Source organism: Marichromatium purpuratum 984, from assembly GCF_000224005.2.
GTDB classification, from domain to species: domain Bacteria; phylum Pseudomonadota; class Gammaproteobacteria; order Chromatiales; family Chromatiaceae; genus Marichromatium; species Marichromatium purpuratum.
Genome location: NZ_CP007031.1, coordinates 2429222 through 2890594, shown reverse-complemented (window position 1 = coordinate 2890594; position 461373 = coordinate 2429222). Strand labels below are relative to the sequence as shown.

Below are 461373 nucleotides of genomic sequence, written 5' to 3'. Positions count from 1 at the left end.
CCGTGTTGCAGACCGGTGTCGATGGCGATGCGCTCTACTTCAGCCTGCCCTTCGACAACCAGGCCAGCGGGTCTGGTTATGGCGTTGAACTCGCCGCCGAGTGGCAGTTGCGCGAGTGGTGGCGGCTGGCGTTGGCCTATGGCTATCTCGAGGTCGATCTCGAGGTGCCGGAGACCAGTCTCGATCGCAGCAACGAGACCCTGGCGCGTGCCGATCCGCGCCAGCAGTTCTCGCTGCGCTCGTTGATGAACCCGCGCGAGGATATCGACCTCGATCTGTGGCTGCGCTATGTCGATTCGAGTTACCCGCCGTTCGACATCGGTCGGTTCAGCGACAGCCGCATCCCCGCCTATTGGGAGCTGGATGTCCGCTTGGCCTGGCGCCCGCGCGCGGGCTTGGAGCTTGCCCTTGTGGGACAGAATCTGCTGAGTCCCGCGCATCCGGAAGGCTACCCGGAGGCCTTCGCAGCCTTGCCGCTGGAGGTCCAGCGCGGCGTCTATGCCTCGGTTCGTCTCGAGTTCTGAGCGCTCTCGGCGCGTGGCTCGACGTATGCGGCGGCGCGCTGGGGTGCTGCTGGTCTCGACGCTGCTCTATGGCACTGCGGTATGCGCCGGCGTCGAGGAGGGCGAGTTGATGGCTGCCTATCTCTACAATTTCTCCAAGTTCATCCATTGGCCACCCCGCGCCGAGTCCCTGCAGCTGTGCGTCTATGGACGCAGCGAGTCGATCCAGGCATTGGAAGCGCTGACCGGCAAGCAGGTCCAGGGGAGACTGATGACGGTCGTGCGTCGTTCGCGTGGCGAGTCGCTCGAGAGCTGTCACATCGTCTATGTCGCCGACTCCGAGCGTCCCTTTCTTGCCGCGGTGCTGAGATCGCTTGCCGGACGGCCGGTGCTCACGGTGAGCGAGATCCCCGAGTTTGTCGCCGCCGGCGGCATGGTGCGCTTCGTGCGCGTTGAGCGCAGGCTGCGCTTCGAGATCAATGCCGCCAGTGCCCGGGCCGCGGGACTGGGGATCAGCTCGCAGCTGCTGAAACTGGCCGTCGACGTGGTGAGGGACTGAGATGAGACACTGGCTGGAGCAGCTCTCGATCCGCTACAAGCTGATGCTGCTGATGCTGGTGGTGGCGGTCGCGGTATTGCTGCTCTCCGGGGTGAGCCACGGACTCAACCAGCGTCAGGTGCTGCAGCGCAGTGCCATCGATGAACTCAATGCGCTGGGTGGCATGCTCGCCTATAACGTCGCCGCGGCGCTGACCTTCGATGATCCCGAGGCCGCGGCTCGGACCCTGGCGGCGCTCGCCGATCGCCCGCAGCTGCTCGGGGCCTATGTCTACGATCTCGACGGCGGGCTGTTCGCGCGCTACCCGCCGAGCGCCGAGCCCCTGCCGCCGGACGAGTACGGTCCTGACGGCAAGGGACATCCGGGCATCGGCATCGAGCCCGATCATCTGCACGTGGTGCGCGCCATCGTCATCGATGGCGAGGTCATCGGCCATGTCCATCTGCTCGACACCCCCGCGCGGGTGCGTGCGGCGCTCAACCGCTCGCTGGCGATCAGCACGCTTACCCTGGTCGTGGCGGTGGTCGCCGCCCTGCTGCTGGCGCACTGGCTGCAGCGGCTGGTCTCGGCGCCGATCCTCTCGCTGACCCGGGCGATGGAGCGGGTCTCGAGCGCGCGCGACTACGGCGTGCGGGTGAGCGAGTCGCGTGGCGACGAACTCGGTTCGCTGGTCCACGGCTTCAACGACATGCTCGACCAGATCCAGCAGCGCGATCTCCGGCTTGAGAGCTATCGGGAGGATCTCGAGCGTCAGGTGCATGCGCGTACCCGCGAACTCGAGCGCACCGTGGCCGCGCTGGCCGAGGCACGCGATCGCGCCGAGGCGGCGAGCCGGGCCAAGAGCGACTTCCTTGCCACCATGAGCCACGAGATTCGCACCCCGATGAACGCGGTGCTCGGCATGGCCGAGCTGTTGCGCAAGAGTGGGTTGAATGCTCGTCAGATCCGCTTTGCCGAGACCATCCAGCGCTCGGGTGAGGCGTTGCTCGAGATCATCAACGACATCCTCGACTTCTCCAAGATCGAGGCCGGGCGGTTGAGCCTGGAGCGTTACGACTTCGAGCTGCGGGCACTGATCGAGGGCACGGTGCTGTTGTTCGCCGAGTCGGCGAGCATCCAGGGGCTGCGGCTCGAGACCGAGCTGGCCGATGACCTGCCGGCGCGGGTCAATGGCGATGGCGCGCGGTTGCGTCAGATCCTGATGAACCTGATCGGCAATGCGGTCAAGTTCACCGCTGCCGGCGAGATCCGGGTGCGCGCGATGATCCGGCGCCGCGCGCATGGTGGACTGATCCTGGTCGTGGCGGTCAGCGATACCGGTCCCGGCATCGATCCGATACAGCAGGATGAGATCTTCGAGGCATTCGCCCAGGGTGACGGCTCGATCACCCGCAACTATGGTGGCACCGGGCTGGGGCTGGCGATCTGTCGCCAGCTGGCGCGGATGATGGAGGGTGATATCCGGGTCGACAGCGTTCCGGGGCGAGGGGCCACCTTTACCCTCGAGGCGCGGTTCGACGAGGCCTGTGGTCGAGTTTGTCCCGGTACACTGGATATCGACCAGGTCGAGTCCGAACTCGGACCCGAACCGGATTCGACCCTACGAGGCCGGGTTCTGCTCGTCGAGGACAATCCGGTGAACCAGGAGATGGCGACGCTGATGCTCGAGGACCTCGGACTCGAGGTCGCCATCGCCGATAATGGAGATGAAGCGGTCAAGGCGTTCGCGCACGATGCGTTCGATCTGATACTGATGGACTGTCATATGCCGGTGATGGACGGGTTCAGCGCCACTGCGGCGATCCGTCGATGTGAGCGCGAGCAGGGGGCTGTCTCACCGGTCCCGATCATTGCACTCACCGCCAACGTGCAGAAGGGGATCGAGCAGCGCTGTGACGAGGCCGGTATGAACGGTTATCTGAGCAAGCCCTTCTCCCAGCGCCAGCTTGCCGCACGCATCGCTCCCTGGGTCGTCGCCACCTCGCCCGAGGTGGCGGGCGGCGATGAGACGCCGGCACTGCTCGACCCGGCGGTACTCGACTCGATTCGGGCATTGCGTCGCGGTGGTCGCCCCGATCCGCTGGTCAAGGTGATCGGCCTGTATCTCGACAGCGCGCCGAGACTGATGTCGGAGCTGCGCCAGGGGTTGGAGAGCGGCAGTGCCGAGGTGGTCCAGCTGACTGCGCATACCCTCAAGTCGAGTAGCGCCAATCTCGGCGCCCACGGTTTCGCCGCGACCTGTCGCGTCCTCGAACGGCTCGCCCGTGCTGGCGCACTGGATGAGGCGGGCGGTACTCTCGCGGCTGCCGAGGTCCAGTTCCAAGAACTCGTTGCCGCACTCGAGCGGCTGCAGCGCGACTCCTGAGGATATCTTCCGATGCGTCCACATCTCGCCGCCTCTCCGATCCGCGTGCTGCTCGTCGACGATGACACCCCCTCGCGCTATCTGCTCGCCGAGGCCCTGGACCAGAGCGGCATGACGGTTGCCGAGGTCGATAGTGGCGCGCAGGCGCTCGCCTGGGTGGCCACCGAGGGACTGCCCGAGATCGTGCTGCTTGATGTGATGATGCCGGGACTCAATGGTTTCGAGACCTGCGCGCGGTTGCGTGCGCTCCCGGGAGGCGACTATCTGCCCATCCTGATGATGACCGGTCTCGATGACGAGCACTCGATCGAACGGGCCTACCGGGCCGGGGCGACCGACTTCGCGGTCAAGCCGATCATCGCCTCGGTGATCGTGCATCGCATTCGCTACATGGTGCGCGCCGGTGAGGCCACCGAGGCGCTGCTGCTCAGTGAGCGTCGGCTCGGCGCCGCGCAACGGATGGCGCGAATCGGCGACTGGGAGTGGCTGCCGAACGAAGGGAAGATGCGCTGGTCGGCGTTGGCGCTCGAGATCCTCGATTGCCCGTCCACGAGTGAGACCAATGACCTCGAGGCCCTGATCGAGCGGGTGCCACTCGATGAGCGTGACGCGGTGACCGAGTGGTTTGCGCATCTCGGGGATCGTGATCGCGATGCCGAGTTGCACCACCGGGTGTTGACCACCGCAGGCGAGGTGCGCCATCTGCGTCAGTTCGTCGAACCCTCGCACTCCATGACGCCTGGCGGCGCCTGCTGCTATGGCGCGGTCCAGGACATCACCGCACTGCAGGAGGCCCAGGCCCACATCCATCGGCTCGCCTTCTTCGACACCCTCACCGGACTGCCCAACCGGGTGCTGTTCCAGCAGCGTCTCGAGCAGGTGTTGACGGTGATGCACCGACGCCGCCATGCCTGTGCGCTGGTGTTCATCGATCTCGACAACTTCAAGCAGATCAACGACACCCTGGGGCATCATCTCGGTGATCTGCTGCTCAAGACCATCGCCGAGCGTCTCGCCGCAAGCCTGAGCGTCACCTGGTCGAAGACCTGCGAGGCCGATCCGGATGCCCAGCAGTGTCTGGCACGGCTCGGTGGCGACGAGTTCGCGCTGCTGTTGCCCGATGTCGGTGGGGTGCGCGGTGCGATCCGGGTGGTGCGTCGTTTGCAGAGTGACCTGAGCGAGCCGCTCGAACTCGACGACACCACCGTGGTGGTGACCCCGAGCATCGGCATCACCCTGTTTCCGCAGGATGCACAGAACGCGACCGACCTGCTGCGCAACGGCGACCTGGCGATGTATCAGGCCAAGCGTTCCGGCAAGAATACCTATCGCTTGTTCGACGTCAGCATGAACGACGACATGCGCCAGCGGATGCGGATCGAGAACGCCTTGCGTCAGGCGCTCGCCAGGGACGAGTTCACCCTGCACTACCAGCCGCAGGTGGATCTGCACAGCGGCGAGGTCAGCGGGGTCGAGGCGCTGCTGCGTTGGACGCACCCGGAGCTTGGCGCGGTCTCGCCGCAGTTCTTCATCCCAGTGGCCGAGGAGAGCGGACTGATCCTGCAGATCGGCGACTGGGTATTGCGCGAGGCCTGTCTTCAGCTGGCGCGCTGGCGCGCCGACGGGGTGTTCATCCAGCGGGTGGCGATCAATGTCTCGGCCAACCAGTTCGCGCGGCGCGGTTTTTCCGAGCGTGTCGCCCAGGTGCTGCGCGAGAGCGTGCTCGATCCGGCCTCGCTGGAACTCGAACTGACCGAGACGGTGTTGATGAATCAGCCCCGCGAGACGGTGACGACCCTGCGCGCGCTCAAGACCATCGGAGTACAGCTGGCCGTCGACGACTTCGGTACCGGCTATTCGAGCCTGAGCTATCTGAGACGCTTCCCGATCGGTCGCTTGAAGATCGACAAGTCCTTCCTGGTCGATATCGAGCGTGACCGCGATAATGCCGCCATTGCCCAGGCTGTGATGGCGATGGCCGAGACCATGGGATTGGAAGTGACCGCTGAGGGGGTGGAGCGTCATTCGCAACTCGAACTGCTGCGCGCGCATCACTGCAGCGAGGTGCAGGGGTTCCTGTTCAGTCGCCCGGTCGCACCGGCGTCGATCCCCGAGGTCTGCCAGGCGATCCGCATCATGGCCGCAACGGCAAGCGAGGAGCTGGAGTAGGGGAGAGGGAGTTGGCGCGCCCGGCAGGATTCGAACCTGCGACCCCAGCCTTCGGAGGGCTGTACTCTATCCAACTGAGCTACGAGCGCGTGGGGGATACGATAGACACAGAGGCTCTATCGGAAGAACGATTATGACGAATCTGCCCGCGTTCGTCAAAGGGCGCCGCCGTCGACCAGCGACCAGCCGCCAGCGATCAGCCGCCAGTGGGCGCGATCACCCGACGGCGGTGTGGGCCCGCGCCCTCTGTGGCCTCACGCCGACACCACACATCATTCACTTTGCGTGCTTCGCGGCTTTGCGGTTCACGACCAGCCACCGCCCGTCGCCCACGCAACCCTGACGGTCCCGTACCACCGCCCGCTGCCCGCACCCACTGGCGGCTGACGGCTGACGGCTGACGGCTGACGCCTGGTCGCTGGCGCGCTACGACCCGAGCATGTCCTTGAGCATGTCGAGATGGCTGCGGCCGCGGGCCTTGCTGCGCTCGGGGTCGGACTTGGGGCCGCCCTCCCAGATCAGCTCGTCCTCGGGCAGTTCGCCGAGGAAGCGGCTGGGTTCGCTGCGCACCCACTCGCCGTAGCGCCGGCGGCGGCGCGCCAGGGTGAAGGTGAGGCCGCGCTGGGCGCGGGTGATGCCGACATAGGCCAGGCGGCGCTCCTCCTCGATGGTGTCCTCCTCGATGCTGGTGCGGTGCGGCAACAGCTCCTCCTCCATGCCGACCAGAAAGACGTGAGGGAACTCCAACCCCTTGGCCGCGTGCAGGGTCATCAGTGAGACCCGCTCGCCGCCTTCCTCCTCGTCCTGGCGTTCGAGCACGTCGAGCAGGGTGAGATGGGCGACCAGGTCGCCCAGTCCGCGTCTGCGCTTGGTGTCGCGGTGCAGGCTGCCGAGCCATTTCAGCAGGTCCTCGACGTTCTCGTAGCGGCGCTCGGCGACCTGCTGGCTGGAGGCGTTCTCGCGCAACCAGGTGGGATAGTCGATACGCTCGACCAGGGTGCGCAGGGCCGTCGGCGGGTCGCCGTCGGCGGCGCGTGCCTGTTCGCGGATCAGTGCGGTGAAGGCGCCGAGCCGGTCGCGCTGGCGCGGGTTGAGGTGCTCGGCCAGGGCCGGGTCGGCGCAGGCGGCGAACAGGCTGGTGCCCTCGGCGCGGGCATGGGCGGCGAGGCGCTCCAGGGTGCTCGGGCCGATCTCGCGGCGCGGGGTGTTGACCACGCGCAGCAGCGCGGCGTCGTCCTCGGGGTTGGCGAGCAGGCGCAGATAGGCCATCACGTCCTTGACCTCGGTGCGGGCGAAGAAGGAGGTGCCGCCGCTGAGGAAGTAGGGGATGTCGTGGACCCTGAGCGCCTGCTCGAACAACCGCGCCTGGTGGTTGCCGCGATAGAGGATGGCGATGTCGCCGAAGGCGACGCGCTCGGCGTGGTGGAGATGGAGGATCTCGGCGGTGACCCGCTCGGCCTCGTCGCGCTCGTCGCGACAGCGCAGCACGCGCGCCGGCTCGCCGGGACCGAGTTCGCTCCACAGCCGCTTCTCGAACACGTGCGGGTTGTTGGCGATGAGGGTGTTGGCGAGCCCGAGGATACCGGCGCTGGAGCGGTAGTTCTGCTCGAGCATGATGATCTCGAGCTGCGGGTAGTCCTCGCGCAGTCGCGCCAGGTTCTCCGGGCGCGCGCCGCGCCAGGCGTAGATCGACTGGTCGTCGTCGCCGACCACGGTGAAGGCGCCCTCGGGGCCGGCGAGCAGGCGTACCAGCTCGTACTGGGCGCCGTTGGTGTCCTGGTACTCGTCGACCAGCAGGTAGCGGATGCGCGCGCGCCAGGCCTCGCGCACCGGCTGGCACTCGGTGAGCAGCCGCGCCGGGGCGAGGATCAGGTCGTCGAAGTCGACCGCGTTGTAGGCGCGCAGGCTGCGCTCGTAGTCGGCATAGAGTCCGGCCAGCTCGGCCTCGAAGGCGTCCTCGGCGCGGCTCAGCGCCTCGGCCGGACCGATGGTGTCGTTCTTCCACCGCGAGATGCGTTGCTGCAGCGCGCCCGGGGCGATGCTGTCGGGCGCGCGTGACTGGCGCAGGTGCTCCTTGAGCATCGACTCGACGTCCTGGGCGTCGAGCAGCGAGAAGCCGGGGCGCAGTCCGGCCGGCTCGGGATCACGACGCAGGATCTCGAGTCCGAGGGTGTGGAAGGTCGAGATCGCCAGGCCGCGGGTGTCGGTGCCCTGGAGCTGCTGGCCGATGCGCGCGCGCATCTCGCGCGCGGCCTTGTTGGTGAAGGTGACGGCGCGGATGTGGCGTGGCTTGAGGCCGCCGTGGTCGATCAGATGGGCGATCTTGCGGGTGATCACCCGGGTCTTGCCGGAGCCGGCGCCGGCGAGCACCAGCAGGGGGCCGTCGGTATAGCGCACGGCCTGACGCTGTCGGGGATTGAGTCCGCTCATGGGGTGGGGCGTGCCGGGTTGGTCAACGCATCATTATGCCCCAGGGCCTCGGCGCGATGGGGTGTGGGTGACAAGCGATGGGGCTTGGGCGATGATTGGGTGCGTCATCATCGCGTCAGGAGCCGAGCGAGGCGAGTCCTCGTGTCATGATCATCGTCCCCCGTATCCGGCGCCCGCCGATGCGTCACCATCCGAGCGCCGCACCCGTCAGCGGGTGTCGGGGCCGCGCCCACCGGCCCGTCGCGCGGCACGACCCGACTCCCCCGATCCGTCCGTGTCATGCATCCAGATCGACCGCGCCGCGCGCGAACGCTCGGATGCCCTCATCCCGTCCGTCCGAGGCCTCATGGAACTGTTACTGCTGACCGCCCTGATCCTGCTCAACGGCGTCTTTGCCATGTCCGAGATCGCGCTGGTGACGGCGCGGCGCGCACGGCTCGCGCGCCTCGCCGGGGATGGCGACCGCGCCGCCCAGGTCGCCATCGAGATCGGCGAGGATCCCACCCGCTTCCTCTCCACCATCCAGATTGGCATCACCTCGATCGGCCTCCTCAACGGCATCGTCGGCGAGGCGGCGCTGGCCGGGCCGCTCGCCGCCTGGCTGCAGACGCTCGGGGTCGAGCAGGCGAGTAGCGAGGTCGGCGCCACCGTACTGGTAGTGATGGTGATCACCTATGTCTCGATCGTGATCGGCGAGCTGGTGCCCAAGCGCATCGGTCAGCTTGATCCCGAGGGCATCGCGCGCCTGGTGGCGCGGCCGATGAACCTGTTGGCCAGCGCCTCGCGTCCGTTCGTGTTCATGCTCTCGCGCTCGACCGCGCTGACCCTGCGTCTGCTCGGCCAGCGCGAGCTGGCCTCGCCGACGGTGACCGAGGACGAGATCCAGGCACTGCTCGAAGAAGGCTCGCAGGCGGGCACCATCGAGAAGGTCGAGCACGAGATGGTGCGCAACGTCTTCCGCCTCGACGATCGGCCGATCAGCTCGCTGATGACCCCGCGCTCGGAGCTGGTGTTGCTCGATCTGGAGCGCCCGCTCGATGAGAACCTGGCGCGCGTGGCACAGGCCGGGCACTCGCGCTTCCCGGTCTGTCGCGGCGGTTTCGGTGACGTGCTCGGGGTGATCGGCGCCAGACAGCTGTTCGTCCAGCAACTCGCGGGAGGCGCGATCGACCTCACCCGCGACCTGCAGGAGCCGCTCTATGTCCCCGAGTCGCTCAATGCCATGGAGCTGCTCGGCCAGTTCCGCGATTGCGGCACCCATCTGGCCTTCGTGGTCGACGAATACGGCGAGGTGCAGGGCATGGTGACCCTGCACGACCTGCTCGAGTCGGTCGCCGGTGAGTTCCACGCACTCGGTGACGAGGACGATGCCTGGGCGGTGGAGCGCGAGGACGGCTCCTGGCTGCTCGATGGTCTGATCCCGGTGGTCGAACTCAAGGACCGACTGGGGCTGCGCACCGTGCCCGAGGAGGAGCGCGGGCGTTATCACACCCTCTCGGGGATGATGATGTGGCTGCTCGGTCGCCTGCCGGCGACCGGCGACATCGCCCATTGGGAGGACTGGCGCCTCGAGGTCGTCGACCTCGACGGCAAGCGCATCGACAAGGTGCTGGCTAGCGCCTGTCCGGCCGCGTCCGAGACCTCGCCCGATGAGGCCGCCCCGATGAACGGGGAGACGGGCGGCGATGCGGCGAAGACGGAGTGAGCCAACAGTGGGCAGCGACCAGCGACCAGCGACCAGCGACTAGCGGTCAGTCGCCAGCTGCCAGCTGCCAGCGACCAGTCGTCAGTCGTCAGTCGTCAGTCGTCAGCCGTCAGCCGTCAGCCGTCAGCCGTCAGCCGTCAGCGACCAGCCGCCGGCCGCCGGCCGCCAGCTGGCAGTGGCCAGCGGGGCGGGTCTCTGCCGCGACCGTTGAGTGGGCCACCCACTGGAGGCTGACGGCTGGAGGCTGGAATCTGCTGCCAGGCCGCCGACCGCGCACGCGGTGGACGTTTCGTAATACCATTGGGGCTTCGTATACGCCGAGGAGAAGGGTGACGACGTGAAGAGGTTGCTCGCGATCATCGTCCTGGCCGTGATGGCCGGGACGCTCCATGCCCAGGAGCCGGAGGCATCCGGTGGTGGTTTCCTGGAGGTGCCGACCGTCGTTCCCTCGCCGGTCACCGGCGAGGCCGTCGAGCCCGACATCACCATCCGCGAGGACGGCGATGCCGTGGTCTACGAGTACCGGGTGCGCGGCGCGCTGTACATGGTCAAGGTCCAGCCCCAGGTGGGACCGCCCTATTATCTGTTCGATACCGATGGTGACGGGGTGATGGACGCGCAGGACAACTCGCCGGACAATCTCGCCGTCCCCCAGTGGGTGCTGTTTCGCTGGGACTGAGCGGCTGAGCCCCGACCCGTGGATGTGGCCGGGGCCGCGCTGACTGGACGCCTCGCTTCGTCCTCGTCTCATCCCGCCCCGATGTCGCCCTGACCTCCAGGGGTTTGATCGTCCTGTAACGCATGGACGCGAGCGCGCGACGGGCTCGTGTCTCCGAAACCGAAAAACCGACAGATGAACAATCACTCTGCAACCCGTGCGGCGCGTCTGCTCGCCCTCGCCGATCGGGTCGAGCGCACGATCCGGCGCACCGGTGAACTGGTCGCCTGGTTGGCGCTGGCGATGGTGCTGGTCACCTTCACCGTGGTGGTGCTGCGCTATGTCTTCGACCTCGGCTGGATCGCGCTCCAGGAGTCGGTGACCTATCTCCACGGGCTGATGTTCATGCTCGCCATCGCCTACACCTTCGGTGCCAACGGCCATGTGCGGGTCGATATCCTCTACCAGCGCTGGTCGCGGCGCACCCGCGCCTGGATCGACCTCGGCGGCACCCTGCTGCTGTTGCTGCCGGTGTGCGGCTTCATCCTCTGGCTCGGCTGGGACTACGTGGCCGAGTCGTGGCGGGTGCGCGAGGCCTCGCGCGAGGCCGGCGGACTGCCCGGGGTCTATCTGCTCAAGACACTGATCCTGGTGATGCCGGCGTTGCTGCTGGCCCAGGGGCTGAGCTATGCGCTGCGCAACGCGCTCTATCTCGCCGGTGTCGACTCGGCACTGCCCGCCAGCGAGGGGGAGAGCGCCCGTGTCTGAGCTGATGCCGTTGTTCCTGTTCATCGGGGTGGTGGCGGTGCTGCTGCTCGGCTATCCGGTGGCGCTGTCGCTCGGCGGCACTGCGCTCGCCTTCGCGCTCGCCGGCGAGGCGCTCGGCTGGTTCGACCCGAGCTTCCTCGAAGCGCTGCCCAACCGGCTCTACGGGGTGATCACCAACGAGACCCTGATCGCGGTGCCGTTGTTCGTGTTCATGGGGGTGATGCTCGAGCGCTCGCGCATCGCCGAGCACCTGCTCGACACCATGGCGATGCTGTTCGGCTCGGTGCGCGGTGGTCTGGGGATCTCGGTGACCCTGGTCGGCATGCTGCTGGCGGCGAGCACCGGCATCGTCGGGGCGACCGTGGTGACCATGGGGCTGTTGTCGCTGCCGGTGATGCTCCGGCGCAACTACGACCCGGCGGTGGCCGCCGGCACCATCTGCGCCTCCGGTACCCTGGGGCAGATCATCCCGCCCTCGATCGTGCTGGTGCTGCTCGGCGACGTGCTCTCCTCGGCCTATCAGCAGGCGCAGCTGGAGATGGGGGTGTGGTCGCCCGATACCGTGTCGGTGGGCGATCTGTTCGTCGGCGCGCTGGTGCCGGGGTTGTTGCTGGTCGGGCTCTATCTGCTCTATCAAGTCGGTCTGGCGGTCGTCCGTCCCCAGGCGGTGCCGGCGATCCCCGCCGAGGAGCGGCCCGCCGGTCGTGGCGAGCTGGCGCGTCGCGTGGTCTCGGTGCTGCTGCCGCCGTTGCTGCTGGTGGTGGCGGTGCTCGGCTCGATCCTCGGTGGTCTGGCGACGCCGACCGAGGCCGCCTCGGTCGGCGCCGTCGGTGCCATGGTGCTCGCCGCCGCGCGCCGTCAGCTGTCGCTGACGATCCTGCGCGAGGTGGTGCGCCAGACTGCGACGGTCACCAGCATGGTGTTTCTGATCTTCATCGGCGCGGCGATTTTCTCGCTGGTGTTCCGCGGCTTCCACGGCGACGATCTGGTCACCGAGTTCCTCACCGGGCTGCCCGGCGGCGTGGTTGGCGCCGTGGCGGTGGTGATGCTGGTGATGTTCCTGCTCGGCTTCATCCTCGACTTCATCGAGATCACCTTCGTGGTGGTGCCGATCGTCGGTCCGGTGCTGCTGGCGATGGGGCTCGATCCGGTGTGGCTGGGGGTGATGATTGCGCTCAACCTGCAGACCTCCTTCCTCACCCCGCCGTTCGGCTTCTCGCTGTTCTATCTGCGCGGGGTGGCGCCGCCCGGTGTGGGCACGGCGCAGATCTATCGCGGGGTGCTGCCCTACATCCTGATCCAGCTGGCGATGCTGGCGATGCTGGCGCTGTGGCCGGCACTGGCGACCTGGCTGCCGGGGCTGATTTACGGCTGATCCCGATCCCGGGCACCCTGACCGTTCGGCCCCGCAAGGGCTGAACAGGGTGGGATCGGAGCAGGAGGGGGGACGTAAAGGGGCTCAGTAACTGCTGAGGTGCAGTCGAGCGGTGGCGGCGGACGCCTGGGCGGGGAGTTCGGCGGCGGGGCGACGTGGCAGGTCCTGGTAGAGGGTGTTGTGCTCGTCGCGGAACATCACCCCGACCCCGCCGCCATGGTGATGGACCACGATCGCCGGTATCAGCCAGTGACGACCGAGCGCCTGGAACTCCAGCTCGATCAGGGTGCCGGTGGGCAGGGTGACGTTGCGGACATCCAGGAGCATGCCCTGGTTGGACAGGTTGCGTGCGGTGGCGCTGCAGAAGCGACGCTTGCGGTAGAGGATCTGGACCTGCAGATCGATCGGCAGGCGTGCGCAGTAGCGGCGTTCGACGGACATCGCTGAGCGACTCCATGGGGTTGATGGTCAGGCCATCTTAGTCAGCGATCTTGACGGTGCCGTGACCGGTGAGGTCGGGCGCCAGTTTCTGCCTTCAGCCGCCAGCTTTCAGCTTCCAGCGATCAGCCTCCAGTCGGGCGGGCCGGCGCACATGAGCCGCGGTTGACGGACAAAGACGCTCTTTCGTGTTCGCGGCTCACAATCTCCTGGCCGCTGGCCGCTGGCCGCTGGCCGCTGGCCGCTGGCCGCTGGCCGCTGGCCGCTGGCCGCTGGCCGCTGGCCGCTGGCCGCTGGCCGCTGGCTGCTGGCGGCGCCCCAAAAAAAACCCCCGACGGCCCAGGGGGAGAGGGCTGCGGGGGAGTCGCTTCCCCGGCGAGGGCTGCCGGGCACTGGACCGCTCCCAGGGGGGAGGAGCGGCCTGTATCGCACACGTCGGTTGTGACTGACTATTTTCGTCGGAGTTCCCCGAGGGTGCGTCTCAGTGCGCGGCCTGCCAGTTCTCGCCCACGCCGAGGTCGACCACCAGGGGCACGCGCAGCTCTGCGGCCTGCTCCATGGCGGCGCGGATCCGTGCCCCGACCGCCTCGACCGCGTCGGCGGCGACCTCGAACACCAGCTCGTCGTGGACCTGCATGATCATCCGTGCCGGCGGTCGCTCGCGCTCGATCCAGTCGTCGAGGGTGATCATCGCGCGCTTGATGATGTCGGCGGCGCTGCCCTGCATCGGCGCGTTGATGGCGGTGCGCTCGGCCGCGGCGCGGCGGTTCTGGTTGCGGCTGGCGATCTCGGGGAGGTGCAGGCGGCGGCCGAACAGGGTCTCGACATGACCGTCCTCGTGCGCCTGGGCGCGGATCCGCTCCATGAAGGCATGCACCCCAGGGTAGCGCTCGAAGTAGCGGTCGACATAGTCCTGGGCGGCGGCGCGGCCGATGCCGAGCTGACGCGCCAGACCGAAGGCCGACATGCCGTAGATCAGCCCGAAGTTGACCGCCTTGGCCGAGCGGCGCTGCTCGGCATCGACCGCCTCGGGGGCGATGCCGAGGATCTCGGCGGCGGTGGCGCGATGGATGTCCTGGCCGCTGGCGAAGGCGGCGAGCAGACGCTCGTCGCCGGAGAGGTGGGCCATGATCCGCAACTCGATCTGCGAGTAGTCGGCGGCGATCAGCAGGTTGCCCGGCTCGGCGACGAAGGCGCGGCGGATGCGCCGTCCCTCCTCGGTGCGGATCGGGATGTTCTGCAGGTTGGGGTCGCTCGAGGACAGCCGACCGGTGGCCGCGACCGCCTGATGGTAGGAGGTGTGCAGCCGCCCGCTGTCGGGGTTGACCAACTGCGGCAGCTTGTCGGTGTAGGTCGAGCGCAGCTTGGCCAGACCACGGTGTTCGAGGATCAGCCGCGGCAGCTCGTGGCCCTCGGCGGCGAGCTGTTCGAGCACCGACTCCGAGGTCGAGGGTGCGCCCTTGGGGGTCTTGGCCACCACCGGCAGCCCCTGCTCGTCGAACAGGATGGCGCCGATCTGCTTCGGCGAGCCCATGTTGAAGGGCCGCCCGGCGACCTCGTGGGCCTGGGTCTCGAGCGCCTGGATGCGTACGGCGAGGTCGTGACTGTGGGTGGCGAGCTGGTCGCAGTCGATGCGCACGCCGTGGCGCTCCATGCGCGAGAGGATCGGCACCAGCGGGATCTCGAGATCGCGATAGAGGGCCGCCAGTCCCGCCTCGCTCTCCAGCCGGGGCCACAGGTGTCGGTGCAGGCGCAGCGTCACCTCGGCGTCCTCGGCGGCATAGGGGCCGGCCTGGTCGAGCGGGATCTGGTCGAAGGTGAGCTGCTTGACGCCCTTGCCGGCGATGTCCTCGAAGGCGATGGTGTCACAATCGAGATAGCGCCTGGCCAGCGAGTCCATGTCGTGTCGCCCGGCGGTGCTGTCGAGCACATAGCTCTCGAGCATGGTGTCGTGGGCGATGCCGCGCAGGGTGATGCCGTGACGCGCCAGCACGCTCATGTCGTACTTGAGGTTCTGCCCGACCTTGGCGCGCTCGGGGTCCTCGAGCAGGGGCTTGAGCGTGTCGAGCACCCAGTCGCGATCGAGCTGCTCCGGGGTGCCGGGGCAGGTGTGGGCGAGCGGGACATAGGCCGCGGCGCCCGGCTCGATCGCGAAGGAGACGCCGACGATCTCGGCGCGCATGTAGTCGAGCGCGGTGGTCTCGGTGTCGAAGGCGAACAGCGGCGCGGCGCGCAGCCGCTCGACCCAGGCGAGGAACCCGTCGCGATCGAGCACCACCTGGTAGTCCGCCGCGCCCTGTGGGGTCTCCGGCGCGGTCGGCGCCGGGGCCGTCGGGTCGAGGCGGTCGAGATCGGCGAGCAGCTTGCGCGACTCGATGCGCTCGAACCACTCGCGCAGCCGCTCGCGATCGGGCGTCCCCGGCACCAGTTCGGTGGGGCCGAGCGGCAGCGCGACGTCGCACTTGATGGTGGTGAGCTGGCGTGACAGCGGCAGCTGGTCGAGCGCGGCGCGCAGGTTGTCGCCGACCTTGCCCTTGATGACCGCGGCATTGGCGATCACCCCGTCGAGGTCGCCGTGGGCAGCGAGCCACTTGACCGCGGTCTTGGGGCCGCACTTGGGCACCCCGGGCACGTTGTCGACGCTGTCGCCCATCAGGCTCAGGTAGTCGACGATGCGCGCCGGCGGCACGCCGTACTTCTCCTCCACCCCGGCGGCGTCGAGCAGGGCGTCGGTCATGGTGTTGATCAGGTGCACCCGATCATCGACGAGCTGCGCCATGTCCTTGTCGCCGGTCGAGATCAGGGTGCGGATGCCGGCTGCGGCGGCCTGGGTGGCGAGGGTGCCGATGACGTCGTCGGCCTCGACCCCGGGCACGCACAGTAGCGCCAGGCCCATGGTCTCGATGATGGTGTGCAGCGGTGCGATCTGCTCGCGCAGATCCTCGGGCATCGGCGGGCGATGGGCCTTGTAGTCGGCGTAGAGGTCGTTGCGGAAGGTCTTGCCGCTGGCGTCGAACACCACCGCGAGATAGTCCGGGCGGTAGGTCTCGATGAGCTTGCGCAGCATGTTGAGCACGCCGATCAGCGCCCCGGTCGGCTCCCCCCGCGAGTTGGTCAGCTTCGGCATGGCGTGATAGGCGCGGAACAGATAGCTCGAACCGTCGACCAGGATCAGGGGGTAGGGTGCTGCCATGGATGGGATCTCTCGCGAGTCAGGGTGGATCGGGGCGAAGACGTTAGCATAGCCCGCGCTTCGGACCGCCGGGAGATTGAACCGCCAAGACACGAAGAGCGCGAAGATGAGGAAAGGCTTCCAGCCGCCAGCCTCCAGTGAGGGGGCAGGGTTGTCTCGTCGCGTCGCGGTTAACCGCATACCGACACTGGAGGCTGTTTGCTGTTTGCTGTTTGCTGTTTGCTGTTTGCTGTTTGCTGTTTGCTGTTTGCTGTTTGCTGTTTGCTGTTTGCTGTTTGCTGTTTGCTGGTCGCTGGTCGCTGGTCGCTGGTCGCTGGTCGCTGGTCGCTGGTCGCTGGTCGCTGGTCGCTATCGGTCCGATCGCTCGGATCGATGGGTATACCTACTACTACAGCCGCACATCATTATGGCGGCCCAGCCCCTCGCGCTCGATAATGACAGACCCTGGCCCGCGCCTGATGTCGTCGTCGCCAATCCGACCAGGCGATGACAGCATCAGGCGGGGCGCGTTCGCGCCACAACAGCGCCTCGAGCAGGTGCCGGATCTCAGGGGCGGTCAGTGCGATCCGCCCGGCGACAGCGCCCCCTTTTTCGCCCGTCGTTGCAGCACGACGAGGCAGGCATGGGCCAGCAGCGCAAGGGTGATATGGCGATGCCAAGCCGGCCAGCGGCGCACCTCATACTCGTCGAGCCCACACTGCTGCTTGGCCAGCTCGAAGCCGACCTCGATCGCCCAGCGCTGCCCGGCGACCTTGGCCAGGCGCTCGAGTGTGGCCTCGGCGCGGGGCGCGAAGGCGATGTAGTAGGCCCGCTCCTCGGGGCGGTTGCAGTTGCGCCGCACCCCCAGCCAATGCCCCCAGGCGCGCTCCTCGGCGCTGAGCTGCAGGCGCCACAGCGGCACCCAGGCCCACTCGAAGGTGCGCGCGCCCTTGCTCCCGGCGCCGACGGCGTGGCGCTGCCAGGCCGTCTCTGGCAGCGCCTTGGCCAGTGCCGCGACACGATGGGTCTGCGGGCCATCGAACCACACCGGTTCATTGCCCGCCACGGCGAGCACGAAGGGCTGTTGGCGCGCCTCGAGCCACAGGCGCAGCTTGCGATCCTTACCGTAGACGGCATCGCCCGTCACCCAGCCACAAGGTACCCCGGCATCGAGTGCGCGCTCGAGCATCGTACGCGCCAGGGCTGGTTTGGTCTGGAAGCGGCGTGCCTGCTCCGGGACGCCGGCCTCGGCGCAGCGTGCGGGGTCATTCGCCCAACATTTGGGCAGGTACAGCGCCCGATCGATGAAGGCCGCGCCGTGCCGGCTGGCGTAACACAGAAACACCCCGATCTGACTGTTCTCGACCCGGCCCGCCGTGCCGCTGTACTGGCGCTGCACCCCCACCGAGTGCGTGCCCTTCTTCAAGAAACCGGTCTCATCGACGATCAGCACCGCCTCGGCGTCGCCCACGCGCCTCGACGACATAGGCACGCAGCACCTCGCGCGCCGCCTCGGCGTCCCAGCGTGCCGTGTTGAGCAGGCGCTGCACCCCGTCCGGGCGCCGTTCGCCCAAGGTTTCGGCCAGCTGCCAACCGTTCTTGCGTGGCACTGTCGTCAGCAGCCCTTGCAGATAACCCCGCGCTCGGGCGCGCGGCTCAGGACGACGAAAACACGCCGCCAGGCGCTGATGGATCCTGTCCAGTTCCGTCTCCCAGCCAGAGACCTCGCTGTACTTCATGTTGTTTGAAAACCAAGCCGTTGAGTCCACATATCACAACACAAAATATGCGGCTGTAGTACTACGTTTTGTACGAAAAGTAATGCCTGAGGCATCTACGGATGCAAGCAAGCGTGAACATTGCCGAGAAACTGGCCGCCAACTTGTCGTAACGGGTGGCGATTCGTCGGCAGGACTTGAGCCAGCCGAACAACCGCTCGATGACGTTGCGTTTGCGATAGCTGGGCTTATTGAGTATCCGAGGACGGCCAGGCCTGGGCTTGCGCACGCCCTGGCGCTGCGGGATCACCGGACGGATGCCGCGCCGATCGCAATAGCGGCGTAAGTCGTCGGCATCGTAGCCCTTGTCGGCGAGCAGTTGGCGGCAACGGGTGCGCGGACGACCTCGATGAGCGCTGGGCAAGCGGACCTGATCGAGCAGCGGTTGGGCATGGCGAATGTCGCTGTGCTGGCCTGGGGAGAGCAGAAAGCTCAAGGGAACGCCCTTGGCATCGCAGAGCAGGTGGATCTTGGTCGTCAGGCCGCCGCGACTGCGCCCGAGCGCATGGCTCAGCGGCTCCTGCGGCCCCCCTTTTTTCCGCCGCCAGCGGCGGCGCGCGTGGCACGGATCGAGGTCGAGTCGATCATCCAGGTCTCCAGATCGATCAGCCCATCCTCGCGCAACCGGATGTGCAACCGCTCCAGGACCTTGGTGAAGGTGCCGTCGTCACGCCAGTCGCGAAACCGCTGGTAGACCGTCGACCAGGGACCGAAGCGCTCAGGCAGGTCGCGCCACGCCGCACCCGAGCACAGCACCCAGAAGATGCCGTTGAGCATCAGGCGGTCATCGCGGCGTGGGCGACCGGTACGCTGCGGACGGGAAAACAGATCGGCGATCAGCTCCCAGGCCTCTTCTGGGAGTTCGTAACGTCTCGACATCTGGCCTCTGCTCCTGCAAGAACGAGGTCAGTGTATCAAGCAGGGTTTTCGTACAAAACGTAGTACTACAGCCGCACATTTTTTGTGTTGTGATATGTGGACTCAACGGCTTGGTTTTCAAACAACATGAAGTACAGCGAAGTCTCTGGCTGGGAGACGGAACTGGACAGGATCCATCAGCGCCTGGCGGCGTGTTTTCGTCGTCCTGAGCCGCGCGCCCGAGCGCGGGGTTATCTGCAAGGGCTGCTGACGACAGTGCCACGCAAGAACGGTTGGCAGCTGGCCGAAACCTTGGGCGAACGGCGCCCGGACGGGGTGCAGCGCCTGCTCAACACGGCACGCTGGGACGCCGAGGCGGCGCGCGAGGTGCTGCGTGCCTATGTCGTCGAGGCGCTGGGCGACGCCGAGGCGGTGCTGATCGTCGATGAGACCGGTTTCTTGAAGAAGGGCACGCACTCGGTGGGGGTGCAGCGCCAGTACAGCGGCACGGCGGGCCGGGTCGAGAACAGTCAGATCGGGGTGTTTCTGTGTTACGCCAGCCGGCACGGCGCGGCCTTCATCGATCGGGCGCTGTACCTGCCCAAATGTTGGGCGAATGACCCCGCACGCTGCGCCGAGGCCGGCGTCCCGGAGCAGGCACGCCGCTTCCAGACCAAACCAGCCCCTGGCGCGTACGATGCTCGAGCGCGCACTCGATGCCGGGGTACCTTGTGGCTGGGTGACGGGCGATGCCGTCTACGGTAAGGATCGCAAGCTGCGCCTGTGGCTCGAGGCGCGCCAACAGCCCTTCGTGCTCGCCGTGGCGGGCAATGAACCGGTGTGGTTCGATGGCCCGCAGACCCATCGTGTCGCGGCACTGGCCAAGGCGCTGCCAGAGACGGCCTGGCAGCGCCACGCCGTCGGCGCCGGGAGCAAGGGCGCGCGCACCTTCGAGTGGGCCTGGGTGCCGCTGTGGCGCCTGCAGCTCAGCGCCGAGGAGCGCGCCTGGGGGCATTGGCTGGTGGTGCGGCGCAACTGCAACCGCCCCGAGGAGCGGGCCTACTACATCGCCTTCGCGCCCCGCGCCGAGGCCACACTCGAGCGCCTGGCCAAGGTCGCCGGGCAGCGCTGGGCGATCGAGGTCGGCTTCGAGCTGGCCAAGCAGCAGTGCGGGCTCGACGAATATGAGGTGCGCCGCTGGCCGGCTTGGCATCGCCATATCACCCTTGCGCTGCTGGCCCATGCCTGCCTCGTCGTGCTGCAACGGCGGGCGAAAAAGGGGGCGCTGTCGCTGGGCGGATCGCACTGACCGCTCCTGAGATCCGGCGCCTGCTCGAGGCGCTGTTGTGGCGCGAACGCGCCCCGCCTGATGCTGTCATCGCCTGGTCGGATTGGCGACGACGACATCAGGCGCGGGCCAGGATCTGTCATTATCGAGCGCGAGGGGCTGGGCCGCCGTGAAGATGTGCGGCTGTAGTAGTAGTAGGTGTGGGTCTATAATGGCCGCACAGTCAGTGCTGTGGTGGTGCAGGGATGACCACTAAGGTCGCGGACCTCGGGGCTGTGGTCCTCGTCGCGGAGCAGGGTCGGCCGGAGGGCTGGTCGTACGCCCTCCCGCATTCGGCTCGTCGGAGTCCGCAACACAGGCGTTGAAGCGATGAACCTGCCCAGGAATGTTGGTAAGACCGACCGTCACGTCCGTTTCGCCGCCGGCGGCGTGTTGGTGTTCGGTGGTATTGCCAGCGGTAGCTGGATTTTCAGTGCCATCGGTCTGGTGGTGCTCGCGACCGGTTTCCTCGGCACCTGTCTGGCCTATGTGCCCTTCCATATCAACACCTGCAAGGAAGGCGAGGAGTAAGGCGCTCTCGCACCGGGTCCGGGTTCGCTCTGTCGGCGTCTGGAACGACCCGGCCTGCGGGCCGGATCCGGGCGTCGCCCCAAGGAGCGACGCCCGGAGTCGCCGATCACGGCGTCATCGATGCGCGCCGACTCTGTGCTCGGCTGACCCTTGGGGCACAAGCCCCATCTTCATTTGTCGTCGAAGTGTGCGCGGATGCGCGAGAGTGTGTCGCGGGCGCCGCGCTTGAGTTCGTCCCACTTCTCCTCCGCGTCCTCGCGGATCTCCTCCCAGCGCTCGTCAGCCTCCTCGCGAATCCGCTCGCGTTTCTCGTGTCCGGCCTCCCATTGTGCGCGCAGCTCGTCGATCTGCTGCTGCACGCGCTCGCGTGCCTCGCCCGAGGTCTGGGTGGCCTTTTCCTGCAGTTGCTCGAGGTCGTCTTTCCACGCGTCGAGCTGTTGCTTGAGGTGGCTGAGATAGTCGTCTTTGGTCGGCATCGGTATCTCTCCCGTCGCTGTCTGCAAACCCGGTCGCGGACTCATGCCCGCGCCGTCCCAGTTCGACAGTGGGTCGGCTGAGGCGGCTGTGCAAGACTCGAGCACACGCCCTGATGGGCGCGGGTCAGTGTCCGCCGGTATCGGCCGGGAGGGCCGGTTCACGACAGGCGCCGGCGAGTCGTTGCCACCAGGGGCAGATCTGCGTCTGACCGTGCTCGCGGGCATGCAGCCAGAGTGCGAGGCCTAGGGTGAGCACCAGCGCCAGCACCGCGCCCAGCACCACCCCTGGCCAGTCCGCCCAGTGCCAGTAAGGCGCGAGATAGAAGCCGCCGAGGCTCGCCCCGGTGTAGTAGAACACCAGATACAGCGAGGAGGCGCTGGCGCGTGCCCGGGTGGCCTTGTGGCTGACCCAGCTTGCCGCCTGGGAGTGGGCGAAGAAGAAGCCGACGGCATTGATCAGCAGCCCGCCGATGATCGCCACCAGATGCGGCACCAGGGTCAGCAGGGTGCCGCCGAGCAGCAGCAGGGTGCCGGCGGCCATCGCCAGCGGTTGCGAGCGCCCGCGCGCCAATCGGCCGGAGAAGCTGGCGGCGACGGTGCCGGAGAGATAGGTGAGAAACAGCATCCCCAGCCACATCGGCGAGAGATGGTAGGGCGGGGCGCTCAGTAGAAAGGTGACATAGCTGTAGAGGTTGATGAACACCATGAAGTTGAGCCCGCCGATGAGGTAGGCGCCGAGGATGCTCGGGTTGCGCAGGTGCAGCGCGAGGTCGGCGACCATGGCGCGCGGTCGCGGCGGCTTGGGCTGGAAGCGGCGCGAGGGCGGCAGCAGGATGAGGGAGGCGATCAGCACCGCGAGGCTGAGCAACCCGGCGGTGAGGAAGCTCGCCTGCCAGCCCCACTCGGCGGCGCTCGCGCCACTGAGCAGACGCCCGGCGATGCCGCCGATCGAATTGCCACCGATATAGATGCCGACGGCCAGCAGCAGCGCCTCGTGGTCGAATTCGTCGCCGAGATAAGCCAGCGCCAGCGCCGGCACGCCACCGAGGAAGAAGCCCTGCAGTGCGCGCAGCGCGAGCAGGGTGCCGAAGTCCGGGGCGAGGGCGAGGGCGAGCGCGCAGGCGGTCGCCAGCGCCAGGGTGGTGAACATGATCGCGCGTCGACCGACGGCATCGGAGAGCGGTCCGAAGAGCAGCAGCGACAACCCCAGGGTGAAGGTGGAGACCGAGACGGTCAGACTGGCCTCCAGTTCCGAGATGCCGAGATCGCTGCGCAGCAGCGGCAGCAGCGGTTGCGGGGCATAGAGGTTGGCGAAGATGGCGATCGAGCTGAGACAGAGTGCCAGGGTCGCGCGCCAGAAGGCCGGGGTGCGTGCGGTGATCGGGGGGCTCATTGGAATCCTGAATAGATGGGGCGTGGGTTCATTGTATGAACGCCATGATCTATAAATAAAATAAATTTAAGATATTCGATCGATTTGAAATCGATATGGATTTGAAGCAGCTGCGTTACTTTCTCGCCGTGGTCGAGGCCGGTGGCTTCACCGCTGCCGCCGTTCGGCTCGGTATCGCTCAGCCGGCGCTGAGCATCGCCATCCGCAAGCTCGAGCGCACGCTCGAGCTGGAGCTGTTGCACCGGGGAGCGCGTCGGGTCACACCGACCAGCGAGGGCGAGGTACTGGCCGGGCACGCCCGGGCCTTGCTCGAACGTGCCGAGGCCGCAGAGCTGCAGATGCGCGAGCTGCGCGGACTGCTCAAGGGCGAGGTGCGTATCGGTTTGCCGAGCATCCTCGGGTCCTACTTCTTCCCGCCGTTGCTGATGGCCTTCAAGCATCATCATCCGGGATTGCGGCTGTCGGTGCAGGAAGCCGGTACCCGGAGTCTGCTGGACATGATCCGCGCCGGGGTGCTGGATCTCGGGGTGGTGACCAGCGACGCCGAACTCGACGGTCTCGAGACCCATCCCTTCCTGCGCGAGGAGGTGGTGGTGCACGTCGGACGCTCGCATCCCCTGGCGGCGGTTGAATACGTCGACTTTGCAACCTTGTTCGAACACGATCTGGTAGTCGCACGTAGCGGTTACTTCCTGCGCGAGTTCATCGATCGTCATGCCGCCGCGCTCGGGGTCGAGCCGCGTATCGCCTTCGAGACCAACCTCATCCCGCTCGCCGAGACCATCGTCCGTCAGGGTTTCGGCATCACCTGCGTGCTGCGCATGGTCAGCGAGCAGACCCACGATCCCGAGTTGGTGGCGATCCCCTTCGCCACGCCGGTTCATCTCGATTTCTCGCTGGCGTGGCAGAGCGGTGGCTATCTCTCGCGTGCCGATCGCGCCTTCCTCGACTTCATGCGAGAGCAAACCGCATGGCATGGCGATGGGGCGAGGTGACGGAATTCTTGACGGTGCTGGCCACAGGTTCCGGGCCTATCGCGCCGGCGGGTCCTGTCGCACCGAGGTTTTGGGTCCCAGGGTGGGGCCGCGGTGGTGAAAACGTCGATCTTTTTTACACGAATAGTGTTTTTTTGTTTCGCGATTTCGGCAGTGTCTCGTCTTTTCCTTTTCTTTCAAATGGTTGTCGGGCATGGCCTGCTTTTCGCTTCGGCCGTCTGCGGGGTGGAGTAGCCCCTTCGTCTTAAAGCGATACAGGGAGATGGATCATGTTGACTCGGAAAAGCGCGCTGTTCGGTGCGGCGATCATGATGTCACCGCTTGCCGGCGCTGATGTCATCAATGTCGGCGGGGTATTGTGGGACCCGGATTCGCCGCTCGACATGAAGATGGATAGTAACTTCACCCAGTGGTTCCAGAGCACCAACACCGGCTACGACATGGGGAGCCTGGTGGGCATCAACGCCTCCAACGCCACCTCGATGATGTTCGGCAACTATCTCTACGGCGGCGGCAAGATCAACAACTTCAACGACGCCAACGACCAGACCGGCCAGCCGAACCCCGAGACCCATCCGGCGGACTTCTGCCCGGGCTGTGAGCTGACCTATGAGTTCGGCGGCATCGAGTTCGTCGAGAACACGCCCGGTGGCGGTGACTTCCTCGATCCCACCACCTATACGGTCGACTGGAGCCAGTCGTACTTCAGGATCTGGGTCGATCACAGCCGGAACTTCAACGCCAACAACGACTTCGAGGCCGACCCGGACGAGATGTACGAGGCCGCCGATGGCACACTGTTCCTGGAGGGGACCTTCGAGTCGATTTCCTTCAGCGGTCAGCTCTTCGCCGCGGGCATGCTGTTCAGTAATGCCGGTTCTGCGATGCACGTCACCGGGGGCTTGGCTCAGGACTATTTCGATACCGATCCCCTCACGACACTGGCCGGTACGCCGTTCGATTTCTCCTACACCGCAAGCTCGCAATTCACGGTTGATCTGGCGGGAGGAGCCGACGTCTTCTTCGCCCGTGTCTCGACCGCCGAGCTGCAGGGTGACACCATCAGCATCCCCGAGCCCGGTGCGTTGGCGTTGCTCGGCGCCGGTCTGATCGGTCTGGCGCGGGTGCGGCGGCGTCACGACGCGGCCTGAGGTGAGTGGCTGACGACACCGGGGGGTCAGCTGACACCCCGGTGTCTTGTGGTATGCGGGCAGGAAACAAGCCGACTGAAAAGCAATCGATAATCGTTTTTATTTATAATCTGGCAGTCGTTCGTTGTCCCCGGTCGCAATCCGGGTTTTCACGAGGTGCCAGCCAATGTCCGCGATCCGTTCCCACTGCGCCAGCGATGTCCCCGAGTTGTGGCGGGTCGGGGCGAGGCAGCTCGATGCCCTGGCCCCGCGCGACGGTGGCTGGCGCTGCAGCCGGGTGGGGCTGGCTGGCGGTGAGGCCTGCTTCCGTCTCGCCCGGGTCGCCGAAGGGATCGCCTTCACCCACAGCCGGATCGCGCTGCGCCGTCCGTTGCGTACCCTGATCGAGCCGACGCCCCCGAGCCTGATGCTGGCCTTCGGGCTGAGTGGTGTCAGCCGTTTCGAGCGCCCGGGCGGGTCGGCGCGCATTGTCGCGGGTGATGTCTGGCTGCTGCCCGCCGATCACGCCCCGGTAGAGCGCAGCACCCCGGGTGATGAGGTCGTCGAGATCTTCCTGCTGCGCTTTGCGACCTCCGGGCTGGAGGATGTCGCGGCGCTCGCCGGTCAGGGGCCCAGGCGACTGGCGCGCGCGCTGTCGACCCGCGCCTGGGTCGGCGAGCTGGTCGCCGATCCGCTGGACTCGCCGCTGGCGCGATTGCGCGCCCAAGGGCGTGCGCTGGAGCTGCTGGGGCGCTGGCTCGAACCCTTGGCTGAGTCCGCATCGGTGACCCTGGACGCTGAGCTAACCCGTGCCGAGCGACGTGGCGTTGCACGCGTCGTCGAGCGGTTGCGGCAGGACCCCTTCGCACCCCCCACGCTCGCCGCGCTCGCCGCCGAGGCGGGGATGAGCCACAGTCGGCTCAACCGCTGTTTTCGGCGGGCGCACGGACAGACGGTCTTCTCCTGGCTACGCGAGCAGCGGCTGTTGCGCGCGCGGCGGCTGGTGCGTGAATCACCCGAACTCAGTCTCACCGAGATCGCCCTCGGTTGCGGTTTCAGCAGTGCCAGTCACTTCAGCGCGAGCTTTCGCGCGCGCTTCGGCGAGACGCCGGGAGCCTGTCGGCGCACGCGCTGAGGGCCTCGCGTTCAGCGCTCGATATCCCATGCTCGCCATCTGACAGCCGTGCCTCGTCGTGCCGGGCAGACTGCTGCCATGACCCTTTCACTCGATGTCGTGGTGGCGAATGACGACTCACGTACTCTTTCTCGGGCTGGTGGCCAATGCCTTGGCCCATGCCTCGTTGTTGATCATGCTTCCTGCGCTGGGGCGCGAGATCGGCTGGAGCGACTTGCAGACCGGCGCGCTGCTCAGTCTCTCGGCGTTCGCGTTGATGCTCGTCGCGCCGCTGTGGGGGCGTGTCTGTGAGCGCTGGGGCCGACGCCCGGTGCTGCTGATCGGGCTGCTGGCCGCGGCCTTGTTCCCACTCGGTTTCGCGCTGCTGGTCGATCTCTGGCGCGGCGGCGCGGTCTCGGCGCTGGGGCTGTTCGGTGCCGTGCTGGCGCTGCGGTTGGTTCAGGCGTTGATGAGCGGCGGAGTGATGCCCGCGGCTCAGGCGGTGCTCGCCGATCTCACCAGCGCCGAGCGACGTGCCGGTGGCATGGGGTTGATGGGCGCGGCCTTCGGGCTGGGGACCATCCTCGGTGGCGCCCTGGCGTGGCGTATCGGTGGGCGCGACGCGGTGAGCGCCTTCCTGCTGGTCGGGGCGGTCGCCGGGGTGGCCTGGCTGCTGCTTGCCTGGCGACTCGCCGAGACCGCGCCGGGGCGCCCGAACGCGCGCGGGCAGGATGTCGCGCCGCTGCCGTGGCGGCGGCTCTGGCCCCATCTGCTGGTCACCCTGCTGGGGTTGAGTGTCTACAGCCTGCTGCAACAGGTGACGGCGTTGCGCCTGCAGGACCTGCACGGCCTGACGGCGGGTGAGTCGATCGCTCGTGCCGGTCTGCTGATGATGTCGACCATGGCGGCGATGGTGCTGGTGCAGGGGCTGCTCGTGCGGCGGCTGCAGTGGTCGCCGACCTGGCTGTTGCGCGGCGGTGCGCTGCTCGCGCTCGGCGCGCTGACGCTGACCGCGCTGGCCCCCGATCCGCGCTGGCTGGCACTGGGCATGGCACTGCTCGGCGCCGGATTCGGGCTGCTGTTGCCGGGCAATCTCGCCGGGCTCAGTCTCGGCGCGGGGCCACTGGCGCAGGCCCGGGTGGCCGGGATCAATGTCATGGTGCAGGGGCTGGGAATGACCCTGGGGCCGGTGTCCGGCGCCGCGCTGCACCAGCTCGACCCGCTCGCGCCCTATTGGACGAGCGTTGTCCTGATGACGCTGGTGAGCCTGGTGGCATTGCGAGTGCGTGCGCCGGGTGGCGTGGCGATGGCACCGCATGCTGTCGTCGGGGAGGGCGCACGATGATCGCGCGCCGCACTGATGTGTTCGGCGCCTGCCTGCTGGGCGGGTTGTGGCCGGCGGTGGCGACGTTCGCCGTGGCGGACGACGAGCCGGTGGTGGTGCTGGAGCCGCTGCAGGTCGAGGCCAGGCAGTGGCGCGAGTCGGCGCGGCTGGTGCCGCAGACGGTCGAGGTGTTCGATGGGCGCGATCGGCAGGGGCCGTTGTGGCGGGACTTCTCCGACCTTGCCACGCTCTCGCCCAACACCCAGGTGCAGCAGTCCTCGGTCGAGACCCGGCTGGTGATCCGCGGTGCCACCGCCATCAACACCGGGTTGCAGGATCCGGTGGGCTACTTCGTCAATGACGTGGCCTTGCCGCTGGGCGCGACACAGGCGCCGGCGCTGTTCGCGCTGGAGCGCATCGAGGTTGTCAAGGGGCCGCAGGGAACGCTCTACGGACGTAACACCGAGGCTGGCGCGGTGCGTATCGAGACCCGCAATCCCGAGTGGGCGCCGAGCGCCGAGGCGAGCCTGAGTCTCGGCATGCGTGAGGGCGCCGAGGGGTGGCGCACGCTCGGCGAGACCACCGGGCGGGTGTCGGGCGCGCTGTCGTCGCGCGCGGCCGTCGGGTTGGCCGCTCGTCATGCCGGTGGCGAGGGTCTCCACTACAACCAGTTCGATGGGGATGATGACGGTGGTGCGCGCCAGCGCTGGACCTTCTCCGGTGGATTGGCCCTGGATCTGGCCGCGACGACCAGTCTCAGCCTCAAGAGCGTGATCGAGCGTGACGACCAGGGCAAGCGGCGGCTGCGCTATCTCACCGGCCCGGCCGCCACCGAGCGCTTCGTCACCGACTACGACCTGCCGGCCTGGCAGGACACCAGCAGCGCGGTACATGCGCTACGCATCGATCACGACCTCGCCACCAGCACCCTCAGCGCGATCACCGGTTGGACCGATTATGGCCGCGATTTCCAGATGGATCGTGATGTCAGCTCCCTGGAGACACCGGGTACCCGACTGCGTCAGCGCGATCAGGCGCTGTCGCAGGAGTTGCGCCTGAGTGGTGGCGCGGCCGACGCGAGCGATCCCTGGCGTTGGCTGGTCGGACTCCATGCCTATCGTCAGTGGAGCGATCTGACCTTCGGCGCCGGCAAGCCCTGGGTGGTGCGTCATACCCGGATCAACCAGCAGGGGGTGGCCGGGTTCGGCCAACTCGACTATCGGCTGTCCCCGGCGTGGCGTCTGGGGTTCGGCGCGCGGCTCGAACACAGTGCCCAGGACGGGCGTCAGGTCTATCGGGAGGCGGCGACGACACGTGCCTACGACGCCCGGCTCGACCACGGCGTATTGCTGCCGCGCCTGAGTCTTACCTACACGCCGAGCCAGTCGCTGACCCTGTTCGGCTCACTGGCGCGTGGCTATCTGCCCGGTGGCTACAACTATTCGATGGCCAGTGACCGTGACTCGCTGACCTACGACCCCGAGTACAGCTGGGCGGCCGAGGTCGGTGCCAAGTCGAGCCTGCTCGATGGTCGCGCCGCGCTCGACCTCGCGCTCTTCTACACCCGCACCACCGACAAGCAGCTGCTCGAGTTGCTCCCGGGCGGCGCCACGCGCATCGACAACGCCGCCGAGGCGCGCAGCTACGGCCTGGAGCTGGGGCTGCGGGTCCGACCGGCGCCGGCCTGGACGCTGTTCGCCAACCTCGGTCTGCAGCGTGCCGAGACGACCCGCTACCGGCTCGGCGCGAGCGATCTGTCGGGCAACCGCCTGCCGCTGGCCGCCGCCTACACCTATGCCTTGGGGGTGCGCCACGACAGCGGTGGCGACGGGGTGTTCGCCGAGCTGCGGACACGCGGCTCCGGCCCCTATTATTTCGATGTCCGTAACCAGGTTCGCCAGGACGCGGCGCTGCGGGTCGATGCCGAGATCGGCTATCGCTGGAAGGACCTCTCGATCGCGCTCTGGGGCCGTAACCTGTTCGACGAGGCGGTCTACGAGCGTGCGCTCGCGGTGCCGCGCGGCGTGCTGGTCGAGGACGGCGAGCCGCGCACCATCGGGTTGCGCGTCGGCATGGCTTGGTGAGCGACATGAAGGATTCACGATCGATGTCGTCATCCGCCGTCGCCGCCATGCTCTGCGATCTGCTGCAGGGACCGATCCGTTGGCAGCTGGTCGCCTGCGGGTTCGAGCTGGGGCTGTTCGCGCGGCTCGAGAGCCCGCGCGATGGCGCCGCGCTGGCCACCGAGCTGGGGCTCGACCCGACCCGCGTCACGTTGGTGCTCGATGCGCTGTGCGCCATGGGACTGCTCGACAAGGCGGGCGGGCGCTATGCGCTGACGACGGCGAGCGCGCCCTATCTGCACGATGCCTCGCCGCGCTGCATGCGCGCCATGCTGCTCGGCATGGCGCGACTGCGCCACCAAGGGCTCGATCGGCTGGCGGCGCTGTTGCGCGCCGGTGCCGCGCCGGCGGACACGGCGATGCCCGATCTGACCGACCCGGACTATTGGGCGCGTGGCGTGGCCGGACTGCGTGCCTTCCATCGTGCCCTCGGGGCCGAGGAGATGCTGGCGGTGATCACCGCGTTGCCGGAGTGGCCGCGTCTGCGCCGGGTGCTCGACCTGGGGGCCGGCTCCGAGGTGTTGGGGCTGGCGCTGGCCGAGCGTGCCGAGCGGTTGCGGGTGACCCTGTTCGATCTGCCCGGGAACATCCCTCATATCAGCGCCGCGCTGGCCGAGGCGGGTGCGGCGGCGGCGCGGGTCGAGACCCGTGGTGGCGACTACAACCACGACGCGCTGGGTGAGGGCCATGATCTCGTGTGGAGCGCCATGACCCTCTACTATGCCGCGCCCGATGTGGTCACGTTGCTGCGTCGGGTGCGGCGATCGCTGGCACCCGGCGGGGTCTTCGTCAGTTATCACGAGGGGCTGGAAGGCGCGCGCACCGCGCCCGAGGCGCACGTCGTCGGGCGGCTGCTGCCGGCGTTGCGCGGACAGGACCTGTCGTTCGATCGCGGCGTTCTGGTCGAGGCGCTGTTCGCCGCCGGTTTCGATCAGGTCGAGAGCCGCTGCGTGCCCGCTGCGTTCGGTCCCATGCAGGTCGATATTGCGCGCTGTCGCAACGGTGGTGGGCGTGACTGACGGTTGACCGGGTCGGAGGGGGCTGATAGAACCCGCCCGGTCTGCCGCTGTCATCGGATCGACCGCCATGTCTCTGTCGTCAGTTCTCCCGCCCTCGCGCAGGTCAGCCCTGATCGCCTTCCTCGCCGGTGCCCTGGCGGTGCCGAGCTTCGCGCCCTTCGGGGGCTTTCCGCTCGCGGTGCTCGCCCTGGCGCTGCTGCTGCTGGCGCTGGAGGGGGCGACGCCGCGCGCCGGTTTCTGGCGCGGCTGGCTGTTCGGCGTCGGACTGATGGGGTTCGGGGTGTTCTGGATCCGCATCAGCCTCAACGAGTTCGGCAACATGCCGACGCCGGTGGCGCATCTGCTGACCCTGGTCTTCGTCGCCGCGATGGCGCTCTACTACGGCGTACTCGGCTGGGCATTGCGACGACTGGCCGCCGGGCCGGGCCGGGTGGGCGCGCTGCTCTGCTTCCCGGCGCTCTATGTGCTGCTCGAATGGCTGCGCGGTTGGCTGTTCACCGGCTTCCCCTGGCTCGCGCTCGGCTACGGGCAGATCGACGGACCACTGGCCGGTTGGCTGCCGCTCGTCGGCGTCCATGGCGCCTCGCTGGTGGTGGCGCTCTCGGCCGGACTGCTGTGGTGGTCGGTGCGGCGTGCGCGGGGCCGGGGGCGGGCGCTGGCGCTGACGGCGTTGGTCGCGCTCTGGGGCGGTGGCTGGACGCTGGCGCAGCTCGACTGGACCCAGCCCGAGGGCGCGCCGCTGCGCGCGAGCGTGGTCCAGGCCAACATCCCGCAGGCGATCAAGTGGAACCCGGAGACGGGACCGGCGACGGTGCGCGCCTATCTCGAACTCACCCGCGATCATCTCGACGCCGACGTGGTGGTGTGGCCGGAGACCGCGCTGCCCGATTTTCTCGATGTGTTGCGCGCGCCCCTGATCGACCCGCTGGCCGCGCGCGCGAGAGAGACCGGCACCGAGATCGTGCTCGGCGTCCCGGTGCGCGAACCCGGCGGTGGTCGTTACTACAACGCGTTGCTCGCCATCGGTAGCGTCGAGGATCGCTACTTCAAGCGAAATCTGGTGCCCTTTGGCGAGTTCCTGCCGTTCAAGGCCTGGCTGGGGCCGCTGATCGCCTGGTTCGAGGTGCCGATGTCGGACTTCAGTCGCGGCGAGGCGGCGCGCCCGCTGCTCCAGGTCGGTGCCCATCCGGTCGGTGCCTCGATCTGCTACGAAGATGCCTTCGGCGCCGAGCTGATCGAGGCGCTGCCCGAGGCGCGCTATCTGATCAACGTCAGCAACGACGCCTGGTTCGGCGACTCGCTCGCGCCTCATCAACATCTGCAGATCGCCCGCGCCCGCGCCCTCGAGAGCGGGCGCGACCTGCTGCGCGCGACCAATACCGGGATCTCGGCGATCATCGACCATCGGGGCCGGGTGATCGAGCGCGTCCCGGCCTTCGTGCGCGGTGGCGCCAGCGCCGAGATCCAGCCGCGCGTCGGCGCCACCCCCTTCGCGCGCCTCGGCAACGCCTCGGTCGTCGTCCTCGCCGCGCTGATGCTCGTCCTCGGCATCGCGCTGGCGCGGCGTTGAGCCGCCAGGATTGAACCGCGAAGACACGAAGGGCGCAAAGGGGATCGAGCAGCCAGCGATCAGCTTCCTGTCGCCAGTGGGTGGGCGACCTCGAAGATCGTGCCAATTTCCATCAGTTGTCGGCTAGCGGTGAGCGTGTGTTTCCGGCGCCGGTGCTCGAGGGCAGGCAGCTATTGGCGGCTGAAGGCTCTTCTCTCCTTCGCGACCTTGGCGTCTTTGCGGTTTGATTCCTGTGGCCTGAACTTGCGATGGGCGTGGTCCCGGCGGTTATCATTGGCGCCATGTCCCGCTGCAGGTGATCGTCGTGCAGGCCCTAATCATGTTCTTCGCCGAGCTGTGCTGGCTGCGTCGCACGCCGCAGCAGCTCCCGGCCTCGGAAGCCTTGTTCGTTGTCGTGTTGCTGGCCGATCTGTTGGCCGGAGTGCTGGTGGGAGTCTCGGCGGGGATCGCCTGGTGGCCGAGTCTGCTGCAGGCGCTGGCCGAGATCGCGCTGACCCTGGCCGTGCTCTATGTCGCGTTGAGCACGATGCGCCATCCCCGACGTTTCCTGCAGACGGCGACTGCGCTGCTCGGTACCGGCGCGTTGCTCGGGTTGCTCGCGCTGGTGCCACTGGGGTTGCAGCCGACCGATGGTCGCGAGACCGAGCTGGCCGCGCTCGGCGCCCTGCTGTTCCTCGCCCTGGTGGTGTGGAGCCTGGTGGTGACCGGGCACATCCTGCGCCACGCCTTCGTCATCGGCCTCGGTCAGGGGGTGGCCGTCGCGCTGGCCTTCGAGCTGTTCGCGGTGGCGCTGATCGGCGCGCTGTTCGGCGGCGGCTGAGCGCCGTTACCGCTGAATCCTCGTGCGGGCCGGCGCGGCCCGCGTCCTCGTCGTTCGGGAGAATCGTCTCGCATGCATCTGCACATCCTCGGTATCTGCGGCACCTTCATGGGCGGGGTGGCGCAGCTCGCGCGCGCCCTCGGTCACCGGGTGACCGGCTCCGATGCCAATGTCTATCCGCCGATGAGCACCCAGCTCGAGGCGGCCGGGATCGAGCTGATGGAGGGCTATGACGCCGCGCACCTCGATCCCGCCCCCGACGTGGTGGTGGTCGGCAACGCGATGCGGCGCGGCATCCCCGCGGTGGAGGCGATGCTCGATCGTGGCTTGCCTTACTGCTCCGGCCCCGAGTGGCTGCGCGAGCACCTGCTGCGCGAACGCTGGGTGCTGGCGGTGGCCGGCACCCACGGCAAGACCACCACCGCGAGCATGCTCGCCTGGGTGTTGGAGGAGGCGGGGCTCGCTCCGGGGTTCCTCATCGGTGGGGTGCCGCGCGACTTCGACGTCTCGGCGCAACTCGGTGAGTCGCCCTTCTTCGTCGTCGAGGCCGATGAGTACGACACTGCCTTCTTCGACAAGCGCTCGAAGTTCGTCCACTACGGACCGCGTACCCTGATCCTCAACAATCTCGAGTTCGATCATGCCGACATCTTCGACGATCTCGGGCAGATCCAGCGTCAGTTCCACCATCTGGTGCGCACCGTACCCGGCACCGGCCTGATCCTCCGCCCGGACGGCGACGCCGCGCTCGAGACGGTGCTGGGGATGGGCTGCTGGACACCGACCGCGCGCTTCGGCGGCGACGGCGAGTGGCGCGCCGAGCTGCTCGCGGCCGACGGTTCGCGCTTCGGCGTGTTCCATCACGGGCAGCCGGTCGGCGAGGTCGACTGGGCGCTGACCGGTCGGCACAACGTCGACAACGCCCTGGCGGTGATCGCTGCGGCGCGTCACGCCGGGGTGGTCCCGGCGCAGGCGCTGGCGGCGCTGAGCCGCTTCGGCGGGGTGAAGCGGCGCATGGAGCTGCGCGGCGAGGTCGGCGGGGTGCGGGTGTTCGACGACTTCGCCCATCACCCGACGGCGATCGCCACCACCCTCGACGGGTTGCGCCAGCAGGTCGGCGCGGCGCGCATCCTCGCGGTGCTCGAACCGCGCTCCAACACCATGCGCCTGGGGGTGCACAACGCCGCCCTGGTCGACTCGCTGGCCGCCGCCGATCGCGTCTATGTGCACGCCCCGGCCGATCTCGGCTGGGACGCCGGCGCGGTCTTCGCCGGGCTCGGCGAGCGCGGCGCGGTACTCGATTCGGTCGCGGCGATCGTCGCGCGAGTGGGTGCCGAGGCGCGCCCCGGCGATCAGGTGCTGGTGATGAGCAACGGCGGTTTCGGTGGGATCCACCAGCGTCTGCTCGATGCCCTCGGGCGTGCCCGCGCGTCGTGACCACTTCCAGCGCACGGCAACCACTCAGTCAATCACGGGAAGATGCATCGATGACCCATGTTCCGAGCCAATGGCCGCAGACCGTCGCGGTGGCGCTGACCGGTGCCTCGGGGGCGCAGTACGGGCTGCGTCTGATCGAGACCCTGGTCGGCGCCGGGATGCGCGTCTATGTGATGGTCTCGCAGGCGGCACAGGTGGTGCTGCAGATGGAGCTGGGGCTGGAGGTGCCCTCGCGACCGGCCGAGGCCGAGCGCTTCTTCAGCGATCGCTTCGATGCCGAGGTCGGTCAGCTGCGGGTGTTCGGTCGTCAGCAGTGGACGGCGCCGGTGGCCAGCGGTTCCAACCCGCCCGATGCGATGGTGGTCTGTCCTTGCACCACGGGGACCCTCGCCAATCTCGCCGCCGGCATCTCCAACTGTCTGATCGACCGCGCCGCCGATGTCGCGATGAAGGAGCGGCGCAAGCTGATCCTGGTGGTGCGCGAGACGCCCTATACCAGCATCCACCTGGAGAACATGCTCAGCCTGTCGCGCAACGGGGTGGTGATCATGCCCGCCAGCCCCGGTTTCTATCACCGTCCGCAGCGCGTCGAGGCGCTGGTCGACTTCATGGTGGCGCGGGTGCTCGATCATCTCGGTGTCGAGCACGATCTGCTCGAGCGCTGGGGACGGGAGCTGGAGGAGTAGCGCGCCCCCTCGGGGCGGGGGGCGTGCAGTGACGTGATTGCGCGCCCGGTGCTGGGCGCGCTTTGGGGTCAGACCCCGAGCAACAGCAAGGCCGGGTCCTCGAGCAGCTCCTTGATCGCGACCAGGAACTGCACCGCCTCGCGGCCGTCGATGATGCGGTGGTCGTAGGTGAGGGCCAGATACATCATCGGCGCGATGACGATCTCGCCGTTCTCCACCACCGGGCGCTCCTGGATCTTGTGCATGCCGAGGATGCCGCTCTGCGGCGGATTGAGGATCGGCGTCGAGAGCATCGAGCCGAACACCCCACCGTTGGTGATCGAGAAGGTGCCGCCGGTCAGCTCCTCGTAGCTCAACGAGCCGCTCTCGGCCTTGGTGGCGAACTCGGCGATGCCGCCCTCGATGTCGGCCATGGTGAGCTGGTCGCAGTTGCGCAGGATCGGCACCACCAGACCGCGCGGCGAGCTGACCGCGATACCGATGTCGTAATAGCCGTGGTAGAGGATGTCCTCGCCGTCGACGGTGGCGTTGAGCACCGGGTAGCGCTTGAGCGCTTCGACCGTGGCCTTGACGAAGAACGACATCAGCCCGAGCCGCACTCCGTGCTGCTCCTCGAAGCGGTCCTTGTAGCGCTTGCGCAGGGTCATCAGCGCCGACAGGTTGACCTCGTTGAAGGTGGTCAGCATGGCGGCGTTGCGCTGCGCCTCGAGCAGCCGCTCGGCGATGCGCGCGCGCAGTCGGGTCATTGGCACGCGTTGCTCGGGACGTCCGGCCTCGCCGGTGAGGCTCGGCGAGGCCGGCGCCTGCTGCTCGAGCAGGTGCTCGTCGGTGGCCTCCGGGGCCTGGCGCTCGCGCTCGTCGAGGAAGGCGATGACATCGGCCTTCTGCACCCGGCCGTCCTTGCCGCTGCCGTGGATCTGGCTGGGGTCGAGCGCCATCTCCTTGACCAGTCGGCGCGCCGCCGGGGTGATGATCGGCTCGTGCGCGGGCGCCGGCTCCGGCGCGGCGGCCGGAGGCGTCTGGCGAGTCGGCGCCGCTGGGGCCGACTTGGCCGGCGCCGTCTTGGGGGCTGCCGGCGCGCTCGGTGCGGCGCCTTCGGCGATCACTGCGAGGACGGTGTCGAAGGTGACCAGCTCACCCTCCTTGGCCTTGATCTCGCCCAGGACGCCGTCCGCCGGCGCCGGGACCTCGAGCACCACCTTGTCGGTCTCCAGGTCGACCAGGGTCTCTGCCCGTGAGACGCGCTCGCCGGGCTGCTTGTGCCAGGTCAGCACAGTGGCGTCGGCGACGGACTCGGGGAGGGCGGGTACGCGGACTTCACTCATTGTGGCGGGATCCTTCTGTTCATGCTCGGGTTGAAACGACCGCTCAGCGCCTCGTCGATCAGGCGCTCGTGCTGCTCGACATGGGCCGCGCGATGGCCGACCGCGGGGGCGGCGGAGGCCGGGCGTCCCACGTAGTAGGGGCGCTTGCCGTCCTGGATCAGACAGTGGAAGCGGTGCTTGATCTGGTCCCAGGCGCCCTGGTTCTGCGGCTCCTCCTGACACCAGACGATCTCTTCGGTATGCGCGTAGGTCTCGATCACCTCGGCGAACTGACGCTTGGGGAAGGGGTAGAGCTGCTCGATGCGGACGATGGCAACATTGCCCAGGCCACGCGCGCGACGCGCCTCGAGCAGGTCGTAGTAGACCTTGCCGCTGCAGAACACCACGCGCTCGACCTCGGCCGGGTCGATCGTGTCGACCTCGGGCAGCAGCGGCTGGAACTGGCCGCTGGCCAGTTCCTCGAGCGAGGAGCCGGCGAGACGATGGCGCAGCAGGCTCTTGGGGGTCATCACCACCAGCGGCTTGCGATAGTCGCGGACGATCTGACGGCGCAGCAGGTGGAAGATCTGCGCCGGGGTGGTCGGGGTGCAGACCTGGATGTTGTGTTCGGCGCAGAGCTGGAGGAAGCGTTCGAGCCGGCCCGAGGAGTGCTCCGCACCCTGGCCCTCGAGCCCGTGCGGGAGCAGCATCACCAATCCACAGAGCAGTCCCCACTTGGTCTCGGCCGAGGTGATGAACTGGTCGATGACCACCTGGGCGCCGTTGGCGAAGTCGCCGAACTGCGCCTCCCACAGCGTCAACGCGTGCGGCTCGGCGGTGGCGAAGCCGTACTCGTAGCCGAGCACCGCCTCCTCGGAGAGGATCGAGTCGATGGCGATGAAGGCGCCCTGGTTGGGGCCGAGGTGTTGCAGCGGGGTGTAGGACTCGCCACTGTGCTGGTCGTGGATCTTGGCGTGACGGTGGAAGAAGGTGCCGCGCCCGGCGTCCTGGCCGGAGAGACGCACCGGGGTGCCGGCGTCGAGCAGGCTGGCGTAGGCGAGGTTCTCGGCAAAACCCCAGTTGGCGAGCTGATCGCCCTGGGCCATCTTGCGCCGTTCGTCCCACAGCTTGGCCACTCGCGGGTGGAGCTTGAAACCCTCGGGGACGGCGAGCAGACGCTCGGCGAGTGCGCGCAGCTGCTCGATCGGCACCCCGGTGTCGACATCCTGCTCCCAGTGCTGGTCGCGACAGAAGTGCCAGTCGACCCGGTGGGCGTGATCGAGCCCGCAGAGCACCGGGCGGGCGACCACCGCGCCTTGTTCCATGGAGTCACGGTAGTCGGCGACCATGGCCTCGGCCTCCTCGCGCTCGATCACGCTGTCGCCGATCAGGCGCTCGGCATAGACCGCGCGCGGGGTGGGGTGCTGACGGATCTTCTGATACATCATCGGCTGGGTGACTGCCGGCTCGTCGGCCTCGTTGTGACCGAGACGACGGTAGCAGACCAGATCGATGATGACGTCCTTGTGGAACTGGTTGCGGAAGTCGAGCGCCATGCGGGTGACGAAGATCACCGCCTCGGGGTCGTCGCCGTTGACGTGGAACACCGGCGCCTGGACCATCTTGGCGACATCGGTGCAGTAGAGCGTCGAGCGGGTGTCGAGTGGGTGGCTGGTGGTGAAGCCGATCTGGTTGTTGATGACGATGTGCACGGTGCCGCCGGTGGCGTAGCTGCGCGTCTGCGACAGCTGCAGCGTCTCCATCACCACGCCCTGACCGGCGAAGGCGGCATCACCATGGATCAGTACCGGCAGCACCTGATCGCCGGTGCGATCGCGACGGCGGCGCTGGCGCGCGCGCACCGAGCCCTCGATCACCGGGTTGATGATCTCCAGGTGCGAGGGGTTGAAGCCGAGCACCAGGTGGACGATGCCGCCGGGGGTGTCGATGTCGGTGGCGAAGCCCATGTGGTATTTGACGTCGCCGGCCATCTTGCGCGAGTCCATCGCCACCCGGCCCTCGAACTCGGCGAAGATGTCCTGCGGCGGCTTGCCGAAGATGTTGGTGAGCACGTTGAGCCGGCCGCGGTGGGCCATGCCGATGACCACCTCCTTCTGGCCCTTGCGCCCGGCGCGCTGGATCAGCTCGTCGAGCAGCGGGATGAGCGCGTCGCCGCCCTCGAGCGAGAAGCGCTTCTGGCCGACATAGCGCTGATGCAGATACTGCTCGATGCCCTCGGCGGCGGTGAGCAGGGTGAGCAGCCAGCGCCGCTCCTGGGTGTTGAGCTCGGGGGTGGCGCGATAGCCCTCGAGACGCTTCTGGATCCAGCGTTTCTCGAGGGTGTTGGTGATGTGCATGTACTCCGAGCCGACGGTGCCGCAGTAGATCTGCTCGAGCATCTCGAGGATGTCGCGCAGCGGCATGCGGTCGGGGGCATAGAGCGACCCGGTGTGGAACACCTGATCCATGTCGCCCTGGTCGAGATTGTGATAGGCAGGATCGAGATCGGCGATGCGCCGCTGCTCGCGCAGGGTGATCGGGTCGAGGTCGGCGACCTGATGGCCGCGGTAGCGGTAGCCGTTGATCAGGCTGAGCACCGCGTACTGTTTCTCGGCGGCAGCCGGTTCCAGGTGCTCGATCGAGCGGGTGCGCGCGCGTGAACGACTCTCCTGCGCCAGACGCAGGAAGTTCTCGCGCACCGGTCCGTGCGGGACCTCGTTGGCGGCCTCCTTGCGCATGGCGTCGAAGCGCTCCCGCCAGGCCAGGTCGACGCTCTCGGGGTCTTGCAGATAGCGTTCGTAGAGATCCTCGATGAAGGCCGCGTTGCCTCCATAAAGCGCGCCGGAACTCCGGAACAGTTCTAGGATTGCGCTCATGCTGTGTCTTGATCCGCCTTTGATAGAATGGTCCTGAGTCGAAGCCGGTTCCTGAGTGGCTCCGCAATGGCGACGCCTCGAGCACGCCGCCGCGTCAGCCACGGCGTGTCGTCGGGTCGGTGACGTTCTGGGTCGCGGGGTGCCAGACAGCCGCGGCCGAGGCCGCTCCGAGGTCCGTGATACATGGAAGCCGTGGGCGCTGTGCGTCTCGGGACCCGCTCCGAGGTCCTCGCCAGCCCCCGGTCGGACATGTCTCACGGAAGATGCTTCCCACATCCCCCTAATACCATATCACCGGAGCCGGTGAACACGACTCTTTGACGGCGGGACCCCGAGTCCCTGCCCGGAGCCTGGTGCGAGATGGCGTATCGAAAACCCGATGCTCAGACACAGACGCGGCATCGGCGCCGCCTCCAGATCGCGCGTCTCGAGGCCGATCTGGCCTACTTTCAGGCGCGTCTGGAACTGTTGCGCGCGCCTCGCAGCGCCAACCAATTGGCCCAGCGCAAGGCGTTCAAGATGCTTGCCGAGGTGCTCGCGCGGCGCATCCGGCGAGCCCGGCAGAAAGTGAAGGAGGGCCGTTGAGTGTGTACTCTGGTGATGTTGCGCCGTCCCGGCGAGGACTGGCCGCTGCTGCTCGGTGCCAACCGTGACGAGCAGCGAGCGCGCCCGGCGCGTGCGCCCGCACGGCATTGGCCGGATCGTCCCGAGGTGTTCGCCGGACTCGACCTGGTCGGCGAGGGCAGCTGGCTGGGGGTCAACGATCATGGTCTGGCGGCGGCGGTGCTCGATCGCCGTGCCAGTCTCGGTCCGGCTCCGGGCAAGCGCAGCCGTGGCGAGCTGGTGCTCGAGGCGCTCGATCACGCCGAGGCCGATGCCGCCGCCGAGGCGCTCGCCGACCTCCATCCCGCGGCCTATCGCCCCTTCAACCTGGTCGTCGCCGATCCGCGCGCGGCCCATTGGCTGCGCCATGACGGCGATGGCAGGATCGAGGTCACGCCGATCCCGGCCGGACTGCACATGCTCTGCGCCGGTGAACTCGACGATCCGGGCGATCCGCGCATCGCCGCACAGCTGTCGCGGTTTCGCGATGCCGAGCCGCCGGATCCGGCGCGCGGCGACTGGGACGACTGGCAGCGACTGCTCGCCGGGCGCGAGCCGCTGGCGGGTCTGGCGCCCGAGGCGGCGATGGTGCAGTGTCGCGCCGACGGTTTCACGACCCGCTCGAGTGCGCTGATCGCCATCCCCGCCCACCCCGGGTTCGGGGCCTGGCCGCACTGGTTGCATGCCGAGGCCGACCCGGTGCCCGAGACCTTTCGCCAGCTGTTGCCCGAGCCGACTCGTTCACGTCCCAATTGACAGGGATCATCGCAGTCGCACCGCGAGGGTGAGAGCGTCACTGTGCCGAGCCGCCTCGCTGTGACACAATCATGCGCCGTCCGCGCATCGCCCGGCGGGCGACGGCGCTATCCATCAAAGCTCTAGTCCTCAGGACCGAACATGTCGAATTGCATCCGTATCGCCACCCGCAAATCCCCCCTGGCCATGTGGCAGGCCGAGCACACCGCGGCGCTGCTCAAGTCGCTCCACCCCGGTCTCGAGGTCGAGATCGTGGGCATGACCACCAAGGGCGACCAGCTGCTCGACTCGCCGTTGTCGAAGGTCGGTGGCAAGGGGCTGTTCGTCAAGGAGCTGGAACAGGGGATGCTCGAGGGGACGGCCGATATCGCGGTGCACTCGATGAAGGACGTGCCGGTCGAGTTCCCCGAGGGGCTGCACCTGGCGGTGATCATGGAGCGCGAGAACCCCTACGACGCCTTCGTCTCCAACAACTACGAGGGCCTCGCCGACCTGCCCGAGGGCGCGGTGGTCGGCACCTCGAGCCTGCGTCGCGAGTGCCAGCTTGCCGATCGTCGTCCCGACCTCCAGATCGAACCGCTGCGCGGCAACGTCAACACTCGTCTGGCCAAGCTCGACGGTGGTCAGTATGACGCCATCATCCTCGCCGCCGCCGGTCTGATCCGTCTTGGCTTCGAGTCGCGCATCCGCAGCTGCATCGACCCGGTCGACAGCCTGCCGGCGATCGGCCAGGGTGCCATCGGTATCGAGTGCCGTATCGACGATCAGCGCGTCCACGACTTGATCGCGCCGCTGGCGCACCGCGACACCACCGACCGGGTGCTCGCCGAGCGGGCGATGAACGCGCGCCTCAACGGTGGCTGTCAGGTGCCGATCGGCGGCCACGCGGTGCTCGACGGCGATCAGCTCACCATCAAGGGCTTGGTCGGCACCACCGACGGCAAGCGCATCCTGCGCGCCGAGGCCACTGGCCCGCGCGCCGAGGCCGAGGCGATCGGTCTGCGCGTGGCCGAGGACCTGCTCGGCCAGGGCGCCGGCGAGATCCTCGCCGCGCTGCATGAGTCGCACTGAGATGGCCGGTTGCGATCTCGGTGGTCGCGGCGTCCTGGTGACGCGTCCGGCGGCGCAGGCCGACGGGCTCTGTGCGCTGATCGCCGAGGCCGGTGGCCGGCCGATCCGGTTGCCGACCATCGAGATCGTGCCTCCCGTCGATCCGGCGCCCGCGCGGACGCTGCTGCGCGCCGACTGGGACCTGCTCTACTTCGTCAGCGTCAATGCCGTCGAACAGGCGCTGGCGCTGGTCCCTGCGGCGCACTGGCCGCGCGCGGCGCGGATCGCCGCGGTGGGGCGGGCGACGGCCGAGGCGCTGGCCGCGGCCGGTCGCGCGCCCGATCTGGTGCCCAGCGACAGCTACGACAGCGAGACCCTGTTGCGTCACCCGGCGCTCGCCGAGATGGCCGGGCAACGGGTGCTGATCGTGCGCGGCGACGGTGGCCGTGCGGTGTTCGCCAACGCCCTCGTCGAGCGTGGCGCCGAGGTGGCCTTTGCCGAGGTCTATCGGCGGGTGTGCCCGGCGCACGACGTCGCCGCGCTGTTGCGTGACTGGGACGCTGAGGTGGGGCTGGCGCTCGCCACCAGTAACCGGGTGCTCGACAACCTCGTCGAGCTGATCGGTCCGGCCGGTCGCGCGCCGCTTCTCGCCACCCCGCTGGCGGTGATCGCCGAGCGCACCGCGCGCCATGCCGGCGAGATCGGTTTCGCGCGGGTCGAGGTCGCCGATCGTGCCGACGATCCGGGCATGCTCGCCGCACTGTGCCGGCTCTGCGCCGTGCGCTGAGAGACGATCGACCCATCCGGCGGGGCCGTCCGGTCCCGCCGATCCACCCGCACCCCAATCGATCCCCCGCCGACCCGAGCGCCCTCGCTTCTGGCCGTGGGTGAGACCTTCATTGTTCGTCGGCCGGCGCGTTCGCGTCGCCTCCAGCGATCACCCCGTCGCGCTGCATCCGTGACACCGTCGCCGCGATCAGGTCGCCGATGGTGGTCTGCTCCGAGTCGGGCGCGAGTGGCGCCGAGCGGCCCGACCACACCAGATGGGCGTCCTCGGCGTCATAGAGGCTGGTTTCCAGGCGCAGCGTGTGCTCGCGGGCATAGTAGTCGGCGCCGCTCACCGCCTGATGGACTCGGGTGTAATAGGGGTAGAGTCTGCCGTCCTCGGCGAGTCGGACATGGCTGAAGGGGTTGATGCCGCCGTCGCCGGGCTCGTCGCAACGCAGATGGATCACCACCACACCGGCCGCGCTCGAGCGCCCGATCGCCGCGCGCAGCGCCTTGCCGCGGGTGACGTCGGCCTCGGCGAGCAGGCGGTGCCCGGGCGTGACCTCGAGGCCGCGCTGGCGCAGCTCGCGCGCGAAGTGCTCCTCGTAGGCGCGGCGCACCAGCGCGCTGTCGGCGACGCCGAAGACCACCAGGCTGGGGTAGTGGGGCGTGGGGGTGGCGAGGTCCTGCCAGGTCGAGACGATGCGTGCCGGGGTACAGGCGGTCGTCAACAGGGTGGCGAGCAACAGCGGGACAAATGACAAGACGACACGCATCGGGCGGGCTCCTCGTGAGCGACGGACGGAAAGGAACGGGAGTGTCGCCGCTCAGAGGCGTTGTCGACAAGCGTGTCTGCGCTCAGTTGCCGTGACTGGTGTCGACGAAGGCATCGGTGAACAGTGCCGCCGGGTCGAGGCCGCGGGCGAGCAGCGCGGGGCGGGCGTGCTCGATCATCGCCGGCGGGCCGCTGATGTAGACCTGGTGGCCGGCGAGGTCGGGGAAGTCCTCGATCACCGCCTGATGGACCAGTCCGCGGCGCCCGTCCCAGTCCGGCTCGGGCTCGGAGAGCACCGCCTGGTGGCCGAACCAGGGGTGCTCGGCGGCCCAGCGCGGGGCGAGGTCGGGGAGGTAGAGATCGGCGCGGGTGCGGGCGCCGCGATAGAGCAGCAGCGGGCGCTGCTGGCCGCGGGCGATGGCGTCCTCGATCATCGACTTGAGCGGGGCGAAGCCGGTGCCGCCGCCGATCAGGATCGCCGGCGCCGTGCTCGTGGGATCGAGCCCGAAGTCGCCGAGCGGGGCCTGGACGCGCAGCAGCGCGCGCTCGCCGAGGCGCTCGAAGACCTCGGTGGTGAAGCGTCCGCCCGGTACCCGACGGATGTGCAGTTCGAGATAGGGGCTGAGCGCCGGGGCGCTGGCGAAGGAGAAGGCACGGCGGCTGCCGTCGCGCAGCAGCACGTCGAGATATTGTCCAGCGCGAAAGCGCAGCGGGTCGTGATCGGGGAGCTTGAGGCTGAGCCCCATCACCTCGGGGGCGAGCCGCTCGATGCGCTCGACCCGGCAGGGCAGGGTGCGCACCTGTTGCGGCTCCTCGGGCCGGGGGCGCGCCGGCAGGTCGAGATGCAGGTCGCTGCGGGGGACGGCGCGGCAGGTCAGACACTGCTCGGCGCCGAGCCCGGCGAGCGCCGGCGGCGTGCCGCCGGGGTAGTCGATCTCGCCGGCGGCGAGGGTCACGGCGCAGCTGCCGCAACGCCCGTCGCGACAACCGTGGGGCAGAGCGATGCCCTGGCGCAGCGCGGCGTCGAGCACGGTCTCGCCTGGCTCGGCGCTGAAACGTGGTCCGTCGGCGTCGATACTGATCTGAAATCCCATGGTCCCGACCGTCTTGCAATCCGTCCTGCTCGCCGCCGATAGTGTCACCATCGATAACCCATGCGGAGTACGACAGGGTGAAGTTGATCCTTGGATGTGGATATGTGGGCACCCGGCTGGCGCGCCAATACCAGGCCGCGGGCGAGTCGGTCACCGGGGTGGTGCGCAGCGAACAGGGGCAGGCGCGGTTGCGTGCGGCGGGGATCGAGGCGGCGCGGCTGCCGCTCGGCGAGCCCGATGTGCTCGACTCGCTCGACTGGGCCGGGGCCGAGGTCTTCCATCTCGCGCCGCCGCCGGGCGAGGGGCGAGAGGACGGCGTTACCCGCGCCCTGGTCGAGCACTTCGCGCGCGTCGGCGATCCGCGTCGGCTGGTCTATGTCAGCACCACCGGGGTCTATGGCGACTGTGACGGGGCCTGGGTCGACGAGTCGCAGCCGTTGCGCCCGGTGGCCGATCGCGCCTGGCGGCGTCTCGACGCCGAGTGCGTGCTGCGCGAGTGGCGTGCGCGCAGCGGCGGCGAGCTGGTGATCCTGCGTGTGGCCGGGATCTATGGCCCCGACCGGTTGCCGCTGGCGCGACTGCGCAGTGGCCAGCCGCTGGTGCGGGCCGAGGAGGCGCCGTACTCCAACCGTATCCATGTCGACGATCTGGTCGCCACCTGCCGGGCGGCGATGGCGCGCGGTGGCGACGGCGAGGTCTACAACGTCAGCGACGGCCGCCCGAGCACCATGACCGAGTACTTCCGCGCGGTGGCCGCCGCCGCCGGGCTGGCGCGCGCGCCCGAGCTGCCGCTGGCCGAGGCGATGGGTCAGCTCTCGGCGGGGATGCGCTCTTACATGGCCGAGTCGCGCCGACTCTCCAACCGCAAGCTGTGCGAATCGCTGGGGGTCGAGCTGCGCTATCCGGACCTCGAGGCCGGGCTGCGCGCGGCGCTGGCCGAGGCGTCCTGAGGGCGGGCTGCTATGCTTGGCGGTGGCCGACCGGGCGCAGGCCGAGGTGTCTGACACCAGGGAGCCGGGGCGCGATGCCGTGCCCCGGCAGTGGCGCCCGTATGCGTAACCATCCGGAGGACCCGTGATGAGATCGACCCCATCGCTTCGTCAGCGGCTGCTCACCGCCTGTCTGCTACCGCTGCTGGCCGCCCCGGCGCTGGCGCTCGAGCGCCAGGACTTCGACTACGAGACCACCAGGAACCTCTACAACATCTGTTCGGTCCCATCCGGGGACGCACATGCGATGACCGCCGCGCTGGCCTGTCGTGCCTTCATCGAGGCGACCATGCAGTATCACGATGCGGTCTCCGCTCACGAGGCGCTCGAGCCGCTGGTCTGCCACCCGCCAAAGGCCACCCTGGCCGACGCCCAGGCGGCCTTCCTCGACTGGGCCGGCAAGCATGCCGACGAGGGGTCGCTGATGGACGAGGTGCCGGTCAAGGGCGTGGTGCGCGCCCTGGCCGAGCGTTATCCCTGCCGTTGAGCCGGTCAGCGGTGATCAGGGATGGTCCCGGTTGTCGGGCGCGACCGGCAGTCGATGCCCCGACCCTTCCAATGCCTTGCAGGAGTCGACCCGTGAAGCAGATCCTCTTTCCCGCCGTGGCGCTGGTCCTCACTCTGGTGCTCGCCGGTTGCGGCAATACCACCGGTGCCCGGGTGTCGAGCGGCACCGCCATCGGCGCGGCCACCGGTGCGATCATCGGCTCGTTCGGCGCCGATGCCGGCGCCGGTGCGCTGATCGGCGCAGGCGTCGGCGCGCTCGGCGGTCGCCTCGTCGACGAGCACGCCAAGGGCCATTTCGACTGAGTCGTCATCGATCGACCCACCTCGCCCCGTCGGTCGTGATGGTCGACGGGGTCAACCCTGGAGTCCCGCCGTATGATCGCGCAGTTCCTCGCCGCCTTCTGGCAGGTGATGGTCGAACTCTCCCCCTCGCTGTTGCTCGGCCTGCTGATCGCCGGGCTGATGCACGTCTATCTGCCGCATGGCTTCGTCCATCGCGGGCTCAACCGCCCCGACATGGCGAGCGTGACCCGCGCCACCCTGGTCGGGGTACCGCTGCCGCTGTGCTCCTGCGGGGTGATCCCCACGGCGTTGGGGCTACGTAACGAAGGCGCTTCCAAGGGCGCCACCACCGCCTTCATGATCAGTACCCCGCAGACCGGGGTCGACTCGATCCTGGTGAGCGCCGCCTTCCTCGGCTGGCCCTTCGCGCTGTTCAAGCTGGTCGCGGCCTTCGTCACCGGGCTGGTCGGCGGCGGGCTGGTCAACCGCTTCACCCGTCCCGATCCGGTGCCCGCACAACAGGCGGCGACGGATGGTGACGGGACGCGGCCGCGCGGCTGGCGCCCGGTGCTGCGCTATGCGGTGTTCGACCTGCTCGGGGCGATCGACCTGTGGGTGCTCGCCGGCGTAGCGCTGGCGGCGCTGCTGACCGTCGTGCTGCCCGCCGACTACTTCGCCTCGCAGTCCTGGGCCCAGGGGCTGCTCGGCATGCTGGTGGTGCTGGCGATCTCGCTGCCGCTCTATGTCTGCACCACCGGCTCGGTGCCGATCGCCGCTTCGTTGATCGCCTCGGGGCTGCCGGCGGGTTCGGCGCTGGTGTTCCTGATGGCCGGTCCGGCGACCAATATCGCCACCTTCGGGGCCGTCTATCGCACCCTCGGCGGTCGCATCCTGGCGATCTATCTCGCCGTGGTGGTGGTGATGAGTATGGCCTTCGGGCTGCTGTTCGACGCCCTGCTGCAGCGTCCGGCGGAGCATGCCGCGCATCTCCACGGCACCGAGGGCGACTGGCTGGGGGTGAGCGCGGCGCTGCTGCTCACCGCGCTGCTGCTGTTGCTCGCCGCGCGGCGCCTGCGTGCCCGCTTCGCGCCGGCGCCTGCCGTGGCCGCGGATCTGACCCTGCCGGTCTTGGGGATGAGCTGCAATCACTGCGTCGCCAGCGTCCGTCAGGCGCTCGAGCGCATCGATGCGGTTGAGGCCGCCGAACCCGATCTCGGCGCCGGGCTGGTGCGGGTGCGCGGCGCGCACCTCGACGTCAGCGAGCTGGTCGCGGCGATCCGCCAGGCCGGTTTCGACAGTGATCCCGGGCAGTCGCGCTAGCTGTGCACCCTGCCACCGCGGCCGTCCAGAACGGCTGCGGTGGCCTCGAATCGACTTATCCTTGACCAGATAATTTCTATGGTCTCTCGGTTGACGCCCCGTTCCCGATCCACTAGCTTTCCACCAGAGTCAATCGCGGCGCCTGCCAGGATCTCGAACTACCCCAAGCGAGCATTCAAGTGTTAAAGACACGTCGGAGTGTCTACGGGTTTTTCCTTTGGGATCCGAACTCTCCTGATCGCTTAGCCTGACCGTCTCCAGCTCGGTCGGTGTCGAGCGCCGGATGCGCTCCCAGCCTTATCCCCGCATCGCTCCACCTCTCCAGAACGCGCGTCTTTTCACTTTTAGTGTACGCCGGGTCGGTCGTGATCCTCGAAGGAGGTCTCTTTCTCGCCGGGCCGCGGGCTTGGACATCGTCCGCTGTCGGGATGGCTTGTGTGTTGGCCGACCGACAGTTTTCGTTCGATCAACACACACGAGCCCGAGAGATAGCGATGAGGATCTACGTAGGAAATCTCCCCTATAGCGTGACCGATGACGAGCTGAGGGACATCTTCAGCGGATTCGGTGAACTGGCCAGCGCCGAGGTGATCAAGGACAAGTTCTCCGGTCAGTCGAAGGGCTTCGGCTTCGTCGACATGCCCAACAACTCGGAGGCGGACACCGCGATCAAGGCCCTCAACGAGAGCGACATGAAGGGTCGCAAGCTCACCGTCAACGAGGCCAGGCCGCGGGCGGAGCGCCCGCGTGGAGGGGGGCGCTACTGATCCCGCCGCAACCATGCCCACGCTCACCGGCCAGCTGGCCGGTGGGCGTCGGGGAGGGCGCTCAGGACGAGCGCCATCCTGCCGCTCACGCCTCGGGCAGTTCGATGCCCAGCCGATCCCACATGCGATCGACCCGCTCGCGCACCGCCTCGTCCATGCGGATCGGCTCGCCCCACTCGCGGTCGGTCTCGCCCTGCCACTTGTTGGTCGCGTCGAAGCCGATCTTCGAACCCAGTCCGGAGACCGGCGAGGCGAAGTCGAGATAGTCGATCGGGGTGTTCTCGATCGTCACCGTGTCGCGCGCCGGGTCCATCCGGGTGGTCATTGCCCAGATCACATCCTTCCAGTCGCGGGTGCAGACGTCCTCGTCGACGACGATGACGAACTTGGTGTACATGAACTGGCGCAGGAAGGACCACACCCCCATCATCACCCGCTTGGCGTGTCCCGGATACTGCTTGCGGATGCTCACCACCGCGAGGCGGTAGGAGCAGCCCTCGGGCGGCAGGTAGAAGTCGACGATCTCCGGGAACTGCTTCTGCAGGATGGGCACGAAGACCTCGTTGAGCGCCACCCCGAGGATCGCCGGCTCGTCGGGTGGCCGGCCGGTATAGGTGCTGTGATAGATCGGGCGCTCGCGATGGGTGATGCGCTCGATGGTGAACACCGGGAAGCGGTCGACCTCGTTGTAGTAGCCGGTGTGGTCGCCGAAGGGACCCTCCGGGGCCATGTCGTCGGGATGGATGTGGCCCTCGAGCACGAACTCGGCGCTCGCCGGGACCTGCAGGTCGGAGTCCTGACAGCGCGCCAGCTCGGTGCGGCTGCCGCGCAACAGCCCGGCGAAGGCATACTCCGAGAGGGTATCGGGCACCGGGGTGACGGCGCCGAGGATGGTCGCCGGGTCGGCGCCGAGCGCGACGGCCACCGGGAAGGGCTTGCCGGGGTGGGCGCGCTGCCAGTCGCGATAGTCGAGTGCGCCGCCGCGGTGCGCCAGCCAGCGCATGATCACCCGGTTGCGATCGAGCACCTGCATGCGATAGATGCCGAGGTTCTGGCGCGGCTTCTCCGGGCCGCGGGTGATCACCAGTCCCCAGGTGATCAGTCGCGCGGCGTCGCCCGGCCAGCAGTGCTGGATCGGCAGTCGTCCGAGGTCGACCGCCTCACCGCCGAGCCGGTGCTCCTGGCAGGGCGGGTTGCGCCGCACCTTGGGGGCCATGTCGAGCACCTTCTTGAAGATCGGCAGGCTCTCCCAGGCCTGCTTCATCCCCTTCGGCGGGTCCGGCTCCTTGAGGAAGGCGAGCAGCCGACCGACCTCGCGCAGCGCCTCGACCGAGTCCTCGCCCATCCCCAGCGCCACCCGGCACGGGGTGCCGAAGAGGTTGCCGAGCAGCGGGATCTCCGAGCCCTTGGGGCGCTCGAACAGCAGTGCCGGGCCGCCGCCGCGCAGGGTGCGGTCGCAGATCTCGGTCACTTCCAGGTGCGGGTCGACCGGCTCGCGCACCCGCACCAGCTCGCCGCGCTCCTCGAGCTGGGCGATGAAGTCGCGCAGGTCGCGGTACTTCATGCCGCGATCCCGGACTGACGCAGCAGCGCCTCGGTGTCGGGCTCGCGCCCGCGGAAGCGCACGAACAGCGTCATCGCGTCCTCGGCGCCGCCGCGCTCGAGGATGTGCTCGCGGAAGGCGCGCCCGGTGGCGGGGTCGAACACCCCGCGCTCCTCGAACAGCGAGAAGGCGTCGGCCGAGAGCACCTCGGCCCATTTATAGCTGTAGTAACCGGCGGCATAGCCCCCGGCGAAGATGTGCGAGAAGCCGTGGGCGAAGCGGTGGAAGGCCGGCGGGTGGATCACCGCGACCTGATCGCGCACCGACTGCAGGATCTCCTGGATGCGCCCGCCGCGTGCCGGGTCGTATTCGAGATGGATGCGGAAGTCGAACAGCGCGAACTCGAGCTGACGCACCATCTGCATCGCCGACTGGAAGTGCTTGGCCGCGCGCATGCGCTGGTAGAGGGTCTCGGGCAGCGGCTCGTCGGTCTCCCAGTGGCGCGCGAACAGGTCCAGCGACTCACGCTCCCAGCACCAGTTCTCGAGGAACTGACTGGGCAGCTCGACGGCGTCCCAGGGCACCCCGTTGATCCCGGCCACCGCCGGATAGTCGACCTTGGTCAGCAGGTGGTGCAGGCCGTGGCCGAACTCGTGGAACAGGGTCTCGACCTCGTCGTGGGTGAGCAGCGCCGGGCGCGCGCCGACCGGCGGGGCGAAGTTGCACACCAGATAGGCCACCGGGATCTGGTCGCGGGTGGCGCTGTGCATGCGATCGCTGCAGGTGTCCATCCAGGCCCCGCCGCGCTTGTGCGCCCGGGCGAAGGGGTCGAGATAGAACTGACCGCGCAGCGCGCCGTGCTCGGCGTCGCGAATCTCGAAGAAGCGCACGTCGGGGTGATAGGTGTCGAACGCCTCGACCTCCTGGAAGCGCACCCCGAAGAGCCGCTCGGCGACACCGAACAGTCCGTCGAGCACGCGCGAGAGCGGGAAGTAGGGACGCAGCTCCTCGTCGCTGATCTGGTAGCGGTGCTGGCGCAGCTTCTCGGCGTAGTAGCCGACGTCCCAGGGTTCGAGCTGGTCGACACCGTGGTGTTCGCGGGCGAAGGCGGTCAGCTCGTCGAGCTCGCGCTGCGCCTGCGGCAGCGAGCGCTCGGCGAGATCGCCGAGGAAGCCGATCACCTCTTCCGGGGTGCGCGCCATCTTGGTCGCCAGCGAGCGCTCGGCATAGTTGGCGAAGCCGAGCAGCTGGGCCTGTTCGTGACGCAGCGCGAGGATCTGCTCCATGATCTCGCTGTTGTCCCACTCGCCGGCGTGCGGGCCCTGGTCCGAGGCGCGGGTGGCGAAGGCGCGATAGCACTCAGCGCGCAGCTCGCGGTCGTCGGCATAGGTCATCACCGGCAGGTAGCTCGGCATGTGCAGGGTCAGCAGCCAGCCCGGCAGCTCGCGCTGCTCGGCGTTCTGGCGCAGCAGCGCGTGCGCCGACTCGGGCAGCCCGGCGAGGCGCGACTCGTCCTCCAGGTGCAGCTCCCAGGCGTTGGTGGCGTCAAGCACGTTCTCGGCGAACTTGCTGGTGAGCGCACTCAGCGACTGGCTGATCTCCTTGTAGCGGGCCTTCTTCTCGGCCGGCAGGTCGACGCCGGAGAGATGGAAGTCGCGCAGCGCGTTGTCGAGCACCCGGCGCTGATCGGCGTCGAGATGCTCCTGAGTGGCCACCGCGCGATAGGCGCGGAACAGCGCCTCGTTCTGCCCGACCTCGGTGCCGTAGTCACTGAGCTTGGGCAGACAGGCGTTGTAGGCGGTGCGCAGCGCCTCGCTGTTGAGCACGCTGTTGAGATGGCTGACCGGCGACCAGACCCGGCCGAGCCGGTCCTCGCTCTCCTCCAGCGGCTCGATGAAGTTCTCCCAGGTCGGCACCGCGACCTCGCGGGTGAGCCGCTCGATCAGCGCGCGGCACGCGGTGAGCTGGGCATCGAGCGCGGGCTCGACGTGCTCCGGGCCGATCCGGGAGAAGGCCGGCAGGGTCTGGGTTTCAAGCAGGGGGTTCGACATCGGGGGACCTGTGAATCCTGTGCAACATAGGGTCGGATATGGCGACTGCCGCACACCGCTTCCAGCGCGGTGGCGACCGGCGCGCGGTCCGCGCGCCTTCAGTCGGTGAGGAAGCCGCTGTTCTGCAGGGGCGCGATCCGGCCCTGCAGCGAGCGGATCATGTCCTTGCGGGGACGCGGGGCGAAGCCGCGCGGGACGCAGAAGTGATGACGCCACAGCGCCTTGCGAAAGCGCTCGTGGTCGTGGTCGTCGATCGGCAGCCACTGCGGGTCGTCGAGCAGCACGAAGCGTCCGGCGGCACCGTAGGCGTAGCTCTTGTAGGTGCCGCGCGGGGTGCAGCGCAGCCCCTCGAAGGAGAGGTTGCGAGCGCCGCTCGGTGCCTGGGCGACCAGGGTATAGCGCACCACGCCGTCGTCGCCGATCTGCAAGTGACGACCGTCGATGAAATAGCGGAAACCGGCGTGCGGCCGATCGAGCTCGAACTCGATCAGGTCGGACTCCTCGGGCCAGGGCGGCGGCGGGGTGGCGCGTTCCTGCCAGCGCGTGCCCTCGCGCACGCTCGAGGGCGTCGGCGCCTCGGCGTCGGTGACGAAGGCGTTGTCGGCGAGTGCGGGGAGCGGGCGCAGCAGCGCCAACGGCAGCAACAGCGGGAGCAGGCGATAGGCGAGGTTGGTCATGATCGGGTCAGTGCGCCTGGGTCGGCCAGGGCTGGATGGCGACGGCCGAGATGCTGTTCTTCGGTGAGCCCTCGATGATCTTGTCGCTGTAGCTCAGATAGACCAGGGCGTGACGCGGCGCGTCGTAGAAGCGCACCACCTGCAGGCTTTTGAACAGCAGCGAGGTACGCTTCTTGAACACCTCCTCGCCGTCGCGCTTGCCGTCGCGCACCGCGTCGGGCAGCGTGATCGGGCCGACCTGGGTGCACTCGATCGAGGCATCCGAGGTGTCCTCGGCGACCCCGACCGCGCCGGAGACCCCGCCGGTCTTGGCACGGCTGATATAGCAGACGACACCGGGGATGTCCTCGTCCTCGAAGGCCTCGACGACGATCTTGTCGTTGGGTCCGAGGATCTTGAACTTGGTCGAGACGCTGCCGATGACCTCGGCCGCGAGCGGGGCGCTCAGGATGAGCAGGACGATGGTGGCCAGCAGCTTGCGCATGCGGTCGGCTCCTTGTGCGAACGGGGGGGTGGTCATCGGGCTCCGAACAGACGGTCGTGTTCGCTGCGGCTGCGGGTGAGTGCATCCTCGATCGAGACACCGAGGAACCAGTTGCCGGTGACCGCCAGCGGCGTCCCGGCGAGTGCGGCGTCGAGCGCGGCGACCCGCTCGGCGTGACCGGCGCGCAGCGCCGGCAGACGGTTGTGCACCCGCGCCTGGTCGAGCACCTGATCGGGGCGCAGGTCGAGGGTGGCGCAGGCGCGCGCGATCTGTGCCTCGGCGTCGAGTGCGCCGGGACGGAAGTGGAAGGCGAAGCCGCGCAGCTCGGGATCGGGGAGGAAGTCGCGCGAGACCGAGGAGTAGAAGGCGTCCTCGATCGCGATCAGCCCGGCCATCGGCTTGATGTCGACCTCGGCGGCGCGGAACACCAGTACCAGGGTCTCGATCTCGGCCATGCCGATGCCGTCGATCGCCGCGCGCGCCTGCTCGAAGCCCTCGGGCATCAGCGCGGCGGCCACCGGCGGCGGCACCGCCAGGGTGAGCCGGGCGGCGCCGATGCTCTCGCCATCGGCGAGGTGGACCCGGAAGCCCGCGTCGGTACGCGCGATGCGCTCGACCTCCTGGCCGGTGCGCACCTCGATCCTCGGCTGATCGGCGATCGCCTGGGGGATGGTCGAGAGCCCGCTCGGGAAGGTGAAGGCCTTGATCACCTCCTTGCGCCGCGGCTTGCGGCGGAACAGCGCCTCGGCCGGGTAGTCGTCGGCGGGCTGGCAGATCACCGCCTGGAAGGCGTGACGCAACAGGTCGTCGTAGTTGCGCCGGCCGAGGATGGCGCTGTAGTAGTCGGCGACGCTGCGTCCGGCCTTGGGCTCGCGGAACATCCGCGGCAGCGAGCGGATCGCCTCGCCGAGGTGCAGCGCCGAACGGATCGGGCGACGCTTGCCGTCCTGCCACAGCGCATAGCCGACCTTGAGCTTGGGCTGGATCAGCGCGGTCAGCCCCAGATCGTCGAGGATGGTGAGCAGGTTGCCGTAGCTGTTGAAGCAGGTATGTCCGCCCGACTCGACCCAGAAACCGTCCTGGTCCTCGAAGGCCTGGCTGTTGATGCAGCCGCCGACGCGATCGCGCGCCTCCAGCACCAGGGTGGAGTGGCCGCGACGTGCGGAGAAGTGCGCGGCGCCGAGTCCGCTGATGCCGGCGCCGATGACGAGATGCTCGAAGTCGATGGTCATGGAGGGGTCAGTCGCTGCGTTCCTGTCGTTGTTCTTCGGGCTCGATGTCGACCAGCGCGAGATGATCGATGTCGGGCGTCGGGATCGGCGTCGGCGGCGGCTCGCAATCGGCCAGGGTCCAATCGGCGCCTTGTACCAGGCTCAGGTGGCTGGTGTCGATGGCGGGCATCTTAACCGTGCGCGAGGGTTCGAGGAAGCCGTCCTGTGGGGCCAGTGCCAGCGCCTCGGCATCGATCCGGGCGAGCGTCTCGGGGGAACCCGTCGGATCCTCCACCGGGCCATCGGGCGCGGGGCGTACCGGTTGCGGGGCGGGGGCGGCGCGCTCGCTCGGGGTCACCTCCAGCACCGCGCCGGCCTGGGTGAAGACCTGGCGGTACTGGGCGACGGTGGTGGCGTCGACGCCACGTTTGACCACCACGCGCTTGCCGCTGAACAGTCGCTCGCAGCCGGCGCCGGCGAGCTTGAACACGGCGCAGAGCCGCTCGCGCACCTGGGCGGGATCGGCGTCGGGGGCGATGGCGCCGGTATAGCTGAGATCGAAGCGTTCGTCGGCCATGGGCTCGCACCTGCGTGCGCCCGGCGCACGGGCGCCGGGCGCGATAGGTATCAGAGTGGCTTGGCCAGGGTGAAGGCACCCCGGATGTCGCCGGCGCGGTAGCCGCGCGCGTTGTCCTCAGGATAACGCTCGTCCAGGGCGGCTGCCACCTCGGGGGTGAGGTGATCGCCGTGACAGGCGAGACAGACCTCGGCGGTGGGGATCGCCTTCATGAAGCGGAAGCGACGTCCGTCCTCGTCCTCGACCACCTCGGCATGGGCGAGACCGGCCACCGGCTCGCCGGCGGCGCGCTGCTCCTCGAACTGGTCGAGCACCTCGCGCTCCCAGTCGTCCGGGGTGTTGTGCGTGGCATTGCGCACCCCGAGGCTGGTACGCCCGACCGACCAGCCGCTCTGCGTGCTCAGCTCGTCGGCGATCACCGGTGCGCGCTCTTCGCAGACCTCGATCGCGCGTACCGGACCACCGGCCTCGATGGCCTGCTTGAGTTCGCCCTGCAGGGTCTTGGCGAACTGCTGGATGAGCGTCTTGGCCTCGGCCATGCGCGGGTCGGGCGCGGTCTCGGCGTGTGCGCCGGCGGCGATGAGCAGGGCGGGGACGAGGGACCACTGGATCAATGTCTTCATCGGGCGATATCTCCTTGATGTCTTGGCAGCTGCGGGCTGGGCAGTGTGCCAGCTTTGCGTCGCGCAGGGTTTGACGGATCGCAGTCGGGGAGTTCCCTCGCACACTCAATGTGATTGACGGTCTGACTCAGTCCAGGTGTGCCTGCAGCGCCGCGCCGGTCGGCAGCTCGGGGTGCGCGGCGATGGTCTCCGGCGTCCCGGCGGCGACCAGTCGGCCGCCGGCCGTGCCGCCCTCGGGGCCGAGGTCGAGCACCCAGTCGGCGGCGGCGATCAGGTCGAGGTTGTGCTCGATCACCACCACGCTGTGCCCGGCGTCGACCAGCCGTTGCAGCACCCCGAGCAGACGTTCGACATCGGCCATGTGCAGCCCCACCGTCGGCTCGTCGAGCAGATAGAGGGTGGGGCGGTCGGTCAGCCCATCGGCGCCGGGACGCGCGCGCGCCAGTTCGGTCACCAGCTTGAGCCGCTGCGCCTCGCCGCCGGAGAGCGTCGGACTCGGCTGGCCGAGGGTGAGATAGCCGAGCCCGACGTCCTGCAGCAGGGTCAGCGGGTGATGGATCGCCGGGTGGGCGGCGAAGTGCTCGACGGCCTCATCGACGCTCAGCGCCAGGGTCTCGCCGATGTCGAGCCCGAGATAGCGCACCGCGCGCGTCTCGCGGTCGAAGCGGCTGCCGTCGCACTGCTCGCAGGGGATGCGCACATCGGGCAGGAAGCTCATCTCGATGCGCTGTACCCCCTGGCCGTCGCAGGCGCCGCAACGCCCACCGGCGGTGTTGAAGGAGAAGCGCGCCGCGTTCCAGCCGCGGATGCGCGCCTCCTGGGTGGCGGCGAACAGTCGCCGCACCCGATCCCAGATGCCGACATAGGTCGCCGGGCAGGAGCGCGGGGTGCGCCCGATCGGGGTCTGGTCGACCTCCAGTGCCCGGGTGAGCGCCTGCCAGCCGTGGATCGCGCGACAACCGATCAGGTCGCGTTTGCGCGCGCGCGTTGGTCGATCGGCGCCGAGCAGGTTGCCGAGGGTGGCGCCGAGCACCTCGCGCACCAGGGTCGACTTGCCCGAGCCCGAGACCCCGGTGACTGCCACCAGCCGTCCCAGCGGCAGCTCGACGTCGAGGTCGCGGAGATTGTTGCGGTGCGCGCCCTCGATGCGCAGCCGCTGGCGCTCGCCGGGGGCGGGGCGCGCTGGCCGGTCGCGACCGTGGGCGCGGGCGAGGTAGCGCCCGGTGAGCGAGTCGGGGTTGGCGATCAGCGCCGCGGCGTCGCCCTCGGCGATCACCCGACCGCCGCGCACCCCGGCGCCGGGGCCGAGGTCGATGACATGACCGGCGCGGCGGATGGTCTCCTCGTCGTGCTCGACCACCACGATGGTGTTGCCCTTGGCCTCCAGCCGCTCGAGGCTGGCGAGCAGCAGGGCATTGTCGCGCGGGTGCAGACCGATGGTCGGCTCGTCGAGCACGTAGCACACCCCCTGCAGGTTGGAGCCGAGCTGCGCGGCCAGACGGATGCGCTGGGCCTCGCCGCCGGAGAGGCTGGGCGCGGCACGGTCGAGCCCGAGATAGCCGAGCCCGACCTCGGCGAGGAAGGCGAGCCGGTCGCGCACCTCATGGATGAGATTGCCGGCGATCGCCTGCTCGCGGGCATCGAGCACCAGGTCTTCGAGCCAGGCCGCCGCTTGCTCGACGCTCAGCGCCGAGAGCCCGTCGATCGACTGGTCGTGGAAGCGCACCGCGCGCGCCACCGGGTTGAGTCGCGCGCCCTCGCAGGCCGGACAGACCGCGGCCGCGCCGATCTCGCCCTCCTGCCACTGCGCCTCCTCGCCGCTGTGGCTGTCGTCGAGCCCGGCGATCAGCCGGCCGCTGCCGAGACAGCTCGGGCACCAGCCGTGACGCGAGTTGTAGCTAAACAGTCGGGGGTCGGGCTCGGCGAAGGCACGCCCGCAGTCGGGACAGGCCCGTGCGGTGGAGTGGACCTGCTCGGCGCCCCAGCCGCCGGCGGCGTCGAGTCGCGCCACCCGCACCACGCCCTTGCCGATGTCGAGCGCCTGGTCGAGCGCGGCGCGCAGCTCGGCCTCGTGCGCCGGGTCGACCCGCAGCGCGCCGAGCGGCAGCTCGATGTCGTGCTCGCGGAAGCGATCGAGCACCGGCCAGGGGTCGGTCGGCAGCGCCACGCCGTCGACCCGCAGCCGCTGCCAGCCCTTGCCCGCGGCCCAGGCCGCCAGCTCCTTGTAGATGCCCTTGCGCGCGCTCACCAGCGGGGCCAGCAACTCCACCCGCTCGCCACGGTGCTCGCGGAGGATGCGGGCGAGGATCGCTGCCGCCGACATCGGCTCGATCGTCACCCCGCAGTCGGGACAGTGCTGCACCCCGAGGCGGACATAGAGCAGGCGCAGATAGTGATGGATCTCGGTGAGGGTGCCGACGGTGCTCTTGGCCCCGCCGCGACTGGTGCGCTGCTCGATCGCCACGGTCGGCGGGATGCCGTGGATGGCGTCGACCTCGGCGCGCGCGGCCGGTTGCACGAACTGGCGGGCATAGGCGTTGAGCGACTCCAGATAACGTCGCTGGCCCTCGGCGAAGAGGATGTCGAAGGCCAGGGTGCTCTTGCCGCTGCCCGAGACCCCGGTGATGACCGTGAGCCGGTCGCGCGGGATCGACAGGGTGAGGTCCTTGAGGTTGTGCTCGCGGGCGTGACAGATCTCGATCGCCGCAGGCGCGGTCACGGCCCGAGCGTCGGCGCCGCTCTCGGCGACCGCCTGGGGCGTGTCCCAGCTCTCGCGCAGTGCCTGCCCAGTGTAGCTGCCGGGGTGTTCGGCGACCTGCCGGGGCGTGCCGCAGCAGACCAGCTCGCCGCCGTCCTCGCCGCCCTCGGGACCGAGGTCGATGAGCCAGTCGGCGGCGCCGATCACATCGAGGTTGTGCTCGATCACCAGCAGCGAGTGACCCTGCTCGATCAGCCGCTCGAAGGCCTCGAGCAGTACCGCGATGTCGGCGAAGTGCAGCCCGGTGGTCGGCTCGTCGAGCAGGAACAGCAGCCCTGGCGCGTCCTTGCGCCGGCGCGCGCGCTTGCCCAGGTGGGCGGCGAGCTTGAGTCGCTGCGCCTCGCCGCCGGAGAGCGTCGGCACCGGCTGGCCGAGTCGCAGATAGCCCAGCCCGACGGCCTGCAGCGGGGCCAGGGCGCGGGCGACCTCGGCATCGCCGGCGAAGAAGGCGAGCGCCTCGGTGGCGGTCATCTCCAGCACCTCGGCGATCGAGCGCGGGCGCGCCTCGGGATCGGCGCCGGGCAGGCGCACCTCCAACACCTCGTCGCGATAACGACGCCCGTCGCAGTCCGGGCAGCGCAGATAGACGTCGGCGAGGAACTGCATCTCGACGTGCTCGAAGCCGGTGCCGCCGCAGCCCGGGCAGCGCCCGTCGCCGCTGTTGAAGCTGAAGGTGCCGGCGGTGTAGCCGCGCGCGGCGGCCAGCGGGGCGCGGGCGAAGCGCTTGCGCAGCACGTCGAAGGCGCCGACATAGCTCGCCGGGTTGGAGCGTGAGCTGCGCCCGATGCTCGACTGATCGAGCAGGCTGACGTCGCCGATCGCGTCATCGCCCTCGAGGCTCTCGAACGCCCCCGGCGTGCCGTCGGGGTGACCCTTGCGCTGGCACAGCGCGCGATAGAGCACCTCATGGAGCAGGGTCGACTTGCCCGAGCCCGAGACCCCGGTGAGCACCACCAGCCGGTCGAGCGGGATGTCGACGTCGACCCCCTTGAGATTGTGCGCGCGCGCGCCGCGCAGGCGCAGCCAGCGGGTGGCCTCGTCGACCGGGCGCGCCGCGCGCTCCGGGGCGACGCGGCGGCGCCCGGCGAGATAGGCGCCGGTGAGCGAGTCGGGGGCCGCGAGCAGTGCCTGCGGGCTGCCCGAGAACACCACCTCGCCGCCGTGCTCGCCAGGCCCCGGGCCGATGTCGACGATACGATCGGCGGCGAGCATCACCTGGGGGTCGTGCTCGACCACCAGCAGCGAGTTGCCGCCCGCGCGCAGCCGCTGCAGCACCGCGACCAGCCGCGCCATGTCGCGCGGGTGCAGGCCGATGCTCGGCTCGTCGAGCACGAACAGGGTGTTGACCAGCGAGGTGCCGAGCGCGGTGGTGAGATTGATGCGCTGTACCTCGCCGCCGGAGAGGGTGCGCGACTGCCGATCGAGGGTGAGATAGCCGAGCCCGACCGCGCACAGATAGCGCAGCCGCGCGCGGATCTCACCGAGCAGTTGGTCGAGCGCCTGATCGAGTCCGGCATCGAGGGTGAGCGCGTCGCAGAAGTCGCGCAGTCGCGCCAGCGGCAGACACATCAGGTCGTGCAGCGCGAGCCCCGGCAGCGCCGCCCAGCGTTGCGCGTCCATGGTGACGCGGTCGTGACGGAAGCGCGCCACGACGGGCAGGGTGCGCGCGGCGAGTTCGGCGTCGCCGAGTCGCCAGTCGAGCGCCTCGTCTTCGAGTCTGGCCCCGTTGCACTGGCTGCAGGGCGCATAGGCGCGATAGCGCGAGAGCAGCACCCGCACGTGCATCTTGTAGCTGCGTCCCTCCAGCCAGGCGAAGAAGCGGCGCAGCCCGTACCACACGCCGTCCTCCCACTCGCCCTCGCCGTCGATCACCCAGTCGCGGTCGGCTGCGGTGAGCGCCGACCAGGGGATGTCGGTGGGGAGGCCGCGGGCGTGGGCGAAACGCAGCAGGTCGTCCTGGACCTCGGCATAGCTGTCGCTCTGGATCGGTTTGATGGCGCCGCCGAGCAGGGTCTTGGCGGGATCGGGGACGACCTGGTCCCAGTCGATGCCGATGGTGCGCCCGAAGCCCCGACAGCTTGGGCAGGCCCCCACCGGCGAGTTGAAGGAGAACAGCCCCGGGCTCGGCTCGCGATAGCGGATGTCGCAGTCGGGGCAGTGCAGCTCGGCGGAGAAGCGCAGCGCCGGACCGGGCGCGCGCGCTGCATCGAGCGGGTGGACCCGCACCCGGCCGTGGCCCTTCTCCAACGCCGTCTCCAGCGCCTCCAGCGCACGCGCGCGCTGCTCGGGGGCGATCCGCAGCCGGTCCTGGATCACGGTGATGCGGGTGTCGGTCTCCTCCAACAGCCGTACATAGCCCTGCTGGGCGAGCATCGCCCGCACCTGCTCCAACCCCAGTGATTCGGGCACCTCGACCTCGAAGCAGATCAGCGCGCGGGCGTCGCGATGGCTGGCGAGCAGGGCCTCCCAGATGTCCTCGGGGCGATCGCGTCGCACCGCCCGACCACAGCCGTGACAGAACAGCTGCGCGGCGCGGGCGAACAACAGCTTCAAGTGGTCGTTGAACTCGGTCATGGTGCCGACGGTCGAGCGCGAGGTGCGTACCGGGTTGGTCTGATCGATGGCGATCGCCGGCGGGATGCCCTCGATGCGCTCGGCGGCGGGGCGGTCCATGCGGTCGAGGAACTGACGCGCATAGGGCGAGAAGGTCTCGACATAGCGGCGCTGACCCTCGGCATAGACGGTGTCGAAGGCCAGCGACGACTTGCCCGAGCCCGAGACCCCGGTCACCACCGTCAGCTCGCCGAGCGGCAGGTCGAGGTCGAGATCCTTGAGATTGTTCTGGCGCACGCCGCGCAGGCGGATGGTGTCGTTCACGGGGTTAGGGTGTCCTGAATCGGCGACGCCCCGGTGTGACGGGACGCCATGGTCGAGTCCGACGCGCCGGGTGGGGGCGCCGGTGGTGACTGGGCGAGACCACGGAGGGCTCGGCGGCTGCATAGCATGGGGGCGTGTATGTCGACTCGGCAAGGGTGTGCTCGCGATGTCGTCGAGGGGCACGGCGAATGAAGCCGTCGGTGAGGCGGGCGCCAGTACGGCAGGGGCGGGCGGCGGTCGAGCTTGGTGATCTTCGCCCCGTCGGACGCGGTGCGTCGGACGGGGCGGTGGTCTGCGATCAGAATCGATCGCAATCCCTCTGCATCATCGGATCACCGCCGGGCATCATCGGGTAGCCGCCGGACATCGGGCCGTGGTGGCGCATCGGGCCATGGCCGCGGCGCTGCATCGGGGTGTCGAGGGCGGCGCGCTGTTCCTCGGTGAGGATCTCGGCGACCGCCTCGCGCAGCTCGGTGCGGGTGAGGTCGAGCTGCTGGTGCTGGCGCTGGAACAGCTCGGTGAGCGCCTGGGCCTGCTCGGCGGTGAGGCCGACGCGTGCGTCGAGTCGGTCGACGCGGCGCTCGATGCGTCGCTCGCTGAGCCGGTCGCGCTCGGCGCGCTGCTCGTCGGTGAGCAGCTCGTCGATGCGCTTGCGGGTCTCGAGCTGCTGCTGCTCGCGGGCCTGACGGGCCTCGTCGAGGATGACGCGGACCTGTTCGCGCTGGGCGTCGTCGAGGTCGAGGCGGTCGGCCATGCGTGCCATCGGCATCGGCAGGTCGTCGCCCGGGCCATAGCCGTACCCGGGACCGAAGGGCATGGCGAGTGCGATCGGCGCGGCGGTGAGCAGACCGACGGCGAGTGCGATGCCACGGATGCGGGGGGTGTCGAGTCGGGTGTTCATGATCTTCTACGCTCCTGCTGGTTGGAATGGGCGCGCCGCTGGGCGGCGGTGGAGCCCGTTGCTCCGACACCTTCAGGTTAGGTGCGGCGAGTGCAGGCTCGGTGCAGGGATTGCGGAAAGATCGTGTAAGCGGCGATCAGAAGCGGGTGCGGATGTATTTCAGCGCGCGGCTGATCGACAGCTCAATGTTGGAGGGACCGCTGCGGATGATGAACAGCTCGCGCTTCTTGTCGTCGTGGAGGAACACCGGCGCATCGGCGCGCTCGCATTCGACCGCGCCGAGGCGCACGCCGTCGAGGTCGAGGAGGAAGAAGCGCACGTAGCGGGCGTATTCGGGGCCGAGGTGTTGGTTGAGCAGGTTTTTGAAGTGCAGCTGGCACTTGTCCTCGTTCTCGAACTTGTCGGCGTCCAAGCCGAGCAGGGTGCCGTCGTCGGCGACGCCGAGCAGGAGGATGCCGCCTTCGGTGTTGAGGAAGGCGGTCACGCCCTTGAGCCAGGCCAGCTCGATCTCCTTGCCCGGGGTCTTGGTGTGGAGGTTCATCCGCATGGTCGACTTGAATTCGAGATGCGCGCCCTCGCCACTGCGGATGAGGTCGTGGAGGTCGTGCTGGGGGGTGCGCCGATCGATAGTGAGCTTGGGCAGGTCGCGGAGCTGGCGGCTGTACTTACGGACCACTACCGTGGCCATGGTGAGGCTCGCGGCGAGGATGGTCAGCGCGGTCATGGCGACGATGTGCCAGCGGCTGCGTAGGATGGTGAGCGTGGCTGAAACCGGCAGGGCGACCCCGACCCAGGCGCCGTTCGGGTCCTGGGTGAGGGGGCGGAATCCGCCCCACCAGTCGTGGTCGCCGCTGCGGAAGCGGACCAGTCCCTCGGCGGGGCGCTCGGTCGATTTCCAGGCGGCGACGGCGTCGAAGGGGAGCGGGCCGCCGAGTCGTTCGTGGGCGGAGAAGAAGCCGTCGGTCTGGGTGCGCTGGGTCTGTTGTTGTGGGGTGGGCACGAAGACGCCACCGCTGCCGTTGAACAGGAAGCCGTAGCCGCCGGGTGGGAGTTCGAGGCGGTTGATGGTGTCGACGATCTGCTCGAGGGTGATGTCGAGCGCGCTGAGACGGAGGCTGCCGTGCTGCTCGCGGGCCACCGCTGCGGTGGTGCCGGGGACGCCGAGCGAGGCGAAGACGTAGGGCGTGCTCCACACCAGAGAGCCGGGATGTTCGACGGCATCGCGGAACCAGGGGCGGTTGCGTGGATCGTAGTCGGTCGGCTGGGTGCGGGTGTCGAGCGGCTCGAGCTGCTCGCTCCAGCGGGTGATGCGCAGTTCGCCCGATTCACCGGGCGCGCGAATGCGTGTGAGCCAGCCCGTCTCGGTGCGAGCGAGGAAGTACTCGGCACCGTCGTCATCGGCCTCGATGGCTCCGGCGACCTGGGGCATATGGGCCAGGACCGGGATCAGGCGTTCGTTGAGTGCGGCCTCGTCGCTGGGGGAGAGATCCGCGCTCTCCATGCCGTCGCGCACGATCAGCAGTTGTTGCTGCACCGGGAGCAGGAGTCCGTGGACCTCGTCGCGCACCAGGGCGGCGGCGGACTCGATGCGAGTGCCGGCGAGATCCTGCTTGATCGCGTTGATCAGCAGGATGTTGATCGATACCAGCAGCGCGACGGTGCCGGCGACCAGCAGCAGCAGGTCGCGCCACAGACGGTTGCGGATCGTGCCGGAGGAGAGGTGCGGCAGCGAGAACGGATTCATGGTCGCGGATTATACCGCAGCTGTTCCATCCGACCCTAGTGAATCACGTTCGGCGATCAAGGCTGTTGATCCTGTGGTTGATCAGTGGGGCGGGCTTGCCGATGTAGTAACCCTGGGCGAAATCGACCCCGAGGGAGGCGATCTTGCGATAGATCGCCTCGTCGCTGACGAACTCGGCGATGGTCTTGATGCCGAGCCGTCGAGCGAAGTCGACGATGGTCTCGACGATGACCTCGGCATGGGGGTCGGTGAGGATGTTCTTGATCAGCGAGCCGTCGATCTTGAGGAAATCGATGTCGAGATGGATCAGGGTCTCGAAGTTGGAGTAGCCGCTGCCGAAGTCGTCGATCGCCACCCGTGCGCCGAGGCGCTTGACCTGGTCGATGAAGGCCTTGATCCGCTCCGGGCTGGAGAAGCCTTCCTGCTCGGTGATCTCGAAGATCAGCCGGTCCATGACGTTGTACTGGCGCTGCAGTGTTGCGAGGGTGTCGAGGATGTCGCTCTCCTCGATGTCCTCGATCGCGAGGTTGATGCTCAGGGCCAGCTCGGTGGCGCTGAAGCAGGCGACCGACTTGCGGATCATGCTCGCCGACAGCTCTTTGTAGTTGCCCGAGCGCTTGGACACGGCGAGGAACTCTGCGGGGAGGTAGAGAGTGCCCTCGGCGTCGCTGATGCGCATCAGTGCCTCGTACTTGCAGACTCGGCCGGTACGGACATCCTGGATCGGCTGGAAGTGAGGGGTGATCCAGTCCTGGGTGATCGCCTTGCGAATGACCCGGGTGGTCTTCAGGTTCTGCTGGTACTCCTTGAGGATGGGCAGGTCCTCCTGGAAGGTGGCGACCTTGGTGTGCTTGAGCTTGGCGTACTTGAGGGCGGTGGTGGCGGCGACGATCGGGCTGGAGTGGCGGCTGCTGGCGATGCCGGCGCTGATCGAAGCGGTGATGGTCTCGCCCTTGACGGTCTGCTCCCTGTTGCCGAAGCGCTCGACGAAGGCCTGGATGTGCATCTCGAACTCCTCCACCTCATCGCCCCGACTGTCGAAGATGGCGAACTCGTCGCCGTTGAGTCGATAGATGGCGTAGGGCTGGTGAGCGAAGAACTGGCGCAGCAGGGTGGCGGTCGAGCGCAGGAAGTCGTCGCCGGCGTTCATGCCGAGAAAGTTGTTGACCTCCTTGAAGCGGTCGATGTCGAGGATCGCGAGGTTGAAGCTGGCGGCGTGCTCGATATCGTAGATCAGGCGTTGGCGCGAGAGCAGGCGGGTGAGATTGTCGTAGTTGGCGCGTTGGTTGAGCTGAGAGATCAGCTCGGCGATGTTGTCGTAGAAATAGCGGCTGAGCTTGCCGAGTTCGTCATTACTGTGAGGACGGCTCCTGAGTTGCAGCGCGACCGGGTCCTGGCTGTGCATCCGCTGCATGTCGTCCATCAGAGCGTAGATGGGGTTGATGATGTTGCGATTGATCTGACGCGCGGTCAGGCGAACCAGGATCAGGGTGACGAACAGATAGATCAGCGTCTGGACGATGATGCTCTCGCGGGTGGCGCTGGCGATGTCCTGGTGCAGGTGCGCGCGGGTCTCGTGCAACTGGCGTCGCTTCTCCTCGATGAGTTGCTGGATCGGGGCCAGGGTGTATTCGACCTCGAGCCGACCGATCGACTCGTCGTTGTAGACGATCTCCAAGGTGCGCGGCATGCAGCCGCCCACCTCCTGGCGCCGCGCGCTGGCGATCGCCTCGTGGGTGAGGTTGTCGACCACCGCGATCGAGCACAGCGCCTGGTGTTGGACGAGCTTGGTGGTCTTGTCCTGGAGCGAGAGCAGGTTGAGGTTGTAGAGTTCGTGGGCGACGGTGAGGGCCATCATCTGCAGATAGTGCTCGATGTCCTCCTCGAACCTGTCGACCATCGCGGCGTGCTCCTGCTCGATATGATCCTGCAGGGTGCTGAGGCTGCTGCGTTCGATTTCTGATTCGAGCCGGAATGAGTTGTAGAGCTGGAGAAAGAAGAGGACGCACATCAGCAGCAGCGTGATCACCGAGATCACGAATATCAATTTGAATTTTATTGAATTCTTATGGAGCATGCGGCTCAACGTCTCAGTCTGCGACCCCATGGGTGGTACAAGGTCGTGTGCGGACTCCTCGACCGCCGGTGGAGACTGTGTCGGGCGTGAGGCGGTGTCCTGGTCGTTGAGTTCGCGACATTGGGTGTGTGGTGATGCGTGCGGCCCTTGGGGGGCGCCATCGCGTCCGGCCGGGTTCGGGTCGTCCTCGCTGTTCCCGCGTGAAGCGCGCGGCTGTCTGCTCGCTGCTCGCTGCTCGGCATGCGCAAGGAATCTTGTCGTAAGTCATGTCGCCTCGGCCGTTGTCAAGCGGTGTCTATCCGTCTCCGCCGATCCAGCCCCCTCGCCATGATGCATCTATTAGAGAATAGTCTGGATACGGGTGATGGCCATCGGCAGCGGCTGTCTGTCGCTCTGGTCGCGCGTGTTGTGTCCGCTCGCCTCTTTCACCGTTTCGTACCATTGGCTGGATCGCTCGGTCGCGCCTTCGACACCGTGATCGCGCGTCGACGGTGATGTGCCGAACGCCCCGGGGCGTACTCCTGATCCGTCGCTATCGCTATTCGAGCGTCACCGAATAAGGATGTGATGACGATGATACGTGGGCTGGAGGCGGTAACGATCCTGGCAGTCTCGTTGGGACTGCTCGGTCAGAGTGTTCACGATGTGGACCAAGGCTATCGAGACCGCGCGTCAGCAACATGACATCGGTGCCGCTCTCGAGCGCCTGGAGAGCGCTCTGGCCAAATCGCTGTGGGACTTTGCGATCACGACCATCGACGGGATCCAGCGCGCTGAGATCGGCCATCTGGTGATTGTCGCAACGGTGGCCGAAGACGCCATTCCCTGCGCTCGCGCCGAGACCGCGTCGCCGTATCAGGTGGTGTGGCCAGCACTGATGCGAGACCTATTGATCGTGCCGCTGCTCATCTGGTGCTGGCGGTCTGGGCGAGCTTTGTGCCGCACCCGGTTGGTGCTGGATCGCCGGCCGATTCCTGGCGTGCGCGCACCATCGTGTCATCGGGTTGATCCGTGAGCGTGTCATCGAGTTGGCAGTGAGCGGCATCGTCCAGTGTCGTCCGCCGGCGAACCGGGCGCGTTCGCTGGGGCGGTGATCGACAGCCATGTGCTCGATGATCCGGTGGCGCGTGAACCGTGAGGAGATGCGCAAGGGCGGGACCGGTGGCGGCGGACTGCAGATGTTCTTACGCCGGGAGGGGCTGGCGTCAGGCTTTCAACGAGACACTGGAGTGGGTCGACGCCGAGGCAATCCTGCGCGAGTCCCTGGCGCGCGACTGGTCGCGCCGAGGCTGGAGACGGTCGTCTTGATCGGAGGGAGCCCCCCCGACCCGGTGCGCGCCCCGCCGGATCTGGTCCGGCGGGGCGCGTCTCGTTCAGCCGGCCTGGGGCGCGACCCCGGCGCGTGTCAGCAGCAGCTCGGTGAGCAGCGCCACCGGACGACCGGTGCCGCCCTTCTGCTTGCCGCCGAGCCAGGCGGTACCGGCGATGTCGAGGTGTGCCCAGCGGTAGTCCTTGGTGAAGCGCGAGAGGAAGCAGGCGGCGGTGATGGCCCCGCCCTCGCGCCCGCCGACGTTGCCCATGTCGGCGAAGTTGCTGTCGAGCTGCGACTGGTAGTCGTCCCACAGCGGCATCCGCCAGGCGCGATCATTGGCACGCTCGCCGGCGGCGAGTAGTTCGTCGGCGAGCGCCTCGTCGGCGGTGAACAGCCCGGAGGCATGAGCGCCGAGCGCGATCATGCAGGCGCCGGTGAGGGTGGCGATGTCGACCACCAGCTCAGGCTCGAAGCGCTTGCTGTAGGTGAGCGCATCGCAGAGGATCAGTCGACCCTCGGCGTCGGTGTTGAGGATCTCGATAGTCTGGCCCGACATGCTGGTGACGATGTCGCCGGGCTTGTTGGCCGCGCCGTCGGGCAGGTTCTCCGAGGCCGGTACCACGCCGACGAGGTTGATCGGCAACTCCAGCGCGCAAGCGGCCTGAAGCACGCCGAACACGCTCGCACCGCCGCACATGTCATATTTCATCTCGTCCATCTGCGCGGCGGGCTTGAGTGAGATGCCACCGGCGTCAAAGGTCAGCCCCTTGCCGACCAGCACCACCGGCTTGGCCTCCTCGGTACCACCGCGATAGTGCATCACGATCAGTTTTGCTGGCTGACGGCTGCCGCGCGAGACCGAGAGCAGCGCGCCCATGCCCAGCTCGGCCATGGCCGCCTCGTCGAGGATCTCGGTGGTGAGCTTGGGGTGATCGGCAGCCAGCGTTTCGGCCTGTTCGGCGAGATAGCTCGGGGTGCAGATATTGCCCGGCAGGTTGCCGAGTTCGCGCGCCAGCGCGACGCCGTCGCCGATCGCCCGGCCATGGGCGATGGCCTGTGTGGCGATGGCCTGTTCGGTCTTCTTCTCGATCCACAGCGCGAGGCGCTTGAGCGCGACCTTGGGCAGCTTGTCGGCGTCCTTGGTGTGGGTGTAGCGATAGTCGCGCGCGGCGGCGGCGACCACGGTGTCACGCAGCCTCAGGTAGCGATCATCCTCGCGTGACAGCGGCTCGGCGAGGGCGCACAGCGCCTCGCTGGCATTGAGCTTGGCGAGGGCGTCGACTGCGGCGGTGACGGCCTTGCGCTGAGCGGCACGATCGAAGTCCTTGCGCTTGCCGCAGCCGACCAGCAGTACCCGCTCGGCGGCGACGCCGGGCAGGCCGTAGAGCAGCAGGGTGCGGCCGCTCTCGCCGCGCATGTCGCCCTTCTTCAGCAGTGCGGCGAGCTTGCCGTCGCAAGCCTTGTCGACGGCCTCGGCGGGGGCGCCGAGCTTGTGCTTCTCGAATACGCCGAGGACGAGACAGGGGGTCTTCTGCTTGGCGAGGTCGCCGGTCTTGATCTTGAATTCCATGCTAGGGCTCCTGCAATGGCGGCACGGGTCGGCAACCCGGTCGGGTGCCGGTGTCGGGGCCGCGAGAGGTGTGCGTTCGACGCGCATCGTCCGGCGTCGCCGAGGTGATCGGGTGAGGGTCGGCGCGCGCGGATGTTAGGATGTGGGCATCGAGTCTACCGGAAGAAATGCGCGTGCTGAAACTCGGCTCCCTGACCTCCTGCTCGTTCCGCAGCGCCCGTTTGGGGCGGGACTGAGCGATGCGGATCATCGATCGCTACCTCGGGGGCGCCGTTGTCGTTGGCACCCTGGTGACGCTCGGGGTGCTGTTGCCCCTGCTCGGGTTCTTCGTGCTCGCCGACGAGATGGAGGCCGCCGGGGTCGACGGCTATGGTTTCGGTGGGGCCATGACCTTCATGCTGTTGAGCCTGCCCGGCTATGCCTATCAGCTCTTTCCCATCGCCACCCTGATCGGAGCCCTGGTCGGTCTGGGCACGCTGGCGAGCCGCTCGGAGCTGGTGGCGCTGCGCGCCGCCGGGGTGTCGGTGGCGCAGATCGTGCGCGCGGCGCTGCTCGGTGGGCTGCTGCTGGCGTTGCTGGCGGTGGTGCTCGGCGAGGTGCTCGCCCCGCTGGCCGAGCAGCGCGGCGCCGAACTCAGACGCGAGACGCTCTCTGGTGAGGTGGCGCAGCAGACCGCCGACGGTTTCTGGGCGGTCGACGACGGCGCCTATGTCAACATCCGCGAGATCCGCTCCGGTACCAGTCTGAGTGACATCTCGATCTTCCAGCTCGATACTGCCGCCGGCACCCTGGTGTCGACCCATGCCGAGGGGGCGCGCTATGTCGACGATGGCTGGGTGCTGCAGGGGATTGCGCGCAGCCGGGTGCGGCCCGGCGGGGTGGTGGTCGAGCGTATCGCCCAGGCGCGCTGGGATTCGATGCTCGACCCGGGGCTGCTCAAGGTGGTGGTGGCCGAGCCCCAGGCACTGCCGGTGTGGGGACTCTACAAGTACATTCGCTTCATGCGCGTCAATGGTCAGGACGCTGGCGCCTACGAAGTTGCCTTCTGGGGCAAGGTGCTGCACCCGGTACTGACGCTGTCGATGATCTTCGTGGCGATCCCGATCCTGCTCGGCTCGGCACGCAGCACGGGGATGGGGCGACGGATCTTCGCCGGGGTGTTGATCGGCATCCTGTACTATCTGATCAGCCGGACACTGGCCTATCTGGCGCTGCTCTTCGGCTTGAGTCCGCTGCTTGCGGCACTGGCCCCGCCGCTGCTGTTCGGGACCGGGGCGCTGCTGTTGCTGCGCCGCGTCGGTTGAGCCCGCCGGGCACCGCGTGGTGCCCGGCGGCGTGCTTCACTGCTTGGCGAGCAGGACCAGACGGGTGCGCGAGTGCTGGTCGTGCCAGGCGAACTTGTTGCGGTCGAACAGACACCACAGCAGTCCCATGCCACCCGGCAGCAGACCGATGCAGGCCCAGATGAAGCGGCGCAGGGCCGAGTGGAAGGTCAGCGGCTCACCGTTGCCGTCGAGCGCGCGGATACGCCAGGCGCGCATCCCCAGGGTCTGGCCGCCGTGGGTCCAGAAGTAGATGAAGAAGGCGGCGACCACCAGCACCATGAGCAGACGCAGCAGGTTGATCGCCATGGCGTTCTCGTAGTAGTTACCGCCGGTGATCAGGCCGTAGGGGATGGCGACGAGTCCGGTGACGATCATCAGGATGCCGACCAGCAGCAGGCTGTCGTAGAAGATCGCACCGAGACGTCGCAGCAGGGAAGGGCTCTGGGCGCGGGTGATATCGAAGTCCATGGTGTCCATTGGTTGTGTTGGTTGAGTGTTGAGTTGAGTTGCCAAGCTTGAAGCGGATCGTCATTAAACCATTTTTGTTCCGTCTGTTGCGACGCGTGCCGATGCCGCTGATCTCGATCGTGGTGGGGCTGACGGCGGGGCTAGTGGTGTGGGCGATGCTCGAGCAGATCCAGAGTCGGCAGGTCAACAAGATCTTCGGTCAGGAGCTGGAGGCGCAGCTCGAGCTGCGTGCCCGCGAGAGCCTGATCCGCTTCGATCGCTATCTCTCGAGCTATGCCGCCACCACTCGGCTGCTGGCCAACTATCAGCGTCTCTCGGAGTATCTGGAGCCGCTGTTCTGGTCACGCGAGACGACCGATCCGCCGGTGCTCTACAAGGAGTTCCGCCCGCACTGGTTGCCGGATTTCTTCGAGCGCGACGCGCTCAGCCCGCCGAGTCATGTGCTGCTCACCGATGTCGAGGGGCGGGTGCGCGAGACCTATCAGGGCGGTGAGCATCCGGTGCCCCGGCGCCTTGCCGCGCAGGTGCCCTCCAATCTGCTCGACACCCGCGACGTGCGCACCGTGATCGACCGTCTCGGCGACCGACTCTATCTGATCGTCAGCGACTCGGTGGCCGATGCCGGGGGCTACGACATGGGACATCTGGTGGTGCTGGTGCCGGTCGACGACGACTTCCTCGCCGCCTCGCAGCGCGGGGTCGATGTCGGTCGCGCCGCAGTGGCGCTGGTCGACGGTGACGACCAGCGCATCGTCGCCAGTCTCGATACCGCGAGTCTGCCGCCGGGCACTACGCTCGATCGCTGGCACGCGCTCTATGTCATCACCTCCCAGACTCTGCCCGAGTACGAGGGCGCCGACTCCAACCTGCTGTTCGCGACCTTCGTCTCGCAGGCGGCGGTGGAGAAGATGTCGCGCCATGTGAGTATCTTCGAGCGGCGCCAGCGCGGGATCGCCGCAGCGGTGTTCATCATCGTCTTCACCGCGGTGATCTATCTCGTCTCCTCGCGACTGAACAAGGTGCTCAAACGGATGACGCGCTTCTCCCAGCGCGCCCTCGGCATCGCCGAGCCGGGCTTCGACTACCATGGCGGCAACCAGCTGGTGCTGCTCGAGGAGTGGATCCAGCACTTCAGTCAGCTGGTGCTGGCCGCGCGCGACGAGATGAACCGTCGTCACCAGGCCGAGATGCGCGAGAGCGAGGCGCTCAAGGCGGCGATGATGGAGGCCTCGCTCGATGCCATCGTCACCCTCGACCAGGCCGGCCATGTCATCGAGTTCAACCCCGCCGCCGAGCGCCTGCTCGGCCACCGTCGTCAACATGCGCTGGGGCTGGTGTTCGTACGCGAGTGCCTGCCCGAGACCGCGCGCGAGGGCTTCAGCGCGCTGCTCGAGCGCTCGCGTCGTCCCGACGCCGGACCCCAGGGGCGTGGCGAGCTGCGCGCGCGCCGCGCCGACGGCGAGCAGGTGCCGGTGGAGATCTCGATCGCCCCGATCGTGCTCGAGTCCGAGCGCTTCTACACCCTCTATATCCACGACATCACCGAGCGCAAGCAGGCCGAGCAGGAGATCAAGGGGCTGGCGCGCTTCGCCAGCGAGAGCCCCAACCCCATCCTGCGCGTCACCGCCAGCGGGCTGCTGGTCTATGCCAACAACGCCTCGCGTCCACTGCTCACCGCCTGGGCGGCGCAGCCCGGCGACCTGCTCCCCGAGCCGTGGCGCGCCGAGGTCGCCCAGACGCTCGCTGGCGCCGAGCAGCGCGAGTGCGAGCTGGAGGTCGCCGGTCAGCTGTTCTCGCTGCTCTTCGCGCCCATCGCCGACCTCGGCTATGTCAACATCTACGCCCGCGACATCACCGCGGTGCGCCGCGCCGAGCAGGAGTCGCGCCAGCACCAGGCCGAGCTGGTCCATGTCTGTCGTCTCAGCACCATGGGCGAGGTGGCCACCGGCATGGCCCACGAACTCAACCAGCCGCTCGCGGCGATCGTCAACTATGCCAGCGGCTGCACGCGGCGGCTGCAGGGCGGGGCGGGCGAGACCGAGGCGCTGATCGGCGCCATGGGGCAGATCACCGCCCAGGCGCAGCGCGCCAGCGAGATCATCCGCCGGCTGCGCGCCCTGGTCGGCAAGCAACCGCCGATCCGCGCCCAGGCCGATCTCAACCACCTGGTGCGCGAGGTCTGCTCCTTCGTCGAGTTCGAGACCCGGCGCCTGGATCTGGCGATCGCGCTGGCGCTGGCGCCCGAGCCGATCCCGGTGCGGGTTGATCTGGTCCAGGTCGAACAGGTGCTGCTCAATCTGGTGCGCAACGCGCTCGATGCGCTCGAAGAGGTCGACGCGTTCACGCGGCAGCTGAGCATCCGCACCTGGCAGGAAGGCGACGAGGCGCGGGTAGCGATCCGCGACAGCGGCCCGGGCATCGTCCCGGAGCGCATCGAGGAGCTGTTCGACGCCTTCGTCACCACCAAGGAGAGCGGCATGGGGATGGGGCTGGCGATCAGCCAGACCATCATCGAGAATCACGAGGGCCGTATCTGGGCCGAGTCGATGCCCGGGCGCGGTTCGACCTTCTTCATCGCGCTGCCGCTCGCCGCCGCCGAGGCGGAGGAGACGGCGCAGCAACCATCGCAAGTTGGGAATAGCAATGCATCATGATGCGACCGTGTTCGTCGTCGACGACGACCAGGCCATGCGCACCTCGCTGCAGTGGCTGATCGAGTCCACGGGGATGTCGGTACAGACCTTCGAATCGGCCGACGCCTTCCTCGCCAACCACTACCCGGGGCGCGCCGGCTGCCTGCTGCTCGACGTGCGCATGCCGGGGATGAGCGGGCTGGAGCTGCAGAGCTATCTCGCCCGCGAGGGCTACCGTCTGCCGGTGATCCTGATCACCGGCCACGGCGACGTGAGCATGGCGGTCAAGGCGATGAAGGCCGGCGCCTTCGACTTCATCGAGAAGCCCTTCCACGACGAGGACCTGCTCGACAGCATCCGCAACGCCCTCGACTACGACGAGCGTCACCGCGCCTCCCAGGCCACCCGCGCCCAGATCGCCATGCGCCTGGCCGAACTCACCCCGCGCGAGCACGAGGTCATGGCGATGGTCACCGACGGCAAGTCCAACAAGGAGATCGCCGCCGCGCTCGGCGTCAGCGCCAAGACCGTCGAGGCCCACCGCGCCCGGGTGATGGAAAAGATGCGTGCCGGCTCACTCGCCGAACTCGTCCGCATGGCCCTGATCGCCGCCCCCGAATCGACGCTCTGAGCGTCTGTGTTGGGTTAACCGTCGACGAGCATCGCTGGCTCGTCGATGGGGCAGTGGACGGACGGTTGACCCAACCTACGAGGCTTGGGGGCGAAAAAACAGGGGAACCTCTGTCGAGGACGACGGCCAGATAGAGTCAGCCCTCGTCGCTCCAGTCGACCCAGGCGTACTTCACAGCGCATCCTTCGCGAAGTACGCCGTCGCTTTTCGCAGGATCGTGTTCTCCTCGCGAAGCTCGGCAACCTCGGCGCGCAGCGGCGACAGCTCCATCTCCTCGGGCGTGACCGCCTGGCCCGCGCTCGACTCCAGCTTCCCCGCCACGCCGCGCCGCACCCAGTTGCGTACCGTCTGCTCTACCAGGCCCATCTCGCGCGCCACCGAGGCGATACTGCGCCCCGACCGCACCTGCCTGACCGCCCGCCCCTTAAACTCCAGCGTGTAAACCCGCTTCGGGATCTTTTGCATCGTGTGCTCTAAGCGTTGATCGTCAGTCTACGTCAATCCCTGGAGGATGAAATTCGGGTGGGGGAAAGCTCAGTGTGTGAACCTCAATGCCCTCCCCGCATTGACCCACTTGCCTTGACAATTTAGGCTGCTCGCCTGGTAAAGGCTGGAATATCATGGAAAACTCGGAGGCCGACATTGGCTGAGCTACTGACCGTTCAAGAGGTAGCCCACCTTCTCAAGCTAAGCGATCGGACTATTTATTCGATGTGTCGAACGGACCGACTGCCGGGTATCTCCAAGGTCGGGGGGAAGTGGCGGGTGGATCGAGAAAAACTCATCGTTTGGCTGGATAGCGGCGGGGAAGTGGAAAAGGGAGCGCGAAGAAAGAATGGATAATCGGTCGACAGGCTATTCACTAGAATGCATAACATCGGGGCCGGATAGCAGGCAGGCACTCTGCCAAACCGCCTGGGCAGACTATTTCCCTGAAGGGTGTCCGCCAGTCGAAGTAATCGATGCAAGCGGAGTCGTCATGCGGGTTTTTGTCAATGACCCACCCACAGCTCAAGACTTCCGCCCCTGGGGCATCAAGAACAATTGGATCATTCCAAGTAAGGCCTGTCAGTCACGCAGCGTTTCCGTCTTCGACGACAGGGATGGCGTGCTGCGCCTGCGGAGACGAGTCCCCGCTTATCGGGGCAAGCCAGTTGCAAGCGGTCAGCTACGAAATGGCATGGGATCAACCAAATCCACTCCGTCCAACACGAGCCCCTTCCACCGGTCATGCTGGCTTTCCGACAGCTTTGATCCGTCTTCGACTTTCCGTGTCATCGCCCCTGCGGACATGAAGGATAGAGGTTGATGGCAGACTTCTCCTTTCCGCAGATTGGCGACATGGACCTGGTCGAAGTCTGCGAGTTCTATGACGAACCGGTGTTGTTCGTCTGTCGAGACCTGACAGAACTGCTCTACCTCGCACTACTGTCAGAGCAGACGCCGGATCACAAGACGTGGCTACTGACGGCGTTATCGCCTCGCCGCCTCGCACAGCTTCGTTCGGGCGAAGTGGATCTCTATTCCGCGTTCAAGGAGGCCGAGCGGGGACAGGTGTACAAGGCCCGCATCGCCCGTACCTCCGATGACTCGCCCTTCGTTAACTGGATTCCCTGCGCGCAGCTCACCGACGATGCACTGCCCGCGCCGGGAGAGCATCTACATTCCGATCCGTCGACCGCCGTCGAGGTTGATACGGTAACCGCACAAGCAGACAACCAGCCTCAGCCGACTGCCGCGTTGCTCGACAATAAGGCCCATGGCCGGGTCATCGATGCGCTCCGGCAGGCGCTGGACGGCGCGGCCGAGGTCGCAATTCTCACCAGCGAATTTTCGATCTTCGCCTTTGATGAGCTGCGCGGGGCACTTGAAACGCCCAATCACATCCGACTTCTTCTCACGCCCGGCCTCTCGGGAGACCAAGCCCCGCCTGCCGCATCTCGGCTACTTGGCGGCGTCGAGGAGCGTAGCTACCGCAACAAACTCATGGCTGAGAACGTTGCTCGGAAATGCGCGGATTGGATCGAGCATCGCGTCGACGTCAGCGGTGTCCAGGCGCCCGTCCCGGCTAGCCTGTACCTCGCCTCCAACAGCCACCGCCGTATGGCCATTCAAGGCAGCTCCACGTTCATCGCTCCGGGACTTGGCCTCGTCCCATCCACGCGTTTCGAGATGAACACACAGCTCGAAGGCGAGGCGGAGGTTAGCGGTCGACTCGCCCTCTTCGACGGCCTGTGGAACGACCGCCACCTCACCAGGGACGTGAAGCCGCAGATGCTGGCCGAGCTGCAACGGATCTTTGCGCCGAAGTCCGCTCAGACCATCTACTTCGCCATACTGCACGCCCTGTTCGAGGACAGCCTCGACCAGCTTGAGGAAGACCAAATCGTCAAGGCGAAGACGGGCATCCGTGACACGCTGGTCTGGCAGAAGCTCTACCGCTTCCAGCGCGACGGCGTGCTTGGGGCAATCGATAAAATCGAACGCTACAACGGCTGCATCATTGCCGACAGCGTCGGCCTCGGAAAGACCTTCGAGGCCCTGGCTATCATCAAATACTACGAGCTGCGTAACGACCGGGTACTGGTGCTGTGCCCGAAAAGGCTGCGCGAGAATTGGACCCTCTACACGGTCAACGACAAACGCAACATCTTCGCCTCCGACCGCTTCAACTACGACGTCCTCAACCACACGGATCTGACCCGCCAACAGGGGCAGTCCGGCGAGGTCAATCTGGAGAGCATCAACTGGGGCAACTACGACCTCGTGGTCATCGACGAGTCCCACAACTTCCGCAACAATCCGCCCAAGAAAGACGGTCTAACCCGCTACAAGCGGCTGATGCACGACATCATCTGCGCCGGCGTGAAAACGCGCGTGCTGTTGCTGTCGGCGACACCGGTCAATAACCGGATGAACGACCTGAAGAACCAGGTTGCCTTCATCACCGAGGGCTGCGACGACGCGCTCGATGCAGGGGGTATTGTCAGCATCGAGCAGACGCTGCGCAAAGCGCAGGCACGCTTCAACCAATGGCTCAAGTTGGACGCCGATCGGCGGACCACGACCGCGTTGCTGGAGTCGCTGAATTTCGACTACTTCAAGCTCCTCGACCTGCTCACCATTGCGCGCTCACGTAAGCATATCGAGAAATATTACGACCTGGCCGAGATCGGAGATTTCCCGCACCGCAACAAACCCATCAACGTCAGGGCGGACATCGACACGGCCGATCTATTTCCTCCGCTGCGAGAGGTCAATCGGGACATTCGACGCCTGACGCTGAGCGCTTACGCCCCGATGCGCTACGTGTTGCCAGATAAGATCGAGGAGTACAGCCGGCGCTACGACATGGAGCTTGCGGGCGGGCGCTCGTTCCGACAACTGGACCGTGAAGAGAGCCTGATTCACCTGATGCGGGTGAACCTGCTCAAACGGATGGAAAGCTCCATCCACTCGTTCGCCCAGACCGTCGAGAAGTTGCTCGGCAAGGTGAACAACCTCATCGAGCGGATCGACACGCACGACGCGTCCGCGATCGAAGAGCAGAGCATAGAGGACATCGATCTCGACAATGATGACTTCGACCAGTACCTCGTTGGAGCCAAGGTCAAGGTGTTGCTGCAGGACGTCGATCTGATCCGCTGGAAGCAGGACCTGCAGGAGGACCAGGCGATTCTGACCGGGCTGCTGCGCGAGGCAAGACAGGTGGGCATCGAGCGCGACGAGAAGCTGCGCCGACTCAAGGCCCTCATCAGCGACAAGCTCACCAACCCGATCAACCCGGACAACCGCAAGGTGCTCGTCTTCACCGCCTTCGCGGATACCGCCGACTATCTCTACCAGCATATCGCCGACTGGGCTATGCAGGCGTACGGCCTGCATAGCGCCATCGTGACCGGTCGCTCCGGGCGCAACAAAAGCAACCTCAAGGGGTTGCGCACCGATCTCGACTCCGTGCTGACGGCTTTCTCGCCCATTTCGAAGGAACGGGCACAGATCGACGCGAGCCTGACCACGGAAGTCGATCTCCTCATCGCCACTGACTGCATTTCCGAAGGCCAGAACCTCCAGGACTGCGACTACCTGGTCAACTACGACATCCACTGGAACCCGGTCCGAATCATCCAGCGCTTCGGGCGCATCGATCGACTCGGCTCACGCAACGACAGCATCCAGCTCGTCAACTTCTGGCCGAACATGGAACTCGACGAGTACATCAACCTCGAGGCCCGCGTGTCGGGCCGCATGGTGCTGCTCGACATCTCGGCGACCGGTGAGGAGAACGTGATCGAGGAAAGCCCCCAGGAGCAGATGAACGATCTGGCCTACCGCAAGCATCAGTTCGAGGTGCTGCAAGAGCAGGTCATCGACATCGAGGATCTCGGTGGCGGGATCTCGATCACCGACCTGACCCTGAACGACTTCAAGATGGACCTCGGCAACTACCTCAAGCACCACCAGGAGGAGCTGGCCAGGTTACCGCCGGGAGCCTGCTCGGTTACCATCGACGACGCACTGTTGGCGGACTCCGAGATCAAGCCGGGGGCTTTCTTTTGCCTGCGCAGCGAAAACGCCAAGGTCACGGTGGACTCTACCTACGCCCTCAGTCCGCACTTCCTCGTCTTTGTCGCCGATGACGGCGAGGTGGTCCTCAATTTCTCGCAGACCCGACGCATCCTAGACCTGGTGAAGAAGCTTTCCCTCGGTCGCTCGCAACCCGACGCCGAAGCCCAGCGGTTGCTCGCCGAGCGCACGCGGCAAGGCGCGGACATGGCCCACTACCACACGCTCCTGGAGCAAGCGGTCGCTGCAATCTCGGGAAAGGCCGAAGAGCAGGGCGTGGAAAGCCTGTTCCATCGCGGCGGCACCGCCATGAGCCGGGGCAACCAGCGCGGGCTTGATGACTTCGAGGTTGTCGCTTATCTGGCCGTGCTGGCAGCGGAGGGCGCATGAACGCAGACCCCATGGCCTTCGACAAGGACGCCTTCTACGCCCAGCTCGGGCTGCCAGACGTCGGTCTGATCGATAAACGCATTGCCAAGAAGATGGTGTTGGAGCACGGCCAGCTGACGAGCGCCGACAAAAAGACGCTGTCGAGCGATGTCGACAAGTTGACCTGGAAATACACGCTGAAGGCCGACACGGTGCAGGTGCTCCCTTACGAGGACTCGGACCGAGAGTACCTGGAAATCGACCTCATCGAGGCAGACCTCAGCCATCGCAGCCGAGCCCCACGCATCGCCGAGCTGCTCCAACGCGCGATCCCCTATCCGGTCCTGCTGGTGATGGTGGAAGGAGATGCCTTCTGCGTGAGCGTCGCCCACAAGCGCTTCAGCCGAGCGGAGCAAGGCGCCATCGTGGCCGAAGGCTTTCTGTGCTCACCGTGGATCGAGCCGCCGCTGTCCGAGATCGACCAGGCATTTTGCGAGGCACTGGCCTTACCCAGCCTTTCGCGGGTCGACTTCTACGCCCTCTACCGCGGCATGGTCGATGCCGTACTGGCACGGACCTGTGGTGAGCTGACAGGCACCTTCGTGGTCGACGCCACGCAGCCCGAGCAGGATCGCCGGCAACGGCTCGAGCAGTGCCACACGATGGAACGGGACATCCGCCGTCTCCGGGTCGCCATCGCCAAAGAAGACCAGTTCGCCGAGAAGGTCGAACTGAATACACGCATCAAAGAACTCGAAGACCGACTGGTCCGAACCAAGGCCGAGCTGTAAGTAAAGGAACGATTGCATGAAGAAGCTGACGCGCGAAGACGGGGCATCGCCAGACCTGGTGGCGGACAACATCGAGCGACTGCGGGAACTCTTCCCGGAGGTCTTCGCCGATGGCCTCATCGACTTCGACGCACTCAAGGAGACGCTCGGCGATTACGTGGACGACCGGGAAGAGCGCTACTCCTTCACCTGGAACGGCAAGAGCCGAGCCAAGCAGATTGCCCAGACACCGTCGATGGGGACGCTGCGCCCTTGCCCCGAAGAGTCGGTCAACTGGGACACCACCAAGAACATCTTCATCGAGGGTGACAACCTGGAGGTGCTGAAGCTCCTGCAGAAGAGCTATCACCGCAAGGTGAAGATGATCTACATCGATCCGCCCTACAACACGGGCAAGGAGTTCATCTACCCGGACAAGTGGCAGGACAATCTCGACACCTACCTCCGTTACACCGGGCAGGTGGACGACGAGGGCTTCAAGGTGTCGGCGAATGCGGAGACATCAGGCCGGTATCACACGAACTGGCTGAATATGATGTATCCGCGGCTGAAGCTGGCTCGGAATCTATTGCGCGATGATGGTCTACTCTTTGTATCCATCGATGACCATGAGGCACATAATCTACGTCATATCTTAGACGAGGTGTTTGGGGTCGAGAACTTCATGGCCGCTATCGCTTGGGAAAAGCGATATACGCGCAGTAACAACGCTAAAGCGTTCTACTCGCTAAAAGATACATTGCTCGTCTACCGCCGAAGCGATGTGCTCGAGCATCTAAGAGAAACTAGGACCGAAAAGGCTGACTCAGGCTACAGCAATCCTGATAAAGATCCGCGAGGGGACTGGACAACTTCTTCTTTTGTCAATCCTGCGACGAAGGAGAAGCGTCCCAACCTCGTATATCCCATCACTGCGCCTGACGGGAGAGTCGTCGAACACCCCACCCATGCCTGGAAGAACTCCGAGGAGGAGTATCGTCGGCTCGTTTCCGAGAACCGGCTGTGGTGGGGCCAAGACGGGGACGCCAAGTATCCGCGGAAGAAGATATTCCTTTCGGAGGCGGAGGGAATGGTTCCGGTGAACATCTGGGACCACAAGGAGGCTGGAACCACGGATGAAGGGGGGCTTGAGGTTAAAGCCCTCTTCGATGGCAAAGCTGTTTTCGATAATCCTAAGCCAACACGGCTGATCCGTAAAATGCTTGGGCTATCAACAAACACCAACTCATGCGATATCGTACTAGACTTTTTCGCCGGGTCGGGGTCCACGGGGGACGCTGTGATGCAACAAAACATGGACGATGGGGGAAACCGGCGCTTTATTTTGGTACAGCTTCCGGAGCACATTGACGACGAGAGGTTCGGGTCTGTCGCTAGCATTAGTATTGCTCGACTCCGTGCCGCCTCTGCTAAAGTGGCAGTTGAAAACCGGGGATTTCGAGCTTTCAAACTCTCCAGTAGCAACATCAAGCCCTGGGACGCCGAGTTCGACTCGATTGATCAAGACCTTGTGGAGTCCGTCGATAACATCAAACCCAACCGCTCCGAAGACGACGTGCTCTACGAGCTTCTGCTCAAGTACGGTCTCGACCTCGCCATCCCGACCGACACCCGAGACATCGAGGGACGGAAGGTCACGGTGATCGGCGCCGGTGCGCTGATCGTCTGCCTCGCCGACAACATCACGCTGGAGGTGGTATCCGGCATCACCGCTCTGAAGGATGAGTTTCAGCCCGAAGTCATGCGGGTGGTGTTCAAGGACGCCGGCTTTGCCGACGACGTGGTTAAGACCAATGCCGTTCAAATCTTGAGGCAGGCCGGCATTGATGACGTGAAGTCGCTCTAGGGAGATCCGGATGAAGATCAAGTTCAACCCCGATCTGGACTTCCAGGCGGATGCCATCGCGTCCATCGTCGATCTGTTCGAGGGCCAGGAGACCTGCCAGACCAACTTTACGGTCGGCGCCATGGACGCAACGCCACAGCTGAGCTTGGGCATCAGTGAGAACAGTCCCGGCATTGGCAACTACCTCAAGCTGCTCAACGAGGACATCCTCGCGAACATCGGCAAGGTCCAGTTGCGTAACGGCCTCAAGCCTTCAACGGCCCTGGGCGATCTCAACTTCACCGTCGAAATGGAGACTGGGACGGGCAAGACCTATGTCTATCTGCGCAGTATCTTCGAGCTGAATCGCAAATACGGCTTCACCAAGTTCATCGTCGTCGTGCCCTCCGTCGCCATCAAGGAGGGCGTCAAAAAGTCGCTCGAGATGACCGAAGAGCACTTCAAGGGGCTCTTCGACAACGTCCGCTTCGACTACTTCGTCTACGACTCCCAGAAGCTCGGCCAGGTTAGGAACTTCGCGACCAGCGACTGCATTCAGATCATGGTCATCAACATCGATGCCTTCCGGCGGAGCTTCGCCGACCCCAGCAAGGAGTCGAAGGCCAACATCATCCACCGGCCGAACGATCGCATGACCGGGGCCAAGCCCATCGAGTTCATTCAGGCTACCAACCCCATCGTCATTATCGACGAGCCGCAGAGTGTCGATACCACAAAGAAGAGTACCGAGGCCCTCGCGTCGCTCAACCCGCTGTGCACCTTCCGCTACTCGGCAACGCATCAGGACAAGCACCATCAGGTCTTCCGGCTGGACTCGGTGGATGCCTACGAGCGCAAATTGGTAAAGCAGATCGAGGTGGCGGGCGTCACAGTTGCCGACAGCCATAACAACGCCTACGTCCGACTGCTTAGCGTCGATAATAGGAACGGTATCTCCGCGCGTATCGAATACGACGCTATCCGGAAGGGACAGATCAAGCGGGAGCAGAAGAAGGTCAAGACCGGCGTCGACCTGGTGGAGCTATCCGGCGGACGCGACGTCTACGACGGCTACATCATTGAGGAGATTTACTGCGCCGAGGGTCAGGAGTACATCAGCTTTACCGGCACCGAGACCGTCGTACGGCTTGGACAGACCATCGGCGAGGTCGACGACGATGAGTACAAGCGCCTGCAGATCCGCAAAACCATCGACGAGCACCTCGACAAGGAACTCCGCCTAAGGCCGAAGGGCATCAAGGTGCTGAGCCTGTTCTTCATCGACCGTGTGGCCAACTACCGTGCCTACGATGCCGACGGCAACCCGGTGAAGGGCAAATACGCCCTGATGTTCGAGGAGGAATACGCCAAGGCGATCAAAAAGCCGAAGTACAGCACGCTCTTCGAAGACGTCGATCTGAAGACTGCGGCGGACGGTGTTCACAATGGTTACTTCGCCCAGGACAAGAAGAAGGATGCTAGTGGCAATGCCCGACTCAAGGAGTCCAAGGGCGGTGGCACCACCGCCGATGACGAAGGTGCGTATCACTTGATCATGCGGGACAAGGAAAAGCTGCTGAGCTTCGACTCGAAGCTTAAGTTCATCTTCTCGCACTCGGCGCTGCGGGAGGGTTGGGACAACCCGAACGTGTTCCAGATCTGCACCTTGAACGAGACCTCATCGGTAATGAAAAAGCGCCAGGAGATCGGGCGCGGGCTGCGGATCTGCGTCGACCAGGAGGGCGAGCGAGTCTACGGCTTCGAGGTCAACACGCTGACAGTCATGGCGAACGAGTCCTACGAGGAATTCGCCCGCAAGCTGCAGAAGGAGATCGAGGAAGACACCGGTATTCGCTTCGGCTTGGTCGAACAGCACCTCTTCGCCAATATCCCGGTACAGGATGCGAACGGGGCACAGCAGCCGCTCGGTGTCGAGACCTCTAAGAAAGTCTGGGAGCACCTCAAGAAAGAGGGATACGTCGATAATCGAGGCAAGGTAACTGATAAACTCCGACGCGCCCTGAATGACGACAGCTTGGAACTGCCCAACGAGGTAGCCGAGCAGGCTGGACAGATCGCCGCCTTGCTCAATAAGGTGGCCGGTAGCCTTAATGTCAAGAACGCCGAGGAACGTACCAAGGTCAGCTTAAACAAGGAGCGCTTCCTGGGCGAAGACTTTAAGGCGCTCTGGGACCGCATCAAGTACAAGACAACTTTCCAGGTGAGCTTCGATACCGAAGCGCTTATCGAGACCTGCGCCGACGAAATCAAGAAGAGCCCGGTGGTGACCAAGGCACGCTTCGTCTACCGTAAGAGCAAAACGGAGATCAGTCGCGGCGGCATCGGCATGGGCGAGGCGTTCCAGCAGACCTACAGCTACGATGCCGAGCACATGCGACCGCCAGACATCGTTTCCTTTCTCCAGAACGAGACGAACCTGACCCGGCGATCCATCGTCGAGATCCTGCGTCGCAGCGGTCGGCTCGGGGATTTCAAGCGCAACCCGAACAAGTTCATCGAACAGGTCTCCGAGATCATTAAGAGCCAAATGCGCTTGTTCATTGTCGACGGCATCAAATACCACCGCATCGGTGATGACGCCTTCTACGGGCAAGAATTGTTCAAGGACCAGGAACTCTTCGGCTACCTCAGCAAGAATATGGTGAAGACCGAGAAATCGGTCTACGACCACGTCGTCTACGACTCGGACGTCGAGCGCAAGTTTGCCGAAAGGCTCGATCAGAGCGGTGACGTGAAGGTCTTCGCCAAGCTTCCGGACTGGTTCAAGATCGAAACCCCGCTCGGCACCTACAACCCCGACTGGGCCGTGCTGGTTGAGCGTGAGGACGTCGAACGACTGTTCTTCATTGTCGAGACCAAGGGCAGCCTGCTCACCGATGCGCTTCGCCCGACTGAGCAAGGCAAAATCGACTGCGGGAAGGCGCATTTCAAGGCGCTGGGAACCAACGTGGGCTTCGCCGTAGCGAACTCTTATGACAGCTTCGAGGGTACGTTCGATGCCCACTAGTACTACAGCTGCACATCTTCACGGCGGCCCAGCCCCGCGCGCTCGATAGTCACAGGTCCTGGCCCGTGCTTGATGTCGTCGTCGCCAATCCGACCAAGCGATGACGGCATCAGGCGGGGCGCGTTCGCGCCACAGCAGCGCCTTGAGCAGGCGACGGGTCTCGGGAGCTGTCAGTGCGATCCGCCCAGCGACAGCATTTGTAGCGCCCTCGACTACGACGAGCGTCACCGCGCCTCCCGAGCCACCCGTGCCCAGATCGCCATGCGCCTGGCCAAACTCAGCCCGTGCGAGCACGAGGTCATGGCCCTGATCGCCGCCCCCGAGTCGATGCTCTGAGCGTCTGTGTTGGGTTAACCGTCGACGAGCATCGCTGGCTCGTCGATGGGGCAGTGGACGGACGGTTGACCCAAGCCACCAGCCACCAGCCACCAGCCACCAGCCGCCAGCCGCCAGCCGCCAGCCGCCAGGATTGAACCGCAAAGCCGCGAAGCACGCGAAGTGAGTGACGTGTGATGTCGGCGTGAGGCGCAGGCGGCGCGGGTTCGCACCCACTGGGGGCTGATCGCTGACGGCTGGCGGCTTATTCCCCTTCGCGTCCTTGGTGTCTTTGCGGTTCAGTCCTTCCGGCTGACGGCGACTTGCGCCCGACGAAGCGGTAGTAGGGCACGCGCAGGCCGGGGAGGTAGGGGACCGGGGCGAGGTGTTCGTCGAGGCGGTGATCGGGGAGGTGGTCGCGCAGCCAGCGCAGCGGCTCGGGGCTGGGGTGGACGCCGTCGTGGGCGAACCAGCGGGGCCAGAAGGCGCGGGCGAGGGCGCTGTGGCGGGCGTTGCCGGGGCCGCCTCGGGCGTCGGAGACGTAGAAGTCGACCACCCCCAGGGTGCCGTCGGGGCGGAGCATGGCGAGGGCGTTTGCGAGCACCGCCTGCCAGTTGGGCATCATCGTCAGCGAGTAGGCGCAGTAGACGCAGTCGACCGGCCTCTCGGGGCGGTAGTCGGCGGCGTCGGCCTCGATCACCCGCGCCCTGGCGAGGCCGGCGGTGCGCCGGCGTGCCTCCTCGAGCAGCGCCGGGCAGAGGTCGACGAGGTCGATCCGGCCGAGGCTGTCGAGGCGTTCGCCGAGATAGAGCAGGTTGCGTCCGGTGCCGGCGCCGAGTTCGACCAGATAGGCGCCGGGCGCCGGGTCGAGTGCGGCGATCAGTTGCGCGCGACCGTGCAGCAGGCGCTCGCGGAAGCGATCGTAGTGCACCGCCTGGGGGGCGTAGAAGTGCTGTAGCCGTTCGGCGTGCGAGCCCTGGCGACGCTGGCCGCGCAGCAGGTGGAGGAGGATGCGCGCGTCGCTGCCGATCATGCGCGCACATCCGCGATGTGGAAGCCGGCGTAGGTGTGCACGCGGTCGAGGCGGTTGAGCGCGGCGGCGCGCTCGGGGTGGAAGCGCAGACGCTCGCTCAAGCGGGTACGCTCGGGGCCGAGTTCGAGCCGTTCGAGATAGCGCGGCGCGACATGGGCGCTGCGGAAGATGATCCGCGCATCGGCACTGGCGCGGTCGAGGATCGCCTGCCACTCCTCGGCGAGCGCCTCGGGGTGGTAGGAACTCATCCAGTCCATGTGATCGAGCAGCACGTACTTGGAGATGGGCTCGTCGCTGGCGTGGAGGAACTCGGTGACGGTGCAGGTGTGCGGCACGATGCGCTCGACCAGCCCGGTCTTGAGCGCGGCGAAGTTGTCGCGCTTGAGATATTCGGGACAGCACGTCGGGGTGTAGCGACCGCGCAGATAGACCGACCAGAAGTAGTTGTCGGCGATCGGCAGTTGGCGCAGCACGTATTCGAGCGCCTCGCGGATGAAACCGGCGACGCCCTGGGCATGCTGTGCCTGGACCTCCTTGCGCTGCGGATGGGGGACGCCGAGCAGGCTCATGGTGAGCTGGCGTGAGAGCGTCCAGTTGAGCGCCGGGGTCCAGAACAGCGGCTGGACGCGGGTGTCGTAGATCTCGCGCTGATGGTCGAGATCGGCGCTGGCGAACAGCGCACGCACACTCTCGGCGAGCCGGGGTCGGGCGCGCAGATAGGTGTTGAACAGCCGCGCGACGATCCCGGAGAGACCATGGAAGTAGAAGCTGCCGTCGGGGTTGCCGAACCAGGCCGCGCGCCGGTCCCAGAAGGCACGGGCGAAGGGCGAGAGGGTCTGGCGCAGGGCGTCGTGGTAGAGGTCGCGGAACGCCGAGTGGTAGCCGTGCCCGAAGACGGCGAAGAAGTCGTCGAAGTCGAGCCTGCGGATGCCGGCGAGCTTGAGTTCGAGCAGTGCGTTCTGGCGCGGGTTGGCGTCCACCGCGTGGATCCGTCGCGGCCCGGTGAGGGCGTAGTCGAGCACGTTGCAGCCGGCGCTGGTGATCACCAGCAGGGTGTCGTCCGGGGTCAGCTCGAGGGCCAGCCGGTCGACCGCCGGGTCCTCCCAGCAGGTGTTGTAGACCAGGGCGCGCGAGTAGATGGCGTCGAAGACCCGCTGGTCGATGCGGTCGGCGAGTGTCGGTGCTGTTTTCAAGCGAGGGCTCCAGGCGGATGGACCGGATCGGGTTTTCGCAATGCGTGTTCACGCAGGTCGCGTCAGGATAGATTGGGGAAATGACCGTGGCGTGGCACGTCCGCGACGGGACGGTTGCGGATCGGTTGCGGCGGGATTGCCCCGACCCGTCGTCCACCCTCGGCCCAGATCGGTTTGATCAGCGGGCCGGGGCGCTCAATAATGATCTGTCAACCATTGGAATTCGCGGAGAAACGAACGATGTCCGAAAAGGCCCCATGGATCACCTTCCGGCCGGAACTCAAGGTCCTCGACTGCACGGTTCGGGACGGGGGACTGGTGAATGCCCATCGCTTCGATGATGCCTTCGTCAGCGCCGTCTACCATGCCTGTATCGATGCCGGGATCGACTACATGGAGATCGGCTACAAGAACTCGAAGCGGGTCTTCCCCAAGGACAAGTTCGGCCCCTGGCGTCACTGCGACGAGGCCGACATGCGCCGTATCGTCGGCGACCACGACGCCGAGAAGACCGGGCTCAAGCTCGCGGCCATGGCCGATGCCGGCAAGAGCGACTGGGAGCAGGACCTGGTGCCGGCGGCCGACAGCCCGCTGTCGATGATCCGCGTGGCCTTCTATGCCCACCAGGTCTCCGAGGCGGTGGACATGATCCACCACGCCCACGAACTCGGTTACGAGACCACCGCCAACCTGATGGCCGTCTCCAACATCACCGAGGAGGAGATCGACAAGGTCCTCGAGGCCGTCTCCCACACTCCGGCCTCGACCATGGTCATCGTCGACAGCTTCGGCTACCTCTACCGCGAACAGATCGACCGGCTCTACCACAAGTACACCGACGCGCTCGCCGGCAAGGGCATGGAGATCGGCATCCACGCCCACAACAACCTGCAGCTGGCCTTCGCCAACACCATCGAGGCGATCATCCTCGGCTGCAACCGCGTCGACTCGACCATTTACGGCTTCGGCCGTGGCGCGGGCAATTGCCACACCGAGCTGCTGCTCGGTTTTCTGCGCAACCCCAAGTTCGACGTCCGGCCGATCGTCGAGGTGATCCAGAAGTACATGCTGCCGCTGCGCAAGGAGCTCGACTGGGGTCCGTCGCTGCCCTACAACCTCACCGGTCAGCTCAACCAGCACCCGCGTCCGGCGATCGAGTGGCGCGAGGGCCCGACCCCGGAAGACTTCCTCGGCTTTTACGACAAGCTCGTCGCCGAGATCTGAAAGGCACGGGGCGCGGCCGGTCGCGCCCGCGACATGGCAGCCTTCGTCAAGGGGCTGACCTAGCCTGTTCGCGGCGCTGGCCCTCGGGCCGCCGGCCGACGCCCCAAGGGGGCCTGCGATCGCCCCGCCATCCGGCCTCTTGCCAGACGGGCGCGATCGCGCTACACCATCGACTCCGATCCCGAGCGCGCGCGCCCTCTCCGGGGCGCGCCACCCGGTCCCTGTGCATCTTCTCGGAGTCTTTCTCCATGTCCGACCAAGCGACCCTGATCCTGGGTGACGCGCACCACTCACTGCCCATCGTCACCGGCAGCACCGGCGAGCGCGCGCTCGACATCCAGACGCTGCGCGCCCGCACCGGGCTGATCGCGCTCGATCCGGGCTATGCCAATACCGGCAGCTGTCGCAGCGCCATCACCTCTATCGACGGCGAACGGGGCATCCTGCGCTATCGCGGCATCCCCATCGAGCAATTCGAGCACAGCCCGAACTTCGTCGAGGTCGCCTGGCTGCTGATCTTCGGTCATCTGCCCAATGCCCGCGAATACGCCGACTTCTCCGCTGAACTGACCGCCTGCGCCAACCTCGATGAGGGGATGAAGCATCACTTCGAGGGCTTCCCGCGCGCCGCACCGCCGATGGCGATCCTCTCGGCGATGATCAACGCGCTCTCCTGCTTCCACCCCGAGCTGTTTGAGCTGGAGGACGAGCAGCGCTTCCGCGCCGCCGCCGCCGGGCTGATCAGCCGTATCCGCACCATCGCCGCCTACGCCTATCGGCACTCCATCGGGCGGCCCTATATCTATCCCCACCCCGAGCAGCGTTATGTGCCCAACTTCCTGCACATGATGTTCTCCGACCCCTATGCCGAGTACGTCTGCGAGCCGCTGGTGCGCGACGCGATCAACCTGGTGCTGCTGCTCCACGCCGATCACGAGCAGAACTGCTCGACCTCGACGGTGCGCATGGTCGGCTCCAGCCAGGCCAACCTGTTCGCCGCCTGTGCCGCCGGGGTGTGCGCGCTGTGGGGGCCGCTGCACGGTGGTGCCAATGTCGCGGTGCTGCGAATGCTTGAGGAGATCCATCAGGGACGGATCACCCCCGAGCAATACGTGCGTCTGGCCAAGGACCGCGACAGCAAGGTGCGGCTGATGGGCTTCGGTCACCGGGTCTACAAGCAGTTCGACCCGCGCGCGCAGATCCTCGCCCGGGTGGCCGAGCGGTTGCTCGCCCAGCTCGGGCGGCGCGATCCGCTGCTCGACATCGCCCGTCGGCTCGAGGAGATCGCGCGCGAGGATCCCTACTTCGTCGAGCGCCAGCTCTATCCCAACGTCGACTTCTACAGCGGCATCATCCTCCGCGCGGTGGGCATCCCCACCAACATGTTCACGGTGATGTTTGCGATGGGGCGGTTGCCGGGCTGGATCGCCCACTGGTGGGAGCAGGCCGGCGCGGGCGGGCGCATCGCCCGTCCGCGTCAGCTCTATGTCGGACCCGAGTCGCTCGACTACGTGCCGATGGACGAGCGCGGCTGAACCCGGGGAGAGGGGAGGACGCGGACCCGTTGGTCCGCGTCGGGCTCAGGCCGCCACCGGGCTCGGCTGGTGGCTGAGACAGCCCTTGGGACAGACCCGCGAGCAGGAGGCGCAGCCGATGCAATCGAGCGCATCGGCGAGATTCATGACCATGCCGGGCGCGTCGTCGAAGTCGTCGTCATCGTCCTCGATCGCGTCGAGATCGAGTTCGTCGCGATCGATCAGCTCGAAGACCTCGCGGGGACAGACCTTGTAGCAGCGGCCACAGCCGATGCAGCTGGTCTGGTCGATGGTGATGACGAACGACGGTGTCCACTCGACCCCGCCCCGGGTGATACCGGTGATGACAGTCATGGTGCAGTGCTCCCAATCCGCGGCTCTCGACTGGCCGCGCGGTACGGTTGGCGCGATCGGCGCCGGGCCGGTCGCGTGTTGATCCTCGATGATCGCGACGGGGTCAGGCCCCGTCGGCGGCCTTGAGTCTGGCGTCGGCCTCGGCCCACGCTAGACAGGCGTCGTAGGTGGTCTGGGCGAGCGCCGGCAGCTCGGCATAGGCGCCGGGCAGACGCTCCTCGACCAGATCGTGCAGCTCGGCGGCGCGCTCGTTGGCGATGCGCTTGGCCTTGCGCGCGGCGCGCTCGAGCCCCTGACGGTGTTGCGGATCCATGGTGTCTGTCTCGTCTGTGTCAGGGCGGCTCAGAGTCCGGCAACCTTGGAGTGTTCGCCGATCAGCTCGATGGCGACGGAGAGATACTTGTCGGCCTCGTCCTTCATCCGCGACAGGCTGGGGAAGCCGAAGCGGTGCACGTCGCGCAGGGTGCGATCGAGCACCACCAGCTTGCCAGTGGTGATCAGTACTCGACCGAAGCCCTCGTGACTGAGATGCACCAAGGGCACCGCCATCAGTCCGCACTCGGCCTCGATCAGTGCTGCGATGGCGTTGTAGAAGGCCTTGACCCGCTCGACCACGATCTCGTCGGGATCGCCGACGATGGGGATCCCGCGACGCATCTCCTTGGTGAGTACGAAGGGTTCGAGCAGATCGGCGTTGGAGAGGTGTTCGTACTGGCCATAGGCGTCGATCGCGCGCATCTGGCGCACCATCTCGACCATGAAGTCGCTCTCGAGCAGCCCTCGGGTGGGCAGTGGCGCGGTTGGGGTGTCGGTCATCGTGTTCTCTCCTGCTGGGATCTGGGGATGGATCAGGACAGGCGGCGCAGCACCACCGGGCGTGGTGCGTCGCGCCCGAGTCGTTCGGCCAGCCACAGCCCGGCGCCGAGCGCGAGCAGCGCGCCGCCGAGCGTGGCCCACAGCGGCAGCGCGAAGCGGGTGCCGGCCCAGGCGGTCGCGGCCAGCGCCAGCAACGGCAGCAGATAGGCGAGGGTGGCGGCGCGCAGCAGCCCGGCGCCGGGGATGCCAATCACCACCGACTCGCCGGGGCTGAGTCCGAGCGGGTCGTCGATGACGATCTGTCGGCCGCGCCCGCGGCGCCCGGCCGTGGCCCCGGCGCAATAGCCCGACTGGGCGCAGCCGGAGCAGGCGCTGGTGTTGCCGGGTGCGACCCAGGCGCGTGGCGGGGCGCTCGCGGTCACCACTGCGACGGTCTCGATCATTCGCTCCATCCCTCGACCTCCATCTGGTCGACACGTGGGTGTTCCGCTTCACCCCGCCTGAGCGGGGCGAGCGCGCGTGCCAGCCAGGGGCTGGGACGGCCGCGCAGCTCGCCCTGCAGGGCGGCGATCTGGGCGCGGATCCGGGTGCCGTGGGGCACCTTGAACGGTTGGACGCCGACGGCGCAGAGCTGTCTGACCGCCGAGGCACCGATCGCCTCGCAATAGACGGCGAGACAGCCCTCGAGTGCGACGATGCGTTCGCCGAGCTTGCCCTCGTTGCCGTCGCGCCCACCCGGCGCGAACTCGATGACCTCCAGCAGCCGGTGGCTGGTGCGGTCGATGCCGTGGATGGTGAAGGCTCGGGCGGCGCCGAAGTGCTGATCGACACGCTCGCGATCGCTGCTGGCGAAGGCCACGCGCAGCGGACGCTCGGTCGTCGCGGTGGCGCTCTCGAGCAGTCTCAGTCGTCGTTGCATCCGTGTCTCCCGGCTAGGCCGTCGTGCGTTCGTGCTCGGGCCGCTGCTTGAGCCGCGAGCGATAGGGGTGGATCTCGTCGTGCTCCAGTCCGAGCAGCAGGTTGGCGAGTTCAAAGAGGATGTCGTGCGTGCCCTGGTCGCCGATCAGGGTGCGGATGTACGCCTTGCCTTCCTCGATGGACTGGCAGGTGTCGGTGGCGACCTCCTCGCGGGCGATCGGCGCCTCGGTGAGATCGGTGGTCATGCCGATGCGATAGAGGTTGGGACCGCTCGAACGTGCGCTGCGGTTGTCCCAGGAGTTACCGGTGCAGGCGATCGAGCCGTGCGCCAGGTGCGCCAGGTGCGCCAGGTGCGCCACGTCGCCGATCGGCAGCAGCGCGATCTGCGCGCCGTCGAAGGCACAGACTCCGGCGGTCGCGCCCGGCTTGAGTCGCACGCATCCCGGCTTGGCCTTGTGGTTGTGCGTACAGGCCGGCTCGTCGAGTAGCGCCGTGATCTCTTTCCGCTTCATCGGTCACCCCTGGCGAATTCCTTTACGGCAAGAGCCAGCAGCACGGATCGTGCCGTCTCCTATCCGATTGAATCGCAAACGTGATCGGCACCAAGCATGTGATGCGCTGTCGGACAACCGACGTCTTTGCGGGGTTTGCGACAAGGCGACGGGGAAGTCAGCCGCCAGCCTTCAGCGATCAGCCGCCGGTCAGCGCGTGTCTCTGACGGCGACGGTGGGGTCGGGCACCTACTGGTCGCTGGCGGCTGGCGGCTGGCGGCTGGAAGCTCGTCGCTGTCCCTCAGCCGTTGAGCTGTGGTGGTGCGCTGAGAGGGGTTTCGGGTTGAGCGGGGAAGGGGCTGCGATAGGCGTGCAGGTGCAGCAGTCGTCCCTCGGCGATCAGCGCGCCGCCACTCAGCCCCGGCGCGGTCAGGCGCAGCAGTTCGCTGTCGGCGCCGAGCGGCAGGGTCATCACCGGGGCGCTGCTCAGGGCGTCGAGCAAGGTGCCGGGGACCTCCGGCTGGGGCTGCTGCAGGGTGAAGTTCAGGCACTCGATGGCGTCGAGCGCATAGCTGGCGATGATCCGTGGCAGCAGTTCATGGAGGATGGCCGGGTGGGCGAAGAGTTCAAAGCCGCAGACTCGACCATTGATCGCGAGGATGGCGCCGATCTGGTCCGGTTGCGGCGGCAGGGCCGCGACGTATTGCGCGATGAACTCAGCGTATTCGTCGTAGAGCGCTTCGAGGCCGGGGCGTGCCGGATCGTTGCAGTCCATGCGCGCGCGCTTGTGCGCGACCTCTTCCCACAGTGCTTGTGGTTGTCCCGGATAGGGAGGCTCGCCGAACAGTCGGGTGCTGAGCCGCGCGGCGCTGCGGGCGCGGGCGCTGGCGAACAGCAGCTGGCCGGAGGATCGGGGGCGGTCGCGGGGCTGTGGAGCGGGTGAGCGTCCGAGCGGCGAGAGGGCGAGTCCGATGGTGCTGCGGGGCGGTACCAGCAGGCTGTGCTCGAGAACCTGGTCCGACGCCGCGCCGCTGAGCGACTCGCCCTCGAGCAGCAGCAGTGGACGCGCGCCCTGGTTGTCGAGCCTGGCCCCTGGTGCTTGGGCGCGGGCGTCGTGCGTCTGCAGGTGCGCCTGACCGGTCTTGATCGCGGCGCTCAGGGTGAGATGATCGGCCGCGCTCGGGCGTGGGTCGCAGATCGGGGTGAGGCCGATGTTGAGATGATGCAGTGTATCGCCGAGCGCGAGCGCCGGGAGGTGGTGGTGGAGCCTATCCATGAAGGCGTTCTCCTTGTGCCGGAAACACTTGATGTCCTGACTTCGGCCAGATGCGGCGGTCGTCTCCTTCCTGAGAGCGTGCCGGGCAGGGGCGCACGGGCCCCGGTCTTCGCATCCGGTATGCAGCTGTCGACCCAGGTCTCCGCGGCGGGACGCTGGAGACCTGGGCCTTGGTTGAGCAGGGCGCGGGCCGCTTCGGCAGCGCCCTGGTCGCCCAGTGTATGACGATCGGGGTGGGCATCCTGGGAGATGCGTCGATTTATTGCGTTTACGCAATACCGCGACGGGTCGTCGCCCATCCGTATCGGGGATCGTGATGCGCGAGCTGATTCAGCGGGGGCGCTTTGTGGCCTTGCGGTTCGCGTACCGACGACGGCTCGGGGCCGGCAGGTCGAGCACGCGGAAGCGCCCCGGTTCGAGCCCGTCGAGCCGCCACTGACCGATGGCCATGCGCACCAGCCGCAGGGTGGGCAGGCCGACGGCGGCGGTCATGCGCCGCACCTGACGGTTGCGCCCCTCGTGGATGGCGATCTCGATCCAGGCGGTGGGCACCGACTTGCGAAAGCGTACCGGCGGCTCGCGCGGCCACAGCGCCGGCTCGGCGATGGCACGCACCCGCGCCGGACGGGTCGGGCCGTCCTTGAGCACGACGCCGGCGGCGAGCGCCTCGAGCTGTGCGGCCTCGGGGGTGCCCTCGACCTGCACCCAGTAGGTCTTCCAGGCCTTGTGTCGGGGGTGGCTGATGCGGTGCTGGAGCTGGCCGTCGTCGGTGAGCAGCAGCAGCCCCTCGCTGTCCTTGTCGAGCCGCCCGGCGGGATAGACGCCGGGCAGCGGGACGTGGTCGCTGAGGGTTGGGCCCTCGCCGGAGAACTGGCAGAGCACGCCATAGGGCTTGTTGAGCAGGATCAGACGGGACATCGGGTCAATCACGCTCCAGGGCGGCGCGCACGCACTGTAGCACGCCGTAGTCGAACTCACCGCCGAGGGCCTCGTGGAGCGCGCGCAGCGGGCTGATGGCGTTCTCGGGCAGCGCGGCGAAGGCCGTCTCGATGCGCTTCAGGCTGGCGGCGTCGAGCCCGGTGGCGGTGGCCGCGTCGAGCTCGCCGGCGGCCACCGCGCGGGCGAGATGACCGTGGATGGTGCGCGGTTTGAGACCGCGGCGCGCGGCGATGGTGGCGACATCGGCGCCGGTGCGCGCCAGCGTCAGGGTCTCGCGCTCGCTGTCGCCGAGCCCACGCGGCGCGCGGGGCCGGGGGGTGGCGCGCGGTGGCGGCGCGGCGGTGCCCGCGGGGCGGCCGTGCTCGGCGGCGTGGGCCTCGAGCACGGCGAGCAGTCCGGCGCCGAAGCGTTCGAGCTTGGCCTCGCCGAGCCCGCTGATGCGCGCGAGTTCGTCGAGATCGCGCGGGCGGTGGGCGAGCAGCTCCTGCAGGGTGACGTCGTTGAAGATCACATAGGCCGGGACGTTGTTGGCCTGGGCCAGCTCGCGCCGATGGCCGCGCAGCGCCTCCCACAGCGCCTGGGCCTCGGCGTCGCGCGGCGCGGTCTCGACGGCGCCTTGGCGGGCGCGCTGGGCGCGTCGCGGCTCGGGGTCGCGGCGCAGCTCGATGCGGGCCTCGCCGCGCAGCAGCGGGCGGCTGCGCTCGGTGAGGCGCAGCGCGCCGTGGCCCTGGTGGTCGACCTCGACCAGCCCGGCGGCGACCAGCTGGCGATAGACCGAGCGCCACTGCGCGGCGCCGAGTTCCTGGCCGATGCCGTGGGTACTCACCCGGTCGTGACCGAAGCGGCGGATGCGCTCGTGGTCCTTGCCGAGCAGCACGTCGGTGAGATAGGCGCTGCCGAAGCGCTGGCCGGTGCGATAGATGCACGAAAGCGCCTTGCGCGCGGCCTCGGTGCCGTCCCAGGTGGCGACCGGCTCGAGACAGGTGTCGCAGTTGCCGCAGGGCTCGGCGAGGTGCTCGCCGAAGTACTCGAGCAGCACCTGACGGCGACAGGCGATGGTCTCGCAGTAGCCGAGCATGCCGTCGAGCTTCTGTCGCTCGATGCGCTTGAAGCGTTCGTCGGCCTCGGAGTCCTCGATGATCCGTCTGAGGGTGACCAGGTCGCCGATGCCGTAGGTCATCCAGGCGTCGGCGGGCAGGCCGTCGCGCCCGGCGCGGCCGGTCTCCTGGTAGTAGGACTCGAGGCTCTTGGGCAGGTCGAGATGGGCGACGAAGCGCACGTCGGGCTTGTCGATGCCCATGCCGAAGGCGATGGTGGCGACCATCACCACCCCCTCATCGCGCAGGAAACGGGCCTGATGGGCGCGGCGCTGCTCGGCGGCGAGCCCGGCGTGATAGGGCAGGGCGGTGAAGCCCTCGGCGGCGAGGAAGGCGGCGGTCTCCTCGACGCGCTTGCGCGACAGACAGTAGACGATGCCGGCGTCCTGGGGGTGCTCGCGGCGGAGGAAGTCGAGCAGCTGCTGGCGCGGGCTGGCCTTCTCCACCACTCGGTAGCGGATGTTCGGGCGGTCGAAGCTGGAGACGAACTGGTGTGCCCGCTCCAACCCCAGGCGCGAGACGATCTCGGCGCGGGTGGGCGCATCGGCGGTGGCGGTGAGGGCGATGCGCGGCACCTCGGGCCAGCGCGCGTGGAGCAGCCCGAGCTGGATGTACTCGGGGCGGAAGTCGTGCCCCCACTGCGAGACGCAGTGCGCCTCGTCGATGGCGAAGAGCGCGATGCGCGCCTCGCCGAGCAGAGCGAGGAAGCGCTCGGTGAGCAGCCGTTCGGGGGCGACGTAGAGCAGATCCAGGGTGCCCGCGCGCAACGCCTGCTCGACGTCCTGCGCCGCCTCCGGGTCGAGGGATGAATTGAGATAGGCGGCGGCGACGCCGAGCTGGCGCAGCGCGTCGACCTGATCCTGCATCAACGCGATCAGCGGCGAGACCACGATGGCGGTGCCGGGGCGCAGCAGCGCCGGGATCTGGTAGCACAGCGACTTGCCGCCGCCGGTGGGCATCAGTACCAGCGCATCGTCGCCGTCGAGCAGGCGGTCGATGATCTTGGCCTGGTCGCCGCGGAAGCGCTCGTAGCCGAAGACGCGGTTGAGGATCTGCAGGGGTGTCTCTTGCACCTGGGAACGGACTCCTCGCCGGCCTCGTTGCGCCGGCGTCGTGTGAAGCGGGCCTCGGCTCACCAGCCGCGCGCGAGCAGCGGGGCGAGGAAGCGCCCGGTGTGCGAGCGCGGTTCGGCGGCGATCGCCTCGGGGGTGCCGGTGGCGACGATCTCGCCGCCCTTGTCGCCGCCCTCGGGGCCGAGGTCGATGATCCAGTCGGCGGTCTTGATGACGTCGAGGTTGTGCTCGATCACCACCACGGTGTTGCCCTGGTCGCGCAGCCGGTGGAGCACCTCGAGCAGCTGGCGCACGTCGTGGAAGTGCAGCCCGGTGGTCGGCTCGTCGAGGATGTAGAGGGTGCGGCCACTGGCGCGCTTGGCCAGTTCGCGGCTGAGCTTGACACGCTGCGCCTCGCCGCCGGAGAGGGTGGTGGCGCTCTGGCCGAGCCGGACATAGGCGAGGCCGACATCGACCAGGGTCTGCAGCCGACGCTGGATCAGCGGGATGGCGGCGAAGAACTCCAGCGCCTCGGCGATGGTGAGGTCGAGCACCTCGTCGATGCGCTTGCCCTTGTAGCGGATCTCCAGGGTCTCGCGGTTGTAGCGTCGGCCCTGACAGGTCTCGCACTGGACATAGACGTCGGGGAGGAAGTGCATCTCGACGCGGATCAGCCCGTCGCCCTTGCACGCCTCGCAGCGCCCGCCCTTGACGTTGAAGCTGAAGCGCCCCGGGCCATAGCCCCGGGCGCGGGCCTCGGGGACGTTGGCGAACAGCTCGCGCACCATGTTGAACAGCCCGGTGTAGGTCGCCGGGTTGGAACGCGGGGTGCGCCCGATCGGGCTCTGGTCGATGTCGATGACCTTGTCGAAGTGCTCCAGCCCCTCGATCGCGCCGTGCGGGCGCGGGCGCAGGCTGGCGCCGTTGAAGTGACGCGCGGCGACCGGGTAGAGGGTGTCGTTGATCAGCGTCGACTTGCCCGAGCCCGACACCCCGGTGACGCAGCACAGGGTGCCGACCGGGATGGCGACGTCGACGGCGCGCAGGTTGTTGCCGCGCGCGCCGAGGATGCGCAGCTGGCGCTCGGGGTCGGGGGGCTGGCGTCGGGTCGGGATGGCGATGCGCTCGGCGCCGCTGAGATAGCGTCCGGTGAGCGAGGCGGGATCATCGGCGATCTCTGCGGCGCTGCCCTGGGCGATCACCTGGCCGCCGTGGGCACCGGCGCCGGGGCCGAGGTCGACGACCTGGTCGGCGGCGCGGATCGCATCCTCATCGTGCTCGACTACGATCACCGTGTTGCCGAGGTCGCGCAGATGGGTGAGGGTGCGCAGCAGCCGGGCGTTGTCGCGCTGGTGCAGCCCGATCGAGGGTTCGTCGAGGATATAGAGCACCCCGACCAGCCCGGCACCGATCTGGCTGGCCAGGCGGATGCGCTGGGCCTCGCCGCCGGAGAGGGTGTCGGCGCTGCGCTCGAGGGTGAGATAGTCGAGGCCGACATCGACCAGGAAGCGCAGCCGGGTGGCGATCTCGCCGATCACCTTGGCGCCGATCTCGCCGCGCGCGCCGGTGAGCCTGAGTCCCTCGAAGAAACGCAGCGACTCGCCCACCGGCAGCGCGGTCAGCGCCGGCAGGTTGTGCTCGCCGATGAAGACGTGACGCGCTGCCTGGTTGAGGCGCGAGCCCTGGCAGGCGGGGCAGGGCTGGTGGGAGAGATAGCGCGCCAGCTCCTCGCGCACGGTGTTCGACTCGGTCTCGCGGTAGCGCCGCTCCATGTTGCGGATCACCCCCTCGAAGGGGCGCTCGCGCCCCGGGCCGCGCTCGTTGGGCAGGCGCACGCGAATGCGCGCCTCGCCGCTGCCCAACAGCACCCGCTCGCGCACCGTCTCGGGCAGCTCGCGCCAGGGGGTCTCGACGTCGAAGCCATAGTGCGCGCCGAGCGCGCGGATCAGCCCGAAGTAATAAGCGTTGCGCCGGTCCCAGCCGCGCACCGCGCCGCCGGCGAGGCTCAGCTCGGGGTGGATCACGACCTTGTCGGGGTCGAAGAACTGCTCGATGCCGAGACCGTCGCACTCCGGGCAGGCGCCGGCGGGGTTGTTGAAGGAGAAGGCGCGGGGTTCGAGCTCGGTGATGCTGTAGCCGCAGTGCGGGCAGGCGAAGTTGGCCGAGAAGGTGAGCAACGGCTGATTGGGCGCGTCGAGGGCGACGACGCTGGCGACGCCCTCGGTGAGCGCCAGCGCAGTCTCGAAGGACTCGGCCAGACGGCTGGCGAGGTCGGCGCGCACGCGGAAGCGATCGACCACCAGGGCGATGTCGTGTCGGCGCTTGGCGTCGAGCGCCGGCAGGGCGTCGAGCTCGTGGATGGCACCGTCGATCAGCGCGCGCACGAAGCCCTGGGCGTGCAGCTCGCCGAGCAGGCGCTGGTGGTCGCCCTTGCGGTTGCGTACCACCGGGGCGAGCAGCATCAGCCGCTCGCCCTCGGGGCGGGCGAGCACCTGGTCGACCATCTGACTGACCGTCTGGGCGGCGAGCGCCACGCCGTGGGTGGGGCAGCGCGGCTCGCCGGCGCGGGCGAAGAGCAGGCGCAGATAGTCGTAGATCTCGGTGATGGTGCCGACGGTCGAGCGCGGGTTGTGCGAGGTGGTCTTCTGCTCGATCGAGATTGCCGGCGAGAGCCCCTCGATGTGGTCGACGTCGGGCTTGTCCATCACCGAGAGGAATTGCCGGGCATAGGCCGAGAGCGACTCGACATAGCGCCGCTGACCCTCGGCGTAGAGGGTGTCGAAGGCGAGCGAGGACTTGCCCGAGCCCGACAGCCCGGTGAAGACGATCAGCCGCTCGCGCGGCAGATCGAGGTCGATCCCCTTGAGATTGTGGGTGCGTGCGCCGCGGATGCGGATGGTGTCCATGGGCTGGCCGCAGAGGTCTCGATGTCGATGGCAGGAGGCGCGCTCGCCGCCACGCCGATGGTCCGGCCTGCGCCGGCCCAGGGCAAACTGCTATTATGCGAAGCTTCGCGTACCAGAAGCAAAGGCCAGTGGCCGTGAGCCAGACAGAGACACCGAGCCCGTCCCTCTCACCCACCGAACGGCGCGCTGCCGCCGGACTCGCCGCCATCTTCTCCACCCGGATGCTGGGTCTGTTCATGATCTTGCCGGTGTTCGCGCTCTATGCGCACGAACTCGCCGGCGCCACCCCGCTGATGGTCGGACTGGCGATCGGCGCCTACGGGTTGACCCAGGCGCTGTTGCAGATCCCGCTCGGACTGCTCTCCGACCGCATCGGGCGCAAACCGGTGATCCTCGGTGGCCTGCTGCTGTTCGCCGTGGGCAGCGTGGTGGCGGCGCTGGCCGACGACATCCACTGGGTGATCATCGGTCGGGTGCTGCAGGGCAGCGGCGCGATCGCCGCGGCGATCATTGCGCTGACCGCCGATCTGACTCGCGAGGAGGTGCGCACCAAGGGCATGGCCGCCATCGGCATCAGCGTGGCGCTGTCCTTCGCCGCGGCGCTGGTGCTCGGTCCGGTGCTGGCGCGCTGGATCGGGGTCTCGGGCATCTTCTGGGTCACCGCGGCGTTGGCCGTGGCGGGGATGGTGTTGCTCTACACCCTGGTGCCCGATCCCGAGCGCTCGCAGCTCCATCGCGACGCCCAGCCGGCGCTCGACCAGCTGCGCGGGGTGCTCGCCGACCCGACCCTGGTGCGGCTCGATCTGGCGATCTTCATGCTGCACCTGACCATGGTCAGCCTGTTCGTGGTGCTGCCGCTCTCGGTCGAGGCTGCGGGGTTGGAGGCGGTGTCGCACTGGCGACTTTATCTGCCGGTGGTGCTGTTGGCGATCCCGGCGATGGTGCCCTTCATCGTTCTCGCCGAGCGCCGTGGCCGGGCGCGCGAGGTGCTGCTCGGCTCGGTGATCGCGCTCGGGACGGCGCTGCTCGGCTTCGCCCTGTTCGGGCAATCGCTGTGGGTGCTCGGTGCGTTGCTGGTGGTGGTCTTCACCATCTTCAATCTGCTCGAGGCGGTGCTGCCCTCGCTGGTCTCGAAGCGCGCGCGCGCCGGCGCCAAGGGCACCGCCATGGGGGTGTTCTCCAGCGCCCAGTTCGTCGGCGCCTTCCTCGGTGGCGTGCTCGGTGGCTGGGCGCACGAGCGCTTCGGCCCGGATGCCGTTTATCTGGTCGGGGTGCTGGTGTCGCTGGCCTGGGTCGCGCTGCTGACGGGGATGCGCATGCCCGAGGATCTGGGGCGACGGGTGCTGACGCTGGCGCCGGGGGCGGGGGACGCGGCGGCGTTGGAGCGCCGGTTGCTCGCCGAGCCCGGGGTGCGTGAGGTGGTAGTGGCGCTCGACGAGGGTGTCGCCTACCTCAAGGTGGACAGTCGTCGACTCGATTGGGCAAGATTGCAGACCCTTTCGGCCGGCGCCTGAGATCCGACCCCGCGCAGACCCCGCAGGGTCGTCGCCCGCGGCGGTGACGACGGAGACGAACCGAATATCGGATCGGCGTCGCCCGGGAACGGGTGCGCGTCGATCCTCCTGTATCACTCGAAACGAATGCAACACGCCCGGCGCGCCGCGTCAGGCGGGAGGAAGAGATGGCGACACGTGGTGTCAACAAGGTGATCCTGATCGGCAACCTCGGGGCCGATCCCGAGGTCCGCTACATGCCCAGCGGCGACGCCGTGGCCAACCTGCGCCTGGCCACCAGCGAGAGCTGGCGCGATCGCGCCACCGGCGAGACCCGCGAGCGCACCGAGTGGCACAGCGTGGCCATCTTCGGCAAGGTCGCCGAGGTCGCCAAGCAGTATCTGCGCAAGGGCTCGAAGGTCTATATCGAGGGCAAGCTGCGCACCCGCAAGTGGCAGGGTCAGGACGGCCAGGATCGCTATACCACCGAGGTGGTGGTCGACATCAGCGGGACCATGCAGATGCTCGATGGCCGCGCCGGCGGTGGCAGCGGTTACGGCAGCTCCGCGCCCTTCGACGATGAGCCGCCGCGCGGCGCGCCCCAGGGGGGCGGTCGCCAGGGTGGACCTCAGGGTGGATCCCAGGGCGGAGGCTACTCCGGTGGCGGCTATTCCGGCGGTGGCAGCGGCGGCGCGCCCTCGGGTGGCGCCCCTTCGGGCGGGTTCGGCGGCGGGGCGGACTTCGACGACGACATCCCGTTCTGACCCGAACCTCGAGGAGAGACCCATAAGGAGAGACCCATGCAGACCCTGCTCGTCACCGGTGGCGCCGGTTTCATCGGTAGCAATTTCGTGCGCCTGGCGCTTGCCCAGCCCGATGTCCGGGTGGTCAACCTCGACCTGCTGACCTATGCCGGCAACCTCGACTCGCTCGCCGACCTCGAGGACGAGCCGCGTCACCACTTCGTGCGGGGCGACATCGGCGACCGCGAGCTGGTCTCGCGGCTGCTGCGCGAACATCAGGTCGACGCGGTGGTCAACTTCGCCGCCGAGAGCCATGTCGATCGTTCGATCGACGGCCCGGGTGACTTCGTGCAGACCAATCTGGTCGGCACCTTCAATCTGCTCGAGAGCGCGCGCGCCTACTGGGTCGAGCGCGGCGAGCCGGAGGGCTTTCGCTTCCTCCATGTCTCTACCGACGAGGTCTATGGCTCGCTCGGCCCTACCGGGGCCTTCACCGAGACCACGCCCTATGCCCCCAACTCGCCCTACTCGGCGAGCAAGGCCGGGTCGGATCATCTGGTGCGCGCCTGGTTCCACACCTACGGCCTGCCGGTGCTCACCACCAACTGCTCGAACAACTACGGCCCCTACCAGTTCCCCGAGAAGTTGATCCCGCTGATGATCCTCAAGGCTAGCCGTGGCGAGTCGCTGCCGATCTATGGCGACGGTGGCAACGTGCGCGACTGGCTGTTCGTCGAGGACCACTGCCGGGCGATCTGGCGGGTGCTCGAGGCCGGCACCCCAGGCGAGGTCTACAACGTCGGCGGCAACAGCGAGCGCACCAACCTGGAGGTGGTCGACACCCTCTGCGCGCTGCTCGACGAGCTGCTGCCCGAGGCCCCGCACCGCCCCCACGCCGCGCTCAAGACCTTCGTCAAGGATCGTCCCGGTCACGACCGCCGCTATGCGATCGACGCCTCCAAGCTCCGTCGCGAGCTTGGCTGGACGCCGCAGGAGACCTTCGAGAGCGGGTTGCGCCGTACCCTCGAGTGGTATCTCGGTCATCCCGAGTGGTGCGCGCGGGTGACCGACGGCAGCTATCGCGGCGAGCGTCTCGGTGGTGCCGACAACTGAGGAGCGACGCATGAACAGAAAGGGAATCATCCTCGCCGGCGGATCCGGCACCCGTCTCTATCCGCTCACCCGGACCCTCAGCAAGCAATTGCTGCCGGTCTACGACAAGCCGATGATCTACTACCCGCTGGCGACGTTGATGCTGGCGGGGATCCGCGACATCCTGATCATCTCCACCCCGCGCGACCTGCCGCACTTTCGCGCGCTGCTCGACGACGGCAGTCAGTGGGGCATCAAGCTCTCCTACGCCGAGCAGCCGAGCCCGGACGGACTGGCGCAGGCCTTCCTGATCGGCGAGGCGTTCATCGCCGGTGACCCCAGCTGTCTGATCCTCGGCGACAACATCTTCTACGGTCACGGTCTGGTCGATCAGCTCAAGGCGGCGAGTGCCCGCGAGTCGGGGGCGACGGTGTTCGGCTACTACGTCTCCGATCCCGAGCGCTACGGCGTGGCCGAGTTCGACAGCGATGGCCGGGTGATCGGGCTGGAGGAGAAGCCCACCGACCCCAAATCCAACTGGGCGGTGACCGGAATCTATTTCTACGACGGCAAGGTCTGCGAGCGGGCGCGCACGCTGCGTCCCTCGGCGCGCGGCGAGCTGGAGATCACTGATCTCAACTCGCGCTACCTCGAACACGGCGAGCTTTATCTCGACCGCATCGGTCGCGGTACCGCCTGGCTCGACACCGGCACCCACGAGTCGCTGATGCAGGCCGGGCAGTACATCGAGACCATCGAGAAGCGCCAGGGGCTGAAGATCTGCTGTCCGGAGGAGGTCGCCTACCTCAACGGCTGGATCGACGCCGCGGCCCTGCGCGCCACCGGCGAGGCGCTGCGCAAGAGCGGCTATGGCGAGTATCTGTTGGGACTGCTGAAACGGGTGCAATGATGCAGGTGATCGAGACCGAACTGCCGGGCGTGCTGATCCTTGAACCCAAGGTGTTCGGGGATGCGCGCGGCTACTTCCTGGAGACCTATCGCGCCAACCGCTATGCCGAATTCGGCATCCCGCCGCTGGTGCAGGACAACCAGTCCTATTCGACCCACGGTGTGCTGCGCGGCCTGCACGTGCAGCACCCGCGCGCCCAGGGCAAGCTGGTACAGGTGCTCGAGGGCGAGGTGTTCGACGTCGCCGTCGACATTCGTCGCGGCTCACCGCACTTCGGCCACTGGACCGGGGTGACCCTCTCGGGCGAGAACAAGCGCCAGTTCTGGGTCCCGCCGGGCTTCGCCCACGGCTTCGTGGTGACCGGCGAGCATGCCCTGTTCGTCTATAAGAACACCGACTACTACAGTCCAGAGACCGAGTTCAGCGTCCGTTGGGACGACCCCGCGATCGGTATCGAATGGCCGCTCGAGGGCGTGCCGTCGCTGTCGCAGAAGGATAGCGAGGCACACTGCCTGGCCGACATCCCGGCGGATCGTCTCCCCGGCTACGAGGATTACGCATGAGTCAGAAACACCAGACCCCCGAGCGTCCACGCCTGCTGCTGATCGGCGCCAACGGCCAGGTCGGCTGGGAGCTGCGTCGCACCCTCGCCGGACTGGGCGAGGTGGTGGCCGCGTCGCTCGAGGGCGAGTACGGGCCGAGCATCGACCTGATGGATCCGCAGTCGCTGGCGCGGCTGGTCGACGAGGCGCGTCCCGACGCGGTGATCAACGCCGCGGCCTATACCGCGGTCGATCGCGCCGAGCAGGATCGCGACAGCGCGCGGCGGATCAACGCCGAGGCCGTCGGTGAACTCGGCGTGCTGCTCGCCAAGCGCGCCGTCCCGGTGGTGCACTACTCGACCGACTTCGTCTTCTCCGGCACCCTCGGGCGTCCCTACACCGAGGACGACCAGCCCGATCCGCTCAACGTCTACGGCGAGACCAAGCTCGTCGGCGAGCGCGCGTTGCTCGACTCCGGTGCCCGCGCCCTGGTGTTCCGCACCAGCTGGGTCTATGGCGCGCGCGGCGCGAACTTCCTGCTGACCATGCGCCGACTGTTCGCCGAGCGTGACGAGCTGCGCGTGGTCGATGACCAGATCGGCTCACCGACCTGGAGCCGGATGCTCGCCGAGATGACCGCCCAGGTGCTCTACCGGGTGTTGCGCGGTGAACTCGATCTCGACGAGGTCGGCGGTCTCTATCACCTCACCGGCGGCGGCGAGGTGAGCTGGTACGGCTTCGCCTGCGCCATCCTCGAGGCCTGTGGCGAGGGCTGCAACCTCACCCCGATCCCCTCCTCGGAGTATCCTGCGCCGGCGCCGCGTCCGGCCTACTCGGTGCTCGACAACGGTCGCTTCGAGCGCACCTTCGGGCTGGCGATGCCACACTGGCGCGACTCGCTGGTGCAGTGTCTCGAGGAACTCGACTGAACCGCCGTTCCGGTGGCGCCGTCGCCCGCCGGGCGCCGTCGCCGCACCCGCACCGCTCACGGACAGGCGCGGCACGCGGGCACTGTCTCCCCGGCCACCGGCGGGCCGATCTCCGTGCCCAGCACGACGATGGCGAGCAGTGCCGCGAGCGCCGCGAGCCATCCCAGTGCCTGTCGTCCCCTCGATGTCGACATCCCGTCCTCCTCCTGCCTAAGCTTGCGAGTCATTAGGCTAGGCGTCACGCTGCAGCGGGCACAGAGACAAATCCAAGGAAAATGACTGGTACAGTTGTCGCTCTCGTGCCATCTGTACCGGTCGGTTGTCGGGAAACTGTACCTGTTATGTCGACATCCTATCGCTATGCCGAGATCGCCGCCGCGCTGGAGACGCGCATGCGCGACGGGCTCTATCGCCCGGGCGAACGGCTGCCCGGGGTGCGACGACTGGCACGCGAGTTCGGGGTGAGCATCGGCACCGTGCTTGAGGCGTTGCACCGGCTCGAGGCGCAGGGGCGGGTGCGGGCGCGGGCACGTTCAGGCTATTACGTGCAGGCGCCGACCCAGGCGGCCCAGCCGGCGATCTCGACGCCGCCCCCGGCACCGGCGCCGGTGCGCGGACAGGACATGGTGTTGCGGTTGCTGCAGGCGGCCAACGACCCGGCTTTCGTCCAGCTCGGCGCGGCGGTGCCCGATCCCCGGCTGCTGCCGCGCAAGGCGCTGGCGCGAGCGGTGGCCACCGCCTACCGACGCCACCCCGACACGGCCATCGACTGCGCCTTCCCGCCCGGGCTCGAGGCGCTGCGTCGTCAGGTCGCCCGCCACCTGAGCGCACACGGCACTCCCTTGCACCCGGACGCCTTGCTGATCACCAGCGGTTGCCTGGAGGCGGTGACCCTGGCGCTGCGCGCGCTCACCCGTCCCGGCGACGTGGTGGCGGTGGAGTCACCGACCTACTACGGGTTGCTGCAGGCGCTCGATGCGCTCGGGCTGCAGGCGCTGGAGATCCCCACCGATCCGGCCCAGGGCATCAGTCTGGAGGCACTCGGCTTCGCCCTGGAGCAGTGGTCGGTGGCCGCCTGTATCGTCACCACCAACTTCAGCAACCCGCTCGGCGCGGTGCTCTCGAGCGCGCGCAAGCGTGCCCTGACCGAGCTGCTGGCCGCTCACGGGGTGGCGCTGATCGAGGACGACATCTACGGCGACCTGGCCTTCTCCGGGGTGCGCCCGGACACCGCCAAGCGCTATGACCGGGGCGGCGGGGTGATCTACTGCGGCTCCTTCTCCAAGACCCTGTCGCCGGGGATGCGGGTGGGCTGGGTCGCGCCGGGCGTCGAGTTCGAGCGTATCGAGTTCCTCAAGTACGCCACCAACCTGGCCGCCCCCTCGGTGCTCCAGCTCGCCCTCGCCGAGCTGCTCGCCAGCGGTGCCTATCTGCGTCATCTGCGCGAAGTCAGCGCAGGGTTTGCGCTGGCGGTGGGGCGGATGCGTCATGCCGTCGAGCGGCATTTCCCGCCCGGCACCCGGGTGACCCGACCGAGCGGCGGTTTCCTGCTGTGGCTGCAGCTGCCGGCGGGGATCGACAGCATGGCGCTGCACGCGCGCGCCCATCGCGAGGGGATCAGCATCGCCCCCGGGCCGATGTTCTCGGCCAGCGGCAAGTATCGCGACTGTCTGCGGCTCAACGCCGCGGTGCCCTGGACCCCGGCGGTGGAACGCGCGCTGCGCCGGCTCGGCGCGCTGGCGCACGAGCTGGCCGAGGGGTGAGGGGGCTCCGACAGCGCGCTGGAGACAGCCCCGGCCTTGTCAGTCCGCCTCGTCGATCTGGTCGTCGGCGCGGGCGGCCCCACGTCCACCGTGGGGCGGGCGGGGTTCAGCCGCGCTTGCGCCCGCGTGGCGCGAACAGCAGCGGCAGCAGGTCGTCGAAGTGCGTGGCGAAGTGCACCGTCAGGCCCTTGCGCACATGCTCCGGGACCTCGTCGAACTCACCCCGGTTGTCGACCGGCAGCACGATCTCCTTGATCCCGGCGCGGCGCGCGGCGATCAGCTTCTCGCGGATGCCGCCGACCGGAAAGACCTCGCCGGTGAGGGTGATCTCGCCGGTCATGGCGATGCGTCGTATCGGCTCGCCGCGGGCCAGCGAGAGCAGCGCGCTGGCGATGGTGATGCCGGCTGAGGGACCGTCCTTGGGGGTGGCCCCGGCGGGGACGTGGAGATGGATGAAGGCGTGCTCGAAGAAGTCCGGGTCGACACCGAAGCGCGCGGCGTTGCCGACCAGATAGCCGTAGGCGATCTCGGCCGATTCCTTCATCACCTCGCCGAGCTGGCCGGTGAGCTTGAAGCCGCGGTTGAAGCCGTGGGTGCGCGCCGCCTCGATCGACAGCGTGGCGCCGCCCATCGCCGTCCACGCCAGCCCGGTGACCACGCCCGGTCCGGAGAGTTTGCGCTCGTCGCGGAACACCGGGCTGCCGAGATAACCCTGGAGCTGGTCGCGACCGATCACCACTGGGGCCTCGGCGTCCTCGAGCAGCTCGACGGCGACCTTGCGCACGATCTTTCCGAGCTGTTTCTCGAGTCGGCGCACCCCGGCATCGCGGGCATAGCCCTCGATCAGCGCGCGCAGGGTGCGGGTGTCGAGCTTGACCGCGCCCTTCTCCAGACCGGCGCGCTCAATCTGGCGCGGCAGCAGGTATTTGCGCGCGATCTGCAGCTTCTCCTCGGCGATGTAGCCGGAGAGCTGGATCACCTCCATGCGGTCGAGCAGTGGGCCGGGGATGGTGTCGAGTTGGTTGGCGGTGCACACGAACAGCACCTTGGAGAGATCGAGGCGCAGGTCGAGATAGTGGTCGAGGAAATCGCCGTTCTGCTCCGGATCGAGTACCTCGAGCAGCGCCGAGGCTGGGTCGCCGTGGTAGGAGGCGCCGATCTTGTCGATCTCGTCGAGCAGGATCACCGGGTTGGCGGTGCCGGCGTCTTTCATCGCCTGCACGAACTTGCCGGGCATGGCGCCGATATAGGTGCGTCGATGCCCCTTGATCTCGGCCTCGTCGCGGATGCCGCCGACCGAGAAGCGATAGAAGCGCCGACCCAGGGCGTCGGCGATCGAGCGCCCGATCGAGGTCTTGCCGACACCGGGTGGGCCGACCAGGAGGATGATCGAGCCGGCGATCTCGCCGCGATGGATGCCGACGGCGAGGAACTCGAGGATGCGTCGCTTGACGTCCTCGAGCCCGTAGTGGTCGCGATCGAGCACGCGGCGTGCGCGCTTGAGATCGAGCCTGTCGGTCGAGTGTCGGCCCCAGGGCAGCAGGCTCACCCAGTCGAGATAGTTGCGGGTGACGGCGTACTCCGGCGAGCCGGTCTCGAGGATACGCAGCTTGTCGAGTTCTTCCTCGACGCGCTTGGCCGCCTGCTCGGTGAGATCGAGTTCGGCGATGCGCGCCTCGATGCGATCGATCTCGGCGGTGCGGTCGTCCTTGGCGATGCCCAGCTCCTTCTGGATCGCCTTGAGCTGCTCGCGGAGGAAGAACTCGCGCTGATGCTTCTGCATCTTCTCCTCGACGCTGCGGCGAATCTTGTGCTGGGCGCGCGCCAGTTCGAGTTCGGTGTTGAGCAGCACCAGCAGCTTTTCCATGCGCGGCAGCAGCGGCAGGGTCTCGAGCACGTCCTGGAGCTGCTCGGCGTTGGAGGTGGTGATGCTGGAGGCGGCGAAGTCGGCCAGTCGCGATGGATCATCGGGGCCGAAGCGATCGAGGAACATGCGCAGTTCCTCGACATAGAGCGGATTGAGCGGGAGCAACTCCTTGATGGTGTTGATCACCGCCATGGCATAGGCCTTGATCTCGCTGTCGGGGCCGCCGTCGGGCTCAGGCAGGTACTCGACCCGGGCGCTGAAGGGTGCCTCGCGCGCGAGCCAGCCGGCGAGCCGGAAGCGCTGCAGGCACTCGACGAGCACTTGCAGCTGGCCGTCCTGGTGATGGATACGGTGCACTCGACAGGCGGTGCCGATGGTGTAGAAGTCATCGGCGCCGGCCTCCTCTGAGCGCTCGGCCCCGACCAGTACCACGCCGAGGATCTTGTGCTCGCTGTCGGCCACCCGCTGCAGCGTCGGCGCCCAGTGCTCGGCGCTCATCGTCAGCGGCACCGCCTGAGCGGGGAACAAGGGGCGGGCGGCGACCGGCAGCAGGGGCAGCTCGGTCGGCAGGACGTCGTTGGCGCGTGCGAGCGTGACCGGCTCCGAACGCGAGGCCGTCTCCTCGGCCTCCGCCTCGATCACGTCGTCCTCGTCCAATCGCTCATCCGGCATGTGTGAACCTCTTCGAGTCTGTCGTCGAAAAAACCCTTAGTCTTCTGTCTCCCGCGGGGCTTTGCAAGTCGCGGCGTTGGCCAGGGTGGCGTATTCGGTCACCGAGAGGGTCTCGGCGCGCCGCACCGGATCGATCCCGGCGCGTGCGAACTGCTCGGGCGTGACCAGCCCGGAGAGGCTGTTGCGCAGGGTCTTGCGTCGCTGGCCGAAGGCAGCGGCGACGATGCGGGCGTGGTGCTCGGGGTCGGCGAGCGGATAGCGCTCGGCGACCGGCTCCAGGCGCACCACCGCGGAGTCGACCTTGGGGGCTGGGTTGAAGGCGCCGGGTCCGATGCGCAACAGGCTGCGCGCTCGGCACTGGGTTTGCACCATCACCGAGAGCCGGCCATAGATCTTGCTGCCGGGCTCGGCGACCATGCGATCGACCACCTCCTTCTGCAGCATCAGGTGCAGGTCGGCGAGACAGCGCGACTGGGCGAGGAAGTGGAACAGCAGCGGTGTGGATATGTTGTAGGGCAGGTTGCCGACCACTCGCACCCGCTCCTCCGGCCCCTGGCGCAGCGCGCAGAGGTCGAACTTCAGCGCGTCGACGTTATGGATGCGCAGGGTGCCGCGCCCGCCGAGTCGCGCGCGCAGCGGCTCGATCAGGTCGCGATCGAGTTCGACCACGTCGAGCTCCCCCACGGCCTCGAGCAGTCCGGCGGTGATCGCCCCCTGGCCGGGACCGATCTCGACCAGGCGTTCGCCGGGGCGCGCGGCGATGGCGGCATGGATACGGGCGATCACGCCCTGGTCGTGGAGGAAGTTCTGCCCGAAGCGCTTACGGGGCTGGTGTGGTGTCAGCAATGTTTGCAGACCTCGCGGGTGAACTGTTCGAGCTTGCGGGTGTCGGCGGCGAACAGTCGGATGCCCTCGGCGAGCTTCTCGGTGGCCATGGCATCCTCGTTGAGCGCCCAGCGGAAGCTGGTCTCGTCGAAGCTGACCCGTTCGATCTCCATGCCCTGGGCACGCTCGGGGTCGAGTCGGCGGCAGACCTCGCCGTCGGTCGAGGCCAGCTCGCCGAGCAGCGCCGGGGAGATGGTCAGCAGGTCGCAGCCGGCAAGCTCGAGGATCTCGTCGAGATTGCGGAAGCTCGCGCCCATCACCGCGGTCTGGTAGCCGTGACGCTTGTAGTAGTTGTAGATACGGGTGACCGAGCACACGCCCGGGTCCTCGTCGGCGGGGTAGCCGGCGACGTTCTCGGCGTTCTTGTACCAGTCGAGGATGCGACCGACGAAGGGCGAGATCAGGGTGACCCCGGCCTCGGCGCAGGCCACCGCCTGGGCGAAGCTGAACAGCAGGGTCAGGTTGCAGTGGATGCCCTGACGCTCGAGTCGCTCGGCAGCGCGGATGCCCTCCCAGGTCGAGGCGATCTTGAACAGCACCCGCTCGCGCGGATCGACGCCGGCGGCCTCGTAGAGTTCGACCAGGCCCTCGGCACGACGCACCGTGGCCTCGGTGTCGAACGACAGCCGCGCGTCGATCTCGGTGGAGACCCGGCCGGGGACGATCTTGAGGATCTCGGTGCCGAAGTTCACCGCCAGCTTGTCCATGGTCCAGCGGGTGCGTTCCTCGCCCTTGCCCTTGGTCTGGCCGAAATCGAGCGCGTCCTCGACCAGCTCGCGGTACTGCGGCATCTGCGCCGCCTTGTAGATCAGCGAGGGGTTGGTGGTGGCGTCCTGGGGGCGGTACTCGACGATCGACTCGAAGTCGCCGGTGTCCGCGACCACGGTGGTCATGGAGCGCAGTTGATCGAGCTTGCTCATGATGTGATGTCCTTGTATGGATTTCGGGATGAGGTCGATGAATTTAGGGCGCGTCGCCGCGCCGCCGGTTCCATTGACCCTAGCCCAAAATGGTGACGATTCCGATTCTGCGGGCCGGACCGGCACACCCTTGCCCGGAAAATTTTCCATAATGACACCGACACCCCGTTGAATGCACGCCTCGCGCCAGCGGTTGCTGTGTCAATCGGGGCCGGTGCCGTCTGCAGGAGCTGTTCATGCGCGAATCGGAATCTGATGACTATCTGTTGCCCGCGGGTGTCTCGCTTGCACGTCTCGAGACCTGGGTCCGGGGGCAGGGACGGCTGGCGCCGTCCTCGACCGAGTCGACCCGACGAGTCTATTACGACACCTTCGATTGGGCGGTCCATGGCGACGGCGCCATGCTCGCCTGTCAGGGGCGTGGTCCACGCTGGCACCTGATCCGCCTGCCACTCGATCCGCGCGAGCGTCAGCTGGTGCTCGAACTCGACGCACCACCGGGCTTTCCGGCGCATCTCCCGGCGGGGGCGCTGCGCGAACGGTTGCTCGGCTGCTGTGGGGAGCGGCGTCTGTTACCGCTGATCCAGCTCGATACTCGGGCCGAGATCCATCGCGTGCTGAGTGATGATGATCACACCTTGCTCAGGTTTGCCATCGAGCGCACGCGCTATCGCGACCCGAACGGCTCCGTGGCAGGGGGCTTGGCGCCGCGGTTGCGGGTGCTGCCCGGTCAGGGCGCGCGGCGCCAGCGCGAGCGTCTGATCGACGGGCTCGAACGGGCGTTGGAGCTGCGCTCGACCGAGGCGTCGGTGGTAGTCGAGGCGCTGGCGGCGATCGGGCGGCGACCGGGCGATTACTCCTCCAAGCTCGGTCTCGACATCGCCCCCGAGACCAGCGCCGAGCAGGCCGCGCGCGCGGTGTTGCGCGAGCTGCTCGGAACGTTGGAGGCCAATGTCGAGGGTGCACGCGCGGCGATCGATCCCGAGTTCCTCCACGACCTGCGGGTGGCGACCCGGCGCACCCGCTCGGCGCTCGGTCAGTTCGGGGCGATCTTCCCGGAGACGCGGCTGCGGCCTTTTCGCGAGGGGTTTGCCTGGCTGCAGCGGGTCACCGGGCCGGTGCGCGATCTTGACGTCCAGCTCGAGCAGTTCGCGCACCAGCGCGCCGGGCTGCCCGAGGCGCTGCGCGGTGCGCTCGATCCCCTGCTCGAGCGTCTGCTCGCCGATCACGCCGCAGCACAGCGGGCGCTGGCCGATGCGCTCGGCGGCGAGACCTGCGCGCGCCTGCTCGCCGACTGGCACGATTTCCTCGACACCCCGCTCGCGCCCGAGGCGCTGGGTCCCGCCGCGCGGCGCCCGGTCAAGGCGGTGGTCGACGCCCGGTTGCGGCGGCTGGTGCGTCAGGTGCTGCGCGAGGGCACGGCGATCGGCGCGGACGCACCGCCGGAGGCGCTGCACGCGCTGCGCAAGCGCTGCAAGAAGCTGCGCTACATGATGGAGTTCTTCCACAGCCTCTATCCACGCCGCGAGATCCGCAGGGCGATCCGTCAGACCAAGGACCTCCTTGACAACCTCGGTGGTTTCCAGGATCGGGCGGTGCAGGCTGAGCGTCTGCGCGTGCTGGCGCGGCGGATGCTCGAGGCCGGCGAGGCCGACAGCGACACCCTGCTTGCTGTCGGCGCCTTGATCGGTCAGCTGCTGGCGCAGCAGCAGGACGATCGCGCCGCCTTCGACGAGGTCTTCGGAGCGTTTCGTGCGAAGTCGTCGCGAGCGCGGTTGAGGCTGCTGTTCGGGGGCTGAACCCGCTGCGGTGAAGCCTGAAGTCAGTGGTGCAGTCGGGTGCTGCCCGCCGTGCCCGGGACGATCAGGCCGTCGAGTCCGGCGCGCGGGTGGCGTTCGGGCAGCGAGGCGCGACCATCCGGGAAAAGGGGATGTTTGCGGGACCCGTCCGGCGGCGCGCGCTCGACAGAGGCCGCGAGGTGGCCGTCGAGCCGCGCCCGATGGCGCGGATCGATGAGGTCAGGGGGTGGGGGCGCTGGTGGCCGGGGCGGCGGTCTCGGGCGGCTCGAACCAGCCGAGCTTGTCGTGGAGGCGTACCACTTCGCCGACGATGATCAGCGTCGGCGGCTCCGGCGGGTCGGCGGCGAGCTGCTCGACGATGGTCGAGAGCGTGCCGGCATAGACCCGGTGCATGTGGGTGGTGCCCTGCTGCACCAGCGCCACCGGCATGTCGCCCGCCACGCCGTGCGCGCGCAGCCGCTCGACGATCACCGGCAGCCCCGCCAGGCCCATGTAGAAGACCACCGTCTGGTTGGGCTGGGCGAGCGCCGACCAGTTGAGGTCGATGGTGCCGTCCTTGAGATGCCCGGTGACGAAGGTCACTGATTGCGCGTAGTCTCTGTGGGTCAGCGGGATGCCGCTGTAGCAGGCGCAGCCGGAGGCGGCGGTGATCCCGGGAATGACCTGGAAGGGCACGCCCTCGGCAGCGAGGGTGTCGATCTCCTCGCCGCCGCGCCCGAAGATGAACGGGTCGCCGCCCTTGAGGCGCAGCACCCGGTGCCCGTCCTTGGCCAGTTCGGCGAGCAACTGGTTGATCTCCTCCTGGCGCATGGCGTGATGGTTGCGCTGCTTGCCGACATAGATGCGGCGCGCGTCGCGCCGGGTCATCTCCAGGATCGGGGTGGAGACCAGACGGTCGTAGACCACCACGTCGGCCTGTTGCATCAGTCGCAGTGCGCGGAAGGTGAGCAGGTCGGGGTCGCCGGGACCGGCACCGACGAGATAGACCTCGCCCATCTCGATGTGTTCGGGGTCGGTGTCCAACTCCTGGCGGATCAGTCGTTCGGCCTCGTCCTGCTGGCCGGCGAAGATACGCTCGGCGACGCCGCCGAGCAGGACCCGGTCCCAGAATCGGCGCCGATCGCGAGCATCGTCGAAGCGCTGCTTGACCGGTGCGCGGTAGCGCCGACAGAGTTCGGCGAGCCGTCCATAGCCGGCCGGGATCAGCCCCTCGAGCCGGGTGCGCAGCAATCGGGCGAGTACTGGCGAGGCGCGTCCGGTGGAGACGGCGATCACCACCGGCGAGCGGTCGACGATCGAGGGCAGCAGGAAGCTGCAGGCCTCGGGGTCGTCGACCACATTGACCGGGATACCGTGTCCCTTGGCGATCTCGGCGACGCGATGATTGGTGTCGCGGTCGTCGGTGGCGGCGATCACCAGCCGGTTGCCGGGGATGTCCTCGGGGCCGAAGCAACGCGCGAGATGGCGTAGCCGACCGCTCTCGGCCAGCTCGGCGAGTTCGTCGCTCAGGGCCGGGGAGATCAGGGTGAGTTCGGCGCCTGCGCGCAGCAGGTTGCCGGCTTTGCGTGCCGCCGTGGTGCCGCCGCCGACCACCAGACAGGGCTGCCCCTGCATGTCGAGAAAGATGGGGAGAAGTTCCATGGTCATCTCAGGGGTTTAGGCCCCACAGCGTCATTGAGTTGGTTGTCAAAAGTCATTAATATACTTAAATACTTAGAATTGTGGTAGAAGCCCCGGTGATCAACGAGATCGACTCCGAATCATTACAGCAGCGCATCAGCGATGGCGAGGATCAGTTGCTGGTCGACATCCGCACGCCCGCCGAAATGGCGCAGGGCATGATTCCCGATGCTATGCAATTGCCGATGCACCTGATTCCACTGCGTCTCGCCGAACTGCCGCGTGATCGCGATATCGTGCTCTACTGCCGCAGTGGCGCGCGTTCCTATCAGGCCTGTGCCTACATGCAGCAACAGGGCTATGACCGCGTCATCAATCTGCGTGGCGGGATCATTGCTTGGGCACGTCACGGTTATCCGGTCGTGGCACCTGCGTGAGCCTGGAATCAGGGCCTTTTCGATCAGGAAAAAGACGACTAATCAATTCGATATGTTGCCTTTTCAATGGGTTTCGCCTATAACGCCGAACCCTCGGATTCATACCCGTCCCTTCACCCACCAGCCCCTGAACCGGAGGTACCCGATGGCAGACTTCGACCAAGAACTGGACGCGAGCGGTCTCAACTGTCCGTTGCCGATCCTGCGCGCCAAGAAGACCCTGAATGCGATGAGTGCCGGTCAGGTGCTTCATGTGGTGGCGACCGACCCGGGGTCGGTGCGCGATTTCGACGCCTTTGCCAAGCAGACCGGCAATGAGCTGATGGATTCCAAGGAGGATGGAGGCAAGTTCCACTTCCTGATCAAGAAGTCCTGACGACGCCGGCGTGTTGCGCGCGTCGCCCGCGCGCCCCGATGTGACCCACGAGGAGGACTGAATGGAAGACAAGAAGTTGGCGATCATCGCCACCAAGGGTTCGCTCGACTGGGCCTATCCGCCCTTCATTCTGGCATCCACCGCGGCGGCACTGGGCTATGAGACCCAGATCTTCTGCACCTTCTACGGGCTGCAATTGTTGAAGAAGGAGCCCAAGCTCGAAGTCACGCCACTGGGCAACCCGGGGATGCCGATGCCGTTGGGCATGGACAAGTGGTTCCCGGTGCTGGGGCTGGCGCTGCCCGGCATGCAGGGCATGATGACCGCGATGATGAAGAAGAAGATGCAGAGCAAGGGCGTGGCGAGCGTCGAGGAGCTGCGCGAACTCTGTCTCGAGGCCGAAGTCAAACTGATCGCCTGTCAGATGACCGTCGATCTGTTCGACATGGATACCGATGACTTCATCGATGGGGTCGAGTACGCGGGAGCCACGTCCTTCTTCGAGTTCGCCGGCGACAGCGACATCTGTCTCTATATCTGATCTCGGCGGATCGTTCGCCGTTGCCTTCGAGCGCCGCCCGCATGGGCGGCGCTTTTCGTTTCCGGCGCGGCTCGCTGCTCGGTCCGCGCCTGTCGCTGTCTAGAAGACCTTGACCACTTCGAGTCCGAAGATGTGGGCATCCATCTCGTAGTCGCCGTCGAGGGCATCGGTACCGTTGACGCCGTGGCCGCTGTAGGCGGTGTTGCTGCGATAGTTGCGATCCTCGGCCATCACGTACATGTAGCCGGCCTCGAGCGAGAGGCCGCGGTCGAGGCTGTGCGCCACGCCGATGCTGAACAGATGACGGTCGTTGTCCGGCACGCGCGCGCTGAAGTGGTCATCGCCCTGGCCGGTCTCGTCGAAGGCATAGCCGAAGCGCAGCTGGGTGTCGGGACGCAGCTGATAAGTCACGCCGAGACGGTAGGCGTTGGTGTCGGTCCAGCCATTGGTGTCGGCGAAGATCAGGTCGCCGGTGGTGCGGCCCTTGATCTCCAGGGTGTCGAACTCGGTCCAGCCAGTGCGGGTCCAGTCGAACTCGACGGCGAGCTGCGGGTTGAACTCGTAGCGCACGCCGAGCTGCAGGCGCCAGGGCAGATCGAAGTCGATCTTGGCCGCCTGGCTCTGCTCGGCGGCGCCGATCGCAACCAAGGTCTGGCTGTTGACGACATAGTGACCGTCGAGCCCGACGCTGGAGGCGGAGTGGAAGGAGGCGCCCAGGCTCCAGGGGCCCTGGACGTAGAGCGCGCTGAGGTTGAAACCGACACCGGCGCCGTCGCCGCTGAGCTGTCCGGCGGTGGAGTTGAGCTTGGCGCTCTTGCCCCAGTAGAGGTCGAGCCCGGCCGAGACGCTGAGTGTGTCGTTGACGCGATAGGCGACCGTCGGGGCGATCTGGATCACCTCGAGCTTGCTCGCGGTCGGCTGACCGAGCGGGACCTCGGGGTCGAGCGGCGCCGGGACGGCGAGGGTGCGGGTGCCGCTGACCATCGGGAAGGTGCCGTCCTCCCAGCGGGTCTCGAGCCCGAAGGGTGCGCTCACCCCGAGCCCCAGGCTCCAGCGCTCGTTGATCCGCGCGGCGATCTGCAGCTGCGGGGTGGCGAGCCAGTCGGCGCCCTGGCTCTCGTGCTCGCCGCTGGCGGTGCGCACCGAGAAGGATGGACTGATCAGCAGCCCGCCGGCGGCAATGCTCGAGTTGTCATGAAAGGCGATCGCCGCCGGATTGTAGGCGAAGGCACCGGTCTCGTCGGGATTGGCGACCATGGCATTGGCGGTACCGAGACCGGCGATCGAGGCCTCGGGCAGGGCGAAGCCGGCGGCTTGTGCCGGGGCCTGGACGGCGAGTGCGCCGACGGCTGCGGTCAGGGCGACCGCATGGGGGAGCTGGCGTTGGAACATGGATATCCCTCTGTGCTTGCTGTCTCTGGATGAGGTCGAATCGACGGTGATCTCTGTTGGCCGGTGACCGTGTCGGTGCCGTCTCGGGACGGTCTTCTCGACCGCGGGGCCGGTCGGGCGAAACAGCGGGTTCGCGAGAACCGCCGACAGGCAGCGGGCGCACGGATGGGATACGGGTTGCGCCATGTTGCCGATCTGTTACTCCCGGGCGGCGGCGCACAACTGTATGCGAAGCGCTGACGCTAATCCACCCATGGATCGGGGGAATCATCGGCGCATACATCGAGCGGATACTTAGGGTGTACATTGGTGCCGCTCGAACGGAATGGGTGGTCTCGGGGGTGTAGATATCATTTCATTGTGATATAAGCATTTTTTATTCAGTTAAATCGGATCAGGCCCGGATCGAGATGGCGGATCGCAGACTCCAGGTGTTCCACACGGTTGCCCGCTTGTTGAGTTTCACCAAGGCAGCCGAGGCCCTGCACATGACTCAGCCGGCGGTCACCTTCCAGGTGCGCCAGCTTGAGGAGCAGTTCGACACCCGATTGTTCGATCGTACCCACAACCGCATCAGCCTGACCGACGCCGGACGTGTGGTCTACGAGGCCGCCGACCGTATCTTCGAACTCTATGCTGAGATGGAGAACGCGGTACGCGAGATCACCGGCGAGGTCAGCGGTACCCTCACCGTCGGCGCCAGCACCACCATCGCCGAATATCTGCTGCCCCCCTTGCTCGGTGAGTTCAAGGCGCGCTATCCCGACGTCTCCATCCAGCTCAAGGTCGCCAACACCGATACCGTGGTGTCGCTGGTCGAGACCAACGCTATCGATCTCGGCATCGTCGAAGCCCCGGTGGGCAACAAGAACCTGGTCGTCGAATCCTGTCAGCGCGATCGCCTGGTGGCGATCATGCCCCCGGGGCACCCGCTCGCCGCGCTCGAAGCGGTCCCCTTCGAGCGTCTGCTCGAACATCCGTTTATCTGTCGCGAGGAGGGGTCGGGGACGCGTAATGTGATCCGTGAGTACCTGCGCGAACAGGGCTTCTGTCTCGAGGCGCTCAAGGTGGTGCTGGAGCTGGGTAGCCCGGAGGCGGTGAAGGGCGCGGTCGAGGCCGGGATGGGGGTCTCGGTGCTCTCCAGCGCCACCATCGCCAAGGAACTCAAGCTCGGCACCCTGGCGGCCGTTCCGCTTGACCCCCCGCTGTATCGTCCGTTCTCATTCGTGCACCAGAAACAGAAGTTCCGGTTGCGCGTGGTGGACGAGCTGTTCGACTTCGCGCGCACCTACTTCCAGGTCCACTATCAGTCCCAGGACGAATCATGATTCTGCTCCACGTCCGTCGTGCCGCGTCGAGTGAGCCGGCGCGGCACGGTCGGCGGTGCCCCGGGCGAGGCGCGCGCGCATGCTGACGCCGCTCACCCCACGCTCCGAACCCGCCGCCCGGCTGCTGCGACTGTTCCGCGTGCTGCCCGCCGCCGAGCGCGAGACCCTGCTCGCCTTCGCCGAGTTCCTCGTCGATCGCGCCGGTGGGGTGGACGAGGCAGGTGCCCTCGAGCCCGAACCCAACCCCGAGCCGCGCCCCGAGGACGAGCGCGTGGTGGCGGCGATCAAGCGTCTGTCGCGCGGCTATCCCATGCTCGATCGCGCGGCCATGCTTGAGGAGACCTCGGCGCTGATGTCCGAGCACGTGCTGCAGGGGCGTCCGGCATCTGCGGTGATCGACGACCTGGAGGCCCTGTTCGAACGCCACTATCAGCAATTGCGGGCGGCTGCGCCCGTGCAGGATTGAGCACCTCGACCCATGAACATCATCGCCGACTGGTTCCGTCGTCACTTCTCCGACCCCCAGGTGGTGTTTCTCGCGCTGCTGTTGCTGGTGGTCTTCGCCGTGGTCTTCTTCCTCGGCGACGCGCTCGCGCCGGTGCTCGCGAGCATCGTCATCGCCTATCTGCTCGAGGGGCTCGCCGGCTATTTCGAGCGGCGCGGTCTGCCGCGCCTGCCCGCCGTGCTGGTGGTCTATCTGCTGTTCATCGCCTTCGTCGCCCTGGTGCTGTTCGGGGTGATGCCGCTGGTCTCGCGTCAGATCACCGAGTTGGTCCAGCAGTTGCCTTCGATGATCGCCGAGGGCACCGACGCGCTGCTGGCGCTGCCGCAGGAATACCCGGAGCTGATCACCGTCGAGCAGATCGAGGAGCTGATCGCCGCGATCCGCTCTGAGGTCATCTCCTTCGGCCAACAGGTGCTGTCCTGGTCATTGGCGAGCGTGGTGGGGGTGATCACGGTGATGGTCTATCTGATCCTGATGCCGCTGCTGGTGTTCTTCTTTCTCAAGGACAAGGACCTGATCCTCGACTGGTTCCGTCGTCTGCTGCCGCGTCATCGCGGGATCGCCGGGCACGTGTGGAAGGACGTCGACCGCGAGATCTCCAACTATGTGCGCGGCAAGGTCTGGGAGATCCTGGTGGTCTGGGGGGTGAGCTACGCCACTTTCTACGCCTTCGGCCTGAACTACGCGATGCTGCTCTCGCTGCTGGTGGGACTGTCGGTGATCATCCCCTACATCGGCGCCTCGGTGGTCACCGTGCCGGTGCTGCTGGTGGCCTGGTTCCAGTGGGGCTGGGGACCGTCCTTCGCCTGGCTGACGGTGGCCTATTTCATCATCCAGGCACTCGACGGCAACGTACTGGTGCCGCTGCTGTTCTCCGAGGTGGTCAATCTGCACCCGGTGGCGATCATCGTTGCCATCTTGGTGTTCGGCGGACTGTGGGGCTTCTGGGGGGTGTTCTTCGCTATCCCGTTGGCGACCCTGGTCAAGGCGATCCTCTCGTCCTGGCCGCGCTCCGGCGTCGAGGGCGGTCCGCCGAGTCCGGCCTGAGGCCACCGATGAGCGGCGCCGGTATACAATTGCTGACCGACGCAACCGGCCGGCCATCGCCATGCACGCCTTCGCGCTCTCTCGCTTTCTCTTCTGGTTCGTGGTCTTCTTCCTGGTGGCGCTGTTCCTGCGCCCCTGGGTCGAGGACCTGATCTTCGCCCACTACGCCGAGCCGCGCGCGATCGAGGCGCGCGGCGAACTCGCCGCCGACGAGCGCACCACCATCGCGATCTTCGAGCGCGCCAACCCTTCGGTGGTCTATATCACCACCTCGGCGCGGGTGCTCGACCTGCTCACCCGCAACGTGCTCGAGGTGCCGCGCGGCACCGGCTCGGGCTTCGTCTGGGACCGCGCCGGCCATGTGGTGACCAACTATCACGTCGTCGCCGACATCGAGGCGGCCTATGTGCGTCTCTCCAATCAGCGCACCTATGCCGCACGGCTGGTGGGGGTCAGCCCCGAGCACGATATCGCCGTGCTGCGCATCGCCACCTCGATCGCCGGTCCGCCACCGCTCTCGCTCGGCAGCAGTCACGACCTGCGGGTGGGGCAGAAGGTGTTCGCCATCGGTAACCCCTTCGGGCTCGACTACACCCTTACCGCCGGGGTGATCTCGGCGCTCGATCGCAGCATCCCGAGCGACGACGGGCGCACCATCGATCATCTCATCCAGACCGATGCGGCGATCAACCCGGGCAACTCCGGCGGCCCGCTGATCGACAGCGCCGGGCGTCTGATCGGCATGAACACCGCGATCTTCAGTCCCTCGGGCAGCTTCGCCGGGATCGGTTTCGCCGTCCCGGTCGACACCATCAACCGGGTGGTGCCGCGGCTCATCGCTCAGGGCCACTATCTGCGTCCGACCCTGGGGGTGGTCACCAACCGCGCGCTCAGCGAGCGTGTCAGCGCCTTGCTCGGCACCGCCGGCGTGGTGGTGCTCAAGGTCGATCCCGGCTCGCCGGCGGCTGCCGCCGGGCTGCGCTCGGCGCTGATCTCGCGCGAGGGCGAGCTGGTTGCAGCCGACCTCATCGTCGTCGCCGCCGGGCGGCGGGTGCGCTCGCTCGACGATCTGCTCGATGTGCTCGACAACTATGCCCCGGGCAATCGCATCGAACTCGAGGTGATACGCGGTGGCGAGCGCTTCTCGCTGTCGGTGATCCTCGGTGAGGGCTTGCCCCAGACCGGGGTCGGGCTGCCGCGAGAGCTGCCGCACGCCTGATGTCGCGCGCCGATCCCGTCATCGCAGCGCGTCGCCGGGCGCTGCTCGCGCTGGTCTTCGGCGCCACCCTGTGCGGACTCTACTGGCTGCCGCTGCGATTGGTGACCGGCGCCGGGGTCGACGGGCCCTGGGCGGTGGCGCTCTTCTATGGCGGCGCGGCGCTGATCGGGCTGTGGTTCGCCCGCGACCAGCTGGCGGTGGCGCGGCGCGCGCCCTGGCGGCTGCTCGGCATCGGCGCGAGCGCCGCGGGCTCGGTGCTCGCCGTCAGCCTCGGGGTGCTCGAGAGCGCGGTGGCACCGGTGCTGATCCTCTTCTATCTCGCCCCGCTGTGGACCCTGCTGCTCGGCTGGGCGCTGCTCGGCGAGCGCCCGAGGCGCCGCACCCTGGCAGCGCTGGTGGTGGCGCTGCTCGGGGTGTGGACGCTGCTCGGCGGTGCCGCGCTCGCCGGGGACGATGCGGGGCGGGGCGCCGCCCTCGGCTTGGTCGCCGGGGTCGGCTTCGCGCTGACCACGGTGCAGGTGCGCGCCGCGCGCGCGCTGCCGGCGGCGGTGCGCAACCTCGCCGCCTGGGCGCTGGCGCCGCCGCTGGCGGTGGGGTTGGCGCTGGCGTTGGGGACCCCGCCGCCCTCGGCGCTCGCGCCGGTGCTGGTCGCGCTGTCGGTCGGTGCGCTTTGGGTGGGGCTGATGATGGCCGCGTTGCAGTACGGCATGACGCGCCTGCCGTTGGCGCTGTCGTCGCTGGTGTTGCTGCTCGAGCTGGTGGTGGGGGTGACGTCCGCGGCCTGGTTGGCCGGCGAGGCGCTGGGCTGGCGTGAACTGCTGGGGAGCGGGGCGATCCTGCTCGCCGGGTGGTTGGTGGCGCGCGGGCGCTGAGCGCCCGGCGCCGTGACGTGGCTCAGAGCCCGCACATGCCGTTGCTGCAGCAGCTGCCGCTGGGGCAACAGGCCGGGGCGGTGCCGCTGCCGAGGTTGGTGCTCGCCACCAGGTTGCCGCCGGTGGCGAGACGGTGTACCGGCGCCTCGGGCGCGGTGTCGCCGGGCTCGAGGCCGGCGCGCGCGCACAGTTCGCCCCAGGTCGAGAGGGTTTCGCTCATGCGGTGGCTGACTTCGATCACCCGATCGTTGGCATCGCAACGGTAGTCGTAGGTCGGCATCGCTGCACTCCGTGTCTGGTCTGGTATATCGGTGAATGCTAATGCGGGTGATTATAGGCGAGCCGCGGGGGCCGGCAAAGTCTCCGCCGCGGGTGCGCCCTGTGCCGCCGCCCACAGTCGGGCGCGCAGCCCCGGGGCGGTGCTCAGCCCCATGGTCGAGCTGTGGATGGCGCCCGTGGCGTCGAGCACGAAGCTGGTGGGCACCGCACCGACGCCCCAGCGCGCGGCGATCGCCCCGTCGGGGTCGGGAATGACCGCCAGATCGAGCCCCTGGGCGTCGAGATAGGCGGCGATGTCGGCGTCGCTGCCGGACTGCATCGCCACCGTCAGCACCTGGTGGTTCTCGGCGACGGCGGCGATCGCGCCCTCGCTGACCCGGCAGATCGGGCACCAGCTCGCCCAGAAGTGCACCAGCAGTGGCGCGCCGCGATAGTCGGCGAGCGCGCGTCTCTCGCCGTCGAGGGCGATGCCCTGCAGCGGTGGCGCCTCGCCGCTCGGCAGCGGCCGGGTCTTCCACCAGTCGATCGCCTGGAGCGCGGCGACGAACAGCAGCAGGTTGAGGCCCCAGCGCCACAGCTGGCGGCGGCGTGGTTTCTTCGCGTCGGTGGGTGTGGTCATCGGCTCGGGGCGGGGCGCGTCGCGCGCCCCGGCTCATCGGGTCAGCAGGAGTGACAATAGTAGCGCGGCAGTCCGGCGATCCGGCAGGCCTGCTTGCAGCCGCCGCCGGGGAACAGCCCCTCGAGGTGCTTGCGGGTGCAGGGGACGTGGGCCGAGACCTCGCTGCCGATGCTGCGGATCACCACCTTGGGCGAGGGCGGGATCTCGTGCATCGCGTAGTAGGCGCGGAGGAATTCGATCACCTTCCAGTGGCACTCGCCGAGGGTCAGTCCTTCCTCCTCGGCCAGGGCCTCGGCGAGTTCGCGGTCCCAGTCCTCGAAGTGCACCAGGTGTCCCTTCTTGTCGAACTCCAGCGCTCGACCGGCGATCTGGGTAGCGGTCATGGCTTGGCTCCTGTGGTGGTTGGCTGCCGCCCGTTGTCGCTGACGGCTCTTCCCTGATGGACGGCTCCGCGCGGGCCAGGCTGGGGCGACCCGCGCCGGTCGCACGGCGGGTGGCGGACCGGGACCGGTACCGACTTAGTGTAGGCGCGGGCTGGAGATGTTCCGCCCCGGCGCGCGGCCGGGGCGGTGGGCGGGTTCAGACGGCGGTCTGCTGCGTCTTGAAGCGCCGGCGCATGGCATGGAGGGTGGGCTCGGTGTAGCCGCTGGGCGCCTCGCGTCCGGCGAAGATCAGCTCGCAGGCGGCGGTGAAGGCGACGCCGTCGAAACCGGGTGCCATCGGCCGGTAGTCGGGGTCGGCGCCGTTCTGGGCATCGACCACCGCGGCCATGCGTTCGAGCGCGGCGCGTACCTGGGTCCGATCGACCACCCCGTGGTGCAGCCAGTTGGCCAGGTGCTGACTGGAGATGCGCAGGGTGGCGCGGTCCTCCATCAGCCCGACGTCGGTGATGTCGGGCACCTTGGAGCAGCCGACGCCCTGGTCGATCCAGCGCACCACATAGCCGAGGATGCCCTGGCAGTTGTTGTCGAGCTCCTGTTGGATCTGCTCCGGGGTCCAGCCGGCGGGGTCGCCGAGCGGGATCTCGAGGAGCTGTTCGAGGCGGGCGCGGGGGCCATTGGCGGCAAGCTCCGCCTGCACCGCAGCGACGTCGATCTGGTGATAGTGAAGCGCGTGCAGGGTGGCGGCGGTGGGCGAGGGCACCCAGGCGCAGTTGGCGCCGGCGGCGGGGTGGGCCTGCTTGGTCTCGAGCATGGCGCGCATCTCGTCGGGCATGGTCCACATGCCCTTGCCGATCTGGGCGCGTCCGCGCAGTCCGCAGGCCAGCCCGACGTCGACGTTCCAGTCCTCGTAGGCGCGCAGCCACTCGGCCTGCTTCATCTCCGCCTTGCGCAGCACCGGCCCGGCCTCCATGTCGGTGTGGATCTCGTCGCCGGTGCGGTCGAGGAAGCCGGTGTTGATGAAGATCACCCGCTCGCGCGCGGCGCCGATGCATGCCTTGAGGTTGAGCGTAGTGCGCCGCTCCTCGTCCATGATGCCGATCTTGAGGGTGTTGCGCGCCAGCCCCAGGGCGTCCTCGATGCGGGCGAACAGCTCGACGGCGAAGGCGACTTCCTCGGGGCCGTGCATCTTCGGCTTGACGATATAGAGGCTGCCGGCGCGCGAGTTGCGGTGCAGGCCGTGCTCGGGGTGGATGTCGTGGAGCGCGCACAGGGTGGTCACCATGCCGTCGAGCATGCCCTCGGGCACCGGCTCGCCGGCGGCGTCGAGCACCGCGTCGGTGGTCATCAGGTGGCCGACGTTGCGCACCAGCATCAGCGCCCGCCCGGGCAGGGTCAGTGCGGCGCCGTCGGGGCGGGTGTAGTGACGGTCCTCGGCGAGACTGCGCTCGAGGCTGCGTCCGCCCTTGTCGAAGCGTGCCGTGAGCGTCCCCTTCATCAGCCCCAGCCAGTTGCGATAGACCCCGACCTTGTCCTCGGTGTCGACCGCGGCGACCGAGTCCTCGCAGTCCTGGATGGTGGTCAGCGCCGACTCCAGCAGGATGTCGGCCAGCCCCGACTTGCTCTCGCGCCCGACCCCGCGCTCGGGATCGATCACCAGCTCGATGTGCAGCCCGTGGTTGACCAGCAGGATCGCCTCGGGCTGCGCGGGGTCGCCGCGATAGCCGACGAACTGGGCGGGATCGCGCGGCATGGTCTGGCTGTTGTCGGGGAGGTCGACGAGCAGCGTGCCGTCGAGCACTCGATAAGCGCAGGCGTCGCTGTGCGAGCCGCGGTTGAGTGGTACGGCCCGGTCTAGCAGCTCGGCGGCGCGCGCCACCACCGCCGCGCCGCGCTTGGGGTTGTACTCGGCGCCACGCGCGCAGCCGTCGTCCTCGGCGATGGCGTCGGTGCCGTAGAGCGCATCGTAGAGGCTGCCCCAGCGGGCGTTGGCGGCGTTGAGCGCATAGCGGGCGTTGCTCACCGGGACGACCAGCTGGGGACCGGCGAGGGTGGCGATCTCGGGGTCGACGTCGCGGGTCTCGATCTGGACCTCAGGCCCCTCGGGCTGGAGATAGCCGATCTCGGTGAGAAAGGCCTGGTAGGCCGCGGCGTCGTGCCGCTGGCCGCGACGGGCGCGATGCCAGTCGTCGATCTGGCGTTGCAGCCGGTCGCGGGTGGCGAGCAGCGCGCGGTTGCGCGGCGTCAGGTCGCCGACCAGCTCGCCGAAGGCGTGCCAGAAGGCCTCGGGGTCGATCCCGGTGCCGGGCGCGATCTCGTCGCGGACCAGCGCGTACAGGGGCGTGGCGATGCGCAGACCGCCGATCTCGATGCGTTCGTTCATCCTAGCTACCTCTCCCTCCCTCGCGCGACGAGGGGCGATTCGATGATCCTCGGTGTCGCCGTCGGGCCGACCGGGGCGCACGCTCGCGGGACGCCGCACGCCCGGGACGGGCACGCATGGCCTGTCCGACCCAGGGTCAGCAGTAGATCAGGTCGCTTTTCGCAGGTGCAACAATCAAGGGATTGAATCTCTCAAGCTTGAGGATTCGCAATGGCAATGCAATGCTGCCGCAATGGTGGGTGAGGGATGTGACGACGCGGAGTCGGGCGCCCCGGGCGGTTGGCCCGAAGCGCTGGCAGAGTGTCCTCAGCAGTCGATGATCATCTCGTTGAGGCCCTGTCCCGGCGGCACCATGGGCACCACGTTCTCGGCCTTGTCGATCCACACGTCGACCACCACCGGGCCGGGTTCGGCGAGGGCCTCGGCGATGCCCGGAAGCAGCTCGTCGACGTGCTTGATCCGGATCGTCTTCAACCCCGGGTAGACGTGCTTGAGCCCGCTGAGTTCGGGGATCTGGCGGCGGCAGGTCTGATCGAGTGCGGTGCAGTCGGGCGGACAGTCGATGTTGCGCGCCAGACAGGTCTCGTAGTGCAGGCCGCCGTCCATCATGTCCTCCCACTGGCGTACCATGCCGAGGAAGCTGTTGTTGAGCACGAACATTTTCAGCGGGATGCGGTTGGCGACCACGGTGCCGAGTTCCTGGATGTTCATCTGGAAGCTGCCGTCACCGTCGATCAGCACCGCCGGGTGCGAGGGCTCGGCATACCAGGCGCCGATCGCCGCCGGCAGACCGAAGCCCATGGTGCCGAGACCACCGGAGCTGATCCACTGACGCGGACGACGGAAGCGATAGTACTGCGCCGCCCACATCTGGTGCTGGCCGACGCCGGTGGAGACGGTGGCGAGACCGTCGGTGAGTTCGGAGATCACTTCGATGGCCGCCTGCGGCTTGATGTAGTCGCCCTCGCCATAGGACTTGGGCATCTGCTCGCGCCATGCGGTGACCTGCGCGAGCCACTCGGGGTGTCTCGCCGAGCGGTTGGTGGCGAGCGCGTGGTCGAGGAAGACGTCGAGCGGCGCGACCAGGTTGAGATGACTGGAGATGGTCTTGTCGATCTCCGAGGGGTCGATGTCGATATGGGCGATGCGCTTGCCGGCGGCGAAGCCCTTAACCGCCACGCGGTCGTCGAAGCGCCCGCCGAGGCTGAGGATGAAGTCGGCCTCGCGTAGCGCATAGTTGGCCGGGATGGTGCCGTGCATCCCCGGCATGCCGAGGTTGTGCGGCATCTCGAAGGGCAGGGCGCCGAGGGCGTTGAAGGTGGTGGTCACCGGCACCTCGAAACGCTCGGCCAGCTGTGCCAGTCGGGCGGCGGCATCGGCGTGGATCACCCCGCCGCCGGCCTTGATCACCGGGCGCTTGGCGGTAGACAGGGCCTCGAGGATGGCATCGGCGCGCGCGGTGTCGAAGCTCGGCTGCTCCCGGTGACGGATCCGCGGCGGATTGACGCGGGTGCGCTCGATGAGCTGGACGTCCTTGCACAGATCGATCACCACCGGGCCGGGGCGGCCATGGGTGGCCAGCTCATAGGCCTCGCGCAACACCCACTCGAGATCGCCGACGTCCTTGATCAGATAATTGTGCTTGGAGATCGGTCGGGTCATGCCGACGGTGTCGACCTCCTGGAAAGCGTCGGAGCCGATCGCCGCGCTCGGCACCTGGCCGGTGATGAACAGGGTCGGTAGCGAGTCCTTGTAGGCGTCGGCGATCGGGGTGGCGAGATTGGTCGCTCCGGGGCCGGAGGTGACGATGCAGACACCGACCCGACCGCTGGCGCGCGCATAGCCCTCGGCGGCGTGTCCGGCCCCACCCTCTTGGCGACAGAGGACGAACTGGGGCGTCGCCTGGCCGGCACGCATGCGCCGGTTGAGCTCGACGTGCAGCGGGATAATGGCACCCCCCGTGTGCCCGAACAGGTGCTCGACCCCGAGGTCGGCGAGAACGTCGAAGAAGATGGAGGCACCTGTCTGGGATGGGTTGGTCATGGTGGCGTCTGCTCGAGGCTCTTGATCGTGGGAAACCCTATATGATAACGCCTCCGTCCACGAAGGGTAGAGGCGGTGGCCGATGGCTGGCGGCCAGCGACCAGAAAGGTTGGACTGCGCGGTCGCGGAGCGTGCGAAGGGTTTTGACTCGATATCCTGGCGCCAGCTCCCGGCTGGCCGCAGCTCCACCCCGTTGGGTCGGACTATATGGCCGTGCGACCAGGCTCCCGCCCGGCGTCACGCCCTGTCACTCGCCCCACCAAGTACGGCCCGGAGCGCCGCAACGCTCGACGGGCGCCCCTTTGGATTGCAGCCACCACGAGCGAGAGAGGCCGCTGGCGGAACATTGAGCATCACACCCTTGTATCTTGCCACTCCGTGGTGGTTAGCTCCCACCATGCGAGATTGAGGCAGCTCGATTGCGCCCTGAAGGTCTGGACTTTGCCGCAAGGATTGAGATCCTCGATCTTTGTGTCTCTCGCGACTTCGCGGTTCAATCCCCCGTGCCGGCGTCCTGGTCGTCGGACACATTCACCAAAGAGATAGCGTCGATCACGAAGGAGGTAAGCGAGAGAGGCCGCTCGCGGGCGGGTGCTATCCCCCTGGTTCGCTGGACCGGGTTCTCGCATCGAGAGTGATGAATACGTTGCTGAATCTGTTCGATCGTCTGCGTCGGCTCGACTGGGAGCGGTTGCTGGTGCGCACCGTGCTGGTGGCGACCCTGCTCGGGGGCGTCTACGTCTACCTGATCGACTTCCATCCCGAGTGGTGGACGCAGGCGGAGGGCGAGGCGCCCTCGCTCGCGCCGGTCGGCCGCGTGGTGCATGCGCCCGCAGTCGTCCCCGAGGCCTCGCCGGCCCCTGTCGCGGACGAGCCTCCGGCGCCCGCCACCGGGGCTGCCGAGACCGGGGGTGAGGCGGTCGGTACGACCGCCGATGACGCGGAGGCTGGGGCCGAGCCGGCGGCCTCACGCAGCGGCGCCGGAGACGAGAATGAGGTGAGGGCTGAGCGTGACGAGTCGTCGGAGGGCGCTGCGCTGACGCGCGCCGGGACGGCGGTGGCGTCGCCGCGTGGCGCTGAGGTCGAAGGCGCCGTCACCGATGAGCCGCGCGTCGCGCCGACGTCTGCGGACGATGCCGCTGGCGCGCCGGATGTGCGCCCGACGGCCGGGGCGGGCGAGGAGCGCGCCGCGCCGGCGGTCCCCGCCGCCGTCAACGCGCCGCAGACGCCCTGGTATCCGCCGCAGGGCTACTACCCGCCGCGTCATCCCGCCGCGCCCTATCCACCGCATGGCGGGATGCCGGCGCCCTATCCGCCGCACCACCCGGTTCAGCACCCCCATCCGGGTGGCTGGGGGTATTGAGCCGATGTCGCCCGGCTCAGAGCTGGGCGCGGGCGCGCTGGTTGGTGAGCCAGTAGAACTGGAACGGCGGGATCACCATGCGGTTGTTGAACAGCGCCGGTGACTCGCCGGTGATCAGGTCCTCGATCTGGCCCTGGCGGAACAACCCGCGCTGATTGAGCACGTCGAGATCGAGGAACTGCGGGTTGGCGTCGAAGTTGGCCGCCACCACCACCGAGCCGCCCTGCAGCGTCGGGTGGGTGCGCAGGAAGACGAACAGATGCGGGTTGGCGACCTCGATCAGTTCGCGATTGTTGAAGTCGGCGAACGCCGGGGTGTGCTTGCGCACCTCGATCAGCTGTCTCAGTCCGTCGAAGATGCGCTGCTCGACCGTGCCCGGCTGGTGGCGGCGCTCGGCGCGCTGCCAGTCGATGCGCGGACGATGGACCCAGCGGTTGTCACAGGCCTTGTTGACGTCCTCGAGGAATGAGTCGTCGTTGAGGGTGCCGAGTTCGTCGCCGTACCAGATCAGCGGGATGCCGCCGAAGGAGAGGATCATCGCGTGCAGGGTGAGGATCAGGTCAACGGCCTGGTCGATCCGCTGCTGATCGCCGTCCTCAAGCGCGGCCTCTAGTCCGGCGAGCGAGGCGAGCGCCCCGGAGATGCGCGCATCGCCGGTCTTGGGGTTGACGCCGAAGGGACGGCCGCGCCCCGGCGAGCCCTCGTAGACCCCGGTGAACCAGTCGATCAGGAAGCGCCGGTGGTGATAGGGGTCGTAGTCGCTGGCGCGGATATCGGCGTCGTCGAAGCCGAGGCCGATGTCGTCGTGACAGCGCACATAGTTCAGCCAGGTGGCGCGGTCGAGCTTGTGCGGCAGGCTCTGGATGCCCTGGTTGAGCAGCTTGGCGTTCTTGGTCGCCACCGCGTCCCACAGCAGCGCCATGAAGGTGGCGTTGTAGGCGATCTCGCACTCCTTGGCGATCACCGCGTCTTCGCCGAAGTACTTGATGATCTCCGAGGGTGAGACGATCGCCTCGGCGATGAACAGCGGCCCCGGCGCGACCACCTGACAGCAGTCCTTCATCAGTTGCAGGATCAGGTGCGCCTCGTGCTCGTTCTGCGAGGTGGTGCCGATCTTCTTCCACAGAAAGGCCACGGCGTCGAGGCGGATGATGTCGGCACCCTGATTGATCCAGAACAGGATGATGTCGAGCATCTCGATGAACACCGCCGGATTGGCGTAGTTCAGATCCCACTGGTAGTCGTTGAAGACGGTCATCACCCAGCGCTGCATCTCGGCATTCCAGGTGAAGTTCCCCGGTGCGGTCTCGGGGAAGATCTCCGGCAGGTTTGCCTCGAACATGTCGGGCACGTCGCGGTTGGGGAAGGTGTAGTAGAAGTCCTGGAAGGCACGCTCGCCGGCACGCGCGCGGCACGCCCACTCGTGTTCGTCGGAGGTGTGGTTGACCACCACGTCGAGGGTCAGCAGCATGCCGTGCTCGCGCATCCGCGCGCCGAGCGCACGCACGTCCTCGACCGTGCCCATGCGCGGGTCGATGTCACGGAAGTCGCTCACCGCGTAGCCGCCGTCGCTCGCCCCCTGCGGACAGCGCAGGATCGGCATCACGTGCACCATGTTGACCCCGAGTTCCTGTAGATAGGGCAGGCGCTCGATCAGTCCCGGCAGGTTGCCGGCGAAGCCGTCGGCATAGAGCGCCATCCCCACCCACTGCTGATCGAGAAACCAGTTGTGGTCGGCCTCGCGCGCCATGTCGAGTGCCTTGAGCGCCGCCGGGCGCTCGATATAGGCGCGCGCCAGCCGCTCGGTGAGCCGGACCGTCTGTTCCTTGAAGTCCTGACGGTGTCCGTAGAGGTGTCCGAACAGCGAGTGGATGGCGTAGAAGTTCGCCCCCAGACGGGTATAGAAGTGCCGGAGGTCTTCACGTCTGAAGCGATGACTGAAGGCATCGAGGATGTCGTTCAGCAAGGCGTGTGAAACCTGTTCGTACATGCATGCTCCAGATGAACGGCAGCGTGTCCGCCCGGGCCTGGCAGGCCGGACGGTCGGCGGTCGGTCGGGTCAGGTGGTCAGTGCCCAGCGCTCGATGAACGGCTGGTAGAGATCCGGCTCGGCGGCGGTGGCGCCGCGCTGGGCGACGATGCGCGAGGCGAAGGCCTGGGCGCGCTCCAGGGTGGTCTGCAGCGGCCAGTCCTGGAGCAATCCGAGGATGGTCACCGCGGCGAACGCATCGCCCGCGCCGACGGTGTCGATGACCTCCTGCGCCGGTTGCGGGGCGACGTGGATCGGTGCCGTGTCGACCCCGAGTCCGAGCGCCCCGTCGCCGCCGAGTGTGACCAGCAGTCCACTGAGCCGGTGACGCTCGAGGAAGGTCCGGGCGCGGCTGGCCAGGGGGGTGTCGGCATCGCTGTCGGCGTCGTCGAGCATCAGCAGCTCGTCGTGGTTGAGCTTGGCCCAGTCGGCCGCGTCGATCAGCGCTAGGGTCTGCTCGCGCGACCACCAGGGATCGCGCAGATTGACATCGACGAAGACCTGATCGACCCCGGCGGCGCGGACCGCCTCCAGCGCCGCGCGCGCGTCGGCGTGACGCAGCGCCAGGGTGCCGTGATAGAGCAGGCCGCAGGGGCTCGGCTCGGAGGTCGCGCGGACGTGGTCGTAGGCGCAATCGGCGACGATGTCGTAGCTCGGCTCGCCGCGCTCGAGGCTGACCTCGACCCGCCCGGTGGGGTGCGCTGGGGCGGTCTGCAGTGCGCCGGTGTCCATCCCCCAGTCGGCCATGGCGGCGCGCACCCGCGCGCCCTCGGCGTCGGCGCCGACGGCACTGACGAAGCGCGGGTCGGCGCCGAAGGCCTGGAGGTGCCAGGCGACGTTGAAGGGGGCGCCGCCGAGGACCTGACGACCGTCTGGGAAGTGGTCGAACAGGACCTCGCCGAAGATACAGAGTGGCGATGTGTGCACGATAGCGGGCTCCTCGCTGGAGGGTTCGTTCACAGGGCCGGCGATCCGGCGGGCGTCTTCGGGGCCGCGAGCAGTCGTTCGGCCAGTTCGGGATGGAAGTGCACCACCCCCTCGAGGATTCCGGCCGCATAGTGGCCGTTCAACCCCTGCCAGCCACCGCGCGCGCAATACAGTCGCGCCGGGTCGACACAGCGCTGCCGCGCCTCGGCGCGCACCTCGGGGTGGGCGTTGGCCACCAGCACTGCCGGGACCGGGCTGACCAGCACCTCGAGATCGTTGCCGCTGTCGCCGGCGAACACCGTGGTCGCGACGTCGCGGCCGAGTCGCTGCATCAGAAACTCGACGGCATGGTACTTGGTCGCGTTGGTCGGCAACAGGTCGAGCAGTCCGCAATCGGCTGCCTCGTCGACGCTCCACACCAGGCTGGCGCGGATGCCACGCGCCTCGAGTCGCTCGCGCATCCGCGCCCGCAGCGCTGCGACATCGAGGCGCGCCGGGGTGAAATAGCTCAGCTTGAACGGGCCCTGGCGATCATCGGGCTGCGGGCTGAGTTCGGCGATGTCGGCGAACAGCGGACGCAGTGCGGCGGCATGTGCGCCACCCCAGTCGGCGCCGATGCGCTGTTGCCAGTCGACGAGCGGTTGCCAGTCGTTGCCGTCGATGGCGTGAATGCTGGTGCCGACGTCACCGACCACATAGTCCGGCATCGGCAGATCGTAGTCGGCGATCGCCGCCTCGACCAGTGCGCGATGGCGTCCGCTGACATAGGCGAGGGTGACCTCGGGCAGCGCCGCCAGCCGACGGAACCAGGGGCGGGCGGCGGGCGACTCGGGGTCGGCGCCGTTGGGGATCAGGGTGCGGTCGAGATCGGTGCACAGCAGCAATGGGCTGCTCATCGTGTCCTCCTCGGGAGACGTCGATTGGTCGGTGGGTCTGCGGCCACTGGCAGAGGGGCGCCACCGTCTCGGTGCGGTGACGCCAAGAGGGCGAGTCAGCTCGGCTCGGGCATCTCCATCGATTCACCGGGGATGGCACAGGCGCCGAAGAAGTCGTAGTGCTCGACGGCCTCGATGATGCCAAGAGCGTGGGACTGCTCGGCGAAATAGATGTTGTCCATCTCCTCGAGCTGGGAGAGTTCTTCGTCATGGCGGTTGGCGACCACCACCGCCAGGGTGTTGCCGCGCATCATGTCTTCGTCGGCCCCGGAGCCGCCGGCCACCAGCACGTGCTCGAGCGGGATACCGAAGCGGTGGGCGGCATAGCGCAGCGCCTGCCCCTTGCTGGCGCGGATCGGGATGATGTCGAGGAACTGGCCGAAGGCGTGGACCACGTTGACGGTCAGCTCCTGGGTGCGCAGCAAGGTGGCGATCTCCTCGACCGAGGGCGCAATCTTGGGGTCGTAGTGGAAGGAAATCTTGAACCGGCTCTGTTCGCCGCGCGCCTGCGGGATCAGTCCGGGGATGTCGGCGAGCGCGCGGCGTACCGCCCTGGGCGTCCATTGGTGGTCGACGTGCTCCTGCCAGTAGGCGTCGGGGACCAGTCGGGCGCTGTAGTGGATCTCGGTGCCGAGGCTGGTGATGAGCACATCGGGGATCGGCAGGCCGTGACGCTTGAGTTCGGTGAGCAGCGAGTCGAGCCGACGCCCGGAGGCGATGCCGAAATTGGTGCAGCGACGGTTGGCGCGCATCATCGCGGCGAAGCGCTCCACCCCCTCGGGGTTGCCGAGCAGGCTCTGGTCGAGATCGGTGAACAGCGCGCGGTCGCGATAGATCATGCTGCGGCGCATCGGCGGGGTGTCGGGCAGCGGCTCGCGCTGTTCGGCGAGCGGCTCGATGCGCTGCCGGTAGGCGGCGGCATGGGCCTGCCAGGAATAGTGTTCGCGTACCCCTGCCAGACCCTTGCGCGAGTAATTCTGCCAGGTCTTGCGGTTCTCGAGGATCTTCAGCAGGGCGTCGGCGATCGCTTCGCGGTCGAGCGGGTCGACGAGGATGCCGTTGTCGCAGTTGCCGATGATGTCGACCGGTCCGCCGTTCTCGGTGGCCACCAGCGGCAGCCCGGTGGCGGCGGCCTCGAGCAGCGTCAGACCGAAGGGTTCGGTGAGCGCCGGGTTGATGAAGACGCCGCCGGAGCGCGCCACCATGCGGTAGATCTCGGGCACCTGATCCGGGGTGTGATGCTTGGGGATGGCGACCTTGCCGAACAGGTCGTAGGCATCGACGGTGATCAGCAGGTCGGTGAGCACGGTGCGCGCGCCCTCGTCGAGTTCGCGGATGTCATCGCGATTGCCCGCCACCACCAGCAGGTTGGCGCATGCCTGCAAGGCCGGCGACTCGCCGTAGGCCTCGACCAGGGCAATGATGTTCTTGCGGTGATCGGCGCGGGAGAGGGCGAGGATGAGCGGCTTGCCGGGATCGTCGAGGAAGCGCTCGATCTCGGCGGCGCAGTCGGGCTTGGGATCCTTCGGGCCGGGCGGGTGGAACTGCTTGAGATTGGTGCCCGGTGGAATGACCTCCATGCGCTCGGGCTGATAGTAGTCGTAGAGCGCGTACTGCTCCTCGATCTCGTGATGGGTACTGGTGATCACCAGATCGGCGGTGGCGAGCACCGATTCCTCGGCATCGATGCGTCGCACCATGTTGTAGCGAGCATCGATCTGCTTGCCGTCAAGACCACTGGCGAGCAGTCGCTGGCGCTTGTCGCGGCCGAGCGAGTGGCCGGTGTGGACCAGCGGCGCGCCGGTCAGGTTGGCCAGTCGCACCCCGACATACCCGGCATCGGCATAGTGGCTGTGAACGATATCCGGCCAGCGGTTGAGGTCGTGGAGATGGACGCTGAGGTTGTCGACGAGGCTGTCGAGATGGTCCCAGAGCTGTTCCTTGGGGATGTATTCATCGGGGCCGGCCTCGATGCGCACGATTTGCACCTTGTCGTCGAGCTGTTCGATCGGCTCGGCATAGTCGGGGCTGACCGCCGGGTCGCGCACCAGGCGGGTCACCAGATCGACCCGGGAGACGTCGTCACGTTCTCCCAGGGCGCGGGCGAGATCGACCACGTACTTGGTCTGGCCGCCGGTGTCGGCGTCGCGCCCGAGTTCGAGGTCATGGCCGCGGATGAGGCCGTGGATACTGAGGAGCAGGATATACATCGTCGTTCGGGCCCATTCGAGTTCGGTGCCGTACCCGTGGCCGTGGCTGGCGGGGCCGCGAGGCGGCCGCGATCGTCGCGGTAGGTGGCGTCCCCCCACCCGGGTGCGGCGTATTGAGATGATGCATGGACGACGGATGGATCGGGAAAGCGCACTTGCGATGCAAATGCGGTTTCCGGATCGGTCATGACAGATCCGCGCGCCGGGACGGGGACATGACATGAGGGGCACCCGTGTTGCGCACCGTTCCGAGTGCGCGGGCGTGACCAGACGCCCGTGTTGCGGCGACCTCGGCGTCCATCGTTCCGGCAATGGTGAGGTGGATGCAGAGGGCGACCGCTTCCCCTAAGGTAAAGGACTCAAGGGCCGATTCCAAATCAGGCCCGGTGGGGGCGGGCTGCCCGGATGCCGCGGATTGGGCTGCGCCGCAGTCGATGCCGCAGCTGCCGGAGTGAGGCGCCATGCGCCTTGAGCCGCGAAAAAGCTGACCCCACCGTTTAGCCGTCAACCGAAGGAGCAAGCTCGATGTCGGATTCACCCATCGCCGTGGTCACCGGCGCCTATCGCGGTCTCGGCCACGAGGTCTGTCGCCAACTCGCCCGTCGGGGTTACCGGGTGGTGCTCACCGCGCGCCGCGCCGATCGCGGCGAAGCCGCCGCCGAGGCGCTGCGAGCCGAGGGGCACGATGTGCGCTTCCACGTCCTCGACGTTACCGACCTCGGCTCCATCCAGGCGCTGGCCGACTATGTGTGCGACACCTTTGGTCGGCTCGATGTTTTGGTCAACAACGCCGGCATCTTTCCCGACCCACCGCCGGGCTCGGGTACCGAGAGTGTCTTCTCGACCGACGTTGAGACCCTGCGTCGTGGCCTCGAGACCAATACGCTAGCCCCACTGCTGTTATCTCAGGCACTGATTCCGCTGATGCGCGAACAGGGGCGGGTGGTCAACGTCTCCTCCGGCCTCGGCCAGCTCACCGAGATGGATGGCGGCATCCCCGGTTACCGCATCTCCAAGACCGCGCTCAACGCCGTCACCCGTATCTTCGCCGCCGAACTGGCCGAGACCGGGGTCAAGATCAACTCGGTCTGTCCGGGGTGGGTGCGCACCGAGATGGGCGGACCTCAGGCCGAGCGCTCGATCGAGGAAGGCGCCCGTGGCATCGTCTGGGCCGCGACCCTACCCGATGACGGTCCGAGTGGTGGCTTCTTCAGGGATGGCAATGCCATCGACTGGTGAGGATCTCGCCGCCAGGGGCCGCCCTGGCGGTTGTCGTTGCGTCCGTGGTCGAAGTGCTCGATTGCATCATGATCGGGCCGAAGCTGTTCGAGATCGAATAACAGCATCCGCCGCCGTGAACGAGCGGTTCCGGTCGTGCGCGTATCGCGACATCCAGCCCGGCGACTCGATCGTCATGGGCATGGTCGATCCGTGCGTTTCTCCATCCTGGTGGGGCGGTGCGCGATCGAGGAAATACACTACAATCATCCGACGCCTCGGGATATGAGTTCGCTGTTCATGAAACGAACATCTACAGCGCTCCCCGTTCTGGCGTCACTTCAGTACCTTGCTCGTCATTAGTCAAGCGTAACTGTACGACAGCGCTGTCTCTGATATGTAACGGCAAGGCCGCTGCTAATCGCTGTCGATCATCGATGAGTTTGGGAGCGCTTATGGATAAGCTGCCTGAGTCAGTCTTGTTTTTTACTCGCACCCGAAAAGTGATGACGCCACTCTATCGTGCGTTAAGCAAGGTCGAGAGTCGGCTGCTGAGGTCGAGGTTGGATCGGGTCGACATCATCAAGCCCCTCTACATCACCGGGCTCCCTCGATCGGGAACGACCATCCTCCTGGAGATGCTGGCCCAACACGGCGCGGTGGCAAGTCATCGCAACTATCAATACGTACAGCCGTATCTGCCTTATTGGCTGGACCGGATCTATCCACTCGTCCCCCTGGGTCAGGATCGCCCCTTCGAGCGTGTGCACAAGGATAAGCTGACCGTCACCCGCACAAGCCCGGATGTGGTGGAGGAAATCTTCTGGACGACTTTTTTCCCCTTCATCCATGATGAATCACGCTCATCGGTACTCGATAAAAACACTCATCACCCGGATTTCGAGCGCTTCTATCGCAACCACATCAAGAAGATGCTGTTGAGTCGCAGCGCTAATCGTTATCTGACCAAGAATAACTACAACTTCAGCCGTACCGGCTATCTCTCGAAGTTGTTCCCGGATGCAAGGTTTGTCTTCGTCATCCGTGATCCTGTCCACCATATTGCGTCCTACCTGAAGCAGGACCGCTTGTTCAATGCACTGAATGACAAGGATCCGCGTTGGCAGGATTATCTCTGCGGTCTTGGCCATCGCGAGTTTGGTCCGGCAAGATCCCTCATCAATCTTGGTGATGATGCTCTCGTCAAACAGATCTCGGAGGAGTGGAAGGCTGGGCAGGTCGTGCAGGCGTGCGCCCGTTACTGGAATGCGGTCTATCTTGACATCGATGCAAGACTTCAGGCAGATAAGCGCCTGTTTGCGCGCTCGCTGGTAGTGCGCTATGAAGACCTGTGTCGTGACTCGGCAAACCAGATCGATCAACTGCTGGGTTTCTGCGAGCTGGATCCCGAGCCGTTTTTCAAGGTCAAGGCCAGTTATATGCAACGTCTGACCGAGCCAACCTACTATCGCCCTGATTTCAGCGATTCAGAGTTATCAACGATTGCTGATCTGACGGCTCCAGCGGCTAGGCGCTATGGCTATGCCAACTGATAGGTGTAAGGGTGTACTGCCGGGGCTGGCCGAATAACAGCCTGGCGCGTGTCATTCCGCGTAGATAGCGACACTCCCGTCGTGCGGCGAGCGCCGTCATCCGCTCCGGTGCGCCGATAGCGGCACCGAACCCCTTGAGCAGGAAAACCGCGTGCTCGACGAAACGGTCCGGCGCGATACCGAGTCGGGAGAGGATGTCAGGCAGCTCCGCCGGGATCGCCCCGCGCTTGCGTGGATGCAGGGCGCGGCCGAGCGAGTCGACCAGGGTCAGATAGCCGTCGAAGGTGAAGGGGATCGTTGCCGGGACCTCGGCGGGGTTGCCGAAGGGCAGTAGTGGGGCAGGGGGCAGGCGATTGAGGACGGTCTCCCAGAGGTGAGTGCTGCGAGCGTCTGGCGAGCTGTCGGCGTGATCGGTCACGGCAGGTGAGGGCGCGTGCGTGGCTGGCGGGGTGTCAGTCTCGGACGTCGCGGTCTCCTGGGTAGCGTGCGCGCGTTGCGAGCCGGGATGGACGTCTGGCGGTGCTCGTCTTGCTGTATCGGGTGACGGCGCCACGACGAGAGGCCGCCCGTTCGCCGCGCCATCATCACCCGCCCGCAACGCGGCGATTCGTGCCGCAATCCCGGTATGCGCACTCTCCTCCGGCGTCTCCGCGATCCCCGCCCGAATCGGGTTGAGATCGACATAGGCCATCACCGCCAACAGCGCCGTCTCATCGAGGATCGCCTGCGAGCGAAAGCGTCCCTCCCAGAACCGCCCCCGCACCCCATCCTCCCGATTCGCCGCCCGCGCGATCGACTCGTTCAACACCCGCATGAACCACGAGAGATCCGCCAGCCGCACCCGGTAGGTCGCGACCAATTCCGCGACCCCATCCAGCTCCGCCTCGGTCATCTCCGTCCGCGTCGCAGGCGACAGAAACCGCTCCACCACTACAGGCCCGCGGAACAGACACCGCCAGCGCCGCAACACCTCGGTATCCGACCACCCCGCCGCCCGATCCGCATCCACCCGCACCACCAGATGCACGTGATTGCTCATCACCGCATAGGCCGCGACATCGATCGCGAACACCCCGGCGAGCTGCCGTAGCCGCAGCTCCACCCAGCCGCGCCGATGCTCGAAGCTCCGCCCCGTCAGCCGATCGAAGCCGCACAGATACGCCCGGCGCACGCACCGCGTGACGACGTGGTACCAGGGCGTATCGGAGATGGAGACGAGCACGGCGCGGGGACGAGTCATGGGGCATCTCCGCTGGGGGGTGTTGGAGTAAGCGTAGGAGAGGGCCTCGAGAGCGTCAACGATAAATGGGTGTCCCTTATGATAAATGGGTGTCCCTTATGATAAGATAATGATAAACAATAAATGGGTGTCCTTATTTCTTCTGGGGCATCTCCGCTGGAGGTGTTGGGTGAAGCGTAGGAGAGCGCCTTGGGAGCGTCAACGATAAGTGGGTGTCCATCAGTAACGTTCTTACGTTTTGTACGAAAACCCTGCTTGATACACTGACCTCGTTCTTGCAGGAGCAGAGGCCAGATGTCGAGACGTTACGAACTCCCAGAAGAGGCCTGGGAGCTGATCGCCGATCTGTTTTCCCGTCCGCAGCGTACCGGTCGCCCACGCCGCGATGACCGCCTGATGCTCAACGGCATCTTCTGGGTGCTGTGCTCGGGTGCGGCGTGGCGCGACCTGCCTGAGCGCTTCGGTCCCTGGTCGACGGTCTACCAGCGGTTTCGCGACTGGCGTGACGACGGCACCTTCACCAAGGTCCTGGAGCGGTTGCACATCCGGTTGCGCGAGGATGGGCTGATCGATCTGGAGACCTGGATGATCGACTCGACCTCGATCCGTGCCACGCGCGCCGCCGCTGGCGGCGGAAAAAAGGGGGGCGGCAGGAGCCGCTGAGCCATGCGCTCGGGCGCAGTCGCGGCGGCCTGACGACCAAGATCCACCTGCTCTGCGATGCCAAGGGCGTTCCCTTGAGCTTTCTGCTCTCCCCAGGCCAGCACAGCGACATTCGCCATGCCCAACCGCTGCTCGATCAGGTCCGCTTGCCCAGCGCTCATCGAGGTCGTCCGCGCACCCGTTGCCGCCAACTGCTCGCCGACAAGGGCTACGATGCCGACGACTTACGCCGCTATTGCGATCGGCGCGGCATCCGTCCGGTGATCCCGCAGCGCCAGGGCGTGCGCAAGCCCAGGCCTGGCCGTCCTCGGATACTCAATAAGCCCAGCTATCGCAAACGCAACGTCATCGAGCGGTTGTTCGGCTGGCTCAAGTCCTGCCGACGAATCGCCACCCGTTACGACAAGTTGGCGACCAGCTTCTCGGCAATGTTCACGCTTGCTTGCATCCGTAGATGCCTCAGGCATTACTTTTCGTACAAAACGTAACGTTCTCGAAGCTCCGCCCGGTCAGCCGATCGAAGCCGCAGAGATACGCCCGGCGCACGCACCGCGTGACGACGTGATACCAGGGCGTATCGGACAAGGAGACGAGCGCGGCGCGGGGACGAGTCATGGGGCATCTCCGCTGGAGGTGTTGGGTGAAGCGTAGGAGAGTGCCTTGGGAGCGTCAACGATAAGTGGGTGTCCCTCAGAACGATAAGTGGGTGTCCCTCAGTACGTCTCAATAAGTGGGTGTCCCTCAGTACGTCTCAGTACCGCCTCAGTACCAATACCTACCTACCTAATACCAATGATTAGCTGTTTTGGATTGTGCTTTTTAGTCCTTGAATGCTTATTTTATCGTTGTTTTTTTCAAAAAATGCTGTTGTTATTTCTGCGAGTTCGAAAGCTGATTTTTTTAGTTCTTCGCATCTCTTTTTTGGGTCTTTTATGTCAGAGCAATGTTTTATTTTTTCGAGTCTTTCTGAAAAGGATTCTATGCACCAGCCTATTTTCTCCAGGTCTTTGTCTATTTCTTTTATTTTGCAGTAACTCCAGAATGCAGGGTTTTTTGATTTTAGGTCTAATATCCTTCTTAATTCCAAAAATCCATATTTAGTTCCTACCCCAAGGAAGGCGCCATAGTTTGCTAAGATTGCTGCGCATAAATGCATTATGCAGTCCGCGGTGGATAAGTCGTAAATTATTTCAATGTCTTTGTTTTTTTGAGATTTTATTTCCTTTAAATGTTTTTCGGCCCTTTCGATATTGTAGTCAATGACGCTGCTGATGGTTTCTTTGTTAACTATCCATGGGTGAGGGGGGTTTAGCGCGACATCTTCAAGGATATTTATTAGTGTTTTATATCTTATTTGATATATTTCTAGTTTGTTTGAAAAGCAGAGTATTTCGCGAGATATTCTTCCTTGAGTTTCCTTGGTAAATACTTTTTGGAATTCTTTTTCTGGTCTGGTCTTCGCGTCTAAACCCATAATTCTGCGCAGCAAGTGCGGTATTATTTTTTTTTGTATGTAGTCGTAATTGAGTTCTTTTTCTTCTTCGCAGTCAATTACTTTTATGAATTGTGATTTTGGATTTCCGTACCTTCTTATATAAGCCGCAGACCAACGGTAGACGTCTTCTTTGTCGAAACCTTTTTCTTTGTTTTCAATGAGGCTGAACCTGTCGATGCACCTTGCTACAGATAGTCTGATATCGGCCGTAGTTAAATCTCTTTTTGGTTCTTTTTCTTTTTCCTCCTCTAGCATTGGAATGATGTTTTTTGGTATTTCTATTGCTACCTCTAGTGGCATGCCTATGTGCATGAGTGATTCAAAAAGTTTTCTTGAAGAATAGTCTATTTTTTTTCCTGCTTGAATTATTGTGCCTTCTTTTTTTATGGTCTCTCTGAAAATTTTATCTATTTTTGAAAAGTATTCTTGAAGATTGATGTTTGTTTCGATGCCGTTGGCGTAACCCCTTATTATTATAATATTTTGCCCTGCCGTCAGGTTTGAGCTTCCGTCAACTGAGATGTCGTTTTTTTTGAATTCCATGTTTTCCTCTTATTTTTTGATTGTTATGTTTTTTCCGGCGGTTATGTTTTTATTTCCTTTGATTGAGAATTTGCTTTTTTTTCTGTATATTGTTATCCCTACTATTAGGGATAATATTGAGAATATTGTCCCAATGATTGATATAGATTCTGCGCTCAAGTGACTTTCCTCTGATTTTATTTTTGTGATTGATTTTTTGTAAATTAATTTCTTGTATTGATAGTTTTGACATCCACCCCAACCCCCAAACTCCTCACCCAAATATCCAACCCCCGAATCCCCTCCGGCAACGCCTTCCGCGCTGTCACGGCCTCGGCCCGGGTGGGATACAGGCTATGGATGAGCACGTACCAGGGCTTGCCCTGGTAGGTCTCCTGACGCCAGTAGAGGCGATCGGGCAGGTCCTGTTCGCGGATGAAGGTTTCCAATCCGTCGCGGGAGAAGGCGCCGAGCAGTTGGATGGCGTAGCTCGGCGCGTCGAGGGTGATGATCGGGGCGTTGTCGTCGAGCGCCGGTTGGGTGGCGGGCGTCTCGGGCGTCTCGGTTGTTGCGGCCTCGGTCGGGGCGTCCGGCGCCACCTCGGCGGCGGGTGTTGGCGCGATCGTCTCGGCCTGGACAGGCGTGGGCTCGGCGGGTTGTGTCTCGGGCTCCGCTGAGACGCTCGATGGTGCCGGGGGTTCCGGCTCGGTGGCGGGCGGTGTGGTCTCGACGATCGTCGGGGTCGTCGTCTCGTCGGTCTCGATGACCGTCGGCAGGCTCGGCGTGACCGGGGCCGGAGGGAGGCTTTGTCGGGTCAGGCGCAGGGGCTGCTGCGTCTCGTTGAGCGCGACGCTGTCGGTGAGCGAGGCCGAGGGGCGGGCCGGTGCCGGGGGAGTGATCGCGGGCTCGGCGGTCGTCGTCGGCGCGGGCGCGGGCGCGGGCGCGGGCGCGGCGCGCAGCTCGCGGGCGAGCTGTTCGATGGTGACAGAGAGTGCGTCGAGTTCACGCTGGACCAGGGCATCGGACTGAGGATCGCCGCTCGGACGACCCTGGATCGCGGCGATGCGCTCGACGCGCTCGGCGAGCGCCTGGCGCTGGGTATCGAGCTGGCGGTAGGCGAGGGTGAGGGCGAGCGCGATGCCGATCAGTACCACCACCAGGGTCGCGAACATCAGGGTGCGCCAGTGGCGCAGCCGACGGTCGAGCAGGGTGCGATGGTTGAGCAGGGCGCGCTGAAGCTGAGCGGTGGTGAGACGACGATCCTCGTCCATGTCGCCGAGCCGGTCCAGCACCGTGTCTTGCAGCTGCTTGAGATCGCGCCGCTGTTCGGCGACGCCGACGGCGAGCTTGGCGATCTGTGCGGCCTGTTGGCTGATCCGGGTCCGAGCGGCGACGTCTTCGGCGCCGGACCTGGGGTCGGACGCCGTTGGTGTGGCCTGGACCTGGGTGTCCGGCTCGGGGGTGGTGGTGTTGTCCATGGCGATCTGCCCCGCGACTGATCTGGGCGAGCGTGGGCCTGGGCTGTCCCGCCGTTTGAGCAGGTCGCGGGCGCCGGCCTGGGTTCGGGATAAGGCGTTGTTGGACGGGGCGCGTCTGTCGCCGTCGGCTGACCGTCCTGGGGGGAGAGTATCGGTGTCTGGCCGATCGAGGGCAAGCGTCGATGAGGTGGTGGTGCGTCCCTGCACCAGGTCGAGAGCGACTGTTCCCCTGGCCTGGCCGCGCCAGGGTACGCGGCCCGACCAGCGGTCAGGAGATCGAGACCAGCTCCAGGGCGAAGGTCAGGTCCTTGCCGGCGAGCGGGTGGTTACCATCAATGGTGACCTGTTCGTCGTTGAACGCCTTGACGGTGAAGGAGACGTGCTGACCATCGGGACCCTGGGCGTGTAGCACCATGCCCTCGTGCAGGTCGATGTCGGCGGGAATGGCCGAGCGCGGCACCTCCTGCGTCATCTCGGGACGATACTCGCCGTAGGCCTGGGCCGAGGGGATGGTGACGGTCTTGTTCTCACCGACGTTCATGCCCTTCACGGCTTCCTCGAAGCCGGGGATGATGCCGCCAGCGCCGATGGTGAACTCGAGCGGCTCGTTGCCGACCGAGCTGTCGAACTGGGTACCGTCCTCGAGGGTGCCGGTGTAGTGGATCTTGACGGTATCGCCGAGCTTGGCTTCAGACATGGGATGGTCTCCCGGAGTTTGGGGTGCATTGCGCCGACCGGGGCTGTCCGGCAGGCGAGCGAACGGAGGTCTCGGGTCGAGGGCTGGGAGGGTAACGAATCGCGCCGTCTTGCGGTCTGCGGGAGACGCGAGACGATCGAAGGAACGGGACGCCGGCCGGGACCGGTCGCTCCACCGAGGGGAGGGCGCCCCGCCGAGGCCCGAGTGGTGGACGCGGCGACGGGTCGATCCGATCGGTTGCGTTGTTCGTCGCGATCGGTCTCTCCCAGGGATCCTTCGATGACGCGAGGCTCTCTGGGCGCACTCTAGAACAGGGGGGCGGTGAGTGCAAATCGCTACCAACCGCCAGTGGATTGAACCGCAAAGCCACAAAGGACGCGAAGACGAAGAAGCGCGATCAGCTTTCTGCCGTCAGCCGCCAGTGAGACGTTGCGCCGACGCCGGGGGAGTTGGACATCAAATCCCTTTGCGTTTCTTCGTGCCCTTCGAGTCTTTGCGGTTCACCCTTTCCGGCTCCCGGCGCTACCTCTAGCGCAGTCGCGCGAGGATGGCGCGGGCGCGGTTAGCGGGGACGGCGAAGCCGATGCCGACGTTGCCGCCGGTCGGGCCGATGAGAGCGGTGTTGATGCCGACCACGGCACCGCTGAGATCGATCAGCGGGCCGCCGGAGTTGCCGGGGTTGATCGAGGCGTCGGTCTGGATCAGTTCGCCGAAGCGGTTGTCGGCGATGCCGCTGCGCCCGACCGCGCTGACGATCCCCGAGGTCACCGTCTGACCCAGACCGAAGGGGTTGCCGATGGCGATGACGAAGTCGCCGACCTCGAGCCGGTCGGAGTCGGCGAAGCGCAGTGGGCGTACCTCGACCACTGGGATCTGGAGGATGGCGATGTCGGTGTCGGTGTCGGCGGCGATGCGTCGGGCGTGGAAGCTGCGCCGGTCCTTGAGGGTGACACGGATGCTGGTGGCGCCCTGCAGCAGATGGGCGTTGGTCATCACATAGCCGCGCTCGGCGTCGACGATCACCCCGGAGCCGACGTTGCGCTGGCGCTCGATCTCGCCGGGTTCGGGTAGTGGCAGTCCGAAGCGCTCGAGGAAGCTGCGGAACTCCGGGTCGCTGAGAAAGGGATGAGCGCGCGCCGAGACTTCGGCCTCGACCGCGATGTTGACCACCGCCGGGGTGATCTCGCGCATCAGCGGCGCCAGTGAGGGATAGTCGGCGCCGGCCTTGCGGTGTGGGAAGCCGGCGAACTCGGGCGCGGAGAACTGGCGTTGGTCGGTGGTCCGAGGTTGGGCGCAACCGCCGAGCGTCAGCAGCACGGCCAGCGCCACCAGTACGACGCGGTGACGGACGAAGGGGTCGAACACCTGTACCTCCCGTGATTCAGCGCGCCAACGCGCTGGCCAGCCGCTGGCGCAGGCCGCGATCGACCGGCTGCTCGACGAGCAGCGCGAAGCGTCCCCAGCCACCATTGCGCCGGACATAGCCGGCATAGCTGCTGACCCCGGTCAGGGTGCCGGTCTTGGCCAGCACTCGCGGGTCGTCGTCCTGGCGCGGCATCAGGTCGCGATAGGGAACAAAGGCATCGAGCAACTCGATGAGCTGGCGTGCGCTCAACCGATTGGCGCGCGACAGTCCGGCGCCATCGTCGATCACCGCATCGCGCCAGCCGAGACGTTCGCGCGCCAGCCGGGTCACCGTGCGTCGCGCTTCGGCCATTCCCGCGACTCCCTTGTCCTTGGGGTCGGAGAGCTTGATGAACAAGCCATTGGCGATGAAGTTGGTCGAGTACTCGAGCATCGGCGCGATCATCTCGGCGAGGGTGCGGCTGTTGTGGTGCCGGTAGAGCAGCCGCGCACCGCGTGGCGCCCGGGCCTGACGGATCGGCCCGACGACGCTGACGCCGGCGCGCTCGAGCAGGGCCGCGAACAACTCGCCGAAGTGACGCTCGGCACGGGCGCGGTCGACCAGATTGACGCGATGGCGTCCGGCACCGAGTCCTGCGCCCAGCGCCCGGGCGGTGGCGGTCAGCGGCGTCTGCGACTCGCCGCTACGCAGCCGGCCATCGGCCTCGCGTACCAGGCTCACGGTGTTGAAGTTGGCCGCGAGCGCGCTCAGCGGGGCATCGTAGGGGTTGCTGGTGTGTGAGCGCCCGGGGATCTCGGTATCGGCGCCGAGCGCGTGGGTGTCGAGCCCGAGCCCGTTGATGCGAGTGACGCCGCGCGCGCGTACTGCGGTGGCGATGCGCATCAGCTCCTCGGAGACCAAGTAGGGATCGCCGTGCCCGACCACCCAGAGGACGCCGTCGTCGTCGAAGCGGATATCGGTGTGGAAGCGATGCTCGCGCCCCCAGGTCTCGAGTGCGGCATAGGCGGTGAGCAGCTTCATCGTCGAGGCCGGCACCCGTGGCGTGGTCGCGCCCTGGTCGATCGCGGTGGTGTCGTCGGGCTCGACCAGCAGCAGGCTGGCGTGCTCCAGCCCGCGCACGGTGGCGAGTGGATCGGCACCGTGCGCCAGACCGCTCAGACACAACAGGGCCGCGCCCAGCACGAGTGCGGCGCGGCGACGGGATGAATGGAGTGCGATCATCGGACGCTCGTCGTCAGTGGCATCAGGGTACCCGGCACCGGGCCGGACCGTCGGGCGCACAGCATAGCCCAGGCACGCTGTGGTGGAGAGGGGAGATTGACCACCAAGGCGCGAAGCGCGCCAAGGGGCACGAAGGTTTTTTGTTCAGCGCGTAGGTTGGGTTGCCGGTGACAACCTAACGCATGTCTCAACGTCTGCTGATCGAGCGCCGATGTCGGGTCTCCCGTCCTCGGGCTTGCCACTTCTACGGGCTTGTCGCTTTTTCGATGAAACGGTGGACGGAGGGGTCACTCAATCGACGCAAACTTCGCGTGCTTGGCGTCTTGGCGGTTCAAGTTCTTTGCCCCTTCCGTCACAGCAACGGCGTCGGGTCGAGATGGGCGGCGACACTGGCCGGGGTGAGCTGGTCGAGCCAGGGGATCACGCCGAGCCGGGGGGCGGCGATGGCGCGGGTGAGGGTGTCGAGGGTAGCCGCCGAGGCGGTCATGGTCGGGTCGACCTGATTGGCCACCCAACCGACGAGCGGGCAGCCGCTGGCGCGGATTGAGTCCTGGGTGAGCAGGGCGTGGTTGATGCAACCGAGCTTGACCCCGACCACCAGCACCACCGGCAGGTCGAGCGCGCGCGGCAGGTCGCGCATCGACAGTCGGTCGCCGAGCGGGACGCGCCAGCCGCCGGCGCCCTCGACCACCACCCAGTCAGTCTCGTCGCACAACGCTCGATAGGCGTCGCGGATCGGCGCCAGCGCGATCTCCACCCCGGCCTCGGCGGCGGCCACGTGCGGCGCGATCGCCGGGGCGAAGGCATAGGGGTTGATCCGCGCATAGGGCTGTTCGCACCAGCCGGCGGCGGCGAGCCGCTCGGCGTCGTCGTTGCGCAGTCCGTCGGCGGTCTCGACACAGCCCGAGGCGATCGGCTTCATCCCCAGCACGCGCTGCTCGCGCGCGGCGAGCGCGGCGATCAACCCCTGGCTGACGGCGGTCTTGCCGCAGTCGGTGTCGGTTCCGGTGACGAACAGGCCTGGCATCGGCTGGATACTCCTTGTCTCTGGGGGTGGGTCAGTCGCGTCCGCCGAGCTGGCGGCTGAGCTGCTCGAGCGGCACCGCGACGGCGCCGTCGGCGGTGCTCGACTGGGGCGCCTGTTCGGGCGCCCAGGCGTGGCCGTAGAGCACCTCGTAGGTTGCCGGCAGGCGCCCGTCGTCGCGCCGTTCGCGCTCGTAGGCCTCGGCGACGGCGGCCAGTCGCGCCCGCCCGGTCAGGCCGCGCGGGCGGTCCCGGCTGGCGTTGCGTGCGCCGATCGCCTTGAGGTCGTGCATCAGCTCGGTGGTGGTGGGATAGGTCAGGGTCAGCCGCTCGGCGTCCATCACCGGGTCGGCGAGGCGGGCGCGTACCAGCGCATCGCCGATCTCGTGCATGTCGGTGAAGGGGCTGACGTGGGCGTGACCGTCGACCTCGGCCCAGGCCGCGCGCAGCTCGCGCAGGGTGTCGGGACCGAAGGTGGTGAACTGCAGCAGACCGCCGGGGCGGAGGATGCGCAGACACTCGCCGAAGGTGTGTTCGAGGTCGTTGCACCACTGGATGGTGGCGCTCGACAGGATCAGGTCGAACGAGTCATCGGCCAACGGCAGCGACTCGGCGTCGGCGCAGACGCACAGCGCACGGCGCCACCAGCGCCCGCGCCGGCGCGTCTGCTGCAGCATCGGCTGGGCGAAGTCGAGCGCCACCACCTCGGCGCGCTTGTAGCGCCGTTGCAGCGCGGCGGTGCAGTAGCCGGTGCCGGCGCCGAGGTCGAGGATACGACGCGGCTGGAGACGGATGTAGTCGAGTCGTTCGAGCAGGCGGTCGGCGATCTCGCGCTGCAGCACCGCCGCGGCGTCGTAGCCGGGCGCGGCGCGCGCGAAGCTGGCGCGGGCGCGGCGCTTGTCGATCGGTGCCAGCCGTGGGTCGGGCGTCGACATCAGCCCAATGCCTCGGCGACGAAGTCCTCGATCGCCGTCAGGGTCTCGCGGCGGTGCGAGATGTGCGGCGCGTGCGCGGCGCCGGCGATCACCTGGGTGCGGGCACCAGGCATGATCAGCTCGATGCGCTCGGCCACCGCCGCCGGCACCAGGGCGTCGTGACTGCCGAACAGCCACAGCGCCGGACAGGCGATGTCGGGGAGCTGGCCGCGCAGGTCCTCGTCGCGCAGCAGGTCGAGTCCGTCGGCGAGTGCGCGCGGGTCGGGCTCGGGGCGCGTGGTGAGTTCCTGGCGCAGGGTGCGCAGGGTCTCGCGCGCGGCGTCGCTGCCGCGTACCTGGAGCGCGAGGAAGCGCGAGAGGGTGCCGCTGGGGTCGTCGAGCAGACCCTGGTGGAACTGACCGAGGGTCTCCTCGGCCATCGCCGGGCGCCAGTCGGCGGCCTGGACGAAGCGCGGCGTGGCGGTGAGCTGGATCAGTCCGCGCACCCGCTTGGGTGCGCGCAGCGCAGCGGCCTGGGCGACCAGTCCGCCGAGCGACCAGCCGAGCCACACCGCCTCCTCGGGGGCGGCCTCCAGGCAGGCATCGGCCCAGGCCCAGAGGTCGGCGCGGGCGGGCGTCCGGGCGCCGTGGCCGGGGAGTTCGATGGTCTGGGTCGGCAGGCCGCCGAGCTGTGGCGGCAGGCCGTCCCAGACGGCGGCGTTCATGCCCCAGCCGTGGAGCAGTACCAGCGGCAGGGACGGGTTGGATCCGGTGGACACGCGGGTCTCCTTACGATGCAGTGGGGTCAGTCCGCGCGATCGGCGCGGGGCAGCTCGGCGAGCGCCGCGAGCAGCCGGTCGACGTCGGACTCGGTATGGGCGGCCGAGAGGGTGATGCGCAGTCGCGCGCTGCCCTCGGGCACGGTCGGTGGCCGGATGGCGCCGACGAGGATGCCACGTTCTTCGAGCGCCCGGCTCCAGGCCAGGGCGCGCGCGGCGCTGCCGGCGACCAGCGGTTGGATCGGGGTGGCGCTCGCCATCAGTTCGAGACCGAGCCGGGTCGCGCCGTCGCGCAGCCGAATGATCAGCGCCTGCAGGTGCTCGCGACGCCAGGTCTCGCGCTCGGCCAGACGCAGGCTGAACCGGGTGGCCTCGGCCAGCGCCGGCGGCGTGGCGGTGGTGTAGATATAGCTGCGGGCGCGCTGGATCAGGGTCTCGATTAGCACCGCCGGGCCGGCGACGAAGGCGCCGGAGACGCCGAGCGCCTTGCCCAGGGTGCCCATCAGGATGGGTGCCGCGTCCTGATCGAGCCCGAAGTGCGCGAGCGAGCCGCGCCCGCCGGGGCCGAGCACGCCGAGACCATGGGCGTCGTCGACCATCAGCCAGGCGCCGGCGCGCCGCGCCCGCTCGGCGAGCGCGGGCAGCGGGGCGAGATCGCCGTCCATGCTGAACACGCCGTCGGTGATCACCAGCCGGGTCTCCGGGTGACGCTCGAGCTGCGCGGCGAGCGCGTCGGCGTCGGCATGGGCGTAGCGGCGCAGGGTGGCGCGCGAGAGCTGCGCGGCGTCGAGCAGCGAGGCGTGGTTGAGCTTGTCCTGGAGCAGGGTGTCGCGACGCCCGGCGAGGGCGCTGATCACCCCGAGGTTGGCCATGTAGCCGGTGGAGAAGAGCAGCGCGCGCTCGCGCCCGGTGAAGGCGGCAAGTTCCTCCTCCAGCGCCTCGTGCGCGGCGCTGTGGCCGTTGACCAGGTGCGCCGCGCCACTGCCCACACCCCAGCGCTCGGCACCGCGTTGCAGCGCGGCGATCACCTTGGGGTGGTTGGCCAGCCCGAGATAGTCGTTGCTGCAGAAGCTCAGCAGCTCGCGCCCGTCGATGCGGGCGCGCGGCTGCTGCGGACCCTGCTGGACGCGGCGCCGGCGGTAGAGGTCGGCATCGCGCAGCCGCTCGAGTTCGGGGGCGAGGGCATCGAGGCTCATGCGTCGCTCGGCAGCATCTCTTCGAGTTTGACGTGACGCTTGCAGGCGCCGGGCTCCTCGCGCTCGCCGTGGTCCTCGACGAAGTGCATATCGAGCCGCGCGAACAGGTCGCGGTCGCGGTTGGTGCCGGCGTTCTTGGTGGTGAGCAGGTGGTCGCCGTAGAAGATCGAGTCGGCCCCGGCGAGGTAGCACAGCGACTGCATCTCGTCGCTCATGTCGTGACGCCCGGCGGAGAGCCGGATGTGCGAGGCCGGCATCACCAGTCGGGTGGTGGCGACGACGCGGATGAACTCGAACGGGTCGATGGCGTCGCGCCCGAACAGCGGCGTGCCCTCGACCTGCACCAGCATGTTGATCGGCACCGACTCGGGGTGGGCCGGCAGGGTGGCGAGCTGCTGGAGCATGGAGGCGCGGTCGCGGCGCGACTCGCCCATGCCGAGGATACCGCCGCTGCAGGTCTTGAGGCCGACCTCGCGGACGTGTCCGAGGGTGCGCAGTCGGTCCTCGTAGGTGCGGGTGGTGATCACCTGGCCGTAGAACTCGGGCGAGGTGTCGAGGTTGTGGTTGTAGTAGTCCAGCCCGGCGTCCTTGAGTGCGCGCGCCTGCTCGGCGTCGAGCATGCCGAGGGTGACGCAGGTCTCGAGCCCGAGGTCGTGGACCCCCTTGATCATGGCGATGACGTGCTCGAGGTTGTTGTCACTGGGGTTGCGCCAGGCCGCGCCCATGCAGAAGCGGGTCGCGCCCTGATCGCGCGCGGCGCGTGCGGCGGCGAGCACGGTCTCGAGTTCGAGCAGCCGCTCGCGCTCCAGCCCGGTGTGGTTCTTCGAACTCTGCGAGCAGTAGCCACAGTCCTCGGGGCAGGCACCGGTCTTGATGTTGAGCAGGGTGCTGACGTGGATCTGGTGCGGGTCGAAGCGGGCGCGATGGGCGCACTGGGCCTCGAACATCAGGTCGTTGAACGGTTGCTCGAGGATGGCGAGAACCTCGTCGACGGTCCAGTCGGTGCGGATCGGGGGTGCTTGCAGGGTGGCTGACATGGGAGGGTCCGGATGGCTGACAAAATCCATCAGATGCTATCGGTTTTTGCTGGCTTGTCAACTTTTGAGGATGCCTCTGGTTTACCGCGCATCGTCCGGGGCAGGCCGCGATGACGCTGCTGGGGTGTCTGACCGAGGGGCTCTATCCGCCGACCTGCGTGCTCTGTGGTGCACCCGGCGAGGCCGGGTTCGATCTCTGCGCCGGCTGTCGCGCCGAGCTGCCGGTCAACCACCATTGCTGCGCCCGCTGTGCCCAGCCCTTCGACGGCGACCTCGGTGCCGGGCGCTGGTGCGGGCGCTGCGTGGCGCGCCCGCCGCCCTTTGTCCGCTGTCATGCGCCGCTGCGCTATCAGGGGCTGGTGCCGGGGCTGATCGCCGATCTCAAGTTCCACGCCCGGCTCGATCGCGCGGTGCTGCTCGGGCGGCTGCTCGCCGAGACGCGCGCGGCGCTCGCGCCGCCGTTGCCCGAGCTGCTGGTGCCGGTGCCGCTGCACCCGGCGCGCCAGCGTGAGCGGGGCTACAACCAGGCGCTGGAGCTGGCGCGGGTGGCCGGCGCCGCGCTCGACGTGGCGGTCGACCCCGGGCTCTGTCGGCGGGTGCGTGCGACCCCGCCGCAGGTCGGCCAGCAGCGCCGCGCGCGCCAGCGCAACATCGGCCCGGGCGCCTTCACCTTGGCCCAGGCGCTGCCCGCCAGGCGTCTGGCGATCATCGACGATGTGATGACCTCCGGCGCCACGGTGAGCGCGCTGGCGCGGGTGCTGGGGCGTGCCGGGGGGCGCGAGATCGAGGTCTGGGTGGTGGCGCGCACGCCCTGATCGCGCCCCCTCAGCGCCGCGGGCGTCGTGTCGGGCGCGGGATGATCCTGACCGTCTTCACGCCGTTGTCGGCGGTCTGGATGATCTCCATCGGGTGTCCCGAGAGCTTGAGGCTGGTGCCGGGCTCGGGGATGGTCTCGAGGTACTCGAGGATCAGCCCGTTGAGGGTCTTGGGCCCGTCGGTCGGCAGCTCCCAGCGCAGCACGCGGTTGAGTTCGCGCAGCCCGATGCCGCAGTCGATCAGCAGCGAGCCGTCCTCGGCTGGCTGGATCTCGGAGATGCTGTCCGAGGGGTCGGTGGTGAACTCGCCGACGATCTCCTCGAGCAGGTCGGCGAGGGTGATCAGCCCCAGGAAGTCGCCGTATTCGTCGACCACCAGGCCGACGCGCTGCTTGGTGTGCTGGAAGTTCAGCAGCTGCTGGTAGAGCTGGGTGCCCTCGGGGACGAAGTAGGGTTGACGGGCGATGGCGCGCAGGTGTTCCTTGCCGAGTCCCTTCTCGAGGATCGCGTGCAGCGCGTTGCGGGCGTGGAAGACACCGATGACGTTGTCGATGCTGCCGTCGTACAGCGGCAGACGGGTGTAGTTGGTGTTGCGGATCGCCTGGATGATCTCTTCCTCGCTGTCCTGGATGTCGATGCCGTCGACCTCGTTGCGCGGGATCATGATGTCCTCGACGGTGGCGCGTTCGAGATCGAGGATGCCGAGCAGCATCGAGCGGCTGCGCTCGGGGATCATCGCCCCGGCCTCGCTGACCACGGTGCGCAGCTCCTCGCGGCTGAGTGCGGTGCCCTGACCGCCGTCCTCGGGGGCGATGCCGATCAGACGCAGCAGGTTGTTGGTGAACAGGTTGACCAGCCACACCACCGGATAGAGCAGCTTGAGCAAGGGGCCGTAGACATAGGCGGCGGGGAAGGCCAGACGCTCGGGATGGAGCGTGGCATAGGTCTTGGGGGTGACCTCGGCGAAGATCAGGATCACCAGAGTGAGCAGCCCGGCGGCGATGCCGATGGCCGCCTCGCCGCCGAGACGGATGGCGATCACCGTGGCCAGCGAGGAGGCCATGATGTTGACGAAGTTGTTGCCGAGCAGGATCAGCCCGATCAGCCGGTCGGGACGATCGAGCAGCTTGCGCGCACGCCGCGCCCCGCGGTTGCCCTGGTCGGCCTGGTGGCGCAGCCGGTAGCGGTTGAGGGTGAGCAGCGCGGTCTCCGAACCCGAGAAGAAGGCCGACAGCAGGATGAGCAGGAAGAGGATCAGGAACAGGCCGGGCAGGGGAAAATCGTTCACGTTGGGTTACCGATGGTCGGTGATCAGTGGTAGCTGGGGCGCTGCGATGGATCGGGGTCGGGTGGTGCAGGGTGTACGCCTGGGCGTGTCGGGGCGGCGCTGGGCATCCCGGTGCCGGCGCTGGATTCTAACGTAAAGCCGCGGTGGTCGCCTTTTCAGCCGCCGGATATCAACCGCTAGCCGGAGAGGTCGAACCGCAAAGGCGCGAAGCGCGCAAAGGAATCCAATGCTCAAGGCCTCGGCGCGAGCCCCGCTGGTGGCTGGTTGTTGGTGGGTGGCGGCGGATCCGAATCGCCAAGGGGTGTATCTTGGCGGCAAGGTCCAGGCCTGCAGTCGCCATCGAGCGGCCTCAATCTGGCGCGGTGGGAGCGAATCACCACGGGCTGGCAAGCGACATGGCCCGAAGGAATAAGAGCGACCAGCTGTTAGCCACCAGCGGACCGTCACGGCAACACCGAGGTTTTGAACACCCGCCCCCTTGGTGTCCTTCGCGTCTTTGTGGTTCAACAGCCTCCTTGACCGCTGGCCCTGTGTCCTTGCGGTTCCTCCCGTGTCGGGCATAATTCAGCGCTTTTTGCCGGGAAAGCCAATGTTCAAGAACGCCAGACTCTATCGTCTCGAGCAGCCCGTCCGCATCGACGGACAGGAACTCGAGACCCAGCTCGACGGACGCCGGTTCCGTCCCTGCGGTCCGCTGGAGACCGCGACCATGGGTTGGAGCGCGCCGCTCGGCGAGGACGGCGGTGCCCTGGTCCACCCCCTCGAGGGCTGTCTGCTGATCTGCGCGCGCAAGCAGGAGCGTCTGCTGCCGACGGCGGCGGTGAAGGAGGCGCTGGAGGAGCGTATCGGCGAGATCGAGGCCGGCGAGTCGCGCGAGGTCGGGCGCACCGAGCGGCGTCGGCTGCGCGAGCAGATCGTCGACGAGATGCTGCCGCGTGCCTTCACCCGCTCGCGTCGCACCCGCGCCTATATCGATACCGAGAGTGGCTGGATGGTGATCGACGCGGCCAGCGAGAAGCAGGCCGAAGAGGTCGTCTCGCTGCTGCGCGAGACCCTGGGCAGCCTGCCGGCGTTGCTGCCGGCGCCGGCCGAGCACCCTGCCGAGGTGCTCTCGCGCTGGCTGCTCGAGGACAGCGCCCCGGCCGATTTCGTCGCCGGTGACGCCTGCGAGCTGCGCGACGCCGAGGAGAAGAGCGGAGTGGTGCGGATCAGCGGTGGCGATCTCAGCAGCGACGAGGTGCTCGCCCATCTGCGCGCCGGCAAGCGCGCGGTGAAGCTCGCGCTGACCTGGGACGAGCGCTTCAGCTTCACCCTCGCCGACGATCTGTCGCTGAAGCGTCTGCGCATGGCCGAGGAGCTGCTCGACACCCTCGACGACGAGATCGAGGACCCGGCGGTGCGCTTCGAGACCGAGTTCGCGCTGTTCGCGCTGCAACTGCGCAACCTGCTCGCGCGGCTCGAGGACGTGTTCGGGCTCGCTGAGGCGCGCGCCGGCATCTGAGCCGCCGACGCCGGGCGTCTTCGCCCGGCGTCTTCCCCTCTCGGCCCGCCCTCGGTGCGGGCCGTCTCCCCGATCACACCTGATAGAAGTCGCGATACCAGTCGACGAAGCGCGCCACGCCGTCGGCCACCGAGGTATTGGGCTGGTAGCCGGTGTCGCGCACCAGATCGGCGACGTCGGCATAGGTGTCGGGCACGTCGCCGGGCTGCAGCGGCAGCAGGTTCTTCTCGGCCTCGCGCCCGAGACAGCGTTCGAGCACCGCAATGTACTCCATTAACTCCACCGGATTGTTGTTGCCGATGTTGTAGATGCGGTAGGGCGCGGCGCTGGAGGCGGCGTCTGGGGCCGCGCCGCTCCACTCGGGATTGCCCTCGGGGACGCGGTCGAGCACCCGGATCACGCCCTCGACGATGTCGTCGATGAAAGTGAAGTCGCGACGGTGCTTGCCGTAGTTGAAGACATCGATCGGCTCGCCGGCGAGGATCGCGCGGGTGAACTTGAACAGCGCCATGTCGGGCCGGCCCCAGGGACCGTAGACGGTGAAGAAGCGCAGCCCGGTGGTCGGCAGCCGGTAGAGATGGCTGTAGGTGTGGGCCATCAGCTCGTTGGCCTTCTTGCTCGCCGCGTAGAGGCTGACCGGGTGGTCGACGTTGTGATGCACCGAGAAGGGCATCTCGGTATTGGCGCCGTAGACCGAGCTGCTCGAGGCGTAGACCAGGTGTTCGACGCCGTGATGACGACAGCCCTCGAGGATGTTGGCGAAGCCGACGAGGTTGGTGTTGACGTAGGCCAGCGGGTTCTCGATCGAGTAGCGCACTCCGGCCTGGGCGGCAAGGTTGACCACCCGGTCGGGGCGATGCTCGGCGAAGGCGGCATGGAGCGCCGCGCCGTCCTCGATGTCGATGCGCAGGTCGTGGAAGCGCGGATGGTCCTGGGTGCGCGCCAATCGGGCGCGCTTGAGGTTGACGTCGTAGTAGTCGTTGAGGTTGTCGACGCCGATCACCTCGTCGCCGCGCTCGAGCAGGCGCAGCGACAGGGCCGAGCCGATGAAACCGGCGCTGCCGGTGACCATGACTTTCATAGTGTTCTCGCTCCAGGGCGCGCCCGGGGGGCGCGCCGGGTCGGGGGGATGGGGGCGTGTGCCCGGCCCGGGCGGGCGCGGGCTCAGAGCCGGCCGTCGACCTGATCGCGCGGCAGCAGCTGCTTGACGTCGTAGAGCACGGCGCCGGGCTTGCCGTAGGCGCGGATGCGCTCGGCCCCGAGTGCGGCGTACTGGCGATGGGCGACGGCGAGCACCACGGCGTCGTAGACGCCTGCGGCCGGGTCGTCGACCAGGGTGATGCCGTACTCGTCCTCGGCTGCGGCGGCGTCGGCCCAGGGGTCATGGACGTCGCAGGCGATGCCATAGTCGGCCAGCTCGGCGAGGATGTCGACCACCCGGGTGTTGCGCAGGTCGGGGCAATTCTCCTTGAAGGTCAGCCCGAGCACCAGCACCCGCGGGGCACTGCCGAGTCCGCCGCGTCGTGCCATCAGCTTGATCACCTGACCGGCGACATAGGCGCCCATGCTGTCGTTGAGCCGCCGCCCGGCGAGGATGATCTCGGGGTTGTGGCCGATCTGCTGCGCCTTGTGGGTGAGATAGTAGGGGTCGACGCCGATGCAGTGACCGCCGACCAGGCCAGGGCGGAAGGGTAGGAAGTTCCACTTGCTGCCGGCCGCCTCGAGCACCTCCTGGGTGTCGATGCCGAGCTTGCCGAAGATCAGCGCCAGCTCGTTGATCAGCGCGATGTTGAGGTCGCGCTGGGTGTTCTCGATGACCTTGGCCGCCTCGGCCACGCGGATGCTGCTGGCGCGATGGGTGCCGGCGGTGATGATCGAGGCGTAGAGCGCATCGACGAAGTCAGCCACCTCGGGGGTCGAGCCCGAGGTCACCTTCTTGATCGTCGGCAGCCGATGTTCCTTGTCGCCGGGGTTGATGCGCTCGGGGCTGTAGCCGGCGAAGAAGTCCTGGTTGTAGGTCAGCCCCGAGATCTGCTCGATGATCGGTACGCACACCTCCTCGGTGGCGCCGGGGTAGACGGTCGACTCGTAGACCACCACGGTGCCGGGGCGGATGATCTCGCCGATGGCGCGGCTGGCCGATTCCAGCGGGCGGAGGTCGGGCTGCTTGTGCTCGTTGATCGGGGTCGGCACGGTGACCACCAGCACCCGGCACTCGGCCAGGTCGTCGGCCTGTTCGGTGTAGCTCAGTCGCGTCACCGCGCGCAGCTCCTCGGGCTCGACTTCGAGCGAGCTGTCGCGTCCGGCGCGCAGCTCGGCGATGCGCGCCGCGGCGATGTCGAAGCCGACGGTGTCGTAGCGCTTGCCGAACTCGACGGCCAGCGGCAGGCCGACGTAACCCAGTCCGATGATGCCAATACGCAGGTTTTGCAGGTCCGAATCGAAGGTCACGGCAGGAAGCTCCTTCTTGGGTCAAGTGAGAGAAAGCGGACGTCGGCCGGGCCGTCGTGGCCACGCATCGTTGCATGTTAGCAGTCCGTTGCGGGGTGGCGCGACGGTGTTCGATGGCTGTCTCAGCCGTCGGCGGCACCTGCTCGGGCGAGCAATGCTGCGCCGAAGGCCGCTTGCTGGTGTGAGGCGCGCAGTACGGTGCAGCCGAGCAGGCGCTCGCGTATCCGCGTCCAGGTGCGATTGCATGCACCGCCGCCGATGCTGAGCACGTGGCGTGGCCGTGGCGCGCCGAGTTCGGCGAGCCGGGCGTAGCCCTCGGCCTCGATCCGGGCGATGCCCTCGAGCAGGCCGTGGAGACGGCGTACCGGGTCGCCGGGGTGGGGGTCGAGTCGGGGCGCGAGATGCGGGTCGGGGCGCGGGAAGCGTTCGCCGATCCCCGGCAGCGGGTAGTAGTCGAGCCCGGAGTCGCGCTCGGGGTCGATGCGTGCGCTGAGCGTGACGAGGGCGTCATCGTCGAACTCGCGCCGCAGCACCCCGGCGCCACTGTTGGAGCCGCCGCCGACCAGCCAGTGCGTGCCGTAGCGGTGGCTGTAGACGCCGTGGTCCGGGGCCTCGATGCGGTGCGGCGAGACCACCTTGACCACCAGGGTGGTGCCGAGGCTGGTGAGCGCCTCGCCCGGTCGCGCGAGTCCGGCGGCGAGCGCTGCGGCGGTGCTGTCGGTGGTGCCGGCGACCACCTGGGTGGTCGGGGGCAGTCCGGTGGTGGCGGCCACAGCGGGAGTGAGTGGCGCGATCCGGGTGCCGGGGGCGAGTACCCGCGGCAGCCGTGCGCCGGGTGGCAGCAGTGCGCCGACCCAGTCGGGCCAGTCCGCGCATTCGGGGTCGTGACCGAGCTTGAGGGCGTTGTGCCAGTCGCTCGCGGCCAGCACGCCGGTCAGTCGGGCGGCGATCCAATCGGCCTGGTGCAGCGCCCAGAACGGGCCTGTGGGGGCGAGCCGGTCATGGAGCGCGAGCAGCTTAGCCAGGCCCGAGCCGGGACCGCGCGCGATGCTGGTGGCCGGTGCGCTGGCGGCGATCTGCGCGGCGGCCCGGTGTCCGCTCTGGTCGTCGTACATCAGCGCCGGGCCGAGCGGGTCGCCGGCGGTATCGGCGAGCAACAAAGTAGGGGAGGTGGCGGCCACGGCGAGCGCTGCGGGGCGATGATCGGGGAGTGTGGCGACCAGCGCGCGCAGCACCTCGGTGAGCGCCCGCCACCAGTCCTCGGGGTTCTGTTCGGCCCGACCGGAGGCCGATCGGGCCGAGTCGGGGAGTGCGGCGCGGGTTTCGGCGAGTGGCTCGGCGGTGGCATCGATCGCCACCGCACGGCACCCGGAGGTGCCGAGGTCGATCCCGATGAAGGCCGCACCCCCGCGCATCGGCCTCAGGGCAGCTGCACCTGGGGCTGGGGCTGCCAGTCGGCGGCGCGATGCTCGACGACAACCTTGGTGTAGATGCCGCCGCGCACGTTGAAGTCCGCGGTCAGACGCATGAAGCGCGGCTCGGTGGCCGCCACCAGGTCGCCGAGGATGCGATTGGTCACCGCCTCGTGGAAGGCGCCTTCGTCGCGATAGGACCAGACGTAGTTCTTCAGCGCCTTGAGTTCGACACAGCGGGCCTCGGGGATGTACTCGAGGGTGAGTTCGGCGAAGTCCGGCTGGCCGGTCTTGGGACACAGACAGGTGAACTCGGGCACGCGAATGCGGATGGTGTAGTCGCGTTCGGGCTGGGGGTTGGGGAAGGTCTCGAGCGAACGGCTCGGGGCGCTTGGCATTTCTTGGTATCTCCTGATTTGAAGCAGACCGCCGGTAGCGGCCGGGGCGCAAGTTTACGCGTTGCGCCGGTGCAAGGCGATGGTCAGCGGTGCTCGGTCGGTTCGGGCTCGTGGTGCGTCGCCTCGCCGGTGGCGTCGATGCTGTAGCGCTGACTGTAGCGCACGATGAGGATGGCAAGGCTCACCAGCAGGATGGCGCCGCCCTCGTAGAGCAGGTTCTCGGGGGCGATGTTCTTGCCCTGGAGCACGATCAGTCGCGACAGCGCGGTCACGGCGATGAACATCGGATAGGTGAAGGGCACGGCGTGGCGCACGAAATAGACGTGGGTCATCGCCATGATCTCGATATAGATGAACATCAGCAGCAGGTCCTCGAGGCGCACCTCGCGGTGTGCGCCGATCTCCCAGACCAGCTGCGCGATGCCCATCAGCGCGAGCACGCCGACGCCGGTGAGCACCAGCTTCTCGGTGAAGCGGAACAGGGTCGAGAGCAGGGCGTTGAGTCGCTGTTCCAGGCGCATGTCGGCTCCTCCCTTCGGCGAGGCGTTGGCCCCGTGACGAGCAGGGGCGGTCGGTCCAAGGATAGTCAGCCGCTGTAGAGATATGAGATTTTGCGATCTGGGTCCTGCACGTGCGCCGAATCAAGTGTAGAGTTGCGCGCTAGCCCGAGTTTTTGATGCCCCGGGGTGTTGACCCGATATGCCGGGGCATGTCGCGAGTACCGAGTACCGAGTGACAGACGCTCCCTCCGCCGTATCTCCGTCATGCTCGCCGCAGCCCGCCCGGCTCGGCGTGCTGATCCGCGAGTTGCAGTCCCTTCCGCCACTTCCCGAGCAGGCGCAGGTGCTGCTCGCCGAGTTGGTTGACCCCGAACTCGATGTCAATCGGGTGCTCGAGCTGATCGAGCGGAGCCCGCCGGTCGCCGCGCGGCTGCTCGGGATCGCCCGCTCGGCCTTCTTCGCCGGCCCCATCCCGGCGCGTGATCTCAGCGATGCGGTGATCCGGGTGCTGGGGTTGCGCCTGGTGCGCGATCTCAGTATCAGTTTACTGCTGAGCGCACCCTTCGAGCGCGATCGCTGTCCGGCGTTCGACTCGGGGCGCTACTGGCGCCGTGCGATGCTTACCGCGACGCTCGCCGAGGCGCTCGCGGCCAAGATGTCGGGCGATCGCGAGGAGACCCTCGCCGGGGTCTATCTCGCCGGCTTGTTGCACAACCTCGGACTGCTGGTGCTGGTGCACCTGACGCCGGAGGTGATGAGCGAGATCTTCGTCGCCGCCGCTGACGATGCCGAGCGTGGGGTCGCCGAGTTGACCCGGCAACGGTTGGGGCTCGATCACTGCCTGGCGGGTGCCGCGCTGGCTCGCGTCTGGCAGCTGCCGCCGGAACTCGCCGTGGCGATGGCGCGTCATGGCGAGCCGGACTATGTCGGCGGGCATTGGCGGTTGGCGCGGCTGGTGGGTTTTGCCGAGCGCTTCGGGACGCTGGCCGAGCGTTATCCGGAGACGGTCGGGGATCTGGACCTGGCACCGCCAGAGGCGCTGGGAATCGATGCCGAGGAATGGCGGCGGACCGCTTCGCGCTGGTGCGCCCGGATCGGGCATCTGTGCGAGATGGCGGATGCCTTCAGTTAGAGGTCGACATGGATATCTTCCAACCCAGTGCAATGGACGCCGGCGGGGACTCCGGCATTCTCTCCCTGATCGAATCCCTGAGCATGCTGCGCAGCCTGGTGGTGCCAGATGCCACGGCGCTCGGCGAGCATGAGCTGTGCGCGCACGCCGTTCGCGCCTGTGTCACGCATCGCGATCTCGAGTGTTGCGCCCTCTATCTCCAGCACGAAGGTGCTCAGACCTGCGCGGCGTACGTACGCCGCGACCTCGAAGATAGCGACAGGCCCGACGCGGCACTCGACGAGCTGGCCGCGCGTGTCAGCGCCGCTGGCGAGATCCTGCGCGGCGCCGGTGAGACGCATGGCTCGCTGTTGGCCGCGCCGCTCGCCGGTGCAGGGCGGGTGCAGGGCGTGCTGGTGGTCGGCCATCCCGCCGCCGGGCGTTATTCGCGCTGGCACGAACGCCTGCTGCAACTGGTCTGCGACGTGTTGGCGCAGGCCCTCGACCACGGACGGCTGGTGCGTGGCCAGCGTGAGGCCATTGCCGAGCGCAGCCGCGCGCTCAGTCACTGCGACGCCTGGCTCGATGCCGAGCGCCGTCGGCGCTCGGCGGCCGAGTCGGCGCTGGCGCGCGAGTCTCGGCTGCGCGATCGGCTGGCGCGACTCGATGCACTCACCGGGTTGCTCAATCGCGCCGCCTTCGAGTCCGAGCTGGCACGCGCGCTGGGGCGTGTTGCGCCCGGCGCCGGTGGGTGGGCGCTGATCCATATCGATATCGATCGCTTCCGGGTGATCAATGACGCCGCCGGTCAGGCCGCCGGCGATCAACTGATCCGGGTGCTCGCCGAGTTGCTGCGCGAGCACTTCGCCGAGGCGAGCCTGCTCGGGCGGCTCGGCAACGACGAGTTCGGCATCCTGCTCGAGGGTGGGGCGGCCGAGCGGGTCGAGACCCTGGCCGAGTCGCTGTGCGATGCAGTCGACGACTTCCAGTTCAACTTTCGCGGTTATCGTTTCGTCATCAGCCTGAGCATCGGCGTGGCCGAGTATCGTGATGGCGACTCGGGCGAGCAGCTGCTGCGCAAGGCCTACTCGGCCTGTCTCTCGACCCAGGAGGTCGGCGGCGGCAACGTCTGGCTGTATCGCGAGCACGATGGCAAGCTCAAACGGCGCAACAACGAGGCGCATGCATTGTCGCGACTGGTGCGGGCGCTCGAGGAGGACCGCCTGGAGCTGTTCTCGCAGCCGATCGTGGCCACCGCCAATACCCCGCATGTCACCGCCGAGCCGATCAACTACGAGATCCTGCTGCGCCTCAAGGGCGAGGACGGCGATCTGATCTCGCCGGGTGAGTTCCTGCCGATCGCCGAGCGTTATGGCCTGTCGGTGCGGCTCGATCGCTGGGTGGTGCGCTCGGTGCTCGGCATGCTCGCCGAGCATGCCGAGCGCTTCGACCGTTTCGGCTATGTCACCATCAACCTCTCCGGCCACTCGCTCGGCAGTCGCGGTTTCCTCGACTATGTGCTCGAGCAGCTCAGTCATTTCGACACCTCTCCCGGCAAGATCTGTTTCGAGGTCACCGAGACCGTGGCCATCTCCGACCTGCAGGCGGCGCGCCGCTTCATCGCTGGACTCAAGTCGCGTGGTTGTCGCTTCGCCCTCGATGACTTCGGCAGCGGCTATGCCTCCTATCTCTATCTGCGCGACCTCGAGGTCGACTTCCTCAAGATCGACGGCGAGTTCGTCCAGGGCATCGCCACCGACTCGGCCAATCTCGCGCTGATCCGCTCGATCAACGACATCGGCAAGATCCTCGGCAAGCGCACCATCGCCGAGCATGTCGAGAACGACGCCACCCTGGCGCTGCTCGATGAGATCGGTATCGACTTCGTCCAGGGCTACTTCATCGGCCGTCCCGAGCCCCTGCGCAACATCCTCGAGCCCGAGTGGTCACACTGAGGTGTTGACGGCGCGGCCATAGCGTTGCGTCGGCAGCAGCGTCAACGAGATTTGACATCCACCGCGACTTCATGGTTTTTCTGCCGCGATGCCGATCGCCGGTCCAGGGCGAGCGGACGCGGCGCGGGGTGTCGTTGTTGTATCGTTGATGCCCTTTATTAATCAATCGTTTGAGGTTGCTCGGCGCGAGTGTGTCGGGGTGCGGTGGGGGTGGGTCGAGGTGTGACCGATGACTCCCCTGGAGGAAGCAGGCGCACACGCGACGGATTCCTTCGCGCCCGGATCACGGGTCTCGCGGCAGCCGCCAGGTCAAGCACTGTGGAGTTAGCACATGGCGCGTATCGTCATTCTCGGGGCGGGGATTTCTGGGCACACGGTCGCCAGATATCTCGGTAAGTGGGTCAAGGGCAAGCACCAGGTCGTGGTGGTCTCGCCCAACGCCAAATGGAACTGGATTCCCTCCAATATCTGGGTCGGGATCGGCGAGATGACCGAGCGACAGGTCACCTTCGAGCTGGCTCCGGTCTACAAAAAGCTCAACATCGACTTCCGTCAGGCCAAGGCGCTCTCGATCCATCCCGAGGGTGGGGAAGCGGGCGAGCGGCCCTATGTCACCATCGAGTACACCGATCCGGTGCACCTCGGGCAGATCGACACGCTCGACTACGACTTCCTGGTCAACGCCACCGGTCCCAGGCTCAACTTCGGCGCCACTCCCGGGCTGGGACCGGAGGGCGGCTACACCACCTCGGTGTGCACCGCCGGTCATGCCCTCGAGGCCAACGCCCAGTTGCAGGAGGCGATCGCGGCGATGAAGCAAGGCGAGCGCCGCACCTTCGTGGTCGGCACCGGGCATGGCATGTGCACCTGTCAGGGCGCGGCCTTCGAATACATCTACAACATCGACCAGTGTCTGCGTGATGCCGGGGTGCGCCAGCTCGGTCGCTTGGTGTGGATCAGCAACGAGTACGAACTCGGTGACTTCGGCATGGGCGGCGTGCACATCACCCGCGGTGGCTATGTCACCAACGGCAAGACCTTTGCCGAGTCGCTGATGGCCGAGCGCGGGGTGGAGTGGATCACCCGCGCCCATGTCTACAAGGTCGAGCCCAAGGTGATCCACTACGAGCTGCTCGACGGTAGCTATGGCGAGCTGCCGTTCGATTTCGCGATGCTCATCCCGCCCTTCGCCGGGGCCATGCTCAAGGCCTTCGACAAGGCCGGCGAGGACATCTCCAGCACCCTGTTCGCGCCCAGCGGCTTCATGAAGGTCGATGCCGACTACACCCCCAAGGCGTTCGAGGACTGGGTCACCGAGGACTGGCCCAAGACCTATCAGAATCCGACCTATCGCAACTTGTTCTCGGTTGGCATCGCCTTCGCTCCGCCGCACCCGATCAGCAAGCCGATGAAGAGCGCCAACGGTACCCCGATCAGTCCCACGCCGCCGCGCACCGGCATGCCCTCGGCGACCATGGGCAAGGCGGTGGCGACCAGTATCCGCGACATGCTCAACGGTGCCGAGGAGCCGACCCATACCGCCTCGATGGCCGAGATGGGGGCCGCCTGCGTGGCCTCGACCGGTTCCGGTCTGCTCACCGGCAGCGCGGCGACGATGACCGTCTTCCCGGTGGTGCCGGACTATGAGCGCTATCCCGAGTACGGTCGCGACATGAACCTCACCTTCGGCGAGGTTGGACTGGCCGGACACTGGATGAAGTATCTGCTGCACCACGTCTTCATCTATCAGGCCAAGCTGCGTCCGGGCTGGTCGGTGCTGCCGGACTGAGTGGCGCCGCCTCGAGCGCAACCCTTGTCATGGCGGGGCGCGGTGCGCCCCGTGACGACCCAAACAGAGAGACCGTCATGCCGATCAAGAACAAAGAGCCCTACCAGCAGGAGTACTACGCGCCGGTGCCCACCGGGCTCACCCGCTACATGCGCACCTCGCTGATCTGGCAGATCGTGCGTTTTCTCGTCATCAACTGGAAGATCCTCAAGCTGATGACCCGCTCGCACATCTCGCGCTGATCCGTCACGCCCGCCCCCGGCATGCGCCGGGGGCGCTGCCTCAGTCGCCGCTGAGTTCGCGCGCGGCCTGCTCCAATCCCTCTCGCACCCCGTCCGCCCACTCCCGGGCCTGCGCCCCCATCGCCGCGCTCACCGCCTCGGCGAGCGCCCGGCGCGAGAATTCGCGTCCGTCGATGCGCAACCGCGTCGGCGCCGTGCCATAGACCGAGAGCGGATCGGCGAGCGCCAGGGCGTCGTCCTCGACCGCGCGGTAGGGGTAGAGGCATTGCGCATTGGCCCGCCGTCCGGCGCCGTCGGTGAACTGCAGCCTGATCTCGAGATCCTGATATTGGCCGGGTTGATCGGTCTCGACTCGCCAGTCGCTGGCCGCGCCCTGGGTGAGCACCAGTCCCTTGCACAGGGTGACGCGCACGTCTTCACCCGGGGCCGAGCAGCCGGCCAGCAGTGCGGCGCCGAACAGGATCGGTGAACGTGGTCCGATGGACATGGGCGGATCTCCTCGCGGTTGCAGTGACTGGCATTCTCGCCGCCGGGCGGGGGCGAGGCCTGGGTCAGCCGGGCGCCTCGGTTCCGCGCTGGGCGAGGAGCTTGCCGAGCTTCACCGGCAGGATCTCGAGGGTAGTGCGGTAGCCGGTCTGGTAGAGCGTGAGTTTGGTCTCGGGGCTGAGACGGAACTCCAGTGGCGAGATCTCGCCGGTGTCGATCACCACCGTGGTGTTCCAGAAGGCGTCCTGGACGAACTCGCGCGAGAGCGAGGTCATGAAGGCGCGGATGAGCATCTGCAGATAGCCCGGCAACGGTACCCGGCGGCGTTCCACCGGGCGTTCGTTCTGCTCGTTGGCGCGCAGCCGGAAGCAGCAACTGGGCGTGCCGTCGCCGGCCCAGTCGCGCCGCAGCGCGTCCTCGGAGAGGATGCAGCCGTCGATCATCAGGTGCTGGCGATACTCGCGATAGGCGAACAGCAGCGGGATCCCCATCGAATAACGGATCGCCTGGGAGACGCGCATGTCGGGGTCGTGGTCGCGATCGAAGACCACCGGCGAGCCGTTGCGCACATCGGTGGCGACGACATGGAGCGTGCGCGACAGATCGCGAAAGCGCGCGCCCTCGAGCATCTTGTCCATCCATCGCTCGAAGCCGTCACCGGACGAGAGCCCGCCGCGAAACAGCAGCTGATAGAGGCTGAAGTCGCGAAACTGGCGAAAATCGACGCTGATGGCCAGCTCCCTCATCGCCTCGGCCGACCACCCGGCGGCGAACAGTCCGGCGACGATGCTGCCGCCGGAGACGCCGACGATGTGTTGGCAGTCGATGTCGAGTTCGTCGAGTGCCTGGATGACGCCGACGTGGGCCGGTAGTCGGGTGCCGCCGCCGGCGAGGATGGGGACCACCCGATTGATCTCCGGGGGGCGGGCTCGATGTGTCTGGTGCGTGGTCCGGGCACCGCTGGCGAACGACTCGGTCATGGAACACCTCGAATGGTGTGCCGCTCGTCGGCGGGGTTGCCAGACGGCGCCGCGCGATCCTTGACGCACCCTCGCGGCAGGGCGGGGCGCTCGGTGTCATGCGCGCGACGATATCCTGGTGACGACCTCGCCGCGTCGCGGATCAGGTTATAAGCGCATTGTCCGGGGATCAAGCGTCGGTTCGATGACGAGGTTCATATCGACCGAATCTGTCCCCATGTATCAATGCAGCCCCGTGCCACCGCAAGCCGACGAGGAGGAGTCATTACATGTTTGCCGCCGCAGCGCCACCCCAGCCCCGTGCCGCCGCGCTCGAGGTGCCTGCCGACGGGCGAGTGTTGGTGGTCGCCAATCGGGCCTCGGGCAGTACCGAGGCGCAGGCTGCGGTGGACCTGTTGCGTCAACGCCTGAGCGAGCGGGGGCGTTGGGTCGACGAGCTGGCGCTGGTCGCCGGACGGGTCGAGGAGATGCTGCGCGCGGCGCTCTCGAGCGTGACCTATCAAGCCATCTATGTCGCCGGTGGCGACGGCACCGTGCTGGCGGTGGTCGAGGCCCTGGCCGGTCGCCCGACGCCGATCGCGATCATCCCCTGCGGTACCATGAACTGGACCGCGCGCGATCTCGGCATCCCGCTCGATCCCGGGGCGGCGATCGACGCACTGCTCGACGCCGAGGTGCGTCATATCGACCTTGGTCGGGTCAACGGCAAACCCTTTCTCTGCGCCTGTATGGTCGGTTTCGGTTCCTTGTTGGCGCGTTGGCGCGAGCGTGAGCGCACGCGCGACAGCAATCCCTGGGTGCTGTGGCCGAAGCTGGCATGGCGAGGGCTGTCGCTGATCCAGCGCTATCGCCACCTGCGCCTGCGGCTGCATACCAACGAGCGCCACGAGCGACTGCGCGCACGGGCGCTGGTGGTGACCGCCAACCTGATCGACGACCGCTCCGGCCCGGTGCCGTGCCGCCCTCGGCTCGACGCCGGCCAGCTCGGGCTCTATGCCGTGCGTGATGCCTCGGGCATCGAGTTGATGCGTCTGGGGGTGCGGTTGATGTTCGGCACCTGGCAGCAGGACGATGCGCTGCTCGCCACCGCGGCCAGCCATGCCGAGATCGGCGTCGGTCGGCGCCGCGCCGTGTCGGTGATGTGTGACGGCGAGCGGGTGCGGCTGCGCACGCCGCTGCGCTTCACCCTGGAGCGCGCGACGGTGGCGATGTTGGTGCCGCGGACGGTCTGAGACGATGCGTATCGCCCACCTCTCCGATCTCCACTTCGGTCGCGACGTCCCCGGCCGCGCCGCTGCGCTGCAGGTCGAACTCCACGCCCTGGCGCCCGACCTGGTGGTGCTCAGCGGCGACCTCACCCAGCGCGCGCGGCGCGCCGAGTTCACCGCCGTCGCCGAGTTCATCGCCCGACTACCGGCGCCGGTGCTGGCGGTGCCGGGCAATCACGACCTACCCGGATGGCGACCGCTGCTGCGTTTCATCGACCCCTGGGGACGCTGGCGCGCCGGACTCGATCGCGCGCTCGAGCCCGAACTGGCCGGCGCCGGTTTCATCGCCGTCGGTATCAACACCGCGCGGCGCTGGGGACCGCACCCCGACTGGTCGCGCGGACGCGTCAACCGCGCTCAGCTGGCGCGTATCGAGCGACTGGTGGCAGAGGTCGAGCCCGGCGCGGTGCGGATCCTCGTCGCCCATCATCCCTTCCTGCTCTCCACCGAGCTGCGTCGCCGTGGTTTGGTCGGGCGTGCGCGTCGTACCCTGGTAGGATTGCGCCGCGCGCGCATCGACCTGATCCTCGGCGGCCATCTCCATCGTGGTTATGCCGGGGTCGCCGAAGGTGTGGTGGTGGCCCAGGCGGGTACCGCGATCTCCACCCGCTGCAAGGGCGAGCCCAACGCCTTCAACTGGATCCGCGCCGATGAGGGCCGCATCCATGTCGAGATGCGGTCCTGGGACGGCGCCGGGTTCGCGAGTGCGGCGTACTGGTGTTTCGGGCGCGCCGAGGCGGGCTGGCGGGTATTGGCCGAGAGCGGCTGAGCCGGTTGTCGCCGCTGCGGGGCGCGCCGGTGCGATGATGCTTGGGATCGCTCGGCGTCAGCCTCACCTCTGAGTGCGAACCCGATTGATTGCACGGCCCGGCCGTTGCTGGTGTGTCGGGAGTGGGGTGCTCGCGGCGCTCGGCGCGATCCGAGTCGTATCGATGTCGCCGGGCGCGCAGCTTCCCTCCGCCGGTTGCCGCCGACACCGGTGGTGGGCGATGTCGCGGTGATCCATGGTGAGACGATGAGTGAGACCCCCCCGAAGTCCAGCGACGCACTGCGTGAGCGCGCCCGACAGGTGTTGCGCGAAGGCCGGTTCGCTCATGTGCTCGAGGCCATTGGGCAGGGTGATGTCGATATCACCGCGTTGCTCGAGGAGTTGCACGTCTATCATGCCGAACTCGAACTGCAGCAAGAGGCGCTGCGTGAGAGCGAGCAGGCCAGCGAGATCGCCTCGCAACGTTTCCGCGGGCTCTATCAGGAGCAGCCGCAACCGACGCTCAGGATCAGCCCGGAGGGAGACGTCCGTGATCTCAATGCCGCGGCCGCCCGGCTGTGCGCCTTCGAGCACCGGCGCTTCGAGCGTCTGGCCGCGCCCGGACACCAGCCCTTTCTGCGCGCCGCGCTCGAGCGCGCCCTCGACGACGGCAAGGCGAGCTGTCGCGAGGTCGAGCTGCAGGGGCGCGAGGGCGGCACGCTGATCGTCGACCTGGTACTGATCCGCTTGCCGATCCCCAACACCGACGAGTGCGAGCTGATCTGCAACATCGTCGACCAGACCGAGCGCATCGCTCAGCGTGAGGCGCTGGTCGAGGCCAATGCCAAGCTCAGCGCCGCGGCCGAGATCATCGACGCGAGCAACATCGTCGCCTTTCGCTGGTCGCCCGAGTCGGGCTGGCCGATCCGCTATGCCTCGGAGAACATCCGGCGCTGGGGCTATCGGCTCGAGCAGGTAGGCTCCGGCGAGATGCGTTTCGTCGACCTGGTCCATCCCGAGGATCGCGCCACGCTGGAACAGGGGTTCGACAGCTTCCTCGGCGCCGAGGAGCCGGCCTTTACCCAGCGTTATCGCATCCTCTGGGCCGATGGCTCGGTGCACTGGGTGGAGGAGGACACCAGCGTCCAGCGCGATGAGCAGGGGCGGATCCTCTATCTCCAGGGCTTGATCACCGACATCACCGAGCGCGAGCACATTCAGCAGGCGCTGCGTCACCAGCTCGCTTTCCAGCAGTTGATCGCAGAGCTTTCGACGCAGTTCCTCAATGCCTCCTCGGATGCCTTGGAGGGGCTGATGCGTCATGCGCTGGAGCGCATCGGTCGCTTCTTCGGGGCCGACCGCTGCATCCTCTCCCGTCTCGACAGCCAGACCCAGACCCTGCGTCTGCAGCACCAGTGGTTTCACGAAGGTATTCCGCCCAGCCGCCCGTCGCTGCAGGCCGCGCCACTGTCGCAAACGCCCTGGCGGATGAGCCAGATCCAGCGCCAGGAGCCGATCGCCATCCCCGACATCGAGCGGTTGCCGCCCGAGGCGCACCTCGAGCGCGCGATGCTGCGCGCGCGCGGCACCCGAGCGCTGCTGGTCGTCGCCCTCACCAGCCATGGTCAGCTGTTCGGCACCCTCGGGCTCGAGAGCGCGCGTGAACCGCGGGCCTGGACCGACGACGAGGGGCAGGTGCTGCAGGTCTTCGGCGAGACCATCGTCAATCTGCTGGTGCGCCAGCAGATCCAGCGCGACCTGCTGCTCAGCGAGACCCGCTACCGCCAGGTCACCTCGGTGATGACCGATGTCGCCTATGCCAGCCAGCGGCGCGAGGGCGGACTGTTCTGGATCGAGTGGATGACCGACTCCATCCTCGCGCTCACCGGCTATACGCTCGAAGAGGTGCTGGCGCAGCGCAGCTGGCGCTTCATGGTGATCGAGGAGGACGGTGAGCTGTTCGACGACAACATCGCCGATCTCGAACCCGGCCAGACCTCGACCTGCGAGCTGCGGCTGCGTCACAAGGACGATACGCTGCGCTGGGTGCGTGCCACCACCGAGTGCCAGGCCGATCCCGACGCCCCCGGCGTGCGTTGCTACTACGGCGGACTGGTCGATATCAGCGACGAGAAGACCCTCTCCGACAAGCTCGCCTTCCTCTCCCACTACGACCCGCTCACCGGCTTGGCTAACCGTCGACTGATGCGTAAACGCATCCATCGCGCCCTGGCTCATGGGGCGCGCAGTGGGCGTGGTCTGGCGCTGCTCTCCATCGATCTCGACAACCTCAAGCTGATCAACGACTCGCTCGGCCACCAGGCCGGCGATCAGGTGTTGCGCGAGGTCGCGCAGCGGCTGCTCGGTATCCTTGGCGCGCACGACACCCTGGCGCGCTTCGGCGGCGACAACTTCATCTGGCTGACTGCCGAGCAGCCGCGCGCAGAGGGCTGCATCGAGCTGGTCAGACAGGTCCGCGGCGTGCTCGCCCCGCCGGTGGCGATCGAGGACCGCTCGGTACTGATCAGCGCCTCGATCGGCATCTCGCTCTATCCCGACGACGCCGCCACCTCCGATGAGCTGATCGGGCATGCCGACGCCGCCCTGCACATGGCCAAGTCCGAGGGGCGAGGGAGCTATCGCTTCTTCACCCCCGAGACCAACGAGCGGCTGCACGAGCAGTTCCAGCTCGAGCAGGATCTGCGGCTGGCGCTCGAGCGCGACGAGATCCTGCTCCACTTCCAGCCGCGGGTCGATCTGCGTGACGGACGTCTTCTCAGTCTCGAGGCACTGGCGCGCTGGCAGCATCCCGAGCGCGGGCTGATCCCGCCGGGACGCTTCATCCCGCTGGCCGAGAGCACCGGGCTGATCCTCCAGCTCGGCCCCATCGTGTTCGAGCTTGCCTGCCGCCGTCTCGTCGACTGGCGCGCGCGCGGCCTGCCGCCGGTGCCGATCGCGGTCAACCTCTCGGCCAACGAACTCTTCCAGGACGGTCTGGCGCGGCGTCTCGCCGACACCGCAGAATCCTTCGGCATTGCCCCCCGGTTGCTCGAGTTCGAGATCACCGAGAGCGCCGCCATACGCTCGATCGAGCGCGCGGTGGCAGTGGTGACGGAGTTGCGCGATCACGGCTTCGCCATCGCGCTCGATGACTTCGGCACCGGCTACGCCTCGCTGAGCTACCTCAACCGCCTGCCGGTGAACTCGCTGAAGATCGACCGCTCCTTCCTCGCCGAGATCGACGAGCGCCCCGAACTGCCTCACCAGGCCACCGCCATCCTCAAGGCGATCATCGGGCTCGGCGAGAACCTCGGTCTCGAACGCATCGCCGAGGGCGTCGAGACCGAGGCCCAGCGCCGCTTCCTGCTCGCCCACCACTGCACCGTCGCCCAGGGCTATTACTATTGCCGCCCGCTCTCCGCCGAGCAGGTCGAGCCGCTGCTGCGGGCGGGGCGGGTGGAGGCGGGTGGATGAGCGCGACCCTATAGCAGCGACCCGCTCAGCAGCAAGGCCGCCTGGAGCAGATAGAGCAGGCCGATGAGCAGTCGCTGGTGTTGCTGCAACACCCATTTGGGGAGTAGATGGAGCATGGCCAGGGCCATGTAGCAGATCGCCTTGGCGAATGTGAGCATGAGCATGCGGCACCTCGTCGGTGGTTGTGGACATGCCTTCAGTCTCCCGATTCGGGCGCGCCCCCATCAGGGCACCAAACCATCGGCAAACCCCCTTCGTCGAGCCCTCTCGCGACGACAATCTCCCGGCAAGATCGACCACTGTTCGCCGTCATCCGTTGGCTGATGGATGCGCCTGGACAAATCACCGGCAATTGACAGGAATTCCCTTCTGTTGTTAAAGGTTTTGGCCGATAGGTGTTCTCGCCCGTCCGGTGCGCCTGAGGTGGCTTGATGGCGTGGTGCGTCCGGGTCTTATCAGGGAGACAGGATGAAGCAGGATGAAGACGTCTTTGAGCGGCAGGCGCTGAAGCGGCTGTTGAAGGAAAAGGGCCTTTCGATCGAGCAGCTTGCGGCGCGTGTGGTCGATCTGGATGCACGCACGCTGCAGCGGTTGGCCTCCGGGAAAACGCGTTGCCCGCACCCGTCAACGGTGAAGAAGATCGCCGATGCGCTCGGGGTTGAGGTGAGCGCGCTGTATCGCCCGCATCGGGCCTTGTCCGGTCAAGCGGAGGATGCTGACAAGGCCACGCCCTTTGATCATCTCTCTCCGGCATATGGCGATCGCTTCGTGGGTCGGCACGAGATCCTGCGTCGTCTCGAGCTGGCCCTCAATGAGGGGCGTGGTGTCTCGCTGGTGGGCGCGCGCAGCATCGGTAAGAGCTCCATTCTCGAGACCTGGCGGTCTGAAGCATCCGGGCTCGGCCATTGTGTCCACCTGCTCTCTGGCTATGGCGTGGCGGGGCGCGATCATCAGGCCTTCGTGGAGGCCATCCTTGCGGAAACATCGTCGATCGGTCAGGTCCCCGAGTCGCCGGACGGGGCGGCTGACTGCCTGTCACGCTGGTGTGACCAGCGGCGTGAGGCCACTTACCGACGCCCGCTCATCCTGCTCGACGATGCCAAGCCCTTCCTCCTTCGCTGTGATGTGCGCTTTCTGGAACGGCTGCGCGGGATGCTGACCGATCGGCGTCTGTGTCTGGTGCTCGCCTCGCGTCAGAGCATCGATGCCATCTACCACGAGGATCAACGGACCTCGCCCTTCTTGAATCTGTTGGAACTGTGTCGAGTGGGCTTGCTTGATGAGGCGGGGTGTCAGGCGGCAGAGATCCCGCCACCGGCCGGGCGGACAGTCGCGGTCGGGGCCGTGGAGGCGCGCCAATTGATTGCGCGTGGCGAGACTCGCTGGCGCGAAGGGGATGCCGAGTGGTTGCTCGAGTGGGCGGGAGGGCATCCCTTCTATCTCATGCTGCTCGCCGGTCGATTGTACGAGGCCCGCGGCGATGGGGGCGGGGACGCGCGCGCCGAGGCCTTGGCGCGCTTTCGCGACGAGGCCGAGCGTCAACTGGCGAGCTGGTGGGAGATCCTCGGCGCCGGTGAGCGGGAGCGGCTGCGCCGCGGTCTTGATCGACCGGCCCCAGACTTTCGTCTGTGCTCCCAGGGGCTGATGACGGCGGATGGCAGACCGTTCGGACGGGTGTTGAGCGCATGGCTGAAAGAGACGGGTTAGCGGTGGAGACGGTGCCGACGCTTGGGCGACTCGCCCGCTGGCTGCTGTTGCGCCCGATCAGTTTGCACCATCACCTCAAGGCCAACGGGATCGACCCCGAGGCCGCCGGTTGGCGCTTGTGGCGTGAGGGTGGTCCTGGACGGGTGTACCTCCTGCGCATGCTGTTGCTGCTGACGATTGGCATGCCCGGCCTAGTCGGTGGTGTTGGGCTGTTGCTTGCGCTGGTTGGCGTCGATATCGACATCGGCGAGATGGCCTTGGGCGTGGCCTGGGGCGTGGCCGGGGGCGTGGCCGGGGGCGTGGCCTGGGGCGTGGCCGGGGGCGTGGCCGGGGGCGTGGCCATCATTATAAGCTATTTACGACTGCCACTCTATCTGTTCGAGTGGCCCTGGCAGCTCCTGTCGTTCGGTCTCCAGCGTCATGGCGGTGCGGTGACGCTGGGTTGGAGCCCGGTCCTTCACCATGAGCTGAGCTATCTGCCCTTGCCCGCGCTCACGGCTCATATACTCGACACCGCCACGCGCGATCCCGAATTGGCGCGGCGCGCGCTTGACGCCTGCGCGGTGGCGCCCGGACAGCGCCGGGCGGGACGCCGCGCCCTGGTCGAGTTGCGGGTGCGCGAGCTGAACGCGCTGCTGGAGGCGCGCGCCTTCGACGACCTGGCCGAGCTGCGCGGGGACTGGCTGCCGGATTCCGACTCGGCGGATGCCACGCTTGCGGCGCTGCGTGAGACGGCGCGGCAGCTGCGCGCGGCGGCGCTGACACGCCTGCACGGCCAGCGCGCTCAGCGGCTCGCCGCCGCGGAGGGTCAGCTGCGTGCCGTCGCCAACGGACTGCTGGACCAATCCGGGTTGGAGTCCGGTCCCTATCGCGCGCTGGTCGAGCGCTGGATCGCCTTCGTCAAGCACTGGCATGCCGAGACCGAGGCCGAGGGGGCGCATGAGCTGCCCAACCCCTTCCGCGCCGGACAACCTTTGGACCCGCAATTCGGGCAGGAGCTTTTTCGCGGCCGCGACATCCTGGTCTCTCACCTCGAGGCCATTCTCGGCGATGCTTCCAGTGCCGCCTCGATCGCCCTCATCGGTCCCCGGCGCTGCGGCAAGACCTCGCTGTTGAAGATGCTGCCGATCAAGCTCCCCGACATCACCACCGTCTTCTTCGATTTGCAGGACCATCCGGTGGAGACGCCAGGGGCCTTGGTCGCGGCCCTCGTCAAGACGGCCCGCGAGCAGGCCCGGCGCGACCAGCGGCTGATGCTCCCGGAGCTGCCCGCCGGTGCGCCCCTCGAGGCTCTGCGTGAGTGGCTGGATCGGTTGGAGCATCTCCAGGGCGAGGCGCGGGTCCTGATCTGTCTCGATGAGTTCGAGCGCCTGGAGACGCTCTTCCCCAATGATCAACACGCCCTGCGCCAATTCATGGGGCTGGTGCGGGCGACCATCCAACACCGGCGTCGGGTGCGCATCCTGGTCTCTGGCGCGGCCCCCTTCGATGAACTCGGCGAGCTGTGGGACGATCACTTCATCAACCTGCGCGAGATCGCCATCGGGCATCTGGCGCATGACGACGTGATCGAGCTGCTGACCCGGCCGACAGCGGATTTCCCGCCGGAGGTCATGCCTGCCGCCGTGGCCGAGGCGGTGTGGTGCCGTACCCTGGGGCAGCCGTATCTGGTTCAGCTCTATGGTCAGCTCATCCTGATGCGGCTCAATCGCCTGGAGCGGCGTCGGGCCGAGGTCGCCGACTGCGCGGCGGTGGAGCCGGAGGTGCTGGGTCAGGGCGCGGCCTACTTCCGATATATCGTGGGCAAGGCGAACATTCCCGCAGCGGGTCTTGAGTATCTGGTGGCCCTTGCCGCGGGAGAGGCGCCGGACCCTGGCCTGCTGGACCGGCGCCTACGGCGCCGCTTGCGCCGTCGTTGCTTGATCACCGACGACGGCGGGCTGGGTATCCCGGTGCTGGCCGCCTATCTGCGCCGAGAGGACTGATGAGCCGCGCCGTGGAAGAGGCGGGGCGGATGCGCCCGTGCTGGAGTCGGCAGCGATGGGGGCGGGCCTTTGCGCGCCGTAGCCGGGCAGGGTTGCGCGGGCCTGTCCGAGTTTTTGCCCTTCAGAAACGAAAAACGGCCAGTCGATTGCTCGACTGGCCGTTGATCTTGTATGGCGCGCCCGGAAGGATTCGAACCTCCGACCACCTGGTTCGTAGCCAGGTACTCTATCCAACTGAGCTACGGGCGCATCGTGTTCCAGCGATTGCGGCGTGAGGCCGAGGGCTCGGTGGGGCCCTGATGAAAACGCCTCAGATGATGATCTGAGGCGATCTCTGTATGGCGCGCCCGGAAGGATTCGAACCTCCGACCACCTGGTTCGTAGCCAGGTACTCTATCCAACTGAGCTACGGGCGCGTGAATTTTGCTCCATCCCTGGAGGCTCTATCCAGCCTCGCATGCCTGCAGGCTGATTGAGCGGCTTCAGTGGCGTCGTTGCCGACATCGAACACCGAAGAGGCGACAATTATTCCGGCCTTCGTCCGTGCTGTCAACCCCTGATCGCGATCCGTTTCGTCGATGGACCCTCGCGCGGCCGATCCGCTACCATCGGACGCGGTGGCGCCGTGCCGTGTCGCGCCGTTGTGAACCGGATCCGACAGGGGAGAAGAGATGCGTCTGATCATCATCGCCATCGTCTCCGGCTGGGTGCTGGTCGCGCTGGCGCTGGCCGTGCGAGTGCGCGTCTGCGATCTCGAGGCGCGTCTGAGCGCGGCCTATTTCGTGTTCTGGCCGGTGGCGGCGATATCGCTGCTGCTGCAGGCGCCGGTGCCGGGTGTGATCGCGCTGCCGGCGCTGCTCGGCTTCCTGCCCTGGTTCCTCTCCGGCCCCTATCTCTGGGCGCGTCTGCGCCGTGGCGCGCCGGCGATGCCCGAGGCCTTCATCGGCATCGCCTTCCGGGTCTGGGGCTGGGGTATCCTGCTCTCCATGCTGCTCGGGTTGTTCTTCTGATGTCCTCCACCGATTCCGCTCCCGTGGCGCCGCGCCGCTACGACCTCGACGACCTGCTCGCGATCATGGCGCGGCTGCGCGATCCGCGCTCGGGCTGTCCCTGGGATCTCGCCCAGACCTTCGCCACCATCCTGCCCTTCACCCTCGAGGAGGCCTACGAGGTCGCCGATGCGATCGAGCGCGACGACATGCCGGAGCTGCGCGACGAGTTGGGTGACCTGCTGCTGCAGGTGGTCTTTCACGCCCGCATGGCCGAGGAGCGCGGCAGCTTCGCCTTCGCCGAGGTGGTGCAGGCGATCTGCGAGAAGCTGGTGCGGCGTCATCCGCACGTCTTCGCCGATACCGCGCTCGACGACGGCGCGGCGGTGCGCGAGCACTGGGAGCGGGTGAAGGCCGCCGAGCGCGCTGCCAAGGGCGCGGGCGCCGCGCCGTCCGGGGCGCTCGACGGCGTGGCGCGGGCGTTGCCGGCGCTGCTGCGCGCCGAGAAGCTGCAACGGCGCGCGGCGCGGGTCGGCTTCGATTGGGACGACGCCGCTGGCGTCTTCGCCAAGGTCGAGGAGGAGCTGGCGGAGTGTCGCGAGACCCTGGCGCGCCCGGCGGGCGATCCCGAGCGACTGCACGAGGTCGGCGATCTGCTGTTCTCCTGCGTCAACCTCGCCCGTCATCTCGGCGTCGACGCCGAGCAGGCGCTGCGCGAGGCCGGACAGCGCTTCGAGCGGCGCTTCGGCGCGGTCGAGTCGCGGCTGCGCGAGGCCGGGCAGGCGCCCGCCGCCGAGCTGCGCGACGAGATGGAGCGGCTGTGGGTCGAGGTCAAGCGGGAGGAGCGGAATTGAATCATCACATGGCGCGCCGTCGGGCGCGCGCGACGGAGACCGATTGATGGGGCTGTATGACAAGATCCTCGCCTGTAATCGCTGGGACCCGGAAGACTTTGTGCCCTGGCTGCTCGACGGGGTGCGGATCGGCACCCTGCGCCATGCCGCGGCGCGGGCGCTGACGCGCTGGCCGCGCTGGTTCCGCGTCGAGCCGCAGGCGGTGCACTGGGTCAACGCGCCACGCGACTTCGCGGCGCGCTCGGCGCTGCTCGCCGAGGTGGTCGAGACGCTGGTGGCGCAGGGCGAGATCCCCTATGCCCACGGCGAACTCTACCCGGTGACCCCGAACGGGCGCGAGCGTGCCTGCTGTGTGCTCGATCGCGCCGCCGGTCCCTTTTTCGGTATCCGCGCCTTCGGCCAGCACCTCAACGGCTTCGTGCGCACCGCGCACGGGCTGGAGATGTGGGTGGGGCGGCGCGCCGCCGATCGCAGGCTCTATCCCAACCGGCTCGACAACCTCGTCGGCGGCGGCCTGCCGCACGGCCTGGGGTTGCGCGAGAACCTGCGCAAGGAGTGCGCCGAGGAGGCCGGGATGGCCGCAGCACTGGCCGACCTGGCGGTGCCGGTCGGCGCGGTGAGCTATTGTCGCGACTCCGAGCGCGGGCTCAAGCCCGATGTCATGTACTGCTATGATCTCGAACTGCCCGAGGACTTCGTGCCCCGCTGCACCGACGGCGAGGTGCAGGCCTTCTATCGCATGCCGGTCGATGAGGTCGTGGAGATCGTGCGCGATAGCGACGAGTTCAAGCTCAATTGCAACCTCGTCGTCATCGATTTCCTGATTCGTCATGGCTTGATCGCGCCCGACGAGCCGGACTATCTTGCCCTCATCCAGGGGCTGCGCTCGCCCTTGCCCTGCTGAGCCGCCCAGCCCGGCAGTCATCACCTCATCCATTCCGCGGAATCAACAGCACATGAGCCCAGATCGATCCTCCATCCAGCGACGCGCCTGCGTCCCCGTACGCGTCGGCCACCTCACCATCGGCGGTGATGCCCCGGTCGTGATCCAGTCCATGACCAACACGGATACCGTCGACGTCGAGGCCACCGTGCGTCAGACCTTGGCGCTGGCGCGGGCGGGTTCGGAGATGGTGCGCATCACCGTCAACAACGAGGAGGCGGCGCGCGCGGTGCCACGCATCCGCGAGGCGCTCGACGCCCAGGGCTGCGCGGTGCCGCTGGTCGGCGACTTCCACTTCAACGGCCATCGTCTGCTCAACGACCACCCGGCCTGCGCCGAGGCGCTGGGTAAGTACCGCATCAACCCCGGCAACGTCGGTCGCGGCGAGAAGAAGGACGCGCAGTACGCGAGCATGATCGAGACCGCCTGTCGCTACGACCGGCCGGTGCGCATCGGTGTCAACTGGGGCAGTCTCGACCAGGAGCTGCTGGCGCGGATGATGGACGAGAACAACCGCGCCGCCACGCCCAAGGAGCCGCAACAGCTGATGTACGAGGCGATGGTCGAGTCGGCCGTCTCCAGCGCCGATCGCGCCGTCGAGCTGGGGCTGGCGAAGGACCACATCATCCTCTCGTGCAAGATGAGCGGGGTGCAGGACCTGATCGCCGTCTATCGTATGCTCGGCGCGCGCTGCGACTATACCCTGCACCTCGGGCTGACCGAGGCGGGAATGGGCTCCAAGGGTATCGTCGCCTCGACCGCCGCGCTTGCGGTGCTGCTCCAGGAGGGTATCGGCGACACCATCCGCGTCTCCCTCACCCCGGCGCCGGGCGAGGCCCGCACCCGCGAGGTCGAGGTCGCGCAGGAGATCCTGCAGAGCATGGGGCTGCGCTCCTTCACCCCGATGGTCACCGCCTGTCCCGGCTGTGGCCGTACCACCAGCGACACCTTCCAGCACTTGGCGCAGGACATCCAGGCCTATCTGCGCGAACGCATGCCTGAGTGGCGTGGCAACTATCCCGGCGTCGAGCAGATGCAGGTGGCGGTGATGGGCTGTGTGGTCAACGGCCCGGGCGAGAGCAAGCACGCCAATATCGGCATCAGCCTGCCGGGCAACGGCGAGCGCGCCTCCGCGCCGGTGTTCGTCGACGGTGAGAAGGTCGCCACCCTCAAGGGCGATGGCATCGCCGAGCAGTTCAAGCGCATGGTGGACGACTACATCGAGCGTCACTACCGCGCGCGCTGACCGGTCGCCGCCGCCGGGCGGCGCCGCACATCGAAGCAGACGGAGGAGCGAGTGATGCGCAAGCCGATCATCCCGGTCGCGATCGCGACCATGCTGACGATGGCCGGTCCGCTCAGGGCCGAGGACCCCCTGGTGGTGCCGCTGCAGCGGCTGTCGCTGGCAGCGGCCAGCGCCGTGGCCGAGGGCGCGGTGGCCGAGTGCCGTGCGCGCGGCATCCAGATCGCGGCGACCGTGGTCGATCGCGAAGGGACGGTGCAGGTGGTGCTGCGCGACACCATCGCCGCGCCCATCACCGTCGACATCAGCCGGATGAAGGCCTTCACCGCGGCCAACTTCAACGCCGCGACCTCGGCGCTGGCCGAACGCGCCGAGAGCGCCGTCGGCCGGGTCGACGGGCTGGTGATGTCGCCCGGCGGGGTGCCGATCCATGCCGCCGGCTCGGCGCTGGTCGGCGCTGTCGGGGTGAGCGGTGCGCCCGACGGTGCGACCGACGAGGCTTGCGCGCGCGCCGGGCTGGCGGCGATCGCCGACGACCTGGACATGCTCTGACCCATTCCCGGCGCCGCAGCGGAGGCGTCGCCGGTCCGCTCACCACCGGCCGTGCCGGCCGGTCAGCCGAAGGAGACCGTCATGCGTCTGTTCGAAGCCGAACCCGCGCTGGTCGCGGATCTGCGCGGAGAGTGCGAGCTGGTGGAGACGCGTACCCGCGCCGGGGTCGAGGTACTCACCCTGCGTCATCCCACCCTGGGGCGTCTGGTGCTGGTGATCACCCCCGAGGGCGGCGGTATCGTCGCCGAGTTCGGCGACTGAGCGATCAGTCCTCGCCGGGGCGTACGCGGCGCAGCTGCTTGTCGCGACCGCGTTTGCGCTTGGCCTCGAGCCGGCGCCGCTGCGAGCCCTTGGTCGGACGGGTGGCGATGCGTGGACGGGGGCGGGCGGTGGCCTCGCGGATCAGCGCCGCGAGGCGCTCGCGCGCGTCGGCGCGGTTGCGCTCGCGGGTGCGGTGGCGGTGGGCCTCGATGCGCACCACCCCGGACTGGTCGATGCGCCGATCGTTGCGCAGCAGCAGCCGGGCACGCACCGCCTCGGGCAGCGACGGGCTGGTGGCGATGTCGAAACTGAGCTGGACGGCGGTCTCGACCTTGTTGACGTTCTGGCCGCCGGGGCCGGGGGCGCGGATGAAGCGCTCCTGGAGTTCGGACTCGGCGATACGGATCTGCGGGGTGATCTCGAGCATGGCGGGGCTGTCGAAGGGCGCGCGGCGACCGGGCAACCGCGGTGTCGATGATGGGGATATCTGCCGATCCCGGTGGCGATGGTCGATAATCGGCATGTCCCTGGAGTGCAGGGGCGGGTGGGCAGTCTAGCGATGCCGTGGGTGTCGCCGCAAGGTCCGCCCTGGTCAAGTCCTGCGAGGTGTGTGATGGACACAGAGGATTATGGGCACTTGCTGCTCGCCACCGATTTCGAACCCGAGAGCGAGCCGGTGGTGGCGCGCGCGGTGCGGCTGCGGGCGCTGTTTGGGGCACGGTTGACGCTGCTGCACGTGGTCGAGTACGTGCCGCCGTCGATGGATTACATGCCGGTGGGCTATTCGGGCGACCCGCTGATCGGCGGCGAGGCCGGGCTCGAGGCCGAGCTGCTGCGGGTGGCCGAGCAGGAGATGACCGCGCTCGGCGAGCGTCTTGGCGTGCCCGCTGCCGATCGTCTGGTGCGCGTCGGCGCCACCGGTCAGGTGATCGACGAGGTCGCCGCCGAACTCGGCGTCGGGCTGGTGGTGATCGGCAGTCATGGCCGTCACGGCCTGCTCGGGTTGTTCGGCGCCACCGCCCGGCAGGTGTTGCGCAACCCCGACTGCGACGTGCTCTGCGTCAAACTCGGCCAGGATTGAGCGCGACACGGGGCGCGCGCCCCGTGTCGTCCGCTCCCGTTCAGGCCGGTGTGCCGGTATCGTGCGCCGACTCCGGGGTCAGTGCCGCGACCACTCGGGCGAAGCGTGCGGCGAGCGCGGCGTCGGCCGGCGCCGGCGCGCTCAGATACCAGTCGCGCAGCAGCTCGGTGGTGCCGCCGAGCGGGTCGCTCTCGCCATCGCCCATGCGCTCGGCGAGCCGCGCCACCTGATACGCCAGACGCTGCTGACTATACGCCGGCGGTGAGTCGATACCGGTGAGGATCTCGAGCTGGAGACAGAGCTGCTGACGCTGCTCGCCGTGTGCATCCAGCTCCGCGGCGAGCGTCTGCGCCGTCGCGGCATCGGCGAGTGCTTCGCAGGCCCGTTGCAGCCGCGCATCCATCGCCGTCTGCAGTGCCTGATCGTGCAGCGCGCCGAGCGCGGTCCATTCCGCCTCGATCGCGGCGCGATCGAGGCCCTGTCCGTGCTCGGCGATCGCTGCCAGCTCGATTCGGGCGCACAGCATCTCCTGGCGCTCGAGCAGTGCGATGGTCCGGCCCCGCTCCCGGTCGCGCGCGTGCTGTCGTGCCTGTAGCAGCCGCTCGCGCGCCGCCTGCCAGCGTGCCTTGAGTGCGCCGGCGGCCTGACGCGGTACCGCCAGTGACTGCAGTTCGCGCCAGCGCGCGTCGAGTTCGCCCAGGCGGGCGTCGAGTCGCTCCGGCGTGGTCTCGTCCGCGGCGCTCTGCTCGGCCTCGGTGCAGAGTGCCTCGCGCCGGGCGAGGTTGTCCTCCAGCTCGGCGAACTGGGCCTTCTGCAGTGCCGCGCGCCGGGCGAACACCGCGTCGCAGGCGGCGCGGAACTCGCGCCAGATGCGGTTCTCATCCTTTTGACGCGCCGCGACCGTGGTGTGCCAGTCGCGTTGCAGCGCCTTGGTGCGCTCGAGCGCCTCTTCGAGCGGTTGGTGCTCGACCAGCGTCTCGACCTCGGCGATCAGCGCGCGCTTGAAGGCGAAGTTACGCTTGCGCTCGCTCTCGAGCCGTCGCTCCAGACGCTTGAGCGCGCGGTGGAAGCGGCGCTCCAGGACGTGGCGGTGACGCGCCTCGACCGGGCCGATCGCCGCCCAGGCGCGACGGGTGTCGGCGCGCGTCTGCACCACCTGTTTCCAGTCCGCCTGCTCCCAGTCGACACCCTCGATGAAGGCCTCGAGCTGGTCGCAGAGCCGTTCGCAGGCGGCGCGGTTGGCCGCGCGCTCGGCCGCCTGGGCCTCGAGATGGGGGCGGCAGCGCTCGCGGATGCGGGTCGCAGTCTCCTGGAAGCGGGCGCGCAGCGTCTCGTCGGCGCGCGCCCCGGAGCGGTCGAGTTCCTTCCAGCGCTGTTGCAGCGACTGCAGCTGCTCGGCGGCCTGTTCGAGCGCCGGCGCCTCGGCCTCGAGCGCGGCGATCTCGGTGCACAGCGCCTCGCGGTGCTGGTCGGCGCTCCAGCGGCGCCACTGCTGCAGCTCGCGCAGCTGGGGGGCGAGCTGACGCAACCGCTCGGCGGCGCGGACGCTGTCGGCGTTGGCGCAGCCGCTGGTCTCGACCAGTTCGAGCCCGGCCTGCAGGCTCTGGAAGAGGGCGTCGGCCTTGCGCAGCTCGCCGGCCTCGAGACGCTGTTCGAGTTCGGCGAGCTTGCCGCCGAGCTGGTCGCGGCGCTGCTCGGCGTTGCGCCGCTGGGTGCGGATGCGTGCGGCGAGCCGGTCGACGAGCGTGCCGCATGCGGCCCTCACCGGTTCGTCGTCGAGGGTCGCGCAGCAGTCGCGGGTGCGTTCGAGCAGCCGCTCGGCGCGGTGGCAGACCAGCGGCTTGGGGCTGTCGAGCAGTTCGCCGATGCGCGCCTGGTGTTCGGCGAGCTGGGTACGCGCCTGGGCTTGTGCGCGCTCGCGGCTGCCGCGATCGGCGATGCGGCTGGCGAGTGCGCGGCGGCGCGCCTCGAGCGGCGCCTGTTCGGTCTCGGGTAGCGGGTCGAGCGCGCTCCATTCCTGCTCGATCCGGCTCAGCTCGGCGGCCTCCGGGGCGGTGGCGTCGGCGAGGGTCTCGAGCCGTGTGAGCAGCGCCTGATAGGTCGCGGCGCGCGCGGCCTGGTCCTGCTGCTCGGCCTGCTCCCGGGCCGCTGCCGAGCTGGCCGTCTCGAAGGCCGCGATGAAGCGCGCGCGCGCTTGCTGGTAGCGCTCGCGCAGCTCGGGTTCGGCGCGCGTCTCGAGTTCGCCCCACTGCTGGTCGAGATGGTCGAGCAGCGCGCGGTCCTGGGTCCAGTTGCCGAGCCGACCGAGCCGCTCGGCGCGTTCGCACAGCCCGCTGCACTGCTCGCGGATGCGCTGCGGCTCGGCCTCGCGCTCGGCGATCAGGCGCAGTTTTTCGCGGGCGCGACGGTGGACGACCTTGTCGCGCTTGCCGATCTCGCGCACCACGCGTTCGAGCGCCTCGCGCCTCTCCAGTCGCTCGATCGCGGCGCGGCGGTTGGCCGCCACCGGGTCTTCGAGGGCGCACTCGGCGAGCGCCTCGGGAGCGTCGAGTCGGGCGATGAGTGACAGTCGCAACGCCGGATCCGGGCAGCGGCGGGCGAGGCTGGCGAGCGCCTCGGGGGCGGTGATCGCCGCCAGGCGCGGCGCGCGCTCGGTGGCCGGCTGGAGGCGGGCGAGGAGTTCGCCGTAACGGGTCGCGGCGGCGTCGCGCTCGCTCGCCGCCGTCGCGCTGACGAGGGTTGCGGCGAGGCGGTCGAGGTCGCCTGGTTCGACCGGCGGTGGCGGCGTCTCGGCCGGTTCACGCTCGAGGGATGCCGGTGGCGTCCTCGGGTGTGCGGTTGCGTCGGTCTTGCGCCGCTTGAGAAAGCGTTTGAGTAACATCTCGGTCCCACCCAGGTTTGCGCTCGAGCCCGCGCGGCGCGCGACGTCGCCGCGCCCGTGGCTGAAGGTGTCAATGACGGAGCCGTCGCGAGGGTTCGGTCGGCTCCGAGTCGATCGGTTCTTCCGGGGCGCGCCGTCTCGCCGACAGCGCGCTCCGGGCCGGACGTCCGGCCGCGGCGGTGGGCGTCTCCCTGCCCACGCCATCGCTCGGGGCCGGCGCCGCCCTAGTGTAACCGAGCGCGGCGACTCCGGTCCGTCGTGGTGCTCAGGCGGGGTCGCGAACGAAGGGGTTGGTGCGCCGCTCGCGCCCGAGCGTCGACATCGGGCCGTGCCCGGGGATGAAGGAGACCTCGTCGCCGAGCGGGAACAGCCGCTCGCGGATCGAGGCGATCAGCTGGGCGTGATCCCCGCGGGGGAAGTCGGTGCGACCGATCGAGCCGCGAAAGAGCACGTCGCCGAGCTGGATCAGGCCGCTCGCGCGGTTGTAATAGGCGAGGTGTCCGGGGGTGTGGCCCGGGGTGTGGATCACCTCCAGGGTTTGTTCGCCGAGGGCGATGGTCTCGCCGTCGGTGAGCCAGCGCTGCGGGGTGAAGGGCTCGACCGGCGGGAACCCGAACAGCTCGCGTTGGTGCTCCAGGGTCTCGATCAGGAAGGCGTCGTCGTGGTGCGGGCCGAGGATCGGCACCCCGAACCGCGTGGCGAGCGGGGCGCTGGCGCCGACGTGATCGAGGTGGCCGTGGGTGAGCAGCAGGTACTCGGGGACGAGTTCGAGCTGCTCGACCAGGGTGGCGATGACCTCGGGCTCGCCGCCGGGATCGATGATGGCGGCACGCTTGGTCCGATCGCACCACACCAGGGTGCAGTTCTGCTGGAAGGAGGTGACGGGCTGGATCTGGTAGTGCACTGGGCTGTCGTCGGGCTGATTGGATCGATGCGCGCGGATGCTCGCAGCCCCGTGCCCGGGTGTCCAGCCCGGCGTGTCCGGGGTCAGGCGCGCAGCTGTGCGTAGAGCTGGTCCTTGAGTTGCAGACGACGCTTCTTCAAGACCTCCAGGGTGTCGTCGGCGACCGGGGCGCCGAGTTCTTCGAGCTGACGGACGCGGACGTCGAGTTCGTCGTATTCGTCCATCAGTCGGGCGAAACCGGGGTCGCGCGCGCGCAGCACGGCGATGCGGGTGTGCAGGTCGGGGAACTCGTGCAGCAGGTCGTGGGATTCACCGAGCATGGACCGCTCCTCCTGATGACTGTGCGAGATCTTTGCCCCGAGTATAGGTGTGGCGACCGGCCGCGCGCGGCCGGTCGCCGCCGGGGTCATTTGTCGTCCAGACGCTCGATCACCGCCTCGGTGATGTCGAGTTCCTCGTCGATGTAGAGCAGGCCGTTCTGGCCGCGCTCGACGACCATGTCGAGTCCGCGCTTCTCGGCGATGGCGTTGACCACCTCGCGCGCCGGCACGACGATCTCGCGCCCTTTCTCCTGCTGGGCCTTCATCAGTTCACGTTGCAGTTGTGCGGCCTCTTTCTGGTAGGCGGCGATGCGCTCCTTGAGTTCGGCGCGCTGCTTGCCGACCTGTGCCTCGCTCATCAGCGGGGCGTCGCGCTCGAGCGACTGCTGCATCTGCATCAGCGTCTGCTCTTCCTCGGCCAGGGCGCGTCCGCGTGGCTCGAAGTCCTTGCGCAGCTGCTCCTGCACCTGCTGACCGATACGGCTCTCCTCGAGCACCTTCTGCATGTCGACATAGCCGACGCTCGGTCCCGCGAGGGCGGATAGGGGCAGGGCGAGGGCGAGCAGCAGGGCTGTGGTCTGAAGCGGACGACTCATGTGTGGACTCCGGGGTGGTCTCGGGTATCTGGGGATCCGGCGTCGATGCCGGTGGTTCGGGCCTCTGGCCCCGGCGGGATTCTAAGCCAGGGCGCTGGATCGCGTCACAGGGGCGTGCGCCTGGCCGGTATCCGCGACCCTGGCGAAAATCACCACGGAAAGCGACAATATACGGAACTTCACCGCCATTGCGTCCTCGAGCGCTTGTGCCACCCTGAGCGGTGGCGGGTTCGGGGGCGTCGGGGTCGATGATGACAGGCATGGGGGCGGGAAGGTGTCGAGGCGCCTCGTTCGTCGTCGTGGTCCAGACGTCCGGGCGCGACCGCATCCGGTCGCCGACCGACCCCCCTCGATACAGACAGACCGCGTCATGGCAGGCGCGGACAGCTTTTCCGGAGATCCGCAACGTGGGCAACTCGCTCCAGGACCAACTGCTCAAGGCGGGCTTGGTCAACGAACAGAAAGTCAAGCAAGCGCGCTCGGCCAAGCGCAAGAAGGTCAAGCAGAACCCCAAGGGCGGGGCCGGTGACGAGGCCGCGCGTCAGGCCGCAGAGCGTGCCCGGCGCGAGAAGCTCGAGCGCGATCGCGCGCTCAACCGCCAGCGTCAGGAGGAGGCCGCGCGCCGCGCCGCCGAGAACGAGGTCCGCCAGCTCATCCACAGCAACCGGGTGGTGCGCGAGCGTGGTGACGTCGCCTACAACTTCACCGACGGCAGCAAGCTCAAGCGGATCTACGTCAACAAGGCGCAGTACGCCAAACTGGTCGCGGGCCGGCTCGCGGTAGTGCGTCAGGACGATTTCTACGAGCTGGTGCCGGCGGAGATCGCCGAGCGCCTGCTCGAGCGCAACGCACGTCTGGTGCTGGTGCTCAACCGGCCCGAGGAGACGCCCGACGAGGACGATCCCTACGCCGAGTTCCAGGTGCCCGACGACCTGATGTGGTGAGTCTGTTGCGCCGCTCACGCCTCGATCCTGCATGGAGTCGCCGATGACGGAACCGGTCAATCTCAAGCTCGCGGTGCTGATCGATGCCGATAACGCTCAGGCGAGCATCGTCGAGGGGCTGCTCGCCGAGGTCGCTAAGTACGGTACCGCGCACGTCAAGCGCATCTATGGCGACTGGACCTCGCCGAACCTCGGCTCCTGGAAGGAGACGCTGCTGCGTCACTCGATCCAGCCGATCCAGCAGTTCAGCTACACCAAGGGCAAGAACGCCACCGATGGCGCGATGATGATCGACGCCATGGATCTGCTCTATTCGCGCAACTTCGACGGTTTCTGCATCGTCTCCAGCGATAGTGACTTCACCCGCCTGGCCTCGCGGTTGCGCGAATCGGGGATGACCGTCTACGGCTTCGGCGAGCGCAAGACCCCCGAGCCCTTCGTCGCCGCCTGCGACAAGTTCGTCTTCACCGAAGTGCTGCGCGAGGACGCCGACGAGGACGACGGCGCGCGCAAGAGCACCAAGGAGCTGAAGTGCGACACCCGGCTGGTGAATCTATTGCGCAGCGCCGTCGACAGCGCCGCCGACGATACCGGCTGGGCCGGTCTGGGGCCGGTCGGCTCGGCGATCGCCAAGCGCAGCCCCGGGTTCGACGCGCGCAACTACGGCTACCGCAAGCTCAGCGAGCTGCTCAACGCCATCCAGCTGTTCGAACTCGACGCGCGTCAGGTCGGGCGTGGCCCCCATCGCGTGCTCTATGTCCGTGATCCACGACACCATGACTGAGCGCGGGCCGTCGTTGATCGACACCCACTGCCATCTCGACCTGCCGGTGTTCGACCTCGACCGGGCCGAGGTGTTGGCCGCGGCGCGCGCCGTCGGGGTCGAGACCCTGGTGATCCCGGCGATCGCGCGCGCCGGCTGGCCGGCGGTGCTGGCGCAGCGTGCTGCCGCCTCCGCCGAGCGCCCGGCCTGTCGGGTCGCGCTCGGGCTGCACCCGCTCTATCTGCCGCCGCCCGAGGCGGCCGAATCGGCACTGACGGCGTTGCGCGCGCTGGTCGCCGCCGAGCGGCCGGTGGCGATCGGGGAAATCGGGCTCGACTTCCATCGTGCCGACGCCGATCGCGACCACCAGCTGGCGCTGTTCGAGGCCCAGCTGACGATCGCCCGCGAGGCCGGGCTGCCGGTGCTGCTGCATGTGCGCAAGGCCCACGAGGAGGTGCTCGCCGCGCTCGCCCGTGTCGGCGTCGAGGGCGGCATCGCGCATGCCTTCGGCGGTAGCGAGCAGCAGGCCGGGCGCTATCTCGATCGCGGGTTCCGGCTCGGCTTCGGCGGCATGCTCACCTTTGCGCGCTCGACCCGGCTGCGGCGGTTGGCGCGAGCGCTGCCGCGTGACGCCCTGGTGCTCGAGACCGACGCCCCGGACATGACCGTGGCCCGCCACCGGGGCGAGCGCAACAGCCCGGCCTATCTCGCTCAGGTGCTCGCCGCCCTCGCCGAGGTCCGCGACGAGTCGCCGGAGCTGCTCGCCGCCCACACCACGACCAATGCCCGCGAGGTGCTGGCGCTATGAGCCAGGATCAGCCGCTGTGGGACCGCACCCGGATCCTCGTCGGCGAGGATGGGGTGGCGCGACTGCGTGATGCGCACGTCTTCGTCGCCGGGCTCGGCGGGGTCGGTGCCTTCGCCGCCGAGGCGCTGGCGCGCGCCGGGGTCGGCACCCTCACTCTGGTCGATCACGACCGCGTCGATCCCTCCAATCTCAATCGTCAGCTGGTGGCGCTCGCCACCACCCTGGGTCGCCCCAAGGTTGAGGTGATGGCCGAGCGCGTCGCCGCGATCAACCCCGAGTGTCGGGTCCGCGCCCATGCCGCCTTCCTGCCCGCCGAGGGCGCCGATGCCTTCCTCGCCGAGCGCCCGGACCAGCTCGTCGATGCCATCGACAGCCTGGGGAGCAAGCTCGCGCTGATCGAGACCGCGCTGCGCCTCGGGGTGCCGGTGGTCAGCAGCATGGGCGCCGGTGGGCGGCTCGATCCCACCCGCATCCAGGTCGGCGACCTGATGGACACCAAGGTCTGCGGGCTGGCGCGCGCGGTGCGCACCAAGCTGCGCCGTCGTGGGGTCGGGCGCGGGGTGTGCGTGGTCTGGTCGGACGAGGAGCCACGCCCGCCGGCGTCGCCCGAGCCGGTCGGCCGGGGTCGCGCGCGCGCGGTCAACGGCACCATCAGCTATCTGCCGGCGCTGTTCGGTCTGACCCTCGCCGGGGTGGTGATCCGGCGCCTGCTCGAGGGGACGGACGCCGGCTGAGCGGTTCAGTCCGCTCGCGCGCGCGAGACGATCCAGTCCGGCAGCGCCTCCGGGGCGAGCGGTCGGGCGAACAGATAGCCCTGGCCGAGTCGGCAGCCGAGTCGGCGCAGCGCCCGCGCCTGCTCACGGGTTTCGATGCCCTCGGCCAGTATCTCCTGCCCCAGCGCCTCGCCGAGAGCGATGATCGCGCGGATGATGTCGCGATCCTGTCCCTGGGTGTCGATCCCGCCGACGAACGAGCGGTCGATCTTGAGCAGATCGACCGGCAGTTGCTTGAGCCGCGCCAGCGACGAGTGTCCGGTGCCGAAGTCGTCGATCGAGAGGCTGATGCCGTCGGCGCGCAGTCGTTCGAGTTCGGTGATGACATCGATATCGTGCTCCATCACCACACCCTCGGTGATCTCCAGCCCCAGATGGCGGGCATCGAGCCCGGTCTCGTCGAGGATGCGTCGGGTGGTGTCATAAAGCGCGCCACGCTGGATCTGGGCATGGGCGACATTGACGTGTACCCGGCCGATGGCGATTCCGGCCTCGAGCCAACGGCGTGTCTGGAGGCAGGCCTCGCGCAGCGCCCACTCGCCGAGCGCCAGGGTCAGACCGCTCGATTCGGCGACGGGGATGAAGCGTCCTGGCGGCAGCAGACCGTGCTGGGAGTGCTGCCAGCGCACCAGGGCCTCGATCCCGACCAGGGCGCCGTCGAGCAGCGAGACCTGGGGCTGGTAGTGCAGCAGCAGTTCGCCGTCGCGGATGGCGCGCTTGAGTTCGTGTTCGAGCTGGGCGCGATCGCGGGCGATGCGGGTGAGGGTGGCGGTGAAGAAGGCATAGCTGTTGCCGCCGGCATGCTTGGCCTGACGCAGCGCGACCTCGGCGTTGTGCAGCAGCTGGGTGCTGTCGGCGCCGTCGCGCGGGTAGAGCGCGACGCCGATGCTCACGGTGATCAACAGCTCGTCGTCGCAGAGTTCGAAGGGTGCGGCGATGGCGCGCAGCAGCTGCTCGGCGAGTCGGGCGCTGTCGGCCTCGTCGGCGATGTGCTCGGTGAGTACCATCAGCTCGTCGCCGCTGAAGCGGGCGATGGTGTCGTCGCGCTGCAGTCGCGCCTTCAGGCGACGACCGACGGCGCGCAGCAGGGCGTCGCCACCGGCGTGACCGAGCGCGTCGTTGATCCCCTTGAAGCGGTCGATATCGACAAACAGCACGGCGAGCTGGCCGCATCCCTGCTCGGCGCGCCCGATGGCGTGCTCGAGCCGGGCCTGGAACAACAGCCGGTTGGGCAGCTCGGTGAGGGCGTCGTGATGGGTGAGGTAGTCGACCCGCGCCTGGGAGTGGCGGACCTGGCTGAGGTCGGAGAAGACGCCGACGAAGTGCGCTGTCTCGCCCTGGGGGTTGCAGACCTGGTTGATGCGCAGCAGTGCCGGATGGACGCTGCGATCGCGATAGCAGATCCAGATCTCACCGCGCCAGTAGCCGGTCTCGGCGAGGGCACGGCGGATCGCCTGGAAGAACCCCGGGGGGTGACGGGCCGATTTGAGGAGCGAGATCGGTCGACCCAGCAGGGTGTCGTGCTCATAGCCGGTGATCGCGGTGAAGGCGCGGTTGACCTCGAGGATACGACCGCTCGCGTCGGTGATGTAGATCCCCTCGGCGGTGCTGTCGAAGACGGTACCGGCCAGACGTAGCCGTTCCTCGGCGGCACGGATCTCGGTGAGGTCGATGTCGACGCAGAACATCTCGCGCCGGCCGCTGCTGTAGCGCTGCATCACGTGGCTGGAGAAGACCTCGACCGCTGAGTCGTCGCGACGGCGCAGCCGCAACTCGCTGGCCGGCGGGTCGCGATCGCTCTGCAGCCAGGTATCGATCAATCCGGTCATCTGCTCGCGAAACTCCGGCGGGATGATCAGCTCCTCGATCCGTCGCCCCAGCGCCTCTTGTGGGGTGTAGCCGTAGACACGCTCGTTGGCGCGGTTCCAGAAGGTGACGCGGCGCTGCTCGTCATAGCCCTGTACTGCGATCGCCGGCAGCTTCTCGAGGATGCCGCGAAAGCGTGCCTCGCTCTCGCGCAGCGCCGACTCGATGCGGCGGCGCTCGCGATGCGACAGCACCACGAGCACCAGCGGACCGCTGGGCGTGTTCTCGATCAGTCGCAGTCGCACTTCGAGCGGGGTGCGCGGGTCCGGTCCCGGGGCCTCGAGCACCCGCTCGCCGATGCGTACTGCGGCCAGCTCGTCGTCGAGTCCGCGCTCCGCTGGCCAGCAGGGCAGCGGCTCGAGACGCTGGCCGAGCAGCTCGTGTTCGTCCAGACGCAGCAGTTGACAGGCGGTGAGGTTGGCGAGCTGGATGCGTCCGTAGTCGGGATCGACTGCGATCAACCCTTCGTGGCAGGCGTCGAAGAGCGCGCGCAACAATCCCAGCGCCGGGCGATTTGAGGTGAGATGTGGGCGCTTGGGCGCGACGGGCATGGGTTCCGACTCCAGGGTCAGCGTCGTCGTTTGGCCGGGCAGTGGTTCGGCATCGGTGGTGTTCGGCGCATCGGGGCGCTCCTCGGTGAAGTCCCCCTCAATTCTAAGGGGACATTGACGATGCTGCATGTGACTCAGGGAGTCGTCTTGATACGCTCCCAGCCGGCGAGTGCCTCGCGCCGTGACTGCGCCAGATCGATCATGGGGGCCGGATAGTTGAGGTCGAGACCAACGCCGGCGCGTGCCAGCGTGGTATTGGTGGCGGTCCAGGGTTGTTGCAGTACCTTGTCGGGCAGGCGTGCCAGCTCCGGGCACCAGCGGCGCACATAGTCCCCATTGGGGTCGAAGCGCTCGCCCTGGCGCACCGGGTTGAAGACCCGGAAGTAGGGTGCGGCGTCGGCGCCGCAGCCGGCGGTCCACTGCCAGCCGAGGGTGTTGCAGGCGAGATCGGCATCGACCAGGGTGTCCCAGAACCAGCGCGCGCCGAGCTGCCAGGGCAGGCGTAGGTTCTTGGTGAGCAGGGAGGCGGCGACCATGCGCACCCGGTTGTGCATCCAGCCGGTGTGCCACAGCTCGCGCATCCCGGCGTCGACCAGGGGAATGCCGGTGCGTCCTCGTTGCCAGCGCTCGAGCAGCTCGGTATCGGACGGTTCGCGCCAGGGGTAGTCGGCGAAGCGCGCATCGAGCGGATGCTCCGGGGTCTGCGGGAAGTGATAGAGCAGATGATAGGCGAACTCGCGCCAGCCGAGTTCGCGCGCGAAGGCATCCTCACCCAGGGTCGGGGGGGCGGGAAGCGCGGCGCGGGTCAGCGCGAGCAGTCGGCGCGGACCGATCTCGCCGAAGTGGAGGTGTGGCGAGAGCCGTGAGGTGCCCGGTCGGTCGGGATGATCGCGCAGCTTGCCGTAGCCGCCGAGAGGGCCGGCGAGGAAGTGCTCGGCGGCCATCCGCGCGCCGTCCTCGCCGGGAGTCCAGTTCGCCGCCAAGCCCTGGTCCCAGGAGAGGCGTGGCAGCAGCCCGAGTTCGGCGACGGTGGCGCCGCCGTCGAGTTCGACGGTGGGGATCCGTGCCGGGGCCGCGATCGGATCGGGGTGCTCGGCGAGGCGCGGCGCGCAGTGACGCCAGAAGGCGCTAAACACCTTGTAGGGACCACCGTTGCCGGTGGCCGCCTCCCAGGGCTCGAACAGCAGCGCGCCGTTGTGGCTGGCGCAGTCGAGTCCGGCGGCACGGAGCTGCTGCTTGATCTCGGTGTCGCGCGCTCGGGTGGCGGGATCGTAGAGACGGTTCCAGTGGATCGCCCGGGCGCCGCTGGTCTCGGCCAGTCGACGCAGCAGCGCGAGGCTCTTGCCCTGGCCGATCCACAGTCGGGCACCGCGCGCGCGCAGCGCGCCATCGAGTGACTCGAGGCTGTGGTGCAGCCACCAGCGGCTGGCTGCGCCTGGGGCCCAGGGGGCCTCTTCGTCGGGGGCATGGATATAGACCGGGAGGATGCGCGCGCCCGCGCGCAGCGCGGCCTCGAGCGCGGGGTTGTCATCGAGACGCAGGTCGCGTCTGAACCAGACGATGATGGTATCGGACATGATGTGGTGCTGATCGGTGGGTGTGAACGGACGGCGTCGCCGCCGGCGACGCGCAATGCCGATGGTAGCCGATCCGGGCGTGTTCGAGCGCACCGGCTCAGGGCGCGGTTGTCAGCACCTCGTCGAGAAAGGTCTCGAGCATGCGCCAGGCGCGTTGCGCGGCGCGGGCGTCGTAGGCCACGCCGTCGAGCCCGTAGCGGTCGGCCTCCGGGTTGGTGAAGCCGTGACGGGCCGCGCCGTAGATCACCAGTTGCCAGTCGGCGCCGAGGCGTTCGAGGCCGCGCTCGAAGGCGTGTACGCGAGCCGTCGGCACCATGGGGTCGGCGGCGCCGTGCAGCGCGAGCACCGCGGGTGAGAGATGGCCGAGTTCGGGCGGTGGCGGGGGCAGGGAGCCGTGGATGCTGACCACGCCGGCGAGTGGTGCGCCGGCATAGGCCAGCTGCATCGCGGTGGCGCCGCCGAAGCAGTAGCCGAGCGCGACGATACGCTCGGGGTCGACCTCCGGGCGCTCGCGCAGCACCGTCAGCCCGGCGAGGGCGCGCTGGCGCCAGGCCTCGGGATCTTCGCTGAGCTGGGTCATCCATGCCTTGGCGTCGGCGGCGTGCTCGGTGACTCGACCGGCGCCGTAGAGGTCGGCGGCGAAGACCACGTAGCCGAGTTCGGTGAGCCGTCGCGCCTGGGCGCGGACATGATCGTTGAGCCCCCACCACTCGTGCAGCACCAGCACTCCGGGGCGTGGGCCGGGGTGGGCGTCGTCGTGGCTGAGATAGCCGCCGAGGCGGATCTCGCCATCGGTGTAGAACAGGGTCTCGGTGCGGGGTGCGGCGCCGATCTCGAGTGTGGCGAGCAGGGCGACGGCGGCGAGCAGCGACGGGATGCGCATCCTCCTTCCCTCCGTACGGATCGGATCTCAGGGACGGGCGTGGACCTGGCCCGCATTGAGGGGGATATCCGGGCGCATGGTCGCGATGGCAATATGTCCTCCCGAAGCCGGATTGCAACCCCGATCCGGCCCGTCTATCCTGATGCTGCGTTGCAGCACGGCGGCCCGACCCCGCCGATTCAGACGTGGCCGATCAGCTCGTCGAGATGCGTACTGACACAACGGCCGAGCGCCGACAGCGTATACCCCCCCTCCAGGCAGGACACCACCCGTTCTCCGGCATGGCGCAGCGCGAGCTGGTGCAGCTCGCGGGTGAGCCAGCCGAAGTCGGCCTCGCGCAGGTTGAAGTGCGCCATGTCGTCCTCGATATGGCCGTCGAATCCCGCCGAGATCATGATCAGCTCGGGCGCGAACTCGTCGAGTCGGGGCAGCCAGGCCTGCTCGATCGCCGCCTTGAAGGCGGCCCCGTCGGTCAGTCGCGGCAGTGGCAGATTGAGAATGTTGGGCGCGTCGGTGTCGGCGCCGCTGTTGGGGTAGTAGGGGTGCTGGAAGCTCGAACAGAACAGTACGCGTTCGTCGCCGCGGAAGATCTCCTCGGTACCGTTGCCATGATGGACGTCGAAGTCGATGATGGCCACGCGCTCGAGCCCGTGGTGGGCGAGGGCGTGAGCGGCGCCGATGGCGACGTTGTTGAACAGACAGAAGCCGCCGCCGCTGCGCCGTCCGGCATGGTGCCCCGGCGGCCTCACCGAGCAGAAGGCGGCATGATGACGATCGCTCATCACCAGATCGACGCCGAGGATCACCGCGCCGGCGGAATGCATCGCCGCCTCCATGGTGTGACGGTTCATGCCGGTGTCGCCACCGTCGACCCAGGCCACCGAGTCGTCGCTCGGGGCAGTGTCGATGATGTGCTGGACATAGTCGGCCTCATGCACCATCTCGAGTTGCGCGCGGCTCGCGGCGGGGGCGTCGTAGTGGGTCAGCAGCATCTCGATGCCGCAGGCGATCATGCGATCGCCGATCGCGTTGAGCCGCTCGGGGCACTCGGGATGGTGCTCGCCCATGCGGTGTTCCAGGCAGGACGGGTGGCTGATGAAGGCGAGATTCATGTCGGGTCCTCGGTCGTCGAGCACGGCGTCCGCTGGAGGCGCCGCCGGCATGGTTTCGTTCTTCGCGACAGGGCGTCCACGCGGACGCATCCGGGCTGCGATCATTGGCACGGGGGGCGGCGCGCGCTGCGCGCGCTCGCCGACACGACCTCCCATCCTCGCCTCAGCGGGGATTCCCGGTCAATGCGGGGCTTCCCCCAGCGTTTCGGGCGGGCGCCGACCGGGCACCTGTCACTCCCCGGGGGCGGTGTGGGCGGTTTCCGTGCCGGGCGTGCCGGGATGGCCGATAATCAGCCCCTCTCGGAGGGTTTCAATGCAGCTTAACCCCTTTCCTGCCTCGGAGGGCAGTTCCCATGCGCTTGACCGACATTGACCAACTCTTCACCCCGAGTGCCGTGGCGGTGTTCGGTGCGAGCGACGAGGAGGGCTCGATCGGCGGAATGGTGTTCCGCAACCTGCTCGCGGGTGGCTTCAAGGGTCACTGTTATGCGATCAACCCCAAGTACGAGGAGGTCGCCGGTCAGCCCTGCTATCCGAGCCTGACGGCGCTCGACAAGCACATCGACCTGGCGGTGATCGCCATCCCCGCCGAGCGGGTGCCGGCGATCCTCGATCAGTGCGGCAGCTACGGGGCCAAGGCGGCGGTGGTGCACTCGGCCGGATTCGCCGAGCACGGCGAGCGTGGCGAGGTGCTCCAGGAGCGCATGGTCGAGGCGGCGCGGCGCAATCGTATCCGTGTGCTCGGGCCCAACTGTCTCGGGGTGATGCGTCCGCAGCACGGGCTCAACGCCAGTGTCGGCGAGGCACTGCCGCGCAGCGGCAACGTCGCCCTGGTGTCGCAGTCGGGGGCGATCTGTACCGCGATGATCGACTGGTCGGAACCGCGCAAGGTCGGTTTCTCGGCAGTGGTCTCGCTCGGCGCGGCGGCCGATGTCGACTTCGGCGACATCCTCGACTATCTCGCCCTCGACAACCAGACCCAGTGCATCCTGCTCTATGTCGAGGGGATTCGCAACGCGCGCCACTTCATCAGCGGGCTGCGCGCCGCGGCACGGCTCAAGCCGGTGGTGATCGTCAAGGCCGGGCGCCATCCGGCCGGCTCGCGCGCGATCAAGTCGCACACCGGTGGCTTCGTCGGCTCGGCGGAGGTGTTCCGCGCGGTCACCGACCGTGCCGGCGTGGTGCAGGTCGACGACCTCGATCAGCTGTTCGCCGCCGCCCAGGTGTTCGGCGCCCGCCGTCGGCTCGCCGGCGACCGCATCGCCATCATCACCAATGGCGGCGGCCCCGGTGTGCTCGCCGCCGATCGCACCGTTGAGCTGGGCCTGACCCTGGCGCAGTTGAGCGACTCCACCCGTCAGGTGCTCGAGCGGGTGTTGCCGGATTACTGGTCGCACGGCAACCCCATCGACATCATCGGCGATGCCAACCCGGAGCGTTATCGCGCCGCGCTCGACGCCTGTCTCGCCGACCCCGAGGTCGACGGCGTGCTCTGCATCCTCGCGCCGCTGGTGTTCGGCGACCCGGTGGCCACCGCCGAGGAGGTGATCGACGCGGCCAAGGGCAGTCGCAAGCCGGTGCTCGCCTGCTGGATGGGCGGGCAGTACGTGGCCGAGGCGCAGACCCTGCTCGCCGAGAACGGGGTGCCGCACTTCGACAACCCCGAGGTCGCCGCCTCGGCCTTCGCCTTCCTCGCCGTGCACCAGCGCAACCAGAAGCTGCTGATGCAGTCGCCGGCGCCGTTGGCCTTCGAGAACCCGCCCGACATCGAGGGGGCGCGACTGATCATTGAGGGGGTGATGGCCGAGGGGCGCAAGGTGCTCGGCACCGTCGAGGCCAAGGCGATCCTCTCGGCCTTCCGCATCCCCACCATGCAGGCGGTGATGGCGCGTACCCCCAACGAGGCGCTGATGGCCGCCGAGGCACTCGGCTTCCCGGTGGTGATGAAGGTCAACTCGCCCGATCTGGAGCACAAGTCCGCCGTCGATGGGGTCAAGCTCAACATCGCCGACGCCCAGTCGGTGCGCCGCACCTTCACCGAGATCGTCGAGCGTGCCCGACGGCTGCGCCCGGACGCCCGGCTCGAGGGGGTGACTGTCGAGCACATGGTCTCGAGCCGCGCCGCGCGCGAGCTGATGATCGAGGTCTTCCGCGACAAGATCTTCGGCCCGGTGATCTGCTTCGGCGCCGGCGGTACCAAGATCGAGGTGATCGAGGACCGCGCCCTGGGCCTGCCGCCGCTCAACGCCTTCATCATCCAGACGATGATCGACCACACCCGCATCGCGCGGCTGATGGGCAGCTTCCAGCACATGCCGCCGATGAACCGGGTGGCGCTGGCGAGGATCCTGCAGCGCGTCTCGGAGATGGTCTGCGAGCTGCCCGAGGTGATCGGTCTGCGCATCAACCCGCTGATCGGCAACGACAAGGAGGTGATCGCGGTCGACGCCTCGATCCATGTCGACTACCGCCCGCCGCAGCAGCGCATCTACGGGCACATGGCGATCTATCCCTATCCGAGCCACCTCATCGAGCGGGTACAGCTGCCCGACGGGCGCGATCTGGTGATCCGCCCGATCCGTCCGGAGGATGCCGAGATGGAGCAGGACTTCGTCCGCGGACTCTCCGAGCAGACCAAGTACTTCCGTTTCATGCAGGCGATCAAGGAGCTGACCCCGGAGATGCTGGTGCGCTTCACCCAGATCGACTACGACCGCGAGATCGCGCTGATCGGGGTGCTCGAGCACGAGGGCAAGGAGGTGCAGGTCGGGGTGGCGCGCTACATGACGCGCCCGGGCGGCGAGGCCTGCGAGTTCGCCATCGTGGTCTCCGACCAGTGGCGCAACATGGGCATCGGCGCGCGGCTGATGCGCTCGCTGATGCAGAACGCGCGCCGACGCGGCTTCCGGGTGATGGACGGCGAGGTGCTCTCGGCCAACAACCGCATGCTGGCGCTGGTCAAGTCGCTCGGCTTCCGCATCGTCAACGATCCCCAGGACATGTCGGTGAAGCTCGTCAGCAAGGTGCTCTGAGCCCTGCGGTGGCCTGCCAGAGTCCCGGATAAATCGCACTAATAACCTTTGGTAAGGTTATAATAGCGCGAGTAATTTTTGGAGGGATTCATGGCACAGGCTACCCGCCGTGGGCAATTGACACTGAGCGACTATGTCGAGCGCATCCTGCGCGAGGGGGCGATGTGGGCACTGATGTGCCTGGCGCTCTATCTGTTGCTCGCGTTGGCGACCTACTCACCCCAGGACCCCGGTTGGTCCTATGTCGGCGATGGTGAGCGGGTGAGCAACGCCGGTGGTCGCACCGGGGCCTGGTTCGCCGACGGCGCCCTCTATCTGTTCGGTTTCTTCGCCTACCTGATCCCGGTGCTGGTCGGCTGGAGCGCCTGGGTGGTGTTCCGTGGCCGTGGCGAGGCGGTGGTGCTGCGCCCCTGGGTGCTGTCGCTGCGCTGGATCGGTTTCTCGCTGACCCTGGTGGCCGGTTGCGGCATCGCCTCGATCCACTTCTCGACCCTCGGCGGGGTGCTGCAGAACGGCGCCGGCGGTGCGCTCGGCAGCAGCCTCAGCACGGCCATGCTCGGCGCCTTCAACGTTCCCGGGACCGACCTCTTGCTGGTCGGCACCCTGTTGATCGGACTCAGCCTGTTCTGGGGGATCTCCTGGGTGAAGCTGCTCGATGCCATCGGGGCCACGGCGCTGCAGGCGCTGCGCGCCGCGCGCGGTCTGCTCGAGGACTCGCGGGGGCGTCTGCAGCAGTTGCGCGAAGGTCCCGAGCTCAGTCCCGAGGGGCTGCCGCGCGCGCTCAACCTGATCGACCCCGATGAGTTCGCCGGCGACCCCGAGCCTGCGCCCGCCCCGCGCCCCGCGCCCCGCGCGAAGGCCCGGCGTCGCTCGCGCGCTCGCCCCAACGGGTTCCCGGAGGCGGTGCGCGCGACCATGACCGATCCACTGCCCGAACCCGAACCGGCGCCTCGTCCCGAACCAGCGTCGCCGCGCCGCCCGGTCGCGCCTGCTCCCGCTCCCGAGCCGAGTGCGGTGCCGCCCCGCGCTGCGCGACCCGCGCCGCCGCCAGCACCGGTCTCTGCGCCAGCGCCCGAATCCGAGCCGCCGGCCGAGGTGCCGATCGCGGTGCGCGACATCCCCGCCGAGGGCATGCGTCCGCCGCTCTCGCTGCTCGACGCGCCGGTCAAGAGCGGCCGCGGCTACAGTGCCGAGCAGCTCGAGGAGCTGTCGCGTCAGGTCGAGCTGCGCCTGGCCGATTTCGGCGTCGAGGCACGGGTCGAGGAGGTCTATCCCGGTCCCGTGGTCACCCTCTTCGAGATCGACCTCGCCCCCGGTACCAAGGTCAGCAAGATCACCGGCCTGGCCAAGGACCTGGCCCGCGCGCTGTCGACGATCAGCGTGCGCGTGGTCGAAGTGATCCCGGGCAAGTCGCTGATCGGCATCGAGATTCCCAACGAGCAGCGCGAGATCGTGTTCCTGCGCCAGACGCTCGGCTCGGACGCCTATCAGGAGGCGCGCTCGGCGCTTACCCTGGGGCTGGGCACCAACATCGCCGGCCAGCCGGTGGTCGCCGATCTGGCGCGCATGCCCCATGCGCTGATCGCCGGCACCACCGGCTCGGGCAAATCGGTGGCGATCAACGCGATGATCCTCAGCCTGCTCTACAAGGCCGACCCCAAGGACGTGCGGTTGATCATGGTCGACCCGAAGATGCTGGAACTGTCGGTCTACGAGGGCATCCCGCACCTGCTCACCCCGGTGGTCACCGACATGAAGGAGGCGGCCAACGCGCTGCGCTGGTGCGTCGGCGAGATGGAGCGACGCTACCGGCTGATGGCCAAGCTCGGGGTGCGCAACATTGCCGGCTACAACAAGCGCATCGCCGAGGCCGAGGCCGCCGGCACGCCGATCGCCGATCCGCTCCACGACCCCGCGCTCGGCGCCGCACCGGCGCTCGAGCACCTGCCCTATATCGTGGTCATCATCGACGAGCTGGCCGACATGATGATGGTGGTCGGCAAGAAGGTCGAGGAGCTGATCGCGCGCCTGGCGCAGAAGGCGCGCGCATCGGGCATCCATCTGCTGCTGGCCACCCAGCGCCCCTCGGTCGACGTGCTCACCGGGCTGATCAAGGCCAACATCCCCACCCGCATGGCCTTCCAGGTGTCCTCGCGGATCGACTCGCGCACCATCCTCGATCAGCAGGGCGCCGAACAGCTGCTCGGGCACGGCGACATGCTCTATCTGCCGCCCGGCGGCAACCTCCCCAATCGCGTGCACGGCGCCTTCGTCGACGATCACGAGGTGCACGCGGTGGTGGAACATCTCAAGCAGTTCGGTGGTCCGGACTATATCGACGACGTGTTGCGCGAGCCGACCGAGTCGCTGCCGGGGATCGACCCCGAGCCGCGCGGTGGCGACACCGAGGACACCGACCCGCTGTTCGACGAGGCGGTGCAGATCGTCGTCGAGACCCGTCGCGCCTCGATCTCCGGGGTGCAGCGCCGGCTCAAGATCGGCTACAACCGCGCCGCGCGCCTGATCGAGGAGATGGAGCGCATCGGCATCGTCAGCCCGGCCGAGACCAACGGCAACCGCGAGGTCCTGGTCCCGCCGCCACAGGAGGAGTGATCGCGTGATTCGAGCGACCCTGTCCGCCCGCGCCCTCGGCGCCGTCCTGCTCGCCTTGCTGTTGCCCGTCGCGGCGTTCGCCGGGGAAGGCGCGCAGCGTCTCGAGCGCTATCTCGCCGGTCTCGACAGCCTGCGCGCGGACTTCGTGCAGTACACCTTCAATGCCGCGCGCACCCAGATGACCGAATCGCACGGACGCTTCTATCTGCAGCGCCCGGGTCGCTTTCGCTGGGAATACGACGACCCGGTGGCGCAGGTGATCATCGCCGACGGCAAGCGCGTCTATGTCCACGACCTGGAGCTGGAGCAGGTCACCCACCAGAGCCAGGAGCGGGCGCTGCGCGGCACCCCGGCGCTGCTGCTCGCCAGCGGCGCGCCGATCACCGAGCACTTCGCCGTCACCGAGCTGCCGAGCACGGATGGGCGCGACTGGGTGGCGCTGCGTCCGCTCGACGCCGACGCCGAGGTCGAGCGTATCGAGCTCGGTTTCGGCAGCGATGGCCTCGAGAGCCTGATCATGGAGGACGGCTTCGGTCAGAACACCCGGCTCGACTTCAGCGCGGCGACCCGCAACCTCGCGCTCGAACCCGACCTGTTCGAGATCGATCGCAGCGCGGTCGACGACTTCCTCTCCTTCGACTGAGCCATGCCCGCGACCCGCGACAACCCCCAGACCCCACTGGCCGAGCGCCTGCGCCCGGCCTCTCTCGAGGATTTCCGCGGGCAGTCGCACCTGCTCGGTCCCGACAAGCCGCTACGGCGTGCGCTCGAGTCCGGGCGCGCGCACTCGATGATCCTCTGGGGACCGCCCGGCACCGGCAAGACCACCCTGGCGCGGCTGATCGCCGCGCGCGCCGAGGCCGAGCTGATCACCCTCTCTGCGGTGCTCGCCGGGGTCAAGGAGATCCGCGAGGCGGTGGCCCGCGCCCAGGCGCGGCTGGCCGCTGACGGGGCCGCCAGCCTGCTGTTCATCGACGAGGTGCACCGCTTCAACAAGGCCCAGCAGGACGCCTTCCTGCCGCACGTCGAGGACGGCACCCTGACCTTCATCGGCGCCACCACCGAGAACCCCTCGTTCGCGCTCAACAACGCGCTGCTCTCGCGCGCCCGGGTCTATGTGCTGCAATCACTCGACGCCGACGACCTGGTCGCAGTGCTCGAACGCGCACTGCATGACCCGCGCGGCGGGCTGGCTGCGCGTGGGCTCGCGCTCGCCCCCGAGGCGGCGCGGCTGATCGCCGAAGGCGCCGACGGCGATGCGCGCAGCGCGCTCAACCTGCTGGAGCTGGCGGCCGCGGCGGTCGACGAGGGGGCGGTGATCGGGCGCGACACGGTGGCGGCGGTGGCCAGCGCCTCGCTGCGCCGTTTCGATCGCGGCGGCGACGACTTCTACGACCAGATCTCGGCGCTGCACAAGTCGGTGCGCGGTTCGGCGCCGGATGCCGCGCTCTACTGGTTGGCGCGGATGCTCGATGGCGGCTGCGACCCGCTCTATCTGGCGCGCCGGTTGGTGCGTATCGCCAGCGAGGACATCGGCAACGCCGACCCGCGCGCGCTCGACCTGGCGCTCAACGCCTGGGAGGCGCAGGCACGGCTCGGCTCGCCCGAGGGCGAGCTGGCGCTGGCGCAGGCGACCGTCTATCTCGCCTGCGCGGCCAAGAGCAACGCCGTCTACACCGCCTGGAAGGCCGCCCAGGCCGATGCCCGCGCCTCGGGCTCGCTGGGGGTGCCGCTGCATCTGCGCAATGCGCCGACGCGGCTGATGAAGGAACTCGGTCACGGTCGGCGCTATCGCTATGCCCACGACGAGCCCGAGGGCTATGCCGCCGACGAGCGCTACTTCCCCGAGGAGCTGGGCGAGCGGCGCTATTACGCGCCGGTCGATCGTGGGTTGGAGATCCGCATTCGCGAGAAGCTCGAACGCCTCGCCGCGCTCGACCGCGCCGCGCGCGCGCGTCACGGCGGGCGCGGCTGAGCCGGGCGCTCAGTCGGCGAGGGTGCCGAGGCGCTGGCCGAGACGCACCGTCTGTCCCGGGGCGAGCCCGGTCTCCCAGTCGAGGCGCCCGCGCGGCAGCAGCACCACCACGGTCGAGCCGAGGTTGAAGCGGCCCATCTCGGCGCCGCGCGCGAGTTCGACCGGCGCGGCCTCGCGATAGTCCAGACGGTTGGGCGGGCCGAGCCGGTGCGGCGGCGTCACCACCCCGGACCACACCGTCTCGATGCCACCGACGAAGATCGCCCCCACCAGCACCTGCGCCAGCTCGCCGGCGGTGGTCTCGAAGCGGGTCACCAGACGCTCGTTGCGGGCGAACAGCCCCGGCACCCGGTTGGCGGTGGCGGCGTTGACGCTGAACAGTGCGCCCGGGACATGGGTCATCTCCAGCAGGCGCCCGGTCAGCGGCATGTGGATGCGGTGATAGTCGCGCGGCGAGAGATAGATGGTGACGAAGTGTCCGCCCTCGAACGGGTGCGGCGCGCCGGGGTCGAGCCCGAGCAGGGTGTCGACGGCGTAGTCCTGGCCCTTGGCCTGGATCAGCCGTCCGTCCTCGATGCGTCCGATCTGGCTGATCGCGCCATCGACCGGGCAGAGCAGGGCACGCGGGTCGGGGTCGAGCGGTCGCGCCTCGGCGCGCAGCGCGCGGGTGAAGAAGGCGTTGAAGTGGGGATAGGCGTCGAGGTCGGGCTCGGCGGCCTGCTGCATGTCGATGTCGTACTGGCGGGCGAAGCCGTGGATCAGCAGGCGCCTCAGCGGGCGCCAGCGCAACCGTGAGAGACGGTGCATCAGCTCCGAGAGCAGACGCTGTGGCAGCAGGTACTGCAGGGCGACGAACAGCCGTTCGCCCCAGTCGGATCGGGTCATGGGGTCTCCGCGAGCAACGCCGGCGCGGCGGCGTGAAGCGCCGCCAGGTCGGCGGCCAGGATGGCACCGGCGGCGGTGCCGGGGAGGATCGCCAGCAGCCGCGCACGCGGCGCGAACACCAGGATCGGGGCCGATCCGGCGTCCGTGTCGTCGCCCAGCGCGGCGAGCGGCGCGCGCGCCTCGGGTGGGCCCGAGACGATGTCGAGCGCCGGCGAGAGGCGGCTGAAGTCGCGCGCCCGGGCGCGGTCGGCGCCGCCGTCGACCAGCACCAGGCGCAGCGCTCCGGCGATCTCGGGGCGGTCGGCGAGCCGGTTGCGGGTCTCGATCAGGCGCTGCAGCGCGCGCTGACCGGAGGCGTCGGCGAGCGAGCCGAAGGCGAGCAGGGTCCAGTCGGCGCCGAGCCGGGCGCGGTCGAAGGGACGCCCGAGGGCGTCCTCCAGGGCAAACTCGGGGGCCGCCAGCGGTGGGCGCAGCAGCACCCCGCTGATCGTCGGCGGCTCGGCATGACGGCGCTGGTACTGGTTCCCCCACTGGTAGCCGAGCACCAGTATCGCCATGGCGAGCAGCATCAGGATCAGGCGTGCCGCCAGCGGGCGGCGATTGGCGAGCAGCACCGCGATTCCCTCCTCAGTCCGTCCCCAGCACCGCGCGCGCGGCGGCGAGCGCCGCGCCGGTGTCGGTCTGGTGGCCGAGCGCGCCGAGTTCGGTGCCGAGCGCGCCGAGACAGAGCAGGATGTTCTCGGGCCGGCTGCTGTAGCCCATCAGCCCGATGCGCCACACCTTGCCGGCGAGGCTGCCGAGCCCGGCGCCGAGTTCGAGGTTGTAGCGCGCGAGCAGCCGGGTGCGGACCTCGGCCTCGTCGATCCCGGCCGGTACCGCCACGGCGTTGAGCTGTGGCAGGCGCTCGGCCTCGGGCACGATCAGCTCCAGCCCCAGGGCCTCGAGCCCGGCGCGCAGCGCCTGGTGGTGATGGGCGTGCCGCGCCCAGGCCTGCTCGATGCCCTCCTCGGCGAGCATCACCAGCGACTCGTGCAGGGCGTAGAGAGCGTTGACCGGGGCGGTGTGGTGATAGCTGCGCTTCTGCTCGCCGCTCCAGTAGCCCATGATCAGGTTGAGGTCGAGGAACCAGCTGTTGACCTTGGTGGTGCGGGCGCGGACCTTGTCGAGCGCGCGCTCGCTGAAGGTCACCGGGGCTAGCCCCGGGGTGCAGCTGAGACACTTCTGCGAGCCCGAGTAGACCGCGTCGAGCCCCCAGGCGTCGACCTCCAGCGGGCTGCCGCCGAGCGAGGTGACCGCGTCGCAGATGGTCAGGCAGTCGTGACGGCGCGCGATCTCGGCCAGCGCCTGGGCGTCGGAGCAGGCGCCGGTGCTGGTCTCGGCATGGACGAAGGCGAGGATGCGCGCCTCGGGATGGGCGGCGAGGGTGCGCTCGACCTGTTCGGGGTCGACGGCGCGTCCCCAGGTGCCCTCGACCATCACCGCGGTGGCGCCGGCGCGCTCGACGTTCTCCTTCATCCGTGAGCCGAACACCCCGTTGATGCATACCACCACGGTATCGCCCGGCTCGACCAGGTTGACGAAGCAGATCTCCATCCCCGCCGATCCGGGGGCCGAGACCGGCATGGTCAGCGCGTTGTCGGTGCGGAAGGCGCCGCGCAGCAGGGTCTTGAGTTCGTCCATCATGGCGACGAAGGCCGGGTCGAGATGACCGATGGTGGGACGGGCGAGGGCGGCGAGCACGCGCGGGTGGACATCGGCCGGTCCCGGCCCCATCAAGGTGCGTGCGGGGGGATTGAAGGAGTGAATCATGGTCTGCGTTCCGGTGTCGTTCGTTTTGATGGCGAGCGCCGGGGCGCGGGCGATGGATCTGCCGCGACTGGTCGCTGTCGGGAGCTTTCGGAGTATACGGGGCGTCCCCAGGGCGCTCAAGACGGCCCGGCGCGCCCGCTCGCACCGTGCAGTGGCGGCAGCAATTCGGAGATGAACGATGAGCAACGAAATCGAACTGAGCGACGAGGAATGGCGCGCACGCCTGACCCCGGAGCAGTATCAGGTGTGCCGTGAGCAGGGTACCGAACGCGCCTTCACCGGCGCCTATCACGACTACAAGGGACCGGGGCTGTTCCGCTGCGTGTGCTGTGGCGAGCCGCTGTTCGACGCCGCGGCCAAGTTCGACTCCGGCACCGGCTGGCCGAGCTTCCACAGCCCGCACGCCCCGGGGACGGTGGCGCGCGCCGCCGACCACAGTCACGGCATGGAACGCACCGAGGTCCACTGCCGGCGCTGCGGTGCCCACCTCGGTCACGTCTTCCCCGACGGCCCGGCCCCCACCGGCGAGCGCTACTGCATCAACTCCGTGGCCCTCGACCTGGACACCGGGGAAGGGTAGCGGTCAGCCATCGGTCCCCAGCCGCCAGCCGCCAGCCGCCAGCCGGGGATTGAACCGCGAAGGCGCGAAGGGCGCAAAGGGAGGAAGAGCCTCCAGCGATTAGCCGCCAGTTGCCAGTGGCTGCCTGCCCTCAAGTGCTGGCACCGAGAGCGTGCGTGACGGCTGATGGCAAGCAGTGCTGTCGTCGAGGGCGCACTCCCACTGGCTGCTGGAGACTGGTCGCTTACAACTTGAGCCCCTTTGCGCCCTTCGCGCCTTCGCGGTTCAATCCCCTGGTAGCTGGTAGCTGGTAGCTGGTAGCTGGTAGCTGGTAGCTGGTAGCTGGTAGCTGGTAGCTGGTAGCTGGTAGCTGGTGTCCCGCGCGCCTTTGCGGTTCAATCCCCCGAGCGCTGCGCGGGCCTCGGTCGCGCCGGCGCCGATCGTGTCCCTGCTATCGAGTCGAACCCTTGGATATCGCCCTGCTCAAGACCTTCATCGAGGTCGCCCGCCATCGTCACTTCGGTCGCGCCGCCAGTGCGCTCTGTGTCAGTCAATCGGCGGTGAGCGCGCGGGTGAAGTTGCTCGAGTCGGTGCTCGGGGTGGTGTTGTTCGAACGCCGACGCGGCGATATCCGCCTCACCGAGCCGGGGCAGCGACTGCTGCAGCACGCCGAGCGCATCGTGCGCAGCTGGGCGCGCGCGCGCGCCGAACTCGTCGGCGAGCAGCGTCACGCCCTCGCGCTCGGCTGCATCCCGGATCTGTGGTCGCTCGGGGTGCGCGAGCGGATTGCCGTGCTGCGCCGGACGTTACCCTGGGTGGAACTGCGCCTGGAGCTGCTGTCGGCGGCAACGTTGTTGCAGCGTCTGGCCGATGGCACCCTGGATCTCGCGCTGCTCGGCGAGCCGGTCGAGTCGCGCTGCTGTCCGAGCGAGCCGCTGGCGCGCATCGAGCTGGTGCTGGCCAGCAGCGACCCCGATATCGGACTCGAGCGCGCGCTCGGCGAGAGCTATATCCTGGTCGACTGGGGGACGCGCTTCCTCACCATGCACGCCGAGCGTCTGGCCGTCGACATGGCCTGCCGGATGCGAGTCGATCAGGGGCGAGCGGCGCTCGATCTGCTGCGCGAGATCGGGGGTTCGGCTTATCTGCCGCAGCCGTGGGTCGAGTCGGCCGCGCGCGAGGGTTGGCTGACGGCGGTGGCCGCCGCCCCCAGCTTTTCGTTGCATCCGCATCTGGCGGTCCGCGATGGTGTGATCGATCGCGACCCGGTCGAGACCGCGGTGGCGTTGTTGCGCGAAACCGGAGAGACGCCTCCCGCCGAGGCGTTGCCGGAGTGGCCGGCGAGCGTCCGGGACGCATCGTCGGGATCCTGAACCCTACCCCCGCCCGGGGCCATGGACCTGAAATGATGCATCGTCCTTCCGAATCCGCGCCGCTGTTGCTGGGCTGGCGCGAGTGGCTGGGGTTGCCCGAACTCGGGTTGCCGCTGATCAAGGCAAAGATCGATACCGGCGCGCGCACCTCGGCGCTGCACGCCTTCTATGTCGATCCCTTCAGCCGGGGCGGTAACCGCTATGTGCGCTTCGGTGTCCATCCGCTGAAGCAGTGCGCCGATCTGCTGATCCATGCCGAGGCCGAGGTGATCGACCGGCGGCGGGTGAGCGACTCGGGTGGACATCGCGAGGAGCGTTATGTCATCCAGACCCCGCTGCGGATTGCGGGACGGGAGTGGCCGATCGAACTCACCCTGACCAACCGTGAGTCGATGCTGTTTCGCATGTTGCTCGGGCGTACCGCGATGGTCGCGGGCGCGGCCCGCGTCGATCCGGCCGGCTCCTTCCTGACCGGACGGATCGAGGATGCCGAGGCGCGCTATCGTGGCGGCTGAGTCGCGCCGCCGCTTGGCGGTGGGCGACTGGGCGGGCAGTGACGGGAGTGATAACTTGCCTGTCATGGGCGCTCGTCGCTCCTGAGGTTCCGACGCCAGCCCCTGTCCATCGGCATCCAGGAGATGCGAGACCTTGGCGAGCAACGCACTGCGCAACTTCTTCGTGCTTTATCTCGGTGCCTTGGTGCTGATCGGTGCCGGGGTCGCCTTCTTCGTCGATGCCCAAGTTCGTCATGCCCACGCGGTGAAGGCCGTTGCCGATCGCGCGATGGTCACGCGCGCCGCGCAGATGGTCCGTCAGCATCTGCACGATGCGATCAACGACGTCGAGTACCTGATCCGCCTGCCGGCGTTGCGTGATGCGGTGACGGGGCGGCGCGCCGATGCCATGCCCCGGCTGGCGCGACAGTTCTCCCTTTACATGATCGCTCATCCCAAATTCGATCAGCTGCGCTGGATCGGCAACGATGGTCGCGAGCGGATGCGGGTCGACTGGATCGACGGGCAGCCTCGGGCGATCGCCGCAGCGCGGCTGCAGGACAAGTCGGGGCGTCCCTATTTCCAGGTCGCCAGCGCGCTCCCCTCGGGGGGGATCCATGTCTCGCGGCTGGATCTCAATATCGAGCACGGCATCATCGAGCGACCGCTCAAGCCGGTCTATCGGGTGGCGATGCCGGTGTTCAGCGACACCGGCGAGCGGCGCGGCATCCTGATCGCCAACTATCTCGGCGCGCCGCTGCTCGCCGCCGTGGTGGCCGCAGTCGGTGAGGACGGCGCGCGGTTGATGCTGATCGATCAGGACGGCGCCTGGCTGCGCAGCCCGGATCCGGTCGATGAGTGGGGCTTTGCGCTCGGGACGCAGATCAGCCTGGGGGCGCGCTATCCCGATGTCTGGGCTGCGGTCGAGACATCGCCGCGTGGCCAGCGTCGGGACAAGAGCGGTCTGTGGACCTGGGAGACACTGGTGCCGTTGCGGGAGGTGACGCGCAACCTGCGGACGGGGGCCGTGGTGGTGGGGCCACGGGATCACCGCTGGACGGTTCTGGTGCGCCTCGAGCCCCAGCGCCTGGCGGCGATGTATGGTCGCATCATCACCTCGGTGGCGGGCGTCAGCGTGGCGATGGCGCTGGTGGCGGCGCTGTTGTGTGTGCTGATCACTCGTTCGCAGTTTCGTATCGAACGCCTCAACCAGGCGCTCGAGCAACGTGCCGAGGCGGCCGAGACGGCGACACGGGCCAAGGCCGATTTCCTCGCCAACATGAGTCATGAAATCCGCACCCCGATGAATGCCATCCTCGGGTTCAGCTATCTGCTCGGCAAGATGACCCTGCCCGATCGCGCCGGCGTGCTGGTCGGGCGTATCCAGACGGCGGGGCGCGCCCTGCAGGGGATCATCGACGACATCCTCAACTTCTCGCGCATCGAGGCCGGTGCGGTGGAGATCGTCGACCATCCCTTCGATCTGGCCGAGCTGCTCGGCCAGATCCGCGATCTGATGGCGCTCGAGGCCGCGGAGAAGCGTCTGACCCTGCGGCTGCTGCCGGTCCCGGAGGGGTGCGAGCGACTGCGTGGAGACCCGCTGCGGATCGAGCAGGTGCTGGTCAACCTGATCGGCAACGCGATCAAGTTCACTGAGCACGGCGAGGTGACGGTAGCCGTGGAACGGCTGCGCGAGGTCGAGGCGAGACAGGTGTGGTTGCGCTTCTCGGTGACCGATACCGGCATCGGTATCGCGCCGGCCCAGCAGCGCGATATCTTCTCGCCCTTTACCCAGGCCGATGTCTCCTCCACCCGACGCTTCGGTGGTACCGGGCTGGGGTTGGCGATCTGTCAGCGGCTGGTCGAGGAGATGGGGGGGCGCATCGGGGTCGAGAGTACGCCGGGGCGGGGGAGTCGCTTCTGGTTCACCCTGGGACTTGCGGTGCCCGCCGCTCAGGAGGTCGTTGACGACCTCTCCGGGGCAGATGAAGGGAGACGCGAGACGCAGAGCCTCGTCGGGCTGCGGGTGATGGTGGTCGATGACAGCGAGATCAATCGCGATCTGGCCCAGACCATTCTCGCCGACGTCGGAGCCGAGGTGGTGCAGGCCGGCAACGGACGCGAGGCGGTCGACTGGCTCGACGCCCATCCCGACGGTGTCGACCTGGTGTTGATGGACATCCAGATGCCGGTCCTCGACGGCTATGAGGCGACGCGACAGATCCGCGCCAACCCGGCGCTCGAGCGGATCCCGGTGGTGGCGGTCAGCGCCGGGGTGCTCGAGAGCGAGCGTCAGGCGGCGCTCGATGCCGGCATGTGCGCCTTCGTCGGCAAGCCGTTCGATGTCGACGAGGTGGTGGCGCTGATCGCGCAGCTGACCAGGCGCCAGACCGCCGCGCGGGCGGGATGCCGCCAACCCGAGCGCGCGCCATGTTACCCCGGTCTGGATGTCGAGCGTGGGCTGACGCTGTGGCGTGATGGCAAGCGCTATCGGCGCTATCTGCGCCAGTTCGTGCGCGATCACGGTGAGGATGCCAGCTTGCTCGGTGCCGCCGATATCCAGACGGGCGAGCGCCTGACCCACAAGCTCAAGGGGACCGCCGGCAATCTCGGGCTGAGCGATGTGGCCGACGCGGCCATGGCACTCAACCAGCTCCAGCGCCAGGGGCGGGATGACACCGAGGAGGCGCGCGCGCGTCTGCAGCGGGCGCTCGATCAGGCCTTTGCCAGCATCAAGCGCTTTGCCCCGGAGGATGCCGAGAGGCCATCCCCGACCACGAGCGCCGCGGGCGTCGACCGCGAGCGACTGCGGGCGCTGCTCGGCGAGCTGCTCGCGGCCCTCGACAGCGACAGCCCGGCGGCGATCAAGCCGCTGCTCACCGATCTCGAAGAGCTGCTCGGGGCCTCGTCGGTGGAGACGCTGCGCGAGGCGGTCGAGCACTTCGACTTCCGTGGCGGCGAGACGGCGGTGCGCCGACTCGCCGAGACGCTTGAGGTGACGCTCTGAGCCGGCGGGCTCAGGCGGTGGCCTTGTCGTCGTTCTCGGGGGCGTCGCCGTCATCCCTGGCAAGCGCGGCCAGGGTGAGCGCGCCGAGCACCTCCTCGCGGCTCTGTTCGAGACGTGTCTCGAGGGTGTCGAGCGCCGCCTCGGGTGGTCGCGCCCGATAGCCGTCCTCCTCTTCCTCGAAGCCGCGGATGCGCGCCAGCAGCCAGGCGATGGTGATGCGCTCAGGGTCCTGCGCGGGGACGTAGCCGGGCGGCTCGGTGGCGGTGGCGAGCACCACCTCGCGTGATTCGAGCAGCCGCAGCGGTTGCTCGAGCGCGCCCTCCGCCACCCCCAGCGCTGCGGCCAACTGGATCTGGCTCGGTGCGCTCTGGCCACAGTGATGGGCGCGAGCGATCCGCGTGGCCAGCTGCAGGGTTAGGCGCTCGCGCAGCCGGTTGCTCAGCCGTGGCTCGCGGGTGCGGCCATCGAGATAGTGCGGGTGCTGGTGGTAGAAGGCGATGCTCGCGCCGACCAGCAGGATCAGCCAGGCGACATAGATCCAGATCATCAGCAGGATGAGGATCGCCAAGCTGGAGTAGATCGCGGTGTAGCGGGTGGAGCCGCCGATGAAGGTCGAGAACAGCGCCCCGGCCCCCTCCCACAGCAGCCCCGCGGCCAGCGCCCCGACCAGCGCCGAGACGATGCGCACCCGGGCGTTGGGCACGAACATGTAGAAAAAGGCGAAAGTCAGCGAGATCAGCAAGTAGGGCGCGAGTATGCGCGCCAGTTCGAGCAGCACCCCGAACGGGGCGACCTCCATCAGCGAGCGCACATAGACGTTGTCGCCGAGCGAGGCCGAGAGTCCGAGCGCGGAGAAGAACAGCACCGGCCCGACCAGCAGCACGCTCATGTACTGGGTGAAGCGCTGGGCGAAGGGTCGCGGTCGCTCGACCCGCCAGGCATAGTTGAACGCCTGCTCGATCTTCTGGATCAGTGAGATCACGGTATAGAGCAGCAGCGCCAGACCGACCGATCCCAACACCCCGACCTGCATCCGATCGACGAACTCGATCAGCCGGGTATTGATCTCCTGGCCCGACTCGCCGAGCGGCGCCAGGGCGTTCTGCAGCAGGGGTTCGAGCTGGTTGTGGACGCCGAAGCCCTTGAGCACCGAGAAGCTCACCGCCAGCAGCGGCACCAGCGAGAGCAGGGTGGTGTAGACCAGCCCCATGGCGTGGAGCCTGAGGTTGCCCTCGGTGAGATCGCGCGCGAGGGCGTGGACCAGCCGCGCCAGGCCGATCAGCGGTCGCTGCCAGCGTGGATGCGTACCGCGCTCGCTCCACAGTATCTGCTCCAGTCGTGTGACGAAGACGGTCTTGGCCTGCATGATGGCTGCCCCGATGATCGTTGTCTCGGCCCGGTTCGTTGTCGGGCGCGAGATGCTATCCTTGTCGCCCACGGCGGGATCCGGCACGTCGCCGACGTGTCTCCCGGGCCCCGATCCTACCCGTCCGGGCGACCGATGCAAGGCGGCAGCGACGGTCCGTCAGCGCCGCCGTCCCCTGGTTTCCTGATGCGGAGTCCCCGAGCCATGACTGTCCTGTTCCGTGCGCCTGTGCTGCTGTTGCTGTCGTTGATCCTGGTCGGACCGCTCCGGGCTGATGTCCTGGACGCCCTGCCCGAGCCGCTGCCGGCGCCGGAATTCGGCCTCGACACCCCCGCTGGCGAGACGCTGCGACTGGCCGACTATCGTGGCCGGGTGGTGATCCTCAACTTCTGGGCGACCTGGTGCCCGCCCTGTCGTGCCGAGATGCCCTCGATGCAACGCGCCTACGAGGCATTGGCCGGCGACGGGGTGGAGATCCTCGCCATCAACGTCGACGAGGACGCCGCCACCGTTGCCGATTTCGGCGCGCGTCTCGGGCTCGGTTTCCCGCTGCTGGTCGATCCCGGCTCGACGGTGACCCTCGACTACGGGGTGCGCGGGCTGCCCACCTCCTATGTCATCGATCCCGAGGGGCGGGTGGCGCTCGAACTGCTCGGCGACCTCGCCTGGGACGCCCCCGAGGTGCTCGAACAGGTCCGTGCGCTGACCTCGCCCTGATCCCGTCCCGATCTCCGATCGAACGGTTCGCGCCGGTCTCGGCGCGGCTGGCCCCCGGTCCGCCCGGGCGCCTATCCCGGCGCGGATCGCGATGGGTTTTATCGAACTCCCCGGGCCGCCGGGCCGCTTAGACTAGGGTCGCCGTGAGCGCCCCGACCGCCCCAGACACACAACCGCGAAGGACCCCCGTGGAACCCAGCTTCGTTCATCTCCACGTCCACTCCGAGTACTCCCTGGTCGATGGCCTGGTGCGGATCAAGCCGCTGATCAAGGCCACCGCCGCCGCCGGGATGCCCGCCGTGGCGATCACCGATCAGTGCAACCTGTTCGCGCTGGTGCGCTTCTACAAGAGCGCACTCGGCGCCGGCATCAAGCCGATCGCCGGCGCCGATCTGCTGATCCGCGACCCCGACGACGCCAACCGACCCTTTCGGCTGGTACTGCTGGTGGAGAACGCCACCGGCTATCGCAACCTCACCCGGTTGATCTCGCGCGGCTATGTCGACGGTCAGCACCAGGGCGTGGCCATGGTCGAGCGCGACTGGGTCGAGGCCGCCGCCGAGGGCCTGATCGCACTCTCCGGCGGTCCCGAGGGCGATGTCGGTCGGGCGCTGCTCGACGGCGACGCGGCGCTTGCCGAGCGGCGTCTGGCGCGCTGGCAGGCGGTATTCGGCGATCGTTACTATCTCGAGCTGATCCGCACCGGTCGACCGCGCGAGGCGCGGCTGGTCGAGTCGAGCGTGGCGCTGGCGCTGCGCTGCGACGCCCCGGTGGTGGCCACCAACGACGTGCGCTTCCTCGCCGCGGCGGATTTCGACGCCCACGAGGTGCGGGTGTGCATCCACGACGGACGCACCCTCGATGACCCGCGGCGCACCCCTCGCTACAGCCCCGAGCAGTATCTGCGCTCCCCGGAGGAGATGGCCGAGCTGTTCTCCGACCTGCCCGAGGCACTGGAGAACTCCGTCGAGATCGCCAAGCGCTGCAACCTAGAACTGACCCTCGGCACCCACTCGCTGCCCGACTTCCCGGTGCCCGAGGGGATGACCATCGAAACCTTCTTCTCCGAGCAGTCGCGCCAGGGACTGGAGTGGCGACTCGGGCGTACCTTCGACACCAGCGCGCCTGAGTTCGCCGAGCAGCGCAAGGTCTACGACGAGCGTCTCGCCGTCGAACTCGACGTGATCCTCGGCATGGGCTTCCCCGGCTACTTCCTGATCGTCGCCGACTTCATCCAGTGGGCCAAGGAGCACGGCATCCCGGTGGGACCGGGGCGCGGCTCGGGCGCCGGCTCGCTGGTGGCCTATGCGCTCAAGATCACCGATCTCGACCCGATCGAGCACGATTTGCTGTTCGAGCGCTTTCTCAACCCCGAGCGCGTCTCCATGCCCGACTTCGACGTCGACTTCTGCATGGAGGGGCGCGATGCCGTCATCGACTACGTGGCGCGCAAGTACGGGCGCAACGCGGTGTCGCAGATCATCACCTTCGGCACCATGGCCGCCAAGGCGGTGGTGCGCGATGTCGGGCGGGTGATGGGCCACCCCTACGGTTTCGTCGACCGGGTGGCGAAGATGGTGCCCTTCGAGCTGGGCATGACCCTGGAGAAGGCGCTGCTCGAGAGCGAGGATCTGGCCGACAGCTACGAGCGCGATGAGGAGATCCGGGCGCTGATCGACATGGCGCGCAAGCTCGAGGGGCTGACCCGCAACGCCGGCAAGCACGCCGGCGGCGTGGTCATCGCCCCGACCGTGCTCACCGATTTCGCGCCGCTCTACTGCGAGGCCGGTGGCGACAACCTGGTCACCCAGTACGACAAGGACGACGTCGAACAGGTCGGTCTGGTCAAGTTCGACTTCCTCGGCCTGCGTACCCTCACCATCATCGACTGGGCGCTCAAGACCATCAACGAGACGCGCGCGCGCCACGGCGAGGGACCGCTCGACATCAACCTCATCGACCCGCACGACGAGACCGCCTTCGGCCTGCTCAAGCGCTGCGAGACCACCGCCGTCTTCCAGCTCGAATCGCGCGGCATGAAGGAGCTGATCAAGAAGCTCCAGCCCGACAGCTTCGAGGACATGACCGCGCTGGTCGCACTGTTCCGTCCCGGTCCGCTGCAATCGGGCATGGTCGACGACTTCATCGATCGCAAGCACGGCCGCGCCGAGGTCGCCTATCCGCACCCCGCGCTTGAACCCATCCTCCAGCCCACCTATGGCGTCATCCTCTATCAGGAGCAGGTGATGCAGATCGCCCAGGTGCTGGCCGGCTACTCGCTCGGCGGCGCCGACCTGCTGCGTCGCGCCATGGGCAAGAAGAAGCAGTCGGAGATGGACAAGCAGCGCGCCATCTTCGAGCAGGGCTCGGTCGAGCGTGGCGTGGAGCTGGCCACCGCGACCTACATCTTCGACCTGATGGACAAGTTCGCCGGTTACGGCTTCAACAAGTCGCACTCGGCCGCCTATGCCCTGGTCAGCTATCACACCCTGTGGCTCAAGGCCCATTATCCGGCCGCCTTCATGGCCGCGGTACTCAGCGCCGACATGGACAACACCGACAAGGTGGTGACCCTGATCGACGAGTGCCGAGCGATGAAGCTCGCCGTCGAGCCACCGACCATCAACCGCTCGGCCTACCGCTTCACCATCTCCGGCGATCGCACCGTGATCTACGGCATGGGCGCGATCAAGGGCGTCGGCGAGGGCGCAATCGAGTCGATGATCGCCGCACGCGAGTCCGGCGGTCCCTTCCGCGACCTCTGGGACTTCTGCCAGCGCATCGACCTGCACCGCGCCAATCGCCGGGTGCTCGAATCCTTGATCCGCGCCGGCGCGCTCGACGAACTCGGTGCCAACCGCGCCACGCTGATGGCGGAGTTGCCGCTGGCGCTCAAGTTCGCCGAGCAGCAGCACGCCACCGAGGCCGCCGGGCAGGGCGACCTGTTCGGCGCGCTGGAGGATGCCGCGGCCCCCGAGCCCGATCCCCAGTTGGCACGTGAGCCGCATCCCGACTGGGACGACGAGCAGCGTCTGCTCGGCGAGAAGGAGACCCTCGGGCTCTATCTCACCGGTCACCCGATCGATCGCTTCGAGGAGGAACTCGGCGCCATGGTCGGGCTGCGCATCGGCCGCTTGCTCGAGACCGATCGCGACCAGGGGCGGCGCGGTCGCGATCGCGAGAAGCGCACCGTGGTCGGGCTGGTGGTCGGGGTGCGTCACGGCAAGACCCAGCGCGGACGGATGGGCTCGGTGGTGCTCGACGACCGCACCGGGCGGATCGAGGCGACGGTGTTCTCCGATCTCTACGAGGAGTCTCGCCACCTGCTGCAGTCCGACCAGATCCTCGCCATCACCGGCACCCTGAGCTTCGACGAGTACCGTGACAGCTGGAGCCTGCGTGCCGACGACGTGCGCACCTTCGAGCAGGCGCGCGCCTCGCGTGCCGATCACCTGATGCTCGAACTCGACCTCTCCGACCCGGCGGCGCATGCCGCCGGGTCGGAGCGGGTCGAGGCGCTCGCCGCGCTGCTCGGCGAGTTTCGTGACGGCGATCTGCCGGTGCGGCTGCGCTATCGCCGTCCCGGCGCCCGTGGCGAGCTGGTGCTCGGCGAGACCTGGCGGGTGCAGCCGACCGATCTGCTGCTCAAGCGGCTGCGCCAGCTGCTCGGCGCCGGTGCGGTGCGGGTCTCCTACGAGCGCCCGGCACGGTCTGCGCCACAGCGCGAGCCGTCGCTGCCGCTGCGCGCCGTCTCCTGATCAGCCGCCGGCCCGGCGCCGGCGCACCAGGGTCTTCTCCAGCTCGACCAGGAACAGCACCGTGGAGCCGACCAGCGCGATCACCAGCCAGTCACCGGCGGCGATCGGCGCGGTGCCGAAGAGCTGCTGCAGCGGCCCGAGGTAGGTGAAGGCGAGCTGGAAGAGCAGCAGCACCGCCACCGCGAGCAGGGCATAGCGGTTGCCGAGCAGGCCGCGTGCGCTGAGCACCGGGGCGTCGATATAGCGGGCGTTGAACAGGTAGAAGATCTCGAACATCACCAGGGTGTTGACCGCCACGGTGCGCGCCTCCTCGATGCTCGCCTCCCGCGCCAGCGACCACAGAAAGAGCCCGAAGGTGCCGATCATCAGGATCAGCGAGACATAGCCGATGCGCCACAGATGGCGACGGTCGAGCACCGGCGCGCGGGCGTCGCGCGGGGCGCGGGCCATCACCCCCGGTTCGGGCGGCTCGAAGGCCAGGGCCAGGGCCAGGGTGACGGCAGTGATCATGTTTACCCAGAGGATCTGCACCGGGGTCAGCGGGAACTGGTGGAAGCCCATCACCAGGGCGCCGAGCACCACCAGCGCCTCGCCGCCGTTGGTGGGGAGGATGAAGACGATCGCCTTCTTGAGGTTGTCGTAGACGGTGCGCCCCTCCTCGACGGCGTTGGCGATGGAGGCGAAGTTGTCGTCGGCGAGCACCATCTCGGCGGCCTCCTTGGCCGCCTCGGTGCCGTTGATCCCCATCGCCACGCCGACGTCGGCGCGCTTGAGCGCCGGGGCGTCGTTGACCCCGTCGCCGGTCATCGCCACCACCCGACCCTCGGCCTGCAGCGCCTCGACCAGCCGCAGCTTGTGCTCGGGGGTGACGCGGGCATAGACGTCGACCTCACCGACCCGGGCGCGCAGCGCCGGCTCGTCGAGTCCATCGAGTTCGGCACCGGTGAGCACCGCATCGGGGTTGGCGAGCCCCACCTGACGGGCGATGGCGCTGGCGGTGGCGGCGTGGTCGCCGGTGATCATCTTCACCCGGATGCCGGCCTCGGCGCAGGCGCGCACCGCGCTGATCGCCTCGCTGCGCGGTGGGTCCTGGAGTCCGACCAGACCGAGCAGTACCAGCCCCTGGTCGAGGTCGGAGAACGCCAGCGTAGTGGTGCCACTCGGCATCGGTTTGAGCGCCACCGCGAGCACCCGCTGGCCGGCGTCGGCCAGTCGCTCCATACGCGCGAGCCAGTCGGCGCGATCGAGCGCCTGCGGCCCGTCGACGCCCTGGACCTGTTCACAGCGCTCGAGCAGCGCCTCGGGCGCGCCCTTGACGAAGACGACGCACTCGCCCTGGTGATCGTGATGCAGCGTGGCCATGAACTTGTGCGCCGAGTCGAAGGGGATCAGGTCGGTGCGCGGCAGCTCGCGGTTCAACGTCTCGGGATCGAGTCCGGCCTTGATGGCGGCGACCAGCAGCGCGCCCTCCATCGGGTCGCCGCTGACCCGCCAGCCCTCGGGCTGTTGCTCCAGTGCGCTGTCGTTGCAACAGACGAGCGCTCGCAGCATGCGCCCGAGCAGCGCGTCGTCACTCGGTTGCAGCGGCTGCCCGGCGACGCTGAAGCCGCCGTGGGGGTCATAGCCGCTGCCCTCGACCTCGACCGTCTGGGTGGCATCGACCAGGGTGCGCACGGTCATCTCGTTGCGGGTGAGGGTGCCGGTCTTGTCCGAGCAGATCACCGCCACCGTGCCCAGGGTCTCGACCGCCGGCAGGCGGCGGATGATGGCGTTGCGCCCGGCCATGCGCTGCACCCCGATCGCCAGGGTGATGGTCATGATCGCCGGCAGTCCCTCGGGGATGGCTGCGACCGCGAGCCCCACCGCGGCGAGGAACATCTCGGCGGCGGTGTAGTCGCGCACCAGCACGCCGAAGGCGAAGGCCAGCCCCGCCACCAGCAGGATCACCGCGGTCAGCCAGCGCCCGAACTGGGCCATCTGGCGCAGCAGCGGGGTGGTCATCTGCTCGACTCCGGCGACCAGGGCGCTGATCCGGCCGATCTCGGTGGCGCCGCCGGTGGCCACCACCACCCCGGTGCCCTGGCCGGCGGTGACCAGGGTGCCTGAGTAGGCCATGCAGCGCCGATCGGCGAGCACGGCGTCGCTGGCCAGCGGCTCAATGTCCTTCTCGACCGGCACCGACTCGCCGGTGAGCGCCGCCTCCTCGATCTGCAGTCCCTTGACCTTGAGCAGACGCAGGTCGGCGGGGATCTTGTCGCCCGACTGCAGCTGCACCAGATCGCCCGGCACCAGATCGCTCGCCTCGACCGTGACCAGTCGGCCGTCGCGCCACACCAGGGCGTGTTGCGAGAGCATGTCGCGGATGGCGCGCAGCGCGTCCTCGGCCTTGCCCTCCTGGACGAAGCCGATGATCGCGTTGACCAGCACCACGCCGAGGATCACCCCGGCGTCGAGCCAGTGCTGGAGCAGTGCGGTGACCACCCCGGCGACCAGCAGCACATAGATCAGCACGTCGTGGAACTGGGCGAGGAAGCGCGCCCAGGGGCCGCGTTGCTTGCCCTCGGGCAGCCGGTTGGGACCGTGCTCGGCGAGGCGGCGCGCGGCGCTCGCGCCGCTCAGCCCCGCGGCCGGGGCGTCGAGTCGGGTGAGGATCTCGTCGGCATCGAAGGCGTGCCAGTCCGGCGCGGCTGGCGCGTCGGTGGTGGTGGGTGTGCGCTCGCGGTGGCGTCGTGCCAGCCACAGCACGGTGCCGACCCCGACGGCCAGCGCCGCGAGGATCCAGAGCAGGGTGAGGGGCATGTCGGACATACGGGCGGTCTCCTGTTCGCCTGGGCGGGCCCGCGCGGTGATCGCCGGGCTCCGGTGAAACGGTCTCGCCGTGGTCGTCGCGCGGGGCCAGGTCGCAACCAGGCCGGGGTTCGAGGTGTTGAACCCCATTGATCTGCGCGGACGGAGTCGGCGGTCCTGACCTCATTAGGGTATGACTCGCTCGACCAAGTTCAGTCTAGTCGGTGGGGGCCGGGTTTCAGCTTTCGGCCGCCAGCCGCCAGCCGGAAAGACTGAACCGCAAAGACACCAAGGGCGCGAAGGGATTCAAGCTGCCAGCGATCAGCGATCAGCCTCCAGTGGGTGTGCGCGCTCGGCGCCAGCGCCGCTTGCCATCCGGCGTGGCCCACGCTCCAGGCGTCAGTCTTTGAGGGCAGCGCAACTGGCGACTGGAGGCTGACCGCTGGAGGCTCTGTTCCCCTTTGCGCGCTTTGTGTCTTTGCGGTTCAATCCCTGGCCGCTGGCCGCTGGCCGCTGGCCGCTGGCCGCTGGCCGCTGGCCGCTGGCCGCTGATAGAGTGTCCCCACCGAAGAAACTGCTCTGTGGAGGGATCGCCGATGTCGGCTGCGCTGATGATCCGGCGGGGGTTGGTGGTGCTGGCGCTCGCCGGCGCCGTGGTGCTCGGGTTCCGGCTGGTGGAGGATCTCGGGCAGCTGCAGCGGCTCGAGGGTGATCGTGCCGAGCTGCGTCACGCCCGCTATGGCATGCTCGACACCGAGCAGTGGACCCGGCGGTTGAGCGCCGTGCTCGCCGAGCGCATCGCCGACTTCGAACTCGACGAGCGCACCCGGCCACGCGTCCTCGCCACCCTGACCGAGGCGATCAAGGCGCTGATCGGCGAGATCGAGCGCCAGTTGTCGCTCAACGCGCCGCCCCGTGGCGGTGACTGGCTGACCCAGCTCCAGGGCACGCTGCACCAGCAGTTGCAGTCGCGGTTGATCGACTTCGACGCCCTGCGCGCCCAGGCGCCACGCTATGCCGAGCGGCTGCTCGCGGCGCTCGAGGGGCCGGGCACCGAGGCGGCGATCCGCGCCGAGCTGCTGGGGCTGCTCACCGCCGCCACACCCACCGAGGTCGAGCACTCGCCGGTGCTGAAGGCCCTGCTCGAGCGCCATGGCTGTGCCGAGGTCGGGGCCTGCGCCGCCGCGCTCGAGCGCGAGACGGTGGCCTTGCGTCCGGCGATCGACCAGCAACTCGGCGTGCTGCTCGGTCTCGCCGCGCTGATCTTCGCGCTGGTCGCCTGGGGGCGGGTGCAGGAGCGTCGGCTCGACGGTTTCGCGCTGGGCGCCGCGATCGCCATCACCCTGGTCCTGCTGCTCACCGCGCTGTTCAGTCCGATGCTCACGATCGAGGCGCGTGTCGACCGGCTCGGTCTCGAGTTCCTCGGTGAGTCGGTGGTGTTCACCGATCAGGTGCTCTACTACCAGTCCAAGAGTCTGTTCCAGGTGGTCGAGATCCTGATCCGCGCCGGAGGGGCGGATCTGTGGCTGGTGGCGTTGCTGATCACCCTGTTCAGCGTCGTCTTCCCCGCGCTCAAGCTGCTCGCGACCCTGGTCTATCATCGCGCTGCCGGCGCGCCGGTCGCGGCACCGGTGCGCTTCTTCGCGCTGCGCTCGGGCAAGTGGTCGATGGCCGATGTGCTGGTGGTGGCGCTGTTCATGGCCTATCTCGGCTTCGACGCGCTGGTGGCCAATCAGCTCGACACCCTTGGCGCCACCGAGGCGACCGTGCTCACCACCAATGGCACCGCGCTCGCGCCCGGGTTCTATCTGTTCCTCGCCTTCGTGCTCGCCAACCTGGTGTTGTCGAGCCTGATCGAGCGTGGCGCCGGGGAGCGGCGGCGATGAGTCGGCGCTGGGGTCTGGTGTTTGCAGCGGCGCTGCTGATCCCGATGGTCGTGGCGGCCGACGGTGACTGGCGCGCCGGGCTCTCCGCTGGCGGCGAGGTGCGTGTCGAGCCGGAGACGCGTCGTGCCTGGCGGGTGGGCGAGGACGGCGAGCGTCGGCCGCTGTGGGACGGGGTGCATCGGCTCGAGGACGGCTCGGTGGTGATCGTGCGCGAGGGCACCGTGGTGCCGAGCGCGTCGATGCAGCAGCAGTGGTCGACGGATGTGCCGATGACCGACGAGGCGGCGGTGGCGACACCCTCGGACTGTGATGCGCTGGTCGAGCAGGTCTGTGGTCCGGCCGCCGGCTGTCTGCGCTCCGAGTCCTGTCGGCTGGCGCTGGAGCTGCGCGCGCTGGCGCTGGACGAGGCGCGCGCCGAGGGCGATGCCACTGAGACCCGGGCGCAGTGTCGTGAGGCGCTGGCCGAAGGGCGACTGGGGCGCTGCGGCGATTGAGTCGGTGCTCAGGGCAGGATCAGGGTCATTCCCGGGGTGAGCCGGTCGGGGTCGTCGAGCAGGTGGCGGTTGCCCGCGAACAGGCGTTGCCAGCGCCCCTCGGTGCCGTAGACGCGCCGGCTGATCAGCGCCAGCGAGTCGTTCTCCTCGACCCGATAGAGACCGCGCGCGTCGGTCAACACGGCGAGCAGCGCCTGATCGAGCTGGAGCTGGGTGCGGGCGCCGGCGACCTCGATCTTCCGTCCCGCGCCACGCGCCGGCTGTTGCAGGGTCTCGACGAGCACCCGGTAGGAGGTCGCCGCGGCCGCGCGCGCCTCGTCGATCTCCAGGGTGCCGCCGAGCGCCGGCGGCAGTCGGCGCAGCAGCTGGTCGAGCCGGTGGGCGTCGGTGCGTGCCTCGTCGAGTGCGGCGCTGGCGTCGAGATGCGCTTGCGATTGGGCACGTAGCGCCTCGCCGAGTGCGGCGCGGGCGTCCTCGCTCCTGGCCAGCTCCTGGCGCAGCCGTTCGAGGGTCTGGGTGCTGGTGGCGAGCCGGCGCTCGGCCTCCATCCGCGCCTGATCGGCGGCCTTGCGCGCACCGGCCGACTCGCGCAGTTTGTCCTGCATGCCGGCGATATGGGTCTCCAGCTCCTCGATGCGCGAGGGTGGGGCGATGGGATCGGCGGTGGTGAGGACGGCGGGCTCGGCGACCGCGCGGGTCGCGCTGCACAGAGCGAGGGCGAGGACGAGGTTACGCAAGGCGATCAACTCCATCCGGCGAGTCGGGACTGTCACCGCCACTACCGTCCCTGGTGGTGGCGGTGCCGGGGGCCGGTGCGCTGGGCAGCCGAACCCCGGGGTGTGGCGACCGCGTCAGTCGACGCTGGGCAGCCCGGCGAGGGCCATCGCGACCTCGCTCTCGGCATAGTCGAGGTCCTTGAGTTTGCCACCGATGTAATCGGTGTAGGCCTGCATGTCGAAGTTGCCGTGACCGCTGAGGTTGAACAGGATGGTCTTCGACTCACCCGATTCGCGGCACTTCTCGGCCTCGTGGATGGCGGCGCGCACCGCATGGTTGGACTCGGGCGCGGGCAGGATGCTCTCGGCCTTGGCGAACTGCAGACCGGCGGCGAAGCACTCGAGCTGATTGTAGGAGCGCGGGTCGATGTGGCCAAGCTCGGTCAGATGACTGACCAGCGGCGCCATGCCGTGGTAGCGCAGACCGCCGGCGTGGAAGCCCGGGGGCACGAAGCTCGCGCCGAGGGTGTGCATCTTGCAGATCGGCGAGATCTGGGCGGTGTCGCCGTAGTCGTAGGCGAACTTGCCCTTGGTGAGACTCGGGCAGGCCGAGGGCTCGACGGCGATGCACTGGACCTTGCGCCCACCGCGCAGGTGGTCGCCGATGAAGGGGAAGGCGATACCGGCGAAGTTGCTGCCGCCACCGGTGCAGCCGATGACCATGTCGGGCTCGGCGTCGGCCATCTCGAGCTGCTTCTGTGCCTCCAGGCCGATCACCGTCTGGTGCAGCAGCACGTGGTTGAGCACGCTGCCGAGGGCGTACTTGGTGTCGTCGTTCTGTGCGGCCAGCTCGACCGCCTCGCTGATCGCCATGCCGAGGCTGCCGGTGTTGTCCGGGGTGTCGGCAAGGATCTTGCGACCGCACTCGGTGGTGTCGCTGGGGCTGGCGATGCAGCGGGCGCCGAAGGCCTCCATGAAGGCACGACGGTAGGGCTTCTGGTTGAAGCTCACCTTGACCATGTAGACCAGCACCTCGAGACCGAACATCGAGCCGGCGAGCGCCAGCGACGAGCCCCACTGACCGGCGCCGGTCTCGGTGGTGAGTCGCTTGACGCCCTCGACCTTGTTGTAGAAGGCCTGGGCGACGGCGGAGTTGGCCTTGTGGCTGCCGGTGGGGCTGACACCCTCGTACTTGTAGAAGATCTTGGCCGGGGTATCGAGCGCCTGCTCCAGTCGACGGGCGCGGTAGAGCGGCGAGGGACGCCACTGCCGCAGCACGTCGCGCACCGGTCCGGGGATCTCGATCTCGCGCTCGGTGCTCATCTCCTGCTCGATCACGCCGCGCGGGAAGATCACCTCCAGCTCCTCGGCGCTCAGCGGTTGCCGAGTGACCGGGTTGAGCGGCGGGAACATCGGCTCCGGCAGGTCGGCGTTGATGTTGTACCAGAAGCGGGGCAGGTGCTGCTCGTCGAGCAGGTACTTGACTGGGTCACTCATGCTGTCGTCTGACCTCGGTGATGGATGGGGCGGCCGATGACGAATCCGCCGCGCTCTCGTTCGCTCGCGACGCGCGGGTGGTCGCGCGCTTGGGTTCTCTGGTTGCGGAGGGATGCCCCGGATGACGCGATCCCCGGAATGATGAGGGATGGTGGCGCAAAAGCGCGCCGCGCGCGTTGCCTGACATCAATCGGGGGGCGAAATCCCGCCGTTTGGCGGGGCGATTGATCGTTGCGACGGCACTCCGGGGTCGTCCGGCGGGAGATGTCGCGTCATGTCCGCCGGCGTGGATGTCGCGTCCGGCGTCCGGGTTCCGCGCGGTCATGATACCGCGCGAGCGTGTGCGGGGTCGAAAGCCCGCGTGCATTCCCCGGAGGACTAGTGTCCCCAGCAGGCGGCGGCGTCGCGGCTGGCGTCGCTGCCGACACGCCGCTGGCCGACGTGGTTGAGGGTGAAGGTGCCGCAGGCGTCGCCGCTCATGGTGCCGGTGGGCACCGCCTCGAGCTGGAAGCCCTGGGCGCCGCTGCGATCGGTGTCGTAGCCGATGCTGTAGTAGGCGCCGCCGCTCGCTGGCACCTGGGTGATCGGCAGCGTGGGCAGGTTGGCGCCGTCGAGATAGCTGCTGCGCTTGGCGTAGTGACGCTCCAGGAACTGGGCGTTCTGCAGCAGTGCGGTCTTGGCCTCGGCGCGATAGGAGCGCTCGATGTAGACGCGGTAGCTCGGCAGCGCGACGGCGGCGAGGATGGCGATGATGGCCACGGTGATCATCAGCTCGATCAGGGTGAAGCCGTGGGGCCGGGGGTTCTTGGTCTGGTGCATGGTGACGGTGTCGTTGCGCCGACCGGGCGCGCGCCCGGTCGGTTGGTTGGTTCAGAGGAGTTGGCGCCAGTCGATGCGGTGCATCTGGCTCTCGTCGGGCGGCGTGGGGTCGTCGTCGGGCGGCGGGTCGTCGGGCGGCGGGGGCGGCTGGCCCTGCTTCAACGGGATGTCGTCGGGGTCGGCGTTGCCGGTCGAGCTGGCGGTGTAGGTGACGACGTGTCCGCTCTCGTCGCGCATCAGCAAGGCGCCCTTGGTGAAGCCGCTCTGCGGGTCGAGCACCACCCCGATCACCGGGCTGCCGTCGTCGCCGCCGACCCGGTCGCCCGAGTCGAAGCTGTCGTCGTCGTTGATGTCGTAGAGCGAGGCCCCCTCGGGGAGGGCGCCGGTGATCAGCGAGAAGGTGTAGTCGGTCTTGTGACCGCCACGGTCGCAGGGGTCGTTCGAGGGGGTCTTGGTGATGAAGGTCACCCAGCTGGTCGCCTCGCTGAACTGCTGCACATTGGGCATGTAGTCGAAGCGCTCGGCGGGGTTGCGCCCGTCGTGGTCGAGGTCCAGATACCAGCCCCGGTCGTCCATCCAGCTCACCGTGCCCTGGGCGGTGAAGGTCTTCACCCGGCGCCCGTCCTTGACGGTCTCGGTGGTGCGCCGGGCGATGAGATCGGCGCGCTCGAGTCCGGCGTGTCCACCGTCCTTGTCGAAGATGACATAGAAGCTCTGCTGCTGGGTGTCGGTGATGTCGGTCTGGGAGAGATAGCGCCCGGTGCCGACATAGACGATCACGCCCCCGCCCTCGGGCGAGGTGACGACCGCCGGGCGGGCGGTGATCGGTTGGCGCGCGCCGTCGTCGTCGGTGGCGACGAACAGCGGCGCCGGGGTGCCGCCGGCGTCGGTGGCCACCGCCCAGTCGCCGTCGGTCTCGCGCTCCAGCTTCCACAGGTTGCCCTGGAGGTCGCCGACATAGATGCGGTCGACGATGCCGTCGTTGTTGGCGTCATGGAGCGCCGGGGAGGACAGGCCGTTGTCGCCGGCGGTTGCGGGCAGGGTGATCTTCTCGCGATCGGACTTGCCGTCGAGCGAGACCAGATAGAGCACCGCGCGCCCGTTGTCGCTGTTGTAGCCGTTGCCGAAGATCAGCGCCCAGCGATCGGGAGCGGTGGCGGCGATCTGTGGGGCGCTGTAGGTCAGTCCGAGATCGCGGTCGTCGGCGTCGGTGAACTCCCAGATCACGTCGTCGGCGTCGAACGCCTCGGGGTCGCTGACGTCGAGCAGGAAGACGCCTCGCCCGCCACCGCCCAGCGCGCCGGCGAGATAGGTGCGCCAGGCGCCACCGACATGGGCGTCGCCGAGGGTGAGCGGACCGTCGACGAAGGGTCGATGCTGATAATTGATCTCGGGCAGCGCGTCGAGGTCGTGATAGACGGCGTAGGGGACGTAGGCGAACAGCTCACGGCCCGAGGCCGGATCGTCGAGATCGGCGCGGAAGCCGTGCAGCATGCCGTCGTTGGCGCCGACATAGAGCATCGGCAGACGTTGCTCCTTGGCGCGCAGATAGGCCGCGTAGCCGTCCTTGCCGCTGACCCCGGAGCTGATGGCGCCATAGCCCTGATCGGTGGCGCCGCTGTAGAGCGGGTCGGCATTGAGCACGTCGCCGAGCTGGCTGGTGGCGCGGTCGCGCAGGGTGGCGTCGTGGATGCGGCCATAGCGTGGCTGTGTGTCGCCCGCGGGGTCATGGTAGCTGCCGATGCCGTTGCAGCCACTCGCCTGCAGGGCGACGCCGAGGGTGTCGGCGGTGGTCTCCACGACCCGGAAGCGTCCGTTGTAGTGCGGCGAGTCCACCGGCCCCTGGTCGTCCTCGACCTGCACCCCGGAGATCACCACCTGGTCGCCACTGCTGAAGGGGTGTCCCTTGACGGTGAAGGTGGCGAAGGTGCCGCGCCAGGATGTCGAGCAGTCGGCCCCCTCGATGCGCCCGTCGCCGCGCAGCCAGGCCAGTCGTCGCGTGCAGTCGGTGCCGAGTGCCGCGCCCAGGGCGCCGTTGCAGCGGTCGAAGGCGGTGGCGCCGACGGCGCCGTTGGTGGTGAAGATGCGGCGCGCGTAAGGGGCAGGCAAGCGTTGGGAGGCGCGCCATAGCTCGGCGTCCTCGCGCGCCGGGCTGGTGGCGACGACATCGCCGCTCCAGTCGGCATTGAAGCTGGCGGTGAAGATGGCCGTCCCGGCATCGTTGAGCCACTCACCGTTGGCCGTCGGGGTGGCATAGGTGCCCGAGTCGGTGGTCGAACTGATCGCGCCGATGATCTCCTCGAAGGCGGCGGTGAGCGAGGCGGGGTCCTCGGCGCTGTAGAAGCGGCCGCGACTGTTGATCGCCGCGTGCCACAGGTCGTAGACCTTGAGTGGGTCGTAGGAGCGGATCTCGAAGCTCGGCCAGGACTTGCTGCCCGCGAGCAGCGCCTGGTAGTCGCCGCCGTAGGTGCTGCCGCCCCAGGCCGGGTCGGTCATGCTCGCCCCCAGCCCCAGGCCGACGGTGAAGTTGGTCATGTGCTGCCAGGTCGCCGGGTCGTTCCTGGGGTTCCAGTAGCGCGTCTCCTTGTCGCCCTGGGTGTCGAACTCGAATATCGGCACCTTGTCGCAGGTGGCGCCGGTGCAGTCGGGCTGGCGATCGCCCGACCCCCGGCGCAGGTCCGTCGCCCAGTAGTAGAAGGCGAGATCGCTGATCGTCGCCGAGTACATCGTGTCCTTGTAGGGCGGCCGGGCGCGGTACTTGGTGCCGTCCGGCAGCGTCCAGTTGCGATTGGTGGCGTTGGCCGCGCCGGAGAAGTTGTTGCCGTGGCCCTCGTCCTTGGCGTTCCAGATACCGTCGGTCATCATGATGTGGAAGTTGCGCCGGCAACCGTGGGCCTCGCCGTTCCGTCCCGATGACTGGTCCTCGTAGGGCTCGCTGGTGGTGAAGTAGTCACCGGCGCGATACATCGCTGGGCGCAGCGGGGTGCCCCCATTGGTCTGGATCTGGGAGACCCAGTCGAAGAAGTTCTCGCGGTGGGTGCCGCTGAAGGTGTCGATGCGGTTGTCGCCACGCCGGAATTGCCGGCGCGTGCCACGACAGTTGCTGTAACTGTCGAGCGGGCATTGATTGAGCGTCTGCCAGGCGACCCGCGCGCTGTCGTCGAGCCGCGCGAAGCTCAGGGTCGCTGCGGTCATGGTGGCGAGGTTGCGCGAGCGGTAGAAGGCGTACCAGTTGGCGAAGTTCCGGCGTTCGTCGCTGCCGTCGGGGCCGGAGTCCTCGTCGACCTGAACCAGGGTGTAGCAGTCGTTGTCGTCGAGTTCGCCGTTGCAGCGCCGGTTGCCCGGCTCGAAGCGGTAGTAGTAGGCACGAACGTCATTGCTCCATCTGCCACCATGATCGTCGTCGTCGTCGTCGTCGTCGTCGTCGTCGTCGTCGTCGTCGCGCCAGCCGTAGTAGTCGCTGTATCGCCTGGTGTAGACCTCGTTCGAATAATGCGGCATCCAGCTCTCCTCGAGCCGGTTGCCGTAGCGCCACGTCAACCTCCGCGTCGGACGATAGTTGTCGGTCAGGTCGCGTGTGCCGTGGTCCGGCTCGTAGCCGTTGCGGTAGGCGGTGGCGAGTGCCCGCTCCGGGGTCGATGTATCGCTCGACGAGGGCAGGGGGTTGCCGTCGCTATCGCTCGGCGGGGTATAGGTGGTCTCGGGGTCGTAATAGATGCCGTTGTAGTCGCTCGACTTGAAGTAGCGCTCCTCGAAGTCCTCGCTATCGCGCTGATCCGGTGCATAGCCGTAGCTCATGCTGCCCGAGTCGTCGATGGTCAGCAGGATGTTGGGCTCGACGCCGGCGCTGATGAGGAAGGGCGGGATGTCGGAGATCTCGATCGCCGGTGCCGCCGTGGCCGCCAGCAGCAGTCCGAGCAGCAGCCCGCGCAGTCGTTGTGGGGATCGCGTGCACATACTTACTCCAGTCGATACAGGCTCTGCAGGATGACCACCGAAGCGGGGTCGGCACCGACCCCGCGTGCGGTGACCCGGTAGTAGGGGCAGGACTCGGTGGCGTTTTGCTCGCAGCGGGCCTCGGGCAGGCGCTCGATCACGTAGCGGGGTTGTTCGGCGAGACCGTCGAGCGCGGTGCTCACGCTGACCACCTGGGTCTGGCCCCAGTTGAAGCGATCGCGCCGGTAGGCGGGCGTGTTGTCGGCATCGTGGGCGATGGTGTGGTCCTGCTCGAACTGGTCTCGGTCACTGATGGTGTCGGCCATCAATGCCCGATCGGCTGCGCGCAGCGCCGCCTCGGCGGCCTGGAAGGCGAGGTCGTGGTTGCGGATGCTGGTGCTCATCCGCTCCTGCTGGGTGTTGTGTACGGCGCTGGTGGTGCCGATCAGGGCGAGCACGGTGAGGAAGATCAGGGCGATGATCAGTACCGCGCCGCGTTGTCGGTGTTGGAGAGGATTTGGGCTCATGGCTGGATCAGGCGGTTTCTCACCGCGATGGTGCCGCTGACGGTGCGATCGTCGAGCGTCCCGTCGAGGTCGTTGGTCGGGGTCAGGGTGAGGGTGACGCGGATGGCGAGGACCTGTGCCCAGTTCGCCGCGGGATCGGTGGCGCTGCTGACCTGATCGGCGCGGACGTAGCGATTGACACTCTTGTCCGCGTCATCATCGATCCCGTAGAGGATCTGCAGGTCGGAGACGCCCTCGACGACCTCGGTGTCCTCGTCATCTTGGCGCACCATCAGCGCGGGTTCGCCCTCGTCGTTGGTGCCGACGAAATAGCTGTGGGCGATCAGCGGGTAGAGCCTGGGGGTGGCGATGTCGCCACCGAAGCCGCAGGCGGTGCTGTATATGGGGTCCGTGGGGGTCGTGGGGGTCGTGGGGGTCGTGGGTGCCTTGGGGACCAGGGTCAGGGTCGTCGGCGAGTTCGTGCCGCAGCCGGTGCTCGGGTCGGTGGACTTCACCTTGAAGGTCGCGGAGAAATAAGGACTGGCGGCGATCCAGGTCTGGTCCTTCACGGGATAGTGGCTGGGCTGGCACTCCAGGGTGAAGTTCCCAGTATGCACATCGCAGGGTGCGGCGAGCACGAACGCATGATCGGTGTCGGCGCGCACGATGTGAAGGACGTCGCCACGCAATCGTCCGCTGAGGTTGATGGTGTCGTGCTCGTCGTCGAGTCCGTGCAGTGGGTTGGCGATGTCGGTGGTCTCGGGCGGCCAGCTCGCGGGGGCGCTGTCGAGCTGGTAGCCACCGGTGTAGCCGGCCATGCGCACGTCGCGGGTCAGCGCGAGGAAGGCGTAGCGCGCGTCCTCCTGGAGCATCGCCAGGGTATCGGTGGTGCGCTGGGTGGTGCGGGTACTGACCATCACCGCGCCGAGCGCGGCGATCATCATCAGGCTGATGGTCGAGGCGATCATCAGCTCGATCAGGCTGAAACCGCGTTGACGGATCATGGCGTGGGCTCCGGCAGCAGGGTCTCGGTGGCGAAGCTGACCCACTCCAGCGTCGGGTCGGCCTCGGCGCTGGTCGGCAGTCGGGTCTCGCGCCAGCGCAGTGTGACCTCGACCTTGTCGCCGTTGAAGGTGATCTGGCCCTCGCCGCTCGGCAGGTCGGCGGCGAGGGCCTGTTTCCAGCGCTGCAGGTCCTGGGCGCTGACCGAGGTGCCGGAGACGCTGTCGGTGAATCCGGTGGCATAGCTCGCGCGCTCGGCGCGATTGGCGCGCATCGACTCGATGATGTCGTGGGCGTGCAGGGTGGCATAGCTGCGCTGCAACGCACCGAGGTTGCTCTTCATGGTCAGCGCCTGCAGCGCGCCAAAGCCGAGCAGCCCGACGGCGAGCACGACCATGGTCACCAGCACCTCGATCAGGGTCAGGCCGCGCTGGCGGCGACCGGTGCGTGGGTGTCTAGCCATTACAGCTCCCCTTGTGGAATCGTACCTGGCCGGTGCGCTTGACCCGCAGACAGTTCTGCTCGCTGTCGGTGACCCGGATGTTGAAGCGGGTCTCGGCGGCCTCGCCGAGCGGTGGGGTGAAGACGATCGGGTCGCCGCTGCTGGCGGTGAGGGTGGCGGCCCCGAACGGGCGCACCACCTTGAGCAGACGGTCGTCGGCCTGCCCGTCACTGTCGATGTCGGTCTTGCCTGCGGTGGTGTCGGCATCGTCGCGCACGAACACCAGCCAGCCGTCAGCCCAGTCGGTGGTGATGGTGCAGGTTGGCTGATCGGCATCGGCGTCGCCGGTCGCGCAGACGGCGACGGTCTGGCCCCGGCTCAGCGACTCGACCCGGGCCTGCTGGAGACTGGCGCTGAGGCTGTTGGTGAGGCCGGTGAGTCGCGAGTTCTGCAGCAGGTGCTGGAAACCGGGGACGGCCAGCGAGAGCAGGATGACGGCGATGGCCAGGGTCACCATCAGCTCGATCAGGGTGACGCCGCTCAGACGACGGGCCGGCGTCAGCGGCTGGCTGGGCCGGCTCATGGCGATGCCCGGCGAGGGCTTCCGGCGGTGGACAAGATGGACTGCTGGCGAGCGGACATCGGCCTCCTTGCTGCTGGTGCGACCGGGACGTCCAAGTGTCCCGGTATCGGGTCGTTCATTGTACACGGTGTCATATCGGTGGTGGGTTGTGCGTCTGCGGGGTCGGCCCGCGCCATTCGGGGCGGTCGCACCGGGTGGTCCCGGTGTCTTGTATCGTGGGTCCCGCGCCCGATCATCAAGCATGACGGATGAGGACGGGCACGTCTGCATGATGGGTAACGTTTCGGACATCGGCGCGCGCCGATGTCCTCGGGCGGCTCAGCGCAGCGAGCGCATATAGGCGACCAGGTCGGCCAGTTCCTGCGGCGTCAGCTCGGTCTTGGGCATCTGCGCGCCAGGCAGGGTGCCGGTGGGGTCGAGCAGGTAGTCGCGCAGCCACTGCGCGCTGCGCTCGGCGCCGACCTGGTCGAGTGTGCCGCCGAGTGCGGCCATGGGGCCGGACTCGCCGCCCAGGGTGTGGCAGAGGTTGCACATCTTGGCCTCGTAGACCTGGGCGCCGCGTGCGGCGTCGCCGCTTGGGTCGGCCAGGGCGGTGGCGCTCAACAGGGTGGCGCCGATCAGTAGCGGGATGGCACGGACGGGCATCTTCACTCCTCGGTCGTGGTGGTGGGAAGGGCGTCGCCGGAGAGGTGCGCGCGCAGATCCTTGTGGCCGACATGGGGGTGGCAGTCGGCGCAGCTCAGGGCGTTGTCCGGCGCGAAATAGGTGCGGTGTCCGAAGGCCGCGGCCGGGCTCTGTTCGGGGGCGTGTTCGAGCGCGGCGTGACAGTTCAGGCAGGCCGAGTCGTAGAGGAAGTCGTTGCGTTGCTCGAGGCTGGTGAGCCAGTCGGGCTCGAAGACGAGCGAGACCACCTGTCCCCAGCCGGCCTTGAGACCGAACAGTCCCTTCTGCACGAAATAATTGGTGGGGCTGTCGTGGGGCAGGTGGCAGTCGGCGCAGTCGGCGCGCAGTCCCTGGGGGTTCTGGCCGCCGTGGACGTCCTGGTCGTAGGAGGCGACGAAGGCATCCATGGTATGACAACTGCTGCAGAATTCACGGTCGGACGTCGCCTGGAGCGCAGTCTCGGTGACCATCCAGCTCCCGCTCGCCAGCCCCGCCAGGAGCAGCACGCCCCCGCTCCCGAGCAGCAGCCATGTGCGTTTCTTCATCGTTTCCTCCACAAACCCTCGCCGTGGTCGGCGGGAGAACGGCTGCATCCTCGGCAGCCGACGAAAACAGGGTGCAGGTCCCGTTTCCGTCGAGCTTCAAGGCTCGCCCCAGGGGGCGGTGGAGTCTTGCAGTGCGCGGCGGTCGGTGAAACCTGCGACGGCTGACCGGGTCCGTCCGCATGACCTCATGCCAGTGCTGCAACGAGGGCATCTACTCGTTGGCGTGGCCGGGTCGAGTGCGGCGGCTCGAGCGGTCATCTGAACTATATCAATTGAACTATATCAATTGGATCGGAGACCTTCGCCGGGGTTCGGTGAAAATTACCTACTTAATTGCTTGGGATCATCGCTTGGATGTTTTTCGCCGGATCACCTGACATTGCTCGGGGTCGGCTCGCTGGCTTAACCTGCCGCGCCGTATCCGAGCCCCCGCTTCATCGATGATTATCCGTTGCCCGCGCCATTTGCCGAGATCCACTCAGCCCAAGGGGGCGCTGCCATGTCGCTGATCCTCGGCGCCGTACTGCTCGACGCGCTGCTCGGCGACCCGGTCTATCGGCTCCACCCGGTGCGCCTGCTCGGTGGCTGGATCGCGCGCTGCGAGCGGGCGCTGTTCGCGCGCGGGCTCGACGGCTATCTGGGCGGCGTCCTGCACTGGTTGCTGGTGGTCGGCGGCGCGCTCGTCGCCTGGTGGGGCGTACGCTTCGGGCTGGCGGCGCTGTACCCGCCGCTCGCGCTCGGCTGGGACCTGTTCATCGCCTACAGCCTGCTCTGCACCCGTGACCTGCTCGAGCACGGTCGGCGGGTGCTGGCGCCGCTCGCCGCCGGCGATCTGCCCGGCGCGCGCGCGCAGCTGGCGATGCTGGTGGGGCGCGACGTCGAACCGCTCGGCGTCGACGGGGTGACGCGCGCGACCATCGAGAGCCTGTCTGAGAACCTCACCGACGGCGTGCTCACCCCGCTGTGGGCGCTCTGTCTGTTCGGGGTGCCGGGGCTGGTGGTGGTCAAGGCCGTTTCCAGCCTCGACTCCATGGTCGGCTATCGCAACGAGCGCTATCGCCGCTTCGGCTGGGCCGGGGCCCGCTCGGACGATCTGGTGCACTGGCTCCCGGCCCGGCTCTCGCCGCTGGTGGTCGCGCTTGCCGCGGTGCTGCTGCGCGAGCACCCCGGCCTGGCGCTGCGCGCGGCCTGGCGCTATCACGCGCTGCTGCCGAGCCCGAACTCGGGTTGGAGCGAGGCGGCCTGTGCCGGGGCGCTGCGGGTGCGATTGATCGGACCGGTGTGGTCCGGCGGGCGCCTGGTCACCGATCGCTTCCTCGGCGATCCGACATGGCCGGCGGCGCTCAGCGCCGTCGATCTGCGGCGTGCGCTGCGGCTGCTGGGGTGGAGTTCGGTGGTAGCGCTCGCCTTTGGACTGGGGCTCGCGGCGCTGGGCTGAGGGTCTCAGCCCGACTCCAGACGGAAGATCACCGGCACCGTGAGCTGTGCCGCGACCGCGCGTCCGGCCTGCCAGGCCGGGGCGAAGCGCCAGCGCGCGACCGCGCGCAGTGCGGCGTCGTCGAGCAGGCGATGGCCGCTGCTCTCGATCAGGGTGGTGGCGCCGACCCGCCCGTCGGCACCGACCACGACCCGGATCAGTACGCGGCCCTCGACCCCCTGGCGACGCGCTCGTCGAGGGTAGCGCGGTGGCGGATTGCCGGCGATCGGGCGGGCCGGCCGGTCGACGCCGGTCTGCTCGGTGCGGGATTCGGTGCGTTTGCTCGGGGTCGTGCCCGCGTGCATCGTCGAGTTCGGACGTGCGGGTGCGGCCGCCCCCGCCGTCTCGCTTCGGATGGGCGGCGGGGGCTTGGCGCTCGCGCGTGGCGCCGCGATACTCGGCTCTGGCTCTGGCTCTGGCTCTGGCTCTGGCTCTGGCTCTGGCTCTGGCTCTGGCTCTGGCTCTGGCTCTGGCTCTGGCGCTGGCGCTGGCGCTGGCGCTGGCGCTGGCGCTGGCGCTGGCGCTGGCGCTGGCGCTGGCGCTGGCGCTGGCGCTGGCGCTGGCGCTGGCGCTGGCGCTGGCGCTGGCGCTGGTCGGGGGGGCGTCGGTTCGGCGCTCGCAGGTGCCGCGTCGGTGGTGTCGGCGGGTGTGTCGGGCGTTCCTCTACCCTGGAGCGAGAGTCGGATCTCGCCCGTCCCGAGCGCCGGTTCGCGCAGCGGCGGCAGCAGCCAGGCGAGGGCCAGGTGCGCGCCCAGCGCCAGGACCAGCGCCACGCCCCACAGCAGGCGGGTCGTCGTCCGGCTCATGGCGACTCCCGGGTGATCAGCGAGAGCGTCTCGACCCCCTGCACGCGCAATACCGCGAGTAGGTCGAGCAGGGCGCCGCTCGGGGTGTCGGCGTCGGCCTCGATGGCGATCCCGCGCCCCGGATCGGTTGCCACGCGTGCGGCGATCTCCGCGTCCAGCTCCGCGCGGGTGATCGGCACGCCGTCGAGGGCGAGCCGGCCGTCGGCGGCGAGTACGAGCCGCAGGCGGCCATCGGGCAGGGGCTCGCCCGGCGCGGCCTCGGGGGGCGTGACCGGTAGCGGCGAGGGCGGCTCGAGGGTGCCGACCAGGAGGAAGAACACCAGCAGCAGGAGCACGACGTCGACCAGCCCGCTCATCGGGTCGCGCTGGCCTCTGCGGGGTGGTGCGGGGATCTGCATCCGTGTGCCCTCAGGGCTCGATCAGGGCGAGCTGTTGCGCGCCAGCCAGACGCGCCAGGTCGGTCATCTGGACCAGGATCTGGAGCGGTGTCTCGCGCTCGGGGACGATCACCAGCGTGTGGCCCGGTTCAGCGGCGAGCCGCGCGCGCAGCCGTGTCACCAGGGCCTCGGGCGGGCAGGGCGCGCCATCGAGCCGCAGCCCGCCGTCGGCGGCGACATCGAGTCGCAGCGTGGTCGCGGCGCTGTCGGCGCCGCCGCCGTCACGGGTCTCGATCGGCAATTGTTGCAGTGGGTCGAGTCGGGCGGCGAGCAGGAAGAAGAGCAGTAGCAGGAAGACCACGTCGACCAGTGGTGCGAGTCCGATGCCGCGAGCGCGGCGGCGCAGCGGCTCAATGTGCATCGGCCACCGGCATGGTGAACAGCCGGGTCAGGGCGTCCTCGGTGTCGTGACGCGCGCGCTCGATGATCGCCTCCAGCCAGTGCAGCGCCGCGGCGGCGGGGATGGCGATCGCCAGGCCCGCGGCGGTGGTCAGCAGTGCCTCCCAGATGCCCCCGGCGAGCAGCGCCGGGTTGGCCTGTCCGCCGGCCTGCTCGAGGGTGCGGAAGGCCTCGATCATGCCGAGCACGGTGCCCAGCAGTCCGAGTAGCGGCGCCAGGGTGACGATGGCGTCGAGTCCGCGCAGATGGGCGTTGAGCCGCTGCTGCTGGGCCGCGGCCTCGCGCAGCACCTCCTCGCGCAGCTGCTGCAGGGTGCGCCCGCCGTGCGTCAGACCGTCGATGGCCACCGCCAGCACTGCGGCGATCGGCTGGGGGGCGGGGGCGAGCGCGCCGCGTGCCTCGTCGAGCCGTCCGGCGGCGCAGGCGGCGAGCGTCGGCGCGATGAAGGCGCGCGCGCCGACCCGCAACCGCGCGAACTGCAGCAGCTTGAACAGCACCAGGGTGAGCGCGAGCAGTGAGAGCGCGCACAACACCAGCATCACCGGGCCGCCGGCACGGACGAATTCGAGCGCGGCTCGCGTGGCGGCAGAGAGGTTGGCGAGATCCATGTCGACGGGCGCCTCCAGGCGGTGTTGCTGGGCGGGGCGGTGGATCTCGGGGGAGGGACTGGACGGTTGGCACGACCGGCCCGGTGAGCGGACGCCGGGGCCGGGCACGGCACCAGGGGGTCCCACCCTCGGCACACCCCGTCCGACGGTCAGGCGATCGGTGTCTCGATGGCAGGTCTCCTGGCTCGCGGGTCGGGGTCGGGCGCCCGGCCTTCCCGGTCCGGCGCGGACCAGTGGCGTCATGAGGGGGCGCGGACTCGCCGCTGACAGTTGCGGGGGCAGCCACGGCCTTGGCCCGAACGGGCCGCACCGTGTTCCCTTTTGATCCCCTCGCGGGGAACCATCGCTGGCCGAGCATCATACCGCCGGTCGAGGGTGAGTCAAGCGGTTAGCCGGTGGCGACACGGATTCTGAACCGCTAAGACACAAAGGGCGCGAAGGGAGGGAAAAGCGAACGGTCGTCGGTCTCCAGTCGTGGATGCCCATCCGCTCTGTCAGCTGGGAGCTGGCAGTTGAGCAAGACCCCTTTGTGTACTTCGCGCCTTTGTGGTTCGACGTTGCCGTGGTTCGAGATGATTGCCCGACTCAGCCTGCCTCCAGCCGTCCTTGGGCGAGTCGGTAGTGATGGGTGGCGAGGGTCTGGCGCAGTGGGGTGTCGTGGCTGACCAGCACCAGGGTCTGATCGAGGTCGGTGAGGATCTGTAGGAGACGGGCGCGGGTGGGTTCGTCGAGCGCGTTGGTCGGCTCGTCGAGCAGCAGCACCTCGGGCGCCATGGCGAGCACCGCGGCGAGGGCGACCAGTCGACGCTCGCCACCGGAGAGACGGTGGGTGACGCGGTCGTGCAGGTGTTCGAGCCCCAATCGGGCGAGGGTGCGCTCGACCGTCGCCCGGGCCTGCGTCGGCGACTGGCCGAGGTTGCGTGGACCGAAGGCGATGTCCTCGGCCACCGTGGGACAGAACAGCTGGTCGTCGGCGTCCTGGAACACCAGCCCGGCGCGCCGACGTACCGCATGGAAGTCATGCTCGACGCGGCGGGGCGCGCCGAAGGCGAACAGGGTCCCGGCGGCGGGGCGCAACAGCCCGACCATCAACTGCAACAGGGTGCTCTTGCCCGAGCCGTTGGCGCCATGGACGGCGATCCGTTCCCCGGGCCGGATCGTCAGCTCGACCCCGGCGAGCACCGGCGGGCGGCCAGGGTAGGCGAAGTGGATGTCGGTGAGTCTGAAGAGTGGATCCATCCGGTTTGCTCGAATACGGAAGATGGGGAACGCTATCAGCTTTCAGCTTTCAGCTTTCAGTCGCCAGCTACCAGCTACCAGCTACCAGCTACCAGCCGCCAGCCACCAGCCACCAGCCACCAGCCACCGGCGCCAAGCTTTCCCACTGGAGGCTGGGCGCTGGAAGCCGGCGGCCCGCAATCAGCCGCCAGCCACCAGCCACCGGCGCCAAGCTTCCCCACTGGAGGCTGGGAGCTGGAAGCTGGCAGCCCGCAATCAGCCGCCAGCCGCCAGCCAGCGGCGCCAAGCTTTCCCACTGGAGGCTGGGAGCTGGAAGCTGGCAGCCCGCAATCAGCCGCCAGCCACCAGCCAGCGGCGCCAAGCTTCCCCACTGGAGGCTGGGGGCTGGATGCTGGCGGCTCGCGACCAGCCACCAGCTTGCACGAACCCCGGGCAACTGGCAGATTGGCCGATTGTTTTCCAGCCAGCCATCGCCACCTCGATCCGCGCGCCTCAGCATGACAGCCACCATCGTCCCGATCCATTCCGATCTGCCCCGTCCCGAACACGGCGGGCGGCTGCGTCAGGCCGCCGCGCGCTACGACATCCCGCTGACCGACTGGCTCGATCTCTCGACCGGTATCAACCCCAATGCCTGGCCGGTGCCGCCGCTGCCGCGTGCGCTCTGGGCGCGCTTGCCCGAGACCGGCGATGGGCTGGAGCAGGCGGCGGCGAGCTATTACGGCGCTCCCGGCGCGCTCGCGCTCGCCGGCTCGCAGGCGGCGATCCAGGGCCTGCCGCAGCTGCGTGAGCCCTGTCGGGTCGGGGTGCCCGAGGTCGGCTACCAGGAGCACGCCCATGGCTGGCGGCGGGCCGGTCACCAGTTGGTGCGCCTGCCCGATGGCGATCCGCGTGGCCGGATCGAGGCCGACGCCGCCGAGCCGCTCGACGTGCTGGTGGTGATCAACCCCAACAACCCCACCGGACGGCGCTGGTCGCGCGAGACCCTGCTCGGTTGGCATGCGGCGCTGGCCGCACGCGGTGGTTGGCTGGTGGTCGACGAGGCCTTCATGGATGTCTCCCCCGAGCACAGCCTGCTCGACGCGGTGGGCCGTCCCGGTCTGGTGGTGCTGCGCTCGCTCGGCAAGTTCTTCGGTCTGGCCGGAGCGCGGGTGGGTTTCGCCTGGACCGAGGCGCAGCTGCGCCAGCGTCTCGACGCCTGGCTCGGTCCCTGGACGCTGTCGGGACCGGCGCGCGAGCTGGCGCGCCTGGCGCTGCTCGATACCGCCTGGCAGGGCTCGGCGCGCTTGGCGCTGGCGCGCGACTCGGCGCGACTGGCGGCGTTGCTCGATCGTCACGGGCTGACGCCGAGCGGTGGCAGCGCGCTCTTCCAGTGGGTGCGGACCCCGGCGGCAGTACGTCTGCACGAGGCGCTCGCCCGCCAGGGCATCCTGGTGCGCTTGTTCGAGCAGCCGTCGAGCCTGCGCTTCGGTCTGCCCGGGGACGCGGCCCAGTGGCGTCGCCTGGAGCGTGCGCTGGCCGGGCTGGCGGTGTCCGAGGGTGCCTCCGCGTGAGGCCGTTGTGGCTGAGCGTACCCGCTGCCGCGGTGGTGGCGAGGGATGGGCCGGTGCGCTCGGTATGGATGACGCCGAGCGATGTGCCCGCCGAACCGAGTGCGCTCGATGGCGAGCGGATCGCGTTGCCCGAGTGCGCTCCGTGCGGCGCGGCGCTCTCGGTGCACCGGCTCGACGTGCTGCTGAGTATCGGTCGACATGCCGCCGAGCGGGCGCGGCTTGCCGGGGTCGTGCGGTTGCGCGGCGAGGGTCCGTTGTTGCGGGTTGCGATACCGCTGCTCGGTGATCCCTACCCGTGGCTCGCCCGGCACGGTGATCCGGTGCTGGTCGCGTTGGTGGGGTTGTGCGTCGCCGCCGGGCAGATCGGGCTGCGCGCCACGGTCGACCCGGCGGTGGCGCGCGCCACGCGCGCCCTGCACCCAGGGGTGGCGCCCTGGCTCGATCATGCGCCGTCGCCGTGCCCGCTGCCGGTGGCGGCGCGGCGCCCGGCGCCGACACGCCCGCCGCTGGTGCTGGCCGGTTGAGCGCGGCCGCACCACGCTGGGGGGCGGCCGTCTATCCCCGCTCGAACCCGATCTCGCAGCTGTCGGGGTGCGCCGGCGGCGCATCCTCGAGGATGCGCCGCTTGCCTTCCAGCAGGAAGTCGATCGCCCGTTGCAGGTCGGCCTGGGCGACGCGCTGCTCGGACTCGGCGCGCATCGCCGCGTAGGAGGCGGCGAGCAGCACCGCGTTCTGGATGTCGCCACCGGCGGCGCCCTCGGAGTGTGCGGCCAGATCCTGGTGGTCGACGTCCGCGGCCAGCGGCAGCTCGGCGGGGATGTGCGCGGCCCAGAGGCGCGCGCGCTCGTCGGGGCCGGGGAGCCGGAACTCGACATGGGCGAGCATCCGTCGCAGGAAGGCGGTGTCGTAGTTGCCGACCAAGTTGGAGGCGAAGATCACCGCGCCCTCGAAGTTGTCGAGTTCGATCAGGGTAGTGCTGCGCGCGACATTGATGCTGTTGTCGGCCGACTGCGAGATGTCGCGCAGCCGTCGCCCGAGGATCGAGTCGGCCTCGTCGAAGAACAGCAGCGCGCCGCTCTCGCGGGCGCGGGCGAAGGCCGCCTGGATGTTCTTCGGTGTCTCGCCGACATACATCGACTCCAGCTCGGCGTAGCTCACCCGCAGGATCGGTCGGTCGAGCAGATCGGCGATGGCATCGGCGGCGAGGGTCTTGCCGGTGCCCGGCGGGCCGTAGAAGTTGAGCGCCAGGCGTCGCCCGGTGCGCGCCACCGCGGCCAGGTTCCAGGTGTCGTAGATCAGCCCCTGGGCGAGCAGGACGTTGGTCGCCTCGCGGATACGGGTGAGGGTCTCGGGGTCGAGGATGAGTTGGTCGAGGCGGTGACGGGGGCGCTCTGGGGTGATCCAGTCGAGCCGTGGCGTGACCGTGGGGGCGGCGCTTGCCGCCTCGGGGGTGACCGGTTCGGTCGTGCTCGACTCGGCGAGGGCCTCGGGTTCGGGCGTCAGCCCGGCGGCGCGGGCGACCTCGGGGTCGATCGGCGCGCCCTCGGGGTTGGCGTGGGCGCGGCGCGCGAGGGTGGCCTGCCAGGGGTTGAAGTCGATGCGGACCTTGGGGCGCAACAGTGCGCCGGGGAAGCGGCTGCGCGCGAGGGTACGCCCGAGGCGCTTGATCAGTGCGTTGGTGGCCGCCGGTTCGGCCTCGATGGTGTAGGGCTCGCCCTGCTCGCGACAGCGCGGGCAGTCGTACATGGGCACGCCCACCGCCTCGATCAGCGGGTGGCCGGGGAGGCGCTTCTCGCCCTGGAGGACGAGTTCGAGCGGGCAGTCGTGGGTCGGGCAGCGTGGGGTTCGGTTGATCAGTGACATGGTCGCGGGGCTGGGCGCCGGCCTGGTGTGGCCGGCGCGACTGTGGGCCGTGGGTCAGGGATGGTGGGTGAACACCAGGTTCAGCATGGTCAGCGAGACCACCAGGAACAGCACCGTCATGATACCGCCGGCGCGCAGGAAGTCGGCCACTCGATAGCCGCCCGGTCCCATCACCAGGGCGTTGACCTGATGGGTGGGGATGAGGAAGGAGTTGGAGGTGGCGATCGCCACGGTCAGCGCGAACAGCGCCGGGTCGGCGCCGACCCCGAGCGCCATGTTGACCGCCAGCGGCACCAGCAGCACGGTGGCGCCGACGTTTGACATCACCAGGGTGAAGGCGGTGGCGAGGACTGCGAGCACCGCCTGCACCACCCACACCGGCACCGTGCCGAGCGCGCCCAGCGCCTGATCGGCGATCCAGGCGGCGGTGCCGCTTTGCTCCACCGCCAGTCCCAGCGGGATCAGCGAGGCGAGCAGGAACACCGTCTTCCAGCTCACCGCCGCGTAGGCCTCCTCGATCGACAGCACCCCGGCGAGCACCATGCCCACGGCGCCGGTGAGCAGCGCCACCGACAGGCGTAGATCGGTGAACAGGATCAGCCCGAGGGTGAGCGCGAACAGCGCCAGGGCCACCGGGACCTTGTGCGGGCGCAGTGCCTCGTGCGGGTACTCGGTGGTGACGACGACGAAGTTGCGGTCGCGCTCGAGTCGCGCCAGATCGGTCCAGGTGGTGTGCACCACCAGCGCGTCACCGGCAGCGAAGGGGGTGTTGCGTACCCCGCCGGTGGTGTAGTTGATGACGTTGCCGCCGCGGTGGATCGCCAGCAGCGACAGCCCGTAGGTCTTGCGCAGCCACAGGTCGCGTGCGCTCTTGCCGATCAGCGCCGAGCCCGGCGGCACCACCAGCTCGGCGATCCCCGCCCTGGACTCCGAGACGACCTCGGCGAAGTGGTCGAGTTCGGCACTGCGTTCGAGCCGGTTGGCGGCGACGAAGGCGTCCATCGCCGGCGCGGTGCCGATCAGCGCCAGGCGGGTGTCGGCGGCGATGCCGAGGGCGCGGTTGACCCCGTCGGCGCCGACCCTGAGCCCGTCGCCCTTGTCGAGCGCCACCACCCGTACCTTCCAAGCGCGCTCCATGTCGTCGACGCTGGTATCGACCAACGGGCTGTCTGTCGGCACTCGCAGCTCGTGGACCGCGCAGCCGTCGAGTTCATAGGTCTCGGCGAGATAGGCGCGGGTGGTCGCGGCCTCGTGCAGCTCGGTCTCGCCGCTCCCGCCGCGCGGCAGCACCAGGCGCCCGGCGATGACGAAATAGAGGATGCCGGTGACCAGCAGGGCGATGCCGATCGGGGCGACGTCGAACAGTGCGAAGGTGCGCAGCGGCGCGCTGTCGGCGGGGAGGGCGTCGTTGGCCTGGAGGATGAGGTCGTTGAGCAGGATCAGTGGGCTCGAGCCGACCATGGTGATGGTGCCGCCGAGGATGGCGCAGAAGCCCATCGGCATCAGCAGTTGCGAGATCGGTAGCCGGGTGCGCGCGGCGATGCGTCCGACCACCGGGATGAACAGCGCCGCGGCGCCGACGTTCTGCATGAAGCTCGAGATCACCCCGACGGTGCCCGAGACCAGTGGGATGATGCGTGTCTCGGTGGCGCCGCCGAGGCGCATGATCAGCCCCGCCACCCAGGACATGATGCCGGTGCGATCGAGTCCGGCGCCGACGATCATCACCGCGATGATCGAGATCACCGCGTTGCTGGCGAAGCCGTCGAACAGCCGCTCGGGCGCGACCAGTCCCTGTTCGAGCCCGATCCAGGGCGCAGCCAGGCTGCTCAGGCCGAGCAGCACCATCACCGTGATCGCGGCGACGTCGACGCTCACCACCTCGAAGGCGAAGAGGAAGACGGTGAGCAGCAGCACGGCGCTGACCCAGGCGATCTCGATCGAGGGGACGATCCCGGCGAGATAGATGGCGAACAAGGTGAAGAGCGCGGCGGCCAGGTGCTCCCTGGGCAGGGCGCGGATGGCGTCGGTCATCGGGGTCCTCCTCTCGGCATGGGCGACGGGTGTGAACCGGCGATCGATAATACATTAACGTTTGCTTATATTTTTCGCTTTTTTCGTCGGCCTGTTAGCCTTGCCGCGATGAAGCGACAGAGCCTGATGCTGGTGGTGATGGCCGTGCTGGCGAGCGCGGCGGGAGGAGGCGTGCGTGCCGCGCCCGAGGTCGAGGTGGCGAGTGCGCTGACTCGGCTGGCCGCGCGGCACGACTTCACGGTGAGCGGGATAGAGCAGGCGCGCGGACGCCTCGGGCGGCTGCGCGAGGGCGCGCTGGAGCGGCGGCTGCGCCATCTGCTTGCCGGGATCGATCATGTCATCCTGCGCACCGCCGATGGTCGCGTGCAGCGGGTCATCCTGCCCGGCGGTCGGGAGCCGGTCACGCTCGCGCCGCCGAGCCCGCCGGCGGTGTTGGCGCTGCGCCGCAAGGGCGCGGCCCTGGTGGTGGTGCTGACGCTCGAGTCCGCCGACGGGCGGCCCCGGCCGCAGCCGTTGCTGGTCGACTCGGGGGCCGGGCGCACCCTGCTGCCGGCGTCGCTGTGCGCCGAACTCGGGCTCGACCTGGAAGGCGTGGCGCCGGTCGCGATCGCGCTCGGCGGTGCCGAGGTGCAGGCGCTGCCGGGGCGGCTGGCCGCGGTGCGCGCCGGACCCCGACGTGTGGTCGAGGTCGAGGTGGGCTGTGTCGAGGGCCGCGCACTCGGCGGCAACGCGTTGCTTGGCGAGGATCTGCTCGGGCGTCTCGGCGCTCGGCTCGATCGCGACGGCGCGCGTCTGCTGCTCGATCCCGCGCCGGGCGACTGAGTGGTCTCAGAGGATGCTCGGTCCCGTCTCGGCCTCGTCCTCAGCCTCGTCCTCGGGGTCGAGCGCGACGCGATATTGCTCGACGGCCTCGACCGCGCTCTCCAGGGCGCCGAAGCGGGCGATGTGATAGAGCGCCTCGCCTTCGGTGACCAGCGGCAGGTTGGTGCGACCGATGACGATGCCGCTGCAAGGCGCGCGCACCGGCTCGTCGGCGGGGCGGAAGGGATCGGTGAGCACCCCCAGGGTGTCGCCGCGCTCGACCTGAGCGCCGAGCGCGGTGAGCGAGAGCAGCACGCCGCTCTGCGGCGCGCGCACCCACAGGCTCGAGCGTGCCACCACCGGGGTACGCACCCGGGCGCGACGCCCGCCCGAGGCGCGGATCATCCCCAGCCGGCGCATCACCCCGAGGATGCCGCGCACCCCGGCGCGGATCGAGAACTCGTCGAAGCGCAGCGCCTCGCCGGCCTCGAACAGCAGTAGCGGGATGTCGTGCTCGGCGGCCACCGCGCGCAACGAGCCCGGGCGTGGGGCGGCGTCGAGGATCACCGGCGCGGCGAAGGCGCGCGCCAGCTCCGAGGTCTCGGGGCTGGCATCGAGGGTGGCGCGGATCTGGGGCAGGTTCTCGCGATGCAGGGCGCCGGTGTGCAGGTCGATGCCGTGGGTCGCCTTGGTGACCACCTCACTGATCAGGGTGGCAGCCAGGCGCGCAGCCAGCGAGCCGGTGTCCGAGCCGGGGAAGCTGCGGTTGAGATCGCGTCGGTCGGGCAGGTAGCGCGACTGGCGGACATAGCCGTAGACGTTGACCACCGGCACCGCCAGCAGGGTGCCGCGCAGGTGACGCAGCGCCGGATGGGCGAGCAGCCGACGGATGATCTCGACGCCGTTGATCTCGTCGCCGTGGATCGCCGCGGTGACGAACAGCCGTGGCCCGTCGCGTCGTCCGCGCAGCACGTGCACCGGCATCGCCACCGGAGTCTGGGTGTAGAGGTTGGGCAGGGTGAGGTCGATACGAGTGCGCTCGCCCGGCGAGATCGCATGCCCGGCGATGCGCACTGGTTCGGTCATGGCCGGTGCTCAGCCCTGTCCACGGGTGCGGGTCTTGCCGGCGGCGGCGTGTTTCTCGATGAAGGCGATCACCTGGTCGGCGACGTCCTTGCCGGTGGCCGCCTCGATGCCCTCGAGTCCGGGCGAGGAGTTGACCTCCATCACCACCGGGCCGTGGTTGGAGCGGAGGATGTCGACGCCGGCGACGTTGAGCCCCATGATCCGCGCCGCGCGGGTGGCGGTGGAACGCTCCTCGGGGGTGATGCGGATCAGTGAGGCGCTGCCGCCGCGATGGAGGTTGGAGCGGAACTCGCCGGCCTTGGCCTGACGCTTCATCGCCGCCACCACCTTGTCGCCGATGACGAAGCAGCGGATGTCGGCGCCCTTGGCCTCGCGGATGTATTCCTGCACCAGGATATTGGCCTTGAGTCCCATGAAGGCCTCGATCACGCTTTCGGCGGCCTGCTGGGTCTCGGCGAGCACCACGCCGATGCCCTGGGTGCCCTCGAGGAGCTTGATCACCAGCGGCGCGCCGCCGACCATCTTGATGAGATCGGCAACGTCGTCCGGGGCGTGGGCGAAGCCGGTGATCGGCAGCCCGATGCCCTTGCGCGAGAGCAGTTGCAGCGAGCGCAGCTTGTCGCGTGCGCGGGTGATCGCCACCGACTCGTTGAGCGGGTAGACGCCCATCATCTCGAACTGGCGCAGCACCGCGGTGCCGTAGAAGGTCACCGAGGCACCGATGCGTGGGATCACCGCGTCGAAGCCGGTCAGCTCCTCGCCCTTGTAGTGGATCGAGGGGGCGTGCGAGGTGATGTTCATGTAGCAGCGCAGCACATCGAGCACCTTGGTCTCGTGGCCGCGTGCGCGCGCCGCCTCCACCAGCCTGCGGGTGGAGTAGAGCGAGGGGTTGCGTGACAGGATCGCGATCTTCATCGCATTCACTGGTCCCTGATGAAGAAAAAGGACCGGGGCGTTGTTCCCCCGGATGGACGACCCTCCCTGGTCGTTGCCGGACACGCCGGCGTCAGTCCTGATGGCGCGGTTCGGGCTGCTCGAACAGGGTGACGATCAGCAGGATGACGACCCCGATGCTGATCGCGCTATCGGCGACGTTGAAGGCCGGCCAGGGGTTGAACAGGCTCATCGGCAGGAAGGGCAGATAGACCTGGACGAAGTCGATCACGTGTCCGAGCACCACCCGGTCGATCAGGTTGCCGAGCGCGCCACCGAGCAGCAGTGCCAGCGCCGCGGCGCTCCAGCGCTGATCGCGGCGCAGCCGCCCCAGCCAGATCACCAGCGCGACGCTGACGGCCACGGCGATCAGCGAGAACAGCCAGCGCTGCCAGCCCCCGGCCCCGGCGAGCAGGCTGAAGGCCGCGCCCTCGTTGAACACCAGGGTGAGGTGCAGGGTCTCGGTCAGCGCGACCACCTGGAAGGGGTCGAGCAGACCGTAGACCAGCCACTTGCTGGCCTGGTCGAGGACCAGCACCAGCAGCGACAGCCACAGCCAGGAGCGGGCGCCGGACTCAGCCATAGCGGCGGGTCTCGCCGGCGCCGGCGACGTTCTCGACGCAGCGTCCGCACAGCTCCGGGTGCTCGGCATCGGCGCCGACGTCGGCGCGACGATGCCAGCAGCGCACGCACTTGGGGTGGCTGCTCGGCGCGACCATCACCCGCAGTCCCTCAAGCTCGGTGTCCTGGGCCTCTTCCGGCGCCTGGTCGAGCGGTTCGAGCCGCACCGCCGAGGTGATCAACACGAAGCGTAGCTCATCCTCCAGCCGCTCCAGGGTGGCCTGCAGTTCAGGCGCGCAGTAGAGGGCGAGTTCGGCGTCGAGCGCGGCGCCGATCGCGCCGTCCTTGCGCGCGGCCTCCAGCGCCGGGCCGGTGGCGGCGCGTACCGCGATCACCCGATCCCAGAAGGCGCGGCCCAGCGGCTCGTCCTCGGCGAGGGTGAACAGACCTGCATACCACTGCTCGGTGAACGGGGTCTCGCCGCGCTCGCCGGGGATGTGGCGCCAGATCTCGTCGGCGGTGAAGCTCAGGATCGGTGCCATCCAGCGTGCCATCGCCTCGATGATGTGATACATCGCGCTCTGACAGGAGCGTCGCGCCAGGCTGTCGGCCTGGGTGGTGTACTGACGGTCCTTGATGACGTCGAGATAGAAGCCGCCGAGATCGACCACGCAGAACTGCTGCAGCTTCTGGCAGATCAGGTGGAACTGGTAGTCGTCGTAGGCGGCGACGATCTCCTGCTGGAGGCGTGCGGCGCGATCGACCGCCCAGCGGTCGAGGGCGAGCATCTCGGCCGGATCGATCAGGTCGCCGGCCGGGTCGAAGCCGTTGAGGTTGGCGAGCAGGAAGCGCGCGGTGTTGCGGATGCGCCGGTAGCTGTCGGCAGTGCGCTTGAGGATCTCGTCGCTGACGCTCATCTCGCCGCGATAGTCGGTGCCCGCGACCCACAGCCGGATGATGTCGGCCCCGAGGTTCTTGACCACCGTCTGCGGGCTGACCACGTTGCCCTTGGACTTCGACATCTTCTCGCCCTTGGCGTCGACGGTGAAGCCGTGGGTGAGCACCTGGCGATAGGGCGCGTGACCGTGGATCGCGGTGGAGGTCATCAGCGAGGACTGGAACCAGCCGCGGTGCTGGTCCGAACCCTCCAGATAGAGATCGGCCGGGCGACCGAGTTCGGCGCGGCGGTCGAGCACGCAGGCGTGGGTCACCCCGGAGTCGAACCAGACATCGAGGGTATCGTGCACCTTGTCGTAGTGCGCGGCCTCCTCGGCGCCGAGGAGTTCGGCCGGATCGAGCGCGAACCAGGCCTCGATGCCCTCGCGCTCGACGCGCTCGGCGACCTGCTCGATCAGCTCGGCGGTGCGCGGGTGCAGCGCCGCCGTCTCCTTGTGGACGAACAGCGGGATCGGCACGCCCCAGGTACGCTGGCGCGAGATGCACCAGTCGGGACGGCCCTGGACCATCGCCTCGATGCGGTTGCGGCCCCACTCCGGCAGCCAGTCGACCTCGGCGATCTCGCCGAGTGCCGCGGCGCGCAGCCCGGCCTGCTCCATGCTGATGAACCACTGCGGGGTGGCGCGGAAGATGATCGGCGTCTTGTGTCGCCAGCAGTGCGGATAACTGTGCGTGATACGGGTCTCGAGCAGCAGCGCGCCGCGCGCCTTGAGCGCCTCGAGCACGTGCTCGTTGGCCTTGAACACGTGCTCGCCGGCGAACAGCTCGGTACCGGGCAGGAAGCGCCCGTCGCCGCCGACCGGGTTGTCGACCGGCAGGCCGTAGCGCTGACCGACCAGATAGTCGTCGAGACCGTGGCCGGGGGCGGTGTGCACCGCGCCGGTACCGGCATCGAGGCTGACGTGTTCGCCGACGATCACCGGTACCTCGCGATCGTAGAAGGGGTGGTGCAGGCGCAGCCCCTCGAGGTCGATGCCGCGGGCATAGCCGAGCACCCGGTAGCGCTCGATGCCCCAGCGGTCCATGGTGTCCTTGAGCAGCCCCTCGGCGACGATCAGCCGCTCGCGCCCGCCCGGGGCGGTGTCGTGCTCGGCCTCGACCACCACGTATTCGAGTTCGGCGTTGAGCGCGACGGCCTGGTTGGCCGGCAGGGTCCAGGGCGTGGTGGTCCAGATCACCACCGCCGCCGGGCCGGCGCCGGCGCCGTCGGGGGCGGTGTGACAGCGACCGTCGAGGGCGTCGGGGTCGACCAGCTGGAAGCGCACATCGATGGCGATCGACTGCTTGTCGGCGTACTCGACCTCGGCCTCGGCCAGCGCCGAGCCGCAGTCGACGCACCAGTGCACCGGCTTGAAGCCCTTGTGGACGTGCCCATTGTCGATGATGCGACCGAGCGTGCGGATGATGTCGGCCTCGAAGCCGTAGTCCATGGTGAGATAGGGGTTGTCCCAGTCACCGAGCACGCCGAGACGTTTGAAATCGGTGCGCTGGCCGTCGACCTGACGCGTGGCGTAGTCGCGACAGGCGCGCCGGAACTCGGCGGCGCTGATCTTCTGACCCGGCTTGCCCTTCTTCTTCTCGACCTGGAGCTCGATCGGCAGACCGTGACAGTCCCAACCCGGCACGTAGGGGGCGTCGAAACCGGTCAGGGTGCGCGACTTGACGATGATGTCCTTGAGCACCTTGTTGACCGCGTGGCCGATGTGGATGTCGCCGTTGGCGTAGGGCGGGCCGTCGTGCAGCACGAAGCGCTCGGCGCTGGCGCGGGCCTCGCGGATGCGCGCGTAGAGATCCATCGATTCCCAGCGTTTGAGCATCTCGGGCTCACGCTGCGCCAGGTTGGCCTTCATCGCGAAGCCGGTCTTGGGAAGATTGAGCGTCTGTTTGTAGTCTGTCACGTCGATCTCAGCGGGTCGGAAAGGGTGGGGCGCGCCGTCCCGGGGCGCGCGTTCGGGGCAAGCTACAAGTCGTCCCGATGATAATCAAGCAGGGGCGTCAACCGCCGGTGGCGCGCCCGGGCCGTGTGTTGACCGTCCGGATCCCGGTCGATAGCTTACGGCCACGCCGGAACCCGGCGCGGGTGTGGCGCGCTGTGCGATGTCGGTGCCGTTCGCGACACGAGGTCGTCGGTGAGTCGACGTGACGCGAGCGGGCCGGTTCGAGTGTCGGGTCCAGTATCGGTCAGTCTAGGTTGCGCCGTGAGCGAGAACATAAAACACAAACCCAGGCTGCGTATCGGGATGTTCGTGCATCTCGATCTGCCCTGGATGGCGCATCCCTTCTTCACCAGCAGCTTCAAGATTCGCACCCGCAAGCAACTCGAGACGCTGCTGCAGCTCGATCTCGGGCGGGTGCGGATCGATCTGGCGCGCAGCGACCCGGAGCCGGAGGACCTGTCGGCGGACGACGAACCCGAGGGCGACGGCGACGCCGAGGCGCGCGATCAACTGCGCGCCGACCTCGAGGCCTCCCTGTGGGAGGAGAAGAATGCGCGCATCCGCGTGCTCAAGGAACGGCGCAAGCGGCTCAACCTCTGTGCCAAGCGCTACCGCCAGTCGGTGGCGCTGGCGCGCAAGCTGATGTCGCATCTGCGCTCGGCCCCGGCGCAGGCGGCCGAGGAGGCCGACGAGCTGGTCTCGCAGATGGTCGATGACCTGACCGCCGATCACGAGGCCACGGTGCAGCTGGTCAACCTCAAGAGCCAGGACGAGAACACCTATCATCACGCCATCAACGTGATGGCCCTGGCGCTGGTGCTCGGGCGCAAGCTCAAGCTCGATCGCGAGAACCTGCGCCTGCTCGGACTCGGCGCGCTCTTCCATGATCTCGGGTTGCAGCGCATCCCTTCACAGATCCTGCACAAAAAGGGCGACTGGAACAAGCCGGAACGCGCGCTCTACGAGCAGCACCCACGCTATGGGGTAGAAATCGCCCGGACCATCGGTACCCTGCCCGATGCGGTGATCGAGGTCATCGGCCAGCACCATGAGCACCTCGACGGCAGCGGTTACCCGGACGGGCTGAGCGGCAAGGCGCTCGGCGCGTTGACCCGCATCGTCAGCGTGGTCAATCGCTACGACAACCTTTGCAACGGCACCTATAGCGGACGCGGACTGTCGCCGCACCAGGCCGTCTCGAGCATGTATACCAAGGATCGCGCGCGCTATGACCCGCGGGTGCTGACCACCCTGATCACCAATCTCGGGGTCTATCCCCCGGGTACCGTGGTGCGGCTCGAGGACGAGCGCGTCGCGGTGGTGATCTCGATCAACCCGGACGACCTGCTCAGGCCCAATGTGCTGGTCTACTCATCCGAGATCCCCAGCGATCAGGCGCTGATCCTCGATCTGTCGGAGGAAGAGGGCGCGATCCGCGAGAGCTTGCACCAGTCGGAGTTGACCGATGACATCATCGAGTATCTCAACCTCTCCGACAAGCTGAGCTACTACGTGCAGTCGGGGCCGGCGAAGGGACGCTGAGCCGTGCTCGGTGGTACGTGCCCCCGGGTTGGCGTAACTTGAGCACGGACCGGGGTGTCCGCTCACCGGCGCCGAGCACCTGTCCGGGCGTCCGCGATCTGGCACAATGCGCCGCCTGCGCGCCGGGCCAGCCGGTCCGAACCCAATCCCGCCATTGGCCACGGTAACGAGAACATGTCCTATCCGACCATCGAAGACTTCGTCGGCAACACGCCGCTGGTGCGTCTGCAGCGTCTGCCCGGCGAGACCTCCAACCTGATCCTCGCCAAGCTCGAGGGCAACAATCCCGCCGGCTCGGTGAAGGATCGTCCCGCGCTCAACATGATCCGGCGTGCCGAAGCGCGCGGTACCATTCGCCCCGGCGACACCCTGATCGAGGCCACCAGCGGCAATACCGGCATCGCGCTGGCGCTGGCGGCAGCCATCCGCGGTTACCGCATGGTGCTGATCATGCCCGACAACATGAGCGCCGAGCGCCGTGGGGCGATGCGCAGCTATGGCGCCGAGATCATCCTCACCCCCGCCACCGGCGGTATGGAGGCGGCGATCGATCTGGCGCTGGAGATGGAGGCACGCGGTGAGGGCGTGCGCCTCGACCAGTTCTCCAACCCCGACAATCCCGAGGCGCACACCCTCGGCACCGGTCCCGAGATCTGGCGCGACACCGAGGGTCGGGTGACCCACTTCGTCAGTTCGATGGGCACCACCGGCACCATCATGGGCACCGGGCGCTATCTCAAGGCGCAGAACCCGGCGGTGCAGGTCGTCGGCGTGCAACCGGCCGAGGGGGCGAGCATCCCCGGTATCCGCCGCTGGCCCGAGGCCTATCTGCCCAAGGTCTACGACCCGGCCGGGGTCGACCGCATCATCGATGTCAGCCAGCAGGAGGCCGAGGAGACGATGCGCGCGCTGGCTGCGCGCGAAGGCATCTTCGCCGGCGTCTCCTCGGGCGGGGCGGTGGCCGCCGCGCTGCGTCTCTCCGCCGAGGTCGAGGACGCGGTGATCGTGGCGATCATCTGCGACCGCGGCGACCGTTATCTGTCGACCGGGGTGTTCCCGGCCTGATCCCAATTCATCCACAACGAACGAGTATCCAAGTCCGTGTCGAGAAGAAAACGCAAGCCGCTCCCCCAGGACCCGGTCGAGGTCGAGATCGAGAGCCTGACCCACGAGGGTCGGGGACTCGCCCACCTCGACGGCAAGGCCGTGTTCGTCGACGGCGCCCTGCCCGGCGAGCGGGTGCGCTTCCAGTACACCCGGGTGCAGCGTCGCTACGACGAGGGCCGGGTGGTCGAGGTGCTGTGCGCCTCGCCCGAGCGGGTCGAGCCGCGCTGTGCGCACTTCGGGGTGTGCGGCGGCTGCTCGCTGCAGCACCAGGACACGGCGGCGCAGATCCGCGCCAAGCAGGCCAGTCTCGCCGACGTCTTCGAGCGCATCGGCAAGGTCGAGCCGGAGCGCTGGCTCGATCCCCTGGTGGCCGATCATTGGGGCTACCGGCGCAAGGCGCGGCTCGGGGTGCGCCGGGTGGAGAAGAAGGGGCGCACCCTGGTCGGCTTCCGCGAGCGCGGCAACGCCTTCCTCGCCGACCTCGAGCGCTGTCCGGTGCTCCACCCGGTGGTCGGCGAACGGCTGGTGGAGATCGGCGCGGCGATCGACGCGCTGAGCATCCGCGACCAGGTGCCGCAGATCGAGGTCGCCGTCGGCGACAAGCCCTGCGTGCTGGTGTTCCGCGTGCTGCAGACCCCGACCGACGCCGACCTGGAGGTGCTGCGCGCGCTCGGCGAGCGCGAGGGCTACCACATCTATCTCCAGGAGGGCGGCCCGGAGACGGTGCGTCCGCTGCCCGGTCACGAGATCGACCTGCACTACAGCCTGCCGCGTCACGGTCTGACCCTGGAGTTCCTGCCCAACGACTTCACCCAGGTCAATCTCGAACTCAACCGCGCGATGATCGACCAGGCGCTCGGGTTGCTCGACGTCCAGCCCGACGAGACCGTGCTCGACCTGTTCTGCGGACTCGGCAACTTCACCCTGCCGCTGGCACGCCAGGCCGCCAGCGTGGTCGGGGTCGAGGGCGATGCCGGGCTGGTGGCGCGCGCCGAGCGCAACGCCGTGCGCAACGGCATCGACAACGCCCGTTTCCACACCGCCGATCTCTACGGCGAGCTGGAACTCGAACCGTGGATGCGCGAGCGCTTCGGCAAGGTGCTGCTCGACCCGCCGCGCAGCGGTGCGCTGCAGGTGCTCGACTGGCTGCCGCGGCTCGGCGCCGAGCGCATCGTCTACGTCTCCTGCTACCCCTCGACCCTGGCGCGCGACGCCGATCGCCTGGTCAACGGGCTCGGCTACCGGCTGCGTGCTGCCGGGGTGATGGACATGTTCCCGCACACCGGACATGTGGAGTCGATGGCGCTGTTCGAGCGCGCCTGAACGGACGCGGCGGGCATTGCCCGCCGTGCATCCTGGAGGTCAGTCATGGCAATCGAGATCGAACGCAAGTTCCTGGTGCGCGACGCCGGCTGGCGCGAGGCGGTCAGTCGCAGCACCCGCATGGTACAGGGCTATCTGGTGGCCGAGCCGGGGTTGACGCTGCGGGTGCGGATTGCCGGCGAGCGGGCTTTGCTCACCCTCAAGGGGGCGAGCCGCGGCATCGCCCGCGCCGAGTACGAGTATCCCGTCCCGCTGGCCGACGCCGAGGCGATGCTGCGCGATCTGGCCTGCACCGCGCTGGTCGAGAAGGTGCGCCATCTGGTGCCGGTCGCGGACCGGGTGTGGGAGGTCGACGAGTTCGCCGGGGCCAATGCCGGGCTGGTGCTCGCCGAGCTGGAACTCGAGGACGAACGGGCCGCCTTCGTCCGTCCCGACTGGCTCGGCGAGGAGGTCAGCGACGACCCGCGCTACTTCAACGCGCGCCTCGCCCGTCACCCCTACCGCGACTGGTGAGCGGCGCGCGGCCGCTCGCGCTCGGCGCCGCTGCCGTACTCGGCGGCTGCGCCCAGGGGGCGCGCGAGGACGCGGTGATCCGCTTCGCGGTGGCGCGCCCGCCGCGCAACCTCGATCCCCGTCTGGCCACCGACGCCACCTCCGAGCGGGTCAACCGGCTGCTCTATCGCACCCTGGTGCGGCTCGATGCGGCCGCCCGGCCGGTGCCCGGGCTGGCGCGCTGGGAGCGGCTGGGGGCGACCCGTTACCGTTTTCGGCTCGGCGAGCAGGGGCGTCTGTTCAGCGACGGCAGCCGGCTCACTGCGCACGATGTTGTCGCCACCCTGGAGTCGATCCGCGCGCCGGGCTCGCGCTCGCCGCACCGCGCCGCGCTCGCCGGCATCGCGGCGCTGCGCGCGCGCGACGACGACACCCTGGAGTTGGTGCTGCACGCGCCCGACGCGGCGCTGCCGAGCCGGCTGGTGCTCGCGGTGCTGCCGGCGGCGGCGATCGCCCGCGACCATCCCTTCGTCACCGCGCCGATCGGCAGCGGGCCGCTGCGGCTGGTCGAGCGATCCGGCCCCGACGACCTACTGCTCGAACGCTGCGCCGACGGTCAGCGGATCGCGCTGGTGACGGTGCGCGACCCCAGCGTGCGGGTGATGAAGCTGCTGCGCGGCGAGGTCGACCTGTTGCAGGGCGATCTGCCGCCCGAGCTGGTCGATCATCTGGCGCGCGCGCCGGGTATTGCGGTGCGCGCCGTGCCCGGCGCCAACCTCTCCTATCTCGGCTTCAACCTCGAGGACCCGCGCACCGGCTCCCTGGCGGTGCGCCGCGCCATCGCCCAGGCGATCGACCGGCCCTTGTTGATCCGCACCCTGCTCGGTGGTCGCGCGCGACTCGCCGAGTCGACCCTGCCGCCCGAGCACTGGGCCGGTCGCGACGATCTCATGCCCTGGCCTCATGACCCCGAGCGCGCCCAAGCGCTGCTCGCAGGCGCCGGGTTCGGCCCCGGGAATCCGTTGCACCTGACCCTCAAGACCTCGAGCGATCCCTTCCGGCTGCGCCTGGCCGGGGCGCTGCAGGCGCAGCTCGCCGCGGCCGGGATCGCGCTGGCGGTTCAGGGGCACGACTGGGGGACCTTCTTCGGCGACGTCAAGGCCGGGCGCTTTACCCTCTATGCGCTGACCTGGGTGGGGGTGCGAAGCCCCGACATCTTCCGCTACGCGCTGCACTCCGAATCGCTGCCGCCGGGGGGCGCCAATCGGGGGCGTTATCGCAACGCCTCGGTCGACCGGCTGATCGCGACCGCGGCGCGCGCGCCCTCGCTCGCCGCCGCGCGTGCGCCCTATGCCGCGCTGCAGGCGATCGTCCATGCCGAGCTGGCGTTGGTGCCGCTGTGGTATGAGGATCAGGTGGCGGCGCAGCGCGCGACCATTCGCGGCTATCGACCGGCCGGCGACGGCAACTATGATGGGCTGGCGCAGGTCGTGCGCGTCCCGGTCGCAGCAAAGGAGGAGTGATGAGCGAGCGCCGTATCCTGATCGATGTCCCTACCCAGACCCTGACCCTGTCGGCGGGCACGCGCGTGCTCGCCCGCTACCCGGTCTCGACCGGGCGCAACGGGGTCGGTGAGCGTAACGGCAGCGGTTGCACCCCGCGCGGGCTGCACCGGGTGCGCGCGCGCATCGGCGAGGGCTGCGCGCCGGGGACGGTGTTCCGGGGCCGCCGACCCACCGGCGAGATCTGCGACGCGGCGCTGCGCGCCGCCCACCCCGGGCGTGACTGGATCACCACCCGCATCCTCTGGCTCACCGGCTGCGAGCCGGGGCGCAACCGCGGCGGCGAGGTCGATACCCTGCGCCGCTATATCTACATCCACGGCACCCCGTCGAGCGAGCCGCTCGGCGAGCCGCGCTCGCACGGCTGCATCCGCATGCACGACGCGGCGCTGATCGCGCTCTTCGATCAGACCCCGGTCGGCACCCCGGTGGAGATCCGCGGCTGAGATGGGCACGCTGCTCGGGCGTCTCGGCGAGGCGGCGGCAAGCCTGCTCGGGGTCTGCACCCTGGTGTTCCTGCTCATCCATCTGGTGCCGGGCGATCCGGTGGCGGCGATGCTGGGGGAGGGCGCGCGCGCCGTCGACCAGGCCGAGCTGCGCGCCGCGCTGGGGCTCGATCAGCCGCTGTGGACCCAGTACCTGGATTATCTCGGTGGGCTGGCGCGACTCGATCTCGGGGTCTCGCTGCACAGTGGCCGGGCGGTGACGGCACTGCTCGCCGAGCGCGCCGGGCCGACCCTGGAGCTGGCCGTGGCCGCGCTCGCCCTGGCGGTGGTGGTGGCGCTGCCGCTCGGGGTGCTGGCGGCGCTGCACCAGGGCGGGGCGATCGATCGCGTCGCGATGGGCTTCTCCATGTTCGGCGCGGCGATCCCCAATTTCTGGCTCGGGCCGTTGCTGATCCTGGTCTGCTCGCTGTGGCTCGGCTGGACGCCGGTGAGCGGGCGCGACGGGCCGCTGTCGCTGCTGCTCCCGGCGCTGACCCTGGGAACCGGGCTGGCGGCGGTGCTGGCGCGGATGGTGCGGTCGAGCCTGCTCGAGGTGCTCGGCGAGGACTATGTGCGCACCGCCCGCGCCAAGGGCGCGGGACCGGCGCGGGTGTTGTGGCGCCACGCCCTGCGCAACGCCTGGCTGCCGGTGCTCACCCTGCTCGGGCTGCAGTTCGGCGCGCTGCTCGGCGGCGCGGTGATCACCGAGACGGTGTTCGCCTGGCCGGGGCTCGGCAGCCTGGTGGTGGAGTCGATCCAGGCGCGCGACTACCCGCTGGTGCAGGGCGCGGTGCTGGTGATCGCGCTCGCCTATCTCGTCGTCAACACCCTCACCGATCTACTCTATCTCGCCCTCGATCCGCGTATCCGCGGCCGTTGATCACTCCGAGTAGCGTCCGCGCGAGTTGGCGTCGCGCACGTCGCGGGCGTAGTAGCTCAGCTGTCCCATGGGCACCACCGTCACCCCGCCGGGGCTGACGTGGAAGCGTTCGGCGTCGCGCGCGCGGTCGAAGCCGATGTTGTCGCCCGCCTCGATCATGTTGTGCCGGTCGACGATGACGTTGCGCAGCCGGGCGCCGCGCCCGATGCGCACGTAGTCCATGATCACGCAGTTGTCGAGTTCGACGTCCTCCTCGATCACCGTCTCGCGGCGGATGATCGAATCGCGCACCCGCGTGCCCTCATGGATCACCGTGGCCGCGCCGAGCAGAGTGTTGCGTATCTCGCCACCGACCAGCTTGGCCACCGGGCCCTGGTAGTTGCTGGAGAAGATCGGCCACTCGGGGTTGAACATGTCGAAGGCGGGGTCGGCGCCGAGCACGTCCTTGTGGGCGTCGAAGTAGGCGTCGATGGTGCCGACGTCGCGCCAGTAGACCTGGTCCTCGTAGGGTTGGATGCCGGGGATGCGGTTGGTCGAGAAGTCGTAGGCGTAGAGCCTGTGGGTGCGCAGCAGACGCGGCAGCACGTGCTGGCCGAAATCGGTCTCGCCGGCGTCGCGACAGGCCTTGAGCGCCTCGAGCAGCACCTCGGTGTCGAAGATGTAGTTGCCCATCGAGGCGAAGGCCATCGCCGGGTCGTGGGGCATCGGGGTGGGCGAGGCCGGTTTCTCCTCGAAGCCCTGGATGCGTCCCTCGGGATCGGCGGCGATGACGCCGAAGCTCGCGGCCTCGGCCAGCGGCACCGGCAGCGCGGCGATGGTGACGTCGGCCTGGCGCTCGCGATGGAAGGCGAGCATCTGGCGCACGTCCATGCGATAGATGTGATCGGCGCCGAACACCGCGACCCGGTCGGGGCGGTGTTCCTCGATCAGGTTGATGTTCTGATTGACCGCGTCGGCGGTGCCCTGGAACCAGTGCTGCCCGGAGAGCATCTGCGGCGGCACCACGGTGACGAACTGGCTCTGCAGCAGCGGCGAGATGGTCCAGGCCTTGCGCACGTGCTCGATGAGCGATTGCGACTTGTACTGCACCAGCAGATAGATGGTCTGGATCTGCGAGTTGACCAGGTTGCTGAGCACGAAGTCGACGATGCGATAGCGCGAGCCGAAGGGCACCGAGGGTTTGGAGCGGGCGGCGGTGAGCGGCTGCAGGCGCGAGCCCTGGCCGCCGGCCATGACGAAGGCGATGATGCGATCGGTGTTCATAGTGTGCTCTCCTCCGGGCCCGTGCCGGGCGGTCTGTTGTCGTGGCGGTGGTGCTGCATCCCGGCCGGACCGATCGGGGCCGGATTCTTGCGCCGATCATAAACCTGTCACCTTAAGGTTTCTTGATGATCGTCATCGATGCGTCCATCTCTGTGCAAAAGGGGGCATGGAGGTCCGGAATCGGGGCGCGACGGGCGATCGACGACCGTCAGCGGTTAAACTAGACGGTTTTCCAGTCGTGTGGACCCATCCCGGTGCCGCGTCCCCACGAACCCGACCGTGTTCCGAGGAGAGAGCGATGAGCGACCCCATGCAGCAACTGCCCCGTCGTCCGGTGATCCTGATCATCCTGGACGGCTTCGGCGTCAACCCAGCCAAGGCCAACAACGCGGTCGCGATCGCCGACACCCCCAACCTCGATCGTTACTTCTCCAGCCATCCGCACACCACGCTGATGGCCTCGGGGCAGGCGGTGGGGCTGCCCGACGGGCAGATGGGCAACTCCGAGGTCGGTCACATGTCGATCGGCTCGGGCTGTGTGGTGCGTCAGGACCTGGTGCTGATCGACGACGCCATCGCCGACGGCAGCTTCTACGACAACGCCACGCTGATCGCCGCGGCGCGCGCCGCGGCCGCGGCCGACCGGCCGGTGCAGCTGATGGGGCTGGTCTCCGACGGCGGCGTGCACAGTCACGTCAGCCACCTCGCGGCGCTGATCGAGCTGTGCCGGCGTCAGGGCGCGCGCGCCCAGGTGCATCTGTTCGCCGACGGGCGCGATACCCCGCCGCGCTCGGTGCTCGGCTATCTCGACGCCTTCGAGCCGGCGCTGCGTGAGGCCGGCGGTCAGGTCGCCACGGTCAGCGGTCGCTTCTATGCGATGGATCGCGACAACCGCTGGGAGCGCACCGAGCAGGCCTGGCGCGCCATGGTCGATGGCGAGGGGCGGCGCGCGGCCGACGCGCGCGCGGCGATCGCCGCGGCCTATGAGGCCGGCGAGGACGACGAGTTCATCGTGCCGACGGTGCTCGAGGGCGCCGAGCCGATCCGCGACGGCGACCAGGTGATCCACTTCAACTTCCGCAAGGACCGCCCGCGCCAGCTGGTCGCCGCCTTTGCCGATCCCGCGTTCGCCGCATTCGACCGCCGCGGGGTGACCGGCGTGCGGGTCACCGGGATGATGGAATACGACCCCAAGTACGGCCTGCCTGCGGCCTTTGCCAGCGACGCGCCGCGCACCACCCTCGGCGGGGTGCTCGCCGAGGCCGGGCTGGCGCAGTTCCACTGCGCCGAGACCGAGAAGTACGCCCACGTCACCTTCTTCTTCAACGGCGGCGAGAACGAGCCGCTGCCGGGCGAAGAGCGGGTGCTGATCCCCTCGCCCAAGGTCGCCACCTACGACCTGCAGCCGGAGATGAGCGCCCCCGAGGTCGCCGACACCCTGGTCGAGGTACTCGGGCGGCGCGCCTTCCCCTTCGTCGTCGCCAACTTCGCCAACGGCGACATGGTCGGCCATACCGCGGTGCGCGAGTCGGTGATCCGCGCCGTCGAGACCCTGGACCGCGAGGTCGGGCGGGTGCTCGACGCCGCCGTCGCCGCCGGCTACTCGGTGATCCTCACCGCCGATCATGGCAACTGCGACGAGATGGTCGATCCGGTCACCGGCGCGCCGCACACCCAGCACACCACCTATCCGGTGCCCTGCCTGGTGATCGACGAGCAGCCCTGGCGGTTGTCGCTCAGTGGCGCACTCAAGGATCTTGCGCCGACGGTGCTGGCGCTGATGGGACTCGATCCCGACCCGCGCATGGACGGGCGCTCGCTGCTGCTCGGTCCGGTGGGCTGAGCGATGCGCGTCTATCTCGACCTGCTGCGCGACGTGATCGACAACGGTCACGATCGCGACGACCGTACCGGGGTCGGTACCCGCTCGGTGTTCGGGCGTCAGGTGCGCTTCGACCTCGCCGCGGGCTTCCCGCTGCTCACCACCAAGCGCGTCCACCTCAAGAGCGTGGTCCACGAGCTGCTGTGGTTCCTCTCGGGCTCGACCAACGCCGCCGACCTGCAGCGCCGCGGGGTCAGTATCTGGGACGAGTGGGCCGCGCCGGACGGCGACCTGGGGCCGGTCTACGGCGCCCAGTGGCGCAGCTGGCCGGCGCCCGACGGGCGGCGCATCGACCAGCTCGCCGAGCTGCTCGCGGCGATCCGCGAGCGTCCGCACTCGCGCCGGTTGGTGGTCAGCGCCTGGAACCCGGCCGACCTTCCCGACGAGGGTCTCGGGCCGCAGGACAACGTCGCCGCCGGGCGCATGGCGCTCGCCCCCTGTCACTGTCTGTTCCAGTTCCAGGTGGCCGGCGGACGGCTGTCCTGCCAGCTCTACCAACGCAGCGCCGATCTCTTCCTCGGCGTGCCCTTCAACATCGCCAGCTACGCCCTGCTCACGGCGATGATCGCCCAGCAGTGCGATCTCGAGCCCGGCGAGTTCATCCACACCTTCGGCGACCTGCATCTCTACCGCAATCACCTCACCGACGACATCGTCCATGCCCAGCTCGCGCGCGCGCCCCGGGCGTTGCCGCGGTTGCGGCTGCAGCGGGCGCCGAGCCTGTTCGACTACCGCTACGAGGACGTGGTCATCGAGGGCTATGACCCGCACCCGGTGATCCGCGCGCCGATCGCGGTCTGATGCGCTGTCGCCCGTTGCCCGAGGATCCCCTGCGATGCCGCCACTGATGGAGCTGTTGTTCGACTACGGACTGTTCCTTGCCAAGACCCTGACCCTGCTGCTGGCGTTCGCCGCGCTGCTGCTGATCCTGGCGCGCGCCCGCGGTGCCGGTGGCGCGCCGGCTCCGGCGCGGCTCGAGGTCGTCGACCTCGGGGCGCGGTTGCGCGAGCAGGCCGCGCAGCTGCGCGAGGCGACCCTCGCGGGCAAGGCGCTGCGCACGCACCGCAAGGCCGAGCGCAAGCGCGACAAGTCGCGTGCGCGGGAGATCGCGACCCGGCCACGGCTGTTCGTGATCGACTTCAAGGGCGACATCCGCGCCAGTGCGGCCGCCGCGCTGCGCGCCCAGGTCAGCGCTCTGCTGCTCGAGGCGCGCCCGGAGGACGAGGTGCTGGTGCGCCTCGACAACGCCGGTGGCATGGTCAGCGAGCACGGCCTGGCCGCCTCGCAGCTGGCGCGGCTGCGCGCGCGCGGCATCCGCCTGACGGTCGCAGTCGACAAGGTCGCGGCCAGTGGCGGTTACCTGATGGCCTGCGTCGCCGATCGCATCATCGCCGCGCCCTTCGCGGTGATCGGCTCGATCGGGGTACTCGCCGAAATCCCCAACTTCCACCGTCTGCTCGAGCGCCACGGGGTCGACTTCGAGCTACACACCGCCGGCGCGCACAAGCGCACCCTGACCCTGTTCGGCGAGAACACCGAGGAGGGACGGCGCAAGCTGTGCGAGCAGCTCGAGGAGACCCATGCGCTGTTCAAGCGTTTTGTCGCCGACTACCGCCCCGCGCTCGACCTCGATCGGGTCGCCACCGGAGAATACTGGCACGGCGCGCGCGCCGTCGAGCTGGGGCTGGTCGACGCCATCCAGACCAGCGACGACTATCTGCTCGCCGCGCGCGACAGCCACAGCCTGCTGGGGTTGCGCTGGCGCGAGCGCAAGGCGCCGCTCGAGCGGCTGCTCGAGGGTGGGCGCGCGATGCTCGAACAGGGACTGGCGCACTGGCGTCGTCCTGGCGGCTGATTCTCGGAGGCGCGGTTGTGCCGGGTGGTCGGATGCTGGCACCGATCGTCACAAAAGCGCAAACTAGCGCCAACCGGGTCGGGCACCGATGGAGCTTGCCGCGCCGACGCCGCAGGGAATGGTCTGGATGATGCGCGAGGAGAGTCACGAGGAGCGCCGAGTCAGGGAGGTTGCGGTCAGCGACCGCCGCGGTCGGGGGCGTCTCGCGTCTTTGCTTGTGTGGTGTTGCATGATTGAAATCAGTATCGGCGGGGGCGTTCCGGGCGCTGCGGGGAGGCTTGTCCCCGGGTGCCTCGGCGTACCTCGCAGCGGAGTGGCCGATGTCGGCAGGTGAGGACGCAAAGGTGTCGGAGCGTCGGCGTCAGCGGCGCACCCCGGTCGATCTTCCCGCCGAGATCCGCGCTCCCCACCAGCCCCGGCTCGCCTGTCGGGTCCGTAACCTCTGCAGCGGAGGTCTGCTGCTCGACATGGGCGAGCAGGAAGCCGAGTTGCGTGTCGGCGCCGGCGAACGTTGCCAGGTCCGCTTCAGGGTGCCGCTCGATGAACGGCGTCGAACCCTGCAGGCGGTGGTGTTGCTGGTACACCGCGCCGAGCACGGGCTGGGTGCGCGCTTCGTCCATTTCGCTGCCGACGGTCAGGCCTACCTGGAGCGCTTTCTCGCCGCTGCGCGCGCGGCGCCGCGACGGGGTGTCGAGGCAACGAGTGCGGCGCGGGCGCAACGACTGCTCGAGCAGATCAGTCGCGAGCGGCTGCCTCCGCTGTTCGATGCCTTGCTCGAGACGCTGATCGATGCGCTGTGGGAATACTCGGAACGTGCTGCGAACGATGCCCAGCGCGCCCGCTTCGTCGGCGAACTCGGTCAGCTCGGTCGCACTTTCCAAGCCGGGGTCCTGGCGCGCGATCTGACCGCCGCAGTGCTCGATGGTCTGGTCTCCGGCCCGACGCAGCGGGTGTCGCGCGCCACTGACGAGGCGGCGGCGCGGGCCTCGCTGTCGCTGGTCGAGCCACATGAGTTCGAACTGTGGCTAGCACGCTCCGGACTGGCCAATCGGCTCGAGCAAGAGCTTGCCGAGGTGTTGCGGCCATTGCGCGGGCATCTCGTCGGAGTCTTCGGCGATGCCCAGATCGCGCTGGAGCCGGAGGCGCTGGCCGAGACGCTGGCCCGGGCGTTGCATCGCGGCGGACTGGAGGACGAGCTGCTCGGACGTGCCCTGCAGCTTGCCGCCATGCCGCTGGTGGGCAATCTCGGTGCCTTCTATCGCGAGCTGCTGCGGCTGTGGCGTGAGCACGGACTGCCGGCGGGTGCGCCGACGTCATGGCGAGCACCGGATCAGGCGCGACAGGCCGCGCCACCGTCTGTCGCGTCGCCGTTGCCGACGCCGGAAGAGCGGACGGACTCGGTCGACGCACGCGCGCCGGCCAGATCCGAGGGACTCGGTCTCGGTGAGTTGCTGACCCGACTGCAGGCGGGCGGCGTGGATCACCAGGCCGACTCCGATCTCGACGGTATGGCGCGGTTGCTGGCCGAGCGCGCGGCAGGGCGCGACGACCGGCCTTCTCTGCGTGCCCCGAGGGTACGCGAGCGGGTTGAGGTCACCGACCAGATGCTCTCGCAGATCCTCGACGATCCCCATGCGCCGCAGGGGATCAAGGCGTTGATCCGGCGGCTGTCGCTCCACTTCCTGGCGATGGCGGTCAGCGACCCCGGTGGCCCGGACGCGCGTGATGCCCATCCGCTGGTCGGGCTGATGGATCAGCTCGAGCAGCTCTCCTCCTTCCTGCTCAACGGCGAGGCCGATGACCGCGCCTTGAGCTGCGAACTCGAGGACTTCGTCCATCGTTTGGTGATCACCGACGCCGGTGATCTCGACACCCTGCGCGCCATCTCTTCCGGTCTGCAGTCACTGCGTGAGCGTGTCGGGTCGCGTTATCGCGCCAATGTCTCGCGTTGGGTCGGTGCCAACGAGGCGCGCGAGTGCGAGCGGCGCGCTCATGAGCGGGTGCGTCAGCGCCTGTTGGCCAGCTTCGCCGGTGAGCAGGTGCATCCGCTGTTGCCGACCTTGCTTGATGCCGGTTGGCGCATGTTGCTCGAGTCGGTCTGCAATTACGCCGGGATCGACGGTGCGCGCTGGCGTCATTACTGGATGCCGCTGTGGACACTGCACCGTGCCAGCCGTGGCGAGGCTGAGGTCGAGGATATCCAGACGCTGGTGGCGACCCTGTACGAGGGGCTGATCTATATCGGTCACGATCCGTTCGGGGCCGAGTCACTGGTCGAGCGGATCGAGCAGGTGTTGCGTCGGGCCGCGCGCGGGGCGCTCGATCGCGAGGACTGGGTGGTGTTCGCGATCGATCCGCCGGAAGACGCCGAACCGGCGCTTCAGCAGCCGCCCGACGGGGTGTCCGAGGCCGACTGGCAGGCGGCCCGTGAACGGATCGAGCAGCTGACCCTGGGGTCCGTGGTATGGCTGGCTGAACAGGGTGGGGAGCGCGCCTATCGGCTGATCTGGCGTAGCGAGGACGGGCGTCGTCTGGCGCTGAGCGACCCGATGGGGCGGCGTGTCCGTACCTTCATCCCCGAGCGTCTGGCCGCAGCCCTGGCCGAGTCACGGGCGCGGGTCGAGGTGCCACCTCGGCAACCGCTGATGCAGCGTGCCGCCGAGGCGACCCTGGCCGAACTCGGCGAGCAGGTGCGCGCGCAGACCGTGGAGGACTCGCTGACCGGGCTACCCGGTCAGCGTTGTCTGGTCGGAGTGCTCACCGGACTGCTGAGCTGTGGCGCCGCGCCCTGTCCGCATCTGCTCGGCTTTCTCGAACTCGATCGCTTCGACCTGCTGACTGCGGCCCACGGTTATGCCGCTGGCGAGCGGCTGCTGGCGCTGATGGCCGAGCGGCTACGGGCGCTGTTGCCCGACGCCCCCTGTCTGGCCTATCTCGGCTGGAACCGCTTCGCGTTGATCGCGCCGGCCGCTGACGCCGGGGTGGCGCAGGCGAGTGCCGAGCGGATACGCGAGGCGCTCGAGGCGGTCTCGCTCACCTGGTTGGGGCGGGTCTTGCAGGTCTCGGTCAGTCTCGGGGTGGCGCTGATCGATGCCGCTGCGGAAAGCCCGGAGGGCGTGCTCTCCGCGGCCAATGTCGCCTGTCTCGCAGCCCAGCACAGCGGCGGTGGTCGGGTGGTGTGCTATGCCGAGGACGATGCCCAGGTCGCCGCGCAGCTCGAGCGCATGCGTGGCTGGGCCCAGGCCGAGGAGGCGATCAAGTCGGGGCGCAAGCGGTTGCGGTTGCAGCCGATCGCGGCGGTGGGGGAAGGGCACGAACACGGCGCCTTTCACCATGGCGAGGTGTTGCTCAGCGTCTATGACGCCGACGATGCCCCGCTACCGCTGGCGGCCTTCATCGCTGCGGCCGAGGCGATGAACCTGATGCACGAGGTCGACCGTCAGGTGATCGAGGAGACGCTGCGCTGGCTGCACGACAACCCCGAGCTGGCGCGTGCCTACGGCGGCGTGGCGATCAACCTCTCTGGTCAATCGCTGAGCGATCCCGGACTCGACGCCTTCATCCGTGCGGCCTTCGCGCGCTGGCAGGTGGCGCCCGGGATGGTTGGCTTCGAGGTCACCGAGACCGCCGCTATCGTCCACCTCGACCAAGCGGTGCGGCTGCTCGAGTCGCTGCAGTCGATGGGGTGCCCGATTTCGCTCGACGACTTCGGCTCAGGGATGTCCTCCTACGGCTATCTCAAACAGTTGCCGGTCGACTTCGTCAAGATCGACGGTTCCTTCGTCAAGGACATCCTCAGCAACTCGCACGACCGGGCGATCGTCAAGTCGTTCAACGAGATCGCGCACTTCATGGGTAAGGAGACCATCGCCGAGTACGTCGAGAACCAGGAGATCCTGGCGCTGCTGCGCGAACTCGGGGTCGACTACGTCCAGGGTTATGGGATCGCGCGCCCCTGTTTCGTCGATGAACTCGATCAGCCTGCGGCGGTAGGCGCAACGGCCTGAGCCCTCGTCTATAGGTACAGGCGCTCGATCTCGCTGTCGTTGTCGCTGCGTGCCCACATCTGCATGAAGGTCTCGCGGAGTCGTCGTGCCTCGGGCGCGTCGGCTGCGGCTGTACGGGCGCGCTGGCCATCGGCGCGCTGCCGCTGGACATATCCCTGGGTATCGACGACGAGGAAGGCGTCGATGCGTGTTCGATCGTCTTCCCCGCTGCGCCGGATCGCGATCCGTGAGGTGAGGCGACGCGCCAGCTCGACCAGACGAGGCCCTTGCTGGAGTGCGTTGCGGGTCTCGTTGAGCAGGATACGCACCGGGAGATCAGGACGTTCGAGCGCGAGTCGTCGTATCGCCTCGAGCAAGGGCGGCTGGTCGTAGAGATCGGGTTCGAGATGAGGCCCGAAGATCAGCAGCTCGCGGCGTGCCTGGGTCGCCAGCGCGATACCGGCGTCACGGATCGAGGTGCGTGTTTCGAGCGGCTGCGGCCTGATGTGGGCGCTGATCATGAAAGCGGTTCCATGGAGAGGGGCGACAGGGTGTTGGTTTCCGGACATTTCCGGTTCCGAGCCGGTCGCGGTGGTGTGGCACCGGTGCTGTCGATAGCTAGCTGTTGTTTTATGATGACTTTCGTTGTAAATATGTTGCGGTCGGCGAAAAAAGTTGCACTTTTGCGGCTTCCGTAAGCTAGAATGTCTGTGTCCCGAGTGTGGTCCCTGGGGTTCACGGGGTCTAGATCGGATTGAAAACCCGCGTCGGGGGCCAGACATTCAGCATCTGGTGAGATCAACGCATCACGTTGTTGCTTTTTGCTGACATGTGCTACAGCTTGTTAATCTGTCGCCGATCGGACCACTCACCCACCTGAAACAGGAAACCGTGAAGATGCGCAAATTCAAACAGTCCTCCCGCGTCGCGGCCGCAGCGGCCTCCCTGGCCTTGGTCTTGGGCGCCCCGCTGGCGGCCAATGCCGCCGACATGATGGACCATTTCTGGTCGGCCAAGCCGACCGGGACCGCTTGGGTCACCGGTTATGGCGAGTGCTGGCGGAGCACTCAGGGTCCGAACGATCTCGAGCCCTGCGTCAAGCCGGTGCCGGAAGAGTTCGTGGTGCGCCTGAACTTCGAGTTCGACAAGTACAACATCGATAACGTGGTCAACGACGCCGAGCTGGCGCGTCTCGACGACTACATCTCCGATGTCAACGCGACCCAGTCGCGTGAGCAGCTCACCCTGGTCGGTCACACCGACGCCAGGGGTTCGGACAGCTACAACGACACCCTGGGGCTGAACCGTGCCAACGCGGTGCGTGACTACATGGTCTCCAAGGGCATCCCGGCGAGCGACATCGTCTCCGTCGAGAGCCGTGGCAAGCGTGACATGCTGCCCGAGTTCGACGTCTTCTCGGTCAAGCAGCGTCGTGTGACCATTCGCTCCAAGGTCGAGGGCTGATCCAGCGCCCTCACCGCGCGCCAGGGATCGGCGCCCGCCGCCCCAAGCCGGCACGCCGATACGGCCTCACGGCCGATCGGCGTGTGTGGTAACCCGCCGCGCATCCCGAACTCCACAGTTTTCAGTCGCTCGCCCGGCCTTGCCGGGTGGCGCAAGGGTCCAGTTAAGCCCCACTCCCCCCCGACAGGGGCTTGATGGAAGGCCGGTCGCGCTCCCCGCGTGACCGGCCAATTTTTTTGTCGACACTCCGCGCCGCCCTTGCCCGGCGCGGGCCGTTCTCAGCTCTCGCGTGTGAGCTGGATGGCATCGCCGAGGTAGCTCGCCGGTGTCAGCGCCTTGAGTTCGGCCTTGGCTGTCTCGGGGATCTCCAGTCCATCGACGAATTCAGCCAACGCCTCGGGGCCGATGCGCTGGCCGCGGGTCAGCGCCTTGAGCTTCTCGTAGGGCTTGTCGACACCATAGCGGCGCATCACCGTCTGGATCGGTTCGGCGAGCACTTCCCAGTTGTCGTCGAGGTCGGCGGCCATGCGCTCGGGGTTGGCCTCGAGCTTGCCGATGCCCTTGAGCGCCGATTGCAGCGCGATGGTGACGTGGGCGAAGCCGACACCGAGGTTGCGCAGCACGGTCGAGTCGGTGAGATCACGCTGCCAGCGCGAGATCGGCAGCTTGCCGGCGAGATGCTCGAGGATGGCGTTGGCGATGCCGAGATTGCCCTCGGCGTTCTCGAAGTCGATCGGGTTGACCTTGTGCGGCATGGTCGAGGAGCCGACCTCGCCGGCGACGGTGCGCTGCTTGAAGTAGCCGACCGAGATGTAGCCCCAGACGTCGCGGCAGAAGTCGATCAGCACGTTATCAAAGCGCACCACCGCGTCGAACAGCTCGGCCATGTAGTCGTGCGGCTCGATCTGGATGGTGTAGGGGTTCCAGGTCAGGCCCAGCGACTCGACGAAGTCGCGGGCGAAGCCCGGCCAGTCGATTTCGGGATAGGCGACGCGATGGGCGTTGTAGTTACCGACGGCGCCGTTGATCTTGCCGAGCAGGGCGACCTCGGCGCAGCGTGCGCGCTGGCCCTGCAGGCGCCGTGCGACATTGGCCATCTCCTTGCCCAGGGTGGTGGGCGAGGCCGGCTGACCGTGGGTGCGCGAGAGCATCGGCTGCTCGGCATAGCGCTGGGCGAGCCCCTGGATCGCGCCGATGATCTGGTCCATCTCGTCGAGCAGCTGCGCGCGCCCGCGCGCGAGCATCAGCCCGTGGGAGAGGTTGTTGATGTCCTCGGAGGTGCAGGCGAAGTGGATGAACTCACCCACGGCGGCGAGCTCGGGCAGCTCGGCGGTGCGCTCCTTGAGGAAGTATTCGACGGCCTTGACGTCGTGGTTGGTGGTGCGCTCGATGGTCTTGATGCGTTCGGCCTCGGCGAGGCCGAAGTCGGCGACGATGGCATCGAGATGCTGGTTGGCCGCGTCCGAGAAGGCGGGGACCTCGGCGATCTGCGGCTGTGCGGCCAGCGCTTGCAGCCAGCGTACCTCGACCTGCACGCGATGGCGGATCAACCCATACTCGCTGAAGATCTCCCGCAGCGCGGTGGTCTTGCCGCCATAGCGGCCGTCGACGGGGGAGATGGCGGTGAGTGAGGATAGCTCCATCGGCATGAGTGACTCCGGGTGGTGATGTTCGGTGTCCGGCTGCCTCTGCGCAGCGACGGACGGGTTGTCGGGTGGGGATTGGGTGGCGTCGTCAGTGGCGACGTCCTCATCCGTAATGCGCGCCCGCCGGGTCGTGGCCCGTGCGCGGCGGTGGCGGCGCCTCGTCGTGGCGCGGTGCTGTATCCATTATGGCGCGCCCGTCAGCGCAGTGCTCAGGGCGCGCAGCGAATTTCGCCTGCACACAACGCAGATCGCCCGAGCCCCGGACGGGGGACTCGGGCGATCGTGCCGGGGCGCCGCGCGCGGCGCCCCTGGGGTCGGCCTCAGTCTGCGGCCAGCTTGCGCAGCACGTAGTGCAGGATGCCGCCGTTGCGATAGTAATCGACCTCGTTGGGGGTGTCGATCCGCACCTTGGCAGTGAAGCGCTTGACGCTGCCGTCGGCTGCGGTCGCGGTGACCTCAACCTGCTTGGCCTCGCCGTTGTTCAGGCCCTGGATGTCGAAGGTCTCGGTGCCGGTGAGACCGAGCGACTCGGCGCTGTCGCCGTTGATGAACTCCAGCGGCAGGATGCCCATGCCGACGAGGTTGGAGCGGTGGATGCGCTCGTAGCTCTCGGCGATCACCGCGCGCACCCCGAGCAGACGGGGACCCTTGGCCGCCCAGTCGCGCGAGGAACCCGAGCCGTACTCCTTGCCTGCGACCACGATCGCCGGGATGCCTTCGTCCTGATAGCGCATCGCTGCGTCGAAGATCGACATCTGCTCGCCGCTCGGCTGGTGCAGGGTGACGCCGCCTTCGGTGCCGGGGGCCATCAGGTTGCGCAGACGGATGTTGGCGAAGGTGCCGCGCATCATCACCTCGTGGTTGCCGCGCCGCGAGCCCAGGCTGTTGAAGTCCTTGGGATCGACGCCCTTCTCGATCAGGTATTTGCCTGCCGGGGAGTCGGGCTTGATGGCGCCGGCCGGGGAGATGTGGTCGGTGGTGATGGAGTTGCCGAGCAGCGCCAGACAGCGCGCGCCGGTGATGTCGCCGACCGGGGCGACGTCGAGCGACATCCCCGCGAAGTAGGGCGGGTTCTTGATGTAGGTCGACTCGGGCCAGTCGTAGGTGTCGGTCTGCGGCGCCGCGAGCCCCTGCCAGCGGGCATCGCCGGAGAACACGTCGGCGTAGGCGGCGGTGAACTCCTCGGCGGTGACGAACTCGCCGATCGCGCCGCTGACCTCGGCCTCGCTCGGCCAGATGTCCTTGAGATAGACCGGGTTGCCCTTGGCGTCAGTGGTCAGCGGATCGTTGAACGGGTCGATGTCGATGCGTCCGGCGATGGCGTAGGCGACCACCAGCGGCGGGCTGGCGAGGTAGTTCATGCGCACCTCGGCGTGCACCCGGCCCTCGAAGTTACGGTTGCCCGAAAGGATCGAGACGGCGCACAGGTCGTTGTCGGCGATCGCCTTGGAGATCGGCGCCGGCAGCGGGCCGGTGTTGCCGATGCAGACGGTGCAGCCGTAGCCGACGTTGTGGAAGCCGAGCGCCTTGAGCGGTTCGGTGAGGCCGGCGCGGTCGAGATAGCGGGTGACCGCCATCGAGCCGGGACCGAAGGCGGTCTTGACCCAGGGTGCGCGCTCGAGACCGAGCGCGGCGGCCTTCTTGGCGACCAGGCCGGCGGCGATCAGCACGCTCGGATTCGAGGTGTTGGTGCAGGAGGTGATGGCGGCGACCACGATGGAGCCGTCGGAGAGTTCGAACTGCTTGCCGTCGAGTTCGACCTTGGCCGGACCCTTGGTGGGGATGCCGCGCTCCTCCTTGAGGGCCGCGAGGGCCTTGGGGAAGTGCTCGGTGATGGTGTCGAGTGCGACGCGGTCCTGCGGACGCTTGGGACCGGCGAGCGAGGGCACGACGTCGCCGAGATCCAGCTCGAGGGTCTCGGAGTAGTCGGCCTCGGCGGCCTCGGCGGTGTGCCACACGCCCTGCGCCTTGCAGTAGGCCTCGACCAGCGCGATCTGCGCCTCGCTGCGGCCGGTCAGGCGCAGGTAGTCGAGGGTGATCTGGTCGATCGGGAAGAGACCGCAGGTGGCGCCGTACTCGGGGCCCATGTTGGCGATGGTGTTGCGCTCGCCCATCGGCAGCGAGCTGATCGCCGGGCCGTAGAACTCGACGAACTTACCGACCACGCCGTGCTGGCGCAGCCGTTCGACGATGGTCAGCACCAGATCGGTGGCGGTGACGCCCTCGCGCAGCTTGCCGGTGAGCTTGAAGCCGACGACCTTGGGCACCAGCATCGAGATCGGCTGGCCGAGCATCGAGGCCTCGGCCTCGATGCCGCCGACGCCCCAGCCGAGCACGCCGATGCCGTTGACCATGGTGGTGTGCGAATCGGTGCCGACACAGGTGTCGAAGTAGGCCTGGGTGGCGTTGCCGGCGTCCTTGGAGAAGATCAGGCGCGAGAGATACTCGACGTTGACCTGGTGGACGATACCGGTGTCCGGTGGCACCACCTTGAAGCCGTCGAGCGCGTTCTGGCCCCACTTGAGGAACTGATAGCGTTCGCGGTTGCGCTGGAACTCGAGTTCGGCGTTGAGCGCGAAGGCCTCGTCGGAGCCGAAGTGATCGACCTGCACCGAGTGGTCGATGACCAGCTCGGCGGGCTGCTGCGGGGTGATCTTGCTCGGGTCGCCGCCGAGCTTGGCCATGGCGTCGCGCATCGCCGCCAGGTCGACCACCGCGGGCACACCGGTGAAGTCCTGCATCAGCACGCGCGCCGGGCGGTACTGGATCTCCTTGGAGGGCTCGGCCTTGGCGTCCCAGTTGGAGAAGAACTCGATGTCCTCGCGGTTGACGGTGACCCCATCCTCATTGCGCAGCAGGTTCTCGAGCAGGATCTTGATCGAGTAGGGCAGGCGCTCGCTGCCGGGGACGGTGTCGAGACGGTAGATCTCGTAGTCCTTGCCGGCAACACTCAGGGTGGACTTTGCGTTGAAGCTGTTGGTCATGCAATGGCTCCGGATGTGGCTATCGTCATTTCGCGCAAACGCGAAATTCTAGCGTCCAGGAGGGCGGCGCGCCATACACCGTGCGCTGACGGGGCGCGGCCGATCCCTCCGGGCGGGTGTGACGGGGCGTGTTCCGACCCCGTCGGGAGAGGGGGGTCAGTCCTCGTGGCGCTCGAGATAGGCGTGCGCGTCATCGAGGAGTTGGCGATTGCGCAGCAGCAGGTGCCAGCGCGAGCCACCGACCTGGCGCCACAGCATGGCGGCGCGGATGCCGGCGAGCAGCAGCGCGCGCACCCGGCTCTGGTTGTCGGGGTTGCCGAGGTGCAGTTCGCTGCCCTGCACCATCACCCGCGGGGTCAGGGTGCTGATGGTCTCGCTGTAGAGATCGGCGAAGTGGCCGAGGATCGCCGGATGCAGCAGCGGGAAGTGCTCGAGCTTGTCGCGCGCCGCCTCGATGCCCTCGCCGAGTCGGGCGAGTCGTCCGGGCTCGCGCGCGAGCGCGCGCTCGAGCCGGATCAGGGTCACCACGTAGCGGGTCAGCTCAAGGTTGCGCTCGGGCTGTCCGGTGAGCTGGGCGATCACCTGGCGCGCGCCCGGGGCGAGTGCGCCGGGCGCGCCGAAGACCGCGGCGGTGTTCTCGGCGTCGACCTGGAACAGGCTGTAGATGCACGGCTCCATCGCCTCCACATCGGCGTTGCCGCGGTGGGCGATGCGACTGACGCAGGCGGCGGCCTGATGGAGTCCGGCGAAGGCGATGAGCCGATCGAGGGTGTCGTAAGGCATGGGGCTGGATTCTCCGATGCGACTCAGGGCGTGGCGTGCTCGATCACGGCGCCGCCGAGACAGGTCTCGCCCTGATAGAAGACGATCGACTGGCCCGGGGTCACCGCGCGTTGCGCTTCGGCGAAGCGCACCTGGCAGCCCTCGGGTCCGAGGGTCTCGACGGTGCAACGCTGCAGCGGCTGGCGGTGACGCAGCCGCGCCAGGCAGTCGAAGGGGGTGGCGGGCGCTTCCCCGGCGATCCAGTGTGGCGGCTGGGCATGCAGCGAGCCGGCCATCAACAGCGGGTGGTGCTTGCCCTGGACGACGATCAGACGGTTGTGCTCCGGGTCCTTGGTGGCGACGAACCAGGGGGCCTCGCCGCCGCCGGCGATGCCGCCGATGCCGAGCCCCTGGCGTTGGCCGATGGTGTAGTAGGCCAGCCCGTGGTGCTCGCCGAGCACCCGTCCCTCGGGATCCTCGATCGGCCCCGGGGTGCGATCGACATAGCGCGCGAGGAATTCGCCGAAGCGCCGCTCACCGATGAAGCAGATCCCGGTGCTGTCCTTCTTCGCGGCGTTGGCCAGACCGAGCCGGCGGGCGATGGCGCGCACCTCGGGCTTGCCGAGGTCGTGCAGCGGGAAGCGCGCATGGGCGAGCTGGTGCTGATCGAGCAGGTGGAGGAAGTAGGTCTGGTCCTTGTTGGCGTCGGCGCACAGACACAGCCGATGGCCGCTCGCGCCGTGCTCGACCCGGGCGTAGTGACCGGTGGCGATGGCTTCGGCGCCGAGGTTCAGCGCGTGTTCGAGAAAGGCGGCGAACTTGATCTCGCGGTTACACAGGATGTCGGGGTTGGGGGTGCGCAGCGCGCGGTACTCGGCGAGGAAGTGCTCGAACACCCGGTCCCAGTATTCGGTGGCGAAGTTGACGGTGTGCAGGCGGATGCCGAGTCGTTCGGCGACGGCGCGGGCATCGGCCAGGTCCTCGGCGGCGGCGCAGTAGCCGCCGTGCGGGTCGTCGTCCTCTTCCCAGTTCTTCATGAACAGGGCCTCGACCTGATGACCCTGCTCGAGCAGGCGATGGGCGGCGACGGCCGAGTCGACTCCGCCGGAGAGGCCGATGATGATGCGTTCTGGGCGAGATCGGGCGGCGCGGACGGTCATGGCGCTATCAGGGACAAGAGGGCGGATGGAGCATGCGTCGGACACATCCCGTCGGCCTGGGCGACGACGGAACGCACTGCCGATGTGGCATCGGGTCTGCGCAACGAGTAAACGAGGATGGTAGCATATTCCTTTTTGATCACCCGATAGAGAAAACTGCTCATGGCCTACGACAAGATTTCGGTCCCCAACGGTGAGAAGATCCAGGTCAACGATGACCTGTCGCTCAACGTCCCCGACCGCCCGATCATCCCCTTCATCGAGGGTGACGGTATCGGTGTCGACGTCACCCCGGTGATGCGCTCGGTGGTGGACGCTGCGGTCGAGAAGGCCTATGGCGGCGCGCGCAAGATCGAATGGATGGAGATCTACGCCGGCGAGAAGTCGACCCGCACCTATGGCGAGGACGTGTGGCTGCCGGAGGAGACCCTGCAGGCAGTCAAGGAATTCGTGGTCTCGATCAAGGGTCCGCTCACCACGCCGGTCGGTGGTGGTATCCGCTCGCTCAACGTCGCGCTGCGCCAGCAGCTTGATCTCTATGTCTGCCTGCGCCCGGTGCGTTACTTCAATGGGACCCCGAGTCCGCTGAAGGCCCCGGAGGACACTGATATGGTGATCTTCCGCGAGAACTCGGAGGACATCTACGCCGGCATCGAGTGGCAGCAGGGCAGCGCCGAGGCCGAGCGTCTGGTCGGCTTCCTGCGTGAGCAGATGGGGGTGACCAAGATCCGCTTCCCCGAGACCTCCGGCATCGGCATCAAGCCGGTCTCGAAGGAGGGCACCGAGCGTCTGGTGCGTCAGGCCATCCAGTACGCGATCGACAACGATCGTCCGTCGGTGACCCTGGTGCACAAGGGCAACATCATGAAGTTCACCGAGGGCGCCTTCAAGGACTGGGGCTATGCCCTGGCCAAGGCCGAGTTCGGCGCCACCGAACTCGACGGTGGTCCCTGGTGCAGCTTCAAGAACCCCAAGACCGGTCGCGAGATCGTGATCAAGGACGTCATTGCCGACGCCTTCCTGCAGCAGATCCTGCTGCGCCCGAAGGAGTACTCGGTGATCGCCACCCTCAACCTCAACGGCGACTACATCTCCGATGCGCTGGCCGCGCAGGTCGGCGGCATCGGCATGGCGCCGGGCGCCAACCTCTCGGACTCGGTGGCGATGTTCGAGGCGACCCACGGCACCGCGCCGAAGTACGCCGGCAAGGACCAGGTCAACCCCAGCTCGCTGATCCTCTCGGCCGAGATGATGCTGCGCCACCTCGGCTGGACCGAGGCCGCCGACCTGATCATCAAGGGTGTCGAAGGCGCCATCGAGGCCAAGCAGGTCACCTATGACCTGGACCGACTGATGGAAGGCGCCACCAAGCTCAGCTGCTCGGGCTTCGGCCAGGCCGTGATCGAGCGCATGTAAGACGTGTGAAACGTGCGCGGGGCGCGACCCTGACGGATCGCGCCCCGCGTCGTGATGCGGCTCGGGACGCGGTCGCCCCGGGCCGTGGTTCAGGTGTCAGCTGAGACGATGCACCTTGGCCGCGTGCAGGCCCTTGGGCCCCTGGTTCAACTCGAATTGCACCTTCTGTCCCTCCCTGAGTGTCTTGTAACCCTCCATGTCGATCGCCGAGAAGTGAACGAAGACGTCTTCGTCTCGCCCATCGGGTTGCACGAACCCATAGCCCTTTGCGTTATTGAACCATTTAACGACTCCGGTGATCATTGGCGCAGTCCTCCAGGGTTTGCGGGTCTTGCCTTGGTGGTCGATCATCATTTTTTGTTGTCAGGCGCCATTGCCTTGAATCGGCTCCCTGGCGCCCTAGTTCGCTAGTATAGTGAACTGTTTTCGTTGGTCAAACGGGGCGTTACGCGGCCCCACGCCGCCGTTGATCGATCCCTCCGGGGTGCGTATGTTCCAGCGTATTGATCGGCCTGACGCGCCCCTCAATCCTTTGTCTAGAATCCGCAATCATGAGTGACGATATTCCGAGCGAGGACGGTGAATCCGGACTGACGGTTCAGGAGGCCCGGCCGAAGCTGCGCCATCCACCGCGGTTCAAGGTGCTGCTGCTCAACGACGACTACACCCCGATGGACTTCGTGGTCGAGGTGCTCGAGGGGTTCTTCGGTATGAATCGCGAGAAGGCGACCCAAGTTATGCTCCAGGTGCATACGCGCGGGGTCGGGGTCTGCGGCGTCTACACCAAGGACATCGCCGAGACCAAGGTCGCCCAGGTCAATGACTATGCTCGTACCAACCAGCATCCGCTGATGTGCACCATGGAAGAGGCTTGAAATCGGCGCCGCGCGCGCGCATGGCTGCACTCAACCACCACGGTTTTCTCAACCCCCTGCTTGGAACAGGTCGATGCTGAGCAAAGAACTCGAATTTTCGCTGAACCGGGCCTTCAAGGAGGCGCGCGAGAAGCACCACGAATACATGACCGTCGAGCACATGTTGCTGTCGCTGCTCGACAATCCCACCGCCGCGCGCGTGCTCAGGGCCTGTGGCGCGGATGCCGAGCGGTTGCGTCGCGAGATCTCGGCCTTCATCGACGAGACCACGCCGTTGATCCCCGAGCATGAGGATCGCGACACCCAGCCGACACTCGGTTTCCAGCGGGTGTTGCAGCGTGCGGTGTTCCACGTCCAGTCGGCGGGCAAGAAGGAGGTCACCGGGGCCAACGTGCTGGTGGCGCTGTTCAGCGAGCAGGATTCGCAGGCGGTCTATCTGCTCAATCAGCAGGACATCACCCGGCTCGATGTCGTCAACTTCATCTCCCACGGCATCTCCAAGGTTCCCGGCGAGAGCCAGGAAGACGAGGTGCCGGGCGAGGTCGACGAGGCGCGCGCCGAGGACAAGGAGAACGCCAGCCCGCTCGAGAGTTTCGCCACCAATCTCAACGAGCTGGCGCGCCAGGGGCGGATCGATCCGCTGATCGGGCGTGCCGCCGAGGTCGAGCGCACCGTGCAGATCCTCTGCCGGCGGCGCAAGAACAATCCGCTGTTCGTCGGCGAGGCCGGCGTCGGCAAGACCGCGATCGCCGAGGGGCTGGCGAAGAAGATCGTCGATGGTGACGTACCCGAGGTGCTGGAGTCGGCGGTGATCTACGCCCTCGATCTCGGCGGCCTGGTGGCCGGGACCAAGTATCGCGGCGACTTCGAGAAGCGACTCAAGTCGGTGCTCGCCCAGCTCAAGCGTCAGCCGCACGCGATCCTCTTCATCGACGAGATCCACACCATCATCGGCGCCGGCTCGGCCTCGGGCGGGGTGATGGACGCCTCCAACCTGATCAAGCCGGTGCTCGCCTCGGGTGAGCTGCGCTGCATCGGCTCGACCACCTATCAGGAGTATCGTGGCATCTTCGAGAAGGACCGCGCGCTGGCGCGTCGCTTCCAGAAGATCGATGTGCCCGAGCCGAGCGTCGAGGAGACGGTGGAGATCCTCAAGGGGTTGAAGTCGCGCTTCGAGCAGCACCACCAGGTGACCTACACCAACACCGCGCTGCGCGCCGCCGCCGAACTGGCCAATCGTCACATCAACGATCGCCACCTGCCCGACAAGGCGATCGACGTCATCGACGAGGCTGGGGCCAACGTTCAGCTTAAGAGTGGCGCCAAGCGGCGCAAGCGTATCGATGTCGCCGATGTCGAGGCGATCGTCGCCAAGATCGCGCGCATCCCGCCGAAGCGGGTCTCGGCCTCCGACGCCGAGGCGCTGAAGAACCTCGATCGTGATCTCAAGATGGTGGTCTATGGCCAGGACCCGGCCATCGAGGTGCTGACCTCCTCGATCCGTATGAACCGCTCCGGGCTCGGCAGTCTGGAACGCCCGATCGGCTCCTTCCTGTTCACCGGCCCGACCGGCGTCGGCAAGACCGAGGTCACCCGTCAGCTCGCACGCATCCTCGGCATGGAGCTAATCCGCTTCGATATGTCCGAGTACATGGAGCGCCACACCGTCTCGCGGTTGATCGGCGCACCGCCGGGCTATGTCGGCTTCGATCAGGGCGGGCTGCTCACCGAGGAGGTCAACAAGCATCCGCATGCGGTGCTGCTGCTCGACGAGATCGAGAAGGCCCACCCCGATGTCTTCAACCTGCTGCTGCAGGTGATGGACCACGGCAGCCTCACCGACAACAACGGGCGCAAGGCCGATTTCCGCAACGTGGTGCTGGTGATGACCACCAACGCCGGCGCCGAGGAGACGGCACGGCGCTCGATCGGCTTCACCGAGCAGGATCACTCGACCGATGGCCTAGAGGCGCTCAAGCGCTACTTCTCGCCGGAGTTCCGCAACCGTCTCGACGCCGTGGTGCAGTTCTCGCCGCTGGCCGAGTCGACCGTCGCCAGTGTGGTCGACAAGTTCATCTTCGAGCTCGAGCAGCAGCTCGAGGAGAAGAAGGTGGCGCTCAGCGTTGATCAGGACGCCCGTGCCTGGCTCGGTGCCAAGGGCTACGATCCGCAGATGGGTGCACGCCCAATGGCGCGGGTGATCCAGAACCACATCAAGAAGCCGCTCGCCAGCGAGCTGCTGTTCGGCACGCTTGCCAATGGTGGTGAGGTGCGGGTGGGGGTGCGCGACGACGCGCTCGCCTTCGAGATCAACGGCGAGTGGTGCGAGCTATAGGTGCTGGTCGATGGGGTGACGTGGCGGCGAGCAAGCCTCTCGCCGTGGCGGCGCCGTCAGTCTCGGCGATGACCAACCGCGACGCGCAGCCCCGCCGTGCCGACTCGGCCCGATGGCGAGCGGCGAGGTCGCGTGTGACGGTTCGCGCGGTTGCGCGATGAGTCCGGGCGCTCGGCGAGAGAGCCGGCGCGCGCATGCCCGAGGGGCAGGCGTGATCAGCGGGCGCGGTAGACGATGCGGCCCTTGGTGAGGTCGTAGGGGGTCAGCTCGACGGTGACCTTGTCGCCGGTGAGGATGCGGATGTAGTGCTTGCGCATCTTGCCGGAGATGTGGGCGGTCACGGTGTGACCGTTCTCGAGCTCGACCCGAAACACGGTATTGGGCAGGGTCTCGGTGACCGTGCCTTCCATTTGAATGACGTCGTCTTTTGCCATAGTCGAATTACTGAAGACAGCTCCGTTTTTAAAGCCGCCGGATTATACCATATCCATTGTGTCGATCACCGTCGATACATCGATTCCGTCTCCTCTTCACTCGCGCGGGCGAGACCGGCCTCATGGCTGGCGCAGCAGAGTGCCGCGTGCGAGCGCTCTCCAGCCCCGCCCATCCCAGGCCTCGAGCGGACGAAAGCGCGCCTTGTAGGTCATCTTCTCGCAGCCCTCGACCCAGTAGCCGAGATAGAGATAGGGCAGCTCGAGTCGGCGTGCCAGCTCGATCTGGGCGAGGATCGCGAAGGTGCCGGGGCCGAGTGCGGCGAGCGCCGGATCGTAGAAGGTGTAGACCGCCGAGAGGCCCTGCTCGAGCCGGTCGGTCACCGCGACACCGAGCAGCCTCTCCTCATCGAGCCAGAACTCGATGAACAGACAGGGGCCACCCCAGGGATCGACGAGGAAGCGCCGATAGCCCTCCTCGCTGGCATCGTCGGCCATGGGTCCGTCGCCATGACGCCCCAGCAGATAGTCGCGATAGAGCGCGTAGTGCGCCGGATCGAAACTGGCGCGACGCTCACGCAGGGTGATGCGTGGGGCGTTGTGCCGCCAGTTGCGTCGTTGCGAGCGGTCGGGGAGAAAGTCCGCGACCGGGATGCGGACCGGCACGCAGCGGGTACAGCCACGGCAGGCCGGTCGATAGACATGGCTGCCGCTGCGGCGAAAGCCGAGGTCGATCAGGAGTTGATAGGTGGCGGTGTCGATCCGGGCGTTGGGGTCGACGAACAGGGTGCGCGCGCGCATCGCCTCGAGATAGGAGCAGTCGTGCTCGCCGGTCAGATAGAGCGCCAGATGGCGTCCCGGTCGGGTGATGTCGTCCTGGTTCATCGGCTCTGTCCCTCGTCGTCCCAGCTGTGATCATGGCCGGGTAGGGCGCAGAACCGCTCGAGCCGATCGGTGAAGTCACGCCGGGGAACCTCGACCGCGCCCATGCGCTGCAAGTGATGGGTGTGCATCTGGCAGTCGATCAGCCCGAAGCCCCACTCGGCGAGGCGTCGGCACAGCTGGACCAGGGCGATCTTGGAGCCGTCGCTGGCGCGGCTGAACATGGATTCGCCGAAGAATGCCTTGCCCACCGCCACCCCGTAGAGCCCGCCGATCAGGGCGTCGTCGCGCCACACCTCGACCGAGTGGGCGAGGCCCTGGGCGTGCAGTCGCTCGTAGGCATCGATCATCTCCGGGACCAGCCAAGTGCCGACCTCGTCGGCGCGTGGTGCGGCGCAGGCGCGGATGACCCCGGCGAAGTCGCGATCGAAGGTGACGCGGTGATCGGTGCGCCGCAGCCGCTTGGCGAGGCTGCGCGAGACGTGCACCTGATCGGGCACGAGGATGCTGCGCGGGTCGGGCGACCACCACAGGATGGGATCCCCCTCGCTGTACCAGGGGAAGATGCCGTGACGATAGGCTTGGCGCAGCCGCGTGGTGCTGAGGTCGCCGCCGACGGCGAGCAGTCCGTTGGGCTCGCGCATCGCCTGCGAGACGTCGGGAAAGTGGGTGCGGTCTTGTGGATCGAGCAGGGTGAGCATGTCCGGGCTAGTCCGAGGGTGACGATGACGATGCCGGCCTGCGGTAGGGGCTGTGGTCCTGCATCCGGCGCAGATACGCGCGCATGCCTCGGGTTTCGCGCTCGAGCGCGCGGGCGATGGCCGCGCGCAACTCGGGGTCGGCGATCCAGTGCGAGGACCAGGTCGGCGTCGGTAGGAAGCCGCGGCTGATCTTGTGCTCGCCCTGGGTGCCGGGCTGGAAGTGTGTCAGCCCGGTGGCGATGCAGTGTTCCAGTCCCTGGTAGTAGCAGGCCTCGAAGTGGAGACTGTGGAAGGCGTCGCTGCAGCCCCAGTGGCGGCCGTAGAGGGTTCGGGCGCCGACCAGGTTGAAGGCCGCGGCGACGATCCGCGCTCCCTGGTAACAGAATACCACCAGCAGCGACTCACCCATGGTCTCGCCGAGCGTGGCGAAGAACGCCGGCGACAGGGTGGGGACACCGCCGCGCCGCTCGAAGGTGTCGCGGTAGAGCCGATGGAGGCTGGCCCACTCGGCGGCGCCGAGCTGGTCGCCGCGCAGTCGTGCGATGCGCAGACCGGCCTCGGCCACCCGTCGGCGCTCGCGGCGCACCTGTTTGCGCTTGGCCGAGGTGAACTGCGCGAGCAGACCGTCGAAGTCGCGCTCGTCGTCACGGTGCCAGTGGAACTGGCAGCCGAGCCGTGGCAGCAGTCCCGCGGTCGCGAGCGGCTCGCCCTCCCGCTCGGTGTGGAACAACCAGTGCATCGACGAGACCCCAAGCTGTTCGGCGAGGTGTCGCGCACCCTCGATCAGTGCTCGGGCGTGGCGTGGGCGCTCGGCGTCGTCGGCGCTGAGGATGCGCGGTGCGACCGCCGGGGTGTAGGGGGCGGCGATCACCAGCTTGGGGTAATAGGGGAGTCCGCGGCGGTGGTGCGCCTCGGCCCAGGCCCAGTCGAAGACGAACTCGCCATAGCCGTTGGTCTTGAGGTAGCAGGGCGCGGCGGCGCGCAGTATGCCGTCGGCGTCGCGCAGCGCCAGGTGCAGCGGGATCCAGCCGAACGTCTCGCCGACGCAGCCGTGTCGCTCCAGGGCGGCGAGGAAGCGGTGGTCGAGGAAGGGGGCGTCGTCGCCGACCAGCCGATTCCAGTCCGCGGCGGGGATCTCGTCGATCGCGCCGTGGGTGGTGAGGCTGAGCAAGGGGGGAGATGCATCGTGCATGTCCCCTCAGGTTGGGGCGGGTGGTGACGGCGCAAGCCGGTTGCGCGGTCACCGTCTCGGGGTCAGGACTGGGCCTGCTCCAGGGCCAGGGCGTCGAGATACTTCTCGGCGTCGAGCGCGGCCATGCAGCCGGTGCCGGCGGAGGTGATCGCCTGACGGTAGATCTGGTCCATGACGTCGCCGGCGGCGAACACCCCGGGTACCGATGCGGCGGTGGCGTTGCCCTGCAGCCCACTGGCGACGCGGATGTAGCCGTTGTCCATCTCCAGCTGGCCGGTGAACAGCTCGGTGTTGGGCTTGTGGCCGATGGCGATGAACACCCCGGTGAGGGCGAGTTCGCGGGTGCGCGCGTCCTTGGTGCTCTTGACGCGGATGCCGGTCACCCCGCTGGCGTCGCCGAGCACCTCGTCGAGGGTGTGGTCCCAGAGGATCTCGATGTTGCCGTGCTCGGCCTTCTCGAACAGCTGGCGCTGGAGGATCTTCTCCGCCCGCAGGCTGTCGCGGCGATGGATCAGGGTCACCTTGGCGGCGATGTTGGACAGATACAGCGCCTCCTCGACGGCGGTGTTGCCGCCGCCGATCACCGCGACCTCCTGGTTGCGATAGAAGAAGCCGTCGCAGGTGGCGCAGGCCGAGACCCCGCGCCCGCGGAAGCTCTGCTCGGAGGGCAGGCCGAGATACATGGCGCTGGCGCCGGTGGCGATGATCAGGGCGTCGCAGGTGTAGGTCGCCGAGTCACCCTCGAGGGTGAAGGGGCGGTTGCCGAGGTCGGCGGAGTGGATGTGGTCGAAGATGATCTCGGTCTCGAAGCGCTCGGCATGGCGGCGCATCCGCTCCATCAGCTCGGGACCCTGGACGCCATCCGGGTCGCCGGCCCAGTTGTCGACCTCGGTGGTGGTCATCAGCTGACCGCCCTGCTCGAGGCCGGTGACCAATACCGGGTCGAGATTGGCGCGCGCGGCGTAGACCGCAGCGGTATAGCCGGCGGGGCCGGAGCCCAGGATCAGCAGCCGGCAGTGCTTGGTGTCGCTCATGTCGATGGTCACTCCAAAGGGGATGGGTCGCCGTGTCTACGGGGCGCGTGACAACGGGCGTGAAAACAGAGACGGCCGGGGCTGGACCCGGCCGATGATGAGTCGCCGTAGACTGTAAGGGCTGGTTTGGAACACGTAAAGCAGTGTGCTGGCAGGGGGCGTGACCGGGGGCGCCGTTCGGCGCCTCGCGGGTTGTCGGCGAGATGCTGTCGAATCGCGCCTCGCTGCCTTGGAAGCCGTGTGTCGAGCGCCGATCCCGAGTCGGGTTGACAAGTGTGACTGGCTTTTCTAGATGTATGACATACAGCATCTTAGAAAAGATTGTTGCAATCAATTATGAGAAATGAAGCGGTCTCTTCCAGTGTGCGCGTCGGGATCCTCGCGGCGCTCGTATTGCTCGGTGGTTGTGCCGCCACGGGTGGGGCGCGCCAGCAGGTGGTCGAGGCTGGGCTCGCCCAGCTGGGGACACCCTACCGTTACGGTGGCACGGATCCGCGTACCGGAGTTGATTGCAGTGGTCTGACCTACTACGCCCACCACGCCGCGGGAATCGACATCCCGCGCGTCTCGGTGGCGCAGCTTGCCCGCGCCCGCCCGCTCGCCCAGGGGCGGGCACGCGCGGGCGACCTGGTGTTCTTCCGCACCGGTCCAGGGGTGCACCATGTCGGTCTGATGGTCGATGATGAGCGCTTCGTGCACGCCTCGACCTCGCGCCGCGAGGTTCGTCTGGCCCGGCTCGACGCGCCCTATTGGCGTGCCCGCTACCTTGGTGCCGGCACCTATCTCGACTGAATCGACCCGTCTCGACGGCCTCTTGTGCTCGCCTTTTAGGGACTCATGTTGCACAATGATCGACGGCCTCCGGGGTTTCCGGAGGTATCGAGATCACCAAGTGTGCCTTTTTGAAGGAGTTGATCCCATGTCCGATAAGCCAATTTGCAAGAGCCGTCGCGACGCCGTCAAAGTGATGCTGGGTACCGCTGCCGCAGTCCCGGTGATCAACCTCGTTGGCTTCGGTACCGCGCGTGCCGAGGTTCCTGCAAACGCTGTGACCGAGGACGATCCCACCGCGGTTGCGCTGAAGTACCACCGTGATGCGGCTCAGTCCGAGCGCGTTGCCGCCGCTCGCCCGGGTCTTCCGCCCGAGGAGCAGCACTGCGAGAACTGCCAGTTCATGCTGCCCGACCAGGGTGCTGGCGAGTGGCGCGGCTGCAGCCTGTTCCCCGGCAAGCTGATCAACCTCAACGGCTGGTGCGCTTCCTGGACCCTGCGTGCAGGCTGATCCGGGTTGACGTTCCCCTCCGGGGGTACACTGACGGGGCCGCACGGCCCCGTTTGTCGTTTCGGGGCCGCCGTTCGTCGGCAACATCTGGGTCACAGGTCACGTAGGCGCGCTGACACCCCTGCTTTAATCCAGAGACAGCGACCGTATTCTCTACGGAAGCACTCTTGTGATCGGGTCCCTGCCTCTTGCCCGATCCTCTACCAGGCAGCAACAGCGGTAACCCGGTCATGTCTCTATCCCGCCCCCAGGTCCTCTCCAGCCATTATTGCGACGTCCGCGTCCACGACCGCCTCGAGCCCGCGGTGAGTCGTCATGGGGTGCGCTGGCGATTGCTGTTTCTGCGCACCATCGTCTGGTGCCTGATCGGGTTGATCCACGCGCCGCTGTTCATCGGGCTGGTCGAGTTGCTGCGCGTGCACGGCTGGTCACACTGGGCCTATGTGCCGGCCGCGGCACTGGCCGGCGCGATCGGTGCGGTGCTCTACGGTGCGCGAGAGATCTCGCTGATGGCCACGGCCATCGGTGGCGTGGTCGGGGTCGGGGCTTTGATCGCGCTCGACGGCATGGTGGGGTTCATCGAGTCGGCGCTGCTCGCCGCTGCGCTGGCCGCTGTGGTCGGGGCGTTGGTGCCCTTCCGCGCGCGCTGTTCGCGCCATGTGCCGGGCAAGACCCTGGCCGGCCTCATGACCGGCGCGCTGGTCGGTACCGCCGTGGCCCTTGCCGATTCGCTGCAGCCGGGTGGGTTCGCGGTGTTCGCGGTGCTGCTGTTCCTGGTCAGCGTCAACGGCGTGCTCTATGTCTCGACGGTGCGCGGCTGGGTCTGTCTGGCGCGTCGGCTGCTGCTCGAGTCGCGCCCCTGTCAGCTCATCGAGGCACTGGTGATGGCGCTGCTCGCCGGGGTCGCGGCCGGTAGTGTCTGGCTGATCAGCGGGCCGCTGCTCGCCGTCGAGCAGGGTTGGTGGATGCAGGCGAGTCTGGCGCTGCACCAGGACCTCGCCCAGGCGGTGGTCGGCGCCGTACTCGGTGGCGCGCTGGCGGGAATGCTGCTCGAACTCTTCCGTTTTCCCTGGGTCCACGAACTCTGAACATGTCTCGATCGGCTCGGTCGGGCGCGCCGGCCATCCCCGGGCTGTGGTTCAATAGTGTATCCATGCGCGCGGATCCCCCGTGTCGCACCAGTCCACCGGTTTCTCGATCCATGGCAAGAAGCAAGTCCAGTCGTCGCTGGCTCGACCGTCACGTCGGCGATCCTTTCGTCAAGCAGGCGCAACAGGACGGTTACCGTTCGCGCGCTGCCTACAAGCTGCTCGAACTCCAGGAGCGCGATCGTCTGCTCGCCCCGGGGATGCGGGTGGTCGATCTCGGTGCCGCGCCCGGGAGCTGGTCGCAGGTGGCCGCGCGGCTGGTCGGCAAGCAGGGACGGGTGGTCGCGCTCGACCTGCTGCCGATCGATCCGCTGCCGGGCGTCGAGATCCTCCAGGGTGACTTCCGTGAGCAGGCGATGCTCGAGCAGCTCGAGGCGGCGCTCGAGGCCGCACCGCTCGACGTGGTGCTCTCGGACATGGCGCCGAACATCACCGGGACTGCGGTGGTCGACCAGGCGCGGGTGATGTATCTGGTCGAACTCGCCCTGGAGCTGGCCCAGGCCCGGCTCAAGCCCGGCGGCGCGCTCGCGGTCAAGGTCTTCCAGGGCAGCGGCTTCGACGATTATCTGCGCACCCTGCGTCAGTCCTTCTCGCGGGTGGTCACGCGCAAGCCGAAGTCCTCCAGATCGGCGAGCCGCGAGGTCTATCTCGTGGCCAAAGGCTTTAATCCTTGAGCGGTCGATGCTAGTTTCATCCGCTTGAGTGACGACATTGCCGCGCCGGCAACCAACCAGCTAAGGGCACCAGGCCGTGAGTGACATGGCGAAAAACATACTTCTTTGGGTGGTCATCGCCATCGTGCTGATGTCCGTGTTCAACAACTTCACCACCACCCAATCGGCTTCGAGCAAGCTCGACTACTCGACCTTCATCGCGCGGGTCAAGCAGGGCGACGTCAAGGAAGTGACCATCCAGGGCGAGAAGATCGAGGGTCTGACCGCCTCCGGGCAGCGCTTCACCACCTTCAGTCCGGGCGATGACGGCCTGGTCGGCGACCTGCTCAACAACGATGTGGTGATCAAGGCCGCGCCGCCCGAGCAGCAGTCGGTGCTGATGCAGGTGCTGATCAACTGGTTCCCGCTGTTGATCCTGGTCGGGCTGTGGATTTTCTTCCTGCGTCAGATGCAAGGCGGTGGCGGCGGCCGTGGGGCGATGTCCTTCGGCAAGAGCCGCGCACGCATGCTCTCCGAGGATCAGATCAAGGTTACCTTCCAGGATGTCGCCGGCGCCGAGGAGGCCAAGGAAGAGGTCGTCGAGATGGTCGACTTCCTCCGCGACCCCGGCAAGTTCCAGAAGCTCGGTGGCAAGATCCCCAAGGGCGTGCTGATGGTCGGCCCGCCCGGCACCGGCAAGACGCTGCTGGCGCGCGCCATCGCCGGCGAGGCGCGGGTGCCCTTCTTCACCATCTCCGGCTCGGACTTCGTCGAGATGTTCGTCGGTGTCGGCGCCTCGCGGGTGCGCGACATGTTCGAGCAGGCCAAGAAGCATGCGCCCTGCATCATCTTCATCGACGAGATCGACGCCGTCGGTCGCCATCGTGGCGCCGGGCTCGGTGGCGGGCACGACGAGCGCGAGCAGACCCTCAACCAGCTGCTCGTCGAGATGGACGGCTTCGAGGGCACCGAGGGAGTGATCGTGATCGCCGCGACCAACCGTCCCGACGTGCTCGACCCGGCGCTGCTGCGCCCGGGCCGCTTCGACCGTCAGGTGGTGGTGCCGCTGCCCGATGTGCGTGGCCGCGAGCAGATCCTCAAGGTGCACATGCGCAAGATCCCCGCCGCCGAGGACGTCCAGGCCTCGGTGCTGGCGCGCGGTACACCCGGCTTCTCCGGCGCCGACCTGGCCAACCTGGTCAACGAGGCGGCGCTGTTCGCCGCGCGCCGCAACAAGAAGCTCGTCGACATGGACGACATGGAGCAGGCCAAGGACAAGATCATGATGGGCGCCGAGCGGCGCTCGATGGTGATGACCGAGGACGAGAAGCGCCTGACCGCCTATCATGAGTCGGGGCACGCCATCGTCGGTCGACTGGTGCCCGATCACGATCCGGTGCACAAGGTCAGCATCATCCCGCGTGGTCGCGCACTCGGTGTCACCCTGTTCCTGCCCGAGGACGATCGCTTCAGTTACAGCAAGCAACGGCTCGAGAGCCAGGTCTCCAGCCTGTTCGGCGGTCGTGTCGCCGAAGAGTTGGTGTTCGGTACCGAGAGTGTCACCACCGGCGCACAGAACGATATCCAGCGCGCCACCGAGATCGCCCGCAACATGGTCACCAAGTGGGGGCTGTCCGATCGGCTCGGGCCGCTGACCTACGGCGAGGACGAGCAGGAGGTCTTCCTCGGCCATTCGGTCACCCAGCACAAGAACGTCTCCGACGAGACCAGTCATCTCATCGACGAGGAGATCCGCGACGTGATCGAGCGCAACTACGCGCGTGCCCGCGAGATCCTCGAGACCCATCGCGACAAGCTCGAGGCGATGACCGCGGCGCTGATGAAGTTCGAGACCATCGACTCGGATCAGATCGACGACATCATGTCCGGCCGCCCGCCGCGCCCGCCGCGCGACTGGGAGGACGATCAGTCGCAGCGTCCGACCGGGCCGGATGCTGCGAGTCAGACCAAGGAGGGGCGCGTCGGTGGACCGGCGGGCGAGCACTGAATGCGTAGATACTTCGGAACCGACGGCATCCGCGGGCGGGTCGGCGAGGGCATCGTCACCCCCGACTTCGTGCTCAAGCTCGGCTGGGCGGCCGGGCGGGTGCTCGGCAATGGCGGTGGCGGCAAGATCCTGATCGGCAAGGACACCCGGATCTCGGGCTACATGTTCGAGTCCGCGCTCGAGGCCGGGCTGGTGGCCGCCGGGGTCGACATCCGTCTGCTCGGGCCGATGACCACTCCGGCGGTGGCCTATCTCACCCGCACCTTCCGCGCCGATGCCGGGATCGTCATTACCGCCTCGCACAATCCCTACCAGGACAACGGCATCAAGTTCTTCTCGGCCGAAGGCGACAAGCTCCCCGACACGGTCGAGGCGGCGATCGAGGCCGAGCTGGAGCAGCCGTTGCGCACGGTCGACTCCAGCGATCTGGGCAAGGTGGTGCGAGTCGGTGACGCCGGTGGTCGCTACATCGAGTTCTGCAAGGGCACCATCCCATCGTCGATCAATTTCCGTGGTCTGAAAATCGTCGTCGATTGTGCCAACGGGGCGACCTATAATACTGCCCCCCATGTCTTCGAGGAGCTTGGCGCCAGCGTGGTGCGTCTGGGCGTCGAGCCCAATGGGTTCAATATCAATCGCGACGTCGGATCGACCCAGCCCGAGGCGCTGCGCGAGGCGGTGCTGCGTGAGGGCGCGGACCTCGGTATCGCCTTCGACGGTGATGGCGACCGGGTATTGATGGTCGATTCGCGCGGTGAGCTGGTCGACGGCGACCAGCTGCTCTACATCATTGCCAAATCCAGGCTCGCAGCCAGTGCGATGCGTGGTGAGGTGGTCGGGACACTGATGAGCAATCTCGGTCTAGAGCATGCGCTGGCGCGGCTCGGCACCGGGTTCGTCCGCACCAAGGTGGGCGATCGCTACATCATGGAGGCGCTCAAGCAGGCCGATGGCATCCTTGGCGGCGAACCCTCGGGCCACATCATCTGCCGCGATCGCACCTCCACCGGCGACGGGATCGTTGCGGCGCTGCAGGTGCTTGCGGCGCTCAACCGGCTCGAGTGTTCGCTCGATGGGCTGTGTGCCGAGGTCGAGCGTTATCCGCAGGTGCTGATCAACGTGCGGCTCGACCGGCGCCGGGAACTCGACGAGCTGCCGGGGGTGCGCGAGGCGGTCGCCGAGGCCGAGCGCGAACTCGACGGCAGTGGCCGGGTGCTGCTGCGGATGTCTGGAACCGAACCGCTGGTGCGGGTGATGGTCGAGGGAACCGACGAGGGGCAGGTACGCCGTGTGTGCGAACGGCTCGCGGACGTCGTACGCGAACAGATCGCAGTTTAGGAGTTTCGACACATGGCCGTCACTTCCATCCATGGGATGTGGTCCACACGTCTCGCCTTCATCCTTGCGGCCAGTGGTTCGGCCGTCGGCCTGGGCAATATCTGGCGTTTCCCCTATGCCGCCGGCGAATACGGCGGTGGGGCATTCGTCCTGGTCTATCTGATCTGTGTCGCTGCCATCGGCATCCCGATCATGATGGCCGAGATCATGCTCGGTCGACGCGGACGCCAGAGCCCGATCAACAGCATGCGCACCTTGACCGCCCAGGAGGGACGCGCCGGGGGCTGGCAGGTCGTCGGCTGGATGGGCATCGTCACCGCTTTCCTGATCCTCTCCTTCTACAGCGTGATCGCCGGCTGGGCGCTGGCCTACGTCTTTCGCGCCGCCACCGGTGTCTTCAACGGGATCGACGGCGTCGCCGCCGGCGAGATCTTCGCAGCGCTGGTGGGTGATGCCGAGCGTCTGCTCGCCTGGCACACCATCTTCATGGCGATGGTGGTGCTGGTGGTCTCGCGCGGGGTCGCCAGCGGACTCGAGAAGGCGGTGCGCTATCTGATGCCGGCGCTGTTCGTGCTGCTGGTGGTGATGGTGATCTATGCTGCCAGCGCTGGTGACTTCGCTGGCGCAGTCGATTATCTGTTCGCGCCCGACTTCGAGAAGTTCAAGGGGCATGCCGGTGAGGCCGTCCTCAGCGCCATGGGGCAGGCCTTCTTCAGCCTCAGCCTCGGCATGGGCGCGATCATGATCTACGGCTCCTATCTCGGTCGCGACGCCTCGATCGCTCGCAACTCGGTGATCGTCGCCTCGATGGACACCCTGGTGGCGCTGCTCGCCGGCCTGGCGATCTTCCCGGTGGTGTTCGCCAACGGTTTGGCGCCCGACAGTGGTCCGGGACTGATCTTCCAGACCCTGCCGATTGCCTTCGGCGAGATGCCCGGTGGCCAGCTGTTCGGTGCACTGTTCTTCGTGCTGCTGGTGTTTGCAGCCTGGACCTCGGCGATCTCGCTGCTCGAGCCGCTGGTCGCCTGGCTGGTGGAGAATCTCAGCTTCAGCCGGGTGCGCGCCTCGATCCTCGCCGGCGTCACCGTCTGGCTGCTCGGTATCGCCTGCCTGCTCTCGCTCAACGAGTGGTCCGGCTTCACCGTTTTCGGCAAGGGGATCCTCGACCTCTTCGACTTTCTCACGGCCAACATCCTGTTGCCGCTCGGTGGGATCCTCATCGCGATCTTCGCCGGTTGGAAGATGGCCCGTGCCTCCTCACTCGACGAGTTGCGCCTCGGCGAAGGTCTTGTCTACCGGGCGTGGCGGATACTGATCCGCTATGTTGCGCCGACAGCGGTAATGCTCGTCATGCTCAATGCCCTGGGCATCCTCAAATTGATTGGTCTTGATTAGTTGTGGCTACAGTCAGAAAAAGTGCCCTGGTGCCGTACTCCGCGGCCCAGATGTTCGATCTCGTCTATGATGTCGGTGCCTATCCGCAGTTCCTGCCCTGGTGCAAGAGCGCCCGGGTGATCTCGGAGAGCGCGGAGCAGATCTGCGGTCAGATCGAGGTGTCGCGGATGGGGATCCACCAGACCTTCAGCACCTGCAACCACTACGAGCGTCCCGGGCGCATGAGCATCAACCTGCTCGACGGCCCTTTCCGCAAGCTCGTCGGTGGCTGGCGTTTTACCGAGTTGCGCGAAGATGCCTCCAAGGTCGAGCTGGAGCTGGACTTCGAGTTCTCCGGGCGGTTGATCGACAAGGCCTTCGGCACCGTCTTCAACCAGATCGCCAATACCCTGGTCGACGCTTTCTGCAAGCGGGCCGACGAGGTGTATCGTGACTGATTACCTGCAGGTCTCGGTGGCCTATGTCGGCGAGCGGGGGCAGGTATTGCGTGCCATCGAGGTGGCTCGCGGCACTCGGCTCGAGGAGGCGCTGCACCAGTCCGGGGTGCTCGAGCGTTTCCCCGAGATCGATCTGGCGCGTAACAAGGTGGGGGTTTTCGGCAAGCTTGCCAAGCTCGATCAGGTGCTCGAGGACGGTGATCGGATCGAGATCTACCGGCCGCTGATCGCCGACCCGAAGGCGGCGCGCAAGCGCCGCGCGGCGGGGGCGGGCTGAGCGTCCGCCGCGTTATTCCTTGGGCTCCAGGCCGACGGCCTTGAGGCTGCGCTCGACCAGCCCCTTGCGTCCCTCGTGGTCCGGCACCTTGACCAGGATTTCTCGGGGTTCGCGTGACTGGGCCCGGATGGGGTCGGGTTTGATGTCCCCTTCGATCCGAACTAGGCTGTCCTCCGCGAAGTACAGCGTCAGATAGCGGATCTCCATCGGCTGGTGTCCACGCTTGATGGTATAGGTGTAATCCCAGCGGTCGTTATGGAAGAAATCGGTCAGCAGCGGGGTGCCGAGCAGGTACTGCACCTGCCGCCTGGTCATGCCCGGCTGGAGCTGATCGATCATCTCCTCGGTGATGATATTGCCTTGCTGCACCGTCATCTTGTAGACGAATGGCAGGTTCTCCAGCATGGAGGATCGGTACTCGTCGGGTCGCTTGTCCCGCGAACAACCGCTCGCGACGATAATCAACAAAGAACCGAGGATCGAAAACGTGAGAATCTTTCGCATTGTTTTGCGTCGATGACTGTGCGAATAACCGTGGCATGATACAGCAGCGCCGGATCCCGATCACCGGGCGGCGCGTGAGCAACGCAGTCCGGGCGGTCGCCGACGCCTCCGGGCTAGACGGGGAGAGCGGTTTTGGAAAATCAACAGATCAAACGTGCGGGCCTCAAGGTCACGGCCCCGCGGGTCAAGATATTGGGCATCCTCGAGAAGAGCCGCAAGCGCCATCTCAGTGCCGAGGACGTCTACAAGCAATTGCTGAGTCAGGACGAGGAGGTCGGTCTGGCGACCGTCTACCGGGTGCTCACCCAGTTCGAGAGCGCCGGACTGGTGTGCCGGCGCAATTTCGAGGGCGGGCAGTCGGTGTTCGAACTCAATAGCGGAGATCACCACGACCACCTGGTCTGCGTCAAGTGCGGCAAGGTGGTCGAGTTCGTCGACAGTCTGATCGAGGAGCGCCAGTCGCAGATCGCCGAGGACAAGGGGTTCCGTATCCAGGACCACTCGCTGGTGATCTACGGCGTCTGCCCGGGGTGTCAGTCGCAGGACTGATGCCCGCTCAACGGCCCTCGCCGGTAAGACGCTCGACGAGCTGCTCGACCTGGCGCAGTCGCTGCTCGGGTTCGGGCATCTCGCGATAGAACCTGAGCGTGTCGCCGCCATCGAGCCGGTAGACCTTGGGCTGCTCCTGGATCAGCCCGATCAGCCGGGCCGGATCGATCCGCGGATTGTCCTCGAAGCAGATCCGCCCGCTGCCGATCCCTACCTCGATCTTGACGATCCCCCATGGCTGGACCCGCAGCTTCAGTGCGGTGATCTCCAGCAAACGCTTGGCCGGTTCGGGCAGCAGCCCGAAACGGTCGATCATCTCCACCTGTAGTTCCCGCAGCGCTTCCTTGCTGGTGGCGCTGGCGATGCGTTTGTACATCACCAGTCGGGCGTGCACGTCGGGCAGATAGTCGCTCGGCAGCAGCGCCGGGACCCCCAGGTCGATCTCGGCGCCGTGACTGAGCGGTCGATCGAGTTCCGGGGTACGCCCGGCCTTGAGCGCCTCGACCGCGTGCTCGAGCAGCTCCATGTAGAGCGAGAAGCCGACCTCGGCGATCTGTCCCGACTGCTCGTCACCGAGCAGCTCGCCGGCACCGCGGATCTCAAGGTCGTGGGTCGCGAGGGTGAAGCCTGCGCCGAGGTCCTCCATCGATTCGATCGCCTCCAGCCGCTTGACCGCGTCCGTGGTCATCGCCTTGGTCGGCGGGGTGATCAGATAGGCGTAGGCGCGGTGGTGCGAGCGCCCGACCCGGCCGCGCAGCTGATGGAGCTGGGCCAGGCCGAGCTTGTCGGCGCGGTTGATGACGATGGTGTTGGCGCTGGGCACGTCGATACCGCTCTCGACGATGGTGGTGCACACCAGCAGGTTGAAGCGCTGGTGGTAGAAGTCACGCATGATCCGTTCGAGTTCGCGCTCGCGCATCTGGCCGTGGGCGATCTGGACACGCGCGCTCGGGATCAGCGCCTCGAGCTTCTGCGCCTGGTTCTCGATGGTCTCGACCTCGTTGTGGAGGAAGTAGACCTGACCGCCGCGCTTGAGTTCGCGTTGTACCGCCTCCTGTATCAGGCCGTCGTTCCACGGGCTGACGAAGGTCTTGATCGGGTGACGCTCGACCGGCGGGGTGGCGATGATCGACAGGTCGCGCAGCCCCGACATCGCCATGTTGAGGGTGCGCGGGATCGGCGTGGCGGTGAGGGTGAGGATATCGACCTCGCTGCGCAGCTGCTTGAGTCGCTCCTTGTGGCGCACTCCGAAGCGGTGCTCCTCGTCGACGATCACCAACCCCAGGTCGTGGAACTCGATACCTGGCTGGAGCAGCTTGTGGGTGCCGACGACGATGTCGATGGTGCCCTCGGCCAATCCCGCGAACACCTGCTTCTGTTCGCGCGCGGTGCGAAAGCGCGACAGGCTCTCGATTCTGATCGGCCAGTCGGCGAAGCGGTCGGAGAAATTCTCGAAGTGCTGTTGGGCGAGCAGGGTGGTCGGCACCAGCACCACCACCTGGCGCCCACCGTTGGCGGCGACGAAGGCCGCGCGCATCGCCACCTCGGTCTTGCCGAAGCCGACATCGCCGCAGACCACCCGATCCATCGGCTTGGTGTCGGCCATGTCGGCGAGCACGCTGTCGATCGCGCGCAGCTGGTCCGGGGTCTCCTCGAAGGGGAAGGCGGCGGCGAAGGCGCCATAGTCGGTATCGGGCGCGGGACTGGCCACGCCCTGACGGGCGGCGCGTCGGGCGTAGACGTCGAGCAGTTCGGCGGCGACGTCGCAGGCCTTCTGCGCCGCCTTGCGCTTGATCCGTTCCCATTGTTCGCCGCCGAGTCGGTGCAGCGGTGCCTGCTCGGGGGTGGCGCCGGTATAGCGCGAGATCAGGTGCAGCGAGCTGACCGGGACATAGAGCTTGTCGCCCTTGGCATAGCCGAGGGTGAGGAACTCGGTGCTGCTGCCGCCGACCTCGAGCGTCTGCAGCCCCAGATAGCGCCCGACGCCGTGCTCCTCGTGGACCACCGGCGCGCCCTCGGTCAGTTCGGTGAGGTTGCGCACCACCGCGTCGCCGTCGCGCTCGCGGGCACGACGGCGACGCTCCTGGCGTACCCGCTCGCCATAGATCTGGGTCTCGGTGATCAGCGCCAGCCCCTGGTCGGCGAGCCGCAGCCCCTGCTCGAGCGGGGCGACGGTGAGCGCCAGTGGTTGCTCGCCGTTGACGAAGGCGCCCCAATCAGCGACCTGGCTGGCGTGGATGCCGAAGTCGCGCAGCTGCTCGGCGAGCAGCTCGCGCCGCCCGGTGCTCTCGGCTACCAGCAGCACCCGCTGCCCCGGGGTGGCGAGGAAGCGCTGCAGCGCTCGTGCCGGCTCGGCGGCGCGCGCCTGCAGCTCCAGTGGGGGCAGATCGAGGGTGGCGAAGTTGTCGACTCCGGCATAGCCCTTGGGGCGGGTGTCGAACGGTGCGGTGCGGTAGTTCACCCCAGGCATGCGGTTGAGCGCGGCGGCCAGTTCGTCGACGCCGAGATAGAGCTGCTCGGGGGCGAGCAGCGGGCGCTCGGCGTCGTGGCGACGCTGCTCATGGCGTTCGGCAACGCTGGCGAGGAAGCCCGCGCCGGCCTCGCGACCGCTCGCCGGTTCGATTGCCAGGGTGGTGGCGGGCAGATAGTCGAAGAGGGTGGCGGTGTCGTCGAAGAACAGCGGCAGATAGGACTCGATGCCGCCCGGTGTGCGCCCCTCCGAGACCTCGCGATAGATCAGACTGCGCTGTGGGTCGCCCTCGATGCTGGCGCGATAGCGGCTGCGGAAGCCGACGATCGCCTGCTCGTCGAAGGGGAACTCGCGCGCCGGCAGCATCCGCACCTGCTCGATGCGCTCGTGCGAGCGCTGGGTCTCGGGGTCGAACAGACGGATGCTCTCGACCTCGTCGTCGAACAGGTCGATGCGTAACGGTTGCTGGCTGCCCATCGGGAAGACGTCGAGCAGCGAGCCGCGTACCGCGTACTCGCCGTGTCCCATGACCTGCGAGACACCGCTGTAGCCGGCGTGTTCGAGCCGCAGTCGGGTGGCGTCGAGATCGAGCCGGTCGCCGCAGGCGAGTACCAGCGAGTGGGCATCGACATAGTCGCGCGGCGGCAGGCGCTGGAGCAGGGTCGCCACCGGCACCACCAGCACGCCGCGGGTGAGACCCGGCAAGCGGTGCAGGGTCAGCAGCCGCTCGGAGACCAGTTCGGGCAGCGGTGAGAAGACGTCGTAGGGCAGGGTCTCCCAGTCGGGGAAGCCGAGCACCGGGAGTGCGCTACCGGCGAGGAAGAAGCCCAGCTCCGCCTGCAACCGCCGCGCGGCCTGCACGTCCTCGGCCAACGCCAGCACCAGCCCGGGGTGACGGCTGGCGGCAGTGGCGATGGCGAGCGCCGCGCCGGCCCCGTGCAGTCCTCCCCAGCACCTGCGTTCACTCACGCCTTTTGGCAGCGGTGGTTCGAGCGGGGAGTGCAGGGTGGCGGATGTGGCCTGGTTCACGAACGGGTCCTCGTCACTTCGACAAGCATGGGATTCTCGCACAGCAGGGGCGGATCTGCAGATGGTGCGGTGCGGTTGAGTGCGTTCTATCTGACAGGACCGATCGTCGGTTTTGTTTACACTTTATGTGTTGTTTTTTGCTCATGGCGCATTGCGTTTCATGAAATGTCTTTGTCTTCAGTCTGTTGCTGTTATGTGGCATGGAGCGTGCCCTATATGCCCGCACCGGGGGTGCGTCATCGTTGCGAGAAGGGACCACCCGGATGCGGCGCATCATGAACTGCCCCGGCGCAGGGAAGATAGCAGGGAAGACAAAGGAGTTGAGTCAGCATGATCAAGCGGATAGTGATGAAGATGCCGGTCCTGGCCTTGGTGACGTTGGGCGAGGCGTTCGCCGGACCGGTGGTGACCCAGTGGGAGTATGGCGCTGAGTCACGATTCGTGAATGCTCGATTCTCGGGCTCGACCGGTGAGGTCCGGATCGGTGAGCGCGAGTTGTCCTGGGGAGCTGCCGACTATATCGACTACAGCAGTTGTGGGTTCATGGGGATCAAGTGTTGGTTTCGCAGGCCGCCGACGATCAGTCCCGACTTTCGCCAACCGTCAACCGATCCGGATCGCAACCGCAGCGCCTTGACCATCGGTAATGGCGTGACCGATGACTTGAGCAGCGGCGGTCCGGCCATCGGCTCGGTCTCGACGGTCGTCGACGGCAGCGTCGATGACGCCGCCGAGATCGGCGTCGGCACCAGCCTGACCCACTGGAACAACCGGCTCTCGTCGCGCTACTCGACCCTCGAGTGGGGACGTATCGCGACCAGCCTGACCCTGACGCCAGAGCTGCCCAGCACTGGTCCCAGCATCGATACCCGGACCCTGGACTTCGAACTCTTCTTCAAGGAGACGGCGAACCAGGGGGCGTGCGCCGGCGACAGCACCAACCCCTGTCCGGATCTGTTCGGACTGCTCGCGGTGCAGACCCTGGACATCCCCTTCCTCTACGACGGTAATGCGTATCTGGTGAGCCTGCTGTTGCAGGACGCCAGCGGCGGGGTCGCACCGATGGCCACCCTGCACGAGCAAGAGTGCGCCGCGCTCGGGTTGGGCGCCGGGTGTCAGGGTTTCCGTACCGCCGAGGAACAGGCGACCACCTTCCGGTTCGCCTTCGCGGTCAGCACCGAGGCGCTGTTTCCGCCGGTCGCGACCCCGCCGGTCCAGTCGGTGCCGTTGCCGGCCCCGCTGGGGCTGATTGGCGGTGGGCTGCTTGTCGCGGGGCTGTCGCGCGGGTTGGGTCGTCGCGGCCGATAGGGCCTGGCGAAGACCCGGGTCGGGGAGGACGGGTCCCGACCCGGGTCGCCCTAGAGGTCGACGATCTCGGCGCGATCGCTGCAGGTACGCGCCGTCTCGATCAGGTGGCGCAGGCCGACCCGCTCGGGGTCGAACTCGATCAACAGTAGCCCGGCGCGTCGGTGCTCGACGGTCTCGACGCCGTCGAGCCGGGTCAGCCGCGTGCTGACACGCGTCAGGGTCTCCTCGGACATGGCGACCTGAATCAGCGTCTTGCTCTTCATCGCGTGCTCCATGTTGTCGCAGACATCGATGATGGAGGGCCGATGGGGCCCTGGTGGGGAGGCCTCCCCCGTGGCGGACTGCCTGGTGCGCTCGTCTGGCGTTGCGGTCCTGGCGATTGCTCGAAAACAGACAAGTCTGTCTTTTTAGGGGGCTGTCACGTCCCCTGTCATCCTCCGGCTCAGTCGAGCAGTCGTTGCTCGATGAAGTGCAGCGCCCGGGGGAGTTCTGCGGTGCGTTGTGCTGACTTGTCGAGCAGGGCCGCGCCCTCGAGCAGGCTCAGGATCATCCCGGCGAGTCGTTCCGGGGGCTCGGTCGTCATGATCTCTTGCCGTTGCTGGGCGCCTCGCAGCAGCTCCGCGATCAGTGCGCGTAGACGCTCGAGGGCGGCGCGGACCTCTTGGTGCAGGGGGCCGGGCTCCAGACTCAGCTCGGCGGCGAGGTTGCCGAACAGGCAGCCGCGCGGCCGTCCCTGCGCGTCGGGGCGTGACATCCGTGCGGCCATCGCCGCGAGCAGGGCGAGCAGCGCGTGCCGGGGCTCGCCCTCGGACGCTCGTCCGTCGGCTAGACCGAACTCGCTCAGGGCCTCGTCGAGATCGTGCGCGAGCACGGCGCTGGCGAGCGCCTCCTTGTTGCGAAAGTGGTAGAAGAAGCTGCCCTTGCTGACCTCGGCCGTGGCGATGATGCGATCGATCCCGGTGGTGTGGTAGCCATGGGAATGAAACAGCGCCGTGGCGGTCTCGAGGATACGGGCGCGGGTCTTGAGGGCCTTGGCGCTATGCATAAAACAGACGAGTTGGTTTTTTTGAAATCTAGGACGCGATCACGCTTGCGTCAACCGGGGGCAATCCATTGTTGTGCGGTCTTTTTGGTGCATTCGTGTCCCCCTGACGGGACGGGACGCGTTTGGGCACGATTGACAGCATTCGATGAAGTTGCGCTAAACTGCGCCGCCGTGCAGCGAAATTGATCGCTTCTACGCCGTCCTTTCGGTGACGTCGGTGCCATGTCCCGGTGTGCATCCTTTGCACCCAGACCGCCTTTGGGTATATTGCTGCAAAGCAGCAAGTGCAGCCGAACGATCCTCACCGTTCTGACTCGGTCCACTGAACCGGCCATTCCTGAGGCTAACCAATGCTTCGAAAGATACTGATCGCGAACCGCGGAGAGATTGCGGTGCGTGTCATTCGCGCCTGCGCCGAGATGGGCATCCGCTCGGTGGCAATCTATTCCGAGGCGGACCGTCATTCGCTTCATGTCAAGAAGGCCGACGAGGCCTATAGCCTGGGCAGCGATCCGCTGGCCGGTTATCTCAATGTCCACACCATCGTCAACCTGGCCGTGGCCACCGGCTGCGATGCCATTCATCCCGGCTATGGCTTCCTCTCCGAGAACCCGGAGCTGGCTGCCGCCTGTGCCCGGCGCGGGCTGACCTTCATCGGTCCGAGCGCCGAGGTGATCGCCCGGATGGGCGACAAGACCGAGGCCCGTCAGGCGATGATCCGCGCCGGGGTGCCGGTCACGCCCGGCAGTGATGGCAATCTCGCCAACCTCGACGAGGCGCTGGCCTGCGCCGAGCGCGTCGGCTATCCGGTGATGCTCAAGGCCACCTCGGGTGGCGGCGGTCGCGGCATCCGGCGTTGCGACGACGCCGAGGCGCTGCGCCACAACTACCAGCGGGTGATCTCAGAGGCGACCAAGGCCTTCGGCCGCGCCGAGGTCTTCATGGAGAAGTGCGTGGTCAATCCACGCCATATCGAGGTCCAGGTGCTCGCCGACCATCATGGTCACTGCGTGCATCTGTTCGAGCGCGATTGCTCCATCCAGCGGCGCAATCAGAAGCTGATCGAGATCGCCCCCTCGCCGCAGCTCGACGAGGCCGAACGCCAGTACGTCGGTGGTCTGGCGGTGTTGGCCGCGCGTGCCGTGGGCTATACCAATGCGGGCACGGTCGAGTTCCTCCAGGATCGCGACGGGCGCTTCTACTTCATGGAGATGAACACCCGCATCCAGGTCGAGCACACCATCACCGAGACCATCACCGGCGTCGACCTGGTCGAGGAGCAGATCCGCATCGCCGCCGGGCTGCCGCTGCGCTTCGCCCAGCACGAGATCCAGCGTCGTGGCTTCGCCATCCAGTTCCGCGTCAATGCCGAGGACCCGAAGAACAACTTCCTGCCGAGCTTCGGGCGGATCTCGCGCTATTACGCCCCGGGTGGACCGGGTGTGCGCACCGATGGCGCCATCTATACCGGCTATACCGTCCCGCCCTATTACGACTCGATGCTCGCCAAGGTCATCGTCTGGGCGTTGAGCTGGGACGACGTGATCAATCGTGGTGATCGCGCCCTGCGCGATACCGGGTTGTTCGGGGTCAGGACCACCATCCCCTTCTACCAGGAGATCCTGCGTCATCCCGAATTCCGCGCCGGGCGCTTCAACACCAGTTTCGTCGAATCGCACCCGGAGCTGCTCGAGTACTCGACCAAGCGACGGCGCGAGGACGTCGCCGCGGCACTGGCCGCGGCGATCGCCGCGCACGCCGGGCTCTAGCCGCCGGGGCGCGGGCGCCGCTGCCCGCGCGATGCTTCAATCCTTCACGGTGCCGGGCAAGGCCCGGCCGAGAACGAGACCATGCCGAAGATCAATATCACCGACGTCATCCTGCGCGATGCCCATCAGTCGCTGATCGCCACCCGGATGCGCACCGAGGACATGCTACCGATCTGTCCCAAGCTCGACGCCATCGGGTTCTGGTCGCTCGAGTGCTGGGGCGGGGCGACCTTCGACGCCTGCGTGCGCTTCCTCAAGGAGGACCCCTGGGAGCGGCTGAGCCGGTTGCGCGAGGCGCTGCCCAACACCCGGCTGCAGATGTTGCTGCGCGGTCAGAACCTGCTCGGCTACCGTCACTACTCCGACGACGTGGTGCGTGCCTTCGTCACCCGTGCCGCGGCCAACGGCATGGACGTCTTCCGCATCTTCGACGCGCTCAACGACCTGCGTAACCTCAAGACCGCGATCGAGGCGACCAAGGCCGCCGGCAAGCACGCCCAGGGCACCATCTGCTACACCGTCAGCCCGGCGCACGACACCGCGGGCTTCGTGCGCATGGGGCGCGAACTGGCCGAGATGGGCTGCGACTCGATCGCCATCAAGGACATGGCCGGGCTGCTCACCCCCTTCGCCACCGCCGAGCTGGTCAAGGCGCTCAAGGACAGCGTCGAGCTGCCGCTGCACCTGCACTCGCACGCCACCTCGGGGCTGGCCGACATGTGCCATCTCAAGGCGATCGAGAACGGCTGCGACACCATCGATACCGCCATCTCGGCCTTCGCCGGCGGCACCTCCCACCCGCCGACCGAAAGCCTGGTGGCGGCACTGCGCGGCACCGAGTACGACACCGGGCTGGACCTGGAGGCGATCCAGGAGGTCGGCATCTACTTCCACCAGGTGCGCAAGAAGTACCACCAGTTCGAGAGCGACTTCACCGGGGTCGACACCCGCGTCCAGGTCAACCAGGTGCCGGGCGGGATGATCTCCAACCTCGCCAACCAGCTGCGCGAGCAGAACGCGCTCGATCGCATGGAGGCGGTGCTCGCCGAGATCCCCAAGGTCCGCAAGGATCTCGGCTATCCGCCGCTGGTCACCCCGACCTCGCAGATCGTCGGCACCCAGGCGGTGCTCAACGTGCTCACCGAGAAGCGCTACGAGAGCATCACCAACGAGGTCAAGGGCTATCTCCAGGGACGCTATGGTCAGGCCCCGGCGCCGGTCGACGCCGCGTTGCAGCGCCAGGCGATCGGTAACGCCGAGGCCATCGACTGCCGCCCGGCTGACCTGCTCGAGCCCGAGTTAGCGCGGCTGCAGGGTGAGATCGGCGCGCTCGCCGAGGGTGACGAGGACGTCCTCACCTACGCCATGTTCCCCGAGATCGGTCGCGCCTTCCTCGAGCAGCGCGCCGCCGGCACCCTCCAGCCCGAGCCGCTCGAGCCGCCGCCGAGCGAGACGGCGGCCAACGCCCCGACCGAGTTCAACGTCGCGGTCCACGGCGAGACCTACCACATCAAGGTCACCGGCGCCGGCCACAAGGGGCAGGCCGATCGTCACTTCTACTTCACCATCGACGGTGTGCCCGAGGAGGTGGTGGTCGAGACCCTTGACGAGCTGGTGCTCACCGGCGGTGCTGAGGGTGCGGTGGCGCAGAAGATCGCCGGCAAGCGGCCGCGTCCGAGCGCGCCCGGGCACGTCACCACCTCGATGCCGGGCAACATCGTCGACGTGCTGGTCGCCGAGGGCGACCGGGTCGAGGCCGGTCAGCCGCTGCTGATCACCGAGGCGATGAAGATGGAGACCGAGATCCAGGCGCCGATCGCCGGCACCGTGACCGAGGTCTTCGTCGCCAAGGGCGACTCGGTCAGCCCCGACGAGGTGCTGATCGCGATCGAGGCCTGATCGCGGCGCCGGGCGTCCTCACCAGGGCGCCCGGCCCCGATCGTGAGCCTCGGCGAGTGCCCGTCCGCGCTGCTCGATCACCCCGCGGGCGCCGAACAGTGCGGCGGCGAACAGCAACAGACAGAGCAGGATCGCGCTGTGCAGCCCGAGCAGCCCCTGCACCAGCCCGATGGCGAGCAGCCCGAAGGCCCCGGCGAGCTTGGTCGCCAACCCCCAGAAGCCGAACAGCTCGGCCGCGCGCGAGCGTGGCGCGAACAGCCCCACCAGGGTGCGGGTCGAGGACTGACAGGCGCCGAGACTCAGGCCCGCCACACAACCGACCACCAGGAAGACGTGCTGCGCCTCCCAGTCGAGTCCGAAGCGGGTCTGCGCCTGGCTGGCGATCTCCGGGGTGAGATAGATCAGCGCGATCGCTGCCAGCCACATCCACAGGGTGATGCGATAGGTGCGCAGCGCCCCCAGCCGATCCTGCACGAAGCCGAAGCCCAGCGCCCCGAGCGCGGCGGTGATCTGCACCAGCACGAACATCAGGGTGCGTACCTCGCCGTCCCAGCCGATCACCTGGGCGCCGTAGATGAAGGCGTAGGTGATGATGATCGAGATCCCGCTCATCGAAAAGAACACCGAGACCAGCAGCAGCGCCAGATCGGGGTGCCCGCGCAGGTGGGCGAGGGTCTGCGCCACCCGACCCAGACCGAGCCGCAACGCGCCCTGGCCGGGCGGGCGCGGTCGCGGCCGCGCGCGCTCGCGTACCCAGAGGAAGGTCGGGATGGCGGCGAGCAGGAAGAACACCGCCGCCCAGGGGCCGACCCAGCGGATGCGCTTGAAGTTCTCGGCGCTGACCTCGCCGAGCACCAGCAGCACGAAGATCGCCGAGCACATGCCGCCGATGTAGCCGAGCGCCCAACCGAACCCCGAGATCTTGCCGAGGTCCTCGGGCGGGCCCAGCCCGGGCAGGAAGCTCGCGATGAAGGACTCGCCGAGCGAGTAGGCGAGGTTGGAGACGATCAGCAGCACCACCCCCAGCCAAGCGAGCCCCGGGGCGACGAAATAGAGCGCCGCGGTGGCGAGCACGGTGACCACATAGCTGGCGAAGAGGAAGCGTTTCTTGCTCGCGTCATAATCCATGATCGCCCCGGCCACCGGGGCGCAGACCACCGCCAGCAGATAGCTCGCCGCCAGCGCCAGGCTCCACAGCAGATTGCCGATGCGGTAGTCCGGCGCGTCCCCGACGATCACCCGGGTGAACAGATCACCGAACACCACTGTGATGATCAGCAGCGTATAGGACTGATTGGCGAAGTCGAACATCGCCCAGCCGAACAGCTCGCGCGCGGGGGCGCGTTGGCGGGGGGCGGTCGGTGTGGTGGTCGTTGCGGTCATCGTCGGCCCAATCCTCGGTCTCGGTCGGGGGATTGAACCGTAAAGGCGGGGAGAAAGCGAACGTCGCTAGCCGTCAGCCGTCAGCCGCCAGTCGCCAGTCGCCAGTCGCCAGTCGCCAGTCGCCAGTCGCCAGCGGATTGAACCGCAATGGCGCGAAGGGCGCGAAGGGGGTTGTCGAGTAGGGGGCACTCGATGTGTTCGCTGGGGCGGCATCCAGTCTTCGGCTTGTGGCTCAGGCGGGTTGCTGTCTGGTTGCGGCTCGGGTCGGGTTCTCGCCGAACGTCAAAAAGCCGAGCGCTCGAGACCTCTTTGTGTGCTTTGCGGCTTCGTGGTTCAAATCGGCCTTCAGCCGCCAAGAGATTGAACCGCGAAGTCACGAAGGGCGCGAAGGGAGTTGTCGAGTAGGGGAGTGCGCGGCGTGTCCGCCGGGGGCGGCATCCAGTCTTCGGCTTGTGGCTCAGGCGGGTTGCTGTCTGGTCGCGGTTCGGGTCGGGTCTTCGCCGAACGTCAAAAGGTCGAGCGCTCAAGACCTCTTTGTGTGCTTTGCGGCTTCGTGGTTCGAATCGGTCTCCCGCCGCCTTCGTTGAGGGCTGGCGTCCACTGGCGGCTGGGAGCTGAAGGCTGGCAGCTCCCAGTCGCTGCTCCGTTCTGGTGCGTCATGCACCGTCAATGATATTTTTGGGTTCTGGCGTATTTGCCTATAATCCTCGTGGACATGGCCACGCGTCGTGACGCGAGCGGTCGACAACAGGGGGAGGACGATGGCAAGCACCGAGACCTTCTACGAGGTGATGCGCCGGCAGGGGATCAGCCGCCGCAGTTTCCTCAAATACTGCAGTCTGACCGCCGCCGCGCTCGGTCTGGCGCCGAGTTATGCCGGGCGCATCGCCGAGGCGATGGAGACCAAGCCGCGTACCCCGGTGCTGTGGCTGCACGGGCTGGAATGCACCTGCTGCACCGAGTCGTTCATCCGCTCGGCCCATCCGCTGGTGCAGGACGTGGTGTTGTCGATGATCTCGCTCGATTACGACGACACCCTGATGGCCGCCGCCGGGCATCAGGCCGAGGCGATCCTGGAGGAGATCCGCGAGCGTTATCGCGGCAACTACATCCTCGCCGTCGAGGGCAATCCGCCGCTGGCCCAGGACGGGATGAGCTGTATCATCGCCGGTCGGCCCTTCCTTGATCAGCTCGAGGAGGTCGCTGCCGACTGCAAGGCGGTGATCGCCTGGGGCTCCTGCGCCTCCTGGGGCTGTGTCCAGGCCGCCCGTCCCAATCCCACCCGCGCCACCCCGGTGCACGAGGTGATCCGCGACAAGCCGGTGATCAAGGTGCCCGGCTGTCCGCCGATCGCCGAGGTGATGACCGGGGTGATCACCTACATGCTCGCCTTCGACCGGCTGCCGCCGCTCGACCGGCAGGGCCGGCCGCTGATGTTCTACGGTCAGCGCATCCACGACAAGTGCTACCGCCGTCCGCACTTCGATGCCGGTCAGTTCGTCGAGTCGTGGGACGACGAGGGCGCGCGCAAGGGCTACTGCCTCTACAAGATGGGTTGCAAGGGCCCGACCACCTACAACGCCTGTTCCACGGTGCGCTGGAACGACGGCGTGTCCTTCCCGATCCAGTCCGGTCACGGCTGCATCGGCTGTTCCGAACGCGACTTCTGGGACAAGGACAGCTTCTACGATCACGTCACCGATACCCATGTGTTCGGCATCGAGGCCAACGCCGACCGGGTCGGCATCGCCGCCGCCGGCACCGTGGGCGCGGCGATCGGGGCGCATGCGGTGGCCAGCGCGCTGCACCGGACCAAACAGCGCGATCAAGCGCAGCACGAGGAGCGTGAAGAATGACGGTGAAGACAGCCAACGGTTTCAGCCTCGACGACTCGGGTCGGCGCGTGGTGGTCGATCCGGTCACCCGCATCGAGGGGCACATGCGCTGTGAGGTCAACCTCGACGACGACAACGTGATCCGCAACGCCGTCTCCACCGGCACCATGTGGCGCGGGCTGGAGGTGATCCTGCGCGGGCGCGATCCGCGCGACGCCTGGGCCTTCACCGAGCGGATCTGCGGCGTCTGTACCGGGACCCACGCGCTGACCTCGGTGCGCGCGGTGGAGGACGCGCTCGGCATCGCCATCCCCGAGAACGCCAACTCGATCCGCAACATCATGCAGTTGACGCTGCAGGTGCACGATCACCTGGTGCACTTCTATCACCTGCACGCCCTCGACTGGGTCGACGTGGTCTCGGCGCTCGACGCCGATCCGCGCGAGACCTCGCGCCTGGCGCAGTCGATCTCGGCCTGGCCGCTGTCCTCGCCGGGCTATTTCCGCGACGTGCAGAACCGGGTCAAGCGCTTCGTCGAGTCCGGTCAGCTCGGTCCCTTCATGAACGGCTACTGGGGCAATCCGGCCTACAAGCTGCCGCCCGAGGCCAACCTGCTGGCGCTCACCCATTATCTCGAGGCGCTCGACTTCCAGAAGGAGATCGTCAAGATCCACACCGTCTACGGGGGCAAGAACCCGCACCCCAACTGGCTGGTCGGTGGCGTGCCCTGCGCGATCAACGTCGACGGGACCGGTGCGGTGGGTGCGGTCAACATGGAGCGGCTGAACCTGATCTCCTCGATCATCGACCGCACCATCGAGTTCATCGACCAGGTCTATGTCCCCGATCTGATCGCCATCGCCGGCTTCTACAAGGACTGGACCTATGGCGGCGGGCTGAGCAGCCAGGCGGTGCTCTCCTACGGCGACATCCCCGAGCACGCCAACGACGACTCGGCGGAGAACCAGCTGCTGCCGCGCGGGGCGATCATCAACGGTCGGCTCGACGAGATCCACGACGTCGACCTGCGCGACCCCGAGGAGATCCAGGAGTTCGTCGACCACGCCTGGTTCAGCTATCCCGACGAGTCGCGCGGACTCCACCCCTGGGACGGCATCACCGAGCCCGACTTCACCCTCGGTCCCAACACCAAGGGGACGCGTACCCGCATCGAGCAGATCGACGAGCGCGCCAAGTACAGCTGGATCAAGGCCCCGCGCTGGCGCGGGCACGCCATGGAGGTCGGGCCGCTGGCGCGCTGGACCATCGGCTACGCCAAGGGCATCGCCGAGTTCAAGGAGCCGGTCGACAAGCTGCTGACCGATCTCGGGCTGCCGTTCGATGCGCTGTTCTCGACCCTGGGGCGGACTGCCGCGCGCGGCCTCGAGGCCTCCTGGGCGGCGCACAAGCTGCGCCACTTCCAGAACAAGCTGATGGCCGCGATCGCCGCCGGCGACACCACCACCGCCAACGTCGAGCGCTGGGAGCCCTCGACCTGGCCGAAGCGCGCCAAGGGCGTGGGTACCAGCGAGGCGCCGCGCGGCGCGCTGGGTCACTGGGTGGTGATCGAGGCGGGCAAGATCGAGAACTATCAGGCGGTGGTGCCGACCACCTGGAACGGCTCGCCACGCGATCCTGCCGGCAACATCGGCGCCTTCGAGGCGGCGCTGCTCAACACCCCGGTGGCGCGCGCCGACGAGCCGTTGGAGATCCTGCGCACCCTGCACAGCTTCGATCCCTGTCTGGCCTGCTCGACCCATGTCATGGGGCCCGGCGGCGAGGAGCTGACCCGGGTCAAGGTCCGTTGAGGACCTGTGTCCGACGACACCCCAGACAACGCGGAGGTTGCAGCCATGTTGCAAGACGTCCCAACGGTCAAGCAGACGGCGGTCTATGTCTATCAGGCCCCGGTGCGGGTGTGGCACTGGGTCAACGCGCTCTCGATCCTGGTGCTCGCCATCACCGGCTATCTGATCGGCGCGCCGCCGCCGACCCTCTCGGGGGAGGCGAGCGATCACTACCTGATGGGCAACATTCGCTTCCTGCACTTCGCCGCGGCCTATGTGTTCGCCGTCGGCTTCCTGTTCAGGATCTACTGGGCGCTGGTCGGCAATACCTACTCGCGCCAGCTCTTCACCCTGCCGTTCTGGCGCCGGCGCTTCTGGCGCGAGCTGGTGCACGAGCTGCGCTGGTACGCCTTCCTCGAGCGCGAGCCGTGCAAGTACATCGGCCACAACCCGCTGGCGCACCTGTTCATGGTCGCCATCATCACCGTCGGCGGGCTGGTGATGATCGTCACCGGCTTCGCCCTCTATGCCGAGCAGACCGGTCTCGGCTCCTGGCAGGACGAGCTGTTCGGCTGGGTCATCCCCTGGGTCGGGCAGAGCCAGGACGTGCGCATGTGGCACCACTGGGGGATGTGGGTGATCGTGGTGTTCGTGATGCTCCACGTCTATACCGCCATCCGCGAGGACATCATGTCGCGCCAGAGCCTGATCAGCACCATGATCAGCGGCTGGCGGATGTTCAAGGACGATCGACCGTGAGCGCCGCCTCCGATTCTCCGCGCACCCTGCTGCTCGGCATCGGCAATCTGCTGTGGGCCGACGAGGGCTTTGGCGTGCGGGTGGTCGAGCACCTCGCCCGGCACTACCGGTTCGGCCCCGAGGTGCGGGTGCTCGATGGTGGCACCCAGGGGATCTATCTGGTCGATCAGGTGCGCTGGGCCGAGCTGCTGGTGATCTTCGATGCGGTCGACTACGGGCTGGCGCCGGGCACGCTCGAGCTGGTCGAGGGCGAGGCGGTGCCGCGCTTTCTCGGCGCGCGCAAGATGAGCCTGCACCAGACCGGGTTCCAGGAGGTGCTGGCGCTTGCCGCGCTGCTCGGCGACCTGCCCGAGCGGATGCTGCTCGTCGGGGTCCAGCCTGCTGAACTCGAGGACTTCGGCGGCAGTCTCACCCCTGGGGTGCGGGCGATGATCGAGCCGGCGGTGGCCGCCGCGCGCGACTGGCTCGCGCCCCATGGGGTCGCTTGGACGGCGCTGACACAGCCCTCGGAGCCGAGCGCGCTCGCCGACCTGCCGCATGGCGCGCTGGCGTTGGGGCGCTACGAGCAGGAACGTCCGAGCGTCGAGCAGGCCTGTCGGATCGGCGATGCGCGGGTGCTCGAACGGCTGCGAGAGGGCTGAGTCATGTGCATTGGCGTGCCGATGGAGGTGATCGAGAGCGGTCCGTGCTGGGCCTGGTGCGTCGATGGCGAACAGCGGCGTCGGGTCGACATGCGTCTGGTCGGCGAACAGCCGCCGGGGACCTGGGTGCTGGTCTTTCTCGACAGTGCCCGCGAGCTGATGGATCCTGGCGAGGCGCAGCGGGTGCGTGACGCGCTGCTGGCCGTGGAGCTGGCGCTTGCCGGCGAGTCGGTCGATCATCTGTTCGCCGACCTGATCGGGCGCGAACCGCAGCTGCCCGAGCACTTGCGCGCCAAGGACTGAGCCCCCGGAGACCCTGATGCAACCGACCATCCCCCCGGTCCTGCCGGGGACAGACCGTCAGAGCGACGAGACCGATCCCGCCACTCCGATCGGTGCGCCCATGTCGGCGCCGATGCAGACTTATGCGCCGCCTGTCTCGATCGACTCGCCTGGTGGTATCGCTGAGCGGGAGGGGGTGCGCTGTCTCGACGCGCTGCGCGCGCTGCTCGATCGCCCCGTGCCCCAGTGTCTGACGCTCGATTTCTCCAGTTCGAGCGCGCGCGAGCTGGTCGCCCAGGCGCTCGGACGGGGCGAGGTCGAGGTGGTCTGTGCCCATCGGCCCGAGTTCAGTGTCCGCGAGACCCGATTGACCGGAGTCTGGTGGGTCGTCGATGAGCGGGGCGAGCGGTTGGAGGTGGCGTCGATCCCGGTCTGCGTGTCACGGATCGCCGCCGCGGTGGCCGCTGAACGGCTGCGTGAGGTCGATGACTGGGGGGCGGCGCTGGGCGCGCGTGCGGTCTGTGCCGAGTTGGGCGCGGCGCACGATGGTTGGTGTCGGGGGGATGCCCCACGGGTGATCAATCTCAGCCTCTCGCCGCGTGGACCGGCCGATCCGCCGATGCTCGAGCAGGTGCTCGGTCGTGGCCCGGTGGCGATCCTGTCGCGTGGTTACGGCAGCTGCCGGATCGAGTCGACGCGGCTGCGCCACTGCTGGTGGGTCGCCCATTTCAACCCCGAGGGTCGAGCGGTCCTCGAGACCCTGGAGCTTGCCGAGGTGCCGAGCGCCGCGCTGGCAACCGCCGAGGACATTGCCGACGCCGCGCCGCGTCTGGACGAGATCCTTGCCGTCTTGCGCTGAGCCGGAAGATTAGCCGTGGCTGGCCAGTCGTGAGGCGCAGGCGCGGATACGCTCACGCCCCAGGGTCTCCTCGGGCAGTCCCTGCGCGAAACCACGGATGAAGCCGTAGAGATCGCTCACCGAGTGCTCGAAGCGCAACTCCATCTGGTGTAGCGGCGCCCATTCATGTCCGGGCAGTAGTTGGCGCGCCTGATCGATCACCCGCGCGCGCAGGGTCAGCTCGCTGCTCATCTCGGTGCCGGCGATCGACAGGCGGATGCTCTGGTCCTCGCGGTAGGCCGCGGTGGTGGTCACCATCAGCCCGCCGGCGGCGATCTGGCGCAGCACGTCGCAGATGTCGTCGGGGTCGTTGTAGACCAGCTCGAGACGTTCGCTCAGGGGAAGCGCCGCCTGCGGTCCGGCGAGCTGCGCGAGCATGATCTCGAGTCGCTGCTCGCTCAGCGGCGGGACGCGGAAGAAGCGGGTGGCGACGATCAAGCGACCGTCGTCGAGCGCCTCGCGGCGGATGATCTCGGCGTCGGCGCAGAAGCTCGAGTCCTGCTGCCAGGGGAAGAACAGCCGCAGGGTGTCGCTGTCGGTCTCGAGCGCGCGCTCGGTGACGAAGCGCGCCCCGCCCCAGGAGAGGTCCTGGTTGATCGCCCTGAGCGGCGTGGGGTGGTCCTCGAGCAGCACATCGATTGGCATCTGGATCGGGATCCGCCGTTGGGTGCGCTTCTCCGGTTGGCGAAGTCGTCGTGTCTGCATGCCTGTCTCTCCCAGTGTCGTTGATCGTCGCGATGCCTGTTTCCGTACGCGGCTGTCAACTGCGCGGGATTCCTGTCCCGGGTGCGCTGCAAGGCCTTTCCAGATACCGTCGGGGTGACGGCTGGGTCGGCTGAAGGAGGGACGAACCGGCCAGTGCCGGAAGGCTATTCGTCCGAGATCGAGACATCCTCGCCAGCGGCGAGCAGGGCTGCGGTCTTGGCGTCGATATAGTCGAAGGGATCGGCGTAGTCTTGATAGTGACCTGCGCCGACATACTCAAGCATGCCGATGAAATGGTAACGATAGAGCATGTTTTCGATCCTCGCCTGTTCCTCGCCCTGGTCGAAAAGCACCAGGGTGGGGCGGTAGAGGATGTCGAGGTCGCGGGCCAGCGTGCGTGCACTGGTGGCTGTGCCGTCGGGGGCGACGATTGCGGTCTCGGCGCTGGCATCGAGCCGCACCAGGGTGAAATCGGCGAGTGCCTCGCGCACTGCGGGGTCGGCGAGATGACCATCATGAAGTGCATCGCAGGCAAGACAGGCGTCGTCCTCGAAAAGGACCGCCAGTGCTCCCTCGACCGTTGAAAGATCCTCGATCTCGCGGATCTGCGGGTGTGTGCGCAGCTGGTAGCGACCCTGCTCGCGGTGGTTGCGCAGATAATCGGCCAGTGACTGCTCGGCGTAGGCGCGCGTGTCGACATAGTCGAGGATGCGCTTGAGGTCCTCGGGGTTGCGATAGCCGCCGATCTTTGCCACCGGGGTGTTGGTGGCGTCGAGGAAGATCAGCGTGGGGGTCGTCTCGACTTGATAGAACTCGGCCAGTGCCTTCTCCGGCAGGCGGGTATCCGGGGTGATGGCGACCTCGCGATCACCCTTGACGTTGAGCGCGATGATGTCGAAATGTGTGCGGATGAAGTCGCGATGCGGGCCGTGCTTGAAGTTCTCCTCGACCATCTTGTAGCAATAGGGACAGCCGTTCATCTCCATGAACAGGATCAGGTGGCGCCCGGCGGCGCTGGCCTCGTCGACATCCTCGGCGATCTCGAGGAAGCTCTCCTTGAACCACGTCGGGTGTTCGCTGGTCTTGGCGCCGAGCAATCGGCCCGCTGGGTCCTCGGCCTGCACCAGGGGGGGGCAGAGCAGCACGGTCAGCGTGGCGAGCAGGGCGGTGGTGCGGGGGCGTTTGCCGGTGGTTCGCATCGCCTATCTCCCTGAATCGTTTGCGATAGGTCGATGCTAACCGCACTTGGCGGGGATGTGCCAGCACTGCCTTGCGCCGGTGCCCGTGTTCAGATCAACGGGCCGACAGCGGTACCCACGAGCAGCACTGCAGAGGCGGCGACGGTGATCAACACATTGTCGTCGATCGGGCCGAACTCGTAGCGCTCGACCACGGTCGCCACCACCGCCGAGATCAGCCCCCACACCGGGATCGCCGGGGTGGCCAGCGCGCCGATGTACCAGCCCATCGGCGCGCTCACCGCGAGCATCGCGATGTTGCCCACCGGACTCTTGGAGCGACGTCGGATCAGCGCGTTGCGCACCACCCCGGTGACGCCGTCGCCGAAGGCCATGTAGAGCGAGGGCAGGATCGCCAGCCAGGGGTTGTCGAGCAGCCACCACAGCAGCGACACCGACAGCGACCACATCAGCGCGAACTTGACGTCGTTGCGGTTCTCGGTGATCTGGAACCAGTACAGCCGCCAGCCGCTGACATGGGCGACGAACACCGCCAAGGTGAGCAACAGACCGCTGACCAGCGGGAACCAGGGATCGGTGAACACCAGCGGTACCATCAGCGAACCGACACCGCCGGCGAGCATGTGGACGATCTTGCGGGTGTAGTAGACGGCGCGAATCGGCTCCATGCCGCGTGCCACCATCCAGGCGTAGGGCAGTCGGGTGGCGATGAGCACGGCGAGGATGTAGAGACCGAGGGCGCAGGCCCAGAGCAGTTGGGTCGAGAAGGACATACGGATCAGCATCCCCCTGGATGACGGTGAGACGAGCGATGGCCCGGTCGCTGGTGCGGTGGGCGAAAAACGTTATATTGTATCTTTTCGTGTCTCCGAATCCATGTCCGCGAGGTCCATCCCCATGTCCCTGATCACGCGCCTGCTGTGTCCGGTGCTGCTGGCGGCATCGCTGCCGGTGGTGGCCGCCGAGCCCGAACCGCTCGAGGTCTTCGTCAGTCTCGCCCCGCAGCAGACTTTCGTCGAGGCCATCGGCGGCGATCGCGTCGAGGTGCATGCCCTGGTCGCACCGGGCGAGAGCCCGCACCTGTTCGAGCCGCGCCCGCGTCAGATCGCCGCGCTGGCCGAGGCCGATCTTTTCGTGCGCATCGGCGCGCCCTTCGAGGAAGGCTGGTTGGCACGGTTACGCGCGGCCAACCCCGAGCTGCCGATCCTCGACGCCCGCCAGGACATCGCGTTGCGCCAGCTCGCGACCGATCAGGACGTGCACCACGATCATGACCATGGACACGATCACCATGACGGCGAGATCGACAGCCATATCTGGACCAGTCCGCCCCTGGTGCGGGTGATGGCCGGGCACCTGCGCGATGCCCTCGGCGCGCTCGACCCGGCACACGCCGAGCAATTCGCCGCCAATCACGACCGCTTCGTTGCCGAACTCGATGCCCTCGATACCGAACTCCACGCGTCTCTCGATGGGCTCACGCACCGTCGCTTCATGGTCTATCACCCCGCTTGGGGCTATTTCGCCGCGACCTATGGACTCGAGCAGGTTGCCATCGAACGCGCTGGCAAGGAGCCCGGAGCGCGGGCGCTGGCGGCGCTCATCGAGCAGGCACGCCATGAGAACGTCCGTTTGATCCTGGTGCAACCGCAGCTCGATCCGCGCGCCGCCGAGCGCGTCGCCGAGGCCATCGGTGGTCGGGTCGAGGTGGTCGATCCGCTCTCACCCGAGTACTTTGCCACCCTGCGTCGTCTCGCCACCCTGCTCGTCGCCGGGGAGGATCGATGAGTGCGACTCCGGCGATCGCGGTGCGCGATCTCAGCTTCGCCTACGATGGCGCGCTGATCCTCGAGCGGGTCGATCTCACCGTGCTTGCCGGCGAGTTCATCGGGCTGGTCGGACCCAATGCCGGAGGCAAGAGCACCCTGCTCCGGCTGATCCTCGGTCTGCTCAGCCCGCAGCGCGGCCAGATCCATGTCTTCGGTGAGTCGCCACAGCGTGCCGCGCGCCACATCGGCTATGTCCCCCAGTTCCCCGGCTTCCCGCGCGATTTCCCGATCGCCGTCGAGCAGGTGGTCGCCATGGGCCGGTTGGGGCAGGGGTCCTGGTGGGGCTGGACCCGTCGCGCCGATCGCGCCGCGGCGCGCCGCGCGCTCGCCGCAGTCGGCGCCGAGGGGCTGGCCGAGCGGCGCGTCGGCGCGCTCTCCGGCGGCCAGCTGCAACGCGTGCTGCTCGCCCGCGCGCTGGTCACCGAGCCGCGCCTGCTGATCCTCGACGAGCCCACCGCCAATGTCGACCAACGCGCCGAGGGCGACATCTTCGACCTGCTCGCCGGGCTCGACCCGCAGCCGACCATCCTCGTCGTCTCGCACGACATCGCCTTCATCTCGGCCTATGTCCACCGGGTCGCCTGTCTCAACCGCACGCTCACCTGCCACCCCACCGACGCGCTCGACGGCGAGCTGGTGCAGCACCTCTACGGTACGCGGCTGCGCGCCGTCGCTCACGACTTGCCGGGACCCTGTCCGGGCGCACATCGACATCACACATGAACGCATTCCTCGACGCACTGATCCACTACGACTTCCTCCAGGGCGCGCTGCTCGCCGGCTTGCTCGCCAGCATCGGTTGCGGCGTGGTCGGCACCCTGGTGGTGGTCAAGCGTATCGCCTTCATGGCCGGGGGCATCGCCCACTCGGTGCTCGGCGGCATGGGCGCGGCGCTGTATTTCGGTCTCGACCCGCTGCTCGGCGCGTTGTTCGCGGCGATCGTCTCGGCGCTGCTGATCGGCGGCGTGCGCCTGGCCTGGGCGGCGCAGGAGGACACCCTGATCGGCGCGCTCTGGGCCATCGGCATGGCCGTCGGCATCCTCTTCATCGCCAAGACCCCGGGCTACGCCACCGATCTGATCAGCCTGCTGTTCGGTAATATCCTGCTGGTGCCCGAGCGCGCGCTCTGGTTCATGGGGGCGCTCGATCTGGTGCTGCTGGTGGTCGTCGGGCTGTGTTATCGCCAGTTCGTCGCCGTGATCTTCGACGAGGAGTTCGCCCGCCTGCGTGGCGTGCCGGTGGCCTTCTTCTATCTGCTGCTGTTGTGTCTGGTAGCGGTGACCGTGGTGCTGCTGATCCAGGTCGTCGGGTTGATCCTGGTGATCGCGCTGCTCACCTTGCCGGCGGCGATCGCCGGGCATTATCTGCACTCGCTCGGCGCCATGATGGTCGTCGCGACCCTGCTCGGCATGGCCTTCACCAGCGGCGGGCTGGCGCTCTCCTACGGTCCCGACCTGCCCGCCGGGCCGACCATGATCCTGCTCGCCGGTGCCGCCTACGTGCTCTCGGCGCTGGTCGCGCGGCTGCTGGCGCGTCATCGTGCCGCGCGACGGGCGAGGGCGGGCGGATGAGCGCCGAGAGGCGGCTCGAGCGGGCGATGCGGCTGTGCACCGGGCGCGGTGTCCGGCTCACCCCGCAGCGCGCCCGGGTGCTGCGCATTCTGATCGAGGCCGAACGCCCGCTCGGCGCCTACGAGATCCTTGCCGAGATGGCCGAGGGGCAGCGCGTCCTGGCGCCACCGACCGTCTACCGCGCGCTGGAATTCCTGCTCGCCCAGGGCCTCGTCCACCGCCTCGAGACCCTCAACGCCTTCATCGACTGTCGTCATCCCGAGCGCCCGCACCCGGCACAGTTCCTCATCTGCAGCGAGTGCGGCCGGGTCGTCGAGATCGACGACGAGGCGATCGCCGCGCGTCTGCTCGATGCCGCCACGCAGAGCGGCTTCGCACCGAGCCGCAAGGTGGTCGAGGTGATCGGGGTGTGCGAGGGGTGTCGGTGAGCGCGCGAGGCACGCATGCGCCGGCGTTAGCCGCCGTGACGTGCCGTATCGATGTCGAGCACTGTTGCTCCGACGCTTCTTCCTTGACCGACGGGACCCTCGACGATGGATGATGAAGATCTGCAACTTCTGATCGACTTGCACAAGGACGCCGCGAGGCAGGGACCGGGGAGCGACGCGGAGACTGCGCGCGCGCTCGATCTCGCGCGGATCGACCGTGCCGCGCCCCTGCGGGTCGCCGACATCGGCTGCGGTACCGGCGCCTCGACCCTGGCGCTCGCGCGTCTGTTGCCGACGGCCGAGATCACTGCCGTGGATGTCCTCCCGAGCTTTGTCGAGGTGCTCGGCGCGCGTCTGGCGCGCGCCGGGGTGGCGGACAGGGTGACCGCGTTGTGTCGCTCGATGGACGACCTGCCGTTCGCCGACGAGGAATACGACCTCCTCTGGTCCGAGGGCGCGATCTACAACATGGGCTTTGCGCGCGGGGTCGAGCAGTGGCGCCGTTACCTGAGGCCCGGCGGTGTCCTTGCCGTCTCCGAGATCACCTGGACGACGGCCTCGCGTCCGCCCGAGGTGCAGACGCACTGGGAGGCCGAGTACCCCGAAATCGACACCGCCGCGGCCAAGCTCGCCGTGCTCGAGCGTCACGGCTATGCCCCGATCGGCTATTTCGTGCTGCCCGAATCGTGCTGGGAGGCGCATTACTATCGACCGCTGCGAGATCGTTTCGCGGCCTTCCTGGCGCGCCATGCCGGGAGTGAGCGGGCCCGCGCGATCGTGGCCGCCGAGGAGACGGAGATGGCGCTCTATGCACAATACGGGGACTGCTACGGCTACGGCTTCTATCTCGCCAGGAGGCGGTAGGTGAGCCGGGCTCGACCGCGGCGTCGAGGGGCGAGCGAGCCGTGATGGCGGTCTGGCCGGTGTAGGTGGGTGCACCGCGCAGTCGGTGCGTGGCCTTTGATGGTGTCGATCGGTTAGGGTGACGGGTCAGGTCTCAGCGCAACTGAATCTGTCCCCTTTCGGGGGAGGGAGCCCTCATGCACGAGTCGATTCTTTCGGCCCTACTGATCCTGGCCGGGTTCATCATCCTGCTCGGTGGCGGCGAGCTGTTGGTGCGTGCCGCCTCGGCGCTGGCCCAGGCGATGCGGATCAGCCCGCTGGTGGTGGGGCTGACCGTGGTCTCCTTCGCCACCAGCGCGCCCGAGTTGGCGGTGACGCTGCAGTCGGCCTGGGCGGGCGCGGCGGATCTGGCCGTCGGCAACGTGGTCGGCAGCAACATCGCCAACGTCCTGCTGGTGCTGGGTGCAGCGGCCCTGACCGCGCCACTGGTGGTGCATCGTCGCGCGGTGCGGATCGATTTGCCACTGGTGCTGGCCGCCTCGGTCGCGCTCTGGTTGCTCGCGCTTGACGGCGGAGTGGGGCGCTTCGATGGTGGGTTGTTGTTCGCCGCGTTGCTGGTCTATCTGGTGTGGTCGATCCGCCAGGGGCGTGGCGAGGGTGTCGGGACCGATACGGCGGCGGTGTCACGTTCGCCGCGAGCGCTGCTCGGCCAGTTCGCGCTGCTTGCCCTGGGGTTGCTGCTGCTGGCCATCGGTGCCCGCCTGCTGGTGATGGGGGCGGTCGATATCGCCCGGGTACTGGGTGTCGACGAACTGGTGATCGGGTTGACGGTGGTTGCCATCGGCACCTCGCTGCCGGAGGTGGCGACCTCGGTGATCGCCTGTCTGCGCGGCCATCGCGATCTCGCCGTGGGCAATGTGCTCGGCAGTAATCTGTTCAATATCCTTGCGGTGCTCGGGCTCGGCGCCCTGGCCGCGCCGGAGGCCATCGCCATCTCGCGCGAGACCCTGTTGATCGATCTGCCGATCATGATCGCCGTCGTGCTGCTCTGTGTGCCGCTGTTTCGTGGTGGGATCGCGATCGGGCGATGGGTCGGCGCCCTGTTCATCATCGCCTTCGCACTCTATCTCGCGCATGTGACGCTACGCGCCACCGAGGCATCGCTGCTGCCTGTTTTCGAGCTGGTGGTGCTGACCCTGTCGTTGCCGTTGCTGCTGTTGTCGGGCATGGTGTGGCGTCGCCGCGCGGATCGTTGAGGATTTACGCCCCGGGGTGGCGCGGGTGTGTTCCGCGCCGACGCCCCCACATGGAGCCATGGACCCAACAACCCGAGGACGGCGCGCGACGCCAACCAGCCGGAGACCCCAAGCAGTGGCAAAGCATCCCCTGACCCGTATCGAGATCAGCAAGGAATATCTGAATTTCAGCGCCGGACACTTCACCATCTTCTCGTCCGTCGCGCGTGAGAACCTTCATGGACACAACTTTCGGGTCCGCTGCGCCGTGACCGCCGGGATCGGCGCCGATGGCATGACCTTCGACTACGTGGTGCTCAAGCGCGTGCTGCGCGAGCTGTGCGACGCCCTCGACGAGCGCATGCTGTTGCCGGAGCTGTCGCCGTACCTGCGCATCGAGCGCGGCGACGGCATGGTGTTCGCGTGCTTCGATCGCGAGCGCATCCCCTTTCTCGAACGCGACGTGCTGCTGTTGCCGTTGCGCAACGTGACCATCGAGGAACTCGCCGAGCTGCTGCTCGCGCGGCTGCGTGATCGTCCCGAGCTGATCGGCGCCGACGTGCGCGGTATCGAGCTGGGGGTCTCGTCGGGGCTCGGGCAGTGGGCCTATTCAACCTGGGAGTCAGAATGAATCGATTGATCGTCACCGGCGCCAGCTCGGGGATCGGACGCGCCATCGCCACGCGCTTCCTGGTCGATGGCTGGAGCGTGCTCAACCTGTCGCGCCGTCCTTGTCCGGACGTGGGTGTCGACAATCTCGCCTGTGATCTGGCCGTGCCCGGCGCGCTGGAGCAATGTGCCGGGGCGCTGCAGGAGGCGGTCGCCGGCGCCGAGCGGGTATGTCTGGTGCACAACGCCTCGGTGATGCACGCCGATCGTGCCGATGCGCTCGAGGCCGAGCACCTGCGCGCAGTGCTCGAACTCAACCTGGTGGCCGCCGCGACCCTCAACCGCCTGCTGCTGGGACGGATGGGCGCCGGCTCGAGCGTGATCTATATCGGCTCGACCCTGGCCGAGAAGGCGGTGCCGGGGGTGGCGAGCTATGTCATCGCCAAGCACGCGCTCGCCGGGATGATGCGCGCAACCTGTCAGGATCTGGCCGGGCACGGCGTCCATACCTGTATGATCTGCCCCGGCTTCACCGATACCGAGCAGTTGCGCGGGGTGATCGACGGCAATGCCGAGACCCTGGCGGCGCTTACCGGTCTGAGCGCCTTCGACCGGCTGATCGAGCCCGAGGAGATCGCCGAGACCGTGGCCTTCGCCGCCGGCGCGCCGGTGCTCAACGGCGCGCTGATTCACGCCAACCTCGGACAGCGCGAGCGATGAGTGCACCGACGCCACGGGTGGTCTGTGTCAGCGGCGGCACCTCGGGGATCGGCGCGGCATTGGTCGGGCGCTTTCTCGAACTCGGTGCGCGGGTCTACACCTTTGGGCGGGATCCTGCGCGCCTGGCGCGGCTGCGCGCGGCGTACCCCGAGGCCGTCGTCGGCGAGCGCTTGCTCGCGCTCACCGGAGACGCCACCGACGCGGCCTTCCGCTCGCGGCTGGTCGAGGAGATCAGGACGCGTGACGGGCGTCTCGACGTACTGATCAACAACGCCGGGGTGATCCTCGACGTCGGCACCCTGGAGGCCGAACTCGAACAATGGCGCGCGACCCTCGAGGTCAATCTGGTCGCTCCCTTCGCGTTGACCCAATGTGCCGCGCCCTTGCTCGAGCACAGCGCCGCGCCGGTGGTCATCAACCTCTCCTCGGCCTGCGCCGGGCACCCTTTCGCCAGCTGCACCTCGACCAGCTACTCGGTCAGCAAGGCCGGACTCGACATGCTCACCCAGCGTCTCGCGCTCGCCCTCGGCGAACGCGGCATCCGCGTCAACGGCGTGGCGCCGGGGGTGGTCGATTCGGAGATGTGGGGCGAGGCGCGCGCGCTGATGGCCGAGACGGTGGCGCGGCGTCATGTGCTCGGCGGCGAGGTGGTGCGCCCCGAGGACGTGGCCGACGCGGTGGAGTTCCTCGCCTCGGCGCGGGCGCGCCTGATCACCGGTGCGACCCTCAAGGTCGACGCCGGCTATACCCTCGGGTGAGGGTGGCGGGCGCGGTGCGCGCCCGCCGGACTGAATTACTTCAGCTCGTCGGTGTCGACCTGGTGCATCAGGCCGAAGCACTTGATGAAGGGGTTGGCCATGCGCGGATCCTTGAGCATTCCCTTGTAGTCCCCGACCAGGAATTTGAGCTTGCCGGTGGCGAAGGCGCTGCCCAGGCCCATCATGCCGACGCCGTTCTCGATCCACTTCAGCCAGTCCTTGAGGTCGGCGCGCATGTCCCAGTTCGCTGCCGGTTCGCTCTCGCTCCAGGCGCCGGCGTGCACGCACTCGCCCTTCTCGACCACGAACAGACCGCGCGGGGTCTCCTCGTTCTTGAAACCGCAGTAGACCACGGAGTTGAAGTCGATCTCGGCAAGGCGGTCGCGCACCTCGGGCTCGGCGTTCCAGGCGTCTTTGAACTGCTTCATCCAGTCATCTGAAAAGAGAGCGGCCATTGGTTCCATATCCTCCTGTGGATTACTGCAAATGGGTGCCGGCCGATTCTATCAGGAACCCGATCACGGGATGGGGCGGCGTGGGGACAGGGTCACTCGAAACGTAGCGAGAACCCGGCGTTCGCCAGTCGTTCGGCCTCTTGCTCGAGTTCCAGCCGGTTGAGCGGGTGCGCCTCGAGCCAACCGTCGGGGAAGCGCAGCACGAGCGTGCGTTCGCCGGCCTCGATCTCGGGACAGGGCTTGCGCTCGTCGGAGCGGGCGCGGCGCATCAGCACCGCCAGGCGCAGGATCAGACAGAGCCACTCGGTGCTCTCGCGCAGCGACTCGGGCAGTGACTGGATCTCCTGGGTGGGGAACTTGCGCCGGTGGCCGAGCACCAGGGCGGCGAGCACGGCCTGCTCGCGCCGGGTGAAACCGGGCAGGTCGGCGTTGCGCAGCAGATAGGCGCCGTGCTTCTGGTATTGGCTGTGGGCGACCAGCAGCCCGATCTCGTGCAGGCGCGCCGCCCAGCCGAGCATCAGCTGGTGCGTCGGGTCCTGCAGCGACCAGGCCGTGACGAGCTGGCGCAGCAGATCGAGCGCGCTGGCGCGCACCCGCTGGGCGTGGGTCTGGTCGATCTGGAACTGGCGCGAGAGGGTGGTGACGGTGCGCTCGCGCACGTCTTCGTGCTGGTCGCGCCCGGCCATCTCGTAGATCAGCCCCTCGCGCAGGGCGTAGTCGCAGACCTGCAGGTGCTCGATGCCGAGGGTCTCGAAGATCGCGCACAGCACCGCCACGCCGCCGGCGAACACCGGGCGGCGCTCTTCCGAGAGTCCCTTGAAGTCGAGCGCCGCGACCCGCCCGCGCGCGACCAGGGCCTCGCGCAACCGGCTCAGCGCGGCAGCCGAGATGCCGTCGTCGCACCAGCCCTCGGCGCGTACCACGGCGGCGATCGCGCGGATGGTCCCGGAGGTGCCCACGGCGGTCTGCCAGCGGCTCTGGCGAAAGAGTTCGCGCACCGGGCGGACCTCGAGCGCGCCGGCGAGTGTCGCCTTCTCCATCGCCCGGGCGGTGATCCGCCCGTCCTCGAAGTAGCGCTGCGACATGCTCACGCAGCCCATGTGCAGGCTCTCGCGCAGCCGTGGCGAAAAGCCCATGCCGATGATGATCTCGGTGCTGCCGCCGCCGATGTCGACGACCAGCCGGCGCTCGGCTCCGGCGGCCAGGCCATGTGCCACGCCGAGATAGATCAGTCGCGCCTCCTCGCGTCCGGCGATGACATCGACCGGGTGGCCGAGTGCGGCCTCGGCGCGCTCGACGAAGCCGCACTCCGGGTTGATCTGGCGCAGGGTGTTGGTGCCGACGGCCCGTACCGTGCCCGGCGGCAGGCTGCGTAGACGCTGACCGAAGCGCTCCAGACAGGCGATGGCGCGGGTCTCGACCTCAGGGTCGAGGGTCTTGTCCGCGCGCAGTCCGGCGCCGAGTCGGACCATCTCCTTGAGCCGGTCGGTGATGCGCATGTGACCGTCGTCGACCTGGGCGACGATCATGTGGAAGCTGTTGGAGCCGAGGTCGACGGCGGCGACCACCTGGGGCTCGGGGTTGGCGGGTTGCGGGGCGTCTGCGGGCATCGGCTGGATCCGGCGGAGAGAGTCGAGGCGCGAAATGGTAGCAGAAGCAACCGCTGCGCCGTCATCTCGGCATCGCTCAGGGCGCGACCGGAACAGTCCGGGGGTGGTGAGTCATCTCACAGTTTTGAAAGAAAAATTCGCATTGCAGGGCTTGTTTGATCGCTGTCAAACGCGGTGTGGCATGCCCTTGCGTGCGGTATGCCTTAGGTGCAGAGTCACATGTTGCTGGAATGGCGCGTATCGCGTGAGGGAATAGAATGCGTTCGAGTTTGGCGAGGCCTGCCAACGAGATAGGGGCCTCGGCTTGGGATTCAAGCGGTTCGACTGGACGGGGGATGTCCGGGACCAGAAACCGGCCTTGATCGTGGGCGAGAGACTCGACGTCGCAGGCGTTAGGAATGGCTGGCCTGGGTGCATTCTGTCGGGGAATCCGTCCTGTCGCGATCAATCATCAACAAATCAAACGCGCTCCAGAGTGGCCGATTTCGACCGCCATTGACGAGGACTCACAGGTATCCGACATGCGACGTATCAATGACCTGCCGATCTGGGTGCGCCTGATGGCCGCCATGTGGCTGATTCTGGTGCCGGCCTGGACCGGCATGATCTTCTGGGCAGCCAGCGAGCAGCGCCAGACCGCCATCGATCAGGCAGCGGCCTTCGCCGACACCCTCCACGAGATGACCATGGCCGGGCTCACCACCCTGATGATCACCGGCACCATCTCCCAGCGGGCGGAATTTCTCGACCAGATCGTCGAGCTGCGCAATCTCAACGACTTGCGGGTGCTGCGAGGCCCCGGGGTCGCCGATCAGTATGGTCCGGGCACCGAGGACGAGCATCCGCGCGATGAGGTCGAGCGGGAGGTGATCGCGACCGGCGAGCCCTACATGCAGCTGTCGGAGGACGGTAGCGTGCTGCGCTCGGTGGCGCCGGTGTTCGTGCGTGAGGACTATCTGGGCAAGAACTGCACCATGTGTCATTCGCTGCCGCCGGTCGACTCGGTGCTCGGCGCGGTGAGCATGGAGATCAGTCTCGACGACGTCAATGCCAGCGTCGACAGGTTCGGTATCAGCATCCTCTCCGTCGCCATCCTGTTCAGCCTGCCGGTGCTGCTGCTGCTCTATATCTTCACTTCGCGCTTCGTCACCCGACCGATGCGCCAGATGACCATGGGGCTGCGCGGCATCGCCGACGGCGACGGCGATCTCACCCATCGCCTGCCGGTGAAGGGCAGCGACGAGATCGGTCAGGCCTCGAGCGCCTTCAACGCGATGATGGACAATTTCCGCGATCTCATCGGTCGCGTGCTCGCCTCCACCGCGCAGTTGACCCAGGCCGCGCGCGACCTCGAGTCGATCACCGACATCACCGACTCGGGTTGCCGTCGGCAGCGCTCCGAGGTCGATCAGATGGCCACCGCGATGAACGAGATGAGCGCCACCGCGCAGGACATGGCGCGCAATGCCCAGCAGGGCGCCGAGGCCACGCGTGAGGCCAATGACGCGGCACAGGCGGGCACCGAGGTGGTCTCCGGCACGATGAAACGTATCGAGCAGCTCGCCGAGGAGATCCAGGACGCCTCGACGGTGATCCGCGACCTCGGCGCCGACAGTGACGAGATCGGCAAGGTGCTCGATGTGATTCGTGGGGTCGCCGAGCAGACCAACCTGCTCGCGCTCAACGCCGCGATCGAGGCGGCGCGCGCCGGCGAGGCCGGGCGCGGCTTCGCGGTGGTCGCCGACGAGGTGCGCAACCTCGCCAATCGCACCCAGAACTCCACCCAGGAGATCCAGGCGATGATCGAGCGGTTGCAGCAGGCCAGCCGTCGCGCGGTGAGCGTGATGGACGAGAGTCGCGATCATGCCCAGGTCAGTCGCGAGAGCGCCGCCGAGGCCGAGACCGCGCTCAACGCCATCACCCAGGCGGTGGCCACCATCAATGACGTCAACAGTCAGGTGGCGAGCGCGGCCGAGGAGCAGAGCGCGGTGGCCGAGGAGATCAATCGCAACGTCACCTCCATCTCTGACGTCTCCGACCGCAACGCCGAGGGCGCCAAGCAGACCACCGACGCCTCGGACCGGCTGGCCAAGCTCGCCGCCGAACTCGAGGCCGTGGTCGGTCGCTTCCGCATCTGAGTCCGCCCGACGACGTCCTGTCCCGTCACGCCGCCCGGCGTGGCGGGGCGCTTAATCGGCAGCCGGCGTCTCTCCCACTTCCACCCGATCACGACCCGCCGACTTGGCGCGATAGAGCGCCCGGTCGGCGCGCTCGATCAGCTCCTCGGGGCGTTCGTGCGCACGCGCCTCGACCACGCCGATCGAGGTGGTCACCGTGCCCACCCCGGAGGCCGGCGGTTTCTGGCGGAAGCGGATCGCCGAGACCTGCTTGCGTACCTGCTCGGCCAGCGCCACGGCCCGTTCCAACCTCCCCTCGACGATGATCGCGAACTCCTCGCCACCGTAGCGGGCGACGAACACCTGCTCGTCGCGCAGACCGGCGAGCAGCTGACCGGTGATCTGCAACACCCGGTCGCCCATCAGATGACCGAAGGTGTCGTTGCACTGCTTGAAGTGATCGAGATCGAGCAGCAGCAGGCAAGTCGGCGCCTCCGGGTCCTGGAGCGCGCGCAGCAGGGCGTGATCGAAGGCGCGACGGTTGGGGATGTTGGTCAGCGCGTCGACCAGGGCACGCTGCTGGGTGCGGGCGAGTTCCTGCTTGAGTAGCTCGACCTCGTCACGGGCCGATTGCAGCTCGCCCTGGAACTCCTGGTGCATGCCCTCGACCGCACGGGTGTCGGCGAGCAGCTGCGAGAGCGTCTCCTGGATCAGCGCCGGGTCCGATGCCTGCTCGAGGATCTGGCGCGCCTCGCGCAGCGAGTCGCCGTACTGCTGCGAGCCGGCGAGGTTGCGGGCCACCGCACGGGCGAGCTGGGCGACCAGGCTGACGAGCAGGTTCTGCGCCTTGGGGTTGTTGGGCAGATAGTTCTTGATGAAGTACTTGAAGAACAGCGATTCGCTCTTCTTCGCGCTGTAGCTGCCGGAGACCGGGAACTCGGCGAGCAGCTCGCGGCTGAGTTCGGGGTTGAGCCCCTGGACGTGGGCATACCACAGTGCATAGTTGTAGGGCGTGGGCGGGATGCCGCGCTGGACCATCAGCGGGATGGCCTTGCGCAGATAGTCGGCCGAGGTCTCCAGATCCTCGTTGAATTCCAGCATGTCTCGACTCACGGCAGGATGCGGATTGGCGTGCCATCGCGCACCATGCGCCAGATCTCGTCCATCTCGTCGTCCTGGACCGCGATGCAACCGTCGGTCCAGTCGCGCGTGGCGTATTCGCGGCGCACCCGCTCGGAGCGGATGTGGTTGGGCTGGCCGTGGATCATGATCATCCCACCGGGGTCATGGCCGAGCAGCCGCGCGGTGGCGCGGTCGCGTTCGTTGGGGTAGGAGATATGAATCGACTTGTAGAAGCTACTGTGCGGGTTGCGCCAGTCGAGCACATAGTCGCCGATCGGGGTGCGCTCGTCGCCGGCGCGGAACTTGTGCCCCACGGGCGCGTCACCGAGCGCCACCCGGTAGCTGCGCAGCAGGGTCTCGCCGTGCCACAGCTCGAGGCTGCGTTCGGACTTGTGCACCACTACGCGATCGGCCTGGTCGGGCAGCGGACCGGGGGTCCCGGCACAGCCGGCGAGGAGCACGATGAACAATAGGATTGGCCACGATGGGTGTGCCGCGGGTGCGCGCCGTTGGAGGCCGGGCGGGTTGGACGGGAGACACGAGGCATCGCGTGGCATCGCTGGGTCCTGGTGGAAAGGTCGGTTTCGGCTAGGTGAGGGTGCGAGGGTGGAATTCTAAGCACGGCGCCGCTGCATGCACAGTGCTTTTCGACACCGCGCACCTCTGTGCGCGGTGTCTCCGGGTCTGCTCAGAAGTGGGGCAGGGCGCGCATGAAGAGGGTCTTGAGATAGGCCGTCTCGGGGATCGCCGGATGCACCGGATGATCGGGTCCCTGTTGGCCGACCTCAAGCAGCTGCAGACTGCGCGCGCTCTTGCGTGCAGCCTGCTGCACGGTACGCTGGAAACCGTCGCGGCCCATGTGGAATGAACACGAAGCGGTGACCAGTAGGCCGCCGGGCTCGAGCAGCTCGAGGCCCAGGCGGTTGAGCCGCTGATAGGCCTGGGTGCCGTCCTTCTCGTCCTTGCGGCGCTTGATGAAGGCCGGTGGGTCGAGGATCACGGTATCGAAGCGCGCACCCTGGTCGCGCAGCTCGCGCAACACCTCGAAGGCATCGCCTTGCAGCGGCTCGATGCGATCACTCAGACCGTTGCGCGCGGCATTGGCCGCGACCCGCTCGAGGGCGCTGGCCGAGGCGTCGACGGTGGTGACCCGGTGCGCGCCGAGATGCGCCGCGCGCAGGCTCCAGGCGCCGACATAGCTGCAGACATCCAGCACCCGCTCGCCGACGCCGTAGCGGGCGAGCCGTTGACGGTTCTCGGCCTGGTCGAAGAACCAGCCGGTCTTCTGCCCGGAGAGCGGCGCGACCTCGAACGCCAACCCGCCCTCCTCGAGCACCAGGGTGTCGTCCGGCTCGCCGAGCGCGACCTCGACCTGCTGGTCGAGCCCTTCGAGCGCGCGCACCGCAGTGTCGTTGCGTAGCACGATCGCGCGCGGACGCAGCACCTGCTCGAGCGCGGCGAGCAGCTCGCCACGTACCCGCTCCATCCCGGCGGTGGTGATCTGCACGCTGAGCAGGTCGCCGTAACGATCGACGATCAACCCCGGCAGCCCGTCGCTCTCGCCGAAGATCAGCCGATAGTAGGGCCGCTCGTAGAGTCGCTCGCGCAGCGCCAGGGCATCGCGGATGCGCTGGATCCACAGCGCCGGGGTGAGGTGGCGCTCCGGGCTGCGGCTGACCAGCCGGGCACAGATCAGCGAGTGCGGATTGACATAGCCGTGTCCGAGCCAGCGCTCGCGATTGCTGAGGATCTCGATCGCTTGGCCGGGTTCGAGCTGCTTGAGCGGGGTCGCCTTGGTGTCGATCTCGTTGCTGTAGATCCAGCAATGCCCGGCGAGCAGCCGGCGCTCCTGGTCCTTGCGCAACAGGATGGGTTGGGGGTTCATCGTTGGAGGTCTACCGTTGTCTGGTGATCGTCTGCGTGTTCGGTGCGGCGTCCGTGTCTCGGGACGGGTGGGCGCGGCCCTGATGCTCGCTCCGGCGCGCCGCCGTCGGTGTGTGTCGGCCATCAAGACTACCAGAAGCGACGATCGCGCGAGCCGGCATGGAAAGGTCGCGCTCGTGCTCCCACTCTCGAAGGCAGACCCGGGACCCGTTCGTCCAACGATCGCGACAGACCAGCAGAGGTGAGTCCATGCCGAGCGTCACGCTCCCCGCAGCAGGCGGTCGCAACCGTCTCGATGGGGCCACCAGCCCCTATCTCCAGCAACACGCCGACAACCCCGTCGATTGGTGGCCCTGGTGCGACGAGGCGCTGGCGCAGGCGCGCGAGCGCGACCGTCCGATCCTGCTCTCGATCGGCTACTCGGCCTGTCACTGGTGTCACGTGATGGCGCACGAGTCCTTCGCCGATCCAGAGGTCGCGACGCTGATGAATCGCGCCTTCGTCAACATCAAGGTCGATCGCGAGGAGCGTCCCGACCTCGACGGGCTCTATCAGCGCGCCCACCAGCTACTCAACGGCCGTGGCGGCGGCTGGCCGCTGACCGTGTTTCTCTCCCCGCACGATCTGCGCCCCTTCTTCGCCGGCACCTATTTCCCGCCGACGCCGCGCCACGGCCTGCCGGCCTTCACCCAGCTGCTCGCCGGGGTCGAGCGCGCCTACCGCGAACAACACGACAAGATCCTCCAGCAGGGCGAGAATCTGATCGAGGCGTTTGCCGGGCTCGAACCCGAGCCCGGCGAGCGCCCCCCCGAGCGCAACCTGATCGGCGCGGCGCTGAACCAGCTCGCGGTCAGCTTCGATCCCAGGCACGGCGGTTTTGGCGGTGCGCCCAAGTTCCCGCACGCCCCGGAGCTGGCGCTGCTGCTGCGCTGCGCGGCGCGCGGCGATCGTCCCGGCGAGGATGCGCCGGAGCCACTGGAGATGGCCCGCGTCAGCCTCGAGCGGATGATTCGCAGCGGTCTCAACGACCAGCTCGGCGGCGGCTTCTGTCGCTATGCGGTCGATGCCCAGTGGATGATCCCGCACTTCGAGAAGATGCTCTACGACAATGCCGCGCTGCTCGCGCTCTGCTGCGACCTCCACGCCTGCACCGGCGAGCAGCTGTTTCGCAGCGCCGCCGAGTCCACCGCCGACTGGGTGCTGCGCGAGATGCAGTCGCCCGAGGGCGGTTATTACTCGAGCCTGGATGCCGACAGCGAGGGCGAGGAGGGACGCTTCTATCTGTGGGAGCGCGAGCAGGTCCGGGCGCTGCTGCCCGAGGCCGAGTACCGGCCCTTCGCCGCCGTCTACGGGCTCGACCGACCGCCGAACTTCGAGGGCCGCTGGCATCTGCACGGCCATCTCACCCCGGCGGCGGTGGCCGCCGCCCAGGGGCTCACCCTCGAACAAGTGCAGTCGCTGCTCGGCGCGGCGCGCGCCACCCTATTCGCCGAGCGCGAGCGGCGCGTGCGCCCGGGTCGCGACGACAAGGTGCTCGGCGCCTGGAACGCGCTGATGATCGGCGCCATGGCGCGCGCCGCGCGGGTGCTTGAGCGCGACGACTATCTGGAGTCGGCCGAGCAGGCGCTCGGCTGCGTGCGTGAGCGACTGTGGCGCGATGGCCGCTTGCTGGCGAGCTGTCGCGACGGTCGCGTGGCCTTCGACGCCTATCTCGACGACCACGCGTTGCTGCTCGCCACAGTGCTCGAGCTGTTGCAGACGCGCTGGTCGAGCGCCGACCTGGCGTTCGCCATCGAGCTGGCCGAGACCCTGCTCGCGCGTTTCCACGACCCCGAGGCAGGCGGTTTCTGGTTCACCGCCCACGATCACGAACGTCTGATCCACCGCACCAAGCCGCTCGCCGACGAGACCCTGCCCGCAGGCAACGGGGTCGCAGCGCTGGCGCTGCAGCGTCTCGGTCATCTGGTCGGCGAGCCGCGCTATCTCGCCGCCGTTGAGAGCACGCTGCGTCTGGCCGCGACCGCGATGCGGCGGCTGCCCCACGCCCACGCCACCCTGCTCTGCGCCCTCGACGAATGGCTCGACCCGCCCGAGCAACTGGTGATTCGCGCCAGTGAGGAGCTGTTGGCGAGCTGGCGGCGCGAGGCGCAGCGCGGCTATCGCGCCGATCGACTGGTGTTTGCCATCCCCGATGAGGCCGAATCGCTGCCACCGCTGCTCGCGGCCATGGCACCCGGGCCGCGTCCGCGGGTCTATCGCTGTGTCGGCACCCACTGCGAGGCGCCGCGCGAGCAGCTCTGAGTCGCGCGCCGCCCGCCCCTGATGCGCCGCCGTCGGCGGCGCAGTATCGAGACCAATGGATCGCTGCTGCGATCGAGGAGCCCTGGATGACCCGCAACCCACCGCGCCGTGCGCTCGCGCTGCTCGACTGGATCTACAACCCGCTGCGCCGGCTGCCGGTGAGCGCCGTCTACGACCTGCTCGGCACCGACTCGCCGGCCGCCGACGGGCACTATCTCAACCTCGGCTACTGGGCCGAGGCCGACGAACTCGACGCTGCCTGCCGCGCCCTGGTCGATCTGGTCGGCACGCGCGCCGGCATGGCGCCGGGCAAGCGGGTGCTCGATCTCGGCTTCGGCTTCGGCGAGCAGGACCTGCAGTGGATGCGCACCCTCGGCCCCGAGGCCATCGTCGGGCTCAATGTCACCGGCTCGCAGGTGGCGCTGGCGCGCGAACGGGTGGCCGCCGCCGGCGAGGCTGCGCGCATCGACCTGCGCCAGGGTTCGGCCACCGAGCCGGGGCTCGAGTCAGGGTCGTTCGATATCGTCGTCGCGCTCGAGTGCGCCTTCCATTTCCGCACCCGCGAGCGCTTCTTCGCCGAGGCGCTGCGGCTGCTGCGCCCGGGCGGGCGGCTGGTGCTCGCCGACATCCTGCCGCTGGCGCCGGCCGAGGGCTGGTCGCAGCGGCTGGCGCAGCGGTGGTCGTGGCGCGAGGTCGCCACCAAGTTCGCGATCCCGACGGAGAACGCCTATCCGCGCGCCGAGTACGCCGAGCGGCTGCGTGCCTGCGGCTTCACCGGGGTCGAGGTCGAGTCGATCCGCGACCGGGTCTATGCCCCGCTGCACGCCTATCTGCGCGCCAATCCCGAGCGGCTCTCGACCCTGCCGCCGGCGCTGCGCACGGCGGTGCGCTTCGGGCTGTGGCTCGAACCCGAGACCGTGTTCGCCGGGCTCGACTACGTGCTCGCCAGCGCCGAGCGTCCGGCGACGGATCAATAGATCCAGGGGATGAACTTGCTCACGCGCTGGGTGTAGTCGGCGTACTCGGGGTGACGCTCACGCAGCCAGCCCTCTTCCTTGCCGGCCTTGTAGTCGAAGAACAGGAAGCCGATGACCAGGATCGCCAGATGCGTCAGGCTGAGGCTGAACAGCACCCAGGCGAGCGCGGCGAACAGCTGGCTGCTGTAGAGCGGGTGGCGCACCAGGGCATAGATCCCGTGCTGGACGAGCTGGTTGTGATCGACCGGGTAGGGCAGCGGGGTGAGGTAGTCGCGGATGTGTAGTGAGCCGACCGCGCCGAGCACCATGGCAAAGGTGCCGAGCGCGATCAGCACCGCCCAGCGCAGCGGCGCCATCGCCTCGAGGATGCCGGGGGTGAGCCAGGGGTTCCAGCTCGGGGTGAGGACGAAGCCGAAGAAGAGCACGAACTGGAGGACGACGAGGTGCTCGCCGCGTCGGCCCTGGAGACGGGATAAGAGGGACATGATGACTCCTTGCGCGATGGATGATGGGTGGTCGGGGTGGCCGTCGGTCGGTCGTCGGCGCCGGCTGCGGGATGCCGGATGCGGCGGTTTTCGATACACTGCCGGTCCTTGAGAATCAAGCCATCCGGTGATTTCGAGTCCCGTGCCCACATCCAGCCAACCCGCCCAGCCCGGCTTCATCTGGCCGATCCGTGTCTATTACGAGGATACCGACGCCGCCGGCGTGGTCTTCTACGCCAATTATCTCCGCTTCTTCGAGCGCGCGCGTACCGAATGGTTGCGTGAGCTTGGCTACGAGCAGGACGAGCTGCGCGCACGCGAGGGGGTGCTGTTCGTGGTGCGTCGCGTCGAGATCGACTATCTCGCCGCGGCACGCTTCAACGAGCGGTTGAACGTCCATACCCGGCTGACCCGGATCGGCGGGGCGAGCATGGCCTTCGACCAGGAGCTGGTGCGCGAGGCCGACGGCGAACTCTGTTGCCGGGGCACGGTTAAGGTGGGCTGTATCGATGCCGCGGGCGAGGCGCTGCGCCCGACGCGTATCCCGCCCCGGCTGCTCGCCGACATTCGCCGTACGGTCGCGGAGTGACGCCTCATGACCTCTGATCTGTCGTTGTTGGCCCTGGTGATGCAGGCAAGCCTGGTGGTGCAGTTGGTGCTGCTGATCCTGGTGCTCGCCTCGGTCGTCTCCTGGACCATGATCATCGATCGCGCGCGGGTGCTCGGTCGGGCGCGCAAGCTCGCCGACGCCTTCGAGGAACGCTTCTGGAGCGGCGGCGATCTCAGCGCGCTCTATAAAGAGTTGGGACAGGACGGGCGCAGTGCGCGCGGGCTGGCGGCGATCTTCCGCGCCGGCTTCAAGGAGTACGTGCGCATGCGCAAGGCCGACGGCGTCGATCCGATGACCGTGCTGCAGGCGACAGAGCGGGCGATGCGCGTGGCGCTGAGCCGCGAACTCGACCGGCTCGAGAGCAATCTCGCCTTCCTCGCCACGGTCGGCTCGATCAGCCCCTATGTCGGGTTGTTCGGCACCGTCTGGGGCATCATGCAGGCCTTCCATGCCCTCGGTAACGTCGAGCAGGCGACCCTGGCGCTGGTCGCGCCGGGTATCTCCGAGGCGCTGATCGCCACCGCCATCGGCTTGTTCGCCGCCATCCCCGCGGTGGTCGCCTACAACCGCTATACCGATCAGGTCGAGCGCCTCAGCAACCGCTACGAGGAGTTCATGGAAGAGTTCTCGACCTTGCTGCAACGTCAGGGGCGGGGCTGAGCCCCGGGAGTATCCGAGCCTTGAGCAGACGCGCGCGCAGTCGCAATCGCCGCCGCTTGGTGGCCGAGATCAACGTCGTCCCCTATATCGACGTGATGCTGGTGTTGCTGGTCATCTTCATGGTGACCGCCCCCATGATCACCATGGGGGTCAAGGTCAACCTGCCGCGCGCCCAGGCCGGGGCGGTCACCTCCGAGAGTGGTGACTCCGTGGTGATCAGCGTCGATCAGTTCGGCGACTACTACATCGACATCGGTGAGGACCGCGACCAACCGGTGGGCGAGGAGGCGCTGTTCGAGCGCATCGGCAAGGTCCTCGACTACGCCCCGCAGACGCCGGTGCTGGTCAAGGGCGACAGCGCCGTCGACTATGGCCGGGTGGTCAACGCGATGGTGATCGCCCAGGCCGCCGGGGCCGCCGAGGTCGGACTCATCACCCTGCCGCCGGAGCATGACGGACCCTGACCATGTTGCAGATCCTGCGGCGTGACCCCGGGGCGCTCTACTGGTCGCTGGGGCTGCATCTGCTGTTCGCGCTGCTGCTGTTCGTCGGCGTGCGCTTCACCCAGGACGCGAGCAACGGCGGCGATCGCCCGCGCGTGGTCCAGGCCAGCGTGCTCGGCGATCCGGCACTGAGCGCCCGTGTCCAGGAGGTGCGCGAACGGCTCGATCCCGAGGCGCGCGCCGAGGCCGAGCGCCGCGCCGCCGAGGAAGCCGCCCGCCGCGAGGCCGAGCGTCAGGCCGCTGCGGCTCGTGCCGAGGCTGAGCGTCGCGCCGCCGAGGAGGCCGCCCGTCGCGAGGCCGAGCGTCAGGCCGCCGCGGCTCGTGCCGAGGCCGAGCGTCGCGCCGCCGAAGAGGCCGCCCGCCGCGAGGCCGAGCGTCAGGCCGCCGCGGCCCGCGCCGAGGCTGAACGTCGCGCCGCCGAGGAGGCCGCCCGTCGCGAGGCCGAGCGTCAGGCCGCCGCAGCCCGTGCCGAGGCTGAGCGTCGCGCTGCCGAGGAGGCCGCCCGTCGCGAGGCCGAACGTCAGGCCGCCGCAGCCCGTGCCGAGGCTGAGCGTCGCGCTGCCGAAGAGGCCGCACGCCGTGAGGCGGAACGCCAGGCCGCTGCGGCGCGCCAGGAGCGCATCGCGCGCGAGGCCGAGCAGATGGCCGCACTCGAGCAGCAGCGATTCGAGGACGAGATCGCGCGCGAGGCCGAGCGACTCGAGGCCGAGGCGGCCGAGACCGCACGCCGATCGTCGCCGGTCGTCGCCGGCGGCGGTGGTGGCGGGCTGAGCAGCGCCGAGCAGCGCCAGGTCGATTACTACAAGGGCGCGATCGGCGATCGTGTCCGCCAGCACTTCGCCTATCCGCCCGGTATGTCCGAGGGGTTGAGCGTGGAGTTCGAGGTGCGGGTGACCTCGGCGGGTTACATCGTCCCGGGGAGCGTGGCGATGCAGCGCTCCAGCGGCACCCCGGCCTTCGATCAGGCAGCGCTCGCCGCGCTGTGGCGCGCCGAGCCGCTACCGGTGCCCACCGGGGCACTCTTCGACCAGTTCCGTGAATTCACCTTTACCTTCCGACCCTGAGCAGGGGGCGTGTCATGACCCGATCCATCCAATTGTTGCTGATCCTCTGCGTCCTCCTGGCGGCTGCGCTGCCCGGCGCTGCGCTGGCGCGGCTGAACATCGAGATCACCGGCGGGGTCGAGGCCGCGCAACCGATCGCCGTGGTGCCCTTCGGGTTCGCGGGAGGCGGGAGCGCCTCGGTCGATCCCGGCGCGGTGATCGCCGCCGATCTCGCCCGCACCGGTCGCTTCGCGCCGATGCCGACGCGCGACATGCTCGACCAGCCGACCACCCACGAGGAGGTCGACCTGCGTGACTGGCGTCTGCTCGACATGAACAATCTGGTGATCGGGCAGGTCGTGCGCGAGGGTGCGCGCTACCGCATCAGCTTCATCCTCTACGACGTCTTCCGCGGCGAGCGCCTGGCTGGCGCCACCCTAACGGCCACCGCCGCCGGGCTGCGCAACGCCGCGCACCGCATCGCCGACCAGATCCATGAGACGCTGACCGGCATCCCCGGCGTGGCCGCCACCCGCATCGCCTATATCAGCGCCACCGGCCGCGGCGAGAACGCCCGCGTCACCCTGCAGGTGGCCGACGCCGACGGCTACAACCCGCAGGTGATCGTCTCCTCGACCGAGCCGATCATGTCCCCGGCCTGGTCGCCGGATGGGCGCCGCATCGCCTATGTCTCCTTCGAGAGCCGCCGTCCGGCGATCTATGTGCAGGAGCTGGCCAGCGGTCGGCGCGAGCGGGTGGCGAGCTACCCCGGCATCAACAGCTCGCCGGCCTTCTCGCCCGATGGCCGGCGTCTGGCAATGACCCTGTCGAAGGACGGCAATCCCGAGATCTATGTGCTCGATCTCGACTCGCGCGCGCTCACCCGGCTCACCAATCACTTCGCCATCGACACCGAACCGGCCTGGTCGCCCGATGGCTCGCACCTGGTGTTCACCTCCGGGCGGGGCGGCAATCCGCAGATCTATCGCGTCCCGGCCAGCGGTGGGGCGGTCTCCCGGGTGAGCTTCGAGGGTGACTACAACGCCTCCCCGGTCTATGCCCCCGATGGTCGCTCGATCGCCATGGCGCGCCGGATCAACGGCGCCTTCCGCATCGCCTTGCTCGATGTCGAGCGCGGCTTCTCGCGTCTGCTCAGTCGCGGGCCGCTCGACGAGTCGCCGAGTTTCGCGCCGAATTCGAGCATGGTAATTTACGCCACCACCCATGGCGGTCGCGCGGTGCTCGCCGCCGCTGCCGTCGACGGCGGTGCCAATCAGCGTCTCACCCAGGGAACCGATCAGGTGCGCGAGCCGGCCTGGTCGCCCATGGTGCAGTAAGGAGTCAGACTCATGCGCATCCACCCTTGGTCCCTGTTGCCCGGCGTCCTCCTGCTGGTGCTCGCCGGATGCTCGACCACGCCCCGCCAGGACACGGACGGCGCCGCGGTGGACGATGCGACCGGCCGCGCCGGTGCCGGCGCCGGCGCCGGCGCGGAGGTCTCGACCGCCGGCATCGACGGCGCGGGCGCCCGTTACGCCGGTCCCTGGGAGGACCCGGCCAACCCGCTCTCCAAGCGCGTCATCTATTTCGGCTATGACAACGCCGAGATCGCCTCCGAGTACGTGGCGCTGATCCGCACCCACGCGCGTTATCTCGGCACCCATCCGCAGGTGCGTGTCACCCTCGAGGGCCATACCGACGAGCGCGGCACCCGCGAGTACAACCTCGCGCTCTCCGATCAGCGCGCCGATTCGGTGCGCCGGGTGATGCTCGCCGAGGGGGTGCGTGGCGATCAGCTCGAGGTGATCGGTTATGGCGAGGAGCGTCCGGCCTCGCCGGGACAGAGCGAGTCGTCCTGGCGGCTGAACCGGCGTGTGGTCATCGAGTACTGAGGAGGCGCGAATGCGAGTCCCGCAGAGAGTTCGTGGCGGCCTCGGGGTCGTCGTCGCCCTGGTGCTGAGTGCCGCCGCCGCGCCGGTGCTCGCCGCCGACGCCCGGCTCGAGGACCGGGTGGCGCGGCTCGAGCGCGTCATCGAGCACCAGCGTGGCTCGGCCGTCGAGCTACAGCTTCAGCAACTGCAGAGCGAGATGCAGGCGCTGCGCGGTCAGGTCGAGGTCCAGCAGTTCGAGATCCAGCGTCTCGAGCGCCAGCTGCGCCAGCAGTCGATCGACATCGACGCCCGGCTCAACGGCGCGCGCGCGCGCCCCGAGACCCCGGAGCCACCGGCCGCGCTCGAGGCCCCGGTCGATATCAACCAGCCCGAGCCAGCGCCCGCGCCGGTTCGATCGGCCACGCCCGCCGCTGCCCTCGGTGCCGGCGTCCCCTCGCTGCCGAGCCCGGAGACTGCCGCCGGCGACGAACGTGACGCCTACGGCAAGGCCTTCGATCTGCTCAAGGCGCGCAAGTACGACCAGGCCCGCGCCGCCTTCGAGTCGCTGCTCGGGCGCTATCCGCAGGGACGCTATGCCGACAACGCCCGCTACTGGCTCGGCGAGACCTTCTATGGTCAGCGCGACTACGACGCCGCGCTGACCGCCTTCGAGGATCTGGTGCGCCGTCACCCGGCCAGCCCCAAGGTCCCCGGTGCGTTGCTGAAGATGGGCTACATCCACTTCGAGCAGCGCGATTTCGAGCAATCGCGCGCGCGCCTCGAACAGGTCATCGACAACTACCCCAACAGCACCGAGTCGCGCCTGGCTCGCGCGCGTCTGGCGCGGCTCGACGAGGTCGAAGGCGTCGCCACCGGACGCTAGGGTTTACATCGCGCCGATGGTTTACGTATAATCCTCGGTCTTCGGCGCCCTTAGCTCAGTTGGTAGAGCATCTGACTTTTAATCAGGTGGTCGTTGGTTCGAACCCAACAGGGCGCACCAGAAAATGCAACGGCCCGGACGTTCAGCGTCCGGGCCGTTTTTCGTTACAGCTGAACTTCGTCGATATCCAGGCGTGGCGCGCCACGTCTCGGCGCGGCTCCGGTTCCGCGCTTCGATACCCCGCCCAACGATCGGAAACCCGTTCACTTTGCCGTCATTGCCGCTTGCAGAGCGGAGTGGTGATGTCGCCCGTCCGCTGTTCCTCCGCCGTACGTGTTGATCGCGCCTCCTGTGGTGTGGCTGGTTTGTGTGCGTCGCGTGTGTGCGGAGTGAGGGTCGCTATCGCATTGATGGGGGTTTTGTCGGGTTCGAGTATGAGTTGACGAACACATATCGAAGTGCTTTATTCATTACCAGATTGACGTTAATTCTCCACAGGAGGGAGTCGTGACCGATTTGTTGTCCACCATGCGTCAAGCCGTACAGGCGTCCCCCGGTCTGCGTATCAACGCCAAGCTCAGCCCGCTCAACGGGGGGCATCACATCCTGCCGCCGACCTATGCCGATGCGCCCCATGGTCACAACATGACCCAGCCGGACGAGCACGGGGTCGCCGCCTGGGTCAGCATCGACAGCGCCGCCTCGTTCGCCAACCGGGTCGAGGAACAGCTGCTGCGCTGTGGTCTGGACCTAGCCCCCGTGGCGGTGCAACTGCCCGATGGCACGCACCTGTCGACGCTGCAGATGCCGCATCGCGCCTTCGACGCCATCCTCCGCGACTCACAGCTCAATGGCACCCGTTTCGAAGACACCGAGATCGGCCGGGCGGTGTTCGGCGCCTCCCCGGTCGATGCGACGGGGCTGTTGCGTCATGACCCGGCGGTGTTACTGCTTGGTGGCTGGGATTCCACCCGGTTGGGGCGTCGCGGCGGGCGGGAGCGGAAGTGGGCGGCGGCGCTCAGTGTCGAGATCGCCGGCGCCGGGGCGCGCCCGGTGGCGCGCGCTGGCGGCAGGCTCGACCCCCTGGGCATCCCCAGCGATGTTGCGACCATCCTCCACGAGGCGGGGGAGACCGATTATCAGCTGCTGCCCGAGGGCGAGCAGGCGCCGAGCGGTGCCGCGACCAAGCGTCCCTCTGAGATCAACCACGGCAATATCGCCCCGACCCTGAAGCCCAAGGGCGTGCTGGTCGACTCGATCGCGCTCAATGGCGTGCTCAGCCTGTCGCGGCTGCGCCGGTATCGCTTCGGGGAGGACGAGGCCACCAATGTGGCCGCGCGAACCCTGCTCGCCTGCATGGGCGTCTACGGGGTTGCCGCCGTACTGGAGGATGGGCTCGATCTGCGGCGTGACTGCGAGCTGGTCGCCACCGAGGTGCACTGGTCGATCCCTGTCACCGGGTCGTCCGAGGCGACGCCGCTGACGATCACCCGGGCGACGGCGCTGGAGGCGTTGCGCGCGGCGCGCGAGGCGGTTGCGCTGGCCGCGCCGGTGACCTTCGCCCCCGGCCCCAACCTGGAACAGCTCATCGCGCGGAGTCGCTAGCATGCTGACGCTGCAGATGGATTTACTCAACGGGTGCTACCACGCCGCCGACCCGATGGCGCCGAGCGAGCCGGAGTGGCCCCTGGCGGTGGATCGGACCTTTCAAGGGTTGGTTGCCGGTGCCTACGAGAGCGGTCAGGACCCCGCGCCGCTACGTGCACTCGAGGGGGTGGCGCCGGAGTTGCGCTTCGGCCCGGCGCGGCGCGCGCGTCATGGCACCCTCTATGTGCCGGCCGCCTACAAGGCCAAGCAGACCCGGGTGGCCAAGTACGACCCCTGCATGGTCGAGATTCGCGATCCGGTGGTGATGTGCTGGCCGGGTGTGCCCGCCGAGTTGCGTGCGCCGATCGCGGCGATTGCCGCCGAGGTCGATTATCTCGGGCGAGCCAAGAGCCCGGTTTCGTGCACGGTGCTCGATGAGCCGCCGGAGCTGCCCCGGCGCCTGGTGCCGGACGCCGACGGTGATCGATTCCTGCGTGTGCCCCAGCAAGGGCGGTTGGACGAACTCGACGCGGCCTTCGAGGCCGGGCTGCGAGCACCGATCGCACCGCTGGTGGCCTACGCCGATTCGCGCGTGCGTCGTCGGCCCTCGCCCTGGGGTGAGCTGCTGGTACTGCGACCGGGGCGTGAACTCTCCATCCGCCGTGCCGCCCGGCTCGCCGCGGCGCTGCGGGCCGCGGTGCTGAGCATCGCCGGCGATGACGCCTCACCGTTACTGCACGGACACGACGGTGCCCACGCCGCCTGGTGCGTGCTGCCGCACGTCGGTCATCGGCATGCGCGTGGTCAGGTGTTGGGATTGGGGCTGTGGTTGCCGCGTGGGATCGACGAGGACGCGCGTGCCCAGTGCGCCCTGGCGCTCGCTGGGGTGCGCCATCTCCAGGTCGACGGGATGCGGGTCGAGCTGTCGCGACAGCCCGCGCATCGGCCGCCGCCGGCCGGTCTGCACCGCGCCACCTGGGCGCGTGCCGCGACCCGTTGGGCGAGCGTCACCCCGGTGGTGCTCGACCGTCATCCCAAGAAGGGGGAGGCGGTGGAACGGCTGATCGCCGACTCGGTGGAGATGGCCGGCTACCCGCGTCCGATCGAGGTGCGGGTCGGTCAGCAGGGGCCGTTCATCGGCGTGCCGGTCGCCCGCGACTTCCGCCCGCGTGGCCGCCATCGCTGGATGCATGTGGCGCTGGGGTTCGATCGCGCCGTCGCCGGGCCGCTGCTGATCGGGCGCGAGCGTCACTTCGGCATGGGGCTGATGCGACCGGAGGACGGGGCATGACCACGACGCGCGAGCAGACCGCCGAGTCGGCCGACTTCGATCGCTGGTACCGGCAACGCCACGGCTATCCGCCCTTTCCCTGGCAGTCGGCCCTCGCCGCGCGTGTCGCCGCCGGCGACTGGCCCGAGGCGTTGAGCGCGCCGACCGGGTGCGGCAAGACCGCGATCGTCGACGTCTGGCTGTGGGCGCGGCTGCGCGGCCACGGCGTGGTGCCGCGCCGCCTGGTCTATGTCATCGACCGACGGCTGGTGGTCGACGGGGTCGGTGATTATGTCGAGCGGCTGATCGATTCCCTGCCGGTGTCCGATCGCCCCGGGCTCGCCCGGCTACGCGGCGGCATCACCATCGACGAGGACTGGCTGGCCGATCCGCGACGCCCCGCGGTGCTCGTCTCCACCATCGATCAGGTCGGCTCGCGGTTGCTGTTCTCCGGCTACGGCGTCTCGCCCCGGTCGGCGCCGATCCATGCCGGGCTGCTCGGCAACGATGTGCTGTTCGTGCTCGACGAGGTGCATCTGGCGCAGCCCTTCCTGCGCACGCTCGCGCATATCCAGGCGCTGCGCGGGGAGGCGATCACGTTGCCCTGGCGGGTGCTGGTGATGTCCGCGACCTGGACGGGCGAGCGCACACACGGGCTCACCGACGCCGATCTTGCGCACCCGGTGCTCGCCTCGCGGCTGCGTGGCGCCAAGCCGGCGCGGTTGGTGAAGTTGCGCAAGGACGCGCGGCGTGAGCGGGCGCTCGTCACCGAGGCGCGGGCGATGCGGGCGGCGGGGGCCGGGGTGATCGGCGTGGTCTGCAACCAGGTGGCGCGGGCGCGCGCGGTGTTCGAGGCGCTGCATGCCGAGGACGAGGCGGTGCTGCTGACCGGTCGGGTGCGCCCCGGCGATCGCGCCGCCTTGCTGGAGACGACTCTGCCACGCATCGCGGTGGGTCGTCGCGAGGCGGGGCGCGCGCCGCTCTACGTGGTGGCCACCCAGACCATCGAGGTCGGCGCCGACCTCGATCTCGACGCCTTGGTGACCGAGTGCGCGCCGCTCTCGGCGCTGCGTCAGCGCGCCGGGCGGCTCAACCGGGTCGGGGCGCTGGGTTCCGCGCCGATGGCCATCGTCCATCGACTGGACAAGCACGATCCGGTGTACGGCCCGGCCGTCGACGATGCCTGGCGCTGGCTCTCGAAGGTTGCCAGTGGCAAGCCCAAGCATGTCGACTTCGGGCTGGTGACGATGGCGGCGCTGATGGACGCCGAGCCACCCCCGGAGGAGTCCGCGCCGGCCTCGCCGTTGCTGCTCGATGCTCATGTCGAGATGCTCTCGCGTACTGGCATCCCCCACGGGGTCGAGGTCGCTCCCTGGCTGCACGGCTGGGAGCGCGGGACGCCGGACGTCTATCTCTGCTGGCGCGCCGAGCTGGCCGATCCCGACCCGAGCGCTGCGCTGCGCCTGGCGCCGCCGATACGCCACGAGCTGTTGGCCGTTCCCCTCCATGCGCTGCGTCGATGGAATGCCGACATCGCCGATGTCGAGGGCACGGTATCGGCGCAGCACCCGAGAGACACCGAGCGGTGGGGGAGGCCGCTGTGGCGTTGGGATGGCGAGACGGTCAGCCGGGTGTCGATCACCGAGGTACGCGTCGGCGATACCCTGGTCCTGTCCCCCGAGGTCGGTGGCTGCGACCGTTATGGCTGGGCGCCCGATTCCTCGGCCACGGTGGTCGATCTCGGTGACGGCGAGCGGCGGGTACGGCTCCACCCCAAGGTCCATCCCGAGCTGGCCGAGGAGATCCTGGCATTGCTCGACGCCGAGACGACCACCACCGAACAGTGGCGGGCGCTGGCGCGTCGGGCCGGGCTGCAACGACCGGGGCGAGTGCTCGCCCATGCACGCGGCTGCGTGGTGCTGGCCGAGTCGGCCTGGAGCAGCGACGGCGCATTCAGACCCGTGGCGCTGGCCGACCATTCGGGCACGGTCGGCGCGCGGGCGGAGGCGTTCGCCCGTGGTGTCGGGCTCGATGGTGAGCTGGTCGACGTGCTGCGTCGGGCGGGCTGCGGCCATGATCTCGGCAAGGCCGATCCGCGTTGGCAGGCGGTGGTCGGCGGTGACATCGACACCCCACTGGCCAAGGGGCCGGGGGGCGATCACGGCTGGTTGACGCTGCCGCGTGGCTGGCGACACGAGATGGCCTCGGCGGCGCGGCAGCGCGAGCCGCTGCTGCGTCATCTCGTCGGTGCCCATCACGGCCACGGTCGGCCTCTGCTGCCGTGCGCGCCGGACCCCGCGCTGTGGCACCGCCTCGACGACTGGCCCGAGGTGTTCGCGACGCTGCAACGACGGTTCGGCCCCTGGGGGCTAGCTTATCTGGAGGCCTTGTTGCGGCTGGCCGATTGGAGCGTGAGCGAGGAGGAACAGCGGTGCGACTGACGGCGCTACGAGCGAATAATCCGGTGGCGGTGATGGCCGCCTACGGTGTCCTGCGCCTGCTGCCCGAGGCACGCCTGCGCTGGCGCGATGTGCATCCCGAGCTGGAGTGCGAGGGCGATCCCGTCGCACGCCTGGCGGCGCTGCTGCCGGCGCGACTGGCCGCGCCGGAACACACCCGGCTGGATGATCCGCGCGACAACAATATCGGAGGTGTCGAAGGGTTCCGGCGCCTGTCCGAGGAGATCCCGTCCGAGTGGCTGGCGGCCTATGCCGCCGAGCGTGCGGACGGTGTTCGTGATACCGGCCTGCTGCTGCTCGGGGGGCGGCATCGCTTCGTCGCCAATGCGCGCGATGTCATGGCTGCGCTGGCTCGGCGTGATGATGTCGGTGCCGCGCTCCAAGAGGCGCTGTTCGGTCCCTGGCGCTACGCCGACAAGGTGATTGCCTGGGGTTGGGACGCGGCGGCGCGGATCGACCCCGCAGCCTCGCCTCGCGATGTCTCCAGCACCCCCAAGTTCGGCGTCGCCGGGGCCTATTGGCTGGCCTGGGAATCGTTGCCGCTGTGGCCGATGGTCAACGGGCGCACCGTCGGCATGTCACCCCGGGAGTGGCGCTATCCGGTCTGTGCCGAGTGGGTCGGGTGCGAGATGTTGCGCGCGCTGATCCTGGGCGGTGAGCGGTTGGCGCATCGGGAGCGCGAGGCGCTGGGGGTCACCTACTGGTCAGCGGCCTTGCTCAGTGGCGGCAAGTTCGGCAAGGTGCTCGGCTGGGCGCGCCCCGCTGTTGCGCGAACCTGAAGTGACCGGCAAAACCCTGGGAGGTTCACGCAGATCAGGTTGTTTTACGAAACAAAGACTTGTGCGATTTGATTCGATCTCGAACGAGCGTTTGCGTCGATTTACCCAGGAGTTCGCGAAAATCGGGAGTTTTTTCCTGGCTGCGTGGCGACTTGAAGACACGCAGACTCATCCCTCCCGCGGGAGGGCTTCGTTGAAGGACCACGCTCGGGGTCGCTGTGGGCGCGGCCTCGCTGGACTCATCCCTCCCGCGGGAGGGCTTCGTTGAAGGACCACGTTGGGGGTGGCCGTGGGCGCGGCCTCGCGACTCATCCCTCCCGCGGGAGGGCTTCGTTGAAGGATCCCTAGCGCCCTCCTGCTCATCCTCGCGTTCGGGACTCATCCCTCCCGCGGGAGGGCTTCGTTGAAGGCTGAGCACCGCTATCAACCGAACCAGCGTGCTCGCGACTCATCCCTCCCGCGGGAGGGCTTCGTTGAAGGAGGGAGCAAAACTTGAAGTATTTCAGTGACATCGAACGACTCATCCCTCCCGCGGGAGGGCTTCGTTGAAGGAGGCGCTCGAACTCGCCGACGGCGGCATCCGCCACGACTCATCCCTCCCGCGGGAGGGCTTCGTTGAAGGGCTGCTCGCGTCGAAACCATCAACACCCTGGACGCGACTCATCCCTCCCGCAGGAGGGCTTCGTTGTAGGATGCCGGATTGCCGTTAGGCACGGTGTGTGGAGCACTCATCCCTCCCTCGGGAGGGCTTCGTTGTGGTTGGCGGATGGATGGCATGGTTGTCCGATCGGCGGTTCGCCGACGGTGCTCGCGCGTCGCGGGCTGGTCTCGGGGTACGTCGGATAAGCTTGTCAGTCATTCGCATCTCGGCTAGACCACGATAAGGTGCGTCGGAACGTTGCCGCTCGGCGGGGCTTCCGATGCTGTTGCCGCTCGCCGGAGTTCCTCGGGCGTCAACGCCCGGTATACTGTGCCGCTTTCGTTGCCAGTCATGCGATGCTGGTCTTTCAGGGATGGAGTCCAGTGCGTGATTATGCTGTGGTTGAGCAGGAATAGTGTCCATCAGGCCTCCGGCAGGCGGTGGGCGCGCCAAGGATAGAGATGATTCGATGTCTCCAGCCGATTTTGCGATACGGGGCCGGCGCTGCATGGATGATCCCGAGTGGACCGCGCGGGCGGTGCGCACGGCCCTGCGCGGTGATGTCAGCGAGTTGCCGCCGGCACCGGCAGCGGCGGTCAAGCTGCTGCGTCTGACCAACGACGAGAGCAGCGATATCGCCGCCATCTCGCGGGTGATCGAGACCGAGCCCGCGCTCACCGCCAAGGTGCTGCAGGTCGTCAACTCCGCCTTCTACGGCTTTCCCCGACGTATCCGCTCGATCTCGCGCGCGGTCACTCTGCTGGGCTTTTCGGCGGTCCGTCAGGCAGCGCTGCACGCGCTGTTCTTCGAGGGCATGGTGGGGCGCGGCGGGCAGGGGGGGTTCGATCGCGTCTACTTCTGGCAGCACTGTCTGCTGGTCGCCATCCTCAGCCGCAGCATCGGTGAGCGCGTCGGCCACCCCGACCCCGACGCGCTCTATGCCGCCGGGCTGCTGCACGATCTCGGCAAGGTGATCCTCGAGTCGCACGGCCGGGTGCGTTACAGCGATTTCCTCGCCGCGGTGACCAACTCGGGTAACCCCATCCGCGACGACGAGCAGACCTTCTTCGGAGTCTCGCACGATCAGGTCGGCGCGGTGGTGTGCGCAGACTGGGATCTGCCGGAGCTGATCTGCCGGGTGCAGTCGCTGCACCATTGTGCGATCGCCGACAGTGGTCTCGACGTTGAGCGCGCGCGCGAGGTGGCGATCGTCTCCTTGGCCGACTTCATCGCCTGGACCCAGGGGATCGGTTCGGTCGATCTGGTCGGCTGTCCGCTGCTCGCGCCCGAGGTCCCGGCGCTGATCGCGCTCGACCAGCTCGATCTGGCCGAGCTGCTCGCCCAAGCCGATCGCGAGGTGGGCGAGATCGGCGGCTTCTACGGGGTCCGCTTCCCTTCGGTGATGCAGTTGCGCGCGAACATGGTGAACACCGCCATCGGGCTGTGTCGCCATGATGCGCCACCGCTGCCGCACGGTGGACGCAGCAGCCATACCGCGCCGCATCACAGCCTGGAACCCGACGAGTTCATTCCCTCCACCCTGGAGGCGTTGCGCGCCGAGTTCGGCATCGACCAGCTGCTGATGATGCAGATCAAGGCGCGCCGTCGCAGCCTGGTGACCACTCACGCTCTGCCACGGGCGTTGCTGATGCGCGAGGCCGAGCCGATCGAGCTGAGCATTCCGATGCTCTCCGGTGATCTGGTGCGCGCGCTGCGAGCGCGCCAGCCGGTACTGGTGCCGAATACGCCGGAGAACCTGCCGCTACTCGATCGGCTCGGGCTGAAGCAGGCCGCTGCGGTGCCGGTGCTGGGCAATGGTCGCATCCTCGGGGTGTTGTGGCTCGGCGGCGAACAGCCGTTTCCCCTGCGTCTGCTCGAAGAGGTGGGACTGGTCGCCGGCGAGTTGGGGATCGCGATCGAACGCAGTCAGACCTTCGCCCGCGAGCGGACCCGGGCGCAGATCGATGCGCTCACCCTGTTGCACAATCGCAGCGTGATCGACGAGTACCTCGACAGCACTTTCGCCCAGAGCGCCGAGTCGGGGCGCGGGTTCGCCCTGGGGTTGCTCGATATCGACCGTTTCAAGGATTTCAACGACCGTTTCGGCCACCAAACCGGCGATGACGTGCTGCGGATCGTCGCCGACACCATGCGCGGGCTGACCCGACCGAGCGATTTCCTCGCCCGCTACGGTGGCGAGGAGTTCCTCTTCGTGCTCCACGACACCGGTGGCAGCGGGGCGCTCAACTATGCCGAGCGCATCCGCCACCAGATCGAGCGTCGAGGCCAGCTTCTCGGTGAACGCTTCCCCGGCCATGCCCTGACCGCCAGCATCGGGGTAGCGCTCTACGACTCCGCCCAAGCGAGTCCCAAGGCGTTGATCGCCGCCGCCGACCGCGCCCTCTATCGCGCCAAGGAAACGGGTCGCAATCGCGTGGTCGCAGCCTGGATGGAGTAGGGAGTCGCCAGTCGCCAGTCGCCAGTCGCCAGTCGCCAGTCGCCAGTCGCCAGTCGCCAGTCGCCAGGATTGAACCGCAAAGCCGCGAAGCACGCAAAGTGAATGATGTGTGATGTCGGCGGGAGGCCACAAGCGATGCGGGTCCGCACCTACTGGCGGCTGGTCGCTGGCGGCTTATTCCCCTTTGCGCCCTTGGCGCCTTCGTGGTTCAAACCAGCTTCCAGCGATCAGCTTCCAGCCTCCAGTCGGGGAGGCTGGTGTGCATGATCGGGGATTGACGGGCAAGACGGTTATCTCGTCGTGGGTACTCTCGCCGCCCGCTCCGGCCCTTTGAGCCGGCGTGCCGTGGCGTGCTCCAATAGCCACTCCGTCACCCTCGAATCTGGAGCCCGCCATGGGCCATCTGGCCGGTAGCAAGTCCTCGCTGATCCCGCTGATCGATCGTCTCAACCAGTATCCGATCGGGCTGGTCGACAACGCCCATCTGCGCGAGATCCTGTCGATCCTGTTCTCGCCCGAGGAGGCGCGGGTCGGCGCCGCCTTCCCGCTGCACGAGGCCACGCTCGAGGAGTTGGTCGAGCGCACCGGGACACCCGCCGAGGCGCTCGCGCCGATACTCGAGTCGATGGCCGACAAGGGGCTGGTGATGGACATGGACTATGCCGGTCACACCTATTATCTGTTGGTGCCGGGGCTGATCGGCTTCATGGAGTTCAGCTTCATGCGTCGGCGCGCCGACACCGAGTTGCCGCTCGAGCGTCTGGCGCAGCTGATGTCGGAGTATCTGCACGAGCAGGGGCGCGGGGGTCAGCCCGCCGAGTTCTTCGGCAGTCCCACCCAGCTCACCCGCGCCCTGGTCTATGACGAGCACGTGCCGGTGAACTCGCGCATCACCTCTTACGAGGACGCGCGCGCCATCCTCGAACAGGCCGACTATCTCGCCGTCACCCTCTGCTACTGCCGCCACAAGAAGGAGCACCTCGGCGAGCACTGTCGCAAGGGCGCGCCGGTCGAGGACATCTGCATGGTGCTCGGCGAGGGCGCGCGCTTCCTGGTGCGCCGGGGCTTCGCCCGCGAGTGCGACCTGCCGACCATGCTGGAGAAGCTGGAGCTGGCGCGCTCGCTGGGACTGACCCACGTCACCGACAACGTGCGCGAGCAGCCCTCTTTCCTCTGCAACTGCTGTCGCTGCTGCTGCGAGCTGATGGCCGGGGTGCAGATGGGCTTCAGCGACGGCATCGCCAAGACGCCTTTCCTCGCCGAGATCGACCCCGAGCGCTGCGACTACTGCGGTGCCTGCTTCCCGGTGTGCAACGTCAAGTGCATCGGTCTGGCCGAGGGGCTGCGTGGGGTGGCGCGCGCACAGCGATATGCGGCGATCGACCCGACGGTCTGTCTCGGCTGCGCGGCCTGTCTCGATGCCTGTCCGCAGGGCGCGATCACCCTGGTGGCGCGTCCCAACCCGGCGATCCCGCCGCGCGACAAGGGGCGGATGTTCGCCCGTATCCTCTGGGAGAAGGGGCGGCTGTGGCCCTTCGTGCGCGACCGGGTGGGGCAGGGCGTGCGGCGGCTGCTCGACCCGGGGCGTCGATCCGGCTAGGCTATAGCGTTCGCCCGAATCCCGGTCCTCGGGGCGGTCGCGCCATCAGCCGTCGAACCAACGCGCCTTGCGCGAACGAGTGCTGATGGCCGGGCCCCGCGTCCCTTGCTGTCTTGTCCCGTGTCCATGACCCAGCCGCAGATCCGTCGCCGTGGTGGCGACGCCCCCTTCGTCGATGTCCACTCGCCCGCCGAGCTGCTCGCCAGGCTCTATGCGTTGCGCTCGGGCGAGGCCCCACCCGGGCTCGGGGCGCTGGCGGCCTTCGCCGCGCTGCGCGGGCTGGATGCCGCGCTCGACACCCTGGAGGCGGCGCTGCACGACGGCGCGCACCTGCTGGTGGTGGGTGATTATGACGCCGACGGCGCCACCGGCACCGCGCTGGCGGTACGCGGGCTGCGCGCGCTCGGCGCGGCGCGGGTCTCCTATCTGATCCCCAGCCGTTTCGACTTCGGCTACGGGCTGAGTCCGGCGGTGGCCGAGGCCGCGCACGCGCTCGGCCCGGATCTGCTGATCACCGTCGACAACGGCATCTCCAGTGTCGAGGGAGTGGCGCGGGCACGCGAGCTGGGGCTGGCGGTGCTGGTCACCGATCATCACTTGCCGGGCGAGCGATTGCCGGAGGCGGCAGCGATCGTCAATCCCAATCAGCCCGGTTGCGACTTCCCGAGCAAGGATCTCGCCGGCGTCGGGGTGGTCTTCTATCTGCTGATGGCGCTGCGCGCGCGTCTGCGCGAGCGCGGCTGGTTCGGCGCCGGGCGCGCCGAGCCTAATCTGGCGACGCTGCTCGATCTGGTCGCGCTCGGCACCGTCGCCGATGTGGTCACCCTCGATCGCAACAACCGCATCCTCGTCGAGCAGGGGCTCAGGCGCATCCGCGCCGGGCACTGCGGTCCCGGGGTGCGCGCGCTGTTGCGGGTGGCCGGGCGCGATCCGATGCGCGCGAGCGCCACCGATCTGGCCTTCGCCGCCGCGCCCAGGCTCAACGCCGCCGGGCGGCTCGAGGACATGTCGGTCGGGGTCGAGTGCCTGCTCAGCGACGATGCCGAGCGGGCCAATGCGCTGGCCCAGCAGCTCGATGCGATCAATCGCCGCCGGCGCGAGATCGAGGGCGAGATGAAGGCCCAGGCTGAGACGGCGGTGCAGGCGCTCGATCTCGCCGAGGAGGGACTGCCCGCAGCACTCTGTCTGTACGGCGCGGACTGGCACCAGGGGGTCTCGGGGATCGTCGCCGCGCGCATCCGCGAACGCTATCATCGCCCGGTGATCGCCTTTGCCGACGGCGGCGACGGGCTGCTGCGCGGCTCAGCGCGCTCGATCGACGGGTTGCACGTGCGCGACGCCATCGATCGCGTCGACCGGGCCGAGCCGGGGTTGATCGCGCGCTTCGGCGGTCATGCCATGGCCGCCGGGCTGAGCCTGCGCGCCGAGGCCTTCGAGCCCTTCCGCGCGCGTTTCGCGGCGGTGGTCGAGGAGATGCTCGAGGGCGTGGCGAGCGGCCCCGAGCTGGTCTCCGACGGTCCGTTGCCGGCGCGGCTGCTGACCCTGGAGACGGCCGAGACGTTGCGTCTCGGCGGTCCCTGGGGCAAGGGCTTCCCGGAGCCGCGTTTCGACGGCGAGTTCGAGGTGTTGCAGGCGCGTCTGGTCGGCGAGCGTCATCTCAAGCTGCGCGTGGCGCCGCCCGAGGGCGGCTCGATCGAGGCCATCGGCTTCGATCTGGCCGAGCAGCTCGCGCTCGCGCACGGGCGGGTGCGTCTGGCCTACCGGCTCGACGTCAATGATTATCGGGGCCGTCGGAGCCCACAACTCATCCTGGAATCAGTACAACCGATATGACCACAGACCACGACCCCACCGTGACCGAGGACGAACTCGAACAGGATCTCGGCCCGAGCAGGAGCCAGATCAAGCGCGAGCGCCAGGCGCTGCAGGCGCTCGCCGAGCGCATGGTGGGGATGCCGCGCGCCGAGCTGTTGCGCCTGTCGCTGAGCGAGGCGACCTGGGCGGCGATCGACGAGACGCCGCGGATCAAGGATCTGCGCGCGCGCAAGCGTCACTGGAAGCGGATCGCCAACCTGCTCGAACGCGAGGACATGGACGCCGTCCACGCCCTGCTCGACGAGGCCGATGCGCGCGAGCGCGCCGCCTCCGCACGCCATCACCAACTCGAACGCTGGCGCGAGCGCCTGATCGCCGAGGAGGCGGCCCTTGGCGAGTTCATCGACGCCTGCCCTCAGGTCGATCGTCAGCACCTGCGTCATCTGGTGCGTGCGGCGCGGCGCGACGCCGAGCAGGGGCGTCCTGACGCGCCGCGCAAGCTGTTTCGCTATCTGCGTGAGGTCATGGACGCCGCCGCCGACTGAGCGGAATACTGCGCGCGCCCACCAGGTCCCGGCAGTCGCTGCCCGGTCTTCGAATTCAACCGAATGGATCCCTGTCTGCGATGAGCACCCCAGATCGAACCCCCTCCCGGCCGTCGCTGTCGGTCGTCATCCCGATGTACCAGGAGCTCGACAACGTCGAGCCGATGCTCGAACGCGTCCACCAGGGGCTGGCGGACTATGGCGCGCCCTGGGAGCTGATCTGTGTCGACGACGGTAGCCGCGACGGCACCGGCGAGCGGTTGCGCGCCTGCGCCGAGCGCCGGGGCGGGCACGTGCGGGTGATCCGGCTGCGGCGCAACTTCGGCCAGACCGCGGCGATGCAGGCCGGGTTCGAGAGCGCGCGCGGCGAGCTGATCGCTACCCTCGACGGCGACCTGCAGAACGACCCGGCCGACATCCCGCGGATGGTCGATGCGCTGCTCGAACGCGATCTCGATCTGTTGCAGGGCTGGCGGCGGCGGCGCCAGGACGCGCTGGTGATGCGCAAGATCCCCTCGCGCATCGCCAACAAGCTGATCGGCAAGGTCACCGGGGTGGCGCTGCACGACTACGGCTGCAGCCTCAAGGTCTATCGCGCCGAGGTCATCCAGGAGGTGGCGCTGCTCGGCGAGATGCACCGCTTCATCCCGGTGTGGGTGGCGGGGGTGACCGCGCCGCAGCGTATCGGCGAGATCGAGGTCGGCCACCAGGCACGCCAGTTCGGCACCTCCAAGTACGGTATCTCGCGCACCTTCCGGGTGCTGGTCGACCTGCTCTCGGCCTTCTTCTTCCTGCGCTTCGGGGCGCGTCCCGGACACTTCTTCGGCTTGATCGGGATCGCCTTCGGGGTGATCGGCGGGCTGCTGATGACCAACCTGCTGTGGGTGAAGTTCTGGCTCGGCGAGGACATCGGCGGCCGCCCGCTGCTGATCGTCGCCATCCTCATGCTGCTCGCCTCGGTGCAGCTCCTCACCACCGGGGTGTTGGCCGAGATGCTCACCCGCACCTTCTTCGCCTCGGGTGATCGCACCCACTTCCGCATCCGCTGGAGTTCACCCGCCGAGACCGCTGCCTGGAAGGAGCCCGAGGCATGAGCCGGCCGGAGAACTCTCCGCTGACGCGGACGCTGACCTCGCCGTGGCTGCTTGCCGCGGTGGTGCTGTTCGCCTTCTACTGGCAGCTCGGCGCGGTGCCGCTCTACGATCTCGACGAGGGCGCCTTCACCGAGGCGACCCGCGAGATGCTCGCCAGCGGCAACTTCATCACCCCACACAAGGACGGCGAGCCGCGCTACGACAAGCCGGTGCTGATCTACTGGCTGCAGGCGCTCTCGGCCTCCGGCCTGGGCTTCGACGAGTTCTCGCTGCGCCTGCCCTCGGCGCTGGCCGCCACCCTCTGGGTGATGGCGCTGTGGGGGTTCGTGCGTGGTCGGCTCGATGCGCCCACGGCGACCGTCGCCGCGCTGGTGATGACGCTCTCGCTGCAGGTCTCGCTGATCGCCAAGGCGGCGGTGGCCGATGCGGTGCTCAACCTCTTCATCGCGCTCGCCTTCTTCGAGATCTATCGCTATTTCCTCGATCCCGGTGAACGGCGGAGCCGCAACGCGCTGCTGCGCGCCTATCTGTGGATGGGGCTCGGCTTCCTCACCAAGGGGCCGGTGGCGGTGTTCTTCCCGGTCGTGGTGAGCTTTCTGTTCTTCTGGTCGCAGGGGCGGCTCGAACGCTGGCTGCGCGCGGCCTTCGCGCCGCTCGGCTGGCTGGTGTTCGTGCTGGTGGCCGGTCCCTGGTACCTGGCGGTCTATCTCGATGACGGCGCCGGGTTCTTCCGCAGCTTCTTCCTCGAACACAACGCCGGGCGCTTCGGCGGCACCATGCACGGCCACGCGGGCTTCCCCGGCTACTATCTGGTGGTGCTGCCGCTGATCCTGCTGCCCTTCACCGGCTGGTTCCTCAGCCTGCTGGCGCGGTTGCGCGCGAGCTGGGCCGATCCGCTCGACCGCTTCCTGTGGCTGTGGTTTGCCACCGTGTTCGTGTTCTTCTCCTTCTCCGGGACCAAGCTGCCGCACTATCTGCTCTATGGCGCCGCGCCGTTGTTCATCCTCATGGCGCGCCACCGTGACGCCTTGACCAGCCGCGCGCTGGCGATGGCTCCGCCGCTGGTCTTCCTCGCGCTGTTGCTGGCGCTGCCGCTGGTGGTGCAGATCGCCGCCGGGCAGGGCGGGCGCGCCCACGAGGTCGCCCAGTTCGAGTTGGCGCTGCCGTTGCTCGGCCCGGCCTATCTGGCGCAGATCGCGCTCGCCACCGTGCTGGTGGTGGCGTTGGCGCTGTGGTCGCGCCCGGCGCTGTGGCAGCGGCTGGTGCTGGTCGGGCTGATCCAGACGGCGGTGGTCTATGGCACGGTGGTCCCTCGGGTGTTCGCGGTGATGCAGGCGCCGGTGAAGGAGGCCGGGCTGCTGGCGCGCGAGCTGGATCGTCCGACCGTGGTCTATCGCACCTCGATGCCGAGCTTCAGCGTCTATCGCGACGCCATCACCCCGCACCGCCCGCCGCGTGCCGGTGATCTGGTGTTCCTCCGCGTCGACAAGCTCGACCGGCTCGTCGAGGACTATCCGTTGCTGCGTGGCGAACAGCTCTATCGGCGCGGGCCGGTGGCGCTGGTACTGATGCACCCGCGCGCGCAGGGCGCGGTGCCGGGAGATGAGCAATGAGCGACTGGCGTACCTGCCTAGGCGCGCGGCTCGCCGCGCGCGCCGGGGCCGAATCGGCGGCGCTGCCGGGGGCGCGACGGCAGTGGCGCTGGGCGCTCGGCTGGCTGGCGCTGGGGGCGGTGCTCTATCTGGTCTGCGGCTATCACGCCGGTTTCTTGCGGCTCAATGCCGCAGCGGCCCTGGCCCCGGACTGGCTGTGGCAGTGGCTGACGTTGTTCGGCGACGAGCGGGTCGCTTTTGCGCTGGCGCTGCTCTTCTCCTGGCGGCGGCCCCGGCTGTTCTGGGCGCTGGTGCTGGCGGCGCTGATCGCCGCGCTCTATGCGCGTGGGCTCAAGCCGCTGGTCGATGCCGCACGTCCGCCGGCGGTGTTTGGCGCCGATGCCTTCAATCTGATCGGGCCGGGACATACCCGGCACAGCTTCCCCTCCGGGCACAGCGTCACCGCCGGGGTCTTCTTCGGGGTGCTGGCGGTGCACGCCCGCGCCTGGGGTTGGGTGTGGCTCGGCTGCGCCCTGCTGGTCGGCGCAAGCCGGGTGGCGTTGGGGGTGCACTGGCCGGTCGACGTCGCCTTCGGTCTCGCCGGTGGTGGGCTGGCGGCGTTGCTCGGGAGTTGGCTGGCCGCGCGCTGGCCGGGCGGCGCGACGCGCCCACTGCCGCACCTGCTGCTGGTCGGCGTGGCTGCGCTGCTCGCCGTCTCGCTGCTGCTCGACAACGGCGGCTATGCCGCCGCGACCTGGCCGCTGCGCCTGATCGCCGTGGCGGCGCTCTGCAGTGCGATGATCGGCTATCTGCCGGTGTGGCGTAGGGGAGAGGTCAACCACGAAGAGGTCAACCACGAAGGCGCGAAGGACGCGAAGTGATGATGAGGGAGGGGAGCGGTCGGTTGTGAGCTGCTAGCTACTTTTCAGCGGCCAGCCGTCAGTCGTCAGCCGCCAGCTATCAGCCGCCAGTCGGCGCTGCCTGTGAGCAAAGTCTTGTGCCGGCGGCCGTCGGCTGGTCGCTGATGGCTGAAAAAACCTTCGTGTCCTTCGCGTCTTTGTGGTTCAAATCAGTCGCCAGTCGCCAGTCGCCAGTCGCCAGCTATCAGCCGCCAGCCGCCAGCCGCCAGCCGCCAGCTATCAGCCGCCAGTCGCCAGCTGGCGCTGCCTGTGAGCAAGGTGTTGCGTTGGAGGCCGACGGCTGGTCGCTGATGGCTGAAAAAGCCTTCGTGTCCTTCGCGTCTTTGCGGTTCAAAGCAGCCGCCAGCCGCCGAGTGACTGGAAGCTGGTGGCTGATCGCTGGCAGCTGCTCGCTGCCCTCAATGATACTGCTCGGTGGTGTACTGCCCCGGGGCGTGGCGGCGGTGGCGTTCGAGTCCGCGTGATTCGAGGATCGCCTTGGATTCCTTGATCATCGCCGAGTTGCCGCAGAGCATGACGTGGCTGTCCTCGGGAGTGATGGTGGCGCCGGCGCGTGCCTCCAGGGTGCCCGAGACCAGCAGGTCGGTGATGCGGCCATAGAGCGCGTCCGGGGCCTCGGCGCGGCTGATCGCGGGGATGAAGGTGAAGCGCTCGCCATGGTGCGCGACGATCTCGGCGAGGGTGTCGCCATAGGTGAGGTCGCTCGGCTGGCGTACGCCGTGGACCAGGACCACGCGCTCGAACTGTTCCCAGGGCGTGGCGGTGCGCAGGATCGAGAGATAGACCCCGAGCGCGGTGCCGGTGGCGAGCAGCCACAGTGTCTTGGCCGGTTGCACGGTATCGAGGGTGAAGATGCCGCTGGCGCGCGCGCTGAGCCAGACGGTGTCGCCCGGCTCGAGGTCGGAGAGTCGGGGGGTGAGCGGCCCTTCGGGGATGGCGTTGAAATAGATCTCGGGCTCGGCCTGCCCCGGTGGGTTGACCAGCGAGTAGGGACGACCGACGCGCTCGCCATCGATGTCCATCGCCACCTTGATGTACTGCCCGGCGCTGAAGGGTTCGAGCGTTGCCTCGAAGCGCATGCTGTAGAGCCCCTCGGCCCATTGCTGCTTGGCTGCTACCCTGCCTTTGACCCAGTCGCTCATCTTGGCTCCTCGAATGCTGTGCTGCTCATGGCCCGCAAGGCGACGCGGGCGTGTTGATGGGTTCGGAGTAAGGGATGTGGGCGCACCTTCGAGATTTTCCAACCAATTTGGTAGGAAATTATTGCAATGACGCTTACGGGCGCCATGTCTCGCTCCATGTTCGTCGATACCTCGGGAGAGACCCATCATGAGATTGCCACTGTTCGCCCTCGGTCTGGCCGCGGCCACCCAGGTCGCGGCCGAGTCCCCGGCCTGTTCGTCACTGCTCGACCTGGAGGTGCGTCGGCTCGCCGGGGACGAGCGGGTCAATCTCTGCGAGGCCTATCAGGGCAAGGTGATCCTGGTGGTCAACACCGCCAGCAAGTGCGGTTTCACCCCGCAGTACGAGGGGCTGGAGGCGCTCTATCGCGATTACGCCGATCGGGGTCTGGTGGTGCTCGGCTTCCCCTCCAACGACTTCGCCAACCAGGAGCCGGGCGACGAGGCCGAGATCCGCGACTTCTGTCGTCTGACCTACTCGGTCGAGTTCCCGATGTTCGAGAAGGTCAGCGTCAAGCGTGGTCGGGCCGCGCCTCTGTTCGAGCGCCTGGCTGCCGCCGGTGCGCCTTACCCGAAGTGGAACTTCTACAAGTATCTGATCGATCGCGAGGGCAATCTGGTCGAGAGCTATTCGAGCGTCACCAAGCCGCAGAGCGGTCGGCTGGTGCGGGCGATCGAACGTCTGCTGTGAGCCGGGGAGGGCGCGCCCCGGCGCGCGGGCCGGGGCATGTGGTGGCCGTTCAGCCCGCCTGTTCAAGCGCGGCGATGCGCTGCTCGAGCGGCGGGTGGCTGCTGAACAGGCTGCCGATCTTGCCGGAGATGCCGAAGGCGGCGAACTCCTTGGCCTGCAGATCCTGTGGCTCGTGGACCCGCTGCAGCGCGCGCAGCGCGTCGGCCATCTGTCTGGGGCTGGTGAGTGCGGCACCGCCGGCGTCGGCGCGGAACTCGCGATAGCGCGAGAACCACATCACGATCATGGTGGCGAGCACCGAGAGCAGGATCTCGGCGATGATCGAGACGACGAAGTAGCCGATCCCCGGTCCGTCCTCGTTCTTGAAGATCACCCGGTCGACGGTGTGGCCGATGATCCGCGCGAGGAATACCACGAAGGTGTTGACCACCCCCTGGATCAGCGCCAGGGTGACCATGTCGCCGTTGGCCACGTGGCTGATCTCGTGGCCGACCACCGCCTCGACCTCCTGTTTGTTCATGTGTTGCAGCAGCCCGGTACTGACCGCGACCAGGGCGTCGTTGCGGTTCCAGCCGGTGGCGAAGGCGTTGGGTTGGGGTGAGTCGAAGATGCCGACCTCGGGCATGCGGATGCCGGCACGCTCGGACTGGCGAGCGACGGTCTCGAGCAGCCACTGCTCGAAGGGCGTCGACGGCTGCTCGATGATCTGCACCCGCATGCCGTGCTTGGCCAGCGTCTTGGAGAGGAACAGCGAGATCAGCGAGCCGCTGAAGCCGATGATCGCCGCCATCAGCAGCAGCGCGCCCATGTCGAGTCCGTTCTGCTGGACCACGCCGTCGATGCCGAACAGCCGGAAGGCCACGCTGATGACGACCAGGATCGCGAGGTTGGTCGTCAGGAAGAGGAAGATACGCATCATGGAACAAGGCTCCTGGATCGTCGGACAAGAGAACCATCGATCGGTCGGGTGAACCGATGGGGTTGGCTCTTTACCCCCCTTGAGACCGACGGGATGAAAAAAATTCCGCACAAGGGGTAGACAAAGTCAAAAGATGTGCGTAGCATACGTGGTCTCAGGTCGCTGGGGCCATAGCTCAGCTGGGAGAGCGCAACACTGGCAGTGTTGAGGTCGGCGGTTCGATCCCGCCTGGCTCCACCAAAATTCGGTAGTTTGGATCGGATCGCCTAGGCAGGCCCGATCTGCAAGACTGAAAAAGTTTCAGTCCCCATCGTCTAGTGGCCTAGGACACCGCCCTTTCACGGCGGTAACCGGGGTTCGAACCCCCGTGGGGACGCCAACAAGCATAACGGGTTAGCAATTCGGCTGGCTAGTCCGTTAAAAGTATCAAGCCGGGGCCATAGCTCAGCTGGGAGAGCGCAACACTGGCAGTGTTGAGGTCGGCGGTTCGATCCCGCCTGGCTCCACCAAATTCAGCTAAGAAAGACAGGATCGCCTAGGCAGGCCCTGTCTTGACTGAGACCGAGTTTCAGTCCCCATCGTCTAGCGGCCTAGGACACCGCCCTCTCACGGCGGTAACCGGGGTTCGAACCCCCGTGGGGACGCCAACAAGCAAACGGGCCAGTCGCGAAAGCGGCTGGCCCGTTTTGCGTTTGGGGGTGGGCAAGGCGGCCCGCTCCGTGACCCTGCCGCAGGAGCCTTCCATGCCCACACCCACCTTCTCGCGCTATCTGGGGATCGACTATTCCGGGGCCGGTACCCCGGAACAGCGGTTGGCCGGAATCCGGGTCTATCGGCTCGAGGCCGATGAGCATGTCCCTCGCGAGATCTTCCCCGTCGGATGCGCCCGTCGCTGGGGACGACGCGCCCTGGCCGAGTGGCTCGAAACGGTGCTGCGCGAGCCGGTGCCGACCCTGGTCGGGATCGATCACGCGCTCTCCTTCCCGCTCGAGTACTTCGTCGAGCATGGGCTGAGGCACGACTGGCCGGCCTTTCTCGACGACTTCCAGTGTCACTGGCCAACCGATGCCGTTGGGGTCAGGGTCGAGGATGTGCGCCGCGGGCGCGTTGGGGCCGGAGCTGCGCGCAGTGGTGATGCGCGCTGGCGGCGCCTCACCGATCGTCGCGCCGGTGGCGCCAAGTCGGTATTCCATTTCGACGTGCCCGGCTCGGTGGCCAAGTCGACCCATGCCGGGCTGCCCTGGGTGCGTCTGCTGCGCGCGCGTCTCGGCGAGCGACTGCACTGCTGGCCGTTCGACGGTTGGACCCTGGCGCCGGGTCGATCGGTACTGGTCGAGGCCTATCCCGCACTCTATCGCGATGATGAGGCGTGCGGCGGACTCACCCCGGATCAGTGCGATGCCCGCGCCGTGGCGCTGTGGCTGGCGCGCGAGGATCGCGCCGGACGACTCGATGGTTGGTTGGCGCCGTCGCTCGACGCGGTGGAGCGCGATCAGGCGGCGATCGAGGGATGGATCCTCGGCGCCGAGCAGTCCTTGCGTTGAACCCGCGGGCGCGGGGGATGCCGAACGAGACGGTCCGGTCGACCTGATCGTCTTGCGCCGGGCGCGCCACCGATGCGGAGTGTGTGCGATTGACTGGAACCGCGCTCGTGGATGCGAGAGGATGGAGGGCTTGCCGTGGCGCGGCCACGGCGGTTCATCACTTCGTTTCGTGCCGCCCGCGCACGCAGTCTGCGCGGGTGGTCTGTTTTGGTCGCGATTCGCACGAGAAGACACCGAGGAGATCGGAATGCCACGTATCAAGCTCGAGTTTCCGAATGCCGCAGGGCACCGACTGGCGGGGCTGCTGGAGATGCCGCCGGAACGGGTGCCGACGCGACGTTATGCGCTCTTCGCCCACTGCTTCACCTGCAGCAAGGACATCGCCGCGGCGAGCCGGATCAGTCGCGCCCTGGCCGATCGCGGGATCGCGGTGCTGCGCTTCGACTTCACCGGGCTGGGCAACAGCGACGGCGACTTCGCCAACACCAACTTCTCCTCCAACGTCGAGGACCTGCTGGCGGCGGCGCGCAAGCTCGAGGAGGCCTTCCAGGCCCCGGCGCTGCTCATCGGCCACAGCCTCGGTGGTGCTGCGGTGCTCGCCGCCGCGCCCCAGCTGCCCTCGGTCGAGGCGGTGGTGACCATCGCCGCGCCGGCCACCGCCTCGCACGTCCAGCACCTGTTGAGCGACGCCCGTGACGAACTCGAGGCGCGCGGCGAGGCCGAGGTCAAGATCGGGCTGCGTCGCTTCCGTATCCGCAAGCAGTTGCTGGAGGACCTCGCGCAGTACGGTGCGGCCGACCACATCCGCGACCTCGACCGACCGCTGCTGGTGTTCCACTCGCCGCTCGACACCATCGTCTCGATCGACGAGGCGGCCAAGATCTATCAGGCCGCGCGTCACCCCAAGAGCTTCATCTCGCTCGACAACGCCGACCACATGCTCAGTGACCGCGAGGACGCCGAGTACGTCGCCGAAACCCTGGTGGCCTGGGCCAGCCGCTATCTCGGGCTCGGCGGTCATCGCTTCGAGCAGAGCCTGGGCACCGCGCCCAAGGTGGGCGAGGGCGAGGTGCTGGTCACCGAGCTGCACGCCCGCTTCCTCCGTGGGCTCTATACCGGTCGCCATCAGTTGCTCGCCGATCAGCCCTCGGCCGTCGGCGGCAGCGGGCTGGGTCCTGATCCCTATGAGCTGATGCTGATGGCGCTCGGCGCCTGCACCTCGATGACGCTGCGCGAATACGCCACCGCCAAGGGCTGGGATCTCGACGACGTCGAGGTGCGCCTCGCCTTCGATCGCAGTCACGCCGCCGACTGCACCGCCTGCGAGCGCGAAGAGGTCCGGGTCGACCGGGTGCAGCAGCGCATCAACCTGCTCGGCCATCTCACCGCCGGGCAGCGGGCACGGTTGCTGGAGGTCGCCGAGCGTGCCCCGGTCAACCGCTCGCTCGAATCACTGATGCTGATCCACAGCGAACTCGACGACGAGCGTCTCGACTGAGCCCGGCTCAGTCGCCGAGCGGGGCGTAGCGATAGAGCCGCCAGACGTGGAGCGGTCGCGCGCAGGGCGCGCTCGTCCCCTGGTGGAGCGGCTGTCCCGCGCAATCCTGGAGGAGGCGCTGCTCGGTCACCCGGAAGCCGGGGAGCGCGGGCGGATGACCGGCGCGCGAGACCAGCCAGAAGGGCTGGTCGATGCGCGCCGGGTCGAGGCGTGGCGCGATGCGCCCGTGCAGATACTCCGAGGGGCGGTGCAGTCCCGGCCACTGGCTGGTGGTGGCCGCGAGCCTCGGGGCGTGGAAGCGCAGCATCGCGACGAGCTGATAGCGGTCGGCATGGACCGGGGCGTCGAGCCCGGCGGCGACCTCGGCTAGCGCGGCGAAGCCGTGGGTCTCGCGCAGCACCCGGTTGGCGCTGTCGGGCAGCGGCAGCGCGGCGCTCGCCGCGTGCGCCGCATAGAGCGTGACCAGGACGAGGTTGGCCCCGGCGCCGGCGAGCAGCCAGCGCGGTCGTCGCAGCAGTCGCGGCGCGAGCAGCGCCGGGGCGGCGAGCAGATAGATCACCGGCCAGTTGGCCTCGACCTCGCTGAAGCTGGCGATGACGGCGAAGAAGCCGAGCGGGAACAGGGTCGCGGCGATCAGCAGGGCGCGGGCGTGACGGGTGAATCGCTGTCGCGGCGGCGTATCGCCAGCGCCACGCAGCGCCATCACCAGCGCCGGGACCAACAGCCCCCAGAAGGCGAGCTGGGCGCCGAAATAGCCGCCGAGGCTGGCCAGCCGCTCGGCGAGCGTCTGCGGTCCGCTGTGCGCCATGGTGCCGGCGCCCAAGGTCTCGGGCGCGGCTAGCTCGGTGGAGAGCCCGTGGCCGAGCTGGAAGCCGAGGCTGAGCCAGTCGTGGCTGGCGTTCCACCACAGGTTGGGGGCGAACACCAGCAGCGCGGTCAGCGCACCCAGATAGGGCCAGCGGGTGCGCAGCGCGCGCGGGTCGACCCAGAGGATCGCCCACAGCAGCACCGGCCCGATCAGCACCATGGTGTACTTGCCGAGCAGCCCGATACCGACGGCGATGCCCGCCGTGACCCAGCGCCGGCGCGCACCGCCGAGGGCGCGCTCGGCCTCGTGCAGGGCCAGCGCCCAGGCCAGCGCGAGCACGGTGTCCGGGGTGGTGATGACGCCGCCGACCAGCCCCGGCAGGGTGGCGCAGGCGAGCAGCAGCGCGCTCGCCAGGGTGGCGGTGGTGGTCAGCCCGGCGCGCCAGTAGAGCCGCGCGAGTACCACCAGGGTGAGGACGCCGGCGAGCAGGGTGCCGAGCCGTGCGGCGAGCGCCGAGCCGGGCTCGAGCAGGGTGCCGAGCCCGAGTGCGGCGACCCCGGGCGGGTGATCGAAATAGCCCCAGCCGAGCGTGCGCGCCCAGTCGAAGTAGTAGGCCTCGTCCTGGGTGACCGGCAGGAGCGCGGCGATGGCCAGGCGCAGCGCGCTCAGCGCGAGGATCAGCAGCGCGATCGGGCGCCAGTCGATGGACTCGGCAGCGGGACGGCTCGGGACGGCGGTGGACATGGCGGGCACGGGTTCGGTGGACGAACGCGTTAGAATGCCGCCCACCAGGGTCGCCGCGCAACCGACCCGCGTGCGCGATCGCCGCTCAGTCATGCCGCGTCCGGTTCCGCCGGCGCGCCAAATCCCTTGTTTCAGGTTGTTCGGATCCATGCCACACAGACCCCCCCACCAGCCGCCCCAGCTCGCCGTCGTCGTGCCCACTTACAAGGAGGCGGGATCGGTCCCCGAGCTTGTCGAACGTGTCCGTCGGGTGCTCGACGGGCTCGCTTGGGAGCTGATCTTCGTCGACGATGACTCGCCCGATGGCACCGCCGAGCGGGTGCGCGAGCAGGCCCGGCAGGACCCGCGGGTGCGGCTGATCCGGCGCATCGGGCGGCGCGGGCTGTCCTCGGCCTGTATCGAGGGGATGCTCGCCACCACCGCGCCCTGCGTGGCGGTGATGGACGGTGACCTGCAGCACGACGAGTCGCTGTTGCGCCAGATGTACGACACCCTCGACGCCGAGCCCGAGCTGGACCTGGTGGTCGGCAGCCGCTATGTCGGCGGTGGCGGGGTCGGTGAGTGGAACGCGCGGCGCCAGGCGATGAGCCGCTTCGCCACCCGCGTCGGGCAGCGGCTGCTCGGGGTCGAGCTGGCCGACCCGATGAGCGGCTTCTTCATGGTCCGCGCCGCCGCCTTCCAGGGTTGTGTGCACCGGCTCAGCGGGGTCGGTTTCAAGATCCTGCTCGACATCGTCTCCTCGAGCGAGCGGCCGCTGCGTTGTCGCGAGCTGCCCTTCACCTTCCGCGAGCGTCATGCCGGGACGAGCAAGCTCGACAACGCGGTGCTCTGGGAGTATCTGCTGATGCTCGCGCAGAAGACCCTGGGCTCGGCGATCCCGGTGCGCTTCCTCGCCTTCTCGCTGATCGGCGGGTTCGGCGTGTTCGTCCACATGGCGGTGCTGTGGCCGCTGCTGGCACTGCTCGGCGAGGGCGCCTTCCTCGCCGGTCAGGCCACCGCCACCCTGGTGGCGATGACCAGCAACTTCTTCCTCAACAACCTGCTCACCTATCGCGACATGCGCCTGCGCGGTCGCGCGCTGCTGCGCGGCTGGCTCTCCTTCGTGGTGGTCTGCAGCGTCGGTGCCCTGGCCAATGTCGGCATCGCCAACTATCTGTTCATCGAGGGGCTCTCGGGCTGGTTCCTCTCGGCGCTCGCCGGCATCCTCGTCGGTGCGGTGTGGAACTATGCGGTGACCGCGGTCTACACCTGGCGCCGCCCGCAGCCGGCCTGAGCCGGCTCAGCCGTCGAGCCGTTCGGCCAGCGAGCGCGGCAGCTGGCGCAGCTGGGCGCGCAGCCGGGGGACGAGCTGTTCGTAGAGCAGCTCGACCTCGCTGATGCCCGCGCGTCCGAGTAGCGCCAGATAGGCCTCGAGGAAGAGTCCGGGGTCGCTCGGGGTGTGGCCGTGTAGTCGTGCGAGCAGTCGGCGCGCGAGATAGAGCACGGCGACGTTGTCGCGCACCGTCTCGGAGAGCCGCGCCGGCGGTGCGAACTCGGGGTGGTGCTGGTGGTGCAGGCTGTCGCACACCACCGTCGGCAGGTGCCAGCTGCGCAGCAACGCGGCGCCCATTTCGGCCGGGTCGAGCAGGTCGAACAAGGGCTTGAGCCTTGGGTTGACGCGCTTGAGCAGTTCGTTGATCACCAACCCGATGTCGGCGAGGATGCCGAGGGTGGCGACCTCCGCGGGGCGCCCGACGGCGAGCGTCTGGGCGAGGGTGAAGGCCAGGTGCGAGAGTTCGATGGCGCGCTGGTGGATGTCCGTGAACAGCTCGGTGTTGGGCAGGCTGCGGCGCATGCTCTCGGTCATGATCACCTGGTAGACGGCGTTGTGACCGAGCAGGGCGATGGCGTGGCTGACGCTGGTGACCTGGTGCTGCAGGCCGTAGTAGGGCGAGTTGATCGACTTGAGCAAGGTGCTGGTGAGCGCCGGGTCCATGGTCACCAGTTCGACGATCTCGCCCTTGGTGGTGCGCTCGTCGAGCATCTTGTTAAGCAGCGCGGTGGTCGAGATCGGCAGCGCCGGGACCTTGGCGAAGAGCTGGCGCGCGGTCTCGGTCTCGGCAAAGCCTGCGCCGCCGCTGGTTCGCGCGGCGATCAGCGCATCGGTGAGCGCCCGGCTGTGACGCGCGAGCGCCGCCTGGCGCCGCTGCGCCCGGTACAGTCGCTGGAGACTGAACTGGTGCACGCGGTGCCGGAGATAGTCGCGCAGCGTGGGTTCGAGGTCGACGATGGCGCTGCGTTCGAGTGCCAGCACCTGGCTGTGGGTGAGGGCGGTGGCGGTAGCGGCGTGGATGCCGGGTTGTGTCAGGTCGAACTCGCAGATCCAGTCGCCCGGGCCGAAACGCTCGGCGTCCGGGGCGGTGGTGTCGCCGATGACGATCTCGCCGGTGATGATCACGTAGAGTCGCTCGGCGCGGCTGTCGGCGCGGAACAGCACGTCACCCGAGGCGAGCCGCAGCGGGAGGGCGCGATTGTGCAGTCGTACCATCTCGGTCTCGGGGAGATCGGGAAAGGCGGTTGTCTGCTCGGCGTGGAGAGGCTCTGGTCCGGGGCGGGTCTCGCCCCTGGGGGCGGTGAGGTGTTTCCAGAAGTTGCGCATCGGCTCGATCCCGGGGCGGTCCCGCACTGCTGGCCGTGGCTGAGAGGTTAGCCGAAAACGCCGTCGACCGCTCGTCGACGGCGGCTTTGCCGGGCGCTCAGTTGAACAGCGCCTCGGCGGCCTGACGCAGCGCCTCGGCCTGATCGGCGGGCGCGGCGGCGCCGGTTTGGTGGCGCGGCTCGAACAGTTCGCAGAAGTTGGCGCGGACCTTGTCCGTCACCGCCTCGGCGATCGGCTCGATGCAGTCGTTGGCGCGTCCCGGGGCGTGATGCCGGCAGTTGCGGCAGCAATGGGTGGCGTGCTCGCAGTTCGGGCAGCGGCCCTCGCGGGTGTAGTCGAGGCGGGTCAAGGAGCCGCCGCAGTGCCAGCAGTTGCCGAGGCTGGGGTCTGTCATGATGGCGAGGTCCGGGGCGCCTGGCCCCGCTCCGTGGCTGGTCGGTGCTGTTCATTCTAGGCGATGCCCCTAACATCTCGCGATGGCGAAAAAAGGGGGCCGTGCGGCCCCCGAAGATTCCTCCTCCTTTGGTCCCTCTCGGGCGGCCCGCCGGGTGGCGGATCAGCCGAAGGTGTCGTGAGTGATGTTGTTGTACCAGCTGTAGGCGTATTGCACCTCGCGGGCCAGCGCCCAGTCGGGTGCGTCGCTCGGGGTCAGGCCGCCGGCGCCCTCGACCGGGGCGATGGTGGCGCCGTCCTCGCTGATGCGGTAGACGGCGGCGACCGAGATGCCGTAGTCGGTGCCGATGATCGAGTAGCAGGTGTTGATGTAGGAGGGCGTTCCCGGTTCCTCGCCTTTGAGCAGTGCGGCGATCGCCGCGGCGGCGACCTTGCCCTGGCTGTTGGCTGAGTAGCCGGACTTGGGCATCTTGGTGGCGATACAGGCGTCACCGATGACATGGATGCCGGGATGGATGCTCGACTCGAAGGTGCGCTTGTCGACCGGGCACCAGCCGCTGTCGTCGGCAAGGCCCGCCACCTGGGCGATCTTGCCGGCGCGCTGTGGCGGGATGACGTTCATCACGTCGGCCCGGATCTCGTCACCGAAGCTGGTCTCGGCGACCATGCCCTCGGCCTCGACCCTGACCACGGCGGCGTCCGGGCCGGGGTGCCACTCGATCAGGCTGTCCTCGGTACCGAAGCCGTAGAGCCGCTCCCAGCCCTGGGTGAACAGTCCCTGTTTGGAGAAGGCCTGCTTGCTGTCGAGGATGATGACCTTGGACTTGGGCTTGTGGCCCTTGAGGTAGTGGGCGATCTGACTGGCGCGCTCGTAGGGTCCGGGCGGACAACGGAAGGGGTTGGGTGGGGCGACCAGCACCACGGTGCCGCCGTCGGCCATCTCCTCGAGCTGGCGGCGCAGCAGCGCGGTCTGGGCGCCGGCCTTCCAGGCGTGCGGCAGGGTCTCGGCGGCGGCCTCGCTGTAGCCCTCGATGCGGTCGTAGAGCAGCTCGATGCCCGGGGCGACGACGCAGCGGTCATACTCGAAGCGCTCGCCGCCGGCGGTATCGACCGCGCGCGCCTCGGGGTCGATCGCGGTGACGGTGTCGTGGACCACACGGATACCGTGCGCGCGCAGCCCGTCATAGCCGTGCTCGAGGGTGTCGAGCTGACGATCGCCTCCGATGACCTCGTTGCTGAGATAGCAGGTGTAGTAGGTCTCGTTGGGCTCGATCAGGGTGACCTCGATCGCCGGGTCGGCGCGCTTGAGGTACTTGGCTGCGGTGGCCCCGCCGGTGCCGCCGCCGACCACCACCACGCGGTGGCTGGCGGCCCGGGCGAGATAGGGGGCCGAGAGCAGGCCGAGGGCGGCGGTGGCGGTGGCGCCGGTCTTGACGAAATCGCGTCTGCTGAGCTTCATCGCGTGCTGATCCTCCGATGTCCTTATTGTTGGCTGGCGTAGAAGGCGTACAGGGCTTCGAGACCGTCCTCGCCGTGGCGCTCGAGCAGGTCCTCGAGCTTGCTGCGCATCTTCTTCGGCAACTCGCGACGGTCGGCGCGGAAGTCCTCCATGGCATAGCGCAGATAGGGCACCCACTGCCCGGCGAGGATGTTGTAGTCCTCCTCATCGACCAGCGGGATACCGCCCTCGGCATGGCACTTCTCGCAGAAGCGGTCGTGGAGCTGGGCGCCGGTGTCGACCAGTGCCGCGTTGTAGTCCTGGGGCGCGGGACGATAGGGCTGGGCGTGGAAGTATTCGGCCATCGCCTCGAACTCGGCGGTGTCATAGCCCTTGGCGATGCGGCCCATCACGGTCGAGTAGGTGTCTCCGCTCTTGAATGCCTCCATGGTGTCGACGAACACCAGCGGGTCCATCGCCGAGATGCTGGGCGCAGCCGGCCCCATGCTGTTGCCTTCGGTGCCGTGACAGCCGGCGCAGGCATTGGCGAGCATCTCCGGGGTGGCGTCTCCGGCCTGGGCGGCGGAGACGAGTCCGAGCGCGAGGAGTCCCGCGGTCAGGGACAGTCTGTTGCGGATCGAGTCGGCCATTCCTTCCTCCTGTTGCGTCTTTGCGGTAGACCGACGCCCTCCGGGGCGTCGGCGGCTAAGGGGTAGCGGCCTGGGCCACTGCCTCTTGAGCAAGTGCGCGGTGCGCGGAGTCGTGTCGTCGCGCGGCGGCGAGCGGGGTCAGTGACCGCGGGCCAGCAGCTCGATCGCCTCGCGATTGCCGAGCTGGCGGGCGCGGTCCGCCGCAGTGCGTCCCTGCGCATCCTCGAGAGCGGGGTTTGCGCGGTAGTCGATCAGTAGATCGATCAGGGCGTTGTGATCGGTCGAGATGGCCTCCATCAACGCCGTGGTGCCGTCGCTATCCTGCAGGTTGGGGTTGGCGCCCTGTTCCAGCAGCAGCCGCGCCAGTTCGAGGTGCCCCTGGCTGGCGGCGAGGATCAGCGCGTTGGCGTCGAGCGCGTCGCGGGCGTTGACCTCGGCGCCGGCGCCGAGCAGAGCGCGGGCCATGGCGAGCTGGCCGCGGTCGGCGGCGATCAGCAGCGCGGTGGCACCGTCGCGGTCGCGCGACTCGAGTTCGGCACCGGCGCCGAGCAGCGGCGCGACCAGGGCGACATGGCCGCGCTCGGCCGCCTGCATCAGTGCGGTGCGACCGTCGCGATCGGCGGCCTTGGGGTCGGCGCCGCGAAACAGCAACTGTTCGACCATCTCGAGGATGCCGTGGCGTGCGGCGATCATCAGCGCGTCCCAACCGGCGCGGGTGCGGTCGTGGACATGGGCGCCGCGCGCGATCAGCAACGCCGAGATGCCGATGTGTCCGCCCTCGGCGGCGAAGGTTAGCGGGGTGCAGCCGGCGACGGTGCGAGCGTTGACCGTTGCGCCACGGGTCAGCAGCAGCGCCACCGTCTCCAGCTCGTCGGCCTCGACGGCGAACATCAGCGCGGTCTTGCCGAAGGCGTTGGCGGCGTCCACCGGTGCACCACGGTCGAGTAGCTCGACCATGGCATCGGTGTCGCCGACCATGGCATTGAGCCTGAGTTCGGTGGCGAGGTCGGCCGCTGCGGTGCCGTTCGCGCCGAGCAGCAGGGCGGCGAGCAGGGGGATTCTCGGGGCGCAGCGGGTCCTGTTGCTGGTCATCATCTCCGGCCTCGTCGTTGCGCGGGCGTCGACCTCAATCGGCGGCGGCCGTTTCGGGCAGCGGTTCGTAGGGCTCTTCGTGGACGATGCCCTTGTGACAGTCGATGCAGGTCTGTCCCTTGTCCTCGGCGGCGGCGTGACGGCTGCGCGCCGAGCGCCCCTGCTCGGACAGGTCCATGCTGGAGAAGTCGTGGCAGGTGCGGCACTCGCGCGAGTCGCTGCGTTCCATCTTTGCCCACACTCGCGAGGCCATCACCCAGCGACGTGCCTCGAATTTCTCGGGGGTGTCGATGGTGCCGACCAATTCGTGATAGACGTCCTTGGCGGCGATGACCTTGGTGACCAGCTTCGGCCACAATGCCTTGGGCACGTGACAGTCGGCGCAGGTTGCCTGTACGCCCGAGGGGTTCTTGTAGTGGAGTGTCTCCTTGTACTCCTCGAAGTTGGTGTGCATGGTGTGGCAGGAGGTGCAGAACTCCATGGTGTTGGTGGAGCGGATGCCGAAGTCGAGCGCGGCGACGAAGCCGATGCCGGCAAAGAACATCAGCACCAGGACTGCCATGGAGAATCTGCGTCGAGACGTCTTGCGCTGGGGCATGCGAACCATCCTCCCCGACGGCGGATTGACGATGCGCCCTGATGAGACCGGGCGGGCGTCTCCGCCTTGATAATTGTCATTGATATTAAGTGAAGTGCTACTTGGTTGCCAAGGCCGGTGCCCGAGTTCCTCGGCCGGAAAGTGTCTGCGGGGCGTGAGGCGTCCGTGCCGAGCCCCGTTCGCACGGTGTCGGCGCGAGGCACGGCGTGCCCACGCCGAGTTCCGTCACACCACTACGACCGACAGCGGGGTGCGCGTTTCCGCGCTTGCCTCGCTGTCGCCGAGGTGCGGCGAGGGTTGATCGGGCGAGGGTGTCGGGTGCGAGGTCGAATCGAGTCGAAGGAGGTAAGGCGATGCAGGGACGCCGTTGCATCATCAAGGTCGGGGGCAGTTTTGGTGCGCTGACCGCGTGTCGGGGTGACTTCGAGGACTGGATCCGCGCCGGCCTCGGCGCGGACGGACGCAGGTGGCAGGTGATCGACGCATCTGCTGGCGAGGCGCTGCCCGACGGTGCCGAGCTGGCTGGGGTGGTGATTACCGGTTCGCATGCCATGGTCACCGAGGCCGCGCCCTGGAGTCTGAGCGTCGAGCAATGGCTTGCGGGGCTGTTGGCCCGCCGGGTGCCAGTGCTCGGGATCTGCTATGGGCATCAGTTGCTTGCGCGCGCCTGTGGCGGTGAGGTTGGTTTCAATCCGCGCGGACTCGAACTCGGTTGTGTCGAGATCCGGCTGACTGCGGTGGCGCGTGACGATCCGCTGTTCGGCGGGCTGCCCGGTCGCTTCGTGGCGCCGCTCACCCATGCCCAATCGGTCTTGCGCCCACCGCCCGAAGCGCAGGTGTTGGCGGCCAACGATCACGATCCTCATCAGGCGTTACGCCTGGGCGAGACGGCCTGGGGCGTGCAGTTCCATCCCGAGTTCGATCGCGAGGTGACCCAGGTCTATGTCGATCGTCAGATCGACAAGCTGGGCGCGCGCGGGGCCGAGGTCGAGGTCGTCGACACTCCCGAGGCGGCCGGCCTGCTCCAACGCTTCGCCGCTTTGGTGAGCGGGCGGTAGGGTGCCCAGCCGCCAGCCGCCAGCCGCCAGCCGCCAGCCGCCAGCCGCCAGCCGCCAGCCGCCAGCCGCCAGCCGCCAGCCGGGGAGATTGAACCGCGAAGGCGCGAAGGGCGCAAAGGCAGGAAGAGCCTCCAGCGATCAGCCGCCAGTCGCCAGTGGCTGACTACCCTCAAGCACTGGCGCCAAAGACCTGCACCACGGATGCGGGCAAGACGTGCTGTCGTCGAGGGTGTACTCCCACTGGCTGCTGGAGACTGGTCGCTTACGACTTGAGCCTCTTTGCGCCCTTCGCGCCTTGGCGGTTCAATCCCCTGGTCGCTGGTCGCTGGTCGCTGGTCGCTGGTCGCTGGTCGCTGGTCGCTGGTGTGACGGCCTCTAGCGCTGCGCGGAGAACTCGAGCATGCGCTGGATCGGGCGTACCGCGCGTTCGCGGATGGCGTCCTCGACCTGGATCTCCTGATCGCCCTCGCGCAGCACGCGCTCGAGGTTCTGCAGCGCGTTCATCGCCATCCACGGACAGTGGGCGCAGCTCTCGCAGGTTGCGCCCTCGCCGGCGGTGGGAGCCGGGATCAGCGTCTTGTGCGGGGCGAGCTGGCGCATCTTCCAGAAGATACCGGTGTCGGTGGCGACGATGAACTCGGGGTTGGGCAGTTCGGTGACGGCGCGGATCAGCTGGGTGGTGGAGCCGACCACGTCGGCCTGCTCGACCACCGCATCGGGCGATTCGGGGTGGACCAGCACCGCCGCGTCGGGGTGTAGGGCGCGGACCCGTTCGAGGGCGAGGGACTTGAACTCCTCGTGGACCACGCAGGCGCCGTCCCACATCAGCATCTCGGCGCCGGTCATGTGTTGGACGTAGTGGCCGAGATGACGATCCGGCGCCCACAGGATCTTCTCGCCGCGCTCGGCGAGATGGCGCACCACCGGGAGCGCGATGCTCGAGGTCACCATCCAGTCGGCGTGTGCCTTCACCTCGGCGCTGGTGTTGGCGTAGACCACCACGGTGTGATCCGGGTGAGCGGCGCAGAAGGCGGCGAAGTCCTCCGGCGGACAGCCCTCGTCGAGCGAGCAGGTGGCGCTCAGGTCCGGCATCAGTACCCGCTTCTCGGGGTTGAGGATCTTGGCCGTCTCGCCCATGAAGCGCACCCCACAGACGACCAGGGTGCTGGCCTCGGTCTGGGTGCCGAAGCGCGCCATCTCGAGCGAGTCGGCGACCCGGCCGCCGGTCTCCTCGGCCAGCTCCTGGAGGTCGCCGTCGGTGTAGTAATGGGCGACCAGTACCGCGTCCTGCGCCTTGAGCAGTTCGGCGATGCGCGCCTTGGTGGCGCGCTTCTCGTCGGCGCCGAGGGTGGGCCATTGGGGCTGGGGCGGTACCTGGACAGTGGGGCGGGAGCCACCCCCCGTGGTCGCGTTTGGCATGGTCGTTCTCTAAGTGTGTCGTGATGGGTTCCGAGTCGACGGCGAGGGCGTCGGGCGCCTTCCGATGTCATGGTCTCGGACCTGTCTTCGCGGGTGAATGCTCCCGTCCGGGTGTGTCGTCGCGCCGTGGCGGACGAGGCCATCCCTGGACACTGGACGGTCGTGTCGGACGCCACCGCCGGCCGGGGTGGCCGGGGTGGTGTCTGCGGCGGGCGGGATCGGCGGATCAGGCCGAGACCGATTCGGTGTCGTTCCCGGGGGTCGCCGCCTGGCGTGGCTTGTCGGGCAGGCCACGTGGGTTGGTGAAGCGCTCGTTGAGACTCTGGATGTAGTTCTCGCAGTTTTGCAGGACCTCGTCGATGGCGTGCCGACGCTTGCGTCGCCAGCCCTTCGGCGTGCCCGACAGCACGGTACGCCAGAAGCGGGTGTTGCGCCGGAAGGCGGCGATCACGTCGCCCGGCGGGTCGTGTTTCTCGACCTGGCCGCGCAACCAGGGCATCACGCTCAGTGCCGCCAGCCGGCGGATGGTGAAGTGTCCACCGATCACCAGGACCGCGACCACGCCTTCGAGCCCCCACAACCCCCAGGAGACGGTGGTGAAGAAATCGAGCCATTGCGGGTCGTAGGCCAGCCCGTGCCAGTGTCCGGCGCGCAGGCTCCAGATCATGAAGGCGGTGGCGCACAGCGCGAGCAGGATGGTCTCGGTGACCAGGGTGCGGCGGCGCCAGCGGCGCTTGGCCTCCTGCAGCAGCGACATCGAACTGTGGGAGAAGTCGGTGGCGGTCTTGCGCAGCGCGGCGACGATGCGATAGGCGCGCTCGATCTCGACGCGCTCCATGCGCAGATAGATCTCGGCGAGGTCCTCGTCGCGCTTCTTCTCGAAGCGGGCACGGCGGTGTTCGTCGGCGATGGTGGTGCCGGCGTCCGGGCTGTAGATGGTGTAGAAGCGTCCGGCGGTGAGTCCGGCCTCGCCGAGCGCGCGTAGCCAGGCGGCGACCACGTCTTCGGGATTGTCCTCGGTGGCGGCCGAGTCCATCTGGTTGAGGATGTAGAGGAACTTGCCTGAATCGGCGCGGTTGATGGTGTCGCGCACCAGGTGCTGGAGGGTGTCGCGCATCGCCCCGGGCTCGGGATGGCGGGCGTCGAACAGCACCAGCACCAGGTCCGAGAGGTCGATCATGTGATCGGTCAGGCGCAGGATGGTGGTGCGCTGGGCGTCGGCGTCGAAGCCCGGGGAGTCGATCAGGATCTTGCCGCGCAACCGGTCGCTGTGACAGGTCTTGAGTTGTAGATAGGTGTCGATGCGGTTGCCGTCGCCGCTGTCCTCGCTGGCGTCGACTTGGGCGATGTCGTGCGACATCTGGTAGAAGGGGAAGCGCGGATCAGAGTCGAGCGAGACGCCGGGCAGCGAGTGGCTGATCGGGTCGGCGCTGTAGACGACGACGGTGAAGCGGTCGTCGACGGCCTGGTTGCCGGTGCGCTGGAGCTTCTCGCCGAGATAGTGGTTGATGAAGGTCGACTTGCCCGCCGAGAAGGTCCCGAGCACCGAGATCAGCGGCCACCACGGGATCTGGCTGGAGAAGGTCTGATTGGGTTGGAGCACGCCGGTGGCGTAGGCGACCTCGTCGATCGCCCGAAAGCTCTGCACGGCACTGAGCAGGACCGGGTTCTCCTGCTCCAGGTGGGACTCCAGTTCCTTCAGGCGCTGCTGCACAGCGTCAGCGGTAGACGGCATGGATTGGGTTCCTCTCTGCGATGGTCCGTGCGCTCGTCAGCTTGCGGGTGTGTGCCGGGCACGTCGCGGCGGACGCGCACTCGATCGGGTTCACCTGCGGTTTCCCGGCGCGCGATGGCCCGCGATGTTACAACGAACCCCCAGGCCAGTGATAGTGGGCCGCGCGGCGGCCATGATGTGGTCCAAGGACAGCCCCATGGACTGGGTTGAATGTCTCGCGGCGACACAGGCATACTGGACAACTGCGCCGTCCGGAGCACAGGGATGCGGCACCTGGCATGTCTCGCAGTACCCGGCCGAAGATCGCCTGGTCCATGAAAGACGGACGCGCGCCGGGCTCAACGACCCTCCCTCCCGACGGTGTCCGAGTTCCGCTCCGAACCGCAATCGCGCCCTTCGGGCTTCCGACTCAACACACAGCGTTTGGTGTGCGATCCGATGGCAATACAGATGAGAAAGGCCTCAGCCGTGTGGCTGTTCGCCCTCGCCCTGGTGGGCGCCGCAACCACGGCGCAGGGGCGGGGCGGTCCGGACGAGACCTTCGTCGTCCAGCAGGCGCAGGGTGCGCCGACGGTCTCCATCGGCGGGACCGTGGTCCCCTACAAGGAGGTGATGCTCGCCGCCCAGCTCCCCGGACGGGTGACCTTCATCGCCGGGCGCGAGGGCGATGCCTTCGATGATGCCGAGTTGCTGGTAGCCATCGGCGACGCCGAGCTGCTGGCCAAGCGCCGTGCGCTGCTCGCGCAGATGGCCAGCGCCGACGCCCAGCTGCGCAACGCCGGGGTGCAGTACACCCGCGAGATTTTCTCGCCGCAGTCGCGCGCGGTGCCCGGCGGCATGGGTCTGCCCAACCTGTTCGATCAGATGTTCACCCGTCCGGTCGAGTCCTTCATCGGCGAGCGTGATCGCAGCGCCGAGCGCTCGGCCGACCTGTTCGCCTCCGGCGTGCAGATCCAGGAGGCGCAGAACCTGATGCTGCGGCTGCAGGCCGAGCTGCAGGCGCTCGACGCCAAGATCCGCGATGCGCGCGGTATCGCGCCCTTCGACGGGGTGATCGTGAAGAAATTCGTCGAGGTCGGCGATACCGTGCAGCCGGGTCAGCCGCTGCTCAACTATGCCGACATCGAGTACCTCCAGGTCGAGGTCGATGTCCCGGCGCGCCTGCGCGCGGGGTTGCGCGAGGGGATGATGCTGCAGGCCGAGATCGATCCCTCGAACCAGCGTGTGCCGGTCCGGGTGGCGCAGATCTTCCCCATGGCCGATCCCCAGCGTCACACCATCAAGATCAAGTTCGACCTGCCCCAGGGCGTCTCCGAACCGGGGATGTACGCCAAGGTGCTGGTGCCCGATCACAACGCCCCGGCGCGCGCCAATCCGGTCGTGCCGCGCTCGGCGGTGCGCTACAACGGCAGCCTGCCCGGGGTCTATGTGCTCGACGCCGAGGGCGCGCCCAAGCTGCGCCTGATCCGTGTCGGCGAGTCGCTCGAGGGCGGTTTCATCACCGTGCTCAGCGGGTTGCGCCCGGGCGAGCGAGTGCTCGCCGACCCCGGTCCCGGGGTGAGTGCCGGCTGGGCCCGAGGCGAGGACGCCGGGCACTGACGGATCAACCGGTCGCGGCGCGCAGGACCGCCCGCGACCCGGCGTGACGGCCTGCGACCGTCGCGCCGCTGGGCAGCGACGCCCGCCGCGGGCGTCCGCCGATCGCCGCCACGCCGCGCTGGCCCGTACAAGCTGGATTCGACATGAGCCAAGACGTAACCCCCATGACCTCGGATCAAGACACCCGTCTCGCCGACGACGCGCACCTCGGTATCGCCGGGCGCACCGCCCGCTTCTTCATCCGTTCGCCGCTCTCGCCGCTGCTCTACGCGGCGATGCTGATGATGGGCCTGCTCGGGTTGATCATGACCCCGCGCCAGGAGGATCCGCAGATCTCGGTGCCCATGATCGACATCATGGTGCAGTATCCGGGCGCCTCGGCGCAGCAGGTGGCCAATATCGCCACCCAGCCGCTGGAGCGGCTGATCAGCGAGATCCCCGGGGTCAAGCATGTCTACTCGGCCTCGCGTCGTGGCGAGGGGCTGGTGACCGTCGAGTTCGACGTCGGCGAGGAGATGGGTCCCTCGCTGGTCAAGGTCAACGACAAGCTCGCCTCCAACATGGATCTGATCCCGCCGGGGGTGCTGCCGCCCCTGGTCAAGAGCAAGGGCATCGACGATGTGCCCATCGTCACCTTGACGCTGTGGTCGAAGGATCTCGACGACAACGGCATCGCCGATGTCGACGACGGTCAACTGCGCCTGCTGGCCCAGGATCTGCTGCAGGCGCTCAAACAGGTCGAGGACACCGGCAACGCCTTCATCGTCGGGGGGCGGCGCGAGCAGGTCACCATCGACGTCTCGCCCGAGCGACTCTCGGGTTATCGCATCAGTCTCGATCAGGTGGCGCAGACGCTCAGGAGCGCCAACGCCGAGACCGTCGCCGGTGGGGTCGAGTCGAGCGGCGCGCACTTCACCGTCACCACCGGCGCCTTCCTCACCGGGGTCGAGGACATCAGCCGACTGGTGGTCGGGACCTACAACGACATCCCGGTCTACATGTACGACGTCGCCGAGATCCGTCTCGGTCCCGAGGACGCCAGCCAGCTCGTCACCTATTACACCGGACCGGCCGCCGAGATCGAGACCCGCGCCGATGGTCGTCCCGCCGTCACCCTCGCCATCGCCAAGAAGGAGCTGACCAACGGCGTGACCGTGGCCGATGCCATTCTCGAGCGGGTCGAGGAGCTGCGCGGTTCGCGCATTCCCGACAACGTCGAGGTCAGCGTCACCCGCAACTACGGTGAGTCGGCCGACCAGAAGGTCTCGGAGCTGATCTGGAAGCTGATCAAGGCCACCCTGTTCGTGGTGGTGCTGGTGCTGATCGCCTTCCGCGCGGTGCGCCCGGCGCTGGTGGTGATGCTGGTGATCCCGGTGGTGCTGTTCATGACGGTGTTCATCGCCTGGGTGGGCGAGTTCACCATCGACCGGGTGAGCCTGTTTGCGCTGATCTTCTCCATCGGCATCCTCGTCGACGACGCCATCGTGGTGGTCGAGAACATCTATCGGCGCTGGCTCGCCGAGGGGCGCACCGACGAGGCCACCGCGGTCGATGCGGTGCGCGAGGTCGGCAACCCGACCATCCTCGCCACCTTCACGGTGATTGCGGCGCTGCTGCCGATGGGCTTCGTCAGCGGCATGATGGGACCCTACATGGCGCCGATCCCGGTGCTCGGCTCGGTGGCGATGTTCGTCTCGCTGTTCGCCGCCTTCGTCTTCACCCCCTATCTGGCGATCTCCAAGTGGCTGAAGCCCTCGATGGGCTATCTCGCCGCCGCCGAGCGGCGCGAGCATCGCGACGCCGAGCGCCTCGAGCGCTTCTTCCGCCGCGTGCTTACCCCGCTGATGGAGAGCCGCGCCAAGCGGCGCATCTTCCGCCTGGTGCTCTGGGGCACCTTCCTCTTCGCCTGCTCCTTGTTCTACTTCAAGTGGGTGGCGGTGAAGATGATGCCGCTCGACAACAAGCCCGAGTTCTCGGTGGTGATCGACATGCCCGAGGGCACGGCGTTGCCGGTGACGGCGAACCTCGCCCACCGGCTCGCCGAGCAGCTGCGCACCCTGCCCGAAGTGACCGCAATCCAGCTCTATGCCGGCACCGCGCGCCCGTTCGATTTCAACGGCATGGTGCGCCACTACTATCTACGCGCCGATCCCTGGCAGGGCGAGCTGCAGGTCCAGCTCACCGACAAGCACGCGCGCGAGCGCAGCAGTCACGAGATCGCGGTCGCCGCGCGCGAGCTGATCACCGCCACGGCGCACCAGGCCGGTGCGCGGGTCGCGGTGGTGGAGATGCCGCCGGGGCCGCCGGTGCTGCAATCGGTGGTCGCCGAGATCTACGGTCCGACCCCGGAGCTGCGTCGCGAGTTCGCGCGTGATGTCACCGCCTTCTTCGGGCAGGCGCCGAGCGCGCGCGATGTCGACAACTATCTGCGCGACGACTTCGACTACTGGCGCTTCGAGGTCGATACCGAGAAGGCGGTGCGTCGCGGCATCTCGGTCGACACCATCAACCGCAACCTCGAGATGGCCCTCGGTGGCGCCACCATGGGCGACATCAAGCAGCAGACCGGGCGTCAGAGCGGTCACGAGCCGACCCGGATCGTCATCCAGGTGCCGCTGGCCGAGCGCTCGCAGATCGAGCGTCTGGGCGATCTGCCGATCCTCTCCAAGCAGGGCTTCACGGTGCCGCTGAGCGAGCTCGGGCGTTTCGTGCTGACCCCCGAGGAGGACCTGATCTATCACAAGGACCTGCGCCCGGTCGAATACGTCGTCGCCGATGTCGGCGGGCGTCTGGCCGCGCCGGTCTATGCCATGTTCCAGGTCCAGGACCTGATGGCCGAGCAGGACTACCTCGCCCCGGACGGCTCGCGTCCGAACGCCGGCGGTGGTTTCGGCGATGCCTTCCACTGGCTCGGCGCACCGCCCAACGACGGGCGGCTCGCCTGGCAGTGGGCCGGTGAGTGGACGGTCACCTTCGAGACCTTCCGCGACATGGGTGCGGCCTTCGCCGTCGCCCTGGTGCTGATCTACATCCTGGTGGTGTGGGAGTTCGGCAATTTCCGCATCCCGCTGGTGATCATGGCGCCGATCCCGCTGACCCTGCTCGGCATCATCCCCACCCACGCGCTGGTCTTCGCCATGGGCATGGGCGGCGAGTTCACCGCCACCTCGATGATCGGCTGGATCGCCCTGGCCGGGATCATCGTGCGCAACTCCATCCTGCTGGTGGATTTCGCCATCCACGAGATCCAGAAGGGCGTGCCGGTGGCCGAGGCGATGATCCGCGCCTGCAAGATCCGCACGCGCCCGATCCTCATCACCGCACTGGCGCTGGTCGCCGGCTCCAGCGTGATCATCACCGACCCGATCTTCCAGGGCATGGCGATCTCGCTGCTCTCGGGCGTGGTGGTCTCGACCCTGCTCACCCTGATCGTGATCCCGCTCGGCTGTGTCGCCGCGAGCGAGGCCATGTGCGAGGTCGCAGCGGCGAGCGCGCCGCCCGGGGTGCGGGTACCCTGTCTCGCCGAGCGCGAGGAGGCCGCCGAGGCCGCGGCGCGTGCGCGTCCCGATGCCGCGCAAGGCGCGGGACGGATGCGCCGGATCGCCGCCCAGGTCGGTGAGATCCTGGTGATGGTGTTCTATGCGGTGCGCGCGATCTTCGTGTTGCTGTTCGAGGCGCTCAAGGGGATGCTCGGGCGTTGGCGCGAGCGGCGCCAGCCGCAGCGCCCGGTACCGCCGCGGACCACGGCGGCGCCGCCGAGCGACACTCCGGCAGCGGGTGCGTCGCCCACGACGCGTGCCGCCGAGCCGAAACCGAAACCTGAGCCTGAGTCCGAGTCGCCGGCGAAGAAGACGACCGCCAAGAAGACGACGGCGAAGAAGGCCACCGCGAAGAAGACGACGGCGCGCAAGACCACGGCGAAGTCGACCACGACGCGCAAGACCGCCAAGCGCAGCGGGCGGCGTGGCATCCAGTTGAAGGACGACGCTCAGGAGCCGCCGAGCGATGACTGAGTCGTCTCCGTCTGGTCGCCTGCCGGGGCGGTCTGCTAAGGTCGCTGCGTTGCACGTCGCCGTGTGAGCGTGCACAAGGAGTCACGTTCATGATGCGTCGGTTGTCGGCCGCCACCCTGGTGTGCGCGCTCTGGTGCGCGGCCCCCGGGGCCGCCCAATCGCTGTGGTCGGCCCCCGATGGGGCGGATTCACCCTATCGCCAGGGCTTCGAGCAGGGGCTCGAGCAGCAGGCCGCACCGCCTGTCTGGTCAGCGCCGCCGCGCGCTCGCGACGACGGCTATCGCTTCCGCCCCTGGGGCGCTGAGGAGACGAGGACGGATGAGGTTCCGGGCTATCGCTTCCGTGAGCCCGGGCGTCGCGCCGATGCGCCATTGGTGGTGCCGGGGGAGGGGATCGAGTATCGCTTCCGACCGCTGACCGAGCGCGAACGCATGCGGCGTGATGAGACAAGGAATCGCGACTGGCGGCCGCGACGACAGCGCTCGAGTGACGGCCAGGCGCCGCCACCCCTCGGTTGGCCCGCCCCCTGGTCCCTGGACTGACCTCAGCGGCGTGGTCCCGATCACCATCCCACACACCATCAGGAGGAGCTGACGTCATGCGGTTGAAACAATGGATGCAGACGGCCGTCGCCCTCGGCGCCGGTCTGGCCGCGATGGCCCAGGGGGCTTCGGCGGCGACCGAGTTCTCCGCCGAGATGCTCAGTCGCGCCCCGGACGGGCAGACGACCTCGGGGCGGATGTATGTCGGCGACGGACGGATGCGCGTCGAGATGACCCGCGAGGGGCGGGAGATGGTGCGCATCGTCGATCGTGACCAGGGGCGCGAGTGGTTGCTGCTGCCGGCGCAGCGCGTCTACATGGAGCGCAGCCTCCCGCCCCAGGCGAGCAGTGATCCGTTGCCCGCCCCCTCGGCCGAGCGCAACCCCTGCGCCGGGCTGCCGGAGATGAACTGTCGGCGCGCCGGCGAGGAGACCGTCGGCGGTCGTGTCGCGGTCAAGTGGGAGATGACGATCAGCCGCGACGGCCAGACCCTCACCGGCGCCCAGTGGCTCGATGTCGAGCGCGGGCTGCCGCTGAAGTACGAGATGCCCGATGGTCGGCGCATGGAGCTGCATCTGATCGGCGAGGAGCGGCTCGATGGACGCCAAGTCGAGAAGTGGGAGGTGACCGCCAGCGCGCCGAACCAGCAGCCGACCCGGACCTTCCAGTGGTTCGACCCCGAGTTGGGGCTGGCGGTGCGCGAGGAGTTCCCCGGCGGTTATGTGCGCGAACTCGACGCCATCCACGTCGGCCCGCAGCCCGATCACCTGTTCAGCGTCCCCGAGGGCTATAGCCGCGCCGAGCCACAGCAGCAGCGCTAGGGAGGAGGTGCCGCCGGGCATGGCGGCGGCGCCCCGCCTGGTCCGCCCGGGGAGCAGTCGTTGAGGAGTTGTGCAGCATGATCACCATCGTCGGCAGTCTCAAGGGTGGCTCAGGCAAGAGCACCGTCACCTTCAATCTTGCGGTGTGGCTGGCCATGGCCGAGCGCCGGGTGCGGCTGATCGATGCCGACCCCCAGGCGACCCTCAGCGACGTGCTCGAGGTGCGCCGGGAGGAGGGGTTCGAGCCGGCGCTGGCGGTCGAGCCGCTGGCCGCGCTCGACGATCCCGCGCTGGGCGAGGCCGATGAGGTGCTGATCGATGTCGGCACCGCCGACATGGCGGCGATGCGCCGGGCGTTGGCGGTGTGCGACCGGGTGCTGGTGCCGGTGCAGCCGTCGCAGGCCGATATCTGGTCGGCGCAGCGCTACATCCGCCTGATCGCCGAGGAGGGGCTGGCGCGCACGCCCGAGATCCTCGGCTTCATCAACCGCGGAGACACCCACCACGCGGTGCGCGAGACCGCCGAGGCCGCCGCAGCGCTGGTCGCGCTCCCCGGTCTCCGTTTCATCCGCCCGCGCCTGTCGCAGCGCACCCTGTTCCGGCGCTCCTTCAGCGAGGGGCTGGCGGTGTTCGAGCTCGAACACCGGGGCAAGGGCGCGCGCGAGTTCCTGGCGCTGGCCGCGGCGCTCTACCCCGAACTCGTCTGAGCCAGCCGACCGGCTTCGCACGGTACTTGGCCGTTTCCACTGGGATCGTCCGTGTTGCCCGTCGTGGCAATTCTGTTAATCTCGAAGATCAGCGTTCCGAGCCGGTCGTCCGGCCCTGGCCGGTGGACAATCACAACGAGCAGTCTGTCTCATCATGGCCGATCATCAGAACCCAGCGGGCGAGGAGGAGGCGCGGGGACGCGCCAGCAGCGAGACCATCGACGAGGTCGCCGCCGAGTCGCACCTCAATGCCTATGCCATCGAGCGTCTCTCGCAGGCCTTCGAGACCAGCGCCAAGCGCTGGGAGCTGATCGTCTATCCGACCCTCTTCGCCTTCATCATCCTCGCCGCCTACGGCTTCTATCTGGTCTTCAGTCTCGCCAAGGACGTGCACTATCTGGCGATCAGCGTCGACACCAACATGACCGTGCTGGCCAGCAACATGCAGTCGATCTCCGACAACATGGGCCAGATGACCGCCACCATGCGCAACATGGGCATCGGCGTCGACTCGCTCGCCCATGACGTCAACACCCTCGAGCCGATGCTCGACAGCCTGCAGTCGATGGACCGCGCGATGCAGCACATGACCTACTCGACCTCGTCGATGCGCAACGACATGGCGGTGATGAACCAGAGCATCAGCCGGCCGATGCAGTTCATGAACTGGTTCATGCCCTGGTAGCTGGCTGTCGGGATGATGACGGAGATGGATGAGGTGCGGCTGGTGGTGGCGATCTCCTCGCGCGCGCTGTTCGATCTCAGCGCCTCGCACCGGGTGTTCGAGGAGCAGGGCGTGGATGCCTACCATGCCTACCAGATCGCCCACGAGCAGGAGGTCCTCGAGCCCGGCGTGGCCTTCCCGCTGGTGCGCAAGCTGATGAATCTCAACGACCTGCTCGGTGATCGTGGCCGGGTAGAGGTGATCCTGCTCTCGCGCAACAGCTCCGACACCGGGCTGCGGGTGCTCACTTCGGCCCATCACCACGGGCTCGATATCGAGCGCGCCGCCTTCACCGGGGGCGAGAGCCCCTATCGCTATGTCGCCGCCTTCGGCGCCCATCTGTTCCTCTCGGCCGATCCCACCGACGTGCGTCTGGCGCTCGACGCCGGCTGTGCCGCCGCGACCGTGCTGCCGAGCAGCGCGCCGCCGCACGGCGACGACGACGCCCAGTTGCGCATCGCCTTCGACGGCGACGCGGTGCTGTTCTCCGACGAGGCCGAGCGACTCTATCGCCAGCAGGGGCTGGCGGTGTTCAACGCCAGTGAATCGGCCGCCGCCCACGACCCGCTGCCGGGCGGGCCCTTCAAGGGGTTTCTGGTCGCGCTGCATCGGCTGCAGCGGCTTTTCCCGGCCGATGCCGCGCCGCTGCGTACTGCACTGGTGACCTCGCGTGGCGCGCCCTCGCACGAGCGGGTGATCCGCACCCTGCGCGCTTGGGGGATTCGGCTCGACGAGTCACTGTTCCTCGGCGGCCTCGGCAAGTCACCCTTCCTCGAGGCCTTCGACGCCGACATCTTCTTCGACGACCAGGCCGAGCACTGCGAGGCGGCGCGGTTGCGGGTGGCCACCGGACACGTCCCGCACGGTGTGGCCAACGGTTGAGCTGCTCAGCCGGTGCGTCGCCGTGACCAGGGGGTCAGTGCAGCGAGGCCGAGCCCGATCAGCACCCAGGGGGCAGGGGTCGGGATGCTGCCCGATGGCGCTGCAAAGGTCGCGAAACTGGTAGCGATCAGCGGCGGCGTGGTGTCGGTCAGCTCACCGAGCAGCTTCGACGAGCCGATACCGTCGAAGGCCCCGCCGGCGATGCTCTGGACCCGCAGCCCGATGCGTTGATCGGTCAGCGCCGCGCTGCTCAGTCCGGGCAGCACCAGGTCGAAGGTACGCTGCTGCTGAAAGCCGTCGCGACCGCCGTTGAGTCCGAGCAGCAGGCCGATATCAAAGCCCGTCGCCACGCCGCCACCGCCGTTGAGGTTGTTGTTGCCGCCGAGGCTGCCGATCGCGTCGGCGTCGAACCAGGCATCGAGTACACCCCCGCTCGGGAACACCTGGCTGGGGTCGTCGGCGAGGCTCGCGGTCGCGCCGCTGGTATCGAGACGGGTGAATGACGGCAGCAGCCCGGGGTCGGCGAGATCGAACCAGAGTGCGAGCAGGTCGGCCTGGGTCAGCCCCGGATTGACCGGATCGGAGACATCGAGGGTGAGGCGGATGCGGTCGGGGCCGAGATCGCTGACCCGTACCTCGGCGAAGAAGCCGCCGCCGTTGGTGAAGTCCTCGATCCTGGTGGTGATGGTCCCGGCGGTGGCAGGGACGATCCCGCCGAACAGCAGGGTCAGCGCGAGCAGCAGGGTGGTGTTGTGCGTCATCTCGGCCATCTCCGGCAGGTCCACCTGCCCGTTGGGTGACCGCGCCATGTTGTCGTCGGTGGCGCGATGCGGTGTTGGTCGGTGCGTCTCCGGAAACAACAAAGCATGAACTGGACCAGTTTTTATGTCGTTGTTTTCATTGTTTGATGATCGGGGCAGCATGATCGCTTGACAAGAATCCCGACGTTTTTTGTCAGTCTTGTCCGCGATTGTCTGGACACCCCACTGTCGCCCTGTCTATGCTCGAAAACCCCGCCCTGCGCTAGCGACCGAGGTCCCGTGTCATGTGCCGCTGCCCCCGTGCCGTGCTGCTGATCCTGCTGCTCCATGCGCCGCTGTCCGTCGTGGCCGGTGAGCCGACGCGCTATGCCGAACTGGCCGGGCGCATCGCCGACGGCATCGGACTCGACCGGGATCTGGTACAAGCGGTGATCGCCGCCGAGTCGGCCTATGACCCGGACGCGGTCTCGCCGGTCGGTGCGGTCGGCTTGATGCAGGTGATGCCGGAAACGGCGCGGGACTATGGCGTCGAGGGTCAGACCCGTCTCGCCGAGCCTGCGACCAACCTGACGACCGGGATGCGTCATCTCAAGCGGCTGCTCGAGAAGTACGACAACATCGGCCAGGCGGTGATGGCCTACAACGCCGGCGAGGGGGCCCTGGCACGAGGCGGCGGGCGGGTCGACTACCCCGAGACCCAGCGCTACACCCATCGGGTGCTCACCGACTATCTCGGACGCAAGGGTGTTGCACCCTACTCGGAAGCAGCGCGCGCGCTGGTCGGGATCGAGCTGTCCCCGGCGATGGCCCGGGCCGGGGGCGAGCGGAGCGGGGCGGAGGGGGTGCTGCGTCCGGTGCTCGCACGTACCGCGTTGCGTCCCGAGATGGCGGCGCGACAGGCCGCCGCGGGCGCCACGCTCGCCGCTCGTCGGGACGGTGCGCAACGGCTCGCCGCGCCGAGCCTGAGACGCGCGCCGCCGGGCTATCTGCGGGCGCCGCCGACGGCGCGCTAGCCGCCGCTGGAGACCTCCAGCGTCGGTGAGGGGCGCTGCAGGAAGTTGCCCTGCACATAATCGACCCCGGCGGTCCACAGCACAGTCAGGGTGCGCGCATCCTCCACCCCGGTGACCACGCTCTTGATGTTGAACTCGCGTGCGAGGTTGGCCAGCTCCATCACCCGTTTCTGCTTCTGCTGATCGTCGGCCAGACGCTGCGAGAAGTCGGGCATCAGCAGCACGAAGTCGAGCGCCAGCCCCTGCAGCAGCATCTCCGGGCGCTCGGCCATGCCGAAGCGGTTGATCGCCACCCGGCACTTGATCTTGCGCAGCGCCTCGACCAGCTTGCTCAGACCGGCGAGGTTGGCCGCGACCAGCGCCTCCTGGAACTGGAAGGTCAGCCAGTTGCCGCGCACGTCGAACTCGCGCATGCAGTCGCAGATCCACAGCACGATGCTGGGGTCGCGGAAGGTGTCCTCGGAGAGGTTGATGAAGAAGCTGATGTTGTGACCGGCGCGGCGCTGTTCGCTGAGTGCCTGGATGGCGGCGCGGATGGCCCACTTGTCGATGCGCTCGATCAGCCCGCGACGGATCGCCGGACCGATGAAGTCCTTGGCCTCGAGCATGTCCTCGTCCTCGTCGAACAGCCGCACCAGGACGCTGTAGTGCTCCTGGTTGTCGCCCATCAGACTGATGATCGGCTGATAGACCAGACGAAACTGGTCGTGCTCGAGGGCGTACTCGATGCGCTCGGCGATCTGCTCATCGCCCTCCTCGGCGCTCTGCTTGGTGCGCGAGGCGAGCGAGGTCGGTTTGCCCATCCCGCCCTGACCCGGGCCGCTGGCGAGCAGGCGCAGACAGCGTTGGTGGGCGAGGTTGACGATGTCGCTGGGTTCGCGTGCGCGTAGCTCCACCAGCACGTGGGCGACGACACAGTCGGCGGCCTCGTCCTCGCGCTCGCCATTGCGCCCGCGCTGGAGGCGGGCCTCGTGCTCGATCCGGGCGGTGATCTGCTCGACCGTGGTGGTGTCGAGTCCGTCGATCAGCAGCATGAAACCGTCGTCACTGACCTGAGCCAGCATGCCTCCGGCGTGATCGGCGAGGATACCCTGGAGTGGTTCGCGCAGGCCTTCGATCAGCGTCAGTGCGGTGGTCAGGCCGAGGTCGCGCAGCAATTCGGCGCGGCCCTTGATCTGGATGAAGAAGAGCGCGAAGGGATGCCTGGGGCGGTGCTCGGCATCGAGTCGTGCGGCGATGGCGGCGATCATCTGCGCGCGCCCCGGCATCGCCTCGGCGTTGCCGTTGTCGCTCTCGATGAGCGGTGCCGTCGCGCCCGCCGCCGGTCGCACCAGGATGCGCAGACAGGGCTCCTCGTCGATCTCCGAGCTGGCCGCGCGCAGCCGTGCGGCGAAGGGCTGGCGGTCGGCGCCCTGGCACTGGGTGTCGAGCTCGGCGCCGTCCTCGCGATCGGAGTACTCGACCGCGCGCAGGAACTCGCGCACCCGGGGACGTTGCTCGGCGGGGATCAGGTCGAGGAAGGTGGCGCCGGCCAGCGCGTCGGCGTCGGCGTAGCCGAACAGCGACAGATAGGCGGCATTGGCGTGCAGGTGCAGCCCCTCCTGGACGAAGGCGATGGCGTCCAGGCTACCCTCGATGAACTCGCGCGCGCGGCGCTCGCACTGGCGCAGCCGGGTGGCGAGCGCGCGCGCCTCACGGCGCTGGTAGAGATCGGCCAGCTCGCGCTTGGCCACCAGCTGGAGGTGCTCGGGGTCGTCGCGCCGGACCAGGTCGCGGGCGCCGCCGCGACGGGCGCGAAGCGATTCGGCCGCGTCGCTCTCGGGGCCGGTGATGACGATCAGCGGGGTGTCGCTGTCGAGCCTGCGGTGGGCGGCGAGGGCCGCCTCGAGATCGATGTCGCGGTCGTGGGCGCAGCACAGCACCAGATCGCAGGGGGTGCGTGCGAGCAACTCGCCGAGTCGTTCCACCTGGGCGCTGACCATGCCGCGCGCCGCGATGCCCGCCTCGCGCAGGGTGGCGACGAGGCGCTCGGCCTCGCTGGACTCGGCGGTCAGGATGAGCAGTGTGACGGCTGGATTCGGGGCAGGCATGCTGGGCGACCGGTTTCAAGAACGCAGGAAAAGGCTTGCATCGATTATCGGGGTTTGCGACGCCGATGAAAACGACCGTCGACCCAGTGATGGCTTCGACGGCCTCAGATCTCGTCGCCGACGGCCAGCGGCAGCTTGGCGACGGCGCCGGGGCGCTCGCGTACCAGACGCGGTACCAGATAACCCGGCAGCCGGGCCCGCAGCGTCGCGATCAGGGCGCGCGCCTCGGCATCGTCGACCTGGAAATGGGCGCCGCCCTGGACCCGGTCGAGCTGGTGCAGATAGTAGGGCAGGACACCACAGCCGAGCAGCCGCTCGCTGAGCGCGCACTGTGCCGAGACGTTGTCGTTGACCCCGCGCAGCAACACCGCCTGGTTGAGCAGCATCGCCCCGGTCTCGCGCAGTCGCGCGAGCGCGGCGGCGGCCGCCTCGCCGAGTTCGTTGGCGTGGTTGGCGTGGATCACCACCACCGTCTCCAGCCGGCCCCTCGCCAGGCGGGCGCACAGTGCCTCGGTGATCCGCGCCGGCAGCACCACCGGCATCCGCGTGTGCAACCGTACCCGCCGCAGCTGGCCGATCGCCTCGAGCCCGTCGATCAGGGCGTCGAGTCGGTCGTCGTCGAGCATCAGCGGGTCGCCGCCGCTGAGGATCACCTCGTTGACCGACCGGTCGGCCGCCAGTCGCGCGAGCGCCGCGCGCAGGCGGGTCTGGCCGGTCTCCGCGGCGGCGTGCGGGTAGTGACGGCGGAAGCAGTGGCGGCAGTGCAGGGCGCAGGCGCCGGTGGCGATCAGCAGGGCGCGACCGTGATACTTCATCAACAGCCCGTCGCCCTGGTCGGCGGCGGCGTCATCGACCGGGTCGGCGCTGAAGCCGGGCACCACCACGCGCTCGCGGGCGAGCGGCAACACCTGACGCAGCAGCGGGTCGTCGGGGTCGCCGGGGCGCATCAGCGCGACGAACGCACGCGGCACCCGCAGGCCGAAGGGGCGCGGGTCGGGATCGAGCGGCGGCAGTCGGTCGCGGTCGAGGCCGAGCGCGTCGAGCAGGTCGTCGGTCTCGGTGATCGCCTGGCGCAGCGCCTGCTTCCAGTCGCGGGTCTGACAACCGCTATCGCTTCGCGGTAAGATCGTAGGGTTTAACTCTCGATTAATTGAGGATGACATGGCGACTTACAGCACGAATGAATTCAAGGGCGGGCTCAAGATCATGCTCGACGGTGATCCATACACCATCGTCGAGAACGAGTTCGTCAAGCCCGGCAAGGGACAGGCCTTCAACCGCGTCCGGGTGCGCAATCTCAAGACCGGTCGCGTGGTGGAGAAGACCTTCAAGTCCGGTGAGTCGGTCGAGGCGGCCGATGTCCATGATACGGAGATGCAGTATCTCTACAACGATGGCATCGAGTGGAACTTCATGGACCCCGACACCTTCGAGCAGCTGATCGCCAGCGAGCAGGCGGTCGGTGAGGCGGCGAAGTGGATCAAGGAGCAGGACCTCTGCAAGGTCACGCTGTGGAACGGCGTGCCGCTGTCGATCGAGCCGCCGAACTTCGTGGTGCTCGAGATCACCGAGACCGATCCCGGCCTCAAGGGCGATACCTCGGGCGGCGGCGGCAAGCCGGCGACCCTCGAGACCGGCGCCGTGGTGCGCGTGCCGCTGTTCGTGCAGACCGGCGAGCTGATCAAGGTCGACACCCGCACCGGCGAGTACGTCTCGCGCGCCAAGGAGGCATGAGCCCCGTCGCCCGGGACACGACTGCGGCAGGGCTGCCGTGGCGCCCGTGCGCGACCCGCGAGATGCTCGAGGCGCGCGCGGCGATGCTCGCGCGCATCCGCGCCTTCTTCGCCGCCGCCGGGGTGCTCGAGGTCGAGACCCCGCTGCTCTCGTGCGCGGCGGTCACCGATCCGGCGCTGACCAGCCTGGCGGTGTGCCCCGGCACCGGGGTCGCCGGGGGCTATCTGCACACTTCGCCCGAGTTCGCGATGAAGCGTCTGCTGGCCGCGGGCTCGGGGCCGATCTACCAGATCTGCAAGGTGTTCCGCGACGATGAGCGCGGGCGCTGGCACCACCCCGAGTTCAGCCTGCTCGAATGGTATCGCCCGGGCTGGGACTATCAGCGCCTGATCGACGAGGTCGCCGCGCTGGTGCGCGCCGCCCTCGACCGTCCGGCGCTCGCCGTCGAGCGGGTGAGTTATCGGGCACTGTTCCGTGACGGGCTCGGCATCGATCCCTGGAACACCTCGGTGGTGGAGTTGCGCGACTGTGCGCGCCGCGCCGGGATCGGCGGGATCGAGGGGCTGGAACTCGATCGCGACGGCTGGCTCGACCTGCTGCTCAGTCACCGACTGGAGTCGGGGCTGGGGCGCGGTCGGTTGAGCTTCGTCCACGATTATCCGCCGAGTCAGGCGGCGCTGGCGCGGGTGCGCCCGGGCACGCCCCCGGTGGCCGAGCGCTTCGAACTCTATGTCGAGGGCGTGGAGCTGGCCAACGGCTTCCGGGAGCTGACCGACGCCACCGAGCAGCGTGCCCGCTTCCACGCCGATCTCGACTGGCGGCGCGCCAACGGGCTGGCCGAGGTACCGCTCGACGCGCATTTCCTCGCCGCGCTCGAGGCCGGGCTGCCGGAGAGCGCCGGGGTCGCCCTCGGGCTCGATCGGCTGCTGATGATCGCCACCGGCGCGTCCGACATCGACGCCGTGCTCGCCTTCCCGGTCGAGCGCGCCTGAGCCGCACCGGGCACTCGCCCGGTGCTGTTATCCTCATCTTCCTTGCCAAGTCCGTCGACATCATCGCCTTGACCGAGCAATCGTTTCCCGCCGATTCCGAACTGGAGCGCTGTCTGCTCCAGGACCGCCCGACCCTCGGGCGCCGCATCAAGGGACTGCGCCGCCGCGCCCGCGCCGGTCAGCCCTATGAGCGCGGTCTGCACGCGCTGTGGCAGCGGCTGCGTGCCTCGCAGGCGCTGTGCGAGCGCCGTGGCGCACTGGTCCCCGCGATCGACTATCCGCCGGCCCTGCCGGTCAGCGAGCGGCGCGAGGAGTTGGCTGCGCTGATCCGCGAGCATCAGGTGGTGGTGGTCTGTGGCGAGACCGGCTCGGGCAAATCGACCCAGCTCCCCAAGCTCTGTCTCGATCTCGGTCGCGGCCGCTTCGGGCGTATCGGCCACACCCAGCCGCGGCGCATCGCCGCGCGCAGTCTGGCCGCGCGGGTGGCGCAGGAGCTCGGCGGCGAGGTCGGCGCCCTGGTCGGCTACAAGGTGCGTTTCCACGACCGCGTGCGCCCCGAGACCGCGATCAAGCTGATGACCGACGGCATGTTGCTCGCCGAGGTGCAGCAGGATCGCGATCTGCGCGAGTACGACACCCTGATCATCGACGAGGCCCACGAGCGCAGCCTCAATATCGACTTCCTGCTCGGCTATCTGCGCGGGGTGCTGGCGCGGCGCCCCGAGTTCAAGCTGATCGTCACCTCGGCGACCATCGACCCGCAGCGCTTCGCCGATCACTTCGCCGACGCTGCCGGGCGCCCGGCGCCGGTGATCGAGATCTCCGGGCGCACCTATCCGGTCGAGGTGCGCTATCGCCCGCCCGAGTCGCCGCACGCCGGCGAGCGCGACGCCTCGATGCAGCGGGCGATCTCGGACGCCGTCGGTGAACTCGCCGCCCAGGGGCCGGGCGACGTGCTGGTGTTCCTTTCCGGCGAGCGCGAGATCCGCGAGACCGCCGAGACCCTGCGCAAGCATCACCCGCCCTCGACCGAGGTCCTGGCGCTGTTCGCCCGCCAGGGACCGCGCGAGCAGGCGCGGGTGTTCCAGCCGCACAGCACCCGTCGGGTGGTGCTCGCCACCAATGTCGCCGAGACCTCGCTGACGGTGCCGGGCATCCGCTATGTGATCGACCCCGGTTTCGCCCGCATCAGCCGCTACAGCCATCGCACCAAGGTGCAGCGTCTGCCGGTCGAGCGCATCTCGCGTGCCTCGGCCGACCAGCGCAAGGGGCGCTGCGGGCGTGTCGCCGAGGGCATCTGTATCCGGCTCTACGACGAGGAGGGCTTCGCCGAGCGCGCCGCCTTCACCGAGCCGGAGATCGTGCGTACCAACCTCGCCGCGGTCATCCTGCAGATGAAGCTGCTCGGCTTCGGCGCGATCGAGCGCTTCCCCTTCATCGATCCGCCCGACGGGCGACTGGTGCGCGACGGCTACCGCACCCTCGAGGAGCTGGCGGCGATCGACGCCGCGGGCGAACTCACCGAGCTGGGACGACGGCTGGCGCGCCTGCCGGTCGACCCGCGCATCGGCCGGATGCTGCTCGCCGGGGCCGAGCGGCGCTGTCTGCGCGAGGTGCTGATCATCGCCGCGGCGCTGAGCGTGCAGGACCCGCGCGAGCGCCCCCACGACCAGCAGCAGGCCGCCGACGAGATCCACGCCACCTTCGCCCACGAGCACTCCGACTTCCTCGGTTTCGTCAACCTCTGGGCCTTCCTCGAGCGCGAGCGTCACGCGCTCTCGCGCAACAAGTTCACCAAGCTCTGTCAGCGTCACTTCCTCTCGCCGACCCGGGTGCAGGAGTGGCGCGATGTTCACGCCCAGCTGCGCGAGCAGATGCTGGAGATGGGCGACAAGGAGGACAGCGCCGAGGGCGGCGAGGAGCAGATCCATCGCGCCCTGCTCAGCGGGCTGCTCGGCAACATCGGCTTTCGCGATGGTCAGCGCGAGTATCTCGGCGCGCGCGGCAGTCGCTTCCACCTCCATCCCAGCTCGGGGCTCTTCGCCCAGCCGCCGAAGTGGGTCGTCGTCGCCGAGCGGGTCGAGACCACGCGTCAGTACGGGCGCACCGTGGCGCGGGTGCAGCCGGCCTGGATCGAGGAGGCCGGGCGGCATCTGCTGCAGCGCAGCTACAGCGAGCCGCACTGGCAGTCGCGCGCCGGTCAGGTCGCCGCCTTCGAGCGCGTCACCCTGTTCGGCGTCACCCTGGTGGCGCACCGGCGCGTCAACTACGGCCCGATCAACCCCGGCGAGGCGCGCGAGATCTTCCTGCGCTTTGCGCTGGTCGAGGGCGACTTCAGTACCCGCGCGCCCTTCTGGCGGCACAATCAGGCGCTGATCGAGGAGATCCGTGCGCTCGAGGCCAAGTCGCGTCGGCGCGACATCCTCGTCGACGAGGAGGCGATCTACGCCTTCTATGCCGAGCGCGTGCCCTCGGGGATCTACTCGCGCCCGCAGTTCGAGCGCTGGCTGCGCGAGGCCAGCCGCGACAACCCCAAGCTGCTGCACATGGGGCGCGCTGACCTGATGTGTCACGACGCCGCCGGGGTCGACGCGGCACGCTTCCCCGACGCGCTCGCCGTCGGCGCCGCGCGGTTGCCGCTGGCCTATCACTTCGAGCCCGGCAGCGATGACGACGGGCTGACCCTGTCGGTGCCGGTGGCGCTGCTCAACCAGGTCTCGGCCGAACGCCTGGAGTGGCTGGTGCCGGGGCTGCTCGGCGAGCGCGTCGAGGCGCTGCTGCGCGCGTTGCCGAAGTCGATCCGCCGCTCGCTGGTGCCGATCCCGGACACCGCCGCGCAACTGGTCGTGCGCCTCCAGCCCGGCGACCGGCCGCTGCTCCAGGCGCTCGGCGAGGCGATCCGCGCGGTCAAGGGCGTGCACGTGGCCGAGGACGCCTGGGACCCGACGGCGGTCCCCGAGCACCTGCGGATGAAGATCCGGGTGCTCGGCGACGAGGGCGCGACTCTGGCCGTCGACAGCGATCTGGCGCGGCTGCGCCGACGCTTCGCCGCGCACGCCGAGCAGGGCTTCGCCGATCTGCCCGACCCCGGACTGGAGCGCGACGGACTCACCCGCTGGGACTTCGAGGCGTTGCCCGAGCGCGTCGAGCTGGAGCGTGGCGGGATTCGTCTGAGCGGTTTCCCGGCGCTGGTCGATCAGGGCGAGACGGTGGCGGTGCGGGTGCTCGATGCCGAGGCGCGCGCCGCCGCGGCGCATCGTCACGGGGTGCGGCGGTTGTTCGCGCTACACCTCGGGCAGGAGCTGCGCCAGTTGCGTCGTCAGTTGCCGCAGCTCGACCGCATGCGGCTGCAGTACGCCAAGGCACCGCAGCCCGAGGGTGCGAGCGGCGAGGAGGGTGCGCGACGGGTGCGCGAGGCCGACCTCGCCGACGCCTTGATCGCGCTGGCGCTCGATCGCACCTTTCTCCCCAGCGCTGCCGAGCCGCTTCGCACCCGTGCTGCCTTCGAGGCGCGCCTGGCCGAGCGGCGCGGTGCGCTGGCCGCCGAGGCGCGCGCGGTCTGTACGCTCGCCGGCGAGATCCTCGGCGTCTACCAACGGGTGCGCAAGACGCTTGCCGGGATCAATCAGATCAACTGGATGCACGCGGTGCTCGACATCCGCGCCCAGCTCGACGCCCTGGTGTTCCGCGGCTTTCTCGACGGCGTCGAGCTGGAGCGGTTGCGTCACTACCCACGCTATCTCCAGGCGATCGAGCAGCGGCTCGACAAGCTGCCGCTGGGTGCGGCGCGCGATCGCCAGTGGATGAACGAAATGGCACCGCTGCAGTCGCAGTGGTGCGAGCGGATGGCGGCGGCGCGCGCGGCCGATCGCGCCGATCCGCGGCTCGACGAGATCCGCTGGCTGCTCGAAGAACTGCGGGTGTCGTTGTTCGCCCAGCAGCTCGGCACCGATGGTCCGGTCTCGGTCAAGCGTATTCGCGCGCGCTGGCGCGAACTCGGGCTGTGACGCCCGACATCGGATTTTCACCTGGGAGCGAGCGAGCATGACGACGCCGATACTCGAGGCGCGTGAGTTGGTCAAGGTTTACCCCGGGGGCGTGCGCGCCGTCGACGGCATCGGCTTCGCCGTCGGGGCCGCCGAATGTTTCGGTCTGCTCGGCCCCAATGGCGCGGGCAAGACCACCACCCTGGAGATGCTCGAGGGGGTGCTGGCACCGAGTGGCGGCGAGGTCCATTATCGCGGTCGGCCGCTCGATGCCGCTTATCGTGAGGTGGTCGGCATCCAGTTCCAGGCCACCGCGCTGCAGGACTTCCAGCGCGTCGGCGAGGCGCTGGAGATGTTCGCACGGCTCTATCGGCGCGGCGCCGACCGCGACGAGCTGATCGCGCTCTGCGACCTCGAGCCCATCCTCGGGCGCGACACCCGACGCCTCTCCGGCGGTCAGCGCCAGCGCCTGCTGCTCGCCATCGCCCTGGTCAACGACCCCGAGCTGATCTTCCTCGACGAGCCCACCACCGGGCTCGACCCGCAGTCGCGCCGCAACTTCTGGCGGCTGATCGAGCGGGTGCGTGCGCGCGGTACCACCATCGTGCTCACCACCCATTACATGGAAGAGGCCGAGCGGCTGTGTGATCGCATCGCCATCGTCGACCACGGTCGGGTGATCGCCGAGGGCACGCCGGCGGCGCTGCTGCGTGCGCACCTGCCGGCGGCGGTGGTCAGGCTGCCGGCGGCGGCCTGGCCGGCGGGGCTGGCGCTGCCCGAGGGCGCGCGTCGGGTCGACGCCACCCTGGAGATCGCCACCGAGCGGTTGGCTCCGGTGCTCGCCGAGCTGGCCGCCAGCGGTGCCGATCTCGATGCCCTGCGGGTGAGTGCGCCGACGCTCGAGGACCTGTTTCTGAAACTGACCGGTCACGCACTGCGGGGGTGATGAGGATGTTGCAGCGAATCGGCGCGGTCTTGATCGCGCGCAACCGTGAGTTCTATCGCGACCGCGCCGGTCTGGGGTGGAACGTGGTGATGCCGCTGGTGATCGTGATCGCGCTGGCGGCGATCTTCCGCGCCGGTCCCGAACCGGTGTTCAAGATCGGAGTGCTCGGCGACGCGCATGTCGTGGCGCTGCCGCTGCTCACCCTGGAGCACGTCGAGCAGGTGGCGCTGAGCGACCCGACGGCGGCGCGCGCCAAGGTCGAGCGTCACCAGCTCGATCTGGTGGTCGATCTCACCAGTGAACCGATCGGCTACTGGGTCAACGACGACTCGCCGACCGGCTATCTCGCCGAGCGCCTGCTGCTCGGCGGGCGAGGAGACGCGCCCGCCGAGGTGGGCCGCGTGCCCGAGGTCGAGCGCCGCGCGGTCAGTGGCGCGGCGGTGCGTTATATCGACTGGGTGCTGCCCGGGGTGCTGGCGCTCAACCTGATGTTCTCCAGCCTGTGGGGCGTCGGCTGGGTGATCGTGCGCTATCGCAAGAACGGCGTGTTGCGCCGACTCAGCGCGACCCCGCTGCGCGCCGCCGAGTTCCTCATCGCCCAGGTGCTGTCGCGGCTGCTGGTGGTGCTCGGCTCGACCCTGGCGGTCTATCTCGGCGCGGCGACCCTGATCGACTTCCCGATGCGTGGCTCCTATCTCGCCCTGGCGTCGGTGTTCGCCTGTGGTGCCCTGGCGATGATCAGCCTGGGGCTGATCGTCGCCGCGCGGCTGCGCACCGAGGAGCTGGCCGACGGCGTGCTCAACCTGATGGTGTGGCCGATGATGCTGCTCTCCGGGGTGTGGTTCTCGCTGGAGGGGACCAGCGCGCTCGCCCGGGCGCTGGCGCCGCTGCTGCCGTTGACCCATGTGGTCGACGCCGCGCGCGCGGTGATGATCGACGGTGCCGGATTCATCGCGGTACTGCCCGAGTTGGGCATCCTGCTCGCCATCGCCGCCGCGCTGCTCGCCATCGCCGCCCGGCTGTTCCGTTGGGAGTAGGGGGAGCGCTCAGGCAGCTCGCAGCCGCCAGCCGCCAGCCGCCAGCCGCCAGCCGCCAGCCGGAAAGATTGAACCTCAATCTGTGGATGGCTCATGTCATGCGTTCGCGAAAAGCCGCAAGGCTTTAAGACCGAAAAGAGAGACAATCGGCGCGTTTTCGGTGACAATTCGGCGACGGGTCAGTAAGGTTAACGAAGGGAAAGCGTATGGCCACTGAATTGATTCAATTGCGTGACGGCCTCCTGGTGGAGGTGTCCTCCAATCCCGAAGAGACTCCCAAGCACGTTGCCGCCAGCGCCGCCGAGCTGGCAGAGGGTGCTATGGACCAAGCCCAGGAGCTGCTGCTCAAGGCGGTCCAGCCGTTGGCGTCGGTGTGGACCGAGCTCAACCGCGATCTCACCATCGACGAAATCGAGATCCAGCTCGGTCTCGGATTTGAAGCCAGTGGTAAGCTTTTCATCGTACAAGGCACGGGCAGCGCCAATCTCAGTTTTACCCTCAAGGTCCGGCCGAAGGCACCGGAATAGGCCAACGGAAGCCCGCATGGACTGGCAGCAGACGGTCTTCCGCATCACGGGTCCCACGTCGACCGACAAGCCGCAGGGGACGGGCTTTGCCGTGGCGCACGACGGCGACGCGCTACTGCTCGTGACCTGCTGGCACGTCGTCGAGACCATCGGGCCAGAGCGTTTGTACATCAAAGGCCAGCGCGGAGAGCTCATCTCCGATCCAGGCGGCCAATCCCTTGATCTTGCCATTCTTCGCGTTCCTGGTTTACCGGGCCTTCAACCATTGTCACTCGCCCCGCAGGGCGTCGAAGGCCTGCCAGTGCGGATCTATGGTTTCGGGCCGGAGGGACGCCGCCTGAACGGAAGGCTCGGTCAGCGCACCGCCTGGGCTCACGCCGCAGGCGAAGACCTGGCCTACTGGGACTACTACCTGAATGACCAAGCCGGCGCCTTCGAGCGCATCAAGAACGGCTACAGCGGATCACCGATCTACGACCCAGCAAAGGAGCAGGTCGTGGCCGTCGTGACGCATCGGGTCGGCGAGGACAAAGGCTTTGCCATCAGCGTCGCCGAGCTGCCGCGGGTGTATCCCGAAGCCGCCGCATGGCTGGGCGCGCCGATGCCGCAGCCAGACACCAAGCCAGTCGCGCAGGCGTTCAAGGTTGGTGCCAAGACCGCCGTGCGCAAGCTTCCGGAAACGTTCCTTGTCGCCTTCTCTTTTGCCGGCGAGCAGCGCGAGCTCGTGCGGCGCATTGCCGAGGCTGTCGAGGCCCGACTCGGGCAAGGGAGCGTTTTCCTGGACGCGTGGTTTGAGCACTATCTTGCGGGGGCGGACGCCGACCTTAAGCTGCAAGCCATCTACGGAAAGCGCTCGGAGCTGGTGGTCGTCTGCGTTGCGGAGCGCTACGGCGAAAAGCCCTGGACGCTGACCGAGCACGAGGCGATTCGCGCTCGCTTGATGCAGGCTCGCGCTTCCAATGATGAGCGAGACCGCGACCGCATTCTGCCGATCCGGGTGGGTGATGGCGATGTCGCAGGCATCCACTTCAACGCAATCGTGCCTGATGTGCGGGATCGCACGCCGGAGGCGGCGGCAGATCTGATCGTCGCGCGGCTGGAGCTCGCCTCAGGCGAGCCTCCGTCATCGCACGAAGCGCAGTCTGAAACGACTCGGGACTACATCAGCGTCCCACGCGATGGAACCGATCCAGCTGCGAGAGTTGAGACACCCAGGGCTGCTGAGACGGCGCCCAGGGGCAACGAGAGGCGGCGCTGGGGCTTGGAGCAGCAACTGAGCCTCCTCACGGCGCAATGGGAAGCTGCGCTCGTGGAAGGCGCGCTGCAAAGCGGCGCCGCTCGTGTGCGTGCCGAGCAGGAAGCCGCCGCGCTCGCGCAGCGTATCGACGAGATCGAGCGCCAACTGGCCGGAGAGGTTTAGGTGACAGGGGTCTCACGGACAAGGCGACGCGAAGCTATGGAGAAAGCGCTTGAACTCCTAGCCTCACAGTACGAGGCAGCTCTGGTCGAAAGCGCGTTGCACAGCGAGGCAGACGGGGTGCGAGCCAAGCAGGAAGCTGAACGGATTGCCAATCGTATGGAGGAGCTTGAGCGAGAGAGCCAAGCAATGACCTTGGCGCCGGCGCAGGTCGATTGTCCGAGCGATCGCCGTGAGCCGGACAAAGTCCACGACCTCCTCCACGCGCGCCTGCATCGGATCGACTTCGCCCATGTGGACGACTGCGTCCGAGATCTTCTGAAGAATCAATCGAAGGACGGACGCGCCGGTCTCTGGCTCTTTCAGTGCTGCAGCCTTCGCAGCGGCTTGCTCTGCGCCAAGCGCATCATCAGCCTGCTGAAGACCGAAGCGGGTGGTCTGTTCCGGCCGTTTCCGGTCAGATTGGAGGCCAAGAACGGCGCGCGCAACGATGTCGATCAACTCTTGCGTGTCATGGCAGACCACTTGGAGCTGAGTCTGGAGGGGCGGTCCAGACGCGAGCAGCTCGAAGCCGTGAGCACCACGCTCTGCGGCTCCCTCCAAGCTGGCAGTATCGCCTTCATCGAGATCCACGGATGCAACTGGCTAGTGGACAACGAGCCCACGGCGCTGCACTGGGTGGTGATGGATTTCTGGCGTCGGCTCATCGCCGACCTGGAGATCGTCGCGAGGCAACGAGCGGGTAGCGTCACGCTGCTCGCGGCGCTCTTCGTCGACGACCAACTGCCGGAAGGCGCTCTGTCCCCCGAGCATTGCTGTAGCCTGGCCGATGTCCATCGCGATCGCTGCCTGGAGATCGAGCTGCGCAACTGGACGGCTGACGAGGTGGATGATTGGCTCGCGCGCTTCGGGATGACGAACCATCCTGATGAAACCATCCGAAGCGTTCGCGACTTGGTGATGCGGATTAGCGACGGCGTCCCCTGCTTGATCGAGCACGAGCTGCTCAAACAGTTGTGCCCCATGACCGATTGAACGACCCGAGGACAGACACCATGACCGACGCCTGCCCGTTCGAGCTGCGGCCCGGCACCGCGGGACCCGCCAAGCGACACCCGGACGCCCCCAAGCCCGTGCCTTACATCGCCTCGGAGGAGCTGATCGAGGCGGTCAATCTCGCGATCCACCTGAACCGTCCGCTTCTGCTTGAAGGCGAGGCCGGCAGCGGCAAGAGCCAGCTCGCCAAGCATGTGGCGGCTGCACTGGGCCTGCCGTTCTATCCCTGGCTCGTGCGCTCCACCAGCAAGGCGCAGGATGGACTCTACACCTACGAGGCGATGCTGCGCCTGCACGATGTGCACATGGCATCGTTGCCCCGTACCCAAGCGCGTGTGACGCGCAACCCGCAGCATCCAATGGACTACGTGCGCTGGGGCGCCCTGGGCAAGGCTTTTCGCTGCAAAGACTGTCCAGCCGTCGTGCTGATCGACGAGATCGACAAAGCGGACATCGATTTTCCCAACGATCTGCTGACCGTGCTGGACGACCCCCGCGAGTTCTGCGTCCAGGAGGCGGATCATGCGCCCATCCGGGCCGAGCATCCGCCCATCGTCATCATCACCAGCAACAAGGAGAAGGGCAACTTGCCGGCCCCCTTCCTGCGTCGCTGCATCTATAGCTACATCCGCTTCCCCACGGACACCAAGCAACTCAAGGACATCCTGGCGATCCACCAAGCCGCGGCGGTTTCCGCCGAGCTGACCGACGTCGCCGTTGAGCGATTCCTGGCCCTGCGCGAGCGCGACGATCTATTCAAAAAGCCCGGCACCAGTGAGCTGCTCGATTGGCTACAAGCGCTCGGCCGTGCTCTCGCGCGCGGCGATGCCGGCTCACGCGGGACACGCACGCGCTCACTGCTCGAGCAGCTGAGCCGCCCGGAGGCCCCCTTGCCGTGCCCTGAGGTATTGCTCAAGCTGCGCGCCGACTGGCAGCGCTACGGGCCGGTCGTCTGAGGGATCGGCAGTCTGGCCGCGCCCATGGAACCCAAGGACCTCGATGACCTGCTGACCGCGCTCTTCCAGCGCCTCCGTGCAGCCGGTGTGCCCTTGGGTTTGCCCGAGCTACTCGATGCGCGTCGAGCCCTGGAGGCTCACAGAGGGGCTGCCGAGCCGCGGCTGAAGCGCATCCTGCAGCTCCTCTGGTGCACCTCAGCCGCCCACAATGCCGAGCTCGAGGCCCAGCTTGAGCGGCTGCTGGCCGAGCGTCCGATGCGCACGGCCCCGACGGAGCGCGACGAGACACCGCCATCTCCGCCGTCAGCCACGGAGCCGCCGCATCCGCCTGCCGAGGAGGTACCGTCGTCGCCACCGCCGCAGCTCGAACCGCGCCCCATGCGCGCCCTGATGCCACTGCCCGTGCGGGCGCCCGACATGCCGGCGCCGCTGGTGGACGACGCCATGCTGATCAGTGCTGATCCGGTGTCGCGTCGGAGCATGGCGTATTCCTGGCACTACCTGCGCCGGCCCGTGAAGGACGGTCCGCGCGATCAGCTCGATCTGCCTGCCACCATCGATCGCGCCGCTCGTCAGGGCTATTTCGATCAGCCCGTGCTCGAGCGGCGTGTGACCGACCACAGCCACCTCGTTGTCCTCCTCGATCAGGGTGGCTCCATGGTGCCCTTTCACCACCTCACCCGCGAGCTGGTCGAGACGCTCAACGACGCGGGTCTCGGCCGGGTCGATATCGGCTATTTCCAGAACACACCGGCCGCGCAGGTCTATATGGATGCGCACCGCACACGTCCGATGCCGCTCGAGGACCTCCTGGCCGAGTGTGACGGCGATTCGAGCATCCTCGTCATGAGCGACGCCGGCGCCGCCCGAGGGGGCCGCGACCAGACACGCTTTCGTGCGAGCGCGCGCGTGCTCGTGGATCTCAAGCAGCGCACCGCGCGCCTCGCATGGCTCAATCCGGTCCCAAGTCAGCGCTGGGCCGGGACCACCGCGCAGCTCATCGGCGCCATCGTTGACATGTTTCCCATGGACGAGGACGGATTCAGCAACGCGGTGGACCGGCTGCGGGGCCAGGTCGGCTGGAGGCCGCGTTGAACTCTGCGCAAGACATCGCCCAAGCACGCATCGAGCGCTTCGTCCGGCGTTTCGGCGAGCCATATCGCGAGCTGGCGTGGTATGCCGCGCTGCCCTTGGTGATCACGCCCGAGCTGCTCGGTTACTTGCGTACGCATTTTCTGCGCGGGCGCGACGGCGTGCCCTGGATTGCCGAGGCCGATCTGCTGCTCTCCGATCTGTGCCAGCAGGCCGGATACGAGCAGTTCGTGTTGGATCAGGACGTACGCGCCTGCCTGATCGCCGAGATGCGCGCGCGGCTGGGATCCGAGCCAATGCGTGAAGCCGCCAGTCTGCTGTTGCGCTATGTTCGTCAGCTCGGTGCCGCCGGGGCTGGACTCGGACCCGCGCAGCTTCAGGCCGAGCAGTGGTCGGCCATGGCCTATCTCGCCGAGCAGCGGGGCGAGACGGCGCGGCAGATTGCCATCGCATTCGCGGCGGGACTTGGCGGTGCATCGCCGGAGTCTGGGGACGGGCTGATCTCTACTGCGGAGCTCAAACGCCTCATCCGACTGACCGAGGCCCTGTCCGATCGCCTTGGTGAGCACCCGGAACTGCTCGAGTATGCGGGCGAAGTCGCGCGACTCTTGCAGGATCCGCGCGCGTTGCAGGTCGTGGGCGCACGGCTCGCCCATCCCGAAGCGGCCTCCAGTGTCCGTAGCGTCGCCGGAGTGGCGCTGCCCGACATCGGCGCCCAGGTCGACATCCCAAACGAGGCGCTCCCGCATTCACCGGTTCCCTTCTGCGATCCTTTCAAAGACGGCTCCGGTGTGGGACCACAGATGGTCTTCCTCCCCGGTGGCACCTTCACCATGGGCAGCCAGAAAGGCGTCGGTCGCGACCAAGAGCACCCCGTCCACGCGGTCACCCTCAACCACTACGCCGTGGGCCAGCATCCGGTCACCGTCGGGGAGTTCCGCCGCTTCGTCGAGGCCACCGGCCACCGCACCGAAGCGGAGGTGGGCGATGGGGCATGGCTCTGGAACAAGGGAAGTCCCAAGCAAGAGCGCGACGCCAGTTGGCGCAACCCCTACATCTCACAGGACGACAGCCATCCCGTGGTCTGCATCAGCTGGAACGATGCCCGGGCTTACTGCCAGTGGCTGAGCAAGGAGACGGGGCAGACCTATGGGCTATTGACCGAGGCCCAGTGGGAACATGCCTGCCGTGCGGGCAGCAACACGGCCTACTGCTTCGGGGACGATGAGGAAGGGCTCGGTGCCCATGCCTGGTACAGCCGCAACGCGGGCGACGGCACCCATCCGGTGGGCAATAGGAAGCCCAATGCCTGGCAGTTGCATGACATGCACGGCAACGTCTTGGAGTGGTGCGAGGACTGGTACGGCGGCTACTCGAGCGAGCCCGAGCAGGATCCGAGTGGCCCCGAGTCGAGCTCCAACCGTGTGATTCGCGGCGGCTCCTGGTACAACGTTGCCGACGACTGCCGTTCGGCGTTCCGCCACCGCAGGCTCCCGTCGGACCGCGGCTACGACCTCGGCTTCCGCCTCTCGAGGACTGGCCCTCTGCACTCTTACCCTTTTACCCTCGGCCCGCCGGAGCCCGAGGTCAGGCCCGAACCGATTGCCGGTCTGCGCGATCCGCTCAAGGACCACAGCGAAGGCCCGGCCATGGTCTGGCTACCGGGCGGAGTTTTCACCATGGGGCAGGAGGATAGTCCCTACAACGACGAGAAGCCCGCGCACCCGGTGCGGGTCGATGCCTTCTCCATCGGCCAGTATCCCGTCACCTTCGCCGAGTACGACCGCTTCTGCGAGGCGACCGGGCGCGAGAAGCCGGAAGACCAAGGCTGGGGGAGGGAGGAGCGCCCCGCCATCAACGTGAGCTGGGAGGACGCTCAAGCCTATTGCGACTGGCTGAGCCAGGAGACCGGCGAGTCGTATCGCCTCGCGACCGAGGCCGAATGGGAATACGCGTGTCGGGCGGGAACCGAGACCCCTTGGTGCTGCGGAGACGACGAGGCGCAGCTCGGCGACTACGCTTGGTATGACGAAAACGCAGGTGGCCAGACCTACCCGGTCGGCCAGAAGCAGCCCAACGCCTGGCATCTCTATGACATGCACGGCAATGTCTGGGAGTGGTGCCGGGACTGGTACTCGGACAGCTATCACGAGCAACTCTTAAATGAACTCGAACAACACTCAGCATCTGCTCGAAATCTTTCGAGTGGATCCAAATCGCCATTGAGTAGTGCTCGAGAGTTTGCGAGTGAGAATCCGGGTGGTCCCGAATCCGGCTCCTACCGAGTGATTCGCGGCGGCTCCTGGAACGGCGATGCCGTCGACTGCCGTTCGGCGTACCGCAACTACTGGCACCCGTCGTTCCGCTACAACTACCTCGGCTTCCGCCTCTCGAGGACTGGCCCTTGGCGCTCTCACCCTTTTACCCTTGGCGGCGCGCAGCCGAGTCCGGACACCCAGGCCGACCCACAAACCAGGTCACCGGAAACGGCCCCGCGCGCGTCAGCCGCGGGGCCGACCGGCCGCTCCCGCTACGCTCCTCGGGAGGTTTTCCGCGATCGCTTCCGGATCGTCGGCCGCGATGGTGCCGAGACCTCGATCGACGCCCCCGAGCTGGTCTATCTTCCAGGTGGCACCTTTCTCATGGGCGACGAGTGGGGCTGGGACGATGAGAAGCCAGTGCAGCCGGTCCGGCTCGATGCCTTTGCCATCGGCCGCACGCCCGTCACCTGGGGCGACTACCGGCGCTTCTGCGAGGCCAAGGACTCTCACTGGCCGGAATGGCTGGAAAAGGGCAACCAGTACCATTTGGACACTGGCAGCAATAACGACTACCGACAGTGCGGCATCTCGGCAGATGCGGAGGACCTGCCGGTCGTCGGTGTCAGCTGGGACGACGCGGTTGCCTTCTGCGTCTGGCTCTCCGAGCAGACCGGCGAGCACTATGCCCTGCCGACCGAGGCGCAGTGGGAATACGCCTGCCGCGCCGGAACGACGACCCGCTGGAGCTGTAGCGACGACGAGAAGGAATTGGGTCGGCATGCCTGGTACGCGCAGAACGCTGGAGGCAAGCTCCATCCGGTGGGCGAAAAGCAACCGAATCCCTGGGGACTCTTCGATATGCACGGCAACGTCTGGGAATGGTGCTCGGACTGGTACTCAAGCGATTACTCCCAGCTACTCGGAGCAGGCTCCGAGCAGACGCCGAGAGAGAACCCAACTGGCTCCGAGTCGGGCTCCAGCCGGGTGATTCGCGGCGGCTCCTGGGACTACGTTGCCGACGGCTGCCGTTCGGCGTACCGCTACCACTGGCACCCGTCGGACCGCTACTACATCCTCGGCTTCCGCCTCTCGAGGACCGTATAGCTTGGCACTCTTACCCTTTGACCCTTGGCTTCCGCCATCAGGGGCAGCGCTCGGAAACGACCAAACCCCCTGGCCGCCGCGCGTGCGTAGCCGCGCGGCCGGCATGAGCCGAACGGCTCGCCGGGGTGACTGAGCCCATGCAGGTACGCGTCTTCACGCTCGGCTTCGATCCGGTGAACGGGCGGTTCGACGATAGCCCCGTCCGCGACTTCCTGACCGACAAGGAAGTCGACGCCATCAGCGACCATTTCTTCATCCACGCCGGCCGGCCCTATCTGACGCTGGTCGTCCGCTATCGCCTGGCAGCACCTGCGGCATCCACTCAGACCTCGGCCAAGTCGTCGCGGAGCGCTGCGGGCCGCGACGCCGCCTGGCGTGACCTCCTGCGCCAGGAGGACTGGCCGCTGTTCAATCGGCTGCGTGAGTGGCGCGGAGAGCGTGCCAAGGCGGAGGGCATTCCGCCCTACGTCATCTGCAACAACCGCCAGCTCGCCGAGATCGTCCAGCGCAAGCCCGGCACTCTGAACGCCCTGGCCGAGGCCGAAGGCTTCGGCGAGGCCAAGCTGAAGAAATACGGCCGCGAGCTGCTCGCGATCATCCAGAGTGCCGGCGCAGAGGAGGGTGAGGATGCGGCCGGATGATCAGGAGGATCTGCCGATCTTTACCGCCTGGATGCAGTTCCTCGAATGGCTGTTGCCGGCCACGGAGAAGTTTCCCAAGCGGGTCCGCTTCACCTTCGCCGACCGCATCAACAATCTGGCGCTCGACATCGCCGAAGACTTGGTCGAGGCGCGCTACACGCGTGACAAGGCCGCCATCCTGCGCCGGGTTAACCTGCGCCTGGAGAAGCTGCGGGTCCTGCTGCGGCTGTGTCATCGTCTCCAGTACCTGCCCCACGCCGGCTACGAGCACGCGGCCAAGTCGATCAACGGCGTTGGGCGCATGCTCGGCGGCTGGATCCGCGAGCAGGAGCAACGTCCCCGGCCATGAAACGCGCTGACGGGCTCTTCGCGCGTATCGTCGCCTTCGACAACCTGCTCGCCGCCGAGCGCCTGGCCGCACGCGGCAAGCGTGATCGGGGTTCGGTGGCGCGCTTCGAGTTTCATCTGGAGCGCGAGCTGATCCAGCTCCAGGAGGAGCTGATGGAAGGCCGCTATCGGCCCGGCACCTTCTACAGCTTCGAGGTCCGCGACCCCAAACCTCGCGCCATCTGCGCCGCGCCGTTTCGCGACCGGGTGGTGCATCACGCAGTCTGCGACGTGCTGGAGCCGGTCTTCGAGCGCTATGCCATCTTCGACAGCTATGCCTGCCGGATCGGCAAAGGTACTCATGCGGCCATCGCCCGCGCCCAGGCGTTTGCCCGGCGTGATGCCTTCTTCCTCAAATGCGATGTCCGGCGCTTCTTCGCCAGCGTCGATCACGAGGTCCTCAAGGCGCAACTGGCACGCCACTTCTGTGAGCCCCGGCTTCTCGAGCTGCTGGGCCAGATCATCGTGCACGGGCCACCGGACGCGCCGCCGGGAAAGGGATTGCCGATCGGCAACCTCACCAGCCAGCACTTCGCGAACCGCTACTTGGGCGAGCTGGATCATTTCGTCAAGGAGCGCCTGCGCGTGAAGGCCTATCTGCGCTACATGGATGACCTGCTGCTGTTCGCACCGGACAAGCCGAGTCTGCATCTGTTGCTCGCCGAGATTCGCCAGTTCCTCGCCGAGCGCCTCCATCTGGAGCTCAAAGACGCGGCCACCCTGGTTGCACCGGTCAGCGAGGGGATTCCCTTCCTCGGCTTTCGGATCTACCCGCGCACCATTCGGCTCAACCAGCGTACGCGTCGGCGGTTCCGCCGTCAGGTCAGGACCCTCGAAGCGGCGGCCAGTCAGGGACGGATCGACGAGAGTGAGCTGGCCAACCGTGCCGCCTGCCTCTTCGCCCACGTCAGCCAGGCCGATGCCTACCGCTTGCGCCGACGGGTCTCCGATGCCAGCATCACTCGTGGCTGACGGGACACAGGCTCCAACCGAGTGATTCGCGGCGGCTCCTGGAACAACGATGCCGACAACTGCCGTTCGGCGTACCGCAACAACAGGCACCCGTCGAACCGCAACAACAACCTCGGCTTCCGCCTCTCGAGTACAGATCCCCGCCCGATGGGCGCCGTTCACGGATGGCGTCCCTGCGCATCAGGTCTGTCCAGCCCCGTCGTGCCTGCGCCGGCGATCGCCGGACAAAAAAAGCCCCGACCCCGGCGTCCGCTCGCTCGGCGAATGGCCGTCGGTGGTCGTTTCTCTACCATGACATGCTTGGATGGGCGGGCTTGTCAGCGGCCGGTTCGAAATTGAATGGAGCCGCTCGAATCGCCCGGATTGCCGGCTCGTTTTTGGCTTGACTCGTTGGCTCAATCGTTGAACTTCGATGTCTGGAGGTAGGCCAGGCGGTCACGCCCGAGGAGATGGAGCTGTCGCGGCTGCGCGCCGAGGTTGCCGAGCTTCGCGAGGAGAACACGATCCTGCGAAAAGCGACGGCGTCCTTCGCGAGAGATGCGCTGTGAAGTACGCCTGGATCGATGCGCATCGCGGCGCGTGCGGCCTACGCCGGCTGTGCGCGCTGCTGGGCGTGAGTGTCAGCGGCTATCGGGCCTGGCAGCGCGGCGGCCAGCGCCAGGGGCTGAGTGATGCGCAGCTGATGCTGCTGCAGGCCATCCACGCCGAGACCGGAGGCGCCTACGGCAGCCCGCGGCCTGAGCGCGAGCAAGGCGCGCGTGGAGCGGCTGATGCGTGAGCACGGCCTGCGCGGGCGTCATCGGCGTCGCGATCGCGTCACGACCGACTCGGGCCACCGCCTCCGCATCGCCGAGAACCTGTTCGCCCAGGGCTTCCGGTCCAGCGCCCCGAACCAGGTATGAAGCGCCGATATCACCTACCTCTGGACCAATGAGGGCTGGCTCTATCTGGCCGTCGTCCTCGACCTGTTCAACCGCGAGGTCGTCAGCTGGTCGATGCGCGTACGAATCGACGCTGAGCTGGTCATCAGCGCCCTCGACATGGCCCATGCTCGGCGCCGTCCGCCTCCAGGGCTGCTGAGCCAGTATGCCAGCCACGCCTTCCAGCAACGCCTGCGCCGCTATGCCATGCGTTGCTTGATGAGCCGGTGCGGCAACTGCTGGGACAACGCCCCGACCGAGAGCTGGTTCAACAGCTTCAAGCACGAGCGCGTCTTCGGCGAGCGCTTCCCGACCCGCGAGGCGATGCGCGCAACGGCTTTCGAGTACATTGAGGTCTTCTATAACCGCAAGCGACTGCACTCGACACTCGGCTACCGTTCCCCCGTCGAGTTCATGCAACAGTGGGCGGCGAGGCAGCGCCGCGACCAGACGGTCGCATGAGACCAACCTCTTGGGGGGCGAAAAAACAGGGGAAGCTCAGACGCGAAGGGCGCCAAGGAACACGAAGCTGCGGAACTCAGGTCGCTTCATGTTTCGGTGGGGAGCGATCAGCCTCCGGTCGCCAGTCGCTGCCTGTCTTCGAACACTGACGCCGAGAGTGCGTGCTTACCGGTAACGGCAGTGGATGGAACGCGGCGCCGTCGTCGAAGCCGCACATCTACTGGCGGCTCAAGGTTGATGACTGGCAGCTTGAATCCCTTTTTGCCTTTTCGCGCCTTGCGGTTCAATTGCCCGCCAGCCGGAAAGACTGAACCGCCAAGGAAGCAACCAGCCTCTAGTGTCAGTTTGCAGTCAACTGCCACGGTACGAGACAAGCCAGCCCTCTCACTGGAGGCTGATGGCTGGAGGCTTTTCTTCTTCGCGTCCTTTGCGCCTTGGCGGTTCAATCCCCTGATCGCTGATCGCTCCTACGACCCGCGTCGACCGGGGACGCTGAGGATCTCGACGCGGACTCGCGCCAGTCCCTTGTGGAGCATGTCGAGTTTGGCGGCGGCGGCACGCGAGAGATCGATGATGCGGCCCTTGATGAAGGGGCCGCGGTCGTTGATCCGTACCTCGATGCTCTTGCCGGTGGCGGTGTCGGTGACGCGCACCTTGGTGCCGAGCGGCAGGGTCTTGTGCGCGGCGCTCAGCCGGGTCTTGTCGTACGGGGTGCCGCTGGCCGTCGGCAGCCCGTGGAGGCTGTCGTGATAGTAGGAGGCGATGCCCTTCTGGACGTCGCCGGGGGCGACCTTGGCCGAGACCTGGGCCGCGGGGAGGACGAGCAGCGCGGCGAGCGCGCCGCTACGGAGGATAGCGGGGATTCTGTGCATGAGGCCAACCTGATTCTGTTGTATTGCGGCGCATGGACACCCCGTCCCGCGCTGGTGCGCGGGACGGGTGAACGCCGTGATTCAGAGGTTGGCGCGAGTCTATAGGGAAACCACCTAGGGGTAAACCCTTAATCCGCTCGGGTGGATGCTTCCGCCGTGTCCCTGAGTCCGTCCATCAGGTCGCCGAGGTGTCGTCGGAGGGCTGCAGTCGTTCGCACTCCATCGTCCCCATCGGGCCGACCAGTCGCGCCGGCAGTCGCGGTGCGGCGCTGATCAGCGAGACCACCACCGAGGCGAGATAGGGGATCGACTGCACCAGCAGCACCGCCGCCCAGATGCGCACATCGAGCATGTAGCCATCGTCACGCAGCAGTACCAGCACCGCGCCGAGCCATAGCGCGACCACGAACAGCGCCTCCTCGCGGGCGTCGAGCAGGGCGCGCACCGCGGCCGGCGCGCTGGCGAGCTTGGGGGTGCGGAAGAAGCCAAGCCTGCCGCTGGCCAGGGCGCCGAACATCGCCCGCGAGATGGTGTGCGAGAGCGCCAGACCGGCGAGGCCGGCGGCGAGGCTCTGGCGCAGGGTGGCGGTGACGCGACGGCGATAGAGGAAGAAGCTCTTCGACATCTTGAAGCCGAACATCACCAGCGGCACCAGGGCGACGGTGATGTAGGGCGGGGTGACCTCGCCCGGGAACATCACCATCGCCACCGTCCAGCCGAGCGCGGCGAGGTTGAACAGCAGGTTGATGCCGTCGGCGAACCAGGGCAGCCAGCCGGCGAGGAAGTGATAGCGCTGCCCGGCGGTGAGCGCGGTCTTGCGCAGCCCGAACAGCTCGCGCCAGTGGTGGATGAGGATGCGCACCGCGCCGTAGGCCCAGCGGTAGCGCTGTTTCTTGAAGTCGGAGAAGGTGTCGGGCATCAGCCCGCGGCCATAGGTGCAGGGGATGTAGAGGGCCTTGTGGCCGGCCTCGAACACCCGCAGCCCGAGTTCGGCATCCTCGGTGATGCACCACTCCGACCAGCCGCCGTCCTCGAGCGGTCCGCGCCGGATCATCGTCATGGTGCCGTGCTGGATGATGGCGTTGCGCTCGTTGCGGGTGACCATGCCGATGTGGAAGAAGCCGCGATACTCGGCCATGCACATCGCCTTGAAGGCGTTCTGGTCGGCGTCGCGATAGTCCTGCGGGGCCTGGACGATGCCGACCTCGGGATCGGCGAAGGCCGGCACCAGGTCGCGCAGCCAGTTCGGCGAGACGATGTAGTCAGCGTCGATCACCGCCACCACCTCGGCGTCGGGATGGGTGTGGCGCAGCGCGAAGTTGAGCGCGCCGGCCTTGTAGCCCTCGAGTGGTGCGACGTGGAAGAAGCGGAAGCGCGCGCCGAGCCGTGCGCAGTGTGCCTCGACCGGGCGCCACACCGCCTCGTCCTTGGTGTTGTTGTCGATCACCAGCACCTCGAAGCGCGGATAGTCGAGCGCGGCCAGGGCATCGAGGGTCTCGATCAGCAGCTCCGGGGGCTCGTTGTAGGCCGGAACCTGGACCGAGACCAGCGGCAGTGCGTCATCGGGCAGTTGGTGGCGCGGGAAGGCGCGGCGCCAGCGGCGCAGCCACAGCGACTCGGCCCACTCGTGCGCCTCGGCCGAGACCAGCACGATCACCCCGACACCGCCGAGCAGCAGCAGGATGCCGACGGCCGCCGTCGCCGGGGTCATGTACTGACGGGTGTAGTCGTAGACGATCCACACTGCGGCGGTGGAGATGGCGTAGGTGACGATCGCCAGAAACCCCTTGCCCTTGCTCGACAGGGTGGCGCTGTCGCGATAGAGGAAGGCGAGCAGCAAGACCGCCATCAGCACCGAGAGCGCGGCCAACTCCTGCCAATCGGGGATGCGCACCACCGGCTGGGTGAGGGCGAACTTGGGCTGGCGCTCGACGTCGTAGACGCCCCAGTAGGTGCCGATCGAGCCCTCGATCTTCATCTTCCACGGCTGGTCGAAGGCCTCCATCACGTAATAGACATAGCCCTCGGACTCGGCGTGGGCGAGGAAGCGGCGCAGGAAGCGGGTCTGGTTGGTCAGCGAGGGCTCGGCACCGCGGTTGCGCCGGCCGTTGCTCGGCCAGCCGACCTCGCCGATGATCACCTGCTTGTCGGGGAAGGCGGCCTTGACCTGTTCGTAGCGCGAGATGGCGTAGTCCACCGCCTCGTCGTAGGGCACGCCCTCCCAGTAGGGCAGCAGGTGGATGGTGATGAAGTCGACGTGTTCGGCGAGCTTGGGATATTTCAACCAGACGTGCCAGGGCTCGGCGGTGCTCACCGGTAGCCAGGTGGTCTTGCGCACCTGGTCGAGATAGTCCATCAGCGTCGCCACCGAGACGTCGCGGCGCAGGATCGCCTCGTTGCCGACGATCACCCGCACCACGTTGCGATAGCCCTCGGCGAGCACCTGGTGCAGGCGTTCGAGTTCGCGCTCGTTGGCCTCGGTGTCGGGGCCGACCCAGGCGCCGAGGGTGACGTTGAGGTCGTGCGCGGCGGCCAGTCGTGGCACTGCCGCCAGGGTGTCCTCGACGGTATAGGTGCGCACCGCATAGGCATCGCCCTGGAGCAGCGCCAGATCGGCATCGATCTCCTCGACCGTGGGGTAGATGTGCGCGCTGGGGTCGTCGTCGGCCTGCATCGGCGCGAACGAGAAGCCCTGGATACGCGCGGGCCAGGGTGGCTCGTCGTCGGGCTGATTGAGCAACGCCCAGGCGGCGATGGTGAGCAGGGCGATCAGGATCGGGATGAGGAAGTTGCCGGCGCGTCTCATCGGCTGGCTCCGCTGTCTGGGGTTGGATCGGTCTCGGGCGTGGCGACGAACCACTGCCAGGTCGGCGCGATCGGGGTGATCCGGTGGGTCGGCGCGAGCTGCGCGCGCAGCGACTCGGAGGGAGTGAGCAGGTAGTAGGTGCGCTCCGGCGCGGGCGTGAGCGCGGCCGGGTCGGCGAGCTGGCGCAGTCGGGTCTCGGGGGCAAGCTGGTGGGCGAGCGAGAGCAGCTCGCCGGCGCTCACCCCGCTGGGACTGGCCAGCACCTCGACGCCTGTCGTCTGGCGGTTGATCCGCTCGGCGATGGCGGCGTTGTCGGCGCTGAACTGCTTGGTCCACCAGGTCTCGGCCTCGAGGATGGCGTGCTGCGAGCCGAGCCCGAGCGCGAGCAGCAGGAGCAGTACCAGGGCCGCGCCGTGAGCTGTCGGTCCTGGGGCCTCGAGCGCTCGTCCTAGCGACCAGGCGAGGATCAGGCCGAGCGCGAGCAGCGCCGGCAGGGCATAGCGCAGGTGCAGCGAGCGGCTGCCGCCGAGGACCAGGTCGGGCCCGAGTACGATGCCCAGATGGACCAGGATGGTCGCGAGCAGGAGCCTCACCGCCACGCCGGGGGCGGTGACGACGAAGCGCCACAGCGCCCAGAGGAGGGTCATGAGCAACAGCGCCACCGTCCAGCCGGGTAGCCGCGTCGGGCCGAGATCGATGAAGGTGTGCACCAGGTGGTCGCGCCAGGCGGCGAGGATGCGTGCGCCGTCGATCGGACGCTGCATCCAGGCGGTGAACTCATCGATGCGCTCCGGGGCGAAGGCCATCACCGCCACCCAGGGCAGGAACAGCACGCCGGCCGTCACCACCGCGACGAGCCAGCGTCGCCACCGCTCGCCTCGCGCCAGAACCACCAGGGCGTGTACCGGCAGCATCAGTACGAACAGCAGATGGGTATAGAGCCCGAGGGTGAGCAGCGCGCCGTAGCCCCACCAGTCGCCGCGCCGGTCGTGTCGGCAGGCATGCAGTAGGGCCGCGCTGGCGGCGACGACGAGCAGCAGCCAGAGCGCGTACTGGCGCGCCTCCTGGGCATAGAGCAGTTGCACCGGGGAGACGGCCACCAGGGCCGCGGCGACCCAGGGCGTGAGCCCGCGACCGCCGAGTTCGCGTGTCAACCAGAACACCGCCGGGACCAGCAGTACGCCGAAGAGTGCGGCGAGCCCGCGCAGGCCCACCACCGGGTCGGAGGCGAGGCCGCCGGCGACGCGTCCGAGCAGGTAGTAAAGCGGGGCGTGTTCGGGGTGCGAGGCCAGTGCCCGCAGTGTCGCCGCCCAGCCGAGCGCGGGATCGGGGCGCTGGAAGCGCAGCAGCTCGGCGGCGCTGATCGGTTCGGCGGCCTCGAGTGCCGCCTGCAGCGCCTCGAACGGATGACCGAAGATCCGCAGTAGGGAGAAGGTCTCGTCGTGCCAGACCGGCAGCCCGGCGAGATCGAGCGCGCGCGCGCCGCTGCCGAGCAGGATCACAACCAACAGGGTCAGGCGTAGCAGGGTGGCGCGGGACATCGGGCTGGAGACGGATGGCAGGGGCAAGGCTTGATCGTCCTGATGACGCCTCGTCGGGCCAGGGGGCGGCGCGCGTGGCACGAGGCTGCCACCGGGTGCGCCGGTGAATGATAACGCGTTCGTGCGCCGACGCCGATGATTCGGGTCAGGCTGTGCCCAGCCGCCAGCCGCCAGCCGCCAGCCGCCAGCCGCCAGCCGCCAGCGGGAAAGACTGAACCGCCAAGGCGCGAAGGGCGCGAAGAAAGCGACCAGCCTTCAGCAGCCAGCCTCCAGTGTTGGCTTGCACTCAACTGCGGCGAGACCAACCGCGCCTCCCTCACTGGAGGCTGACGGCTGGAGGCTTTTCTTCTCTTGGCGGTTCAATCCCCCGGCCGCTGTCTGTCAGGCGGGCGTGTCGGGCTGGTCCTCGTAGCGGTAGCCGACGCCGTAGACGGCGTGGATGAGTTCGCGGTCGGGGTGGAGTTCGGCGAGCTTGCGCCGGAGCTTCTTGACGTGACTGTCGATGGTGCGGTCGGAGACCACCCGGCGGTCGCGATAGATGCGCTCCATCAGCTGCTCGCGCGAGTAGATCCGTCCCGGCGCGCGGTGCAGGGTCTCGAGCAGCGCGAACTCGACGGCGGTGAGTTCGACCGTGCGCTCGCCGTCGCTGACCCGCAGGCGCGCCGGATCGAGGTCGATGGCGCCGGACTGCGCGCCGACCGGCTCCGCGCTCACCTGCTGGCGCCTGAGCACGGCCTTGACCCGGGCGACCAGTTCGCGTGGGCTGTAGGGCTTGCAGACATAGTCGTCGGCGCCGAGTTCGAGTCCGAGCAGGCGGTCGATCTCCTCGACGCGTGCGGTGGTGATGATGATCGGTATCTGGCTCTCGGCACGGATCTCGCGGCACAGGGTCAGCCCGTCGCGTCCCGGCAGCATCAGGTCGAGCAGGACCAGTGCGGGCCGGTGATCACGGAGCCACTCGAGCACCTCGGTGCCTTCGGCGAGATGGGCACTGCGATAGCCGCCGGCGTGCAGGTAGTCCGCGAGCAGTGCGGCGAGACGCTGCTCGTCCTCGACGATCAGGATCAGCGGGGCGTTGGTGTTGTCGGTCATCGGTCGCTGCGTTGTCCGGGGTCGGATGGGAGTTCGAGACGGATCCACAACCCGCCGAGCGGCGCGGGGCGTGCGCTGATGGTGCCGCCGTGCGCGCGCGCCACGTTGTCGGCGATCGCCAGTCCCAGCCCGGCGCCGCCGGTGTGGCGGTTGCGCGAGCCCTCGACCCGGTAGAGTCGCTCGAACAGGCGTGTGCACTGCGCCTCGGGGACGCCGGGGGCGGTGTCCTGGAAGTCGACGGTCAGCCCCGCGGCGGCGCGCGCGACCCGGATCTCCAGCCGTCCACCGGGGTCGGTGTACTGCAGGCTGTTGGCGAGTAGGTTGCGGAAGAGCTGTGAGAGACGCTGGGCGTCGGCCAGTAGTGTGGTCTCGCCCGGCGGCGTGGCGACGAGCGCGAGGCTCAGCCCGGCGTGTTCGTAGCGTTCGGCGAAGGCCTCGCAGTCGGCACGCAGCAGCGCTACCGGATCGGTCGGCTCGAAGCGGTAGCCGAGTGCGCCGAGATCGGTGGTGGTGAGTTCGTAGAGATCGTCGACCAGGCGCCCGAGTCGCAGCGCGTCGGCGTGGAGTTGATCGACGGTGTCGGCATCGAGTGGTCTGACCCCGTCCTGGACCGCCTCGAGCTGGGCGCGCAGCAGCGCGAGCGGGGTGCGCAGTTCGTGCGAGATGTCGGCCACCCAGCGCCGGCGTGCCTGTTCGTTGCTCTCGAGCGCCGCGGCCAGGGCGTTGACGTCGCGTCCGAGCCGGGTGAGTTCGTCGTCACCCCGGGGGGCGGCGCGCGCGGCGAAGTCGCCGGCGGCGAGTCGGCGGGCCGTCTCCTGCAGCTCGTGCACCGGGCGCACCAGACGCCGCGAGAGCGGATAGGCGAGAACGGCCGAGAGGGCGAGCATCGCCACTGCGATCAGCCACAGCCGATCGCCCTGACGGGCGCGAAAGCGCAGCTCGGCGACCTCGGTCACCGGGCGCCCGGGGAGGATGGCGAGCGTACCGATGATGTCGCCGTCGAGTCGCAGTGGCTGACGGCGGGCCTCGGCGAGCAGTTCGCTGCGGCCGTAGACGATGCCGCCCTCGGCGTCGAGCAACATTAGGCGCAGCTCCAGTGGCGTGGGGCGGTCGTGATGGCGCAGCCGTTCGAGCGTGTGTGGCGGCGGCCAGACGCCATCGCCGAGAGCGCCGTGCATGGGGGGGCGTCGAGCGGAGTGTGCGATGGCGCGACCACTGATGGCGTTGAACCACCGCCGAGGCTCTGCGCGCAGCGCCTGCCAGTCGCCGTGCTCGCGATAGCTGTCGATCAGGTGTTCGCCGACCTGCTCGAGCCGCGCCTGTTCGCGCGCGTCGACCAGCTCGACCAGACCGCGCTCGAGTGACCAGTGCATGAACGCCTGGGTGCCGACCAGCACCAGTACGCAGGCGAGCAGCAGGGTGAGGAACAGCTTGACACGGATCGAGATCGACATCTGGCCATTGTCCGATCTCGGGGTGCAAAAAAGAAGGATATGAGCGCTGCGCCGAACTGGTTCAGCGGTGTCGCTGTTGCCCCGTCGGTGGCGCGGGCGGGCAGAGGTGTCGACGCAGCAGGGCGCGGCGTTGGCACTGGCGGCTATAGGGGCGGGTGCGGATCAGATTGCACAACAGGGTGCGCAGTGGGCTGCCGAGGCGATGAGAGTGGGGGCGTTGGGACATAGTGGTGCATCGTTGAGAGTGATCTTCGATGAGAATATTAATAGGAATGATTTCTTATCTTGCCAAGTGTTCGCTGGCCGATCGTCGTTCCCCGAGAAGCGATCGGTGATCAGTGCGCTGAACTTGCTGGTTTCCCCTAACGCGTGCTCACGGCGTACCATGCACCCCCCTGGCGCGTGCGCGTGACCCGTGGCGCACGGCGCGATAGGTGTCTTGCGAGCGTGTGTCCTCGGCTCCTCGGAGCCGCGCGTCGCTCCGGATCCTACATTGGTTTGTTGTCAACGTGATTTTGGAGCTGATTCCGGCATGAGTCGCCCCGACGATTCCCTGATGGCCGCATTCTGGGCTTTCCTGCCCAAGATCCTGCCCTTTTCTGATGTCGCTTCTCCCGGCCTGCCGTTACACCGCCTGTTGCGGTTGTCGCTGTTCCAGGTCTCGGTCGGTATGGCGATGGTGCTGCTGACCGGAACCCTCAATCGGGTGATGGTCGTCGAACTCGGGGTGCCGACCTGGTTGGTCGCCACCATGGTCGCCTTGCCGCTGACCTTCGCGCCGTTGCGGGCGCTGATCGGCCATCGCTCGGACTACCATCGCTCGGCCTTCGGGCTGCGGCGCATCCCCTACATCTGGATCGGCAGCATGTTGCAGTTCGGCGGTTTTGCGATCATGCCCTTTGCCCTGCTGCTGCTCTCGGACACCGACAACAGCATGAATTTCATGGGACAGTTCGGCGCCGCCCTGGCCTTCCTGTTGGTCGGTGCCGGGTTGCACACCACTCAGACTGCGGGTCTTGCGCTGGCCACCGACCTGGCGCCGCCGGACAAGCGCCCGCGCGTGGTGGCGCTGCTCTACGTGACCCTGCTGGTGGGCATGGGCGGGAGTGCGCTGCTGTTCGGCGAGCTGCTGACCAACTTTTCGCAGCAGCTGTTGATCCAGCTCATCCAGGGCGCGGCTGGCGCCACCCTGTTTTTCAACGTCGTCGCCTTGTGGCGACAGGAAGCGGTGGATCGGGCGCGCGCGCGCGCCAAGATCCCACGGCCGCCATTCGTCGAGACCTGGCGCCGTTTCGTTGAGGGTGGACAGGCGACCCGCTTGCTGGTCGCCGTCGGGCTCGGCACCATGGGTTTCACCATGCAAGACATCCTGCTCGAACCCTACGGTGGGCGGGTGCTCGGCCTGAGCGTCTCGGAGACGACGACGCTGACCGCCATCCTCGCTGGTGGCACCCTGCTCGCCTTCATGTTCTCGGCGCGGCTGCTCGGGCGCGGCGGGATGCCTTACCGTCTTGCCGCATCCGGTGTCGTGGTGGGGTTGGCGGCCTTTGTTTGCGTGATCGCCTCCGCCGCGCTCGATCAAGCCTGGCTCTATCGCCTCGGCGCGGGGTTGATCGGCTTCGGCTCCGGATTGTTCCTGATCGGCACCCTGACCGCTGCCATGGGGATGGCGCGTGGCGGTCACAGCGGGCTCGCGCTCGGGGCCTGGGGCGCGGTGCAGGCAACCGCGATGGGGCTGGCGGTGGCGCTGGGCGGCGCCCTGCAGGACCTCTTCGCGATGCTTGCCGAACGCGGCGTATTCGGTACTTGGCTGAGCGGTCCGGCAGTCGGGTATGACTTGGTCTACGTCTTGGAGATCGTGCTGCTGCTCGCTACCCTAGTGGCGCTGTTGCCATTGCTGCTGCGCCCCGCCGACGATGAGCCACGCGCCGGGCGCATCGAATTCGATCACATGCCTTGAGCCATTGCGGGTGCGGCGATGCGTCGTCGCGCCGTCGCGAGTCTGTCCGTCACTGTATGGAGGTCGACATGGAAAGACGCTCGTTCCCGCTCCCGATCCGACTGCTCGTGGCCTTGTCGCCATTGTTTCCGTTCCCGCTCCAGGCACACTTCCAAACCCTGATCCCCTCGCACGAGATCCTCGATGTCGCGACCGGTCCCGAGCTTTCGCTCGAACTCGAGTTCACCCATCCGATGGCCGGCGGGCCGCGGATGGACATGGCGCCACCGGTGCGTTTCGAGGTGCTCGGTCCGCAGGGGCGCGAGGATCTCGGCGATCGACTCGAGGTGGTCGAGCACCCCGACGGGATGCGTGGCTATCGCGCCGACTATCGGGTGAAGGGACCGGGCGATCATCTCTTCATGGTCGAGCCAGCGCCCTATTGGGAGCCGGCCGAGGGGGTGATGATCGTCCACTACACCAAGGTGGTGGTCGATGCCTTCGACGCTCAGGACGGCTGGGACCGGCTGCTCGGCTTGCCGGTCGAGATCGAGCCCTTGACCCGCCCATACGGGTTCTGGGCCGGCAATCTGTTCCAGGGCGTGGTGCGTCGCGACGGCGAGCCGGTGCCCTTCGCCGAGGTCGAGGTGGAGTGGCGCAACGATGGTAGCGTCGAGGCCCCGGCGCCAGCCTTCCTCACCCAGGTGGTGCGGGCCGACGGCGACGGGGTGTTCAGCTATGCCATGCCCTTCCCGGGGTGGTGGGGCTTTGCCGCGCTGCTCCCCGGCGAGCAGCCGATGACCAACCCCGAGGGTGAGGCGGTGCCAGTCGAACTCGGTGCCCTGATCTGGGTGCGGGCGCGTGCGCCCGAGTGAGCCGCGGGTGCTGCTGCTGGCATTGCTGATGCTGTGCTGGCAGCCGGTCTGGGCGCATCGGCTCAACCTGTTCGCAGGCGTCGAGGGGATGCGGATCACCGGGTCGGTCTACTTCTCCGGCGGGGCTCCTGCCGTCGGCGTGCCGATCGAGCTGTCGGGGGGAGAGGTGTCGCTGGCGTTGGTGAGTGATGCCGAGGGGCGCTTCGCGCAGACGGTGATCCGTGCGGCCGACTATCGGCTGGTGGCCCGGACCGCCGACGGTCATCGCGCCGAGTGGCGGATCGGTGCCGCCGAGTTCGTCGCCGCGCCGCCCCCTCAAGCCGCGACCCAGATGAGCGCGCCGCCGTCGATGGCCGATCCGGCGTTGCTCGCCGCGATTGAGCTGGCGGTGGCGCGTCAGCTGCGTCCGCTGCGCGAGGAGCTGGCCGCCGAGCAGGCGCGCGTGCGGCTGCGCGATCTGCTCGGCGGGCTTGGTTACATCCTCGGGCTCACCGGGGTGGCGTTGTGGTGGCGCGCGCGGCGCGGCTGACGTCGGCCTGTTGCTGCGGGTTCAATAACCACCCTTGCGCCTGACCTCGGGGAGCCCGGCGATGCGGGTGCCCTGCTTGGTCGGGGCGAGCGGAAAGAGCTGATAGAGGTCCTTGCTCGTCGGCTTGCTGCCCCAGCGTTGCGCCATCGCCTTGAGCACCGCGCGCTCCATCGGCTGGTTCTGGCCGTTGTCGAAGTATTCCTCGCGCAGGTAGCGGATCACGTCCCAGTGGCGTTCGCTCAGCTCGACCGACTCCTCGGCCGCGAGCGCCTCGGCGACGGCCTCGCTCCAGTCGGCCGCGTTCTCCAGATAGCCATTGGCGGTGGTGGCGATGGTCTTACCGTTGACCTCGATGGCCATTGCGGACTCCTCCCTACTGCAGGCTCGATGATCACCGGCGCCGGGTGCGCCGGTTCGGGTATCTGGTGTCTCTGCGCGGTCGTCAGCCCGGCCGGACCGGGTCGATGCCCTTGTGTGCGATGAACAGTCCGCAGCCGAGGTGACGGTGCGACCCGAGCCCATGCTGCTGGAGCCGGATCGACTCGTCGGGCGGCAGATTTGCCAGCAGCAGGCTGCGGGTGTGAAGGGGGCCGTCGGCGGTGACGAGCGTGAGGGCGCGACCGCACAGCGCCTTGCGCACCCCGACCTCGATCCGGGCGAGCGTCTCGGCGGCGCGTTCGAGGAAGGCGTTCTCGTCCTCCTCGGCGCTGCAGACGACATGACGGGCGAACTGCGTGGGGTTGGGATCGAGCGATCGGATGCGTCCCTGCCCGATGGTCAGCGGATGACCGGCGACCTCGATGTGGCTGCCCGGCAGTGTCGCCAGCAGCGAGTCGGACAGGTGTTGCGGGACGCGCAGCCGCAGCTTGGTGCGGCGCGAGAGCTGCAGGCAGGTGTCGGTGCCGTGCGGCGGGCGCTCCCAGCCGTTCTGTGAGCCGGCGCCGTGGATGCTGTGGATGCCGAGCCCGGCGGTCTCGGCCAGCCAGGGCTGGGCGACGATCAGTGCGCGATGCAGGGCATCGGCATGATCGACCGGGAGCGCCCGGCAGTCGATCGCGAAGACCAGTTCGACAACGTCTGCCGGGACCCTGAAGTCGTCTTCCTGCTCGGGTTCTTGCCAGTACATGGTGTCAGCGTCCGAAGGGCAGGCGGTCCTGCAGCGCCTGGCGGTCGAACCACCAGTCGTCCTGGACCAGCACGTCGACGACGTTGCGCAGTCGCACCAGGAACTTCTCCGGTTCCTTGAGTTCCAGCCGCTCCATCCACTGATCGAGCTGCTCTGGGCTGTCGACACCGCTGTGGCGCCGCGCCACGGTGCCGAGCATCTGGGTGGCGAAGAACATCAGGTCCTCGCGTTGGTGCCCGGCGGCGCGTACGTCGGCGAGGAACAGCGCGGTGGTCGCGGCGACCGCGGCGCCATCGGCGTCATCCGGGGTCTCCTCGATAACATGGGTGAGCAGCTCGGTGGTGAGTTCGGGGTCGATCGGGCAGGTGACCGCCAGCCAGATGCCCTGGCCGAGGGCGGTGAGCGACTCGGGACGGTTGCACTGGAAGAGGATATCGCAGGCATCGGCGGCGAGTTCGAACTGGTCGTGCTCGATGAAGGTGTCGAAGACCGTGCGGGCGAGCGACCAGGCCTCGTCGCCGCGACCGAGGCCGACCAGGGCGCGAGCCATCTGGAGCTGCGCGTCGGCCAGCACGTCGCATGGCGCGTTGCTCTGTTCGAGTTCGGCAAGCCGCTCGGTGAGTGCCTGCAGATGCGCCTGCAACGCCGTTTGTTCGGCGCCGTGACCGATCACCGACTCGGCGGCGGTGTCGATCAGGTGCTCGGCGAATAGATCGAGATGCTTCATGGGGCTGGCCTGCGGCTAACGGATGAGGCCGTTGAAGGCGGCTTCGAGGCGGTCTTCCCAATCATCCGGGGTGTCGGGGTAGGGGGGGGCGGACGTCCATGCGGAAGAAGCGTTCTCCGGTGCGTGCGACGGTCTGGACCAGGGGCAGGAGTTCGTCGAAGGATTCGAGATCCTGGTTGGCGATGAGGATGTCACTGAGCTTGAGCATGGGTTGACGCAACCGTTCCTTCTGATCGTGGTGTGGGGCGTCTGCTGGAGACTGTGCCTATCATGCTGAGCGTTGCCGGGCCGGTGGACCTCGCTCGCGGCATCGGTCGGGACTCGACCACGTCTCGTGGTCACGTCGATGGACGAGTGCGCGATTATACCGTCCACGAATCGGGGTTGACCCGGTCGATGTAACGGATCCGCAACAATTCACGTGCCCGCTCCCGTTGGGTGGCGGGGGCGAAGGCCGTCCTGTTGTGCAGCACATTGTTACTGATCAGCCCCTCGCCAGCGGCCAGTCTGTGAGTGAATGTGAAGACAGTTTCGCGTGAAAACAACTCGTCGAGCGCGGTGCGAGCGGCGGTGGTCTCCGGGGTGTCGCGCCAGCACACGTGACGGCGACGCGCCGAGTAACGCATGTGCAGCCGACCCTGCTGGATCGAGAACACCGGTCCCCGGCTCTCGGCGCGCAGCACCTGGCCATCGACCACGTGGGCGGGGATGGCGAACGCCTCGGGGTGCGTCAGGGCGACGATGTGGCTTGGCGAGTCGTCGCGCAACCGGATATAGGCGATCTCGGGGTCGAGCAGCTGATTCTCGCCGCCCGCGCGCGCGGGCTGAAGGCAGAACAGCATCCAGGCCCGCACCTGCTGATCGGGCGGGTTGTAATAGCCGTCGGTGTGCCAGTTCAACGCGCGGTCGGTATAAGGAATGTAGTCGCCGCGTCCATCTCCCCGGCCCTCGACCGGAGTGATCCGGCTCACCGCCTGGATGTCGGCGAAGTGGTTGGCCTCGGTGCGACGCAGTCCGAGCGCGCGTCCGAGCGCCAGCAGTGACTCGGCATCGAGCTGCTCGGGCGCGCAGCTGATCAGCGCCATGCCGTCGCTGGCGATGCGTGCGCCGATGGCCGCGAGTTCGGCGCGACTGGGCGCCGCCGGGTGTTGTACCCGCACGCGCAAGCGCGCCGTGCTCGGTGCCGGGCGAGTGAGCCTGGTCGCGCGCCAGCGTTGATAGGCCTGCTCATCCGTGAGTGAGAAGGGATTGGACATGACGGCTTTTTATTAGTAGGTTCTTATATTATTCAATGTTTATCAGAGCCTAACAGCTGTATGGATTGCATGCAGCCGCTGTGTCGAGTACTTCGGGACGAACGGTGCGAACCTATCCCGAAAGGGATAGACGAGGCTGGCGCATCCACCCCGATCGTGGAGTGTGCGACCGGGCGCGCGCCGGGTACAGTGATGCTCAGACGATGGAGTTCCCGAGATCGACAGGGTCTCGGTTCCGAGGGCCCATCCTCGCCACAGACGCGACGCGATGCATCGAGCCGCCGCCCGCAGCTGCCTTGAGGGGTGCCGGTTCGATCTCGCACGCACGCCACTTTCCTGGTTCACAGCGTAGGAGAGACAGCGCAATGTCCATCGATAAGCACACCACCCCGATGCTCGATCAGCTCGAGAGCGGGCCCTGGCCGAGCTTCATCTCCGGGATCAAGCGGTTGCGCGATCAGCACCCGGACAATCGCATCAACGCCATGGCCAACGACCTGCTCGGTCAGCTCGAGCACTCCTACGAGACCCGCAAGGGGTACTGGAAGGGCGGCACCGTCTCGGTCTACGGCTATGGCGGCGGCATCATTCCGCGCTTCTCCGAGGTCGGCAAGGCGTTCCCCAGCTCCAAGGAATTCCATACCCTGCGGGTGCAACCGCCGGCGGGCAACCATTACTCCACCGCGATGCTGCGCCAGCTCGCCGACAGCTGGGAGAAGTGGGGCTCGGGGCTGGTCACCTTCCACGGTCAGACCGGCAACATCATGTTCATCGGTTCGAGCACCGAGAACACCCAACACTTCTTCGACGAGATCAACGACTACGGCTGGGATCTCGGCGGCGCCGGTCCCTGTGTGCGCACCGCGATGTCCTGCATCGGCGCGGCGCGCTGCGAGATGTCCTGCACCAACGAACTCAAGGCGCACCGGCTGCTGGTCAACAACTTCACCGACGACGTGCATCGTCCGGCCTTGCCCTACAAGTTCAAGTTCAAGATCTCGGGCTGCGCCAACGACTGTCAGAACGCCATCGAGCGCTCCGACTTCGCGGTGATCGGCACCTGGCGCGACGACATGAAGGTCGACCAGGACGAGGTCCGTCGTTATGTCGCCGAGAAGGGCCGGCAGTACTACATCGACAACGTCATCACCCGCTGTCCGACCCAGGCGCTCTCGCTCAACGACGACGACACCCTCGCCGTCGACAACCGCGACTGCGTGCGCTGCATGCACTGTCTCAACGTCATGCCCAAGGCGCTGCACCCCGGCGATGATCGCGGCGTGACCATCCTCGTCGGCGGCAAGCGCACCCTCAAGATCGGTGACCTGATGGGCACCGTGATCGTGCCCTTCAAGAAGCTCGACACCGAGGAGGACTACGAGTCGCTGGTCGAGCTGGCCGAGACCATCATCGACTTCTGGGCCGAGAACGGGCTCGAGCACGAGCGCTGCGGCGAGATGATCGAGCGCATCGGTCTGGCCAACTTCCTTGAGGGCATCGGCATCGAGCCCGATCCCAACATGCTCAATCATCCGCGTCAGAGCTCCTATGTGCGCATGGACGGCTGGGATCAGGCCGCCGAGGCCTGGTTCGAGCGTCAGACCGAGGCGGCGGGCTGAGTGACGAGGAGGCGGCCCGTGCCGGGTCGCGCACGAGCGATGGCTGACTGAGACAACTGGAGGACAAGGCAATGGCCGACATGCGCGAGCCGATCGAATCCGGATGCCCGGATCCCTGGCAGTACATGCATCCGGTGATGCGCAAGAACTTCGGGCAGTGGAAGTACCACGAGCACCCGCGTCCCGGCGTGCTGCTGCACGTGGCCTACAACGGTGATCGGGTGTGGACGGTCAAGGCCGGCACCCAGCGCATCCTCGACGTCTTCACCCTGCGCAAGCTGTGCGACATCGGCGACACCTTCGCCGAGGGTCATGTGCACTTCACCCTGCGCTCGAACATCGAGTACCTGGTCACCGACGAGTCCAAGGTCACGCCGCTGATCGAGGCCCTGGAGGACGCCGGCTTCATCGTCGGCGGCACCCAGAACTCGGTGACCATGATCTCCCACACCCAGGGCTGGCTGCACTGCGACATCCCCGGTACCGACGCCTCGGGCGTGGTCAAGGCGATGATGGACGAGCTGGTCGAGGAGTTCCGCAACACCAACATGCCCAACCGGGTGCACATCACCACCTCTTGCTGCCAGATCAACTGCGGCGGTCAGGGCGATATCGCGATCAACGTCCAGCACACCAAGCCGCCGAAGATCAATCACGACCTGGTGGCCAACGTCTGCGAGCGCCCCTCGGTGGTGGCCCGCTGTCCGGTGGCGGCGATCCGCCCGGCGATGGTCAACGGCAAGCCCTCGCTGGAGGTCGACGAGCGCAAGTGCATTTGCTGCGGCGCCTGCTATCCGCCCTGTCCGCCGATGCAGATCAACGACGCCGAGCACACCAAGCTCGCCATCTGGGTCGGCGGCAGTCACTCCAACGCGCGCAGCAAGCCGAGCTTCCAGAAGCTGGTCGCCGCCGGCATCCCCAACAATCCGCCGCGTTGGCCCGAGGCGACGGCCATCGTCAAGCGTATCCTCAAGGCCTACAAGGAGGGCGCGCGCGACTGGGAGCGGATCAACGAGTGGATCGAGCGCATCGGTTGGCCGCGCTTCTTCGAGGAGGTCGAGCTACCCTTCACCAAGTATCACATCGATACCTGGCGCGGCTCGCGGGCGAGCTTCAACAGCTCTTCCTACATCCGTTTCTGAGGCCATGCGGCCCTATCCACCTCGAGCGAGGACGTCATGAAGTTCGCTCTACAGATCAACGAAGGACCCTATCAGCACCAGGCCGCCGACTCGGCCTATCACTTCGCCCGGGCGGCGCTGGAGAAGGGGCACGAGATCTTCCGCGTGTTCTTCTATCACGACGGGGTCAACAACGCGACACGCCTGACCACCCCGCCGCAGGACGATCGCCATGTCGTCAACCGCTGGGCCGAACTCGCCGAGCAGCACGACCTCGATCTGGTGGTGTGCGTGGCCGCAGCGCAGCGTCGCGGCATCGTCGACGAGGGCGAGGCCAAGCGCAACGGCAAGGATGCCACCAACATCCACCCCAGGTTCCGCATCTCGGGGCTCGGGCAGCTGGTCGAGGCGGCGATCGCCGCCGACCGGCTGGTGGTCTTCGGCGACTAGGGGGCGAGACGATGTCTGAAACCGTGAAACAGTTTCTCTATCTCAACCGCAAGGCCCCCTACGGCACCATCTACGCTTGGGAGGCGCTCGAGGTGGTGTTGATCGGTGCCGCCTTCGACCAGGACGTCGGGGTGATGTTCGTCGACGACGGGGTCTATCAGCTGGTCAAGGGGCAGGATCCTCGCGAGATCGGCATGAAGAACTTCTCGCCCACCTTCCGCACCCTCGGCGACTACGAGGTCGGGCGCATCTATGTCGACGGCGCCTCGCTCGCCGCGCGTGGGCTCACCGCCGAGGATCTGGTCGAGATCGCCTGGGAGGATCCGGACACCGAGGAGGAGATCGACAACATCGTCGAGGTGGTCGATCGTACCCGGGCGCGGGCGCTGATGGACGAGGCCGATGTGGTCTTCAGCTTCTGAGTCGGCACCGGTCGCCGGGGGTAGACCGGTGCCGTCGTCGTATCCATGTATCGCGGGGGCGACCGTTGCGGGCGTCTCCGGCAAGGGGGACGCATGAGCATCCTGCATACCGTCAACAAGTCACCGTTCGAGCGTAATTCGCTAGAATCCTGTGTGCAATTCGCCAGCGATGGCGCGGCCGTCCTGCTGTTCGAGGACGGCGTCTACGCGGCCCTCGCCGGGACCGGCGCGGAGTCACGGGTTCGCGAGGCACTCGGCAGACTCAGGCTCTACGTGCTCGGGCCCGACCTCAAGGCGCGCGGATTGTCCGAGGATCGCATCATCGAGGGAATCGGCGTCGTGGACTACGCCGGCTTCGTGGATCTCGCCGCGGAGCACGACAAGGTCCAGGCCTGGTTGTAACTCAATTCACGCACCGAAGAAGGAGACATCACCATGTCCGACACCATCGAAGTTGACGGCAAACAACTGGCCGTGGACGAGGAGGGCTATCTGGCCGACCTCAACGACTGGGTGCCCGCGGTGGCCGACGTGATGGCCAAGCAGGACAACCTGGAATTGAGCGAGGAGCACTGGGACATCATCAATTTCCTGCGCGAGTACTACGAGGAGTATCAGATCGCTCCCGCGGTGCGCGTGCTGACCAAGGCGGTGGGTAAGAAGCTCGGCAAGGAGAAGGGCAACAGCAAGTATCTCTACAGCCTCTTCCCCTACGGGCCGGCCAAGCAGGCCTGCCGCTTCGCCGGGCTGCCCAAGCCGACCGGCTGCGTCTGAGTGCCGATGTCCGGGGCGGGCGTGCCCGCCCCGGCGTCGACGGACGGCGTCGGGCGACCGGCGGCGTCTCTCCGGCAACCGCAGAGAGATCACCCTAAAGGGAGCGGAAGTATGGCGTTCCTGACGCATTTCTACGCCGTCCTGTTCTATGTCGCCGCCTTCGTGCTGATCTCCGGCCTGGCCGTCAAGGTGGTGCGCTATGTCCGCACTCCGGCCCCGCTGAAGATCCCCACCACCCCGGCGCCGACCAGTCGCAGCGGCGTGGCGCTACGCATGACCCGCGAGGTGGTGCTGTTCGAGAGCCTGTTCCGCGGCAACAAGTGGACCTGGATCTTCGGTTGGATCTTCCACTTCGGGCTGTTCCTGGTCACCCTGCGTCATCTGCGCTATTTCATCGAGCCGGTGTGGGCGCCGATCGCCCTGGTCCAGCCCTTCGGCATCTATGGCGGGATCGCCATGGTCATCGGCCTGATCGGGTTGTGGGCACGCCGCTTCCTGGTCGATCGGGTGCGCTACATCTCCTCGACCTCCGATCATCTGATGCTCGCCCTGCTGGTGCTCATCGGCACGAGCGGACTGCTGATGAAGTTCGTCTTCCACACCGACGTGGTCGCCATCAAGAGCTTCTTCCTCGGTCTCTACGCCCTCGATCCCGAGCCGCTGCCGGCCGATCCGCTGCTGCTGCTGCACCTGCTGTTGGTGGCGTTGCTGATGATCGTCTTCCCCTACAGCAAGCTGCTCCATGCCCCGGGTCTGTTCTTCAGCCCGACGCGCAACCAGGTCGACGATCCGCGCGAGCGTCGCCACCTGGCGCCCTGGGCGCGCGAACTCGAGCAGCAGGCGCCTGCCGCGTCGTCCGATCCGCGAGGTTGAGCCATGGCCAAGGCAACATTCGACGTCCCCGAGCTGACCCCCTACACCGAGGTGCCTGAGGTTACCCCGGAGGCCATGGCCCACAGCGCGCCCTTTGTCTCCAAACCTGAGTTCCAGGGGCCGCTCGGCTTTCCCGGTGAGCTGGTCGAGGACTGGCAGACGCGGGCGATCGACAAGATGGGCGAGCTGCTCGGCAAGTATCGCTCGCTGCGTGTCTATCTCGACTCCTGCGTCAAGTGCGGGGCCTGTACCGACAAGTGTCACTACTTCCTCGGCACCCAGGACCCGAAGAACATGCCGGTGGGCCGCCAGGACCTGATGCGCAAGGTCTATCGCCGCTACTTCACCCTCGGCGGTCGCTTCTTCCCCAAGCTCGTCGGCGCCGAGGACTTCACCAAGGAGGTGCTCGACGACTGGTACAGCTACTTCCACCAGTGCTCGCAGTGTCGGCGCTGCTCGGTGTTCTGTCCCTATGGCATCGATACCGCCGAGATCTCGATGGCCGCGCGCGAGATCATGGACAGCATCGGGGTGGGGCAGAAGTACTGCAACGAGATCATCGGCAAGGTCTACAAGATCGGCAACAACCTCGGCCTGCCCGGCCCGGCGCTGGTCGACACCCTCGAGGGGCTCGAGGAGGACGTCTTCGACGAGACCGGCGTCAAGGTGCGCTACCCGATCGACGAGGAAGGCGCCGAGATCCTGCTGGTCACCCCCTCGGCCGACTTCTTCGCCGAGCCGCACGTCGACGGGCTGATCGGCTACGGCAAGGTCTTCCATGCCGCCGGGGTGTCCTGGACGCTGAGTTCGCACGCCTCCGAGGCGGCCAACTTCGGCATGTTCATCGGCTCCTACGACAACATGCGCCGGGTCGCCCAGCGCATTCGCGAGGCGGCCATCGCGCTCAAGGTCAAGCGCATCGTCTTCGGCGAGTGTGGCCACGCCTGGCGGGTGGCCTACAGCTTCCTCAACACCCTCGCCGGGCCCTGGGACTTCCTCGACCCGCGCTATCCGGTGCCGCAGCACATCTGCGAGTTCACCCACGACCTGATCGAGCAGGGGCGGCTGACCTTCGACAAGTCCGAGAACGACGACAAGGTCATCACCTTCCACGACAGCTGCAACGTCGCCCGCGCCTCGCGCATGGGCGAGGTCCCCGGCGGCCAGTTCGAGATCCCGCGCGCGATCATCCGCGCCACCTGCAATCACTTCTACGACATGGACGAAGACACCATCCGCGACCGCACCTTCTGTTGCGGCGGTGGCGGCGGGCTGCTCACCGACGACCTCATCGAGCTGCGGGTGAAGGGGGCCAAGCCCCGGCTCGATGCGCTCAACAACGTGATGCAGGAGAAGGGGGTGACGCACATGGCGGCGATCTGCGCCATCTGCAAGAGCCAGTTCACCAAGGTGCTGCCCTACTACGGCATGGAGATGGATCAGATCGTCAGTCTCCACCAGTTGGTCTCCAACGCGATCGTGCTGGAGGGCGGCGAGGACGACGACGAGGAGGACGCGCCCGCGGCGGCCTGATCCCGGGCCGGCGACGGGACGCGCGCGACAAGACACCCGGGTCGGTCATCCGGGGGCAATTCGGTCACTAGAGAGAGAACCCTATGGCGACTTCCAGCGACGAGATGAAGACCAAGCCTTCCTGGCGCCGCTTCGAGGACGGGGCCAACGTCTGGGAGGATCTGACCGACAAGATCTTCATGGAGGACAGCTCCCACAAGTGTCCGACCTATGTCCACAAGACCCCGCCCTGTCAGGGTAGTTGCCCCTCGGGCGAGGACATCCGCGGCTGGCTGCAGATCGTGCGCGGGCTCGAGCAACCGCCGGCGGACATGGACTGGCGCGAGTACGCCTTCCGCCGCTCGACCGATGCCAACCCCTTCCCGGCGATGATGGGTCGGGTCTGTCCCGCACCCTGTCAGGACGGTTGCAACCGCAACGCGCTGGAGGACTTCGTCGGCATCAACGCCGTCGAGCAGTTCATCGGCGACTCGGCCATCGACAACGGCTACCGCTTCGCCCCGCCGCCGCCCGACACCGGCAAGCGGGTAGCGATCGTCGGCGGTGGTCCGGCGGGGCTGGCCGCCGCCTATCAGCTGCGACGCCGGGGGCACGCCTGCACCATCTTCGAGGCCAACAGCGCGCTCGGCGGCATGTTCCGCTTCGGCATCCCCGGCTACCGGGTGCCGCGCGACCGGCTCGATGCCGAGATCCAGCGCATCCTCGACCTCGGCCAGGTCGAGGTGCGGCTCAATACCCGGGTCGGGCGCGATCTCGCCGTCGCCGAACTCGAGCGCGACTACGACGCCGTGCTCTGGGCGCTCGGCTGTCAGAGCGGGCGGGGGCTGCCGGTACCGGGTTGGGAGGGCACGCCCAACTGTGTCTCCGGCGTCGCCTTCCTCAAGGCCTTCAACGAGGGGCGGATGAAGGTCACCGCCGCCAAGGTGGTCTGTGTCGGTGGCGGCGACACCTCGATCGACGTGGTCTCGGTGGCGCGCCGTCTCGGCCACCTGCCCGAGCACGCCAAGCGCGACCTCCCCGAGACGGTGATCCACGACGGCTATCTCGCCCACGACACCGCCGGAGCGGCCGCCGCCGAGGGCGCCGAGGTGACCCTGACCTCGCTGTTCTCGCGCGAGCAGATGACCGCCGCCGAGCATGAGGTCACCGATGCCACCCGCGAGGGCGTGACCATCCTCGATGGGGTGATGCCGCTCGAGGTGCTCAAGAACGCCGAAGGGCGCGCCACCGGGCTGCGGGTCGCCGACTGCCGCATGGAGGAGGGGCGGCCGGTGGCGGTCGAGGGCACCGAGCGAGTGCTCGAGGCCGATCTGATCGTCTCGGCGATCGGCCAGGGCGGTGATCTCTCCGGCCTCGAAACCCTCGACAACGGTCGCGGGCTGATCGACGCCGACAAGTTCCATCAGGTGCCGGGCCGTCCGGGACACTTCGTCGCCGGCGACATCATCCGTCCCCACCTGCTCACCACCGCCATCGGTCAGGCCTGGGTCGCGGTCGAGTCGATCGACGCCTATCTCGGCCAGTCCGAGCAGCGCCGCCGGCCCAAGGTCGACGTCCATCACTTCAACCTGCTCGACAAGCTCGCCGAGGTCGAGCGCGCGCCGCAGCCCTTCGTCGTCGGCGAGGCCGGCGACCTGCGCGGGACCTCGGCGGCGGACTATGCGGTGCACAACTACGAGGACCGCTCCGGGGCCGAGGTCATCCCCCACGATGAACTCTATCTCGGGCACTTCAATCACCATGCCCGCAACCTTCGTCAGGAGCAGGTGCCGAGCGCCGAGCAGGTGCTCGCTCACTTCGCCGAGCGGGTCGCCGGGTTGAGCGAGGCGCAGGCGGTCGACGAGGCCAAGCGCTGCATGAGCTGCGGGATGTGCTTCGAGTGCGACAACTGCGTCATCTTCTGTCCGCAGGACGCGGTGTTCCGGGTCGACAAGGCCGCGCGCACCACCGGACGCTATGTCGACACCGATTACAGTCGCTGTATCGGCTGTCACATCTGCGCCGACGTCTGTCCGACCGGCTACATCAAGATGGGACTGGGCGAATAGTCCCGAGGGAGAGGCGCCGATGGTCAATGCTGTATCAACCACCCGGACGCTCGCCGTGGCCCTGCTGTGGATGCTCGCCGTCCTCGCGGTGGCGCCCTCGGCCAGCGCCCGCAACTATGTGGTGCCCGGCTCCGAGGCCGCCGGGCTCGGTGCCTGTGTCGAGCCCACCGAGCTGATGCGTCGCCAGCACATGGAGTTCATCAAGCACCAGCGCGATCGCACCGTGCACAGCGGTATCCGCACCAGCAAGTACAGCCTCGCCGGCTGTGTCGAGTGCCACATCGGTCACGATGTCCGGGGACAGGCCGTGCCGATCAACCGCGCCGACCAGTTCTGCGGCGCCTGTCATGCCTATGCCGCGGTCGATCTCAACTGCTTCGATTGCCATGCGGCGGTACCGCGTGGCCCCATGGCCGGGCCCATGGCCGAGGCCGCGCGGCGCGCTGTGGGCGAGGCGCACCACGGTCAGGGAGCGGGACAACCATGAGCGAACAACGAGCGGAGATCGATCGGGAGCGGCGTCGGCTGCTCGGGGCGGCGGCCGGCGCCGGGGCGGCGCTGGCCGCGCCGGCGGTGGTGGTGCGCGCGCTCGAGACCACCCCGCGTGACAACCCGGCCGACGGCCGGGTGCGCTGGGGGCTGGCGATCGACACGGCCAAGTGTGCCGCGGGCTGTACGGCCTGTGTCGATGCCTGCGCCCATGAGAACGGGCTCGACCTGCAGCGCCCGCCCGAGGGGGCGACGCCCGCCGACTGGGCGGCGCAGCGCGCGGTGTGGGTCCGCAAGGTCCGGCTGCGCGACGACCAGACCGGGCGCGAGACCAACCTGCCGCTGATGTGCCAGCACTGCGAGCATCCGCCCTGTGTCGACGTCTGTCCCACCGGCGCCTCCTTCAAGCGCGCCGATGGCATCGTCATGGTCGACCGTCACACCTGCATCGGTTGTCGCTACTGCATGATGGCCTGCCCCTACAAGGCGCGCAGCTTCATCCACGAGGCGCTGAGCGATCAGCTCAGTCATGTGCCGCGTGGCAAGGGCTGTGTCGAGAGCTGCAATCTCTGCGTCCACCGGCGCGACTTCGGCATCCCCTCGACGGCCTGTGCCGAGGCCTGCGCCGAGACCGGACACGGCGCCATCCTGTTCGGCGACCTGGCCGACCCGGACAGCGCCATCAGTCGGTTCCTCGCCAGCGAGCCGACCCGCCAGATCCGCGAGGACCTGGCGCTCAATACCGGGGTGCGCTATGCCGGCGTCTGATCCCGGCGGGAGAGTCTGAGCATGAAGCGAATCGTCTATCGCGAATGGCGTCTCGCCCCGGCGCGCTACTGGGGCATCCTCGGCGTGCTCGCCCTGATGGTGGGTGCCGGGCTGCTCGCCTTCGCCTACATGGAGCACGAGGGACACTGGGTCACCGGGATGAACAACGCGGTGGTCTGGGGCACGCCGCACGTGTTCGCGGTGTTCCTCATCATCGCCTCGTCCGGGGCGCTCAACATCGCCTCGATCGGCAGCGTTTTCCGCAAGCCGATCTACAAGCCGCTGGGGCGGCTCTCGGGGCTGCTGGCGATGGCCCTGCTCGCCGGCGGGCTGATGGTGCTGGTGCTCGACCTGGGACGCCCGGAGCGTCTGGTCGTCGCGCTCACCACCTACAACTTCAAGTCGATCTTCGCCTGGAACATCTTCCTCTACACCGGCTTCATGGCGATCGTGATCGCCTATCTGTGGAGCATGGCCGACCGCAAGGGCGATCCCTTTATCCGTCCTCTCGGTACCTTCGCGCTGGTCTGGCGTCTGGCGCTGACCACCGGCACCGGCTCCATCTTCGGCTTCCTGGTGGCCCGTCAGGCCTATGACGCGGCGATCCTCGGTCCGATGTTCGTGGCCATGTCCTTCGCCTACGGACTGGCGCTGTTCGTGCTCGTGCTGATGTTCGGCTTTGCCGAGGACCGGCGCCCGATCGGTGCGCGGATGCTGCGGCGGTTGAAGAACCTGTTGGCGGTGTTCGTGCTCGCCGTGCTCTATTTCACCCTGGTCTATCACCTCACCAGCGCCTATGGTGCCAAGGACCAGGGGTTCGAGGGCTGGCTGCTGTTCGGCGGCGGGGTCTACACCTTCCTCTTCTGGGTCGGCTGGATCCTGCTCGGTTCGTTGGTGCCGCTCGGTATCCTCTTCCACCCGGTGCGCGGCGCCGAGGCCGCCTGGGTCGCCGCCGCCTGCGTGCTGGTGATCCTCGGCGGTCTGGCCGCGCTCGCGGTGGTGATCATCGCCAGCCAGGCCTATCCGTTGCAGCTCTTCCCCGGCAAGACCATCCTCGAGTCCGGCTTCCTCGACGGTGTCGGTGGTCAGCCGGCGCCCTATCATCCGACCCTGCCGGAGCTGCTGCTCGGGTTCGGCGGGGTGGGGCTGGCGTTGCTGATCACCGCCGTCGGGGTGCGGGTGCTGCAGTTCCTCCCCGAGTCGCTCGCCGACGAGGTGTTGCCGATCGACGAGGAGACCATCGAGCAGCCGGTCGCCAAGGCCGCCTGACCCACCCGCGTCCGCGTCGCTGCCGAGCCGACGACGCGGACCTCGAGCCGCGATCCCGGATGGCCCATCTCTATCTCTCCGCGCCGCAGAAGTCCTCGGGCAAGACCACGCTCGCCATCGGTCTGTGTCGCGCCCTGCGCGAGCGTGGTCTGGCGGTACAGCCGTTCAAGAAGGGACCCGACTACATCGACCCGCTGTGGCTGAGCCAGGCGGCCGGGCGCCTCTGTCTCAACCTCGATTTCAACACCATGGATCGCACCGAGATCCTCGCGGCCTTTGGGCGCGAGTGCGCCGGCGCCGATGTGGCGCTGATCGAGGGCAACATGGGGCTGTTCGACGACACCGCGCTCGACGGTGCCAACAGCAACGCCGCGCTCGCCCGCACGCTCGACGCGCCGGTGGTGCTGGTGGTCAACTGCCAGGGTATGGGGCGCGGCATCGCGCCCCTGCTGCTTGGCTACCAGACCTTCGACCCCGGGCTGCGGCTTGCCGGGGTGGTGCTCAACCGGGTCGGCTCGGCGCGCCACGCCGCCGGGCTGGTGCGCGCCGTCGAGCACTACACCGACCTGCCGGTGCTCGGGGTGATCGAGCGCGACGCCGCGCTCGCCATCGACGAGCGCCATCTCGGGTTGATGCCGAGCATCGAGACGGCGAGCGCCGAGTCGACCATCGACACTCTGGCGCGGCGGATCGCCGAGCAGCTCGATCTCGATCAGCTGCTGACGCTCGCCGAGTCGGCCCCGGCGCCGCCTGCGCCGACGCCCGAGCCGACGGTGGCGCCGCACGGCGCCGGGCTGCGTATCGGCATCGCCCGCGACGCGGTGTTCGGGTTCTACTACCCCGACGACCTGCGCACGCTCGCCCGCGCCGGTGCCGAACTGGTGCCTTTCAGTCCGCTGGTCGATGCCGAGCTGCCGGCGGTCGATGCGCTGTTCATCGGCGGCGGCTTCCCCGAGCTGCGGATGGCCGAGCTGGAGGCCAATCGTACGCTGCGCGCCCAGATCGCCGAGTTCGTCGCCGCGGGTCGGCCGGTCTATGCCGAGTGCGGCGGGCTGATGTATCTCTGCGCCGGACTGCACTGGCGCGGCGAGCGCCGCGCCATGGTCGGGGCGCTCGCCGCCGAGGTGATGATGCACCCGCGCCCGCAGGGCCGGGGGTTGGTGCGGTTGCGCGAGACCGGGGATCATCCCTGGCCCGGTGGCGGGGCGGGGCGCGAGCTGGCCGCGCACGAGTTCCATCACTCGGCGCTGATCGCGCCCGACCCGGGCTGGCGCTATGGCTTCGAGATGATGCGCGGCAGCGGCATCGACGGTCGGCACGACGGCGTGGTACAGCAACGGCTGCTCGCCTGCTACAGTCATCTGCGCGACGTCGGCGGCAGCGGCTGGACCGGGCGCTTCCTGCGACAGGTCGCCCGCAGTCTCGGCGGGCCCTAGCCCGTGAGGTGCTGCGGCGCGGTGTCAGGGAACACGACTGAAGACCAAGGGGACGAGATGTTCAGACTCACCACGGCGGCTGCCCGACAGGTGCTCGAGGCGGCCAGACAGGGCGGGACCGAAGGGTTGGCGCTACGGCTCGCCGCGCACCAGGGACCCGATGGCGGGATCGACTACCGCATGGGCTTCGACGAGGTCGGCGAGGAAGATATCCGCTTCCAGACCGAGGGGATCGAGGTCTGCATGGCGCCCGAGCACGTGCCGCTGCTCGATGAGGCGACCATGGACTATGTCGAGCTGGAACCGGGCCAGTTCCACTTCATCTTCCTCAACCCCAGGGATCCGCACTATCAGCCACCCGCCGAGGATTGAGCGCGCGCCGTCTCAGCGCTGCTCGCGGCGACGACTGCGATAGGCGCTGATCTGGCGGACGATGTGCTCGAAGGGCAGCGCCTCGAGGCTGCCGTAACGCGCGCGTGCCTCGACCAGCAGGGCATGGACGTCACGGATCGCCCGTGGCGAGGCGTCGGGTGCCAGCGCGGTGGCGATGCCGCGCAGCCCGCCGAGCTGTAACCGCAGGCTTTGGGCGTGCGACAGCCGCTCGCGGATGCCCGGCGTGGCGAGCGCGAAGCGCGCGCGCTCGCGCAGCAGTAGCCGCAACGCGCGACAGCGCCGCCAGGGCGACTCGGCACCACAGCGCACGCCGCTGCGCTCGCCGATGCAGTAGCGCTCAGCATGACTGCAGTCGTGCGCGTTGAGCAGCGCCAGCGCGAAGGCGCACTCGCGCGCTGCCTCTCGCGCCTCGCCGGGCTCCTCGTCCAAACGTTGCTCACTCCTGCCCGTGGGTCGGGTCGGTGAAGCGGTGGATCTGCCGTCGGTCGCGCTTGGTGGGGCGCCCGCGCCGGTCGTGGGTCTCGCCGCGCTCGCGCCGTTCGTGCACCAGCGCCTGACGGCGCAGCCGGCTGGCCTCATCCTCGACATAGAGGGTGGCGGCCTCGGTCGCGCCACGACGCTGACGATCGATCGCCACCACCTCGATCTCCCAGGTCAGGGCGCCCTTGTGGATTTCCAGCCGGTTGCCGGGACGGATGGTGCGTCCGGGCTTGGCGCGCTGCCCCTCGACATGGACCTTGCCGCCGTTGATCGCCTCGACGGCGAGCTGGCGGGTCTTGAAAAAGCGCGCCGCCCACAGCCACTTGTCGAGTCGCAGGCTGTCGAGCGCCCGGGCGTCGCCGGCGCTCATGCCGCCAGCAGCGGATCGAGGTCGCCGCAGACGTCGAGTTCGGCCATGTCGTCATAGCCGCCGATATGACGCTCGCCGATGAAGATCTGCGGCACCGTGTGGCGACCGCTGCGCTCGATCATCACCGCGCGCTGTGCCGGGTCGTCGTTGATGTCGATCTCCTCGTAGGCGACGCCCTTGCGCTCGAGCAGGCGGCGGGCACGGATGCAGTAGGGACAGGTCTGGGTGGTGTAGAGGGTGACTCGGGGCATGGTTTCGCTCTGTCGATGGCTCGGGTAGTAACATGTCGATGAATGCGCCCGGCGGTTGAAATCGCGCCGATCCGCCGGAAAGGTTCAAGCAGCAGCAAGGCAGGCGGTCTCCCGCCGCCGTCTCGTCGACTCGTCATCAGGATCATCATGTATCGTAACAACCCGCACCCTGTCCATCTCAAGGATTATCGTCCACCCGAGTTCCTGATCGAGACCGTCGATCTGTGCTTCGAACTCGACGCCGACCGGACCCGGGTCGAGGCGCGTCTGGCGCTGCGTCGCAACCCCGCCGCCACCCGCGGCGACGGCGACCTGCGGCTCGACGGCGAACAGCTCGAACTCGAGTCGGTGGCCATCGACGACCAGCTGCTGACCCCGGCGGAGTATCGGGTCGAGTCCGAGTCGCTGATCATTCACCGCGTCCCCGACCGCTTCACCCTCACCACCCGGGTGACGATCAGCCCGAGCCAGAACACCGCGCTCGAGGGGCTCTACCAGTCCGGCGACATGCTTTGCACCCAGTGCGAGGCCGAGGGCTTCCGTCGGATCACCTACTTCCTCGATCGCCCCGACGTGATGGCACGCTTCACCACCACGCTGATCGCCGATACCGAGCGCTACCCGGTGCTGCTCGCCAACGGCAACCCGGCCGAGCAGCGCACCCTCGACGACGGTCGCCAGCTGGCGCGCTGGGTCGATCCCTTCCCCAAGCCCTGCTATCTGTTCGCGCTCATCGCCGGCGACCTGCGCGCGGTCGAGGACCGCTTCACCACCGCCTCCGGGCGCGAGGTGGCGCTGCGCATCTATGTCGAGCCGCACAACCTCGACAAGTGCGACCACGCGATGCGCTCGCTCAAGCAGTCGATGCGCTGGGACGAGGCGCGCTACGGGCGTGAGTACGACCTCGACATCTTCATGATCGTCGCCGTCAGCCACTTCAACATGGGCGCGATGGAGAACAAGGGGCTCAACGTCTTCAACGACAAGTACGTGCTCGCCCGTCCCGACACCGCCACCGACCAGGACTTCCAGGGCATCGAGGGGGTGATCGCCCACGAGTATTTCCACAACTGGACCGGCAACCGCATCACCTGTCGCGACTGGTTTCAGCTCAGTCTCAAGGAGGGCTTCACCGTCTATCGCGACCAGGAGTTCTCCGCCGACATGGGCTCGCGCGGGGTCAAGCGCATCGCCGACGTGCGCCTGCTGCGCGCCCACCAGTTCGCCGAGGACGCCAGCCCCATGGCCCACCCGGTGCGCCCCGAGTCCTATATCGAGATCAACAACTTCTACACCGTCACCGTCTACGAGAAAGGCGCCGAGCTGGTACGGATGCAGGCCGCGCTGCTCGGTCCCGAGCGCTTCCGGCGCGCCACCGATCTCTATTTCGAGCGCCACGACGGCCAGGCGGTGACCACGGACGATTTCGTGCGCTGCATGGAGGACGCCAGCGGCTGCGATCTCGGTCAGTTCCGTCGCTGGTACAGCCAGGCCGGCACCCCGGTGCTCGAGATCGAGGGTCATCACGACGCCGAATCGGCGACCTATCGGCTGCGGGTGCGTCAGCACACCCCGTCGACCCCGGGTCAGCCGGAGAAGGCGCCGCTGCACCTGCCGCTGGCCCTGGCGCTGCTCGATGCCGAGGGGCGCGAGCTGGCGCTGCGTCTCGACGGTGAGGACGAGGCGGCGCCCGCCGGTACCCGGGTGCTGGAGCTGCGCGAGGCCGAGCAGTGCTTCACCTTCGTCGATGTCCCCGAGCCGCCGGTGCCCTCGCTGCTGCGCGGATTCAGCGCTCCGGTACGGCTGCGCTTCGACTACAGCGATGTCGAGCTGATGTTCCTGATGGCCCACGACGGCGACGGCTTCAACCGCTGGGATGCGGCCCAGACGCTGATGCAGCGGTTGCTGCTGCGGTTGGTCGAGGATCCCGCCGCGGTGATCCCCGAGTCCTTCTTCGCCGCCTTCGCCCAGGCGCTCGACGATCGCGCCGGCGATCCGGCGCTGCTCGCCGAGGTGCTGACCCTGCCCGCCGAGTCCTATCTCGGCGATCAGCTGGCGGTGGTCGACGTCGACGGTATCCATCGCGCCCGTTGTACCCTGGAGCGGGCCATCGGCGCGCGGTTGCGCGATCAGCTGCTGGCGGTCCACGCCGCGCATGACGACGCCGGCCCCTATCGCCTCACCCCCGAGGCGATCGGTGCGCGGGCGCTGAAGAACCGCGCCCTGGGCTATCTGCTCGCCGCCGGCGACGCCGAGGGGCTGGCGCGCTGCATCGCTCAGTTCGAGGCTGCGCGCAACATGACCGACTGCATCAGCGCGCTGCGCCTGCTGGTCGACCATGGCGGCGAGGCCGGACTGGAGGCGCTGAGCAGCTTCCACACCCGCTGGTCGGGCGAGCCGCTGGTGCTCGACAAGTGGTTCAGCGTCCAGGCCACCAGCCCACGGCCCGATACCCTGGCGCGGGTCGAGCGGCTGATGCGCGACCCCGACTTCTCGCTGCGCAACCCCAATCGTGTGCGCAGCCTGATCGGCGCCTTCTGCAACGCCAACCCGGTGCGCTTCCACGCCGCCGACGGCAGCGGCTATCGCTTCCTCGCCGATCGCGTGCTCGAACTCGATCCGCTCAACCCCCAGGTCGCCGCGCGGCTGATGCGCGCGCTGGTGCGCTGGCGGCGCTTCGATGCCGCTCGCCAGGCGCTGATGCGTGCCGAGATCGAGCGCGTGCTCGCCGCCGAAGCGCTCTCGCGCGACGTCTACGAGGTCGCGGCCAAGGCGCTCGAGGAGTGAGCGCGACAGGCCCCGCCGCTCGCGGCGGGGCCTGTCATCCCCTTGTCAAAGCCGCGCCGACCCACTACCGTGCTCGGCTTCCCATCGATCCAGTCAGGAATTCACCATGTCCGATTACCCGCGTTGCCCTCGGTGTGAGAGCGAGAACACCTATTCCGACGGCATGCTCTACATCTGTCCCGATTGCGCCCACGAGTGGTCGATGCATGAGGAGGAGACGGAGGAGCAGGCCGAGGCCGGGGTGCGCGACGCCAACGGCAACCTGCTCGCCGACGGCGATACCGTGGTGGTGATCAAGGACCTCAAGGTCAAGGGCAGCTCCTCGCCGCTGAAGGTCGGCACCAAGATCAAGAACATCCGCCTGGTCGACGGCGACCACGAGGTCGACTGCAAGACCGATCTCGGCAACCTGATGCTCAAGGCCTGCTATCTGCGCAAGGCCTGAGCGCCTCCTCGATCACCGGGGTCGGTCGCCGATGGCGGCGATCGGCCCGCGCGTGTCAGAATGACACCGCTCGGGTAACGGAAACGCCATGCTCGGAATCGTCGATCGCTATGTGCTGCGCGAGGTGACCAAGGTCTTCCTGGCCATCGTGCTGACGCTCGCGTTGATCGTCGCCAGCATGTTGTTGCTGCGCACCTTCGAGGAGGTCAACGTCGGCGCGCTGAGCGTGACCCTGGTGTTCCGCTTCCTCGGCTATCAGCTGGTGCGCGATGCCTCCAGCCTGTTGCCCCCGGCCTTCTTCCTCGCCGCGCTGGTCACCCTCAGCCGCTTGGCGCGCGACAGCGAGCTGATCGCCATGCACGCCTGCGGGCTCGGTCCCTCGCGCACCTATCGCGCGCTGCTGCTGCTCGCCGTTCCGGTCGCTGCGCTCACCGCCTGGTTCGCCCTGGTGCTCCAACCCTGGGCGGCCACCGGCATCCAGGACATCCGCATGCAGCAGAAGGAGCAGGCGGCGCAGATCGCCGGGCTGCAGCCGGGACGCTTCTATGTCGAGGAAGAGGGCGATGTGGTGGTCTATATCGGCGCGATCGACCGCCATCGCTCGCTCGGTGACGTCTTCCTGCTCGATCGGCGCGGTGGCACCAACCGCATGGTGGTCAGCGAGGGTGGGGTGCACCGGCTCGAGGAGGTCAGCGGCGACCATCTGGTCACCCTCACCAGTGGCTATCGCTTCGACGGCAACCCCGGAGAGGCGGCCTTCATGATCGGCGACTTCGATGCCTACGAGATCCGTATCCGCGCCAAAGAGCGCGCTGCGCGCGCGCGCGGCAAGCGCTCGACGGTCCCGACCTCGGAGTTGCGCGTCGCCACCGACCTGGCCGATCGGGTCGAGTTCGAGCACCGTCTGGGCGCGCCGCTGGCGATCTTCACCCTGGCGGTGCTGGCGATCCCACTGGTGGCGGTCTCGCCGCGTCAGAGTTCGACTGGACGCCTGGCGCTCGCCTTCCTCGCCTATTTCAGCTTCTTCAATTTTCAGCGTCTCGCCGAGGGCTGGCTCGAGGACGGCGTCACCCCGCTGTGGCTGACCAGTCAGTGGTATCAGCTGCTGATCCTCGCCGTCGTCTATCTCGCGCTGCTCCCCGACAGCCTGTGGGCGCGTCGGGTGTTCGGGCGCTGGCGCCGCGCGCCGCGCTGATCTGCGCGCGCGCGATTCCCGGCCTGCCATCCTCCTTCGAGTGCTCCGAGCGCGCGCGTCTGCGTTGCGGACACCGCCCCATGCCCTCGAGGGCATGAGGCTGATGCTCGAGCGCATGCGATTCAGGTCAACAGCAGCTCGGTGTCGGCAACGGTGCCGAGTCGTCCCTCGGCCGCGCCCCAGAGGACGAAGTGCGAGGTGGCGTCGAGCCCGGCTGCGGCGACGTCGGGGTTGGCCGCGAGATAGGCGGCGGTGTCGAACCAGGGGCCGGGCGCACGGTTCTCGTCGGCGCCGTAGGACCAGTAGTGCTCGAGGGCCGAGGCGAAGGTGCCGGCGGCGACGGCGGCGGCGACGTCGGGGTTGTCGGCGAGGTAGTCCTCGCCGTCCCAGAGCGCGTGCGGTGCGCGCCCCTCGGCCATGCCCCATTGCTGGAAGTGATCCGCGGCGGTGGCGAAGATGCCGGCGGCGACGGCCTCGGCGACATCGGGGTTCTCGGCGAGATAGAAGCTCGCGTCGAAGGCGTTGCCGTCGGTGAACTGGCGCGCCGCCGAGAAGGTCTGCACCAGGGTGATGGCGCCATCGGCGGTGCTGACCAGCAGCTCGACATCGGCGCCGAGGGTGTCGGTGCCGGTGGGGCCGAGCAGGGTGGCCGAGCCGTCGGCCGCGCGCGTCAGCGTCAGCTCGGCCATGGTGGCGGCGACCTGGGCGGTGTCGGCGCCAAAGCCACCAGCAAGCTGGTCGTTGCCGCTGCCGCCGACGAGGATATCGGCGCCGAGTCCGCCGTCGAGCCGGTCGTCGCCGCCATCGCCGAAGAGCCGGTCACGCCCGCCGGCCGAGCTGACGATGTCGTCGCCGCCGCCGCCACGGATGATGTCGTCGTCGGGGCCGAAGAAGAGGACCTGGGCGCTGCCGTCGCCCTGGACGATGTCGACGTCCGCCCCGGTGTCGCCGTCGTCGCCGCGGAAGCTGCCGGGCCCGCGCACCACCAGGGTGCCGGCGCCGGCGACGACGATCTCGACCGGCCCGAGGGGGTTGCCCGCGGCATCGTAGAGCGCGCTGGTGTCGACCACCACCAGGGTCGGGCGCCCGTCGGTGCCGCTGCCGTCGCCGAGGTCGATGGTCAGGCGCAGCGGGGTCTCCCCCGTGCCCCCCTCGCTCGGCCACACCGGGGTGACCTGCACCACCTCGACGCCGCCGCCCGTGGCGCGGGACTCCAGCGAATCGATCAGCGCCGCGCGCCCGGCCGCCTCCTCGGGGTCGGCATCGGCGTCGTCGCCGCCGGTGAGGGTCTCGAGCGCGCTGCGCTCGGTGCTCACCCGGCTGGTGGCGATCAGCCCGAGCGACTCGGGCTTGCTCACCTTCACGCCCCCGACCGGGATGTCGACCTCCGGGCTGCTCGGGTCGACGTCGGTGCGCTCGCCGGGGGCGGTCGGGTCGCTGACCACCACCGCGACACTCTCGCCGGTGCGACGGTCGGTGGTGGTGCCGGTGGTCACCGGGGCGCCGTCGAGGGTGGTGTCGGTGAAGTCCGTGGTGGGGTTGAGCCCGGTGTCGATGCCGCTACCGTCGATCGTCGAACCATCGTCGCCGCTGAACAGGTCATCGCCCGTGTCCGGGGTCGAACCGCCACCGCCACCGCCACTGCTGACGGCGGCGACGGTGATCGGGTTGGCGGTGAGATCGGCGATGGTCACCGCCGCCGCCGCGCCGCTGGCCCAGTCCTCGGCGGCGGCGAGGTTGTAGACGGTGGTATCGGCGGCCTGGGTGCCGGCCTGGTCGAGCAGGGCGTCGACCGCGCTCTTGTCGGTGCCGCCGAGGGTGGCGCTGAAGCGCGTGGCCGAATCGATCTCGACATCCGTGGTGGTGGTGAGGGTATGGGTCGCGCCCCCGGCGCCGGTGAACGTCAGCTGCGACAGATCGATGTCGTTGGCCGCGCCGGCCGCACTCGGCAGGCCGGTGGCAGTGACCACCAGGAGGCCGCTGGTCGGGTCGTAGGTGGCGCTGGTGATGGTCGGCGCCGGGACATTGGCCACGGTGACGGCGTTGCCGGTGAGATCGGCATCGGTCACCGCCGCCGCCGCGCCCGCGGCCCAGTCCTCGGCGGCGGCGAGGTTGTAGGTCGTGCCCCCGGTCGCGCTGGTGCCGTCCTGATTGAGCAGCGGTCCGACCGCGGCGCGATCGGTGGCGCTCAGCGTCAGCGTGAAGCCGGTCGCCGAGGTCAGCTCCACGTCTGCGGTGTCGGTGAGGGTATGGCTCGCGCCGCCCTCGCCGACGAGCGCGAGCCGGGAGGCATCGATGTCGTTGGCCGCCCCGCCGCGGGCGAGCAGCCCGCTGCCGGTGACCACCAGCGTGCCGTTGCTCGCGTCATAGGTCGCCGAGGTCAGCGTCGGGGTCGGCACATTGCTGACGGTGAGGCCGTTGCCGGTGGCATCGCTGCTGTCGCCGGCGCTCACCGCGGTGTTCCAGTCATCGGCGGCGGCGAGGTTGTAGGTCGTGCCCCCGGTCGAGCTGGTGCCGTTGCTGTTGAGCAGCGGTCCGACCCCGGCGCGATCGGTGGCGCTCAGCGTCAGGGTGAACTGGGTGGCCGAGGTGCGCTCGACGTCCGCGGTGTCGGTCAGGGTATAGCTCGTCCCGCCCGCGCCGGTGAGGGTGAGGGCGCTGGCGTCGATGTCCGCGCCGCCGCCGTTGGCCTGGATGTTGGTGCCGGTGACCACCAGGGTGCCGGTGGCGGCGTCATAGGTGGCGCTGGTGAGCTTGGGGAGCACGGCCACGGTGATCGCGTTGCCGGTGGTATCGCTGATGTCGGCGCCGGGGTCGGCGCCGGTGAGCCAGTCGTCGGCGGCGGCGAGATTGTAGGTGGTGCCGAAGCTCGAGCTGGTGCCGAGCTGGTCGAGCAGGGCGGCGACCGCGGTGCGATCGGTCCCCGAGAGGGTGACGGAGAACTGGGTGGCCGAGTCGATCTCGACATCGGTGGCGGTGGTCAGGGTGTGGCTCGCCGCGTTGCCGCCGGTGATCGTCAGCGTCGAGAGATCGACGTCGTTGGCCGCGCCGCTGGCGGCCACGAAGTTGCTCCCGGTCACCGTCAGCACCCCGGTGTCGGCGTCGTAGCTCGCCGCGGTGATGGTCGGTGCGGCGACGTTGCTGACCGTGACCGCGTTGCCGGTGGTGTCGGCAATGTCGGCGGCCGTCGGCGCGCCGGTGACCCAGTTATCGGCCACGGCGATGTTGTAGGTGGTGGTATCGCCGGCCTGGGTGCCGTCCTTGTTGAGCAGGCCGCGGACAGCGAGCTGGTCGGTGGCGCTGAGGGTGAGGTTGGCGGTGGTCGCCGAGCTGACCTCGACGTCGCTGGTGTCGGTGAGGGTATGGCTCGCGCCGCCGTTGCCGGTGAGGGTGATGGTCGAGGCGTCGATATCGTTGGTCGCGCCGCTGGCGACCACCAGGCTGGTGCCGGTCAGCGTCAGCACCCCGGTCGACCAGTCGTAGGTCGCCGAGCTGAGCGCGGGCGCGGCATGGTTGCTGACGGTGACACCGGCGCTGTCACTGGTGTCACCGGCGCTCACATGGGTGTTGAAGTCGTCGTCGGCGGCGAGCGCATAGCTGGTCGTGCTGGTCGCCGAGGTGGTGCCGTCCTGGTTGAGCAGGGCCTCGACGTTGGGGACGTCCATCCCGCTCAGGGCGACGGTGAACTGGGTAGCGGAGTCGATGTCGACGTCGGCCGAGGTGGCGAGGGTGTAGGTCGCGCCGCCCTCGCCGGTGAGGGTGAGCCTGGAGACGTCGATGTCGTCGCCGGCGCCGCCGCCGGTGGCGAAGCCGTTGCCGGTGACCACCAGTTGATCGGTGGCGGCGTCGTAGGTCGCCGAGGTGATGTCCGGGGTGTCGGCGATGTCGAGGTTGGCCGTCCCCAGGGCGACGGTGGTGCCGCCGCCGCTGCCAGTGTTGCCGCCGTCGTTGGCGCTCAGCGTGAGGGTGGCGGCGTCATTGCCGTTGGCATCGGCGGCGCTGGTGTACTGGATGTTGCTCGCGGTGTCGAGATAGCTGTCGATGGCGGCGGCGGTACCGCTCAGGGTCAGGGTGGTGGTGCCGCTGCCGCCGATGACGACCCCGCCGCCGCTGCTGGCGGCGAGGGTGCCGGCGTCGACGCCGAGGCTGAGGGTGACCTGCCCGGCCCCGGCGTCGGCATCGGCGAAGGTCGCCGCCGAGAGGTCGAGGTTGCTGGCGGTGTCCTCGCTGACGTCGAGATCGCTCGGCAGGCCGGTGAGCGTGGGGTCGTCGTTGGTGGCGGTGATGTCGATGGTGACGCTGTTGCTGCCCTGCTCGCTCGCGCCGTCGCCGCTGGTGCCGGGGTCGCTGCCGGTGTTGCCGCCGTCGTTGACGGTGAGGGTGAGGGTGGTCGAGGCGCTGGGGGCGTCCACGGCGGAGTAGGCGATGGTGCCGGTCCCGCCGCCGGTGAACAGCGCGTCGAGCTGGGCGAGCGTGCCGGTGAGGATGACGGTGCCGCTGCCGTTGCCGCTGCTGATGCTCGCGCCGGAGTCGCCGACCGCGACGCTCAGGGTGCCCTCGGCGGCGGCGAGGGTCGCGGTGAGGGTACCGGCGGCGGCGTCGGGGTCGCTCACACTGAAACCGGTCCCCTGGATCGCCAGCGGGGTGCCCTCGGTATGGGCGAGCGCGCTGCCCGGCGCGCTGACCGTGGGGGCGTCATTGACGGCGCTGATCGAGGTGCCCAGGGCGACGCCGCTGGCCGAGACCCTGGAGGTGGCGTCGTCGCTGGTGGTGTCGAAGGTCTGCCGGGTGGAGCCGCTGGTGAAGGTGGTCGCCGAGGAGTCGTCGACGGCGAAGACGGTGAGCGCGCCCGGGCTGGCGTTGTAGTCGGCCACCGGTACGAAGCGCAGCTTGGCCGAGGTGTCGAGCAGCAGTCCGGCACTGGTCGAGACGGTGCCGACGTCGTACCAGGTCGAGCCGTTGTCGGTCGAGTACTGCCAGCGTCCCTCGCTGAGGCCATTGGCGGCGTCGGCGCCGATCACGATGCCGGCGAGGGCGTCGCTGTCGGCGGTGTCGGTGAAGACGGCGCCCATCAGGCTCGACACCGTCGCCCCGGCGGGGTCGGTGCTGTCCTCGGCGACCGTGCCGAGGGTGGCGCCGGCGCTGAAGCCTGGGGCGTCGTTGACCGCGGTGACGGTGATGCTGAGGGTGTCGTCGTCGCTGCCGCCGTTGCCGTCGTCGGTCTGCACCTGGAGGCTGGCGTTGCCGGCGAAGTCGGCGCTCGGGGTGAAGGTGAGGTTGCCGAGCGCGGCGTTGACCTGGGCGAGGGTGCCGTTGAAGGCGAGGGTGCCGTCGCTGCCGTCGTTGTCGGTCACCGTGGCGCCGCCGTTGGCGGTCAGGGCGATGGTGCCGTTGCTCGCGGTGAGGGTGACGCTCTGGTCGTCGCTGTCGTCGTCGGCGATCGAGAGACCGCCGATGGCGTTGGCGCTACTGTCCTCGGCGATGCTCGGGGTCGCCGGCAGGGTGGTGACCGGGGCGGTGTTGGAGGAGACCTGGGCGATGGCGATGTTGTCGATCTCTACGGTCGACGTGGCGGAGAACGAAAAACGGATCTCGTCGACCCGGTCGAAGGCGGCGCCGAAGGTCAGGGTGCCGTAACTGGTACCGCCATCTGTTGCCGTGAAGCTGTAGGTGATGTTGCCGCTGCTGTCGCCCGTGGTCAGATCGACCACCTCCCCGGCGACCACCTCGTTATTGTCGCGATAGCCGCTGATGGTGACCGTGGTGCTGGATCCGGAACTGGAACCCAAGTCGAAGCTCTGGAGATCGAAGTCGGTACCGTCGGTCGATGAGAGCGTGAAGTCGCTGACGTTCGGCGCTCCACCGCCGTTCCAGACGAAGCAGTAATCACCGGCACCACCGTCTTGGTTGAGCTTGAATGGTGCATCCGTACTCTTGACCAATGCCAGCGTGGAGTTGGGTGAGCTGGTGAAGGTCCAGTCCCCGAAGGTCGTAGAGGTCGAGTTGGTGGTGGTGAAGGTTGCGCTGTCGAAGTCCTCGCTGCTGATCCCGAGCAGGCCCGGGAAGCGGGCGCATGCATGGTCGTCGAAGGCCGATAGCGGCGCCGGGAAGGCGTCCCAGCTGCCGCCCCGGGCGTGCTCGCCGACCGGGGTGGTGGCGGCGTGGACAGGCACCCCGAGTGCTGTCTCGAGCATCTCGATCAGTGCGCGCCCGCGTGCGCCGGCGGCGACCGCGCAACCGTAGAGCACGACCTCGGCGTGCGCGGCGAGCGCGCGCCGGATTCGGGCGAGTGTCCGGGGGGATGCGTCGAGGGTCTCGCGATCCACGCGCGCCCCGCCGATCCACAGCACGCCGGGCTCGCCGTGCGACAGGATGTGTAATCTGTCGATGGATCGAGGTCCGTCGATCGCCTCGGCGATCTGCGCCAGGGGCGATCGTCCCGAGCCGAGTCGGTGCACCCGTATCGGGCGCGCGAGTCCATCGAGCAACCCCTCGGCCCGGGCCACCCCGGGATCGACGAGCAGTGCCTCCGACAGGCCGCGACCGGGTGAATGGTGACCTCTGGTCAGTCGTTTAGATGATCTGCTCTCGGACAACTCCTTCTGTGCTGCGACCGTCGGCATCGGGAGATCTCCCTGGCACGAACTGGAATGACCGCCCCTCTCCCCTGTGTCGGGGTGAGGGCGTGGGTGTCGCGTGGATACTGCAGCGATGAGGTTGTTTTATTGGGGCTTTTCTGCGGGGTTGAAGGGGGGGCTTCACGGACGATGTTCGGACGTCTCTCGTCCGGCGCGCGCGGCGTGAGCGCCGACATCCACCACGAAGCGAAGGATCGACTTGATATCGAATCGTGTACACCCAAGCTTTCCCGCTCAAGGATGCCCGTCGTATCGATCCCCAATCCCGAGCGGTGGCGCAGCATGTCCTCCGCTCGTCCTGGACTGCCCGTCTCATGGGCAACGATCACAGACAGCAATGCAGGAGGCCGTCATGGTGGACCCTTTCATCGGAGAGATCGCGCTGTTCGGATTCAACTTCGCGCCACGCGATTTTTCGTTGTGCGAGGGGCAGATGATGTCCCCCGCCCAGAATTCAGCCTTGTTCTCGTTGCTGTCGAACTACTACGGGGGAAACGGTCAGACGACATTCGCGCTGCCTGATCTGCGCGGTCGCGCGCCCGTGGGTTTCGGCACCGGGCCGGGACTGAGCTTGCTCCCGATAGGCCAGCAGGCGGGAAGCGAGGATGTCTTCCTCGGCATCACCAACCTGCCCTCGGGCTACCCTCAGGTGGAGGTCGCGATCCCCGCCCAGAGTGGCGACGGCGGTGAGGGTGCGCCGGGGCCGGATCGTGTCCTGGCAAAGACCGTCGGGACCGCAGGTCTCGCCGCCATCGATGCCAGGACCTATTCGACCGGTACGGCCGACACCACCCTCAAGCCCTTCACGGCAACAGCGATGCAGCCCGGTGGTGGGCAGGCCGTGCCGGTGCGCGGCCCCTGTCTGGCGATCAATTTCTCGATCGCGCTCGACGGGACCTATCCGCCGCGTAGCTGATCGGCATGCGCCGCAGTCGTCTCGTCCATCTCACCGGGCCCAGTCTGGTGCCCGTCTCCCGCGAGGATCCGCCATGTCCGAGCAGGCCGCCCCCAGCAGTCTCTACATGCTCCGTGCCGACCACTTTCGCGACAAGGTCGGCCATCCCTTCCAGCTCGAGACCATGGGCGGCGCGTTACCGCTCACCCTGGTCGAGGTGCACGAGGGAGAGGCGCCGCTGTTCAGCGGCAGTGAGCGCCGCCCCTTCCGGCTCACCTTCCTCGGGCCACCGGGCGTGCTGCCCACCGCCTGTCACCTGATGATGAACCTGCGCCACGCCACCCTGGGATTGATCGAGGGGGTGTTCATCGGTCCCAACGTCGGCGACGTCGGGCGCTACCACGACCGCCCGGCACAGCTGTGGTCGGCGACCTTCACCTGAGCCACTGATGGCGTCGTAGCCACCGCCCCGGCGCGCCGGGGTCGCTGTGCCCCGAGTTCACTCGTGACGCGTTCGGTAACATCCTGGCCGACAAAGGGAAACGGCGCTGCTGGGCCGCGATATCACTCAATGAGTTGCGCGGTCGGGCAGCGCGTGGCCGAGCGCCGGCGGGGGAGGTTCAGCCGATCGCCTGACCGGCCTGGATCAGCTCGATCGGGTAGCCGTCGGGGTCCTCGACGAAGGCGATGATGGTGGTGCCGGCGTTCATCGGGCCGGCCTCGCGGAGGATCTTGCCGCCCTGCGCGCGGATGCGGGCGGTGGCGGCCTGGGCGTCCTCGACCTCGATGGCGATGTGGCCGTAGCCGTTGCCGAGGTCGTAGTGCTCGACGCCCCAGTTGTAGGTCAGTTCGAGCACGGTGTGCTCGGACTCGTCGCCGTAGCCGAGGAAGGCGAGGGTGAATTCGCCCTCGGGATAGTCCTTCTGGCGCAGCAGCCGCATGCCGAGGACCTGGGTGTAGAAGTCGATGGCGCGTTGCAGGTCGCCGGTGCGCAGCATGGTGTGCAGCAGTCGCATGGGGGGGCTCCTCGGGGCCGCCCGGTGGCGGCCCGTCGATCGTTGGTGGTGGAAAGGGTCCCTGTCAGTGCTCGTCGATGCGCCCGAGGTCGAGGCCGTCGAGCTGTTCAAGCTCGGCGGCGCGGCGCTCGCCGTAGCCGAGCGCGCGGAAGTCCATGATCCCGTCCGGGGCGTGACAGTCGGCGCAGCCGTGGGCCGCGCGCTGGATGCCGTGGTTGACCATCAGGGTGCCCATCTGGCGCATCCAGTGCGGTTCGACCTGGGGGCCGAGTCGGCCGGTCGCGTCGAGCGGATAGTCCGCCGTCCAGCCATCGAGCACGCCGAAGTAGGCCATGAACTCGTCCATCATGTAGACCTTGAACGGGGTCTGGTACATGCGCTGGACGATGGGGTCGCGCAGCGCCTGGACAACCGCCGCGCGACTGTCGCCGGTGGCGTAGTAGGTGGCGTAGTCGAAGGGCAGGATCATGGCGCCGAAGGGACCCTGGTTGGCGGTGTCCTCGTACATCATCGCGTTGAACAGCTTGAACGGATAGATGCGGCTCTTGCCGCCTTCCATCACCGGGCGCAGGTTGCGCTCGATCATTGCGCGGCGCTGCGCGAGCAGCTCGGGGGTGAGCTGGGAGAGCGGGTCGGTGGCGGCGCGGACATAGGCCTCGACGTCGATCTCGGGGTAGTCGGCCTTGAGCGCCTCGGCCCTGGCGCGCACCGCGGCGATGACCTCGGGGTCGTCGATGCGGGTGATCTGCGCCATCAGCGGGTCGTAGCTGCCGTCGCCGTCGGGGTTGCTGCCGAGGGCGTTGGCGAGGAAGGTGCCGTTGCCGTTGAACCACAGATAGGTGAAGCCCTTGCCGGGCGCGCCCGAGCGGTAGATGTCGGTCGGCTCGTAGATGCCTTCCTCGGCGTTCCAGGTCGGGTGGACCCAGTCGCGCAGCACCACGTTGTTGTCCTCGAGCGCGGTGATGTGGCAGGTCTCGCAGGCGAGGCGGTCGATATGGCCGTTGAGCAGCGCCTTGTGCTCGGAGGCGTTGTGCGGCGCGCGGCTGTGACAGCCCTCGCAGGCGACCTCCTTGTCGGGCAGGTCGTTGGCGACCAGGTCGACGCCGAAGCGCCCGCGCGGGATCTTGTGGCCCTCGGGGACGTGGCAGTCGGTGCACTGGATGTCGGCGGCGGCGTGGACGTCAGCCTCGGGGCTGAACGGGTTGCCACGCTTGGCGCCCTGGTGGAGCAGGCGCTGGTGACGCGCGCCGAGTGCCTGGGCGGCCTGGTTGGCGTGATAGGCGTCGCCGCCCATGTTGTGCTGGTGACAGCGCAGACAGTTGTCGCTGGTCACCGGGCCGACGGTGAGCGCGGCGCGCATGCTGCGGTCCTGGTTCCAGCGCAGGCCGTGCGCGTCCTCGATCACATAGCGCTGGTTCATGTCGTAGTCGGTGGCATGACAGATCAGGCAGTCGATCCCGGCCTTGGCCTCGGCCGGGACGTCGCCGACCGGCATCATCTTCTCGGTGGCCGGCTGGTAGTTACCGCCGATATGGCACTGGCCGCAGCCCTCGCTGCGCAGCACCACCTCGCCCTCGGCGTGCTCCGGTCGGCTCTCGATCAACGCCGCCCAGCCGGTCCAGGAGAAGCTGCCGGGGATGCCGCAGGCGCGGTTGATCTTGCCCACCGGGATCGGTCGTTCGCCCGGGGCGTTGACCTCGCGCCCGTCGTAGCCGTAGGTCGAGAAGCCGGGCGAGTCGCTCTGGAACTTGAAGTGCACCGAGTTGACCAGGTCGTCGAGGGTGTCGACCACCGAGGTGCTGCCGTCGCCGTGGGTGACCTCGATGGTGGCATGACACTGCAGACAGGTCTTGGGGCCCTCGTAGCGACGGATGCCGGCCTCGCGGAAGTATTTGATGTGGCTTGGCTCGGTGGCGCGGACCACCGAGGGGGTGTTCATCAACATCTCGATGCGCACCTCGCGGGCGAACGCCGACTCGGCCTCGACTTCGACCCGTTCGGCGGCGCGCGCACGCCGCGCCTCCTCGGTCAGGTCGCGCGCCATGCGCTCGAACGCCTGGTCGGTGAGCGCACGCGAGCTGGCGTAGTCCAGCGGTGCGTTGATCTTGCCGACATAGGCGTCGAACAGCACCGGGTAGAGGAGCCGGTAGACGAGATAGAGCGCGAGCAGCGCCAGCGCCCCGGCGAGCAGGAGGCGCCTGCGTCTGGTCTGGAGTAGGGGTGCGAGTACGTGCTTCATGACGCGTGCCGATCGCTCTCTTGGGTGTCGTTGGAGGTGCCGTGCTCACCGGTGAGCATGGCGCGCAGGTTGGCGGTGAGGCTGTCGCCGATGGTGATGATGTAGACGTGCACGAGCAGGAACAGCACCAACAGATAGCTGGTGAGCACATGGGTCATCGCCACCAGCCACAGGCTGCTGATACCCAGCAGGGTCTCGGGCAGCAGCGGCGAGAGCAGGAAGCCCAGACCGCTGAGGATCAGCAGCGGCATCAGCAGGTACATGGCACCGAGATAGCTCAGTTGCTGGAGCACGTTGAACTTGGCCGCCGGCCCGGCGTGGAAGGGGTGGGGCTCGTCACGGAAGATGCCATAGGCGTAGTAGCGCGCCTGCACCCAGAGATCCCGCACCAGCCCGCGCGGCCGGGGCAGATAGTGACGGCCGTTGTCGCTCTTGAGGTTGGCGAGGACGAAGGCGATCCAGCCGAGCGCGAGCAGTGTCCCGGAGACGTTGTGGATCGCCACCGCCTGGTTGAAGCCGAGCAGCCAGTCGGTGCCGGCGTAGTGCATGCTCACGCCGCTGACCACCAGCGCCAGGAACAGCGCCGCGTTGTACCAGTGCCAGGCCCTCAGCCAGAGCGGATAGAGTGGGGATGTGCTCATCGGTCGTTCTCCTTGCGGCGGCGGGCGAGGCGATAGCGGCCATAGCCGTGCAGCGCGATGACCAGCGCCACCAGCGCGAGGATGGCGAGGCTCAGGGCATCGAGCAGTGGGCTGCGGCTCATGCCGACGATATAGGCGTCGTTACGCACCAGGCTCGTCAGCCAGCCGTGCTCGGCCTGGTCCTGGGCGAGGCGGTAGCGATAGAGCCCCTCGCGCAGCCGCGAGTCGCGGCTGTGACAGGCCACGCAGCGCTTGCTGCTGTCGGCGGCGGCGAGGATCTGGTGACTGGCCTGGGGCGTGGTCGGGGTGTGGCAGTCGATACAGCGCACCGCCGCCCAGTGGGCGTCGCGCTGCGGCAGCCAGGCGTGCGAGCCGCGCAGCGGGTCGGTCACCCGGTGGTGGCAGTCGAGACAGGTCTGGTTGTCGCGCCGCACGATGGCGCCGAGGTCGTCGCCGACCTGGGAGGCGCGGAAGGCGTGCGGGTCGTGACAGCTGTGACAGTCGAACTGGCGCAGCTTGTGGTGATCGGAGGTGGCGTGGACGCTGGCGTCGAACTCCTCGGCGATACGATCGAGCCGGTAGGTGGCATCGGCCGGGTCGTCGGCATGACACTCGACGCAGCCGAGCTGCTCGTCGGCGAGCTTGGCGCGGTGCGGATAGCGGCCATAGCCACGGGCGTGACAGTCGCTGCAGGCGAGTTCGGCGTGTACCGAGTGATCGAGCCGCCGGGGGTCGAGCGCGAGGCTGCGGATCTCGCCGCTGTCGGGTTCGCGATAGGCGAGGGTCGACATGGCGTGACAGCGCAGGCAGTCGTGGTCGCGTGCGGTCTCGACGGCGCTCGCCGCAGGAGCGAGCAGGCTCGTCACGAGCGCGAGCAGGGCGCCCGTCAGCCAGCGGGTTGGACGGGGACGTGAGCAGTGATGGGTCATGATCTCTGTGTCGGTGGCGGACGGTACGGGCGTCGGTTCGACGCCCCGTCGTTGCTGCCGCGATCGCGACGAGGTCGCGCCCGCGTTACCCGGGCGGCATGTCGGCGGTCCCGGTGACGAGGGATCGGGATGCGCCGCCGAGACTCAGCATGCCCAAACCCTCGTCCCCTTAGAAGGCGGATTCGTCGATTGGTTGCGACAGATCATCGTCGCCCGGTGGACGGTTGAGGTGTCTCCTCGATGCAGAAGCGCGAGACCGTATCGGCCAGCCCCTCGGCCAGGCGCGAGAGATCGCCGCTGACCTGGGCCGCGTCCTGGGCGCTGCTGCGCATTCGCGAGGCGCTGGCGGTGATGTTGTGCGCCTGGCCGTCGAGCTGACTGATCGCCGCCGACTGCTGGCTGACTGCCGCGCCGATCTCGTCGCTCTGAGCGCGAATGGTGTCGATCAGGTCGGCGATCTCGTCGAAACCACTGCTGGCGGCGAGGGTGCGCTCGACGGCCTGTTCGGCGCGCGTCTCGCTGATGCTGATGCCCTGCGCCAGTTGCTGGGCATCGGCGCGGACGCGCTCGAGGATGGCACCGACCTCGGTGGTCGAGCGCTGGGTGCGAGTGGCCAGGGTGCGGACCTCGTTGGCGACGACGGCGAAACCGCGTCCGGCCTCGCCGGCGCGTGCTGCCTCGATCGCGGCGTTGAGCGCAAGCAGATTGGTCTGCTCGGCGATGGCGTGGATCACCGTCAGCACCTGGTCGACGTCGCGGGTATCGGCGTCGAGCTGGCGCAACTGCTCGGCCATGCCCGCGACCTCGGTGGCGAGCTGTTCGACGGCTTGGCGCGAGTCGGTGGAGATGGTGCGGCCGTCGCTTGCCCGTTGCTGGGCGCGATCGGCAGCAGCGGTGGCGCGCTCGCTGCTGTCGGCGACCTGGGCGGTACCGCTCGAGAGCTGACTGAGCGCTGCGGCGACCTGATCGGCCTCGTCGTGATGGGCGTCGGCGCGTTCGCTGATGTGCTGGGCGATCCCGGCGGTCTGGCGGGTATGATCGAGGGTGGTGGCGCTGGCTGTGGCAACCTCGGCGACCAGCGCGCGCACTTTCTCGGCGAAGCGGTTGAAGGCGTCGGCGAGCTGGTCGATCTCGCGCACCGGCGAGTGGTCGAGGCGGCGGGTGAGATCGCCCTCGCCCTCGCCGATGTCGCGCATCGCCGCGATCGCGCCGCGCAACGGACGCAGCACCGAGCGCAGGATGGCCACGCCGATGGCGAGCACCAGCAACACGGCCAGGAGGTTGATCGTCAGGGTGGTGCGGGCGATGTGCCGCATCTCCTGATCGCTGTCGGCGAACACCGCCTGCTGAGCCGCGGTGGCGCTCTGCTCCAGCGCCGCGAGGCTGTCGTGCATGGTGGCGGTGGCGGTGCGCTGCTCGGCAAGCGCCGCGCCCTGGGTCTGACGGGCCTGCAGCAGCGTCGCGCGCAGCGACAACAAGGAGTCCTGCTCGGCGCTGATGCGTCGGGCGAGGGCGTCGAGATCCTGCGCCAGCTCGGCGCTGAGTGACGCGGTGTCGGCGTCATCGAGCAGTGTGCGCAACTCATCGAGAGTGACGCGGAGGCGTTCGAGTGCCGGGGCGAGGCGATTGTCGTGCAGGCTCCTCAGCGCCTGATGGTGCTCGGCGGCGCCGAGCAGGCCGGCAAGGGTGGCGAGCTGGGCGGTCTGGATCTGTAGTTCGCCGCCGAGTCGGGCGGCGCGCCGCACCCGGTCGTCGAGCAGCCGCCTGGCCGCCTCCCTGAGCGCCGCGTCATCGGCCGTCGGCGCGCGCAGCGCGCGGGTGAGCATGATCTGCGCGCTGGCGTTGCGGAAGGCCAGCTCCTCGACCAATTCGGCGATGTGTGACTGTAGCGCGGTGAAGGCCTGGTCGAGGTCGTCACCGACGCCGGCGAGCTGTGCGCGCAGCCGGTGGATGCGCAGCATCTCGCCGGCGACCCGCTCATCGGCGTCGAGCAGGGTGGTCAGTGCCGTCTCGAGTGATTGCAGTGGCGCGTCCGCGTCGGTGGTGGCACGGCGCAGTGCCGAGATCCCGCGATCGAGCCGTTGCGCGATCGGGGCGCGTGGCGCCAAGGCCTCGAGTTCTCCGGCGTCGCTGCTGGCGAGCACCGCGGTCTGGCGGGTGAGCAGTGCCTGCAGGGCGCCGAGGATATTGCTCTGATGGGCCTGGGCGCGCGAGAGCGCGACGAACTGGGCACGGCTGTCGCGCATGCCGGCATTGGCGAACAGGATGGCTCCACCCAGGATGGCCAGGGCCCCGACGCTGACGACGAGCAATACGATCAGCAGGGTTCGGATCGAGGTGCGGGGTTGGGGCAGGGTGGACATTCTTCCTCCTTGTGTCTTGCGGCCGGCTAACCGACTGATTATAGAGGGTCGTCCCGGTCCTCTCCGTGAACCACTCGGATGTCTGCGCCAACCGATCGAACCGTGCCCGGTTGGCCGGATCAATGGTCGGGTGAGGGGCCTGCGCTGGCTCGAACCCGCCCCGACCGGGGCGGGTATCGCTCAACGACGGCGTTGCGCGCGCGGACCGCGCAGCGAGGTCACCCCGGCGATGATCACCGCCAGGGTGACGACGGCCACGATCAGGGTGGCGAGGGCGTTGATCTGCGGCGAGACGCCCATGCGCACGCTTGAGTAGACGACCATCGGCAGGGTGGTCGAGCCGGGGCCGGAGACAAAGCTGGCGATCACCAGATCATCGAGCGAGAGGGTGAAGGCGAGCAGCCAGCCCGAGAGCAGCGCCGGGGCGATCAGCGGCAGGGTGATGCGCAGATAGACGGTGAGCGGACGCGCGCCGAGGTCCATCGCCGCCTCCTCGAGCGAGGCGTCCATCTGCGCCAGACGGGTGCGCACCACCACCGCGACATAGGCGGTGGAGAAGGTGATGTGGGCGATGGCGATGGTGGTGAAACCGCGCCCGTCGGGCCAGCCGAGGCCGTGCTGCATGGCCACGAACAGCAGCAGCATCGACAGACCGATGATGACATCGGGCATCACCAGCGGCGCGGTGAGCAGCAGCTCGAAGGCGTTGCGGCCGCGGAAGCGGCCGTGGCGCACCAGGGCGTTGGCCGCGAGGGTGCCGAGCACCACCGCCAGGGTGGCGTTGGCCGCGGCGATGCGCACGCTCAACCAGGCCGCCTCGAGCAGCTGCTGGTTGTGCAGCAGCTCGCGATACCACTTGATCGAGAAGCCCGACCACACCGTCACCAGTCGCGACTCGTTGAAGGAGTAGACGATCAGCAACAGGATCGGTACGTAGAGGAAGGCGTAACCGAAGGCGAGCAGGCTGAGCAGGGGCCAGCGACGGCGTCTCATGCGTTGTCCTCCATGCGCCGCTCGAGACGCTGCATCAACACGAAGGGCACCACCAACAGCCCCAGCAGCACGATCGCCAGGGCGGCGGCGAGCGGCCAGTCCTTGTTGCCGAAGAATTCGGTCCACAGCAGTTTGCCGACCATCAGCGTCTCCGGGCCGCCGAGCAGGTCGGGGATGACGAACTCGCCGACCACCGGGATGAACACCAGCATGCTGCCGGCGACGATGCCGGCGAGCGACAGCGGCAGGGTGACGCGTACGAAGGCGCGCAGTGGCCGGCAGCCGAGATCGGCGGCGGCCTCAAGCAGGGTCGGGTCGAGGCGCGAGAGATTGGCGTAGAGCGGCAGGATCATGAACGGCAGATAGGAGTAGACCACCCCGATATAGACCGCGGTCTGAGTGTGGAGGATGTTGAGCGGGGTGTCGATCACCCCGAGCGCGAGCAGCAGATGGTTGAGCAGGCCGTTGGTCTTGAGGATGCCGATCCAGGCATAGACGCGGATCAGGAATGAGGTCCAGAACGGCAGGATCACCAGCATCAGCAAGGGGATGCGCCAGCGCGGCGGGGCGGTGGCGATGGCATAGGCCATCGGATAGCCGATCAGCAGACAGAGCAGGGTGCAGACCAGCGCCACCCACAGCGAGTTGAGGAAGGCGGTCAGATAGATGCTGTCTTCCCACACCAGCATGAAGTTCTGCAGGTTGAGCTGGATCTGCAGCACGCCCGATTCGAGCCACTCCCACAGCGGGGTGTAGGGCGGCTGGCCGAGCCGTGGCTCGGCGACGCTGATCTGCAGCACGATCAGCAGCGGCAGCAGGAAGAACACGCCGAGCCACAGATAGGGCAGGCCGATGTTGACGACGCGGCTGAGGCGCTGGCGGCGTGCGGGTGGGTTGTCTTGAGGTGCGGGCATCGCGGTGTGTCGGGGTGGTTCCTGAGCGGGTTGGGTCAGAGGCGCTGGCGTTGCTGGGGCCTCGGGGCGGTGCGATGCAACGCCTGCACCCGCCCGGGCCGGTGCGGCGCGGGCGGGTGTGGTGCATGGCGCGGCGCGCGCGTTGGGCTATTCGGTCAGCACCACCGCGCTGGTCGGCGACCACTCGATGGCGACCTCCTGGTCCCAGGTCAGCACCTGCTCGGTGCGCGGCTGGGTGTTGGTCAGGGTCATCTCGACGCGCTGGCCCTCGACGCGCAGCCGGTAGATGGAGACGTCGCCGAGATAGGCGATGTCCTCGACCACGCCGCGGAGCTGGTTGACGCCGTCCTCGCGATAGTCGAGACACAGGCGCATCTTCTCCGGGCGTACCGCCAGCGTCACCGGGGTGCCGAGGGCGAGCGGGTGGAAGTTGCGCACCTGCATCGGCCGGCCCAGTCGGGTCTCGATCAGCAGCTGGTCGCCGTCGCTCTCGACCACCTTGCCCTCGAACTGGTTGATCGAGCCGATGAACTCGGCGACGAAGCGGCACGAGGGGTATTCGTAGATCGCCGTCGGGGTGTCGACCTGCATGATCTGGCCGGCGTCCATCACCGCGATCCGGGTCGACATGGTCATCGCCTCTTCCTGATCGTGGGTGACGGTGATGAAGGTGATGCCGAGTCGCTCCTGGAGGTTGACCAGCTCGAACTGGGTGTTTTCGCGCAGGCGCTTGTCGAGCGCGCCGAGCGGTTCGTCGAGCAGCAGCAGCTTGGGGTGCTTGGCGAGGCTGCGCGCCAGCGCCACGCGCTGGCGCTGGCCGCCGGAGAGTTGCTCGGGCTTGCGCCGGCGCAGCTCGGCGATGCGCAGCAGCTCGAGCATCTCGTCGACCCGCTCGGCGCGCTCGCCGCGCCCGAGCCGCTCCTGCTTGAGCCCGAACTCGATGTTCTGCGCCACCGTCATGTGCGGGAACAGCGCATAGGACTGGAACATCATGTTGACCGGGCGCGAGTAGGGCGGCACGTCGGTGACGTCGACCCCGTCGATATAGATCCGCCCCGCCGTCGGGTACTCGAGCCCAGCGAGCATCCGCAGCAGGGTCGACTTGCCGCACCCGGAGCTGCCGAGCAGCGAGAAGAACTCGCCCTTGAAGATGTCGAGGCTCAGGTCCTCGACGGCATGGTGCTCGCCGAAGCGCTTGCTGACCCGTTCGATGCGCACATAGGGCGTGGCCTTGGGGTCTTGCCAGGTGTCGAGGTTGCGGCGGTCGAGGGCGATGGGCATGGACGAGTTGCGCTCCGCCACGTCAGTGGTTGGCCTTGAGCCGGGTCCAGCGGCGGTTGAGGTCGCGGATCTCGCGGTCGCTGCGCTGGTTGGGCACGAACAGTCGCGCCTTGACCTCGGCCGGCGGGTAGATGCCCGGGTCCTCGCGCAGCGCGGCGTCGACCAATGCGGTGGCCTCCAGGTTGGGGTTGGCATAATAGACGTAGTCGGAGACGGCGGCGATCACCGCCGGCTGCAACAGATGGGCGATGAAGGCGTGCGCGGCCTCGGGGTTGGGCGCATCGCGCGGGATCGCCATCACGTCGGTCCACATCGCCGCGCCCTCGCGCGGGATGCGATAGATCACCTCGACGCCTTTGCCAGCCTCGTCGGCGCGCTCCTGGGCCTGCAGCACATCACCCGAGTAGCCGTGGGCGATGCACAGGTCACCGTTGGCCAGGTCGCTGATGTACTGCGAGGAGTGGAAGTAGCGGATATGGGGGTAGACGCCCTTGATCAGCTCGGCGGCGGCGTCGAGATCGGCGCGCTCGAGGCTGTTGGGGTCCTTGCCGAGATAGGCCAGCGCGGCGGAGAAGACCTCGGTCGGGTCGTCGAGCAGGGCGATGCCGCAACCGGCGAGCCTGGCGGCGATCTGCGGGTCGAAGACCAGTGCCCAGGTGTCGAGCGGGATCTCGTCGCCGAGGATCTCGCGGACCTTGGCACGATTGATCCCGAGCCCCGAGGTCCCCCACATGTAGGGAACGAGATGGGCGTTGTCGGGATCGATCTCGGCGAGGCTGGCCATGATCTCGGGATCGAGTCGATCCAGCCCCGGCAGCTGCGACTTGTCGAGCGGCAGATAGAGCCCGGCGCGGATGTGACGCGCGGCGAAGGGGCGCGCGGTGGGGAAGATCAGGTCGTAGCCGCTGCTGCCGGCGAGCAGCTTGGCCTCGAGGATCTCGTTGGCGTCGTAGAGATCGAGCACCGCACGGATGTCGGTAGCAGCCTCGAAGGTCTCTAGGGTGTCCTCGGCGAAGTAGTCGTTCCAGTTGTAGAGATGGACCTGCTCCTCGGCGAGACCGAGGGGCGCCACGGCCCAGAGCGACAGCGACAGGAGGAGGTTGGCGAGCTTACGCACGTGCGCGATCCCCATGGAAGAAGTAGTCGTGGTGGTGGAGGTTCGTTCGAGCGCGCAATCGTACTGCATTCGTGGGTCCGCTGGCATTATCCGAATGGCGAAAGACGACGGGGTGGAGGTGGGCGCGCGAGGCCTCATAATGAGTGCCGGTTGATGACATCAGTGGAGGGGCGGTTGACAGCGCACGACAGACAGCTCGATGAGCAGCGGTTTCGCATCGGTTCGGTGTCCCAGCTGACCGGGGTGCCGGCCGAGACCCTGAGGGTCTGGGAGCGGCGTTACGCGGTGGCCAGCCCGGCGCGCACGCCTTCCGGGGTCCGTCTCTACAGCGTCGAGGACGTCGCGCGCCTGACCCTGATCAAGCGCTTGGTCGATCGTGGCGACGCCATCGGCAGCGTGGCACGGCTCGATCTCGCTCAGTTGCGCGGACGTCTGCAGGGCCCGGACCTGCTCGAGCCGGCGATGCGTGCCCGCCTGCCGTGCCGGGTGATGGTGGTCGGCGCGGCGCTGGGCGAGCGGTTGCGCCTCGAGGGCGGCTTGCCCGAGGAGGTGGTGCTCGAGCGCGCCTTCGACACCGCTACGACCTTTCTCGCCGAACCGCTGGCGCTGTGTCCCGATGTCCTGGTGGTCGAGCAGCCGACCCTGCATCTCGATCAGCTCGACGATCTCCGGCGACTGCAGATGCATGCCGGCGCAGCACGTACCGTGGTGGTCTATGTGTTCTCCAGCAGCGCCACGCTGAGCCGGCTCGAGGCGCTGGGGATGATCGCGCGTCGCGCGCCCCTGACCACCGCCGAGCTGGCCCGTTGCTGTCTGTCGTTGCAGCCCGGGGCCGCGGTGGCCGGTCTCGATCCCGAACTCGGCTACGGGCCGCCGCCGCGGCGCTATTCCGACTCGGAGTTGATCGAGATCGCCGCCGCCTCGCATACCCGCTGCGAGTGTCCGCGTCATCTCGTCGACCTGATCCAGGCACTGGCCGCCTTCGAGCGTTACGGTGCCGAGTGCGAGAGTCGCAGCAGCGAGAACGCACTGCTCCACGCCGCGCTCTATCGCTCCACCGCGCACGCGCGCGCGATCCTTGAGAACACCCTGGCGCGCACGCTCGCGTTGCTGGCCGGCGACACCTGTGGTCAAGATAAGGACTGATCTGCGCCGCGGTTGCGGTTAAACTGACCGGCTTCCGTGCCACGCGGCCCGTCGCGTCCTCACGGGAGATTGTCGTGCGGGGCTTGCCGCCGCGCCGTGGGACGACGCCTCGCTCCCCGCCCGCGCCCGGGTCCGCCGGGTGCCCGCTGTCAACACCATTGGACCGTCTCGGACTCTAGCTATGATTTCGCTCCTGGACTATGGCGCCGGCAATGTCCGTAGCCTGCGCAACGCCATTCACGCCCTCGGCTTCTCACTCACCGAGATCGAACGCCCCGAGGACATCCTCAAGGCCGAACGCCTCATCTTCCCCGGCGTCGGCGCCTTCGGCGCGGCCATGGAGCGCCTGCACCGACTCGGCTATGTCGAGCCGCTGCGCGAATATCTCGCCGCCGGACGCCCCTATCTGGGGATCTGCATCGGTCTGCAGACCTTGTTCGAGGGCAGCGAGGAGTGTCCCGGGGTCGCCGGCCTGGGGCTGATCCCGGGGCAGGTGCGCCGCTTCGACGACAGCGAGCTGGCGGTGCCGCACATGGGCTGGAACGATGTGCGCGTCGAGCGCGACTCGCCGCTGTTCGCCGACTATGCCGGCGAGAAGTTCTATTTCGTCCACTCCTTCCGCGCCGAGCAGCGCGCCGAGAACGCCGACTGGGTGCTGGCGAGCAGCGACTACGGCAGCCCCTTCGTCAGCGCCGTGCAGCGCGGTCAGGTCGGCGCGGTGCAGTTCCACCCGGAGAAGAGCGGGGCGGCGGGGTTGCGGCTGTTGCGCCGTTTCCTCGCCGGTGATGCGGTACCCGAGACCCCGGCGGTGCGCGAGGCCGCGGCGGCGCCGACCAAGCTGGCGCGGCGCGTGATCGCCTGTCTCGACGTGCGTGCCAACGATGCCGGCGATCTGGTGGTGACCAAGGGCGATCAGTACGACGTGCGCGAGTCCGGCGCGGTGCGCAACCTCGGCAAGCCGGTGGAGCTGGCCGCGCGCTACTACGAGGAGGGCGCCGACGAGGTGACCTTCCTCAATATCACCGGTTTCCGCGACTTCCCGCTCGCCGACCAGCCGATGCTCGAGGTGCTCGAGCGCGCCTCGGAGCGGGTGTTCGTGCCGCTGACCATCGGCGGCGGCATCCGCGCCTTCTCCGACGCCGAGGGCACTCACTACTCGGCGCTCGACGTCGCCGACCGTTATTTCCGTGCCGGCGCCGACAAGGTCTCGATCGGCTCCGAGGCGGTGCACATCGCCGAGCAGGCGCTCGCGCGCGGTGGCAAGGGCGACGGCACCAGCGCCATCGAGCAGATCGCCGAGGTCTACGGCAATCAAGCGGTGGTGGTCTCGATCGATCCGCGCCGGGTCTATGTCGAGCGCCCCGAGGAGACCCGCCATCACACCGTCGAGACCGCCGAGGCCGGCCCCAACGGCGAGCGCTATTGCTGGTTCCAGTGCACCGTCAAGGGCGGGCGCGAGGGGCGCGACATCGATGCCGTGGAGCTGGCGCGAGTGTGCGAGCGCCTCGGTGCCGGTGAGATCCTGCTCAACTCGATCGACCGCGACGGCACCGGCGCCGGATTCGACCTCGAGCTGGTCGGTGCGGTACGCTCGGCTGTTCGCATCCCCGTCATCGCCTCCAGCGGCGCCGGCTGTGTCGAGCACTTTGCCGAGGTGTTCGAGCGCACCGGGGTCGAGGCCGCGCTCGCCGCCGGCATCTTCCACCGCCGCGAGGTCCCGATCGAAGCGGTGAAGAGTTATCTGCGCGAGCGCGGTCTCGAGACCCGGCTGCGCTGATCGACGGGGTGTGCGCATGGGTGTCGTCGCCAATGCGTGCACCCCGCTCCGGGGCGGTTTGCGAGTTGTCGTGGAGTGAGAATCGAGAGCCGAAAGAATCTTTTCTTGCTTTACCTAATACTTACGATTTATATAATTACGAAAGTCAATAGATCATAATTTCGTAAACTCCCACAGGTTTTTCTGGCCGTGGCAACGCTCCGCTCCCTGGCACGGCCCCTGGTCTGTCGGCCAGGCAGCGTGATTGTCGCGCACCTCGGCGCATCCCGGGCGCCGAATTGTCCAGACCGCCTTTCGCCGGAATCTCAAGTAGTAATATGGCAACCATCCTGACCGCAGTAGGATTCATGGCCGCGCTCGGCCTCATGCTCGCCCTGATGTTGGTGGTGGCGAACAGACGCTTCTATGTCTACGAGGATCCTCGTATCGATCAAGTCGAGGACCTGCTCCCCAAGGCCAATTGCGGCGCCTGTGGTGAAGCGGGTTGTCGCACCTTCGCCGAGTTGCTCGTCAAGGGCGAGGTCGAACCCGGCAAGTGCACGGTCAACGCCAAGGACACCAACCAGATCATCGCCGATTTCCTCGGCGTCTCCCTGGGTAATACCGAGAAGCGCGTGGCAAGGCTCGCCTGCGCCGGTGGTGACCACGTCGCCTACATCCGCGCCTCCTACGGCGGCATCTCCTCGTGTCGTGCTGCGGCCCTGGTCGGCGGTGGTGGCAAGGGCTGTTCCTGGGGCTGTCTGGGGATGGGCGACTGTGTCGAGGTGTGTCAGTTCGGCGCACTCTCGCTCGATGCCCATGGCCTGCCGGTGGTCGACGAGGACAAGTGCACCGCTTGTGGCGACTGTGTGACCGTCTGCCCCAAGGACCTGTTCAGCATCCACCCGGTCAGCCACCGGCTGTGGGTTGCTTGCAAGAGCCTGGACGCTGGTGATGAGGTCGAGCACCAGTGCGAGGTCGCCTGTACCGCTTGCGGCCGCTGTGTCCAGGACTCTCCCGAAGGACTGATCGAGATCCGCGACAACCTCGCCGTGCTCGATTACGACAAGAACGCGCTCGCCTCCAAGGTGGCGATCGAACGCTGTCCGACCGGGGCCATCGTCTGGCTCGAACCGGGTGGTGTCGTCACCAAGGGGCGCGATGCCCGCAAGGTCGTGCGCAAGGCGGCACTACCCATGGCTTGACTCGCGCATGGCCCGCGGCGATCGCACCGAGCTGCGCTCGCCGCCTCGCCTCCACATCATCAAGATCCAGGCCGCTCGATTCGGAGCGCAAGAATTCTGATCAAAACCCGCTTTGCGCACAGGCGTTCCGACGCCGGCGCCTCGGTGGTTCAACAATAGAGAAGGCCCATGTTCGGAAAGAAAGACGATAAGCAGTACAAGTATCCTGGCACCCGTATGGCGATGGACGGCAATACTGCCGTGATCATGTGCGAGCGCGAGGCATCCGATGCCGCTGGTGCCTATCCGATCACCCCTTCGACCCAGATGGGCGAATTCTGGGCCGAAGAGGTCGCCAAGGGGCATGTCAATGTCTCCGGGCAGCCGCTGATCTTCGTCGAGCCCGAGTCCGAGCACGCCGCCGCTGCGGTCACCGCCGGCATGTCGAT

The 461373-nt window shown here is 68.0% G+C and carries 381 protein-coding genes, 8 tRNA genes, 7 pseudogenes, 1 CRISPR repeat array and 1 riboswitch (2 of these 398 only partly in view); of the genes and pseudogenes, 222 read left to right on the top strand and 174 right to left on the bottom strand.

From position 1 onward, the window contains the following. The 4 genes in view from MARPU_RS12525 to MARPU_RS12510 are tightly spaced (at most 13 nt apart) and all read left to right on the top strand, a layout consistent with a single transcriptional unit that may run on beyond the window. Nucleotides 1-524 carry the end of a TonB-dependent receptor plug domain-containing protein gene (locus MARPU_RS12525; RefSeq protein WP_232229466.1) on the top strand. The gene continues 1474 nt to the left of window position 1, outside the view, so only the last 524 of its 1998 coding nucleotides appear in the window; its start codon lies off the left edge, out of view; the stop codon is at nt 522-524. A 13-nt stretch (nt 525-537) separates the two neighbouring features. Beyond that, nucleotides 538-1062 (top strand): YfiR family protein, encoded by a 525-nt coding sequence (locus MARPU_RS12520; protein ID WP_232229465.1) that lies wholly within the window; start codon nt 538-540, stop codon nt 1060-1062. Nucleotide 1063: 1 nt separating this feature from the next. Then, nucleotides 1064-3427, top strand: coding sequence for an ATP-binding protein (locus MARPU_RS12515; protein ID WP_005221676.1), 2364 nt, complete (start codon nt 1064-1066; stop codon nt 3425-3427). Nucleotides 3428-3439: 12 nt separating this feature from the next. Then, on the top strand, nt 3440-5596 hold the full coding sequence (locus MARPU_RS12510; protein WP_005221678.1) for a putative bifunctional diguanylate cyclase/phosphodiesterase: 2157 nt from the start codon (nt 3440-3442) through the stop codon (nt 5594-5596). A gap of 12 nt (nt 5597-5608) precedes the next feature. Here the strand turns inward: MARPU_RS12510 and MARPU_RS12505 are convergent. Both MARPU_RS12505 and MARPU_RS12500 read right to left on the bottom strand, forming a co-directional pair. Continuing rightward, a tRNA-Arg gene (locus tag MARPU_RS12505) sits at nt 5609-5685 on the bottom strand. 337 nt (nt 5686-6022) lie between these two features. Continuing rightward, nucleotides 6023-8026 carry a UvrD-helicase domain-containing protein gene (locus MARPU_RS12500; RefSeq protein ID WP_005221680.1) on the bottom strand — a complete coding sequence of 668 codons (2004 nt, stop codon included), beginning with the start codon at nt 8024-8026 and terminating at the stop codon, nt 6023-6025. 346 nt (nt 8027-8372) lie between these two features. On the opposite strand from MARPU_RS12500, the gene MARPU_RS12495 reads away from it, so the two are divergent. The 4 genes from MARPU_RS12495 to MARPU_RS12480 all read left to right on the top strand — a co-directional run bounded on the left by MARPU_RS12495 (nt 8373) and on the right by MARPU_RS12480 (nt 12532). Continuing rightward, on the top strand, nt 8373-9731 hold the full coding sequence (locus tag MARPU_RS12495) for a hemolysin family protein (protein WP_005221682.1): 1359 nt from the start codon (nt 8373-8375) through the stop codon (nt 9729-9731). Nucleotides 9732-10068: 337 nt separating this feature from the next. Next, nucleotides 10069-10410, top strand: coding sequence for a DUF2782 domain-containing protein (locus MARPU_RS12490; protein ID WP_005221685.1), 342 nt, complete (start codon nt 10069-10071; stop codon nt 10408-10410). Between the two features lie 174 nt (nt 10411-10584). Beyond that, complete coding sequence (locus MARPU_RS12485; RefSeq protein WP_005221687.1) at nt 10585-11157, top strand: TRAP transporter small permease subunit; 573 nt, start codon at nt 10585-10587, stop codon at nt 11155-11157. Further along, the gene (locus MARPU_RS12480) at nt 11150-12532 is read left to right on the top strand and encodes a TRAP transporter large permease (RefSeq protein WP_005221690.1); all 1383 of its coding nucleotides are present in this window, start codon (nt 11150-11152) and stop codon (nt 12530-12532) included. The genes MARPU_RS12485 and MARPU_RS12480 overlap by 8 nt, the downstream gene beginning before the upstream one ends. 84 nt (nt 12533-12616) lie before the next feature. Here MARPU_RS12480 and MARPU_RS12475 read toward each other — a convergent pair whose 3' ends face one another. The 4 genes and pseudogenes from MARPU_RS12475 to MARPU_RS17275 all read right to left on the bottom strand — a co-directional run bounded on the left by MARPU_RS12475 (nt 12617) and on the right by MARPU_RS17275 (nt 18799). Continuing rightward, entirely contained in the window at nt 12617-12973 is a 357-nt protein-coding gene (locus MARPU_RS12475; protein WP_005221692.1) for a PilZ domain-containing protein, read from the bottom strand. 478 nt (nt 12974-13451) lie between these two features. Continuing rightward, nucleotides 13452-16163 (bottom strand): DNA polymerase I, encoded by a 2712-nt coding sequence (gene polA, locus MARPU_RS12470; protein WP_005221694.1) that lies wholly within the window; start codon nt 16161-16163, stop codon nt 13452-13454. 556 nt (nt 16164-16719) lie between these two features. Continuing rightward, nucleotides 16720-17881: pseudogene (locus MARPU_RS12465) on the bottom strand (IS701 family transposase). A 61-nt stretch (nt 17882-17942) separates the two neighbouring features. Then, nucleotides 17943-18799 (bottom strand): IS5 family transposase gene (locus MARPU_RS17275; RefSeq protein WP_156929247.1). Its coding sequence is split into 2 segments (ribosomal slippage): nt 17943-18457 and nt 18457-18799, totalling 858 coding nucleotides; the frame shifts between segments, so codons are not numbered across the junction. A gap of 126 nt (nt 18800-18925) precedes the next feature. Here MARPU_RS17275 and MARPU_RS12455 point away from each other — a divergent pair. Together MARPU_RS12455 and MARPU_RS12450 are read left to right on the top strand one after the other, a co-directional pair. After that, nucleotides 18926-20087: pseudogene (locus tag MARPU_RS12455) on the top strand (IS701 family transposase). 348 nt (nt 20088-20435) lie between these two features. After that, nucleotides 20436-20636, top strand: coding sequence for a YgaP family membrane protein (locus MARPU_RS12450; RefSeq protein ID WP_005224720.1), 201 nt, complete (start codon nt 20436-20438; stop codon nt 20634-20636). Nucleotides 20637-20806: 170 nt separating this feature from the next. Here the strand turns inward: MARPU_RS12450 and MARPU_RS12445 are convergent, their stop codons facing one another. Next, complete coding sequence (locus tag MARPU_RS12445; RefSeq protein ID WP_005224721.1) at nt 20807-21112, bottom strand: sll1863 family stress response protein; 306 nt, start codon at nt 21110-21112, stop codon at nt 20807-20809. 124 nt (nt 21113-21236) lie between these two features. Continuing rightward, nucleotides 21237-22505, bottom strand: a complete 1269-nt coding sequence (locus tag MARPU_RS12440) for an MFS transporter (protein WP_005224722.1) — start codon at nt 22503-22505, stop codon at nt 21237-21239. A gap of 95 nt (nt 22506-22600) precedes the next feature. Here MARPU_RS12440 and MARPU_RS12435 point away from each other — a divergent pair, with 95 nt between their 5' ends. The 10 genes from MARPU_RS12435 to MARPU_RS12390 all read left to right on the top strand — a co-directional run bounded on the left by MARPU_RS12435 (nt 22601) and on the right by MARPU_RS12390 (nt 34723). Beyond that, nucleotides 22601-23500, top strand: a complete 900-nt coding sequence (locus tag MARPU_RS12435; RefSeq protein ID WP_005224723.1) for a LysR family transcriptional regulator — start codon at nt 22601-22603, stop codon at nt 23498-23500. A 269-nt stretch (nt 23501-23769) separates the two neighbouring features. After that, on the top strand, nt 23770-24651 hold the full coding sequence (locus MARPU_RS12430) for a PEP-CTERM sorting domain-containing protein (protein WP_005224724.1): 882 nt from the start codon (nt 23770-23772) through the stop codon (nt 24649-24651). 166 nt (nt 24652-24817) lie between these two features. Further along, nucleotides 24818-25765 carry a helix-turn-helix domain-containing protein gene (locus MARPU_RS12425; protein ID WP_005224725.1) on the top strand — a complete coding sequence of 316 codons (948 nt, stop codon included), beginning with the start codon at nt 24818-24820 and terminating at the stop codon, nt 25763-25765. A gap of 109 nt (nt 25766-25874) precedes the next feature. After that, nucleotides 25875-27089, top strand: a complete 1215-nt coding sequence (locus tag MARPU_RS12420; protein WP_005224726.1) for an MFS transporter — start codon at nt 25875-25877, stop codon at nt 27087-27089. Then, nucleotides 27086-29152 carry a TonB-dependent receptor gene (locus MARPU_RS12415; RefSeq protein WP_005224727.1) on the top strand — a complete coding sequence of 689 codons (2067 nt, stop codon included), beginning with the start codon at nt 27086-27088 and terminating at the stop codon, nt 29150-29152. Before MARPU_RS12420 ends, MARPU_RS12415 begins: the two co-directional genes overlap by 4 nt. Nucleotides 29153-29175: 23 nt before the next feature. Continuing rightward, nucleotides 29176-30210 (top strand): class I SAM-dependent methyltransferase, encoded by a 1035-nt coding sequence (locus tag MARPU_RS12410; protein ID WP_005224728.1) that lies wholly within the window; start codon nt 29176-29178, stop codon nt 30208-30210. Between the two features lie 67 nt (nt 30211-30277). Beyond that, nucleotides 30278-31780, top strand: coding sequence for an apolipoprotein N-acyltransferase (lnt, locus tag MARPU_RS12405; protein WP_005224729.1), 1503 nt, complete (start codon nt 30278-30280; stop codon nt 31778-31780). A 304-nt stretch (nt 31781-32084) separates the two neighbouring features. After that, nucleotides 32085-32600 carry a hypothetical protein gene (locus MARPU_RS12400; protein ID WP_025275326.1) on the top strand — a complete coding sequence of 172 codons (516 nt, stop codon included), beginning with the start codon at nt 32085-32087 and terminating at the stop codon, nt 32598-32600. A gap of 72 nt (nt 32601-32672) precedes the next feature. After that, nucleotides 32673-34037 (top strand): UDP-N-acetylmuramate:L-alanyl-gamma-D-glutamyl-meso-diaminopimelate ligase, encoded by a 1365-nt coding sequence (mpl, locus tag MARPU_RS12395; RefSeq protein WP_005224731.1) that lies wholly within the window; start codon nt 32673-32675, stop codon nt 34035-34037. A gap of 50 nt (nt 34038-34087) precedes the next feature. Then, nucleotides 34088-34723: a flavin prenyltransferase UbiX gene (locus tag MARPU_RS12390; RefSeq protein WP_005224732.1), complete on the top strand. Its 636-nt coding sequence runs from the start codon at nt 34088-34090 to the stop codon at nt 34721-34723. Nucleotides 34724-34791: 68 nt separating this feature from the next. Here MARPU_RS12390 and odhB read toward each other — a convergent pair whose 3' ends face one another. Next, entirely contained in the window at nt 34792-36048 is a 1257-nt protein-coding gene (odhB, locus tag MARPU_RS12385) for a 2-oxoglutarate dehydrogenase complex dihydrolipoyllysine-residue succinyltransferase (RefSeq protein ID WP_005224733.1), read from the bottom strand. Further along, a complete protein-coding gene (locus tag MARPU_RS12380) occupies nt 36045-38903 on the bottom strand; it encodes a 2-oxoglutarate dehydrogenase E1 component (protein WP_005224734.1) in 2859 nt (952 codons plus the stop codon). Before MARPU_RS12380 ends, odhB begins: the two co-directional genes overlap by 4 nt. A 360-nt stretch (nt 38904-39263) precedes the next feature. Here MARPU_RS12380 and MARPU_RS12375 point away from each other — a divergent pair, with 360 nt between their 5' ends. The 4 genes from MARPU_RS12375 to MARPU_RS12360 all read left to right on the top strand — a co-directional run bounded on the left by MARPU_RS12375 (nt 39264) and on the right by MARPU_RS12360 (nt 42099). Continuing rightward, nucleotides 39264-39488, top strand: coding sequence for a hypothetical protein (locus tag MARPU_RS12375; protein ID WP_005224735.1), 225 nt, complete (start codon nt 39264-39266; stop codon nt 39486-39488). Continuing rightward, a complete protein-coding gene (locus MARPU_RS12370) occupies nt 39489-40262 on the top strand; it encodes an NRDE family protein (RefSeq protein ID WP_005224736.1) in 774 nt (257 codons plus the stop codon). Nucleotides 40263-40403: 141 nt separating this feature from the next. Then, complete coding sequence (gene hemC / locus MARPU_RS12365; RefSeq protein WP_005224737.1) at nt 40404-41333, top strand: hydroxymethylbilane synthase; 930 nt, start codon at nt 40404-40406, stop codon at nt 41331-41333. A 1-nt stretch (nt 41334) separates the two neighbouring features. Next, nucleotides 41335-42099 (top strand): uroporphyrinogen-III synthase, encoded by a 765-nt coding sequence (locus MARPU_RS12360; protein WP_005224738.1) that lies wholly within the window; start codon nt 41335-41337, stop codon nt 42097-42099. A 109-nt stretch (nt 42100-42208) separates the two neighbouring features. Here MARPU_RS12360 and MARPU_RS12355 read toward each other — a convergent pair whose 3' ends face one another. After that, entirely contained in the window at nt 42209-42856 is a 648-nt protein-coding gene (locus tag MARPU_RS12355; RefSeq protein WP_005224739.1) for a hypothetical protein, read from the bottom strand. A gap of 82 nt (nt 42857-42938) precedes the next feature. Continuing rightward, complete coding sequence (locus MARPU_RS12350) at nt 42939-43949, bottom strand: 2Fe-2S iron-sulfur cluster-binding protein (RefSeq protein ID WP_005224740.1); 1011 nt, start codon at nt 43947-43949, stop codon at nt 42939-42941. 77 nt (nt 43950-44026) lie between these two features. Between MARPU_RS12350 and MARPU_RS12345 the strand changes: the two genes are divergently transcribed. The 5 genes from MARPU_RS12345 to MARPU_RS12325 all read left to right on the top strand — a co-directional run bounded on the left by MARPU_RS12345 (nt 44027) and on the right by MARPU_RS12325 (nt 47814). After that, on the top strand, nt 44027-44899 hold the full coding sequence (locus MARPU_RS12345; RefSeq protein WP_005224741.1) for an SDR family oxidoreductase: 873 nt from the start codon (nt 44027-44029) through the stop codon (nt 44897-44899). Nucleotides 44900-45026: 127 nt separating this feature from the next. Continuing rightward, nucleotides 45027-45425: a Rap1a/Tai family immunity protein gene (locus tag MARPU_RS12340; RefSeq protein ID WP_005224742.1), complete on the top strand. Its 399-nt coding sequence runs from the start codon at nt 45027-45029 to the stop codon at nt 45423-45425. 92 nt (nt 45426-45517) lie between these two features. Next, nucleotides 45518-45748, top strand: coding sequence for a glycine zipper domain-containing protein (locus MARPU_RS12335; protein ID WP_005224743.1), 231 nt, complete (start codon nt 45518-45520; stop codon nt 45746-45748). Between the two features lie 72 nt (nt 45749-45820). Beyond that, on the top strand, nt 45821-47047 hold the full coding sequence (locus tag MARPU_RS12330; RefSeq protein ID WP_005224744.1) for a permease: 1227 nt from the start codon (nt 45821-45823) through the stop codon (nt 47045-47047). Nucleotides 47048-47541: 494 nt separating this feature from the next. Further along, nucleotides 47542-47814, top strand: coding sequence for an RNA recognition motif domain-containing protein (locus MARPU_RS12325; RefSeq protein WP_005224745.1), 273 nt, complete (start codon nt 47542-47544; stop codon nt 47812-47814). 85 nt (nt 47815-47899) lie between these two features. Here MARPU_RS12325 and ubiD read toward each other — a convergent pair whose 3' ends face one another. The 11 genes from ubiD to MARPU_RS16800 form a co-directional block, all read right to left on the bottom strand. Further along, nucleotides 47900-49378, bottom strand: coding sequence for a 4-hydroxy-3-polyprenylbenzoate decarboxylase (gene ubiD / locus MARPU_RS12320; protein ID WP_005224746.1), 1479 nt, complete (start codon nt 49376-49378; stop codon nt 47900-47902). After that, nucleotides 49375-51408, bottom strand: coding sequence for an oligopeptidase A (gene prlC, locus MARPU_RS12315; protein ID WP_005224747.1), 2034 nt, complete (start codon nt 51406-51408; stop codon nt 49375-49377). Before prlC ends, ubiD begins: the two co-directional genes overlap by 4 nt. Before the next feature lie 98 nt (nt 51409-51506). Beyond that, nucleotides 51507-52085: a CNP1-like family protein gene (locus MARPU_RS12310; RefSeq protein WP_005224748.1), complete on the bottom strand. Its 579-nt coding sequence runs from the start codon at nt 52083-52085 to the stop codon at nt 51507-51509. Nucleotides 52086-52092: 7 nt separating this feature from the next. Continuing rightward, on the bottom strand, nt 52093-52569 hold the full coding sequence (locus MARPU_RS12305; protein WP_005224749.1) for a CreA family protein: 477 nt from the start codon (nt 52567-52569) through the stop codon (nt 52093-52095). Between the two features lie 32 nt (nt 52570-52601). Then, nucleotides 52602-53801, bottom strand: a complete 1200-nt coding sequence (locus MARPU_RS12300) for a protoporphyrinogen/coproporphyrinogen oxidase (protein ID WP_005224750.1) — start codon at nt 53799-53801, stop codon at nt 52602-52604. 7 nt (nt 53802-53808) lie between these two features. Continuing rightward, nucleotides 53809-54357 carry a hypothetical protein gene (locus MARPU_RS12295; RefSeq protein ID WP_005224751.1) on the bottom strand — a complete coding sequence of 183 codons (549 nt, stop codon included), beginning with the start codon at nt 54355-54357 and terminating at the stop codon, nt 53809-53811. Between the two features lie 50 nt (nt 54358-54407). Further along, nucleotides 54408-54980, bottom strand: coding sequence for a Tll0287-like domain-containing protein (locus MARPU_RS12290; RefSeq protein WP_005224752.1), 573 nt, complete (start codon nt 54978-54980; stop codon nt 54408-54410). 127 nt (nt 54981-55107) lie between these two features. Then, complete coding sequence (uvrA, locus tag MARPU_RS12285; protein WP_005224753.1) at nt 55108-60615, bottom strand: excinuclease ABC subunit UvrA; 5508 nt, start codon at nt 60613-60615, stop codon at nt 55108-55110. Between the two features lie 298 nt (nt 60616-60913). After that, nucleotides 60914-61516: a Spy/CpxP family protein refolding chaperone gene (locus tag MARPU_RS12280; RefSeq protein WP_005224754.1), complete on the bottom strand. Its 603-nt coding sequence runs from the start codon at nt 61514-61516 to the stop codon at nt 60914-60916. Nucleotides 61517-61652: 136 nt separating this feature from the next. Beyond that, nucleotides 61653-63260, bottom strand: a complete 1608-nt coding sequence (locus MARPU_RS12275) for an RNA-binding domain-containing protein (RefSeq protein ID WP_005224755.1) — start codon at nt 63258-63260, stop codon at nt 61653-61655. A 43-nt stretch (nt 63261-63303) separates the two neighbouring features. Next, the gene (locus MARPU_RS16800; protein ID WP_005224756.1) at nt 63304-65337 is read right to left on the bottom strand and encodes an EAL domain-containing protein; all 2034 of its coding nucleotides are present in this window, start codon (nt 65335-65337) and stop codon (nt 63304-63306) included. 643 nt (nt 65338-65980) lie between these two features. Here MARPU_RS16800 and MARPU_RS12265 point away from each other — a divergent pair. Next, on the top strand, nt 65981-66352 hold the full coding sequence (locus MARPU_RS12265) for a hypothetical protein (RefSeq protein WP_156929275.1): 372 nt from the start codon (nt 65981-65983) through the stop codon (nt 66350-66352). Between the two features lie 358 nt (nt 66353-66710). On the opposite strand, the gene MARPU_RS12260 is transcribed toward MARPU_RS12265, so the two are convergent. Beyond that, entirely contained in the window at nt 66711-68219 is a 1509-nt protein-coding gene (locus MARPU_RS12260) for a leucyl aminopeptidase (RefSeq protein WP_005224757.1), read from the bottom strand. Nucleotides 68220-68458: 239 nt separating this feature from the next. Here MARPU_RS12260 and lptG point away from each other — a divergent pair, with 239 nt between their 5' ends. Further along, nucleotides 68459-69523, top strand: a complete 1065-nt coding sequence (gene lptG, locus MARPU_RS12255) for an LPS export ABC transporter permease LptG (protein ID WP_005224758.1) — start codon at nt 68459-68461, stop codon at nt 69521-69523. A 36-nt stretch (nt 69524-69559) separates the two neighbouring features. On the opposite strand, the gene MARPU_RS12250 is transcribed toward lptG, so the two are convergent. Then, nucleotides 69560-70012, bottom strand: coding sequence for an RDD family protein (locus MARPU_RS12250; protein ID WP_025275323.1), 453 nt, complete (start codon nt 70010-70012; stop codon nt 69560-69562). Between the two features lie 101 nt (nt 70013-70113). Here MARPU_RS12250 and MARPU_RS12245 point away from each other — a divergent pair, with 101 nt between their 5' ends. Both MARPU_RS12245 and MARPU_RS12240 read left to right on the top strand, forming a co-directional pair. After that, a complete protein-coding gene (locus tag MARPU_RS12245; RefSeq protein WP_051415213.1) occupies nt 70114-72666 on the top strand; it encodes a PAS domain-containing sensor histidine kinase in 2553 nt (850 codons plus the stop codon). Next, nucleotides 72656-73276, top strand: coding sequence for a response regulator transcription factor (locus MARPU_RS12240; protein WP_005224761.1), 621 nt, complete (start codon nt 72656-72658; stop codon nt 73274-73276). Before MARPU_RS12245 ends, MARPU_RS12240 begins: the two co-directional genes overlap by 11 nt. Nucleotides 73277-73447: 171 nt before the next feature. Here MARPU_RS12240 and MARPU_RS12235 read toward each other — a convergent pair whose 3' ends face one another. Beyond that, nucleotides 73448-73741, bottom strand: coding sequence for a transposase (locus MARPU_RS12235; protein ID WP_005224762.1), 294 nt, complete (start codon nt 73739-73741; stop codon nt 73448-73450). A gap of 177 nt (nt 73742-73918) precedes the next feature. Here MARPU_RS12235 and MARPU_RS18170 point away from each other — a divergent pair, with 177 nt between their 5' ends. The 5 genes from MARPU_RS18170 to MARPU_RS12215 all read left to right on the top strand — a co-directional run bounded on the left by MARPU_RS18170 (nt 73919) and on the right by MARPU_RS12215 (nt 83855). Next, nucleotides 73919-74119 carry a helix-turn-helix domain-containing protein gene (locus tag MARPU_RS18170; RefSeq protein WP_156929274.1) on the top strand — a complete coding sequence of 67 codons (201 nt, stop codon included), beginning with the start codon at nt 73919-73921 and terminating at the stop codon, nt 74117-74119. Nucleotides 74120-74584: 465 nt separating this feature from the next. Further along, nucleotides 74585-78232: a helicase-related protein gene (locus tag MARPU_RS12230; protein ID WP_005224763.1), complete on the top strand. Its 3648-nt coding sequence runs from the start codon at nt 74585-74587 to the stop codon at nt 78230-78232. Beyond that, entirely contained in the window at nt 78229-79002 is a 774-nt protein-coding gene (locus MARPU_RS12225) for a DUF4391 domain-containing protein (protein ID WP_005224764.1), read from the top strand. The genes MARPU_RS12230 and MARPU_RS12225 overlap by 4 nt, the downstream gene beginning before the upstream one ends. 16 nt (nt 79003-79018) lie before the next feature. Then, entirely contained in the window at nt 79019-80848 is a 1830-nt protein-coding gene (locus tag MARPU_RS12220) for a site-specific DNA-methyltransferase (RefSeq protein ID WP_005224765.1), read from the top strand. A gap of 10 nt (nt 80849-80858) precedes the next feature. Further along, entirely contained in the window at nt 80859-83855 is a 2997-nt protein-coding gene (locus MARPU_RS12215) for a type III restriction-modification system endonuclease (protein WP_005224766.1), read from the top strand. A 580-nt stretch (nt 83856-84435) separates the two neighbouring features. On the opposite strand, the gene MARPU_RS12205 is transcribed toward MARPU_RS12215, so the two are convergent. Both MARPU_RS12205 and MARPU_RS12200 read right to left on the bottom strand, forming a co-directional pair. After that, entirely contained in the window at nt 84436-85203 is a 768-nt protein-coding gene (locus tag MARPU_RS12205; RefSeq protein WP_005224768.1) for a class I SAM-dependent methyltransferase, read from the bottom strand. Further along, complete coding sequence (locus MARPU_RS12200; protein ID WP_005224769.1) at nt 85200-86396, bottom strand: DUF3419 family protein; 1197 nt, start codon at nt 86394-86396, stop codon at nt 85200-85202. The genes MARPU_RS12205 and MARPU_RS12200 overlap by 4 nt, the downstream gene beginning before the upstream one ends. A gap of 240 nt (nt 86397-86636) precedes the next feature. Between MARPU_RS12200 and MARPU_RS12195 the strand changes: the two genes are divergently transcribed. Next, nucleotides 86637-87620, top strand: a complete 984-nt coding sequence (locus MARPU_RS12195) for an aldolase catalytic domain-containing protein (protein ID WP_005224770.1) — start codon at nt 86637-86639, stop codon at nt 87618-87620. A gap of 248 nt (nt 87621-87868) precedes the next feature. After that, nucleotides 87869-89155 (top strand): citrate synthase, encoded by a 1287-nt coding sequence (locus tag MARPU_RS12190; protein WP_005224771.1) that lies wholly within the window; start codon nt 87869-87871, stop codon nt 89153-89155. A gap of 45 nt (nt 89156-89200) precedes the next feature. Here MARPU_RS12190 and fdxB read toward each other — a convergent pair whose 3' ends face one another. From fdxB to uvrA (MARPU_RS12140), 10 genes and pseudogenes are all read right to left on the bottom strand, one after another. Beyond that, nucleotides 89201-89509, bottom strand: a complete 309-nt coding sequence (gene fdxB, locus MARPU_RS12185; RefSeq protein ID WP_005224772.1) for a ferredoxin III, nif-specific — start codon at nt 89507-89509, stop codon at nt 89201-89203. Nucleotides 89510-89612: 103 nt separating this feature from the next. Then, nucleotides 89613-89822, bottom strand: coding sequence for a CCE_0567 family metalloprotein (locus MARPU_RS12180; RefSeq protein ID WP_005224773.1), 210 nt, complete (start codon nt 89820-89822; stop codon nt 89613-89615). Between the two features lie 29 nt (nt 89823-89851). Continuing rightward, on the bottom strand, nt 89852-90325 hold the full coding sequence (locus MARPU_RS12175) for a NifX-associated nitrogen fixation protein (protein WP_005224774.1): 474 nt from the start codon (nt 90323-90325) through the stop codon (nt 89852-89854). A 32-nt stretch (nt 90326-90357) separates the two neighbouring features. After that, nucleotides 90358-90777, bottom strand: a complete 420-nt coding sequence (locus MARPU_RS16795) for a SoxR reducing system RseC family protein (RefSeq protein WP_005224775.1) — start codon at nt 90775-90777, stop codon at nt 90358-90360. After that, complete coding sequence (locus MARPU_RS12165) at nt 90765-91244, bottom strand: NifB/NifX family molybdenum-iron cluster-binding protein (protein WP_005224776.1); 480 nt, start codon at nt 91242-91244, stop codon at nt 90765-90767. Before MARPU_RS12165 ends, MARPU_RS16795 begins: the two co-directional genes overlap by 13 nt. A gap of 214 nt (nt 91245-91458) precedes the next feature. Then, a pseudogene (locus MARPU_RS17255) lies at nt 91459-91755 on the bottom strand (nitrogenase iron-molybdenum cofactor biosynthesis protein NifE); the annotation flags it as partial. 280 nt (nt 91756-92035) lie between these two features. Continuing rightward, nucleotides 92036-93010 (bottom strand): ARPP-1 family domain-containing protein, encoded by a 975-nt coding sequence (locus MARPU_RS12155; protein WP_005224778.1) that lies wholly within the window; start codon nt 93008-93010, stop codon nt 92036-92038. Between the two features lie 330 nt (nt 93011-93340). Then, on the bottom strand, nt 93341-93928 hold the full coding sequence (locus MARPU_RS12150; RefSeq protein ID WP_005224779.1) for a pseudouridine synthase: 588 nt from the start codon (nt 93926-93928) through the stop codon (nt 93341-93343). 4 nt (nt 93929-93932) lie between these two features. Next, nucleotides 93933-96119: a DNA helicase RecQ gene (recQ, locus tag MARPU_RS12145; protein ID WP_025275319.1), complete on the bottom strand. Its 2187-nt coding sequence runs from the start codon at nt 96117-96119 to the stop codon at nt 93933-93935. Between the two features lie 59 nt (nt 96120-96178). After that, the gene (gene uvrA, locus MARPU_RS12140) at nt 96179-99004 is read right to left on the bottom strand and encodes an excinuclease ABC subunit UvrA (protein WP_005225015.1); all 2826 of its coding nucleotides are present in this window, start codon (nt 99002-99004) and stop codon (nt 96179-96181) included. A gap of 95 nt (nt 99005-99099) precedes the next feature. Between uvrA (MARPU_RS12140) and MARPU_RS12135 the strand changes: the two genes are divergently transcribed. From MARPU_RS12135 to rfbD, 6 genes are all read left to right on the top strand, one after another. Beyond that, nucleotides 99100-100518, top strand: a complete 1419-nt coding sequence (locus MARPU_RS12135; protein ID WP_005225014.1) for an MFS transporter — start codon at nt 99100-99102, stop codon at nt 100516-100518. A 167-nt stretch (nt 100519-100685) separates the two neighbouring features. Then, nucleotides 100686-101261, top strand: a complete 576-nt coding sequence (gene ssb, locus MARPU_RS12130) for a single-stranded DNA-binding protein (RefSeq protein WP_005225013.1) — start codon at nt 100686-100688, stop codon at nt 101259-101261. Between the two features lie 36 nt (nt 101262-101297). After that, nucleotides 101298-102353 carry a dTDP-glucose 4,6-dehydratase gene (gene rfbB / locus MARPU_RS12125; protein WP_005225012.1) on the top strand — a complete coding sequence of 352 codons (1056 nt, stop codon included), beginning with the start codon at nt 101298-101300 and terminating at the stop codon, nt 102351-102353. A gap of 10 nt (nt 102354-102363) precedes the next feature. Further along, complete coding sequence (gene rfbA, locus MARPU_RS12120; RefSeq protein WP_005225011.1) at nt 102364-103242, top strand: glucose-1-phosphate thymidylyltransferase RfbA; 879 nt, start codon at nt 102364-102366, stop codon at nt 103240-103242. Further along, complete coding sequence (rfbC, locus tag MARPU_RS12115) at nt 103242-103805, top strand: dTDP-4-dehydrorhamnose 3,5-epimerase (protein WP_025275317.1); 564 nt, start codon at nt 103242-103244, stop codon at nt 103803-103805. The genes rfbA and rfbC overlap by 1 nt, the downstream gene beginning before the upstream one ends. Next, nucleotides 103802-104713 carry a dTDP-4-dehydrorhamnose reductase gene (gene rfbD, locus MARPU_RS12110; RefSeq protein ID WP_005225009.1) on the top strand — a complete coding sequence of 304 codons (912 nt, stop codon included), beginning with the start codon at nt 103802-103804 and terminating at the stop codon, nt 104711-104713. The genes rfbC and rfbD overlap by 4 nt, the downstream gene beginning before the upstream one ends. A gap of 56 nt (nt 104714-104769) precedes the next feature. On the opposite strand, the gene MARPU_RS17730 is transcribed toward rfbD, so the two are convergent. Next, nucleotides 104770-104907: a hypothetical protein gene (locus tag MARPU_RS17730; RefSeq protein WP_156929273.1), complete on the bottom strand. Its 138-nt coding sequence runs from the start codon at nt 104905-104907 to the stop codon at nt 104770-104772. A 147-nt stretch (nt 104908-105054) separates the two neighbouring features. Between MARPU_RS17730 and MARPU_RS12105 the strand changes: the two genes are divergently transcribed. Beyond that, the gene (locus MARPU_RS12105) at nt 105055-106476 is read left to right on the top strand and encodes an aminotransferase-like domain-containing protein (protein WP_005225008.1); all 1422 of its coding nucleotides are present in this window, start codon (nt 105055-105057) and stop codon (nt 106474-106476) included. 106 nt (nt 106477-106582) lie between these two features. Here MARPU_RS12105 and lon read toward each other — a convergent pair whose 3' ends face one another. The 3 genes from lon to tal are packed head-to-tail and all read right to left on the bottom strand — an operon-like array spanning nt 106583 to nt 110820. Further along, complete coding sequence (gene lon / locus MARPU_RS12100; RefSeq protein WP_005225007.1) at nt 106583-109015, bottom strand: endopeptidase La; 2433 nt, start codon at nt 109013-109015, stop codon at nt 106583-106585. Between the two features lie 36 nt (nt 109016-109051). After that, nucleotides 109052-109861 carry a 16S rRNA (adenine(1518)-N(6)/adenine(1519)-N(6))-dimethyltransferase RsmA gene (gene rsmA / locus MARPU_RS12095; protein WP_005225006.1) on the bottom strand — a complete coding sequence of 270 codons (810 nt, stop codon included), beginning with the start codon at nt 109859-109861 and terminating at the stop codon, nt 109052-109054. Continuing rightward, nucleotides 109855-110820 (bottom strand): transaldolase, encoded by a 966-nt coding sequence (tal, locus tag MARPU_RS12090; protein WP_005225005.1) that lies wholly within the window; start codon nt 110818-110820, stop codon nt 109855-109857. The genes rsmA and tal overlap by 7 nt, the downstream gene beginning before the upstream one ends. A gap of 236 nt (nt 110821-111056) precedes the next feature. On the opposite strand from tal, the gene MARPU_RS12085 reads away from it, so the two are divergent. After that, nucleotides 111057-112619, top strand: coding sequence for a CYTH and CHAD domain-containing protein (locus MARPU_RS12085; protein ID WP_005225004.1), 1563 nt, complete (start codon nt 111057-111059; stop codon nt 112617-112619). Between the two features lie 219 nt (nt 112620-112838). Here the strand turns inward: MARPU_RS12085 and cysG are convergent, their stop codons facing one another. Continuing rightward, a complete protein-coding gene (gene cysG, locus MARPU_RS12080) occupies nt 112839-114260 on the bottom strand; it encodes a siroheme synthase CysG (protein ID WP_005225003.1) in 1422 nt (473 codons plus the stop codon). 95 nt (nt 114261-114355) lie between these two features. On the opposite strand from cysG, the gene MARPU_RS12075 reads away from it, so the two are divergent. The 3 genes from MARPU_RS12075 (at nt 114356) to dsrE2 (ending at nt 115593) form a co-directional block, all read left to right on the top strand. Next, complete coding sequence (locus tag MARPU_RS12075) at nt 114356-114676, top strand: rhd_2599 family sulfurtransferase (RefSeq protein WP_005225002.1); 321 nt, start codon at nt 114356-114358, stop codon at nt 114674-114676. Nucleotides 114677-114821: 145 nt separating this feature from the next. Next, complete coding sequence (locus tag MARPU_RS12070) at nt 114822-115052, top strand: sulfurtransferase TusA family protein (protein ID WP_005225001.1); 231 nt, start codon at nt 114822-114824, stop codon at nt 115050-115052. 61 nt (nt 115053-115113) lie between these two features. Further along, entirely contained in the window at nt 115114-115593 is a 480-nt protein-coding gene (dsrE2, locus tag MARPU_RS12065) for a sulfur carrier protein DsrE2 (protein WP_005225000.1), read from the top strand. Between the two features lie 99 nt (nt 115594-115692). Here dsrE2 and MARPU_RS12060 read toward each other — a convergent pair whose 3' ends face one another. Continuing rightward, complete coding sequence (locus MARPU_RS12060) at nt 115693-116985, bottom strand: OmpP1/FadL family transporter (RefSeq protein ID WP_005224999.1); 1293 nt, start codon at nt 116983-116985, stop codon at nt 115693-115695. Between the two features lie 410 nt (nt 116986-117395). Here MARPU_RS12060 and MARPU_RS12055 point away from each other — a divergent pair, with 410 nt between their 5' ends. From MARPU_RS12055 to MARPU_RS12035, 5 genes are all read left to right on the top strand, one after another. Continuing rightward, entirely contained in the window at nt 117396-118313 is a 918-nt protein-coding gene (locus tag MARPU_RS12055) for a LysR substrate-binding domain-containing protein (protein ID WP_005224998.1), read from the top strand. A gap of 79 nt (nt 118314-118392) precedes the next feature. Next, complete coding sequence (locus MARPU_RS12050; RefSeq protein WP_005224997.1) at nt 118393-118779, top strand: hypothetical protein; 387 nt, start codon at nt 118393-118395, stop codon at nt 118777-118779. Between the two features lie 12 nt (nt 118780-118791). Further along, the gene (locus tag MARPU_RS12045) at nt 118792-119865 is read left to right on the top strand and encodes an AI-2E family transporter (RefSeq protein WP_005224996.1); all 1074 of its coding nucleotides are present in this window, start codon (nt 118792-118794) and stop codon (nt 119863-119865) included. Between the two features lie 61 nt (nt 119866-119926). Next, nucleotides 119927-121084: a S1C family serine protease gene (locus tag MARPU_RS12040; protein ID WP_005224995.1), complete on the top strand. Its 1158-nt coding sequence runs from the start codon at nt 119927-119929 to the stop codon at nt 121082-121084. Then, nucleotides 121084-121956 (top strand): DMT family transporter, encoded by an 873-nt coding sequence (locus tag MARPU_RS12035; RefSeq protein WP_005224994.1) that lies wholly within the window; start codon nt 121084-121086, stop codon nt 121954-121956. The genes MARPU_RS12040 and MARPU_RS12035 overlap by 1 nt, the downstream gene beginning before the upstream one ends. A 22-nt stretch (nt 121957-121978) precedes the next feature. Here the strand turns inward: MARPU_RS12035 and MARPU_RS12030 are convergent, their stop codons facing one another. The 5 genes from MARPU_RS12030 to ilvB all read right to left on the bottom strand — a co-directional run bounded on the left by MARPU_RS12030 (nt 121979) and on the right by ilvB (nt 127660). After that, nucleotides 121979-122236, bottom strand: coding sequence for a zinc ribbon domain-containing protein (locus tag MARPU_RS12030; RefSeq protein WP_005224993.1), 258 nt, complete (start codon nt 122234-122236; stop codon nt 121979-121981). A gap of 51 nt (nt 122237-122287) precedes the next feature. Next, nucleotides 122288-122854: a protein disulfide oxidoreductase gene (locus tag MARPU_RS12025; protein ID WP_005224992.1), complete on the bottom strand. Its 567-nt coding sequence runs from the start codon at nt 122852-122854 to the stop codon at nt 122288-122290. 41 nt (nt 122855-122895) lie between these two features. Continuing rightward, nucleotides 122896-123237 (bottom strand): TusE/DsrC/DsvC family sulfur relay protein, encoded by a 342-nt coding sequence (locus tag MARPU_RS12020; RefSeq protein WP_005224991.1) that lies wholly within the window; start codon nt 123235-123237, stop codon nt 122896-122898. 196 nt (nt 123238-123433) lie between these two features. Continuing rightward, on the bottom strand, nt 123434-125617 hold the full coding sequence (locus tag MARPU_RS12015) for a malate synthase G (protein ID WP_005224990.1): 2184 nt from the start codon (nt 125615-125617) through the stop codon (nt 123434-123436). A gap of 306 nt (nt 125618-125923) precedes the next feature. Beyond that, entirely contained in the window at nt 125924-127660 is a 1737-nt protein-coding gene (gene ilvB, locus MARPU_RS12010) for a biosynthetic-type acetolactate synthase large subunit (RefSeq protein WP_005224989.1), read from the bottom strand. A gap of 637 nt (nt 127661-128297) precedes the next feature. Here ilvB and MARPU_RS12005 point away from each other — a divergent pair. Then, on the top strand, nt 128298-129023 hold the full coding sequence (locus MARPU_RS12005) for a hypothetical protein (protein ID WP_005224988.1): 726 nt from the start codon (nt 128298-128300) through the stop codon (nt 129021-129023). A gap of 16 nt (nt 129024-129039) precedes the next feature. Here MARPU_RS12005 and MARPU_RS12000 read toward each other — a convergent pair whose 3' ends face one another. The 4 genes from MARPU_RS12000 to MARPU_RS11985 form a co-directional block, all read right to left on the bottom strand. Next, nucleotides 129040-131013, bottom strand: a complete 1974-nt coding sequence (locus tag MARPU_RS12000; protein WP_005224987.1) for an amylosucrase — start codon at nt 131011-131013, stop codon at nt 129040-129042. A gap of 69 nt (nt 131014-131082) precedes the next feature. Next, nucleotides 131083-131979 carry a PfkB family carbohydrate kinase gene (locus MARPU_RS11995; RefSeq protein ID WP_005224986.1) on the bottom strand — a complete coding sequence of 299 codons (897 nt, stop codon included), beginning with the start codon at nt 131977-131979 and terminating at the stop codon, nt 131083-131085. A 29-nt stretch (nt 131980-132008) separates the two neighbouring features. Continuing rightward, the gene (locus MARPU_RS11990; protein ID WP_005224985.1) at nt 132009-132875 is read right to left on the bottom strand and encodes an HAD-IIB family hydrolase; all 867 of its coding nucleotides are present in this window, start codon (nt 132873-132875) and stop codon (nt 132009-132011) included. Between the two features lie 95 nt (nt 132876-132970). After that, nucleotides 132971-135124, bottom strand: coding sequence for an HAD-IIB family hydrolase (locus MARPU_RS11985; RefSeq protein WP_005224984.1), 2154 nt, complete (start codon nt 135122-135124; stop codon nt 132971-132973). Between the two features lie 525 nt (nt 135125-135649). Here MARPU_RS11985 and MARPU_RS11980 point away from each other — a divergent pair. Both MARPU_RS11980 and MARPU_RS11975 read left to right on the top strand, forming a co-directional pair. Then, nucleotides 135650-136363, top strand: coding sequence for an SDR family oxidoreductase (locus MARPU_RS11980; protein ID WP_005224983.1), 714 nt, complete (start codon nt 135650-135652; stop codon nt 136361-136363). A gap of 434 nt (nt 136364-136797) precedes the next feature. Further along, entirely contained in the window at nt 136798-137895 is a 1098-nt protein-coding gene (locus MARPU_RS11975) for a sulfotransferase family protein (RefSeq protein WP_005224982.1), read from the top strand. On the opposite strand, the gene MARPU_RS16790 is transcribed toward MARPU_RS11975, so the two are convergent. Then, the gene (locus MARPU_RS16790; RefSeq protein ID WP_005224981.1) at nt 137870-139135 is read right to left on the bottom strand and encodes a transposase; all 1266 of its coding nucleotides are present in this window, start codon (nt 139133-139135) and stop codon (nt 137870-137872) included. The two genes, MARPU_RS11975 and MARPU_RS16790, sit on opposite strands and share 26 nt — an antisense overlap. 294 nt (nt 139136-139429) lie before the next feature. Between MARPU_RS16790 and MARPU_RS17250 the strand changes: the two genes are divergently transcribed. Further along, nucleotides 139430-140286 (top strand): IS5 family transposase gene (locus tag MARPU_RS17250; RefSeq protein ID WP_156929272.1). Its coding sequence is split into 2 segments (ribosomal slippage): nt 139430-139784 and nt 139784-140286, totalling 858 coding nucleotides; the frame shifts between segments, so codons are not numbered across the junction. Nucleotide 140287: 1 nt separating this feature from the next. Here MARPU_RS17250 and MARPU_RS18005 read toward each other — a convergent pair. The 11 genes and pseudogenes from MARPU_RS18005 to bioB form a co-directional block, all read right to left on the bottom strand. After that, nucleotides 140288-140413, bottom strand: a pseudogene (locus tag MARPU_RS18005) (Type I secretion system protein TolC); the annotation flags it as partial. Between the two features lie 181 nt (nt 140414-140594). Further along, the gene (locus MARPU_RS17725) at nt 140595-141836 is read right to left on the bottom strand and encodes a hypothetical protein (protein ID WP_005223444.1); all 1242 of its coding nucleotides are present in this window, start codon (nt 141834-141836) and stop codon (nt 140595-140597) included. A gap of 203 nt (nt 141837-142039) precedes the next feature. After that, nucleotides 142040-143293, bottom strand: a complete 1254-nt coding sequence (locus MARPU_RS11960) for an SPOR domain-containing protein (protein ID WP_005223445.1) — start codon at nt 143291-143293, stop codon at nt 142040-142042. A 268-nt stretch (nt 143294-143561) separates the two neighbouring features. Then, nucleotides 143562-143990 (bottom strand): FKBP-type peptidyl-prolyl cis-trans isomerase, encoded by a 429-nt coding sequence (locus MARPU_RS11955; RefSeq protein ID WP_005223447.1) that lies wholly within the window; start codon nt 143988-143990, stop codon nt 143562-143564. A 528-nt stretch (nt 143991-144518) separates the two neighbouring features. Further along, nucleotides 144519-145355: a trypsin-like peptidase domain-containing protein gene (locus MARPU_RS11950; protein ID WP_005223449.1), complete on the bottom strand. Its 837-nt coding sequence runs from the start codon at nt 145353-145355 to the stop codon at nt 144519-144521. A gap of 16 nt (nt 145356-145371) precedes the next feature. Beyond that, nucleotides 145372-146577, bottom strand: a complete 1206-nt coding sequence (locus MARPU_RS11945) for a D-alanyl-D-alanine carboxypeptidase/D-alanyl-D-alanine-endopeptidase (RefSeq protein ID WP_005223451.1) — start codon at nt 146575-146577, stop codon at nt 145372-145374. 352 nt (nt 146578-146929) lie between these two features. Then, a complete protein-coding gene (bioD, locus tag MARPU_RS11940; protein WP_005223453.1) occupies nt 146930-147604 on the bottom strand; it encodes a dethiobiotin synthase in 675 nt (224 codons plus the stop codon). 31 nt (nt 147605-147635) lie between these two features. Then, nucleotides 147636-148535, bottom strand: a complete 900-nt coding sequence (bioC, locus tag MARPU_RS11935) for a malonyl-ACP O-methyltransferase BioC (protein WP_005223455.1) — start codon at nt 148533-148535, stop codon at nt 147636-147638. After that, a complete protein-coding gene (gene bioH / locus MARPU_RS11930) occupies nt 148535-149293 on the bottom strand; it encodes a pimeloyl-ACP methyl ester esterase BioH (RefSeq protein WP_005223457.1) in 759 nt (252 codons plus the stop codon). Before bioH ends, bioC begins: the two co-directional genes overlap by 1 nt. 26 nt (nt 149294-149319) lie before the next feature. After that, on the bottom strand, nt 149320-150489 hold the full coding sequence (gene bioF, locus MARPU_RS11925) for an 8-amino-7-oxononanoate synthase (protein ID WP_005223460.1): 1170 nt from the start codon (nt 150487-150489) through the stop codon (nt 149320-149322). Then, the gene (bioB, locus tag MARPU_RS11920) at nt 150486-151526 is read right to left on the bottom strand and encodes a biotin synthase BioB (RefSeq protein WP_005223462.1); all 1041 of its coding nucleotides are present in this window, start codon (nt 151524-151526) and stop codon (nt 150486-150488) included. Before bioB ends, bioF begins: the two co-directional genes overlap by 4 nt. A 110-nt stretch (nt 151527-151636) precedes the next feature. On the opposite strand from bioB, the gene MARPU_RS11915 reads away from it, so the two are divergent. Further along, entirely contained in the window at nt 151637-152341 is a 705-nt protein-coding gene (locus tag MARPU_RS11915) for a ComF family protein (RefSeq protein ID WP_005223464.1), read from the top strand. A gap of 10 nt (nt 152342-152351) precedes the next feature. On the opposite strand, the gene MARPU_RS11910 is transcribed toward MARPU_RS11915, so the two are convergent. After that, nucleotides 152352-153629 (bottom strand): HlyC/CorC family transporter, encoded by a 1278-nt coding sequence (locus tag MARPU_RS11910; protein ID WP_005223466.1) that lies wholly within the window; start codon nt 153627-153629, stop codon nt 152352-152354. Nucleotides 153630-154218: 589 nt separating this feature from the next. On the opposite strand from MARPU_RS11910, the gene MARPU_RS11905 reads away from it, so the two are divergent. Then, a complete protein-coding gene (locus tag MARPU_RS11905; RefSeq protein ID WP_005223468.1) occupies nt 154219-155130 on the top strand; it encodes a recombination-associated protein RdgC in 912 nt (303 codons plus the stop codon). 73 nt (nt 155131-155203) lie between these two features. Here MARPU_RS11905 and MARPU_RS11900 read toward each other — a convergent pair whose 3' ends face one another. From MARPU_RS11900 to MARPU_RS11880, 5 genes are all read right to left on the bottom strand, one after another. After that, nucleotides 155204-156211 (bottom strand): NAD-dependent epimerase, encoded by a 1008-nt coding sequence (locus MARPU_RS11900; RefSeq protein WP_005223470.1) that lies wholly within the window; start codon nt 156209-156211, stop codon nt 155204-155206. 83 nt (nt 156212-156294) lie between these two features. After that, entirely contained in the window at nt 156295-157581 is a 1287-nt protein-coding gene (gene tviB, locus MARPU_RS11895; RefSeq protein WP_005223476.1) for a Vi polysaccharide biosynthesis UDP-N-acetylglucosamine C-6 dehydrogenase TviB, read from the bottom strand. 122 nt (nt 157582-157703) lie between these two features. After that, nucleotides 157704-158996 carry an FGGY-family carbohydrate kinase gene (locus tag MARPU_RS11890; RefSeq protein ID WP_005223478.1) on the bottom strand — a complete coding sequence of 431 codons (1293 nt, stop codon included), beginning with the start codon at nt 158994-158996 and terminating at the stop codon, nt 157704-157706. A gap of 5 nt (nt 158997-159001) precedes the next feature. Further along, nucleotides 159002-159391, bottom strand: coding sequence for a preQ(1) synthase (queF, locus tag MARPU_RS11885; RefSeq protein WP_005223479.1), 390 nt, complete (start codon nt 159389-159391; stop codon nt 159002-159004). Between the two features lie 83 nt (nt 159392-159474). Further along, on the bottom strand, nt 159475-159912 hold the full coding sequence (locus MARPU_RS11880; RefSeq protein ID WP_005223481.1) for a phosphate-starvation-inducible protein PsiE: 438 nt from the start codon (nt 159910-159912) through the stop codon (nt 159475-159477). A gap of 286 nt (nt 159913-160198) precedes the next feature. On the opposite strand from MARPU_RS11880, the gene MARPU_RS11875 reads away from it, so the two are divergent. From MARPU_RS11875 to MARPU_RS17920, 4 genes are all read left to right on the top strand, one after another. Beyond that, nucleotides 160199-161023 (top strand): HDOD domain-containing protein, encoded by an 825-nt coding sequence (locus MARPU_RS11875; RefSeq protein ID WP_198015477.1) that lies wholly within the window; start codon nt 160199-160201, stop codon nt 161021-161023. Nucleotides 161024-161031: 8 nt separating this feature from the next. Then, the gene (locus MARPU_RS11870; RefSeq protein ID WP_005223484.1) at nt 161032-162957 is read left to right on the top strand and encodes a putative bifunctional diguanylate cyclase/phosphodiesterase; all 1926 of its coding nucleotides are present in this window, start codon (nt 161032-161034) and stop codon (nt 162955-162957) included. 331 nt (nt 162958-163288) lie between these two features. After that, entirely contained in the window at nt 163289-164746 is a 1458-nt protein-coding gene (locus MARPU_RS11865; protein ID WP_005223485.1) for an NAD(P)/FAD-dependent oxidoreductase, read from the top strand. A 77-nt stretch (nt 164747-164823) separates the two neighbouring features. Continuing rightward, a complete protein-coding gene (locus MARPU_RS17920; protein ID WP_005223486.1) occupies nt 164824-164988 on the top strand; it encodes a hypothetical protein in 165 nt (54 codons plus the stop codon). Between the two features lie 40 nt (nt 164989-165028). Here the strand turns inward: MARPU_RS17920 and MARPU_RS11860 are convergent, their stop codons facing one another. Both MARPU_RS11860 and MARPU_RS11855 read right to left on the bottom strand, forming a co-directional pair. Further along, nucleotides 165029-165475 (bottom strand): hypothetical protein, encoded by a 447-nt coding sequence (locus MARPU_RS11860; protein ID WP_005223487.1) that lies wholly within the window; start codon nt 165473-165475, stop codon nt 165029-165031. 64 nt (nt 165476-165539) lie between these two features. Further along, nucleotides 165540-166454: a patatin-like phospholipase family protein gene (locus tag MARPU_RS11855; protein ID WP_005223488.1), complete on the bottom strand. Its 915-nt coding sequence runs from the start codon at nt 166452-166454 to the stop codon at nt 165540-165542. Nucleotides 166455-166723: 269 nt separating this feature from the next. Here MARPU_RS11855 and MARPU_RS11850 point away from each other — a divergent pair, with 269 nt between their 5' ends. The 3 genes from MARPU_RS11850 (at nt 166724) to MARPU_RS11840 (ending at nt 171944) form a co-directional block, all read left to right on the top strand. Beyond that, nucleotides 166724-167686: a diacylglycerol/lipid kinase family protein gene (locus tag MARPU_RS11850; RefSeq protein ID WP_005223489.1), complete on the top strand. Its 963-nt coding sequence runs from the start codon at nt 166724-166726 to the stop codon at nt 167684-167686. Nucleotides 167687-167690: 4 nt separating this feature from the next. Next, nucleotides 167691-168491, top strand: a complete 801-nt coding sequence (locus MARPU_RS11845; RefSeq protein WP_005223491.1) for a metallophosphoesterase family protein — start codon at nt 167691-167693, stop codon at nt 168489-168491. 246 nt (nt 168492-168737) lie between these two features. Beyond that, entirely contained in the window at nt 168738-171944 is a 3207-nt protein-coding gene (locus MARPU_RS11840) for an EAL domain-containing protein (protein WP_005223493.1), read from the top strand. An 8-nt stretch (nt 171945-171952) separates the two neighbouring features. Here the strand turns inward: MARPU_RS11840 and MARPU_RS17720 are convergent, their stop codons facing one another. Continuing rightward, complete coding sequence (locus tag MARPU_RS17720; RefSeq protein WP_005223495.1) at nt 171953-172108, bottom strand: hypothetical protein; 156 nt, start codon at nt 172106-172108, stop codon at nt 171953-171955. 304 nt (nt 172109-172412) lie between these two features. On the opposite strand from MARPU_RS17720, the gene MARPU_RS11835 reads away from it, so the two are divergent. Beyond that, the gene (locus MARPU_RS11835) at nt 172413-173651 is read left to right on the top strand and encodes a helix-turn-helix domain-containing protein (protein ID WP_005223497.1); all 1239 of its coding nucleotides are present in this window, start codon (nt 172413-172415) and stop codon (nt 173649-173651) included. Further along, entirely contained in the window at nt 173630-175636 is a 2007-nt protein-coding gene (locus tag MARPU_RS17715) for an AAA family ATPase (protein ID WP_232229463.1), read from the top strand. The genes MARPU_RS11835 and MARPU_RS17715 overlap by 22 nt, the downstream gene beginning before the upstream one ends. Before the next feature lie 172 nt (nt 175637-175808). On the opposite strand, the gene MARPU_RS11825 is transcribed toward MARPU_RS17715, so the two are convergent. Together MARPU_RS11825 and MARPU_RS11820 are read right to left on the bottom strand one after the other, a co-directional pair. Beyond that, nucleotides 175809-175885 (bottom strand) — tRNA-Arg (locus tag MARPU_RS11825). Nucleotides 175886-175975: 90 nt separating this feature from the next. Continuing rightward, nucleotides 175976-176052: transfer RNA gene (locus MARPU_RS11820), tRNA-Arg, on the bottom strand. Nucleotides 176053-176307: 255 nt separating this feature from the next. On the opposite strand from MARPU_RS11820, the gene MARPU_RS11815 reads away from it, so the two are divergent. From MARPU_RS11815 to MARPU_RS11790, 6 genes are all read left to right on the top strand, one after another. Continuing rightward, a complete protein-coding gene (locus MARPU_RS11815) occupies nt 176308-176646 on the top strand; it encodes a hypothetical protein (RefSeq protein ID WP_005223501.1) in 339 nt (112 codons plus the stop codon). Further along, nucleotides 176646-177479, top strand: coding sequence for a nucleoside triphosphate pyrophosphohydrolase (gene mazG / locus MARPU_RS11810; RefSeq protein ID WP_005223502.1), 834 nt, complete (start codon nt 176646-176648; stop codon nt 177477-177479). The genes MARPU_RS11815 and mazG overlap by 1 nt, the downstream gene beginning before the upstream one ends. 46 nt (nt 177480-177525) lie before the next feature. Continuing rightward, on the top strand, nt 177526-178383 hold the full coding sequence (locus MARPU_RS11805; RefSeq protein ID WP_005223504.1) for a DUF4743 domain-containing protein: 858 nt from the start codon (nt 177526-177528) through the stop codon (nt 178381-178383). Between the two features lie 52 nt (nt 178384-178435). Continuing rightward, nucleotides 178436-179668: a flavodoxin-dependent (E)-4-hydroxy-3-methylbut-2-enyl-diphosphate synthase gene (gene ispG / locus MARPU_RS11800; RefSeq protein ID WP_005223505.1), complete on the top strand. Its 1233-nt coding sequence runs from the start codon at nt 178436-178438 to the stop codon at nt 179666-179668. 54 nt (nt 179669-179722) lie between these two features. Then, entirely contained in the window at nt 179723-180217 is a 495-nt protein-coding gene (locus MARPU_RS11795; protein WP_005223507.1) for a GlcG/HbpS family heme-binding protein, read from the top strand. An 81-nt stretch (nt 180218-180298) separates the two neighbouring features. After that, complete coding sequence (locus tag MARPU_RS11790; protein ID WP_005223509.1) at nt 180299-180478, top strand: hypothetical protein; 180 nt, start codon at nt 180299-180301, stop codon at nt 180476-180478. A 4-nt stretch (nt 180479-180482) separates the two neighbouring features. On the opposite strand, the gene arfB is transcribed toward MARPU_RS11790, so the two are convergent. Then, nucleotides 180483-180905, bottom strand: a complete 423-nt coding sequence (gene arfB, locus MARPU_RS11785) for an alternative ribosome rescue aminoacyl-tRNA hydrolase ArfB (RefSeq protein ID WP_005223517.1) — start codon at nt 180903-180905, stop codon at nt 180483-180485. A 186-nt stretch (nt 180906-181091) separates the two neighbouring features. Here arfB and MARPU_RS11780 point away from each other — a divergent pair, with 186 nt between their 5' ends. Next, complete coding sequence (locus MARPU_RS11780; RefSeq protein WP_005223519.1) at nt 181092-181559, top strand: universal stress protein; 468 nt, start codon at nt 181092-181094, stop codon at nt 181557-181559. Nucleotides 181560-181599: 40 nt separating this feature from the next. Here MARPU_RS11780 and MARPU_RS11775 read toward each other — a convergent pair whose 3' ends face one another. From MARPU_RS11775 to MARPU_RS11760, 4 genes are all read right to left on the bottom strand, one after another. After that, complete coding sequence (locus tag MARPU_RS11775) at nt 181600-184440, bottom strand: DUF349 domain-containing protein (protein ID WP_005223521.1); 2841 nt, start codon at nt 184438-184440, stop codon at nt 181600-181602. Nucleotides 184441-184705: 265 nt separating this feature from the next. Beyond that, nucleotides 184706-185344 carry an MBL fold metallo-hydrolase gene (locus MARPU_RS11770; RefSeq protein ID WP_005223522.1) on the bottom strand — a complete coding sequence of 213 codons (639 nt, stop codon included), beginning with the start codon at nt 185342-185344 and terminating at the stop codon, nt 184706-184708. Nucleotides 185345-185427: 83 nt separating this feature from the next. Then, nucleotides 185428-185664, bottom strand: a complete 237-nt coding sequence (locus MARPU_RS11765) for a YdcH family protein (RefSeq protein ID WP_005223523.1) — start codon at nt 185662-185664, stop codon at nt 185428-185430. An 86-nt stretch (nt 185665-185750) separates the two neighbouring features. After that, the gene (locus tag MARPU_RS11760) at nt 185751-186260 is read right to left on the bottom strand and encodes an OmpH family outer membrane protein (RefSeq protein ID WP_005223524.1); all 510 of its coding nucleotides are present in this window, start codon (nt 186258-186260) and stop codon (nt 185751-185753) included. A 407-nt stretch (nt 186261-186667) separates the two neighbouring features. Here MARPU_RS11760 and MARPU_RS11755 point away from each other — a divergent pair, with 407 nt between their 5' ends. Genes MARPU_RS11755 through MARPU_RS11740 form a run of 4 tightly spaced genes read left to right on the top strand, consistent with a single transcriptional unit; the run spans nt 186668 to nt 189509 of the window. Then, nucleotides 186668-187204 carry a DUF2058 domain-containing protein gene (locus MARPU_RS11755; protein ID WP_005223525.1) on the top strand — a complete coding sequence of 179 codons (537 nt, stop codon included), beginning with the start codon at nt 186668-186670 and terminating at the stop codon, nt 187202-187204. Between the two features lie 43 nt (nt 187205-187247). Further along, entirely contained in the window at nt 187248-187988 is a 741-nt protein-coding gene (locus MARPU_RS11750) for an NYN domain-containing protein (protein ID WP_005223526.1), read from the top strand. Further along, entirely contained in the window at nt 187981-188775 is a 795-nt protein-coding gene (locus MARPU_RS11745) for a TatD family hydrolase (RefSeq protein ID WP_043763625.1), read from the top strand. Before MARPU_RS11750 ends, MARPU_RS11745 begins: the two co-directional genes overlap by 8 nt. Beyond that, nucleotides 188772-189509, top strand: coding sequence for a tRNA threonylcarbamoyladenosine dehydratase (locus tag MARPU_RS11740; RefSeq protein ID WP_005223530.1), 738 nt, complete (start codon nt 188772-188774; stop codon nt 189507-189509). The genes MARPU_RS11745 and MARPU_RS11740 overlap by 4 nt, the downstream gene beginning before the upstream one ends. A gap of 5 nt (nt 189510-189514) precedes the next feature. On the opposite strand, the gene MARPU_RS11735 is transcribed toward MARPU_RS11740, so the two are convergent. The 4 genes from MARPU_RS11735 to MARPU_RS11720 form a co-directional block, all read right to left on the bottom strand. Further along, nucleotides 189515-192094 (bottom strand): sensor domain-containing protein, encoded by a 2580-nt coding sequence (locus MARPU_RS11735; protein ID WP_005223532.1) that lies wholly within the window; start codon nt 192092-192094, stop codon nt 189515-189517. A gap of 5 nt (nt 192095-192099) precedes the next feature. After that, nucleotides 192100-193542 (bottom strand): cryptochrome/photolyase family protein, encoded by a 1443-nt coding sequence (locus MARPU_RS11730; protein ID WP_005223535.1) that lies wholly within the window; start codon nt 193540-193542, stop codon nt 192100-192102. Nucleotides 193543-193639: 97 nt separating this feature from the next. Further along, entirely contained in the window at nt 193640-194425 is a 786-nt protein-coding gene (locus tag MARPU_RS11725) for a dienelactone hydrolase family protein (RefSeq protein ID WP_005223536.1), read from the bottom strand. Nucleotides 194426-194604: 179 nt separating this feature from the next. Then, a complete protein-coding gene (locus tag MARPU_RS11720) occupies nt 194605-195537 on the bottom strand; it encodes a histone deacetylase family protein (RefSeq protein ID WP_005223538.1) in 933 nt (310 codons plus the stop codon). 353 nt (nt 195538-195890) lie between these two features. On the opposite strand from MARPU_RS11720, the gene MARPU_RS11715 reads away from it, so the two are divergent. From MARPU_RS11715 to MARPU_RS11700, 4 genes are all read left to right on the top strand, one after another. After that, on the top strand, nt 195891-198569 hold the full coding sequence (locus MARPU_RS11715; protein ID WP_005223540.1) for a bifunctional acetate--CoA ligase family protein/GNAT family N-acetyltransferase: 2679 nt from the start codon (nt 195891-195893) through the stop codon (nt 198567-198569). Between the two features lie 90 nt (nt 198570-198659). Next, nucleotides 198660-201182, top strand: a complete 2523-nt coding sequence (locus tag MARPU_RS11710; RefSeq protein ID WP_005223542.1) for a DNA translocase FtsK — start codon at nt 198660-198662, stop codon at nt 201180-201182. 4 nt (nt 201183-201186) lie between these two features. Further along, nucleotides 201187-201825 carry an outer membrane lipoprotein chaperone LolA gene (lolA, locus tag MARPU_RS11705; RefSeq protein WP_005223544.1) on the top strand — a complete coding sequence of 213 codons (639 nt, stop codon included), beginning with the start codon at nt 201187-201189 and terminating at the stop codon, nt 201823-201825. A 3-nt stretch (nt 201826-201828) separates the two neighbouring features. Further along, a complete protein-coding gene (locus MARPU_RS11700) occupies nt 201829-203157 on the top strand; it encodes a replication-associated recombination protein A (protein WP_005223546.1) in 1329 nt (442 codons plus the stop codon). 9 nt (nt 203158-203166) lie between these two features. Here the strand turns inward: MARPU_RS11700 and asd are convergent, their stop codons facing one another. Genes asd through MARPU_RS11685 form a run of 3 tightly spaced genes read right to left on the bottom strand, consistent with a single transcriptional unit; the run spans nt 203167 to nt 205851 of the window. Further along, nucleotides 203167-204042 (bottom strand): archaetidylserine decarboxylase, encoded by an 876-nt coding sequence (asd, locus tag MARPU_RS11695; protein ID WP_005223548.1) that lies wholly within the window; start codon nt 204040-204042, stop codon nt 203167-203169. Then, complete coding sequence (locus MARPU_RS11690) at nt 204039-204656, bottom strand: hypothetical protein (RefSeq protein ID WP_005223550.1); 618 nt, start codon at nt 204654-204656, stop codon at nt 204039-204041. The genes asd and MARPU_RS11690 overlap by 4 nt, the downstream gene beginning before the upstream one ends. A 13-nt stretch (nt 204657-204669) precedes the next feature. Next, nucleotides 204670-205851, bottom strand: a complete 1182-nt coding sequence (locus tag MARPU_RS11685) for a pyridoxal-phosphate-dependent aminotransferase family protein (RefSeq protein ID WP_005223552.1) — start codon at nt 205849-205851, stop codon at nt 204670-204672. Between the two features lie 178 nt (nt 205852-206029). Between MARPU_RS11685 and msrB the strand changes: the two genes are divergently transcribed. From msrB to MARPU_RS16785, 4 genes are all read left to right on the top strand, one after another. Continuing rightward, nucleotides 206030-206431, top strand: a complete 402-nt coding sequence (gene msrB / locus MARPU_RS11680) for a peptide-methionine (R)-S-oxide reductase MsrB (RefSeq protein ID WP_005223554.1) — start codon at nt 206030-206032, stop codon at nt 206429-206431. A 446-nt stretch (nt 206432-206877) separates the two neighbouring features. Beyond that, on the top strand, nt 206878-207783 hold the full coding sequence (locus MARPU_RS11675) for a LysR family transcriptional regulator (protein WP_005223555.1): 906 nt from the start codon (nt 206878-206880) through the stop codon (nt 207781-207783). Between the two features lie 32 nt (nt 207784-207815). Further along, nucleotides 207816-208298 (top strand): ATP-dependent zinc protease family protein, encoded by a 483-nt coding sequence (locus MARPU_RS11670; RefSeq protein WP_005223556.1) that lies wholly within the window; start codon nt 207816-207818, stop codon nt 208296-208298. 133 nt (nt 208299-208431) lie between these two features. After that, a complete protein-coding gene (locus MARPU_RS16785) occupies nt 208432-211284 on the top strand; it encodes a hybrid sensor histidine kinase/response regulator (RefSeq protein ID WP_005223557.1) in 2853 nt (950 codons plus the stop codon). Nucleotides 211285-211294: 10 nt separating this feature from the next. On the opposite strand, the gene MARPU_RS11660 is transcribed toward MARPU_RS16785, so the two are convergent. After that, on the bottom strand, nt 211295-212650 hold the full coding sequence (locus MARPU_RS11660; protein WP_005223558.1) for a YihY/virulence factor BrkB family protein: 1356 nt from the start codon (nt 212648-212650) through the stop codon (nt 211295-211297). A 204-nt stretch (nt 212651-212854) separates the two neighbouring features. On the opposite strand from MARPU_RS11660, the gene MARPU_RS11655 reads away from it, so the two are divergent. Continuing rightward, complete coding sequence (locus MARPU_RS11655; RefSeq protein ID WP_005223561.1) at nt 212855-213367, top strand: peroxiredoxin family protein; 513 nt, start codon at nt 212855-212857, stop codon at nt 213365-213367. Nucleotides 213368-213555: 188 nt separating this feature from the next. Continuing rightward, nucleotides 213556-217125 carry a DNA polymerase III subunit alpha gene (gene dnaE, locus MARPU_RS11650; RefSeq protein WP_005223563.1) on the top strand — a complete coding sequence of 1190 codons (3570 nt, stop codon included), beginning with the start codon at nt 213556-213558 and terminating at the stop codon, nt 217123-217125. Here dnaE and MARPU_RS11645 read toward each other — a convergent pair whose 3' ends face one another. Beyond that, nucleotides 217126-219933 carry a cation-transporting P-type ATPase gene (locus tag MARPU_RS11645; protein ID WP_005223565.1) on the bottom strand — a complete coding sequence of 936 codons (2808 nt, stop codon included), beginning with the start codon at nt 219931-219933 and terminating at the stop codon, nt 217126-217128. It lies immediately after the preceding gene. Between the two features lie 575 nt (nt 219934-220508). Between MARPU_RS11645 and MARPU_RS11640 the strand changes: the two genes are divergently transcribed. Both MARPU_RS11640 and MARPU_RS11635 read left to right on the top strand, forming a co-directional pair. Continuing rightward, nucleotides 220509-221798, top strand: coding sequence for a paraquat-inducible protein A (locus MARPU_RS11640; protein ID WP_005223567.1), 1290 nt, complete (start codon nt 220509-220511; stop codon nt 221796-221798). After that, nucleotides 221795-222292 (top strand): hypothetical protein, encoded by a 498-nt coding sequence (locus MARPU_RS11635; protein WP_005223574.1) that lies wholly within the window; start codon nt 221795-221797, stop codon nt 222290-222292. The genes MARPU_RS11640 and MARPU_RS11635 overlap by 4 nt, the downstream gene beginning before the upstream one ends. A gap of 8 nt (nt 222293-222300) precedes the next feature. Here the strand turns inward: MARPU_RS11635 and MARPU_RS11630 are convergent, their stop codons facing one another. The 10 genes from MARPU_RS11630 to MARPU_RS11585 all read right to left on the bottom strand — a co-directional run bounded on the left by MARPU_RS11630 (nt 222301) and on the right by MARPU_RS11585 (nt 233001). Next, nucleotides 222301-223029, bottom strand: a complete 729-nt coding sequence (locus tag MARPU_RS11630; RefSeq protein ID WP_005223575.1) for a LysM peptidoglycan-binding domain-containing protein — start codon at nt 223027-223029, stop codon at nt 222301-222303. Nucleotides 223030-223143: 114 nt separating this feature from the next. Then, nucleotides 223144-224505: a TrpB-like pyridoxal phosphate-dependent enzyme gene (locus MARPU_RS11625; RefSeq protein ID WP_005223576.1), complete on the bottom strand. Its 1362-nt coding sequence runs from the start codon at nt 224503-224505 to the stop codon at nt 223144-223146. A 378-nt stretch (nt 224506-224883) separates the two neighbouring features. Next, on the bottom strand, nt 224884-225324 hold the full coding sequence (locus tag MARPU_RS11620) for a type IV pilin protein (RefSeq protein WP_005223577.1): 441 nt from the start codon (nt 225322-225324) through the stop codon (nt 224884-224886). 51 nt (nt 225325-225375) lie between these two features. Continuing rightward, nucleotides 225376-229281 (bottom strand): pilus assembly protein, encoded by a 3906-nt coding sequence (locus MARPU_RS11615; RefSeq protein WP_005223578.1) that lies wholly within the window; start codon nt 229279-229281, stop codon nt 225376-225378. Nucleotides 229282-229283: 2 nt separating this feature from the next. Then, entirely contained in the window at nt 229284-229787 is a 504-nt protein-coding gene (locus tag MARPU_RS11610) for a pilus assembly PilX family protein (RefSeq protein WP_005223579.1), read from the bottom strand. Beyond that, nucleotides 229784-230770 carry a PilW family protein gene (locus tag MARPU_RS11605; RefSeq protein WP_005223580.1) on the bottom strand — a complete coding sequence of 329 codons (987 nt, stop codon included), beginning with the start codon at nt 230768-230770 and terminating at the stop codon, nt 229784-229786. The genes MARPU_RS11610 and MARPU_RS11605 overlap by 4 nt, the downstream gene beginning before the upstream one ends. Continuing rightward, nucleotides 230767-231231 carry a type IV pilus modification protein PilV gene (gene pilV / locus MARPU_RS11600; RefSeq protein ID WP_005223581.1) on the bottom strand — a complete coding sequence of 155 codons (465 nt, stop codon included), beginning with the start codon at nt 231229-231231 and terminating at the stop codon, nt 230767-230769. Before pilV ends, MARPU_RS11605 begins: the two co-directional genes overlap by 4 nt. Further along, nucleotides 231224-231793 (bottom strand): GspH/FimT family pseudopilin, encoded by a 570-nt coding sequence (locus MARPU_RS16780; RefSeq protein WP_005223582.1) that lies wholly within the window; start codon nt 231791-231793, stop codon nt 231224-231226. The genes pilV and MARPU_RS16780 overlap by 8 nt, the downstream gene beginning before the upstream one ends. Nucleotides 231794-232111: 318 nt before the next feature. Then, nucleotides 232112-232438, bottom strand: a complete 327-nt coding sequence (locus MARPU_RS11590; protein ID WP_005223583.1) for a c-type cytochrome — start codon at nt 232436-232438, stop codon at nt 232112-232114. Between the two features lie 2 nt (nt 232439-232440). Then, complete coding sequence (locus tag MARPU_RS11585; protein WP_005223584.1) at nt 232441-233001, bottom strand: cytochrome c3 family protein; 561 nt, start codon at nt 232999-233001, stop codon at nt 232441-232443. A 499-nt stretch (nt 233002-233500) separates the two neighbouring features. Here MARPU_RS11585 and cbiB point away from each other — a divergent pair, with 499 nt between their 5' ends. Next, on the top strand, nt 233501-234439 hold the full coding sequence (gene cbiB, locus MARPU_RS11580; RefSeq protein ID WP_005223585.1) for an adenosylcobinamide-phosphate synthase CbiB: 939 nt from the start codon (nt 233501-233503) through the stop codon (nt 234437-234439). Nucleotides 234440-234444: 5 nt separating this feature from the next. Here the strand turns inward: cbiB and MARPU_RS11575 are convergent, their stop codons facing one another. From MARPU_RS11575 to MARPU_RS11550, 5 genes are all read right to left on the bottom strand, one after another. Next, nucleotides 234445-234783 (bottom strand): energy transducer TonB, encoded by a 339-nt coding sequence (locus tag MARPU_RS11575; RefSeq protein ID WP_005223586.1) that lies wholly within the window; start codon nt 234781-234783, stop codon nt 234445-234447. Nucleotides 234784-235280: 497 nt separating this feature from the next. Continuing rightward, nucleotides 235281-235640, bottom strand: a complete 360-nt coding sequence (locus tag MARPU_RS16775) for an ExbD/TolR family protein (protein ID WP_198015476.1) — start codon at nt 235638-235640, stop codon at nt 235281-235283. A 52-nt stretch (nt 235641-235692) separates the two neighbouring features. Beyond that, nucleotides 235693-236082 (bottom strand): ExbD/TolR family protein, encoded by a 390-nt coding sequence (locus MARPU_RS11560; RefSeq protein WP_005223588.1) that lies wholly within the window; start codon nt 236080-236082, stop codon nt 235693-235695. After that, complete coding sequence (locus MARPU_RS11555) at nt 236072-236728, bottom strand: MotA/TolQ/ExbB proton channel family protein (RefSeq protein ID WP_005223589.1); 657 nt, start codon at nt 236726-236728, stop codon at nt 236072-236074. Before MARPU_RS11555 ends, MARPU_RS11560 begins: the two co-directional genes overlap by 11 nt. A gap of 153 nt (nt 236729-236881) precedes the next feature. Beyond that, a riboswitch (cobalamin riboswitch) is annotated at nt 236882-237088 on the bottom strand. A gap of 225 nt (nt 237089-237313) precedes the next feature. Then, nucleotides 237314-237967, bottom strand: coding sequence for an energy-coupling factor ABC transporter ATP-binding protein (locus MARPU_RS11550; RefSeq protein ID WP_005223590.1), 654 nt, complete (start codon nt 237965-237967; stop codon nt 237314-237316). A 497-nt stretch (nt 237968-238464) separates the two neighbouring features. Between MARPU_RS11550 and cobD the strand changes: the two genes are divergently transcribed. Together cobD and MARPU_RS11540 are read left to right on the top strand one after the other, a co-directional pair. Then, the gene (gene cobD / locus MARPU_RS11545; RefSeq protein WP_005223591.1) at nt 238465-239520 is read left to right on the top strand and encodes a threonine-phosphate decarboxylase CobD; all 1056 of its coding nucleotides are present in this window, start codon (nt 238465-238467) and stop codon (nt 239518-239520) included. A gap of 68 nt (nt 239521-239588) precedes the next feature. Next, the gene (locus MARPU_RS11540; protein ID WP_025275307.1) at nt 239589-240044 is read left to right on the top strand and encodes a hypothetical protein; all 456 of its coding nucleotides are present in this window, start codon (nt 239589-239591) and stop codon (nt 240042-240044) included. Nucleotides 240045-240075: 31 nt separating this feature from the next. Here the strand turns inward: MARPU_RS11540 and MARPU_RS16770 are convergent, their stop codons facing one another. Both MARPU_RS16770 and MARPU_RS11530 read right to left on the bottom strand, forming a co-directional pair. Next, nucleotides 240076-241383, bottom strand: a complete 1308-nt coding sequence (locus MARPU_RS16770) for an ATP-binding protein (RefSeq protein WP_005223593.1) — start codon at nt 241381-241383, stop codon at nt 240076-240078. Between the two features lie 54 nt (nt 241384-241437). Beyond that, on the bottom strand, nt 241438-243417 hold the full coding sequence (locus MARPU_RS11530) for an SLC13 family permease (protein ID WP_005223594.1): 1980 nt from the start codon (nt 243415-243417) through the stop codon (nt 241438-241440). Nucleotides 243418-243525: 108 nt separating this feature from the next. Between MARPU_RS11530 and MARPU_RS11525 the strand changes: the two genes are divergently transcribed. Continuing rightward, a complete protein-coding gene (locus MARPU_RS11525; protein WP_005223595.1) occupies nt 243526-244239 on the top strand; it encodes a retroviral-like aspartic protease family protein in 714 nt (237 codons plus the stop codon). A gap of 6 nt (nt 244240-244245) precedes the next feature. Here the strand turns inward: MARPU_RS11525 and MARPU_RS11520 are convergent, their stop codons facing one another. The 4 genes from MARPU_RS11520 to ileS all read right to left on the bottom strand — a co-directional run bounded on the left by MARPU_RS11520 (nt 244246) and on the right by ileS (nt 249653). Next, on the bottom strand, nt 244246-245304 hold the full coding sequence (locus tag MARPU_RS11520) for a succinylglutamate desuccinylase/aspartoacylase family protein (RefSeq protein WP_005223596.1): 1059 nt from the start codon (nt 245302-245304) through the stop codon (nt 244246-244248). A gap of 9 nt (nt 245305-245313) precedes the next feature. Next, nucleotides 245314-246219 (bottom strand): 30S ribosomal protein S6--L-glutamate ligase, encoded by a 906-nt coding sequence (rimK, locus tag MARPU_RS11515; RefSeq protein ID WP_005223597.1) that lies wholly within the window; start codon nt 246217-246219, stop codon nt 245314-245316. Between the two features lie 91 nt (nt 246220-246310). Further along, complete coding sequence (gene lspA, locus MARPU_RS11510) at nt 246311-246820, bottom strand: signal peptidase II (RefSeq protein WP_005223598.1); 510 nt, start codon at nt 246818-246820, stop codon at nt 246311-246313. Then, entirely contained in the window at nt 246813-249653 is a 2841-nt protein-coding gene (gene ileS / locus MARPU_RS11505; RefSeq protein ID WP_005223599.1) for an isoleucine--tRNA ligase, read from the bottom strand. Before ileS ends, lspA begins: the two co-directional genes overlap by 8 nt. 342 nt (nt 249654-249995) lie before the next feature. Between ileS and MARPU_RS11500 the strand changes: the two genes are divergently transcribed. The 7 genes from MARPU_RS11500 (at nt 249996) to nikB (ending at nt 257083) form a co-directional block, all read left to right on the top strand. Then, nucleotides 249996-251234 (top strand): HD-GYP domain-containing protein, encoded by a 1239-nt coding sequence (locus tag MARPU_RS11500; RefSeq protein ID WP_005223600.1) that lies wholly within the window; start codon nt 249996-249998, stop codon nt 251232-251234. Nucleotides 251235-251408: 174 nt separating this feature from the next. Further along, the gene (gene cysM, locus MARPU_RS11495; RefSeq protein WP_005223601.1) at nt 251409-252299 is read left to right on the top strand and encodes a cysteine synthase CysM; all 891 of its coding nucleotides are present in this window, start codon (nt 251409-251411) and stop codon (nt 252297-252299) included. Between the two features lie 36 nt (nt 252300-252335). Beyond that, complete coding sequence (rlmD, locus tag MARPU_RS11490) at nt 252336-253664, top strand: 23S rRNA (uracil(1939)-C(5))-methyltransferase RlmD (protein WP_005223602.1); 1329 nt, start codon at nt 252336-252338, stop codon at nt 253662-253664. 45 nt (nt 253665-253709) lie between these two features. Continuing rightward, nucleotides 253710-254177: a CYTH domain-containing protein gene (locus tag MARPU_RS11485; RefSeq protein ID WP_005223603.1), complete on the top strand. Its 468-nt coding sequence runs from the start codon at nt 253710-253712 to the stop codon at nt 254175-254177. Next, nucleotides 254174-255679 carry an ABC transporter substrate-binding protein gene (locus tag MARPU_RS11480; protein ID WP_005223604.1) on the top strand — a complete coding sequence of 502 codons (1506 nt, stop codon included), beginning with the start codon at nt 254174-254176 and terminating at the stop codon, nt 255677-255679. Before MARPU_RS11485 ends, MARPU_RS11480 begins: the two co-directional genes overlap by 4 nt. Further along, nucleotides 255679-256164, top strand: a complete 486-nt coding sequence (locus tag MARPU_RS11475) for a L,D-transpeptidase (protein WP_005223605.1) — start codon at nt 255679-255681, stop codon at nt 256162-256164. Before MARPU_RS11480 ends, MARPU_RS11475 begins: the two co-directional genes overlap by 1 nt. A gap of 1 nt (nt 256165) precedes the next feature. Next, nucleotides 256166-257083, top strand: a complete 918-nt coding sequence (nikB, locus tag MARPU_RS11470) for a nickel ABC transporter permease (protein ID WP_005223606.1) — start codon at nt 256166-256168, stop codon at nt 257081-257083. Here nikB and MARPU_RS11465 read toward each other — a convergent pair whose 3' ends face one another. Next, complete coding sequence (locus MARPU_RS11465) at nt 257084-258346, bottom strand: glucose-1-phosphate adenylyltransferase (RefSeq protein WP_005223607.1); 1263 nt, start codon at nt 258344-258346, stop codon at nt 257084-257086. A 298-nt stretch (nt 258347-258644) separates the two neighbouring features. Between MARPU_RS11465 and gpmI the strand changes: the two genes are divergently transcribed. From gpmI to MARPU_RS11440, 4 genes are all read left to right on the top strand, one after another. Then, on the top strand, nt 258645-260189 hold the full coding sequence (gene gpmI, locus MARPU_RS11460; RefSeq protein WP_005223608.1) for a 2,3-bisphosphoglycerate-independent phosphoglycerate mutase: 1545 nt from the start codon (nt 258645-258647) through the stop codon (nt 260187-260189). 3 nt (nt 260190-260192) lie between these two features. Further along, nucleotides 260193-261029, top strand: coding sequence for a thymidylate synthase (locus MARPU_RS11455; RefSeq protein WP_005223609.1), 837 nt, complete (start codon nt 260193-260195; stop codon nt 261027-261029). Between the two features lie 34 nt (nt 261030-261063). After that, on the top strand, nt 261064-262083 hold the full coding sequence (sohB, locus tag MARPU_RS11450) for a protease SohB (protein ID WP_005223610.1): 1020 nt from the start codon (nt 261064-261066) through the stop codon (nt 262081-262083). Nucleotides 262084-262403: 320 nt separating this feature from the next. Continuing rightward, entirely contained in the window at nt 262404-266090 is a 3687-nt protein-coding gene (locus MARPU_RS11440) for a DUF1631 family protein (RefSeq protein ID WP_005223611.1), read from the top strand. Between the two features lie 8 nt (nt 266091-266098). On the opposite strand, the gene MARPU_RS11435 is transcribed toward MARPU_RS11440, so the two are convergent. Further along, nucleotides 266099-266590, bottom strand: coding sequence for a DUF7931 domain-containing protein (locus MARPU_RS11435; protein WP_005223612.1), 492 nt, complete (start codon nt 266588-266590; stop codon nt 266099-266101). A 376-nt stretch (nt 266591-266966) separates the two neighbouring features. On the opposite strand from MARPU_RS11435, the gene MARPU_RS11430 reads away from it, so the two are divergent. Continuing rightward, complete coding sequence (locus tag MARPU_RS11430; RefSeq protein WP_005223613.1) at nt 266967-267533, top strand: OmpA family protein; 567 nt, start codon at nt 266967-266969, stop codon at nt 267531-267533. A 278-nt stretch (nt 267534-267811) separates the two neighbouring features. Here the strand turns inward: MARPU_RS11430 and purB are convergent, their stop codons facing one another. The 4 genes from purB to mnmA all read right to left on the bottom strand — a co-directional run bounded on the left by purB (nt 267812) and on the right by mnmA (nt 274085). Further along, nucleotides 267812-269176: an adenylosuccinate lyase gene (purB, locus tag MARPU_RS11425; protein WP_025275303.1), complete on the bottom strand. Its 1365-nt coding sequence runs from the start codon at nt 269174-269176 to the stop codon at nt 267812-267814. Between the two features lie 323 nt (nt 269177-269499). Continuing rightward, on the bottom strand, nt 269500-272163 hold the full coding sequence (gene acnA / locus MARPU_RS11420; RefSeq protein ID WP_005223615.1) for an aconitate hydratase AcnA: 2664 nt from the start codon (nt 272161-272163) through the stop codon (nt 269500-269502). Between the two features lie 156 nt (nt 272164-272319). Then, nucleotides 272320-272946 (bottom strand): high frequency lysogenization protein HflD, encoded by a 627-nt coding sequence (gene hflD, locus MARPU_RS11415; protein ID WP_005223616.1) that lies wholly within the window; start codon nt 272944-272946, stop codon nt 272320-272322. 23 nt (nt 272947-272969) lie between these two features. Continuing rightward, nucleotides 272970-274085 carry a tRNA 2-thiouridine(34) synthase MnmA gene (gene mnmA / locus MARPU_RS11410; RefSeq protein ID WP_005223617.1) on the bottom strand — a complete coding sequence of 372 codons (1116 nt, stop codon included), beginning with the start codon at nt 274083-274085 and terminating at the stop codon, nt 272970-272972. 162 nt (nt 274086-274247) lie between these two features. Between mnmA and icd the strand changes: the two genes are divergently transcribed. After that, nucleotides 274248-275501: an NADP-dependent isocitrate dehydrogenase gene (gene icd, locus MARPU_RS11405; protein ID WP_005223618.1), complete on the top strand. Its 1254-nt coding sequence runs from the start codon at nt 274248-274250 to the stop codon at nt 275499-275501. Between the two features lie 96 nt (nt 275502-275597). On the opposite strand, the gene MARPU_RS11400 is transcribed toward icd, so the two are convergent. Next, a complete protein-coding gene (locus MARPU_RS11400) occupies nt 275598-275804 on the bottom strand; it encodes a cold-shock protein (protein ID WP_005223619.1) in 207 nt (68 codons plus the stop codon). 248 nt (nt 275805-276052) lie between these two features. Here MARPU_RS11400 and clpS point away from each other — a divergent pair, with 248 nt between their 5' ends. Together clpS and clpA are read left to right on the top strand one after the other, a co-directional pair. Beyond that, nucleotides 276053-276376: an ATP-dependent Clp protease adapter ClpS gene (gene clpS / locus MARPU_RS11395; RefSeq protein ID WP_005223620.1), complete on the top strand. Its 324-nt coding sequence runs from the start codon at nt 276053-276055 to the stop codon at nt 276374-276376. Between the two features lie 73 nt (nt 276377-276449). Then, on the top strand, nt 276450-278711 hold the full coding sequence (clpA, locus tag MARPU_RS11390; protein ID WP_005223621.1) for an ATP-dependent Clp protease ATP-binding subunit ClpA: 2262 nt from the start codon (nt 276450-276452) through the stop codon (nt 278709-278711). Nucleotides 278712-278926: 215 nt separating this feature from the next. Here clpA and infA read toward each other — a convergent pair whose 3' ends face one another. From infA to trxB, 5 genes are all read right to left on the bottom strand, one after another. Beyond that, a complete protein-coding gene (gene infA / locus MARPU_RS11385; protein ID WP_005223622.1) occupies nt 278927-279145 on the bottom strand; it encodes a translation initiation factor IF-1 in 219 nt (72 codons plus the stop codon). A gap of 120 nt (nt 279146-279265) precedes the next feature. After that, nucleotides 279266-280027, bottom strand: coding sequence for an arginyltransferase (locus MARPU_RS11380; RefSeq protein ID WP_005223623.1), 762 nt, complete (start codon nt 280025-280027; stop codon nt 279266-279268). Beyond that, the gene (gene aat / locus MARPU_RS11375) at nt 280024-280725 is read right to left on the bottom strand and encodes a leucyl/phenylalanyl-tRNA--protein transferase (RefSeq protein ID WP_005223624.1); all 702 of its coding nucleotides are present in this window, start codon (nt 280723-280725) and stop codon (nt 280024-280026) included. Before aat ends, MARPU_RS11380 begins: the two co-directional genes overlap by 4 nt. A 7-nt stretch (nt 280726-280732) precedes the next feature. Next, the gene (locus MARPU_RS11370) at nt 280733-281917 is read right to left on the bottom strand and encodes a GNAT family N-acetyltransferase (protein ID WP_005223625.1); all 1185 of its coding nucleotides are present in this window, start codon (nt 281915-281917) and stop codon (nt 280733-280735) included. Nucleotides 281918-281979: 62 nt separating this feature from the next. Then, complete coding sequence (gene trxB, locus MARPU_RS11365) at nt 281980-282951, bottom strand: thioredoxin-disulfide reductase (RefSeq protein WP_005223626.1); 972 nt, start codon at nt 282949-282951, stop codon at nt 281980-281982. Between the two features lie 336 nt (nt 282952-283287). Between trxB and MARPU_RS11360 the strand changes: the two genes are divergently transcribed. From MARPU_RS11360 to MARPU_RS11320, 9 genes are all read left to right on the top strand, one after another. Beyond that, nucleotides 283288-283743, top strand: coding sequence for a C40 family peptidase (locus MARPU_RS11360; RefSeq protein ID WP_005223627.1), 456 nt, complete (start codon nt 283288-283290; stop codon nt 283741-283743). A gap of 127 nt (nt 283744-283870) precedes the next feature. Then, nucleotides 283871-284233 carry a high-potential iron-sulfur protein gene (locus tag MARPU_RS11355; RefSeq protein ID WP_005223628.1) on the top strand — a complete coding sequence of 121 codons (363 nt, stop codon included), beginning with the start codon at nt 283871-283873 and terminating at the stop codon, nt 284231-284233. Nucleotides 284234-284463: 230 nt separating this feature from the next. Next, nucleotides 284464-285321: a hypothetical protein gene (locus tag MARPU_RS11350; protein ID WP_005223629.1), complete on the top strand. Its 858-nt coding sequence runs from the start codon at nt 284464-284466 to the stop codon at nt 285319-285321. A gap of 113 nt (nt 285322-285434) precedes the next feature. Then, complete coding sequence (gene rlmE / locus MARPU_RS11345) at nt 285435-286055, top strand: 23S rRNA (uridine(2552)-2'-O)-methyltransferase RlmE (RefSeq protein WP_005223630.1); 621 nt, start codon at nt 285435-285437, stop codon at nt 286053-286055. A gap of 85 nt (nt 286056-286140) precedes the next feature. Next, nucleotides 286141-288042, top strand: coding sequence for an ATP-dependent zinc metalloprotease FtsH (gene ftsH, locus MARPU_RS11340; RefSeq protein ID WP_005223631.1), 1902 nt, complete (start codon nt 286141-286143; stop codon nt 288040-288042). Further along, entirely contained in the window at nt 288043-289380 is a 1338-nt protein-coding gene (glmM, locus tag MARPU_RS11335; RefSeq protein ID WP_005223632.1) for a phosphoglucosamine mutase, read from the top strand. Nucleotides 289381-289392: 12 nt separating this feature from the next. Beyond that, a complete protein-coding gene (locus MARPU_RS11330; protein WP_005223633.1) occupies nt 289393-290775 on the top strand; it encodes a sodium-dependent transporter in 1383 nt (460 codons plus the stop codon). 2 nt (nt 290776-290777) lie between these two features. After that, nucleotides 290778-291212: a type II toxin-antitoxin system RatA family toxin gene (locus tag MARPU_RS11325; protein ID WP_025275300.1), complete on the top strand. Its 435-nt coding sequence runs from the start codon at nt 290778-290780 to the stop codon at nt 291210-291212. After that, entirely contained in the window at nt 291205-291489 is a 285-nt protein-coding gene (locus tag MARPU_RS11320; protein WP_005223635.1) for an RnfH family protein, read from the top strand. Before MARPU_RS11325 ends, MARPU_RS11320 begins: the two co-directional genes overlap by 8 nt. Before the next feature lie 12 nt (nt 291490-291501). Here MARPU_RS11320 and MARPU_RS11315 read toward each other — a convergent pair whose 3' ends face one another. Beyond that, nucleotides 291502-291993: an outer membrane protein assembly factor BamE gene (locus MARPU_RS11315; protein WP_043762625.1), complete on the bottom strand. Its 492-nt coding sequence runs from the start codon at nt 291991-291993 to the stop codon at nt 291502-291504. A gap of 132 nt (nt 291994-292125) precedes the next feature. Between MARPU_RS11315 and fur the strand changes: the two genes are divergently transcribed. Further along, nucleotides 292126-292542: a ferric iron uptake transcriptional regulator gene (gene fur, locus MARPU_RS11310; protein ID WP_005223637.1), complete on the top strand. Its 417-nt coding sequence runs from the start codon at nt 292126-292128 to the stop codon at nt 292540-292542. Between the two features lie 7 nt (nt 292543-292549). Here fur and mfd read toward each other — a convergent pair whose 3' ends face one another. Further along, nucleotides 292550-296041: a transcription-repair coupling factor gene (mfd, locus tag MARPU_RS11305; RefSeq protein WP_005223638.1), complete on the bottom strand. Its 3492-nt coding sequence runs from the start codon at nt 296039-296041 to the stop codon at nt 292550-292552. Nucleotides 296042-296371: 330 nt separating this feature from the next. Here mfd and MARPU_RS11300 point away from each other — a divergent pair, with 330 nt between their 5' ends. After that, nucleotides 296372-297349 (top strand): THxN family PEP-CTERM protein, encoded by a 978-nt coding sequence (locus tag MARPU_RS11300; protein ID WP_005223639.1) that lies wholly within the window; start codon nt 296372-296374, stop codon nt 297347-297349. A 50-nt stretch (nt 297350-297399) separates the two neighbouring features. Here the strand turns inward: MARPU_RS11300 and MARPU_RS11295 are convergent, their stop codons facing one another. Both MARPU_RS11295 and MARPU_RS16765 read right to left on the bottom strand, forming a co-directional pair. After that, nucleotides 297400-297612, bottom strand: coding sequence for a hypothetical protein (locus MARPU_RS11295; protein WP_005223640.1), 213 nt, complete (start codon nt 297610-297612; stop codon nt 297400-297402). A 179-nt stretch (nt 297613-297791) separates the two neighbouring features. Further along, a complete protein-coding gene (locus tag MARPU_RS16765; protein WP_005223641.1) occupies nt 297792-298394 on the bottom strand; it encodes a TetR/AcrR family transcriptional regulator in 603 nt (200 codons plus the stop codon). Between the two features lie 350 nt (nt 298395-298744). Between MARPU_RS16765 and MARPU_RS11285 the strand changes: the two genes are divergently transcribed. Together MARPU_RS11285 and oadA are read left to right on the top strand one after the other, a co-directional pair. Next, the gene (locus tag MARPU_RS11285; RefSeq protein ID WP_005223642.1) at nt 298745-300163 is read left to right on the top strand and encodes an acetyl-CoA carboxylase biotin carboxylase subunit; all 1419 of its coding nucleotides are present in this window, start codon (nt 298745-298747) and stop codon (nt 300161-300163) included. An 81-nt stretch (nt 300164-300244) separates the two neighbouring features. Then, nucleotides 300245-302062, top strand: coding sequence for a sodium-extruding oxaloacetate decarboxylase subunit alpha (gene oadA, locus MARPU_RS11280; protein WP_005223643.1), 1818 nt, complete (start codon nt 300245-300247; stop codon nt 302060-302062). An 18-nt stretch (nt 302063-302080) separates the two neighbouring features. Here the strand turns inward: oadA and MARPU_RS11275 are convergent, their stop codons facing one another. Continuing rightward, nucleotides 302081-303445 carry an MFS transporter gene (locus tag MARPU_RS11275; protein ID WP_005223644.1) on the bottom strand — a complete coding sequence of 455 codons (1365 nt, stop codon included), beginning with the start codon at nt 303443-303445 and terminating at the stop codon, nt 302081-302083. A 761-nt stretch (nt 303446-304206) separates the two neighbouring features. Here MARPU_RS11275 and MARPU_RS11270 point away from each other — a divergent pair. Genes MARPU_RS11270 through MARPU_RS11245 form a run of 6 tightly spaced genes read left to right on the top strand, consistent with a single transcriptional unit; the run spans nt 304207 to nt 309608 of the window. Continuing rightward, nucleotides 304207-305301: a hydrogenase small subunit gene (locus MARPU_RS11270; RefSeq protein WP_005223645.1), complete on the top strand. Its 1095-nt coding sequence runs from the start codon at nt 304207-304209 to the stop codon at nt 305299-305301. Continuing rightward, complete coding sequence (locus tag MARPU_RS11265) at nt 305298-307088, top strand: nickel-dependent hydrogenase large subunit (RefSeq protein WP_005223646.1); 1791 nt, start codon at nt 305298-305300, stop codon at nt 307086-307088. The genes MARPU_RS11270 and MARPU_RS11265 overlap by 4 nt, the downstream gene beginning before the upstream one ends. Nucleotides 307089-307133: 45 nt before the next feature. Next, nucleotides 307134-307826, top strand: a complete 693-nt coding sequence (cybH, locus tag MARPU_RS11260) for a Ni/Fe-hydrogenase, b-type cytochrome subunit (protein WP_005223647.1) — start codon at nt 307134-307136, stop codon at nt 307824-307826. Then, nucleotides 307823-308467 (top strand): HyaD/HybD family hydrogenase maturation endopeptidase, encoded by a 645-nt coding sequence (locus MARPU_RS11255; RefSeq protein WP_005223648.1) that lies wholly within the window; start codon nt 307823-307825, stop codon nt 308465-308467. Before cybH ends, MARPU_RS11255 begins: the two co-directional genes overlap by 4 nt. 3 nt (nt 308468-308470) lie before the next feature. Next, nucleotides 308471-308770: a HypC/HybG/HupF family hydrogenase formation chaperone gene (locus MARPU_RS11250; protein WP_005223649.1), complete on the top strand. Its 300-nt coding sequence runs from the start codon at nt 308471-308473 to the stop codon at nt 308768-308770. Nucleotides 308771-308786: 16 nt separating this feature from the next. After that, complete coding sequence (locus MARPU_RS11245) at nt 308787-309608, top strand: hydrogenase expression/formation protein (RefSeq protein WP_005223650.1); 822 nt, start codon at nt 308787-308789, stop codon at nt 309606-309608. A 9-nt stretch (nt 309609-309617) separates the two neighbouring features. Here the strand turns inward: MARPU_RS11245 and MARPU_RS11240 are convergent, their stop codons facing one another. The 3 genes from MARPU_RS11240 to MARPU_RS11230 form a co-directional block, all read right to left on the bottom strand. Further along, nucleotides 309618-310352 carry a PilZ domain-containing protein gene (locus MARPU_RS11240; protein ID WP_005223651.1) on the bottom strand — a complete coding sequence of 245 codons (735 nt, stop codon included), beginning with the start codon at nt 310350-310352 and terminating at the stop codon, nt 309618-309620. A 164-nt stretch (nt 310353-310516) separates the two neighbouring features. Next, nucleotides 310517-311551 carry a thioredoxin family protein gene (locus tag MARPU_RS11235; protein ID WP_005223652.1) on the bottom strand — a complete coding sequence of 345 codons (1035 nt, stop codon included), beginning with the start codon at nt 311549-311551 and terminating at the stop codon, nt 310517-310519. A gap of 89 nt (nt 311552-311640) precedes the next feature. Then, nucleotides 311641-312324 carry a hypothetical protein gene (locus MARPU_RS11230; RefSeq protein WP_005223653.1) on the bottom strand — a complete coding sequence of 228 codons (684 nt, stop codon included), beginning with the start codon at nt 312322-312324 and terminating at the stop codon, nt 311641-311643. Nucleotides 312325-312448: 124 nt separating this feature from the next. Between MARPU_RS11230 and MARPU_RS11225 the strand changes: the two genes are divergently transcribed. The 9 genes from MARPU_RS11225 to MARPU_RS11185 all read left to right on the top strand — a co-directional run bounded on the left by MARPU_RS11225 (nt 312449) and on the right by MARPU_RS11185 (nt 319544). Then, entirely contained in the window at nt 312449-313339 is an 891-nt protein-coding gene (locus MARPU_RS11225) for a metal ABC transporter solute-binding protein, Zn/Mn family (protein WP_005223654.1), read from the top strand. Beyond that, nucleotides 313336-314103 (top strand): metal ABC transporter ATP-binding protein, encoded by a 768-nt coding sequence (locus MARPU_RS11220; protein ID WP_005223655.1) that lies wholly within the window; start codon nt 313336-313338, stop codon nt 314101-314103. Before MARPU_RS11225 ends, MARPU_RS11220 begins: the two co-directional genes overlap by 4 nt. Then, complete coding sequence (locus tag MARPU_RS11215; protein ID WP_005223656.1) at nt 314100-314951, top strand: metal ABC transporter permease; 852 nt, start codon at nt 314100-314102, stop codon at nt 314949-314951. The genes MARPU_RS11220 and MARPU_RS11215 overlap by 4 nt, the downstream gene beginning before the upstream one ends. Next, nucleotides 314948-315379 carry a Fur family transcriptional regulator gene (locus tag MARPU_RS11210; RefSeq protein WP_005223657.1) on the top strand — a complete coding sequence of 144 codons (432 nt, stop codon included), beginning with the start codon at nt 314948-314950 and terminating at the stop codon, nt 315377-315379. The genes MARPU_RS11215 and MARPU_RS11210 overlap by 4 nt, the downstream gene beginning before the upstream one ends. Before the next feature lie 105 nt (nt 315380-315484). After that, a complete protein-coding gene (locus MARPU_RS11205) occupies nt 315485-316243 on the top strand; it encodes a class I SAM-dependent methyltransferase (RefSeq protein ID WP_005223658.1) in 759 nt (252 codons plus the stop codon). A 176-nt stretch (nt 316244-316419) separates the two neighbouring features. Continuing rightward, nucleotides 316420-317478 carry a calcium/sodium antiporter gene (locus tag MARPU_RS11200; protein ID WP_005223659.1) on the top strand — a complete coding sequence of 353 codons (1059 nt, stop codon included), beginning with the start codon at nt 316420-316422 and terminating at the stop codon, nt 317476-317478. 115 nt (nt 317479-317593) lie between these two features. Next, entirely contained in the window at nt 317594-318088 is a 495-nt protein-coding gene (locus MARPU_RS11195; protein WP_005223660.1) for a 6-pyruvoyl trahydropterin synthase family protein, read from the top strand. Then, nucleotides 318085-318786: an SDR family NAD(P)-dependent oxidoreductase gene (locus MARPU_RS11190; protein ID WP_005223661.1), complete on the top strand. Its 702-nt coding sequence runs from the start codon at nt 318085-318087 to the stop codon at nt 318784-318786. Before MARPU_RS11195 ends, MARPU_RS11190 begins: the two co-directional genes overlap by 4 nt. Continuing rightward, nucleotides 318783-319544, top strand: a complete 762-nt coding sequence (locus tag MARPU_RS11185) for an SDR family NAD(P)-dependent oxidoreductase (protein ID WP_005223662.1) — start codon at nt 318783-318785, stop codon at nt 319542-319544. The genes MARPU_RS11190 and MARPU_RS11185 overlap by 4 nt, the downstream gene beginning before the upstream one ends. 35 nt (nt 319545-319579) lie before the next feature. Here MARPU_RS11185 and MARPU_RS11180 read toward each other — a convergent pair whose 3' ends face one another. After that, a complete protein-coding gene (locus MARPU_RS11180; RefSeq protein ID WP_005223663.1) occupies nt 319580-319999 on the bottom strand; it encodes an SCP2 sterol-binding domain-containing protein in 420 nt (139 codons plus the stop codon). A gap of 92 nt (nt 320000-320091) precedes the next feature. Beyond that, nucleotides 320092-321609 (bottom strand): Ppx/GppA phosphatase family protein, encoded by a 1518-nt coding sequence (locus MARPU_RS11175; RefSeq protein WP_005223664.1) that lies wholly within the window; start codon nt 321607-321609, stop codon nt 320092-320094. Nucleotides 321610-322130: 521 nt separating this feature from the next. Between MARPU_RS11175 and MARPU_RS11170 the strand changes: the two genes are divergently transcribed. Next, nucleotides 322131-323747 carry a methyl-accepting chemotaxis protein gene (locus tag MARPU_RS11170; RefSeq protein WP_005223665.1) on the top strand — a complete coding sequence of 539 codons (1617 nt, stop codon included), beginning with the start codon at nt 322131-322133 and terminating at the stop codon, nt 323745-323747. A gap of 51 nt (nt 323748-323798) precedes the next feature. On the opposite strand, the gene MARPU_RS11165 is transcribed toward MARPU_RS11170, so the two are convergent. The 3 genes from MARPU_RS11165 to MARPU_RS11155 all read right to left on the bottom strand — a co-directional run bounded on the left by MARPU_RS11165 (nt 323799) and on the right by MARPU_RS11155 (nt 326733). Continuing rightward, a complete protein-coding gene (locus MARPU_RS11165; protein ID WP_005223666.1) occupies nt 323799-324827 on the bottom strand; it encodes a GGDEF domain-containing protein in 1029 nt (342 codons plus the stop codon). 8 nt (nt 324828-324835) lie between these two features. Further along, nucleotides 324836-325309: a L,D-transpeptidase family protein gene (locus MARPU_RS11160; RefSeq protein ID WP_051415208.1), complete on the bottom strand. Its 474-nt coding sequence runs from the start codon at nt 325307-325309 to the stop codon at nt 324836-324838. A gap of 227 nt (nt 325310-325536) precedes the next feature. Next, complete coding sequence (locus MARPU_RS11155; RefSeq protein WP_005223668.1) at nt 325537-326733, bottom strand: class I SAM-dependent rRNA methyltransferase; 1197 nt, start codon at nt 326731-326733, stop codon at nt 325537-325539. 248 nt (nt 326734-326981) lie between these two features. Here MARPU_RS11155 and MARPU_RS11150 point away from each other — a divergent pair, with 248 nt between their 5' ends. Both MARPU_RS11150 and MARPU_RS11145 read left to right on the top strand, forming a co-directional pair. Further along, a complete protein-coding gene (locus MARPU_RS11150; RefSeq protein ID WP_005223669.1) occupies nt 326982-329033 on the top strand; it encodes a thioredoxin domain-containing protein in 2052 nt (683 codons plus the stop codon). Between the two features lie 86 nt (nt 329034-329119). Further along, nucleotides 329120-330010 carry an SAM-dependent methyltransferase gene (locus tag MARPU_RS11145; RefSeq protein WP_005223670.1) on the top strand — a complete coding sequence of 297 codons (891 nt, stop codon included), beginning with the start codon at nt 329120-329122 and terminating at the stop codon, nt 330008-330010. Here the strand turns inward: MARPU_RS11145 and MARPU_RS11140 are convergent. Continuing rightward, nucleotides 330004-330495: a methyltransferase family protein gene (locus tag MARPU_RS11140; RefSeq protein WP_005223671.1), complete on the bottom strand. Its 492-nt coding sequence runs from the start codon at nt 330493-330495 to the stop codon at nt 330004-330006. The genes MARPU_RS11145 and MARPU_RS11140 overlap by 7 nt on opposite strands. 142 nt (nt 330496-330637) lie before the next feature. Between MARPU_RS11140 and ybgC the strand changes: the two genes are divergently transcribed. The 19 genes from ybgC (at nt 330638) to MARPU_RS11045 (ending at nt 352785) form a co-directional block, all read left to right on the top strand. Further along, complete coding sequence (gene ybgC, locus MARPU_RS11135; RefSeq protein ID WP_005223672.1) at nt 330638-331084, top strand: tol-pal system-associated acyl-CoA thioesterase; 447 nt, start codon at nt 330638-330640, stop codon at nt 331082-331084. Between the two features lie 6 nt (nt 331085-331090). Further along, nucleotides 331091-331765, top strand: coding sequence for a protein TolQ (tolQ, locus tag MARPU_RS11130; protein ID WP_005223673.1), 675 nt, complete (start codon nt 331091-331093; stop codon nt 331763-331765). A gap of 20 nt (nt 331766-331785) precedes the next feature. Then, nucleotides 331786-332229 (top strand): protein TolR, encoded by a 444-nt coding sequence (gene tolR / locus MARPU_RS11125; protein ID WP_005223674.1) that lies wholly within the window; start codon nt 331786-331788, stop codon nt 332227-332229. A gap of 2 nt (nt 332230-332231) precedes the next feature. Then, nucleotides 332232-333332 (top strand): cell envelope integrity protein TolA, encoded by a 1101-nt coding sequence (tolA, locus tag MARPU_RS11120; protein WP_025275296.1) that lies wholly within the window; start codon nt 332232-332234, stop codon nt 333330-333332. 14 nt (nt 333333-333346) lie between these two features. Continuing rightward, nucleotides 333347-334648: a Tol-Pal system beta propeller repeat protein TolB gene (tolB, locus tag MARPU_RS11115; RefSeq protein ID WP_005223176.1), complete on the top strand. Its 1302-nt coding sequence runs from the start codon at nt 333347-333349 to the stop codon at nt 334646-334648. A gap of 12 nt (nt 334649-334660) precedes the next feature. Next, nucleotides 334661-335203 carry a peptidoglycan-associated lipoprotein Pal gene (gene pal / locus MARPU_RS11110; RefSeq protein ID WP_005223178.1) on the top strand — a complete coding sequence of 181 codons (543 nt, stop codon included), beginning with the start codon at nt 334661-334663 and terminating at the stop codon, nt 335201-335203. A gap of 10 nt (nt 335204-335213) precedes the next feature. Further along, complete coding sequence (ybgF, locus tag MARPU_RS11105) at nt 335214-336065, top strand: tol-pal system protein YbgF (RefSeq protein WP_005223179.1); 852 nt, start codon at nt 335214-335216, stop codon at nt 336063-336065. A gap of 44 nt (nt 336066-336109) precedes the next feature. Then, nucleotides 336110-336185, top strand: a tRNA-Lys gene (locus tag MARPU_RS11100). Between the two features lie 387 nt (nt 336186-336572). Then, entirely contained in the window at nt 336573-337670 is a 1098-nt protein-coding gene (gene cas7g, locus MARPU_RS11095) for a type I-G CRISPR-associated RAMP protein Csb1/Cas7g (RefSeq protein WP_005223180.1), read from the top strand. A 1-nt stretch (nt 337671) separates the two neighbouring features. Next, the gene (csb2, locus tag MARPU_RS11090; RefSeq protein WP_005223181.1) at nt 337672-338943 is read left to right on the top strand and encodes a type I-G CRISPR-associated protein Csb2; all 1272 of its coding nucleotides are present in this window, start codon (nt 337672-337674) and stop codon (nt 338941-338943) included. After that, on the top strand, nt 338940-341363 hold the full coding sequence (gene cas3g / locus MARPU_RS11085; RefSeq protein WP_005223182.1) for a type I-G CRISPR-associated helicase/endonuclease Cas3g: 2424 nt from the start codon (nt 338940-338942) through the stop codon (nt 341361-341363). The genes csb2 and cas3g overlap by 4 nt, the downstream gene beginning before the upstream one ends. A gap of 32 nt (nt 341364-341395) precedes the next feature. Further along, on the top strand, nt 341396-342160 hold the full coding sequence (locus MARPU_RS11080) for a type I-G CRISPR-associated protein, Cas3-extension family (protein ID WP_156929268.1): 765 nt from the start codon (nt 341396-341398) through the stop codon (nt 342158-342160). 165 nt (nt 342161-342325) lie between these two features. Further along, a CRISPR array of direct repeats spans nt 342326-342920; the repeat unit is 35 nt; unit sequence GACTCATCCCTCCCGCGGGAGGGCTTCGTTGAAGG. Between the two features lie 388 nt (nt 342921-343308). After that, on the top strand, nt 343309-345258 hold the full coding sequence (locus MARPU_RS11075) for a sensor domain-containing diguanylate cyclase (RefSeq protein ID WP_005223184.1): 1950 nt from the start codon (nt 343309-343311) through the stop codon (nt 345256-345258). A gap of 394 nt (nt 345259-345652) precedes the next feature. After that, entirely contained in the window at nt 345653-346858 is a 1206-nt protein-coding gene (locus MARPU_RS11070) for a 4Fe-4S binding protein (protein WP_005223186.1), read from the top strand. 126 nt (nt 346859-346984) lie between these two features. Continuing rightward, a complete protein-coding gene (recJ, locus tag MARPU_RS11065; protein WP_005223188.1) occupies nt 346985-348691 on the top strand; it encodes a single-stranded-DNA-specific exonuclease RecJ in 1707 nt (568 codons plus the stop codon). After that, nucleotides 348688-349218: a ribosome biogenesis factor YjgA gene (gene yjgA / locus MARPU_RS11060; protein WP_005223190.1), complete on the top strand. Its 531-nt coding sequence runs from the start codon at nt 348688-348690 to the stop codon at nt 349216-349218. The genes recJ and yjgA overlap by 4 nt, the downstream gene beginning before the upstream one ends. Before the next feature lie 80 nt (nt 349219-349298). Beyond that, nucleotides 349299-350312, top strand: coding sequence for a glycosyltransferase family 2 protein (locus tag MARPU_RS11055; protein ID WP_005223191.1), 1014 nt, complete (start codon nt 349299-349301; stop codon nt 350310-350312). Continuing rightward, nucleotides 350309-351925 carry an ArnT family glycosyltransferase gene (locus MARPU_RS11050; protein ID WP_005223194.1) on the top strand — a complete coding sequence of 539 codons (1617 nt, stop codon included), beginning with the start codon at nt 350309-350311 and terminating at the stop codon, nt 351923-351925. Before MARPU_RS11055 ends, MARPU_RS11050 begins: the two co-directional genes overlap by 4 nt. After that, complete coding sequence (locus tag MARPU_RS11045) at nt 351922-352785, top strand: phosphatase PAP2 family protein (protein WP_005223196.1); 864 nt, start codon at nt 351922-351924, stop codon at nt 352783-352785. The genes MARPU_RS11050 and MARPU_RS11045 overlap by 4 nt, the downstream gene beginning before the upstream one ends. A gap of 437 nt (nt 352786-353222) precedes the next feature. Here the strand turns inward: MARPU_RS11045 and MARPU_RS11040 are convergent, their stop codons facing one another. Continuing rightward, on the bottom strand, nt 353223-353966 hold the full coding sequence (locus tag MARPU_RS11040; protein WP_005223198.1) for a ferredoxin--NADP reductase: 744 nt from the start codon (nt 353964-353966) through the stop codon (nt 353223-353225). Nucleotides 353967-354153: 187 nt separating this feature from the next. On the opposite strand from MARPU_RS11040, the gene MARPU_RS11035 reads away from it, so the two are divergent. Further along, entirely contained in the window at nt 354154-354696 is a 543-nt protein-coding gene (locus tag MARPU_RS11035; RefSeq protein WP_005223200.1) for a glutathione peroxidase, read from the top strand. Between the two features lie 49 nt (nt 354697-354745). Here MARPU_RS11035 and htpX read toward each other — a convergent pair whose 3' ends face one another. Then, nucleotides 354746-355615: a protease HtpX gene (gene htpX / locus MARPU_RS11030; RefSeq protein WP_005223203.1), complete on the bottom strand. Its 870-nt coding sequence runs from the start codon at nt 355613-355615 to the stop codon at nt 354746-354748. 164 nt (nt 355616-355779) lie between these two features. Here htpX and MARPU_RS11025 point away from each other — a divergent pair. The 6 genes from MARPU_RS11025 (at nt 355780) to MARPU_RS11000 (ending at nt 358657) form a co-directional block, all read left to right on the top strand. Then, nucleotides 355780-355855, top strand: a tRNA-Ala gene (locus MARPU_RS11025). A 63-nt stretch (nt 355856-355918) separates the two neighbouring features. Further along, a tRNA-Glu gene (locus tag MARPU_RS11020) sits at nt 355919-355994 on the top strand. A 54-nt stretch (nt 355995-356048) separates the two neighbouring features. Beyond that, nucleotides 356049-356124, top strand: a tRNA-Ala gene (locus MARPU_RS11015). A 62-nt stretch (nt 356125-356186) separates the two neighbouring features. Further along, nucleotides 356187-356262, top strand: a tRNA-Glu gene (locus tag MARPU_RS11010). Between the two features lie 96 nt (nt 356263-356358). Beyond that, nucleotides 356359-357159, top strand: a complete 801-nt coding sequence (locus MARPU_RS11005) for a hypothetical protein (protein ID WP_005223204.1) — start codon at nt 356359-356361, stop codon at nt 357157-357159. Between the two features lie 247 nt (nt 357160-357406). Next, on the top strand, nt 357407-358657 hold the full coding sequence (locus MARPU_RS11000; protein WP_005223206.1) for a bifunctional alpha/beta hydrolase/OsmC family protein: 1251 nt from the start codon (nt 357407-357409) through the stop codon (nt 358655-358657). A 7-nt stretch (nt 358658-358664) separates the two neighbouring features. Here MARPU_RS11000 and MARPU_RS10995 read toward each other — a convergent pair whose 3' ends face one another. Continuing rightward, on the bottom strand, nt 358665-360209 hold the full coding sequence (locus MARPU_RS10995) for a glycosyltransferase family 39 protein (RefSeq protein ID WP_025275293.1): 1545 nt from the start codon (nt 360207-360209) through the stop codon (nt 358665-358667). 148 nt (nt 360210-360357) lie between these two features. Between MARPU_RS10995 and MARPU_RS10990 the strand changes: the two genes are divergently transcribed. Next, on the top strand, nt 360358-361482 hold the full coding sequence (locus MARPU_RS10990; protein ID WP_005223208.1) for a glycosyltransferase: 1125 nt from the start codon (nt 360358-360360) through the stop codon (nt 361480-361482). A 6-nt stretch (nt 361483-361488) separates the two neighbouring features. Here the strand turns inward: MARPU_RS10990 and MARPU_RS10985 are convergent, their stop codons facing one another. The 6 genes from MARPU_RS10985 to MARPU_RS10960 form a co-directional block, all read right to left on the bottom strand. Beyond that, nucleotides 361489-362847, bottom strand: a complete 1359-nt coding sequence (locus MARPU_RS10985; protein ID WP_005223209.1) for an HDOD domain-containing protein — start codon at nt 362845-362847, stop codon at nt 361489-361491. A gap of 97 nt (nt 362848-362944) precedes the next feature. Beyond that, nucleotides 362945-363241, bottom strand: coding sequence for a hypothetical protein (locus MARPU_RS10980; protein WP_005223210.1), 297 nt, complete (start codon nt 363239-363241; stop codon nt 362945-362947). 162 nt (nt 363242-363403) lie between these two features. Beyond that, entirely contained in the window at nt 363404-364699 is a 1296-nt protein-coding gene (locus tag MARPU_RS10975) for an NAD(P)/FAD-dependent oxidoreductase (RefSeq protein WP_005223211.1), read from the bottom strand. A gap of 23 nt (nt 364700-364722) precedes the next feature. Continuing rightward, complete coding sequence (locus tag MARPU_RS10970) at nt 364723-365328, bottom strand: c-type cytochrome (protein ID WP_005223212.1); 606 nt, start codon at nt 365326-365328, stop codon at nt 364723-364725. Between the two features lie 138 nt (nt 365329-365466). After that, nucleotides 365467-366420 (bottom strand): ankyrin repeat domain-containing protein, encoded by a 954-nt coding sequence (locus MARPU_RS10965; RefSeq protein WP_025275292.1) that lies wholly within the window; start codon nt 366418-366420, stop codon nt 365467-365469. Nucleotides 366421-366454: 34 nt separating this feature from the next. Next, a complete protein-coding gene (locus MARPU_RS10960) occupies nt 366455-367018 on the bottom strand; it encodes a NapC/NirT family cytochrome c (RefSeq protein ID WP_005223215.1) in 564 nt (187 codons plus the stop codon). 353 nt (nt 367019-367371) lie between these two features. On the opposite strand from MARPU_RS10960, the gene MARPU_RS10955 reads away from it, so the two are divergent. Next, complete coding sequence (locus MARPU_RS10955) at nt 367372-368076, top strand: glutamine amidotransferase (RefSeq protein WP_005223218.1); 705 nt, start codon at nt 367372-367374, stop codon at nt 368074-368076. 375 nt (nt 368077-368451) lie between these two features. Here MARPU_RS10955 and nadA read toward each other — a convergent pair whose 3' ends face one another. Then, on the bottom strand, nt 368452-369495 hold the full coding sequence (gene nadA / locus MARPU_RS10950) for a quinolinate synthase NadA (RefSeq protein ID WP_005223220.1): 1044 nt from the start codon (nt 369493-369495) through the stop codon (nt 368452-368454). A 226-nt stretch (nt 369496-369721) separates the two neighbouring features. Beyond that, nucleotides 369722-371230, bottom strand: a complete 1509-nt coding sequence (locus tag MARPU_RS10945) for a dynamin family protein (RefSeq protein WP_005223222.1) — start codon at nt 371228-371230, stop codon at nt 369722-369724. A 450-nt stretch (nt 371231-371680) separates the two neighbouring features. On the opposite strand from MARPU_RS10945, the gene MARPU_RS10940 reads away from it, so the two are divergent. The 7 genes from MARPU_RS10940 (at nt 371681) to MARPU_RS10910 (ending at nt 380518) form a co-directional block, all read left to right on the top strand. Beyond that, on the top strand, nt 371681-372829 hold the full coding sequence (locus tag MARPU_RS10940) for an efflux RND transporter periplasmic adaptor subunit (protein WP_043762618.1): 1149 nt from the start codon (nt 371681-371683) through the stop codon (nt 372827-372829). A gap of 143 nt (nt 372830-372972) precedes the next feature. After that, nucleotides 372973-376842, top strand: a complete 3870-nt coding sequence (locus tag MARPU_RS10935; protein WP_005223224.1) for an efflux RND transporter permease subunit — start codon at nt 372973-372975, stop codon at nt 376840-376842. Nucleotides 376843-376931: 89 nt separating this feature from the next. Beyond that, the gene (locus tag MARPU_RS10930) at nt 376932-377384 is read left to right on the top strand and encodes a single stranded DNA-binding domain-containing protein (RefSeq protein WP_005223225.1); all 453 of its coding nucleotides are present in this window, start codon (nt 376932-376934) and stop codon (nt 377382-377384) included. Nucleotides 377385-377440: 56 nt separating this feature from the next. Beyond that, nucleotides 377441-378205: a LolA-like protein gene (locus tag MARPU_RS10925; protein ID WP_005223226.1), complete on the top strand. Its 765-nt coding sequence runs from the start codon at nt 377441-377443 to the stop codon at nt 378203-378205. Nucleotides 378206-378282: 77 nt separating this feature from the next. After that, on the top strand, nt 378283-378912 hold the full coding sequence (locus MARPU_RS10920; RefSeq protein ID WP_005223227.1) for a ParA family protein: 630 nt from the start codon (nt 378283-378285) through the stop codon (nt 378910-378912). A 154-nt stretch (nt 378913-379066) separates the two neighbouring features. After that, complete coding sequence (locus MARPU_RS10915) at nt 379067-379597, top strand: hypothetical protein (RefSeq protein ID WP_005223228.1); 531 nt, start codon at nt 379067-379069, stop codon at nt 379595-379597. Between the two features lie 24 nt (nt 379598-379621). Further along, on the top strand, nt 379622-380518 hold the full coding sequence (locus MARPU_RS10910; RefSeq protein WP_005223234.1) for a 5'-nucleotidase: 897 nt from the start codon (nt 379622-379624) through the stop codon (nt 380516-380518). A gap of 5 nt (nt 380519-380523) precedes the next feature. Here MARPU_RS10910 and MARPU_RS10905 read toward each other — a convergent pair whose 3' ends face one another. Continuing rightward, nucleotides 380524-381279: a hypothetical protein gene (locus MARPU_RS10905; protein WP_156929267.1), complete on the bottom strand. Its 756-nt coding sequence runs from the start codon at nt 381277-381279 to the stop codon at nt 380524-380526. 284 nt (nt 381280-381563) lie between these two features. Between MARPU_RS10905 and MARPU_RS17915 the strand changes: the two genes are divergently transcribed. Further along, nucleotides 381564-382292, top strand: a complete 729-nt coding sequence (locus tag MARPU_RS17915; RefSeq protein ID WP_005223238.1) for a lytic transglycosylase domain-containing protein — start codon at nt 381564-381566, stop codon at nt 382290-382292. Here the strand turns inward: MARPU_RS17915 and MARPU_RS10895 are convergent. Together MARPU_RS10895 and epmB are read right to left on the bottom strand one after the other, a co-directional pair. Next, entirely contained in the window at nt 382289-384382 is a 2094-nt protein-coding gene (locus tag MARPU_RS10895) for an EAL domain-containing response regulator (RefSeq protein WP_005223239.1), read from the bottom strand. The two genes, MARPU_RS17915 and MARPU_RS10895, sit on opposite strands and share 4 nt — an antisense overlap. Nucleotides 384383-384486: 104 nt before the next feature. Next, nucleotides 384487-385545: an EF-P beta-lysylation protein EpmB gene (epmB, locus tag MARPU_RS10890; RefSeq protein WP_005223241.1), complete on the bottom strand. Its 1059-nt coding sequence runs from the start codon at nt 385543-385545 to the stop codon at nt 384487-384489. Here epmB and efp point away from each other — a divergent pair. From efp to MARPU_RS18160, 16 genes and pseudogenes are all read left to right on the top strand, one after another. After that, the gene (gene efp / locus MARPU_RS10885) at nt 385544-386116 is read left to right on the top strand and encodes an elongation factor P (protein WP_025275289.1); all 573 of its coding nucleotides are present in this window, start codon (nt 385544-385546) and stop codon (nt 386114-386116) included. The two genes, epmB and efp, sit on opposite strands and share 2 nt — an antisense overlap. Then, nucleotides 386113-387108, top strand: a complete 996-nt coding sequence (gene epmA / locus MARPU_RS10880; RefSeq protein ID WP_005223243.1) for an EF-P lysine aminoacylase EpmA — start codon at nt 386113-386115, stop codon at nt 387106-387108. The genes efp and epmA overlap by 4 nt, the downstream gene beginning before the upstream one ends. A gap of 68 nt (nt 387109-387176) precedes the next feature. Beyond that, nucleotides 387177-391115 carry an ATP-dependent RNA helicase HrpA gene (gene hrpA, locus MARPU_RS10875; RefSeq protein ID WP_005223245.1) on the top strand — a complete coding sequence of 1313 codons (3939 nt, stop codon included), beginning with the start codon at nt 387177-387179 and terminating at the stop codon, nt 391113-391115. 37 nt (nt 391116-391152) lie between these two features. Continuing rightward, on the top strand, nt 391153-392040 hold the full coding sequence (locus MARPU_RS10870) for an ABC transporter ATP-binding protein (RefSeq protein WP_005223248.1): 888 nt from the start codon (nt 391153-391155) through the stop codon (nt 392038-392040). 5 nt (nt 392041-392045) lie between these two features. Next, nucleotides 392046-393077 carry an ABC transporter permease gene (locus MARPU_RS10865; protein WP_005223249.1) on the top strand — a complete coding sequence of 344 codons (1032 nt, stop codon included), beginning with the start codon at nt 392046-392048 and terminating at the stop codon, nt 393075-393077. Between the two features lie 206 nt (nt 393078-393283). Then, nucleotides 393284-393604 carry a CU044_2847 family protein gene (locus MARPU_RS10860; protein ID WP_005223252.1) on the top strand — a complete coding sequence of 107 codons (321 nt, stop codon included), beginning with the start codon at nt 393284-393286 and terminating at the stop codon, nt 393602-393604. 16 nt (nt 393605-393620) lie between these two features. Next, entirely contained in the window at nt 393621-395024 is a 1404-nt protein-coding gene (locus tag MARPU_RS10855) for a trypsin-like peptidase domain-containing protein (protein ID WP_005223253.1), read from the top strand. Nucleotides 395025-395060: 36 nt separating this feature from the next. Then, nucleotides 395061-396056: a hypothetical protein gene (locus MARPU_RS10845; RefSeq protein ID WP_005223255.1), complete on the top strand. Its 996-nt coding sequence runs from the start codon at nt 395061-395063 to the stop codon at nt 396054-396056. Nucleotides 396057-396076: 20 nt separating this feature from the next. After that, nucleotides 396077-397033 carry an AAA family ATPase gene (locus tag MARPU_RS10840; RefSeq protein ID WP_005223258.1) on the top strand — a complete coding sequence of 319 codons (957 nt, stop codon included), beginning with the start codon at nt 396077-396079 and terminating at the stop codon, nt 397031-397033. Nucleotides 397034-397057: 24 nt separating this feature from the next. Then, nucleotides 397058-398128, top strand: a complete 1071-nt coding sequence (locus MARPU_RS10835; protein WP_005223259.1) for a hypothetical protein — start codon at nt 397058-397060, stop codon at nt 398126-398128. Continuing rightward, a complete protein-coding gene (locus MARPU_RS16760; protein WP_005223260.1) occupies nt 398125-401490 on the top strand; it encodes a formylglycine-generating enzyme family protein in 3366 nt (1121 codons plus the stop codon). Before MARPU_RS10835 ends, MARPU_RS16760 begins: the two co-directional genes overlap by 4 nt. Before the next feature lie 137 nt (nt 401491-401627). After that, entirely contained in the window at nt 401628-402131 is a 504-nt protein-coding gene (locus MARPU_RS16755) for an HRDC domain-containing protein (RefSeq protein WP_005223261.1), read from the top strand. Beyond that, a complete protein-coding gene (avd, locus tag MARPU_RS10815; protein ID WP_005223263.1) occupies nt 402118-402480 on the top strand; it encodes a diversity-generating retroelement protein Avd in 363 nt (120 codons plus the stop codon). Before MARPU_RS16755 ends, avd begins: the two co-directional genes overlap by 14 nt. Next, nucleotides 402477-403490 (top strand): RNA-directed DNA polymerase, encoded by a 1014-nt coding sequence (locus MARPU_RS10810; protein ID WP_005223264.1) that lies wholly within the window; start codon nt 402477-402479, stop codon nt 403488-403490. Before avd ends, MARPU_RS10810 begins: the two co-directional genes overlap by 4 nt. An 18-nt stretch (nt 403491-403508) precedes the next feature. Further along, nucleotides 403509-403829: pseudogene (locus tag MARPU_RS18165) on the top strand (SUMF1/EgtB/PvdO family nonheme iron enzyme); the annotation flags it as partial. An 89-nt stretch (nt 403830-403918) separates the two neighbouring features. Then, nucleotides 403919-404872: pseudogene (locus MARPU_RS18160) on the top strand (IS3 family transposase); the annotation flags it as partial. A gap of 467 nt (nt 404873-405339) precedes the next feature. On the opposite strand, the gene MARPU_RS10800 reads toward MARPU_RS18160, so the two are convergent. From MARPU_RS10800 to MARPU_RS10780, 5 genes are all read right to left on the bottom strand, one after another. Continuing rightward, the gene (locus MARPU_RS10800) at nt 405340-405744 is read right to left on the bottom strand and encodes a septal ring lytic transglycosylase RlpA family protein (RefSeq protein WP_005223268.1); all 405 of its coding nucleotides are present in this window, start codon (nt 405742-405744) and stop codon (nt 405340-405342) included. A gap of 175 nt (nt 405745-405919) precedes the next feature. Further along, complete coding sequence (locus tag MARPU_RS10795; protein ID WP_005223269.1) at nt 405920-408550, bottom strand: glycosyltransferase; 2631 nt, start codon at nt 408548-408550, stop codon at nt 405920-405922. After that, nucleotides 408547-410118 carry a glycosyltransferase family 39 protein gene (locus MARPU_RS10790; protein WP_025275285.1) on the bottom strand — a complete coding sequence of 524 codons (1572 nt, stop codon included), beginning with the start codon at nt 410116-410118 and terminating at the stop codon, nt 408547-408549. Before MARPU_RS10790 ends, MARPU_RS10795 begins: the two co-directional genes overlap by 4 nt. A 354-nt stretch (nt 410119-410472) precedes the next feature. Next, nucleotides 410473-411183, bottom strand: coding sequence for a response regulator (locus tag MARPU_RS10785; RefSeq protein ID WP_005223271.1), 711 nt, complete (start codon nt 411181-411183; stop codon nt 410473-410475). Continuing rightward, complete coding sequence (locus tag MARPU_RS10780; protein ID WP_005223272.1) at nt 411180-412637, bottom strand: ATP-binding protein; 1458 nt, start codon at nt 412635-412637, stop codon at nt 411180-411182. The genes MARPU_RS10785 and MARPU_RS10780 overlap by 4 nt, the downstream gene beginning before the upstream one ends. A gap of 532 nt (nt 412638-413169) precedes the next feature. On the opposite strand from MARPU_RS10780, the gene MARPU_RS10775 reads away from it, so the two are divergent. The 3 genes from MARPU_RS10775 to MARPU_RS10765 all read left to right on the top strand — a co-directional run bounded on the left by MARPU_RS10775 (nt 413170) and on the right by MARPU_RS10765 (nt 415980). After that, nucleotides 413170-414597 carry a BCD family MFS transporter gene (locus MARPU_RS10775; protein WP_005223273.1) on the top strand — a complete coding sequence of 476 codons (1428 nt, stop codon included), beginning with the start codon at nt 413170-413172 and terminating at the stop codon, nt 414595-414597. A gap of 68 nt (nt 414598-414665) precedes the next feature. Further along, entirely contained in the window at nt 414666-415451 is a 786-nt protein-coding gene (locus tag MARPU_RS10770) for a DUF4198 domain-containing protein (RefSeq protein ID WP_005223274.1), read from the top strand. Further along, on the top strand, nt 415438-415980 hold the full coding sequence (locus tag MARPU_RS10765; RefSeq protein WP_025275284.1) for a carboxypeptidase-like regulatory domain-containing protein: 543 nt from the start codon (nt 415438-415440) through the stop codon (nt 415978-415980). The genes MARPU_RS10770 and MARPU_RS10765 overlap by 14 nt, the downstream gene beginning before the upstream one ends. 21 nt (nt 415981-416001) lie before the next feature. Here MARPU_RS10765 and MARPU_RS10760 read toward each other — a convergent pair whose 3' ends face one another. From MARPU_RS10760 to MARPU_RS10740, 5 genes and pseudogenes are all read right to left on the bottom strand, one after another. Next, complete coding sequence (locus MARPU_RS10760) at nt 416002-416340, bottom strand: TusE/DsrC/DsvC family sulfur relay protein (protein ID WP_005223277.1); 339 nt, start codon at nt 416338-416340, stop codon at nt 416002-416004. An 82-nt stretch (nt 416341-416422) separates the two neighbouring features. Beyond that, on the bottom strand, nt 416423-417106 hold the full coding sequence (cas6, locus tag MARPU_RS10755) for a type I-MYXAN CRISPR-associated protein Cas6/Cmx6 (RefSeq protein WP_005223278.1): 684 nt from the start codon (nt 417104-417106) through the stop codon (nt 416423-416425). A gap of 4 nt (nt 417107-417110) precedes the next feature. Further along, a complete protein-coding gene (locus MARPU_RS10750) occupies nt 417111-417833 on the bottom strand; it encodes a hypothetical protein (RefSeq protein ID WP_005223279.1) in 723 nt (240 codons plus the stop codon). A 15-nt stretch (nt 417834-417848) separates the two neighbouring features. Further along, nucleotides 417849-418041 (bottom strand): annotated as a pseudogene (locus MARPU_RS10745) (sulfur relay protein DsrC). A gap of 154 nt (nt 418042-418195) precedes the next feature. Then, a complete protein-coding gene (locus tag MARPU_RS10740; protein ID WP_005223283.1) occupies nt 418196-419089 on the bottom strand; it encodes a TauD/TfdA family dioxygenase in 894 nt (297 codons plus the stop codon). 365 nt (nt 419090-419454) lie between these two features. On the opposite strand from MARPU_RS10740, the gene dsrA reads away from it, so the two are divergent. The 14 genes from dsrA (at nt 419455) to MARPU_RS10670 (ending at nt 432263) form a co-directional block, all read left to right on the top strand. Beyond that, nucleotides 419455-420708 (top strand): dissimilatory-type sulfite reductase subunit alpha, encoded by a 1254-nt coding sequence (gene dsrA, locus MARPU_RS10735; RefSeq protein ID WP_005223286.1) that lies wholly within the window; start codon nt 419455-419457, stop codon nt 420706-420708. A 71-nt stretch (nt 420709-420779) separates the two neighbouring features. Beyond that, nucleotides 420780-421850, top strand: coding sequence for a dissimilatory-type sulfite reductase subunit beta (gene dsrB / locus MARPU_RS10730; protein ID WP_005223288.1), 1071 nt, complete (start codon nt 420780-420782; stop codon nt 421848-421850). A gap of 36 nt (nt 421851-421886) precedes the next feature. Then, a complete protein-coding gene (tusD, locus tag MARPU_RS10725) occupies nt 421887-422279 on the top strand; it encodes a sulfurtransferase complex subunit TusD (protein WP_005223290.1) in 393 nt (130 codons plus the stop codon). An 11-nt stretch (nt 422280-422290) separates the two neighbouring features. Next, entirely contained in the window at nt 422291-422701 is a 411-nt protein-coding gene (tusC, locus tag MARPU_RS10720; RefSeq protein WP_005223292.1) for a sulfurtransferase complex subunit TusC, read from the top strand. A gap of 93 nt (nt 422702-422794) precedes the next feature. Further along, a complete protein-coding gene (gene tusB, locus MARPU_RS10715) occupies nt 422795-423103 on the top strand; it encodes a sulfurtransferase complex subunit TusB (protein WP_005223294.1) in 309 nt (102 codons plus the stop codon). A 33-nt stretch (nt 423104-423136) separates the two neighbouring features. Further along, complete coding sequence (locus MARPU_RS10710) at nt 423137-423475, top strand: TusE/DsrC/DsvC family sulfur relay protein (protein ID WP_005223295.1); 339 nt, start codon at nt 423137-423139, stop codon at nt 423473-423475. 111 nt (nt 423476-423586) lie between these two features. Then, nucleotides 423587-424348 carry a respiratory nitrate reductase subunit gamma gene (locus tag MARPU_RS10705; RefSeq protein WP_005223297.1) on the top strand — a complete coding sequence of 254 codons (762 nt, stop codon included), beginning with the start codon at nt 423587-423589 and terminating at the stop codon, nt 424346-424348. A 3-nt stretch (nt 424349-424351) separates the two neighbouring features. After that, nucleotides 424352-425881, top strand: coding sequence for a sulfate reduction electron transfer complex DsrMKJOP subunit DsrK (gene dsrK / locus MARPU_RS10700; RefSeq protein ID WP_005223299.1), 1530 nt, complete (start codon nt 424352-424354; stop codon nt 425879-425881). 83 nt (nt 425882-425964) lie between these two features. Next, nucleotides 425965-427929: an NAD(P)-binding protein gene (locus tag MARPU_RS10695; protein ID WP_005223300.1), complete on the top strand. Its 1965-nt coding sequence runs from the start codon at nt 425965-425967 to the stop codon at nt 427927-427929. A 19-nt stretch (nt 427930-427948) separates the two neighbouring features. Then, complete coding sequence (locus tag MARPU_RS10690) at nt 427949-428416, top strand: hypothetical protein (RefSeq protein ID WP_005223301.1); 468 nt, start codon at nt 427949-427951, stop codon at nt 428414-428416. Next, on the top strand, nt 428413-429186 hold the full coding sequence (gene dsrO / locus MARPU_RS10685; RefSeq protein ID WP_005223303.1) for a sulfate reduction electron transfer complex DsrMKJOP subunit DsrO: 774 nt from the start codon (nt 428413-428415) through the stop codon (nt 429184-429186). The genes MARPU_RS10690 and dsrO overlap by 4 nt, the downstream gene beginning before the upstream one ends. A gap of 21 nt (nt 429187-429207) precedes the next feature. Beyond that, nucleotides 429208-430455, top strand: a complete 1248-nt coding sequence (gene nrfD, locus MARPU_RS10680) for an NrfD/PsrC family molybdoenzyme membrane anchor subunit (RefSeq protein ID WP_005223304.1) — start codon at nt 429208-429210, stop codon at nt 430453-430455. A gap of 59 nt (nt 430456-430514) precedes the next feature. Continuing rightward, nucleotides 430515-431891 carry a cobyrinate a,c-diamide synthase gene (locus tag MARPU_RS10675; protein WP_005223306.1) on the top strand — a complete coding sequence of 459 codons (1377 nt, stop codon included), beginning with the start codon at nt 430515-430517 and terminating at the stop codon, nt 431889-431891. A gap of 57 nt (nt 431892-431948) precedes the next feature. Further along, nucleotides 431949-432263 (top strand): HesB/IscA family protein, encoded by a 315-nt coding sequence (locus tag MARPU_RS10670; RefSeq protein ID WP_005223308.1) that lies wholly within the window; start codon nt 431949-431951, stop codon nt 432261-432263. 12 nt (nt 432264-432275) lie between these two features. On the opposite strand, the gene MARPU_RS10665 is transcribed toward MARPU_RS10670, so the two are convergent. From MARPU_RS10665 to grxC, 3 genes are read right to left on the bottom strand one after another with little or no spacing between them, the layout of a single operon-like run. Further along, nucleotides 432276-432713 carry a hypothetical protein gene (locus tag MARPU_RS10665; protein WP_005223310.1) on the bottom strand — a complete coding sequence of 146 codons (438 nt, stop codon included), beginning with the start codon at nt 432711-432713 and terminating at the stop codon, nt 432276-432278. 7 nt (nt 432714-432720) lie between these two features. Next, complete coding sequence (locus MARPU_RS10660; protein WP_005223312.1) at nt 432721-433134, bottom strand: RNA-binding S4 domain-containing protein; 414 nt, start codon at nt 433132-433134, stop codon at nt 432721-432723. Next, nucleotides 433131-433385, bottom strand: a complete 255-nt coding sequence (grxC, locus tag MARPU_RS10655; protein ID WP_005223314.1) for a glutaredoxin 3 — start codon at nt 433383-433385, stop codon at nt 433131-433133. Before grxC ends, MARPU_RS10660 begins: the two co-directional genes overlap by 4 nt. Nucleotides 433386-433532: 147 nt before the next feature. On the opposite strand from grxC, the gene pepN reads away from it, so the two are divergent. The 3 genes from pepN (at nt 433533) to lptF (ending at nt 437812) form a co-directional block, all read left to right on the top strand. Beyond that, nucleotides 433533-436172, top strand: a complete 2640-nt coding sequence (gene pepN, locus MARPU_RS10650) for an aminopeptidase N (protein WP_005223317.1) — start codon at nt 433533-433535, stop codon at nt 436170-436172. 106 nt (nt 436173-436278) lie between these two features. After that, complete coding sequence (locus MARPU_RS10645; protein ID WP_005223319.1) at nt 436279-436617, top strand: zinc ribbon domain-containing protein YjdM; 339 nt, start codon at nt 436279-436281, stop codon at nt 436615-436617. Nucleotides 436618-436705: 88 nt separating this feature from the next. Beyond that, the gene (lptF, locus tag MARPU_RS10640; protein WP_005223321.1) at nt 436706-437812 is read left to right on the top strand and encodes an LPS export ABC transporter permease LptF; all 1107 of its coding nucleotides are present in this window, start codon (nt 436706-436708) and stop codon (nt 437810-437812) included. A gap of 122 nt (nt 437813-437934) precedes the next feature. Here lptF and MARPU_RS10635 read toward each other — a convergent pair whose 3' ends face one another. Beyond that, nucleotides 437935-444435 (bottom strand): DUF4347 domain-containing protein, encoded by a 6501-nt coding sequence (locus MARPU_RS10635; RefSeq protein WP_005223322.1) that lies wholly within the window; start codon nt 444433-444435, stop codon nt 437935-437937. A gap of 352 nt (nt 444436-444787) precedes the next feature. On the opposite strand from MARPU_RS10635, the gene MARPU_RS10630 reads away from it, so the two are divergent. Together MARPU_RS10630 and MARPU_RS10625 are read left to right on the top strand one after the other, a co-directional pair. Continuing rightward, on the top strand, nt 444788-445366 hold the full coding sequence (locus tag MARPU_RS10630) for a phage tail protein (protein WP_198015474.1): 579 nt from the start codon (nt 444788-444790) through the stop codon (nt 445364-445366). Between the two features lie 73 nt (nt 445367-445439). Beyond that, a complete protein-coding gene (locus MARPU_RS10625; protein ID WP_005223328.1) occupies nt 445440-445787 on the top strand; it encodes a DUF6916 family protein in 348 nt (115 codons plus the stop codon). Nucleotides 445788-445965: 178 nt separating this feature from the next. Here the strand turns inward: MARPU_RS10625 and gloA are convergent, their stop codons facing one another. From gloA to MARPU_RS10580, 9 genes are all read right to left on the bottom strand, one after another. Continuing rightward, on the bottom strand, nt 445966-446361 hold the full coding sequence (gene gloA / locus MARPU_RS10620) for a lactoylglutathione lyase (RefSeq protein ID WP_005223330.1): 396 nt from the start codon (nt 446359-446361) through the stop codon (nt 445966-445968). A 64-nt stretch (nt 446362-446425) separates the two neighbouring features. Continuing rightward, nucleotides 446426-448600: a multiheme c-type cytochrome gene (locus MARPU_RS10615; RefSeq protein WP_005223332.1), complete on the bottom strand. Its 2175-nt coding sequence runs from the start codon at nt 448598-448600 to the stop codon at nt 446426-446428. Further along, complete coding sequence (locus MARPU_RS10610; RefSeq protein ID WP_005223333.1) at nt 448597-449241, bottom strand: cytochrome b/b6 domain-containing protein; 645 nt, start codon at nt 449239-449241, stop codon at nt 448597-448599. Before MARPU_RS10610 ends, MARPU_RS10615 begins: the two co-directional genes overlap by 4 nt. Further along, the gene (locus tag MARPU_RS10605) at nt 449238-450170 is read right to left on the bottom strand and encodes a nitrate/TMAO reductase membrane-bound tetraheme cytochrome C subunit (RefSeq protein ID WP_005223334.1); all 933 of its coding nucleotides are present in this window, start codon (nt 450168-450170) and stop codon (nt 449238-449240) included. Before MARPU_RS10605 ends, MARPU_RS10610 begins: the two co-directional genes overlap by 4 nt. Before the next feature lie 203 nt (nt 450171-450373). Continuing rightward, the gene (locus MARPU_RS16750; protein ID WP_005223336.1) at nt 450374-452533 is read right to left on the bottom strand and encodes a methyl-accepting chemotaxis protein; all 2160 of its coding nucleotides are present in this window, start codon (nt 452531-452533) and stop codon (nt 450374-450376) included. Between the two features lie 180 nt (nt 452534-452713). Then, the gene (locus MARPU_RS10595) at nt 452714-453526 is read right to left on the bottom strand and encodes an ABC transporter permease subunit (protein WP_005223337.1); all 813 of its coding nucleotides are present in this window, start codon (nt 453524-453526) and stop codon (nt 452714-452716) included. Beyond that, a complete protein-coding gene (locus MARPU_RS10590) occupies nt 453523-454440 on the bottom strand; it encodes an ABC transporter permease subunit (RefSeq protein ID WP_005223338.1) in 918 nt (305 codons plus the stop codon). The genes MARPU_RS10595 and MARPU_RS10590 overlap by 4 nt, the downstream gene beginning before the upstream one ends. 147 nt (nt 454441-454587) lie before the next feature. Next, on the bottom strand, nt 454588-455721 hold the full coding sequence (locus MARPU_RS10585) for an ABC transporter ATP-binding protein (protein ID WP_005223339.1): 1134 nt from the start codon (nt 455719-455721) through the stop codon (nt 454588-454590). A 22-nt stretch (nt 455722-455743) separates the two neighbouring features. Then, on the bottom strand, nt 455744-456853 hold the full coding sequence (locus MARPU_RS10580; protein WP_005223340.1) for a polyamine ABC transporter substrate-binding protein: 1110 nt from the start codon (nt 456851-456853) through the stop codon (nt 455744-455746). Between the two features lie 159 nt (nt 456854-457012). On the opposite strand from MARPU_RS10580, the gene MARPU_RS10575 reads away from it, so the two are divergent. The 4 genes from MARPU_RS10575 to MARPU_RS10560 form a co-directional block, all read left to right on the top strand. After that, a complete protein-coding gene (locus MARPU_RS10575) occupies nt 457013-457984 on the top strand; it encodes a MerR family transcriptional regulator (protein ID WP_025275281.1) in 972 nt (323 codons plus the stop codon). A 181-nt stretch (nt 457985-458165) separates the two neighbouring features. Then, a complete protein-coding gene (locus tag MARPU_RS10570; protein ID WP_005223342.1) occupies nt 458166-459761 on the top strand; it encodes an imidazole glycerol phosphate synthase HisHF in 1596 nt (531 codons plus the stop codon). Between the two features lie 317 nt (nt 459762-460078). After that, nucleotides 460079-460945 carry an RnfABCDGE type electron transport complex subunit B gene (locus MARPU_RS10565; RefSeq protein WP_025275280.1) on the top strand — a complete coding sequence of 289 codons (867 nt, stop codon included), beginning with the start codon at nt 460079-460081 and terminating at the stop codon, nt 460943-460945. 168 nt (nt 460946-461113) lie between these two features. Next, nucleotides 461114-461373 carry the 5' end (the start) of a 2-oxoacid:acceptor oxidoreductase family protein gene (locus MARPU_RS10560; protein ID WP_005223345.1) on the top strand. It continues 4687 nt past the right edge of the window, so the window shows 260 of its 4947 coding nt (coding positions 1-260); its start codon is at nt 461114-461116; the stop codon falls past the right edge of the window.

Bases quoted from the DNA above. Each gene is read 5' to 3' on its own strand.
- MARPU_RS12515 (WP_005221676.1), top strand. From the start codon at position 1,064: ATGAGACACTGGCTGGAGCAGCTCTCGATCCGCTACAAGCTGATGCTG.
- MARPU_RS12510 (WP_005221678.1), top strand. From the start codon at position 3,440: ATGCGTCCACATCTCGCCGCCTCTCCGATCCGCGTGCTGCTCGTCGAC.
- MARPU_RS12500 (WP_005221680.1), bottom strand. From the start codon at position 8,026: ATGAGCGGACTCAATCCCCGACAGCGTCAGGCCGTGCGCTATACCGAC.
- MARPU_RS12495 (WP_005221682.1), top strand. From the start codon at position 8,373: ATGGAACTGTTACTGCTGACCGCCCTGATCCTGCTCAACGGCGTCTTT.
- MARPU_RS12485 (WP_005221687.1), top strand. From the start codon at position 10,585: ATGAACAATCACTCTGCAACCCGTGCGGCGCGTCTGCTCGCCCTCGCC.
- MARPU_RS12475 (WP_005221692.1), bottom strand. From the start codon at position 12,973: ATGTCCGTCGAACGCCGCTACTGCGCACGCCTGCCGATCGATCTGCAG.
- polA (WP_005221694.1), bottom strand. From the start codon at position 16,163: ATGGCAGCACCCTACCCCCTGATCCTGGTCGACGGTTCGAGCTATCTG.
- MARPU_RS12450 (WP_005224720.1), top strand. From the start codon at position 20,436: ATGAACCTGCCCAGGAATGTTGGTAAGACCGACCGTCACGTCCGTTTC.
- MARPU_RS12445 (WP_005224721.1), bottom strand. From the start codon at position 21,112: ATGCCGACCAAAGACGACTATCTCAGCCACCTCAAGCAACAGCTCGAC.
- MARPU_RS12440 (WP_005224722.1), bottom strand. From the start codon at position 22,505: ATGAGCCCCCCGATCACCGCACGCACCCCGGCCTTCTGGCGCGCGACC.
- MARPU_RS12435 (WP_005224723.1), top strand. From the start codon at position 22,601: ATGGATTTGAAGCAGCTGCGTTACTTTCTCGCCGTGGTCGAGGCCGGT.
- MARPU_RS12430 (WP_005224724.1), top strand. From the start codon at position 23,770: ATGTTGACTCGGAAAAGCGCGCTGTTCGGTGCGGCGATCATGATGTCA.
- MARPU_RS12425 (WP_005224725.1), top strand. From the start codon at position 24,818: ATGTCCGCGATCCGTTCCCACTGCGCCAGCGATGTCCCCGAGTTGTGG.
- MARPU_RS12420 (WP_005224726.1), top strand. From the start codon at position 25,875: ATGACGACTCACGTACTCTTTCTCGGGCTGGTGGCCAATGCCTTGGCC.
- MARPU_RS12415 (WP_005224727.1), top strand. From the start codon at position 27,086: ATGATCGCGCGCCGCACTGATGTGTTCGGCGCCTGCCTGCTGGGCGGG.
- MARPU_RS12410 (WP_005224728.1), top strand. From the start codon at position 29,176: ATGTCGTCATCCGCCGTCGCCGCCATGCTCTGCGATCTGCTGCAGGGA.
- lnt (WP_005224729.1), top strand. From the start codon at position 30,278: ATGTCTCTGTCGTCAGTTCTCCCGCCCTCGCGCAGGTCAGCCCTGATC.
- mpl (WP_005224731.1), top strand. From the start codon at position 32,673: ATGCATCTGCACATCCTCGGTATCTGCGGCACCTTCATGGGCGGGGTG.
- MARPU_RS12390 (WP_005224732.1), top strand. From the start codon at position 34,088: ATGACCCATGTTCCGAGCCAATGGCCGCAGACCGTCGCGGTGGCGCTG.
- odhB (WP_005224733.1), bottom strand. From the start codon at position 36,048: ATGAGTGAAGTCCGCGTACCCGCCCTCCCCGAGTCCGTCGCCGACGCC.
- MARPU_RS12380 (WP_005224734.1), bottom strand. From the start codon at position 38,903: ATGAGCGCAATCCTAGAACTGTTCCGGAGTTCCGGCGCGCTTTATGGA.
- MARPU_RS12375 (WP_005224735.1), top strand. From the start codon at position 39,264: ATGGCGTATCGAAAACCCGATGCTCAGACACAGACGCGGCATCGGCGC.
- hemC (WP_005224737.1), top strand. From the start codon at position 40,404: ATGTCGAATTGCATCCGTATCGCCACCCGCAAATCCCCCCTGGCCATG.
- MARPU_RS12360 (WP_005224738.1), top strand. From the start codon at position 41,335: ATGGCCGGTTGCGATCTCGGTGGTCGCGGCGTCCTGGTGACGCGTCCG.
- MARPU_RS12355 (WP_005224739.1), bottom strand. From the start codon at position 42,856: ATGCGTGTCGTCTTGTCATTTGTCCCGCTGTTGCTCGCCACCCTGTTG.
- MARPU_RS12350 (WP_005224740.1), bottom strand. From the start codon at position 43,949: ATGGGATTTCAGATCAGTATCGACGCCGACGGACCACGTTTCAGCGCC.
- MARPU_RS12340 (WP_005224742.1), top strand. From the start codon at position 45,027: ATGAGATCGACCCCATCGCTTCGTCAGCGGCTGCTCACCGCCTGTCTG.
- MARPU_RS12330 (WP_005224744.1), top strand. From the start codon at position 45,821: ATGATCGCGCAGTTCCTCGCCGCCTTCTGGCAGGTGATGGTCGAACTC.
- MARPU_RS12325 (WP_005224745.1), top strand. From the start codon at position 47,542: ATGAGGATCTACGTAGGAAATCTCCCCTATAGCGTGACCGATGACGAG.
- ubiD (WP_005224746.1), bottom strand. From the start codon at position 49,378: ATGAAGTACCGCGACCTGCGCGACTTCATCGCCCAGCTCGAGGAGCGC.
- prlC (WP_005224747.1), bottom strand. From the start codon at position 51,408: ATGTCGAACCCCCTGCTTGAAACCCAGACCCTGCCGGCCTTCTCCCGG.
- MARPU_RS12310 (WP_005224748.1), bottom strand. From the start codon at position 52,085: ATGACCAACCTCGCCTATCGCCTGCTCCCGCTGTTGCTGCCGTTGGCG.
- MARPU_RS12305 (WP_005224749.1), bottom strand. From the start codon at position 52,569: ATGCGCAAGCTGCTGGCCACCATCGTCCTGCTCATCCTGAGCGCCCCG.
- MARPU_RS12300 (WP_005224750.1), bottom strand. From the start codon at position 53,801: ATGACCATCGACTTCGAGCATCTCGTCATCGGCGCCGGCATCAGCGGA.
- MARPU_RS12295 (WP_005224751.1), bottom strand. From the start codon at position 54,357: ATGGCCGACGAACGCTTCGATCTCAGCTATACCGGCGCCATCGCCCCC.
- MARPU_RS12290 (WP_005224752.1), bottom strand. From the start codon at position 54,980: ATGAAGACATTGATCCAGTGGTCCCTCGTCCCCGCCCTGCTCATCGCC.
- MARPU_RS12280 (WP_005224754.1), bottom strand. From the start codon at position 61,516: ATGAACACCCGACTCGACACCCCCCGCATCCGTGGCATCGCACTCGCC.
- MARPU_RS12275 (WP_005224755.1), bottom strand. From the start codon at position 63,260: ATGAATCCGTTCTCGCTGCCGCACCTCTCCTCCGGCACGATCCGCAAC.
- MARPU_RS16800 (WP_005224756.1), bottom strand. From the start codon at position 65,337: ATGCTCCATAAGAATTCAATAAAATTCAAATTGATATTCGTGATCTCG.
- MARPU_RS12265 (WP_156929275.1), top strand. From the start codon at position 65,981: ATGTGGACCAAGGCTATCGAGACCGCGCGTCAGCAACATGACATCGGT.
- MARPU_RS12260 (WP_005224757.1), bottom strand. From the start codon at position 68,219: ATGGAATTCAAGATCAAGACCGGCGACCTCGCCAAGCAGAAGACCCCC.
- lptG (WP_005224758.1), top strand. From the start codon at position 68,459: ATGCGGATCATCGATCGCTACCTCGGGGGCGCCGTTGTCGTTGGCACC.
- MARPU_RS12250 (WP_025275323.1), bottom strand. From the start codon at position 70,012: ATGGACTTCGATATCACCCGCGCCCAGAGCCCTTCCCTGCTGCGACGT.
- MARPU_RS12245 (WP_051415213.1), top strand. From the start codon at position 70,114: ATGCCGCTGATCTCGATCGTGGTGGGGCTGACGGCGGGGCTAGTGGTG.
- MARPU_RS12240 (WP_005224761.1), top strand. From the start codon at position 72,656: ATGCATCATGATGCGACCGTGTTCGTCGTCGACGACGACCAGGCCATG.
- MARPU_RS12235 (WP_005224762.1), bottom strand. From the start codon at position 73,741: ATGCAAAAGATCCCGAAGCGGGTTTACACGCTGGAGTTTAAGGGGCGG.
- MARPU_RS12230 (WP_005224763.1), top strand. From the start codon at position 74,585: ATGGCAGACTTCTCCTTTCCGCAGATTGGCGACATGGACCTGGTCGAA.
- MARPU_RS12225 (WP_005224764.1), top strand. From the start codon at position 78,229: ATGAACGCAGACCCCATGGCCTTCGACAAGGACGCCTTCTACGCCCAG.
- MARPU_RS12220 (WP_005224765.1), top strand. From the start codon at position 79,019: ATGAAGAAGCTGACGCGCGAAGACGGGGCATCGCCAGACCTGGTGGCG.
- MARPU_RS12215 (WP_005224766.1), top strand. From the start codon at position 80,859: ATGAAGATCAAGTTCAACCCCGATCTGGACTTCCAGGCGGATGCCATC.
- MARPU_RS12205 (WP_005224768.1), bottom strand. From the start codon at position 85,203: ATGATCGGCAGCGACGCGCGCATCCTCCTCCACCTGCTGCGCGGCCAG.
- MARPU_RS12195 (WP_005224770.1), top strand. From the start codon at position 86,637: ATGTCCGAAAAGGCCCCATGGATCACCTTCCGGCCGGAACTCAAGGTC.
- MARPU_RS12190 (WP_005224771.1), top strand. From the start codon at position 87,869: ATGTCCGACCAAGCGACCCTGATCCTGGGTGACGCGCACCACTCACTG.
- fdxB (WP_005224772.1), bottom strand. From the start codon at position 89,509: ATGACTGTCATCACCGGTATCACCCGGGGCGGGGTCGAGTGGACACCG.
- MARPU_RS12180 (WP_005224773.1), bottom strand. From the start codon at position 89,822: ATGGATCCGCAACACCGTCAGGGGCTCGAGCGCGCCGCGCGCAAGGCC.
- MARPU_RS12175 (WP_005224774.1), bottom strand. From the start codon at position 90,325: ATGACCGACACCCCAACCGCGCCACTGCCCACCCGAGGGCTGCTCGAG.
- MARPU_RS16795 (WP_005224775.1), bottom strand. From the start codon at position 90,777: ATGGAGCGAATGATCGAGACCGTCGCAGTGGTGACCGCGAGCGCCCCG.
- MARPU_RS12165 (WP_005224776.1), bottom strand. From the start codon at position 91,244: ATGCAACGACGACTGAGACTGCTCGAGAGCGCCACCGCGACGACCGAG.
- MARPU_RS12155 (WP_005224778.1), bottom strand. From the start codon at position 93,010: ATGGATAGGCTCCACCACCACCTCCCGGCGCTCGCGCTCGGCGATACA.
- MARPU_RS12150 (WP_005224779.1), bottom strand. From the start codon at position 93,928: ATGTCCCGTCTGATCCTGCTCAACAAGCCCTATGGCGTGCTCTGCCAG.
- uvrA (WP_005225015.1), bottom strand. From the start codon at position 99,004: ATGGACACCATCCGCATCCGCGGCGCACGCACCCACAATCTCAAGGGG.
- MARPU_RS12135 (WP_005225014.1), top strand. From the start codon at position 99,100: ATGCGAAGCTTCGCGTACCAGAAGCAAAGGCCAGTGGCCGTGAGCCAG.
- ssb (WP_005225013.1), top strand. From the start codon at position 100,686: ATGGCGACACGTGGTGTCAACAAGGTGATCCTGATCGGCAACCTCGGG.
- rfbB (WP_005225012.1), top strand. From the start codon at position 101,298: ATGCAGACCCTGCTCGTCACCGGTGGCGCCGGTTTCATCGGTAGCAAT.
- rfbA (WP_005225011.1), top strand. From the start codon at position 102,364: ATGAACAGAAAGGGAATCATCCTCGCCGGCGGATCCGGCACCCGTCTC.
- rfbC (WP_025275317.1), top strand. From the start codon at position 103,242: ATGCAGGTGATCGAGACCGAACTGCCGGGCGTGCTGATCCTTGAACCC.
- rfbD (WP_005225009.1), top strand. From the start codon at position 103,802: ATGAGTCAGAAACACCAGACCCCCGAGCGTCCACGCCTGCTGCTGATC.
- MARPU_RS17730 (WP_156929273.1), bottom strand. From the start codon at position 104,907: ATGTCGACATCGAGGGGACGACAGGCACTGGGATGGCTCGCGGCGCTC.
- MARPU_RS12105 (WP_005225008.1), top strand. From the start codon at position 105,055: ATGTCGACATCCTATCGCTATGCCGAGATCGCCGCCGCGCTGGAGACG.
- lon (WP_005225007.1), bottom strand. From the start codon at position 109,015: ATGCCGGATGAGCGATTGGACGAGGACGACGTGATCGAGGCGGAGGCC.
- tal (WP_005225005.1), bottom strand. From the start codon at position 110,820: ATGAGCAAGCTCGATCAACTGCGCTCCATGACCACCGTGGTCGCGGAC.
- MARPU_RS12085 (WP_005225004.1), top strand. From the start codon at position 111,057: ATGCGCGAATCGGAATCTGATGACTATCTGTTGCCCGCGGGTGTCTCG.
- cysG (WP_005225003.1), bottom strand. From the start codon at position 114,260: ATGGAACTTCTCCCCATCTTTCTCGACATGCAGGGGCAGCCCTGTCTG.
- MARPU_RS12070 (WP_005225001.1), top strand. From the start codon at position 114,822: ATGGCAGACTTCGACCAAGAACTGGACGCGAGCGGTCTCAACTGTCCG.
- dsrE2 (WP_005225000.1), top strand. From the start codon at position 115,114: ATGGAAGACAAGAAGTTGGCGATCATCGCCACCAAGGGTTCGCTCGAC.
- MARPU_RS12060 (WP_005224999.1), bottom strand. From the start codon at position 116,985: ATGTTCCAACGCCAGCTCCCCCATGCGGTCGCCCTGACCGCAGCCGTC.
- MARPU_RS12055 (WP_005224998.1), top strand. From the start codon at position 117,396: ATGGCGGATCGCAGACTCCAGGTGTTCCACACGGTTGCCCGCTTGTTG.
- MARPU_RS12050 (WP_005224997.1), top strand. From the start codon at position 118,393: ATGCTGACGCCGCTCACCCCACGCTCCGAACCCGCCGCCCGGCTGCTG.
- MARPU_RS12045 (WP_005224996.1), top strand. From the start codon at position 118,792: ATGAACATCATCGCCGACTGGTTCCGTCGTCACTTCTCCGACCCCCAG.
- MARPU_RS12040 (WP_005224995.1), top strand. From the start codon at position 119,927: ATGCACGCCTTCGCGCTCTCTCGCTTTCTCTTCTGGTTCGTGGTCTTC.
- MARPU_RS12035 (WP_005224994.1), top strand. From the start codon at position 121,084: ATGTCGCGCGCCGATCCCGTCATCGCAGCGCGTCGCCGGGCGCTGCTC.
- MARPU_RS12030 (WP_005224993.1), bottom strand. From the start codon at position 122,236: ATGCCGACCTACGACTACCGTTGCGATGCCAACGATCGGGTGATCGAA.
- MARPU_RS12025 (WP_005224992.1), bottom strand. From the start codon at position 122,854: ATGACCACACCCACCGACGCGAAGAAACCACGCCGCCGCCAGCTGTGG.
- MARPU_RS12020 (WP_005224991.1), bottom strand. From the start codon at position 123,237: ATGACCGCTACCCAGATCGCCGGTCGAGCGCTGGAGTTCGACAAGAAG.
- MARPU_RS12015 (WP_005224990.1), bottom strand. From the start codon at position 125,617: ATGAACGAACGCATCGAGATCGGCGGTCTGCGCATCGCCACGCCCCTG.
- ilvB (WP_005224989.1), bottom strand. From the start codon at position 127,660: ATGACCAACCCATCCCAGACAGGTGCCTCCATCTTCTTCGACGTTCTC.
- MARPU_RS12005 (WP_005224988.1), top strand. From the start codon at position 128,298: ATGAATACGTTGCTGAATCTGTTCGATCGTCTGCGTCGGCTCGACTGG.
- MARPU_RS12000 (WP_005224987.1), bottom strand. From the start codon at position 131,013: ATGTACGAACAGGTTTCACACGCCTTGCTGAACGACATCCTCGATGCC.
- MARPU_RS11990 (WP_005224985.1), bottom strand. From the start codon at position 132,875: ATGAGCAGCCCATTGCTGCTGTGCACCGATCTCGACCGCACCCTGATC.
- MARPU_RS11985 (WP_005224984.1), bottom strand. From the start codon at position 135,124: ATGTATATCCTGCTCCTCAGTATCCACGGCCTCATCCGCGGCCATGAC.
- MARPU_RS11980 (WP_005224983.1), top strand. From the start codon at position 135,650: ATGTCGGATTCACCCATCGCCGTGGTCACCGGCGCCTATCGCGGTCTC.
- MARPU_RS11975 (WP_005224982.1), top strand. From the start codon at position 136,798: ATGGATAAGCTGCCTGAGTCAGTCTTGTTTTTTACTCGCACCCGAAAA.
- MARPU_RS16790 (WP_005224981.1), bottom strand. From the start codon at position 139,135: ATGACTCGTCCCCGCGCCGTGCTCGTCTCCATCTCCGATACGCCCTGG.
- MARPU_RS17725 (WP_005223444.1), bottom strand. From the start codon at position 141,836: ATGGAATTCAAAAAAAACGACATCTCAGTTGACGGAAGCTCAAACCTG.
- MARPU_RS11960 (WP_005223445.1), bottom strand. From the start codon at position 143,293: ATGGACAACACCACCACCCCCGAGCCGGACACCCAGGTCCAGGCCACA.
- MARPU_RS11955 (WP_005223447.1), bottom strand. From the start codon at position 143,990: ATGTCTGAAGCCAAGCTCGGCGATACCGTCAAGATCCACTACACCGGC.
- MARPU_RS11945 (WP_005223451.1), bottom strand. From the start codon at position 146,577: ATGATCGCACTCCATTCATCCCGTCGCCGCGCCGCACTCGTGCTGGGC.
- bioD (WP_005223453.1), bottom strand. From the start codon at position 147,604: ATGCCAGGCCTGTTCGTCACCGGAACCGACACCGACTGCGGCAAGACC.
- bioC (WP_005223455.1), bottom strand. From the start codon at position 148,535: ATGTCGACGCCCGACCCACGGCTGGCACCGATCGACAAGCGCCGCGCC.
- bioF (WP_005223460.1), bottom strand. From the start codon at position 150,489: ATGAGCCTCGATGCCCTCGCCCCCGAACTCGAGCGGCTGCGCGATGCC.
- bioB (WP_005223462.1), bottom strand. From the start codon at position 151,526: ATGTCAGCCACCCTGCAAGCACCCCCGATCCGCACCGACTGGACCGTC.
- MARPU_RS11915 (WP_005223464.1), top strand. From the start codon at position 151,637: ATGACGCTGCTGGGGTGTCTGACCGAGGGGCTCTATCCGCCGACCTGC.
- MARPU_RS11905 (WP_005223468.1), top strand. From the start codon at position 154,219: ATGTTCAAGAACGCCAGACTCTATCGTCTCGAGCAGCCCGTCCGCATC.
- MARPU_RS11900 (WP_005223470.1), bottom strand. From the start codon at position 156,211: ATGAAAGTCATGGTCACCGGCAGCGCCGGTTTCATCGGCTCGGCCCTG.
- MARPU_RS11890 (WP_005223478.1), bottom strand. From the start codon at position 158,996: ATGCGCGGGGGTGCGGCCTTCATCGGGATCGACCTCGGCACCTCCGGG.
- queF (WP_005223479.1), bottom strand. From the start codon at position 159,391: ATGCCAAGCGCCCCGAGCCGTTCGCTCGAGACCTTCCCCAACCCCCAG.
- MARPU_RS11880 (WP_005223481.1), bottom strand. From the start codon at position 159,912: ATGCGCCTGGAACAGCGACTCAACGCCCTGCTCTCGACCCTGTTCCGC.
- MARPU_RS11870 (WP_005223484.1), top strand. From the start codon at position 161,032: ATGGATATCTTCCAACCCAGTGCAATGGACGCCGGCGGGGACTCCGGC.
- MARPU_RS11865 (WP_005223485.1), top strand. From the start codon at position 163,289: ATGGCGCGTATCGTCATTCTCGGGGCGGGGATTTCTGGGCACACGGTC.
- MARPU_RS17920 (WP_005223486.1), top strand. From the start codon at position 164,824: ATGCCGATCAAGAACAAAGAGCCCTACCAGCAGGAGTACTACGCGCCG.
- MARPU_RS11860 (WP_005223487.1), bottom strand. From the start codon at position 165,475: ATGTCCATCGGACCACGTTCACCGATCCTGTTCGGCGCCGCACTGCTG.
- MARPU_RS11855 (WP_005223488.1), bottom strand. From the start codon at position 166,454: ATGACCGAGTCGTTCGCCAGCGGTGCCCGGACCACGCACCAGACACAT.
- MARPU_RS11850 (WP_005223489.1), top strand. From the start codon at position 166,724: ATGTTTGCCGCCGCAGCGCCACCCCAGCCCCGTGCCGCCGCGCTCGAG.
- MARPU_RS11845 (WP_005223491.1), top strand. From the start codon at position 167,691: ATGCGTATCGCCCACCTCTCCGATCTCCACTTCGGTCGCGACGTCCCC.
- MARPU_RS11840 (WP_005223493.1), top strand. From the start codon at position 168,738: ATGAGTGAGACCCCCCCGAAGTCCAGCGACGCACTGCGTGAGCGCGCC.
- MARPU_RS17720 (WP_005223495.1), bottom strand. From the start codon at position 172,108: ATGCTCATGCTCACATTCGCCAAGGCGATCTGCTACATGGCCCTGGCC.
- MARPU_RS11835 (WP_005223497.1), top strand. From the start codon at position 172,413: ATGAAGCAGGATGAAGACGTCTTTGAGCGGCAGGCGCTGAAGCGGCTG.
- MARPU_RS17715 (WP_232229463.1), top strand. From the start codon at position 173,630: ATGGCTGAAAGAGACGGGTTAGCGGTGGAGACGGTGCCGACGCTTGGG.
- MARPU_RS11815 (WP_005223501.1), top strand. From the start codon at position 176,308: ATGCGTCTGATCATCATCGCCATCGTCTCCGGCTGGGTGCTGGTCGCG.
- mazG (WP_005223502.1), top strand. From the start codon at position 176,646: ATGTCCTCCACCGATTCCGCTCCCGTGGCGCCGCGCCGCTACGACCTC.
- MARPU_RS11805 (WP_005223504.1), top strand. From the start codon at position 177,526: ATGGGGCTGTATGACAAGATCCTCGCCTGTAATCGCTGGGACCCGGAA.
- ispG (WP_005223505.1), top strand. From the start codon at position 178,436: ATGAGCCCAGATCGATCCTCCATCCAGCGACGCGCCTGCGTCCCCGTA.
- MARPU_RS11795 (WP_005223507.1), top strand. From the start codon at position 179,723: ATGCGCAAGCCGATCATCCCGGTCGCGATCGCGACCATGCTGACGATG.
- MARPU_RS11790 (WP_005223509.1), top strand. From the start codon at position 180,299: ATGCGTCTGTTCGAAGCCGAACCCGCGCTGGTCGCGGATCTGCGCGGA.
- arfB (WP_005223517.1), bottom strand. From the start codon at position 180,905: ATGCTCGAGATCACCCCGCAGATCCGTATCGCCGAGTCCGAACTCCAG.
- MARPU_RS11780 (WP_005223519.1), top strand. From the start codon at position 181,092: ATGGACACAGAGGATTATGGGCACTTGCTGCTCGCCACCGATTTCGAA.
- MARPU_RS11775 (WP_005223521.1), bottom strand. From the start codon at position 184,440: ATGTTACTCAAACGCTTTCTCAAGCGGCGCAAGACCGACGCAACCGCA.
- MARPU_RS11765 (WP_005223523.1), bottom strand. From the start codon at position 185,664: ATGCTCGGTGAATCCCACGACCTGCTGCACGAGTTCCCCGACCTGCAC.
- MARPU_RS11760 (WP_005223524.1), bottom strand. From the start codon at position 186,260: ATGAGTCGTCCGCTTCAGACCACAGCCCTGCTGCTCGCCCTCGCCCTG.
- MARPU_RS11750 (WP_005223526.1), top strand. From the start codon at position 187,248: ATGACGGAACCGGTCAATCTCAAGCTCGCGGTGCTGATCGATGCCGAT.
- MARPU_RS11745 (WP_043763625.1), top strand. From the start codon at position 187,981: ATGACTGAGCGCGGGCCGTCGTTGATCGACACCCACTGCCATCTCGAC.
- MARPU_RS11740 (WP_005223530.1), top strand. From the start codon at position 188,772: ATGAGCCAGGATCAGCCGCTGTGGGACCGCACCCGGATCCTCGTCGGC.
- MARPU_RS11735 (WP_005223532.1), bottom strand. From the start codon at position 192,094: ATGCAGCATCGTCAATGTCCCCTTAGAATTGAGGGGGACTTCACCGAG.
- MARPU_RS11730 (WP_005223535.1), bottom strand. From the start codon at position 193,542: ATGTCCGATACCATCATCGTCTGGTTCAGACGCGACCTGCGTCTCGAT.
- MARPU_RS11725 (WP_005223536.1), bottom strand. From the start codon at position 194,425: ATGCGCATCCCGTCGCTGCTCGCCGCCGTCGCCCTGCTCGCCACACTC.
- MARPU_RS11720 (WP_005223538.1), bottom strand. From the start codon at position 195,537: ATGAATCTCGCCTTCATCAGCCACCCGTCCTGCCTGGAACACCGCATG.
- MARPU_RS11715 (WP_005223540.1), top strand. From the start codon at position 195,891: ATGCGCTTGACCGACATTGACCAACTCTTCACCCCGAGTGCCGTGGCG.
- MARPU_RS11710 (WP_005223542.1), top strand. From the start codon at position 198,660: ATGGCACAGGCTACCCGCCGTGGGCAATTGACACTGAGCGACTATGTC.
- MARPU_RS11700 (WP_005223546.1), top strand. From the start codon at position 201,829: ATGCCCGCGACCCGCGACAACCCCCAGACCCCACTGGCCGAGCGCCTG.
- asd (WP_005223548.1), bottom strand. From the start codon at position 204,042: ATGACCCGATCCGACTGGGGCGAACGGCTGTTCGTCGCCCTGCAGTAC.
- MARPU_RS11685 (WP_005223552.1), bottom strand. From the start codon at position 205,851: ATGATTCACTCCTTCAATCCCCCCGCACGCACCTTGATGGGGCCGGGA.
- msrB (WP_005223554.1), top strand. From the start codon at position 206,030: ATGAGCAACGAAATCGAACTGAGCGACGAGGAATGGCGCGCACGCCTG.
- MARPU_RS11670 (WP_005223556.1), top strand. From the start codon at position 207,816: ATGATGCATCGTCCTTCCGAATCCGCGCCGCTGTTGCTGGGCTGGCGC.
- MARPU_RS11660 (WP_005223558.1), bottom strand. From the start codon at position 212,650: ATGCAGGCCAAGACCGTCTTCGTCACACGACTGGAGCAGATACTGTGG.
- MARPU_RS11655 (WP_005223561.1), top strand. From the start codon at position 212,855: ATGACTGTCCTGTTCCGTGCGCCTGTGCTGCTGTTGCTGTCGTTGATC.
- MARPU_RS11645 (WP_005223565.1), bottom strand. From the start codon at position 219,933: ATGTCCGACATGCCCCTCACCCTGCTCTGGATCCTCGCGGCGCTGGCC.
- MARPU_RS11640 (WP_005223567.1), top strand. From the start codon at position 220,509: ATGTCGGCTGCGCTGATGATCCGGCGGGGGTTGGTGGTGCTGGCGCTC.
- MARPU_RS11635 (WP_005223574.1), top strand. From the start codon at position 221,795: ATGAGTCGGCGCTGGGGTCTGGTGTTTGCAGCGGCGCTGCTGATCCCG.
- MARPU_RS11625 (WP_005223576.1), bottom strand. From the start codon at position 224,505: ATGAGTGACCCAGTCAAGTACCTGCTCGACGAGCAGCACCTGCCCCGC.
- MARPU_RS11620 (WP_005223577.1), bottom strand. From the start codon at position 225,324: ATGCACCAGACCAAGAACCCCCGGCCCCACGGCTTCACCCTGATCGAG.
- MARPU_RS11615 (WP_005223578.1), bottom strand. From the start codon at position 229,281: ATGTGCACGCGATCCCCACAACGACTGCGCGGGCTGCTGCTCGGACTG.
- MARPU_RS11610 (WP_005223579.1), bottom strand. From the start codon at position 229,787: ATGAGCCCAAATCCTCTCCAACACCGACAACGCGGCGCGGTACTGATC.
- MARPU_RS11605 (WP_005223580.1), bottom strand. From the start codon at position 230,770: ATGATCCGTCAACGCGGTTTCAGCCTGATCGAGCTGATGATCGCCTCG.
- pilV (WP_005223581.1), bottom strand. From the start codon at position 231,231: ATGGCTAGACACCCACGCACCGGTCGCCGCCAGCGCGGCCTGACCCTG.
- MARPU_RS16780 (WP_005223582.1), bottom strand. From the start codon at position 231,793: ATGAGCCGGCCCAGCCAGCCGCTGACGCCGGCCCGTCGTCTGAGCGGC.
- MARPU_RS11590 (WP_005223583.1), bottom strand. From the start codon at position 232,438: ATGCCCGTCCGTGCCATCCCGCTACTGATCGGCGCCACCCTGTTGAGC.
- MARPU_RS11585 (WP_005223584.1), bottom strand. From the start codon at position 233,001: ATGAAGAAACGCACATGGCTGCTGCTCGGGAGCGGGGGCGTGCTGCTC.
- cbiB (WP_005223585.1), top strand. From the start codon at position 233,501: ATGTCGCTGATCCTCGGCGCCGTACTGCTCGACGCGCTGCTCGGCGAC.
- MARPU_RS11575 (WP_005223586.1), bottom strand. From the start codon at position 234,783: ATGCACGCGGGCACGACCCCGAGCAAACGCACCGAATCCCGCACCGAG.
- MARPU_RS16775 (WP_198015476.1), bottom strand. From the start codon at position 235,640: ATGAGCGGGCTGGTCGACGTCGTGCTCCTGCTGCTGGTGTTCTTCCTC.
- MARPU_RS11560 (WP_005223588.1), bottom strand. From the start codon at position 236,082: ATGCACATTGAGCCGCTGCGCCGCCGCGCTCGCGGCATCGGACTCGCA.
- MARPU_RS11555 (WP_005223589.1), bottom strand. From the start codon at position 236,728: ATGGATCTCGCCAACCTCTCTGCCGCCACGCGAGCCGCGCTCGAATTC.
- MARPU_RS11550 (WP_005223590.1), bottom strand. From the start codon at position 237,967: ATGGATCCACTCTTCAGACTCACCGACATCCACTTCGCCTACCCTGGC.
- cobD (WP_005223591.1), top strand. From the start codon at position 238,465: ATGACAGCCACCATCGTCCCGATCCATTCCGATCTGCCCCGTCCCGAA.
- MARPU_RS11540 (WP_025275307.1), top strand. From the start codon at position 239,589: ATGACGCCGAGCGATGTGCCCGCCGAACCGAGTGCGCTCGATGGCGAG.
- MARPU_RS16770 (WP_005223593.1), bottom strand. From the start codon at position 241,383: ATGTCACTGATCAACCGAACCCCACGCTGCCCGACCCACGACTGCCCG.
- MARPU_RS11530 (WP_005223594.1), bottom strand. From the start codon at position 243,417: ATGACCGACGCCATCCGCGCCCTGCCCAGGGAGCACCTGGCCGCCGCG.
- MARPU_RS11525 (WP_005223595.1), top strand. From the start codon at position 243,526: ATGAAGCGACAGAGCCTGATGCTGGTGGTGATGGCCGTGCTGGCGAGC.
- MARPU_RS11520 (WP_005223596.1), bottom strand. From the start codon at position 245,304: ATGACCGAACCAGTGCGCATCGCCGGGCATGCGATCTCGCCGGGCGAG.
- rimK (WP_005223597.1), bottom strand. From the start codon at position 246,219: ATGAAGATCGCGATCCTGTCACGCAACCCCTCGCTCTACTCCACCCGC.
- lspA (WP_005223598.1), bottom strand. From the start codon at position 246,820: ATGGCTGAGTCCGGCGCCCGCTCCTGGCTGTGGCTGTCGCTGCTGGTG.
- MARPU_RS11500 (WP_005223600.1), top strand. From the start codon at position 249,996: ATGTTCGTGCATCTCGATCTGCCCTGGATGGCGCATCCCTTCTTCACC.
- cysM (WP_005223601.1), top strand. From the start codon at position 251,409: ATGTCCTATCCGACCATCGAAGACTTCGTCGGCAACACGCCGCTGGTG.
- MARPU_RS11485 (WP_005223603.1), top strand. From the start codon at position 253,710: ATGGCAATCGAGATCGAACGCAAGTTCCTGGTGCGCGACGCCGGCTGG.
- MARPU_RS11475 (WP_005223605.1), top strand. From the start codon at position 255,679: ATGAGCGAGCGCCGTATCCTGATCGATGTCCCTACCCAGACCCTGACC.
- nikB (WP_005223606.1), top strand. From the start codon at position 256,166: ATGGGCACGCTGCTCGGGCGTCTCGGCGAGGCGGCGGCAAGCCTGCTC.
- MARPU_RS11465 (WP_005223607.1), bottom strand. From the start codon at position 258,346: ATGAACACCGATCGCATCATCGCCTTCGTCATGGCCGGCGGCCAGGGC.
- gpmI (WP_005223608.1), top strand. From the start codon at position 258,645: ATGAGCGACCCCATGCAGCAACTGCCCCGTCGTCCGGTGATCCTGATC.
- MARPU_RS11455 (WP_005223609.1), top strand. From the start codon at position 260,193: ATGCGCGTCTATCTCGACCTGCTGCGCGACGTGATCGACAACGGTCAC.
- sohB (WP_005223610.1), top strand. From the start codon at position 261,064: ATGCCGCCACTGATGGAGCTGTTGTTCGACTACGGACTGTTCCTTGCC.
- MARPU_RS11440 (WP_005223611.1), top strand. From the start codon at position 262,404: ATGTCGGCAGGTGAGGACGCAAAGGTGTCGGAGCGTCGGCGTCAGCGG.
- MARPU_RS11435 (WP_005223612.1), bottom strand. From the start codon at position 266,590: ATGATCAGCGCCCACATCAGGCCGCAGCCGCTCGAAACACGCACCTCG.
- MARPU_RS11430 (WP_005223613.1), top strand. From the start codon at position 266,967: ATGCGCAAATTCAAACAGTCCTCCCGCGTCGCGGCCGCAGCGGCCTCC.
- purB (WP_025275303.1), bottom strand. From the start codon at position 269,176: ATGGAGCTATCCTCACTCACCGCCATCTCCCCCGTCGACGGCCGCTAT.
- acnA (WP_005223615.1), bottom strand. From the start codon at position 272,163: ATGACCAACAGCTTCAACGCAAAGTCCACCCTGAGTGTTGCCGGCAAG.
- hflD (WP_005223616.1), bottom strand. From the start codon at position 272,946: ATGCCTTACGACACCCTCGATCGGCTCATCGCCTTCGCCGGACTCCAT.
- mnmA (WP_005223617.1), bottom strand. From the start codon at position 274,085: ATGACCGTCCGCGCCGCCCGATCTCGCCCAGAACGCATCATCATCGGC.
- icd (WP_005223618.1), top strand. From the start codon at position 274,248: ATGGCCTACGACAAGATTTCGGTCCCCAACGGTGAGAAGATCCAGGTC.
- MARPU_RS11400 (WP_005223619.1), bottom strand. From the start codon at position 275,804: ATGATCACCGGAGTCGTTAAATGGTTCAATAACGCAAAGGGCTATGGG.
- clpS (WP_005223620.1), top strand. From the start codon at position 276,053: ATGAGTGACGATATTCCGAGCGAGGACGGTGAATCCGGACTGACGGTT.
- clpA (WP_005223621.1), top strand. From the start codon at position 276,450: ATGCTGAGCAAAGAACTCGAATTTTCGCTGAACCGGGCCTTCAAGGAG.
- infA (WP_005223622.1), bottom strand. From the start codon at position 279,145: ATGGCAAAAGACGACGTCATTCAAATGGAAGGCACGGTCACCGAGACC.
- MARPU_RS11380 (WP_005223623.1), bottom strand. From the start codon at position 280,027: ATGAACCAGGACGACATCACCCGACCGGGACGCCATCTGGCGCTCTAT.
- aat (WP_005223624.1), bottom strand. From the start codon at position 280,725: ATGCTCACCCTGCTCGATCCACAAGACCGCACCCACTTTCCCGACGTC.
- MARPU_RS11370 (WP_005223625.1), bottom strand. From the start codon at position 281,917: ATGCACGATGCATCTCCCCCCTTGCTCAGCCTCACCACCCACGGCGCG.
- trxB (WP_005223626.1), bottom strand. From the start codon at position 282,951: ATGAGCGACACCAAGCACTGCCGGCTGCTGATCCTGGGCTCCGGCCCC.
- MARPU_RS11360 (WP_005223627.1), top strand. From the start codon at position 283,288: ATGAGAAATGAAGCGGTCTCTTCCAGTGTGCGCGTCGGGATCCTCGCG.
- MARPU_RS11355 (WP_005223628.1), top strand. From the start codon at position 283,871: ATGTCCGATAAGCCAATTTGCAAGAGCCGTCGCGACGCCGTCAAAGTG.
- MARPU_RS11350 (WP_005223629.1), top strand. From the start codon at position 284,464: ATGTCTCTATCCCGCCCCCAGGTCCTCTCCAGCCATTATTGCGACGTC.
- rlmE (WP_005223630.1), top strand. From the start codon at position 285,435: ATGGCAAGAAGCAAGTCCAGTCGTCGCTGGCTCGACCGTCACGTCGGC.
- ftsH (WP_005223631.1), top strand. From the start codon at position 286,141: ATGGCGAAAAACATACTTCTTTGGGTGGTCATCGCCATCGTGCTGATG.
- glmM (WP_005223632.1), top strand. From the start codon at position 288,043: ATGCGTAGATACTTCGGAACCGACGGCATCCGCGGGCGGGTCGGCGAG.
- MARPU_RS11330 (WP_005223633.1), top strand. From the start codon at position 289,393: ATGGCCGTCACTTCCATCCATGGGATGTGGTCCACACGTCTCGCCTTC.
- MARPU_RS11315 (WP_043762625.1), bottom strand. From the start codon at position 291,993: ATGCGAAAGATTCTCACGTTTTCGATCCTCGGTTCTTTGTTGATTATC.
- MARPU_RS11300 (WP_005223639.1), top strand. From the start codon at position 296,372: ATGATCAAGCGGATAGTGATGAAGATGCCGGTCCTGGCCTTGGTGACG.
- MARPU_RS11295 (WP_005223640.1), bottom strand. From the start codon at position 297,612: ATGAAGAGCAAGACGCTGATTCAGGTCGCCATGTCCGAGGAGACCCTG.
- MARPU_RS16765 (WP_005223641.1), bottom strand. From the start codon at position 298,394: ATGCATAGCGCCAAGGCCCTCAAGACCCGCGCCCGTATCCTCGAGACC.
- MARPU_RS11285 (WP_005223642.1), top strand. From the start codon at position 298,745: ATGCTTCGAAAGATACTGATCGCGAACCGCGGAGAGATTGCGGTGCGT.
- oadA (WP_005223643.1), top strand. From the start codon at position 300,245: ATGCCGAAGATCAATATCACCGACGTCATCCTGCGCGATGCCCATCAG.
- MARPU_RS11275 (WP_005223644.1), bottom strand. From the start codon at position 303,445: ATGACCGCAACGACCACCACACCGACCGCCCCCCGCCAACGCGCCCCC.
- MARPU_RS11270 (WP_005223645.1), top strand. From the start codon at position 304,207: ATGGCAAGCACCGAGACCTTCTACGAGGTGATGCGCCGGCAGGGGATC.
- MARPU_RS11265 (WP_005223646.1), top strand. From the start codon at position 305,298: ATGACGGTGAAGACAGCCAACGGTTTCAGCCTCGACGACTCGGGTCGG.
- cybH (WP_005223647.1), top strand. From the start codon at position 307,134: ATGTTGCAAGACGTCCCAACGGTCAAGCAGACGGCGGTCTATGTCTAT.
- MARPU_RS11250 (WP_005223649.1), top strand. From the start codon at position 308,471: ATGTGCATTGGCGTGCCGATGGAGGTGATCGAGAGCGGTCCGTGCTGG.
- MARPU_RS11245 (WP_005223650.1), top strand. From the start codon at position 308,787: ATGCAACCGACCATCCCCCCGGTCCTGCCGGGGACAGACCGTCAGAGC.
- MARPU_RS11240 (WP_005223651.1), bottom strand. From the start codon at position 310,352: ATGCAGACACGACGACTTCGCCAACCGGAGAAGCGCACCCAACGGCGG.
- MARPU_RS11235 (WP_005223652.1), bottom strand. From the start codon at position 311,551: ATGCGAACCACCGGCAAACGCCCCCGCACCACCGCCCTGCTCGCCACG.
- MARPU_RS11230 (WP_005223653.1), bottom strand. From the start codon at position 312,324: ATGTCCTTCTCGACCCAACTGCTCTGGGCCTGCGCCCTCGGTCTCTAC.
- MARPU_RS11225 (WP_005223654.1), top strand. From the start codon at position 312,449: ATGTCCCTGATCACGCGCCTGCTGTGTCCGGTGCTGCTGGCGGCATCG.
- MARPU_RS11220 (WP_005223655.1), top strand. From the start codon at position 313,336: ATGAGTGCGACTCCGGCGATCGCGGTGCGCGATCTCAGCTTCGCCTAC.
- MARPU_RS11215 (WP_005223656.1), top strand. From the start codon at position 314,100: ATGAACGCATTCCTCGACGCACTGATCCACTACGACTTCCTCCAGGGC.
- MARPU_RS11210 (WP_005223657.1), top strand. From the start codon at position 314,948: ATGAGCGCCGAGAGGCGGCTCGAGCGGGCGATGCGGCTGTGCACCGGG.
- MARPU_RS11205 (WP_005223658.1), top strand. From the start codon at position 315,485: ATGGATGATGAAGATCTGCAACTTCTGATCGACTTGCACAAGGACGCC.
- MARPU_RS11200 (WP_005223659.1), top strand. From the start codon at position 316,420: ATGCACGAGTCGATTCTTTCGGCCCTACTGATCCTGGCCGGGTTCATC.
- MARPU_RS11190 (WP_005223661.1), top strand. From the start codon at position 318,085: ATGAATCGATTGATCGTCACCGGCGCCAGCTCGGGGATCGGACGCGCC.
- MARPU_RS11185 (WP_005223662.1), top strand. From the start codon at position 318,783: ATGAGTGCACCGACGCCACGGGTGGTCTGTGTCAGCGGCGGCACCTCG.
- MARPU_RS11180 (WP_005223663.1), bottom strand. From the start codon at position 319,999: ATGGCCGCTCTCTTTTCAGATGACTGGATGAAGCAGTTCAAAGACGCC.
- MARPU_RS11175 (WP_005223664.1), bottom strand. From the start codon at position 321,609: ATGCCCGCAGACGCCCCGCAACCCGCCAACCCCGAGCCCCAGGTGGTC.
- MARPU_RS11170 (WP_005223665.1), top strand. From the start codon at position 322,131: ATGCGACGTATCAATGACCTGCCGATCTGGGTGCGCCTGATGGCCGCC.
- MARPU_RS11165 (WP_005223666.1), bottom strand. From the start codon at position 324,827: ATGCTGGAATTCAACGAGGATCTGGAGACCTCGGCCGACTATCTGCGC.
- MARPU_RS11155 (WP_005223668.1), bottom strand. From the start codon at position 326,733: ATGAACCCCCAACCCATCCTGTTGCGCAAGGACCAGGAGCGCCGGCTG.
- MARPU_RS11150 (WP_005223669.1), top strand. From the start codon at position 326,982: ATGCCGAGCGTCACGCTCCCCGCAGCAGGCGGTCGCAACCGTCTCGAT.
- MARPU_RS11145 (WP_005223670.1), top strand. From the start codon at position 329,120: ATGACCCGCAACCCACCGCGCCGTGCGCTCGCGCTGCTCGACTGGATC.
- MARPU_RS11140 (WP_005223671.1), bottom strand. From the start codon at position 330,495: ATGTCCCTCTTATCCCGTCTCCAGGGCCGACGCGGCGAGCACCTCGTC.
- tolQ (WP_005223673.1), top strand. From the start codon at position 331,091: ATGACCTCTGATCTGTCGTTGTTGGCCCTGGTGATGCAGGCAAGCCTG.
- tolA (WP_025275296.1), top strand. From the start codon at position 332,232: ATGTTGCAGATCCTGCGGCGTGACCCCGGGGCGCTCTACTGGTCGCTG.
- tolB (WP_005223176.1), top strand. From the start codon at position 333,347: ATGACCCGATCCATCCAATTGTTGCTGATCCTCTGCGTCCTCCTGGCG.
- pal (WP_005223178.1), top strand. From the start codon at position 334,661: ATGCGCATCCACCCTTGGTCCCTGTTGCCCGGCGTCCTCCTGCTGGTG.
- ybgF (WP_005223179.1), top strand. From the start codon at position 335,214: ATGCGAGTCCCGCAGAGAGTTCGTGGCGGCCTCGGGGTCGTCGTCGCC.
- csb2 (WP_005223181.1), top strand. From the start codon at position 337,672: ATGCTGACGCTGCAGATGGATTTACTCAACGGGTGCTACCACGCCGCC.
- cas3g (WP_005223182.1), top strand. From the start codon at position 338,940: ATGACCACGACGCGCGAGCAGACCGCCGAGTCGGCCGACTTCGATCGC.
- MARPU_RS11080 (WP_156929268.1), top strand. From the start codon at position 341,396: ATGGCCGCCTACGGTGTCCTGCGCCTGCTGCCCGAGGCACGCCTGCGC.
- MARPU_RS11075 (WP_005223184.1), top strand. From the start codon at position 343,309: ATGGATGATCCCGAGTGGACCGCGCGGGCGGTGCGCACGGCCCTGCGC.
- MARPU_RS11070 (WP_005223186.1), top strand. From the start codon at position 345,653: ATGGGCCATCTGGCCGGTAGCAAGTCCTCGCTGATCCCGCTGATCGAT.
- recJ (WP_005223188.1), top strand. From the start codon at position 346,985: ATGACCCAGCCGCAGATCCGTCGCCGTGGTGGCGACGCCCCCTTCGTC.
- yjgA (WP_005223190.1), top strand. From the start codon at position 348,688: ATGACCACAGACCACGACCCCACCGTGACCGAGGACGAACTCGAACAG.
- MARPU_RS11055 (WP_005223191.1), top strand. From the start codon at position 349,299: ATGAGCACCCCAGATCGAACCCCCTCCCGGCCGTCGCTGTCGGTCGTC.
- MARPU_RS11050 (WP_005223194.1), top strand. From the start codon at position 350,309: ATGAGCCGGCCGGAGAACTCTCCGCTGACGCGGACGCTGACCTCGCCG.
- MARPU_RS11045 (WP_005223196.1), top strand. From the start codon at position 351,922: ATGAGCGACTGGCGTACCTGCCTAGGCGCGCGGCTCGCCGCGCGCGCC.
- MARPU_RS11040 (WP_005223198.1), bottom strand. From the start codon at position 353,966: ATGAGCGACTGGGTCAAAGGCAGGGTAGCAGCCAAGCAGCAATGGGCC.
- MARPU_RS11035 (WP_005223200.1), top strand. From the start codon at position 354,154: ATGAGATTGCCACTGTTCGCCCTCGGTCTGGCCGCGGCCACCCAGGTC.
- htpX (WP_005223203.1), bottom strand. From the start codon at position 355,615: ATGATGCGTATCTTCCTCTTCCTGACGACCAACCTCGCGATCCTGGTC.
- MARPU_RS11005 (WP_005223204.1), top strand. From the start codon at position 356,359: ATGCCCACACCCACCTTCTCGCGCTATCTGGGGATCGACTATTCCGGG.
- MARPU_RS11000 (WP_005223206.1), top strand. From the start codon at position 357,407: ATGCCACGTATCAAGCTCGAGTTTCCGAATGCCGCAGGGCACCGACTG.
- MARPU_RS10995 (WP_025275293.1), bottom strand. From the start codon at position 360,209: ATGTCCACCGCCGTCCCGAGCCGTCCCGCTGCCGAGTCCATCGACTGG.
- MARPU_RS10990 (WP_005223208.1), top strand. From the start codon at position 360,358: ATGCCACACAGACCCCCCCACCAGCCGCCCCAGCTCGCCGTCGTCGTG.
- MARPU_RS10985 (WP_005223209.1), bottom strand. From the start codon at position 362,847: ATGCGCAACTTCTGGAAACACCTCACCGCCCCCAGGGGCGAGACCCGC.
- MARPU_RS10980 (WP_005223210.1), bottom strand. From the start codon at position 363,241: ATGACAGACCCCAGCCTCGGCAACTGCTGGCACTGCGGCGGCTCCTTG.
- MARPU_RS10975 (WP_005223211.1), bottom strand. From the start codon at position 364,699: ATGAAGCTCAGCAGACGCGATTTCGTCAAGACCGGCGCCACCGCCACC.
- MARPU_RS10970 (WP_005223212.1), bottom strand. From the start codon at position 365,328: ATGGCCGACTCGATCCGCAACAGACTGTCCCTGACCGCGGGACTCCTC.
- MARPU_RS10965 (WP_025275292.1), bottom strand. From the start codon at position 366,420: ATGACCAGCAACAGGACCCGCTGCGCCCCGAGAATCCCCCTGCTCGCC.
- MARPU_RS10960 (WP_005223215.1), bottom strand. From the start codon at position 367,018: ATGCCCCAGCGCAAGACGTCTCGACGCAGATTCTCCATGGCAGTCCTG.
- MARPU_RS10955 (WP_005223218.1), top strand. From the start codon at position 367,372: ATGCAGGGACGCCGTTGCATCATCAAGGTCGGGGGCAGTTTTGGTGCG.
- nadA (WP_005223220.1), bottom strand. From the start codon at position 369,495: ATGCCAAACGCGACCACGGGGGGTGGCTCCCGCCCCACTGTCCAGGTA.
- MARPU_RS10945 (WP_005223222.1), bottom strand. From the start codon at position 371,230: ATGCCGTCTACCGCTGACGCTGTGCAGCAGCGCCTGAAGGAACTGGAG.
- MARPU_RS10940 (WP_043762618.1), top strand. From the start codon at position 371,681: ATGAGAAAGGCCTCAGCCGTGTGGCTGTTCGCCCTCGCCCTGGTGGGC.
- MARPU_RS10935 (WP_005223224.1), top strand. From the start codon at position 372,973: ATGAGCCAAGACGTAACCCCCATGACCTCGGATCAAGACACCCGTCTC.
- MARPU_RS10930 (WP_005223225.1), top strand. From the start codon at position 376,932: ATGATGCGTCGGTTGTCGGCCGCCACCCTGGTGTGCGCGCTCTGGTGC.
- MARPU_RS10925 (WP_005223226.1), top strand. From the start codon at position 377,441: ATGCGGTTGAAACAATGGATGCAGACGGCCGTCGCCCTCGGCGCCGGT.
- MARPU_RS10920 (WP_005223227.1), top strand. From the start codon at position 378,283: ATGATCACCATCGTCGGCAGTCTCAAGGGTGGCTCAGGCAAGAGCACC.
- MARPU_RS10915 (WP_005223228.1), top strand. From the start codon at position 379,067: ATGGCCGATCATCAGAACCCAGCGGGCGAGGAGGAGGCGCGGGGACGC.
- MARPU_RS10910 (WP_005223234.1), top strand. From the start codon at position 379,622: ATGGATGAGGTGCGGCTGGTGGTGGCGATCTCCTCGCGCGCGCTGTTC.
- MARPU_RS10905 (WP_156929267.1), bottom strand. From the start codon at position 381,279: ATGACGCACAACACCACCCTGCTGCTCGCGCTGACCCTGCTGTTCGGC.
- MARPU_RS17915 (WP_005223238.1), top strand. From the start codon at position 381,564: ATGTGCCGCTGCCCCCGTGCCGTGCTGCTGATCCTGCTGCTCCATGCG.
- MARPU_RS10895 (WP_005223239.1), bottom strand. From the start codon at position 384,382: ATGCCTGCCCCGAATCCAGCCGTCACACTGCTCATCCTGACCGCCGAG.
- efp (WP_025275289.1), top strand. From the start codon at position 385,544: ATGGCGACTTACAGCACGAATGAATTCAAGGGCGGGCTCAAGATCATG.
- epmB (WP_005223241.1), bottom strand. From the start codon at position 385,545: ATGTCATCCTCAATTAATCGAGAGTTAAACCCTACGATCTTACCGCGA.
- epmA (WP_005223243.1), top strand. From the start codon at position 386,113: ATGAGCCCCGTCGCCCGGGACACGACTGCGGCAGGGCTGCCGTGGCGC.
- MARPU_RS10870 (WP_005223248.1), top strand. From the start codon at position 391,153: ATGACGACGCCGATACTCGAGGCGCGTGAGTTGGTCAAGGTTTACCCC.
- MARPU_RS10865 (WP_005223249.1), top strand. From the start codon at position 392,046: ATGTTGCAGCGAATCGGCGCGGTCTTGATCGCGCGCAACCGTGAGTTC.
- MARPU_RS10860 (WP_005223252.1), top strand. From the start codon at position 393,284: ATGGCCACTGAATTGATTCAATTGCGTGACGGCCTCCTGGTGGAGGTG.
- MARPU_RS10855 (WP_005223253.1), top strand. From the start codon at position 393,621: ATGGACTGGCAGCAGACGGTCTTCCGCATCACGGGTCCCACGTCGACC.
- MARPU_RS10845 (WP_005223255.1), top strand. From the start codon at position 395,061: ATGGAGAAAGCGCTTGAACTCCTAGCCTCACAGTACGAGGCAGCTCTG.
- MARPU_RS10840 (WP_005223258.1), top strand. From the start codon at position 396,077: ATGACCGACGCCTGCCCGTTCGAGCTGCGGCCCGGCACCGCGGGACCC.
- MARPU_RS10835 (WP_005223259.1), top strand. From the start codon at position 397,058: ATGGAACCCAAGGACCTCGATGACCTGCTGACCGCGCTCTTCCAGCGC.
- MARPU_RS16755 (WP_005223261.1), top strand. From the start codon at position 401,628: ATGCAGGTACGCGTCTTCACGCTCGGCTTCGATCCGGTGAACGGGCGG.
- avd (WP_005223263.1), top strand. From the start codon at position 402,118: ATGCGGCCGGATGATCAGGAGGATCTGCCGATCTTTACCGCCTGGATG.
- MARPU_RS10810 (WP_005223264.1), top strand. From the start codon at position 402,477: ATGAAACGCGCTGACGGGCTCTTCGCGCGTATCGTCGCCTTCGACAAC.
- MARPU_RS10800 (WP_005223268.1), bottom strand. From the start codon at position 405,744: ATGCACAGAATCCCCGCTATCCTCCGTAGCGGCGCGCTCGCCGCGCTG.
- MARPU_RS10795 (WP_005223269.1), bottom strand. From the start codon at position 408,550: ATGAGACGCGCCGGCAACTTCCTCATCCCGATCCTGATCGCCCTGCTC.
- MARPU_RS10785 (WP_005223271.1), bottom strand. From the start codon at position 411,183: ATGACCGACAACACCAACGCCCCGCTGATCCTGATCGTCGAGGACGAG.
- MARPU_RS10780 (WP_005223272.1), bottom strand. From the start codon at position 412,637: ATGTCGATCTCGATCCGTGTCAAGCTGTTCCTCACCCTGCTGCTCGCC.
- MARPU_RS10775 (WP_005223273.1), top strand. From the start codon at position 413,170: ATGAGTCGCCCCGACGATTCCCTGATGGCCGCATTCTGGGCTTTCCTG.
- MARPU_RS10770 (WP_005223274.1), top strand. From the start codon at position 414,666: ATGGAAAGACGCTCGTTCCCGCTCCCGATCCGACTGCTCGTGGCCTTG.
- MARPU_RS10760 (WP_005223277.1), bottom strand. From the start codon at position 416,340: ATGGCCATCGAGGTCAACGGTAAGACCATCGCCACCACCGCCAATGGC.
- cas6 (WP_005223278.1), bottom strand. From the start codon at position 417,106: ATGTACTGGCAAGAACCCGAGCAGGAAGACGACTTCAGGGTCCCGGCA.
- MARPU_RS10750 (WP_005223279.1), bottom strand. From the start codon at position 417,833: ATGAAGCATCTCGATCTATTCGCCGAGCACCTGATCGACACCGCCGCC.
- MARPU_RS10740 (WP_005223283.1), bottom strand. From the start codon at position 419,089: ATGTCCAATCCCTTCTCACTCACGGATGAGCAGGCCTATCAACGCTGG.
- dsrA (WP_005223286.1), top strand. From the start codon at position 419,455: ATGTCCATCGATAAGCACACCACCCCGATGCTCGATCAGCTCGAGAGC.
- dsrB (WP_005223288.1), top strand. From the start codon at position 420,780: ATGGCCGACATGCGCGAGCCGATCGAATCCGGATGCCCGGATCCCTGG.
- tusD (WP_005223290.1), top strand. From the start codon at position 421,887: ATGAAGTTCGCTCTACAGATCAACGAAGGACCCTATCAGCACCAGGCC.
- tusC (WP_005223292.1), top strand. From the start codon at position 422,291: ATGTCTGAAACCGTGAAACAGTTTCTCTATCTCAACCGCAAGGCCCCC.
- tusB (WP_005223294.1), top strand. From the start codon at position 422,795: ATGAGCATCCTGCATACCGTCAACAAGTCACCGTTCGAGCGTAATTCG.
- MARPU_RS10710 (WP_005223295.1), top strand. From the start codon at position 423,137: ATGTCCGACACCATCGAAGTTGACGGCAAACAACTGGCCGTGGACGAG.
- MARPU_RS10705 (WP_005223297.1), top strand. From the start codon at position 423,587: ATGGCGTTCCTGACGCATTTCTACGCCGTCCTGTTCTATGTCGCCGCC.
- dsrK (WP_005223299.1), top strand. From the start codon at position 424,352: ATGGCCAAGGCAACATTCGACGTCCCCGAGCTGACCCCCTACACCGAG.
- MARPU_RS10695 (WP_005223300.1), top strand. From the start codon at position 425,965: ATGGCGACTTCCAGCGACGAGATGAAGACCAAGCCTTCCTGGCGCCGC.
- MARPU_RS10690 (WP_005223301.1), top strand. From the start codon at position 427,949: ATGGTCAATGCTGTATCAACCACCCGGACGCTCGCCGTGGCCCTGCTG.
- dsrO (WP_005223303.1), top strand. From the start codon at position 428,413: ATGAGCGAACAACGAGCGGAGATCGATCGGGAGCGGCGTCGGCTGCTC.
- nrfD (WP_005223304.1), top strand. From the start codon at position 429,208: ATGAAGCGAATCGTCTATCGCGAATGGCGTCTCGCCCCGGCGCGCTAC.
- MARPU_RS10675 (WP_005223306.1), top strand. From the start codon at position 430,515: ATGGCCCATCTCTATCTCTCCGCGCCGCAGAAGTCCTCGGGCAAGACC.
- MARPU_RS10670 (WP_005223308.1), top strand. From the start codon at position 431,949: ATGTTCAGACTCACCACGGCGGCTGCCCGACAGGTGCTCGAGGCGGCC.
- MARPU_RS10660 (WP_005223312.1), bottom strand. From the start codon at position 433,134: ATGAGCGCCGGCGACGCCCGGGCGCTCGACAGCCTGCGACTCGACAAG.
- grxC (WP_005223314.1), bottom strand. From the start codon at position 433,385: ATGCCCCGAGTCACCCTCTACACCACCCAGACCTGTCCCTACTGCATC.
- pepN (WP_005223317.1), top strand. From the start codon at position 433,533: ATGTATCGTAACAACCCGCACCCTGTCCATCTCAAGGATTATCGTCCA.
- MARPU_RS10645 (WP_005223319.1), top strand. From the start codon at position 436,279: ATGTCCGATTACCCGCGTTGCCCTCGGTGTGAGAGCGAGAACACCTAT.
- lptF (WP_005223321.1), top strand. From the start codon at position 436,706: ATGCTCGGAATCGTCGATCGCTATGTGCTGCGCGAGGTGACCAAGGTC.
- MARPU_RS10635 (WP_005223322.1), bottom strand. From the start codon at position 444,435: ATGCCGACGGTCGCAGCACAGAAGGAGTTGTCCGAGAGCAGATCATCT.
- MARPU_RS10630 (WP_198015474.1), top strand. From the start codon at position 444,788: ATGCAGGAGGCCGTCATGGTGGACCCTTTCATCGGAGAGATCGCGCTG.
- MARPU_RS10625 (WP_005223328.1), top strand. From the start codon at position 445,440: ATGTCCGAGCAGGCCGCCCCCAGCAGTCTCTACATGCTCCGTGCCGAC.
- gloA (WP_005223330.1), bottom strand. From the start codon at position 446,361: ATGCGACTGCTGCACACCATGCTGCGCACCGGCGACCTGCAACGCGCC.
- MARPU_RS10615 (WP_005223332.1), bottom strand. From the start codon at position 448,600: ATGAAGCACGTACTCGCACCCCTACTCCAGACCAGACGCAGGCGCCTC.
- MARPU_RS10610 (WP_005223333.1), bottom strand. From the start codon at position 449,241: ATGAGCACATCCCCACTCTATCCGCTCTGGCTGAGGGCCTGGCACTGG.
- MARPU_RS10605 (WP_005223334.1), bottom strand. From the start codon at position 450,170: ATGACCCATCACTGCTCACGTCCCCGTCCAACCCGCTGGCTGACGGGC.
- MARPU_RS16750 (WP_005223336.1), bottom strand. From the start codon at position 452,533: ATGTCCACCCTGCCCCAACCCCGCACCTCGATCCGAACCCTGCTGATC.
- MARPU_RS10595 (WP_005223337.1), bottom strand. From the start codon at position 453,526: ATGAGACGCCGTCGCTGGCCCCTGCTCAGCCTGCTCGCCTTCGGTTAC.
- MARPU_RS10590 (WP_005223338.1), bottom strand. From the start codon at position 454,440: ATGCCCGCACCTCAAGACAACCCACCCGCACGCCGCCAGCGCCTCAGC.
- MARPU_RS10585 (WP_005223339.1), bottom strand. From the start codon at position 455,721: ATGCCCATCGCCCTCGACCGCCGCAACCTCGACACCTGGCAAGACCCC.
- MARPU_RS10580 (WP_005223340.1), bottom strand. From the start codon at position 456,853: ATGGGGATCGCGCACGTGCGTAAGCTCGCCAACCTCCTCCTGTCGCTG.
- MARPU_RS10570 (WP_005223342.1), top strand. From the start codon at position 458,166: ATGATTTCGCTCCTGGACTATGGCGCCGGCAATGTCCGTAGCCTGCGC.
- MARPU_RS10565 (WP_025275280.1), top strand. From the start codon at position 460,079: ATGGCAACCATCCTGACCGCAGTAGGATTCATGGCCGCGCTCGGCCTC.